348 protein-coding genes, 5 tRNA genes, 8 pseudogenes and 1 riboswitch (2 of these 362 only partly in view) are annotated in these 461,373 nt (G+C 63.0%); of the genes and pseudogenes, 185 read left to right on the top strand and 176 right to left on the bottom strand.

All coding sequences use genetic code 11. The annotated features are described in order from the left end of the window. A protein-coding gene (gene dusA, locus ACK2SD_RS09450; RefSeq protein WP_412461957.1) for a tRNA dihydrouridine(20/20a) synthase DusA crosses the window boundary here: on the bottom strand, window positions 1-271 show its start. Its footprint begins 734 nt before the window's first position; 271 of the gene's 1,005 nt are visible here — the first part of the coding sequence; its start codon is at window positions 269-271; the stop codon falls past the left edge of the window. Between the two features lie 601 nt (window positions 272-872). Between dusA and ACK2SD_RS09455 the strand changes: the two genes are divergently transcribed. Beyond that, window positions 873-2,543, top strand: coding sequence for a hypothetical protein (locus tag ACK2SD_RS09455; protein ID WP_412461958.1), 1,671 nt, complete (start codon window positions 873-875; stop codon window positions 2,541-2,543). A 244-nt stretch (window positions 2,544-2,787) separates the two neighbouring features. Here ACK2SD_RS09455 and ACK2SD_RS09460 read toward each other — a convergent pair whose 3' ends face one another. The 7 genes from ACK2SD_RS09460 to ACK2SD_RS09490 form a co-directional block, all read right to left on the bottom strand. Beyond that, window positions 2,788-3,375, bottom strand: coding sequence for a nucleosidase (locus ACK2SD_RS09460; protein WP_412461959.1), 588 nt, complete (start codon window positions 3,373-3,375; stop codon window positions 2,788-2,790). 34 nt (window positions 3,376-3,409) lie between these two features. Then, entirely contained in the window at window positions 3,410-4,774 is a 1,365-nt protein-coding gene (locus ACK2SD_RS09465; protein ID WP_412461960.1) for a sensor histidine kinase, read from the bottom strand. Between the two features lie 59 nt (window positions 4,775-4,833). Next, on the bottom strand, window positions 4,834-5,502 hold the full coding sequence (locus tag ACK2SD_RS09470) for a response regulator (RefSeq protein WP_412461961.1): 669 nt from the start codon (window positions 5,500-5,502) through the stop codon (window positions 4,834-4,836). A gap of 16 nt (window positions 5,503-5,518) precedes the next feature. Beyond that, a complete protein-coding gene (locus tag ACK2SD_RS09475) occupies window positions 5,519-6,382 on the bottom strand; it encodes a hypothetical protein (protein WP_412461962.1) in 864 nt (287 codons plus the stop codon). A gap of 1 nt (window position 6,383) precedes the next feature. Beyond that, window positions 6,384-7,511 carry a fused MFS/spermidine synthase gene (locus ACK2SD_RS09480; protein WP_412461963.1) on the bottom strand — a complete coding sequence of 376 codons (1,128 nt, stop codon included), beginning with the start codon at window positions 7,509-7,511 and terminating at the stop codon, window positions 6,384-6,386. Further along, window positions 7,508-7,993, bottom strand: coding sequence for an adenosylmethionine decarboxylase (gene speD, locus ACK2SD_RS09485; RefSeq protein WP_412461964.1), 486 nt, complete (start codon window positions 7,991-7,993; stop codon window positions 7,508-7,510). The genes ACK2SD_RS09480 and speD overlap by 4 nt, the downstream gene beginning before the upstream one ends. Window positions 7,994-8,317: 324 nt before the next feature. Continuing rightward, complete coding sequence (locus tag ACK2SD_RS09490) at window positions 8,318-9,868, bottom strand: sensor histidine kinase (RefSeq protein WP_412461965.1); 1,551 nt, start codon at window positions 9,866-9,868, stop codon at window positions 8,318-8,320. 311 nt (window positions 9,869-10,179) lie between these two features. Here ACK2SD_RS09490 and ACK2SD_RS09495 point away from each other — a divergent pair, with 311 nt between their 5' ends. Beyond that, window positions 10,180-12,243, top strand: a complete 2,064-nt coding sequence (locus ACK2SD_RS09495) for a TonB-dependent receptor (protein ID WP_412461966.1) — start codon at window positions 10,180-10,182, stop codon at window positions 12,241-12,243. Here the strand turns inward: ACK2SD_RS09495 and ACK2SD_RS09500 are convergent. Next, the gene (locus tag ACK2SD_RS09500; protein ID WP_412461967.1) at window positions 12,227-14,338 is read right to left on the bottom strand and encodes a putative bifunctional diguanylate cyclase/phosphodiesterase; all 2,112 of its coding nucleotides are present in this window, start codon (window positions 14,336-14,338) and stop codon (window positions 12,227-12,229) included. The two genes, ACK2SD_RS09495 and ACK2SD_RS09500, sit on opposite strands and share 17 nt — an antisense overlap. Before the next feature lie 215 nt (window positions 14,339-14,553). After that, window positions 14,554-14,997 (bottom strand): hypothetical protein, encoded by a 444-nt coding sequence (locus ACK2SD_RS09505; RefSeq protein ID WP_412461968.1) that lies wholly within the window; start codon window positions 14,995-14,997, stop codon window positions 14,554-14,556. Window positions 14,998-15,468: 471 nt separating this feature from the next. Between ACK2SD_RS09505 and ACK2SD_RS09510 the strand changes: the two genes are divergently transcribed. After that, a complete protein-coding gene (locus ACK2SD_RS09510) occupies window positions 15,469-16,710 on the top strand; it encodes a M20/M25/M40 family metallo-hydrolase (protein WP_412461969.1) in 1,242 nt (413 codons plus the stop codon). Window positions 16,711-16,727: 17 nt separating this feature from the next. Here the strand turns inward: ACK2SD_RS09510 and ACK2SD_RS09515 are convergent, their stop codons facing one another. The 6 genes and pseudogenes from ACK2SD_RS09515 to ACK2SD_RS09540 form a co-directional block, all read right to left on the bottom strand. Further along, window positions 16,728-17,054, bottom strand: coding sequence for a DUF6966 domain-containing protein (locus tag ACK2SD_RS09515; protein ID WP_412461970.1), 327 nt, complete (start codon window positions 17,052-17,054; stop codon window positions 16,728-16,730). Between the two features lie 9 nt (window positions 17,055-17,063). Beyond that, window positions 17,064-17,846, bottom strand: coding sequence for a DUF4253 domain-containing protein (locus tag ACK2SD_RS09520; protein ID WP_412461971.1), 783 nt, complete (start codon window positions 17,844-17,846; stop codon window positions 17,064-17,066). Window positions 17,847-18,024: 178 nt separating this feature from the next. Beyond that, window positions 18,025-18,537, bottom strand: coding sequence for a hypothetical protein (locus tag ACK2SD_RS09525; protein ID WP_412461972.1), 513 nt, complete (start codon window positions 18,535-18,537; stop codon window positions 18,025-18,027). 93 nt (window positions 18,538-18,630) lie between these two features. Next, window positions 18,631-19,494, bottom strand: coding sequence for a methyl-accepting chemotaxis protein (locus ACK2SD_RS09530; RefSeq protein WP_375063270.1), 864 nt, complete (start codon window positions 19,492-19,494; stop codon window positions 18,631-18,633). Window positions 19,495-19,536: 42 nt separating this feature from the next. Further along, window positions 19,537-20,262 (bottom strand): annotated as a pseudogene (locus tag ACK2SD_RS09535) (CHASE3 domain-containing protein); the annotation flags it as partial. A 136-nt stretch (window positions 20,263-20,398) separates the two neighbouring features. Beyond that, on the bottom strand, window positions 20,399-21,109 hold the full coding sequence (locus ACK2SD_RS09540) for an SOS response-associated peptidase (protein WP_412461973.1): 711 nt from the start codon (window positions 21,107-21,109) through the stop codon (window positions 20,399-20,401). A gap of 92 nt (window positions 21,110-21,201) precedes the next feature. On the opposite strand from ACK2SD_RS09540, the gene ACK2SD_RS09545 reads away from it, so the two are divergent. From ACK2SD_RS09545 to ACK2SD_RS09600, 12 genes are all read left to right on the top strand, one after another. Further along, window positions 21,202-21,630, top strand: a complete 429-nt coding sequence (locus tag ACK2SD_RS09545) for a S24 family peptidase (protein WP_317872412.1) — start codon at window positions 21,202-21,204, stop codon at window positions 21,628-21,630. Then, window positions 21,620-22,897, top strand: a complete 1,278-nt coding sequence (locus ACK2SD_RS09550; RefSeq protein WP_412461974.1) for a Y-family DNA polymerase — start codon at window positions 21,620-21,622, stop codon at window positions 22,895-22,897. The genes ACK2SD_RS09545 and ACK2SD_RS09550 overlap by 11 nt, the downstream gene beginning before the upstream one ends. Before the next feature lie 140 nt (window positions 22,898-23,037). Beyond that, window positions 23,038-25,158, top strand: a complete 2,121-nt coding sequence (locus ACK2SD_RS09555) for a TonB-dependent siderophore receptor (protein WP_412461975.1) — start codon at window positions 23,038-23,040, stop codon at window positions 25,156-25,158. 118 nt (window positions 25,159-25,276) lie between these two features. Then, window positions 25,277-25,936, top strand: a complete 660-nt coding sequence (locus ACK2SD_RS09560) for a DUF2491 family protein (protein ID WP_412461976.1) — start codon at window positions 25,277-25,279, stop codon at window positions 25,934-25,936. A gap of 12 nt (window positions 25,937-25,948) precedes the next feature. After that, window positions 25,949-26,374: a DUF350 domain-containing protein gene (locus tag ACK2SD_RS09565; RefSeq protein WP_029612047.1), complete on the top strand. Its 426-nt coding sequence runs from the start codon at window positions 25,949-25,951 to the stop codon at window positions 26,372-26,374. A 17-nt stretch (window positions 26,375-26,391) separates the two neighbouring features. Then, entirely contained in the window at window positions 26,392-27,126 is a 735-nt protein-coding gene (locus ACK2SD_RS09570; RefSeq protein WP_412461977.1) for a DUF1190 domain-containing protein, read from the top strand. A gap of 2 nt (window positions 27,127-27,128) precedes the next feature. After that, a complete protein-coding gene (locus tag ACK2SD_RS09575) occupies window positions 27,129-28,286 on the top strand; it encodes a glutathionylspermidine synthase family protein (RefSeq protein WP_412461978.1) in 1,158 nt (385 codons plus the stop codon). A 288-nt stretch (window positions 28,287-28,574) separates the two neighbouring features. After that, window positions 28,575-29,057, top strand: coding sequence for a formate dehydrogenase subunit gamma (locus tag ACK2SD_RS09580; RefSeq protein ID WP_039578702.1), 483 nt, complete (start codon window positions 28,575-28,577; stop codon window positions 29,055-29,057). Further along, window positions 29,054-30,604 carry a formate dehydrogenase beta subunit gene (locus ACK2SD_RS09585; RefSeq protein ID WP_412461979.1) on the top strand — a complete coding sequence of 517 codons (1,551 nt, stop codon included), beginning with the start codon at window positions 29,054-29,056 and terminating at the stop codon, window positions 30,602-30,604. Before ACK2SD_RS09580 ends, ACK2SD_RS09585 begins: the two co-directional genes overlap by 4 nt. Then, window positions 30,601-33,489: a formate dehydrogenase subunit alpha gene (fdhF, locus tag ACK2SD_RS09590; RefSeq protein ID WP_317872419.1), complete on the top strand. Its 2,889-nt coding sequence runs from the start codon at window positions 30,601-30,603 to the stop codon at window positions 33,487-33,489. Before ACK2SD_RS09585 ends, fdhF begins: the two co-directional genes overlap by 4 nt. After that, window positions 33,486-33,689 carry a formate dehydrogenase subunit delta gene (locus tag ACK2SD_RS09595; RefSeq protein ID WP_029612051.1) on the top strand — a complete coding sequence of 68 codons (204 nt, stop codon included), beginning with the start codon at window positions 33,486-33,488 and terminating at the stop codon, window positions 33,687-33,689. The genes fdhF and ACK2SD_RS09595 overlap by 4 nt, the downstream gene beginning before the upstream one ends. 120 nt (window positions 33,690-33,809) lie before the next feature. Continuing rightward, window positions 33,810-35,621, top strand: a complete 1,812-nt coding sequence (locus tag ACK2SD_RS09600) for an ABC transporter ATP-binding protein/permease (RefSeq protein WP_317872420.1) — start codon at window positions 33,810-33,812, stop codon at window positions 35,619-35,621. 87 nt (window positions 35,622-35,708) lie between these two features. On the opposite strand, the gene ACK2SD_RS09605 is transcribed toward ACK2SD_RS09600, so the two are convergent. Then, window positions 35,709-37,373, bottom strand: a complete 1,665-nt coding sequence (locus ACK2SD_RS09605; protein WP_412461980.1) for an electron transfer flavoprotein-ubiquinone oxidoreductase — start codon at window positions 37,371-37,373, stop codon at window positions 35,709-35,711. 544 nt (window positions 37,374-37,917) lie between these two features. Here ACK2SD_RS09605 and ACK2SD_RS09610 point away from each other — a divergent pair. The 9 genes from ACK2SD_RS09610 (at window position 37,918) to ACK2SD_RS09650 (ending at window position 44,855) form a co-directional block, all read left to right on the top strand. Next, window positions 37,918-38,667, top strand: coding sequence for an electron transfer flavoprotein subunit beta/FixA family protein (locus tag ACK2SD_RS09610; protein WP_116888555.1), 750 nt, complete (start codon window positions 37,918-37,920; stop codon window positions 38,665-38,667). 1 nt (window position 38,668) lies between these two features. Further along, window positions 38,669-39,598, top strand: coding sequence for an electron transfer flavoprotein subunit alpha/FixB family protein (locus ACK2SD_RS09615; protein ID WP_295485105.1), 930 nt, complete (start codon window positions 38,669-38,671; stop codon window positions 39,596-39,598). Between the two features lie 94 nt (window positions 39,599-39,692). Further along, window positions 39,693-40,514 (top strand): substrate-binding periplasmic protein, encoded by an 822-nt coding sequence (locus ACK2SD_RS09620; protein ID WP_295485107.1) that lies wholly within the window; start codon window positions 39,693-39,695, stop codon window positions 40,512-40,514. A 9-nt stretch (window positions 40,515-40,523) separates the two neighbouring features. Further along, a complete protein-coding gene (locus ACK2SD_RS09625; protein ID WP_029612056.1) occupies window positions 40,524-40,877 on the top strand; it encodes a DUF4398 domain-containing protein in 354 nt (117 codons plus the stop codon). After that, window positions 40,874-41,686 (top strand): OmpA family protein, encoded by an 813-nt coding sequence (locus ACK2SD_RS09630; protein WP_039578680.1) that lies wholly within the window; start codon window positions 40,874-40,876, stop codon window positions 41,684-41,686. Before ACK2SD_RS09625 ends, ACK2SD_RS09630 begins: the two co-directional genes overlap by 4 nt. 157 nt (window positions 41,687-41,843) lie before the next feature. Beyond that, a complete protein-coding gene (locus tag ACK2SD_RS09635; RefSeq protein WP_039578677.1) occupies window positions 41,844-43,286 on the top strand; it encodes a PLP-dependent aminotransferase family protein in 1,443 nt (480 codons plus the stop codon). Window positions 43,287-43,331: 45 nt separating this feature from the next. Further along, window positions 43,332-43,856, top strand: coding sequence for a hypothetical protein (locus tag ACK2SD_RS09640; RefSeq protein ID WP_412461981.1), 525 nt, complete (start codon window positions 43,332-43,334; stop codon window positions 43,854-43,856). A gap of 107 nt (window positions 43,857-43,963) precedes the next feature. After that, the gene (locus tag ACK2SD_RS09645; RefSeq protein WP_029612058.1) at window positions 43,964-44,218 is read left to right on the top strand and encodes a YkgJ family cysteine cluster protein; all 255 of its coding nucleotides are present in this window, start codon (window positions 43,964-43,966) and stop codon (window positions 44,216-44,218) included. A 28-nt stretch (window positions 44,219-44,246) separates the two neighbouring features. Further along, the gene (locus tag ACK2SD_RS09650) at window positions 44,247-44,855 is read left to right on the top strand and encodes an START domain-containing protein (protein WP_412461982.1); all 609 of its coding nucleotides are present in this window, start codon (window positions 44,247-44,249) and stop codon (window positions 44,853-44,855) included. Window positions 44,856-44,910: 55 nt separating this feature from the next. Here ACK2SD_RS09650 and ACK2SD_RS09655 read toward each other — a convergent pair whose 3' ends face one another. From ACK2SD_RS09655 to gltA, 3 genes are all read right to left on the bottom strand, one after another. Then, entirely contained in the window at window positions 44,911-45,522 is a 612-nt protein-coding gene (locus ACK2SD_RS09655; RefSeq protein ID WP_342651142.1) for a hypothetical protein, read from the bottom strand. 20 nt (window positions 45,523-45,542) lie between these two features. Continuing rightward, window positions 45,543-46,289 (bottom strand): hypothetical protein, encoded by a 747-nt coding sequence (locus ACK2SD_RS09660; protein ID WP_412461983.1) that lies wholly within the window; start codon window positions 46,287-46,289, stop codon window positions 45,543-45,545. 172 nt (window positions 46,290-46,461) lie between these two features. After that, a complete protein-coding gene (gene gltA / locus ACK2SD_RS09665) occupies window positions 46,462-47,751 on the bottom strand; it encodes a citrate synthase (RefSeq protein ID WP_295485113.1) in 1,290 nt (429 codons plus the stop codon). Between the two features lie 363 nt (window positions 47,752-48,114). Between gltA and sdhC the strand changes: the two genes are divergently transcribed. From sdhC to brnQ, 10 genes are all read left to right on the top strand, one after another. Beyond that, the gene (gene sdhC, locus ACK2SD_RS09670) at window positions 48,115-48,489 is read left to right on the top strand and encodes a succinate dehydrogenase, cytochrome b556 subunit (protein ID WP_029612063.1); all 375 of its coding nucleotides are present in this window, start codon (window positions 48,115-48,117) and stop codon (window positions 48,487-48,489) included. Beyond that, a complete protein-coding gene (sdhD, locus tag ACK2SD_RS09675) occupies window positions 48,483-48,851 on the top strand; it encodes a succinate dehydrogenase, hydrophobic membrane anchor protein (protein WP_029612064.1) in 369 nt (122 codons plus the stop codon). The genes sdhC and sdhD overlap by 7 nt, the downstream gene beginning before the upstream one ends. A gap of 3 nt (window positions 48,852-48,854) precedes the next feature. Further along, window positions 48,855-50,627 (top strand): succinate dehydrogenase flavoprotein subunit, encoded by a 1,773-nt coding sequence (gene sdhA / locus ACK2SD_RS09680; protein ID WP_317872424.1) that lies wholly within the window; start codon window positions 48,855-48,857, stop codon window positions 50,625-50,627. An 11-nt stretch (window positions 50,628-50,638) separates the two neighbouring features. Further along, window positions 50,639-51,343, top strand: a complete 705-nt coding sequence (locus ACK2SD_RS09685; protein WP_029612065.1) for a succinate dehydrogenase iron-sulfur subunit — start codon at window positions 50,639-50,641, stop codon at window positions 51,341-51,343. Between the two features lie 241 nt (window positions 51,344-51,584). Next, window positions 51,585-54,416, top strand: a complete 2,832-nt coding sequence (locus ACK2SD_RS09690) for a 2-oxoglutarate dehydrogenase E1 component (RefSeq protein WP_317872425.1) — start codon at window positions 51,585-51,587, stop codon at window positions 54,414-54,416. A gap of 42 nt (window positions 54,417-54,458) precedes the next feature. Next, on the top strand, window positions 54,459-55,688 hold the full coding sequence (odhB, locus tag ACK2SD_RS09695) for a 2-oxoglutarate dehydrogenase complex dihydrolipoyllysine-residue succinyltransferase (RefSeq protein ID WP_317872426.1): 1,230 nt from the start codon (window positions 54,459-54,461) through the stop codon (window positions 55,686-55,688). Between the two features lie 96 nt (window positions 55,689-55,784). Continuing rightward, window positions 55,785-57,221, top strand: coding sequence for a dihydrolipoyl dehydrogenase (gene lpdA / locus ACK2SD_RS09700; RefSeq protein WP_412461984.1), 1,437 nt, complete (start codon window positions 55,785-55,787; stop codon window positions 57,219-57,221). A 170-nt stretch (window positions 57,222-57,391) separates the two neighbouring features. After that, entirely contained in the window at window positions 57,392-58,558 is a 1,167-nt protein-coding gene (gene sucC / locus ACK2SD_RS09705; protein ID WP_029612068.1) for an ADP-forming succinate--CoA ligase subunit beta, read from the top strand. Continuing rightward, window positions 58,558-59,442, top strand: a complete 885-nt coding sequence (gene sucD / locus ACK2SD_RS09710; RefSeq protein ID WP_003254203.1) for a succinate--CoA ligase subunit alpha — start codon at window positions 58,558-58,560, stop codon at window positions 59,440-59,442. The genes sucC and sucD overlap by 1 nt, the downstream gene beginning before the upstream one ends. A gap of 368 nt (window positions 59,443-59,810) precedes the next feature. After that, window positions 59,811-61,124 (top strand): branched-chain amino acid transport system II carrier protein, encoded by a 1,314-nt coding sequence (gene brnQ, locus ACK2SD_RS09715; protein WP_029612069.1) that lies wholly within the window; start codon window positions 59,811-59,813, stop codon window positions 61,122-61,124. 283 nt (window positions 61,125-61,407) lie between these two features. Here the strand turns inward: brnQ and ACK2SD_RS09720 are convergent, their stop codons facing one another. Next, entirely contained in the window at window positions 61,408-61,683 is a 276-nt protein-coding gene (locus ACK2SD_RS09720; RefSeq protein ID WP_029612070.1) for a hypothetical protein, read from the bottom strand. A gap of 151 nt (window positions 61,684-61,834) precedes the next feature. Between ACK2SD_RS09720 and ACK2SD_RS09725 the strand changes: the two genes are divergently transcribed. The 5 genes from ACK2SD_RS09725 (at window position 61,835) to ACK2SD_RS09745 (ending at window position 66,639) form a co-directional block, all read left to right on the top strand. Beyond that, complete coding sequence (locus ACK2SD_RS09725) at window positions 61,835-62,326, top strand: PaaI family thioesterase (RefSeq protein ID WP_295483114.1); 492 nt, start codon at window positions 61,835-61,837, stop codon at window positions 62,324-62,326. Next, window positions 62,323-62,781 carry a PaaI family thioesterase gene (locus ACK2SD_RS09730; RefSeq protein ID WP_412461985.1) on the top strand — a complete coding sequence of 153 codons (459 nt, stop codon included), beginning with the start codon at window positions 62,323-62,325 and terminating at the stop codon, window positions 62,779-62,781. Before ACK2SD_RS09725 ends, ACK2SD_RS09730 begins: the two co-directional genes overlap by 4 nt. An 85-nt stretch (window positions 62,782-62,866) precedes the next feature. After that, window positions 62,867-64,774, top strand: a complete 1,908-nt coding sequence (gene htpG, locus ACK2SD_RS09735) for a molecular chaperone HtpG (RefSeq protein ID WP_412461986.1) — start codon at window positions 62,867-62,869, stop codon at window positions 64,772-64,774. A gap of 63 nt (window positions 64,775-64,837) precedes the next feature. Next, a complete protein-coding gene (locus ACK2SD_RS09740) occupies window positions 64,838-65,563 on the top strand; it encodes a dienelactone hydrolase family protein (protein ID WP_412461987.1) in 726 nt (241 codons plus the stop codon). A 71-nt stretch (window positions 65,564-65,634) separates the two neighbouring features. Further along, on the top strand, window positions 65,635-66,639 hold the full coding sequence (locus ACK2SD_RS09745; protein WP_039578640.1) for an amidohydrolase family protein: 1,005 nt from the start codon (window positions 65,635-65,637) through the stop codon (window positions 66,637-66,639). Window positions 66,640-66,703: 64 nt separating this feature from the next. On the opposite strand, the gene ACK2SD_RS09750 is transcribed toward ACK2SD_RS09745, so the two are convergent. Then, on the bottom strand, window positions 66,704-67,399 hold the full coding sequence (locus tag ACK2SD_RS09750; RefSeq protein ID WP_412461988.1) for a type 1 glutamine amidotransferase domain-containing protein: 696 nt from the start codon (window positions 67,397-67,399) through the stop codon (window positions 66,704-66,706). A gap of 351 nt (window positions 67,400-67,750) precedes the next feature. On the opposite strand from ACK2SD_RS09750, the gene ACK2SD_RS09755 reads away from it, so the two are divergent. The 5 genes from ACK2SD_RS09755 (at window position 67,751) to ACK2SD_RS09775 (ending at window position 72,435) form a co-directional block, all read left to right on the top strand. Beyond that, entirely contained in the window at window positions 67,751-68,065 is a 315-nt protein-coding gene (locus ACK2SD_RS09755; RefSeq protein ID WP_412461989.1) for a DUF3077 domain-containing protein, read from the top strand. A gap of 132 nt (window positions 68,066-68,197) precedes the next feature. Beyond that, a complete protein-coding gene (locus ACK2SD_RS09760; protein ID WP_412461990.1) occupies window positions 68,198-68,713 on the top strand; it encodes a hypothetical protein in 516 nt (171 codons plus the stop codon). Between the two features lie 188 nt (window positions 68,714-68,901). Next, window positions 68,902-70,161 (top strand): cytosine permease, encoded by a 1,260-nt coding sequence (codB, locus tag ACK2SD_RS09765; RefSeq protein ID WP_412461991.1) that lies wholly within the window; start codon window positions 68,902-68,904, stop codon window positions 70,159-70,161. 136 nt (window positions 70,162-70,297) lie between these two features. Further along, window positions 70,298-71,539: a cytosine deaminase gene (gene codA / locus ACK2SD_RS09770; protein ID WP_317872435.1), complete on the top strand. Its 1,242-nt coding sequence runs from the start codon at window positions 70,298-70,300 to the stop codon at window positions 71,537-71,539. Window positions 71,540-71,697: 158 nt separating this feature from the next. Then, entirely contained in the window at window positions 71,698-72,435 is a 738-nt protein-coding gene (locus ACK2SD_RS09775) for a hypothetical protein (RefSeq protein ID WP_295483089.1), read from the top strand. Window positions 72,436-72,498: 63 nt separating this feature from the next. Here ACK2SD_RS09775 and fabB read toward each other — a convergent pair whose 3' ends face one another. The 5 genes from fabB to ACK2SD_RS09800 all read right to left on the bottom strand — a co-directional run bounded on the left by fabB (window position 72,499) and on the right by ACK2SD_RS09800 (window position 79,371). After that, window positions 72,499-73,719, bottom strand: coding sequence for a beta-ketoacyl-ACP synthase I (gene fabB, locus ACK2SD_RS09780; RefSeq protein ID WP_039578624.1), 1,221 nt, complete (start codon window positions 73,717-73,719; stop codon window positions 72,499-72,501). 11 nt (window positions 73,720-73,730) lie between these two features. Further along, on the bottom strand, window positions 73,731-74,246 hold the full coding sequence (fabA, locus tag ACK2SD_RS09785; protein WP_029612079.1) for a 3-hydroxyacyl-[acyl-carrier-protein] dehydratase FabA: 516 nt from the start codon (window positions 74,244-74,246) through the stop codon (window positions 73,731-73,733). A gap of 210 nt (window positions 74,247-74,456) precedes the next feature. Further along, window positions 74,457-76,376 (bottom strand): ATP-binding protein, encoded by a 1,920-nt coding sequence (locus tag ACK2SD_RS09790; protein WP_412461992.1) that lies wholly within the window; start codon window positions 76,374-76,376, stop codon window positions 74,457-74,459. Beyond that, a complete protein-coding gene (locus tag ACK2SD_RS09795; RefSeq protein WP_412461993.1) occupies window positions 76,373-77,263 on the bottom strand; it encodes an ABC transporter substrate-binding protein in 891 nt (296 codons plus the stop codon). The genes ACK2SD_RS09790 and ACK2SD_RS09795 overlap by 4 nt, the downstream gene beginning before the upstream one ends. Further along, entirely contained in the window at window positions 77,263-79,371 is a 2,109-nt protein-coding gene (locus ACK2SD_RS09800) for a TonB-dependent receptor plug domain-containing protein (protein ID WP_412462294.1), read from the bottom strand. The genes ACK2SD_RS09795 and ACK2SD_RS09800 overlap by 1 nt, the downstream gene beginning before the upstream one ends. Before the next feature lie 181 nt (window positions 79,372-79,552). On the opposite strand from ACK2SD_RS09800, the gene ACK2SD_RS09805 reads away from it, so the two are divergent. From ACK2SD_RS09805 to ACK2SD_RS09870, 14 genes are all read left to right on the top strand, one after another. Continuing rightward, window positions 79,553-80,578 (top strand): NAD(P)H-dependent glycerol-3-phosphate dehydrogenase, encoded by a 1,026-nt coding sequence (locus tag ACK2SD_RS09805; protein WP_029612080.1) that lies wholly within the window; start codon window positions 79,553-79,555, stop codon window positions 80,576-80,578. A 23-nt stretch (window positions 80,579-80,601) separates the two neighbouring features. Continuing rightward, a complete protein-coding gene (locus ACK2SD_RS09810; RefSeq protein WP_029612081.1) occupies window positions 80,602-80,949 on the top strand; it encodes a DUF4389 domain-containing protein in 348 nt (115 codons plus the stop codon). Beyond that, on the top strand, window positions 80,946-81,404 hold the full coding sequence (gene sixA / locus ACK2SD_RS09815) for a phosphohistidine phosphatase SixA (protein WP_342651157.1): 459 nt from the start codon (window positions 80,946-80,948) through the stop codon (window positions 81,402-81,404). Before ACK2SD_RS09810 ends, sixA begins: the two co-directional genes overlap by 4 nt. Before the next feature lie 97 nt (window positions 81,405-81,501). Continuing rightward, the gene (locus tag ACK2SD_RS09820) at window positions 81,502-81,882 is read left to right on the top strand and encodes a hypothetical protein (RefSeq protein WP_412461994.1); all 381 of its coding nucleotides are present in this window, start codon (window positions 81,502-81,504) and stop codon (window positions 81,880-81,882) included. Between the two features lie 91 nt (window positions 81,883-81,973). Then, complete coding sequence (locus ACK2SD_RS09825) at window positions 81,974-82,120, top strand: hypothetical protein (RefSeq protein WP_412461995.1); 147 nt, start codon at window positions 81,974-81,976, stop codon at window positions 82,118-82,120. Further along, window positions 82,117-82,971, top strand: a complete 855-nt coding sequence (locus ACK2SD_RS09830) for an alpha/beta fold hydrolase (protein ID WP_412461996.1) — start codon at window positions 82,117-82,119, stop codon at window positions 82,969-82,971. The genes ACK2SD_RS09825 and ACK2SD_RS09830 overlap by 4 nt, the downstream gene beginning before the upstream one ends. A 106-nt stretch (window positions 82,972-83,077) precedes the next feature. After that, the gene (locus ACK2SD_RS09835) at window positions 83,078-83,872 is read left to right on the top strand and encodes a DUF4892 domain-containing protein (RefSeq protein WP_317872440.1); all 795 of its coding nucleotides are present in this window, start codon (window positions 83,078-83,080) and stop codon (window positions 83,870-83,872) included. A gap of 12 nt (window positions 83,873-83,884) precedes the next feature. After that, window positions 83,885-84,937: an AI-2E family transporter gene (locus tag ACK2SD_RS09840; protein ID WP_295483057.1), complete on the top strand. Its 1,053-nt coding sequence runs from the start codon at window positions 83,885-83,887 to the stop codon at window positions 84,935-84,937. A 145-nt stretch (window positions 84,938-85,082) separates the two neighbouring features. Next, on the top strand, window positions 85,083-85,172 hold the full coding sequence (gene kdpF, locus ACK2SD_RS09845) for a K(+)-transporting ATPase subunit F (protein WP_037027358.1): 90 nt from the start codon (window positions 85,083-85,085) through the stop codon (window positions 85,170-85,172). Between the two features lie 9 nt (window positions 85,173-85,181). After that, the gene (gene kdpA, locus ACK2SD_RS09850; protein ID WP_412461997.1) at window positions 85,182-86,876 is read left to right on the top strand and encodes a potassium-transporting ATPase subunit KdpA; all 1,695 of its coding nucleotides are present in this window, start codon (window positions 85,182-85,184) and stop codon (window positions 86,874-86,876) included. 10 nt (window positions 86,877-86,886) lie between these two features. After that, window positions 86,887-88,938, top strand: coding sequence for a potassium-transporting ATPase subunit KdpB (gene kdpB, locus ACK2SD_RS09855; RefSeq protein ID WP_412461998.1), 2,052 nt, complete (start codon window positions 86,887-86,889; stop codon window positions 88,936-88,938). Between the two features lie 12 nt (window positions 88,939-88,950). Beyond that, complete coding sequence (gene kdpC / locus ACK2SD_RS09860) at window positions 88,951-89,508, top strand: potassium-transporting ATPase subunit KdpC (protein WP_039578595.1); 558 nt, start codon at window positions 88,951-88,953, stop codon at window positions 89,506-89,508. A 61-nt stretch (window positions 89,509-89,569) separates the two neighbouring features. Beyond that, window positions 89,570-92,224, top strand: a complete 2,655-nt coding sequence (locus ACK2SD_RS09865; protein ID WP_412461999.1) for a DUF4118 domain-containing protein — start codon at window positions 89,570-89,572, stop codon at window positions 92,222-92,224. After that, window positions 92,221-92,922: a response regulator gene (locus ACK2SD_RS09870; RefSeq protein ID WP_412462000.1), complete on the top strand. Its 702-nt coding sequence runs from the start codon at window positions 92,221-92,223 to the stop codon at window positions 92,920-92,922. The genes ACK2SD_RS09865 and ACK2SD_RS09870 overlap by 4 nt, the downstream gene beginning before the upstream one ends. Window positions 92,923-92,999: 77 nt before the next feature. Here ACK2SD_RS09870 and ACK2SD_RS09875 read toward each other — a convergent pair. Together ACK2SD_RS09875 and ACK2SD_RS09880 are read right to left on the bottom strand one after the other, a co-directional pair. Further along, window positions 93,000-95,542 (bottom strand): annotated as a pseudogene (locus ACK2SD_RS09875) (HWE histidine kinase domain-containing protein). Between the two features lie 130 nt (window positions 95,543-95,672). Then, on the bottom strand, window positions 95,673-96,086 hold the full coding sequence (locus ACK2SD_RS09880; RefSeq protein ID WP_412462001.1) for a MerR family transcriptional regulator: 414 nt from the start codon (window positions 96,084-96,086) through the stop codon (window positions 95,673-95,675). Window positions 96,087-96,171: 85 nt separating this feature from the next. Here ACK2SD_RS09880 and ACK2SD_RS09885 point away from each other — a divergent pair, with 85 nt between their 5' ends. Continuing rightward, entirely contained in the window at window positions 96,172-96,609 is a 438-nt protein-coding gene (locus ACK2SD_RS09885) for a hypothetical protein (protein ID WP_029612094.1), read from the top strand. A 10-nt stretch (window positions 96,610-96,619) separates the two neighbouring features. Here the strand turns inward: ACK2SD_RS09885 and ACK2SD_RS09890 are convergent, their stop codons facing one another. Genes ACK2SD_RS09890 through ACK2SD_RS09915 form a run of 6 tightly spaced genes read right to left on the bottom strand, consistent with a single transcriptional unit; the run spans window position 96,620 to window position 102,655 of the window. Continuing rightward, entirely contained in the window at window positions 96,620-97,816 is a 1,197-nt protein-coding gene (locus ACK2SD_RS09890) for a GTP-binding protein (protein WP_116888529.1), read from the bottom strand. Beyond that, the gene (gene nthB, locus ACK2SD_RS09895) at window positions 97,813-98,460 is read right to left on the bottom strand and encodes a nitrile hydratase subunit beta (protein ID WP_295483029.1); all 648 of its coding nucleotides are present in this window, start codon (window positions 98,458-98,460) and stop codon (window positions 97,813-97,815) included. The genes ACK2SD_RS09890 and nthB overlap by 4 nt, the downstream gene beginning before the upstream one ends. Window positions 98,461-98,499: 39 nt before the next feature. Further along, complete coding sequence (gene nthA / locus ACK2SD_RS09900; RefSeq protein WP_116888528.1) at window positions 98,500-99,099, bottom strand: nitrile hydratase subunit alpha; 600 nt, start codon at window positions 99,097-99,099, stop codon at window positions 98,500-98,502. Between the two features lie 30 nt (window positions 99,100-99,129). Further along, on the bottom strand, window positions 99,130-100,644 hold the full coding sequence (locus tag ACK2SD_RS09905; RefSeq protein ID WP_317872445.1) for an amidase: 1,515 nt from the start codon (window positions 100,642-100,644) through the stop codon (window positions 99,130-99,132). 50 nt (window positions 100,645-100,694) lie between these two features. Beyond that, window positions 100,695-101,573 (bottom strand): transporter, encoded by an 879-nt coding sequence (locus tag ACK2SD_RS09910; protein ID WP_317872446.1) that lies wholly within the window; start codon window positions 101,571-101,573, stop codon window positions 100,695-100,697. Beyond that, window positions 101,570-102,655 (bottom strand): phenylacetaldoxime dehydratase family protein, encoded by a 1,086-nt coding sequence (locus tag ACK2SD_RS09915; protein ID WP_295483020.1) that lies wholly within the window; start codon window positions 102,653-102,655, stop codon window positions 101,570-101,572. Before ACK2SD_RS09915 ends, ACK2SD_RS09910 begins: the two co-directional genes overlap by 4 nt. A 468-nt stretch (window positions 102,656-103,123) precedes the next feature. On the opposite strand from ACK2SD_RS09915, the gene ACK2SD_RS09920 reads away from it, so the two are divergent. Beyond that, a complete protein-coding gene (locus tag ACK2SD_RS09920) occupies window positions 103,124-104,056 on the top strand; it encodes a helix-turn-helix domain-containing protein (protein WP_412462002.1) in 933 nt (310 codons plus the stop codon). 11 nt (window positions 104,057-104,067) lie between these two features. Here ACK2SD_RS09920 and ACK2SD_RS09925 read toward each other — a convergent pair whose 3' ends face one another. The 9 genes from ACK2SD_RS09925 to gloB all read right to left on the bottom strand — a co-directional run bounded on the left by ACK2SD_RS09925 (window position 104,068) and on the right by gloB (window position 116,617). Next, the gene (locus tag ACK2SD_RS09925) at window positions 104,068-106,113 is read right to left on the bottom strand and encodes a PAS domain-containing protein (RefSeq protein WP_412462003.1); all 2,046 of its coding nucleotides are present in this window, start codon (window positions 106,111-106,113) and stop codon (window positions 104,068-104,070) included. 167 nt (window positions 106,114-106,280) lie between these two features. Then, complete coding sequence (locus tag ACK2SD_RS09930; protein WP_029612100.1) at window positions 106,281-106,754, bottom strand: GNAT family N-acetyltransferase; 474 nt, start codon at window positions 106,752-106,754, stop codon at window positions 106,281-106,283. Window positions 106,755-106,797: 43 nt separating this feature from the next. Then, the gene (locus ACK2SD_RS09935; RefSeq protein ID WP_412462004.1) at window positions 106,798-108,405 is read right to left on the bottom strand and encodes an ABC transporter ATP-binding protein; all 1,608 of its coding nucleotides are present in this window, start codon (window positions 108,403-108,405) and stop codon (window positions 106,798-106,800) included. Window position 108,406: 1 nt separating this feature from the next. Continuing rightward, window positions 108,407-109,426, bottom strand: a complete 1,020-nt coding sequence (locus ACK2SD_RS09940; RefSeq protein WP_039578570.1) for an ABC transporter permease — start codon at window positions 109,424-109,426, stop codon at window positions 108,407-108,409. A 1-nt stretch (window position 109,427) separates the two neighbouring features. After that, entirely contained in the window at window positions 109,428-110,501 is a 1,074-nt protein-coding gene (locus tag ACK2SD_RS09945; RefSeq protein ID WP_317872451.1) for a microcin C ABC transporter permease YejB, read from the bottom strand. A gap of 1 nt (window position 110,502) precedes the next feature. After that, entirely contained in the window at window positions 110,503-112,344 is a 1,842-nt protein-coding gene (locus tag ACK2SD_RS09950; RefSeq protein WP_412462005.1) for an extracellular solute-binding protein, read from the bottom strand. Then, a complete protein-coding gene (locus ACK2SD_RS09955) occupies window positions 112,341-114,170 on the bottom strand; it encodes an extracellular solute-binding protein (protein ID WP_412462006.1) in 1,830 nt (609 codons plus the stop codon). The genes ACK2SD_RS09950 and ACK2SD_RS09955 overlap by 4 nt, the downstream gene beginning before the upstream one ends. A 133-nt stretch (window positions 114,171-114,303) precedes the next feature. After that, entirely contained in the window at window positions 114,304-115,737 is a 1,434-nt protein-coding gene (locus ACK2SD_RS09960) for a transglycosylase SLT domain-containing protein (RefSeq protein WP_412462007.1), read from the bottom strand. A gap of 100 nt (window positions 115,738-115,837) precedes the next feature. Further along, window positions 115,838-116,617, bottom strand: coding sequence for a hydroxyacylglutathione hydrolase (gloB, locus tag ACK2SD_RS09965; RefSeq protein ID WP_116888522.1), 780 nt, complete (start codon window positions 116,615-116,617; stop codon window positions 115,838-115,840). A gap of 86 nt (window positions 116,618-116,703) precedes the next feature. Between gloB and ACK2SD_RS09970 the strand changes: the two genes are divergently transcribed. The 5 genes from ACK2SD_RS09970 (at window position 116,704) to ACK2SD_RS09990 (ending at window position 122,536) form a co-directional block, all read left to right on the top strand. Continuing rightward, the gene (locus tag ACK2SD_RS09970; RefSeq protein WP_412462008.1) at window positions 116,704-117,462 is read left to right on the top strand and encodes a methyltransferase domain-containing protein; all 759 of its coding nucleotides are present in this window, start codon (window positions 116,704-116,706) and stop codon (window positions 117,460-117,462) included. A 46-nt stretch (window positions 117,463-117,508) separates the two neighbouring features. Continuing rightward, entirely contained in the window at window positions 117,509-117,955 is a 447-nt protein-coding gene (gene rnhA, locus ACK2SD_RS09975) for a ribonuclease HI (protein ID WP_295482993.1), read from the top strand. A 99-nt stretch (window positions 117,956-118,054) separates the two neighbouring features. Then, window positions 118,055-118,831 carry an alpha/beta fold hydrolase gene (locus tag ACK2SD_RS09980; RefSeq protein WP_412462009.1) on the top strand — a complete coding sequence of 259 codons (777 nt, stop codon included), beginning with the start codon at window positions 118,055-118,057 and terminating at the stop codon, window positions 118,829-118,831. Between the two features lie 11 nt (window positions 118,832-118,842). Then, window positions 118,843-119,628 (top strand): SDR family NAD(P)-dependent oxidoreductase, encoded by a 786-nt coding sequence (locus ACK2SD_RS09985; RefSeq protein ID WP_240326850.1) that lies wholly within the window; start codon window positions 118,843-118,845, stop codon window positions 119,626-119,628. Window positions 119,629-120,118: 490 nt separating this feature from the next. Continuing rightward, window positions 120,119-122,536 (top strand): AAA family ATPase, encoded by a 2,418-nt coding sequence (locus tag ACK2SD_RS09990; protein WP_412462010.1) that lies wholly within the window; start codon window positions 120,119-120,121, stop codon window positions 122,534-122,536. Window positions 122,537-122,688: 152 nt separating this feature from the next. Here the strand turns inward: ACK2SD_RS09990 and ACK2SD_RS09995 are convergent, their stop codons facing one another. From ACK2SD_RS09995 to ACK2SD_RS10005, 3 genes and pseudogenes are all read right to left on the bottom strand, one after another. Continuing rightward, window positions 122,689-123,825 carry a DUF3800 domain-containing protein gene (locus tag ACK2SD_RS09995; RefSeq protein ID WP_412462011.1) on the bottom strand — a complete coding sequence of 379 codons (1,137 nt, stop codon included), beginning with the start codon at window positions 123,823-123,825 and terminating at the stop codon, window positions 122,689-122,691. Between the two features lie 145 nt (window positions 123,826-123,970). Continuing rightward, the gene (locus tag ACK2SD_RS10000) at window positions 123,971-125,431 is read right to left on the bottom strand and encodes a caspase family protein (RefSeq protein ID WP_412462012.1); all 1,461 of its coding nucleotides are present in this window, start codon (window positions 125,429-125,431) and stop codon (window positions 123,971-123,973) included. A gap of 93 nt (window positions 125,432-125,524) precedes the next feature. Beyond that, a pseudogene (locus ACK2SD_RS10005) lies at window positions 125,525-125,769 on the bottom strand (IS21 family transposase); the annotation flags it as partial. Window positions 125,770-125,874: 105 nt separating this feature from the next. Between ACK2SD_RS10005 and ACK2SD_RS10010 the strand changes: the two are divergent. Together ACK2SD_RS10010 and ACK2SD_RS10015 are read left to right on the top strand one after the other, a co-directional pair. Continuing rightward, window positions 125,875-126,786 (top strand): endonuclease/exonuclease/phosphatase family protein, encoded by a 912-nt coding sequence (locus ACK2SD_RS10010; RefSeq protein ID WP_412462013.1) that lies wholly within the window; start codon window positions 125,875-125,877, stop codon window positions 126,784-126,786. After that, complete coding sequence (locus tag ACK2SD_RS10015; RefSeq protein ID WP_412462014.1) at window positions 126,786-127,364, top strand: hypothetical protein; 579 nt, start codon at window positions 126,786-126,788, stop codon at window positions 127,362-127,364. Before ACK2SD_RS10010 ends, ACK2SD_RS10015 begins: the two co-directional genes overlap by 1 nt. A gap of 175 nt (window positions 127,365-127,539) precedes the next feature. Here the strand turns inward: ACK2SD_RS10015 and ACK2SD_RS10020 are convergent, their stop codons facing one another. After that, entirely contained in the window at window positions 127,540-128,016 is a 477-nt protein-coding gene (locus ACK2SD_RS10020) for a helix-turn-helix domain-containing protein (RefSeq protein ID WP_412462015.1), read from the bottom strand. A gap of 187 nt (window positions 128,017-128,203) precedes the next feature. Between ACK2SD_RS10020 and ACK2SD_RS10025 the strand changes: the two genes are divergently transcribed. The 8 genes from ACK2SD_RS10025 (at window position 128,204) to ACK2SD_RS10060 (ending at window position 134,162) form a co-directional block, all read left to right on the top strand. Beyond that, window positions 128,204-128,938, top strand: a complete 735-nt coding sequence (locus ACK2SD_RS10025) for a metallophosphoesterase (RefSeq protein WP_412462016.1) — start codon at window positions 128,204-128,206, stop codon at window positions 128,936-128,938. Between the two features lie 76 nt (window positions 128,939-129,014). Continuing rightward, window positions 129,015-129,329 carry a hypothetical protein gene (locus ACK2SD_RS10030; RefSeq protein ID WP_027615082.1) on the top strand — a complete coding sequence of 105 codons (315 nt, stop codon included), beginning with the start codon at window positions 129,015-129,017 and terminating at the stop codon, window positions 129,327-129,329. A gap of 97 nt (window positions 129,330-129,426) precedes the next feature. Beyond that, complete coding sequence (locus ACK2SD_RS10035) at window positions 129,427-129,924, top strand: hypothetical protein (protein ID WP_412462017.1); 498 nt, start codon at window positions 129,427-129,429, stop codon at window positions 129,922-129,924. A gap of 156 nt (window positions 129,925-130,080) precedes the next feature. After that, on the top strand, window positions 130,081-130,707 hold the full coding sequence (locus tag ACK2SD_RS10040; RefSeq protein WP_412462018.1) for an HAD family hydrolase: 627 nt from the start codon (window positions 130,081-130,083) through the stop codon (window positions 130,705-130,707). A 122-nt stretch (window positions 130,708-130,829) separates the two neighbouring features. Then, window positions 130,830-131,252 carry a TetR/AcrR family transcriptional regulator gene (locus ACK2SD_RS10045; RefSeq protein WP_412462019.1) on the top strand — a complete coding sequence of 141 codons (423 nt, stop codon included), beginning with the start codon at window positions 130,830-130,832 and terminating at the stop codon, window positions 131,250-131,252. A 188-nt stretch (window positions 131,253-131,440) separates the two neighbouring features. After that, window positions 131,441-131,632: an MbcA/ParS/Xre antitoxin family protein gene (locus ACK2SD_RS10050; protein ID WP_027615076.1), complete on the top strand. Its 192-nt coding sequence runs from the start codon at window positions 131,441-131,443 to the stop codon at window positions 131,630-131,632. A gap of 1,171 nt (window positions 131,633-132,803) precedes the next feature. Continuing rightward, window positions 132,804-133,484: an AbiJ-NTD4 domain-containing protein gene (locus ACK2SD_RS10055; protein ID WP_412462020.1), complete on the top strand. Its 681-nt coding sequence runs from the start codon at window positions 132,804-132,806 to the stop codon at window positions 133,482-133,484. Between the two features lie 141 nt (window positions 133,485-133,625). Beyond that, window positions 133,626-134,162 (top strand): hypothetical protein, encoded by a 537-nt coding sequence (locus ACK2SD_RS10060; protein WP_412462021.1) that lies wholly within the window; start codon window positions 133,626-133,628, stop codon window positions 134,160-134,162. Window positions 134,163-134,443: 281 nt separating this feature from the next. Here ACK2SD_RS10060 and ACK2SD_RS10065 read toward each other — a convergent pair whose 3' ends face one another. Next, window positions 134,444-135,349 carry a DUF5677 domain-containing protein gene (locus ACK2SD_RS10065; protein WP_412462022.1) on the bottom strand — a complete coding sequence of 302 codons (906 nt, stop codon included), beginning with the start codon at window positions 135,347-135,349 and terminating at the stop codon, window positions 134,444-134,446. 534 nt (window positions 135,350-135,883) lie between these two features. On the opposite strand from ACK2SD_RS10065, the gene ACK2SD_RS10070 reads away from it, so the two are divergent. Further along, entirely contained in the window at window positions 135,884-136,639 is a 756-nt protein-coding gene (locus ACK2SD_RS10070) for a hypothetical protein (protein ID WP_027615072.1), read from the top strand. 249 nt (window positions 136,640-136,888) lie between these two features. Here ACK2SD_RS10070 and ACK2SD_RS10075 read toward each other — a convergent pair whose 3' ends face one another. From ACK2SD_RS10075 to ACK2SD_RS10115, 9 genes are all read right to left on the bottom strand, one after another. Then, window positions 136,889-137,710 carry a hypothetical protein gene (locus ACK2SD_RS10075; RefSeq protein ID WP_412462023.1) on the bottom strand — a complete coding sequence of 274 codons (822 nt, stop codon included), beginning with the start codon at window positions 137,708-137,710 and terminating at the stop codon, window positions 136,889-136,891. A 78-nt stretch (window positions 137,711-137,788) separates the two neighbouring features. Continuing rightward, complete coding sequence (locus ACK2SD_RS10080; RefSeq protein ID WP_027615070.1) at window positions 137,789-138,160, bottom strand: histone-like nucleoid-structuring protein, MvaT/MvaU family; 372 nt, start codon at window positions 138,158-138,160, stop codon at window positions 137,789-137,791. Window positions 138,161-138,404: 244 nt separating this feature from the next. After that, complete coding sequence (locus ACK2SD_RS10085) at window positions 138,405-141,563, bottom strand: hypothetical protein (protein ID WP_412462024.1); 3,159 nt, start codon at window positions 141,561-141,563, stop codon at window positions 138,405-138,407. Window positions 141,564-141,605: 42 nt separating this feature from the next. Next, window positions 141,606-142,211: a hypothetical protein gene (locus ACK2SD_RS10090; protein ID WP_412462025.1), complete on the bottom strand. Its 606-nt coding sequence runs from the start codon at window positions 142,209-142,211 to the stop codon at window positions 141,606-141,608. Between the two features lie 391 nt (window positions 142,212-142,602). Continuing rightward, the gene (locus ACK2SD_RS10095; RefSeq protein ID WP_412462026.1) at window positions 142,603-143,586 is read right to left on the bottom strand and encodes a hypothetical protein; all 984 of its coding nucleotides are present in this window, start codon (window positions 143,584-143,586) and stop codon (window positions 142,603-142,605) included. 185 nt (window positions 143,587-143,771) lie between these two features. After that, a complete protein-coding gene (locus ACK2SD_RS10100; RefSeq protein WP_412462027.1) occupies window positions 143,772-144,203 on the bottom strand; it encodes a hypothetical protein in 432 nt (143 codons plus the stop codon). Between the two features lie 17 nt (window positions 144,204-144,220). Beyond that, window positions 144,221-146,293, bottom strand: coding sequence for an integrase (locus ACK2SD_RS10105; protein ID WP_412462028.1), 2,073 nt, complete (start codon window positions 146,291-146,293; stop codon window positions 144,221-144,223). Further along, window positions 146,293-147,987 (bottom strand): site-specific integrase, encoded by a 1,695-nt coding sequence (locus tag ACK2SD_RS10110; protein WP_412462029.1) that lies wholly within the window; start codon window positions 147,985-147,987, stop codon window positions 146,293-146,295. Before ACK2SD_RS10110 ends, ACK2SD_RS10105 begins: the two co-directional genes overlap by 1 nt. Next, a complete protein-coding gene (locus tag ACK2SD_RS10115) occupies window positions 147,984-149,195 on the bottom strand; it encodes a tyrosine-type recombinase/integrase (RefSeq protein ID WP_412462030.1) in 1,212 nt (403 codons plus the stop codon). The genes ACK2SD_RS10110 and ACK2SD_RS10115 overlap by 4 nt, the downstream gene beginning before the upstream one ends. Before the next feature lie 125 nt (window positions 149,196-149,320). Here ACK2SD_RS10115 and dnaQ point away from each other — a divergent pair, with 125 nt between their 5' ends. Beyond that, window positions 149,321-150,070, top strand: a complete 750-nt coding sequence (gene dnaQ / locus ACK2SD_RS10120; protein WP_412462031.1) for a DNA polymerase III subunit epsilon — start codon at window positions 149,321-149,323, stop codon at window positions 150,068-150,070. 32 nt (window positions 150,071-150,102) lie between these two features. On the opposite strand, the gene ACK2SD_RS10125 is transcribed toward dnaQ, so the two are convergent. Continuing rightward, window positions 150,103-150,321, bottom strand: coding sequence for a hypothetical protein (locus ACK2SD_RS10125; protein WP_029614166.1), 219 nt, complete (start codon window positions 150,319-150,321; stop codon window positions 150,103-150,105). Window positions 150,322-150,475: 154 nt separating this feature from the next. On the opposite strand from ACK2SD_RS10125, the gene ACK2SD_RS10130 reads away from it, so the two are divergent. Continuing rightward, complete coding sequence (locus ACK2SD_RS10130) at window positions 150,476-151,036, top strand: NADPH-dependent FMN reductase (RefSeq protein ID WP_412462032.1); 561 nt, start codon at window positions 150,476-150,478, stop codon at window positions 151,034-151,036. 67 nt (window positions 151,037-151,103) lie between these two features. Here the strand turns inward: ACK2SD_RS10130 and phnX are convergent, their stop codons facing one another. Together phnX and ACK2SD_RS10140 are read right to left on the bottom strand one after the other, a co-directional pair. Next, window positions 151,104-151,931: a phosphonoacetaldehyde hydrolase gene (gene phnX / locus ACK2SD_RS10135; protein WP_412462033.1), complete on the bottom strand. Its 828-nt coding sequence runs from the start codon at window positions 151,929-151,931 to the stop codon at window positions 151,104-151,106. 32 nt (window positions 151,932-151,963) lie between these two features. Next, window positions 151,964-153,070 carry a 2-aminoethylphosphonate--pyruvate transaminase gene (locus ACK2SD_RS10140; protein WP_412462034.1) on the bottom strand — a complete coding sequence of 369 codons (1,107 nt, stop codon included), beginning with the start codon at window positions 153,068-153,070 and terminating at the stop codon, window positions 151,964-151,966. 111 nt (window positions 153,071-153,181) lie between these two features. Here ACK2SD_RS10140 and ACK2SD_RS10145 point away from each other — a divergent pair, with 111 nt between their 5' ends. From ACK2SD_RS10145 to ACK2SD_RS10195, 11 genes are all read left to right on the top strand, one after another. Continuing rightward, on the top strand, window positions 153,182-154,042 hold the full coding sequence (locus ACK2SD_RS10145; RefSeq protein WP_412462035.1) for a LysR substrate-binding domain-containing protein: 861 nt from the start codon (window positions 153,182-153,184) through the stop codon (window positions 154,040-154,042). 84 nt (window positions 154,043-154,126) lie between these two features. Beyond that, on the top strand, window positions 154,127-158,599 hold the full coding sequence (locus tag ACK2SD_RS10150; RefSeq protein ID WP_412462036.1) for an NEL-type E3 ubiquitin ligase domain-containing protein: 4,473 nt from the start codon (window positions 154,127-154,129) through the stop codon (window positions 158,597-158,599). A gap of 68 nt (window positions 158,600-158,667) precedes the next feature. Next, on the top strand, window positions 158,668-159,696 hold the full coding sequence (locus ACK2SD_RS10155; RefSeq protein WP_412462037.1) for an AraC family transcriptional regulator: 1,029 nt from the start codon (window positions 158,668-158,670) through the stop codon (window positions 159,694-159,696). Between the two features lie 56 nt (window positions 159,697-159,752). After that, complete coding sequence (locus ACK2SD_RS10160; protein ID WP_412462038.1) at window positions 159,753-164,288, top strand: NEL-type E3 ubiquitin ligase domain-containing protein; 4,536 nt, start codon at window positions 159,753-159,755, stop codon at window positions 164,286-164,288. Between the two features lie 69 nt (window positions 164,289-164,357). Then, entirely contained in the window at window positions 164,358-168,869 is a 4,512-nt protein-coding gene (locus tag ACK2SD_RS10165) for an NEL-type E3 ubiquitin ligase domain-containing protein (protein ID WP_412462039.1), read from the top strand. Between the two features lie 124 nt (window positions 168,870-168,993). Then, the gene (locus ACK2SD_RS10170; protein ID WP_412462040.1) at window positions 168,994-170,640 is read left to right on the top strand and encodes an AMP-binding protein; all 1,647 of its coding nucleotides are present in this window, start codon (window positions 168,994-168,996) and stop codon (window positions 170,638-170,640) included. Between the two features lie 12 nt (window positions 170,641-170,652). Continuing rightward, window positions 170,653-171,420, top strand: a complete 768-nt coding sequence (locus ACK2SD_RS10175; RefSeq protein WP_295482946.1) for an SDR family NAD(P)-dependent oxidoreductase — start codon at window positions 170,653-170,655, stop codon at window positions 171,418-171,420. A gap of 12 nt (window positions 171,421-171,432) precedes the next feature. Further along, window positions 171,433-172,626, top strand: coding sequence for an acetyl-CoA C-acyltransferase (locus tag ACK2SD_RS10180; protein ID WP_295482935.1), 1,194 nt, complete (start codon window positions 171,433-171,435; stop codon window positions 172,624-172,626). Window positions 172,627-172,634: 8 nt separating this feature from the next. Next, window positions 172,635-173,762: an acyl-CoA dehydrogenase gene (locus ACK2SD_RS10185; RefSeq protein WP_412462041.1), complete on the top strand. Its 1,128-nt coding sequence runs from the start codon at window positions 172,635-172,637 to the stop codon at window positions 173,760-173,762. 13 nt (window positions 173,763-173,775) lie between these two features. Then, window positions 173,776-174,549: an enoyl-CoA hydratase gene (locus tag ACK2SD_RS10190; RefSeq protein WP_412462042.1), complete on the top strand. Its 774-nt coding sequence runs from the start codon at window positions 173,776-173,778 to the stop codon at window positions 174,547-174,549. A gap of 326 nt (window positions 174,550-174,875) precedes the next feature. Beyond that, window positions 174,876-175,280 carry a TraR/DksA family transcriptional regulator gene (locus ACK2SD_RS10195; RefSeq protein ID WP_029612337.1) on the top strand — a complete coding sequence of 135 codons (405 nt, stop codon included), beginning with the start codon at window positions 174,876-174,878 and terminating at the stop codon, window positions 175,278-175,280. Window positions 175,281-175,366: 86 nt separating this feature from the next. On the opposite strand, the gene ACK2SD_RS10200 is transcribed toward ACK2SD_RS10195, so the two are convergent. Then, window positions 175,367-175,573 carry a hypothetical protein gene (locus tag ACK2SD_RS10200; protein ID WP_080754742.1) on the bottom strand — a complete coding sequence of 69 codons (207 nt, stop codon included), beginning with the start codon at window positions 175,571-175,573 and terminating at the stop codon, window positions 175,367-175,369. 314 nt (window positions 175,574-175,887) lie between these two features. On the opposite strand from ACK2SD_RS10200, the gene ACK2SD_RS10205 reads away from it, so the two are divergent. Further along, complete coding sequence (locus ACK2SD_RS10205; protein WP_039578521.1) at window positions 175,888-176,358, top strand: hypothetical protein; 471 nt, start codon at window positions 175,888-175,890, stop codon at window positions 176,356-176,358. Then, window positions 176,355-176,609, top strand: a complete 255-nt coding sequence (locus ACK2SD_RS10210) for a hypothetical protein (RefSeq protein ID WP_317872467.1) — start codon at window positions 176,355-176,357, stop codon at window positions 176,607-176,609. The genes ACK2SD_RS10205 and ACK2SD_RS10210 overlap by 4 nt, the downstream gene beginning before the upstream one ends. Here the strand turns inward: ACK2SD_RS10210 and ACK2SD_RS10215 are convergent. Further along, on the bottom strand, window positions 176,581-177,735 hold the full coding sequence (locus ACK2SD_RS10215) for a cysteine desulfurase family protein (protein WP_412462043.1): 1,155 nt from the start codon (window positions 177,733-177,735) through the stop codon (window positions 176,581-176,583). The genes ACK2SD_RS10210 and ACK2SD_RS10215 overlap by 29 nt on opposite strands. Before the next feature lie 133 nt (window positions 177,736-177,868). Then, window positions 177,869-178,813, bottom strand: coding sequence for a LysR family transcriptional regulator (locus ACK2SD_RS10220; RefSeq protein ID WP_412462044.1), 945 nt, complete (start codon window positions 178,811-178,813; stop codon window positions 177,869-177,871). A 142-nt stretch (window positions 178,814-178,955) separates the two neighbouring features. Between ACK2SD_RS10220 and ACK2SD_RS10225 the strand changes: the two genes are divergently transcribed. Further along, window positions 178,956-180,185 carry an acyl-CoA dehydrogenase gene (locus ACK2SD_RS10225; RefSeq protein ID WP_412462045.1) on the top strand — a complete coding sequence of 410 codons (1,230 nt, stop codon included), beginning with the start codon at window positions 178,956-178,958 and terminating at the stop codon, window positions 180,183-180,185. Between the two features lie 35 nt (window positions 180,186-180,220). Here the strand turns inward: ACK2SD_RS10225 and ACK2SD_RS10230 are convergent, their stop codons facing one another. The 3 genes from ACK2SD_RS10230 to ACK2SD_RS10240 form a co-directional block, all read right to left on the bottom strand. Beyond that, a complete protein-coding gene (locus ACK2SD_RS10230) occupies window positions 180,221-181,231 on the bottom strand; it encodes a TerC family protein (RefSeq protein ID WP_295482842.1) in 1,011 nt (336 codons plus the stop codon). 159 nt (window positions 181,232-181,390) lie between these two features. Further along, a complete protein-coding gene (locus ACK2SD_RS10235) occupies window positions 181,391-182,407 on the bottom strand; it encodes an ABC transporter substrate-binding protein (RefSeq protein WP_412462046.1) in 1,017 nt (338 codons plus the stop codon). A 97-nt stretch (window positions 182,408-182,504) separates the two neighbouring features. Beyond that, window positions 182,505-182,669, bottom strand: a complete 165-nt coding sequence (locus ACK2SD_RS10240) for a hypothetical protein (protein ID WP_155290531.1) — start codon at window positions 182,667-182,669, stop codon at window positions 182,505-182,507. Window positions 182,670-183,072: 403 nt separating this feature from the next. Between ACK2SD_RS10240 and ACK2SD_RS10245 the strand changes: the two genes are divergently transcribed. After that, window positions 183,073-183,264 carry a hypothetical protein gene (locus ACK2SD_RS10245; RefSeq protein ID WP_412462047.1) on the top strand — a complete coding sequence of 64 codons (192 nt, stop codon included), beginning with the start codon at window positions 183,073-183,075 and terminating at the stop codon, window positions 183,262-183,264. Between the two features lie 54 nt (window positions 183,265-183,318). Here the strand turns inward: ACK2SD_RS10245 and ACK2SD_RS10250 are convergent. Next, window positions 183,319-183,403, bottom strand: a tRNA-Leu gene (locus tag ACK2SD_RS10250). Between the two features lie 104 nt (window positions 183,404-183,507). Beyond that, window positions 183,508-183,720: a hypothetical protein gene (locus tag ACK2SD_RS10255; RefSeq protein ID WP_412462048.1), complete on the bottom strand. Its 213-nt coding sequence runs from the start codon at window positions 183,718-183,720 to the stop codon at window positions 183,508-183,510. A 136-nt stretch (window positions 183,721-183,856) separates the two neighbouring features. Here ACK2SD_RS10255 and ACK2SD_RS10260 point away from each other — a divergent pair, with 136 nt between their 5' ends. From ACK2SD_RS10260 to ACK2SD_RS10270, 3 genes are read left to right on the top strand one after another with little or no spacing between them, the layout of a single operon-like run. Next, window positions 183,857-185,035 (top strand): two-component system sensor histidine kinase NtrB, encoded by a 1,179-nt coding sequence (locus ACK2SD_RS10260; RefSeq protein WP_412462049.1) that lies wholly within the window; start codon window positions 183,857-183,859, stop codon window positions 185,033-185,035. Window positions 185,036-185,041: 6 nt separating this feature from the next. Further along, window positions 185,042-186,487 carry an ATPase domain-containing protein gene (locus ACK2SD_RS10265; protein WP_412462050.1) on the top strand — a complete coding sequence of 482 codons (1,446 nt, stop codon included), beginning with the start codon at window positions 185,042-185,044 and terminating at the stop codon, window positions 186,485-186,487. Window positions 186,488-186,495: 8 nt separating this feature from the next. Beyond that, a complete protein-coding gene (locus tag ACK2SD_RS10270; RefSeq protein ID WP_317872473.1) occupies window positions 186,496-186,855 on the top strand; it encodes a response regulator transcription factor in 360 nt (119 codons plus the stop codon). Between the two features lie 77 nt (window positions 186,856-186,932). Here the strand turns inward: ACK2SD_RS10270 and csrA are convergent, their stop codons facing one another. The 8 genes from csrA to ACK2SD_RS10310 form a co-directional block, all read right to left on the bottom strand. Beyond that, on the bottom strand, window positions 186,933-187,130 hold the full coding sequence (csrA, locus tag ACK2SD_RS10275; RefSeq protein WP_029612328.1) for a carbon storage regulator CsrA: 198 nt from the start codon (window positions 187,128-187,130) through the stop codon (window positions 186,933-186,935). A 262-nt stretch (window positions 187,131-187,392) separates the two neighbouring features. Then, entirely contained in the window at window positions 187,393-188,406 is a 1,014-nt protein-coding gene (locus ACK2SD_RS10280) for a DNA topoisomerase IB (RefSeq protein WP_412462051.1), read from the bottom strand. Window positions 188,407-188,462: 56 nt separating this feature from the next. After that, window positions 188,463-189,554 (bottom strand): molybdenum ABC transporter ATP-binding protein, encoded by a 1,092-nt coding sequence (modC, locus tag ACK2SD_RS10285; RefSeq protein WP_412462052.1) that lies wholly within the window; start codon window positions 189,552-189,554, stop codon window positions 188,463-188,465. Window position 189,555: 1 nt separating this feature from the next. After that, window positions 189,556-190,236, bottom strand: coding sequence for a molybdate ABC transporter permease subunit (gene modB, locus ACK2SD_RS10290; protein ID WP_295482745.1), 681 nt, complete (start codon window positions 190,234-190,236; stop codon window positions 189,556-189,558). Further along, entirely contained in the window at window positions 190,236-190,994 is a 759-nt protein-coding gene (gene modA / locus ACK2SD_RS10295) for a molybdate ABC transporter substrate-binding protein (RefSeq protein WP_295482737.1), read from the bottom strand. Before modA ends, modB begins: the two co-directional genes overlap by 1 nt. Before the next feature lie 131 nt (window positions 190,995-191,125). Continuing rightward, entirely contained in the window at window positions 191,126-192,196 is a 1,071-nt protein-coding gene (locus ACK2SD_RS10300) for an NAD(P)H-dependent flavin oxidoreductase (protein WP_295482735.1), read from the bottom strand. Between the two features lie 24 nt (window positions 192,197-192,220). After that, window positions 192,221-192,391 carry a hypothetical protein gene (locus ACK2SD_RS10305; RefSeq protein ID WP_162889541.1) on the bottom strand — a complete coding sequence of 57 codons (171 nt, stop codon included), beginning with the start codon at window positions 192,389-192,391 and terminating at the stop codon, window positions 192,221-192,223. A 6-nt stretch (window positions 192,392-192,397) separates the two neighbouring features. After that, a complete protein-coding gene (locus tag ACK2SD_RS10310; protein WP_029612324.1) occupies window positions 192,398-192,700 on the bottom strand; it encodes a DUF1883 domain-containing protein in 303 nt (100 codons plus the stop codon). Between the two features lie 162 nt (window positions 192,701-192,862). Here ACK2SD_RS10310 and ACK2SD_RS10315 point away from each other — a divergent pair, with 162 nt between their 5' ends. From ACK2SD_RS10315 to ahpF, 11 genes are all read left to right on the top strand, one after another. Then, window positions 192,863-193,222 (top strand): hypothetical protein, encoded by a 360-nt coding sequence (locus ACK2SD_RS10315; RefSeq protein WP_412462053.1) that lies wholly within the window; start codon window positions 192,863-192,865, stop codon window positions 193,220-193,222. Between the two features lie 145 nt (window positions 193,223-193,367). Further along, window positions 193,368-194,018, top strand: coding sequence for a c-type cytochrome (locus tag ACK2SD_RS10320; protein WP_412462054.1), 651 nt, complete (start codon window positions 193,368-193,370; stop codon window positions 194,016-194,018). Next, entirely contained in the window at window positions 194,015-194,926 is a 912-nt protein-coding gene (locus tag ACK2SD_RS10325; RefSeq protein ID WP_412462055.1) for a c-type cytochrome, read from the top strand. Before ACK2SD_RS10320 ends, ACK2SD_RS10325 begins: the two co-directional genes overlap by 4 nt. Before the next feature lie 103 nt (window positions 194,927-195,029). Beyond that, window positions 195,030-196,391, top strand: a complete 1,362-nt coding sequence (locus ACK2SD_RS10330; protein WP_412462056.1) for a UDP-glucose dehydrogenase family protein — start codon at window positions 195,030-195,032, stop codon at window positions 196,389-196,391. Between the two features lie 48 nt (window positions 196,392-196,439). After that, window positions 196,440-197,279 (top strand): UTP--glucose-1-phosphate uridylyltransferase GalU, encoded by an 840-nt coding sequence (galU, locus tag ACK2SD_RS10335; protein ID WP_039578479.1) that lies wholly within the window; start codon window positions 196,440-196,442, stop codon window positions 197,277-197,279. A 107-nt stretch (window positions 197,280-197,386) separates the two neighbouring features. Next, entirely contained in the window at window positions 197,387-198,742 is a 1,356-nt protein-coding gene (gene gorA, locus ACK2SD_RS10340) for a glutathione-disulfide reductase (RefSeq protein WP_304482550.1), read from the top strand. A 168-nt stretch (window positions 198,743-198,910) separates the two neighbouring features. After that, on the top strand, window positions 198,911-199,435 hold the full coding sequence (locus tag ACK2SD_RS10345) for a fimbrial protein (protein WP_295482717.1): 525 nt from the start codon (window positions 198,911-198,913) through the stop codon (window positions 199,433-199,435). A 62-nt stretch (window positions 199,436-199,497) separates the two neighbouring features. Then, window positions 199,498-200,241, top strand: coding sequence for a molecular chaperone (locus tag ACK2SD_RS10350; RefSeq protein ID WP_412462057.1), 744 nt, complete (start codon window positions 199,498-199,500; stop codon window positions 200,239-200,241). A 49-nt stretch (window positions 200,242-200,290) separates the two neighbouring features. Beyond that, window positions 200,291-202,693 (top strand): fimbria/pilus outer membrane usher protein, encoded by a 2,403-nt coding sequence (locus ACK2SD_RS10355; RefSeq protein WP_412462058.1) that lies wholly within the window; start codon window positions 200,291-200,293, stop codon window positions 202,691-202,693. Window positions 202,694-202,843: 150 nt separating this feature from the next. Beyond that, complete coding sequence (gene ahpC / locus ACK2SD_RS10360; protein WP_029612316.1) at window positions 202,844-203,407, top strand: alkyl hydroperoxide reductase subunit C; 564 nt, start codon at window positions 202,844-202,846, stop codon at window positions 203,405-203,407. Between the two features lie 125 nt (window positions 203,408-203,532). Further along, window positions 203,533-205,095, top strand: coding sequence for an alkyl hydroperoxide reductase subunit F (ahpF, locus tag ACK2SD_RS10365; RefSeq protein WP_412462059.1), 1,563 nt, complete (start codon window positions 203,533-203,535; stop codon window positions 205,093-205,095). Between the two features lie 63 nt (window positions 205,096-205,158). Here the strand turns inward: ahpF and ACK2SD_RS10370 are convergent, their stop codons facing one another. From ACK2SD_RS10370 to nhaR, 3 genes are all read right to left on the bottom strand, one after another. Next, window positions 205,159-205,806, bottom strand: a complete 648-nt coding sequence (locus tag ACK2SD_RS10370; protein ID WP_412462060.1) for a YceH family protein — start codon at window positions 205,804-205,806, stop codon at window positions 205,159-205,161. A gap of 72 nt (window positions 205,807-205,878) precedes the next feature. Next, complete coding sequence (gene sstT / locus ACK2SD_RS10375; protein WP_116888501.1) at window positions 205,879-207,090, bottom strand: serine/threonine transporter SstT; 1,212 nt, start codon at window positions 207,088-207,090, stop codon at window positions 205,879-205,881. Window positions 207,091-207,178: 88 nt separating this feature from the next. Further along, window positions 207,179-208,072, bottom strand: a complete 894-nt coding sequence (gene nhaR / locus ACK2SD_RS10380) for a transcriptional activator NhaR (protein ID WP_412462295.1) — start codon at window positions 208,070-208,072, stop codon at window positions 207,179-207,181. 131 nt (window positions 208,073-208,203) lie between these two features. Between nhaR and ACK2SD_RS10385 the strand changes: the two genes are divergently transcribed. Together ACK2SD_RS10385 and ACK2SD_RS10390 are read left to right on the top strand one after the other, a co-directional pair. Beyond that, window positions 208,204-208,443 (top strand): hypothetical protein, encoded by a 240-nt coding sequence (locus tag ACK2SD_RS10385; RefSeq protein ID WP_317872487.1) that lies wholly within the window; start codon window positions 208,204-208,206, stop codon window positions 208,441-208,443. A 15-nt stretch (window positions 208,444-208,458) separates the two neighbouring features. Further along, window positions 208,459-209,211: a TerC family protein gene (locus ACK2SD_RS10390; protein WP_029612310.1), complete on the top strand. Its 753-nt coding sequence runs from the start codon at window positions 208,459-208,461 to the stop codon at window positions 209,209-209,211. A 42-nt stretch (window positions 209,212-209,253) separates the two neighbouring features. Here ACK2SD_RS10390 and ACK2SD_RS10395 read toward each other — a convergent pair whose 3' ends face one another. Then, window positions 209,254-209,433 carry a hypothetical protein gene (locus ACK2SD_RS10395; RefSeq protein WP_342651210.1) on the bottom strand — a complete coding sequence of 60 codons (180 nt, stop codon included), beginning with the start codon at window positions 209,431-209,433 and terminating at the stop codon, window positions 209,254-209,256. Between the two features lie 160 nt (window positions 209,434-209,593). Here ACK2SD_RS10395 and ACK2SD_RS10400 point away from each other — a divergent pair, with 160 nt between their 5' ends. Beyond that, window positions 209,594-210,337, top strand: a complete 744-nt coding sequence (locus tag ACK2SD_RS10400; protein WP_412462061.1) for a peptidase C39 family protein — start codon at window positions 209,594-209,596, stop codon at window positions 210,335-210,337. Between the two features lie 67 nt (window positions 210,338-210,404). On the opposite strand, the gene ACK2SD_RS10405 is transcribed toward ACK2SD_RS10400, so the two are convergent. Continuing rightward, a complete protein-coding gene (locus ACK2SD_RS10405; protein WP_029612308.1) occupies window positions 210,405-211,688 on the bottom strand; it encodes an NAD(P)/FAD-dependent oxidoreductase in 1,284 nt (427 codons plus the stop codon). A 200-nt stretch (window positions 211,689-211,888) separates the two neighbouring features. On the opposite strand from ACK2SD_RS10405, the gene ACK2SD_RS10410 reads away from it, so the two are divergent. From ACK2SD_RS10410 to ACK2SD_RS10425, 4 genes are all read left to right on the top strand, one after another. Next, window positions 211,889-211,965 (top strand) — tRNA-Val (locus tag ACK2SD_RS10410). Between the two features lie 136 nt (window positions 211,966-212,101). Beyond that, window positions 212,102-212,178 (top strand) — tRNA-Val (locus ACK2SD_RS10415). Between the two features lie 161 nt (window positions 212,179-212,339). After that, the gene (locus ACK2SD_RS10420) at window positions 212,340-212,909 is read left to right on the top strand and encodes an SPOR domain-containing protein (protein WP_412462062.1); all 570 of its coding nucleotides are present in this window, start codon (window positions 212,340-212,342) and stop codon (window positions 212,907-212,909) included. Window positions 212,910-213,149: 240 nt separating this feature from the next. Further along, the gene (locus tag ACK2SD_RS10425; protein ID WP_039578456.1) at window positions 213,150-213,575 is read left to right on the top strand and encodes a GTP pyrophosphokinase; all 426 of its coding nucleotides are present in this window, start codon (window positions 213,150-213,152) and stop codon (window positions 213,573-213,575) included. A 38-nt stretch (window positions 213,576-213,613) separates the two neighbouring features. Here the strand turns inward: ACK2SD_RS10425 and ACK2SD_RS10430 are convergent, their stop codons facing one another. The 8 genes from ACK2SD_RS10430 to cspD all read right to left on the bottom strand — a co-directional run bounded on the left by ACK2SD_RS10430 (window position 213,614) and on the right by cspD (window position 222,123). Beyond that, the gene (locus ACK2SD_RS10430) at window positions 213,614-214,048 is read right to left on the bottom strand and encodes a GNAT family N-acetyltransferase (RefSeq protein WP_412462063.1); all 435 of its coding nucleotides are present in this window, start codon (window positions 214,046-214,048) and stop codon (window positions 213,614-213,616) included. Beyond that, window positions 214,041-215,207, bottom strand: coding sequence for a cupin domain-containing protein (locus tag ACK2SD_RS10435; RefSeq protein ID WP_317872490.1), 1,167 nt, complete (start codon window positions 215,205-215,207; stop codon window positions 214,041-214,043). The genes ACK2SD_RS10430 and ACK2SD_RS10435 overlap by 8 nt, the downstream gene beginning before the upstream one ends. 81 nt (window positions 215,208-215,288) lie before the next feature. Further along, window positions 215,289-216,659, bottom strand: coding sequence for an adenylosuccinate lyase (gene purB / locus ACK2SD_RS10440; RefSeq protein WP_304482540.1), 1,371 nt, complete (start codon window positions 216,657-216,659; stop codon window positions 215,289-215,291). 195 nt (window positions 216,660-216,854) lie between these two features. Further along, window positions 216,855-217,481: a high frequency lysogenization protein HflD gene (gene hflD, locus ACK2SD_RS10445; RefSeq protein ID WP_412462064.1), complete on the bottom strand. Its 627-nt coding sequence runs from the start codon at window positions 217,479-217,481 to the stop codon at window positions 216,855-216,857. After that, window positions 217,478-218,602, bottom strand: coding sequence for a tRNA 2-thiouridine(34) synthase MnmA (mnmA, locus tag ACK2SD_RS10450; protein WP_412462065.1), 1,125 nt, complete (start codon window positions 218,600-218,602; stop codon window positions 217,478-217,480). Before mnmA ends, hflD begins: the two co-directional genes overlap by 4 nt. A 58-nt stretch (window positions 218,603-218,660) precedes the next feature. Further along, window positions 218,661-219,101 (bottom strand): NUDIX hydrolase, encoded by a 441-nt coding sequence (locus ACK2SD_RS10455; protein WP_412462066.1) that lies wholly within the window; start codon window positions 219,099-219,101, stop codon window positions 218,661-218,663. A gap of 95 nt (window positions 219,102-219,196) precedes the next feature. Next, window positions 219,197-221,422 (bottom strand): NADP-dependent isocitrate dehydrogenase, encoded by a 2,226-nt coding sequence (locus tag ACK2SD_RS10460; protein WP_412462067.1) that lies wholly within the window; start codon window positions 221,420-221,422, stop codon window positions 219,197-219,199. 443 nt (window positions 221,423-221,865) lie between these two features. Beyond that, a complete protein-coding gene (gene cspD / locus ACK2SD_RS10465; protein ID WP_029614441.1) occupies window positions 221,866-222,123 on the bottom strand; it encodes a cold shock domain-containing protein CspD in 258 nt (85 codons plus the stop codon). A 229-nt stretch (window positions 222,124-222,352) separates the two neighbouring features. On the opposite strand from cspD, the gene clpS reads away from it, so the two are divergent. Beyond that, on the top strand, window positions 222,353-222,715 hold the full coding sequence (gene clpS, locus ACK2SD_RS10470) for an ATP-dependent Clp protease adapter ClpS (RefSeq protein WP_029614442.1): 363 nt from the start codon (window positions 222,353-222,355) through the stop codon (window positions 222,713-222,715). Window positions 222,716-222,745: 30 nt separating this feature from the next. Continuing rightward, window positions 222,746-225,016, top strand: coding sequence for an ATP-dependent Clp protease ATP-binding subunit ClpA (gene clpA, locus ACK2SD_RS10475; protein ID WP_039578436.1), 2,271 nt, complete (start codon window positions 222,746-222,748; stop codon window positions 225,014-225,016). 89 nt (window positions 225,017-225,105) lie between these two features. Here clpA and infA read toward each other — a convergent pair whose 3' ends face one another. The 3 genes from infA to aat all read right to left on the bottom strand — a co-directional run bounded on the left by infA (window position 225,106) and on the right by aat (window position 226,871). Then, window positions 225,106-225,324, bottom strand: coding sequence for a translation initiation factor IF-1 (gene infA, locus ACK2SD_RS10480; protein WP_029614443.1), 219 nt, complete (start codon window positions 225,322-225,324; stop codon window positions 225,106-225,108). A 103-nt stretch (window positions 225,325-225,427) separates the two neighbouring features. Further along, the gene (locus tag ACK2SD_RS10485; protein WP_317872497.1) at window positions 225,428-226,135 is read right to left on the bottom strand and encodes an arginyltransferase; all 708 of its coding nucleotides are present in this window, start codon (window positions 226,133-226,135) and stop codon (window positions 225,428-225,430) included. A gap of 55 nt (window positions 226,136-226,190) precedes the next feature. Then, complete coding sequence (aat, locus tag ACK2SD_RS10490; RefSeq protein WP_412462296.1) at window positions 226,191-226,871, bottom strand: leucyl/phenylalanyl-tRNA--protein transferase; 681 nt, start codon at window positions 226,869-226,871, stop codon at window positions 226,191-226,193. Between the two features lie 373 nt (window positions 226,872-227,244). Here aat and ftsK point away from each other — a divergent pair, with 373 nt between their 5' ends. The 6 genes from ftsK (at window position 227,245) to cysG (ending at window position 234,756) form a co-directional block, all read left to right on the top strand. Further along, window positions 227,245-229,659 carry a DNA translocase FtsK gene (ftsK, locus tag ACK2SD_RS10495; RefSeq protein ID WP_080754738.1) on the top strand — a complete coding sequence of 805 codons (2,415 nt, stop codon included), beginning with the start codon at window positions 227,245-227,247 and terminating at the stop codon, window positions 229,657-229,659. 62 nt (window positions 229,660-229,721) lie between these two features. Further along, window positions 229,722-230,345 carry an outer membrane lipoprotein chaperone LolA gene (gene lolA / locus ACK2SD_RS10500; RefSeq protein ID WP_029614445.1) on the top strand — a complete coding sequence of 208 codons (624 nt, stop codon included), beginning with the start codon at window positions 229,722-229,724 and terminating at the stop codon, window positions 230,343-230,345. 11 nt (window positions 230,346-230,356) lie between these two features. After that, a complete protein-coding gene (locus tag ACK2SD_RS10505; protein ID WP_412462068.1) occupies window positions 230,357-231,682 on the top strand; it encodes a replication-associated recombination protein A in 1,326 nt (441 codons plus the stop codon). Then, a complete protein-coding gene (crcB, locus tag ACK2SD_RS10510; protein WP_317872501.1) occupies window positions 231,679-232,053 on the top strand; it encodes a fluoride efflux transporter CrcB in 375 nt (124 codons plus the stop codon). Before ACK2SD_RS10505 ends, crcB begins: the two co-directional genes overlap by 4 nt. A gap of 30 nt (window positions 232,054-232,083) precedes the next feature. Next, complete coding sequence (gene serS / locus ACK2SD_RS10515) at window positions 232,084-233,364, top strand: serine--tRNA ligase (protein WP_412462069.1); 1,281 nt, start codon at window positions 232,084-232,086, stop codon at window positions 233,362-233,364. Continuing rightward, complete coding sequence (gene cysG / locus ACK2SD_RS10520) at window positions 233,365-234,756, top strand: siroheme synthase CysG (RefSeq protein ID WP_412462070.1); 1,392 nt, start codon at window positions 233,365-233,367, stop codon at window positions 234,754-234,756. 35 nt (window positions 234,757-234,791) lie between these two features. Here cysG and ACK2SD_RS10525 read toward each other — a convergent pair whose 3' ends face one another. From ACK2SD_RS10525 to ACK2SD_RS10560, 8 genes are all read right to left on the bottom strand, one after another. Then, window positions 234,792-235,751, bottom strand: coding sequence for a glutathione S-transferase family protein (locus ACK2SD_RS10525; protein ID WP_412462071.1), 960 nt, complete (start codon window positions 235,749-235,751; stop codon window positions 234,792-234,794). Window positions 235,752-235,847: 96 nt separating this feature from the next. After that, window positions 235,848-236,846: a glycosyl transferase family protein gene (locus ACK2SD_RS10530; RefSeq protein WP_412462072.1), complete on the bottom strand. Its 999-nt coding sequence runs from the start codon at window positions 236,844-236,846 to the stop codon at window positions 235,848-235,850. Window positions 236,847-236,854: 8 nt separating this feature from the next. Continuing rightward, the gene (locus ACK2SD_RS10535) at window positions 236,855-237,190 is read right to left on the bottom strand and encodes a TusE/DsrC/DsvC family sulfur relay protein (protein WP_317872505.1); all 336 of its coding nucleotides are present in this window, start codon (window positions 237,188-237,190) and stop codon (window positions 236,855-236,857) included. Beyond that, window positions 237,187-237,483 carry a sulfurtransferase complex subunit TusB gene (tusB, locus tag ACK2SD_RS10540; RefSeq protein ID WP_412462073.1) on the bottom strand — a complete coding sequence of 99 codons (297 nt, stop codon included), beginning with the start codon at window positions 237,481-237,483 and terminating at the stop codon, window positions 237,187-237,189. The genes ACK2SD_RS10535 and tusB overlap by 4 nt, the downstream gene beginning before the upstream one ends. After that, complete coding sequence (gene tusC, locus ACK2SD_RS10545) at window positions 237,483-237,842, bottom strand: sulfurtransferase complex subunit TusC (protein WP_412462297.1); 360 nt, start codon at window positions 237,840-237,842, stop codon at window positions 237,483-237,485. The genes tusB and tusC overlap by 1 nt, the downstream gene beginning before the upstream one ends. Before the next feature lies 1 nt (window position 237,843). Next, a complete protein-coding gene (tusD, locus tag ACK2SD_RS10550; RefSeq protein ID WP_412462074.1) occupies window positions 237,844-238,236 on the bottom strand; it encodes a sulfurtransferase complex subunit TusD in 393 nt (130 codons plus the stop codon). Window positions 238,237-238,321: 85 nt separating this feature from the next. Further along, window positions 238,322-239,701 (bottom strand): nucleobase:cation symporter-2 family protein, encoded by a 1,380-nt coding sequence (locus ACK2SD_RS10555; protein WP_412462075.1) that lies wholly within the window; start codon window positions 239,699-239,701, stop codon window positions 238,322-238,324. A gap of 121 nt (window positions 239,702-239,822) precedes the next feature. After that, window positions 239,823-240,494, bottom strand: coding sequence for a Bax inhibitor-1/YccA family protein (locus ACK2SD_RS10560; protein ID WP_029614455.1), 672 nt, complete (start codon window positions 240,492-240,494; stop codon window positions 239,823-239,825). Window positions 240,495-240,627: 133 nt separating this feature from the next. Between ACK2SD_RS10560 and ACK2SD_RS10565 the strand changes: the two genes are divergently transcribed. Further along, window positions 240,628-240,715: transfer RNA gene (locus tag ACK2SD_RS10565), tRNA-Ser, on the top strand. A gap of 229 nt (window positions 240,716-240,944) precedes the next feature. On the opposite strand, the gene ACK2SD_RS10570 is transcribed toward ACK2SD_RS10565, so the two are convergent. After that, on the bottom strand, window positions 240,945-241,928 hold the full coding sequence (locus ACK2SD_RS10570) for an IS5 family transposase (RefSeq protein WP_412462076.1): 984 nt from the start codon (window positions 241,926-241,928) through the stop codon (window positions 240,945-240,947). Between the two features lie 226 nt (window positions 241,929-242,154). Between ACK2SD_RS10570 and ACK2SD_RS10575 the strand changes: the two genes are divergently transcribed. Together ACK2SD_RS10575 and ACK2SD_RS10580 are read left to right on the top strand one after the other, a co-directional pair. Beyond that, the gene (locus ACK2SD_RS10575; RefSeq protein WP_412462298.1) at window positions 242,155-242,646 is read left to right on the top strand and encodes a GNAT family N-acetyltransferase; all 492 of its coding nucleotides are present in this window, start codon (window positions 242,155-242,157) and stop codon (window positions 242,644-242,646) included. 41 nt (window positions 242,647-242,687) lie between these two features. Continuing rightward, window positions 242,688-243,041: an SH3 domain-containing protein gene (locus tag ACK2SD_RS10580; RefSeq protein ID WP_029614122.1), complete on the top strand. Its 354-nt coding sequence runs from the start codon at window positions 242,688-242,690 to the stop codon at window positions 243,039-243,041. A 556-nt stretch (window positions 243,042-243,597) separates the two neighbouring features. On the opposite strand, the gene ACK2SD_RS10585 is transcribed toward ACK2SD_RS10580, so the two are convergent. Next, window positions 243,598-245,001, bottom strand: a complete 1,404-nt coding sequence (locus ACK2SD_RS10585) for a diguanylate cyclase (protein WP_412462077.1) — start codon at window positions 244,999-245,001, stop codon at window positions 243,598-243,600. Between the two features lie 162 nt (window positions 245,002-245,163). After that, window positions 245,164-246,993, bottom strand: a complete 1,830-nt coding sequence (locus ACK2SD_RS10590; RefSeq protein ID WP_412462078.1) for an SLC13 family permease — start codon at window positions 246,991-246,993, stop codon at window positions 245,164-245,166. A gap of 189 nt (window positions 246,994-247,182) precedes the next feature. Here ACK2SD_RS10590 and ACK2SD_RS10595 point away from each other — a divergent pair, with 189 nt between their 5' ends. After that, window positions 247,183-248,979, top strand: coding sequence for a glycoside hydrolase family 15 protein (locus ACK2SD_RS10595; RefSeq protein ID WP_412462079.1), 1,797 nt, complete (start codon window positions 247,183-247,185; stop codon window positions 248,977-248,979). Window positions 248,980-249,066: 87 nt separating this feature from the next. Here the strand turns inward: ACK2SD_RS10595 and nuoN are convergent, their stop codons facing one another. The 15 genes from nuoN to ACK2SD_RS10670 form a co-directional block, all read right to left on the bottom strand. Further along, the gene (gene nuoN, locus ACK2SD_RS10600) at window positions 249,067-250,536 is read right to left on the bottom strand and encodes an NADH-quinone oxidoreductase subunit NuoN (protein ID WP_029614119.1); all 1,470 of its coding nucleotides are present in this window, start codon (window positions 250,534-250,536) and stop codon (window positions 249,067-249,069) included. 7 nt (window positions 250,537-250,543) lie between these two features. Continuing rightward, on the bottom strand, window positions 250,544-252,076 hold the full coding sequence (nuoM, locus tag ACK2SD_RS10605; protein WP_029614118.1) for an NADH-quinone oxidoreductase subunit M: 1,533 nt from the start codon (window positions 252,074-252,076) through the stop codon (window positions 250,544-250,546). 58 nt (window positions 252,077-252,134) lie between these two features. Beyond that, window positions 252,135-253,988: an NADH-quinone oxidoreductase subunit L gene (gene nuoL, locus ACK2SD_RS10610; RefSeq protein WP_039578386.1), complete on the bottom strand. Its 1,854-nt coding sequence runs from the start codon at window positions 253,986-253,988 to the stop codon at window positions 252,135-252,137. Further along, window positions 253,985-254,293: an NADH-quinone oxidoreductase subunit NuoK gene (gene nuoK, locus ACK2SD_RS10615; RefSeq protein ID WP_008096201.1), complete on the bottom strand. Its 309-nt coding sequence runs from the start codon at window positions 254,291-254,293 to the stop codon at window positions 253,985-253,987. The genes nuoL and nuoK overlap by 4 nt, the downstream gene beginning before the upstream one ends. Before the next feature lie 3 nt (window positions 254,294-254,296). Beyond that, window positions 254,297-254,797: an NADH-quinone oxidoreductase subunit J gene (gene nuoJ, locus ACK2SD_RS10620; protein ID WP_039578378.1), complete on the bottom strand. Its 501-nt coding sequence runs from the start codon at window positions 254,795-254,797 to the stop codon at window positions 254,297-254,299. Window positions 254,798-254,807: 10 nt separating this feature from the next. After that, window positions 254,808-255,356, bottom strand: coding sequence for an NADH-quinone oxidoreductase subunit NuoI (gene nuoI, locus ACK2SD_RS10625; RefSeq protein WP_016488223.1), 549 nt, complete (start codon window positions 255,354-255,356; stop codon window positions 254,808-254,810). A gap of 11 nt (window positions 255,357-255,367) precedes the next feature. Next, the gene (nuoH, locus tag ACK2SD_RS10630; protein WP_029614116.1) at window positions 255,368-256,375 is read right to left on the bottom strand and encodes an NADH-quinone oxidoreductase subunit NuoH; all 1,008 of its coding nucleotides are present in this window, start codon (window positions 256,373-256,375) and stop codon (window positions 255,368-255,370) included. Continuing rightward, on the bottom strand, window positions 256,372-259,086 hold the full coding sequence (nuoG, locus tag ACK2SD_RS10635; protein WP_412462080.1) for an NADH-quinone oxidoreductase subunit NuoG: 2,715 nt from the start codon (window positions 259,084-259,086) through the stop codon (window positions 256,372-256,374). The genes nuoH and nuoG overlap by 4 nt, the downstream gene beginning before the upstream one ends. Window positions 259,087-259,216: 130 nt before the next feature. After that, a complete protein-coding gene (nuoF, locus tag ACK2SD_RS10640; protein ID WP_295481787.1) occupies window positions 259,217-260,581 on the bottom strand; it encodes an NADH-quinone oxidoreductase subunit NuoF in 1,365 nt (454 codons plus the stop codon). Next, on the bottom strand, window positions 260,578-261,075 hold the full coding sequence (nuoE, locus tag ACK2SD_RS10645; protein WP_029614115.1) for an NADH-quinone oxidoreductase subunit NuoE: 498 nt from the start codon (window positions 261,073-261,075) through the stop codon (window positions 260,578-260,580). Before nuoE ends, nuoF begins: the two co-directional genes overlap by 4 nt. 2 nt (window positions 261,076-261,077) lie before the next feature. Continuing rightward, window positions 261,078-262,859: an NADH-quinone oxidoreductase subunit C/D gene (gene nuoC, locus ACK2SD_RS10650; RefSeq protein WP_412462081.1), complete on the bottom strand. Its 1,782-nt coding sequence runs from the start codon at window positions 262,857-262,859 to the stop codon at window positions 261,078-261,080. A gap of 79 nt (window positions 262,860-262,938) precedes the next feature. After that, a complete protein-coding gene (locus tag ACK2SD_RS10655; RefSeq protein ID WP_029614113.1) occupies window positions 262,939-263,616 on the bottom strand; it encodes a NuoB/complex I 20 kDa subunit family protein in 678 nt (225 codons plus the stop codon). Between the two features lie 10 nt (window positions 263,617-263,626). After that, window positions 263,627-264,040, bottom strand: coding sequence for an NADH-quinone oxidoreductase subunit A (locus ACK2SD_RS10660; RefSeq protein WP_029614112.1), 414 nt, complete (start codon window positions 264,038-264,040; stop codon window positions 263,627-263,629). 742 nt (window positions 264,041-264,782) lie between these two features. Next, a complete protein-coding gene (aceA, locus tag ACK2SD_RS10665; RefSeq protein WP_176512818.1) occupies window positions 264,783-266,108 on the bottom strand; it encodes an isocitrate lyase in 1,326 nt (441 codons plus the stop codon). 275 nt (window positions 266,109-266,383) lie between these two features. After that, window positions 266,384-267,118: a secretin N-terminal domain-containing protein gene (locus ACK2SD_RS10670; protein ID WP_412462082.1), complete on the bottom strand. Its 735-nt coding sequence runs from the start codon at window positions 267,116-267,118 to the stop codon at window positions 266,384-266,386. A 212-nt stretch (window positions 267,119-267,330) separates the two neighbouring features. Here ACK2SD_RS10670 and ACK2SD_RS10675 point away from each other — a divergent pair, with 212 nt between their 5' ends. After that, on the top strand, window positions 267,331-268,773 hold the full coding sequence (locus tag ACK2SD_RS10675; RefSeq protein ID WP_412462083.1) for a SulP family inorganic anion transporter: 1,443 nt from the start codon (window positions 267,331-267,333) through the stop codon (window positions 268,771-268,773). A 21-nt stretch (window positions 268,774-268,794) separates the two neighbouring features. Here the strand turns inward: ACK2SD_RS10675 and ACK2SD_RS10680 are convergent, their stop codons facing one another. Next, complete coding sequence (locus ACK2SD_RS10680; protein WP_116888480.1) at window positions 268,795-269,223, bottom strand: hypothetical protein; 429 nt, start codon at window positions 269,221-269,223, stop codon at window positions 268,795-268,797. Window positions 269,224-269,379: 156 nt separating this feature from the next. Here ACK2SD_RS10680 and ACK2SD_RS10685 point away from each other — a divergent pair, with 156 nt between their 5' ends. Further along, a complete protein-coding gene (locus ACK2SD_RS10685; protein WP_039578349.1) occupies window positions 269,380-269,682 on the top strand; it encodes a hypothetical protein in 303 nt (100 codons plus the stop codon). A 3-nt stretch (window positions 269,683-269,685) separates the two neighbouring features. On the opposite strand, the gene ACK2SD_RS10690 is transcribed toward ACK2SD_RS10685, so the two are convergent. Together ACK2SD_RS10690 and gcvA are read right to left on the bottom strand one after the other, a co-directional pair. Further along, a complete protein-coding gene (locus tag ACK2SD_RS10690; RefSeq protein ID WP_412462084.1) occupies window positions 269,686-270,936 on the bottom strand; it encodes an aspartate aminotransferase family protein in 1,251 nt (416 codons plus the stop codon). A gap of 125 nt (window positions 270,937-271,061) precedes the next feature. Then, entirely contained in the window at window positions 271,062-271,958 is an 897-nt protein-coding gene (gene gcvA / locus ACK2SD_RS10695; protein ID WP_116888478.1) for a transcriptional regulator GcvA, read from the bottom strand. 356 nt (window positions 271,959-272,314) lie between these two features. On the opposite strand from gcvA, the gene ACK2SD_RS10700 reads away from it, so the two are divergent. Then, window positions 272,315-273,445 (top strand): HPP family protein, encoded by a 1,131-nt coding sequence (locus ACK2SD_RS10700; RefSeq protein ID WP_412462085.1) that lies wholly within the window; start codon window positions 272,315-272,317, stop codon window positions 273,443-273,445. Here ACK2SD_RS10700 and ACK2SD_RS10705 read toward each other — a convergent pair. Then, window positions 273,418-274,706: pseudogene (locus ACK2SD_RS10705) on the bottom strand (leucine-rich repeat-containing protein kinase family protein). The gene ACK2SD_RS10700 and the pseudogene ACK2SD_RS10705 overlap by 28 nt on opposite strands. Window positions 274,707-274,865: 159 nt before the next feature. Between ACK2SD_RS10705 and ACK2SD_RS10710 the strand changes: the two are divergent. Next, window positions 274,866-276,755 carry a propionyl-CoA synthetase gene (locus ACK2SD_RS10710; protein ID WP_412462086.1) on the top strand — a complete coding sequence of 630 codons (1,890 nt, stop codon included), beginning with the start codon at window positions 274,866-274,868 and terminating at the stop codon, window positions 276,753-276,755. A gap of 160 nt (window positions 276,756-276,915) precedes the next feature. Here the strand turns inward: ACK2SD_RS10710 and zapE are convergent, their stop codons facing one another. Then, a complete protein-coding gene (gene zapE / locus ACK2SD_RS10715) occupies window positions 276,916-277,989 on the bottom strand; it encodes a cell division protein ZapE (protein ID WP_412462087.1) in 1,074 nt (357 codons plus the stop codon). 109 nt (window positions 277,990-278,098) lie between these two features. Then, a complete protein-coding gene (locus ACK2SD_RS10720; RefSeq protein ID WP_039578330.1) occupies window positions 278,099-278,341 on the bottom strand; it encodes a hypothetical protein in 243 nt (80 codons plus the stop codon). A gap of 289 nt (window positions 278,342-278,630) precedes the next feature. Here ACK2SD_RS10720 and ACK2SD_RS10725 point away from each other — a divergent pair. Further along, window positions 278,631-278,705: transfer RNA gene (locus tag ACK2SD_RS10725), tRNA-Gln, on the top strand. Between the two features lie 100 nt (window positions 278,706-278,805). Here the strand turns inward: ACK2SD_RS10725 and ACK2SD_RS10730 are convergent. From ACK2SD_RS10730 to ACK2SD_RS10750, 5 genes are all read right to left on the bottom strand, one after another. Further along, the gene (locus tag ACK2SD_RS10730) at window positions 278,806-281,190 is read right to left on the bottom strand and encodes a response regulator (protein ID WP_412462088.1); all 2,385 of its coding nucleotides are present in this window, start codon (window positions 281,188-281,190) and stop codon (window positions 278,806-278,808) included. A gap of 11 nt (window positions 281,191-281,201) precedes the next feature. Then, window positions 281,202-281,663, bottom strand: a complete 462-nt coding sequence (locus ACK2SD_RS10735; RefSeq protein WP_029613330.1) for a response regulator — start codon at window positions 281,661-281,663, stop codon at window positions 281,202-281,204. A 23-nt stretch (window positions 281,664-281,686) separates the two neighbouring features. Further along, window positions 281,687-283,966: an ATP-binding protein gene (locus ACK2SD_RS10740; RefSeq protein WP_295481765.1), complete on the bottom strand. Its 2,280-nt coding sequence runs from the start codon at window positions 283,964-283,966 to the stop codon at window positions 281,687-281,689. Window positions 283,967-284,263: 297 nt separating this feature from the next. After that, window positions 284,264-285,412 carry a M14-type cytosolic carboxypeptidase gene (locus ACK2SD_RS10745; protein WP_412462089.1) on the bottom strand — a complete coding sequence of 383 codons (1,149 nt, stop codon included), beginning with the start codon at window positions 285,410-285,412 and terminating at the stop codon, window positions 284,264-284,266. A gap of 79 nt (window positions 285,413-285,491) precedes the next feature. Continuing rightward, complete coding sequence (locus ACK2SD_RS10750) at window positions 285,492-286,007, bottom strand: DUF4880 domain-containing protein (protein WP_412462090.1); 516 nt, start codon at window positions 286,005-286,007, stop codon at window positions 285,492-285,494. Window positions 286,008-286,552: 545 nt separating this feature from the next. Here ACK2SD_RS10750 and ACK2SD_RS10755 point away from each other — a divergent pair. The 5 genes from ACK2SD_RS10755 (at window position 286,553) to ACK2SD_RS10775 (ending at window position 292,110) form a co-directional block, all read left to right on the top strand. After that, on the top strand, window positions 286,553-287,068 hold the full coding sequence (locus tag ACK2SD_RS10755) for a sigma-70 family RNA polymerase sigma factor (protein ID WP_342651280.1): 516 nt from the start codon (window positions 286,553-286,555) through the stop codon (window positions 287,066-287,068). Continuing rightward, window positions 287,065-288,012 carry a FecR domain-containing protein gene (locus ACK2SD_RS10760; protein WP_412462091.1) on the top strand — a complete coding sequence of 316 codons (948 nt, stop codon included), beginning with the start codon at window positions 287,065-287,067 and terminating at the stop codon, window positions 288,010-288,012. The genes ACK2SD_RS10755 and ACK2SD_RS10760 overlap by 4 nt, the downstream gene beginning before the upstream one ends. Window positions 288,013-288,079: 67 nt before the next feature. Beyond that, window positions 288,080-290,476, top strand: coding sequence for a TonB-dependent siderophore receptor (locus ACK2SD_RS10765; protein WP_412462092.1), 2,397 nt, complete (start codon window positions 288,080-288,082; stop codon window positions 290,474-290,476). A gap of 119 nt (window positions 290,477-290,595) precedes the next feature. Next, window positions 290,596-291,066: a hypothetical protein gene (locus tag ACK2SD_RS10770; protein WP_412462093.1), complete on the top strand. Its 471-nt coding sequence runs from the start codon at window positions 290,596-290,598 to the stop codon at window positions 291,064-291,066. Window positions 291,067-291,204: 138 nt separating this feature from the next. Next, window positions 291,205-292,110 (top strand): LysR family transcriptional regulator, encoded by a 906-nt coding sequence (locus ACK2SD_RS10775; protein ID WP_412462094.1) that lies wholly within the window; start codon window positions 291,205-291,207, stop codon window positions 292,108-292,110. A gap of 165 nt (window positions 292,111-292,275) precedes the next feature. Here the strand turns inward: ACK2SD_RS10775 and ACK2SD_RS10780 are convergent, their stop codons facing one another. From ACK2SD_RS10780 to ACK2SD_RS10795, 4 genes are all read right to left on the bottom strand, one after another. Then, window positions 292,276-292,491 carry a hypothetical protein gene (locus tag ACK2SD_RS10780; RefSeq protein ID WP_412462095.1) on the bottom strand — a complete coding sequence of 72 codons (216 nt, stop codon included), beginning with the start codon at window positions 292,489-292,491 and terminating at the stop codon, window positions 292,276-292,278. Window positions 292,492-292,623: 132 nt separating this feature from the next. Beyond that, window positions 292,624-300,330: an RHS repeat-associated core domain-containing protein gene (locus tag ACK2SD_RS10785; protein WP_412462096.1), complete on the bottom strand. Its 7,707-nt coding sequence runs from the start codon at window positions 300,328-300,330 to the stop codon at window positions 292,624-292,626. 210 nt (window positions 300,331-300,540) lie between these two features. Further along, window positions 300,541-300,957: a RidA family protein gene (locus tag ACK2SD_RS10790; RefSeq protein WP_295481750.1), complete on the bottom strand. Its 417-nt coding sequence runs from the start codon at window positions 300,955-300,957 to the stop codon at window positions 300,541-300,543. Beyond that, complete coding sequence (locus tag ACK2SD_RS10795; RefSeq protein ID WP_412462097.1) at window positions 300,957-302,276, bottom strand: flavin-containing monooxygenase; 1,320 nt, start codon at window positions 302,274-302,276, stop codon at window positions 300,957-300,959. The genes ACK2SD_RS10790 and ACK2SD_RS10795 overlap by 1 nt, the downstream gene beginning before the upstream one ends. A 292-nt stretch (window positions 302,277-302,568) precedes the next feature. Between ACK2SD_RS10795 and ACK2SD_RS10800 the strand changes: the two genes are divergently transcribed. Together ACK2SD_RS10800 and argE are read left to right on the top strand one after the other, a co-directional pair. Further along, window positions 302,569-303,246, top strand: coding sequence for a DUF1028 domain-containing protein (locus ACK2SD_RS10800; protein ID WP_342651287.1), 678 nt, complete (start codon window positions 302,569-302,571; stop codon window positions 303,244-303,246). Then, window positions 303,239-304,408 (top strand): acetylornithine deacetylase, encoded by a 1,170-nt coding sequence (gene argE, locus ACK2SD_RS10805; protein WP_412462098.1) that lies wholly within the window; start codon window positions 303,239-303,241, stop codon window positions 304,406-304,408. Before ACK2SD_RS10800 ends, argE begins: the two co-directional genes overlap by 8 nt. On the opposite strand, the gene ACK2SD_RS10810 is transcribed toward argE, so the two are convergent. Next, window positions 304,398-305,219, bottom strand: coding sequence for an aldo/keto reductase (locus tag ACK2SD_RS10810; RefSeq protein WP_412462099.1), 822 nt, complete (start codon window positions 305,217-305,219; stop codon window positions 304,398-304,400). The two genes, argE and ACK2SD_RS10810, sit on opposite strands and share 11 nt — an antisense overlap. Beyond that, window positions 305,207-306,112: a LysR family transcriptional regulator gene (locus tag ACK2SD_RS10815; RefSeq protein ID WP_116888469.1), complete on the bottom strand. Its 906-nt coding sequence runs from the start codon at window positions 306,110-306,112 to the stop codon at window positions 305,207-305,209. Before ACK2SD_RS10815 ends, ACK2SD_RS10810 begins: the two co-directional genes overlap by 13 nt. A gap of 118 nt (window positions 306,113-306,230) precedes the next feature. On the opposite strand from ACK2SD_RS10815, the gene ACK2SD_RS10820 reads away from it, so the two are divergent. From ACK2SD_RS10820 to ACK2SD_RS10835, 4 genes are all read left to right on the top strand, one after another. Next, the gene (locus ACK2SD_RS10820; protein WP_029613319.1) at window positions 306,231-306,929 is read left to right on the top strand and encodes a CoA transferase subunit A; all 699 of its coding nucleotides are present in this window, start codon (window positions 306,231-306,233) and stop codon (window positions 306,927-306,929) included. 34 nt (window positions 306,930-306,963) lie between these two features. Then, window positions 306,964-307,620 (top strand): CoA transferase subunit B, encoded by a 657-nt coding sequence (locus ACK2SD_RS10825; protein ID WP_295481738.1) that lies wholly within the window; start codon window positions 306,964-306,966, stop codon window positions 307,618-307,620. A 105-nt stretch (window positions 307,621-307,725) separates the two neighbouring features. Next, the gene (locus ACK2SD_RS10830; RefSeq protein ID WP_029613317.1) at window positions 307,726-309,144 is read left to right on the top strand and encodes a short-chain fatty acid transporter; all 1,419 of its coding nucleotides are present in this window, start codon (window positions 307,726-307,728) and stop codon (window positions 309,142-309,144) included. A 145-nt stretch (window positions 309,145-309,289) separates the two neighbouring features. Further along, window positions 309,290-311,014 carry a S8/S53 family peptidase gene (locus ACK2SD_RS10835; protein ID WP_412462100.1) on the top strand — a complete coding sequence of 575 codons (1,725 nt, stop codon included), beginning with the start codon at window positions 309,290-309,292 and terminating at the stop codon, window positions 311,012-311,014. Here ACK2SD_RS10835 and ACK2SD_RS10840 read toward each other — a convergent pair. From ACK2SD_RS10840 to ACK2SD_RS10855, 4 genes are all read right to left on the bottom strand, one after another. After that, a complete protein-coding gene (locus ACK2SD_RS10840) occupies window positions 311,008-312,129 on the bottom strand; it encodes a mechanosensitive ion channel family protein (RefSeq protein ID WP_317872538.1) in 1,122 nt (373 codons plus the stop codon). The two genes, ACK2SD_RS10835 and ACK2SD_RS10840, sit on opposite strands and share 7 nt — an antisense overlap. A gap of 115 nt (window positions 312,130-312,244) precedes the next feature. Then, on the bottom strand, window positions 312,245-312,949 hold the full coding sequence (locus ACK2SD_RS10845) for an SDR family oxidoreductase (RefSeq protein ID WP_295481733.1): 705 nt from the start codon (window positions 312,947-312,949) through the stop codon (window positions 312,245-312,247). 109 nt (window positions 312,950-313,058) lie between these two features. After that, window positions 313,059-313,943: a LysR substrate-binding domain-containing protein gene (locus tag ACK2SD_RS10850; RefSeq protein WP_412462101.1), complete on the bottom strand. Its 885-nt coding sequence runs from the start codon at window positions 313,941-313,943 to the stop codon at window positions 313,059-313,061. Further along, window positions 313,940-316,585, bottom strand: a complete 2,646-nt coding sequence (locus tag ACK2SD_RS10855; protein WP_412462102.1) for an excinuclease ABC subunit A — start codon at window positions 316,583-316,585, stop codon at window positions 313,940-313,942. The genes ACK2SD_RS10850 and ACK2SD_RS10855 overlap by 4 nt, the downstream gene beginning before the upstream one ends. Window positions 316,586-316,754: 169 nt before the next feature. Here ACK2SD_RS10855 and ACK2SD_RS10860 point away from each other — a divergent pair, with 169 nt between their 5' ends. The 5 genes from ACK2SD_RS10860 (at window position 316,755) to ACK2SD_RS10880 (ending at window position 321,658) form a co-directional block, all read left to right on the top strand. Continuing rightward, window positions 316,755-317,258 carry a GNAT family N-acetyltransferase gene (locus tag ACK2SD_RS10860; protein ID WP_412462103.1) on the top strand — a complete coding sequence of 168 codons (504 nt, stop codon included), beginning with the start codon at window positions 316,755-316,757 and terminating at the stop codon, window positions 317,256-317,258. Window positions 317,259-317,308: 50 nt separating this feature from the next. Continuing rightward, entirely contained in the window at window positions 317,309-317,785 is a 477-nt protein-coding gene (locus ACK2SD_RS10865; RefSeq protein ID WP_412462104.1) for an isochorismatase family protein, read from the top strand. A gap of 224 nt (window positions 317,786-318,009) precedes the next feature. Continuing rightward, window positions 318,010-318,825, top strand: a complete 816-nt coding sequence (locus tag ACK2SD_RS10870; RefSeq protein WP_412462105.1) for a substrate-binding periplasmic protein — start codon at window positions 318,010-318,012, stop codon at window positions 318,823-318,825. A 95-nt stretch (window positions 318,826-318,920) separates the two neighbouring features. Next, a complete protein-coding gene (locus ACK2SD_RS10875; RefSeq protein WP_412462106.1) occupies window positions 318,921-321,104 on the top strand; it encodes an OsmC domain/YcaO domain-containing protein in 2,184 nt (727 codons plus the stop codon). A 227-nt stretch (window positions 321,105-321,331) separates the two neighbouring features. Further along, window positions 321,332-321,658, top strand: coding sequence for an NUDIX domain-containing protein (locus ACK2SD_RS10880; protein ID WP_412462107.1), 327 nt, complete (start codon window positions 321,332-321,334; stop codon window positions 321,656-321,658). Between the two features lie 31 nt (window positions 321,659-321,689). Here the strand turns inward: ACK2SD_RS10880 and ACK2SD_RS10885 are convergent, their stop codons facing one another. Then, on the bottom strand, window positions 321,690-322,589 hold the full coding sequence (locus ACK2SD_RS10885) for a hydroxymethylglutaryl-CoA lyase (RefSeq protein ID WP_039578282.1): 900 nt from the start codon (window positions 322,587-322,589) through the stop codon (window positions 321,690-321,692). 82 nt (window positions 322,590-322,671) lie between these two features. Then, entirely contained in the window at window positions 322,672-323,556 is an 885-nt protein-coding gene (locus ACK2SD_RS10890; RefSeq protein WP_412462108.1) for a helix-turn-helix domain-containing protein, read from the bottom strand. A 163-nt stretch (window positions 323,557-323,719) separates the two neighbouring features. Here ACK2SD_RS10890 and pobA point away from each other — a divergent pair, with 163 nt between their 5' ends. Beyond that, a complete protein-coding gene (pobA, locus tag ACK2SD_RS10895; RefSeq protein ID WP_412462109.1) occupies window positions 323,720-324,904 on the top strand; it encodes a 4-hydroxybenzoate 3-monooxygenase in 1,185 nt (394 codons plus the stop codon). Window positions 324,905-324,913: 9 nt separating this feature from the next. On the opposite strand, the gene ACK2SD_RS10900 is transcribed toward pobA, so the two are convergent. After that, window positions 324,914-325,564 (bottom strand): ankyrin repeat domain-containing protein, encoded by a 651-nt coding sequence (locus ACK2SD_RS10900; protein WP_412462110.1) that lies wholly within the window; start codon window positions 325,562-325,564, stop codon window positions 324,914-324,916. A 165-nt stretch (window positions 325,565-325,729) separates the two neighbouring features. Here ACK2SD_RS10900 and ACK2SD_RS10905 point away from each other — a divergent pair, with 165 nt between their 5' ends. The 5 genes from ACK2SD_RS10905 (at window position 325,730) to ACK2SD_RS10925 (ending at window position 333,575) form a co-directional block, all read left to right on the top strand. Further along, window positions 325,730-326,611, top strand: coding sequence for a LysR substrate-binding domain-containing protein (locus tag ACK2SD_RS10905; protein ID WP_412462111.1), 882 nt, complete (start codon window positions 325,730-325,732; stop codon window positions 326,609-326,611). A gap of 201 nt (window positions 326,612-326,812) precedes the next feature. Continuing rightward, window positions 326,813-326,994, top strand: a riboswitch (cobalamin riboswitch). Window positions 326,995-327,092: 98 nt separating this feature from the next. Beyond that, the gene (gene cobW / locus ACK2SD_RS10910; RefSeq protein ID WP_116888457.1) at window positions 327,093-328,157 is read left to right on the top strand and encodes a cobalamin biosynthesis protein CobW; all 1,065 of its coding nucleotides are present in this window, start codon (window positions 327,093-327,095) and stop codon (window positions 328,155-328,157) included. 3 nt (window positions 328,158-328,160) lie between these two features. Then, window positions 328,161-331,910 carry a cobaltochelatase subunit CobN gene (cobN, locus tag ACK2SD_RS10915; protein ID WP_412462112.1) on the top strand — a complete coding sequence of 1,250 codons (3,750 nt, stop codon included), beginning with the start codon at window positions 328,161-328,163 and terminating at the stop codon, window positions 331,908-331,910. A 1-nt stretch (window position 331,911) separates the two neighbouring features. Next, a complete protein-coding gene (locus tag ACK2SD_RS10920; RefSeq protein ID WP_412462113.1) occupies window positions 331,912-332,910 on the top strand; it encodes an ATP-binding protein in 999 nt (332 codons plus the stop codon). Window positions 332,911-333,011: 101 nt separating this feature from the next. Then, a complete protein-coding gene (locus ACK2SD_RS10925; protein ID WP_412462114.1) occupies window positions 333,012-333,575 on the top strand; it encodes a vWA domain-containing protein in 564 nt (187 codons plus the stop codon). Between the two features lie 108 nt (window positions 333,576-333,683). Here ACK2SD_RS10925 and ACK2SD_RS10930 read toward each other — a convergent pair whose 3' ends face one another. Further along, window positions 333,684-333,950 (bottom strand): hypothetical protein, encoded by a 267-nt coding sequence (locus ACK2SD_RS10930; protein ID WP_029613301.1) that lies wholly within the window; start codon window positions 333,948-333,950, stop codon window positions 333,684-333,686. A 334-nt stretch (window positions 333,951-334,284) separates the two neighbouring features. Between ACK2SD_RS10930 and ACK2SD_RS10935 the strand changes: the two genes are divergently transcribed. Continuing rightward, window positions 334,285-335,610, top strand: a complete 1,326-nt coding sequence (locus ACK2SD_RS10935; RefSeq protein WP_029613300.1) for a sigma-54 dependent transcriptional regulator — start codon at window positions 334,285-334,287, stop codon at window positions 335,608-335,610. A gap of 26 nt (window positions 335,611-335,636) precedes the next feature. On the opposite strand, the gene ACK2SD_RS10940 is transcribed toward ACK2SD_RS10935, so the two are convergent. Then, window positions 335,637-337,841, bottom strand: coding sequence for an LTA synthase family protein (locus tag ACK2SD_RS10940; RefSeq protein ID WP_412462115.1), 2,205 nt, complete (start codon window positions 337,839-337,841; stop codon window positions 335,637-335,639). A gap of 196 nt (window positions 337,842-338,037) precedes the next feature. On the opposite strand from ACK2SD_RS10940, the gene ACK2SD_RS10945 reads away from it, so the two are divergent. Beyond that, complete coding sequence (locus ACK2SD_RS10945; RefSeq protein WP_412462299.1) at window positions 338,038-338,484, top strand: GNAT family N-acetyltransferase; 447 nt, start codon at window positions 338,038-338,040, stop codon at window positions 338,482-338,484. Between the two features lie 470 nt (window positions 338,485-338,954). On the opposite strand, the gene ACK2SD_RS10950 is transcribed toward ACK2SD_RS10945, so the two are convergent. The 3 genes from ACK2SD_RS10950 to ACK2SD_RS10960 are packed head-to-tail and all read right to left on the bottom strand — an operon-like array spanning window position 338,955 to window position 340,402. Next, entirely contained in the window at window positions 338,955-339,341 is a 387-nt protein-coding gene (locus ACK2SD_RS10950; RefSeq protein ID WP_412462116.1) for a cupin domain-containing protein, read from the bottom strand. Between the two features lie 30 nt (window positions 339,342-339,371). Continuing rightward, complete coding sequence (locus ACK2SD_RS10955) at window positions 339,372-340,238, bottom strand: AraC family transcriptional regulator (RefSeq protein ID WP_412462117.1); 867 nt, start codon at window positions 340,236-340,238, stop codon at window positions 339,372-339,374. Beyond that, a complete protein-coding gene (locus ACK2SD_RS10960) occupies window positions 340,235-340,402 on the bottom strand; it encodes a nitrilase-related carbon-nitrogen hydrolase (RefSeq protein ID WP_317872554.1) in 168 nt (55 codons plus the stop codon). Before ACK2SD_RS10960 ends, ACK2SD_RS10955 begins: the two co-directional genes overlap by 4 nt. A 187-nt stretch (window positions 340,403-340,589) precedes the next feature. On the opposite strand from ACK2SD_RS10960, the gene ACK2SD_RS10965 reads away from it, so the two are divergent. From ACK2SD_RS10965 to ACK2SD_RS10995, 7 genes and pseudogenes are all read left to right on the top strand, one after another. After that, entirely contained in the window at window positions 340,590-341,573 is a 984-nt protein-coding gene (locus ACK2SD_RS10965; protein WP_412462118.1) for a TauD/TfdA family dioxygenase, read from the top strand. A gap of 176 nt (window positions 341,574-341,749) precedes the next feature. Then, window positions 341,750-345,160, top strand: coding sequence for an amino acid adenylation domain-containing protein (locus tag ACK2SD_RS10970; protein ID WP_412462119.1), 3,411 nt, complete (start codon window positions 341,750-341,752; stop codon window positions 345,158-345,160). Then, window positions 345,157-356,139 carry an amino acid adenylation domain-containing protein gene (locus tag ACK2SD_RS10975; protein ID WP_412462120.1) on the top strand — a complete coding sequence of 3,661 codons (10,983 nt, stop codon included), beginning with the start codon at window positions 345,157-345,159 and terminating at the stop codon, window positions 356,137-356,139. Before ACK2SD_RS10970 ends, ACK2SD_RS10975 begins: the two co-directional genes overlap by 4 nt. Window positions 356,140-356,289: 150 nt before the next feature. After that, window positions 356,290-359,118: pseudogene (locus ACK2SD_RS10980) on the top strand (amino acid adenylation domain-containing protein); the annotation flags it as partial. Next, window positions 359,101-359,364 (top strand): annotated as a pseudogene (locus tag ACK2SD_RS10985) (phosphopantetheine-binding protein); the annotation flags it as partial. The pseudogenes ACK2SD_RS10980 and ACK2SD_RS10985, both read left to right, overlap by 18 nt. A 9-nt stretch (window positions 359,365-359,373) precedes the next feature. Then, window positions 359,374-365,865, top strand: a complete 6,492-nt coding sequence (locus ACK2SD_RS10990; protein ID WP_412462300.1) for an amino acid adenylation domain-containing protein — start codon at window positions 359,374-359,376, stop codon at window positions 365,863-365,865. A gap of 1 nt (window position 365,866) precedes the next feature. Beyond that, the gene (locus tag ACK2SD_RS10995) at window positions 365,867-374,515 is read left to right on the top strand and encodes an amino acid adenylation domain-containing protein (protein WP_412462121.1); all 8,649 of its coding nucleotides are present in this window, start codon (window positions 365,867-365,869) and stop codon (window positions 374,513-374,515) included. A gap of 265 nt (window positions 374,516-374,780) precedes the next feature. On the opposite strand, the gene ACK2SD_RS11000 is transcribed toward ACK2SD_RS10995, so the two are convergent. The 6 genes from ACK2SD_RS11000 to ACK2SD_RS11025 all read right to left on the bottom strand — a co-directional run bounded on the left by ACK2SD_RS11000 (window position 374,781) and on the right by ACK2SD_RS11025 (window position 383,457). After that, the gene (locus ACK2SD_RS11000) at window positions 374,781-377,225 is read right to left on the bottom strand and encodes a TonB-dependent siderophore receptor (protein ID WP_412462122.1); all 2,445 of its coding nucleotides are present in this window, start codon (window positions 377,223-377,225) and stop codon (window positions 374,781-374,783) included. Window positions 377,226-377,449: 224 nt separating this feature from the next. After that, the gene (locus tag ACK2SD_RS11005) at window positions 377,450-379,114 is read right to left on the bottom strand and encodes a cyclic peptide export ABC transporter (protein WP_412462123.1); all 1,665 of its coding nucleotides are present in this window, start codon (window positions 379,112-379,114) and stop codon (window positions 377,450-377,452) included. 968 nt (window positions 379,115-380,082) lie between these two features. After that, window positions 380,083-381,108 (bottom strand): IS110 family transposase, encoded by a 1,026-nt coding sequence (locus tag ACK2SD_RS11010; protein ID WP_412460344.1) that lies wholly within the window; start codon window positions 381,106-381,108, stop codon window positions 380,083-380,085. A gap of 152 nt (window positions 381,109-381,260) precedes the next feature. Beyond that, window positions 381,261-381,521, bottom strand: coding sequence for a DUF1652 domain-containing protein (locus ACK2SD_RS11015; protein WP_029615193.1), 261 nt, complete (start codon window positions 381,519-381,521; stop codon window positions 381,261-381,263). Between the two features lie 256 nt (window positions 381,522-381,777). After that, window positions 381,778-382,425, bottom strand: coding sequence for a DUF1345 domain-containing protein (locus ACK2SD_RS11020; protein ID WP_039578237.1), 648 nt, complete (start codon window positions 382,423-382,425; stop codon window positions 381,778-381,780). A 69-nt stretch (window positions 382,426-382,494) separates the two neighbouring features. After that, a complete protein-coding gene (locus tag ACK2SD_RS11025) occupies window positions 382,495-383,457 on the bottom strand; it encodes a site-specific integrase (protein ID WP_412462124.1) in 963 nt (320 codons plus the stop codon). Window positions 383,458-383,727: 270 nt separating this feature from the next. On the opposite strand from ACK2SD_RS11025, the pseudogene ACK2SD_RS11030 reads away from it, so the two are divergent. Both ACK2SD_RS11030 and ACK2SD_RS11035 read left to right on the top strand, forming a co-directional pair. Then, window positions 383,728-384,456, top strand: a pseudogene (locus ACK2SD_RS11030) (PAS domain-containing protein); the annotation flags it as partial. A 147-nt stretch (window positions 384,457-384,603) separates the two neighbouring features. Continuing rightward, window positions 384,604-385,041, top strand: a pseudogene (locus ACK2SD_RS11035) (methyl-accepting chemotaxis protein); the annotation flags it as partial. A 10-nt stretch (window positions 385,042-385,051) separates the two neighbouring features. Here the strand turns inward: ACK2SD_RS11035 and ACK2SD_RS11040 are convergent. The 3 genes from ACK2SD_RS11040 to ACK2SD_RS11050 all read right to left on the bottom strand — a co-directional run bounded on the left by ACK2SD_RS11040 (window position 385,052) and on the right by ACK2SD_RS11050 (window position 388,854). Further along, window positions 385,052-385,600 carry a lipocalin family protein gene (locus ACK2SD_RS11040; protein WP_412462125.1) on the bottom strand — a complete coding sequence of 183 codons (549 nt, stop codon included), beginning with the start codon at window positions 385,598-385,600 and terminating at the stop codon, window positions 385,052-385,054. 66 nt (window positions 385,601-385,666) lie between these two features. Next, a complete protein-coding gene (locus ACK2SD_RS11045; protein ID WP_412462126.1) occupies window positions 385,667-386,539 on the bottom strand; it encodes a phosphate/phosphite/phosphonate ABC transporter substrate-binding protein in 873 nt (290 codons plus the stop codon). Next, window positions 386,539-388,854 (bottom strand): putative bifunctional diguanylate cyclase/phosphodiesterase, encoded by a 2,316-nt coding sequence (locus ACK2SD_RS11050; RefSeq protein WP_412462127.1) that lies wholly within the window; start codon window positions 388,852-388,854, stop codon window positions 386,539-386,541. Before ACK2SD_RS11050 ends, ACK2SD_RS11045 begins: the two co-directional genes overlap by 1 nt. Before the next feature lie 242 nt (window positions 388,855-389,096). Here ACK2SD_RS11050 and ACK2SD_RS11055 point away from each other — a divergent pair, with 242 nt between their 5' ends. The 5 genes from ACK2SD_RS11055 to ACK2SD_RS11075 all read left to right on the top strand — a co-directional run bounded on the left by ACK2SD_RS11055 (window position 389,097) and on the right by ACK2SD_RS11075 (window position 417,344). Beyond that, window positions 389,097-389,612 (top strand): hypothetical protein, encoded by a 516-nt coding sequence (locus ACK2SD_RS11055; RefSeq protein ID WP_412462128.1) that lies wholly within the window; start codon window positions 389,097-389,099, stop codon window positions 389,610-389,612. Window positions 389,613-389,795: 183 nt separating this feature from the next. Beyond that, window positions 389,796-402,698, top strand: a complete 12,903-nt coding sequence (locus ACK2SD_RS11060; RefSeq protein WP_412462129.1) for an amino acid adenylation domain-containing protein — start codon at window positions 389,796-389,798, stop codon at window positions 402,696-402,698. Continuing rightward, entirely contained in the window at window positions 402,695-414,106 is an 11,412-nt protein-coding gene (locus ACK2SD_RS11065) for an amino acid adenylation domain-containing protein (protein WP_412462130.1), read from the top strand. The genes ACK2SD_RS11060 and ACK2SD_RS11065 overlap by 4 nt, the downstream gene beginning before the upstream one ends. 71 nt (window positions 414,107-414,177) lie before the next feature. Next, window positions 414,178-415,335 (top strand): macrolide transporter subunit MacA, encoded by a 1,158-nt coding sequence (gene macA, locus ACK2SD_RS11070; RefSeq protein ID WP_412462131.1) that lies wholly within the window; start codon window positions 414,178-414,180, stop codon window positions 415,333-415,335. 8 nt (window positions 415,336-415,343) lie between these two features. After that, a complete protein-coding gene (locus ACK2SD_RS11075) occupies window positions 415,344-417,344 on the top strand; it encodes a MacB family efflux pump subunit (protein ID WP_412462301.1) in 2,001 nt (666 codons plus the stop codon). A gap of 23 nt (window positions 417,345-417,367) precedes the next feature. Here ACK2SD_RS11075 and ACK2SD_RS11080 read toward each other — a convergent pair whose 3' ends face one another. From ACK2SD_RS11080 to metH, 9 genes are all read right to left on the bottom strand, one after another. Further along, window positions 417,368-418,702 carry a hypothetical protein gene (locus ACK2SD_RS11080; protein ID WP_412462132.1) on the bottom strand — a complete coding sequence of 445 codons (1,335 nt, stop codon included), beginning with the start codon at window positions 418,700-418,702 and terminating at the stop codon, window positions 417,368-417,370. A 71-nt stretch (window positions 418,703-418,773) separates the two neighbouring features. Further along, entirely contained in the window at window positions 418,774-419,418 is a 645-nt protein-coding gene (locus tag ACK2SD_RS11085; protein WP_412462133.1) for a helix-turn-helix transcriptional regulator, read from the bottom strand. Between the two features lie 230 nt (window positions 419,419-419,648). Beyond that, entirely contained in the window at window positions 419,649-421,064 is a 1,416-nt protein-coding gene (locus ACK2SD_RS11090; RefSeq protein WP_412462134.1) for an efflux transporter outer membrane subunit, read from the bottom strand. Beyond that, complete coding sequence (locus ACK2SD_RS11095) at window positions 421,061-424,240, bottom strand: efflux RND transporter permease subunit (RefSeq protein WP_412462135.1); 3,180 nt, start codon at window positions 424,238-424,240, stop codon at window positions 421,061-421,063. Before ACK2SD_RS11095 ends, ACK2SD_RS11090 begins: the two co-directional genes overlap by 4 nt. A gap of 12 nt (window positions 424,241-424,252) precedes the next feature. Beyond that, on the bottom strand, window positions 424,253-425,494 hold the full coding sequence (gene mexE / locus ACK2SD_RS11100) for a multidrug efflux RND transporter periplasmic adaptor subunit MexE (protein ID WP_039578214.1): 1,242 nt from the start codon (window positions 425,492-425,494) through the stop codon (window positions 424,253-424,255). Window positions 425,495-425,705: 211 nt separating this feature from the next. Then, window positions 425,706-426,023, bottom strand: a complete 318-nt coding sequence (locus tag ACK2SD_RS11105; protein ID WP_295483933.1) for a DUF2388 domain-containing protein — start codon at window positions 426,021-426,023, stop codon at window positions 425,706-425,708. 89 nt (window positions 426,024-426,112) lie between these two features. Then, on the bottom strand, window positions 426,113-427,000 hold the full coding sequence (locus ACK2SD_RS11110; protein WP_412462136.1) for a formylglycine-generating enzyme family protein: 888 nt from the start codon (window positions 426,998-427,000) through the stop codon (window positions 426,113-426,115). 49 nt (window positions 427,001-427,049) lie between these two features. Further along, window positions 427,050-428,342 carry an aminotransferase class V-fold PLP-dependent enzyme gene (locus ACK2SD_RS11115; RefSeq protein ID WP_039578207.1) on the bottom strand — a complete coding sequence of 431 codons (1,293 nt, stop codon included), beginning with the start codon at window positions 428,340-428,342 and terminating at the stop codon, window positions 427,050-427,052. A 204-nt stretch (window positions 428,343-428,546) separates the two neighbouring features. Beyond that, window positions 428,547-432,254, bottom strand: a complete 3,708-nt coding sequence (gene metH / locus ACK2SD_RS11120) for a methionine synthase (RefSeq protein ID WP_412462137.1) — start codon at window positions 432,252-432,254, stop codon at window positions 428,547-428,549. A gap of 173 nt (window positions 432,255-432,427) precedes the next feature. On the opposite strand from metH, the gene ACK2SD_RS11125 reads away from it, so the two are divergent. The 3 genes from ACK2SD_RS11125 (at window position 432,428) to nfuA (ending at window position 436,509) form a co-directional block, all read left to right on the top strand. Continuing rightward, window positions 432,428-434,728 (top strand): fatty acid cis/trans isomerase, encoded by a 2,301-nt coding sequence (locus tag ACK2SD_RS11125; RefSeq protein ID WP_116888425.1) that lies wholly within the window; start codon window positions 432,428-432,430, stop codon window positions 434,726-434,728. Between the two features lie 111 nt (window positions 434,729-434,839). Further along, window positions 434,840-435,865 (top strand): acyltransferase family protein, encoded by a 1,026-nt coding sequence (locus ACK2SD_RS11130; RefSeq protein WP_029613565.1) that lies wholly within the window; start codon window positions 434,840-434,842, stop codon window positions 435,863-435,865. 59 nt (window positions 435,866-435,924) lie between these two features. Next, entirely contained in the window at window positions 435,925-436,509 is a 585-nt protein-coding gene (gene nfuA, locus ACK2SD_RS11135; protein ID WP_029613566.1) for a Fe-S biogenesis protein NfuA, read from the top strand. A 67-nt stretch (window positions 436,510-436,576) separates the two neighbouring features. Here nfuA and ACK2SD_RS11140 read toward each other — a convergent pair whose 3' ends face one another. Further along, window positions 436,577-437,434, bottom strand: coding sequence for an SDR family oxidoreductase (locus ACK2SD_RS11140; protein WP_412462138.1), 858 nt, complete (start codon window positions 437,432-437,434; stop codon window positions 436,577-436,579). 175 nt (window positions 437,435-437,609) lie between these two features. Here ACK2SD_RS11140 and ACK2SD_RS11145 point away from each other — a divergent pair, with 175 nt between their 5' ends. The 3 genes from ACK2SD_RS11145 (at window position 437,610) to ACK2SD_RS11155 (ending at window position 441,053) form a co-directional block, all read left to right on the top strand. Then, window positions 437,610-438,137, top strand: a complete 528-nt coding sequence (locus tag ACK2SD_RS11145; protein ID WP_029613568.1) for a hypothetical protein — start codon at window positions 437,610-437,612, stop codon at window positions 438,135-438,137. Window positions 438,138-438,221: 84 nt separating this feature from the next. After that, complete coding sequence (locus ACK2SD_RS11150) at window positions 438,222-440,075, top strand: ABC transporter ATP-binding protein (RefSeq protein ID WP_412462139.1); 1,854 nt, start codon at window positions 438,222-438,224, stop codon at window positions 440,073-440,075. Window positions 440,076-440,108: 33 nt separating this feature from the next. Then, window positions 440,109-441,053 (top strand): LysR family transcriptional regulator, encoded by a 945-nt coding sequence (locus ACK2SD_RS11155; RefSeq protein WP_295481799.1) that lies wholly within the window; start codon window positions 440,109-440,111, stop codon window positions 441,051-441,053. 10 nt (window positions 441,054-441,063) lie between these two features. Here the strand turns inward: ACK2SD_RS11155 and ACK2SD_RS11160 are convergent, their stop codons facing one another. The 4 genes from ACK2SD_RS11160 to ACK2SD_RS11175 form a co-directional block, all read right to left on the bottom strand. Beyond that, window positions 441,064-442,248, bottom strand: a complete 1,185-nt coding sequence (locus tag ACK2SD_RS11160) for an MFS transporter (RefSeq protein WP_295481801.1) — start codon at window positions 442,246-442,248, stop codon at window positions 441,064-441,066. A 104-nt stretch (window positions 442,249-442,352) separates the two neighbouring features. After that, window positions 442,353-443,606, bottom strand: coding sequence for an arsenic transporter (locus ACK2SD_RS11165; protein WP_412462140.1), 1,254 nt, complete (start codon window positions 443,604-443,606; stop codon window positions 442,353-442,355). A 7-nt stretch (window positions 443,607-443,613) separates the two neighbouring features. Further along, window positions 443,614-444,864 carry an MFS transporter gene (locus tag ACK2SD_RS11170; RefSeq protein ID WP_205419283.1) on the bottom strand — a complete coding sequence of 417 codons (1,251 nt, stop codon included), beginning with the start codon at window positions 444,862-444,864 and terminating at the stop codon, window positions 443,614-443,616. A gap of 175 nt (window positions 444,865-445,039) precedes the next feature. Next, entirely contained in the window at window positions 445,040-445,810 is a 771-nt protein-coding gene (locus ACK2SD_RS11175) for an SDR family NAD(P)-dependent oxidoreductase (RefSeq protein WP_412462141.1), read from the bottom strand. A gap of 120 nt (window positions 445,811-445,930) precedes the next feature. Here ACK2SD_RS11175 and ACK2SD_RS11180 point away from each other — a divergent pair, with 120 nt between their 5' ends. From ACK2SD_RS11180 to ACK2SD_RS11195, 4 genes are all read left to right on the top strand, one after another. Then, the gene (locus ACK2SD_RS11180) at window positions 445,931-446,236 is read left to right on the top strand and encodes a DUF6482 family protein (RefSeq protein WP_029613572.1); all 306 of its coding nucleotides are present in this window, start codon (window positions 445,931-445,933) and stop codon (window positions 446,234-446,236) included. 200 nt (window positions 446,237-446,436) lie between these two features. Further along, a complete protein-coding gene (locus tag ACK2SD_RS11185) occupies window positions 446,437-447,156 on the top strand; it encodes a gluconate 2-dehydrogenase subunit 3 family protein (protein WP_412462142.1) in 720 nt (239 codons plus the stop codon). A 37-nt stretch (window positions 447,157-447,193) separates the two neighbouring features. Beyond that, the gene (locus tag ACK2SD_RS11190) at window positions 447,194-448,963 is read left to right on the top strand and encodes a GMC family oxidoreductase (RefSeq protein WP_295481810.1); all 1,770 of its coding nucleotides are present in this window, start codon (window positions 447,194-447,196) and stop codon (window positions 448,961-448,963) included. Between the two features lie 11 nt (window positions 448,964-448,974). Then, window positions 448,975-450,297, top strand: coding sequence for a c-type cytochrome (locus ACK2SD_RS11195; protein ID WP_412462143.1), 1,323 nt, complete (start codon window positions 448,975-448,977; stop codon window positions 450,295-450,297). 56 nt (window positions 450,298-450,353) lie between these two features. Here ACK2SD_RS11195 and treS read toward each other — a convergent pair whose 3' ends face one another. Together treS and ACK2SD_RS11205 are read right to left on the bottom strand one after the other, a co-directional pair. Further along, on the bottom strand, window positions 450,354-452,423 hold the full coding sequence (gene treS, locus ACK2SD_RS11200; RefSeq protein ID WP_304484088.1) for a maltose alpha-D-glucosyltransferase: 2,070 nt from the start codon (window positions 452,421-452,423) through the stop codon (window positions 450,354-450,356). Between the two features lie 93 nt (window positions 452,424-452,516). After that, on the bottom strand, window positions 452,517-453,611 hold the full coding sequence (locus ACK2SD_RS11205; protein ID WP_412462144.1) for a catalase family protein: 1,095 nt from the start codon (window positions 453,609-453,611) through the stop codon (window positions 452,517-452,519). Between the two features lie 213 nt (window positions 453,612-453,824). Between ACK2SD_RS11205 and pstS the strand changes: the two genes are divergently transcribed. From pstS to ACK2SD_RS11235, 6 genes are all read left to right on the top strand, one after another. Further along, entirely contained in the window at window positions 453,825-454,853 is a 1,029-nt protein-coding gene (gene pstS / locus ACK2SD_RS11210; RefSeq protein WP_039578172.1) for a phosphate ABC transporter substrate-binding protein PstS, read from the top strand. A 72-nt stretch (window positions 454,854-454,925) separates the two neighbouring features. Further along, window positions 454,926-455,894, top strand: a complete 969-nt coding sequence (gene pstC / locus ACK2SD_RS11215) for a phosphate ABC transporter permease subunit PstC (RefSeq protein ID WP_039578169.1) — start codon at window positions 454,926-454,928, stop codon at window positions 455,892-455,894. Further along, window positions 455,891-456,784, top strand: a complete 894-nt coding sequence (pstA, locus tag ACK2SD_RS11220; protein WP_039578166.1) for a phosphate ABC transporter permease PstA — start codon at window positions 455,891-455,893, stop codon at window positions 456,782-456,784. The genes pstC and pstA overlap by 4 nt, the downstream gene beginning before the upstream one ends. A gap of 74 nt (window positions 456,785-456,858) precedes the next feature. Continuing rightward, the gene (pstB, locus tag ACK2SD_RS11225) at window positions 456,859-457,620 is read left to right on the top strand and encodes a phosphate ABC transporter ATP-binding protein PstB (protein ID WP_233630991.1); all 762 of its coding nucleotides are present in this window, start codon (window positions 456,859-456,861) and stop codon (window positions 457,618-457,620) included. A gap of 94 nt (window positions 457,621-457,714) precedes the next feature. Beyond that, the gene (locus tag ACK2SD_RS11230; RefSeq protein ID WP_304484089.1) at window positions 457,715-458,413 is read left to right on the top strand and encodes a hypothetical protein; all 699 of its coding nucleotides are present in this window, start codon (window positions 457,715-457,717) and stop codon (window positions 458,411-458,413) included. Next, window positions 458,413-459,021, top strand: coding sequence for a hypothetical protein (locus ACK2SD_RS11235; RefSeq protein WP_295481821.1), 609 nt, complete (start codon window positions 458,413-458,415; stop codon window positions 459,019-459,021). The genes ACK2SD_RS11230 and ACK2SD_RS11235 overlap by 1 nt, the downstream gene beginning before the upstream one ends. A 25-nt stretch (window positions 459,022-459,046) precedes the next feature. On the opposite strand, the gene ACK2SD_RS11240 is transcribed toward ACK2SD_RS11235, so the two are convergent. The 3 genes from ACK2SD_RS11240 to ACK2SD_RS11250 all read right to left on the bottom strand — a co-directional run. Continuing rightward, window positions 459,047-460,180: an MFS transporter gene (locus ACK2SD_RS11240; RefSeq protein WP_116888414.1), complete on the bottom strand. Its 1,134-nt coding sequence runs from the start codon at window positions 460,178-460,180 to the stop codon at window positions 459,047-459,049. 67 nt (window positions 460,181-460,247) lie between these two features. Further along, window positions 460,248-460,739 (bottom strand): DUF1543 domain-containing protein, encoded by a 492-nt coding sequence (locus ACK2SD_RS11245; RefSeq protein WP_412462145.1) that lies wholly within the window; start codon window positions 460,737-460,739, stop codon window positions 460,248-460,250. Then, window positions 460,724-461,373: the 3' portion of an ATP-binding protein gene (locus ACK2SD_RS11250; protein ID WP_412462146.1), read on the bottom strand. The gene runs 1,306 nt beyond the window's last position; only the last 650 of its 1,956 coding nucleotides appear in the window; the start codon falls outside the window, past its right edge — the gene reads right to left on this strand; the stop codon is at window positions 460,724-460,726. Before ACK2SD_RS11250 ends, ACK2SD_RS11245 begins: the two co-directional genes overlap by 16 nt.

A 461,373-nucleotide genomic window follows, 5' to 3' on the forward strand; every position in this document is an offset into this window, starting at 1 on the left:
CCAGGCGCGCACAGGCTGCCAGTTCGGCAGGGTTGCTGCCGCCCAGTTGCAGGGCCAGCGGGTGCTCCGAGACGTCGTGGCGCAGGAAACGGGCGGCGTCGTTGTGCAGCAGGGCGCCGGTGGTGACCATTTCGGTGTAGAGCAGGGCGTGGCGCGAGAGTAGGCGCAGGAAATATCGGCAGTGGCGGTCGGTCCAGTCCATCATGGGTGCCACGGAGAACCTTCTAGATGGCTCAGCGCGCGTAATTACTGGCTTGGATGGCTCTATCATGCGGTCTCCGGAGGTGCGTGTTTCCAGTGCGTTTTAGCGGGTTTGCAGGGGTTCTAAGCGCAGGCGGCACGGCCTACCGCTTGCCAACGGGCTTATCCCCCCCCGCGACAAAGGCTATGTCGCCTTGGCAATGATCAAAGGGCACAGACGTACTGACGGCACATGGAGTGATATCGGCCCAGGATGAATCGAAAAAAGGGCGCAAGTTTACACGCAGACGTAAACCTTCGCCCGCAAGAATACCTTGGATGTCTGAACCTGATGGCGGGAGACAGGCACACCGCTAGCCGGATGCATTTGAGCGCTCCAAAAAGTCTCCTTCGCTAGCAATGTCCCCCGCGACCTTAGCCTATGCCAGAGGGGGCGATCAGCTACCCCAGCAGGGCTCGTTCCTCACCTGCCAGTACGACGCCTTTTCCATGGAACCGGCTGAGCTCGCCAACCACTCACACTCAGCCCACTGCATGATTCATGCGAATCATTCTCCTGTCCGATTCACGCTCAAGTACGTGCTAGGGCAGCACGAAGGAAGAGTCGCTGGCATAACTAATACGCGCTCTGACACCCCTGGCAATGGCTATTCAACAATGAGGCCTATCTGATGGATATCAACGGATCTCACGTCGCACATCTTCACACCCCTGATAGGGCACATGCAGAAACCGCCCAGCATGCTGTGCAGGCCCAAGGCGTCGGCGCCATAACCGACCCTGCAGAGCGCACCGCTGTACGCGACTACATGCGAGATCGCTTTGCGCAGTATCGTCTGCCCGTGTCGCCCCAGGCGACCCCCGCTGAGGCTGATTTGGCACGAGCACAGCACGAGATGCTGGATTCGATCGCGGACAGTCGAAGCGAGCGGCTTTTGCAAGAAGGCGAGAACCTCGCGGCAATCCGCAGCACGATGGAAAATGCTGGCCGGCTCGATCGTTATGCGACTCACGGAACCGCCCTGGTGGGCGGTCTTCCCTTTACCGGCGTCGTGGCCGCCCAGTTTGCCAAGCCCGAGATTGTCAGCGATGTAACCAAGTTCGTGTTCGGCGAAATCGACAATGGACTGCTCAAAGCCACGGCCGAGGGCGGGGTAGGGGGCATGGAGGCCCACTTTCCGGATGAGTTCTTCCAGCGCCTGTTCGCGGAAGCGAAAGCGGACGCCTTCTTTCTCAAAGCACCCGCAGACAAACTTCACCCTGACGTGGCCAGGGGACTGGAAGCCAAGCAGCAGGGGGCTATTCGCGAAGCGCTTGAGGATGCCAAGCAGATTCAAACCTACCTGGTCGGTGCGGTCATTACCGGGACCGTAGCGGCGTCGTTGAGGTTATCCGGTCGGCCCGAGGCTGCAGATCTGTTCAATAAAATCGCGGTACCGCTGCGTAACTATGCATCTGGACTCGCCACGGCCAACCTCAAGCATAACGCTCAGACCGCTCGGCAAGAGCGGGGTGAAGCATTGTTGTTCGGCTTGCGTGATGCGGGAACTTCACTCGACACGGCCGATCAGGCCAGTGTGCGTCGCACGCTGGAGGGTGAACAAGACTGGTTCTCTGTCTACAAGGCTGCAAAGCAAGGCAGTGTGTTGTCGGCCATTGGGCACGGAGGGCAGCGACTGGGCAATATGCTCCTTGGCGTGCCCGCCAATGCGCTTGACGCTGCGGGCAAAGCGCTCATCAGCGCCAATAGCTTTGGCGCCGGATACTTTGGCTTGGGCGCGACGTTCGCAGGTCGCGCAGCGGCCGAGCACATGGGCGCCAACGCGGTTTCCGGTCCTGCTGCACAGACCGTTGTGCGGACCTCCATCAATACGCTTGGAACCGGCGCTGCGTTCGGTATCTGGGCGTTCGTTGCATCGATGACGAGCACACTCTCTGACAAGGGCAAGGCTTGGCTTAACGATGACAACCACGCCAAACCGAAAGAAGCGCTGCGTTCTGCTCCCCGCGCCCTGGGTAACGCCGCGTTGACTGGCGCGCAATTCGGATATGACGTGGGGCGTGCGGGAGGGCATCTGGGCGCGCAAGTCGCCCGTCGCGGTTTGGAGACCGGAACGCAAGTGAGTCGTAGTGTGGTGGAAACAGGGCAACGCGCCTTGGCGGCTACCGGCAGAATGACCGATGAGCTAGCTGCCAGTGCCAGCACTCTCACTCGAAGGATCCGTAGCCATCGACCCACCGACGATCTGGAGTCTCAGGTGCGCAACGCCGATACCCAGGCCGAGACTCATGAAATGCAGACGCCCGGCAATGCCAACCGCGGCGGCGCCGGTACGGCTTAACTGCACTGTCGTTCCCGCGGCGGTGGCGCCTCTCGGCTCGGCGTCGCGGGGGCGACTGCGATAGTGACTAGATTGGATAGACGTTCAGGGGAGCAGGTTATCCTGAGTCTCCAACTTCACGCGGGTGTGATCATGGGCCTGACTGTTCCCACGTAAGCGGACGAATTGCAATTGCCGTCCGCGCGGATCTATTCATACCTGCCTGAGAAGTGGGGTCGCGTTCGCAAGTCCAACGTCTTTCGATTCACGTCTGGGCAAACAACACCTTGCCAAACGCCTGCGCCGCCAGGTGCACCTGCACCGACCAATCGTCTGCCGCCTCGCTGCCCGCGTCATCGGAAATGTATTTGAGGCACAGAAACGGAATGCCCTCTTCGCGAGCGATCAGCGCCAGGACATAACCTTCCATGTCCACAACGTCATAGGGCGCATCGCCGTGATTGGTCTCGAAGCTATCACCTGTACCGCAGGTGCCCAATGGGATCCCGGGCAGTGACAATCCCTGCTCCAGAATCACCGGCACGTCGGTCAAGGGCGTCTGGTAGCGGGCGAAGCCCAAGGGTGTGACGTCCATGTCCCGTTGCACGAAACGCGTACAACACACCAGCTCACCTTTGCCGTAACGCGGGCTGCCAGCGGAGCCGAGGTTGACGATCAACTTGGGCTTGCGTGTCTGCAGGGCCTTGGTCAGTGCAATGGCGGCATTGACCTTGCCGATACCGGTGAATACCGCATCGACGTGGCTGAATGCATCGGCGGCTTCCGCTTCGAGCGCAAACACGAACAGCGTATCGGCCAAGGTAACGTGGGTGGTGTCATCAATGTGGATCACGGTGAAAGTTTCCTAAGCATTAGAGTGAAGCGTTCTAGATTCTTTTCGGCAGCGTTACCGTCACGCCCAGTCCCCGTCCGTGCAAGCCCTGCGACAGCACGATCGTACCCTTGTGCACTTCGATAATCCGCTTGACGATGGGCAAGCCCAGCCCACTGCCTTGCCCATCCCCTGAGGCCGCAGTGCCCCGATAAAACCGTTTGAAGATCACCTTTTCCTCTTCGGCCGTGATCCCCGGACCATCGTCCATGACCGACACCACGGCATGCGGGGCATGGTGCTCGACCCGCACGCTGACATGGCCACCGGCAGGCGTATAGCGAATCGCATTACTCACCAGGTTCCTCAGCAAAATCTTGAGCCACACTTCGATACCGATGATCCTGACGGGCGTTTGATCGAGCGACAGGCTGATGCGTTTGTCGAAGGCCTGAACCGCAAGATCGGCCTCCACCGCCTCGGCCACGGTCGACAAGTCCACCGGATAGAATTCTTCGATCAAGGCATCGCTGTCCAAGCGCGCCAGCAGCAGAATCTGCTCCATCAGTGTGGTGATACGGGTCACGCTGCGGTTGATTTGCTGCAGGCCGTGCGCCTGGAACTGAGGGTCGGTAGAGCGCAGCACCACTTGTACATGGGTGCGCAAGGCGGCGAGTGGGGTGCGGATTTCGTGGGCGGCATCACCCGTCAGGCGGCGCTCGGCCTCCAGCGCGTTGCGTAGACGCTCGAGCAGCAGGTTGAGTTCGCCGACCAGCCCATGGACCTCGACGGGCACACGGGCCAGGGCAATCGGCTCGAGGTTCCGATCGGAGCGCTTGTGCACCTCTTCCTGCATCGCCTGCAGGGGCGACAAGCCACGGGAGACGCTGAACCAGATCATCAACGCCAGTAGGGGAAAGGCCGGCAGTAGAGGAAACAGGGCATAGATCAGCAGTGTGTTGATGGTATGGCGGCGATAGCTGATGTTCTCACCGACCCACACGTTCATCTCGCCTTGCTGCATGTTCAGCACGCGCCACTGGGCATTCGCCGTCTTGAGCGAGCTGAAGCCGTCCGGGGCGTGGGTGAAACCTTCGGGCATGTTGGCGCTCGATAGCACCGCCTCGCCGTTTTGCCACAGCGTATAGGCCAGTACCCCGCCTCGATGCAGCAGGGGCAGGCCTTTGATCGCTTCGCGGCTGGCTTCGATGGTCTGTTGCGTGACGTCTGCGCTGCGGCCAAGTCGCTCATCGCGGGTGGCAACCGACAGGATGTTGAGCGCAGCCTGACCAAAGTCGAGCATGTCCTCATCGAAGAAGCGCTCGATCTTGTTCGTGGACAAGTAGTAGGTGAAGGCGATCACCATCAACCAGGTCACGACGAAGCTGCCTAGCAACCACGCCAGCAAAAGCCTGCGCACCGACGGCTTGTGCGTCGTTGTGCGACTGAATGACTTGAACGATCCGACGTGCATCGACGCTAGCCCATTTTCTCTTCGGCGATGGTATATCCCATTCCGCGCACGGTCCGGATTAAGCTGTTGTTAGTTTTGCGTCGTACGTGGTGCACGTGAACTTCGATGGCGTTACTTTCGACATCCCCGCTCCAGCCATACAGCTTGCTCTCCAGTTGAGCGCGCGACAGCACCTTGCCTTTGTTCTCCAGCAGCAGACGCAACAGTGCATATTCGCGCGGTGCGAGGTTGACCGGGTCGTCGTCCACCGTCACGGTATGCGTCGAGGGGTCCAGGCACAGGTTGCCGTGGATCAGTTGCGGCACTGCACGGCCCAGCGCGCGACGTGCCAGGGCGCGGATGCGGGCCAGCAATTCTTCGAAGTCGAAGGGCTTGGTCAGGTAGTCGTCGGCGCCGTAATCGAGCCCCTTCACGCGGTCGGCCACTTCATCCCTGGCCGTGAGCAGCAAGACCGGCACTTTGGAGCCGCGGTTGCGCAGTTCATGCAGCACCTCCAGGCCACTGCATCGTGGCAAACCGATGTCGAGAATCACCAGGTCGAACTCATCGGTCGCCAGCGCCTGTTTGGCCAGCAAGCCGTCGGTCAACCATTCGACCCGGTCGCCTTCCTGGCGCAGACCTAACTGAATGCCATCGCCCAACAGCAAGTCATCTTCAACGAGTAGTACGCGCATGCTCTAGCCTTCTTCGCTACGTCAGCAATCCCCAGATACTCAGCGCCGCCTCTGCCAGCAACAGCGCCACGATCAACCACTCCACGCGCAGCTCCTCAAGCACATGGCGATGCTCGCTGAGGCGGTCGGTGGCCAGTTCGTACAGGTCCTGCAGCACTTCGATGCGATCGTCGACGCTGACCAGACGATCGTGCACTTCAGTTTGCATGGCCAGCTCATTGTAGAGCCTGCGCACCGCACTGCTCAGGCCAGTGGGCGCTTTTTCCAGGCGGGTTTCCAAGCGCGTGTAGGCGATACGCCAACGCGTGGTCCGTGTCACGCACGCATCGACGTGACGTGCGCGGGCCTGGTGCCGTTTCTGCGGCAATTGGGTCAGTTCGATGTCGTCATCGGCGGTGCTCCAGGAGGCCGCGATCTCCGTTTCCAAACGCCGCAAGCCACCTTCGTACCAACTGAAGGCGACGATCCCGGCGAGCAGTTCCGTGCAGCGCTCTGGGTTGCCGATAATCAGCGCTCGGCCAGGCCGCCAGAGTATGCGCTCGCCAAAGGACATCGTCTCCAGTGTTGGCTGATCGGCGTCCTCGTCGGTCCTCATCCAGGCTTCCAGGTGCTGGCGCCAGGCGTGACTGGTCTGCAGGCCGGCCGCCGCAAACACCACCAGCAGTTCCTCCGCTGCACTGTCTTCAGGCAAGGCCTGCAGGGCGGTCATGGGGGTACGTTGCAGCAAGGCGGCGTGCGTCGGGTACGGATCGTCGAACTGTGCCAGGCACTGCGACGCCGATGCCTGCACGGCAACGCCTGGCATGAACTTCACCCGATGCAGCACGCAAGCGCTGGGCGCGGACAGGTCCGTGGCCGGCAGGGCGTGTGGCGCGGTCATTTCAATAGGCCTTGAGGGCTGGGAACTGAGTCGGTCCGAACTCGATTTCCTCGATGTCGGGCGGGGCGACGAAGGTGACGCCGTCTTCCAGCAACGGCCCGGGCTGAGCCATCAGGAAGCGTGTTTCCTTGTCCATCACGAAGCACGCCTTGAGGTAATCACCTTCAAGGTGGTCCAGCCAGGTCAGGCCGAGCTTGTGCTCGATGCGACGGTCCAGATCGGCGGCCTGCCAGTGAGCAGGGTCCACCCAGTCCGACGCCAGCAGGAAGCCCCACGACGCCAGGAACGAGGGTACCGCAGCGCGGTAGCTGTGGACCTGACTGAAGACGCTGCGCAGCGTGCGCGCCAGTGCCGCATGGGGTTTGTCGTCGCTGTGGGAGAATTCCAGGCCTTGCACCGCGACCACGCCGCCTGGGCGCAGACGCGAATGCAGCAGTTCGTAGAACTGGCGTGTGTACAGCGCCTGCGCCGGACCGTTGTCGAGCATGTCGACGACATCGATGATGACCACGTCGTACAGCGACGCGTCATTTTCCAGGTAAGCCCTGCCATCGGCCGTCACCAACTCACAGCGAGGGTCGTCGAACGCGCCTTGGTGCCACTGGAACATATGGGTTCGGCACAGCTCCACCAGCTCTTGGTCCAGATCGACCATCACCGCGCGGCGGACACTGGCGTGCGACAGCACTTCACGCAACGTGGCGCCTTCGCCGCCGCCGATGATCAGGACATCGCGCGGCTCATCGTGGGCCAGCATCGCCGGCTGCACCAGCAGCTCGTGGTACAGCGACTCGTCGCTGGCAGCGCTCTGGATCGCACCATCGATCATCAACACGCGGCCGTAGTTGTAGGTGTCGGCGATCAGGATGTTCTGCCAGGCCGTACGGCCCTGGTAAAGCACCCGACGCACGCCATAGAGATAGCTGTCGAACAGATCGCTGTTTTCCAGGGCCGTGATCGCGCTGTCGCCTTCGCGCGCAGGGTCTGGCGGGTAGAAGTAGAAGTGGTTCGGTGGCAGTGCGGGCAGGGTGCCGGCGACGTCCTCGGGGACCAGGTACTTCAAGTCGACGTCATAGCGGTCCGGATCGATCTGTTGCGCGCGGGCAGGCTGATCGTTGAGCGAACTCATCGTGCGACCCCTTGCTCCGAGCCGATGGCCCAGCGCAGCGTCGGGCTGTCGTCGTTGATTGCGCCTGCCCCGCTCAGGGTACGGTTGACCATGCCCACACGGTGCCCTTCCAGCCCGCGGTCCATGCTGGAGATGATGTGACGCTGGCTACCCAGCCGCTCGCTCAGCACGCGCACGGCCTGGGCGCCGTCGAGTACATCGCCGCAAGTGAAGACGTCGATGGCGGCGTACTTGTATTCAGGCCAGGTGTGGATGGCCAGGTGCGATTCGGCGATGACCACCACGCCGGAAATACCGATAGGGCTGAACTTGTGGAAGGTAGAGGTGACGATCGTCGCGTTGGCTTCGCGGGCTGCCTGCAACATGCTGTCTTCGATCCATTTGATATCGTCGAAACGTACGTCGTTGCAGTCGTAAAGTTCGATGACCAGTTGCTTTCCAAGTGCAGAGCTCGGGCGGATTTCTGAGGCTTCATTCAACATGGACGTGTCCCGTTCTAGGTGGGTGTGATGACCGGCGCCATGCTAGGTGGGCGTTGCTTAAGGAACGCTTAAGGTGAGGATGAAGAAAAGTTTAAGCCGTCGACGCACGTTTTTTTCAAGGTCACGAACGGGAGGAATCCGCGTTTTAGTGCTCGGCAAATATTTTTGTGTTGGGCGCCACTTTGGCGAGGCTCATGAAGTTATCGGGGCAGCACAGTACCGTGCCATAAACTGCGCACAGTTCTTTACATTGAGCACCCGGTGCGATGCCAAGTTTGGCCGGTGGCTAAAGGTCCGTTAAACAGGCTTGAGACAGCAGTCGCCTCACACTTTGAAGCGCACTTCGATACTGCTCAAGCCACTTGAGCGATCCAAGGTAATGGCGTCTTCCCCGTACCCGGAGTAGCTCTTGACCAACCGCATGCCGAGCCCGGTTCCGCTCGGTTTCGGATAAGACTCTGGAAAGCCGGTGCCTTCGTCCGTGACCTTGATGCGTGCATCTTCGGCATCGCGCTCGATGGTGACGGTGATCTTGCCTTGACCATACTTCAACGCGTTGGTGACCAGTTCCGAGACCACCAGTCCGAGCGGCGCCATGCGCTCCGGGGGCAACTGGAAGTCGTCGACCGACCACTCGATGTGCGGTTCGCCAAAGGCCGTTCGGATGTCGGACAACAACGAGCGCAAGTACGCCGGCGCACTCAGGGCGTCGCAGTGAGCATCCTGATACAGATGTTCATGCACATTGGCGATGGTCATCACCCGATTGGCCGCGATCTGCAGTTGGGTCTGGACGGCTTCCTCCATCGATAGATTGGCTTGCAGCAGCAACAGACTGTTCACCAGATGAAGACTGTTTCTCACACGGTGATGGGTTTCGGCCACATGCAGGCCGCTTTCGGTGAGTTTGGTGTTTTGCGCCTCGATCAAAGCGGCGAACCGCACTTCCTGCTCATGGCGCTCGGTGATGTCCCTTGAGACCGCGATGATCTTGTCGATCTCACCGTGTGGATCAAGCACCGGAGCGGCCGTGACATCCCACCATCGTGGCTCGCCTCTGGCCGTCGGGCAGAACGATTCGAAGCGCACCGATTCGCCATTACCGACGCGCACCAGCGCGTCCTCGATCACCTGTTTCGAGCACTCAGGCCACAGTTCGATCCACGGCTTGCCGGCGATGTCGGCGAGGTCGCGGATCTGCATCCGGCACAACCCCGCCTCGTTGAAGAACTCCACTTCACCGGTGCGCGAGAGAATCTTCACGCAGTCGGGACTGGCATTGAGCACACTTTCCGAATAGGCATGCGGTGAGTTGGCCTCTTCTTTCGTCGCCAGACGCTCGACGGCCATCGAGATGATGTTGGCCAGCCCCTCGAGAAACACCACGTCGCTCTCGATGAAGTCATCGCCGTCACGGCTGTCTGCCTCCAGTACGCCGAAGATGCCCGCTGTGCCCCGCACTGGAACGTTGATGGCCCGCTCGATACCGTACTCGTTGAGCAGGGCAGGGGTTCTGAACCTCAACTCCTGACCCAGGTGGTTGGAAATGACCGGCCGGCTCGTGGTGTACGCATAGCCCGCTGGGCTGGCTTCGTCGGACCCGACCGTCGCGTTGCCGATGTCGGCGGGCTTCCAGCCGACTCCGTGGGTCAGGCGAAAGGCCGAGTGGTCGTCGTTGGGTTGCAGGACTTTGGCAAAAGGCGTGTCCATCCCCAGCGCCGCCGTTTCACAGGCTTGTGTCAGCAAGTCATCGAGCGAGGTCAGGGTCAGCGCTTGCACTGCAAAGCCAACGACCAACTCATGCTGTCTGCGCAGCCGGGTATGCGAAATCTGCAGAGCGGCACGTACGATTTCGTCAGGCGACAGGTGGGGCATAGAGAGCATCCGGCGTTGGATTGATGAGTCGAGCGAACGGGCGGGGAATCATCATGGCGGCACGTGGCACCCAGGTGTCCGGCATCGTCAGTGAATGGCAAAACATGGCGCAATCTACACCCATCGTTTGGCGGGCACTAGCCATCTGCCATTGGCTTAGTCACTCAAAACATCCAAGTGTTTCCAACTGAGCTAAATCGTATCGATTTGATGCCGTTATGATATAACGTATTTTCGAAAAGCAGGCTTAGACCTGTCCCTCTATAACCTGCGCTCAACCCGCGCCTGTACCCCGCACACCAGGAGCTTCCATGCGATTCACCCCGGCCTCCCTTGCCATCTTCACGGCAATGGTCTCCCCTGACTTGTTCGCCGAGCCGACCGGCAATTCCACCATCGTCCTCGGCGATGTGAACATTACCCATACGGCTGCAGCCGGCGTCGGTAGCGCCTTGAGCACCGAAAATGTGCTGACGTCGGTCGATGTGCTGGGTGGCGATCAGGTCCAGGACAAGAACGTGATGAACAGTTGGCAACTGCTCGGACAGATGCCGGGCATTCAACTCACCGAAACCGGGCAGGGCGCGGAGTCGGGCAAGGTCACGTTCCGCGCGTTCAACGGCGAGGGCTACATCAATGGGATCAAGACCCTCATCGATGGGGTGCCAAGCAACGTCAACAGCGGCAACCAGCGTTTCATCGACATGGTCTTCCCGCTGGATATCGAGTACATCGAAGTGGTGCGCGGCACCAACGACCCGCGCTATGGGCTGCACAACATCGGTGGCAACATCAACTTCGCCACCCGCCAGGGCGGTAACTACACCGACAGTCGCCTCACCTACGGCAGCTTCGACACCCGTGAGGTGCAACTGGCAATCGGCCGCGAGGAGGGCAATTTCGCCCAGAACTACATCCTCGCCAAGCAGGACAGTGACGGCTACCGCGACCACAGCAACTCCAACAAGTATGCGCTGGGCGGCAAGTGGTTCCTCAGCAACGACGAACAGAATTTCCGCGTCGGCCTCATCGCCCGCCTGTACCACCATCAGGCCCAGGAACCCGGTTTCCTCACCCGCGAACAGATGCACGCCAGCCGCACCCAGTCACCGGACAAGAACGGCAACGATGGCGATGACCGCGACATGAAGCAGTTGAGCCTGCACACCGACTGGCAGCTCAACGACGACCTGAGCCTGAGCAGCAAGCTGTACTACAACAGCTACAACGACGACCGCACCATTACTTTCACCGACTACCGTCCAGGCAATGCCCCGCGCCAACGTCGGCAGTGGGACGAACAGCAGCGCGGCATGCTCAGCAACCTGACCTGGCGCGCCAACGAGCACCTGACGCTCGATGGCGGCATCAACTACGAAGAACAGGACAACGCGTACCGTCGCCTGCGCTACAGCTATGGCGTGCCGACCGACTTCGATGTCAGGCCCGCCCGCGTGCAGAACGATGACAGCTACACCCTGCGCAACATAGGCGGTTACGTGCAAGCCGTGATCCAGCCCACCGACGCGCTGAAGATCATCCCGGCGATGCGTGTCGACAAATTCTCCGGCAACACCGAGCTGCTCGGTGGCGCCAAGGCCTCGCTGCAGGACTACGGCTGGATTCGTCAGCCCAAGCTGAGCGTGATCTACAGCCTCACCCCCGAGATCGACGTATACGCCAACTGGGGGCGCACCTTCCAGATTCTCACCGGCTCCACCGCACCGGCCTACATGACCCCGGGGCAGACGTCCTACGATCCATCGATCAATACGGGCAAGGAGGTCGGCATCAAGTTCCAACCGTTCCCGGGCGCGCAGGCACGCGTTGCGCTGTGGCAACAGGATGCCACCGACGAAGTGGCGAACATGCCCAGCACCGGCACCACGGTTGGGCTGGGCGAGACCCGTCGGCGCGGTGTGGACATGCAGATCAGCGCGCAGTTGGACGAGCAGTGGACGGTGTGGGCCTCACACGCCATCCAGGAAGCCAAGGTGGTCAAGGCATTCTCGGCGTCCGGCCAATCGCTGTCGGGTAAACAGGTGTTCTCCACCCCGCGCTACATCAGCAACCTAGGCGCCGACTATCGCTACAACGACGACTGGAAGTTCGGCGTACAAGGCCGGGCGCAGGGCAGCTACTACATCGACGAGCTGAACGAGCAGGGCAAGTACGGCGGTTTCGTGGTGGTGGATGCCAGCGTCAGCTATCGCCTCAGCCCCTCCACCAGCGTCGATCTGCAGGTCAAGAACCTGCTGGACCGTCAATACGAATACGTCTGGTACGACAACTTCTTCTGGGGCGGCGACGACCAGGCGATGTTCTCACCGGCGCCAGGTCGCTCGGCGTTCGTTTCGCTCAACATGAAGCTGTGATCGACGCGCTGTCGTCACCAGGGCCTGCTGCCAGGGGGCGTCGCCCTTGGGCGGCAAGCGCCTCGAGCAGTTGCGCCGCCGGCAGCGGTTTGCCCAACAGATAGCCCTGCAGGGCATGGCAACCCAGCCGCGTGAGCAACGCTTGCTGCTCCTGGGTTTCCACGCCTTCGGCGACGATCTTCATGCTCAGCGTCTGGCCCAGGGCGATGATGGCCGAGACGATTGCCTCGTCTTCATTGCCCTGAACCAGCTCCTTGACGAAACCGCGATCGATCTTCAACTCGTTGGCCGGAAAGCGCTTGAGGTAAAGCAGGCTGGAGTAGCCGGTGCCGAAGTCGTCGATGGAGATATTCACGCCCAGCTCGGCCAGCTTGTCGAGGATCTCCAGGCTGGCTTCGGCGTTGCGCATGGCGGTGGACTCGGTCACTTCCAACACCAGGTGCCGCGGCGCCAGCGCGTATTTTTCCAGTGCGGTGCGCACCACCCGCAGCAGGTCGGCCTGGGCCAGCTGAATCGTCGACAGGTTCACCGCCACGCTCCAACCGTCATGGCCTTGATCGTGCCATTGGCGCATCTGCCGACAGGCTTCATCGATCACCCAGTTGCCGATCGGTATGATCAGCCCGGTTCGTTCGGCATGCGGCAAGAAGCGGTCCGGCGGTACTAACCCCGAGCCTGGACGGTGCCAGCGCACCAAGGCTTCGACGCCGACCATATGGCCGTCAGCGGCGATGAACTTGGGCTGGTAGTGCAGAACGAACTCACCACGTTCCAGTGCCAGGCGCAGGTCGTGCTGAAGCTGCATCTGTTCATGGGCGTTCTTGTTCATGTTGCGTTCGAAGAAGCAGTACCCCGCACGTCCCAGTTCCTTGGCGTGGTACATCGCTGCGTCGGCATTGACCATCAGTTCGTGGGCCGTCAGGCCGTTGTCGGGAAACAACGCAATCCCGATGCTGGCCGAGATATGCAGGACATGGCCTTCGAGGCTGTAGGGGCGGCCAATCGACTCGACCAGTTGCTGGGCGAACAACGCGGCGTCTTCGGGTTCGCGGTGGTGAATCAGGAATACGAACTCGTCGCCACCCAGGCGCGCAGCCGTGTCCTCCGGCCGCTTGCTGGCCAGGATGCGCTCGGACACCTGCACCAGCAGAAGATCGCCCACATGGTGCCCATAAGCATCGTTCACGGCCTTGAAGCCATCCAGGTCCATCAGCAACACCGAGAACGGGTCTTGATGCGGCGTGGCCTTGTGAATGGCCTGGTTGAGGCGGTCGTTGAGCAGCAGTCGATTGGGCAGGCGGGTCAGGTTGTCGTGCAGCGCCAGTTGCAGCAGCTCGCTGTTGGCCTGATCCAGTGAGAGGGACAGCAAGTTGCTGCGTACATCGAGCACGGACACGATCAGCGCGATTGCCAGCACGGCCAGGCTGACGACGATCACGACGACGGCAAGCCATTTGACGTCGATACCGCTGTTGGACGCTTCGCAGTAGCTGCCCAGTGGAAACTGCGCCGCTGCCATGCCGGTGTAGTGCATACCGACGATGGCGCAGCCCATGAGCAGCGAGGCGCCGATACGGGCCCAGGCTTCGCCGCGGGCTCCCCTGCGCAGGCGAAACACGATCCACAAGGCCGCGCCCGAGGCCAGCACCGCGATCAGGATCGACAGCATGAAGATCCACGGGATGTAGATCACGCTTGGTCGCATCAGCAGGGCGGCCATGCCGGTGTAGTGCATGGCCGCGATGCCGGCGCCCATGAGCAGGCCGCCGAGCACCAGGCGAATCCACGGCAGGTTTTTCTGGCACACCAGCCACAGCGCGAAGGCTGAGGAAAACACCGCGATGAGCAGTGACAGCAGGGTCAGCGGAATATCGTAGCCCAGAGGAATCGGCAGATCGAAGGCAAGCATGCCGATGAAGTGCATCGCCCAGACACCGAAGCCCATGGCAAAGGAGCCACCGGCCAGCCAAAGCCCTGCGGCCTTGCCCGTCGAGCTGGCAACACGTCCTGCCATTCTGAGCGCCGTGTAGGAGGCGAGAATGGCGACAATCAGAGAGAACGCTACCAGGACGGGGTTGTGGCTGCTGGGAAGCATAGGATACCGAGACGTAGGAAAAATCGCCGTGAACGCGGCGATAGCGTCTGGCTATTATCGGATGAATCGTTTGTCCTGGTAAATCGATTGCGTCTATGGGAGTGGCACAACCGTGTAATAAGTTCTCGATCAAGTGGCGACCTGCTCACGCCTCATGATGGAGGGGATGAGCGTATGCGCGCGCCGTTTTACTGCCTAGCGCTGAGTTGTCGTATTCAAAACACCGACCTCATGCTGGCCGTCAATCGGGCAACCAGTTTCAGGTTTTTCTGAATGGCTTCGGCCTCCAGTCGGCCCAGCGGTAGATCGCTGGCGGCCACCAACAGGCCCAGCTTGGTGCCGTCGATCGTATGAATAGGCGTGGTGAACAACCCTTCGATGGTGGATGCGCCAAACGCAGCCAGGGGCTGCGGCGGCGTCCACTTGGCAGGCGCCGAGGTCAGCGACGGGTCGCCGCTGCCCAGCAGCTTGTCGAGTGCCTCGAGTTGCGACACGGCAGTGGTCTGACCATGGAAGCTCAATTCGATCTGGCGGTTCTCCATGAAGCCGAGCCAGAGCGAAGGATTCGACTTGCGCAGCGCCAGGTAGCGCACGCCGGTCAATTGAGCAGCAAGTTGCAATACGGCGGTAATGGACTCGTTCTTGTCTATCTCGGCCATCTCGGCACTTAGCAAATCCGATCGGCGATGATCGGCTGAAGGGACATTCATCTCATGAATACTTTTAAGTTTGCACATTCGTCCCACCTTCATCCATGGCGAGTTCTGTGCAGTTGGGTGTCAGCTCAATACTTGAACGGAGTGGGCAGTCATTATTCAGTCAGTTGTCATCAGCCACGTACCCGTTTTTGCAAGGGCACATGGGCGCGCTGCGTCGAGTCTAGAAAAGCGAACGCATCGCTGGTTGGATGATCAGCAGCACGATTCGATAATGGCACTTCAGTAATCGTTCCATAGTTTTTATTTTTTTTGATCGCGTGATTATCAGTCGCATTTTGATCTCTTGTGCAACCTGTTTAACGAAGCAGATGCTGTAACGATTTATGTATTCAGTTAGTTGAGCCAATAAACTGGCGTCAAAACAGGCTATGGTCAAAACTGCATGTTCGTAACTTTTATCAAGGATCGAAAATGCTCACTCCACGCTCAATAGGTGGCGCCATCATTAGCCTTGCGTGCCTGCCGCTCTATGCACTTGCCGCCGATTTCACGCCCGCACAACGCCTCGAGCATGCCCAGGCCGAGCAGCAAGCCTATCTGGCCACCGTGCAGCAATTGGTCGATGTCGACACCGGTACCGGACAGGCCCCAGGCCTGAAGACCGTCAGCGACCTGCTGGTCGAACGCCTCAAGGCGCTGGGTGCCGACGTGCAGACTCGCTCAGCCAATCCTTCTGCGGGCGACAACATTGTCGGCACGCTCAAGGGCACGGGCAGCCAGTCGTTTCTGCTGATGGTTCACTACGACACGGTGTTCCTGCCAGGCACGGCAGCCAAGCGGCCGTTCAAGGTGGCGGGCGATCGTGCCTATGGGCCTGGCGTGGCCGATGCCAAAGGCGGGGTGGCGATGATCCTGCATGCGCTGAAGCTGCTGCAGGACGAGCAGTTCAAAGGCTTCGGCACGCTGACCGTGCTGTTCAACCCGGACGAGGAAACCGGTTCGGCCGGTTCGAAAGCGCTCATCGCTGAACTCGCTCGCCAGCATGACTACGTATTCTCGTACGAGCCGCCGGACAAAGATGCCGTGACGGTCGCCACCAACGGCATCAACGGCTTGCTGCTGCAGGTCAAGGGTACGTCGTCCCACGCAGGCTCCGCACCCGAAGCCGGGCGCAATGCCGCAATGGAACTGGCTCACCAGTTGCTGCAACTCAAGGACCTCGGCGATCCCGCCAAGGGCACCACCGTCAACTGGACGATGCTCAGGGCTGGAGACAAGCGCAACATCATTCCCGACAGCGCCTCGGCCGAGGCCGATATGCGCTACTCGGACGTGAGTGAAAGCGAGCGGGTGCTGGCCGATGCCCAACGCATCGTGCGCACGCAATTGATCGAGGGCACCGAAGTCAGCCTGCGTCTGGACAAGGGGCGACCGCCGCTGGCGAGAAACGCCGGTTCCGAGCAACTGGCCAAGACTGCCGAGAAGCTCTACGGACAGATCAACAAGCGCATCGAACCCATCGCCATGCGTTTTGGTACCGACGCCGGCTATGCCTATGTGCCGGGCAGCGCCAAGCCGGCGGTGTTGGAGACGTTGGGTGTAGTGGGGGCCGGCCTGCATGCCGAGGATGAATACATCGAGCTGTCGAGTATCGCCCCGAGACTGTACCTGACCGTCTCGATGATTCGGCAGCTGTCTGCCACAGTGCCCTGACGGCATTGCGAGAGAGGTCAGGGCGTGTCTGCGCGCGAGCGGCGTATCTGCTGGGCCAAGGTGTAGGCCGCCCCACGCAGTTCGTCGAATCGATCATTCAACTCGACATGCCCTGGCTTCCAGGAAAAGCCGTTGCTGTCGTAATGCTGCCCGAGGACCACATCATTGAACGAACCCATGCCGCCGTAGGCTGATAGCAGAAAGTCCGCGCCGCCGCCGTCACCGGCGAGCAGACGGGTCCGTGCCCGGCGCATCCATTGACTCCAGTGCTGGTCGCCATCGCCTTCGAGCAACAGGGCCAAACGTTCGAGTACATGCACCAGTGCCAGGGTATCCGCATTCATCGGCAGTGATCACTCCACATAGCGCACCCACAGGTGCGAACGTCCCTCGATACCGGCGCGCAGCGCGTCCAGTCGTACCTCGTGCTGTTCAGCCGGAACGTTGTACAGCGCGCACAGGTCTGCCGCAACGCGCGCTGCTTGCGCTGCATCAGGCGCTTCGGCCCGTGTGAAGCCCAAGTACGAGGCACCGACCCCCATCAGGGTATAACCGTGGGTCTGTTGCAGGTGCCGGGCCAGCGCGCAGTTCTGCGCAGGGTCCAGGTCGCTTTCGAAGTAGCCATTGGGGAACGCGGCCAGGGCCTGCCAAGGCTGCTCGACTGGCGCCGCCAGCGCGAGCATTGGCTGATCGATCAGCATCAGCGGTTTGGCTTGATAGGCCAGCCAATGCTCCAGCGCGGCGTCATCCAGGGTCAGGCCATGGGCACAAAGGGCCTCGAACGAGAGGGCATCCGCCTGGCGCAGAAGAATGCGCAGGCAAGGGGCGAACTCTGCCTTGGTGGTGGTGTAACCCAGGTACTGGCCGTTCTCGAAGCACTCGGGCGGCAATTGCCCCAGATCCGCCTCGCTCACGGCGTCGAGATTCGAAGACAGCCGTGCATGGCCGCTGGTGTAGAGCGCTTGGGGCAAGTCATCCAGCGAAAACAGCACCGTGCAGCCTGAGTGACGGGCAGCGATCTCGCGGCCTGCTGTCGACAGTTCGTCCATGCGCGTCAGGCCGTCGAGGCGGTAGGCATCGCACGTGCGCGAAGACGGGTTGTGGGCGCTGTCGTTGCCAAGAAACTGAATGATCATTGCGCCTGCTCCGCGGGGTGTTCATGGTTCTGTCTGAATCCGTGCCGGTAAGGAACCGGCTGCGCCATTGAACGAAACCACGGCTCGCCTGGCAACGGCACTGGCCAGGGCGCACAACAGATTGTTCAGCAATCACAAGCGCCAGTGCCGCCTGTCACTGAAGCCTGTGGGCGGCGCACTAGCGGGTGGCGTTCAGCGTGCGCTCGATGAGTTTGATCACTGTGTCGCGCTGCTTGGCGGCGAGAAAGTAGGCGGGCAGGTTGGCGATGTCGCCGTAGACACCGCGCCGAGGTCGATCGGTGGCACGCACGTATTCGACGATTCGCCGGGCATGGTCTCGGTCCCAGGCCCAGAGCAGCCTGCCGCGAACCGACCATTGCCACCAGGCGTCCTGGGGCCAGTTCAGCAAGTGAACGAAAGGCGCCTGGCACGTCTGGCATTCGACCACGCCACGGGTGAGGGGCACGTAACCCTGCCCGTGGCTCGAACCATGCAGCAGGTGCTGGCTGGAACTGCCGGCAGGCGCCTGCCATGGCAGCAACTGCGGGTAGCGCTCCACCACGTACCAGCCGCCCCAGCGACGTGCCGGTTGATCGGTTGGCAGAACGGTGGTGAATTCGAAGGGTTCGATGAACAGGGCCTGCCCCTGGCAATGGGGGCAGGTCGCTTCCAGGCGATCGCGATGACTCATGGGTAACCTTGATGAACTCGACAGCGCCGGGCCGAGGCTAGCAGCGGTCCGAACGAGCTGCAACGCTGTGCTCGGACCGCAGCGCCGTCGAACTCACAGCACGAACACATTCACCTGCCGCTCCAGTCCTTGGGCCAGACGCTGCAGCGCGCCCGCCGTTTCGCTGGTCTGCTCCACCGCCTGGCTATTGTGTTGCGACATCTGGGCGATGCGCTCGACGTTACGCGCCACATCCTGGCTGGCGGCGGTCTGTTCGCGCAGGGCCAGGGAGATCTGGTCGACCACACGGACCACGTCGGCGGAGGACTGGCGTATGGTGACGATCGCTTCGCCGGCCTGTTGCGCCAGGGCCACGCCGCCTTTGACCTGCTCCACCCCCACATCCATGCTGCTCACCGCATCGCGGGTGCCGAGCTGGATCTTCTTCACCATGTCGGTGATTTCCTGGGTGGAGTTGGCGGTGCGCTGCGCCAGCAAGCGCACTTCATCGGCGACCACCGCGAAGCCGCGGCCCTGCTCACCGGCCCGTGCCGCTTCGATGGCCGCATTCAGCGCCAGTAGATTGGTCTGCTCGGCGATGCTCTTGATCACCCCGACGATGCTGGAGATCTGTTCGGCGTGCTGGTCCAGTTCGCCGATCTGGCCGGCCGAGGCCTGCACCGTGTCGGCGATCAGGCGCATGCTCTGCAGGGTCTCCTGAATCACGCTGCCGCCTTCGGTGGATTGCCGTCCCGACTCGCTGGACAGCGCGTGGGCATCGCCAGCGTTGTCGGCGACATGGTTGATGCTGACGGTGAGCTGCTCCACCGTGGCTGCCATGGACGACGCTGAATGCGACTGTTCCTGGGCCGAAGCCGACAACTGCAGCGAGGCGCTGGAGATGCTCTGCGAGGCGCTGACCAACTGCTCCGCGCCCTGACGGATCTCACCGATCATGCTGCGCAAGCGGGCCTGCATCGCGGACAGTGCCTGCAGCAGAGTGCCGATCTCGTCACGTCCGCTGCCGTCGATGGCGTTGTCCAGACGTCCTTCGGCGATGCGCTGGGCAACGTCAAGCGCCTGACCCAGGCGGCGACTGAGGTTGCCCGACAGCGACCAGGCGATGAGCATCGCCAGCACCACGGCGGCCAGGCCGCCGCCAATCAGGATCGCGACCGCATCGCGCTTGGCGTCGTTCATCGACGCGGTGCGCTGGTCTTGCAGGGCTTTCTCGCTGGCGCGCAGTTCGCCGATCACTTCGCGCATGGCGTCCATCTTCGCCCGACCACGGCCGGCGGCGATCTGCTCGGCCAGTGCGGAGAAGGGTTGAGCCCCTTGGTTGACCTGCTCGCGCAGGGACAGGCTGGATTGGATATCGTCCTGTAGCCATTGCCCATACAGCGCCTGCAGACGCTCCAGGCGCGCCTGCTGCTCGGGATTGTCGGCGGTCGCCGCCTTGATTTGATCGTGATAATCGGTGAAGCCTTTTTCGCCTGCATGCATGGGCGTCAGGAAGCTGTCCTGGCCGGTCAGGGCATAGCCGCGCATGCCGGTCTCGATGTCGATCAGGCTGCGCAGTACCGCGCCCGATTGGTTCAGTACCTCATAGCTGTGGATGTTGCGCTTGACGCTGCTGCTGACCTGATCGAAGCCACGCAGCGCGGCCAGTACCAGGACGAGGATGATCAGCAAGATCAGCGCGAAGCTGGCGTAGAGCTTTTTGCGAAGACTGAGGTTGGCAAACATCGAAGGAGGGCTCCCGAAAGCACGGACGGATCGCCTCGCCCCGCGCAATGCGGGTAGTGGCTGTTTGATACTCAAACGGCATCAGTGCTCCGACGAGACTTGTACAAGGAAAGTTCGCTGTACAAGTAAATATTCATCATTGATGTGTTTTGCCACGCGTTTGGAGAGGTTTGATGAGGTGAGCCCCTTCATTGCGTACGTTGCCCACTGCATGACCGACGGCATGCCAGCGAAACGCGGTATCGGGCTTGCCGCCGCTATGCACGATCTCCAGCGCCCGTTGCAGCGACGTGGCTGGATCGATCCATTCACGTGCCAGCGCTGCCGTCAGCACCACAGGTTTACGGCCATGAATATCCGCAAGCCGCCCATCGGCCGGCGCAGTAACAATGACGAAGCCTTCACGCACCTCGGCCAGGTCATGGCCTGGGGCTTCGGCCAGTGCGGCGAAGAACAGCGGCTCACCCTCGGCGGCCTTTACGTACCAGGGCTGCTTGCTCCGGGCATCGTGTACGGCCACCGACCATTCATACCAGCCGCTGGCCGGCGCCAAGGCCCGTCCGCCTGGCCACAGCCTGCTGAAAAATCGGCCATTGCCGAGGGTTTCGGCGCGGGCGTTGATCGGCACGGGGCCTCTGTCGCGAGCCCAACGTGGCACCCAGCCCCAGGGCAGGTCGTCCACCTGCACGCCGTCGGCCACCGGACGGATGATCGGCGCACGGCTGCGCGGGGCGACGTTGTAGCGATTGATTCGCTCGTCGTCGTAGCCATTGATCACCACCAGGTCCAATGACAACTGCTTGAGGTAGTGATCCATGGATTCATAGATCGAATAACGTCCGCACATGGGTGACCTCTACGTTTGTCGGCCTGCGATTGACCGACCTGCTGCTGGCTAGTTAACTGTATATGCATACAGTCTGCCCTGAGTTCGACACCATGACCATCACCTTCCTGGGTACGCCGACCGGCGGACCCGACCTGCATCCACGCTACGCCTTTCGGGTGCCCGCTGGCTTCCCATCGCCGGCAGACGACCACTTGGAGCGGCACATCTCGCTGGATCAGTTGTTCGACCTGCGCGCACCGCATGTCTATCTGGTGCAAGTGGAGGGCGACAGCATGCGCGGCGCGGGGATTTTTTCCGGCGATATCGTCATCGTCGACCGTGGCCGAGAGGCCGAGCATGGCGACATCGTCATTGCCGCGTTCAATACCGAGCCGGTGTGCAAGCGCCTGTTCCGTCGTGAAGGCGTGGTGATACTACAATCGGAAAATCCGGCTTACCCGCCTCGGCACGTGCTGGAAAGCGACGAGTTGGTGGTCTGGGGTGTGGTGCGTTACAGCGTGCGTGATCATGCGCAGTGATCAGGTGTTCGCGTTGATCGACTGCAACTGCTTCTATGCCAGTTGCGAACGTGTGTTCCGGCCTGACCTTGCGCGGGTGCCGATCGTGGTGCTGAGCAACAACGATGGTTGCGTGATCGCCCGGTCTTACGATGCCAAGCCCTTCGTGAGGATGGGCGAGCCGTATTTCCAGGCACGGGAAAAGCTGCGCCGCCACGGGGTCGTGGCGTTTTCCTCGAACTACGCGCTGTATGGCGACATGAGTGAGCGGGTCATGTCGTTGATCGAGTCACAGGTGCCGGCGGTGGAGGTCTACTCGATCGACGAATGCTTTGCCGACCTGAGCGGTGTCCCGGGTGATCTGACCACCTTCGGCCGGGCCGTGCGTTCGAAGGTGATGAAGGGCACGGCGATCCCGGTGGGCGTCGGTATCGCCCGGACCAAGACCCTGGCCAAGCTGGCCAATCATACGGCCAAGCGTCTGCTGGGGCAGACGGGCGGGGTGGTCGACATCACCGAGAACTTCAAGCGCGACTGGGTGCTGCGCAACACCGATGTCAGAGAGGTCTGGGGTATTGGCAAACGCATGGCCTTGCACCTGCAAGGCATGGGCATCCACACCGCGATGGACTTGGCCCGGGCCGACGCGCCGACCTTGCGCGACACGTTCAGCGTGATGATCGAGAAGACCGCTCGGGAGTTGCGCGGTATTTCGTGCCTGGCGCTGGAGGACGCCGAATCGCCCAAGCAGGAAATCTGCTGCAGTCGTATGTTCGGTACCCGCCAGACCGAACTCGAACCCATTCGCCAGGCGGTGGCCACCTACACCGGACGGGCAGCGGAAAAGCTGCGACGCCAGGGATCGTTGTGCCGGCAACTGCGGGTCAGCATTCGTACCGGCATGTTCAATACGGGCGAACGGCACCATGCTCAAGGGGCACTGGTGCAGTTGCCCTATGCCACTAACGACACCTTGCTGCTCACTCGCTCGGCGACCGAGGCGTTGCAACGGATCTACCGCGAGGGCTACCGCTACAGCAAGGCCGAAGTCCTGCTGCTGGACCTGTGTCGGCCGGGTGAGGTCACCGACGATCTGTTCACGCTGGCGCAGCCTGAGGCAGATGGCCGTCTGATGGGCGTGGTGGATGCGATCAATGGACGATTCGGCCGAGGCACCCTGAGGACGGCCAGCGTGCCCCTGGCGCCTGAATGGGCGATGCGCAGAGACTTGATGAGCCCGTCGTATACGACACGTCTGGATCAGCTGTGGAAGGTCTATGCGCGCTGAGGCGAGCATCGAAGGTGGCTTGAGAAACGATTATGGCGAAGCGTGTATGTAAATATTTGCAACTAAGAAGTATTTACATATAGCATCTCGCCGCTTTTGCACTCACCTGTCATTTATCGTCTCGTCTGGAACCCCCATCGATGCGTCGCATGATCGTCTCGCTGTGCCTGCTCAACGCCGCTGCGCCCCTGGCGCTGGCTGCCGAACTCCCGGCTGCCACCGGTAACGTCGAACTCGACGCCGTCAACATCAACGCCGACGCTGGCGACTACGAGCGCGCTGATGGTCCGGTACAGGGCTACCGAGCCAGCCGCTCGGCCTCGGCCACGCGGACCGACACCTCGCTGCACGAAACGCCGCAGTCGATCAGCGTAGTGCCCAAGGATGTGCTGGACGATATTGGCGCCACGCGCCTGCAGGATGCACTGGACTACGCGGGCGGCGTAGGCCGGGCCAACAATTTCGGTGGTCAGGGCCTGACGACGTTCACCGTGCGCGGCTTCACCACCGGCGAGTTCTATCGCAACGGCTTCCCGATCAACCGCGGCTACCCCAACGCCCCGGACGCCAACACCATCGAGCGCCTGGAGGTGATTCGCGGGCCGAACACCGCGCTGTACGGCCGCGGTGACCCAGGCGGCACCTTCAACGTGGTGAGCAAGCAGCCGCTGGCCGAGCGCAAGATCACCCTCGGCAGCCAGTTCGATGATCAGGGCATGCACCGTGCCACGCTGGATGCCAGCGGCCCGCTGAACCAGGACGGGTCGCTGGCCTACCGCCTGAACCTGCTGGGCGAGGGCGGCGACAGTTTCCGCGACGATGTGCGTGGCGAACGCTATGACGTGGCGCCGGTGCTCAGCTGGCAGGTCAACGACAGTACCAAGATCACCTTCGAAGGTGACTTCATGCGCAACAACCATCCGCTGGACCGTGGCCTGCCGCGCTACCCGACCCAGACCGGCAGCCTGTCGCGCGACACCTACCTGTGGGAGAAGGGTAGCGACAACCTGCTGCACAACGACAACAACATGGCCCAGGTGCGCTTCGAGCATCAGCTCAACGACAGCTGGACCCTGGGCGGCGGTTTCCAGTTCCTCGACGGCTCGCTCGAGGGCAACGCCGTGGAGGCCAACGGCGCCCCAGCCGACGGCCGCACGCTGCAGCGCAACTTCAACTACCGCAAGCTGGAGTGGACCGACCGCGACTGGCAGCTCAACCTCACCGGTCACTTCGACACGGGTAGCTTCAGTCACACCTTGCTGACTGGCATCGAGTACGAGAACTACGACTACAACTCGATCATTCAGCGCTCGTCGGCGGCTTATCCGGTCGATATCTACAACCCTGTTCTCGGCCAGCCGCGTCCCGCGCTGACTCGCGTCACCACCTGGGATAAAGAGAACCTGCAGACCTGGGCCGCCTTCATCCAGGATCAAGTGACCCTGACCGAACGCCTCAAGGCCCTGGCCGCTGTGCGTTTCGAGCGCTTCGAGCACGACTACGACAACAAGCTGAACAACGCCGGCGACTTCACCAAGGCCGAAAACAGCGTCACCCCACGCTTCGGCCTGATGTACGACCTGACCGACACCGTAGCCGTCTACGCCAACACCGCGCGCTCGTTCAAGCCCAACACCGGCACACCGGCCGGTGGCGGTGGCTTCGATCCAGAGAAGGGCAAGTCCTATGAAGTGGGCGTCAAATGGGAGGCCCTGGAGCGCCAACTGAGCGTGGACGCGGCGCTGTATCACATCGTCAAGGAAAACGTGCTGACCCTGGACCCGGCCAACCCCGCCAACAACCTGGCCGCCGGCGAAGTCCGCAGCCGTGGCCTGGACCTGAACGTGACCGGCAACATCACCCCGGCATGGAAAGTCATCGGTGGCTACGCCTATGTCGATGCCGAGGTCACCAAGGACAACCGCCTGGCCACCGGCACGCGTCTGGCCAACATTCCGCGCAACAGCTTCAGCCTGATCAACACCTATGAGTTCCAGGACGGCTTCGCCAAGGGGCTGGGGCTGGGCTTCGGGGTGAAATACGTGGACGATCGCAAGGGCCAGACCGAGAACGTCACGTACACCATGGACCGCTACAGCGTGGTCGACCTGCTCAGCTACTACAAGGTCAACGAGCACGTGCGCCTGAACCTGGACGTGAAGAACCTGTTCAACAAAGGCTATGACGAAGCCGCGTGGAACAACTACGTCTATCCTGGTGCACCGCGTACGGTGCAGGCGGGCGTCGCCTACACCTTCTGAGGCGTTGTGGCATTGGCGTGTCGAGGGAAAAGCAGTATCGTGGCGCGCCCCAGAGATCACCGCAGCGCCAGGGAGTCTCGATGCTGCTTTGTCCCTCCACTGTTCGCCGAACCCTGCCATGGGTTGGCTGAAACGTCTGCTCGGTTTCCAGGCGCCACGCCGGGAGACCGGGAACGTTGCGCTCGCGCAGCTGCCGTTCGGCCTGGCCAGCGGCGCCACGCTGACCCTCGATCCTGCCCTGGGCCCACGGCTGTCCGGTCACGCCCATCTGTTGCTGCCCCCAGGGCCACAGCCGGTGTGGGCGGTGGGCGAAGTGCCGCTCGACGCGTCGACGCGTCTGGCGCGCTTCTACCTGGACGACGAGGACTACTGGCTGCAAGTGGTGATGAACGGCCCGCGTGCGTCGCAGGCCGGCGACATCGTGCTGTTCGGTTACCACAGCGTGCAGCCGATCGCCGACGATGAGGCGTTCAAGCGCCTGGCGGGTGCCTCATCGACCGTCGGCCTTGCACACGTGGTGCATGACGGCGAGATCTTCGCTCGCCAATGGGGCACCGATCCCGGCCAGGCCCGACTGGTGCCCTTGACCGAACGGGTCAGCAACCCGGAGGCCCGCTACCTGGTGCGTCACCTGTCGATGCTCTACGCGCGCGATACGGGCCTGCCCGAGCGCCGGGAATTTCTGCTGTTTTCAGTGGAGGAGGATGCGGCGGGCAGCGTCTGCCTCAGCACTTCACTGGGCATTACCCTGTACCCCACGGACTTTCACGTCACCTGACAAGGAACTCGCATGCTCGAAGCCCTGCGCCACTCGATCAACGCCCAGGCGTTCATTGCCTTCACCCTGTACATCGGCTTGGCCCTGGTGCTGTTCTGGCTGTTCCAGTTCATCTACACGCGCCTGACCCCTCACCGCGAGTTCGCCCTGATCCGCGACAACAACAGCGCCGCCGCCGTCGCCCTGGGCGGCGCGCTGATCGGCTTTTCGCTACCGGCCAGCAACATCATCACCTACAGCATCGGCCTGCTCGATGTGGTGATCTGGGTGGTGATCGGCGCCGTGGTGCAACTGCTGGCCTTCTCCATCGCCAGTTGGGTGCTCAAGGGCCTGGCCGCGCGCATCGCCAAAGGCGAAATGGCTGCCGCGATCTACGCCGCCGCCGTGGCCATCAGCGTCGGCCTGCTCAACTCGGCGTGCATGACCCCGTCGGTCTGAGCCAGGAGGAACCGGACATGAAACGCAGTTCTCTCAAGCTGGTGCTGGCCGGCTCGTTGCCGCTGACCCTGACCGCCTGCGGATGGGGCGAGGACACCTACGAGGTCAGTCAGCGTGTCGACTACGCGGACGTCGAGGCGTGCGTCGCCGACAACGTACCGCGTCGCGACTGCGAACAGGCCTCTCAACAGGCCCGGCTCGAACAGCAGAAAAATGGCCCGAGGTATGCCAGCAAAGCCGAGTGCGAGGCCGTGTACAGCCCCGGCGGCTGCGAAACATACGACCTGACCCATTACCAGCCGCAGTTGGACGGCTTCGCCTTGCAGACCACCGGCGAAGTCAGCCAGGCGCAGCTCGATGCCGCCAACAACGACCCGAGCTTGCACGCCCAGACCAGCGGCCTGGGTCCTGCGGCCACGGGGGTGATCGCCGGCATGCTGCTGAGCAAGGTCGTCGCGCCGGACAGCCGCCGTTACAGCGCACAGCCCCTGTATCGCTATGGCACCGGGCCTGACGATTTTCGTCGCGACGTGGTGCGGCAACGCAAGGACGAGGCGCAGGCAGCCAGCAGCGGATATTCGGGCGGCGGTGGCTACAGCGGTGGCGGTGGCTCTACCGCCAGAAACGATTACTACACGTCCTCCAGCCGTCGCCAGGTGGCGTCTTCGGTGATCACCCGCAGCGGCTTCGGCAGCGCGGCGCTGGCCCGCGGTGGTTGGGGCGGCAAGTCGTTCAGCTTTTTCGGCGGCTGAGCATGCGCCGCATCGCCCTGGCCGAACGTCCAGACTGGCGCGCCACCGCCGAGCGCGAGGGGTTCGCCTTTCATACCTTCGACGGTGAGCGCTACTGGGACGAGCGCGCCTACTATCGGTTCAGCGAAGCGCAGGTTGTGCGCGACCTGCAGGCGCCGACTCAAGCATTGCACGCGTTGTGCCTGGACGCCGTGGCGCGGATCGTCGACAGCGAAGCGCTGCTGACGCGCCTGGCGATCCCGCCGGCGTACTTCGATCTGGTGCGCCAGTCATGGCGTTCGCGTGATCCGCACCTGTACGGCCGCTTCGATTTCAGTTACGACGGCCGTGCGCCGGCCAAGTTGATCGAAGCCAACTACGACACGCCCACCTCGCTGTACGAGGCGGCCGCGTTTCAGTTGATCTGGCTGGAAGAGCAGATCCAGCGCGGGGTGCTGGCGCCGCACGCCACTCAGTTCAACCGCATCGCCGAAGACTTGGTGCAGGCGTTCTCGACCTTCGACCGCCAGGGCATCTTCCATTTCTCGACCATCGCCGGATCCGTGGAAGACCGCGGCACCACCGATTTTCTGCGGCGCATGGCCGAACATGCGGGCATCGCCACGCGGCACATCGATCTGCAGGACATCGGCCTGGACGCGCGTGGGCGTTTCGTCGATCTGCGTGGCGAGCCGATCGCGCGCCTGTTCAAGCTGCATGCCTGGGAGCACATCTTCCATGAGCCTTTCGGTCCGGCGATCCAGGCCAGTGGCACGCAGTTCGTGGAGCCGGCGTGGAAGTCGCTGCTGTCCAACAAGGGCCTGCTGCCGCTGTTGTGGGAGTGGCATCCGGGGCACCCGAACCTGCTGCCAGCCTATCTGGACCCAGACCCTCTGCAACCAGTACCCAAGGGCTGGGTGCGCAAGCCGTACTTCTCCCGCGAAGGGGCGAACGTCGATATCCGCACCGATGACGATCAGCGGGTGTTCGAGGACGGTCCGTACGATGACGCGCCCTACATTCTCCAGCGCTTTGCGCCGCTGCCCAGGTTCGGCGACAGCTACACGCTGATCGGCTCATGGGTCATCGGTGACCGGGCGTCCGGCATCGGGATCCGCGAGGACGATACCTTGATCACCAAGGACAGTTCGCGTTTCGTGCCCCACGTGGTGCTGGACTGAGCGCTACCTCGACAGTTTGACTATCTGATACCCGCATGTCGGAACCCGAATGTCGGATACCCGCATGTCGCTTTCAAGACGTGCTCCGTCGTTTGCGCGCAACCTGTTCGCCTTATCGGTGCCATGCTTATCAGGATGTCCGCAGACCAGGTGCGCACAGACGCACCGGCACGGACGAGGAGGGCGGCCGTGATCCTGTGACCGTGACAGGCCCGGCACGCCACAGCAGAACACCGCCGGACGTCCGTCTGCATGGAGCGACGACGCCGGGTTGCCGAGGTCCGCTGCATGCCTGATGAGACGCTTGACCTGCCCTTGATTCACCGCGTACTGGACAGCCACAAGGAGGTGCCGGGCGCGTTGCTGCCGATCCTCCATGCCATCCAGCACGGTTTGGGCTACGTGCCCGACGCCGCCGTTCCCGAGATCGCCCACGCCTTGAACCTCAGTCTGGCCGAGGTGCGTGGGGTGATCAGCTTCTACCACGATTTCCGCACCTCGCCGCCGGCGCGCCACACCTTGCGCCTGTGCCGCGCCGAGTCGTGCCAGAGCCGGGGCGCCGAGGCCCTGGCCGCACAGTTGCGCGAGCAGCTCGGTCTGGACGATCACGGCACCAGCGCCGATGGCGCGCTTAGCCTGCGCCCGGTGTACTGCCTGGGTGCCTGCGCCTGTTCACCGGCGCTGGAGCTGGACGGTCAGGTGCACGCCCGACTCACCCCTGAGCGCCTGCGGGCGCTGGTCCAGGGCTGCATGACGGAGGCAGGCGCATGATCACCTTGCACCTTCCCTGTGATTCGCTGGCCCGCGCCGTGGGCGCCGACCAGGTGGCCGAGGCCCTGGAGAGCGAAGCGGCACGCCGGCAACTGCCGCTGCAGATCCGCCGCACCAGTTCGCGTGGCTTGTACTGGCTGGAGCCGCTGCTGGAGGTGGACAGCCCGCAAGGCCGCCTGGGCTTCGGAACGGTAGGTGCCGAGGACGTGCCTGGCCTGCTGGACGCGTTGACCGGCGACGCCACCCATGCGCTGGCGCTCGGCCCGGTCGAGCAGATCCCTTACCTGAAGACCCAGCAACGCCTGCTGTTCGCCCGCGCCGGCATCACCCGGCCGTTGTCGCTGGACGACTACACGGCCCATGGCGGTTTCGAGGGCCTGCGCCAAGCGGCGTTGCTGGACGGTGACGCGGTGGTCGCCGCCGTGCTCGACTCGGGGCTGCGGGGGCGGGGCGGGGCGGCGTTTCCGGCCGGCATCAAGTGGCGCACCGTGCGCCAGGCGCCGGCGGCGCAGAAATACATCGTCTGCAACGCCGACGAGGGCGACTCGGGCACCTTCGCCGACCGCATGCTGATGGAAGGCGACCCCTTCCTGCTGATCGAAGGCATGATCATCGCGGGCCTGGCCGTCGGTGCCAGCAAGGGCTATATCTACGTGCGCTCGGAGTACCCGGATGCCATCGCTGCGCTCAACGAGGCCGTGATCCTGGCCCGCGAGGCGGGGTACCTGGACGTCAACGGCAGCGGCGTGGCCTTCGAGCTGGAGGTACGGGTCGGTGCTGGTGCCTATATCTGCGGTGAAGAGACCGCACTGCTGGAGTCGATCGAGGGCAAGCGTGGCATCGTTCGCGCCAAGCCGCCGTTGCCGGCACTGGAGGGCTTGTTCGGCCAGCCAACGTTGGTGCATAACGTGCTCACCCTGGCTTCGGTGCCGATCATCCTGGCCAAGGGCGCGGCGTTCTACCGCGACTTTGGCATGGGCCGTTCGCTGGGTACCTTGCCCTTCCAACTGGCCGGCAACGTCCGTCATGGCGGTTTGGTGGAGCGCGCATTCGGCCTGACCCTGCGCGAGCTGGTCGAGGGCTATGGCGGCGGCACCGCCAGCGGCCGACCGTTGAAAGCCGCGCAGATCGGTGGGCCGCTGGGCGCCTGGGTGCCGCCGTCGCAGTTCGATACGCCGCTGGACTACGAGGCCTTCGCTGCCATGGGGGCGATGATCGGCCACGGCGGCGTGGTGGTAGCCGACGACACCCTGAACATGGCCAGCATGGCGCGTTTCGCCCTGCAGTTCTGCGCCGAGGAATCCTGCGGCAAGTGCACCCCCTGCCGGATTGGTTCGACCCGCGGCATGGAAGTGGTCGACCGGTTGATCGCCAGCAGCGATTCGGCTGCCCGTGAGGACCAGGCGCATCTGCTGCGTGACCTGTGCGACACCCTGCAATACGGCTCGCTGTGCGCCATGGGCGGCATGACCGCCTATCCCGTCGCCAGCGCCCTCAAGCATTTTCCTGCCGATTTCGGTCTGGCCAGCCCGGAGGCCGCGCAATGATCAACTACTTCGACCCCGCCAACAGCGACATGGACCTGGGCACGCCTGCCCGTGACAGCGAGGTGCAGGTCAGCCTGAACATCGACGGCCGTGCCATCAGCGTGCCGGCCGGTACGTCGGTGATGCGCGCGGCGGCGCTGTTGGGCACCAGCATTCCCAAACTGTGCGCCACCGATACCCTGGAAGCCTTCGGCTCGTGCCGCATGTGCATGGTCGAGATCGACGGCATGCGCGGCTACCCGGCTTCGTGCACCACGCCGGTCAGCGACGGCATGGTGGTGCGCACCCAGACCCCGCGCCTGGCCGACCTGCGGCGCAATGTCATGGAGCTGTACATCTCCGATCACCCGCTGGACTGCCTGACCTGTTCGGCCAACGGCAACTGCGAGCTGCAGACCGTCGCCGGCCAGGTAGGCCTGCGCGAGGTGCGTTATGGCTATGAGGGCGCCAATCACCTGACCGAGGCAAAGGACGTTTCCAACCCTTACTTCGACTACGAGCCGAGCAAGTGCATCGTCTGCAGCCGCTGCGTGCGCGCCTGTGAAGACATTCAAGGCACCTTCGCGCTGACCATCAGCGGCCGTGGCTTCGAATCGCGGGTGGCGGCGGCCGGTGGCGACAACTTCCTGTCTTCGGAGTGCGTGTCGTGCGGTGCCTGCGTCCAGGCCTGCCCGACCGCGACGCTGACCGAAAAGAGCCTGGTGCAGATCGGTCAGCCGGAGCGCGCGGTGATCACCACCTGCGCGTATTGCGGCGTCGGCTGCTCATTCCGGGCGGAAATGAAGGGCGATCAGTTGGTGCGCATGGTGCCGGACAAGAATGGCGGCGCCAACCACGGCCACGCCTGCGTCAAGGGTCGTTTCGCCTGGGGCTACGCCACCCATCCGGACCGTATCACCCAGCCAATGATTCGCAAGCGCCTGGAAGATCCCTGGCAGGAAGTCAGCTGGGAGGAAGCGCTGAGCTACGCGGCCAGCGAGTTCCGGCGCATCCAGCTCAAGTATGGGCGCGATTCGATTGGCGGCATCACCTCCAGCCGTTGCACCAACGAGGAAGCGTACTTGGTGCAGAAACTGGTGCGTGCTGCCTTCGGCAACAACAACGTCGACACCTGCGCTCGGGTCTGCCATTCGCCGACCGGCTATGGCCTGAAGCAGACCCTGGGCGAGTCGGCCGGTACCCAAAGCTTCGATTCGGTGATGCAAGCGGACGTGATCCTGGTGATCGGTGCCAACCCTACCGATGCGCACCCGGTGTTCGGCTCCCAGCTCAAGCGTCGGCTGCGCCAGGGCGCCAAGTTGATCGTCATTGATCCACGCCGCATCGACTTGGTCGATTCGCCCCATGCCCGCGCCGAGTTGCACCTGCAACTGCGTCCAGGCACCAACGTGGCCATGCTCAACGCCCTGGCCCACACCTTGGTCAGCGAAGGCCTGCTCGATCAGGCGTTCATCGAGGCGCGCTGCGAAGGCGCGGACTTCGCTCGCTGGCGCGAATTCGTCGGCTTGCCGGAGAACGCGCCCGAAGTGCTGGGCCCGGTCTGCGGTGTGCCCGCCGAGCAGATCCGTGCGGCGGCCCGGTTGTACGCCGAAGCCGGTAACGCGGCGATCTACTACGGCCTTGGGGTCACCGAGCACAGCCAGGGCAGCACCGCCGTGATGGGTATCGCCAACCTGGCTATGGCCACCGGCAACATCGGCCGCGAAGGCGTCGGGGTCAACCCGCTGCGCGGCCAGAACAACGTGCAAGGCTCCTGCGACATGGGCTCGTTCCCCCACGAGCTGCCGGGCTATCGGCACATCTCCAACGAGACCGTGCGCGCCGAGTTCGAGCAGGCCTGGGGCGTGACCCTGCAGCCCGATCCGGGCCTGCGCATCCCCAACATGTTCGAAGCCGCGCTCGATGGCAGCTTCAAGGCACTGTACTGCCAGGGCGAGGACATCGCCCAGAGCGACCCGAACACCCAGCACGTCACTGCCGCCCTGATGGCCATGGAGTGCGTGGTGGTGCAGGATATCTTCCTCAACGAAACCGCCAAGTTTGCCCACGTATTCCTGCCGGGCAGTTCGTTCCTGGAAAAGGACGGCACCTTCACCAACGCCGAGCGCCGCATCTCGCGGGTGCGCAAAGTGATGGAGCCGATGGCCGGCAAGGCCGACTGGGAAGCCACTGTGGCCCTGGCCAACGCCTTGGGTTATCGCATGGACTACCGTCATCCTTCCGAGATCATGGATGAAATCGCCCGTCTGACGCCCAGCTTCCATGGCGTCAGCTACGCCGAGATCGAGCGCCGCGGCAGCCTGCAGTGGCCCTGCAACGACGCGGCGCCCGAGGGTACGGCGACCATGCACATCGATCAGTTCGTGCGTGGCAAGGGCCGCTTCATGCTTACCGGCTACGTACCGACCGACGAAAAGGTCAACGCGCGCTATCCGCTGTTGCTGACCACCGGCCGTATTCTCAGCCAGTACAACGTCGGGGCGCAGACTCGGCGTACCCACAACGTCGCCTGGCATGACGAGGACCGCCTGGAAATTCACGCCAGCGATGCGGAAAGCCGTGGCATCAGTGACGGCGACTGGGTGGGCGTGGGCAGCCGTGCCGGCCAGAGTGTCCTGCGCGCTCGGGTGAGTGCGCGGGTCGCACCGGGGGTGGTCTACACCACCTTCCACTTCCCCGAGTCCGGCGCCAACGTGATCACCACCGACAACTCCGACTGGGCGACCAACTGTCCGGAGTACAAGGTCACTGCGGTCGAGGTGGTGCGCGTGTTCCAGCCGTCGGAGTGGCAGAAGCGCTACCAGCATTTCAGTGACGAACAACAGCGCCTGCTCAAGGAGCGGCGTCAGGCCGAGGGGCAGGAGAAAGCCGAGGTGCGTCGATGAGCAATGACAGCCTGGTCAAGATGGCCAACCAGATCGCCCACTACTTCGACAGTGAGCCGGATCGCACCTTGGCCGTGCAGGGGGTGAGGCAGCACCTGCAGAGCTTCTGGACCCCGGCGATGCGTCGCCAGTTGAGTGAGTGGATCGAGGCCCATGCGGGGGAGGGGCTGGATTCGAAAGTGCGCGAAGCGTTGAGCTAGTCGGTACAGAGCCGCCCTGATCGCTGACAGGGCGGCTCCCCTCGAACATGAAACCTCCGTCATCTTCCCTCGGCGCGCCCGGTGCTAGGCTCGGGTAAATTCTCGCCGCGGACTTTTCCTATGGACATGAACTGGCACCAGGCCCTGCAACAGAGCCTGAGCTGGCTGGCATTCGCCTTTTCGATCACTGTCGTCGCGTTCATCGGCGCCGCTGTGCTGGCGGTGCGTTTTACCCGCTGGGGCCAGCAGTTCTGGCAATTGGCGGGTGCTTACTTCAATTTCAGGCGCAGTTGGCGGCCATTGTCGATGTTCGCGCTGTTGCTGTTGCTGACGCTGTTTGCGGTGCGCATGAACGTGCTGTTCTCGTTCTGGTACAACGGCTTCTACGACGCTTTGCAGAGCCTGGATCAGAGCGCCTTCTGGTACTTGCTGGGCGTATTCGCCGTGCTGGCGAGCATTCATGTGGCACGCGCGCTGTTCAGCTACTACGTCACGCAATCGTTCAACATCCACTGGCGCGTCTGGCTGACCGAACGCCTGACGGCCGACTGGATGCAGGGGGATGCCTACTATCGTGGGCAGTTCCTCGAGCAATCCGTGGATAACCCGGACCAGCGTATCGAGCTGGACATCAGTGCCTTCGTATCCGGCTCGGTGTCGCTGGCGCTGGGGGCGGTCGGCGCGCTGGTATCACTGGTGGCGTTCACCAGCATTCTCTGGGGGCTGTCGGCACCGCTTGCGGTCGCGGGTGTCGAGGTGCCGCGGGCGATGGTGTTCGCGGTCTACCTCTATGTGCTGATTGCCACCTGGATCGCCTTCCGTCTTGGCCAGCCATTGATCCGGCTGAACTTTCTCAACGAGAAACTCACGGCGAACTTTCGTTATGCACTGATGCGCCTGCGTGAAAACGCCGAGAACGTGGCCTTTTATCAAGGTGCCCAGGTCGAGCGCGGGACCCTGCTGGGTCGCTTCTTCGCACTCATCGGCAATGTCTGGGCCTTGGTCTGGCGGACGCTGAAGTTCAATGGTTTCAACCTCGGCGTCGGGCAAGTGGCGGTGGTGTTTCCGTTCATCCTCCAGGCCCCACGTTTCTTCAGTGGGGCCATCAAGCTCGGCGATGTGATGCAGACCGCGCAGGCGTTCGGACAGGTACAGGATTCGCTGTCGTTCTTCCGTGAGTCCTACGATACCTTTGCCAGCTACCGCGCCACCCTGGACCGTCTCACCGGCTTCGTCGATGCCAACCGCCAGGCCGTAGCGTTGCCGCAACTCACGACTCGCGAGTTGTCGCGTGCGTTGGCCATCGAAGGGTTGCAGGTGTGTCGCCCTGATGGGCAGCGCTTGATCGCCGACCTTGACCTGCACCTGCAGGCTGGACAGGCGCTGCTGATCAAGGGCCCATCGGGCAGTGGCAAGACCACGCTGCTGCGAGCGCTGGCTGGCCTCTGGCCCTATGCCGAAGGTCAGGTCGGACGGCCGCTTGGGCACTTGGCACTGTTCTTGTCGCAGCGACCGTATCTGCCGCTCGGCGATCTGCGCGCTGCCATCGCCTATCCAGCGCCCTCGAGCCCGGAGCAGGACGCGAAAATGCAGCAGGTGCTGCGTCATGTGAGCCTGGCGCATCTGGCCGAGCGGCTGGAGGAAAGCCGAGAGTGGTCGCGCATTCTGTCGATCGGTGAGCAGCAACGTCTGGCCTTCGCGCGGGTGTTGTTCAATCAGCCGCACGTGGTGTTTCTCGATGAGTCCACCTCGGCGATGGACGAGGGGCTCGAACATGCGCTGTACTCGATGCTGCGTCGCGAGATGCCGGAAACACTGCTGGTCAGCGTCGGTCACCGCAGTACCTTGGCGAGCTTTCACAGCCACCGTCTGGAGCTGGATGGGCGGGGTGGTTGGGCGATGGTCGAGCAGGAGGCGGTCGTACTGTCCTGAATGTCGGTCTGTTGCGCAGGACTTTTCAGCGCTCCAAGCAAAAGCCCCCAGACATCGCTGTCTGGGGGCTTTTGCTTGGAGGCGAATTTACATGTTGGGGTAGTTCGGCCCGCCAGCACCTTCGGGGGTGACCCAGGTGATGTTCTGTGACGGATCCTTGATGTCGCAAGTCTTGCAGTGCACGCAGTTCTGCGCGTTGATCTGGAAGCGCTTGCTGCCGTCTTCCTGGGTGACCACCTCGTACACGCCTGCCGGGCAATAGCGCTGGGCGGGCTCGTCGTACAGTGGCAGGTTGGTGGCGATCGGCACATTTGGATCGGTCAGTTTCAGGTGGCAGGGTTGTTCCTCTTCATGGTTGGTGCTGGAGAGGAAGACCGAGCTGAGTTTGTCGAAGCTGAGTTTGCCGTCGGGTTTCGGATAGTCGATCCGGGTGGAGTCGGCCGCAAGTTTCATGCAAGCGTAGTCCGGCTTGGTATCGCGCAAGGTGAAAGGCAGCTTGCCAGCGAACCAGTTCTGATCGACGTAGTTGAACGCCGCGCCGAACAGCGGGCCGAACTTGTGCATGGCCGGGCCGAAGTTACGGCTGGCGTACAGTTCCTCATACAGCCAGCTGGCCTTGAACGTCTCGACATAGCGATCGAGGGTGTCGCCGCCTTCGCGACCGGCCAGCAGGGCTTCGGCCACCGCGTCGGCGGCGAGCATGCCGGACTTCATCGCGGTGTGGCTGCCTTTGATCTTGGCGAAGTTCAGCGTGCCCAGGTCGCAGCCGATCAGCGCGCCGCCGTTGAACACCATCTTGGGCAGCGAGTTCAGGCCGCCTTTGCAGATGGCGCGCGCGCCGTAGCTGATGCGTTTGCCGCCTTCGAGGTATTGGCTGATCACTGGATGGTGTTTCAGGCGCTGGAATTCGTCGAACGGCGACAGGTAGGGGTTGGCGTAGGAGAGGTCGACGATCAGGCCGACCACTACCTGGTTGTTCTCCAGGTGATAGAGGAAAGAGCCGCCGGTGTTTTCGGCGCTGACCACGTCCAGCGGCCAGCCGGCGGTGTGCACCACCAGCCCCTGCTCGTGCTTGCTCGGGTCGATCTCCCAGATTTCCTTGATGCCGATGCCGTAGTGCTGCACATCGGCTTCGCTGTCCAGGTTGAAACGCTTGATCAGTTGCTTGCCGATGTGTCCGCGGCAGCCCTCGGCGAACAGGGTGTATTTGGCGCGCAGTTCCATGCCCGGCGTGTACAGGCCTTCCTTGGGGTTGCCCTCACGGTCCACGCCCAGATCGCCCGTGACGATGCCGCGCACCACACCGGCGTCGTCGAACAGCGCTTCCTGGGCGGCGAAGCCTGGATAGATTTCCACGCCGAGGTTTTCGGCCTGTTGCGCCAGCCAGCGGCACAGGTTGCCCAGCGAGATGATGTAGTTGCCCTGGTTGTGCATGGTCTTGGGCACGAACAGGTCGGGCACCTTGACCGAGCTGCCCGCGTCTTTGAGCACATAGATGTCGTCGCGTTTGACTTCGGTGTTCAGCGGCGCGCCGAGGGCTTTCCAGTCGGGGAACAACTCATTCAGCGCACGGGGCTCGAACACCGCGCCAGAGAGGATGTGGGCGCCCACTTCGGAGCCTTTCTCGACCACGCAGACGCTGATCTCGTTACCGGCTTCGGCGGCCTTCTGCTTCAGGCGGCAGGCGGCGGACAGGCCCGCCGGACCTGCGCCGACGATGACCACGTCGAATTCCATGTATTCGCGTTCCACAGGTTCTCTCCTACTCAAGGCTCGTCGCGTTTGCTTTGTCTTATGGGTGTCTCGAATGCCCGCTCACGGTGGGGGCAGCGGTAGCCGTGCCAGAGGCGGACTACACCGTATTGTCTTGGCCGCGCATTATATCTACACCACTTGGCGGGTCCAATACAAACGTTTGTTTGAATATGCCGCAGCCCAGTAAAATCACAGGTGTACGGCTGGAGGCTGGCCGATTTGCCGTATTGACCCGATTGGGTGTTACGGTCAAGATACGAGCGGTTTTACGCTCGCCGTAGGCTGATCGTCGGGCGCAGGTGCACCTCTAAAAGCCAGGCGTGGAGCAGGGTTTTCCGGCCAAAACCCGTCGTGTAGTGAAGTCTACACGGCACGACAGGAAATGACCCGAGGGTTTTGCCTTCCGGGTCGCCACGAGACTCGGTGGTCACGGCAAATTTCCTCGCCCCCGGAACGTTTTCAGAGGTGTCCTTGTACCCACGCGCATTCGCCGGGCACGCCCCAGGCGACATTCTTTTCACCGGAGAGTAACGAGGAATCCATGAAGGTTCTTGTAGCTGTCAAACGAGTGGTCGACTACAACGTCAAGGTTCGCGTCAAAGCGGACAACTCCGGCGTCGACCTTGCAAACGTCAAGATGTCCATGAACCCCTTCTGCGAAATCGCCGTTGAAGAAGCCGTGCGCCTTAAAGAGAAGGGCGTAGCGACCGAGATCGTCGCCGTCGCCGTCGGCCCGACCGCCGCCCAGGAGCAACTGCGTACTGCCCTGGCCCTGGGCGCTGATCGCGCCATCCTGGTCGAGACCGGCGAAGAGCTCAACTCTCTGGCCGTGGCCAAGGCGCTCAAGGCCATCGTCGACAAGGAACAGCCGCAACTGGTCATCCTTGGCAAACAGGCAATCGACAGCGACAACAATCAGACCGGTCAGATGCTCGCTGCGCTGACGGGCTACGCCCAGGGCACCTTCGCCTCCAAGGTCGAAGTGGCTGGCGACAAGCTCAACGTCACCCGCGAGATCGATGGCGGCCTGCAGACCGTCGCGCTGGCGCTGCCGGCGATCGTCACCACCGACCTGCGTCTGAATGAGCCACGCTACGCGTCGCTGCCCAATATCATGAAGGCCAAGAAGAAGCCGCTGGAGACCGTCACGCCGGACGCGCTGGGCGTGTCCACTGCCTCCACCACCAAGACCATCAAGGTCGAAGCCCCGGCTGCCCGCAGTGCAGGCGTCAAGGTCAAGTCGGTGGCCGAACTGGTCGAGAAGCTGAAGAACGAAGCGAAGGTAATCTGAAATGACTATCCTGGTTGTCGCTGAACACGAAAACGCCGCACTGGCGCCTGCCACCCTGAACACGGTCGCTGCTGCGGCCAAGATCGGTGGCGATGTGCACGTGCTGGTCGCAGGTCAGAATGTGGCCGGCATTGCCGAAGCTGCCGCCAAGATCGCGGGCGTGGCCAAGGTCCTGGTGGCCGACAATGCCGCCTACGCCCACGCCTTGCCAGAAAACGTCGCGCCCCTGATCCAGGAACTGGCCAGCGGCTACACCCACGTGCTGGCCCCAGCCACCACCAATGGCAAGAACATCCTGCCGCGCGTCGCTGCACTGCTGGACGTCGACCAGATCTCCGAGATCATCGCGGTCGAGTCCGCCGATACCTTCAAGCGCCCGATCTACGCGGGGAACGCCATCGCCACCGTGCAATCGAGCGCTGCGGTCAAGGTCATCACCGTGCGCACCACCGGCTTCGATGCCGTGGCCGCAGAAGGTGGTTCGGCGGCTGTGGAGGCGGTCGCGGCCGCTCACGATGCAGGCAAGTCGTCGTTCGTGGGCGAGGAGTTGGCCAAATCCGACCGTCCGGAGCTGACTGCCGCCAAGATCGTCGTCTCCGGCGGTCGTGGCATGGGCAATGGTGACAACTTCAAGCACCTGTATACCCTGGCCGACAAGCTCGGTGCCGCGGTCGGCGCCTCGCGCGCTGCAGTGGATGCGGGCTTTGTGCCCAACGACATGCAGGTCGGTCAGACCGGCAAGATCGTCGCACCGCAGTTGTACATCGCCGTCGGTATCTCCGGCGCGATCCAGCACCTGGCGGGGATGAAAGACTCCAAGGTGATCGTCGCCATCAACAAGGACGAGGAAGCACCGATCTTCCAAGTGGCCGACTACGGTCTGGTCGCCGACCTCTTCGAGGCGGTGCCGGAGCTGGAAAAGCTGGTCTGATCCAGACGCTTCACTTATAAAGAAGCCCGGCCCTCGCCTTGAGGGTCGGGCTTTTTTTATGGTGGGTCCGTGCGGTGTGGTCAAGGAGAGGGCAATGAAGTTGGGCAAATCCGGCCGCTGGCTGATGTGCATGATGGCCGTGACGGCTTCGCAGGCGATGGCGGCTGGCAAATGCGAGAAGCTGGTGGCGACCGGTAGCCCGGACGCGCCGCCTTACTCCTGGCAAGACCCGAAAGACCCCAGGCATTTGATCGGCGCCAACGTCGACCTGTTGCGCCAGGTGGCAGGCGAGCTTGGCGTGAAGGTCGAAGTACTGAGCGCCGGACGCCGGGATCAGGCGCTCGAAGAGGTTCGCAGCGGGCGCATGGACGTGCTGCTGGATACGCCCATGCAGGTCGCTCAGCTGACCGCGCTGGACTACATTCATCCGCCACTGCAACTCAATGAATACCTGGTCTGGACCCGTCATGACGCAACCGTGACGCTGGACGGCCCAGCTGACCTTGCCCGCTACCAGGGCAGCGTGTCGGAGAAGGCTCGGCTGACCCCGGCCTTCGAGGCCTTCGCCAAGGCTCAGCTCAAGCTGGTGCCCTCGCAGAACCTGACTCAAGCCTTGCAGAAGCTGGTGCTGGGCCAGGTGGATTACGTGCTGGCCGGGCGCTATTCGGGCATGGCCATGATCCAGAGTCTGGGGTTGGGCAGTGACCTCATCGCTCGGGACCTGGTGGTGGACCGGCCTGGGCTGTACTTGGCCGTGTCCCACAACTCGGCCTGCAATGACGCCTGGTTGCGTGGGCAATTGGCGAAAAAGCTGACAGAATTGCCGGTCTCTGGTGCCTCCGAGGCGGTGCTGCAACAGAACGTGGAGCGCTGGAAGGCGCAGATGCAGATGACCGCTGACGCCCCCAAACAGTAGGAAGATTGTGTGAGAACCCAACCCCTGATCCTGGCCCTGGCCGTCGTCGGCCTCGCCGGGTGTGCCAATGACCCGGCCCCCAATGAGCAGATGCGCCTGTCCGAACAAGCCCTTGAGCAGGCCAGGGCGGTTGGCGCTACCGACCAGGTCGACACCTTCAAGCTGGCGGAAGACAAGCTGGCGCGGGCCAGATCCAACATGACCAGCCAGGACTTTCGCGACGCTCGCATGCGCGCCGAACAGGCCGAGTTGGATGCGCGCCTGGCCGAAGCCCAGGTGCTGACGGAAAAGAGCGCCGAGCAATTGAAGGTGGTTGACGCGCGCGTCAAGCGTCTGCGCAAACAATTGGAGGTGCAGCCATGAATCGCACCCTCAAGCCTTTTGCCACCTTGGTATTACTGGCGTTTGTCGGCCTCCAGGGCTGCGCGAGCCAGCGCAGTGAGTCCGCGTTGGTCGATGCGTCCACCGCCTTGCAGAAGGTCAAGGATGACTCCGATGTATTGCGCAGTGCTCCGCGCGATGTGATTCGCGCCGGTGAATCGCTGGCGCGGGCCGAGCGTCTGGCAGGTTATGTGGGCACCGGCAGTGACGTACGCCATTACGCTTATCTCAGCCAGCGCTACAGCGAGATCGCCCGCGAGCATGCCAACCTGGCGCTGAATCAGGAGCGTCTGGCCAAACTCGATTTGGAGCGTCAGCGTCTGCAACTGGCGTTGCGCGAGGCGAAACTGGACAGTGTTCAGCAGCAGGGCAAATGGGTCGAATCGCAGATCGCCGCACTGGCCTCCGAGCAGGGCGAGCGCGGTCTGGTCATGACCCTGTCGGACGTGCTGTTCGACACCGGCGAAGCGCAGTTGAAGAGTTCGGCCAGCCGCACCGTGCTCAAGCTGGTGCAGTTCCTCCAACTCAATCCGCGACGCGTGGTGCGCATCGAGGGTTATACCGACAGCACCGGAACGCCGGAAGACAACCTGAAGCTGTCGCGCGATCGCGCCCAGTCGGTAGCGGACATGCTGGTCGACCTGGGCATCGATGAGAAGCGCATCGAGGTCCAGGGCTACGGCGATCAGTATCCGGTAGAGGTCAACGCGTCGGAGCGGGGCAGGGCACAGAATCGCCGGGTCGAGATCGTCTTTTCCGACGACAAGGGCAGGCTTGCGCCGCCACGCTGAGGCGGTTGACGCGGCAACGGGTTGTTTTGGCTATCACGCAACTGTAACGGCGACTATCCTCTGATCTGTCCCAGTACACTTTGCAACTGTTCCGGTATTCTGTCTGGACTGTGAGTGGCACAAAAACAACGAATCTGTCCGCGTCTCGAGAATCACCATGACCAATCTGCTGTTGTACCAGCGTATCGCCCAGCAACTGGCCGAGGACATCCGTCGCGGTGTCTACCAGCCTGGTGAGCGGGTGCCGTCGGTGCGCAAGATGAGCGCACAGCTCAACGTCAGTCACGCCACGGTGTTGCAGGCCTATGCCAATCTCGAGGACCAAGGGCTGATTCGCGCCCGGCCGCAGTCCGGCTATTACGTCCACCAGACGCCCGCCTTGACTGCGCCGACCCCCGACATCGCGCGGGTCGAGCGTCCAGGGCTGGTCACGCGGGCCAGTATCATCCAGCAGGTGTTGACCGAAGCGCGCCGCGACGGCGTGTTTCCCTTCGGCGCAGCGGTCCCTCACGTGGACTACCTGCCCGTGCGCGCACTGCATCAGCAGATCGCCAAGGTCACTCGCTTCCACAGCCCGCGCGCCTTCAGCTATATGTTCAGCCCAGGGTTCGAGCCGCTGCGTCGGCAGATCGCCATCCGTATGCGCGATGCCGGGGTGCTGGTCGACCCGCGCGAGGTCATCGTCACCCATGGCTGCGTGGATGCGCTGCAGATGTCGCTGCGCGTGTTGACCCGTCCCGGCGACCTGATCGCTGCTGAATCGCCGACCTATTACGGCCTGCTGCAATTGGCTGACCTGCTGGGTCTGAAGGTCATCGAGATCCCCAGTGACCCGTCCACCGGCATCAGTCTGGAGGCCTTGCAACTGGCCGCCAACCAGTGGTCGATCAAGGCGCTGGTGCTCACGCCACGCCTGAGCAACCCGCTGGGCGGCACCATGCCCGAGGAGCGCCAGAAGCAGTTGCTGCGCCTGGCTTCGGACTTCGATATTCAGATCGTCGAAGACGATATCTATGGTGAGCTGATGTTCGAACAGGGCCGGACCAAGGCCCTCAAGGCCTTTGACCGACTGGATCGGGTGATCTACTGCTCGAGCTTTTCCAAGACGCTATCGCCCGGTGTGCGCGTCGGCTGGATGATTCCGGGACGCTATCAGGATGAGATCCAGCGACTGCAGACCTTCACCACCCATTCGGCCTGCAGTGTCACGCAGATGGGCGTGGCGGCCTACCTGGAAAATGGTGGTTACGACCGCCATCTACGCTTCATCCGCCAGGAATACCGCAAGAACCTCAGCGCCTATCAGTTGGCGGTACAGCAGCATTTCCCCGAGGGCACACAGATGACTCGGCCGACGGGCGGATTCATTCTGTGGGTCAGTCTTCCGGGGCGGGTCAATACCCAGGAGCTGCATGTGCGGGCGCTGGAGCAGGGCATCAGCATCGCGCCCGGGCTCATCTTCAGCAACACCGAGCAGTTCAACCACTGCATTCGCTTGAACTGCGGGATTCCCTGGAACAGGGAAGCCGAGCGTGCAGTCATGACGTTGGGGCTGTTGGCCCAGCAGTTGTGTCGAGAATCGTCTATGGCCATTTTCTAGCTTGTCATATGCGCGTTTAACGGGGAGCATAGGCATTTTGATGCCATGCCTTTGATCGCTATGAATGCCTTCCGTCTTTCTGCACTGCTATTGTGTCTAGCGTGCCCCTTGTGGCCCGGCATTGCGGTGCATGCTGCGCAGGCGCCAGCTGCGAGTGAGGCCGCGTCGGCTAAGACGGGTGGTGCCGCTGCCACGCCTTCCGCCAAGCAGGCTGCCAAGCCGGTCGCGAAGAAGCCGGCGAAGACGCCGAGCAAATCGGCAGCCAAGGCCAAGCGCAAGGCGGCCAAGAGCAAGTCCGTCGGTAAGGCTGCCACCCAGCCGCTGCCCAATCCTAAGCTCGACCTCAGTCTGCCGAGCGATATGGTGAGAAATCTCAAGCCGGCTGTAGGTTCCACGCCTGCACCCCGAAAGGCATTGTTGCCTGCCATGTTTCCCGACAAGTCTGCCGGTGATGACAGCCCGTTCCAGCTCAATGGCAGGCTGATCAGCAATGAGATGCAGCTTCAGTTGCGTAACGACAGCCGTCGTGACGTGGAGGGCGCTGCCATCGAATTTGAATTCCGTAACTGACTGTCGAGTCACGGCGGATTTCATTGAGTCGGCAATTTCAAACGTATGTTTGAGCGGTTAGTATCCAGGGATGTCCGTCCCGTTCTGCTCCAGGGAGTGCAGTTGTCATGAAATGCCGTGAGGGCTGCGGTGCCTGTTGCATCGCCCCGTCCATCAGCTCGTCGATACCCGGAATGCCGCATGGCAAGCCGGCAGGCGAGCGCTGCTTGCATTTGTCCTTGGATAACCTCTGTGCTTTGTTTGGCAAGCCCGAGCGGCCGAAAGTCTGTGCCGGATTCAAGGCTGAGGTGGACATCTGTGGGAGTGATCGCGACGAGGCGATCAGGATCATCGGCTGGCTGGAGCGAATGACGGCGGCGTGACATTGGGCTCTTCGACAAAAGGAACAAGATGATGAGATCGATCAAGCGCGTTGTTTTGCTGTGTGGCATGGGCGTTCTCCTGGCGCCGGTAGCCTGGGCGGAGAACTGGCAAGTGGCCAAGGACGAGGAGGGCATTCAGGTGTCCCTCAGCGAAGTGGCTGGCTCGAAGTACAAGGCCTATCGTGGGGTCACCGTCATCAAGGCGCCATTGGCCAAGATCAAGGCGCTGCAGGAGGATGTGGCGAGCTCTTGCGCGTGGGTGCATGAATGCAAGTCACAAAAGCTGCTCAAGCATGAGGGCGACCAGAGCTGGACCTATACGCAGTTCAATACGCCGTGGCCGGTGACGCCGCGTGACTCGATCCTTCATGTGACCACCGTGCAGGAAGCGGACGGCAGCCTGATGCGCAAACTCGAAGGTGAGCCCAAGTACCTGCCTGAAGAGAAGGGCTTCGTGCGAGTGGCCCAGGTGGAAGGCTTCTGGAAGCTGGTGCCCAAGGGTGACAGTACCGAGGTGACCTATCAGGTGCACACGGAGCCGGGCGGCAGCGTGCCGTCATGGTTGGCCAACAAGTTCGTGGTCGAGGCGCCGTTCAATACGCTCAAGGCGTTGCGCGAGCGGGCTGAAGCGCGCTGATCGAAGAGAAATCCGCCCCCATCGCGCGGGGCGGATGTTCCGTTAGGCATGTGGTTTACAGCAATTGAATCTCCTTCAGTCGCTGAGCGCCCAAGGCTTTTACGACTTTCATCCTGACGTCGGCATAGTCGGCCGTCTGGCTGAAGCTTGCTTCGTTCAATTTGGCGACTACAGGGGCCTGTAGCGACGCATAGTGCTGCTGGTTGATCCAGTCATACTCAGGTGATGGCGCGCAGTTGAAGAGTAGGCTCATCAGGTTAAAGCGGTCCCGCGCGGTGATCCGAACGATCGCCAGCTTCACTTGAAACAGGCCGCTGCGCTGTCGCGTGCTGTAGGTATGCATCGTCTGTCTCGCCTCTGTTGATAGGCGGTCTAGCACCTCTACAGTGGCAGCGTGTTCTATCACTGACTTGACGCTGAAAGCATCGGTGAGTGTCTTGGCCTTGTGAAAAGACGAGATGAGTCCCCAGTGAAGGTTGTTCAGGCTTGTCAGGCACGTCGTCGCCCATTCGCTGGCGGCCTCGAGCGCGTCATGTTGCCGGCTGGCGTAGAGTTGTGCCAGTAAGAGGCTGTCCAGTATGTCCTGTCGGTCCATGGCGGTGATCGAGCAGGGTACGGACACAATTGCCTCGGCTACTCGATAGAGATCGCTTGGGTGGTCGTCCATGATGTCTTCCTGTCAAACCATCAGAAATTCAGCGAGTCGAAGAATTTGTCCGTGCTGTCACCGAGCTTTTGCTTGATCTTGCTTTCGACGTCTTTGTAGAACGAGTAATTGAGTGTCCACTCATTGGCGCAGTGATTGAGGCTGACCTGGCTCATGGTCCAGCTCCAGAACCAGAAGCCCCCGCTATCCTTGCTGTGTTCAAACACCATCGCGTGGTTGTACATGACCACATCGTCACCCTTCTGCAGGGTGGGCAAGATGTCGAAGGCGCCGGATGCACCTGAGCTGGAAGACGTCTGCAGCTTGCTCAACACTTCGCCGTCGCCCTTCAGTGCATTGATGGTGGCGCTGGTCAGGTCGGCAATAATGGCGGCGTTCGGGCCGGCGGCCAGTTTGACCAGTTCAATCGCCACGTTTTCCATGGTGATTTCGAGGTTGCTATTCTTGTATTGGGTTAACTTGTTGTTGGAGCCTACCCAGCCCACATGTTTCAGCGCTTCGTTGTAAGCCTCATACCATTCCATGCGCTGTTGTATATGGTTGAATTTGCTGTCGGCTACGCGTTGCGCAAGCTGCGTCGAATACTTGACTGCTTCTTTGAAGTGCGTATCCAGGCCCGAGGTGAAGGCGATCAGTTGTGATTGAATGACGCCGGCCTTCGCGTCTGTGCCCGGTGTTGTGGGGGTATCGAGGGTGGTGGGTGCGTCACGCCGCATGCGTGGGGTGGGGAGCTGGTCGATGAAGGCCAGGCTTTTTTCGATAGTCATTAGTTTGTCCTGCCGAGGCTGTGTGAGTTCGCACGTTCTGACGTGCGCTCGGATCGTCTCGTGTCCGCTGGCGGCACATCAGCAGGAAGGGTTTCGTTGGATTGGGTCGGTCAGTAGAAACGAAAAGCCCCGGCAAGTTGCCGGGGCTTTTCGTTCGACGCGCAGTGATCGTTTACTTGCGATCTTTCAGTGCGGTCAGGTCACGCTGCGGTTCGCCGGTGTACAGCTGGCGCGGACGGCCGATCTTGTACGGGCCGGACAGCATTTCTTTCCAGTGCGAGATCCAGCCTACGGTACGGGCCAGGGCGAAGATCACGGTGAACATGCTGGTTGGAATGCCGATCGCCTTGAGGATGATCCCCGAGTAGAAGTCGACGTTCGGGTACAGCGAGCGCTCGATGAAGTACGGATCGGTCAGGGCGATCTCTTCCAGGCGCATGGCCAGTTCGAGTTGCGGATCGTCTTTGATGCCCAGTTCGCGCAGCACTTCGTCGCAGGTCTGCTTCATCACGGTGGCGCGTGGGTCGCGGTTCTTGTAGACGCGGTGACCGAAGCCCATCAACTTGAACGGATCGTTCTTGTCCTTGGCCTTGGCGATGAAAGTGTCGATGTTCGAGACATCGCCAATTTCATCGAGCATGGTCAATACGGCTTCGTTTGCGCCACCGTGGGCAGGGCCCCACAGCGCCGCGATGCCGGCGGCGATACAGGCGAACGGGTTGGCGCCCGAGGAGCCTGCCAGGCGTACTGTAGAGGTGGACGCATTCTGCTCGTGGTCGGCGTGGAGGATGAAGATCCGGTCCATCGCCTTGGCCAGCACCGGGCTGATCGGTTTGATCTCGCACGGGGTGTTGAACATCATGTGCAGGAAGTTCTCTGCGTACGACAGGTCGTTGCGCGGGTACATCATGGGTTGGCCCATGGAGTACTTGTAGACCATCGCGGCCAGGGTCGGCATCTTCGCCACCAGGCGCACGGCCGAGATCTCGCGGTGCTGGGGGTTATTGATGTCCAGCGAGTCGTGGTAGAAGGCCGAGAGGGCGCCGACCACGCCGCACATGACGGCCATGGGGTGCGCGTCGCGGCGGAAGCCGTTGAAGAAGGTTTTCAGCTGTTCGTGAACCATGGTGTGGTTCTTGACGTTGCTGACGAACTTGGCCTTCTGCTCGGCGTTCGGCAGTTCGCCGTTGAGCAGCAGGTAACAGGTTTCCAGGTAGTCCGACTGCTCGGCGAGCTGTTCGATGGGGTAGCCGCGGTGCAGCAGTACGCCCTTGTCGCCGTCGATGTAGGTGATCTTGGATTCGCACGAGGCGGTGGCCATGAAGCCCGGGTCGAAGGTGAAGTGACCGGATGCCCCCAACCCGCGGACGTCGATGACATCGGGACCAACGGTGCCGGTTAAAATGGGCAGCTCTACGGGGGCTGCGCCCTCGATGACCAACTGCGCTTTTTTGTCAGCCATGTGGCCTCCTATTAATGCTTGAAATCATCAGTCAGACCCCCCACGCAGGGCCCGCACCACTATAGAGGGATAAATTCAGATGTCAATTTGCCTAAAGGCTGGTTGAAACCCTCTCCAAGCCCATGATTTTCACGAAATTGCCGGCCATTTACGCCTTTTGTTCACTAAAGGCAATGCGCTATTCGGGCTAGCCCCTCACGTTGTCATAAGCAGCCTAACTGTCTATACTCGGCAGCCGACTCCCAGGGGCTTTCCAGCCCGCCCTGCTGGGTGTCGTGTTCTCTCCGGTGGTGGGTACCTGACCAGTACACTTACCAACAACTTTGCCCTGTTCCCTAGGGGCTCTTCAGTGTGAAAAAAGCCGTGAAAAGCCAACGACCTGTAAACCTAGACCTAAGGACCATCAAGCTCCCTATAACCGGCGTAACGTCCTTCCTCCACCGCGTATCCGGCATCATCCTGTTCCTGGGGCTGGCCTTCATGCTTTATGCATTGGGTCAATCTTTGGGTTCGGAAGAGGGCTTTGGTGAGGTCAAAGCGACCTTGACCAGCCCGCTGGCGAAGTTCATTGCGTGGGGTCTGCTGTCTGCTCTGCTGTATCACCTGATTGCTGGCGTACGCCACCTGATCATGGATATGGGCATCGGAGAGACGCTGGAAGGCGGACGACTGGGTTCGAAGATCATCATCGTGGTGTCTGTCGTGATGATCGTTCTGGTAGGAGTTTGGATATGGTAACCAACGTCACGAACCTTTCGCGTTCGGGCCTTTATGACTGGATGGCGCAGCGTGTCTCTGCGGTCGTTCTCGCGGCTTATTTCATTTTCCTGATCGGCTACCTCGCCGTGCACCCGGGCCTGGACTACGCGCAGTGGCACGGGCTGTTCTCTCACAACGCGATGCGAATCTTCAGCCTGCTGGCCCTGGTCGCACTGGGCGCTCACGCCTGGGTCGGCATGTGGACCATCGCCACCGACTACCTGACGCCTATGGCGCTTGGCAAATCGGCGACGGCGATTCGTTTCCTGTTCCAGGCGGTATGCGGCGTTGCGATGTTCGCTTACTTCGTCTGGGGTGTGCAGATTCTCTGGGGTATCTGATTCATGGCTAACATTCCAACCATTTCCTTCGACGCCATCATCATCGGTGGCGGCGGTGCTGGTATGCGCGCTGCGCTGCAGCTGGCTCAAGGCGGCCACAAGACTGCCGTAGTCACCAAGGTCTTCCCGACCCGTTCGCACACCGTATCCGCCCAGGGCGGCATCACGTGCGCCATCGCTTCGGCCGACCCGAACGATGACTGGCGCTGGCATATGTACGATACCGTCAAGGGCTCCGACTACATCGGTGACCAGGACGCTATCGAATACATGTGCCAGGAAGGCCCGGCTGCGGTCTTCGAACTGGACCACATGGGCCTGCCGTTCTCGCGTACCGAAACCGGTCGTATCTACCAGCGCCCATTCGGTGGCCAGTCCAAGGACTTCGGCAAGGGTGGCCAGGCCGCGCGTACCTGCGCTGCGTCCGACCGTACCGGTCACGCCCTGCTGCACACCCTCTATCAGGGCAACCTGAAAGCCGGCACCACCTTCCTCAACGAGTACTACGCCGTTGACCTGGTCAAGAACCAGGACGGCGCCTTCGTCGGTGTGATCGCGATCTGCATCGAAACCGGCGAAACCATGTACATCAAGTCCAAGGCCACCGTACTGGCCACCGGCGGTGCTGGCCGTATCTACGCCTCCACCACCAACGCCCTGATCAATACCGGCGACGGTATCGGCATGGCGCTGCGCGCCGGCGTGCCGGTGCAGGACATCGAGATGTGGCAGTTCCACCCGACCGGCATCGCCGGCGCTGGTGTACTGGTCACCGAAGGCTGCCGCGGTGAGGGTGGTTACCTGATCAACGCCCACGGCGAGCGCTTCATGGAGCGTTACGCGCCGAACGCGAAAGACCTGGCTGGCCGCGACGTGGTCGCCCGTTCCATGGTCAAGGAAATCATCGCCGGCAATGGCGTGGGTCCGAACAAGGATCACGTCCTGCTCAAGCTCGATCACCTGGGCGAGGAAGTGCTGCACAGCCGCCTGCCAGGTATCTGCGAGCTGTCCAAGACCTTCGCCCACGTCGACCCGGTGGTCGCGCCGGTACCGGTGGTCCCGACTTGCCACTACATGATGGGCGGCGTTGCCACCAACATTCATGGCCAGGCCATCACCATGGACGCCGACGGCCAGGATCGCATCATCCCGGGTCTGTTCGCCGTGGGTGAAGTGGCATGCGTATCGGTACACGGTGCCAACCGCCTGGGCGGCAACTCGCTGCTCGACCTGGTGGTGTTCGGCCGTGCTGCCGGCCTGCACCTTGAAAAAGCCCTGAGCGATGGCGTCGAGTACCGCGATGCGAGCGACACCGATGTCGACGTGGCGCTGAACCGCCTGAACAAGCTCAACGAGCGTACCAGCGGCGAAGACGTCGCCAGCCTCAAGCGCGAGCTGCAAAGCTGCATGCAGAACTACTTCGGTGTATTCCGTACGGGCGAATACATGCAGAAGGGTATCGAGCAGTTGGCCGGTCTGCGTGACCGCATCGCCAACGTCAAGATCAACGACAAGTCCCAGGCCTTCAACACCGCGCGCATCGAAGCGCTGGAGCTGCAGAACCTGCTGGAAGTCGCCGAAGCTACCGCCATCGCGGCCGAAGCCCGTAAAGAGTCGCGCGGCGCACACGCCCGTGAAGACTTCGAAGACCGTGACGACGAAAACTGGCTGTGCCACACCCTGTACTACCCGGGTGAGAAGCGCGTAGCCAAGCGTGGTGTCAACTTTGCGCCGAAGACAGTGCCTGCCTTCGAACCAAAAGTCCGGACTTACTAAGGGTGGCCGCTATGTTGAAAGTCGAAGTTTATCGTTACAACCCGGACACCGACTCGGCGCCCAAGATGGAGTCGTTCGACGTCGATACCGGCGGCAAGGACCTGATGGTGCTGGACGTGCTGGCGCTGATCAAGGAAAAGGACGAGGGCTTCTCGTACCGTCGCTCCTGCCGTGAAGGCGTGTGCGGTTCCGATGGCATGAACATGAACGGCAAGAACGGCCTGGCCTGCATCACCCCGTTGTCGGGCGTGGTCAAGGGCAACAAGCTGGTGCTGCGTCCGCTGCCGGGGCTGCCGGTCATTCGTGATCTGGTCGTCGACATGAGCATCTTCTACAAGCAGTACGAGAAGGTGAAGCCGTTCCTGCAGAACGATACGCCGGCCCCGGCCATCGAGCGTCTGCAGTCGCCGGAACAGCGCGAGAAGCTGGACGGTCTGTACGAGTGCATCCTGTGCGCCTGCTGCTCGACCTCCTGCCCATCGTTCTGGTGGAACCCGGACAAGTTCCTGGGCCCCGCCGCGCTGCTGCAGGCCTACCGTTTCCTGGCCGACAGCCGTGATACCAAGACCCAGGAACGCCTGGCGTCGCTGGATGACCCGTTCAGCGTATTCCGCTGCCGCGGGATCATGAACTGCGTGAACGTCTGCCCGAAGGGTCTCAACCCGACCAAGGCGATCGGTCACGTACGTAACATGCTGCTGCAAAGCGGCACCTGATTCGAATGTTGCACCAGCAGTAAGCCGACGCGCGGGTGGTGAGCCCGCGCCGAGGTAAAACCGGAGCAAGGGCCCACAAAGCCCGCGCTCATTACCTTTGAAGATATGAGACCAGCAGGGGCTTCCGGGCTGGTACCCGGAAAATCTGCAGGATCCAGGTGGCGTGGTTGGTCGCTGTGTTCGGACTTTTCCAGGTTTGCGTGGTTCTTGTCGATCCGTCCCCTAACGAGGGTGACCAAGCATGCAAGAAAGCGTGATGCAGCGCATGTGGGAAAGCGCCCACCTTTCAGGTGGTAACGCTGCATATGTGGAAGAGCTCTACGAACTCTACCTGCACGACCCTAACGCTGTGCCAGAAGAGTGGCGCACCTACTTCCAGAAGTTGCCCGCCGACGGCAGCACCGCTACCGACGTCTCGCACTCGACGATCCGCGATCATTTCGTACTGCTGGCGAAGAACCAGCGCCGCGCTCAACCGGTATCTGCCGGGAGCGTGAGCAGCGAACACGAGAAGAAGCAGGTTGAAGTGCTGCGACTGATCCAGGCCTATCGTATGCGCGGTCATCAGGCTGCCAAGCTCGACCCCTTGGGGTTGTGGCAGCGCCCTGCGCCCGTAGACCTGTCGATCAATCACTACGGCTTGACCAATGCCGATCTTGATACGACCTTCCGTGCCGGCGACCTGTACATCGGCAAAGAGGAAGCGAGCCTACGCGAAATCGTCGATGCCTTGCAGAAGACATATTGTCGCACCATCGGCTCCGAGTTCACCCACATCGTCGATTCCGAGCAGCGCAGCTGGTTCCAGCAGCGCCTGGAAAGCGTGCGTGGTCGTCCTGACTTCTCCGTCGACGTGCAGACTCACTTGCTCGAGCGCGTCACCGCCGGTGAAGGCCTGGAGAAATACCTGGGCACCAAGTATCCAGGCACCAAGCGTTTCGGCCTGGAAGGCGGCGAGAGCCTGATTCCGATGCTGGACGAAATGATCCAGCGCTCCGGCTCCTATGGCACCAAGGAAGTCGTGATCGGCATGGCCCACCGCGGTCGTCTGAACGTGCTGGTCAATACCTTCGGCAAGAACCCGCGCGAGCTGTTCGACGAGTTCGAAGGCAAGAAGATGAACGAGCTGGGTTCCGGTGACGTCAAGTATCACCAGGGTTTCTCCAGCAACGTCATGACCAGCGGCGGCGAAGTCCACCTGGCCATGGCATTCAACCCGTCCCACCTGGAAATCGTCTCGCCGGTGGTGGAGGGCTCGGTTCGTGCCCGCCAGGACCGTCGCAACGACAGCGTCGGTGACAAGGTGCTGCCCATTTCCATCCACGGTGACGCGGCATTCGCCGGTCAGGGCGTGGTCATGGAAACCTTCCAGATGTCGCAGACCCGCGGTTTCAAGACCGGTGGCACTGTGCACATCGTGATCAACAACCAGGTCGGCTTCACCATCAGCAACCCACTGGATGCGCGTTCCACCGAGTACGCCACCGACGTTGCCAAGATGATCCAGGCGCCGATCCTGCATGTGAATGGCGACGACCCGGAAGCCGTGCTGTTCGTCACCCAGTTGGCCATCGACTATCGCATGCAGTTCAAGCGTGACGTGGTGATCGACCTGGTCTGCTACCGCCGTCGCGGTCACAACGAGGCTGACGAGCCCAACGGCACCCAGCCGCTGATGTACCAGCAGATCAGTAAGCAGCGCACGACCCGTGAGCTGTACGCCGACGCGCTGATCCAGGCTGGCCGCATCGACAGCGAGCGCGCCCAGGCCAAGATCGACGAGTACCGCAGCGCGCTGGACAACGGCCTGCACGTGGTCAAGAGCCTGGTCAAGGAGCCGAACCGCGAGTTGTTCGTCGACTGGCGTCCGTATCTGGGCCATGCCTGGACTGCGCGTCACGACACCCGCTTCGACCTCAAGACCCTGCAGGAACTGTCGGCCAAGCTGCTCGAGTTGCCGGAAGGCTTCGTCGTCCAGCGTCAGGTCGCCAAGATCTACGAAGACCGGCAGAAGATGCAGGCCGGTGGCCTGCCGATCAACTGGGGTTACGCAGAGACCATGGCCTACGCCACTCTGCAGTTCGAAGGTCACCCGATCCGCATGACCGGCCAGGACATTGGCCGTGGCACCTTCTCGCACCGTCACGCGGTGCTGCACAACCAGAAGGACGCCGGCACCTACGTACCGCTGATGAACCTGTTCCCGGGCCAGCCGCGTTTCGAGCTGTACGACTCCTTCCTTTCGGAAGAGGCCGTGCTGGCGTTCGAATACGGCTACTCGACCACCACGCCGAACGCGCTGGTGATCTGGGAAGCCCAGTTCGGCGACTTCGCCAACGGTGCGCAGGTGGTGATCGACCAGTTCATCACCAGCGGCGAACATAAATGGGGCCGTCTGTGCGGTCTGACCATGCTGTTGCCGCACGGTTATGAAGGGCAGGGCCCGGAGCACTCCTCGGCACGCCTTGAGCGTTACCTGCAGTTGTGCGCTGAGCAGAACATCCAGGTCTGCGTGCCGACCACACCAGCGCAGATCTACCACCTGCTGCGTCGTCAGGTCATCCGTCCGCTGCGCAAGCCGCTGATCGTGCTGACGCCTAAGTCGCTGTTGCGCCACAAGCTGGCTGTATCGACCCTGGAAGACCTGGCCGAAGGCTCGTTCCAGACCGTCATTCCGGAAATCGATGCGATCGAGCCGGCCAAGGTCGAGCGTCTGGTGCTGTGCAGCGGCAAGGTCTACTACGACCTGCTGGAAAAACGCCGTGCCGAAGGCCGCGAAGACATCGCCATCCTGCGTATCGAGCAGCTGTATCCGTTCCCTGAGGACGATCTGGTCGAAATCCTGGCGCAGTACACCAACCTCAAGCATGCGGTCTGGTGCCAGGAAGAGCCGATGAACCAGGGCGCCTGGTACAGCAGTCAGCACCACATGCGTCGCATCCTGGGCCGCCACGACAAGGCGCTGGTCCTCGAGTACGCCGGTCGCGATGCTTCTGCCGCGCCTGCTTGTGGCTACGCGTCCAAGAGCGCCGAGCAGCAGGAAAAACTGCTGCAAGACGCGTTCACTGTCTAACGCCTTCGCGCACCTGAAACCGAATTTAAGGAAATACTGATAATGGCTATCGAGATCAAAGCCCCAACCTTCCCGGAATCGGTTGCCGACGGCACCGTTGCCACCTGGCACAAGAAGCCGGGCGAAGCCGTCAAGCGTGACGAGCTGATCGTCGACATCGAGACCGACAAGGTCGTCCTGGAAGTGCTGGCGACCGCCGACGGCGTGCTGGGCGACATCGTCAAGGGCGAGGGCGACACCGTCCTGTCCGACGAAGTACTGGGTTCGATCGTTGAGGGTGGCGCAGCTGCCGCTGCACCTGCCGCCGCCGCTGCGGCACCGGCTGCCGCTCCGGCTGCTGCCGCCGCTGACGCTGGCGAAGATGACCCGGTCGCCGCGCCTGCCGCACGCAAGCTGGCCGAAGAAAACGGTATCGATCTGGCCTCTGTGAAGGGCACTGGCAAGGGCGGTCGTGTGACCAAGGAAGACATGGTCGCGGCCATCGCCAACAAGAAGTCCGCGCCTGCTGCTGCTCCGGCCGCCAAGCCTGCCGCTGCCGCCGCTGCCCCGGTCGTCGTCGCGGCCGGCGATCGCACCGAGAAGCGCGTGCCGATGACTCGTCTGCGCGCCAAGATCGCCGAGCGTCTGGTCGAAGCGCAATCGAACATGGCCATGCTGACCACCTTCAACGAAGTGGACATGACCGAAGTCATGGCCCTGCGTTCGAAGTACAAGGACCTGTTCGAAAAGACCCACAATGGCGTGCGCCTGGGCTTCATGTCGTTCTTCGTCAAGGCCGCCACCGAGGCGCTCAAGCGCTTCCCGGCAGTCAACGCATCGATCGACGGCAACGACATCGTCTACCATGGCTACGCGGACGTCGGCGTAGCCGTCTCTAGCGACCGTGGTCTGGTAGTGCCTGTGCTGCGTAACGCCGAATCGATGTCGCTGGCCGAGATCGAGAACGGCATCGCCACCTTCGGCAAGAAGGCCCGTGACGGCAAGCTGTCCATCGAAGAGATGACTGGCGGTACCTTCACCATCACCAACGGTGGTACCTTCGGTTCGATGATGTCGACCCCGATCGTCAACCCGCCGCAGGCTGCGATCCTGGGTATGCACAACATCATCCAGCGTCCGATGGCGATCAACGGCCAAGTGGTCATTCGCCCGATGATGTACCTGGCGCTGTCCTACGACCACCGTCTGATCGATGGCAAGGAAGCCGTAACCTTCCTCGTCACCATCAAGAACCTGCTGGAAGATCCGTCCCGCCTGCTGCTGGACATCTAATCGCACAGTTGCAAGCGGCAAGCGGCAGGCTTAATGACGAAGCCTGCCGTTCCAGCCGCTTGCAGCTTGAAGCTTGAAGCTAAAAAGGAATCTTTTATGACCCAGAAATTCGACGTAGTGGTGATTGGTGCGGGTCCTGGCGGCTATGTGGCTGCCATCAAGGCTGCCCAGCTCGGTCTGAAGACTGCCTGCATCGAGGAATACACCGACGCCGAAGGCAAGCTGGCCCTGGGCGGTACCTGCCTGAACGTCGGCTGCATTCCCTCCAAGGCGCTGCTCGACAGCTCCTGGAAGTACAAAGAAGCGAAAGAAAGCTTCAACGTCCACGGTATCTCCACGGGTGAAGTGAAGATGGACGTCGCCGCGATGATTGGCCGTAAGGCCGGCATCGTCAAGAACCTGACCGGTGGTGTGGCCACCCTGTTCAAGGCCAATGGCGTGACCTCGATCCAGGGCCACGGCAAGCTGCTGGCGGGCAAGAAAGTCGAAGTCACCAAGGCTGATGGCAGCAGCGAAGTCATCGAAGCAGAGAACGTGATTCTCGCTTCCGGCTCGCGCCCGATCGACATCCCACCGGCGCCAGTCGACCAGAAAGTCATCGTCGACTCCACCGGCGCGCTGGAATTCCAGGCCGTGCCTAAACGCCTGGGCGTAATCGGTGCCGGCGTGATCGGTCTGGAGCTGGGTTCGGTCTGGGCTCGCCTGGGCGCAGAAGTTACTGTCCTGGAAGCTCTGGACACTTTCCTGATGGCCGCCGACACCGCGGTTTCCAAGGAGGCCCAGAAGATCCTGACCAAGCAAGGTCTGGACATCAAGCTGGGTGCGCGCGTCACCGGTTCGAAAGTCACTGGTGAAGAAGTCGAAGTCACCTACACCAACGCCGAAGGCGAGCAGAAGATCACCTTCGACAAGCTGATCGTCGCCGTGGGCCGTCGTCCTGTGACTACTGACCTGCTGGCCGTCGACAGCGGCGTCAATATCGACGAGCGTGGCTACATCTACGTTGACGACTACTGCGCCACCAGCGTCCCAGGCGTCTATGCCATCGGCGACGTGGTGCGTGGCCTGATGCTGGCGCACAAGGCCTCGGAAGAGGGCATCATGGTCGTCGAGCGCATCAAAGGTCACAAGGCCCAGATGAACTACGACCTGATCCCGTCGGTGATCTATACCCACCCGGAAATCGCATGGGTCGGCAAGACCGAGCAGGCATTGAAAGCCGAAGGCGTTGAGGTTAACGTGGGCACCTTCCCGTTCGCGGCCAGCGGCCGTGCGATGGCGGCGAACGACACCGGTGGTTTCGTCAAGGTCATCGCCGATGCCAAGACCGACCGTGTGCTGGGCGTTCACGTGATCGGCCCATCGGCTGCCGAGCTGGTTCAGCAGGGCGCTATCGCCATGGAATTCGGCACCAGTGCCGAAGACCTGGGCATGATGGTGTTCAGCCACCCGACTCTGTCCGAAGCGCTGCATGAAGCCGCGCTGGCTGTGAATGGCGGCGCCATTCACGTGGCCAACCGTAAGAAGCGTTAATTATAAAAACCACGGCGGGCTGCCCGTCGTGGGTCTTGCGCGCAAGATCCACCGCGGAATGTCCGCCGGACCGGGCCACCGGAACAATCCGGGGTTAACGGTCACAGGTGGCGCGGCGCTGGAAACAGCGCAGCGCCGAAGCGCAGTACCTAACGAAGACGGTAAAAAGCATGAATCTTCACGAGTATCAGGGTAAACAGCTGTTCGCTGAGTACGGCCTGCCAGTTTCCAAGGGTTTCGCGGTCGATACCCCTGAACAAGCCGCAGAAGCCTGCGACAAGATCGGTGGTTCGGAGTGGGTGGTAAAAGCCCAGGTTCACGCCGGTGGTCGCGGTAAAGCGGGTGGCGTCAAGCTGGTTCGCAGCAAAGAAGACGCCAAGGCGTTCGCTGCGCAGTGGTTGGGCAAGAATCTGGTGACCTACCAGACCGATGCAAACGGTCAGCCAGTCTCCAAGATCCTGGTCGAGTCCTGCACTGACATCGCCAAGGAGCTGTACCTGGGCGCTGTCGTGGATCGCTCGAGCCGCCGCATCGTGTTCATGGCCTCCACTGAAGGTGGCGTAGACATCGAGAAGGTCGCCCACGACACCCCCGAGAAGATCCTCAAGGCTACCATCGACCCGCTGGTCGGCGCTCAGCCGTTCCAGGGTCGCGAGCTGGCGTTCCAGCTGGGTCTGGAAGGCAAGCAAGTTCAGCAGTTCGCCAAGATCTTCGTAGGCCTGGCCAAGCTGTTCAAGGATCACGATCTGGCCCTGCTGGAAGTGAACCCGCTGGTGATCAAGGCCGACGGCGACCTGCACTGCCTCGATGCCAAGATCAACATCGATGCCAACGCCATGTACCGTCAGCCCAAGCTGAAGACGTTCCACGATCCGTCGCAAGACGACGCCCGTGAAGCCCATGCTGCCAAGTTCGAACTGAACTACGTCGCGCTGGAAGGCAACATCGGCTGCATGGTCAACGGTGCTGGCCTGGCCATGGGTACCATGGACATCGTCAACCTGCACGGCGGCAAACCGGCCAACTTCCTCGACGTGGGCGGTGGTGCTACCAAAGAGCGCGTGACCGAGGCGTTCAAGATCATTCTGTCCGACAGCAATGTCGCGGCCGTTCTGGTCAACATCTTCGGTGGTATCGTGCGCTGCGACATGATCGCCGAAGGCATCATCGGTGCAGTCAAAGAAGTCGGCGTGAAAGTGCCGGTGGTTGTTCGCCTCGAAGGCAACAACGCCGAACTGGGCGCTAAAGTACTGGCAGAAAGCGGTTTGAACATCATTGCGGCAACCAGCCTGACCGACGCTGCTCAACAAGTTGTCAAAGCTGCGGAGGGCAAGTAATGAGCGTCCTGATCAATAAAGACACCAAAGTCATCTGCCAGGGCTTCACCGGCTCGCAAGGTACTTTCCACTCCGAACAAGCCATCGCCTACGGCACCAAGATGGTTGGCGGCGTTACTCCAGGCAAGGGTGGCACCACCCACCTGGGCCTGCCGGTGTTCAACACCGTCAAGGAAGCCGTGGAAGCCACCGGTGCTGACGCTTCGGTCATCTACGTTCCGGCTCCGTTCTGCAAGGACTCCATCCTCGAAGCGGCGTTCGGCGGTATCAAGCTGATCGTCTGCATCACCGAAGGCATCCCGACCCTCGACATGCTGGACGCCAAGGTCAAGTGCGACGAACTGGGCGTGACCCTGATCGGTCCTAACTGCCCAGGCGTCATCACTCCGGGCGAGTGCAAGATCGGCATCATGCCAGGCCACATTCACTTGCCAGGCAAGGTCGGTATCGTTTCGCGTTCCGGCACCCTGACCTACGAAGCGGTCAAGCAGACCACCGACGCCGGCTTCGGCCAGTCGACCTGCGTCGGCATCGGTGGCGACCCGATCCCAGGCTCCAACTTCATCGACATCCTGAAGCTGTTCCAGGAAGATCCGAAGACCGAAGCGATCGTCATGATCGGCGAGATCGGCGGTTCGGCTGAAGAAGAAGCGGCTGCCTACATCAAAGCTCACGTTACCAAGCCGGTCGTTTCCTACATCGCGGGCGTTACCGCGCCTGCAGGCAAGCGCATGGGCCACGCTGGCGCCATCATCTCCGGCGGCAAAGGCACTGCGGACGAGAAGTTCGCTGCCCTGCAGGACGCTGGTGTCAAGACCGTGCGTTCCCTGGCAGACATCGGCAAGGCCCTGGCCGAGCTGACTGGCTGGGAAGCCAAGAAGTAAGCAACTCGCTGTACCCCCCCACGCGCACAGAGGCCACCTTCGGGTGGCCTTTGTCGTTTCTGTCCTGCAGCTCTAGGATTTTTCCTCATGGTTAACAGGATCCTTCATACAGAAGCTTTCCGCGTCTCTGGAATAATCCCCACGTCATCGGTCGCTTAAACGACAAACATGTACGCACATCGGACAAGCTGCACCGCTACAGTGCGTTTGCTGGCCAAATTCTGTACCCTACGCGTCACTCTGTGCCCGTACCCCAAAAGGGAACGACACGCTAAACGGGTCTGGCTCATCAGGCCGGGCAGCATTTCCGCCATCCATGTGGAAATCCCCTCTCGAACCCCGATTTCAGCAGTGTGGTACTTCCTTAAATGAAAGTGTTAAAAGGCCAGGATATCCTGGCACTTGGCTTTATGACGTTCGCGCTTTTCGTGGGTGCGGGCAATATCATCTTCCCCCCTATCGTCGGCCTGCAGTCCGGGCCGCATGTGTGGATGGCGGCGCTGGGCTTTCTGGTCACGGCCGTGGGCCTCCCGGTCATCACCGTGGTGGCGCTGGCCAAGGTCGGCGGCGGAATGGATGCGCTGAGCAGTCCGATCGGCAAGTTCTGTGGTGGCCTGCTGGCTGCTGTCTGCTACCTGTCGGTGGGGCCGTTGTTCGCCACGCCGCGCACGGCGACCGTTTCCTTCGAGGTAGGCGTTGCACCCCTGACCGGCGAGAGCCCACTGGCGCTGTTCATTTACAGCCTGGTGTATTTCATCGTAGTGCTGGCGGTGTCGATGTATCCGGGCAAGCTGCTCGATACTGTCGGACGTTTCCTCGCACCGCTGAAGATCATCGCCCTGGCGGTACTGGGTATCGCAGCCTTCATGCTGCCAGCCGGCGGTATCGGCGAGGCGCAACCTGCCTATGCCGCCGCGGCGTTTTCCAAAGGCTTCTCCGATGGTTATTTGACCATGGACACCTTGGGCGCTCTGGTATTCGGCATTGTCATCGTCAACGCCATTCGCTCGCGTGGTGTCGAGTCGCCGAAGTTGATCACCCGCTATGCCATCATCGCCGGGCTGATCGCTGGAGTCGGCCTGGCCCTGGTGTATATCAGTCTGTTCCGGTTGGGGGCGGGTAGCCACGAGATTGCCGCCGGCGCCAGCAATGGGGCTGCCGTGTTGCATGCCTATGTTCAGCATACCTTCGGCTCGCTGGGCAGTGGTTTCCTCGCCGTGCTGATCGCGCTGGCCTGCCTGGTCACCGCCGTAGGCCTCACCTGCGCATGCGCCGAGTATTTCAGCCAGATGCTGCCGCTGTCCTACCGCGCGCTGGTGGTGATCCTCGCCGGCTTCTCGCTGCTGGTGTCCAATCTTGGCTTGACCAAGCTGATCATGTTCTCGATCCCGGTGCTCACTGCGATCTATCCGCCGTGCATCGTGGTAGTCGGGCTCAGCTTCGTCAACGACCTGTGGAATTCGCCGACGCGTATTCTCGCGCCGGTGATGCTGGTTTCGCTGATCTTCGGCATCGTCGATGCGATCAAGGGCAGCGACATCGCCCATATGTTGCCTGACTTCCTGGCACACCTGCCGCTGAGCGATCAGGGACTGGCCTGGTTGGTGCCTTCGGTCGCGACGTTGGTAGTTGCCGTGGCGTGCGACCGCCTTCTTGGCAAACCACGCGAAGCCTTGGCCTGACAGATCGAAGGGTGCCAGTGGTAACGGCTATACGTTACGCAGCCACTGAGTGAAGTGCCCATCAACAACCCTGCAATCGTCAGACTGCAGGGTTTTTTTATGCGAGTAAGCGACAGCCGCCAGGCGAGGGGTGCACGTGGAGAAGTTGCTCTGGCGCGAAACGCGCGCGTTCAGTAGTCGTTTCGGCAAGAACAAGAGTTTGCACTTCCCAAGTGAAGCGTTTCACCATTAAGTTGCGGCCATAAAAAAACCCGACATTGTCGGGTTTTTTGTTCTGCTTGAATTACTGCTTGGCAGGTTCAGCAGGAGCGGTGGTCGGCGCCGGATTGGACGGCTGAGCTTCCTCGACGGCCTTCTGCTGCGCTTCAGCCTGATCTTTGGCAGCTTCGGCATTTTCCTTGGCGGCGTCGTTCACTTTATCCTGGGCTTCGCCCATCTTTTCCTGGGCCTGCTCGGCATGTTTCTGTGCGTCCTGAGCTTTATCTTCGCTGGACTTGTCGCATGCAGCCAGACCCATGGCAGCGGCCAGCATCAGAGCAAAAGCGAAAGGTTTACGCATGGGATGTTTCTCCTTGTGGAATAAGTGAGTTGAAACCTTCGAGTTCGGCGGTGTGTGAGAAGTTCAATGCCGCGTGCAGATATATAAACAGGCCACTCGCCTCGACTTTTTCCAGGCCCTGTGGGCCAGTACAACACGGAGCGCTCTGGTCATGAATCCAACCCCTACAGAGCTCAGCACGCTGATGGCAATGTCGCAGCGATTCCTGTCGGCGCTGAGGCATTGCCAGCAGTTGCAGATGCGGGTGCAGCATGCCGACGCGCAGGGCATGACCTTGATGCTGCCCTGGTCGGACAGGTTGGTGGGCAATCCGCAGACCGGTGCCGTGCACGGCGGGGCGCTCACCACATTGCTGGACACCACCTGCGGCATGGCCACGCTGTGCGTGCTGCCGAAATTCGAAGTCTGTCCGACGCTGGATCTGCGTATCGACTACATGCACCCGGCCAAGCCAGGTTTGGACCTTTACGGTCATGCGTACTGCTACCGGGTGACCCGTGATGTGATCTTCACTCGGGGTAGCGCTTACCAGGACGACCCGGCGCAGCCGATCTGCCAGGTCGTGGGCACCTTCATGCGTCTAGGTGGTGAAGCGCGCGGAGGCCTGAGTTTTGCCGCGCGCATGGGCGAGGGACAGGCATGATCCCTGCGCCGATACGCCAGCAACTGACAGAGGCGCATGCACGCGGCGACTATGCGCCGTTATTGGCACTGATTCCCTACGCCCGGCTGATCGGCATCGAATGTCAGCGCGAGGGCGATGATCTGCTGTTTCGTCTGCCCGCCAACCCCGACAACATCGGCAACCCGCTGCTCCCGGCCATTCATGGCGGCGTGATCGCGGGTTTCATGGAGCTTTCAGCCGCCCTGTACCTGTTGATCTTCAGTGACAGCCTGAGTATTCCGAAGATCATCGACTTCTCCATCGATTACCTGCGCGCCGGCCATTACCGCGACACGTTCGCCCAGTGCCAGCTGTGGCGCCAGGGGCGGCGGGTGACCAATGTGTCGATCACCGCCTGGCAGGGCGAGCGCGGCTCGCCCATCGCCACGGCCCGGGCGCATTTCAAGATCCAGCCGCAGTCACCCTTGAAATAGCCAGCCATGCCCCCATCTGCTGAACATCCGCCCATCAGGCTCGACGCCTGGGGCGCAATGACCAACAGATCGGAGTGTGAAGACGATGAGTGTGGAGACTCAAAAAGAAACCCTGGGCTTCCAGACCGAGGTCAAGCAACTGCTGCACCTCATGATTCATTCGCTGTATTCGAACAAGGAGATCTTCCTGCGCGAATTGATCTCCAACGCCTCCGACGCTGCTGACAAGCTGCGTTTCGAAGCCCTGGCCAAGCCCGAGTTGCTAGAGGGCGATGCCGATCTGAAGATTCGCCTGAGCTTCGACAAGGAAGCCGGCACGGTCACCCTGGAAGACAATGGCATCGGCATGAGCCGCGCGGATGTCATCACCCACCTGGGTACCATCGCCAAGTCCGGCACGGCCGACTTCATGAAGAACCTCACTGGTGATCAGAAGAAGGACTCGCACCTGATCGGCCAGTTCGGCGTGGGCTTCTATTCCGCGTTCATCGTTGCCGACAAAGTCGATGTCTACAGCCGCCGTGCTGGCACTGCTGCCGCCGAAGGCGTGCATTGGTCGTCCAAGGGCGAGGGCGACTTCGAAGTCGCGACCATCGACAAGCCGCAGCGCGGCACGCGCATCGTCCTGCACTTGAAGCAGGATGAGCAGGAGTTCGCCGACGGCTGGCGCCTGCGCAATGTGGTGAAGAAGTATTCCGACCACATCGCGTTGCCGATCCAGTTGCCAAAAGAGCAATCGGCCGTAGCCGAAGGCGAAGATCAGCCTGCTGAAGAGTGGGAAACCGTCAACCGCGCCAGCGCGCTGTGGACCCGCCCGCGTACCGAGATCAAGGACGAGGAGTACCAGGAGTTCTACAAGCACATCGGCCATGATTTCGAAAACCCGCTGGCCTGGAGTCACAACAAGGTCGAAGGCAAGCTGGAGTACAACTCGCTGCTGTACGTGCCGGCACGTGCGCCGTTCGACCTGTACCAGCGCGAAGCACCGCGCGGCTTGAAGCTGTACGTGCAGCGCGTGTTCATCATGGACCAGGCCGAATCGTTCCTGCCGCTGTACCTGCGCTTCATCAAGGGTGTGGTCGACTCCAACGACCTGTCGCTGAACGTCTCGCGTGAAATCCTGCAGAAGGATCCGATCATCGATTCGATGAAGTCGGCCCTGACCAAGCGCGTGCTGGACATGCTGGAGAAGTTGGCGAAGAACGAACCTGAACAGTACAAGGGTTTCTGGAAGAATTTCGGCCAGGTGCTCAAGGAAGGTCCGGCCGAAGATTTCGCCAACAAGGAAAAGATCGCCGGTCTGTTGCGCTTCGCCTCCACGCACGACGACAGCGGCGAGCAGAGCGTCAGCCTGGCCGACTACCTGGCTCGCGCCAAGGAAGGGCAGGACAAAGTCTACTACCTCACTGGCGAGTCCTACGCGCAGGTCAAGAACAGCCCACACCTGGAAGTCTTCCGCAAGAAAGGCATCGAAGTGTTGCTGCTCACCGACCGTATCGATGAGTGGCTGATGAGCTATCTCACCGAGTTCGATGGCAAGAGCTTCGTCGATGTCGCCCGTGGCGACCTGGACCTGGGCAAGCTGGATTCCGAAGAGGACAAGAAAGCCCAGGAAGAAGTGGCCAAGGACAAGGAGGGGCTTGTCGAGCGCCTGAAAACGGCGCTGGGCGACAGCGTGGCCGAAGTGCGCGTATCGCACCGTCTCACCGACTCTCCGGCGATTCTGGCCATCGGCGAGCAGGACTTGGGTCTGCAGATGCGCCAGATCCTCGAAGCCAGCGGTCAGAAGGTGCCGGACTCCAAACCGATCTTCGAATTCAACCCGACTCACCCGCTGATCGAGAAGCTCGATCACGAACAGAGCGAAGATCGCTTCTCGGAGCTGTCGCACATTCTGTTCGACCAGGCGGCCTTGGCCGCTGGCGACAGCCTCAAGGATCCGGCAGCGTATGTGCGCCGCCTGAACAAGCTGCTGGTCGAGCTGTCTGCTTGAGATGACGCACCGCAAAGCCCGCTTCGGCGGGCTTTTCTTTTGGTCAAGCCTGAGGAACGCATGATGAGCAAGGTAATCGTCGAGTCGCTGGTCTATCACCTGTCCGGCCGCAGCTATGAAAGTCGCCTGGTCTTTGAGCCAGGGGTGGCCGCACGGCCTGCATTGGTGATGGCACCGAACTGGATGGGTATCGGCGAAGTGGCTGAGCGCGTCGCTAAGGAAGTGGCCGAACAAGGCTACGTGGTCTTGATCGCCGACTTGTACGGGCAGGGCGTGCGTCCATCGAATGCTGAAGAGGCGGGGGCGGCGATGATGCCGTTGAAGAATGACCGCGACGAGTTGCGCAAACGTATGCACGAGGCCCTGGCGCAGTTGCTCGGTCAGTCCAAGGCGCTCCTGGCGCCTGGTAAAGCGGGCGCGTTCGGTTTCTGCTTCGGTGGGTGCTGCGCACTGGAGTTGGCACGCAGTGGCGCGGACCTCAAGGCGACGGTGTCTTTCCATGGCACTCTCGATACACCTAGGCCTGAAGACGCTTCGCGTATCAAGGGCTCGGTACTCGTGCTGCACGGCGCCTCCGACCCGCTGGTACCCGCCGAACAACTGCCGGCATTCGAGGCCGAAATGAACGCGGCCAAGGTCGATTGGCAACTGCTGAGCTATGGCGGTGCGGTGCATTCCTTCACCGATCCTACCGCCAACGTGCCGGGCAAGATGCAGTACGATCGACGCACCTCGGAGCGTGCGTTCCGCTCGATGCACAATCTGCTCGAGGAAGTGTTCAAGGCGTGAAGTGGCAGTCCTGAACGATCGGCCTGCGGCGGTGGTCTACGCTGCTTCGATTGCCATCAGGACGTTGCCCCATGATCGCCAGAGCACTGGCCTGCCTGCTGTTTTCCGCCAGCCTGTGCCCAACGGTGCAGGCTCGCGATTATCGCTACAGCGATGCCCATCTGCATTACGTCGACTTCTTCCAGGAAAGTGAAGGCATGCCCGCCTTGCTACGGGCCATGGATCAAGCAGGGGTCGATCACGCGATGATCTCCGGTATTCCGGTGGCGAAGAAATGGCACGAGGACGAGCCCAAGCGTCCTCGCTATTACGCAGGTGACGACGCCGAAGCGTACTGGTTCAGTGCCACCGACATTCACGTGGCGGCGGCGGTGCAGAAACTGCCCGCCGAACAGCGCAAACGCTTTCATCCGTTTCTTTCCGGGATCAATCCGGTGGACAAGAACGCGGTCAGCCATGTCGAGCGTATGCTCGAACTGTATCCCGATTTCTGGCAAGGCATCGGCGAGGTGTTCACCCGCCACGATGACCTGACGGCGCTGACCAGCGGCGATACGCCCCGGGCGAACAACGAGGCGATGGCGCGAATTTATCACCTGGCTGCTGAGCGGGATCTGCCGGTGATGGTGCACTCCAACATCACCTCCAAACGCGAGCGTAACCCGCTGTATCTGGCGGAGATCGAAGAGCCGCTGCGCGATCATCCGCATACCCGATTCATTTGGGCCCACGCCGGCACCAGTCTGGAGATCCATCGTCACCAGACCCAGATGGACTTCATTCTGCCCACCCTCGAGCGCATGCTCGAAGCCTACCCCAACCTCTACATCGACTTGTCCTGGAGCATGCGTCAGCCCTATCTGCTGGATGAGCAGGGAAAACCCCGCAAGGCCTGGCTGGCGCTGGTGGAGCGCTTCCCGGATCGATTCATGTTGGGTTCGGATGTGGTGGGCCGGTTCGCCAGCGTAGGCGAGCAGATGCATGGCTTCGACGTGTTTCTGGATGCGTTGCCCGAAGCCGTGGCCCGCCAAGTGGCGAGGGACAACTTCCTGGCACTATTACCAAAGCGTCGATGAGCACGCTTATCGCCATGAACCGTGTTGCGCAGGTCCGTGCGTGCCTACGCAACACCTGTGATTATCAGGCGTGCGGCTCTTTGGCCAGGCGTTTGAGCAGTGCCTCGGCCGTGGCGTGCGATGAGGCAGGATTCTGACCGGTGATCAGATGGTCATCTTCGATCACGTAACTGGCCCAGTCGGCCGCCTTGGAGTACTCGCCACCCTGGGCCTTGAGCATGTCTTCTACCAGGAATGGCACCACGTCGGTCAGGCCGACGGCGTGTTCTTCACTGTTGGTGAAGCCGGTCACGCGCTTGCCATCGATCACCGACGAGCCGTCGGGCGCCTTCACCCGCTTCAGTACGCCGGGCGCGTGGCAGACGGCGGCAATGGGTTTGTTGGCCGCATAGAACGCTTCCAGCAAGGTGATTGAGTCCTTGTCCTGCGCCAGGTCCCAGAGTGGGCCGTGGCCGCCCGGGTAGAACACGGCGTCGAAATCGTAAGGATCGATCTCGCCCAGCGGTACGGTGTCGGCCAGCGCCATCTGTGCCTGGGTATCACCTTGGAAGCGTTCGGTGGCTTCGGTCTGGGCATCGGGTTGGTCGCTCTTCGGGTCGAGCGGAGGCTGGCCGCCCTTGGGCGAAGCCAGGGTAATCTCGGCGCCGGCATCGACGAACACGTAATACGGCGCGGCGAACTCCTCGAGCCAGAAGCCGGTTTTGTGGCCGGTATCGCCGAGTTGGTCGTGGGAAGTCAGCACCATCAGGATCTTGTACATGCGAGTGGTCCTCCAGATCTTCGTGGGCAGCGCGCTATTGGCCTGCGTTAGTGTGGGAGGTCTCAAGGGCTTGGACGTTCCATCGGATAGTCTCGGGCGACATTTCAGCTGAGGGGCGACCTCGATTCGGGTGAACCTTCCGAGTGTCGCGTAGGGCTTTTCCCATGATGCTATTTCCCCGTGTTGAGCCGTTGTGCCTTGACCAGAGGCCCTCTAGGCTTCGCCTGCTTGCTGCATTTCCTCATCCTGCCTCAGCCCACGGGCAGAGACGCACGCCGGGTTCGCGTGAGTCTGGTTGAGTTAGGACGAGGAAGTGTGGCAAGCACTTCATGACGATTTCCAGGAGGATATATGGGCAGTGACGATCAATCATCCAAGGGGCCTGAGCTCAAGGTCATCAGCGCCATGGAGCGCTTGCGCCGCAAGCCGAGGATGGACTGGGTGCAGGCGATACCTGGCCTGCCGGCCAAGGACACGCTCATGGAAATTTCCGCCATCATGGGTTGCGTGACCGAGCTCACGCGTCGGGCCATCAATCACCCCCGTGAAGCCGCCGTGTTGATGCGCGCCACCTTCTACCTCAGCGGCATGAGTAAGGCCATGATCGACGGCCAGGTGGCACAAATGCGCGGTGATCAGTCAGCGCCAGAGGGCCCCAAGCCCTGAAGCAATCACTGATGCCTCACAGCGTCGTCCTATCGGCCTGACTTGGCAATCCCCTCGCCGCAAGCTTCACCGCCAGTGACCGCGCTACAATGCGCCACAGACGAGTATCCAAGGGCTCAAGGTGATGTCGAAATGCTGAATACGAACGAAACGCGGGTCTTCATTCGTCGTTTTGGCTGGGTGATATTGCTCGCCCACATACTGGTAATGGCAACGCTGGCGGTCACGTGGATCATCACAACTCCCCTTACATGGCGCGGTCATGAGCACGTGCTCAAGGTTGCGTTCTTTGCGACCGTTTTTGGCGGAGTGGTCATGGGGCTCGCGTTCATGCTCGTCGTACGCGGGCGCAGTTGGGGTGTTTGGATCAATGTGGTGTTACTGGTGCTGTGCATGGCCCTCACGCTCGCGTTTCATGCCCCGGGTCACGGGATGGCCATCCTGGGGGTAGCGCTGATGCTCCCATTGTTGGCGTTGCTGGTGATAAACAGTGGTCGTCATCGGCAGGCGGTCAAACGCTACGCCGTCTTTCGTCGAGACAGGACCCGATGGGCAATGACGATCAGCATTGCCAAAGAAAAGGGTATCGATCTGAACCAGGAGGCTGAACGTCTCTTTGGTGGTGCCAGTGCAGAGCGCGACCATTGACCGCCTTTCAAACGTGCATTCACGCTTCACAGTAGGGCGTAAACGCCTTCATTTTTTAAAGCGATGCACTGTGTGGAGTGTTCACATCAAGTGAAGCTGGCTAGCACCTGAGCACTCGCGCGCTTTGGCCAGCCCGGCCCGTATCTTGCTCTGCCTGTTGGAATCCTCACTCTTGGACTATTCCAATCATGAGTTCATCCGGCGAATTTTCTCTGACCGAAGCCCCTCCAGCAGCCCGCAAGGGCCTGCTTCCCATTGCCATGATCCTGTTCAGCTTCACGTTCTTCACCGGCACCATGTTCGCCGGGGGCAAGCTCGGTATGGCGTTTACCTTCGCCGACATGCTCTGGATAGCGACGATTGGCAACATTCTGCTGGCCGCCTATGCCGCGAGCCTGGCGTTCATCGCCTCGCGCAGCGGCCTGAATACCGTGTTGATGGGGCGTTTCTGCTTCGGCGAGGCGGGCAGCCGCCTTTCCGACTTCTTGCTCGGTTTCGCAGAGCTGGGCTGGTACGCCTGGGGCACGGCAACGGTGGCGATCGTGTTGGTCAAGCTGCTGGGGTTGGCAGAGGGCTTCACTCCGGCCTTGATGGTGCTGTTCGGGTTGGGCTTCAGTGTCACTGCGATCATCGGTTTCAAGGGGCTTGACGGGTTGTCACGCGTCTCGGTGCCTTTGATGTTCGCGTTGCTGGTGATCTCGATGGTCATCGCTACACGCGATGCGGGCGGGTTTTCCGGGCTGCTGGCCGTGGTGCCGCATGAGAGCATGAGCTTCTCGGCCGCCGTGACCATGGTGTTCGGCACCTTCGCCAGTGGCGCGACACAGGCCACCAACTGGACCCGATTGTCGCGCAACGCACGGGCTGCGGTAGCCGACAGCGTGGTGGCGTTTCTCGTAGGCAACGGCTTGATGGTGGTCGCGGGGGCTTGGTGCGCGATGGTTTATCAGCAAGCTGATATCGTCGAGGTGATGATGCTGCAAGGGCTGTCGTTCGCCGCGGTGGTGATGCTGTGCCTGAACCTCTGGACCATCCAAGGCCCGACCCTCTATAACGTGGCAGCCGCCAGTTGCCACCTGGCACGCAGTGAGCGGCGGCGCACCGCTACGCTGCTCGCCGCAGGTGTCGGCATCGTCCTGGCGATAGGCGGTATGTACGAGTGGCTGATTCCTTTCCTGGTTTTGCTAGGCTCGATCATTCCGCCGGTCGGTGGCGTGATCATGGCCGATTTCTGGTACCGCCATCGCGGCCACTACCCCACCTTGGCTTCGGTCAAGCTGCCGCGCTACAACCGCGCAGGTCTTTTCGCTTATGCTCTGGGCGCGGTACTGGCCTATAGCTCGCCGTGGGTCGCACCGCTGGTGGGAATCGGCGCCTCGGCACTGTGTTATGTCGTTCTGCTTGAGTTCAGAGCGCGAATACAGCCTGCGGTCCAAGCCAAACGCTAGGCCTGTCCCGGGGCTGCTTAGACTCCCCCTGCGTTTGTCATCGTCAATACCTTCCATGCGCGATTATCACGCATGAATGCTTTTATCGCGCCGTTGCTCTGGCGCGAGCGTAATAGCCAAGGCCAGGAGTAACGCCATGAACATCATCAACGCCCGCCTGCGCGGCAAGACCGGGCTGTTCACAGTCCGGGTGAGCGGCGAGCGCATTGCCGCCATCGAGCTCCAACCGGCGAAGATTGAACCGAGCAGTGCCGAGGATATCGACGCGGCACAGAACTTGGTGATACCGCCTTTCATCGAGCCGCATATCCACCTCGATGCCACCCTGACAGCCGGTGAGCCGCGCTGGAACATGAGCGGCACGTTGTTCGAAGGCATTGAATGTTGGGCCGAGCGCAAGGCTATCACTACCCACGAAGACATCAAGGCGCGGGCCAAGAAGACCATAGGCGCGCTGGTGGATCACGGCATCCAGCATGTGCGCACTCATGTCGACGTCACCGATCCGACCTTGGTGGCGCTCAAGGCCATGGTCGAGGTGCGCGAGGAGGTGCGTCATCTGATCGATTTGCAGATCGTGGCGTTTCCTCAGGAAGGCATCGAGTCGTACGCCAACGGACGGGCCCTGATGACCGAGGCGGTGGCGCTGGGCGCCGATGTGGTGGGTGGTATTCCGCATTTCGAGAACACCCGCGATCAGGGCGTGTCCTCGGTCAAGTTCCTGATGGACCTTGCCGAGCGCACTGGCTGCCTGGTGGATGTTCATTGCGACGAGACCGACGATGCGCAGTCGCGCTTTCTTGAAGTGCTGGCCGAAGAAGCCCGTGTGCGCGACATGGGGGCTCGGGTCACTGCCAGCCATACCGTGGCCATGGGCTCCTATGACAATGCCTACTGCTACAAGCTGTTTCGTCTGTTGAAGATGTCGGGCATCAACTTCGTATCCTGCCCCACCGAAAGCATTCATTTGCAGGGACGTTTCGACAGCTTTCCCAAGCGGCGCGGTGTGACCCGGGTGGCCGAGCTCGACCGTGCCGGGCTGAACGTCTGTTTTGGCCAGGATTCGATCGTCGACCCCTGGTATCCACTGGGTAACGGCAACATCCTGCGCGTGCTCGAAGCGGGTCTGCATATCTGCCATATGCTCGGCTACGAGGATCTGCAGCGCGCGCTCGACCTGATCACCGACAACAGTGCGCGTACCTTGAATCTGGGTGAGCGCTACGGCATCGCAGTCGGGCGCCCGGCGAACCTGCTGGTGCTGTCTGCCGCCGACGACTACGAGATGGTTCGCAGCCAGGGGCATGCGCTGGTCTCGATCCGTGCAGGCAAGGTACTGATGCGTCGAACGCCTGCGCGAGTCGAACGATTCGTCTGAAGGGCAGGGCGGTCAGCCTGGAGCGTCATTGCCGGGACTGTGGTGCTTGCACCTAAACCGGCGTGGGCACGTGCTGAGCGCTTGCCTCGGCAGCCGTTACTTGGCACGCTTGGCCCCGGTCTTCAACTGCGCGTGCCGCGCTACAAGGAACCGCCAAGGTGAGTTGGGAAAAAGTCGGAAAGGCCCTCGCGGGTCTGTTGGTCGCGGCGGGCGCTGTCGCCGCGTTGTACGTTTCGTTCAAGGATGAGGGTGGGTTGAAAGCCTATGTCGCCTACGAGGCACTGACCTATCCCAGTCAGTTCAACGAACGCATCGGCCAGGCTCGAGAGCAGCTCAAGTACGAGCGACTGTTCGCCGGCGTCGAAGCCGTGGCCAAGGGCGCTTTGAACCGCGACCAAGTCGAGGCGCTGGTCAGCCAGGCTCAAGCGCCCTACATGCAACTGTTCGCCAAACCCTTCGAGGCAGGGTTGGTCGATCACCGTACTGGGCTGTTCGTCACCTTGCGCAATACCAGCGACAAGCCTGTACAGAAGGTGTTGATCCGTCTGCCGGCCAAGGGCTTGGTGCAGGTCCGCGATGATGCCGGTGATGACAGCATTCCCGAAAATGCCACCAACATTATTCAGATCCCTGCAATCGAGCCCGGTGGCGTATGTCGCGTATGGGTGTACTTCGATGCGGACTTCTCGCAGATCACCCAAGGGGGCATCAGCATCGTGCATGCCGATGGGCCGGCGACCCTCCAGGTCATGCGTGAGGTCAGTGGCTTCCAGGCGCTGATGGCGCGCTATGGCCAAGTGTTGGTTGGCCTGGCGGTGGTGCTGGGGGCGGTGGTGCTGATCCTGGCCTACACGTGCGCACGCCAGCGGCGTCGTTTGCGGCGTCTGCGCGGTTGATCGGCATCTCCTGAAAGCAAAACGCCCCGACCAGGTCGGGGCGTTTCAGGTGTAGCGACGGTCTTACTTGCCGGTCCAGCGCTTGAGCACCAGGGTGGCATTGGTGCCGCCGAAACCGAAGCTGTTGCTCATGACCGTATCGATCTTGGCGTTCTCTTCAGTCTTGCGCAGCACTGGCAGATCGGCAACCTCTGGGTCCAGCTCGTCGATGTTGGCCGAGCCGGCGATGAAGTTGTTTTCCATCATCAGCAGGCAGTAGATCGCCTCGTGCACACCCGCTGCGCCCAGCGAGTGACCGGACAGGCTCTTGGTCGAGCTGATCTTCGGTGCCTTGGCGCCGAACACTTCACGCACGCCCTTCATTTCGGCAACGTCGCCGACCGGGGTGGAGGTGCCGTGGGTATTGAGGTAGTCGATCGGTGTATCGACGGTCGACAGCGCCTGCTGCATGCAGCGGATGGCGCCTTCACCGCTTGGCGCGACCATGTCGTAGCCGTCGGAAGTAGCACCGTAACCGACGATCTCGGCATAGATCTTGGCGCCACGGGCCAGGGCATGTTCCAGCTCCTCGACCACCACCATGCCGCCGCCGCCGGCGATGACGAAGCCATCACGGTCGGCATCGTAAGCGCGCGAAGCCTGCTCGGGCGTTTCGTTGCGCTTGGTTGACAGCGCGCCCATGGCGTCGAACAGGAACGACTGGCTCCAATGCTCTTCTTCGCCGCCACCGGCAAAGACGATGTCCTGCTTACCCCACTGGATCTGCTCCAGCGCGGTGCCGATGCAGTGTGCAGAGGTGGCGCAGGCCGAAGAGATCGAGTAGTTGATACCCTTGATCTTGAACGGGGTGGCCAGGCACGCCGAAACGGTGCTGCCCATGGTGCGGGTAACGCGGTAGGGACCTACGCGTTTCACGCCTTTTTCGCGCAGGGTGTCCAGCGCTTCCATCTGGTTGAGGGTCGAAGCGCCGCCGGAGCCGGCTACCAGGCCAGTACGCGGGCTGGACACTTGTTCTTCAGTCAGGCCGGCGTCCTTGATCGCGTCCTGCATCGCCAGGTAGGCATAGGCAGCGGCGTGGCCGACGAAACGATAGACCTTGCGGTCGATCAGCTCTTCCAGATTCAGGTCGATGGAGCCGGAAACCTGGCTACGCAGTCCCATTTCCTTGTATTCCGGGTTGTAACGGATACCCGGACGGCTGTTGCGCAGGTTTTCGGTGACGGTAGCTTTGTCATTGCCCAGGCACGAAACGATGCCCAGACCAGTGATAACGACGCGGCGCATGCGAATAACCCTTAGAAATTGTCAGTGGAGGTGAACACGCCGACCCGCAGGCCTTCGGCGGTGTAGATCTCGCGACCGTCGACGCTGACCGAGCCATCGGCGATGGCCATGTTCAGCTTGCCTTTGAGGACGCGCTTGATCTGAATGTTGTAGGTGACTTTCTTGGCCGTCGGCAGTACCTGGCCAAAGAACTTCACTTCGCCCGAGCCCAGGGCACGGCCGCGGCCCGGCAGGCCTTGCCAGCCGAGGAAGAAACCGACCAGCTGCCACATGGCATCGAGGCCCAGGCAACCTGGCATCACCGGGTCGCCTTCGAAATGGCAGGCGAAGAACCACAGGTCCGGGGTGATATCCAGCTCAGCGACCAATTCACCTTTGCCGTACTTGCCGCCTTCTTCGCTGATATGAGTGATGCGATCGACCATCAGCATGTTCGGGGCGGGCAATTGCGCATTACCTGGGCCGAACAGCTCACCGCGACTGCAGCGCAGCAGGTCTTCCCGAGTAAAGGCGTGTTGTTTGGTCATGCGAGCTCCTCAATAACCCCCTGTGGCAGGGGATGAATCTTCCTGGCCAGCCTGAAATCCTACAGATACCAGGGCGGCAGCCTACAGGTAGACTATTGCGTTGGGGTGAAAGTCACAGCGCACCTGGCAAAAGAAGTACAGGTGTGCACTGAAAGTTTATTTTCCGGGCCCTTGCAGGCTCTGTCCAGTCATTAAGACTGCCGCACTTTATCATTTATCGCCAGTCGCCGCTGTGCGGTCCGGCAGCCAGCGTTGCAGCGTGCGCAGCAAGTCGGCGCGTTTGAACGGTTTGCTCAGGTAATCGTTCATTCCAGCCTCCAGGCAACGCTCGCGATCACCCGGCAGCGCGTTGGCGGTCAAGGCGATGATCGGCACGCCAGCCTGATGCAGACGAATGCAGCGGGTGGCTTGGTAGCCGTCCATATGCGGCAAGCGACAATCCATCAAGATGGCGGCGTAGCTTTTTTCGGTTGCCAGCGTCACGGCCTGCTCGCCGTCCGTCGCCAGGTCCACCTCGAAGCCCAGGCTGCGCAGCATGGCTTCGATGACGCTCTGGTTGACCGGGTTGTCCTCTACCAACAGGATCGGTTGGCCATCACTGAGCGCAGTGGCCCTGTGTTCGCTTTCCAGTAGCTGCGCAGCACGCTGTTTAGAGCGTACCAGCGGAATCTCCAAGGTGAAGGTCGAGCCGCTGCCTAGGCTGCTCTCACCCCGTAGCGTGCCGCCCATGCGTTCGGCCAGGGTGCGCGCAATCGACAGGCCCAGGCCAGTACCGCCGTAACGTCTTGAAATAGAACTATCGGCCTGCTGGAACGCCTCGAACATCGTCTCAAGCCGCTCGCTGTCGATGCCGATACCGGTGTCGCGGACCGTGCAGGTCAGCCTCAACAACTGATGATCGAGCATGCGCCAGCGGGCGTCGACCTGCACCTCGCCGTGCTCGGTGAACTTCAGCGCGTTGCCCACCAGGTTCAGCAGAATCTGTCGGATGCGTGTCGGGTCACCTGTCACGTGCAGACGGTCCAAGCCAGTAGCCAGTTGCAGGCGTAACTGCAGGTTGCGCTGCTGGGCGCTGTGCTGGAACGACTGCACGCTACTTGAGATCAGCTCGCCGAGATTGAAATCGATGTGTTCCAGTTCCAGGCTGGCGCGTTCGATGCGCGAGAAGTCGAGGATGTCGTTGATCACCTTCAGCAGGTGGCCGGTGGACTCGCTGGCCACGGCCGTGTATTCGGCCTGCTCGCGAGTCAGCCGAGTGGTCTCCAGCAGTTGCAACATGCCCAGCACCCCGTTCATCGGAGTGCGCAGTTCATGGCTCATCATCGCCAGGAACTCGGATTTGGCGCGGTTGGCCCGCTCGGCCTCCTCGCGCGCCTGGATCAGCTCGGTGATGGTTTGCTGTTGCTCGCGGCTGGCCTGATCCAGGGCGTTGGCCAGGTTGTTGATGTGCCGCGCCAGATGACCGAGCTCGCTGTCATCGACCACCGGCAACGGCGCATTAAACTGGCCCTGCTGGATAGCCTTCACGGCATGGCCCATGTCGCTGATCGGCATCGACAGGCTCCTGGCCAGGCGCCGCGCCAGAAGGAAGGTGAACGCCAGCGCGAACAGGGCAAGAATGCCGGCCTTGATCACGATTTCCTGCTGGCGCTCGCTGAACGCGTCGTCGGACATGCCGACGATCACCCGACCGAGATAGTCGTCACCAATGCTCGGCGGGGTCTTGCCCTGCTGCAGGAAGTCGTTGTCCAGGCGGATCTGTTGCAGACGGATCGGGGCCTGGAAGACTTCCACTCGCTGGGCGCGATTGGCACTTTCCCCGGACTGCTCGACGTACACCAGGATGTGGTTGCGGCTGTCCTGCACCTCCAGAAAACGCACGTGCGGGATGCTCAACGTTGCGCGCATCAGGCTTTCCAGCACTTCATTGTTGCCCGAGATCACCCCGTATTCGCAGGCGGGTGCCAGTTGGTTGGCAATCAGTTGGCCCGTGTGGTCCAGCTCCTGGCGCAGGTCCTGCAAGCGTACGAAGGTGAAGAAACCGATCAGCAACAAGGTGAGCAGCAGCGCCGGCCCCAGGCTGATGATCTGGGTGCGGGCATGAATGTCCCAGCTCAGGCGCTTGCTCATGGTGTCGACTCTCCTTCGGCCAGGACCAGCTCGGCTGCGTTCGGCTCTATGCGCTCCAGTCCAAGGGCGCGGGCCACCTGCTGATTGCCGCTGACCCGGAAGTGATCGGGATAGAGGCTGCGCGGCCAGCGCGAGGGCGGCTGGTCGAGCAAGCGGTCGAGCACCGCCAGCCAGTCGTCCTGGTCGCTGTAGGTGCTGGCCAGGGCGCCGGCGCGGACGAAGCCAGCGTTGGGACCGATCAACGCCATCTGCCGCCCATAACTGCTGAGCAAGAGGTTCTTGACGGTCTTGGCATTGAACAACTGCGGATCGTCGATGCCCAGCAGCACGTCGCTGTTGCCCAGCACGTGCTGCAGGGGACGGCTGTCGCGCAGATCGGTCCAGTCCTGGGCGACGATCTCCAGGCCCATGTGACTGGCTGCCTGATGCAACTCGTCGATGAGGAAGCGGCTGTCAGGTCCATACAGCACGCCGATACGTCGTGCCTGCGGCAGCAGATAGCGCGTCAGGCGCAGTTGCCGTGCCAGCGGCGGATCGCTCCACAGCAGGCTGAGGTACTCGGGGCGCGACTTTCCCAGGCGCAGTTGCGCCTGAACCCGGCTGATCCGCAGCGCCAGCGAGAGGGGGCCGGATGGCTCGCGCAGGCGCCAGTCGAGTGCGGCCTCATCCAGCAGGATCAGGCGCGTCTGGACATCGAGTCGGCCGGGCGAGGGCAACTGCGTGACACTCTGGAAGCGCACCTGGTCGAGGGGGCGTCTGGCTTGCAGCGCGCTGACGAAGCTGCTCACCCCGGCGGTGTCATCGCCACCGACCAGCAGGATTTCATGGGCGCACAGCGTGCCCATGGGCCACAGACACAGCGCCAGCATCCGTAGCAGGCGCAGCATCAGAACTCCAACTCCGCACTGACGCTCAGGCGATGGCGGCTGTCATAGCGGTTCTGCTCCACGGTCGTGGGCTGGTCGTCCAAGCGTTGCTGCCACAGTGCAGCCAACTCGACCGAACTGCCATAAATCCGCATGCGCTTGGCCACCCGCAGATCGACACGCTCGTAGCGGTATTGATTGAGTGCATCGTCCCCGTAATAGAACAGCGCGCTCGACCAACCCGACCCCCAGTCGCGCAACCAGCCCACAGAACCGCTGTTGTGGGCGCTGAGGCGGCGGTCGTCGGGGTTGCTCGCCCAGGCATCGACGTAGGCATAGCTCATGCGCAGGCGGTCACGTGGGCTCAGGCGCCAGTCCAGCTGAGTTTCGCTGCCACTGAAGCGTGCCCTGTTGGCATTGCTGGCAATGTACTGATTGTTCTTCAACGGCTCGCTGATCATCCCGGTGATCTCGTCGTAGAACAGCTTCACGTCCAGGTTCAGGTCAAGGTCGGAAAAGGAACCGTTGTAGCCCAGTTCGCGCGAGCGCATGCGCTCCTGGTCGAGGTTGCCGGGACCGCGGGTCTTGACGAAGTACTCACCGTCGCGCAGGCCGAGCACGTTGGGCGTGAGGTTTCGGACCGTGTAGCTCCAGTTGACGTTGTTCTCGAACATGTCCGGCGAGCGCACGGCCTCGGAGTACACCGCGCGCAGCCCCTGACGCGGAGTGATCAGGTAGTTCACCGCCACGCGCGGGGTCAGGGACGTGCCGGAGAGCTGGCTGTTTTCGAACATCGCGCCGCCTTGCAGGATCCAGTGCTCGTCAGCGCGCCATTCGAGCTGGCCAAACAGGCGCCAGGTGCGGTCGTCGAGCCGGCCGTTGAAGTAGGTCTGCGAGTCGGCGCGATCATAACGGTAGTTGAGGCCGCTGAGCAGGCGCAGGCTGTCGGTCAGGCTCAGGGTGTCCTGAACTTCCAGGTCATAACGGGTTTCGCGGGTGCTCTGGTCGACGTCGCCGCACACTTCCCGGCTGCCCCCGTTGTCCCATTGGCTCTTGATCTGGTTGCGCAGGCCCTGCAGAACCGGATCGCGGCTGTTCGGCGGGTTGTTGGCGTTGCGTGCCACGCGTTCGGCGTAATTCGGGTCGAGCTGCCACAGGCGGGTCAGTTCGGGGCTGAAGGCCAATGTCGCGTCGCAGGCACGCCAGACCTGCTGACGGTCGAATTGCTGCGCCGAGCCCTGCACATAAAGGCTGTGCTCGGGGTTGAAGTCGATGCTCCAGCGCAGCGAGCCGGCGTAGTCCTTGGCGTCTAGGTCGGCGTTGTCGCCGCGCCCGGTGACGAAGGGGAATACCGGTTTGTAGGTATACGGCCGTTGGTTGCTGCCTTCCTTGGCCGCCAGTTGCCAGTCCAGCGTCTGATCCGGCGCCAGGCTGTGACTGACGCTGAGGTTGAAGCGTGTCAGGCGCCGGCTGTCGCGGTAGTCCTGACCGTACTGGTTCTTGTCGAAGCCATCGTCCTGCAGGCCGGACATCGACAGGCGCAGGTCGCCGCCGTCCCAGCCCAGGCCTTGGCTGGCATAGAAGTCATTGATGCCGTCCTGGCCGCGGGTGATCTTCAGGCGCGTGCCATGGCTGTCGGCAGGGCGTCGGGTGAGGATGTTGACCACCGCCATCAGCGCGTTGGCGCCGTAGCTGACGGTATTGGGGCCGCGAAACACTTCGATGCGCTCAATGTCTTCGATGGCCAGGGGAATGTCGCTCCAGTCCACCGTGGCCAGGCCCGCCCGGTATACCGAACGGCCATCGATCAGCACTTGCATGCGCCGGGCATCGTTGACGTTGCTGCCGTGGTAGTTGACGGTCGGCTGGTTGCCGGCGCCGTAGCCGATCATCATCCCCGGTACCAAGCGCAGCAGTTCGGGTACGTCACGCGCGCCGCTGGCGTGGATCAGCGCGCTGTCGAGCACGGTCATGCTGCCGGGCACCGCCGCCGGGGATTGTTTGAGCCGCGTGGCGGTCAGAACCTGCGGCAGGTCGGTGTCGATGAACAGATCGTCGGCCACGGCCGGGCCGCCCAGCAGGGCAGTGAGCAACAGCAAGCGGCGGGCAGGGGGCGTGCCAGGGAACACGTGACGGCCTTGTGTCAGACATGAGCCGCGCATGGTAACCGAGCCGTCGAGAGGCAAGCTATAAGCGCCGAGCGGCGTGTGAGAAGGGCACGGCCTTTTCTTGCCGTGTGTCGCTTGAAGCGTGCAGCTTGCCCTTATAATGCGCCGTCGCCCTCAACTTATTGGCTTTGACGGATTGAATATGACTGAACAGCGACCTGTTGCAGTGCTGGGAGGTGGAAGCTTCGGCACCGCCGTGGCGAATCTGCTGGCGGAGAATGGCAACCCGGTGCGTCAATGGATGCGCGATCCGGAACAGGCCGAGGCCATGCGCGTCAACCGCGAGAATCCACGGTACCTCAAAGGTATCCGCCTGCATGAGCGGGTCGAGCCGGTCAACGACCTGCTGGCCACGCTGCAGGGTAGCGAACTGATTTTCGTCGCGCTGCCGTCCAGTGCCCTGCGCAGCGTGCTGGCACCGCATGCCGAGACGGTTAGCGGCAAGGGCCTGATCAGCCTGACCAAGGGCATCGAGCCGCAGACGTTCAAGCTGATGAGCCAGATCATCGAAGAGATCGCGCCCCAGGCGCGGATCGGTGTGCTGTCCGGTCCGAACCTGGCGCGTGAAATCGCCGAACATGCGCTGACCGCCACCGTGGTCGCCAGCGAGGACGAAGCGCTCTGCGAGCAGGTCCAGGCCGTGCTGCACGGGCGCACCTTCCGCGTCTACGCCAGCGCCGACCGCTTCGGCGTCGAACTCGGCGGCGCGCTGAAGAACGTCTACGCGATCATCGCTGGCATGGCGGTGGCCCTGGACATGGGCGAGAACACCAAGAGCATGCTCATCACCCGCGCACTGGCCGAGATGACGCGCTTTGCCGTCAGTCAGGGCGCCAATCCCATGACCTTCCTCGGTCTGGCGGGGGTTGGCGACCTTATCGTCACCTGCTCGTCACCCAAGAGCCGCAATTATCAGGTCGGCTATGCCCTGGGGCAGGGGCTGAGCCTGGAGGAAGCGGTCAGCCGCCTGGGCGAAGTGGCCGAGGGGGTCAACACGCTCAAGGTGCTCAAGGCCAAGGCCCAGCAGGTGCAGGTGTACATGCCGCTGGTCGCCGGGCTGCACGCGATCCTGTTCGAAGGCCGCACCCTGGCCCAGGTGATCGAGCACCTGATGCGCGCCGAACCCAAGACCGACGTCGATTTCATTTCCACCAGCGGTTTCAACTGAGCCGCACGAGCAAGGAGCGAGACATGAACGATACCCCCGAACACGCCCAGCGCGAGTCGATCATCCTGCGGATCGTGTGGATGCTGGTTTTTCTGGTGGTCTGGCAACTGGCCGAACTGCTGCTCGGCGGCCTGGTGTTGGTGCAACTGATCTATCGCCTGGTCTACGGCGCACCCAGTGCCAGCCTGATGAACTTCGGCGACAGTCTCAGCCAGTTCCTCGCGCAAATCGGTCGCTTCGGCAGCTTCCACACCGAACAGAAACCTTGGCCTTTCGCCGACTGGCCGGCACCGCGCGCGCCTGAGGGCGAAGCCCCGCATGCGGTGCCCCCGGCGCCGCATCCGGTGCGTGACGAAGAGCCGAAGCTGTGAAGCTGTGGATCCTGCGCCACGGCGAAGCCGAGCCGCGGGCCAACACCGATGCCGAACGCAGGCTCACCGCCCATGGTCGCGAGCAGGTGTTGCGCAGTGCTGCGCGCCTGTTGGGACAGCCCCTACAAGCGATCATTGCCAGCCCCTACGTACGGGCCCAGCAGACCGCCGCGCTGGTGCACGACACCCTCGGTTTCATCGAGCCAGTGCGCACCGTGCCTTGGCTGACACCTGAAAGCGATGCGGCGCAGGTCATCGGCGAAATCGAGCGGTTGGGGTTGGAGCAGGTGTTGCTGGTCAGTCACCAGCCCTTGGTGGGTAGCCTGGTGAGCCTGCTGGAACAGGGTCATGCGCAGTCCCCTGCGCCGATGAGTACCGCTTCCCTGGCGCAGTTGGAGGGTGACTGGCCGCTCGCAGGTCTGATGACCTTGCAGGCACTCGACCACCCGGATTGACCCGCTTGTGGCAACTGGTATTTCTGTCAGTTGTGAGCTGCGAGGTTCGCTTGCTAGCGTCTGTGACAGTCATGGCTGATATCAGGGAGTTTCGTCTATGAGTGGTCTGCAACGGGAGTTGATGCGGTCTCTGGATCTACAGCCGACGATTGGCAAGCTCGACGCCGGGGTGGCACTGGATTTTGCCGAGCACAGCCTGCTGCGCGAAGCCGCCGAGGCGCGTCTTTACCATGTGCTGGGCAAGCTCGAAAGCGGCCAAGTCTCGGCGGCTTCCAGGCATGCCGCACAGGAGCTGCAAATGCTTCAGGCGTCGTGCATGCAAGTATCAAGTGGCGTGCAGACCAGTTGTCTGGCGCTGGCGCGGGCCGAGTTGAGTCCAGCCGACCTGCAGCGTGCCTGCGAAGCGCTCGACAGCCAACTGACCTACATCAAGGCCTGTCTGCAGCGCGCCCTGGGCCGTCTGCACGGCGGCACCTGACCTGATCGCCCTTGGCGATGACCTATCCGAATGTTGTGATGCGTTGGCAGCTTGTCGACAATGGCCGAAATCTGCTTTGGATCCGGCGTCCATGTCCCAGTTCCTGTTCTTCGCTCGCACCCACGATGTTTCTTCACGCGCCAGTGGCAAACCACTCGCCGCTTTAACGGTAGGCGGCCCAGCAGTGCAGCAGTTGCTCGATATCCTCGGCCAGGTTGAACACGGGAGCTGGGCATGAGCGCACGTGTCGAGGAAATCCGCCTCAACCTGGGCCATATCGAGTTGGCCGCGCATGTTTTCGGTCCTGTCGATGGCCTGCCAGTCATCGCCCTGCACGGCTGGCTCGACAACGCCAACAGCTTCGCCCGTCTCGCACCACGCCTGCTGGGGCTGCGCATCGTCGCGCTCGACCTGGCCGGGCATGGCTATTCCCAGCACCGGCCAGTGGGCGCGAGTTATCACCTGGCCGACTATGTACACGATGTCCTGCGCGTCGCCGAGCAGATGGGCTGGGTGCGGTTTGGCTTGCTTGGCCATTCGCTGGGGGCGGTTATCAGCGTCCAGCTCGCGGGTGCACTGCCGGAGCGCATCAGTCATCTGGCACTGATCGACGGCGTGATCCCGCCGACCGCTGGCGAGCAGGAGGCCGCCGAGCGCTTAGGGTTGGCGTTGCAGGCGCAACTGCGTTCGGATGGCAAGCGCAAGTCTGTGTATGCGACCCTGGAGCAGGGCGTTCAGGCGCGCATGAAAGGCATGGTGGCGGTCAGTTGCGAGGCGGCCGAGCTGCTGGCCGAGCGGGGGCTGATGCCGGTGCCTGGCGGCTACAGCTGGCGCAGCGACAGCCGTCTGACGCTGCCCTCGCCGGTGCGCCTGAGCGAGGCCCAGGCCATGGCGTTCGCCAAGCGAATCCAGTGTCCGAGTTGCCTGGTGGTCGCCGAGCAAGGCTTGCTGGCTCGGCACACGACGCTGCTGGAGCAGCTACCCTTCGAGCAGGTGGTGTTGCCCGGCGGACACCATCTGCACCTGAACGATGAACACGGCGCAAGCCTTGTTGCAGACTGTTTCAATCGCTTCTTTGGCTTTGCTTGACTTGCATCGGACAAGTGCCGAGGCTTGGCGGGTTGAACAGGGAGACAACCATGCACATGCCAGACATCCAGGCACTTCACAGCGGCCTTCGCCGCAAGGACGGCCGATGAGCGCGCCGTCGATTCTGCGCGGCGCCATCGCCGTCTGCCTCACCCTCGCCAGCCCCATGCTCTGGGCTGGCAGCCTGCCAGTGCCGACCGACGCCAGGGTGGTCGACCAGCGCCCTGCCGTGGAGCAGGAACGGGTCTACCCCATGGGGCCGGTGCGCAAGATCAGCGGCCGGTTGCGCGTGGAGGGCAAGGTGGAAAGTCGCGGTCAGGTCAGTTCGGTCACCTATGAACTGCCTGTGGAGCGCACTGCACGGGAGGCCTTCACCAGCGCTCGCGAAGCCCTGCAGCGCGAGGGTGGTTATCCGCTGTTCTGGTGCCAGGGCCGCGACTGCGGTGAGGCCAGCATCTGGGCCAACGACGTATTTGGCAGTGCCCGTCTCAACGGTGGCGACGAGCAGCAGGCGTTCATCCTGCTGCGCCGCTCGGCCGAGCAGGCCGATACCCTGGTCGCCCTGTACAGCGTGACCCGTGGCAACCGCCGTGCCTATCTGCATGTCGAGGAATTCGTCGCCGACAGCCCGTTGGGCGAGGTGCTGCCGACCCCGGCCACCGTACTGCGCGAAATGCGCGACACCGGCAAGCTCGACTACCCCGATCTGGCCGCGCCGCGCCCGGCCTGGGTGTCATTGCTGGCTCGAAGCCTGAATCTGGACAGTACCCTGCGCGCCAGCCTCAGCGGCGAACAGGCCGAGGCCTGGCGCGAGCAACTGGTCAAGGCCGGCGTGCGCAACGCGCGTCTGGAGGTGGGCAGCGCCCCCACCGAGGGTGTGCATCTGGAACTGATTCGTTGAACGAGAACCCCCATGGCCAACACTGACCGTCTGTTGGTACAGATCCTCCTGCTGGCGCTCCTGGGCGCCGCATTGTGGGTAATGGCGCCGTTCATCTCGGCGCTGCTGTGGGGCGCGATCCTGGCCTTCGCCAGTTGGCCGCTGATGCGCCTGCTCACCCGCTGGCTGGGTGGGCGTGAAACCCTGGCGGCGAGCATCCTTACGAGCATATGGATTCTGCTGGTGGCCTTACCGCTGGTGTGGCTGGGTTTCAACCTGGCCGACCATGTGCGCGATGCCACCTTGTTCGTCCGTGACATCCAGGTCGACGGCCTGCCGGATGCGCCCGACTGGGTGGCTGGCATTCCCTTCGTCGGTGAGCGCCTGGTCGCCTGGTGGCAGTCCCTGGACCAGCAGGGCGCGGCGTTGCTGGCGTCGGCCAAGCCGTACTTCGGTCAGGTCGGCAACTGGTTGCTGGCGCGCAGTGCGCAGATCGGCGGCGGCGTGCTGGAGCTCACCCTGAGCCTGGTGTTCGTGTTCTTCTTCTACCGCGACGGCCCGCGCCTGTCGGCGTTCGTGTTGCGTCTGCTGCAGCGGTTGGTGGGCGAACGCGCCGACTACTACATCCTGCTGGTGGCCGGCACCGTGCAGCGGGTGGTCAACGGCGTGATCGGCACCGCGGCCGCGCAGGCGCTGCTGGCGCTCATCGGCTTCCTCATTGCCGGAATACCCGGGGCGATCGTGCTGGGCCTGGTGACGTTCATGCTCAGCCTGATCCCCATGGGGCCGCCGCTGGCCTGGATTCCCGCCACCGCCTGGCTGGTGTGGAAGGGCGAGTACGGGATGGCGGTGTTCCTTGGTATCTGGGGCACCTTCGTCATCAGTGGCGTGGACAACGTGCTCAAGCCCTACCTCATCAGCCGTGGCGGCGACTTGCCGCTGGTGATCGTGCTGCTCGGCGTGTTCGGCGGGCTGATCGCCTTCGGCTTCATCGGCTTGTTCATCGGCCCCACGTTGCTGGCGGTGGGCTACAGCCTGTTGCTGGACTGGAGCCGCAACGCTGTGCCGCCCACCCCGCAGCCGTAACCGGCCACACAGGCCCTGCCCATGCAGGGCCTGATCTTTACGCATTCTTTATGCCCTGAGCCAAGGCTCGATCTCGTCCCTTTACGCCGATGCCTTCGACAATTTCCCCATAGCGGTCAACGCCGCATCATGGGGAGATTCATCGATGAACATGCTCGACGGCCTGTCACTGCTGCTGGCAATGGCGTTATCCGTGTACCTGCTGGTTGCGCTGTTGCGCGCCGATCGCAGTTGAGGAGCGGCCATGCACAGTTACGACTTCGTATTGCTGCTGGCGTTTTTCGCCCTGGTGCTGTTGCCAGCACCCTGGCTCGGGCGCTTCTACTACAAGGTGATGGAGGGACAGCGCACCTGGTTGTCGCCGGTGCTCGGGCCACTGGAGCGCGGCGGCTACCGGCTTGCCGGCGTACGCGCCGACCAGGAGCACAACTGGAAGCATTACAGCCTGGCCTTGTTGACGTTCAACCTGATCGGTTTCCTGTTGTTGTTCGCCGTCCTGCTGCTGCAGGGTTCGCTGCCGCTCAACCCGCAGCACTTGCCTGGCCAAGAATGGTCGCTGGCGTTCAATACCGCCGTCAGCTTCATGACCAACACCAATTGGCAGGCCTACAGCGGCGAGGCCTCGGTCAGCTACCTGAGCCAGATGATCGGCCTGACCGTGCAGAACTTCGTCAGCGCTGCCACGGGGCTGGCAGTGTTGGTCGCCCTGTGCCGTGGCATCGCGCGCCGTAGCACTCACCAACTGGGCAACTTCTGGGTCGACATGACCCGCGCTACCCTCTACGGCCTGCTGCCGCTGTGCGTGCTTCTGGCGCTGCTGCTGGTGTGGCAGGGCGTGCCGCAGACCTTTGCCGACTATGCCCACGCCGTGACTCTGCAAGGTGCCGACCAGACGATCCCGTTGGGCCCGGCGGCCAGCCAGATCGCGATCAAGCAACTGGGCACCAACGGCGGTGGCTTCTTCGGCGTCAACTCCGCGCACCCGTTCGAGAACCCCACGGCCTGGAGCAACCTGTTCGAGGTGGCGGCGATCATCCTGATCCCGGTGGCGCTGGTGTTCACCTTTGGCCATTACGTGAAGGATCTGCGCCAGAGCCGGGCGATCCTGGCGTGCATGCTCACCCTGTTCCTCGTCGGTGGCGCCGTGGGGCTATGGGCCGAGCATCAGCCCAACCCGACCCTGGACAGCGCGCAAGTGCAACAGAGTGCGCCGCTGGAAGGCAAGGAAAGCCGCTTCGGCACCACTGGCACGGTGCTGTGGACGGTGACCACCACCGCCGCCTCCAACGGCTCGGTCAACGCCATGCACGACAGCCTCAATCCGCTGACCGGCATGGTCGCGATGGTTAACATGATGGTCGGCGAGGTGATCTTCGGCGGCGTCGGCGCGGGTCTCTACGGCATGCTGCTGTTCGTACTGATCGCCGTGTTCCTGGCCGGCCTGATGATTGGCCGCACCCCTGAGTACCTGGGCAAGAAGCTACAGGCCCGCGAAGTGCAACTGCTGGTGGCGACCCTGCTGGTGATGCCGCTCGGGGTATTGGTGCTCGGCGCCATCGCCGCCAGCCTGCCGGGGCCTGCCGCGGCGGTCAGTAACCCGGGGCCGCACGGCTTCAGCCAACTGCTGTACGCCTACACCTCGGCCACTGCCAACAATGGCTCGGCCTTTGGCGGCTTCGGCGCCAACACCGTGTTCCACAACCTGATGATCGGCCTGGCCATGCTCATCGGCCGCTTCGGCTACATCCTGCCGATCCTGGCCCTGGCCGGCAGCCTGGCGGCCAAGACGCCCGCACCGCAGGGCCAGAACAGCTTCCCCACCCACGGACCGCTGTTCGCCGGCCTGCTGCTGATGACCATCGTCCTGGTCGGTGGCCTGACCTTCCTGCCGACCCTGGCCCTGGGGCCGATCGCCGAACAGTTGAGCCTGGGCTTCTGAGGACCCACACATGAATATGCCGTTACCTGAAATGAACGCTGCCCGCGCTGCCGACCAGACCCGTTTCGCCGCGCTCTGGCGACCGGCCCTGGTACAGGCGTTCGTCAAGCTCGACCCACGCCAACTGCGGCGCTCGCCGGTCATGCTGGTGGTGGCCCTGACCGCGCTGCTCACCACCGTGCTGTGCCTGTTGCCGAACAATGGCGTGAGCACCGGCGTTGCAGTGCAGATCACCGTCTGGCTGTGGTTCACCGTGCTGTTCGCCAATTTCGCCGAGGCCCTCGCCGAAGGCCGTGGCAAGGCGCGTGCCGACAGCCTCAAGGCGGGCAGTCAGGGCTTGTCCGCCCAGCGCCGGCTGGCCGATGGCCGCTTCGAAACCGTCGCGGCTGGCGATCTGCGCAAGGACGATGTGGTGCGCGTGGTCGCCGGCGAGCTGATTCCCGGCGACGGCGAGGTGCTCGAAGGCATTGCAGCGGTGAACGAGGCGGCCATCACTGGCGAATCGGCGCCCGTGATCCGTGAGTCGGGCGGCGACCGCTCGGCGGTGACCGGCAACACCCGTGTGGTCTCCGACTGGCTGCTGATCCGCATCAGCAGCAACCCCGGAGAATCCACCCTGGATCGGATGATTGCGCTGGTCGAAGGCGCCAAGCGGCAGAAGACGCCCAACGAGATCGCCCTGGACATCCTGCTGATTGGCCTTACCCTGATCTTCCTGATCGTGGTGGTCACCCTGCAGCCGTTCGCCCGCTTCAGCGGTGGCAGCCTGCCGTTGATCTTCCTCGCGGCCTTGCTGGTCACCCTGATTCCCACCACTATCGGCGGTTTGTTGTCGGCCATCGGCATCGCCGGTATGGACCGTCTGGTACGCCTGAACGTCATCGCCCGCTCCGGCCGCGCGGTGGAGGCCGCCGGCGACGTCCACACGCTGATGCTCGACAAGACCGGCACCATCACCTTCGGCAACCGTCGCTGCAGCGCCCTGCACGCCGCGCCGGGCGTTACCGCGAAGGAGCTGGGGCAGGGCGCCTTGCTGGCGTCGCTGGCCGACGACACGGCCGAGGGCAAATCGATCGTCGAGTACCTGCGCCAGTTGCACGACTTCGTCGAGCCGCCAGCAGCGCAGTACGACGCCATTGCCTTCAGCGCCGAAACGCGGCTGTCAGGCATCGATTTCGAGCAGCGCCATTACCGCAAGGGTGCGGTGGATGCAGTGCTGGCTTTCGTCGGCTTGCAGCGCCTGGAAATGCCGGCACCGCTGGCCCGCGAGGTGGAGCGCATCGCCCAGAGCGGAGGCACGCCGCTGCTGGTGTGCCTGGACAAACGCCTGCTCGGCGTGATCCACCTCAAGGACGTGGTCAAGCCCGGTATCCGCGAGCGTTTCGCCGAGCTGCGCAAGCTGGGTATCCGCACCGTCATGGTGACCGGCGACAACCCACTCACTGCGGCGGCCATCGCTGCCGAGGCCGGCGTCGACGACGTGCTCGCCGAAGCCACCCCGGAAAAGAAACTGGCGCGTATTCGCCAGGAGCAGCATGACGGTCGTCTGGTGGCCATGTGCGGTGACGGCGCCAACGATGCCCCCGCCCTGGCCCAGGCAGACGTCGGCATGGCCATGAACGACGGCACCCAGGCGGCGCGCGAAGCGGCCAACATGGTCGACCTGGACAGCGACCCGACCAAGCTGCTGGATGTGGTCCAGGTCGGCAAGGAACTGCTGGTCACCCGTGGCGCCTTGACCACGTTCTCAATCGCCAACGACGTGGCCAAGTATTTCGCCATCCTGCCGGCACTGTTTGCCTCGATCTACCCGCAGCTCGGGGCGCTCAACCTCATGGGCCTGACCAGCCCGCAGAGCGCGATCCTTTCGGCCATCGTGTTCAACGCGCTGATCATCGTCGTGCTCATCCCCCTGGCCCTGCGCGGGGTGCGTGTCCAGGCCGCCAGTGCGGCGCAACTGCTGAGGCGCAACCTGCTGATCTACGGCGTGGGCGGCATCCTGGTGCCGTTCGCCGGGATCAAGCTCATCGACATGCTGCTGACTGCCCTGCATCTGGTTTGAAGGAGAACCCCCATGAATACCTATCTGCGTCCAGCCCTGAGCCTGGTCCTGCTGATGACCCTGGTCACCGGCGTGCTGTATCCGCTGGCGGTGACCGGCATCGCCCAGGTGGCCTTCCCCGAACAGGCCAACGGTAGCTTGGTGCGCGACGCCCACGGCCAGGTCCGGGGCTCGGCGCTGATCGCCCAGGCCTTCGAGGGCGATGGCTGGTTCCATTCGCGGCCCTCGGCGGGCGCCTTCGCCACCGTGTCGAGCAGCGCCAGCAACCTAGCGCCGAGCAACCCGGCGTTGGCCGAGCGGGTCACAACCGAGGCCGATGCCCTGTACCAACCGGCACTGGGACCGGTGCCCCAGGCCTTGCTGACCACCTCTGGCAGCGGCCTGGATCCGCAACTGCCGCCCGAGGCGATCGCGTATCAAGTGCCGCGGGTGGCGGCGGCGCGCAACATGCCCGTCGAGCGCTTGCAAGCCTTGGTGGATGAGGCCACTCTGCGGCCATTGGTCGGTCCACCCGTGGTCAATGTGCTGGCCTTGAACCAGGCGCTGGAAGGCTCGGTGCCCGCCAAGTAAAGACCGCGATGACCTGCGTAGCAGGCCCGTTCGAATCGACCGCTTCGTATAAGGATCCCTGATGAGCAATTCCACCCGCGCCGATGCCCTGCTGGCAGGCCTGCCCCGGGCAGGTCGCGGCCGCCTCAAGGTGTTCCTCGGCGCAGCGCCCGGTGTCGGCAAGACCTACGCCATGCTCCAGGCCGCTCACGCCCAGCAGCGCCAGGGCGTCAGGGTATTGGCGGCGGTGGTCGAAACCCATGGCCGCAGCGAGACCGAGGCGCTGCTCGGTGGCCTGCCTCAGCAGCCCTTGCTGCGCAGCGAGTACCGTGGCGTCACCCTCGAAGAAATGGACCTCGACGCCCTGTTGCAGGCTGCACCGCCCTTGGCGCTGGTCGACGAACTGGCGCACAGCAATGCCCCCGGCAGCCGGCACGCCAAGCGCTGGCAGGACGTGCAGGAACTGCTCGCCACCGGCATCGACGTCTACACCACGGTCAATGTCCAGCATCTGGAAAGTCTCAACGACAAGTTGCGCGACATCACCGGCGTGCAGGTGCGTGAAACCGTGCCGGACTGGGTGCTGCAGGAAGCCTTCGAACTGGTGCTCATCGACCTGCCGCCGCGGGAACTGCTCGAGCGTCTGCGCGAGGGCAAGGTCTATGTGCCCGAGCAGGCGCGCGCCGCCATCGATGCCTTCTTTTCCCAGACCAACCTCACCGCCTTGCGCGAGTTGGCCATGCAGACCGCTGCCGCCCAGGTCGATGCCGACCTCGCCCACGGCTACCGGCAACGGGGCGAGCAGGCGCCGGCGTTGCGCGGGCGCCTGCTGGTGGGGATCGATGGCGACGCCCAGGCCGAACGCCTGGTGCGTCACGCCAGCCGCGTGGCGCAGCGGCGTCACCTGCCGTGGAGCGCGGTGCATGTGGACAATGGCCGGCTGCCGGACGAGGGCGCGCGCCAGCGCCTGCAAGCGGCGCAGCAACTGGCCGAACGCCTGGGCGGCGAAGTGGTGGTGCTGCGTGCTGGCGAGGTGGCGCGCACTTTGGTCCAGCATGCGCTGGAGCGCCGGGCCAGCCTGGTGCTGGTCGGCCAGTCCCAGGATCGCTTGCGCCGCCGTGTGTTCGGTGCCGGCGTGGCGGCGCGGCTGCTGCGTGACAGCCGGGGCTTGGAGATCAACGTGCTTGACCGCGACGATCTGCCGCCGCCGACGCGCGCCGCGGTCAAACGGATCTGGCACTGGCGGCATTACGTGCTGGCGCTGCTGGCCACCGGACTGGCGTCGGCGCTGGCCTGGGGGGTGTCGAGCGTGCTGGCGCTGCCGAACATCTCGCTGGTGTTTCTCGCCGCCGTGCTGCTGGTGGCGGTGCGCAGCAGCCTGGGCCCGGCGCTGGCGTGCGCGGCGCTGTCGTTCCTGAGCTATGACTTCCTGTTCATCCCGCCGAGCTTTTCCCTGAGCATCCAGCGCGAAGAAGACGTGCTGACCTTGGTGTTCTTCCTGCTCATGGCCGCCCTGACCGGCAACCTGGCGGCCCGCCAGCGCCGTCAGTTGCAAGCGCTGCGCGATACTCAAGCCGAGACCCGGCAACTGCTCGACCTGTCGCGCCGGCTGACCGTGGCCACCGATCGCCAGGCAGTGTTCAACGCGGCGGGCCAGCACCTGGGTGGCTCCCAGGGAATCGACGTGTGTGTGCTCGAGCGCGATGCTGACGGCCTCCTGCAGGTGGCCAGCGGCGCTCCCCAGACCTTCAGCGACAACGAGCGCGCGGCCGCCGACTGGGCCTGGCAACACGGCCAGGCAGCCGGGCAGGGCAGCGATACCCTGCCCAATGGCCGCTGGTGGTGGTGGCCACTGGCGGTGGACGAGGCGCCGCTGGCCTTGCTCGGGGTGCGCGCCAGCGGCGGCGAGACCCTGAGTGCCCAGCGCCGGCGTGTACTCACGGCCCTTGCCGAGCCCCTGGCCCAGGCCTTGGCCCGTGCACGGCTGGGCGAGCAACTGGAGGCGGCGCGTCTGCAAGGCGAGACCGAGCAATTGCGCAGCGCCTTGCTCGCCTCGGTGTCCCACGATTTGCGCACCCCGCTGACCGCCATGCGCGGCAGTATCGACAGCCTGCTGGCGCTGGGCGAGGCGATCCCGCTCGACGACCGCCGCGAGCTGCTCGAAGGGACGCGTAACGAGGCTGAACGCCTGGACCGCTATATTCAGAACCTGCTCGACATGACCCGCCTGGGCCACGGCAGCCTCAAGCTCGCCCGCGATTGGGTGGCGCCCGGCGATATCGTCGGCAGCGCGCTGGCACGCCTGCACGCGGTGCTGGCGCCTTTGCAGGTGCACACCGACGTGCCCGCCGAACTGCCGCTGCTGTTCGTGCATGCCGCGCTGATCGAGCAGGCGTTGGTCAACGTGCTGGAGAATGCCGCGCGCTTCTCGCCGGTCGGCGGGCGCCTGGAACTGCGACTCAGGGTCGAGGACGCGCAGTTGTGCCTGGCTGTCGCCGACCAGGGGCCGGGCATCCCGCCAGCCGAACGCAGCAAGGTCTTCGACATGTTCTACACCGCCGCGCGCGGCGACCGGGGCGGGCAGGGCACGGGGCTGGGGCTTGCCATCTGCCAGGGCATGATCGGCGCCCATGGCGGCAGCATCCGGGTGGGCGAGGGCATCGATGGCCAGGGCACCTGCATCACACTATGCTTGCCGCTGCCCCCTCAACCCGACAGCGACAGTGACGCCCCATGAGCCAGCCCGCCACCCTTCTGGTCATCGACGACGAGCCGCAGATCCGCAAGTTCCTGCGCATCAGCCTGGCCTCCCAGGGCTACACAGTGCTGGAAGCGGCCAGCGGCAGCGAGGGGTTGGCCCAGGCGGCACTGAACAAGCCTGACCTGGTGGTGCTCGACCTCGGCCTGCCGGACATGGACGGCCAACAGGTGCTGCGCGAACTGCGCGAATGGAGCACGGTGCCGGTAATGGTGCTGTCGGTGCGCGCCAGCGAGGTACAGAAGGTCGATGCCCTCGATGGCGGCGCCAACGACTACGTGACCAAGCCGTTCGGCATCCAGGAGTTTCTTGCTCGCGTGCGGGCACTGCTGCGGCACAGCCCCCAGGCTGAGGTGGCGCAAAGCAGCAGCGCGCAGTTCGGTGCGCTGCTGGTCGATTTCGCCTACCGCAAGGTCAGCCTGGACGGCGTCGAGGTCGCGCTGACGCGCAAGGAGTACGCGCTGCTGGCCCAGTTGGCGGCGCACCCGGGGCGGGTCATCACCCAGCAGCAACTGCTCAAGGACATCTGGGGCCCGACCCATGTGCAGCACACCCATTATTTGCGCATCGTGGTCGGTCATCTGCGCCAGAAGCTCGGCGACGACCCCACCGCCCCCCGCTTCCTGATCACCGAGGCCGGCGTCGGCTATCGGCTGGTGGCCCCGGAGGGGCTGTAGAGAATAAAAAGCTGACGGAATGTTTGAATCGCTACCGGTGTATTACTGGGTGAGTCGTCGGCGGCCTGAGCCTGGGGTCAGGAAGGCTCCAGCAGGCGCCTGAGGTTGGACAGGATCGACGCGGGGTCGTAGGGCTTGCGCACGACGGTCACCTCACGCAGATGCGCCGGGATGCTCAGCGTATCGCCATAGCCGGTGGCGAACAGGAACGGAATGGCGCGCCGGGTCAGCTCATCGGCGATGGCCATGGAGTTGCCGCTGCCCAGGTTCACGTCCAGCACCGCGATGTCGGGCGCGCGCGCCTCGATCAGGCGCAACGCCTCCTGTTCAGAGCCGGCGGTGCGCACGTCGTCGAGCTGCGCATCGGCAAAGATCTGCTCCAGGCCGACGGCGATCACCAGTTGGTCCTCGACGATCAGCACGCTCAGCGGCCCCAGGTGCTCCAGGCCGGTTTCCGGCAGCAGGCCCTCGGTCTGCGCGGGGGCGCTGTCAGTCGCATCGACGACGTTGATGTGACGGGCCGGGATGCGAAACACGCCACGCAGCCCCTCGGGCAGATACTCGACCTGACTGGTCCCGCCCAGATCGAACGGAATGCTGCGGTCGATCAGTACCGAGCCAAAGCCGCCACGGGTGGGCGCACGCACGGTCGGGCCATCGCTCTCGCGCCAGACGATCTCGCAGGCGTTACCGGCATCGATCGTCCACTCCACGTGCAGCCTGCCGCCGGACCGTGACAGCGCACCGTACTTCGCGGCATTGGTCGCCAGCTCGTGCAACACCAGCGCCATGACCGAATAGGCCCGCGCGTCGAGTACCACGGAAGGCCCGCTCAAGACGATGGCCTCGGCGCCGGAACAGTACGGCGACAGCTCAGCCTCCAGCAGCGTGGACAGCCGTCCGCCGCCGTCGCCGCGCACCACCTGGTCGTGGGCCAGCGACAGTGCCTGGATGCGCCCTTTGAGCTTGCCAACGTAGTCGCGCAGCGTCTGGCTTTCCGAGGTGGGGTGCGCCACCAGTGCGCCGATCAGCGAGAGAATGTTCTTCACCCGATGATTGAGCTCTTCGTTGAGCATGCGCTGACGCACTTCGGCTTTGGAGCGCTCGTTGGCCAGCAGTTCACTGTTGTGCAGTGCCACCTCGACGATGGCAGCACGAATCGCTTCGCCGAACTGGCGATCCTGCTCGGTCCAGGGCATGGACTGCTGGTGCACGGTTTCCTTCCACAGGGCGAAGCTCTTGCGCGGTGTCAGGCGCTCGCCGTAGGCACCGGTGAGGTAGGTCTTGTGCGGATCGCCCGCCCAGTCCAGGGTCGCCAGCACTTCCTGACGGAACAGCAACAGGTAGTCTCGCGGATGCTGGGACATCGGGATGGCCAGTACGCCCGAGACCTGCGCCGCGTAGTCCTGGGCGGCCGGATGAACCAAAGACAGTTGATGGCTGGCCCAGGTCCGCCCTTCGGCCAGACTTTGCACCAGGGGCAGCAGTTCGGCGATGGCGGCAGGCGGCGGCGTCTGGCCCAGTGCCGACCAGCGGCCTTGCACGGCCATGCCGATGCCGTCGCAGGCGATCAGCGACTTGAATTCGCCCAGCCGGGCCTGGAAGAAACTGGCCAGGTCCGGGCTCTGGTTGGCGTCGCGCAGCAGTGCGTCCAGCGAGCTGTGCACTTGTTCGGCGGCTTCGAGCTGCTGGCGAGTGCGCAGGCGTTCGATGTGCAGGGAGAAGAATTCGCCGAACATTTCCGCCGCCGCGCGCTGGCCCAAGGTGAGCGTGCGCGGAGCATAGTGATGGCAGGCGATCAGCCCCCAGAGCGCGCCGTCGACGATCACCGAGATCGACATCGAGGCGCCCACCCCCATGTTGCTCAGGTACTCGCAGTGGATCGGCGAGACGCTGCGCAAGTGTGCATGGGACAGGTCCAGTGGCTCGCCAGAGGGATCGAGCACCGGTTCGAGGGGCACGGCCTGAAACCGCACGTCGCCGATCAGCCGGATGGGGTTGCGCAAATACAGGGCGCGGGCCTGCTGCGGGATGTCCGAACCTGGGAAGTACTGACCCATGAGCTTTCCAGATCGCCGCGCTTGGCCTCGGCCACCACCTGACCGGCGCCGTCGGCACCCAGCTTGTAGATCATCACCCGGTCGTAGCCGAGCATGGCCCGCACATAGCGCGCTGCGTCGCTGAGCAGCTTGGGCGAATGGTCGATCTCGCGCAGTTGGGCGATCAGGCTGCGCGCCAGATCGATAGGCTCTGCCGCGCCCGTGCTGGCCGGTTCGAACTCGATGATCGCGGTGCCTTTGAACAGGTGGGCGGTGATGTCGAAGGTTCCACCTGCCGGCAGGCGCACGGCGAACAACAGGGCAGGGCGCGAGGCATCGCGGGTGCGGGCCAGGGCATTGCGGATGTCATGGGCCACGTCCTGGCCGAGCAGGGCGTGCAGCGTCTGGCCATTGATCGGCTCCGCACAGCCGAGCAATTGCGGCGTGTTGACCGAGTGGCGCAGGACAAGGTTGGCCGAGGCGTCGCAGGCGATCAGACAGCCGTGGGGCTGGATGCTGCCGGGGATCTGGATCGGCTCACGGTCGCAATTGCTGAGGTTCACACGGGAATCGAGCGTCATCGGCCCTGCCTGTCGATGGGGAGGTGAGCAGACAGGCAAGGGCACGCCGACTGCATGTGAAAAGGCCATCATTCTAGCAGGGCTGTGCGTAGGGTTCAGCCTGCCAGCGATGAGCGTTCGACAGTCAGGCTCACGCAGACGTTTCAACCAATTCAAATGCCTCATGAGTCGATGCCGGTGCGGTCGTATCCAGGTCTGGACGCAACGGGCAGGCGAGTGTCAGGCGCTGGCGCAGGGCACCGCGCAGTTGATCGAGTTCGACGATACGCTGCTCGACCAACAGCAGTTTGTCGTGCAGCAGGCTGCGCACCGCCTGGTCGGGATCGGCGGCGCCCCATAGCTGCGCGACGTTGCTGCCAATCTCGCCAAGGCTGAAGCCCAGGCGCTGGGCGGTACGGATGAACAGCACCAGTTCGACCGTGTCCTGCGGGTAGTCGCGGTAGCCATTGGCGCGGCGCTGGGATTGGATCAGCCCGCGTGCTTCGTAGAACCGCAGCGTGTCGCGGCTCACAGCGCAGACCTGGGCGAGTTCACCGATGCGCATGGGATTTTCCTATAGGGGCACTTGACCTTGGAGCATACTCCAGGGTTTAGCCTGGCGCCTTCATTGATGCTCAGGAGCAGCCCGCATGTGGACCCCTTCGCAATACCGTCGTCTGGTGCGCGCCAGTGGCGTGTATGACTTCGCCATCACCGTCGCGTTCGCCACGCCCTGGACCTTCGTGCTGCTGCACGGCTGGCTGACGGCACTCCACGCGACATTGGGCCTGAGCGGCAACCTGCCGGCATTCGAACCGGTGCAGATGATGATGGCCAACTTGATGGGCTCGATCGTGTGTGTCTGGGCCTGGCTGCGCATTCGTCATCCCGAGCGGCGCCTGGGCCGCTATGACGCGGTAGGCCGGCTGCTGTTCGCCTCCTGGCAAGTCTATGCACTGCTGCACGGCGCCACTGCGCTGATCGGGGCCATCCTGGCGCTGGAGTTGCTGTGGGCCGGCGCGCAATTGCTGCCGATCAGGGCCATCGAGCGGCCAGCCGTGGTTGAAGAAAGGCCACAATTGGCCTAGGGCGGCACCCTCAGGCGAAGGCCTCGGCTCCCGGCAGCCTCCGCCAGTGCTGTGGGCCCTCGAGGATTTCCTGCTCGCTGAGCAGGCACGCGTCCAGTTCCTCGCGCAGGAGCTGCCAGTCCAGCCCCTGGCCGATGAACACGATCTCCTGTCGGCAGTCGCCCACCTGTTCGTCCCACTTGTCGAGAATGGCTTGGCGACGATAAGCATCGACCGGCCATTGTGTCTGGTCGATGAACCGCCACCAGCGCCCGTCGTGCTGCCACTGGAAGTGCCCGGCGGTCTGCGCCAGCAGACCGATTTCAAAGAAGCGGCTGGCCACCCAGAAATAGCCTTTGCAGCGCAGCAGTCGACCATTGCGCCAGGGCCGCTGCAACAGTGCCTGCAGACGCTGCGGATGAAACGGCGCACGCTCGCGGTACACCCACGAGACGATGCCATAGGTGGCCGATTCCGGCTCAGGCGTGCCCAGCGTGTCCATCTGCTGCATCCAGCCCGGCGAGCGCGCCAGGCTCGGCAGGTCGAACAAGCGCGTGCCCAGCACGCGGTCCAAGGCAATCTCCCCGCGCACCATGGGCACGATCCGCGCCTGCGGGTTGAGCTGCTGCAGCATCGCCTCCAACGCTGGATAAGCCGCCTCCGGCAGTAGGTCGAGCTTGTTCACCAGGATCACGTTGGCGTATTCCACCTGCTCGATCAGCAACTCGCCCAGTGGCCGTTGCCCTGGCTCGCCGCCGGCTGGCATCGATGAGCCGAGCAACTGTTCGAAGCTGCTGGCATCGACCACCGTCACCAGCGTGTCCAGGCGCGCCAGCTCGCTCAGGCTAAAGCCATCGCGGTCGAGAAAAGCGAAGGTCTCGGCCACCGGCATCGGTTCGGAGATGCCGGTGGATTCGATCAGCAGGTAATCGAAGCGTCCGGCCCGCGCCAGATGGCTGACCTGCTCCAGCAGGTCAGCGCGCAATGTGCAGCAAATGCAGCCGTTACTCATCTCCACCAATTGGTCGCTGCCGCGGTTGAGGCTGACCTGGCGTTCGACGTCCTCGGCGTCGATGTTCACCTCGCTCATGTCGTTGACGATCACCGCCACGCGCAGGCCGGCGCGGTTGCGCAGGATGTGGTTGAGCACGGTGGTCTTGCCGGCGCCGAGAAACCCCGACAGCACCGTCACCGGCAGACGCGTGGGCAGGTTCGCCGCCGCGTTCACGACTGCGGCACCCGGTCCAGGTAGCTCTCGAACAGGTCGACCACCACCTGCCCGTCGTCGGCGGCGTCGCCCCACAGGTCGCGCACCTCGAACTGCACATGGTAGGTCGGCTGCAGCAGCGCCGAACGGTCGCCATGGCCGATGCTGTCCGGGAACGGCCAGCGCTCGCGGGTCCGGTGCAGCACCACGCCTTCCTTGCCGCGCACGTAGCCGGGGAAGCGCACGTGACCGGCGACGTGCTCGTCGCGCACCCGCACCCGCTCGCCGACCTCGAACGGCACACGGTCGGCAATGGCTGCACGGCCTTTGCTGTGCGGCGGGTTGGCCAGCTTGAATGGCGCCCCGAGCGCTTGGTCCAGCGCCTCGCGGCTGATCGCGCCGGCTTCCACCAGCAGCGAGGCGGTGGCGATGACATAACGCTCGTAGTAAGTGGTGCCGACGTGTTGGCGCACGTCCAGGCGTTCGACGGCGTGGCGTACTTCGTCGATGCTGAACAGCCCCAGGTGGTCGCAGGCGACGAACATCAGGCTGTAGGCCAGGTGCTCCCAGTCGTCCTTGAACACCGGTTTGTAGCTGAGGCTGTCGATGCGGTGGGGCACCTGGCCGAAGCCCTGGAAGCCGCCGAGGTCGTGAAATCCGTTCATGCAGATGTACCTGTCTGGAAGAGGGAGAAAGCGCTGGGCTCAGCGCACCACGGGCAGGGCGACGCCGATCAGCACGTCCTTGGTGACCAGGCTGCGCAGGGCCTGTTCGTCCAGGTGTTCGCTGCCAGCCGGGCGTAGCGGTAGCACCAGGTAGCGGGTTTCGGCCGTGGTGTCCCAGACGCGTACCTGGGTCTGGGCCGGCAGTTCGGTGCCCAGCTCCTTGAGCACCGTGCGGCCTTCGCGCACCAGCCGGGCACGGAATTCGAAGCCCTTGTACCACTCCGGCGGCAGCCCCAGCACCGGCCAGGCGGTGCACGAACACAGGCTGCAGACGATGACATTCTTCAATTGTGGGGTGTCTTCCAATGCCACGATGTATTCGCCCTGTGGCCCGGTGTAGCCGAACTGGGCACAGGCCGCAGTGCCATCTTCGAGCAGCAGGCGGCGGAAGTCCTCGTCGACCCAGGCGCGCGCCACCACGCGTGCGCCGTTGGCCGGATCCCACTGGTTCTCCATCAGGTCGGTGAGGTGCTCGATGTAGCCGTCGGGAATCATGTCCTGGTCGCGCATGACCTTGAGCAGGGCGCGCGCGCGCTGGCCGGGGGTGGTGGTTTCGGGTGTCGGCACTGATGTGCTCATGGTGATCTCCTCAGGGGCGGGCACGGTCGGTTACAAGGTGCGCCAGTCGGCGCTGGCTTCGAAGGCGGCGGCGGCCTGGTACAGCAGCCCCTCGGCATGGTGGCGGGCGACCAGCATCAAGCCCACCGGCAGGCCATCGACCAGACCGCAGGGGATCGACATCGCCGGGTGGCCGGTGATGTCCTGGGCGCTGGTGTTGCCGATCATCTCCAGGGCGCGGGCCACGTACTCGCTGATCGAGCAGTCTTTGGGCGGGTGTGGCTGGGCCAGGATCGGTACGGTCGGCATCACCAGCAGGTCGCAGTGCTGCAGCGCCTGGTCGTAGGCGGCGCGGGCCAGGCGCGCGATGTTCTGCGCCTTGGCGTAGTAGCGCCCGTGGTAGCGCTCCAGACCATACTGGCCGACGAACATGCACAGCTTCAGCGAAGGCGACAGCCGGTCGGCCTGGGTGCGCCAGCCGGCCTGCTTGTCCAGCAGGGCCACGTCGTACAGGCCTTTCCAGTTGAAGCCGGCGCCGTTGCCGTGCATCAGTTGGCTGGTCAGGCCTTCGCAGCCGATGGGATGCCACAAGGCACCGGCCAGCCGATGTTCGGCCACCGACACCGGCGCTACCTGAGCCCCCAGTGAGGCGAGGCGTTCGATGGCCGCGTTGACCTTGTCGGCCACGCGTGGATCGAGGTTGGCCAACTCGAAGCCCTCGCGCAGCACACCGATGCGCAGACCCTTGGCGCCGCGGTCCAGGTACTGGGTGTAGTGATCGACCTGCGGCGCGGCCTGGCGCGGGTCGAGGCCGTCGGCCCCGGCCAGCACTTCGAGCATCAGCGCGTTGTCGCGTACGTTGGCGGTGATGGGGCCGGCGTGATCGAGGGTCGCTTCGATGGCCATGATCCCGGTGTAGGGCACCAAACCATGGGTCGGCTTCATGCCGTAGGTGCCACAGAAGGCCGAGGGAATACGGATCGAGCCACCTTGGTCGCCGCCCACGGCCATGTCCACCTGGCCGGCGGCGACCAGCGCGGCGCTGCCCGACGACGAGCCGCCGGCGGCATAGCCGTGGCGGTGCGGGTTGTGCACCGGTGCCGGGTCGGAGGTATGGCTGCCGCCGGAGAGGCAGTAGTGCTCGCAGGTGGCCTTGCCCAGTACGGTCGCGCCGGCCTCCAGCAGGCGCGTCACCACCGTGGCGTCGAAGCCGGGCACGAAGCCTTCCAAGGGCGTGGCGCCATTCATCATCGGCACGCCGGCCAGGGCGATGTTGTCTTTGAGGGCGACGCTGCGCCCGGCCAGCTTGCCGTCCACCGCGCCGCTCACTTCGCAGCGGTAGTACCAAGCGTTGAGCGGGTTGTCGCTCGAGGCTGGGCGATGGCTGGGGCGCGGTGAGGCGGGTGCTACCGGGGTGTAGTCGGGCAGTTCGTCGATCAGGTCGTAGGCCTCGAAACTGCCCTGCATCAAGGCCAGGTATTCGCTGGCCTGTTCGGGTGTCAAGTGCATGTGCAGGCGCTGGGCGAGCGCCTGCAATTGTTCGGCGGTGGGGCGGTCGATGGCCATGGTGCGGTCCTTGGGGTCAGGTCGATGAGGGCGGGCGTGGCGGCCGCCGATCAGAAAATATGCGCATAGCGCAGATTCACGCGCAGGTCTTCCTTGGGTCCGTTTTCCACCGCCAGGTCGCGACCCAGTTGCACCTGTACCTGGTCCTTGGGGGTGACGAAACGGGTGGCGGTCAGGCGCAGGTTGGTAGTGCCGAGCCGGTTGTCCTGGTTCAACTGCTCGATTTCGGTCTCGCCGCCCCAGGTGTGGCCCACGCCGATGGCGAAGGTGGTGGCGGTATCCGGCATGTAGCGGGCCATGATCTGCGCTGCGTAGGAAACGTCCTGCTCCAGACGCTGGCTGGCTGGGCCGTAGTCGTCGTTGTCGCCGTACCAGGTGGCGCCACCGACCAGGTCCAAGGCCCAGTGCTCGTCGAAATGCTTGACGTAGGCGCCTTGCAGTTCGAACTTCCAGCGGTTCTCGCCGATGTTCAGCGGATCGTCGCGGTCGTAATTGCCCGTCGGCACGAACAGGTAGGGGGTCAGGCTCAAGGTGTCGCGGGCGTCGTTCAGGCGCAGCTTGACCGGTGCCGCCAGGATCAGGTCGCCGATGCCGTCGGCGCTGCCCAGGGGGGAGGCGTCGTCATGCCCGGAAACGTGACCGAAGGGCAGCAGGAACTGCGGGTCGAGGGTCACCGTGTCGCTCAGGGCGATCACGTGCAGCAGACGCAGGATGCCGATGTCCGAGCGCAGCTTGAAATCGGAACTGACCTTGTGGTCCTGGGCATATAGCGCGTTGGTGCTCGAATGCTGGTAGTAGATCGCGCCGATGGTGGCGCCGACCGGGTACTGTTCATAGTCGCCGGGCGCCACTTCCACGGCATTCGCTGCAACCCCTGGCAGCAGCAGGCCCAGGCCGAGCAGGCGCAGGGTGGAGTTAGCCGCGTTCATGAGGCGTTCGCCTGTGCCGGGCACGCCTGGGGCGCGGGCTTGGCATCGCGCAGCATGCCGGTCTGGGCATGGCAGTTGATGTACTCGAACAGTTGCTGACGACCATCGCTGACCGACACTTCGTGGTACAGGCGCAGCTTCTGCAGGCCGGCGGCCACGCGGAAGAAGGTGACGAAGATGCGCAGGTGGGTGGGGTGCGATTCGGCCCAGCGTTCGAGCTTTTCCACCGAGCGCCAGTGGCCGATGTTGTAGCTGGTGTCGAGCAGGTTGCCCTGCAGGTCGATGTTGCGCACGAAGCGGTTGCTGTAGCAGCCCAGCGGCGCGCCGTTGTCGCGCAGGAAGTCCATGCCGGCTTCCAGGGTGGGGAGGATTTCGTCCAGGTACAGCGAGCGCTCCTCGGGGCCGGCCTCGGCCCAGTCTTGCCCGGAGCGGATCAGCGCGATGTTGTCGTGGCCGCCGACGATCACCCGACCGCCCTTGGCCGGGTCGCCGCTGAGGATGCGCAGCTCGTCATCGGGCTCCATCCAGTCGGTCTGCGAGGCCGGGAAGCGGTCGCGCATCGAGCCCCAGTAGCCATGCTCCTCGATCTCGCCGCTGGTGCTGTCCATCACCGCGCCGACACCGGGCAGGTCTTCGCGGAAGGCGTACAGGGTTTCGAACTGCTCGGCGCGCGGCGCCACCACCTCGCGGAAGTAGCCCAGGCCCTCGTGCAGGCGTGCCTCGGCCGACCACCAGCCATCCACCTCGCTGCTGCGCAGCCAGCGGCAGTACGCGGCGGGGTCCTTCCAGTAGCCGACCACGATCAGATTGTCGTAGCCGCTGTTGTCGGTGTGGTGGGTCAGGTCGTGGTTGAGCGGGCCATCGGTCAGGGCGAAGCTGGCGACGATGTGCTGCAGGGCAGCCAGCGCCGCGGCTTTTTGTGCTTCGCCCTGGTACTGCACACCCAGGTAAGCCATCACCACCTGGCGCAGCTCTTCGCCGGCGCGCGCCACCCACATCGGGAAGGGCGGCTGGTAGTGGTCGGGGACCCGACGCGAAAGCGTCCTGGGACATTTCAGATGCTTGTCGATTGCGGATTCCATGGGGCGGCTCCTTATTCTTCTTGGTCGTCATCAGGCGCTGTGCACGCAGCCTTGGCGGCGCCGGGATGCGCCCGGCGTCGGCTAAACGTTAGGCTTTGTCTGAAAAGCCTTGATACTCGGTGATGCTGCGTTGAAAACCGCCTCGGAATGCTCATTTACAACCCGTAAACTCCGCTTCCTCGGCGGTTTTCGCCTTGCCTGACCTTCGTCTCAAGACTTTTCAAACAAAGCCTAGGCAGCGTCTGGGCGCGCCGCTTGGTCGGTCGGGACAACCTGTTGGTTGGGAAGGACAGCGTCCGGGCGCTGTACCGGCATGGGGCTGGAACTGGCGGCAAGCACCAGAAGGGTGCGGCTTTCAACGTTGGGCGATGGACTGTGCGGCCTTGCGGCGCTGGCGTGAAACTTGCTGCCCCTGTACTCGCGTCACTCCACTCCACACGCTGCACCGCGCCGTTCGAGGTCCAAGCCATGCCTGATTCGAATCGCTACTCGACCCTTGCCGTGGAGGCGCCGCGCCGTTTCGACTACTGGCGCGACGTGGTCTGCCAGCACTGCCTGAAGGCGGACAGCGAACCGGCGTCGCAGAGCGATTTCCAGGGCACGCTGGGGGTCAAGGGCATCGGTCCGCTGGAGCTGTATACCTTGTCGGCGCCGCTGCATCATTGGGCCCGCGAGCAGGACCACGTCCGCAGCGATCCAAACGACGATCTATGGCTGGGGTTCACCCGCCAAGGTTATGGACAGTTCGAGCAAGGCGGGCGTCAGGCTCGGCTGGCGGCGGACGATTTGTTTCTTTACGACGCAGACCAGCGTTTCCGTTTCAGTCTGGGTGGTACCGAAAATCACCTGCTGCGCATTCCCCGGCACTGGCTGGCGTCGCGGGTGCCCGGCATCGAGCAACGCACCGCCACGGTGCTGGACGCGCACCGGCCGGGCGTGTTGCCGTTGCGCGCCATGCTTCAGCAAGCCGCCAGCCACGGCACCTTGGGCGAGGGCGCGCTGAGCGCGCGCTATGCTGAAACGCTGCTGGACCTGCTGGTGCTGAGCCTGGAATGGCAGGACCTGACCATCACCCATGCCGAGCTGGATCTGCACGGGCGGGTAATGCACTACATCCGTCAACACCTGGCCGACCCCGAACTGAGCCTGGAGCGCATCGCCCAGGCGCACCACGTCTCCACACGCACGGTGACCCGCGCCTTTGCCCGCCACCAGAAGACCCCAGCCGCGGCCATCTGGAAGGAGCGCCTGGAAGGCAGTCGTCGAGCGCTCGAGCGGGGTGAGGCCAAGAGCATCTCGCAAGCGGCGCTGGACTATGGCTTCAGCGATTTCTCACATTACAGCCATGCGTTTCGCAAAGCCTTCGGTGTCGCACCCTGCACGCTGCTCAAGCGTGATTGACGCGTGCGGGCTCAGGACGAGGCCGTGTAGCTCAAGGCGTGCACCTGCTGCACCAGGGCTTCCAGGGAAAACGGTTTGCTCAGTACCGGACACTGGCTGCGTAGCGGGGAACTCTCCAGCAACTCGGGGTGGGCATAGCCGGTCATGAACAGGATCGGCAATCCCGGCCGGTACTTGCGGCTTTCCAGTGCCATGCAATGACCGTCCATGCCGCCGGGCAGACCGATGTCGGTTACCAGCAGGTCGATGGGGATGTTCGATTGCAGCAACTGCAGACCCGCCTTGCTGTCGGCCGCTTCGATGACCACGTGGCCCAGGGCCGATAAGGTTTCGGTCACGAAGGCACGCACCGAGGCCTCGTCGTCGACCACCAGGATGTTCTTGCTGGCTTCACCGTCGGGCAGCGCCAGCGACGGCAAGGGTTCGCCTGCGGCCAGCGGCTGGGTGTCGTGTACCGGCAGCAGCAGGCAGGCGCGGGTGCCCTGGCCGGGTTCGGATTCCAGGCTGATCTGTCCGCCGGACTGCTTGGCGAAGCCATAGATCATCGACAATCCCAACCCCGAACCCTGGCCGACCGGCTTGGTGGTGAAGAAGGGGTCGAAGGCTTTGGCCAGGGTCGCAGCGTCCATGCCGATGCCGTCGTCTTCCACCACGATGGACAGATAATTGCCGGCAGGCAGACTGTCGCCGCCGTCCTGCGCGCCGAGCAGAGTGCGTGCGGCGGTGCGGATGCTGAGGTTGCCGCTGCCCGGCAGGGCGTCGCGGGCGTTGATGCACAGGTTGAGCAGGGCGTTTTCGAACTGCACCGGGTCGACCAGGCAGGTCTTCAGGGTGGGGCTGAGGTCGACGGTGACGTTGACCGTGGGGCCGACGGTACGCTGGATCAGTTCTTCGATACCGCCGATCAGCGCGTTCATGTCGGTGGGCACCGGCAGCAGCGTCTGTTTGCGGGAAAACGCCAGCAAGCGGTGGGTGAGGGCCGCCGCGCGCTGGGCAGCGGTGTGGGCCACCGATACGTAGCGCTCCAAGTCTGCGGTACGGCCCTGGTTCAGGCGCAGGCGGATCAGGTCGAGACTGCCGGTGATGCCGGCCAGCAGGTTGTTGAAGTCGTGGGCGATGCCCACGGTGAGTTGGCCGACGGCCTCCATTTTCTGCGCCTGACTCAGCGCCGCTTGAACCGCTTCGCTCTGCGCCACCGCTTCGCTGATACGTGCCTCGAGGGTGCGGTTGAGCTCACGTAGCGCCTGCTCGGCGGCCTGTTTGGCGGTGACGTCGATGGACGAGCCGATCAGCCCGATCACCTTGCCGTGGTCGTCGAACAGCGGCGCCTTGTGCGACAGCCAGATGGTCGCAGTGCCGTCTGCCAGGTCGACCCGTTCTTCCACTTGCTGCGCCTTGCCTTCGCGCATGATGCGCTGGTCGGTGGCCATCACTTGGCGTGCCTGCTCTTTGTCTTCGAGGAACTCCAGGTCGGTCTTGCCCAGGTAGAACTCCGGCGGCTTGCCAATCAGGTCGGTGGTGCCTTGGTTGGCCACCAGCATGCGACCTTGCAGGTCCTTGGCGTACACCACACCAGGCACGGCAGCGGCGAAGGTGCGCAGCAGCGCGGACATGCGGTCGCGCTCGGCCTCGGCGGCGCGGCGGCTCTCAATGTCGATCAGTACGCCGGGAAAGCGTATCGGCGCGCCGTCGGCGTCCAGTTCGACATGGCCGCTGGCTTCGATCCAGCGGTACTGGCCGTCGTCGCGGCGGGCACGGTACTCGCTGCGAAAGGCGCCGCCACGCTGCAAGGTGCGCTGGATCTCCTCGGCCACCTGGTCGAGGTCGTCGGGGTGGATGGAGCCAACGGCCTCTTCGATGGGAATCCCAGCCTTGCAGCGCTCGGCGGGCAGGCCGAAGGAGCGGGAGAACTCCAGGTCGGCAGTGATGCTGTTGTTGGGAATGTCCCAGACCCAGGTTCCTGAGATCGCACCGGAATCCAAGGCCAATTGCAGGCGTTCGAGCACGCTGGCAGGTTCGTCGCCGGTACTGGGCGACGGAGGGACGTTGGAATCCATGTGGAGCCTCGAGAGTGCTGCGGGTGGGACGGTGGTGCCGTGGGCACTACGGATACAGACACAGACCGCAGCGGGGCGTATTCGATCCGTGGGGGTGTGGCTTTAAGCCATCTTTTTCGGCAGGGTCGTGGAGGATCTTTCTGGTACGGCAGTGTGCAGGCGGCGCATCACGGTTGATCAGGCAAGGTGTCATCCAACCGGATTTCCATAACGATGGTTCGTTCTGCGCCGTGCATGACTTCACGAAGCTTCTGGTAGCCCAACCGAGCGTAGAAACCCTCTGCGGTGATGGACGATGGAACCTGTAGGCGACTGATCCCGTTTTGCACTGCGGTGTTATGAACATGCGTCATCAGCCGATGGCCGACGCCACACCCTTGTACGTGCGGCGCTACGAACACCGTCCTGACTACCGATCCATCAAGGCTGGCCGTACCCACGAGTTGCCCATCATCTTGCGCCACGAAGACCCTGCGCGCGACGATCAGCTTCTTGATCGCCGACGCGGAAAAATGCTGCTCTACGTTGGCGATGACCTCAGGTGGATAGTCCTGCGAATTGCTGATACGCAGTGCTGCAACTACGACGCTGCTGATGGCCTGCGCATCATCCTGGGTGGCGTCACGTATCCGATAGGTCATGCGGCCCCCTGCACTCGCCATTCACCTTCCTCGATCACTGTCCTCATCGCACGGGCGCCTGCAAAAACGCGGCCTCCAGCAGTTGTCGGGTATACGGATGCTGCGGTGCGTTGAATATCCCTTGCGCATCGCCCTGTTCCACCACCTGCCCTTGCTTGATCACCATCAACTGGTGGCTCAGCGCCTTGACCACCGCCAAGTCATGGCTGATGAACAGGTAGGTGAGGTTGTACTTCACCTGGAGGGTGCGCAGCAGCTCCACGACCTGACGCTGCACGGTGCGGTCCAGCGCCGAGGTGGGTTCGTCCAGCAGGATCAGCGCCGGCTTGAGCACCAGCGCCCGGGCGATGGCGATGCGTTGGCGCTGGCCGCCGGAGAACTCATGGGGGTAGCGATGCCGGGTCTGCGGGTCCAGGCCCACCTCCTGCAAGGCGGCGATGATCGCCGCCTCCTGCTCGGCCGGCGTGCCGATCTTGTGGATGCGCAGGCCTTCGCCGACGATGTCGGCCACGCACATCCGCGGGCTGAGGCTGCCGAAGGGGTCCTGGAACACCACCTGCATTTCCCGGCGCAGCGGTCGTACCTGCTGCTGGTTCATGCTGTCCAGCGACTGACCGTGAAAGCGGATACCGCCCTGGCTGGCGATCAGGCGCAGAATCGCCAGGCCCAGGGTGGACTTGCCCGAGCCGCTCTCGCCGACGATGCCCAGCGTCTGCCCCTGCGGCAGGCTGAAGTTCACGCCGTTGACGGCCTTCACATGGTCGACGGTGCGGCGCAACAGCCCCTTCTTGATCGGGAACCAGACCTTCAGATCATCCACCTGCAGCAGCGGCGTGCCCACCGGCGTGATGGCCGGAGCGCCGCTGGGTTCGGCATTGATCAGCATCTGCGTGTAGGGGTGCTGGGGCTGCTCGAACAACGTGGCGCAGTCGGTCTGTTCGACGATCTTGCCGCTTTGCATCACGCACACGCGATGGGCGATGCGGCGCACCAGGTTGAGGTCGTGACTGATCAGCAGCAACGCCATGCCCAGGCGTGCCTGCAGTTCCTTGAGCAGGTCGAGGATCTTCAACTGCACGGTCACGTCGAGCGCCGTGGTCGGCTCGTCGGCGATCAGCAGTTCCGGTTCGTTGGCCAGGGCCATGGCGATCATCACCCGCTGGCGCTGGCCGCCGGAGAGCTCGTGGGGCAGGGCTTTCAGGCGCTTGCGTGGCTCGGGAATGCCGACCAGTTCCAGCAGCTCGAGCGTGCGAGCGGTGGCCTGCTTGCCGGTCAGGCCCTTGTGCAGCAGGAGGATCTCGTTGATCTGCTTTTCGATGCAGTGCAGCGGGTTCAGCGAGGTCATCGGCTCTTGGAAGATCATCGCGATGCGATTGCCGCGAATGCGCTGCATGGGCTTTTCGCCCAGGTGCAGCAGGTCTTTGCCAGCGTACTGAATGGTGCCGCTGGGATGGCGCGCCAGTGGGTAGGGCAGCAGGCGCAGGATCGAGTGGGCGGTGACCGACTTGCCCGAGCCGCTCTCGCCGACCAGGGCCAGGGTTTCGCCTTTGCGGATGTCGAAGCTGATGCCATCGACCACACGGTTGACCTGTTCGCCGTTGACGAACTCCACCGCCAGGTCGCGGACTTCGATCAGGGTGTCTTGGCTCATGTCATTTCCTCGGGTCGAAGGCGTCGCGGGCGGATTCGCCGATGAACACCAGCAGGCTCAACATCACGGCCAGCACGGCGAAGGCGCTGATGCCCAGCCAGGGCGCCTGCAGGTTGGACTTGCCCTGAGCCACCAGTTCGCCCAGCGATGGCGAGCCGGCGGGCAGGCCGAAGCCGAGGAAGTCCAGCGCAGTGAGCGTGCCGATGGCGCCGGTGAGGATGAACGGCATGAAGGTCATGGTCGAGATCATGGCGTTGGGCAGGATGTGGCGGAACATGATCGGGCCATTGCGCATCCCCAAGGCTCGGGCGGCGCGCACGTACTCCAGGTTGCGGCCGCGCAGGAACTCGGCGCGCACCACGTCCACCAGGCTCATCCAGGAAAACAGCAGCATGATGCCTAGCAGCCACCAGAAGTTCGGTTGCACGAAGCTGGCGAGGATGATCAGCAGGTACAGCACCGGCAGGCCCGACCAGATTTCCAGAAAGCGTTGGCCCGCCAGGTCCACCCAGCCGCCGTAGAAGCCTTGCAGGGCGCCGGCGATCACGCCGACGATGGAACTGGCCAGGGTCAGGGTCAGGGCGAACAGCACCGACACGCGGAAGCCGTAGATGACCCGTGCCAGCACGTCGCGACCCTGGTCGTCGGTACCCAGCAGGTTATCGGCCGACGGTGGCGCCGGTGCCGGCACTTTCAGGTCGTAGTTGATGCTCTGGTAGCTGAACGGGATGGGTGCCCAGAGCACGAAGCTGTCCTTCTTGCTCAGCAGTTCGCGCACGTACGGGCTCTTGTAGTTGGCTTCGAGCGGGAACTCGCCGCCGAAGGTGGTTTCCGGGTAGCGCTTGAAGGCCGGGAAGTACCACTGGCCGTCGTAGTGCACGGCGATCGGTTTGTCGTTGGCGATCAGCTCGGCACCCAGGCTCAGGCCGAACAGGATCAGGAACAGCCACAGCGACCACCAGCCGCGACGGTTGGCCTTGAAGCGCTCGAAGCGCCGGCGATTGAGGGGAGAGAGGGCCATGTCAGTGCTCCCGGCTGGCGAAGTCGATGCGCGGATCGACCAAGGTGTAGGTGAGGTCGCCGATCAGTTTCACCACCAGCCCCAGCAGGGTGAAGATGAACAGGGTGCCGAACACCACCGGGTAGTCGCGATTGATCGCGGCCTCGAAGCTCATCAGGCCCAGACCGTCGAGGGAGAAGATCACCTCGATCAGCAGGGAACCTGTGAAGAAGATGCCGATGAACGCCGAGGGGAAACCGGCGATCACCAGCAACATGGCATTGCGGAACACGTGACCGTAGAGCACGCGGGTACGGCTCAGGCCCTTGGCCTTGGCGGTGACCACATACTGCTTGTTGATCTCGTCGAGGAAGCTGTTCTTGGTCAGCAGGGTCATGGTGGCGAAGTTGCCGATCACCAGCGCGGTGATCGGCAGCACCAGGTGCCAGAAGTAGTCCAGCACCTTGCCGGTGGTAGACAACTGCTCGAAGTTGTTCGAGGTCAGGCCCCTGAGCGGGAACCAGTCGAAGTAGCTGCCGCCGGCGAACAGTACGATCAGCAGGATAGCGAACAGGAACGCGGGGATGGCATAGCCGACGATGATCGCCGAGCTGGTCCAGACGTCGAAGTGGCTGCCGTGGCGCACCGCCTTGGCGATGCCCAGCGGGATCGACACCAGGTACATGATCAGCGTGCTCCACAGCCCCAGCGAAATCGACACCGGCATCTTCTCGGCGATCAGATCGATGACCCGGGCATCGCGAAAGAAGCTGTCGCCGAAGTCGAGTTGGGCGTAGTTCTTGACCATGATCCACAGCCGTTCGGGCGCGGACTTGTCGAAGCCGTACATGCGCTCGATCTCGGCGACCAGCGCCGGGTCCAGGCCTTGCGCGCCGCGGTAGTTGGAACCGGCCACCGACACTTCGGCGCCGCCACCAGCGATGCGGCTGGTGGCGCCGTCGAAGCCTTCGAGCTTGGCGATCATTTGTTCGACCGGACCGCCGGGGGCCGCCTGGACGATGATGAAGTTGATGATGAGGATGCCGAACAGCGTCGGGACGATCAGCAGCAGGCGCCGCAGGATGTAGGCGAGCATGTCAGTTCGCCTCTGCGGCAGGGGTGGCGGGTGCTTCGCTCACCGCTGGCGTGACGTCGGGCTTGATCCACCAGGTGTCCAGGCCGATGTCGTACTTGGGCGACACCTTCGGATGGCCGAGGTGGTTCCAGTACGCCACGCGCCAGGTCTTGATGTGCCAGTTAGGGATCACGTAGTAGCCCCACAGCAGCACGCGGTCCAGCGCCCGGGTGTGGGCGATCAGGCTCTGGCGCGATTCGGCGTTGATCAGTTCCTCGACCAGTTGGTCGATGGCCGGATCGCGCAGGCCGATGAAGTTGCGGCTGCCCGGGTTGTCGGCGGCGGCGCTGGTCCAGAATTCGCGCTGCTCATTGCCCGGCGAGTTGGACTGGGGGAAGCCGCCGACAATCATGTCGAAGTCCCGCGAGCGCAGGCGGGTGACGTATTGCGAGACGTCTACACGGCGGATGCTCAGGTCGATGCCCAGGTCTGCCAGGTTGCGTTTGAATGGCAGTAGAACACGCTCGAATTCGGTCTGAGCCAGGAGAAACTCGATGGACACCGGCTTGCCCTGGGCATCGACCATCTTGTCGTTCTCGATCTTCCAGCCGGCTTCAGTCAGCAGTTGGTACGCCTTGCGCTGTTGTTCGCGAATCATGCCGCTGGCGTCGCTGACCGGGTTGTGGAAAGCCTGATCGAAGACCTGCTCGGGCACCCTGCCGCGCAGCGGTTCGAGAACCTTCAACTCATCGGCCGAAGGAAGGCCTTTGGCGGCCATTTCCGAGTTCTCGAAATAGCTGCCGGTGCGGGTGTAGGCACCATTGAACAACTGTTTGTTGGTCCATTCGAAGTCCAGCAGCAGGCTCAGTGCCTGGCGTACGCGGATGTCCTGGAACACCGGCTTGCGCAGGTTGAAGATGAAGCCCTGCATGCCCACGGGGTTGCCGTTGGGCAGCTCTTCCTTGATCAGTCGACCGTCGCGCACGGCTGGGACGTTGTAGGCGGTGGCCCAGTTCTTGGCGCTGACTTCCAGGCCGTAGTCGAACTGGCCAGCCTTGAGCGCTTGCAGGGCCACGGCGGTGTCGCGATAGGCATCGAAGGTCATGGCGTCGAAGTTGAACTGACCGCGGTTGATCGGCAGGTCCTTGGCCCAGTAGTCCTTGACCCGCTCGTAACGGATCGAGCGTCCGGCCTTGACCTCGGCCACCTTGTACGGCCCGCTGCCCAGTGGAATTTCCAGGTTGCCGCGGGTGAAGTCGCGCTCGGCGTACCAGTGCTTGGGCAGCACCGGCAATTGCCCGAGGATCAGCGGCAACTCGCGGTTGTTGGTGTGCTTGAACCTGAACAGCACGCGCAGCGGGTCTTCGGCGATCACCTCGGCCACGTCGCTGTAGTACTGGCGGTACAGTGGCGCGCCTTGCTTGGTCAGCGCCTCGAAGCTGAACACCACGTCGTCGGCGCGCATGGGGTGGCCGTCGTGGAAGCGCGCCTGGGGCCGCAGATAGAAACGCACCCAACTGTTGTCCGGCGCTTTCTCGATGCGTTCGGCGACCAGGCCATACTCGGTGAAGGGCTCATCGAGGCTGGCGCGCATCAGGGTGTCGTAGATGCTGCTGATGTTGTCTGCCGCCACGCCTTTGTTGATGAAGGGGTTGAGGCTGTCGAAGCTGCCGAAGCTGGACTGGCGGAAGGTACCGCCCTTGGGCGCATCGGGATTGACGTAGTCGAAGTGCTTGAAGTCGGCGGGATACTTGGGCGGTTCGTCGTACAGGGTGAGGGCATGCTGCGGTGCGGCGGCTGCCGCGAGGCTCAGGCAGGCGAGCAGCAAGCCGCTGGCCAGGCGCAGGCGAGGCATTGGCATCATTTGGCTTTCTCCGAAGTCTTGAGCCACCAGCTGTTCAGCCCGAGGGTGTAGGGCGGCGTGGTGACGAAGGCGAACCGGTTGCGGTAGGCCAGGCGATGGTTGTCCAGGTACCAGTTCGGGATCATGTAGTAGTGCCAGGACAGCACCCGGTCCAGAGCGCGGGCAGCGGCGACCTGGTCGTCGCGGGTGCGCGCGGCCATCAGCGTATCGAGCAGCAGGTCGACCACGGGATCGTCGATGCCGGCGTAGTTCTTGCTGCCCTTGACCGAGGCCTGGCTGGAATGGAAGTACTGCCACTGTTCCAGGCCTGGACTGAGCGTCTGGTTCAAGGTCATCAGAATCATGTCGAAGTCGAACTGGTCCAGCCGTTGTTTGTACTGGGCACGGTCCACGGTGCGCAGGCGCGCATCGATGCCGATGCTCGAGAGGTTTTCGACATAGGGCTGCAGGATGCGTTCCAGGTTGGGATTCACCAGCAGCAGCTCCAGGCGCATCTGACGGCCCTTGGCATCCACCAGGCGCTGGCCGTCGAGCTTCCAGCCCGCCTCAGCGAGCAGGCTTAGCGCCTTGCGCAAGGTCTGGCGGTCGATACCGCGGCCGTCGGTCTGGCTGACCTGGTAGGGCTCGGTGAACAGCTTGGCCGGTAGCTGATCGCGCAGGGGCGAAAGCAGCAGCCACTCTTTGCCGGTGGGCAGGCCTGTGGCCGCGAATTCGCTGTTGGGGTAGTAGCTGGTGGCACGTCGGTAGGCACTGCTGAACAGGGCACGGTTGGTCCATTCGAAATCGAGCATCAGCCCCAGGGCCTGGCGCACCTTGGGCTCGGCGAAGGCTTCGCGGCGGGTGTTCATGAACAGGCCTTGGGTCTGGGTCGGGATCCGGTGTGGAATTTGCGCCTGGATCACTTCGCCGCGACGGATGGCCGGGAAGTTGTAGCCGTTGGCCCAATTCTTGGCCTGGTGTTCGATGTAGATGTCGAATTCGCCGGCCTTGAATGCCTCGAAGGCGACGGTGGCGTCGCGGTAGAACTCGAATTCGACGCGGTCGAAATTGTACTTGCCACGGTTGACCGCCAAGTCCTTGCCCCAGTAGTCCTTGACCCGAGTGAACACCAGGCGCCTGCCGGGCTGCACTTCGCTGATCCGATACGGCCCGCTGCCCAGCGGCGGCTCGAAGGTGGTGGCCTCGAAGTCGCGGCCTTGCCAGTAGTGCTTGGGCAGCACCGGCATTTCACCCAGGCGCAGGATCAGCAACGGATTGCCGGCACGCTTGAAGACGAAGCGGATCCGCAGCGGGCCGAGGATATCGACGCGCTGCACCTCCTGCAGATTGGTGCGGTACAGCGGATGGCCCTGCTTGAGCAAGGTGCGGTACGAGAAGGCGACGTCGGCCGAAGTGATCGGGTGGCCGTCGTGGAAGCGTGCTTCAGGTCGCAGGTTGAACACCACCCAGCTGCGATCCTCGCTGTATTCGACCGAGCGGGCGATCAGTCCGTAGCTGGAGGTGGGCTCGTCGCCGGAAGGGTCGTACTGGCCAGTGCCGATCATCAGCGTCTCGTTGAGCTCGCTGACTCCGTACTGCTGGAAATTGGGCGTCGAGACCGGGCTGGTGCCCTTGAACGTGTAGGGGTTGAGGGTATCGAAGGTGCCGAATGCCATGGCTCGCAAGGTGCCGCCCTTGGGCGCCTGCGGGTTGACCCAGTCGAAATGGGCGAAGCTGGCCGGATACTTGAGCGTGCCGAACTGCGCATAACCGTGGCTTTCGCTCACTGTCGCGACTGCGGGAAAGCTCAAGGCCAGGCTCAATGACAGGAGGAAAGTTCTTATCAAGTCTGGGATCCGGTCGAGGCGGCGTTGGGCTTGGTCCGGCGTACAGTAACAGCTTGTCTGCAATGGAAAAAGGGTAGGGCCCGGGGCGGCTGCGGCGGCTCATCGCCGCGCACTCGCCCTGGACTGGCGCGGTTCAGCGTCCGAGGTAGACGGTGAGGGTCTGGCCGGGCTTGAGCGCCTGGCCGGTACGCGGATTCCAGCGCTTGAGGTGCTTCATCTCGACGTTGAAACGCTTGGCTACAAGGTAGTAGGAGTCGCCCTTGCGCACCTTGTACTGGGTCGAGCGCTGCTGAGCTGCGGCTACGCGGCTGGCGGCAGCGCTGGGGGCGCTGGCGCCACGCAGGGCGAGCACCTGCCCAGCCTTGAGGCGGGTGCCGGACAGGCGGTTCCAGCGCTGGATGTCCTTGACCGACACGCGGTTGGCCTTGGCGATGGCGCCCAGGTTGTCGCCCCGCTTGACCCGGTAGCTGCTGGTGGCGGCGGGGGCCTTGGCCTCGGCCAGAGCGGCCTGGAACACCGCCTTGTTCGGTTGCAGGCTCAGGAGCTGTTCAGGCTTGAGGTTGGACAGGCTGCTGGTCAGCAACCGAGCCTTGGCGGTGGGTACCAGCAATTGCTGCGGACCATCGACGGTCATGCGTTTCTTGAAGGCGGGGTTGAGCTGGATCAACTCGTCTTCGTCGATGTTGGCAAAGGCGGCGACGCGGGTCAGGTCGAGGCGGTCGTTGATGACCACTGCTTCGAAATAGGGCTCGTTGGCGATGGGGCTGAGGTTCACGCCATAGGCCTGCGGGGTCAGCACCACCTGCGACAGTGCCAGCAGCTTGGGCACGTAGTCACGGGTTTCCTGGGGCAGCGGCAGGTTCCAGTAATCGGTGGGCAGACCGAGCCGTTCGTTGCGTTCGATCGCCCGGCTGACCGTGCCTTCGCCGGCATTGTAGGCGGCCAGGGCGAGCAGCCAGTCGCCGTTGAACATGTCGTGCAGGCGCGTCAGGTAATCCAGCGCCGCGTTGGTCGAGGCGGTGATGTCGCGACGGCCATCGTAGAAGTTGGTCTGGCGCAGGTTGAAGTGACGGCCGGTGGAGGGGATGAACTGCCACAGGCCCACGGCATGGGCGCGCGAGTAGGCCATCGGGTTGTAGGCGCTCTCGATGGCCGGCAGCAGTGCCAGCTCCAGCGGCATGCCACGCTCTTCCAGACGCTCGACGATGTAATGCAGGTACAGGCTGCCGCGTTCGCCGGCCGTTTCCAGGAAGCTCGGGTTGCTGGCGAACCACAACCGCTGCTGTTCGATACGAGGGTTGACGTCGATGCTGTCCTGCAGCACGAAGCCCTGACGCATACGCTCCCAGACATCGTCGGGGGCCTTCTGCTGGACCGGTTTGATCACCAGCGGGGCTGGCCTGTGCTTGATCCGCGCCTGGTAGTTGTGCGCGCGAACGCTGTCGGTTTCCTCCACCTGACGGGTGCTCTGACAGCCCACCAGGGTGGCGGCCAGGGCCAGGGCGCTGACTTGTGCCAGACGCGTCAGGGCGGCGGAATGAGCGGTGCGGCGGCTACGTGAAGACATCGGCGTACACATTTTTCCGGGCAAAAAATTTCGGCGATTCTAGAAACCGCACCCGGATGGGTCAACCTTGGATGTCTTTCTGCGACCTTAGGGCGGGCGATCAGAAGCTGTCTTTCCAGGCCCTGAGCGCAGCGAAGACCGCTATCTGGCTATTGTTGGGGCTGCCTTTCCATTCGTCCGCTTTTTGTTTAACGGATGTTACAGCGGTGCGAAGAAAAGGATTGGTCAGGCGCTCCAGTGCAATGGACGAGGGCAGGGTGATGCGCTGCTGCGCACGCAACTGCGTGACCTCTTCGAAGCGCCGTTGGATATCGGCGTTGCTCGGCTCCACGGCCCTGGCGAAACGCAGGTTGCTCAAGGTGTATTCGTGGGCGCAGTACACCTCGGTGCTCTCCGGCAGGCTGGCCAGGCGTTGCAAGGCGGGCTGCATCTGCTCGGGCGTGCCCTCGAACATCCGTCCGCAGCCGGCGGCAAACAGCGTGTCGCCGCTGAACAGCAACGGCGTTGGCGTGCGGTCACTGTAGAAGGCGATATGGCCGAGGGTATGCCCCGGCACGGCGAGCACCTCGAACGTGATGCCGAGCACCGTCGCCGTGTCGCCGTCGTCCAGCGCCACATCGCGCCCGGGAATGGTTTCGTGGGCCGGGCCATGGACGCTGGCGCCGGTGACCTGCTTGAGTTGTTGCACGCCACCGACGTGGTCGTTGTGGTGGTGGGTAATGAGGATGTCGGTGAGCGTCCAGTCGCCATGCGCCTGCAGCCACGCCAACACCGGTGCGGCGTCGCCGGGATCGACCACCGCGCAGTGGCGTTTGGCAGTATCCTGTAACAACCAGATGTAGTTGTCGGAGAAAGCGCGAAGGGCTTCGATCTGTATCATTGTGCGGTTCCGAATCATCTGGCGTGGGAGATGAGGGCATCTTAGCCGCGATGGCGCGGCCGACGAAACCTTCGAGGGAGAATGCGATGACCGATCAAGCCTTTGCCCAGGCCGACCCCGAGTGGGTCGAACTGATCAGCCAGGCCCGCGACTGGTTCGCCGGGCCATTGGGTCAGCTGATGCTCAAGGAGGAGGAGAAACTGCTCGAGGACGAATTGGAGCGCTTCTTCGGCGGCTTTCTGGTGCACTACGGCCCCTGTGCCGATGCGCCCCCCCAGGCGTTGAAAGTGCAGCGCAATGTTCGCTTGGGCGCGCCACTGCCCGGTGTCGAGATCGTTTGCGAGGAGCAGGCCTGGCCGCTGTCCGAGCATGCCGCCGACGTGGTGGTGCTGCAGCATGGTCTGGATTTCAGCCTCTCGCCCCACGGTCTGCTGCGCCAGGCCGCCAGCGCGGTGCGTCCGGGCGGACATCTGCTGATCGTCGGCATCAATCCCTGGAGTGCCTGGGGCGCCCGACATCTGCTCGGTCGCGGGGTACTGCGCAAGGCGCGCTGCATCTCGCCTTCGCGCCTGGGGGACTGGCTGAACCTGCTGGGCTTCGCGCTGGAGAAACGCCGCTTTGGGTGTTATCGTCCGCCGCTTTCCTCACCGGCCTGGCAGCAGCGCCTGGCGGGTTGGGAGCGGACGGCCGGGCGCTGGCAGGTGGCCGGCGGCGGCGTTTATCTGCTGGTGGCGCGCAAGGTGGTGGTGGGGTTGCGACCCTTGCCGCTGGAGCGTCGCGAACCGATGGGCAAGCTGTTGCCGCTGCCGCTGGCCAAGGTCAATCGCCGTCACAGCGAGCCCTGAGCGGATTGTCCGCGCTATTTAACCTGCAAGCGAACGAAGGCGGTACATGAGCGATAGCGTCGAGATCTACACCGATGGTGCCTGCAAGGGCAATCCCGGCCTGGGCGGCTGGGGCGCCCTGATCGTCTACAAGGGTGTCGAGAAGGAGCTGTGGGGCGGCGAGCGCGACACCACCAACAACCGCATGGAACTGATGGCCGCGATCTGCGCGCTGATGGCGCTCAAACGCGAGTGCGAGGTGGTCCTGACCACCGATTCGCAATACGTGATGAAGGGCATCACAGAGTGGATGCCCAATTGGAAGAAGCGCGGCTGGAAGACCGCCACCAAGGAACCGGTGAAGAATGCCGACCTGTGGAAGTTGCTCGACGAACAGGTCAATCGGCATAAGGTGACCTGGAAATGGGTCCGCGGCCATATCGGCCATCCGGGCAACGAACGCGCCGACCAGTTGGCCAACCGTGGCGTCGATGAGGTACGTGCACAGCGCTGAACCACCCCACGGGCGGGCGTGCCCGCCCTTGCCTGTCAAAGAAATGAACTCTCCTAGCCGCCTCGCTCTCCACTGAGAAATCCCATGAGGCGGCGTTCGATGCTCCCCTACAGCCAACAGGGCTCAGGCCCGATCACTTTGGTGTTGATGCATTTTCTGGGCGGCTCCCATCGCACCTGGGGTCCCACGCTGCCGTTCCTCGACCGTGAGCACGCCTGTGTGGCTCTCAACTCGCCAGGCTTTGGCGATGCTCATGGAGTCAGCGGCTATTCGGTGGCCGAGATGGCTGATCAGGTCGATGCCAGTGTGCGTGCGCTGGGCATCGAGCGCTGCGTCCTGGTCGGTCATTCGATGACCGGCAAGGTCGCGGTGGCCCTGGCCTCCCGGCGTCCCGACTATCTGCAAGGCTTGGTGCTGGTGGCGCCGTCGCCGCCTGGCCCGCAGCCGATGAGCGAGGGCGATCGCGATCGACAGCGACGCTATCAAGCCTCGCGGGTCGAAGCCGAACAGTTCGTCGATGAGTCCAGCTTTCACCGCTTGCCCGATGCCCTGCGTGAGGTAGCCATCGCCGACGCCCAATCGGTGAACCTCGACGCCTGGCGTGCCTGGGTCGACCACGGCAGTCGCGAGGACTGGAGCGATCGGATCGGCGAACTGCCGTATCCGACGTTGCTGGTCTGCGGCGCCGACGATGCGCAGGTGCCGGATGCCTCAGCGCAACAGCGCACCACGCTGGCCCATTTCCCAGACAGCACGCTGCTGACCTTGCCTGGCGCAGGTCATCTGATGCCGCTGCAGACACCCCGTGAATTGGCCGAACGCATGCTTGAATTCGTTCGCCGTATCGCTGTTGACAGTGCCCGAGGAGAGATGTGATGGATCTAGGTTTGACTAAGCGTGTAGCCCTGATCAGCGGCGCGGCAGGAGGCATTGGTCTAGCGACCGCGCGCCTGCTAGCCGAAGAGGGTGTGCGATTGGTGTTGACGGACAAGGACCAGGATCACCTGGAAAAAGAAACCGCAGGCATCGGTGGTGAGCCGCTGCTCATTGCTGCGGACATGACCGACCAAGCCGAGGTCGACGGCCTGATTCGTCAGGCCGAAGCGCACTTTGGGCAGGTGGACATCGTGGTGCACACCGCCGGTGTCACCGGTGCCAAGGGCGATCCGCTGGCGTTGTCCGACGAGGACTACGAAGAGGCCTGGTCCACTGATTTCTTCAGCGCCGTGCGCATCGCCCGTGCCGCCATCCCACCGATGCGTCAGCGCGGCTGGGGACGTCTGGTGTGCATCACGTCGGAAAACGCGGTGCAGCCTTACTGGGAAGAGGCGGTGTACAACGTCGCCAAAGCGGCCCTGGCCGCGTTCATCAAGAACCTTTCTTACAAGGAAGCGGCCCACGGGGTGCTGTGCAATACGGTCTCACCGGCGTTCATCGAAACTGGCATGACCGATGGCATGATGGAGCAGCGTGCGCAGGAGCGCGGCGAAAGCTTCGAGGAGGCGATCAAGAGCTTCCTCGACGAAGAGCGCCCCGGCATCGTTCAGAAGCGCCGTGGCAAACCCGAAGAGGTGGCAGCGGCCATCGCCTTGCTGGTGTCCGATCGCGCATCGTTCATCAACGGCAGCAACCTGCGCGTCGATGGCGGGTCCGTGCAGAGCGTGCAGAACTGACGCCAGGGTGGTTGGAACAGGCGACCACGGGTGCCGAGCCCGTGGTCGCTTTGTTGTATACTCGCCGGCTTTCCCAGATGTCGCTTGGAGCCCCGCGTGGATCAGCAGAACACCCGCCTGATCTGCTACCTCCACTTTTGGTGGAGGTGTGTAAACGTAACCCTCAATGCCCTTCTGCCCCGGACTTACTGAGCTGCAGAGCCGCTCCATTCGCTACGAAACCGCACGTCAAGAAATTTTGTAAACCGTGGCCTGAATTCAGAGTCCATGGTTTACATTCTTCCCTGCCCCCGCCCAATGCCCCTCCATCCCTCAAGCGACGTCTTGGGATGCCTGCTTTTGCATAAATTGGCATGCCGTCTACGCTTATGCGGCCAATCGCCATTACGCGATCAGCCAACGGTTAGGCAGGTATTGCACCGCCTATACCCTCTAGATTTTCACTGAGCAGGGGGCCCCTCAGCGCCCCTGCGTGCTGGGATGCCCCGTCATGATCGAGTCGATTAGCCTGTCCAACATCGCCACCTATAGCGCCGTGAAGCCCGAAGTAATCAGCCTCAAGCCGGTCAACTTCATTTATGGGGCGAATGGGGCTGGCAAGACCACAATCAGTCGGCTCATTGATAAGCCTGGCATCTCAGCAGATTCCAGCATCACATGGCTCAGAAATACACCAGTGCCAGCAATGATCTACAACAACGACTTCATTGCCGCCAACTTCACTGATTCCAAAGAATTTCAGGGAGTATTTACACTAGGCAAAGCCCAGAAGGATCAGCTTGATCGACTCAAAGACCTTAAGGATGAAAGAAAGCGTCACGAGCAGCTGAAGGCCAAGTCAATCATTTCTCTTGATGGTGAAAACGGAAAGCCCGGAAAAAATGCTGAACTGGCCTCTTTGGAAACAAAGCTGCTAGGCCGATGCTGGGAGCAGAAGGTGAAGCATGATGAGCATTTTAAAGGGGCATTCACTGGCCTGAGGAATAACAAGGAAGCGTTCAAGGCGAGGGTTCTGCAGGAGCATACAAGTAACAAATCCGCCTTGGTGGACTTGGCGGATCTCCAGGCTAGAGCGGCAGTTCTATACGGTGATGAGCCTTCGAGAATAGCGCCTGTTCCCATTTTGGACTTATCGCGACTGACCGCATTCGAGACAAGCCCAGTTCTCTCTAAGAAAGTGATTGGTAAAGATGACGTAAGCATATCAGGCATCATTCAGCGGTTGGGTAATAGCGACTGGGTCAGGCAGGGTGTGAAATTTCTGGAGCACATGGACGAACAGTGTCCGTTCTGTCAGCAGGATCTGCCTCATGACTTCGAGAAGGAACTTGCCGAATACTTTGATGAAACCTTTGAGGCGGATTCAAAGGCAGTGTCTACTATGCGCGAAAATTATTACCAAGTTTCAGAGGATCTATTAATCCAAGCGCGTGCTCTGCTGGCTTTGGATTGCGATGAATTAGATAAGGACAAACTCGGCCCTGAGATTCAGGCGCTGGAAGCTGTCGTTCTCGTTAATAAAGGGCGAATGGACAGTAAGCTGGCCAGTCCAAGCACTGAGGTTGTTCTTGAGGATGTAGTGAATATTCAAACTGGTATAACCGGGCTTATTAGCGCTGCGAATGCGAAGATCGCTGAGCACAATCGCCTCGTTGCTAGCTTCACTGCTGAACAGAGCAAACTCACTGACGAAGTATGGAAATATATTTTAGACGTTGAGCTGAAGAATACTTTGTCTGATTATTTTTCTGGGAAAGACACATTGCAGAAGGCCATCGCCGGGATTGCATCGAGTCGGGATAGGGCTTCGGCTAGCATTGATGCTGTAGATGTCGAAATCGATAAGATTGAGACCGATCTCACAAGCGTGAAGCCGACAGTGACTGCCATCAACAAGATTCTTAGGAATTTTGGTTTTCGAGGCTTTTCACTCGACCCTGCCTGTGTAGGTAATTCGTATAGGCTGATTCGAGCAGATGGGAAAGATGCAAAGCAAACTCTGAGCGAGGGTGAGAAGACCTTCGTGACATTCCTCTACTTCTACCACCTGCTGAGAGGGAGCGTTACGACCTCGGGTATCACCAGTGATCGAATCGTGGTCATTGATGACCCTGTTTCTAGCCTTGATAGTGATGTACTGTTTATCGTGAGTAGCCTGATAAAAGAGCTATTCGTTGAAGTCAGAAAGCGTGGTAGTCATATTAAGCAGGTGTTGGTACTTACCCATAATATACATTTCCATAAAGAGGTTACTTACGATCAGCGTCGTAAGCCCGATCAGTCCCTCGCTGACGAGACGTTCTGGATCGTGCGCAAGCCCAACGAGCACTCAGTGATTGAATTTCACCCGAGTAATCCCATCAGAACCTCTTACCAGTTGCTCTGGGCGGAGCTGAAGAGAACGCCTTTGCCGGTGCTTACGCTGCAGAACACCATGCGCCGGATTTTGGAGAATTACTTCAAAATCTTGGGTGGTGTCGATACGTACCATTTGGTTGACGAGTTTGAAGGTATCGAAAAAACGCAGTGCCAGTCTCTAATGAGCTGGGTGAATGACGGGTCGCATTACGCTCCGGATGAGCTGTATGTGGCTATCAGCGACGCTATGGCAGAAAGTTACCTGAAGATTTTCTTCAAAATATTCAAGGCTGCTAAGCATGACGCACACTACAAGATGATGATGGGCGATGCTTATATCGATCTGGATCCAGAAGAGCTTGAAGAGGAACTGGCTGAGACCGAGGCTGGAGGAAATGATGTCGTTGTCGCTGGTGATGCACAAGCTGCTGATCTGCCCATAGTCGTTCCTGGGCCCGCCCCACTACCAGCCAGCACGGCCATGATGGCACCTACTGCTCCCAAATCTGAGAGCGACCAGCTTGGGTTCGATCAGGAAATACCATTTTAATGCCTGAATAGCCTCGGCGCGTTGTTTGCACTGAGGCTTCCAGTCCACAGGCTACTTTGATGTGCACGAGCGTGGTTATGTATGATGTTCGTAGCGTCTACAGCTACTGGGCGTTCGATTTATAGTTTTCCCCTCTCCCGAAATCCGAAAATTTAAGACTTAATGTTGTTCTTGATGAATTCGTTTATGCTTTTTGTGAAAGTCTCCCTGTATTGCTGGCTATAAATTTGTTTGGCTTCGTCGTTAAGCAATTGCAGGTTTTCGTAATCTAGCTCTGGTTTTGTGGCTGTTGAGTCGTAGAAGTTTAGTTGTGGGACTGAGGGGAAATCTAGTCTTGGTGAGCTTAATAGGAGTCCGCCTAGGATTTTTGCGGTTTTTGTATTGCTGTCGACGTTTCCTCGTAGAAGGCGATTAATGCTAGAAATTACTAGGTCAGCAACCTGTATTCCTGAGCTTTTTTCTGAGTCGTGAAATCTAGAGTCTTTGTTTAATAGTTTTGCGAAGTCGAGGCTAATTGCGGCGTTTGGCGCTTGAGAGTAGTCCGCGGCGTAAAGTTTTTTTCGCTTCTCTATTTCGTCGTTAGGTATGCCGGAGAAGCAAAAGCCGCCTCCGTAGTTTTTGAAGAGGTAGTTGTAGCCGGTTTCCATGTAGGGTATCCCTCTGGGCTCTTTTATAAAGCTGACTTCGACTGAGGGTGGCATCATTTTAAAAAATAGTTTCTCAAATATATGCGTGCCTTTTTTCTTTTTATCAGTTTTTCTATCGTATACCCAGGTGATCCTAGATAGCTCACGAGGGTTGGTGCTCGCATAGTGAACTAAAATTTTGTCAAGCATGAATGAGATGAGTGCTGACTGCAGGACTATTTGATTATATTCTTGGGTGCTTGAGTTCTTGATGAGGCTTGATATTTCTTTCAGTTCTTCTTCTATGAGTGAGATGTCCTCATTGCTGAGGTTGTCTCTTACGAGTGCTATGTAGTTTTCTCTTGCTCTTATCTGTGCTGCTTTATGTGAGTTTGTTTCTTGCTCGTTAAGTAACGAGCCGTTCGTGGTCATCGCGTGCGCTGTGCAGTTAGCACGTTTAAGTTTGTTAATGAACTCTATGAAGTATGGTGATTCGATGTTTGGTATTTTCTCGATTTCTTCTTCAGGCTTCACGCCTAAGTGTTTTTTTAGCTCTAGGAGGGCGTTTTTAATTTTGTTTTCGGCATTGTGCGGCACGGTTACAGCTCCTACTGTACACCATGCTTTTTCAATTTTTTCAGGGTCAGTGTTTTCGCGGAACAAGCCCGACTCATCTATATATATGTTCATAGGTTTCTAATTTCTCTTGTTGTGCTGGTTTATTGGTTTCAAGTGGTTTTGCATATGGCTCGGCGTGCTGAATTGCGCAAGCCGTCCGACACCTCGATAAGGTGGATAGTTGGTATCGTCAATCAACGTGTTTTCGCACCGTCCAATCTTTGGGGGCATTGACGTGGCTGGGCTTCTTGGTCACCCCTGTATAAGTGAAAGACAGTAGGTGCTGAGGAATCAGCAATTGAGTCGAGATATCCTGCTCGAATGTCTCGATCGAATAGGCGCGATAGCGCTGAGGCTCTTCGAACTCGGTATCATCATCTTCAGGGCGGAGCAGGTTGCCCGACGCAATACAGACGCGAGCAACGTACGGGCATTCTGGGTGCTCGCGAGCCTCAAGAACAACGTCTACCGCTACTTCGTCGGCCTTGCCTGGTAGAGCATGGAACTTATTGGCGTAAGGCAGGAGACACTCCGCAATAAAATCAAAGCTTGGGGCGGTCGATTCGTACCTCTGCAGATCGAACAACTGCCCGAAGCGGCGATCCTTGACTTCTTCCCGCAGCCTGCCATCACTGTCGAAAAAAGCCTCGAAAAGCATTCCGTCCAGCAACGCCCTGCGTTTTGCGTCCAATAGACCCCTGGTTTTCGCGGGGAAGTCTTCGATGAACTGCGTGGCTGTCCAGGCATTGCCGCACGCTGCCTGGTATACATTTCGCCCGATAATGAAAAGATTGTTTTTGGTGAATTTCCGCATTGTTTCCGGAACAAGCTTCATCACTGCGCCATTTTGCACATGCCATGTGAGCACCTTAAGGCTGCGAATGATCTGGTGAGAAGGCGTTGAGTCGTCCAGTTCCAGCAAACCATCTTTCAGCGCTTTTTCACTGTATTGGTCTATACGTGCCCCGACACTTCGATTGAAGAAAAATTCGGAGGCCAGTGACGTATGCTCCCAGGAAATTTGCTTTCCGTTGGTGGCTATATTTAGGGTGTTGCGAACCCGTTTAAACATTGCCTCTATCGTACAGTCCGGGGTGCCAATGTGTTTCAAGAGAGCGCTTGTGTATTTGCCGTTCCGCTGACCTATACCATCAGCTGCCGTCTGACCGGGTGACGTAGCGAATGCGATAAGCGTACCGCGTGGGACATATACGGGGGCCAGGCCTTGGGTGGCTGCTGATCGATGCCAGCGTCGCTCCCATGGGTTGTTACGGCAGGCGTCCAAAATGATCACATTGGTGGTGGTTTCCGCTCGCTCCATCGTTGCGATCACTTGGTCAAGTTCCATAGACGAAAATCTGGCGTCGACTGGGTCTTCCATGGAGGTATCTGTCGCCAGAAGGTAGTTTTTTCCTTCGATCTGCAGACCATGGCCGGCGAAGAAAAACAACCCTACGTCAGCGAGGTAGAGCTGAGAGCGGAATTCAGTTAAAGCCAGTTGCATGCCTTTATTGCTGACGTCCGTGACCTCATGTACATCGAATTCGAACTGCCGCAGGACGGTCGCGATGTCGTCTGCATCATGGCGGGGGTTGGCCAGAGGATTTCCAGGGTAGGCAGCGTTTCCAATGACTAAGGCGACCCGCTTCATAGGCTCAATTACTTCCTGTAGATGATAGATGGCGACACGACATTAGAGTCGGGTTGGGCACTGGAATCAATGGGTTGCGCTGGTCAACTGCGGTCGGAGTGAGCTGGGCTGCTTCTTCAATGGCGTGTGGTGGAGGCGATCCAGCGAAAGCGCGATGGCCATGTTGACCTCGCCTAGTGATATCGACTGGCAATTGCGTAGCAGCGCCGGGATCCAGCGTTCGGCCACTTGCACGCCGACTCCGACCAGGGCTTTGTCCTTGGGTTTGTGCGAGCGAGCAGGCAAGATGGCGACACTGTACTGTTTGGTTAGGTTATGGTGCTGGGGTTGATGTCAGGCAAAGGGGCGATGTGCTCGCCGTTCCCGTCTCCCTCGGCGTGGCGATTGCCATAAACCGTCTCGTAGCCACCGGATACTGCCTTGGGTTGGAGCTTCGGATACACATGGATTTAAAGATTGCGTGGTGGAACTGCCGTCTCTCGGCTCCTTCAACCCAGGCCCAGCCCCACGAAGTGAGCGCCGGTTTACTCTCAGTCATTTTGAGCATGCTCGATTCGGGTGTTGATCTCCTCTGTCTTTGTGAGGTGAACGACGAAAATATCTCTGAGCTCCAGCAGAAGCTCCTCGCAGCCGCTGTGATTCATGAAAGATACGCCTCTTTCAACGTCCTCCCCCTGTACTCCAAAAGTGGCAATAAAATAGACGACTACGCCGTCATTTACCGCAGCGATAAGCTGCATCCGTCGACGAGTGTGGTGGAACTTAATGCCAAGGCGGATGTGACTGAAAAATATCTTAAGGTTGGCCGAAAAATTGGTTTCAAGCTTAATGATGGTACTGACATATGGTTGATCCTCTGCCATTGGCAGAGCCTGGCCGTTTATCCGGAGGATTCGCACGCGAGAACAGAGGTTGGCCAGACGTTGCGAGGGTATGTGGGGGACATTTTTGATGGCGATCCAGATGCTCTCATTGCCATCTGTGGCGACTTCAATGATGAGCCTTTCAGTCGGTCAGTTCAGATGGGGCTTAAGGCAAGTAGGGATATCAGCTACGTTATGTCGCGTAGCAAGGCGTTATTCAATCCCTTCTGGCGGTTGATTGGCATCACTGACTTGGTTGCGGGAAGCCATCTTCCTGCTGGGACTTGTCAGAATAAAGATGCACAACACATGACCAATTGGAGGACGTTTGATCAGATTATCCTTTCTTCCGGTTTCCTAAAAAATGGTTGGCGCTTTGTCGATAGCGGTGTTGAGGTTTTAAGTCGCTTTGACCTTGCCGGCGATAGCTTGACGTGGGCTGATCTCTCTGATCATTATCCAATTACATGCAATTTGCAGAGGACGCTCTGATGAATTTTCTTCAGGCAGTTAACGTAGGGCTTGAAAAGTCTAAGAAATCCTTAGAAGCACGTAGACAGGTCGACGAGGTGTTCAACCAGGTCAACTGTGATCTGAAGGGATTTTCAGAGGGTGAGTTGCTGTTAGAAAGGGCAGTTTCGTTCATTGCACGAGCCGCCTCGCTTCATGGGGTAATCACTGGTGTCGAGTCGGAAGATCTTGAGCACGATAAACTTGTGCTGAAGCTAAAAACTCAAGCTGGAACCTTCACCGAGGAAGTCGCCGGGTGGAAGCAACGAGCAGCTGGGTTCCCCTGTATCCTAAAGTTTGATGGGCAGGAGCTGAGTTGTGGCAGCTCGCAGCACCTTTCCGAAGGGATTTTCGAACTGTTCGGATCTATTCGATTTGGGAGTGCGGTTGGCAGACTCGTAAGCAAAGCCCGCGAAGCGATTTTGAGTCAGGCTACTTCAGAAAAATCTCTAGGCGGTGATGGTGTTCAGAAAGCTTCGCCCAACGAATCGACTGGTGCTGGAGATACGCCCACGCCGAATAAAAACCTGCAAAATGACAGCGAAGAATTAGAGCCTTAAAGCATTGGCTCCGTATTTTTAACTTGCGTATGTCTTGATCAGAGGCAGGAAATTCTTGGGCGTGAGGTAGTCGTCATCCAGTCAGTGATAATACAAACCTCAACCCTGTTAGGATTGCCGCCTCTGCTCCAAAGTTGAACTCCTGCCCTCCGCATTTGTTCTCTCTAGAAGAAGGCTATCCAGGCAGATCCTTGATCCAGTACCTCCGCACCGTCGCCTCTGGCAAATTCAGCTCCCGACCAACCTGAGCTTTGGTCATGCCACTGGCCTTCAACTCCAGCACAGCTCGGATTTTATCGGGGTCGGTGGGCTTGCCACGGTTACGCTTGATCAGCCCTTCACCGGCTTCCCAATGTCGCTCCAAGCCCTCTAAGCCCCCTTGAGCAACGAAACGCTCCAAATCCTCTGAGGCCTTCGCCATTACCTCGCCAGGTGATGTCCCATCCTGAAGGGCTTGGCATAGAGCGACAAGTGCGACTAGGTCGAAATCCAGAGTGGCTGCGATTTTGCTCAGCTTGGCCAAAGAGGCCTGCGTTTTACCTTGTTCCAGTCGCGAAAAATTGGCCTGGGAGCTGATCTCGGCGAGCTCTTCCTGCGCAGACCCTCGCAAGTCGCGCAGGGCTCTGACGACTGCTGCTATCTCGTTCTGCATGCTGACAACGCCCAAAACAGAGGATAGGGCCACAGCTCGTTACCGCCAATAAATATCGAAATCTGGCAATAGTGGCGGTAATCGTTTATGGTGACCGCACTGACGACAGTCTCGCTGCGCCTGTCTGCATGGGAGCTGGGTCAGGTGATGATCAATTTATTAGAAAGTCGATGTCAGCGAGCTGAACATGAAGCTTCACATACTCTCGGATCTACACTGCGAATTTTCGGATTTCGTCCCTCCAGAGCTGGCGTGTGACGTTGTCGTGCTAGCTGGGGACATTCACGTAAAGTCGAAGGGCGCGAAGTGGGCGAGCGAGTCGTTCAGCAGGCCTGTTCTGTACGTACTGGGCAATCACGAACACTACAGCGGTAATCTTGACCGAACCTACAACAAGCTGGTTGCCTCCGCTGATAAGCACGTGCACGTGCTTGAGAACGAGGTCTGGGAGCACGCTGGGGTGCAGTTTTTGTGTGCGACAGGCTGGACGAGCTTTGACACGACGGGTGACGCAGTGGCCGCGAGTTGGTGTGCTCGTGACAGAATGAATGACTTTAGAGCGATTCGGGTTGGTGACCAGTTTCGGCGCCTGCGTCCAGATGATTTGGTCGCAAGAAATCGACAGACCAGGGACTGGCTCGCCGCTCAGCTATCACAGCCATTCAATGGTAAACGGGTAGTTGTTACTCATCACTCTCCGCTTATGCAGTTTGTAACGGAACAAGATGTTAATCCACATATGCGGGCAGCCTATGGCAACGCCTGGGATAGCCTGCTGTCCTTTGATATTGATCTCTGGATTTTTGGGCATACCCACTGCGCGGTCGATGAGTATGTTGATGGCGTGCGTTTCGTGAGTAATCCGCGTGGTTATCCATCTGAAGAGACTGGTTTTCGCCCCGATCTTGTAGTCAGTATATAGTTGCTTGATGGAGTTATTGGTTTTGGTTCCCTCCGTACAGTATTAAATCTCCAGTAGAAGTGTGATTGGAAAGTTCATGAGTGTGATGAGTTCCCAGGCGCGAGTTGGTGAAGGCTACGGGCGGCTGCCTGATTCAATGCTAGTCAGACTGGCGATGGCGCAAACGCACGATTGGGGTGCGTTCATAGACGCGTATCTAATTGATGGTGCAGCAGTGGGGGATCGCTTTGCCGCGTATGTCTATCACGATCGCTCCGGTCAGTTGGAAAACGGAATGACGGTTGTGACACCCGCTGTCGAAATGATTGCCCAGTTCGAAGGAATGGTGCTGTTGCGCACGATGTCGGGCAACGATAACTACGTGCTGGTTAGCCGGCTAGAGGTTGCCTGAGGGCTTTGCGTGCAAGTGGGGGGAGCCATGCTTCGTGGGCCCACATGGCGGATAGTTTATGGGTAACGGAAAGTTAAAGTGCAAGTAAGGAATAAGCATGTCTGACTTGAAAAAAATTAAGGTTGTTATCAAAAACTACGAAACACAGGGGCTTGGTGATCTCGATGCACTGTATGGTCGCGTTAGGCTTGAGGATGAGCATGGTAATACGTTCTATTTTGAAAAAGTTGTAATGCTTAAATATCTTCAGCGTCACGGTGCCATGGCTACCGATGTTCCGCGTGTGTGGTATTTCAAGCACTTATCTAAGAAATCAATCGTGGTGCTGGCGTTTGAAAAGAATGGTGGCCAAGTTGAGTATGATTTGGATGACCTGCGCGTAATCACGAGAACGGCGATGTTAAGAGGGATTCTTATGACGTTGGCTGCCGTGCCTATGGGGGTGATTGCTGCTACTGCAACCTTCGGTATTGGGCTTGTGCTGATACCGATGGGGTTGTGGTACGGATACAAAAATGTTTTTAAACTCCCCAAAATGCTCGGGCGTAAGACGTTGTTGAGTGACTTTGCGAAAGCTGGTGTTGTGGTTCGGTAAAGTCCTTTGGGGCAAGTACTGCACGACTAGACTTTGCGAGCGATTTCTTTTGCGGTCGGGGACTATCAGGGCCTAAGGACTATGTCACAGGTCTACCTATTTGAGGTTATGCTGCGACGCTTCTGCTCATTTTTGAAGGCAACATAGGATGCTCAGATGACGATCGCTGCTGCAGTCTTTGATGCCTTCGGAACGCTTGTCGAGATTCAGCGACCAACTCACCCTTTTCGAAAGCTGATCCAGGAAGGACGGCGCCAAGGCCGTAAGCCTCAACCGGATGATCTTAGGGTCATCATGACTCACCAATTATCACTGGCAGAGGCCGCTTCAGCTTTTGGTATCAGCGTCACCGCTGACAGTCTCGGGCGACTTGAGCAGTCCCTCGAAGACGAACTCGCAAGCATCAGGCCATTCCCGGATGCTTTGCATGCAGTGGGGATGCTGCAGGCAGCTGGTGTGCGCGTTGGCGTTTGTTCCAATCTTGCGTCGGCGTACGGCCCTGTTATCCGCCAGATTTTTCCGTACCTGCATGGCTATGGGTTCAGCTACGAAGTGGGCGCAATGAAGCCCGAGCCGGCTATTTACCGCGCCACCTGTGAGCAGCTTGGAGTCAATCTGGGTTGCGACGAGGCGGAGGGACGCGTCTTTATTGTCGGCGACTCAGCCCGCTGTGACCGTGATGGCCCTCGCCAGTTAGGGGGCTGCGGGTTCCTTCTACACCGAGGGGGAAAGGGGGATTTTTCGAATCTCCTCGAATTCGCGCAGGCTGTGTTGGAGCGCTAGTGAAAGTGGCTCCTGGCGAGGCAAAGACTGGTGGGTAGATCGTTCATCGACCTAGTATCGAGCCTCCGCGCACCGGGCTGACCAAGGCCTCGTTCTATCACCACTACCCGAGTAAGGACGGTTTGCTCCGTGACGTTTTGAAATGGACGCACGAAGGCATGGCATCGGGGCTTTTCGCCATTGCCTATGAGGACGATCTCGCTCCAGTTGAGCGCCTTGAGAAAATGGGCCGTAGGGCAACTAGGCTATTCCAGGACGACACCGTGGGCTGCCTGATGGCCGTGGTTGCTGTGGACGCCAGCTATGGGAAACCAGAACTGCTTGAGCCTATACGCTCATTCTTCGATGAATGGGCCAAGGCATTTGCTCACCTGTTCGCTGGGCTGCGTAGCGAGCAATGGGCCCTGGTTCAAGGGCAGCAGCTCGTGGCGGATATTGAAGGCGCTATTTTACTGACTCGGATTCATGGTGATTCGACGTATATTCAGAGGGTAATTCAGCGTGCGACGGATCAGTTGATAGCGTCGGAGAGCGGATCGGCCTGATTACGTCAGGATGAGGCGTCTTGGGTTTCCGAAAATGGCAGCCGGAATCGCTGCAAGGGGACTTTCAGTATGTTGAGGGGCAGGTACGAGCGGAGGTTGAGCGGGGGGCGCGAGCCAGCGACAGCGTCCCGACGTAGACCCTACCTGGCGATATCCGAACACGCAGCCAGAGATGGGCAGGAGGGCTCATGGATCATGTGAAGCAGGCACTCGCGGAGGCTGAGCGCGTCTTCGGAGATAAGGGGAAGGCCGCAGCGTGGGTGTCGCAGCCACGCCCGGTTTTCGGTGGACGCTCTGCTTTGCAGCTTTCGGGCGATGAAGTCGGGTTTCAGAAGGTGAAAGAAGAGCTGAGCCGGATCGAACACGGTTTTGCCTGCTAGACCCGCTTCGCTTCCTGTATGGGGAGCGTTGCTCTATCCGCAGTGAGTATCATCGGACAGTGTCGGACAAAATGTTGCTCAAGCGACAAAACGGTCAAATTTGCGACAACTTGTTCACCCCCCCCTCTTGAAAATTTTAAAGCGAGACGGAGTTCTATATTTGAAGACAAGAGAAAAGCTGCATTGGCCCAGGCGCCGCATTTCCCACAGAATTTCGCCGGCTTTTACATCTGATTTTTACGGCTTCTAGATCACACGGTTTTGAGGACTGAAGGTGAATTTGAGGTTGGAATGGTGGGGCTGGGGGCGGAGGAGAAATCGCTTTACTTTGCAGCCGCAGGCTGCTGCTTACGCTTTGACGTCAAATCAATAGGGCTTTTTTGCTGGGATCAGTTCGCCTGAAATTACACCCGTCTCGTACAACAAGCGTATGGCTTCGGGACGCGCTAGGGGCTATGTTGCCAATTTATTGATAATGCGAGCCCAACACCGAATCTTATGACCGCATTGTCTGATGGCCAGCTTTGGTTTCTTGCATGCAGGGCGTATGGGCGCGATATGCCGTTGATCCTTGGATCGTTTGTCAGCGCCTACCAGCGTCGCCCAGGATTTGAAAGTCTAGTCCGTGTTCACCGGTCGGCTATCGGTGTAGGTGGCTTCACGGCGCTTCAGGAGGCTCTGACGAAGCACTACCCAAATGGCTTTCACCAGCATCAAGGTTGCCTGGAGATTCGCGAGCCTTTGGGGTGGCATCTGGTACGTCACCTGCAACATAAGCTGATCAACGATGGACACGCCCCTGAGTCAATGCGCGACCAGCGTTTAGCAGGAGACCTTGGGCTTTGACCCTCTGCGGTGAAGTAGTCAGTCGTCAATTCGGTCGAGACGATCCTGATGGGCATCGCTTGTGCCGGCCTTTTGGCCTGATCTCTTTTGCAGCTGTTCGGACATCCACTCCCCAGCTGAACGGGCCCTCAATAGCGCGAGGGATATGACATGAGTCCATTCATTCCCTTGTGACTTGAGTCGATCGCTGCGAGTTGAACGCGCTGGCTTCTGCCGAGGCCGGGCTCCGATACCGCTGTGCTATCCCAGGCCCTGAATGTCAGGCATCATCGGACTGGCTTGTTGTGGCAATGTGCCGGTGGACTAGGTCAGGCGGAGAGTCAGGATGAAGGATTCGTTTTCAAGACGTCACGGTTTCTCGCAGGTCGATGAGGCCGAAATCACCGTACGAGAAGATGCACCGCAAGCGCTGCAGGAATACTTGATTCAATTGAGCTACGACTGTGGTCTCAAGCCCTCAGACCTGCGCCAAATCATCTGCCAAACCTTGAAGGTGTTGCCCGATAAACAGAACTGGAGTGAGAGGCCCAATATCCACGAGGAAAACGTCCAGCGGCTTGAGCAGTGCAAGTGGTTCAAGGTGTATGACGTCATTGAACGGCTCGATGACTACTTAGGCAACCGCAACTACGACGGCGACGTGTACGAGCACTTTACGACTGAGCTGAACGAGTTCTTCATCGAGCACGGCATAGGCTGGAAGCTGCTGGGTGGCCGCATTGAAATGCGTGGTTCTGAATCCTTTGAGCAGGTTCTGACCTCGGCGAAAGATACCGAGCATCAATATGGTCACGTCACGGCCAGCAAGGAATTGCACCAGGCGATAGCTGATCTCTCACGTCGACCGTCTCCAGACCCTACGGGGGCGATACAGCATGCCATGGCTTCGCTGGAGTGCGTTGCTCGGCAGGTCACTGGCGACCAACAAGCGACCTTGGGGAAAATCATGAATGATTCCCGAGTACTGATTCCAGCGCCATTGGATCAGGCTGTCATCAAAACCTGAGCGTATGCCTCGGAGTTCGGGCGGCACATCCAGGAAGGGCGTGAGCCTTCTTTCGAAGACGCAGAGCTCGTAGTTGGCCTGTGCGCCTCGGTCAGCAGCTATTTGATCAAAAAATCGAAGTGACTTAAGAGGGCTCACAAGATGATCTGGGAGAGCTGGTATTGGAAACATCCGCTGCTAGAGATGGCCGATCGTCTTGAGCACCTCAAAACGCCCTGTGCCCTGTCTGATGAAGAACTTGCTCAGGTTGAGCGAGACATCTTCATCGGATTCTACTCGGTCAGGAAGCTCCTAGAGGCTCCTGCGAAGATCACCGACAAGACCCGCCACCTTTCTATTCCCCTTCGAAAGCACTCAAACCTGAAGCGCGTGACATGGGGTAACAACTACCGCCTAGACGAGCTCTACGACCTCTCCAAGGCCGGCCAGGAGGGGCGAGACGTGAAGTTTTTGTGCGGACAGATCATTCATAGCTTCGTCTTCGCGCCCTGCATGTCGGAGGGTGGCGGACTGGACGGTGCATTCTTCAGTTCAGATTTCGACAAGGATAAATTCCTTTACTTCATCAGTATCGATGAGGTGATTTCGTTATTTCGACAGGTCGGGAATGATGACCCTTGTGACATTAAGTGGTCACGTGATCCTGAGACAGGGAAAGAGACGCTTGTCGTGAAGTGAGTGCCGTGATAGGTGCCAGATGGAGGGGAGTTCAGTCGATGGCGTATTGTGCTCCTTCACGATCAGGCCTACTGAGGCAAGTAGGCCCTGAATGTCCTGCCAGGGTACGGGGGCCATGATCTGTAGGCGGATTGGGGCCCCGGTCTAAGCTGGGTCGGGGGGCTGGCGGACAATGATCACATCGCACAGCCTTGTTGATGTGATTCGCAGCCTGCAGACCACTTGCACCGTACAGTTAGGTGCCTTTCCTTCGTGCTGACAGCGGGCTAGCCCAACATGGCTTATGCGCCCTCGCTGTTCTTGATCTCTTCTAGCCGCCTCCTAGCTCGTGCAAGGCTGTCTAAGCAAGTGATGGCAAGATGCTCGTGCTCCGAAAGCATACTTTCCAACGCACTTGCGATAATCACAAGTTTATCAAAGGCTGCGAGATCCTCTGCGCGTGCAGCTATACGCGATGCGGCTGCGCAATAAAAAAGTACTGCGTTAGTGGCCAAGTAATAAGCGAAAGAGATTTTTTCAGCTTTTAATCTTTTAAAGTAAGCTAGTTTTTCGTCATCTTGGCAATGTATGAGTTCGCCTAGAAGTTGATTGAATACGTCGCTTCCAAAGCCGTGCGTAGAGTCGGAGGCACTTGAGAATAGTACGTGATAAAAAAGGGCGTGGCCGGTTTGTTCAAAACGGCTGTAAGCGTCGGGCCAGCCCTTGGTGCCCTGTTCTAGGTCGCCGAACATGGATTTTATTACTAAATATGATTGTTCCAGTTCTAACCCTCGTTCAGCTGATTCTAGGTGGTCGTTGTTCACTCCGTATTCATGCCATTTTCGTGCGTTTTTTAATGTCTTGTTGAGGTATCCCAGCAAAAAGCTCTTAGGTCGCGCGGATGTTTTGTCATCACTAAATAGCATTAAGTTGATTGAGTTTTCTAAGGATGTCCTTGATAAAGCTTCGGCAGCGCTATGGCTTTTGATTTTCAAGCTTTGTAGGATGCCGTTGTTTAAATCTGTTATCACGTTTGCCACCTTATAGCAGCAGACTTTCGTGCTTAGCTTGAAATCGCCTTTATCGTCGAGATTGACTTCATAAAGTGTCTCGGAGATTTTTCTTTGGAGCTCCTCAAGCTCTCGAAGGTGCCGTTGGTGAGCTATAAAATCCTTTGTGTAGTGGTCTGGGTTTTCAAAAAAGTCCATGTTTTCTCTCCGGTTCAATGTCATCTCCCTGGCCCCTGATTGTACGGAGTCACAGTAGATAGCGATTTGTCGGCCCCTAGGGGCATTTCTAAAGCGGGTTTTAATCTTGCGATAAGATGCGCCGGGCCATTTAAAGCTCTTCGCAATGGTCTACGTGGGGTGGTTGGACGCTCACCGTCTTTCAAGGCTGCTTCGTGCGCCGACACGTTGCCGAACGCGACGCCGTCGAGCCAGCCATCGATGCTAGCCGCCACCTTGGCGCTCTTGCCTTTGCCGGTCTAGGTGCGGGCAATGCGGCATGCCAAGAGCACCGCTTCGCTATCCGAGTTGTTGAAGACAACCTTGGTCAGATTGCCTGTATGGGCGGCGAGCGCTGAGGGTGCGCCGTATTCGCGGATCTGTGCCCAGGAAGGCGATGCGGAAACGGCGATGCATTTGCCTGCTGCTTAAAAAACACAGTTGACGCAAGCTTGATAGTTGACGTGATGCCCCCATAGAAAGCTCTCGCCCTCCCGCCCCAAGGAATGAAGCATCATGAGCAACCCCGTTGTTTTTGACTCCAACGTCTGGGAACAGATCGCGGACGAAGCCAAGCGAGCAGTCGCATCCCCGGCTGTCCAGGCCCTCTACACCCAGATCACCACCCAAGCGATCACGCCTTTTTTCTTCGAGGGGATCGTGAACTTGGAGGCTATTCCAAGAAAGGCGCGGAAAGCCTACCTTCAGGGCTACCGGCCTTCTTTTACGATGTCTGTCGACGATGAGGTAGAAAGCCAATCTCGGGGTACTCTTCCTTCAGATATCCCGGAGTATCTTGAAGCAACTGTTGAGAAGGCAGCAGCGCTCGGCTTTCGCTTCGTTCACCTCCCTCGCATTGGAGCCCCAAGGCATCCATTGGCAAACCAACACAAGGCATCAGAGACCCTGGAGCTTCAAGACCGTCTTGACAGGAGCTTCGAGTGCGTGAGGTACATCGAATCCCTCGGTTGCGGGAAGGAGGCACTGATGGCGATGCTTGATGATCAACAGAACGGATTAGTACCCGCGCTCCAAGACGATCCGATTGCTGAAAAGAAACTCGCAAAAGGAGTTGCCGAATGGATGGATGGTGATGCACTGGCTGCTACTTACGGTTACGGTTTCGAGTACTTCTGCACAAACGACGCGGGTGTAGGGGCGGGTACTAGCTCGATCTTGCACCCCTCGAATCGAACGCTTTATGCCCAAAAATACAACGTAAAGATCGTTACCCCAGAGGAGCTTATCGCCGGACTGACTGCAGCTGCCTGATCTCGCCGAATGCTTAGGGGATCTCCTCAAGGGCCAGGCGCGTAACTGCCCGGTTAACACATCTTCCTCACCGTGCTGCTGAAGGCCATGGTGTCCACCTAGTTTAAGTGGACACCATTTCTGGCCCATCAGATTTCTAATGCACGCTGAGCGCCGCACCTACAGCAAGTCTTTTAAGGCCCAGGTTATTCAGAGGACTTCGAACCTGGCGCTTCCATCGTAATTATCGGCTTGGGTTCCGGATCCGGTCTAGGCAGGCTCGGGGGCTGGTGGGCAGTGATCACATCGCACAGACTGGTTGATGTAGGTAGGGATGTCGTGATGGAAGTCCCGAATTTTTGCCGGATGGTAGTGCGCTTTGATGCACTCTGCAGGAATGTCTGATCGCACAACGTAGCTCGGTGACGACGATATACCCAAGGGGCGTTTTGTCCGAAGCTGCCCCCATTCCGATAAGATAATTTTCGCTACATCCAGCTTCTGTGCAGGTGGAATGAGCTCGATCGGGATGTCCACTTCCAGTACTGTCGGAATGCCAATTGTCCGCAGCCGGAGCCTGTAATCCTCGTCGTAACGTCCCCCGCCCAGCTTCGCAGCGAGTGCCAGGAGGTACTCGCTGCCGTTGATTATGTAGTGACCGAATTCCCTAACCATCTTGTTGTCATCCACGGACAGCCAAATCTTGCCCCGTTCACTTGACTCACGGTGCTTCATCTTCTCGATGGCCTGGTCGAGACTGGTCGGTGGTAGATCCGCAAAAAGCTGTCGAAATTTCTTGATGATCGAGTCGGCGTTTTGCCCCCTAAGCCCATGCTCGTAGTAGCTCGAAAGCGACTCAGGGCGGCACCCGTGAAAGGCTTTGAAGTGGGTATAGAACGAGGACATCCGATCGCAGAACTCTGGTACTAGGTCATCGTGATTCGGCAGCCAGTCCAGGACGTCCGACCAGCATTGAGGCCTGCGCTGTTCCAATAGTTCTACCAGGCTCGGCGTCAGCAAAGGCTTTGCGTATGACCGGACGTGTTGTAACCAGGCACGTCGGTTGCGCCAATCCAAAACTTTATGTGTCATTTCGACTTCCAGCTTCCTGCTGTCAACGTTGCATGAAAAAGGGCCCCGCGTGGAGCCCTTCGTTCCCACTCCAAGGTCTTACTGGGCCAGCCAGCTCTCGACTTCCTGTGCGCCGTACTGGGCTTTCCAGTCTTTTAGTGTTTTGTGGTTGCCGCCCTTGGTCTCAACGACTTCACCGGAATGCGGGTTTTTGTAGACCTTTAGCTGACGAGGTTTGCGAATGCCTTTCTCGGCAACGGCACCTGGGGTACTACGGCGAGTTGCAGAATGCGGGTCGAGGATCGCGATGATATTGCGCAGGCTGTAGCCGTACTCATTCAGTAGGTCACGAAGCTTCTTTTCGAATTCGATCTCGCGTTTAAGGCCATCATCATTTTTGAGAGATTCAAGCTCGGCCAACTGGGCAGCCAATTGCTGCTCCAAAGCACGGAATTCTGCGAGACGGGACATTTTTTCGCTCCTAATTGGGTGTTGAACCATTATCCAGTTGTGGCCGGGCCAAAGTCTAGCAGTTGCTGCGCTGGCTACTGCCATGGCGACACTGGACGCGAGCGAAAAGTAACAGGCGTCGCTCCGTGATTTGGCGTCCAGTTTGGTAAGCTCGTTCTCCGAGTACTGCACCGTGACATGGTCGCTGAGCTAAATTTCTCGCAAAAATCGCTTGTGATGTGGCTCGGCTCCTGAGCCCCTCAACTCACCCTTCGGTACTGTCAGTAGGAGGTTTGAGATTTAATAAGTGGTGATAAATAGTTACGTCGGATCCATTGATTCTACGTGTTTCTTTATAATATCTGGCGTTAAAGCTATTTCCTTGAGTGATTATAGGCTCTAGGCCGCTTTTGTAGTCGTCGTCAAAGTCGTCATAGTCACTTTTCTCGATGTGTTTGACGTAGGATTCGCATAGGTGTGGGAAAGCGTGTGTGGCAGCATATACTACTACGAATATTGGGCTCATACCCATCGAGTTGTATCTGCCGATCTTGTTCAAGTGTTCATCGACTTTTGTAGTGTCAATGGAACTTCCAAGTCTAAAACTTTCAAGTAGGAAAACCGGCTTGCTCCTGCTATCCCGTACCCAGCCGTCAATCTCGCCAACACCCTTACCGCTACCTGAGCGCCCAGTGCGAGACTGATCAAGCATCGTCCAGTTCAGGAAGCTCATTCGTTGGCATACGAGCGATACAAGCCAGTCATTAATCATGTCTTCCTCATCCAGCATGATCGTGCTCGTAGATGCGGGTGCTGATTTTTTGCGCTGGAGATTTCCGTTTCGTTTAAGTAACTCCAGGCCAATATGCTCCATGATCTCGAATAGGTATTCATCAATGCCGGTCTTGGCATTCATGAAAATTTGACTTTGATCGTGCGCACTCATGTTTTTAATGGTGAGCCATGCAAGGCGGAGCTTGTCAATTGAGGAGTCGATCTCAATGCCCAAAGCTGGCAGCGGCCTAGGGAGCTCAATGGTGCCAGTGCTTCTCAGGCTCTTCTCAAGGTCGGCGATTGTGTCTTCCGCGTCCTTTGGTAATGATCGATGAGTAATTCGTACTTGATGGAGGTAAGACAGTGCCTCCGTGGGGCCTACCGTGCGCTTGAGGAACTCTGCTCTCAGCGGGGCCAGCTCATAGGCTTTCTGCTGTTGACTTGATGCTATTCCCCAGAAACGCTTGAAGTCGTCAGGACGCTCTGTGGCCAGGCAGAGCTGCAGAATATAATTTAGATCAACTTCACTGAGCTTGGCTTGGAGATCCGTCTTGAACGTTTCGTCGTAGGTGTCCAGCCAGCGATCTAAGTAGAACTCTAGCGGTTTGGGTCTAGCGGTGTCGGTGGGCCAGGATAGCGCAGCTTTGATTAGGCCTGTCGCATTTTGCAGCGTTGGTTCAACGTCAAGTACACTGCTGAACAGATCAAGTGCTTTGGCGTGATCCACAAATATAGTAAGGGACGCGATGAGGTATCGTTTGAAGCTTTGGACTTCATTGATTACTTGCTGCTCGTCTGATTGTGGTTCGTAGAGCCTGAGTTTATTTATTTTTTCTTCATCAGTAGTTTTTCTGTTGTCAAAAATCTCTTTCAAGTCAAGTTTTGACGATATTTCAATAGTTTTGTTTTTGAAGGTTTTGTGAGAGTATTTCCTAACATAGTCTAGGTATTCTCTGGCGATCTTCATCTGACCATTGTTGGCGGCTTTCAAAATGATATCGAAGGCTTCGGGAGTCCAGTTTGTTGCTGCTTCCTCTAGATTGCGCTCGGCTACCAGGCCCAGCACGAGTTTCTTTTTTTCATAGGCAACGGTACGTTCGAGCATGATAAATAGTGCTCTTAAAGGCGCCTCTCTCCGCTGCAGAATGTCAATCAGTTCTTGAAATTCTTTCGGAGTGAACTCGTTAGCTGCGTTACAGACCGCTGGCCATAATCTGACGGGGCTGTAGTCTGAGTTATCATGCAAATAGTCAAAAATTCCAGAATGGTGTTCTGAGAGGAAGCCAAAGCGTTCGATAATACCCATGATTTTGCGTGCAAAAATGCGCTTTTCAGTTGCGTACTCTACGGCGTCATCACTTTGCGTGAAAAGTTTCAGTAGCAAGCGGGTGTGCATGCGAGCGGCGAATACAGTGTCTCGTTTTTCTTTGATGGTTTCTGATGGCACCATCACGGGTTGATCATCGAGGGCACTGATCCAGATTTCGCGCTGCTCGGGTAGTGCGTTTGTATAGACCTTCAACCATTCGAGTTCATCAAAGGCGAGTGGATCATCAACCGCGTTCGTGTCGCCATTCAGACGGTCATGCAGGAGCCCCAAATAGCTTTCGATCAAGACTCTGCATGCACTTGGGGCATGGCTGCTTGGAGTAGGGCTTAACTTCGCTGAAGATAAAATCCAGTCAAGATGCCAGAATAAAATCAGCCACCCGCCGAGAGGCATATATCGGTCGCCAACACGAGCTTTCTTGAGGTGTTCTTCCGTCCGATTTATGAGTATTTGGGAATGGTCTTCTACAAGGTATCTAACTTGGCCTGACTCATTCAGATACCTGACTGTGTTTATGGCATTTTGGAGGCTAGGCAGTCGGGTATCTGCAATTAGCTTGTCACGAGAGTTGTAGTCGATCTCGTGGGTGGCAAACCAGGCGATCATTTCGCAAAGTCGATCTACGACCTCAGGTAGGTCGGACGTACGAAAATATTGCTCGTAGCTGTTGTAAAATACTTCAAGAGCTTGTGCCCATACCAGGTCGCCCCAGACCTTCTCATATGAAGCATGATCTGATATGGGGCGTTTGCTTCGAGAGATATTTTTGTATGCGCTAATCAAACCAAATTGATTTGTCTCCGGGTTGGAGAGCAAGAAGCAAAGATATGGAGGGTGATATACGTCGCTAAATAGGGCTCCAGTCAACTTAGGAGAGCGGTGGGCTAGTTCGATTAGCTTTCGAGTGAGTGGGAAACTGTCTCTAGGGGAGTAGACATTTTGCTCGCGCTGGATTATTAGGTGAACTAAGTGCTCACTAATGCTTCCAGTGTCTTGGAATCGATAATGCGTTACATCACGCCACCATCTCGCGCCTTCCATGAGCGTGGTGGGAGGAGCACTCGACAAATTGTAAATCATGCTGTGAAGCTGAGACAAATCAAGCGCTTCACAATAGGATTCAGGTTCTTGGCTCACCTCATCAGGTTGTCCCGGTCTCTTCCGCACCACTAGAGGAGATGGTTTCCTGGTGATGGCTCTAACACGGCTATGGCTGATAGCGACATTGGCAGCGCAGTCTTCCCAGCTATCAAAAATATTCCTATCTGCAGCGATATAGTTTAAGGCGCATTCAAGGAATTGTTTGACGTCGATGCCCATATCGAAATCGATTTGGAATATAGCAATTGTGCCAGTGGCCAATCACATCCTGGTGATGTACTCGGCAAAAGCAGCGTCTGGATCATTTGAGTCGTCTATCAGTCGTTTCCAGAGATAGGTGCCTACGCCTTTTACGTCCTCACGCTTAACCTTCATCCGATAGCCTCCGACGCGAGGGTCAAAAGTATCGGACAGGAAGGCTAGGTCGATCGGGACAATGTCTTCTTGCCCAAGTCTTAGCTGAGGCGGTTCCCAGTCATCCTTTAGGTGCCTCAGAGCGTACAGGAGGGAATGTGCATCCAGCTGATGTCGGAGCTTGGTCGGCATGCCGGGAGTTGAGGGCACCTTCGCTTGCACTGTCAGGTAGTCATCCGGGAATGCAATAACACGGGCCTGCTCAAGCTCGGAGACGTCCACTGGGTAGGCCAGACAGAACTCTGCACCTTCCACCGTTGGCCAAGAATCTCGTCCCTCCAGCAGAGCTGTTACGTTTTCTCGATTCAGGGGTCTTGGGTAAATTTGCGCAGAGAGAACGTACTGAGCGATCCGCTCGTGAAGGGGGTTTGGACTGGCAACGCGCCAAGGGTGCGTGTCGTTGTAGAGCCCCAGCTTTCTCTCCAGATCCTTGATCAGCTCATACGAACTCATGTTCTTCCGAAATCCTTGGTGGTCGCTCACTGCGTCGACGCCTGAGCAGGTAGCTTACTGAACGGGCATAGGATTTTCGATAATTCAATGCTTCTCTAAAGCGAACAAATAGCGCTGAGGGCTGGGTTGCGGGCCACTGGGCAAGCCGGCGTTTAGTCGCATGATCGCCCGATTAGACCGCAACAAGTTGGCGTTTCAGGCGGCCCTGGAAGACGACGTTATCGGTACAAACCAGCAGGATGGTGCTGAAATTGGATCAGCCTGAGAAACCCTAGATGACCTCAAACATGGAAGGAGTACATCTGTACTCTTGGCTCGGAGTTTGGGGCATCACCGTCATTCAACTTTGGTGAGCGCCCACCTACGATTGAGCAGCCAGTAGGGAGGCCTGCTACTCGGTGTGCACTCGGATCCCGCCCTCATCCAGGGCCACCAGCCCCACCTCGGTTGGCACGCCAAGGTACTCATAGATCGCTCGCACCTTGCTCACAAAAGCTTCGTCTGCGCTGAGTAGGATGTGGGCATGGGAAGCAATTGCCGCATGGGCAGCATCGCTTATGGCGGCGACATGCCGATTCTCACGGTTCAGTTTGCTGTCGCTCATGTATCCGATAAGGTTCAGCAGGTTGTATATGGCTGTGACCTTTTCATGAACATGCATCTCCCGTCCGTACAGCGAGTTAGCCGCGATGCCGAGGAAGTTTTCGATCGAGTAGCCCATGTCGCGGTAGCCTTCGAGTTGCTGGTAGGCCTGCCATATTTTCTCGATGACACGGGGCGGCTTTATGTTGTTGAGCTCCTTAGGCCCGATTCCAACAGAAGTCCGATAATTGTTCACTCCCGACTGAGTTGGCCCACCGCTCAAGTGTTTATGCATCTCGCCGGCAGCCATCGCGGACACCTGGGCGTACTGAGTCTCCAGGTTGCCTATGTACTGCTCTATCGGGGCGCGCAGGTGAGGTAGGGTAAGATCGATCTCGGCCAGGTGAGCTTTGAGGCTCTCGATGAGGCCCCCAAAGGCGATGATTTGCTCAGCGGCTATGTCAGCGAACGACGAGTCGCTGCGTCCTCCGTATAGCTTGAGCGTAGTCTGATGGGTTGCCGCCAGCATGATGTCGTAGACCGGTTCGATCTGAAGATAATTATCGTAGGCATGAGCCGGTGAAGTCTCGTGGAGGATCATTTCGCCGGTAGGCTCAAAGCGCTCATTGAATCGATATCTGAAGTGCATAGCGTTCAAGGCTTCTAGAGCAGTCAGGAACTTTTCAGGATTTCCACTGCGTTTGATTTCGCGCAGAGTGTCATCCGAATAAATGATCTGCAAGCGTTCAGATATAGATGTGAAAAAGGCAGGGTCTTTTTCTTTAACAGCCATGGATAGGACATTTTGATCGATGTATACGGTCGTCTTTCCCGCGTATGCTGGCGGGTTGGAGTCACTAGTCATATTGAATACCTCTCCAGTTATACAGGTTAGGATCCCCAGCCGTTCCCATACTTTGGCTCGACTGGAAAGATAGCCGGTGGACTGCCATCAATCATCCGATAAGGCTCGGTTTGTCATTTTTTCTTTTTGACTGGCTCTTTGACGGAGGGCAAGGGCTTCATTAGCTGTGCGTACGTTATCTCCTCCAAACCTGCATTGTGAACCATCGTTCGGAAAATATCGGCATACATAGCGTTCTTGAGCTTGAGTTCTTGAATTTTCTCCTCAAGTCGGGCAATGCGCTCTGCGCCATCTTTAATGGTTTTCGGCCTGGGTAAGTTGCTGACTCGCTCTAATTCCTTCCGTAGCAAGTCTTTTTTGGCTTGATACGCCATCTTGATCGTGTGCTTTTTATCTAGGGCTTGTCGCGTCGGTGGTGTCGGCCATCCCAAAATTTCATTGGCGCCTATGCAGATGGCCTTCCAATCAAGCTTATGCCCTTTTTCCCAATTCTGGATCATTCGGCAGATGTCACGGGTCTGTTGGTCTGTGATTACTTTTGGCATAAAAATTTTCCGCGAGATCAGTGAAGAAGCATTTCTAGGCATTCGAGCAGATTCTTGCCGTGGTCGCGCACGACTTGCTCTTTCTGCAGCAGTTCAACCCCAGCTTCCTTGGCTTTGGTTCCTACCAGCCTTGCTTCGTGGCTGAAATCAGTACCAGTCATTTGGATGGGTGAGCCATCCGGGATCTCGGGGTTCTCCATCACATCAACCAAGGCGATTAGCCTCTGTTCTTGATGCTGGGATTTCTCCAGCCACAGCGAAGCTGAGCGCTCACCAGCCTCGATTGCCTTCAACGCAGCCGTCCTGGTGCGGGAAATGTTGGTGAGGTCGCTCTTGATGGTCTCCAGGGCAACCCTGTCGCCTTTGCATGCCAGCAGCTCAGAGCAATTGATGCAGTCAGCAAATTTGATACAAGGGCCAGCACGCCAGCTTCGTCGACAGATCCCATACCTACTCCGATGATAGGGGCCTTGGCCGTAAATGGCAGCCTCATCCTCGCTCACGGGCTGCAGGGTTTCATGCTCCTGCTTTGTCTCCATGATCGATGATGCCCTTTCGAGCTTTTGCTCTGCCGTTTCATGAAGATAGGTATAGGACTGGCGTTTGGAGGCGCGGCTACTCCATTCGGTGATCTCTTCGACAGTGACCCCGAGCTGCTTCGCAAGCCGGTTCAGGAAGGTGCGCAGGCTGTGAGAATTAAGCTTATGGGGGTCTAGGCCATGCTTTGTGAAGAAACACAGTGGGCGCTGATTTTTTCGGTCAGGCTTGACGTTACTGTCCAATCGCTTCCGGTAATAGTCGGGGTTGAAGGGGGCCAGTAGCACCGGACTGGTTCCTGAACGTGCGCCGAACTGTAAGCGCCGGAAACACATTAGGGATTCGCTCATTTTGAGCGGTTTAAGTTCCTTCTGAGGGCGTTCTTGGTAGGGGAAGTGCGGATTTTGGGCTTGATGCTCCGCCAAGACGATTTGCCATAGCGAATCCAGAGTAAAGCCCTTTAGCGAGTAGTTACCAGTGTGACTTTTGATAAAGCGTTCACAAGCGCTGGAGTTAGCGAACCCCAGTGCTTGAACGATTTGGTCTCTCGTCAGTTCTTGATCATCAGGTACGTCTGGGCAATCGGCATGCCTATAAAACTTAGTAGGATTACCTTCCATGTACAGCGCGAGTTTACGCCCCTCATCGGTGATGGTGATCAGGCGGTCAACTGCTTCCTGTGCAACCTCACCCATCGTTTTGGGGACGGCTTTGCGGGTAAAGCTACGTGTCTTCGGGACGTAGTAGGCGAGGTAGCGCTGCGAAATTCCATCCTTGTCGTTGTCGGTTCTCAAGCAGTCCTTGCGCCAGTGGAGCGTTTCCCCGATACGCATTGGCGCCGATAGCAATAGCGCTGTGATCGACGTCACCATGATGTCGCTGTCATCCAGTTGGCTCAGAGGCTTACTGAACACGTCGGCAATGCTCAAGAATGCGTCTTGATGCGCAGACTTCTTAACCTTTACTTCATCGGGGGCATTGGCCCCTTGGCGATTGTGGTAGGAATTTTCCTTGATGTACCCATGTTCCCATCGGATGACCTCTGCGGGAACGACAAGTTTCTCTGATAGCCAGGTTAAGATATTTACGGCGGTGGTAACGACATACTCAGGGGCAGCAAATTTTTTGGCAAGGGAGCAGATTGTATTGAAATGTTTAATTTTGATTTTGGTTATGTCTGGGACGCACATGTCGTCCACAAGCGCTTTCTCTAGACATCTCAGCGCCTGCATCTCTCGGCCTGCATTTCTATGAGGCGCTATAGTGTGCCAGTAGCGCAGGTACGACTTGGCAATGTCCGCAAAGGCTGGATGCATCAGCTGATCATCTGTCGCCTCACGTGAATGGTGAAGTCCCGAGTTCTCGTAGTTTGTAAACCGGACTCGTGAATCGCGAGATGGGCTTGGCCAGGAAGATGCTGTCCAGTCAAAATTTGGGTCGTCTGAAAATAAGGCAAGCTCATTTCGACAGTACTTGATCAGCGCTTTGAGATTACTAGTCGGGCTGAGCTTCGGATTAGGATTGAAGCTGACAAGCTTAAGATGGGGCGCCATTACTTCTGCTCACGTTTCGCTTTGCACAGTTGAATGCAGCGTTCCACTGCGCGGATGTCCGCTGAAAGATCGATCGGAATGAGGGCGTTACGCTGAGATCCAAGTTTTACGATCTCGTTCTCTTGGGCCTGGCGGAATAGCAGTACTTCCAGAACCTCTTCATGAGGGGCGTCCATCAGCGGCTCAAAACTCCTGCACCTGTAGCAGGGGAGTGGAATCGAAGAAGTGCCGCAAAAAGTGTAGAAGCCGCACTTCCCGACGTCTTTGAGTTTGCCTGCGTTTGCAAACTCAAGATGTTTTGAAGGGTCATCTGGATATGTGGCGTCAGCATCCGTAGCGATAATGCGACCATGGAACGCCTGAGCTATAGGGGCAAGCCCCGTTCCCATCTTTTCATCGAGCTTTCGCGCTTCTTCGGCAGGGTCGTTGTAATAGGAGTCAATCGCACCATCATGGTTGTGACCTAGCCAATACGACAGTACGGTTTTAGGCATGCCCATACGAGCAAGCTGGCGCGCCCGGGTGTGCCTAAGTCGGATGGCATTCAAATTTAGCGGTCGACCTGTACGCTGGCTTACCGGCATATCTGGTAGGTTTGAATGCCAATGTGACAATTTGACGAGGCCAGTGTTATGCGTGAAGGCGATTACCCTGCCGATACGATGAGCATTAAGATGGAATAGCTCATCGCGCAGCATTTCTACAGGATTCGAGTTAAGAGTGGATCTGATTATCTCAGATGACTTTCTGATTCTTGTTAAGGAAGTGAAAATGGGAAGCTGTCTAGTCATTTCATTGGTCAGGTTTATGCCCAGTTCTTTTTCGAACGCAGCTTTAACCTCTGCTCTCTGAATTTCGAGCATATTCCATAGGTGATCGGCGATAGGGTGCGGCTCGAACTTTCCGCCGCGAAACTCGATTTCCACTCCCTGTTCTTTAGCTGAGGGAAAGTGTATTTCGTTTTCGCTAACGCCTTTCATGATCTTGGCTTCGCCAGTCTTTAAGTCCTCAAATTTTAGGGCTGCCATCTGGCTTGGGCGGCGGGCGTACTGTAATGCAAGGAGGCGCATTAGTGCGGGCTGAGTCAGCCCAGTCTGATCGTAGTTTTGCCAAGTGCTGTGGACGACATCATCATACTCTTCCTGGGTAAGCCAGCTCTTATCTGGGTCGTCAGAGTTTACGTCGCTGGATGTGATAGGTGGAGGTGCGATTTGTGTAAGTAAATTTAAGGCTGCATCGGTTGCAGCGCTAGGGTAGCGGTCTTTCCAGTAATCCAGAAAAATTCGAGCTGGAAAGGTTCTTTTGCGAAATGAGTAGTTCTCAATGGCGGTGCTGACCCATTTGGTATCGATTGCATCAAATGGATTGTCTTTGGATGCAACGCAAAATGATGAAACAAGGTACATTACCACACTTGTGGCAAAGCGCTGACTGTCAACAAAGGTCAGGACGTGTTGCTTGAAGGATGCTTTCTTTTCTTCTGAGAAGTGGCTTAGTAATTTCTGGCAATCAATTCTTCGGTGGCCAAGGTGAATTAGAGTGTCATCTTCCCAGAGCACTCTTCCACCTGCTGCTGTTCGCGCAGTCGCATTCAGGTCTAGGGCAACGTCCTTTGCACTAAGAGAGTGTACATCTTGGGGGCGTTCATGCGCATGCTCCTGAAGTGCAGGATTATTTTTATTTGCCTGGCTCATTCTGTGGGCCTCTCGGTGTCGCGTGCCACCACTCTGCCGATAGCCATGGCTTTTTCTCTGCGGTGTCTCAAGTTATATACTTTCGCCATGCTCGAATCGGGAACCCAGCCCATAGACTCTTCGCGGGCTTCTATTTCTTCTTCTTCGGACATGCCTAATTTGTCGGCGTGCTGCGAGAACCTATAGTTCCAGTCGTGGCGCAATGCATGAGGATGCAAAGCTTTGCTCAGGATTGGAAAGTGCTTGAGGAAGTTTTCAAATGCCGTACTGAAGCCCCCCATGGTTAATGGCTGCCCCTCAGTGCGTCCCGTGTGAACACAGAAGAGGAAGCCCTCATCGCTGAAACTCACATTGGCGAGTTCTGCACGATGATAAGCCTTGTACTGCAGAAGTTGACTCTCCAATCCTTCAGTTATAGGTACAGCGCGGCCTAGCGTTTTCGCCACTGGCTGATTGGCCCTTCGATCAAGTTCGTCGTTGTGGTTGCGTTCTATGACTAAGTAAGCACTCTGGCCACCACTGGCCTCAATGAAGTGTTTTAGCTTTAGAGACAAAAGCTCGCCGCGCCTCATGCCCGTTTCATAGAGGATTCGGATCATGGCCACGTTGCGTAACCGAGTGCCATAGTGCGTCGAACCAATAAGACCTTGGAACGGGTCATTAAAGATTGATAGCAGCTCCACTCTGACTGACTCAGGAAGTTTTTCATTCAAGATTTGTTGGCGACGGCGAGCATCGGAGCCTGAGCGATGAAGAGCTTTTTTCTTTAGCCGTTCAGCCTGATCCCCCACTAGTGCTCGGACGTTAGCGTCATCGGCGTTAGGGAGTAATATGTCAGTCAACCACGCTATGTACTGCTGAATGAAAGTCCAGTGGGAATTGAATTTGTCTGATGAAATTACAGTCCCTTTCTTGCCATGGCGACTGCTTCTCACATGCTGGGCAAGGCTGTCTACATCGGTGACAGTTAGGAGAGTGCCCGCCATCAGCCTGTCTACCACACTGATTCCACGATCCAGCTCCCACTGACTGAGTCGACGGATCGCATCAAGCGCAGCTTTTTGCGTTTCATGGGTTTTATGGATTCTCAGCTTGTGAGAAATGAAGGCCGTCGGGTAGACCATGGGCGCACCGAGGTCTCCTGGGCTGAACAGTAAGGAGAAGCGCTCGCCATCTTGGGCAATGTAGGATCGGATTGTGAAAGTCATGTTGACATTTTATCCGGTGTGCTGTGGTAGAGCAATCACCGTTTACATTTTCTGTTTACGCTTGGCCGAGGTATTTCTCCATGTTATCATGTGTTTAAAGGTTAAAAAGAGGAGAAGCAGGTACCATGGTTGACATTAAATCTCCCCAAAGGTTCGTAGTCCTCGATACCGAAACCACCGGTATGCCGGTCAGCGAAGGCCATCGGATCATCGAGATCGGTTGCGTCGAGGTCATCGGCCGGCGCTTGACCGGCCGCAACTTCCACGTCTACCTGCAGCCTGACCGCGAAAGCGACGAGGGCGCCATTGGCGTGCACGGCATCACCGATACCTTCCTGCTCGACAAACCGCGTTTTGCCGATGTGGCCGAAGAATTCTTCGACTACATCAAGGGCGCGCAGTTGGTCATCCATAACGCAGCGTTCGACGTTGGTTTCATCAACAACGAATTCGCCCTGCTGGGCCAGGACGACCGTGCCGACATCGCTCAGCACTGCTCCATTCTCGACACCCTGATGATGGCGCGGGCCCGTCATCCGGGTCAGCGCAACAGCCTCGATGCCCTATGCAAGCGCTATGGCATCGACAACTCCGGCCGCGACCTGCACGGCGCGCTGCTCGACTCGGAATTGCTGGCGGACGTCTATCTGGCGATGACCGGTGGCCAGACCAGTCTGTCGCTGGCTGGGCAGGGCGGTGAGGAGGACGATGGTCAAGGTCGTTCGGGGAGCGAGATCCGACGCATCGTCGGGCGCCAGCCGGGTAGGGTGGTCATGGCCAGCGATGGGGAGTTACAGGCCCATGCCGAGCGCTTGGCGGCCATTGCCAAGTCGGCCGGTGGGCCGGCCCTGTGGGAAACACTGAGCGAAGCCTGAGCCTCATTCTGGCCAGGCTTGAGCACCTCTGTTCACGGAATGCGCACGATCTCCACGCCGCTCTGAGCGAGCTCGAAGCGATCCTCGCCCAAGTAGTTGACGCGATCGCCGATGGCCAGGCGGTAGGTGGTGATCGGCGAGCCCAACGTGCTGCCGTCCGGCTGCAAGGTCGATTCCTGGAACTCGTGCACCGGGTAGATGCGGCCTTCGGCGTCGCGGGCATGGAATTGGCCGACCATTACTGCTGCCATGTGGATTGAAACCTCTGAAATATGGAGAAATATCTGTAGCCATAGACAAACGAGGAGGGTGGGAAGTTTTCCTGCGGCGGAAAAAAACCTTGGCCGGGAAACACTGTCATCTATAACTACACAGTCCCCCTTACCCCGCAGAGGATGCATTGCCATGAGTCAGGTCTATTCGGTCGCGGTCGTTGTCGGCAGCCTGCGCAAGGACTCCTACAACCGCAAGGTTGCACGTGCTCTATCTGAGCTGGCACCGTCCAGCCTTTCCTTGAGAATCGTCGAAATCGGCGATCTGGCGCTGTACAACGAGGACGTCGAGGCAGCGGGCGCGCCACAGCCCTGGCAGCGCTTTCGCGATGAGATCCGCCGCTGTGATGCGGTCTTGTTCGTAACCCCGGAATACAACCGCTCTGTGCCGGGTGCGCTTAAGAATGCCATCGACGTGGGCTCACGGCCCTATGGTCAGAGCGCCTGGAGTGGCAAGCCTGCGGCGGTGGTGAGTGTGTCTCCGGGTGCGATCGGTGGCTTTGGCGCCAACCACGCTGTGCGTCAGGCGTTGGTGTTCCTCGACATGCCTTGCATGCAGATGCCCGAGGCCTACATTGGTGGGGCGGCGACCCTGTTCGACGAGGCCGGCAAGCTCAATGACAAGACCCGGCCGTTCCTGCAGGGCTTCATCGACAAATTCGCCTCGTGGGTGAAGCTCAACCGCGCGGTCTGAGGGTTCGGGTTGCGGTAGGTGAAGCGGCAGCGGTTCGATCCGCCTGCCGCTCTACCTCCAGACGCCCTCAACACGCCTGTGGCATCTCCCCTTCGGCCAGGCGCCGGTTGATATCGGCCACCACCTCTGGCAGTTGGTTGAGGGTATCGATCAAATAGTGCGGGCGTGCGCTTTCGAATTGGGCGTGAATGCGCTGTCGCGCCTCATCCAGTTGTTGCGGCTCAAGGGCCTGGTACTGCTCCCAGGTCAGCCCCAGCGCGTTGCCGGAGCAGACCAGCGCCACGGTCCACATACCGGCGCGACGTCCCTCGAGAATGCCCGGCAGCGTGTCATCGACTTTCACACAGGCCGCCACATCCTCGATACCCAAGGCGATCACATTGGCCAGGGCTTGGGCTGGCCACGGGCGACCCTGGGGCGTTTCGTCGGTGGCCACGACGTGGTCGGCGATGTAGCCGTTGCGCGCCGCCAGCTCGACCACTTTGTCCATCACCACCTTCGGGTAACCGGAGCAGGAGCCGATCTTCAGCCCGGCGTGCCGCAGTTCGCCAATGGTATCCAGTGCACCCGGTATCAACGCCGAATGCTCGGCGATCTTCTCGATCTGCAAAGGCATGAAGCGCTCGTAGAGGGCTGTGACGTCATCGTCCGTCGGCGTGCGGCCGAAGGCTCGGCGGTAGCGCTCGGCGATCTGTGGAAGATCGCACAGGGCGCGGATATGGTCCCATTTGCCCATGCCCATGGGGCCGCGGGCCTCTTCGAGGGACAGGTGAACACCGAATTCGGCGAACGCCTCCACGAAGATCTGGGTGGGGGCGAATGAGCCGAAGTCGACGACGGTGCCGGCCCAGTCGAGGATCGCCGCTTGCAGGTGTGTCGGGTTGCGGTAGTTCATTGAGGGCGTGTCCTGAAGTTCGGGGGCAGGGTTCACAGATCTACGACATGCATGTCGCGCAACGCCTGGGCGACAGCATCGACCGCGGCGTGCATCTGGGTGGGGCCGACTGCGCCGATGCAGCCAACGCGGAACGTCTCGACCTCGGTCAGCTTGCCGGGGTAGAGGATGAAACCTTTGGCCTTGACCCGCTCGTAGAAATCCTTGAACTGAAAGCGGGCATCTCGGGGAGCGTGGAAGGTGACGATGATCGGCGCCTGGCAGGCGCTTGGGAGGAAGCTGCGCAGGCCCAGCGTGGCCATGCCCTCGAGCAGGATCCTGCAGTTCTCCTGATAGCGAGCATGGCGCGCAGCCAATCCCCCTTCTTGTTGGTACTGCTCGAGTGCCGCCTGCAAGGCGGCCACCACGTGAGTCGGTGGTGTGAAGCGCCATTGGCCGGTGCGCGCGAGGTACTGATACTGGTCGTGCAGGTCCAGAACCAGGGATTGGGCGTTGCCCGCCGCAGCATTCAGTGCGTGTTTCTCGGCGAGGACGAAGCCCATTCCCGGCACCCCCTCCAGGCATTTCCCCGAGGCGGCGATCAGCGCCTCGAAGCGGACCTGACGGGCGTCGATGGGTAGGGCGCCGAACGAGCTCATGGCGTCGATGATCAGGCCTCTGCCCTGTGCGGCGACCACCTCGGCGATGTCGACCAGCGGGTTGAGGATGCCGGTGCTGGTTTCACAGTGAATCAGCGCCACATGGGTCAGCGTGGGATCGTCGGCCAGTAGACGATCTACCTCGGCAGCGCAGGTCGGTCGAGCCTCGTCGCTGCGCACTGGCGTGAAACGACGACCCAGCACCTGGCAGATCTTCGCCAAGCGCTCACCATAGGCCCCGTTGATCAGTACCAGCACCTTGCCCTCGCGGGGCACCAAGGTGGCGATGGCCGCTTCGACGGCGAAGGTGCCGCTGCCTTGCAGGGGAACGCAGCAGTGACTGGCGCTAGCTTGAACAATGCCCAGCAACTGTTCGCACACGCTGGCCGTCATGGTGTTGAAATCCGCGTCCCAGGAGCCCCAGTCCAGCAGCATGGCCTGGCGCGTGCGCGCAGTGGTGGTCAGCGGGCCTGGGGTGAGAAGAATCGGGGCATCGCGCATTGTGCATCCTCGCGTGGCAGGGGCCAGAAATCGACTTGGTCAGGTTGCAATGGTCGAGTTCATCAATCAAATTGTTTGTAGGTATTCCAGTCATAAGTAAGGCCGATAGATATGAATCTGTTTCAGCTTCGTGCGTTCGACGCCGTCGCGCGTGAGGGCAGCTTCACTCGCGCAGCAGAGCGTCTGTTCATCAGCCAGCCAGCGGTGACCGGACACGTCAAGGCGCTCGAAGAGCATTACCAGATCACACTGTTACGACGCACTGCCCGGCGCGTGGAACTGACCGAGGAGGGCACGCGGCTGGCAGCTATCACGCGAGCGATGTTCGGTTTGGCCGAGGAAGCCCAGGTCATGCTCGAGGCCAATCGTCAATTGTTGAGTGGGCGCCTGGAGGTGGCCGCCGATGGACCGCATCGGGTGATGCCCATATTGGCTAAATTGCGTGAGCGCTATCCGGGTATCAGCGTCAACCTGCGCCTGGGCAATGCCCAGGACACCCTCGCGGCGCTACTGGGCGAGCATGTCGATGTCGCTGTACTGACTGAAACCGAGCCGCGCAAGGGGCTGTACCTGCAGCCGCTGTGTCAGTCGCGACTCTGCGTGCTGCTGCCGGTCGGCCACCGCTGGGCTGTTTCGCAGCAGGCGCTGCCGCTGTCCGCGTTGGAGCAACAGGTCATGGTGCTGCGCGAGCCGAGTGCGGTCACTCGCCGCACCTTCGACAAGGCCTGCGCCGTGGCCGGAATCCAACCCCAGGTGTTGCTGGAGCTGGGCAGTCGCGAGGCGGTCAACGAAGCCGTGGCCGCTGAATTGGGGATCGGCGTGGTGTCGTCCACCGAGTTGTCCCATGACCCTAGGTTGGTAGCGTTGTGTCTGACGGGCGAGGGGCTGGTCAATCAGCACTGGGTGGGCTGCCTGGAGCGCCGACGCGAGCTGCGCCTGATCCAGGCGTTCATGGCATTGGCCGGTACGTGAAGGCGGTGGCGGGGCAGAGTTCCTGCTGAGCGCCCTGGCCGAGATCGGACAAGGTGGTGAGCGATCCCTCACCAGGAGCCTCACATGGCTAGCGCCGTCGCCTCACCCGATCACATCGACCGCTTCATTTCCGAACACATGCCCGACTGGCTGCATGCCGCGTCTGTCGAGCAGATTGCCGCGTTGCGCACCCGCTTCGACGACCACCGTGTGATCGAGCATCGATTGCAGGCCCTGTTCAAGAGTCTGGCAGCCCCCGAACCCTTCGCGCGAGAACGGCTGAGCGCGGTTCTGGAGCACACGTTCAAGGTAAAGGTCGACCTGCGTCATGCGATCTGGCGGGAGCGCTGGGACAGCTACAGCATGATGGGCGCTGAAGCGCTACGCGACCACTACACCTACGACACGGCCATGAGCCACCTGATGCAGAACTTCCCTTCAGGGTCGAGCTTCGATGCCAAGAGCGGGCTGATTGAACTGCGCCGCGGCGCTTCGGCCGCCGCCGCGGCCGTGGTGGTGGACAGTGCTCAACTGGCGCAGGCGTGCCGTACCGCCGATGTCGGCGCGCAGTACCAAACGTACCTGCAGACCTTTTTCAATGCATCGGTTAGCCAGTTGCTGGCGCAGGATCAGCGCAAGCGTCTGGCCCTGGCGGTCGAGCTCGCAGGCCTGCAGCAGGGCATCACCGAAGCCGATGTCGTCAACCTCGAGCACACCTTGGGCGAGCAGGCAGCGCCGAACCCCAGGCAGCCGGCGGTGGCCATCAAGCACTTGTCCGTGCTAGGGCACGCGCTCTTGGGCGCGCTGATCCTCGAACTGTCCGATGCCGGATCGCAGCACATGGCCCGCCCCAGCGCCGGCCTGCTGCTCTACCTGCCCCACCATCCCCTGCAGCGCTTCGCCAATCTGGAGGACCTCAACGCCCATCTGGTGACCCTGTTGAGGGATCCTCGGCAGGCTCAGGCTCTGTTTGCCTTGATTGCGCTTGAGGCGAAAAGCCAGTGGCAACTGCTCCTGCGCAAACGCCTGAGCGATCCGGTCCCAGACTTGGAGGTGACCGGGCAGGCGGCCGGTGCTGAGCTGTTCGATGAACTCGCCAGGCTGCAGGTGACGCGGATCAAGGAGGACGCTCGCTATTTGCTGGTGCCGGTGGCTGACGTCGACAGCCAGGTCAGATTGCACCGTCTGCAGACCTTGCAAGAGGTCGGGTTGAACCTGCTGCAACTGGCTGCGGTGTTCGTGCCCCAGTTGGGACAGCTCATGCTGGCTGCGACCGTGGTTCAGGTGTTGGAGGAACTCTACGAGTCCGTGCACGACTGGTCGCGGGGGCATCAGCATGAAGCCCTCGAGCATATGCTCGGGGTGGCCGAGGTGGTCGCCGTGAACGCCCTGGGGGCCGCGGGTGGTGTGGCGGTGGCGCGTGGCTTCAAGCGCAGCGCGTTCGTCGACGAATTGGTTCCGGTGGAGCCGGCCTCGGATACCGCCAGCTTGTGGTCGCAGGATCTTGCACCGTTTCGCGTGGCACGCAAGCCGCCGCACGCATCACGTGGTGCAGACGGTTTGTATCATCACGGCGACCAGCGCTGGTGGCTGTACGAGGGGCATTTTCATCCCGTGCGTCGTGATCCGCTGACCCGTCAATGGCGCCTCGAGCGCACGGATGGCCAGCCAGGGTTCGCGCCGGCGCTGCAATGGAATGGTGAGTACGGTTGGCGTCTGGCCTGGCAGCGCCCGCAGGAGTGGCACGGCGGCTTTGGCCTGTTGGAGCGCCTGTGGCCAGTGTCCTCGGAGCTGGACGCCACGCGCATCGACTTGATCTTGAAGGTCGCCGATATCGAGCATGCCGAGCTGCGTCGGTTGGTGAGCGAGCAGCGGGCGTTGCCGGTACCGTTGCGCGATACGCTACAGCGTTTTGCGGCCGATACACGCATCGACAAATTCTTCCTGGCCACTGGGCAAAAGCCGCAACTGCATGACAGTCAGTTGTTCGAGTATTGCCTGGCGCAATTGCCCGCCGAGCAGCGCGCTGCACCACTGTGCACGCAAGCCATTCTGGACCAGGCGCCTGCGCTTCGACAGAAACTCATGGCGCACTTGAGCGAAAGCGCCTCGAAAGACGGCGCGGTGGCGATCATCCAACGGGACTTCCCCGGATTGCCCGATGCCTATGCCGCGGCCCTGCTCGAGCAGGCCAGCACCCAGCAGCAGCAGCGGCTGAGGGTCAAGGGTAGCCTGGACCTGGCCCTGGCCGAACGGGCCAGGCTGGCCTTGCAGCAGGCAAGGGTATGCCGCACCTTGCAGGGGCTCTACCTCAACAATGCCTATCATCCGGACCTGCCAGGGTTGGTGTTCGCGCTGTTGCGCCAAGCGCCTGCCTGGCCGCCGGAGATCAACTTCCAGGTGCGCGAGGGTTCGGCACAAGGCAGGCTCGTCGCCGAGCTTTACCCTCAACAGGGGGGCGTCATGCCCAAGGTGCTGGTCTGGCGTGACGGGCAGATGTGGGTTCATGAAAACGGCGTACCGGTGTACCCCATGCCCCTTCGGCCCAGGGGCCTCGTCGAAACGCTGTGGCATTTCCTGCCGGAGGGCGAGCGCACGCGCCTGGAATGCTCCGGCGAGCAGGGGGTCGCAGCCCTTCGCGCGAGCCTGCAGCAGCGTCTACCCAGCGACCGCGCCAAGCTCCGCGAACTGATGGGCATCACCGCTTCAAAGCCCACCTTCCGTGCACCGAAACGGTTGCCGGATCGGCGCTTCGGCTACTTGCTAAGCGGGCGGGGAGCCGGCAACCACTTGGCCGAGCGCACGTTGCAGGATCGCGTACGCAGCCTGTATCCAGGTTTCAGCGAGCGACAATTGGAGCTGTTCCTGCGAGTGCTGGACGAACAGCCTGGCTCGCCGTTCACGATTTTGCTGGATCTGGAGCGGGAGTTCTCCCGCTTGGAGCAGACCTTGGAACGCTGGGTAGAACGCACCGAAAGCGTGGCCCGCCGCCCGCAGCGGCGCAGGGTGGCAGACGAGCTCAAGCGCTGCTGGCGCTTTCAGGGGCAGGCGGGTCGGCCGCAGGCCAATGGCGATCCGGGCATGTTCATGGACCTCTCCGGTATCGCTGCGGGTGCCCTGCCAGACTTGAGCGGGCAGGACGGTTTCAGTCATGTCAGCGAAGTCAGTTTGGCGAACATGCAGCTGCATGATATTCCCAGCAGCTTCCTGCAAGCGTTTCGCAGCCTGTTGACGCTTAATCTGGACAACAACTCGCTCACTGCGCTCCCGCAAGCGCTCAGCTACACCCGGCATTTGCGGGAACTGACCTTGTCACACAATGAGTTGCAGATGAACGATGCCAGCTTTGCACTGCTGACCGGTCTGCCGCGACTGCAAGTGCTGGACATGAGCGATAACCACTTTGGCAACTTCACCCTTGCGCTCGACCGTTTGCCGCGCCTGCGCCAATTGGGCTTGCGCGACGTCGGTCTGACCGAGGTGCCACGTTCGCTGGAGCATGCCGTGTCTCTGGAGTCCGTGGATTTACGCGACAACCAGATCAGTGACTTACCGCAGGCTCTGCGAACCCAGCGTCTGGATTGGCGGCGCAGGCTGTTCCTGGCGGGCAATCCGCTGCCGGAGGTCTACCGGGAGTTGTGGTTCGAGCCCAGCAGAACCTCCGACAGCGAGCTGAGCAGCGAAGGCGATGCCTTCCAGATCAGCCGCTGGATGGACCGTCTGGATACGACCCAGCGCGCCCTGCGCACCGCGCAATGGAATCGCCTGCTGGCCGAGGCGGGCAGTGGCGATTTCTTCACGCTCGTCTCGGAGCTGACCGAAACCAGCGACTTCAGCCTGGCTCGAGCTGATCTGGAGGCGCGGTTGTGGTCGATGTTCGACAGGCTCGAGCAAAATACCACCTTGCGCGAGCGCACCTTCGCCTTGGCCAGTGAGCCGCGCACCTGTGTCGACAGCGTCATCTCCAATTTCGGTTTGCTCGAGGTGAATATGCTCAGTGCCTCGGTGGAGGATGCCGCAGGCGCCGATACCGAAGCGCAGTTGTTGAGCCTGGCGCGTCGGTTCTTCCGCCTGGATCAAGTGGAAGCCTATGCGCTGCAGGACATGCGCCAACGCGAGGCCCGAGGGACCGATGTCGATCAGGTCGAGGTCAGCCTGGCCTACCGCGTGGGGCTGGCGCGCGAACTGGACCTGCCTGGCCAGGCGCGTACGTTGCAGTTCGAGACCATCGCCGATGTCAGCCAGCAGGACCTGAGCGCTGCCCAAGCCGCAGTCCGTGAGGCCGAAGCCAGCGACCGCCTGGCGCTGGACATCAGCCAACGGAGCTTCTGGTTCGATCATCTGCAACGGCGCCACAGGCGTGCATTCGACCTGATCCGCGAACCTTTCGCCGAGCAGATGGAGGCGCTCTACGCTGATCGCCAGAGCATGACCGACGCGCAGTACGATGCCCAGGCCAAAGCCATTGCCAAGGCCTGTGACAGCGCGGTCCAGGCCAAGGCCTTGGCCTTGACGCAGCAGGCACTGGCCAAGGAGGCGGGCGAGCGGGTCGATTGAGCGCAGGGAGGCTGGTGTTTTTCTTCGTTGCCTCTAAGATGGCTCGCACAGGGCGATCTGGGCAGGCGATGAGCGAGAAAGACAGCATTTCCATGCAACTGGTGCGCGAGGCGCTGGTCCAGTCCTGCCCACAGGACGCTCCCGTGGCCGCGTTGCTGACCCGGGCCGGAATCGATCCGCAACTGCTGCAAGTGGCCAGCGCGCGGGTACCTGCCCGGGCCTATGCGCGGCTCTGGCGTCTGCTGGCGCGCCGCTGCAATGACGAGTTCTTCGCCATGGACCGAAGGGGTCTACGCAGCGGCAGTCTGGCCTTCATGTGTCGGGCGAGCAGGGTGCAGCCGAGTGTCGGTGAAGGGCTGGAGACATTGCTCGAATTTCTGACGTTGATGCTCGACGACCTGCAGCCCACCCTGGTGCGCCAGCACAGTCTGGCTGAAATTGTCTTGGGTGAGCCACTCGACGAGCCGCGCCGGGCGTTCACCTATTTCACCTTCTGGATGATCGTTCACGGGGTGGCGTGCTGGCTGGCCGGTCGACGCATCCCTATTCTGGCCATTGAGTTACGCTGCGCTGAACCGCCTTTCTGCGACGACTATCGCGTGATGTTCTCGGAGAACCTGCAGTTCGACCGGCCCTGTACGCGCATGATCATCGCCGCGGACTGTCTGGCCCTGCCGATCCGCCGCACTCCCCAGGAGTTGCAGCGTTTCCTGGCCCAGGCGCCGGCCAACATCTTGGTCAAGTACCGCGATCCCGACAGCCTGGCGCGGCGTATACGCAGCGATCTGCTGCGCCTGCCCCCCGACGCCTGGCCAGACGCCGACGGTCTGGCGTCCCAACTGTGCCTGTCGGTATCGACGTTACGCCGCCGTCTCGCCGAGGAGGGGCAGACGTACCAGGGGCTCAAGGACAGCGCACGACGAGAGTTGGCGATTGCCTGGCTGAGCGAGTCGCAGGTGGCGATGGCCGAGATCGCCGAGCGTCTCGGGTTTGCCGATGCCAGTTCTTTTTACAAAGCCTTTCGCAAATGGTTCGGTTGCAACCCCGGGCACTACCGCACGCTGGTGCAGACCCGCCAGGCAAGCGATTCCGACTGATTTGCGCGAGAGACGGGGGCGAAGGTGGCGAGATTCCCACACCTGGATTGCCCGCCATGCAGCACGATTCGGTCCACGACAACATTTCCCACGCCACTGACCCATTCATCCAGCAGATCTTGCCTGAGTGGCTGGCCAAGGCCAGCGCGCAGCAACTGATGGATCTGCGCGATGCCTTCGCCGAGCATGGCAAGCATCGGCGTGCAGTGACCCATCAGCTCTGCGCACTCGAACCGCTGGATCGCTTCGCCAGGCAGCGATTGACGGATGCGCTGCACTATCGATTGCAGTTGACCGTCGACCTGGACAAGGTGTGGTGGCGCGAACAACTCCGCCGATTCACCGTCAAGCCGGACCAGCTTCCGTCGGATGAGCCCTATTGTGTCTCTGAGCCGGCCTTGCCCAGGCTCATGCAGAATTTTTCCAGTGGCGAGTCTTTCTATGAGGGAACGGCGCTGATCTACCCGGCCAGCGCGCAGGCCGCATTGGCCGAAGTCGTGCTGACCCAGGACAGCGCTGGCGTGGTGAGTGTGTGCCGCGAGACCGATGTGGGGGCCGCTTACCAGGATCATCTGTCGACGGTCTTCAATGCGCAGTTCATGCAAGACCTGGCGAACGACCTGCGCGCTTCTTTCGTGTTGGCCACACGGATTGCCGATGCTCGCCGGCAATTGCCGCCGGATGAGAAGCAACTCTTGCTCGACCTCGCGGCGGGCAGGCGTACTCGGCATCGCAATGTCAGGTTCGTTCAATGCGCCGAGTTGCAAGTGCTCGGCGCCTCGCTGACGGGTGTGCTGGCGGTGGAGATGCGCGGGTTCATGGGCGGGCTGTATGCCCCGCCCATGCTGCCCCCGATCATCGGCGTTCTGCTGCTGATGCCCGACGATGCCTTGCAACCGGTGCGGCAGTTCATCGGCTGGCGTGCAGTCAACGACTTTCTGCTCAGCCTGGCCAGGCAGCCTGAGACCTTGCAGGGGCTGTGCACGCGTGTTTCGGTATCGGCACGGGTCGACTGGCTGGCCAGGCTGGAAAAGCGCCTGCTCGATCCGGAGCCCGACCTGGAACCGACCGTGGCTGCTCGCCAAGGGGCCTTGTTCGACGCCTTGGCGCGGGTGCGAGTGTCGCGCATCCGCGATGATGCGCGAGCGCTGGCCGTCCCTACTGCTCAGGCGGACAGCGCTCACCGCGCTCGGCTGCAGCAGGCCCTGATTTCGGCAGGCTGGAGTGTGGCGGGGCTGGCCGGACTGTTCGTGCCGGCCCTAGGCACCTTGCTGTTGGCCGATCTGCTTCGCCAGACCTTGAGCCAGTTGTGCGAGGGCGTCGTGCACTGGACCCTCGGTCATCGCTATGAAGCGGTGGAGCACGTATTGGGCGTGGCCGAGACCGTGGCGGTCAACGCGGCGCTGGCGGCAGGCGCGACGCTGATAGCACGGAAGTTCGTGCGCAGCGACTTTGTCGACAGGTTGGAGCCTGTCACCAACTCGAGCGGTGAGCGTCGCCTCTGGCGCAACGACTTGACGCCCTATCAGGCGCCGCCCGCGCCGGCGGTATCGATCGAACTGGAAAACGGTTTGCACGGGGACGGCACACGCCTGTGGTGGCGCACACGGGATGTGAGCTACAGGGTCTGGGCTGCGGGCAACGATGGGCCTTGGCGCTTGCTCGATGGCTCCGATGCACAGGGCTTCGGCCCGGCGCTGGAGCATAACGGCGAGCGTGCCTGGCGGTTGCAGTTCGAGCGTGCGCAGCAATGGCCCCAGGCGACCTTGCTGGAACGCCTGTGGCCGGCGGCCGAGGGCTTGAGCGACGAGCAACAGCACCAGGTGCTAGGCGTGGCAGGGATCGACGAAGTGCACCTGCGCGGCTTGATGGTCGAAGCGCGGCCTATGCCAGTGCAACTGCGAGACACCCTTGAGCGGTTCGCTGTGCAGAACCGAATCGATGCCTTTTTTGCGCAGTTGGGCCAAGGAGATGCCGATCCTGCGCTGTGGCAATTCTGTGTAGAACAGTTGGGCATTCAGGATTTATCCCAGAAGGCGCAGGCCGCAAGCTTGGCCGAGTCGGCGTACAGCCTGCGTCCTGGCCTGCTGGAGCATTTCTCGCGGCGCTACCTGCGCACCGATTCCGCTATGCAACTCCTGCAGCGTGATTTTCCAGGTCTGCCGGATGCGTATGCCTTGGCGGTACTCGATCGCGTGACGATGAAAGACCGCGTCACCCTACGCAGCAAGCAACGTCTTCCCCTGAGCGTGGCACAGCACGCTCGCGAGATGCTCCAACTGGCCAGGCTGACGCGCATGCGCGAAGGTTTGTACCTGCGCGACAGTCATGGCCAGGGTGCGGTGGATGTGGTGTTCGCGTTGTTGAACCGGTATGCGGACTGGCCCGCTTCGGTCACCTTGGAGCTGCGTCAGGGCACCTTCGCAGGGCGCTTGCTCGGACGTCTGGCGGCCTTCGAATCGAGTGCCACGACACGGGTAATGGTCGCCGATCAGGGACGGATGCGCCTGTACGACAGTCAGGGGGGCGTATCGAGCCTGGTGGTTGAACAGCCGTTTGGACTGTTCGAAGCACTGTATGCCTGCCTGCCGCAGGCGGATCGCACGCGCCTGGCGCTGCCTGTGACGGCGGGTGCTCAAGCGCTGCGCCAGCGGCTGCGCAGTTGGCTGCCCACCTCGCGCTCAGCGCTACTGGCGCTGATGAACATGCGTGATGCCGGTGAGCCAGTCAGCTCCTTGCGGCGCCTGCCCGATGGCCGCGTGGGGTATCTGCTCAGCGGTCGCCAAGCCGGCACCGGGGTTTCTCGCGATCTCCTGCGCCGGCGTATCGGCGCTTTGTACAGCGAATTCGACGAGCGTCAGGTCGAGTCGCATCTGAATGCGATGATGGCGCATCCGGAAACGGCCTACGGCGCCATGCTGGCCCAGGAAGAGCAGTACAGCCAGCTCAAACAGCGACTGTCGCTGTGGGTGGACCGTGCCAGAACCTTACTCAACGCCCAGGCGCGCCGACAGGTCGCCAGCCAGTTGCGCAGGGCCTGGCGACTGAACGGTGATGTGATTCTCGATGTGAACGGCAGGTCCTATGGCGTGCGCTTGAACCTGAGTGGTCTGCCGCTGCGCAGCCTGCCGGACCTGGGGGCAGACATCGATTTCAGCCACGTGGGGGAGTTGGTCCTGACGGACCTGGGGCTGGAGAACCTACCGCCCGATTTCTTGAACTGCTTCTCCCAATTGCGTTGGTTGAATGTCAGCAACAATGCCCTGCGCCAGATTCCCGAAGCCTTGGCGCGCCTGCGCAAACTGCGAAATCTGCGTATGGAGGCTAATCAGATCATCCTCAACAATGCCGGTGTGAGCACCCTGCGTACGCTGACCAACCTGCGCACGCTGGATCTGAGTTTCAATCCCTTGGGTGCTGTAAGCCTGCAGTTGCGACCGCTGGTGCGTTTGCGTCAACTGAACCTGCGCAGTGCCAATCTACCCGCCGTGCCGGTCGATCTGGACTGGTGCGGGCTGTTGGAAAATGCCGACCTGCGCGATAACCACATTCATTCGTTGCCCCAGTCAATTCTCGAGTCCTCCCAATCCTTCATCCAGGCTTTGCGTCTGGAGGGCAACCCCCTGCCTGCTGCGATCAGGCGCCGTGTCGGTATCGTAGAACCGCTACCCGCGCAGGCTGGGGAGCAAGCGCTGCTGGTGGAAGGTGCCCGCGACCTGTGGCTGGAGTCGCTCGAGGAGCCGCAACGCACCGTCCGCTGGGAGCAGTGGCAAGCCCTGCGGCAAGAGCCGCAGAGCGAAGAGTTCTTCAGGCTGCTTGCCGAAATGACCGTGACCAGTGATTTTCGCAGGACCCCAGCGGACCTGAGGCAACGGGTCTGGACGCTGGTCGAAGCGGCGAGCGAGAACACCACCTTGCGCAACGAACTGTTTTCCCTGGTGGCCGATGAGCGCACGTGCGTGGACAGCATCGCGTCCTGTTTCAGTGCTCTGGAAGTGCGCTTGTTCATCGCTCAGGAGGTGGGCAGCGTACGTGACCCGGTCATGGCGCGCGCGGCGTTGCTGCGTCTGGCGCGTCGGTTGTTTCGTCTGGAGCAGGTACAGAAAGCAGCGCTGGCCGATATCACCCAACGCCGGACACGTGGCCAGACGGTGGACGAGGTGGAGGTGATGCTGGCGTATCGCGTGGGGCTCGCGGCGCAACTCGAGTTGCCGGGACAACCGCGCACCATGCAGTTCTCGGCTTTGGCCGAAGTCAGCGCAGACCAGTTGCGTCAAGTGGCCGCCGCAGTGCGCGCGGCCGAAGCTGGCGAGGAACTGGCTCAGTCCATCAGTAAGCAGGACTTCTGGATCGATAATCTGGAATCCGAGCATGCCGCTGCGTTCAATGCGGTGCGGGCGCCATTCTGGGAGCGTTTGGAGAAGCTGCACGTCACGCATTCGACGCGTGATGCGGTCTATCTGAGTCAAGTCGAGACCGTGGCGCACGAGCAACGCGAAGCGATCGCCGCGTTGCGCTTGCGTCTGACCCGCGAAGCGTTGGGCGAGGTAGATGCAGGAGGAGGGCAAGCCTCATCGAGCACCGATGTGTGACAGGTTTTCCCACTGCGGATGACACTCGCCTCCCGGCACTCTGAGTGTTTACTGCTCGAGGAACGTGCCATGTCACAATCACACGCTGCAAATCCAGACGACGCTGCCCGCCTGCAGGCGGCCACCGATGCGTTCATCGGTGACGCCCTGCCTGCTTGGTTGCGCCGGGCGTCTGCGGCCCAGATCAACCGGCTGCGGGACCGTTTCGCGCAGCATCAGGCCAGCCAACGGCGCGTGCGCGCCGCCACGCTAGACCTGATCCCCCTGCAAGCCTTCGCGCAGCAGCGGCTGATTACGCTGTTGCGCGATGGCGCGTCGTCGCAGGTGAAGCTCGAAGACCTGCAATGGCTGGAGGTCCGTCGCGAGTTTGGTCGACTGCCCGGCGTGCACTGGCCGTTCTACCGGCCTGTGACTGTTCGAGAGCCGGGGTTGCTGCGCCTGATGCAGAATTTCAGTGAGGGCGATGAGCTGTTGGCCGGTAGCGGATTGGTGGCGGCCGGCAGCGACACGCTGTTGTCCGATACACCCAGTGCGCTGGCCAATGCTTGTCGAGCGCTGGACGTCGGTTCACAGTATCAGCGTCAATTGCAGCAGGTTTTCGATGCTGCTACCTGTGCCAGCCTGGCTGACGACAAGCGTGCCGGGTTGAGCTTGGCGGCAGAGATCGCAGCACTCAAAGGTCAATTGAGCGCTTACGAGCAGATCGCGCTGGACGAGGTCGCGCGTGGACACCGCGACGCCAACGAGCAGGGGCTGCGGGGCTATCCCGGATTGTTGAGCCTCCTTGGCTGCACCACCAACGGCGCCATGGTCATTCTGCTGCGCGACAGCGAAGGTCAAGCGCAAGGGCTGGTGCTGTATCTGCCCAGTGATCCGGAGCGGGCCATCGAGCGCTTCGCCGATTGGCACACACTGGCCGTAACCTTGGTGCAGCGCCTGCGCGAACCTGTCTACCGCGAACGTTTCAGCCGCCTGATCGCCCTGCGCGAACGGCCGGCGTTTCTTCAGTTGTTGGCGACTCGCCTGAGTGACCCGCGTCCGGACCTGGCGCTGGAGGGCGTAACCCCTGAGGGGGATGTGTTCGTGCAGTGGGTGCATCGACAGGTGCAGTGCATTCACGACGATGCACGGCTGCTGCTGGTGCCGACCGCCGATGCCGACCGCACTGGCCGAGTCCAGCGCTTGCAAGCCTGGACGTCGGCCGGGCTGGGATTGGTCAATCTGGCCGGTCTGTTCATTCCCGGTGTCGGCGAGTTGCTGCTGGGACTGCTTGCGGCGCAGACCCTGTCGCAGGTTTACGAGGGTGCCCGGGATTGGCTGCAGGATCACCAGCATGAAGCGCTGGAGCATATGCTGGGTGTTGCCGAAACACTGGCGGTCGCGGCCGTGGTTACCACCGGGGCGACCCTGGTCGCACGCGGCTTTCAACGCAGCGCCTTCGTCGACAGCCTGGAGCCGGCGAGCCTGGGCAGCGGCCGTCACCGTCTATGGTGTAACGACCTGTCACCTTACCGATCCCGCGCTGATGGCGCCGAATTGCTCGCTGACGGTTCCTATGGACGAGAGGGGCGGCGCTGGATCTATGACGCCGCCGACTGCTTCGAGATCCACCGTCCCGATCCGCAGGGGCCGTGGCGTCTGCGTCATCCGCAGCGGCCTGACGCGTTCGGGCCGGTGGTCGATTTCAATGGCGAGCGCTGCTGGCGACTGCGTCGAGCACGCCCGTTGGAGTGGGGCGACGAAGCGCGCATGCTTGCGACGCTGTGGCCATCGGCCACGGCCCGCAGTGCCGAGGACGCCAGAGCGATCATCCAGGCCGCCAGGGTTGATGCCGACGAACTGCGTGGCCTGTTGGTCGGCAATCGCAGGCTGCCGGTCAATCTGCGCGATGCGCTACGTCGCTTCGACGCCGATGCGCGTACCCAGCGATTTTTCGCCAGCCTGCAGGAAGGCCGTCACGCCGTGCAAGGCGATGAGGTGATTCAGCGCTGGTGTATGGCCCAGCCGACACTGGCAGGTCTGGACGCCGACGGATTGCGCCAGGCGCTTGTGCAACAGCAGGCTGCGCTGCGCAAGGCGTTGTTCGATCACCTCAGTGAGGTTGGGCTGCCCGCCGACGACGCGCTGCTGGGACAGGTGCGCCGTGATTTTCCGGGCTTGCCTCCAGCCTATGCTGCGCAGGCAGTGGCGCAGGCCAGCGCCACCCAACGGCTGCTGGCGAGCGGCGAGCAACGGGTGCCGTTGGCTATTGCCCAGGGCGCCCGATCCCTGTTGCGTCTGGCCAGGCTTAGTCGTGCTGTACAAGGTTTATTCCTGGCCAATGCCACGTGCGCCGAGACGGGCGAGTTGGTCCTGGCGCTGTTGCGCCGCGTGCCTAATTGGCCTTCCTCGATCAATCTGCTGCTGCGCGATGGCAATGGTCGGCAGTTGGCGATTATGAATCCGGCGGGCAGTGCCCAGGCGTGCACGGAGCTCAGGGTACGAGAGGGGCGCGTATCGCTGTACGACTCCCAGGGACGTGCGCTCGAGGTCGAGGTGGAGGAGCCCGCTGGCTTCTGCGAGGCGATCAGCGCGCTGTTGTCGCCTGCGCAACTGCAATCGCTGCTGGCTGCCCCTGGCACAGCCACCGAACGCTTGCGTCAGGTGTTGATCGGTCAACTGCCGGCTTCCGATACGCAACTGATCCGCCTGTTGGGCTGGCCGACCCAGGCGCGTTGGGTCAATCCAGGACAGCGGTTACCCGACGGTCGAGTGGGCTACCTGCTCAGCGGCCGCCATCCGGGCGGTTCGCGCGGCGCTGCACCGGCGCTCAGCAACTCGATCCGCGCGCTCTATCCGAGTTTCGATGACGCCCAGGTGGCCCGCCACTTGCGCCGCCTGCTGTTATCGTCGTCCTCGCCGATGAGCGCGTTGCTGCAGGCGCAGGAGGCCTATCAGGATCTCGATACGGCCCTCAATCGCTGGCAGGGCGCTGAGCTCAACGAATCGAGAAGCGTGCTGCGGGGCAGGTTGGCCGATCGGCTGCGCCGGGTCTGGCGCATGGAGGATAATGCCATCTCCCTGACCTCCGAGATGCCGGCCAGCGTGCGTCTGGATTTCAGTGGCCTGGCGCTGCGAACCCTGCCCGCGTTTCCCAGTACCGTGTCGTTCGAGCCGGTGACCGAACTGGTCTTGACGGACGTGCAGATCAACGCTGTTGCGCCCCAGTTCCTGCAAGCCTTCCCGCGCCTGCGACGCCTGACCCTCAATCGCAACCAGCTGCTGGCGATACCCCCTGGGGTTGGCTATCTCGTGGAGTTGCAGACATTGCGCCTGGCGCACAACCAGGTGCGCATGAATGCCCAGGGTCTGGCGGTGCTCAGCGGTCTGCCGAACCTTGAGGTGCTGGACTTGAGTGACAATCCCGTGGGATTCGTCCAGTTGCGCTTCAATCAGCTTTCCCACCTGCGCGAGCTTTTCCTGCGCCATTGCAATATGACCACTTGGCCTTTCGGCTTGCAGTTGTGTGGGGCGCTGCAGCGGGTCGATCTACGCGACAACCAACTGATGTCGCTGCCCGACGACATCATGATGATGCCGTTGTCCTATCGCAGAGCGTTTCTGCTCGAGCGTAACCCCATGCCTAGCCGCGAGCTCGTCAGGCTATACAGTGTGCAGGACTACGACCGCCTGCACGACATCGGTGAGGGTGATTCAGTACCTGAACCCCAGGAGGGTGCAGGTCACTGGCTGACGCCTCTTGAGCCCGAGCAGCGCCTCACGCTGCAGGCGCAATGGGATACGCTGCGAGCGCTGCCGGGCAGTGACAGTTTCTTCGCGCTGCTGGACGAGTTGCACTCCACGGCCGATTTCGTCGCGCATCACACCTACCTCGCCGGCAGAGTGACGTGGATGGTCGGCGTGCTGGCGGAGGATGCGCCGTTACGTGAGACGGTCTTCGAGCGAGTCTCGGACAGCCCGACCTGCGCAGATGGTCTGGCCGAACGGTTCAGCGAGCTGATGCTACAGGTGGAAGTGGCCAGGGCTAATCGCTACGGTGCGGCGCAGGAACGAGGTGCTCGGCTGATCCACCTGGGGCGGCAGTTGTACCGCTTGGGGCAAGTGGACCGTATCGCCCGCCAGGTGATCGCCGGCCGGCGCCAGACCGGCCGCGATGTCGATGACCTCGAAGTGATCCTGTTCTATCGGATACAGCTTGCCGAGTCCCTGGATTTGCCATTGCAGCCGCGTTCGATGCGTTACGAGAGCGTGGCTGACGTCAGCCCGTCGCAACTGGATGAGGCGTTGAAGACCGTGCTCGCTGCCGAGACTGAGCAAGCGCTCGTCGAGTATCTGGTGCAGCAGGAATTCTGGCGAACGTACCTGCAGGAGCGACATGACCGGGTATTCGCTTCGGTCACCCAGGACTTCGCTGCCCGGGGCGAGGCCATCGATGAAGCGAGCGAGCAGTTGTCCAGCCAGGAATACACCGCGCGTTGGGATGCGCTGAAGAGCGAGCGGGAGGCCACCCTCGATGCGCTGGTCATGGAGTTGACCCTTGAAGCACTGGTCGGTGTTGCGCCCAGGCACAGCGTGAGCTGAACGCGAGCACGGCCATAACGCTCAACCACATTGACAGCTTTGGCCATTGTCGGCCCTGGCTGGCAGCGCCAACATCGTCGGACCCCATGTCTCTTGCTCCCATAACAACAACAGGAGTCCGACGATGCGTGACCATGCCGAAGCCGTGCGCGCCTTCGACTATGCCCGAACGGCCGAGGAGGCCTTGCACGGCACCCTCCAGCGTCTCAATGCCTGTCTCGAATGCTGTGATCGACACGTCGGTGCCGACCGGATCGCGCTGATTTGCGAGGACCGCGACGGCACTACCCGTCGCTACAGTTTCGAACAGTTGCAGGCGCAGTCGCAGCGTTTTGCCACGGTGCTCAAGGACCGCGGGGTCGGCGCCGGCGACCGTGTCGCCGGGCTGATGCCGCGCACGGTCGAGTTGCTGGTGACCATCCTGGCCACCTGGCGCCTGGGGGCGGTCTATCAACCGCTGTTCACGGCCTTCGGGCCCAAGGCCATCGAGCACCGCCTGGAGCAGTCTCATGCCCGTGTGGTGGTGACCGATCGGCACAACCGCCCCAAGCTCGAAGGACTGTCGTGCGAGCCGGCAATCATCACCGTCGGCGCTGCGGCGGGCGAGCCCGACTTCGCCCAATTGCGCGACGCCGCCGAGCCCCTGCGCGAGGCGGTGATGCGCAGCGGCGATGACCCCTTCCTGCTGATGTTCACCTCCGGTACTACCGGCCCTGCCAAGCCGCTGGAAGTGCCGCTGCGCGCCATCGTGGCGTTTCAGGGCTACATGCGCGAGGCCATCGACCTGCGCCCGGAGGACAACTTCTGGAACCTGGCCGATCCTGGCTGGGCCTATGGACTCTACTACGCGGTCACCGGCCCGCTGGCCCTGGGGCATGCCACCACGTTCTACGATGGTCCATTCAGCGTCGAGAGCTGCGCGCGGGTGATCGACAAGCTGGGCATCAGCAACCTGGCCGGGTCGCCCACGGCTTATCGCCTGCTGATCGCCGCTGGCAGCGCCTTTTCGGCGCCGATCAAAGGGCGTTTGCGCGTGGTCAGCAGTGCTGGCGAGCCACTCAATCCCGAGGTGATCCGCTGGTTCGCCGACGAACTGGGCGTGACCATCCATGACCACTACGGGCAGACCGAGCTGGGCATGGTGTTGTGCAACCACCACGGTCTGGCCCACCCGGTCCACATGGGTTCGGCCGGCTACGCCGTGCCGGGGCATCGCATCGTGGTGCTGGACGAGGCCTGCAACGAGTTGGCGGCGGGCCAACCCGGCGTGCTGGCGGTGGACCGCGAGCAATCGCCGCTGTGCTGGTTCGACGGCTATCACGGGGTGCCGACCAAAGCCTTCGTCGGCAAGTACTACTTGTCCGGCGACACCGTCGAGCTCAACCCCGACGGCAGCATCAGCTTCGTCGGGCGCAACGACGATGTGATCACCACCTCCGGCTATCGCGTCGGGCCGTTCGATGTGGAAAGCGCGCTGATCGAGCACCCGGCGGTGGTCGAGGCCGCCGTGATCGGTAAGCCCGATCCTGAGCGCACCGAGCTGATCAAGGCATTCGTGGTGTTGAGCGCGGGCCATGGCCCGAGCCCGGAACTTGAGGAAACCCTGCGTCAGCATGTGCGTCAGCGGCTTTACGCCCACGCCTACCCACGCGAAATCGAATTCGTCGCAGAGCTGCCCAAGACCCCCAGCGGCAAGCTGCAACGCTTCATCCTGCGCAACCAGGAAATCGCCAAGCAACAGGCTGCGCAGACCCCCGCTGCCAGCGCCTGAAGGAAGCTATCCATGAACCTAAAGAACTCCCATTTCATCGTCACCGGCGCCGCTTCGGGCCTGGGTGCGGCCACCGCGCAATTGCTGGTGGAGGCGGGCGCCCGCGTGATGCTGGTCGATCTCAATGCCCAGGCGGTCGAGGCCAAGGCGCGCGAACTGGGTGACAATGCCCGTTTCGCGGTGGCCGACATCAGCGACGAGCAGGCGGCGCAGGCCGCCGTAGCGGCAGCAGTGAACGCGTTCGGCAGCCTGCAAGGGCTGGTCAACTGCGCCGGTATCGTCGGCGCCGAGAAAGTCCTGGGCAAGGAGGGGCCGCATGCCCTGGCCAGCTTCGCCAAGGTGGTCAGCGTCAACCTCATCGGCAGCTTCAACATGCTGCGCCTGGCCGCTGCGGCCATCAGTGAAAGCCCTGCCGATGACGGCGGCGAGCGTGGCGTCATCATCAACACGGCGTCCGTGGCCGCCTATGATGGCCAGATCGGCCAGGCAGCCTATGCCGCCTCGAAGGGGGCGGTGGCCAGCCTGACCTTGCCCGCAGCGCGCGAGCTGGCGCGCTTCGGCATCCGCGTGATGACCATTGCCCCGGGCATCTTCGAAACACCGATGATGGCCGGCATGACCCAGCCGGTCCGCGACTCGCTGGCCGCTGGCGTGCCATTCCCGCCACGCCTGGGGCGGCCAGATGAGTACGCTGCGCTGGTCCGACACATCATTGAGAACAGCATGCTCAACGGCGAGGTGATTCGCCTCGACGGCGCGCTGCGCATGGCTGCCAGATAAGGAGAACGCTACATGGCCCTCGCCAACGATCCCATCGTCATCGTCAGTGCCGTGCGTACGCCCATGGGCGGGCTGCAGGGCGATCTGAAGAGCCTCACGGCGCCGCAATTGGGCAGTGCCGCGATCCGCGCCGCCGTGGAGCGCGCCGGCCTGCAACCCGACAGTGTCGAGCAGGTGCTGTTCGGCTGCGTGCTGCCCGCCGGGCTCGGTCAGGCACCGGCGCGACAGGCTGCCCTGGGCGCCGGTCTAGACAAGCACACCACCTGCACCACCTTGAACAAGATGTGTGGCTCTGGCATGCAGGCGGCCATTTTGGCCCATGACCTGTTGTCGGCCGGCAGTGCCGAGGTGGTGGTGGCCGGTGGCATGGAAAGCATGAGCAATGCGCCGTATCTGCTGGACAAGGCGCGGGCCGGTTACCGCATGGGGCATGGCCGGATCCTCGACCACATGTTCCTCGATGGTCTGGAGGACGCCTACGACAAGGGCCGTTTGATGGGCACCTTCGCCGAGGACTGCGCCCAGGCCAACGGCTTCGATCGCCAGGCGCAGGATGCCTTCGCCATCGACTCGCTGACCCGTGCACAAGCGGCGATCGACCACGGCCGTTTCGCTGATGAGATCGTTGCGGTGGAGGTGACCGACGGCAAACAGAAACGTCTGGTGGAGCACGACGAGCAGCCGCCCAAGGCGCGTCTGGACAAGATCGCTCAGCTCAAGCCAGCCTTTCGCGACGGCGGTACGGTCACGGCGGCGAACTCCAGTTCCATTTCCGACGGCGCAGCGGCGCTGGTGATGATGCGTCGCAGCGAGGCCGAGAAACGGGGCCTGCAACCGCTGGCAGTGATCCACGGGCATGCGGCGTTTGCCGACAGTCCGGCGCTGTTTCCCACCGCGCCGATCGGGGCCATCGAGCGGCTGGTCGAACGCACCGGCTGGCGTCTGGCCGAGGTGGACCTGTTCGAGATCAACGAAGCCTTTGCCGTGGTGACGCTCGCGGCCATGAAGCATCTGGACCTGCCCCGCGACAAGGTCAATATCCATGGCGGCGCCTGTGCCCTGGGTCACCCCATCGGCGCGTCGGGCGCGCGCATTCTGGTGACCCTGCTCTGGGCGTTGCGCCAGAACAACCTGCGCCGCGGCATCGCGGCCATCTGCATCGGCGGCGGCGAAGCCACGGCGATGGCGGTCGAATGCCTGTACTGAGGTGAACCATGCTGGTAACTGACGAGCAACAACAGATCGCCGACGCGGTGAAGGACTTCGCTCAGGAGCGGCTCAAGCCGTTCGCTGAACAATGGGACAAGGCGCATCGCTTCCCGCGCGAGGCCATCGAGGAAATGGCCGGGCTGGGCCTGTTCGGCATGCTGGTGCCGGAGCAGTGGGGGGGAAGCGACACCGGTTATGTCGCCTACGCCCTGGCGCTGGAGGAGATCGCCGCCGGCGACGGCGCCTGTTCGACCATCATGAGCGTGCACAACTCGGTGGGATGCGTACCAATCCTGCGCTTCGGCACCGAAGAACAGAAGGCGCAATTCCTTGTCCCGCTGGCCCGCGGCAGCATGCTTGGGGCTTTCGCCCTGACCGAGCCGCAGGCGGGCTCCGACGCCAGCAGCCTGAAAACCCGTGCCCGCCGCGACGGCGATCATTATGTATTGAGCGGCAGCAAGCAGTTCATCACCTCAGGCCAGAACGCCGGGGTGGTGATCGTATTCGCCGTCACCGACCCCGAGGCCGGCAAGCGCGGTATCAGCGCCTTCATCGTGCCCACTGACGCGCCGGGTTATCAGGTGGCGCGGGTCGAGAACAAGCTCGGCCAGCATGCCTCGGACACCTGTCAGATCGTTTTCGATAATGTGAAGGTGCCAGTGGCCAATCGCCTGGGCGAGGAGGGAGAGGGCTATCGCATCGCGTTGGCCAACCTGGAGGGCGGACGCATCGGCATCGCCGCACAGGCCGTAGGCATGGCCCGCGCCGCGTTCGAGGTGGCTCGTGACTATGCACGCGAACGGCACAGTTTCGGTAAGCCGTTGCTCGAACACCAGGCCGTGGCTTTCCGCCTGGCCGACATGGCCACGCGCATCGCTGTGGCCCGGCAGATGGTGCTGCATGCCGCCGCCATGCGCGATGCCGGGCGCCCCGCATTGGTCGAGGCGTCGATGGCCAAGCTGTTCGCTTCGGAAATGGCTGAGAAGGTCTGCTCCGACGCCTTGCAGACGCTCGGTGGATATGGCTATCTGAAAGACTTCCCGCTGGAGCGTATCTACCGCGACGTGCGGGTGTGCCAGATCTACGAAGGCACCAGTGACATTCAGCGCATGGTCATTGCGCGCAACCTTTGAAGGAGCAGCTTGCATGGCATTCGAAACAATCCTGCTGGACATCCACGGCAAAGTCGGGCTGATCACGCTCAATCGTCCCCAGGCGCTCAATGCCCTGAACGCGCAGATCGTCGCCGAGGTCAACCAGGCCCTGGACCAGCTCGAGCACGATCCGAACATCGGCTGTGTGGTGATCACCGGCTCGGCCAAGGCGTTCGCTGCCGGCGCCGACATCAAGGAGATGGCCGAGCTGAGCTACCCGCAGATCTACGTCGACGACCTGTTCAGCGATGCCGACCGCATTGCCAACCGACGCAAGCCGATCATCGCAGCAGTCTCTGGCTTCGCCCTGGGCGGCGGTTGCGAGTTGGCCATGATGTGCGACTTCATCCTGGCAGCGGACAATGCCAAGTTCGGTCAGCCGGAAGTCAATCTGGGTGTGCTGCCCGGCATGGGCGGTACCCAGCGTCTGACCCGCGCGGTGGGCAAGGCCAAGGCCATGGAGCTGTGCCTGACCGGTCGCCTGATGGGCGCCGAGGAGGCCGAACGGGCAGGGCTGGTGGCACGCGTGGTGCCCCAGGCCGAGCTATTGGAAGAAGCGCTCAAGGTCGCCGCAAGCATCGCCAGCAAGTCGGTCCCGATGAGCATGATGGTCAAGGAAAGCGTCAACCGCGCCTTCGAGGTCACCTTGAGCGAGGGCGTGCGCTTCGAGCGTCGGGTGTTCCACGCGGCCTTTGCCACCGAAGACCAGAAGGAGGGCATGGCCGCGTTCATCGCCAAGCGCGAGGCGCAGTTCAAGGACCGCTGAACACATTGGGCGCGTGGCGGGCGACGGCGGTGCGCCCGCCCGCGTCGCATCGCCGACTGGTCGGGGCTGTCGAGTTGCTGCATAGTACGCCCGTGGCCAGCGCGCCTTGCCCTGTCCGGCAGTGGCCGATCGACAGCCCGGCCGGCGGAATCCTTGCCGTTTCAGGCAAATTCCCCACGCTGGCTGTTGCCCCCCGGGGCTTGGCACCTTAGACTGCCGCCCCCTGCAAAAGAGTGCCGGTTGGCGCTTGAAGAATTCCGTCATCGGCGTGCCATCGCCGGTGGTACCCGAATCGCCCAAATGCACATTTTTTCATAGAGAATTCGATGACCAAGGAACAGTTGCTGGCCATGTCGGCCGATGACTACATGAATGCCGATCAGCTCGCGTACTTCACCGCGATGTTGCAAGCGATGAAAGTCGAGACCCACGAGCGTATCGAGCTGAGCCGCGCGACCATCGAAAGCCTGGATACGCCATCCGATCCCGCCGACGTCGCCTCGGTCGAGGAAGAGCGTCACTGGTTGGTCAATGCCATCGAGCGCGATCAGCGCCTGCTGCCGCAGTTGGAGATGGCCCTGGGTCGCATCGCCGACGAAAGCTTCGGTTGGTGCGATGACAGTGGCGAGCCGATTGGTCTGCAGCGCCTGTTGATCAGTCCAACCACCAAGTACTGCATCGAAGCCCAGGAACGCCACGAGCAGTTGGATCGCCACCAGCGGCAGATCTGATCGAGGCGTTCAGCAACAAGGCCCTGCAGCTTACGCGCAGGGCCTTTTGCATTTTCAGCCGTTTGCCGTCGCGCGCGGTGCAGGCTTCACGCTGCACAGTCGTCCAACAGACGTGCCAATGCACAGGCTTCCAGGTGGCTGCGGCGGAAACCTTTGACCCTGCCGGTGGTGCGGTCTGTGACGTGAAAGAACTGTATTCCGGCCGGGACAACGACGAACCGCAGGGTATTCGTCAGTTGCTGCATGTAAGAAATACTCGAGACCTCTCGACGGATTTCGGTGTTTTCGTGCATATTCCTTCCCCTGTAAATGCGCGGATACGTTGCAGGGCCCGATCTGCCGAGGGCCTGACGCTATCTATTGCATCTTTTCCAGCGGCGTTGTTGTCAGACGGTGCTGGTTCCCCTGTGGGACCGGCATGAAGCGTTTTCTGGGGAGTCTGCTGGCGATTCAGGGTAAAGAATCCTGCTCTTCGTATCGCCTAGCTTCACAGACGTCGGGCACATCATGTCACTAACCTTTCAGACTTCACGTTGAAATGGCCGCCGCGTCATGCCTGCACGGCCGTGCATGACGGCGGGTAACATTAGGTTCGAGGATCACTTCATTGGCAGTCAGTACACTGGATACCCACGCCCTGTTCGCCTTGGGCGACTTGCGCGGCAAGCTGGTCAAACTCTTTCAGAACCGTTTCGTCTATGTCACCGAGCAGAATCCTGACGGCCTGTACATGGCTGAGATCGACACCGACAGCGCGTTGGTGGTGGACGACAAGCAGCACTTGGAACTCAAGGTGGGCGACCACTTCAGGGCTGCGGTATTGCCCAGTCGCGAAGGCGGTAAGCTCGAACTGCGCTTTCGCGAAATCAAGTTCAACGTCTATGGCGTAGGCGACTATGCCTTCGTCTCGGTTGCCGAAGGCGAAGGGATCGTCTTTCGCGACGGCCACAGCGTGATGCTGGTGTTCGCCGCGCATCAGCCAATCACCGAGGGCCTGGGCAAGTTGCTCAAGGCCGTGACCGGCAAGGTCGCCAAGTGGCGCAAGGGTGAGCTGACCACGTTCAAGGCCAGCGAATGAGCGAAGCGCGATCCCGGCCCTTGGATCGTGCTGCGTTTCATCAGCGGCATCAGGCCGAAGCCGTGCGACAGGCGCAGCGGCTACTGGACTGTCGTTCGGCGATGCAGGGTGCGTGGTTCGACTGGGTGGCGGCTCAGCTCTATCAGATGGACTCGCCGCCTTTCGTGGCCATGGTTCGGCGTGAGTTGCAGCGTCTGGTCCAGTCTGCACACGATCAGACGGTTACCACAGTGCGCTCGCTCCAGCCATGATGACGCGGCGGAACACCTCGATCGCTTTGTCCACGTCCGTCTCGCTGCTGTAACGCCCGAGGCTGATGCGTACGCTGCTGCGCGCCTGCTGCTCGCCCATGCCCAGCGCCAGCAGCACATGCGAAGCTGCATTGCTGGCCGAGTTGCAGGCCGAAGTCGATGAGATCGCCAGTTCCGAGGCCAGTGCCTCGACGTTGAAACCCTTGGCCTGAATACACAGGTTCAGCGTGTGTGCAATGCGCTGCTCGGCGCAGCCGTTGAGACCCACGCCCGGCAGGCCCAGCAGCCCATTGCGCAAGCGCTGTGACAATGCCTGGATGCGACGTTGTTCGTCCTCGGCCAGCAGCCCCGCCAGGGCGAATGCGCTGCCCATGCCAACGATCTGGTGGGTGGCCAAGGTGCCAGAGCGCATTCCACCTTCGTGACCGCCGCCGTGCATCTGCGCGTGCAGCAGCGGGCGCGCACGCTCGCCGACGTAGAGGGCGCCAATGCCTTTGGGGCCGTAGACCTTGTGCGCAGACACCGACATCAGATCAACGGCCTGGCGCTCGACGTCGAGCACGACCTTGCCCACCGCCTGCGCGGCGTCGACATGCAGCAGCGCCCCGTGCGCTCTTACGTAGTGGCCGATGCGGGCGAAGTCGGTGACAGTGCCCAGTTCGTTGTTCACCGCCATCAGTGACACGAGCCGGGTGTCGGGGTGCAGCGCCGCGCGTACGGCCTCAGGTTGAATCAGCCCACGGTCATCCGGTGCCAGGCGTGTGACGGTCCAACCTTGGCGCTCAAGGTAGGCGGCCGTGTCGAGTACCGCCTTGTGCTCCAACTGACTGGTGACGAGGTGTCCTGGCTTATCCATACCATGACAGATGCCCTTGAGTGCAAGGTTGTTGGACTCGGTTGCCCCGGAGGTCCATACGATCGAGTCGGGCACCGCGCCGAGTTGCCCGGCGACTTGTCCTCGCGCCTGCTCGACCAGTTCGCGGGCGGCTTGTCCGTAGGCGTGGCCGCGTGAAGCAGGGTTGCCGAAGTGCGTATGGCGGCTCATGCAGGCCAGCATACTTTCCAGGACCTGATCATCGATCGGGGTAGTGGCGGCATAGTCGAAATAGAGTGGGCTGACAGGCATAGTGAATCCGACGCGGTTACTGGGATACCCGTCATATTAGGCCCTGACCTAAAAACGATCTTTCATATTTTCTATGTTTTCCGTTTTAAAATAGAAATATTTCCTAAATATATGGATTTACATAGAAATAAATTTAATCGTTATCTCCGGGCTGGCCTGCTGAAAGCGCTCGTTCATCCTGCGCCACCACGTGCTGACACAACTCGATGATTTGTTCGCGCATCCAGCGGTTGGCGGGATCCTGATCTGTGCTCTCGTGCCAGTACAGGTGCGTTTCCAGCGGCGGAATCTCGACGGGCAAAGACAGGTAGCGTAATTGGTGCCGTCGGGCGAAACGTTCCGGTACGGTCATGACCATATCGGTTTGCTGCAGTACTTGGGACGCCATCAGGTAGTGCTGCGAGCGCAGGGCCACCCTGCGTTGCACCCCCATCTTGCCCAATGCCAGGTCGACGTAACCCAAGCCATTGCGGCGGCTGGAAATGTGGATGTGGGTCATGCCTAGATAGTGCTCAAGGGTCAATGTGCTACCCGACTGGGGATGGCCCTGGCGCATGGCGCAGACGTAGCGGTCCTCCATCAACTTGACGTGACGCACTTGTGGGTCGGTGTTCAGCGGTGCATCCACGGCGAAATCCAGACGTCCTGCTGCCAGTTCCTTGGTGGTTTCCCGGCGTTTACCCAGGAAGCTTTCGATCACCACGGCGGGGGCCAGGCGGCGCAAGCGCTGAAAGAGCAGAGGCAGGATCACGGCCTCGGTCAGGTCGGTCATGCTGATGCGAAAGGTCTTGTTCGCTTGCTGCGGGTTGAAGATACGGCTCTCCTGCACCGACGTGCGCAGCAGCGCCAGGGCATTGCGCACCGGGCCGATGATGTTCTGCGCCATGGGGGTGGGCACCATGCCTTGGGCGGTGCGCACGAACAGTGGATCGTTGAAGGTTTCACGCAAGCGTGACAGGGCGTTGGACACGGCTGGCTGGGTAATGCCGACGATCTGCCCGGCGCGCGTCAGGTTGGCCTCGGTGTAGATGGCGTCGAAGACGATGAACAGGTTGAGATCGACCTTGCTGAGGTTCATGGTGCGCCGCTCTTGATTGATGTTATGGCGGGATCATATATCGGTTATGAATGTTAATACACAGTGAAAATAGACTGGATGGATTGATGTCTGCTGCTCTAGTCTGCAATCCAGTCACTCCATTGCGCACAGGAACCTCTTTATGGATTTCGCCTACACGCCCAAGGTCCAGGCTCTGCGCGAGCGCGTTATCGCGTTCATGGACACCCATGTCTACCCCGCTGAGGCGGAGTTTGAGCGTCAGGTGGCCGAGGGCGACCGCTGGCAACCCACTGCGATCATGGAAACGCTGAAGGCCGAGGCCAAAGCGCAAGGGTTGTGGAACCTGTTCCTGCCGGAATCGCATTACGGCGCAGGCCTGACCAATCTGGAATACGCCCCCCTGGCCGAGATCATGGGGCGCTCGCTGTTGGGGCCGGAGCCGTTCAACTGTTCGGCGCCCGATACCGGCAACATGGAAGTCCTGGTGCGCTATGGCACTGCGGCCCAGCAGCAGCGCTGGCTGGAGCCGTTGCTGCGTGGCGAGATCCGTTCGGCTTTCGCCATGACCGAGCCTGACGTGGCCTCCTCGGACGCCACCAACATGGCGGCCACCGCTGTGCGCGAGGGTGATCAGTGGTTGATCAACGGGCGTAAGTGGTGGACGTCCGGCGCGTGTGATCCGCGCTGCAAGGTGTTGATCTTCATGGGGCTGTCCAACCCGGACGGCCTGCGGCATCAGCAACACTCGATGGTTCTGGTGCCTACCGATGCGCCAGGCGTGAAGATCGTCAGGCCGCTGCCGGTGTTCGGCTATGACGATGCACCGCACGGCCACGCCGAGGTGTTGTTCGACAACGTGCGCGTGCCTTATGAAAACGTCATCCTCGGTGAGGGCCGAGGCTTCGAGATTGCTCAGGGGCGTCTGGGGCCGGGGCGCATACACCACTGCATGCGCTCGCTGGGCATGGCCGAGCGAGCGTTGGAGCTGATGTGCAAACGTGCGGTGGCGCGTACGGCGTTCGGTAAGCCGCTGGCACGCCTGGGCGGCAATATCGACAAGATCGCCGATTCACGCATGGAGATCGACATGGCGCGGCTGCTGACCCTCAAGGCCGCCTACATGATGGATACAGTGGGTAACAAGGTCGCGCGCAGCGAGATCGCCCAGATCAAGGTGGTGGCGCCGAACGTGGCGTTGCGCGTGATCGATCGCGCCATACAGATCCATGGCGGCGCGGGGGTCAGTGGTGACTTCCCGCTGGCCTACATGTACGCCATGCAGCGTACTCTGCGCCTGGCCGATGGGCCGGATGAAGTGCATCGGGCTGCCATCGGCAAGTACGAGGTTGGCAAATACGTGCCCAGAGAGATGCTGCGCAGCAGCCAGTGAACAGGTCTCCAGTGCGCATTGAGGCCCGTCCGGATTCACGAGGGCTTGCCATTGTCGGCAGCTCCGTCGCCTCGATCATGCCGGGTCTTGAACAGTGACAGGAGTACCCCGCCCAGCAGCAGCCCGAGCGTGACCCCCAGCGAGAGCAGCGCGGGCACTTCACCGATCAGGCCATGGTAGAAAATCTTGCAGCCGATGAAGATCAGCACCAATGCCAAGGCATATTTGAGGTAGATGAAGCGGTGCATCAGCGCTGACAGGGCGAAATACAACGAGCGCAGGCCGAGGATGGCGAAGATGTTCGAGGTATAGACGATGAATGGGTCCTGGGTGATGGCGAAAATCGCCGGTACGCTGTCTACCGCGAACACCAGGTCGGCCAGTTCGATCAGGACCAAGGCCATGAACAGCGGTGTCGCATAGCGCAGCGCTTTGCTCTGGCCCGGGGGCGTCAGGCGGACGAAGAAACGCTTGCCGTGTAACTGGTCGGTCACCCGCAAATGCTTGCGTACGAAGCGCAGGATGGGATTGTTGGCCAGGTCAGGCTCGCTGTCTTCCTTGGACAAGGCCATCTTGATCCCTGTGAACAGCAGAAATGCGCCGAACAGATAGAGCACCCAGGCAAAGTTCTGGACCAGCGCTGCGCCCACCCCGATCATGATCGCCCTGAGCACGACCACGCCGATGATGCCCCAGAACAGCACTCGGTGCTGGTAGCGCCGGGGAATGGCGAAAAAGCTGAAGATCATCGCCATGACGAACACATTGTCCATCGACAGCGATTGCTCGACGAGAAAGCCGGTATAGAACTCCAGCGCCGACTGTGCGCCCAGCTCGAACCACACCCACGCACCGAACAGCACGCCCACGCTGAAGTAGCCTGAGTACAGCAGCAGGCTTTCGCGCATCTCGATTTCACGTTCCTGCCGATGCAGTACGCCCAGGTCCAGCACCAGCAAGGCAATGACGATGGTGATGAACACCAGCCACAACCACGTGCTGGTGCCGAGCAGGGGAGAAGTGAGGAATGTCTGCAGAGCTGTCATGAGCCCCTCCTTGATTGTCGACGTTGCATGGCAACAGTGATTCCGACATGGCGGTTTGCACCGTCAGAGGGGCCCGGCATCACATGGGCTCAAGCGTAGTCCAGGCGCTGCCGGCTCCAAGGAGGAGGGTGTTACATTTCTTTGCCTGCCTACACGCCGCTACAGGGCTGCTGCGACCTTGTCCGCGACTGGCGATGGCATCCAGGCGCGCCATATTTCGGGGTGCTGGCTCAAAAACGCTTCAGCCGCCTTGCGCGGGTCCTGGCGCTTCTCGCTCATTTTGGCCAACGTCTGGTTGAGGGTGTCGATGGGCAAGTCCACCTGCTCGAACAGTGCGACCAAATCCGGGTACTGGTTCTTGAAGGCTTTCGATACGCCGATCGACAGTTTGGTGGGGAGCGAAGCACTGCCTTGAGGATGTGGGTTGCTCGGATCGGTCAATGTGGCCCACGCCTTGGGATCAAAGGGAGGCTCTTCGAGGCGCACCAGATCGTAGCGGCCCATCAGCGGGGTGGGGCTCCAGTAGTAGAACAGCACGGGGCGCCCGCGACGAATGGCCGAGTTGATTTCTGCGTCCAGCGCCGCGCCCGAGCCTGTGCGGAAGTTGACGTAGAGGTCGTCGAGCTTGTACGCCTTGAGTTTTTGACTGTTGACGATTTCCGAAGTCCAGCCACTGGGGCTGTTGAGAAAACGTCCTTGCTTGGGCGCTTCCGGGTCCTTGAACACCTGTGCGTAGCGCTGCAGGTCGGCTACGGTTTTCAAATCCGGCGCCGCCGCTTCGATGGAGCGGGCCGGATCGCCCTTGATCACGTAAGCCGGGACATACCAGCCTTCGACGGCATTCTTGACCGTATCACCCAGCGCGAACACTTCGCCTTTTTTCTCGGCCTCGACCCAGGCCGGACTGCGCCCAGCCCACTCTTCGGCAATCACCTGAAGGTCGTTGCGCGCCAGCGCCACTTCCATGCTCACGGTGCTGCCGGGCAGCGTGTCGGTTGGGTAGCCGTAGCCCTTCTCGACGATCAGGCGCAGGATCTCGGTAGTCAATGCGCCACTTTCCCAGCCAATGGCGCCAAACTGGATGGGTGCGTTTGGCTCGCCAGCGGCCACGGCATCGGTGCTGACCAGGCCCAACGCGAGCAGCAGCCCGGTGAGCAGGGCGTGGAGTCGTTTCATGAGCGTCTCTTGGGTTGCGGTGGATGACAGGGCTCAGTGTAGACGAGCCTCCGGGCAGCCCGGCGACGCGCGCTTGCTCAGCGATGGCAGGTAGGGCTCAACCCTTGAACAGTGCGCTCAAGACCATCCATTCGATAACAGCGACCATCAGGCAGGTGGCGACGAATCCGCGGGTGAAGACGCGGCGGGGACGTTCCAGTGTCGGCCAATCCGTCTGCACGAGTAGCACCTGGATCAGCACGGCAAGCAGTTTCATGGTCATCGACTCAGTATCATGGGCGGGCGAGGGCCGATCGTAGCGAACGTGCTGAGTAAATGCACCGGAACTGATGGCTGAGGGCTATTAATGTAGGCGGGGCGTGAGGGCTGTCGAGCCCAAAAGAAAACCCGCCATGTGGGCGGGTCAGAAGAACGTATCGAAGCCAGGTGACTATGCCTCTGGGAATGTCGGCATTTTGTGAAAGCCGCGTCCACAGACTGTTTCAGCACGTGTTTGAATCAACGGATGCAGACAGCAAAAAAGCCCGCCGTGGCGGCGGGCAAGACGTTCTGAAGGGAGCCGCACCAACATAAGCCCGTGGCGGTTAAGGCAACGTTAACCCTGGCTACGGTTGACCTGCGGGGTCAACACGCCTATACAAGCGTCCTCGAACCTGGAGCCAGCGATGCACGACGAAGACGATCTCCCCGAGCCCGAGCACGATCACTTGCTCGATCACGAATTCCTCTACGAGGCTCAGCCATTGGAGGCCGACGCCCAAGGGATGGAAGACGATATTGAGGACGACGACTACTCGGACGACGACCTGGACTACGAAGAGGACCATCCTGCCTGGCACGATGACCCGAATGACTGAGCGCAAGCGCTGATACGAAAAAGGCGCCTGATCAGGCGCCTTGGACGAGGGAGATGGTGCGAGTGGTGGGACTCGAACCCACAAGGCTTGCGCCGACAGATTTTAAGTCTGCTGTGTATACCAATTCCACCACACTCGCACAGGTGATCAGGTCATTCGACCGGCACGCTTCAATGCTGAAGGGCCATCCAATCAGTGGCGCTTTATAACCCATCGTTATAGGTCAGTCAACCGCAGGCCGTTTCACGGATGGATAGTGTGAGCGATCCCGCGCATGTCTTGCGCGCTGTCACGCAGCTCCTGAGCCTGTTCACCCATGGTGTTGGCGTCTTCGGGATGCACCGAGTGACGCAGAAAGCGCGCATGGCCTTCCAAGCCTCGACACAGCTGGTCGATCTGCTGTGCGGTACTCATCAGATCGCGCTGAAGACTCAGTTGCCGATAATTGGTTGTCATTCAGGCTCCACAAGCGCATGAGGGCATGGGCACTATAGGGTAAATCCCGACTTGCTGTCATTGCTGTATGTATTGGACACTGGATCAATCAACCAGGCTCAATTCCACTGCTGCTGGTCGTGCTCATGGAGCTCGCATGGTTTTCAATGACAGGGTTTCGAATAATCGTCCCACTTCGCCAACCATGCCCGCCGAGCACTACGAGCGTCTGGTTCATGCAGTGGTCGATTACGCCATCTACATGCTCGATCCCGAAGGCTACGTGGTGTCCTGGAATCCGGGGGCGCAGCGCATAAAGGGCTACCGCGCCGATGAGGTGATTGGGCAGCATTTCTCGCTGTTCTTCACAGCCCAGGACTGCGCCGAAGGTCGGCCGGCCATGCTGCTGAACCAGGCTCTTGAGCATGGGGTGGCCCAAGACGAGGGCTGGCGGCTGCGCAAGGACGGCACGCCGTTCTGGGCGCTGACGGCGCTGGACGTTATGCGCGACGATCAGGGTCAGGTCATCGGCCTGGCAAAGGTCACGCGTGACATTTCCGACCGGCGCGAATCCTCACTGCAACTCGACGCCATGCGCGCCCAGCTGTTCCATGCGCAGAAACTCGAAGCGCTGGGCCAGCTTACTGGAGGCCTGGCCCACGACTTCAATAACCTGCTGACCATCATCCTGGGTTCGGCCCGGTTGGCACGCGCCAGCGCGGATCCCGCGCGCGTGGACAGCTTGCTGGGGCATATCGTCGAGGCAGGCCAGCGCGGCGCGCAGTTGACTCAGGTGCTGCTTGGTTTCGCCCGCCATCGCCAGTTGAACACTACCTTGATCGCACCTGCCGAGCTGATCGCCTCCACCTGCAACCTGATCGAGCACGCGTTGCCCGAGAGCATCGCGCTGCGTGCGTGCGTGGCCGAGGCCCTGCCGCAGATGGACGTGGATGTTGGGCAGTTGCAAATGGTATTGCTCAATCTGGTGTTCAACGCCCGCGATGCGATTGCCGAGCGGGGGTGCGTCCGGCTCGGCGTGTCGCAGGTCGTGCTGGGCGGGGAGGTGGAAGGTCTGCATGGCACGTTTCTGCGCTTCGACGTAGAAGACGACGGGCAGGGCATCGATCCTGAGGTGTTGCCGCGAATCTTCGAACCTTTTTTCACCACCAAGGCCTTCGGCAAGGGCACCGGACTTGGCTTGAGTCAGGTCTATGGCTTCGCCAAGCAGAGCGGTGGTGCAGTGAGCGTGACCAGCACGGTCGGTCAGGGTACGTGCATGAGTCTGTACCTGCCGATTTCATCGAGCCCGATCCCCTCCTCAGAGCAGAGGTGCTAGCGAGTCATGGTAGAAACACTCAAACGGCTGGCCACAGGTATCGACGGGTTGGATGCCTTGCTCATGGGCGGCCTGGTAGCCGGTGCCTCCTACATCGTTCAGGGCCCGCCGGGCGCGGGCAAGACCATCCTCGCCAACCAGGTCGCCACCGGTCATGTGGCGCAGGGCGGCCGCGTCCTGGTGGCAACGTTGCTGAGCGAATCCCACGAGCGCCTGTTCCAGTACCTGTCGACGCTGGAGTTCTTCGACGCGTCGCTGGTGGGCGATCAGATCCTGTTCCTCAGCGCTTTCGACACGCTGCAGGAAGAGGGGCTGGAGGCCGTGGTGCGACTGCTGCGCCAGGAGATCGTACGCCAACGTGCCAGCCTGCTGATCGTCGACGGCCTGCTCAATGCGCGCTCGCGCGCCGAGACCAGCCTGGATACCAAGAAATTCGTCGCGCAGTTGCAGGGGCATGCAGCGTTCGCCGGCTGCACAGTGCTGTTGCTGACCAGTGCTCGACTGGAGGAAGGCAGCCCAGAACACACCATGGTCGATGGCGTCATCGAACTGGGCGAACAACTCGACGGCAGCCGTGCGGTGCGCCATGTGCAACTGCGCAAGACCCGCGGCAGTGGCGCATTGTCCGGCCGCCATGAATGCCGCATCAGCCAGGCCGGGCTACAGGTCTATCCGCGACTGGAGGCGCTGTACAGCCATCCGAGCGACCTCGGCTCGGCCACGCTCAAGCTCGTGACCACGGGCGTGAACACGCTGGACGAGATGCTCGGCGGCGGCTTGGCAGAAGGGTCAGTGAGCCTGGTCATGGGTCCGTCCGGGGTGGGCAAGTCGTCCTTGGGGCTGGCGTTTCTCGCCGCCGCCACGCCAGAGGCGCCTGCGCTGCACTTTGGCTTCTACGAAACGCCTGCCCGCTTGCGCTTGAAAGCGGGCTCGCTGGGCTACGACTTCGTCGAGATGGAGCGTCGTGGGGCCCTGCTATTGAGCTGGCAGCCGACTACCGAAGGCTTGCTGGACGAGGTCGGCGCACGCCTGCTGACTCAAGTACGCGCATCCGGCGCCCGGCGCGTGGTGATCGACAGCCTGGGCGCCTTCGGTCGTTTGGCCTCGGACCCTAATCGTCTCAATGGTTTTTTCCGCGCATTGACGGCAGAGCTGCGTGCGCAGGGCGTCAGTGTGCTGCTGACCTGGGAAATGCGCGACCTGTTCGGTTCGGAAATCACCGCGCCGGCACCGGATCTGTCGAGTATCGTCGACAACTTGCTGCTCATGCGCTTCGTCGAACTGGATTCGCAACTGCGCCGCGTGCTTTCGATTCTCAAGGTGCGTGACAGTCACTATGACCCGTCACTGCACGAGCTGACCATCGGGCCCACAGGTATAACCTTGCGCAATGCCTTCGTTGGCACTCAGGGCGTGCTGTCGGGTACCGCAACAGCTTCGGGGGACCGCTGAGGCGGGCGATGAACACCATTCTGATCGTCGATGACGAATACCTGATCGCTGAAATCCTGGGCTTTGCCCTGGAGGAGGAAGGGTTCGTGGTGGAAAAGGCCAGCAACGGACGCAAGGCACTCGATGCGCTGAGAGCCTGTCCAGTGGACTTGGTGATTACCGACTACATGATGCCGGTACTCAATGGCGAGGAGCTGGCCCAAGCGATTCGCGACGAGCTGCACCTCACCGGGCTACCGGTGATTCTGATGAGTGGGGCTCAGGCCAGCCAGGGACGCGTACGGCCAGAGCTGTTCGAGGCTGTGTTCGACAAACCCTTCGACATGGACAAGATGATCGCCAAGGTTCGCGCGCTGTTGCAGGCTTGATCCCTCTGCCTGAGCCGCAGGTCGAGTCCTGCGGTCATGGGCAGCGGCAAGCGCGTCCGTGCGACTTGGGTGAGCGATCAGTGTGAGTCGTCGTTTTTTTCTGGCGCAGGGCTGCCGGCTTGAATGCGTTTGAAGATCTCTTCACGGTGCACCTGGACATCTTTCGGTGCATCGATGCCGATTCTCACTTGCATGCCCTTGACGCCCAAAATCGTGACCTTGATGTCATCGTTGATGACGATGCTCTCGCCAACCTTGCGGGTGAGTATCAGCATGTACTTCTCCTTGGTGATGTAGAAATCCGCCAGGCATTTGCCAGGGCGGTGGGAGCGAGTCCCTCTTCCTTCTCAGTAAAGACGCTTTGGTACGCTATAAATTCCTGCTCAGGCGAAATCTCCAGGCGTTCTTCGGTGCAGGTGCCGTTTTGACCTAATGGGATCAGTCCGGCGAAGGTGCTCGATGGCAAGAATAGGGTGCCAGCGCGTCTATGGGAAATTTCTCTGATTTATGTTGGATATAGTCGCAATCAATGGCACTTCATAGCGCCTCCAGTGCCCGAAGAAAACCGAGCAAGGCGACCTCCTCGCGCTCCATGTCCTTGCGTGCTCGCACGCGCGGCAGGTCGGCCAGGCGACCCAAGTGAAAATGCTCCAGCACCGCAGGATGGATATAGCAGCGGCGGCAGACCGCTGGCGTATTGCCCAATCGGCTGGCGACTTCCCGCACGATCGTCGTGACCTGGCGCTTGGCCTCGGTCTCCGGCTGCCACGCCAGGGGCTGCAACAAATTCAGCGCCAGGGTGCTGCCGCCCCAGGTGCGATAGTCCTTGGCCGTGAAGTCGGCGCCGGTCAGTTGCTGGAGGAACAGGTTGATATCGGCTGAGCCGATGCGGTGGCGTTCGCCGCTGTCGTCCACGTACTGGAACAGTTCCTGGCCCGGCAGCTCCATGCAGCGCTTGACCAGTTGTGCCAAGCGACGGTCGCGCAACGTGATGCTGTGCTCGACCCCGCGTTTGCCGCGGAACTGGAAGCGAATGGTGCTGCCCTTGACCTCGACATGGCGGTTGCGCAGGGTAGTCAGTCCGTAGGATTTGTTGTCACGCAGATACTGGCGATTGCCGATACGGATCAGTGTGTTGTCGAGCAGACTGACCACCAGCGCCATGACTTTTTCCCGATCCATGCCAGGGCGTGACAGATGCACGTCCAGTTGCCTGCGCAGTTTCGGCAAGGCATGGGCGAAAGCCAGCATGCGTGAGTACTTGTGTTCGTCGCGCAAGGTTCGCCATTGCACGTGGTAGCGGTACTGCTTGCGTCCACGGGCATCGCGGCCGGTGGCCTGTAGGTGGCCCTGTGGGTCCAGGCAGATCCACACATCGGTGTAAGCCGGGGGAATCACCAGGGCTGCGATGCGCGCCAGCACCTCCTTGTCGCGGACTCGGTTACCGTCCGGGTCCAGGTAGATGAAGCGATCGCGCCAACGCTTGCGGCTCAAGCCGGGCTGGGTGTCGTCGACATAGTGCAGGGTGCGGGGCAGGGTGATCTCGGGCATGGCGTCGTCCATCGACCAATCGTCTGATCGGTGGACAACGGGCGTGACCTAGTTGCTCAGGTCAATAGCGCCACCGACTTGATCTGCGCCCACAGCCTCTGTCCGGGCTGCACGTGAAGTTGGTCGGCGGAGTACCGGGTGATGCGTGCCAGCAGCGGATTACCAGCGGCATCGAGGCTGACCAGGACATGCGCAGGGTTGTCAGCGGCGCGGCACTCACTCACGGTCACCGACAAGCGATTGAGAATGCTAGAGGTCGTGTCCTGGGCAAGGGTTAGGCTCACATCGCGCGCCTGGACTTTCAGACGCAGCGTGCTGCCGACTTGCAGGTGCTGATGGGCGATGCGCAAGGTAGGGCCCTCCGCGCCGGGCAAGCGCAGGTCGAACAGGCCGTAATCCGGTTGATGTCCGACCACGACCCCCTCGAGCACGACGCCGGCGTCTTCACTCTGAGCCAGCGACAGATCCAGGCGCGCCAGCGTCGGCCCAATCGGGCCGCTGGCCATGACCTTGCCCTGCTCCAGTAACACCAAATGGTCGGCCAGGCGCGCCACTTCGTCCTGGGCATGGCTGACATACACCACAGGGATGTCCAGCTCGTCGTGCAGGCGCTCCAGATAGGGCAGAATTTCCCGCTTGCGGGGCCCGTCGAGTGCGGCCAGTGGTTCATCCATCAATAGCAGGCGTGGGCTGCTGAGCAGTGCGCGGGCGATACCGACTCGCTGCGCCTCGCCGCCTGACAGCGTGCTCGGTTTTCGCTCCAGCAGGTGACCGATACCCAGTAATTGGCAGGCCTGGTCCAACTCCACCTTGCGTTCACTCGCCGCCACTCGGCGCCAGCCGAAGGCCAGGTTGCCGCGCACCGACAGGTGCGGGAACAGGCTGGGCTCCTGGAACACATAGCCCAGCGGGCGGCGGTGGGGTGGGACGAACAGGTTACGCTCGGTGTCGTGCCAGACCTCGCCATTGATTTGGATGAAAGCCTCATCGGCTTGCTCCAGACCGGCCAGGCAGCGAAGGCAAGACGTTTTCCCGGATCCGGAGTGGCCGAACAAGGCGCTGATGCCGCGGCTGGGCAGATCGAGGTCGACGTCCAGCGTGAACGTGTCGCGCGCGAGCTTCAGGCGCGCCTTCAAGCGTGAACTCATCTCAACTCCAAGTCGCTTTGCCACGGCGGCCGGCGTAGAGCATCAGCAACACCAGGAAGGAAAACACCAGCATGGCGCCGGCCAGCCAGTGAGCTTGCGAATAAGCCATGGCCTCGACGTGGTCGAAGATCTGCACCGAGACCACGCGGGTTTTCTCGGGAATGTTTCCGCCAATCATCAGCACTACGCCGAACTCGCCCACGGTGTGGGCAAAGCCCAGGATGCTGGCGGTCACGAACCCTGGTCTCGCCAGCGGCAGCACCACATGCACGAAGCTGTCCCAGGGGCCAGCGCGCAGGGTTGCCGCCGCTTCCAGTGGGCGCTGGCCGATGGCGCTGAACGCGTTCTGCAAGGGCTGCACGACGAAGGGCATGGAGTACACCACCGAGCCGATCACCAGCCCGGTGAAGCTGAACACCACGGTGCCCAGCCCCAGCGCTTGGGTAGCCTGGCCCAGCCAGCCATGTGGGCCGAGGGCGATCAGCAGGTAGAAGCCGATCACCGTCGGCGGCAGCACCAGTGGCAGAGCCACCACCGCGCCAATCGGCCCGCGTAACCAAGATCGAGTCCGCGCCAGCCACCAAGCGATGGGCGTACCCAGCAGCAGCAGGATCAGCGTGGTGAGGCTGGCCAGCTTGAGCGTCAACCAGATCGCGCCGAGGTCGCTGGCGTCCAGTGGCATCAGATTTCGTAACCGTAAGACTTGATCACCGCAGCGGCCTTAGGTCCTTTCAGGTACTCGACCAGCGCTTTGGCTGCCGGATTGTCTTTGCCTTTTTCCAGAATGACGGCGTCCTGGCGAATCGGGTCGTGCAGAGTGGCCGGCACGATCCAGGCCGAGCCGCTGTCGACCTTGCCATCCTTGTAGATCTGCGACAACGCGACGAAGCCCAGTTCGGCGTTGCCGGTGGAGACGAACTGGAAGGCCTGGGTGATGTTCTGCCCCTCGACCAGCTTGTCTTTGGTGGCCGCGGTGAGACCGAGCTTATCCAGCACCTGGGTCGCCGCCAGACCGTAGGGAGCGGTTTTCGGGTTGGCGATGGACAGATGCTTGAACGCATTCTGCTTCAGCACTTCGCCCTTGCCGTCCACATAGCCGGGCTTGGCAGACCACAGCGCCAGTGTGCCGATGGCATAGGTGAAGCGCGAGCCTTCGACGATCGCTTTTTCCTGCTCGAGCTTGGCTGGAGTGCTGTCATCGGCGGCCAGGAACACCTCGAACGGTGCGCCGTTCTTGATCTGCGCGTAGAACTGTCCGGTGGCGCCAAAGGCTGCAACGAGCGTGTGCCCGGTATCCTTCTCGAAGTCCTTGGCGATCGCCTGGATCGGCGCGGTGAAGTTGGCGGCCACCGCGACCTGGACCTCGTCGGCCCAGGCACTGTTGACGCACAACAGGCTGGCCAGTGCGCTGGCAGCCAGAGGGAAAAAAGGTCTACGCATGGGTGAAGCTCCTTGGGTTATCGTTATATAGCGGAATATATAGCGAATTGGCCTCGAGCGGATAGAGGGCCCTGTTGGGCCCTTTACGCAGTGTCGATGGGAAGCGGGGAAGCGGGGAAGCGGCGATGCGCTCAGCGCAAGCGAGCGAGTGCGCCTTGGGCAATCGTACGGGTGAGGTCGCCTGCATCCATGGGGTTACCCAGACGCAACGCCTGGCCAGCCCACAAGTTGCTGAAGTCGCTGCGGCCTTGGGCCTCGGTGATGGCGCGCAGCGGCATCAAGGCACCGCCGGCAAGGGGGAAGCGCGGCGCCAGATCGCTCATCGGCCCCAGTTCGCGCATCAGGCGCGTGCCGATACCACGGGCTGGGCGTCCGGTGAACAGGTTGGTCAGCGCGGTTTCACTGGCCTGGGCACTGCTCAACGCCTGGCGGTGGGCGGGCGAGACCTTGGCTTGTGGCGTGAAGAGATAGGCCGTGCCGATCTGCACGGCCGAAGCCCCCAAGGCCAGTGCGGCGACCAGACCCCGCGCATCGGCGATGCCGCCGGCTGCGATCACCGGCACCTGCACCGCGTCGGCCACCTGCGGTACCAGGGCGAGTGTGCCAATCTGACTGCTGATGTCCTCGCTCAGGAACATCGCGCGATGACCGCCGGCTTCATAGCCCATTGCAATGATCGCATCGCAGCCGCGCTGCTCTAGCCAGATCGCTTCCTCGACCGTGGTCGCGCTGGACAGCACGCGCGCGCCGCTGGCCTTTATCCGCTGCAGCAAGGCAGGCTCAGGCAGACCGAAATGAAAGCTCACCACCTGCGGACGCAATTGCTCGATGAGTTGGCATCCCTGCTCGTCGAAGGGCGCGCGGCTGGACACCGGCGTGGGTGCCTCGAAGTCGGCGCCGACTTCATCGTAGTAGGGCCTGAGGGCTTGCTTCCAGCGCGCTTGGCGAGCGGCATCCGGCTCAGGCGGCCGATGGCAGAAGAAGTTGAGGTTCAGCGGTCCATGGCAGGACGCTCGAAAAGCCGCCACCTCGTCACGGATCTGTTCGACGCCGAGCATGGCGCAGGGCAGGGCGCCCAGGCCGCCGGCATTCCCCACTGCAATGGCCAGCGCCGATCCGCCTGCCCCCGCCATGGGTGCCTGAAGGATGGGCTGCTCGATGTTCAGCAGGTCGAGGATGCGGCGGTCTGACCAAGTGCTCATGCGGCGGCGCTCCTTGCGAGGGTTCTACAGGGCTTTGCTGACCTGGATATCGCTGATTTTCTGCGTATCGTCGCCGTGAATCTTGCGCAGCGCTTGCAATGCCTGTTCTTCGGAGGCATCGGGCATCACCGCGAAGTCCCAGCGCCGCTCACCGTCGAGCTTGTATTTGATGACGTACTTGATGTTCTGGGTCATGGGGACTTATCCAAGTTTCGACGAGGAACGACGGATGATCTTGATCTTGTGGGTAAAGGCCGGCTTGCGCGTCACCGAGATCGGCCGGGTGGTCACCGCATCGAGCGTGATGTTCCAGAATCCGGTGCTGGGCACCGAGATCTTCGCCGGGAAACGATCGAACAGCCCGCCATGATAGGTGTGACGACCGCCGTTCTTGAAGCTGCGGAAGTTGGCGTCGTTCATCAGGCGAATGTTGCAACGCTGGGAGCATTCGATGACGACGATATCGTCTTCATTCAGGTGCTCGCGCTGGTGTATGAATTTCATGAAGGGCCCCGCAAGGTCGTTTCTGCAAAACCGCCAAGATACCACGATGTCCCACCCGGCTGCCGGGCTCGACATGCGCCTGCAGGATAAAAGTGACAGGTCGGGGAGCAAAACCGCCGCAATACGGTCGAAGCTGTTCTTTGAATGGCACAGAGGTGGTCGATGAAGTGGACGATGCTGGCTGCGGCACTGGTGCTGGGCGGTTGCGTGAGCGTGTCGGAACTGGAGGAGTCGCGCGAGACGATGGACGTGATCTCTGGGAAGACACCGCGCGAGTACGCTGACTGCATCAAGGACAAGTTGAGCGAGACACGTGATCCACTGGTCGAGGAAGTGCGCGGCGATGGCTTGCGTCTGATCGTGCCGCAGAAACTCACGGCCGGTGCCGGTCCGGCGGCACTGTTCGATATCGACAAGCGAGGCAGTGGCAGCTCGATCAAAGTGCATGAACGGTTGAACAACTTCCCACTGCGCCTGGGCGATGTGCGCACTGCGGCGACGGCTTGCATCTCGGGTTCTTGATCCAGCTCAACAATTTCGCGCATAACCTGCAGCAAAAAGCCGCAGGTTGAGTAAGGACATTGTTCGGTTTGGCGGGAGCTGACTACTATCCATTTCCTTATGTCTTTTAAGACTAAGCTTATAACAAGGAAATGGAGTGTCCCTGATGAACCCGATGAGTCGTCTCATGATCGGCAGTGTGCTGGTCTTGACCTGGCCCGCGGCTTACGCCGCCGATGGCCAGAAAATCTTCTCCCAAGGCGGGCAGAACCCCGCCGCCATGGCCTGTCTCGGTTGCCATGGTGCCGATGCCAAGGGCATCGCTGCCGCCGGTTTTCCGCGCCTGGCAGGATTGCCAGCCGCCTATCTGCGCAAGCAGCTTGACGACTTCGCAAGCGGCAGCCGCCAGCAGCCTGTGATGACGCCGCTGGCCAGCGCATTGAGCGCTGAAGAGCGCACGGCAGTCAGCACGTGGTTGGCCGCACAGCCCGATGACGTCGCGCCTGGCAAACGCCGTCAGCAGATCGCGGCCGATGCCACCGAACGTCTGGCGCTGTACGGCGACTGGAGTCGCCAGATCCCTGGCTGCGTGCAATGCCACGGCCCCGGTGGTGTGGGGGTGGGCGAGCATTTTCCGCCGCTGGCAGGTCAGCCGGCGACTTACTTGATTGCCCAGCTCAACGCTTGGCGTGACGGCGCGCGCCGCAATGATCCCAATGAATTGATGGTCGGTGTCGCGAAGGCTATGACCGACGCCGAGGTCACGGTAGTGGCCGATTACTTCGCCCAGGCGCCACGCCAGGAGGTCACGCCATGAGAGCGCTGATGACCGCCTTGCTGCTCAGTGCTGGCAGCCTTCAGGCCGCGCCCATTGCCATGGAAGATCAAAGCCAGCTCATGGTGCCCGACGGCCAGGCCGCTGCGCACTTTGCGCCACCTGCAGAAAGCGACCTCCCGGATAACGCTTTCGGGGAAATGGTTCGGCAGGGTCATGCCTTGTTCGTCGATACCCGTCGGCTGATGCCCGAGGCGGTCGGTAATGGCATGAACTGCAGTAGCTGTCACCTCGATCAGGGGCGCATGGCTCACTCTGCGCCGCTGTGGGGGGCGTACCCGATGTATCCGGCCTATCGCAAGAAAAATGACAAGGTCAATACGTATGCCGAGCGCATCCAGGGATGCTTCCAGTTCAGCATGAATGGTCGCCCGCCAGCGGCGGACAGCCCGCAGATGACCGCCCTCAGCGTGTACTCCTATTGGTTGGCGACCGGCACCCGCACCGCCATCGAAACCCCAGGGCGCGGCTACCCCGAGGTGCCGCAACCGGCCGGCGGCTATGACTTCGCTCGTGGCCAGCAGGTCTACCGCGAGCAATGTGCGATCTGCCACGGCGACCAGGGCGAAGGGCAGAAGGTGGCCGACGATTATGTGATGCCGCCGTTGTGGGGAGCCGACTCATACAACTGGGGCGCGGGCATGCACCGGATCAACACCGCCGCCTCGTTCATCAAGTACAACATGCCGTTGGGTAAGCCCGGTAGCCTCAGCGATCAGCAGGCCTGGGACGTGGCTGCGTGGATCAACCGTCATGAGCGTCCGCAGGATCCGCGTCTGGTGGAAGGCTCCATTGAAAAGACGCGTCTGAAGTTTCACGCCAACGACGGCGTCAACCTCTATGGCCAAAAGGTGGAGGGTGTCGTGCTCGGGCAGGGAACCGGGCGCTGAGCGTTGTCGTTTGAGCGCTGTCACTGGTCTGTCGCGCTGGTGTCACCGCCCTGCAACGGTTCACAGGTTGCAATGACCGCCTCTGCTATGAAGGGGCGCGGCCATGGAACTGTGTGTAATCGGGGCGGGATATGTCGGATTGGTCACCGCTGCGTGTTTTGCCCAGATGGGCAATCGCGTGGTTTGCCTGGAGCGCGACCATGCACGCCTGGCGCGGCTGCGCCAGGGTCAGTGCCCAATCTACGAGCCAGGCTTGGCCGCGCTGCTGCAGGAGGGCCGACGCAGTGGGCTGCTGAGTTTCACTGAAGATTGGAAGCAGGCGCTGGCGCGCGCCGAGGTGGTGTTCATCGCCGTCGGTACGCCGAGTCAGGAGGACGGCTCGGCCGATCTGCAGCATGTGCTGGCCGTGGCTGAAAGCCTGGGTCGGCAATTGCCGCGCCCGTGTCTGGTGGTGAACAAATCGACATCGCCAGTGGGTACGGTAGAGCGCATCGCCGCGCAGATCGGCAGCGGTTTGCGCGAGCGAGGAGTGGCGTTTGCAGTGGAGGTGGCCAGCAATCCTGAATTTCTCAAGGAGGGCAGCGCCGTCGAGGATTTCATGCGTCCTGATCGGATCATCCTGGGCAGCGACAGCCCGGTGGCCCGCGAACGGCTGCAACGTCTCTACGCGCCTTTTGTGCGCAACCGCGAGCGCGTGCTGTGCATGAGCCCGCGTGCGGCAGAGTTCAGCAAATACGCGGCCAATGCTTTTCTCGCCAGCAAGATTTCCTTCATCAACGAATTGGCTGGGTTGTGCGCGCAGTTGGAGGTGGATATCGAGCAGGTGCGTCGCGGTATAGGCAGTGATCCGCGCATCGGCAGCGATTTCATTTATGCCGGCTGCGGTTATGGCGGCTCGTGCTTTCCCAAGGATGTGCGCGCGCTGATTCACACAGCCGAGCAGTATGGTTATCAGCCGACCATCCTGCGTGCCGTGCAGGCGCGCAACGCCCAGCAGAAGACCTTGTTGTTCAAGGCGCTGGAACAGCACTTCGGCGGCTTTTTACGCGGGCGCCGTGTCGCTGTCTGGGGGTTGGCCTTCAAGCCGGGAACAGATGATGTGCGCGAGGCACCGAGTCTTGTGCTGCTGGAGGCTTTGCTGGACGCCGGTGTGCGGGTCCAGGCATGCGATCCTGCGGCGTTGGCCAGTGTGGCGGCGCTCTACGCGCAGGCTGTTTCCAGCGGACAGCTGACGCTGGTCGAAGACCCTTATACGTGCGCCGAGGGGGCCGACGCTTTGGTCTTGGTCACCGAGTGGAAGCAGTTCCGCCAGCCGGACTTTCGCCGTATCCGTGGTCTGATGCGCATGCCGGTGCTGTTCGATGGGCGCAATATTTATGATCCGTCGGAACTATCCTCCCTGGGTTATCTCTATCATGGCATCGGTCGGCCAGTGGTCGGGCATTGTAAGGTGACTGCCGCCTGATTAGACTGCGCCGAATACCACAGGCCTAGCCTTCATCTAAGGATGTTTATGATCAAAAAATGCTTGTTCCCGGCAGCCGGTTACGGCACTCGCTTCCTGCCTGCTACCAAAGCCATGCCCAAGGAAATGCTGCCGGTGGTCAACAAGCCACTGATCCAGTACGGCGTGGAGGAGGCGCTGGACGCCGGCCTGAACGAGATTTCGATCGTCACCGGCCGCGGCAAGCGTGCCTTGGAAGACCACTTCGACATCAGCTATGAGCTGGAAAACCAGATCAAGGGTACCGACAAGGAGAAGTACCTGGTCGGCATCCGTCGTCTGCTGGACGAGTGCTCGTTCTCCTACACCCGCCAGACCGAAATGAAAGGCCTGGGCCATGCCATTCTCACCGGTCGCCCGCTGATCGGCGACGAACCTTTCGCCGTTGTGCTGGCCGATGACCTGTGCGTCAACCCCACAGGCGATGGCGTGCTGACCCAGATGGTCAAGTTGTACAACCAGTTCCGCTGCTCGATCGTGGCCATCCAGGAAGTCGATCCGCAGGAAACCAACAAGTATGGCGTGATCGCGGGTGACATGATCCGCGACGACATCTTCCGCGTGACCAACATGGTCGAGAAGCCCAAGCCCGAAGACGCGCCATCCAACCTGGCGATCATCGGTCGCTACATTCTCACGCCGGACATCTTCGACATCATCGCCAACACTGAGCCTGGCAAAGGCGGTGAGATCCAGATCACCGACGCGCTGATGGAGCAGGCACGCTCCGGTTGCGTCATCGCCTACAAGTTCAAGGGTCAGCGCTTCGACTGCGGCGGCGCCGAAGGCTACATCGACGCCACCAACTACTGCTTCGAGCACTACTACAAGACCGGCAAGGCTTACTGAGCAATAAGCTATAAGCTGTAAGTCACGAGCTGCAAGTTGCAAGCCGAGCTGCCTTTTCTTGCAGCTTGCCGCTTGAAACTTGCAGCTTTTTTCATGGAGTACGGAAAGTGGCCTACGATTTTGATCTGTTCGTGATTGGTGCCGGTTCCGGTGGCGTGCGCGCTGCGCGTTTCGCCGCAGGCTTCGGCGCCAAGGTGGCGGTGGCCGAGAGCCGATACCTGGGCGGCACCTGCGTCAATGTCGGTTGTGTGCCGAAGAAATTGCTGGTGTACGGCGCCCATGTCGCCGATGAAATGGAACAGGCGTCCGGCTATGGCTGGACCCTCGAAGAAGGGCATTTCGACTGGGGCACGTTGATCGCCAACAAGAACCGTGAAATCGAGCGGCTCAACGGCATCTACCGCAATCTGCTGGTCAATAGCGGCGTCACGTTGCTGCAGGGGCATGCGCGCATTACCGGTGCCCATGAGGTGGAGGTCGATGGCCAACGCTACAGTGCCGCGAACATCCTCATCGCCACCGGTGGTTGGCCGCACGTGCCGGATATTCCTGGCAAGGAACTGGCGATTACCTCCAACGAGGCGTTTTACCTCAAGGAGCTGCCGCGTCGGGTGCTGGTGGTCGGTGGGGGCTATATCGCGGTGGAGTTCGCCGGCATCTTCCAGGGTCTGGGCGCCGACACTTCCTTGTTGTATCGGGGCGACCTATTCCTGCGCGGCTTCGATGGGTCGGTTCGCACCCATCTGAAGGAGGAACTGGAGAAGCGCGGCATGGACCTGCAATTCAATACGGACATCCAACGCATCGACCAGCAGGCCGACGGCAGCCTCAAGGCGACGCTCAAGGATGGCAGTGAACGGATCGCCGACTGCATCTTCTACGCCACCGGGAGGCGTCCGATGCTCGATGACCTCGGACTGGAAACGACCGGCGTGGAGCTGGACGAGCGCGGTTACATACGCGTCGACGATCACTACCGTACCACCGAGGCTTCGATTTTCGCGCTGGGCGATGTCATCGGTCGCGTGCAGCTCACGCCGGTCGCCCTGGCAGAAGGCATGGCCGTGGCGCGTCATCTGTTCAAGCCTGAGCAATACCGTGCGGTGGATTACCAGAACATTCCAACGGCCGTGTTCAGCCAACCACCGATCGGTACCGTGGGGCTGACCGAAGAACAAGCGCTGCAAGCGGGGCACAAGGTGCAGATATTCGAAAGCCGCTTCCGCGCCATGAAGCTGACGCTCACCGATGTGCAGGAAAAGACCCTGATGAAGTTGGTGGTGGATGCCGATACCGACAAGGTCCTGGGTTGCCACATGGTCGGTCCTGATGCGGGCGAGATCATCCAGGGGCTGGGTGTCGCGCTCAAGGCAGGGGCCACCAAGCAACAGTTCGACGAAACCATTGGTGTGCACCCCACGGCCGCCGAAGAGTTCGTGACCATGCGCACTGCAATACGGTAAGCACATCTGTCAACCGGGGGCATTGAATCCTACGGCTGGCATGGTGGTCTCCAGAGGATTTCCTTCCTATCACTGACAGAGCCTCTACCTGTTCTTGCCGATACTGTGGCGGCGTCGCATCAGGCGCCGGCTCGGCATAAGCCTCGCCGTTCTTTTCAGGAAGAACACATGAATAGGTTGACTCAAAGTGTGATGGGGCTCTGCGGTTCGCTGCTGGTAATGGGGAGCGCCCACGCCGACCATGGCGAAATCAGCTTTCAGGGACGGGTGTTGGCGCCAACCTGTACCGTCAACGGCGGCAATGGCAACCTGCCGGTCACCCTGCCAGACGTCAACGCTGCCAAGCTGGTCCGCCCAGGGGATGTCGAGGGGCAGACGGCATTCGCACTGCAACTGAGCGGCTGCAGCCATCTGGGCAGGGTGTCGACCTATTTCGAGCCGGGTCCGGGCATCAGTGATCAGGGGCGGTTGATCGTCGATGCTGGCGGTAGCAGCAACGTCGAACTGCAGTTGCTCAACAGCAGCAAGGGTGTGATGGACTTGGCGGCGGTCAAGGGCAATCAGAATTCCCAGGTCGTCGACATCGTGGACGGAAACGCGACCTTGAGCTACTTCGTCCAGTATTACTCGACTGGCAATACGACGCCCGGGGCTGTCAGCTCCCGCGTTCGCTACTCGCTGGACTACCTCTAGGACCCTCCTGCGGGACCGTCCACTTGTGGGGCGTCCCGTTTTCCGACATCGAGTTTTAAGTCATGACGTTTTCACGCAGCGTTCTCGTGCGGGTGGCGCTTCTGGTTGCGTGTCTCGCCAGTGTGCAGGCTAGCGCCAGCGTAGTGATCGCTACCACCCGCGTCATCTTTACGGCCGGGGCGCCTGAGGTCACCGTCAGGGTGAGTAATGAAGGGCGCCAGCCGTCACTGGTACAAGCGTGGGTCGACGAAGGTGGGGCGGACGATGCGCAGGGTGAGTTGCAGGGCCCGTTCAGCCTGGCGCCGGCGCTGTTTCGTCTGGATCCGGCCAAGCAGCAGAGTCTCAGGATTTTCCACGATGGCCGAGAGATGCCGCACGACCGCGAGAGCCTGTACTGGCTCAATGTGCTCGACGTCCCGCCCAAAGGCGGCGGCACCAATAGCCTGCAGATCTCCCTGCGCAGCCGTATCAAGTTGTTTTATCGCCCGCAGGGCTTGTCTGGCAAGCCTGCAGAGGCCCATGAACAGGTGACCTGGAACGTGGTCCGCAGCACAGAGGGTTGGGCGCTGCAGGCGAACAATCCTACGCCCTACCATGTCAATCTCGGCAAACTGGAAGCTGCCGACGCGAACGCTGTTCAGGCGGCTCTGGCAGGGCACGTCCCGCCCTATGGCAAGGCGCGCTTCGTTCTGTCTCAACAACCGCAGCGTCCGGCCTCGATCACTGAGGTCCGCTACGAATACCTGGACGACTTCGGTGCTGCGCGACCTGCCTCTGCAGCGCTGCAGCGCGGCCATGAAGGTTAGACGCGCCTGGACAGCAGGCAGATGGCGCTGGTTTCTGAGTGTCACAGGCATGGTGGCCGAACTCGGTGCTGCGGTGGAATTCGACGCGGGGCTTCTGCGCGGTGGCAGCACCCTGGATGTGAGCCGCTATCAGATCAGCGCTGGGGTGCCCGAAGGCGACTACACCCTGGACGTCTTGCTCAATCAACAATGGATCGGGCGTCGCGCGATTTCCCTGAGGGTCTTCGATCCGTCAGGCCAGGCCGTGCCATGTTACGACCAGGCGCTACTCGACAGCCTGGGGCTGGACATGACCCAGTTGGCGCCTCGCCCGCTCAAGGCGTTGGCGCAGGCGGGCAGTTGCGTGGCGCTGTCTTCTCTCATGCTGCTCGCCAGTGAAGACCTGGATTTTGGCGCCCTGCGGTTGAGCCTGGATATCGCTCAGTCGGCTTTGCGACGCCAGCCCCAGGATCACCTGCCGGTGGAAACCTGGGACCCGGGTGTGACCGCGGGCTTTGTCGACTATCGATTCAATGTCCACGAACAGCACGACCTTCGCCATGGCCAGCGCAGCCGACAAGGCTACCTTGGCCTGCACCTCGGTTTGAATACGGGATCCTGGTACTGGCGTCACGAGGGCAGTGCCCGTGCGAGCGCGGGTGGCGCGGCGCACTACCGCGCGGGGGCGACGTCGGTGCGGCACGACATACCGACGTGGCGGGCTCAGGTTACGCTGGGCGACAGTTACGCGGCAGGGGAGGTCTTCGACAGTAGCCCCCTGCGTGGCGTGAGTCTTTCCAGCGATGAGCGTATGCTGCCCAGGTCGCAGCGCGGCTTCGCTCCGGTGGTGCGAGGAGCGGCCAACAGTACGGCGCTGCTGAGCATCCGTCAGCGGGGCGCACTGCTGCACGAAACGACGGTCCCCCCAGGGCCGTTCGAGGTGGACGACCTACCTGCCAGTGGCCTCAACGACGACCTCGAGGTAGCCCTGCGCGAATCTGACGGCAGCGTGCGACGATTCACCGTGCCCTATCAAGCCGCGCCACTGGCGTTGCGTGAAGGCGCCAGCCGTCTGGATTTCAGTGCAGGTGTATGGCGCGACGATGTGGGGCGTACTGGCCCGGGTCATGTTCAAGGCAGTTGGCAGCAGGGCCTGAACAACGTTTTCAGCGTGCATGGCGGTGCCTGGATAGCTGAAGGCTATCAGGCCGGCGCGTTGGGCGCCGCGATCAACAGCCCTGTCGGTGCCTTTGGTTTGACCGGCTATCATGCGCGCAGTGCTGCAGCGCGTCGCCGCCCAGTCCAGGGGCAAGCGCTACGCCTGAACTGGCGCCAGCGCATCGCGCCGATTGCCACGGACCTGAGTGCCAGCCTTACCCAGCGCCATAACGCGCATTACTCCACTTTCAACGAATTCGCGCGGGCTGCTGGCTCCGGCCGTCCAGGCATGAGTCAGCGATGGCGTGCAGCGCTGGGCATTCATCAGCGCCTGCCCGGTGGGGGGCGCCTGAGCCTGAGCGCCAGCGGCGGTGAGCGCTGGGCGGATACTGCGAGCAACAGCGAGTACAGCGTGGGTTATCACCATCATCTGGGATCGCTCTCCTACGGTCTGACGCTCGCGCGCGAGTACCGGGGTATCGGCGGCCAATCGAATGCGCTGAGGCTGACGATGAGCCTGCCGCTTGGCGAGCAGCGGCGAGGCTCGCTGAGCAGCAGCTTGAATCGGGACTCCGAGGGTGGAGGAGCCAGCAACCTGCGCTGGAGTGCCACTGCCGGGGAGGCGGGGCAGTGGGGGTATGGACTGTCCGCTACGCAACAGGCAGGTGCTGGAGGTGGGGCGGGCCTGGATGCCAACCTGCTGCACCGCAGTTCGGCTGGAGAGTGGACGGCGGCATTGGCGCAACACTCGGGGTCGCGGCAGCTAGCGCTGGGTGCGCGTGGCGCCGTGGTGGGCCATGCGGGTGGTGTGATGCTGTCGCAGTCGTTGGGTGAAAGCTTCGCGATCGTTCATGCCCCCCATGCCCATGCTGCGGCTATTCAGCAGCATCCCAGTGTACGGCTCGACGCCCGAGGCTTTGCGGTGGTGCCGTCATTGAGTCCCTATAGCGTCAACACCGTCGAGCTCGACCCCCAAGGCATGTCTCGGGACGTCGAGTTGCAGGTCAGCGGCCAGTCGGTCATTCCCCGCTCGGGCGCCGCGACCTTGCTGAGCTACCCGACGCGCAGTGGCCGTTTGCGTGTGCTGGAGGCTCGCGACGGGCATGGCAACGTGTTGCCATTCGGGGCTCAGGTATTCGATGCAGAGGGTGTGGAAGTGGGCCTGGTTGGGCAGGGCAGCCGACTGCATATTCGCTTGCCGGACGAGCAGGGGCGGGTCCGGGTTTCTTGGGGCGCTGGCGCCGAAGCCTCTTGCTGGCTGGAAGTGAGCGATGGGAGTGATGCCCGCTGTCTCGCCGCTCAGGCCGATTCATAGTCAGGATCACGCTATCGAATCGACAGCTTATAGCCAAAACCAATCATCAATATGAGCTTTGCCAATGAGCTATCGCTCAGACCATTGGATAGGATTAACCCCATCGAACGTTACACACCCCAGTTAATCAACCCTCGAAGGAGCGTTTCCATGCCAATCATCAACAGCCAGGTCAAGCCGTTCAACGCCACTGCCTACCACAAGGGCGAGTTCGTGCAGGTCAGCGAAGCCGACCTCAAGGGCAAATGGTCCGTCGTATTCTTCTACCCAGCCGACTTCACCTTTGTCTGCCCAACCGAACTGGGCGACCTTGCCGACAACTACGCCGAGTTCCAGAAGCTGGGCGTGGAAATCTACGGCGTGTCCACCGACACCCACTTCACCCACAAGGCCTGGCACGACACTTCGGACACCATCGGCAAGATCCAGTATCCGCTGATCGGTGACCCGACCCACCTTATCTCGCGCAACTTCGATGTGCTGATCGAAGAAGCCGGTCTGGCCGATCGCGGTACTTTCGTCATCAACCCGGAAGGCCAGATCAAAATCGTCGAGCTGAACGATGGCGGTGTTGGCCGCGATGCGACCGAGCTGCTGCGCAAGGTCAAGGCTGCCCAGTACGTAGCCGCTCACCCAGGCGAAGTCTGCCCGGCCAAGTGGAAAGAAGGCGAGGCCACCCTGGCACCTTCGCTGGACCTGGTCGGCAAGATCTAAGGTCATGCGCCGACTGCGGGCGGTGAGCAGCCGCCAACGCTGAACGCTTCACTGCCCCGTCAAACGCCCGGGCGAGTTCGCCTGGGCGTTTTTGTATCCGAGTTTTGAAAAAAGGAATCGCCCGTATGTTGGACGCCACGCTTAAATCGCAACTGAAAACCTACCTGGAGCGGGTCACCCAGCCGATCGAGATCGTTGCCTCCCTCGACGACGGGGCGAAATCCCGAGAAATGCACGACCTGCTGGTTGAAATCGCCAGCCTGTCGAACCTCATCACTCTGCGCGAGGACGGCAGCGATGCTCGTCGCCCTTCGTTCTCGCTCAACCGCCCAGGGGGCGATATCAGCCTGCGCTTCGCCGGCATCCCGATGGGTCACGAATTCACCTCCCTGGTGCTGGCGCTGCTGCAAGTTGGCGGCCACCCCTCCAAGGCCAGTGCCGAAGTCATCGAACAGATCAAGGCGCTGGAGGGCGATTTCACCTTTGAAACCTACTTCTCGTTGTCGTGCCAGAACTGCCCGGATGTGGTCCAGGCGCTGAACTTGATGGCGGTGCTCAATCCCAACATCCGCCACGTCGCCATCGACGGTGCGCTGTTCCAGGGCGAAGTCGAGTCGCGCAAGATCATGGCAGTGCCCAGCGTCTACCTCAACGGTGAGGTGTTCGGCCAGGGTCGTATGGGCCTGGAGGAAATCCTTGGCAAGATCGACACCAATGCCGGGAGTCGTCAGGCCGAGAAAATCAACGCCAAAGATGCTTTCGATGTATTGGTGGTCGGTGGTGGACCTGCCGGCGCGAGCGCAGCCATCTACGCCGCGCGTAAAGGTATTCGCACCGGCGTAGCTGCAGAGCGCTTCGGCGGTCAGGTCCTCGACACCTTGGCGATCGAGAACTTCATTTCCGTTCAGGAAACCGAAGGACCAAAACTGGCCACTGCACTGGAAGAACACGTCAAGCAATACGACGTCGACATCATGAACCTGCAGCGTGGCGACGCACTGATTCCTGCCAGTGAGGGTGGTCTGCACGAGGTGCGTCTGGCCAGCGGTGCCTCGCTCAAGGCCAAGACGGTGATTCTGGCCACTGGCGCGCGCTGGCGTGAGATGAATGTGCCGGGCGAGCAGGAGTACCGAGCCCGTGGTGTGGCTTACTGCCCGCACTGCGACGGCCCGTTGTTCAAGGGCAAGCGCGTGGCGGTCATTGGTGGTGGCAACTCGGGTGTGGAGGCGGCCATCGACCTGGCCGGTATCGTCGCCCAGGTGACGCTGATCGAATTCGACAGCCAATTGCGCGCCGACGCTGTGTTGCAGCGCAAGTTGCACAGTCTGCCAAACGTCAAGGTCATCACCAGCGCGCTGACCACCGAGGTGCTGGGCAACGGTGAGAAAGTCACGGGGTTACGCTACAAGGACCGCACCACCGAGCTGGTCCACGAGCTGGCGCTGGAAGGCATCTTTGTACAGATCGGTCTGCTGCCGAACACCGATTGGCTCAAAGGGACTGTCGAGCTGTCGCCGCGTGGCGAGATCATTGTCGATGCGAAAGGGCAGACCAGCATCCCTGGCGTATTTGCAGCCGGTGATGTGACCACCGTGCCGTACAAGCAGATCGTCATTGCCGTAGGCGAGGGCGCCAAGGCTTCGCTGGCCGCTTTCGATCACCTGATTCGCACGTCCGCACCGGCGTAAGGCTGCCGCATCCTCCTGCCGGACCGACCCGCCCTCGCGACTGCTAAGGGCGGGTCAGTCGTTTCAGCCCTCAAGCAGCGCCAGGCGCGCTTCCAGTTCGGCGATTCGGGCTTCCAGTGCGTCTATACGTTCTTCGGTTGCGGCCGCAGAAGTGCCGCGCATTCCACTGTCCTGCTGGCGTGCTGCGAGAATCGCGTCCACCTGCGCAGGGTCGCCCAAGGCATGGGTGTAACGGTCCTCGCGTTGTCCTGCCTGGCGTGGTAGATGCAATGCCAGACCGCGTGACACCAAGCGCTCCAGTTGATGCTGGACCTGCTCAAGCTCTTCGAAGTCATGAAGTCGACTGCTGCGGGTCAGCAGCTCGTTGACGGTTTGCGGTCCGCGCAGAAACATCAGCCCCATCAATACTTGCTGGGCCGGAACCAGTTCCAGTGCCTTGTCCACCCGGTGCTCCCAGCGGTCTGCCCGGCTGCCCATCTGCAGGCGAGTCATGCCTTGCCCTTCGAGTGCTCGCAGGGCCTGGCCCACTTGGCCAGAAGACAGATTCATCACCGGCTCGCGACTGGTCTTCTGGTTGCAGGCCAGGACCAACGCGTTAAGCGTCAGCGGGTAGCTCTCAGGGCTGGTGGCCTGCTTTTCGATCAGCGAGCCGAGGATACGGATCTCGATGCCGTTGAAGCGGCCTTCGCCTGTGCTTTCATATTCTGACATGGTCCTGCCTTGTCGCTAGGAAAGGCCATTAGCCTAGGGCCTGTCCCTCACGCAGGCAATTGCTGGATACGCTCAGGCTGCCCGTCGCTCCATGGCTTCGCAGGCGGCGGCGGTGAAGAGTACGTCAGTGGACGAGTTGAGCGCGGTCTCCGCCGAGTCTTGCAGGACGCCAATGATGAAACCGACGGCTACAACCTGCATGGCAATTTCGCTGGGGATGCCGAACAAGCTGCAGGCCAGCGGAATCAATAGCAGCGAACCGCCAGCCACGCCCGATGCCCCACAAGCGCAGATGGCGGCCACTACGCTGAGTAGTACAGCGGTAGGCAGATCCACGCCAATACCAAGCGTATGGACTGCCGCGAGCGTCAATACGGTGATAGTGATGGCTGCGCCCGCCATGTTGATGGTTGCGCCCAGGGGAATCGACACGGAGTAGGTGTCTTCATGCAGGCCCAGGCGCTGCGACAATGCCAGGTTGACCGGAATGTTCGCCGCCGAACTGCGGGTGAAGAACGCCGTGATACCGCTTTCGCGCAGGCACAGCAGGGTCAGTGGGTAAGGGTTGCGGCGGATCTGCCACCAGACGATCAACGGGTTCATCACCAGCGCCACGAACAGCATGCAACCGATGAGCACGCCCAGCAGGTGCAGGTAACCGAGCAGCGCACCCAGCCCAGCCTCGGCCAAGGTCGCGGTGACCAAACCGAAAATACCCAGCGGCGCGAAGCGGATCACCAGACGCACCAACTCGGTAACGCCGTTGGACACATCGTCGATCACGCCCCGTGTGGCCTTGCCCGCTTTGCGCAACACCACGCCCAAGCCGATGGCCCAGGTCAGGATGCCGATGAAGTTGGCATTCACCAAGGCGCTCACCGGATTGTCGACAGCGCTCAACAGCAGACCTTGCAGCACTTCTGTTATGCCCCCGGGTGCCGCCAGTGTGGCCTCGTGGGTGCTCAGCAGTAACGACGAGGGAAACGCCATGCTCGCCACCACGGCAACGACTGCAGCCCCGAAAGTGCTCAGCAGGTACAGCCACAGGATGGGTCGGATATGGGTCTGTTGTCCTTGCTGATGATTGGCGATGGAGGCAATGACCAGGACAAACACGAGAATCGGCGCAACCGCCTTGAGCGCCGTCACGAACACCTTGCCCAGGAACGCCAGATCACGAGCCAGACTGGGTGCTATCAAGGCCAGGGCGATACCGGCTACCAAGCCGACAAGAATCTGCATCACCAGGCTGGTGCGGTTCAGAAGACGAAAAATGGGGATCATGTGCCGCGCGGTTCCAGATTCGGACAAACCGTGGACTGTAGCACAGCCGCAGTAGGGCGAGACTGACGGAACGCGTTGCTTGATCCGCTCAGCCGTTGAACAGGTCCCGCCGCGCGCCCTCGGTAATGGCGACGATGCCTGGATGCTTGACCTTGCGCTCTACCGAGATCGCGTAGAACGATTCCTGCACGGCGTCAGTCTGGCCGATCAGTTGCACGGCGTACTGACGACAGACCTCGTCGGCAATCACGCTGGGCGCGACGAAGATGCCGCTGCCAGACTGGCCGAAGGCTTGCATCAAGGCGCTGTCGTCGAACTCTCCGACGATACGCGGTTGTACTTGCTGTTCGGCGAGCCAGCGCAACAAGCGGCTGCGCACGACCGTCTCCTGGCCCGGAATGAGCAACGGCGAATCGTGAAGGCAGTCTGGAAACGATTGTGTCAGGCGTGCGGCGAGCGCGTGCGTGGCAAAGAAGCTCAGGCCGCACTCTCCGAGTTTCTGGCTGTAGCCCTTGATATCCAGATGACTTGGCATGGGGCTGTCAGAGATCACCAGGTCCAAGCGCTGGATGGCAAGGTCGGCCAGCAGCCGCTCGAGTTTGTCTTCGCGGCAATTGATGCGCAGTGTTTCATCTGCTGCCATGGTCGGTGCCAAGAGCCGATAGACGATCGACTTGGGTACCACGTCCGCCACGCCGACACGAAACAGGATCTGCTCCTCGGGGCCGGCGCGCAGTAAGGTTTCCAGTTCGCTGCCAATCTGGAACATCTGCTCGGCGTAGGCCAGCGTCTGGCGGCCGGTTTCAGTCAGTTCCAATTGACGACCGACACGCTGGAACAACTGCAGATCATAGGTTTGCTCAAACAGACTGATCTGACCGCTGATGGTTTGCGGGGTCAGATTCAATTGCTCGCTGGCACGGGTAATGCTGCCAGTCCTGGCCACGACCCAGAAGTAGTGGAGCTGTCGATAATTAAGCATGGGATGTCTGAGCTTTCGTAAAAACCGAAGTATACCCGGTAAAAATACGAATTTTCCTGAAGTGTTGCCCTGCATAGAATGCCTGCCTATAGGCGCGGCTGCGTCGCGGGACATCGACAAGTGAGGACACCATGCTACAACTGAAATCCATTGGTACGCCTTTGGTACTGGCCTTGGTGCTGCTGACTACGGCAGGCTGCGATCAGGCCGAACAGTCTGCGCAACGCGTGCTCGATCAGGCCGCGGAGTCGGCCAGACAGGCGATCGACAAAACGCACGAAACGGCTCAGCAAGCGCTGAACGACACCTTGGGTGGAAAACCGCCCAAGCCGGAAAACCATCAAGACAAGCACGATACCCAAGACATCTGAGCGAAGAGGCACTAAATGGAATACTTGTTGGAACTTGCCGCGAGCCCGACGGCTTGGGTGGCCTTGGCTACGCTGGTGGCAATGGAAATCGTGCTCGGCATCGATAACCTGATTTTCATTTCCATCCTCACCAATAAGCTGCCTGAGGCCTATCGCTCAAAAGCGCGGCGCATCGGTATCAGCATGGCGTTGATCATGCGCTTGGCGCTGTTGTCGACGGTGGCTTGGATCGTCCAGCTTACCGAGCCGGTTATCGAAGTGTTGGGTCACGCATTCTCCTGGAAAGACATGATCCTGATCGCAGGTGGCTTGTTCCTGCTATGGAAGGCGACTAAAGAGATTCATGAAAGCGTAGACCCACGCGGTGCGAAAGAAACCTCGAAGGGTGGCAATACCGTGACACTCGGCTTCGCTGCCGCAATCGGTCAGATCCTGTTGCTCGACATCGTCTTTTCGGTCGATAGCATCATTACAGCCGTGGGCATGACCGAGCACCTGCCGATTATGATCATCGCCGTAATCAGCGCGGTGATCGTGATGTTGGTCGCTGCTGATCCTCTGGCCAAGTTCATCAACGACAACCCCACGGTCGTGATGCTGGCCCTGGGTTTCCTGATCATGATCGGTATGACCCTGATTGCCGAAGGTTTCGGTGCCCACGTACCCAAGGGCTACGTGTACGCGGCGATGGCGTTCTCGACCGCCATCGAGGTGCTTAATATCATGGTGAGACGCGCGCGCATTCGGCGTGAGCAGATGGACGCCTGAGTAGGAAACAGGGGGCTGGCGACAGCCCCTTTTCCTGTCAGGTCAATGTGCCCCCGCATGCCGCCGTGCGCGGCCAGGCGATTGTGGCTTGGGCGAATCGGTGGTTGGGTTGTGGTATGGACGGGCATGGCGACGTGCGATGCGCAGTACCCCCCAAAGCATGGCCGCTGCCACGCTTAGCCACATTGCGATCAACGTGATAATTGCCATTGTCAGGCTCATGGACGTGCCTCCTTCTCTCGGGCGAGCTTTCGGCTCGACCCTCCAGACACTTCTTTAGTGTAGCGCTGCGCCCATGACGTTCCATTGACCTTAGGTCTAGCCGTCAGGGGGATTAGGCTTCACGCCCGCCGCGGGCTGTACCCGAACCCCCCAGGCGCCTATGATCAGCCCCCAGTGCCTGGCACTGTCAGCCAGGCGTCGATACAAGCGAGTGTTCATGTCGCACGATTTTCTCAAGTCCTTGAGCGGTGGTCGGTATAGGTGGCTGGTGGCCTTGCTGTTGACCGCGAATCTCACCGGTTGTGCTTCGACTGCGCCGGCCGCGCTCGACCGACTGCCCCAGCGCGTAGAGATCAGCAGCGTGCCGTTCTATCGCGGTAACGCCAATTACAGCAGCGCCATGGCCTTGGCCGCCTTGCTGTCACAACAAGGCGCGCCCATCACCCCGGGTCTGCTGGACAATGCGCTGGGCATGCCAGAGCGTGCGGCGTCATTGGAAGCCGCGATTGCGCGAGTAGCGCGCGAATATGGAAGGGTGGTGTATCCGCTGGACAAGCGTCTGGATGCCTTGTTGACTCAGGTGGCTGCGGGCAATCCCGTGCTGCTGCGCTACCACGATGGATCCGCGCTGTTTGGGGAGCCGCGCTATGCCGTGCTGATCGGTTACGACCGTTACAAGCAACGTGTGCTGTTGCGTTCAGGCATGAGCCGGCGCCATCTGCTGGATTTCGATACTTTCGAGGGTGCCTGGGTCAAGGAGGGCGCTTGGGCCGTGTTGGTTCAATCGCCCAGCCGGTTGCCTGCTGGAGTTGACCGCCAGCGTTGGGTGAAGGCTGCCGATGAGCTGGCCCGAGAAGGCCAGGAGATTGCCGCTAAACAGGCGCTGCGTAGTCTGGGACAGTAGCGCTGGGTGATGTTCATGCCTGGAGGAAGGGCCGAGCTCCGGCCCTTACTTTCTAGAATCGCGCCGCTCAGAACCCCAGGCGGTCGCGCAGGCTGTAATACCAGGCACCCAGGGCACTGAATGGGACGCGCAGTAGTTGGCCGCCAGGGAACGGATAGTGCGGCAGATCGGCAAAGGCGTCGAAGCGTTCTGCCTGGCCGCGAAGCGCCTCGGCCAGCACCTTGCCGGCCAGATGGGTGTAGGTTACGCCGTGACCTGAACAACCTTGGGAGTAGTAGATGTTGTCGCCAATACGGCCCACCTGCGGCAGGCGCGACAGCGTCAGCAGGAAGTTGCCGGTCCAGGCGTAATCGATCTTTACGTCCTTGAGCTGTGGGAACGCCTTGAGCATTTTTGGACGGATAATCGCTTCGATGTTTGCAGGATCCCGCGCGCCATACACCACGCCACCGCCGAAGATCAGCCGCTTGTCGCCGGTCAGGCGGTAGTAGTCGAGCAGGTAGTTGCAGTCTTCGACGCAGTAATCCTGCGGCAGCAAGGTGCGGGCCAGTTCTTCGCTCAAGGGCTCGGTGGTGATTACCTGGGTGCCGCAGGGCATGGACTTGGCTGCCAGCTCCGGTACCAAATTACCCAGGTACGCATTGCCTGCGACGATAATGAACTTGGCGCGTACCTTGCCTTGTGGCGTGTGTACCTGGGGATTGCTGCCGCGCTCGATGCGTACTGCCGGGCTCTGTTCATAGATGACGCCGCCCAGTGATTCGACTGCAGCCGCCTCGCCCAAGGCCAAGTTCAGCGGATGGATGTGGCCGCCGCTCATGTCCAGCATGCCGCCGACATAGTTGTCGCAGGCTACCACTTCGCGGATGCGTCGTTGATCCATCAACTCCAGTTGATTGTGACCGAAGCGCTCCCACAAGCGTTTCTGCGATTCGAGATGGCCCATCTGTTTGCTGGTCAGCGCGGCAAATACACCGCCATCTTTCAGGTCGCACTGGATGTTGTACTTGGCGACTCGCTCACGGATGATGCGACCCCCCTCGAAAGCCATCTGGCCAAGCAACTGCGCCTGCTGTGGGCCAACGGTGCGCTCAATGACATCGATGTCGCGGCTGTAGCTGTTGACGATCTGGCCACCGTTGCGACCCGACGCGCCGAAACCGACTTTAGCGGCTTCGAGCACCGTGACCTTGAAGCCGCTTTCCAGTAGGAACAGGGCGCTGGAGAGACCGGTGTAGCCGGCGCCGATGATGCACACATCGGTTTCCACCTCACCCTGCAGCGCCGGACGTGGCGGCACCGGGTTGGCCGAGGCGGCGTAGTAAGACTGTGGGTAGGGGGTGTGAGCCATGATGGAAACCTCGTGTTTTATATTTTTAACGCATGGAGCGATGCTATCAATAATAATAAACACCCGCTAGTCACCTGTTGAAAATCCTTCACACCCTGGAATGCCATCTGCGCGGGGCAAATATTTTAATAATCAGTAGGTTAGCGCGAAAAAAACAGTTGACAGCAATTTTATGATGCGTAGAATGCGCCCTCATCGACAGGCACATAGCTCAGTTGGTTAGAGCACCACCTTGACATGGTGGGGGTCGTTGGTTCGAGTCCAATTGTGCCTACCAAATCGACGAAAGGGGCGATCCGCAAGGGTCGCCCCTTTTGCATGTTGCTGATTTTCGAAGTCGCAAAGTTTTTGATTTTTTTGAAGAAAACGCTTTACAGGTGCGTAGGCGAGCTCTAATATGCGCACCACACGACAGGCACATAGCTCAGTTGGTTAGAGCACCACCTTGACATGGTGGGGGTCGTTGGTTCGAGTCCAATTGTGCCTACCAAATCGACGAAAAGGGCGATCCGAAAGGATCGCCCTTTTCGTTTTACGTGTTTTCCCGCGTCTTCCTCCCAGGATCAAGGTTGTGGGGTGCGACAGCGCGAGCGTCGGTCTCTCACTGCCAGCATGATAGAATCCTGCCCCTTCGACTCAGGAGATAGATGCGTGCGCAAGCTGACGGTGGTGATGGCGATAATAGCCCTGGCGGGCTGCGAGAACGAAGTCGAGGGTGTGCACAAGCAGGTCGCAGAGCATCTGCACAACCCCAAGAGCGCCAAGTTCGCCAACGTGCGGATCGACACTCAAGGCTCGATCTGTGGTCAGGTGCGCGGCAAGGACGACGCGGGTCAGTATGAGCCCTATCGCAGTTACGTCGCGATCAAGCATGACGGTCAATACGAGATACTGGTGGATAATAGCGGCAACAATCTGCGCATTCGCGAGGTCTGCGGCGGTGCCGACTTGCAGCGCCGCGCGGATGCATTAGCGGGCGAGCCAGCGCCGGAAGGCTGGGACGTTGAGGTTGTGCAAGGACCTAACATGGGAGCGCTCACCGACATGACCGCACGACTTTTGGAAAAGGGTATTCCCTCGCGCGTCGACTATCGAGAGGGCAAGCCGGTGGTGCTGATGGGGCCGTTCCCCTCCAGGGATGAGGCCGATGCGCGCAAGGCCGATGTCATGGCTCGGCTTGGTACGGACTCGATCGTAATTCAGCATGGTGCTCAGCGCTGATTCGTCCGCCGGCCTGTGGTTGCTGGCTGGCGGGTAATCTGGGTTGGGCAATCTTTCCTTTGTGCAAAACTAAACGCGCCCGTTGCCGGTCCAACGTGACAATGAACCGGCACCGCAGCGCTGGCGCGGCCAGGGTATTGATGTCCAAGGACATTTGCCGGCTATGCTGAGCAGGCACGGCGCCAGGCTAAGCGCGTTGGCGTCATGCGGTTCGGCTATGTGAGCGTTGAAGGAGGGGGCATGTCTAGCCTGGAGCGAGCAATTTTACTGGCGACCCGAGCTCATGCTGGGCAGTTGGACAAGGGTGGTGCGGACTATATCCTGCATCCGCTCAGGGTCATGGCGCGGGTGTCGACCCCTGAGCAGCGAATTGTCGCCGTGCTTCACGATGTGCTCGAAGATACCTCGGTGACTTTGTCCGATTTGGCACGTGAAGGCTTTCCTCTCAAGATACTTGCCGCGCTTCTCGCGCTGAGCCGGCGCGAGAATGAGCGCTATGAGGACTTCGTGGTGCGGCTGGGAAGCGACCCATTGGCCCGTGAGGTCAAGCTGGCAGACCTTGCAGACAACAGTGACCTTTCTCGCCTGGTTTGTCCGGGGCCGGTCGATATGGCGCGTCTTAGTCGCTACCGCGAGGCCAGTGCCTATTTGCAGGCGCTGGCCTGATTGAGCGCCAGCCTGGCCAGTATCGGCCAGGCTGGCGCTCAAGCGATTTCGCTTGAGTCGCGCACCATATCCACATGCGGAATGCCCGCCTCTAGAAACTCCTCGCTGACCACTTTGAAGCCCAGGCGCTCATAGAACGCGGTCGCATGGACTTGCGCACTGAGCATCTGTTGCTTCAGGTTGCGTTTTTGCGCTTCATTGATCACCGCCTTCATGAGGGCGTCGCCGACCTTCAGTCCTCGCCAATCCTTGAGTACCGATACCCTGCCGATGGTGCCGTCTGGCAGCAGGCGCGCAGTGCCTATCGAGTAGTCGCCCTCCATGGCCAGAAAATGCACGGCACCTGGGTCTTCGGCGTCAAACTCCAACTCAGGCGGCACGTGTTGTTCGGCCACGAACACCGCGTTGCGGATGCGTTGGATGTCGGCATTGTCCTTATGCCAGTCGGCGAGACGAACGCGGATTTTATTCATCGGCAAATCCCAAGCTTCCTTGTTGAATCAGCTGGCATACCAGCGTGATGCCTTCTTCCTCTTCCAGCCACTCTGCAAGGTTTTCACTGTGCAGGGCATCGGCGGAACAAATCAGTTGCAAGAGTGCGCGCAGGTGGCCTGAGAGCAGGCGGCTCTGGCCGCTGGCAAACAGCAGCAGATTGTCATCGACTTCCGACCACGCCAGGCGAGCGCTAGGGTTGCGAATCAGTATGGCGCCACGTTCAAGACTGTCGAGCAGATCCTGTTCGGTGAGCGTTTCGCCTGCGACTTGCTCGGGATAGCGGGGTTCAGTCATGAACTGGCCGAACCACGTCAGCAGCAGGCGCTCGTCGCCCATGTGCTCGGCCAGCAGGGCTTTCAGGCGATCCAGCGCGTCGTGCTGAATCTGATGGGGATCGCTGACAGGCTGAGCGTCGGCGTCGCTGTAGCGTTCCTCGTCAGGCAGGAACTGGCTGAGGAAGTCGGTGAAATGGGTGAGCACCTCGGCGGCACTGGGCGCACGGAAGCCGACCGAGTAGGTCAGGCAGTCGTCGACAGCTACACCGTAGTGGGCCAGGCGTGGCGGCAGATAGAGCATGTCGCCCGGCGCCAGCGTCCACTCGTCGCTCTGCTCGAAGTCCGCCAGGATGCGCAGGTCGGCGTGTTCGATCAGTGCGCTGTCGCTGTCGCACATCTGGCCGATCTTCCAGTTGCGTTTGCCGTGACCTTGCAGCAGGAACACGTCGTAATTGTCAAAGTGTGGGCCGACGCTGCCGCCGGGAGCGGCAAAGCTGATCATCACGTCGTCGATGCGCCAGCTTGGCAGGAAGCGGAAATGCTCCAGCAGCTCGGCGACTTCTGGGACGAACTGGTCCACTGCCTGGACCAGCAGCGTCCAGTCACGCTCGGGCAGGGTAGCGAAGGTATCTTCCTCGAACGGCCCGCGACGCATTTCCCAGGGGCGCTCGCCGTGCTCCAGCACCAGGCGCGATTCCACTTCCTCTTCCAGTGCCAGGCCGGCCAATTCGTCGGGATCGATAGGGCTTTCGAAGTCGGTGAATGCCTGGCGTACCAGCAGGGGCTTTTTCTGCCAGTAGTCGCGCAGGAATTCACGGGCTGTGAGGCCGCCAAGCAGCTGCAGTGGAGTATCAGGATTCATGCTCAACCTATTGAAAATAAGAAATTTTAATCCGGGAATAAAAACGCCCGGCTAGGCCGGGCGTGGTCCGCAGGGCGCCGTTCAGATGCGTTTGGCCTGCGCAGCTGCGTTGCCGATGTAGCTGGCTGGCGTCAGCAGTTTGAGCTCGGCCTTGGCCTCGGCAGGCATATCCAGACCTTCGATGAAAGTCTGCAGCGCTTCTGGCGTGATGCCTTTGCCGCGGGTCAGTTCCTTGAGCTTCTCGTACGGGTTTTCGATATTGAAGCGGCGCATCACGGTCTGGATCGGCTCGGCCAGCACTTCCCAGCAGGCGTCGAGGTCTGCGGCGATGCGGGCGGTGTTGATTTCCAGCTTGCCGATGCCCTTGAGGCTGGCTTCATAGGCGATGACGCTGTGGGCGAAGCCGACGCCCAGATTGCGCAGCACGGTGGAGTCGGTCAGGTCACGCTGCCAGCGGGAGATTGGCAGCTTGCTGGCCAGGTGCTGGAACAGCGCGTTGGCGATGCCCAGGTTGCCTTCGGAGTTTTCGAAGTCGATCGGGTTGACCTTGTGCGGCATGGTCGAGGAGCCGATCTCGCCGGCGACGGTCTTCTGCTTGAAGTAGCCCAGCGAGATGTAACCCCAGACGTCGCGGTCGAAGTCGATGAGGATGGTGTTGAAGCGGGCGATCGCGTCGAACAGTTCGGCAATGTAGTCGTGCGGTTCGATCTGCGTCGTGTAGGGATTGAACTGCAGGCCCAATTCGTCTTCGATGAAGGCGCGAGCGTTCTGCTCCCAGTCGATCTGAGAGTAGGCCGACAGGTGAGCGTTATAGTTGCCCACAGCGCCGTTGATCTTGCCCAGCAGCGGAACGGCGGCTACCTGGGCAATCTGGCGCTCCAGGCGATAGACCACGTTGGCCAGTTCCTTGCCCAGCGTGGTTGGCGAGGCGGGTTGGCCGTGGGTGCGCGAGAGCATGGGCACGTCGGCATGCTGATGGGCGAGGGCGCGGATGGCCTCAGCGATCTGGCGCATCAGCGGCAGCAGCACGTCGTCGCGACCGGCACGCAGCATCAGCGCGTGAGACAGGTTGTTGATGTCTTCACTGGTGCAGGCGAAGTGGATGAACTCGCTGACCTTTGCCAGTTCCGGCAATTGGGCTGCCTGCTCCTTGAGCAAGTACTCGATGGCCTTGACGTCGTGATTGGTGGTGCGCTCGATTTCCTTGACGCGCTCGGCATGCTCGAGCTTGAAATCGCTGGCCAGGCTGTCCAGCACGGCGTTGGCTTCAGCAGAAAACGCTGGCACTTCGCCAATTTGCGGGTGGGCGGCCAGACGCTGCAGCCAGCGCACTTCGACCAGGGCGCGGAAACGGATCAGGCCGAATTCGCTGAAGATAGGGCGCAGGGCCTGGGTTTTGCCGGCATAACGGCCGTCTACAGGGGAAACCGCAGTGAGCGAAGAAAGCTGCATGGGGTGCTCTCGGACAGTCGGGCTTTTGGAGGGCGCATATCATACATGAAAATCGCGCCGGGGTCGGGTGGCTGACCAAAGGTGTGGTCATGAAAAGCGTGTCTCGGTCCAACGCAGACAGCTCTAGTCGAAGATGCAGCGGCAGATGCTGCGTTGCCTACGAGGCCAGACCTGTGTGCACAGCGGGTGTAAGCCTCAAGAAGGCGACCGCATCATGTCGTACAGCTCGTTGAGTAGCTTGCGGCGGCTAAAGACCAGTTGCCATCGGTGTCCACCCAGCTGCCGCCATAGGCGTGCGGCGCGGATGCCGGCCAACAGCAACGCACGAATTTTCGAGGCGTTGCTGGCCTGTTGCAGGAAACGCATGTCGCCGTGCACTTGGATGCGCTGACGCAGGGTACTCAGCGTGTCTTGGTACAGCGCGCCGCTGGAGGCGATGACGTTCTCGTGGACGAGTCCGAAGTGGTCTGCTTGCGCCTGGATCTGCGGTAGTCGATTGCCGATGGTCTCCAGCAAGTCATCACGCTTGCCCAGCTGACGCTCCAGGCCCAGCATCGATAGCGCATAGCGCAGTGGTTCGCGTTGCAGGCTGCTGGGGTCGCGTTCAAGGGCGCCGACCAGAGCACGATAGCCCTCACGTAAGTTGAGGTCGTCGCCGCCGAACACTTCCAGGGTGTTTTTGGGGTCGCGCACCAGCAGGCTGCCCAGCAGACAGCCGATATCCGCTTCACTGGACTGCCCGGTTCGGGCGATTCGGTCGACCATGACGGCTGCCTGGAACACGCCACCAAGGGCGATCAACTGCTCCTGCAGGTTGCTCATTCGCGCGGGCTCCAAGGCTCGGCAGTTTCGATCACGCCGCCGCCCAGGCAGATCTCGCCGTCGTAGAACACCACCGACTGTCCAGGCGTCACAGCGCGTTGCGGCTCATCGAATACGGCGCGGTAGCCCTCGGCGGTGCGCTCCAGGGTGCAGGCCTGGTCGCCTTGGCGATAACGGACCTTGGCGCTGAGGCGCCGCGGGCGGGTCAAATCCACCGGGTTGACCCAGTAGATTTCCGAAGCCAGCAGGGCTCGGGAGAACAGCCAGGGGTGCTCGTTGCCCTGGCCAACCGTCAGTACGTTGCGCGAGAGGTCTTTGTCGAGCACATACCACGGCTCGTCGCCTGCGTCTTTCAGGCCACCGATACCCAGCCCCTGACGCTGACCGATGGTGTGGTACATCAAGCCGTGGTGCTGGCCGATGACTTCACCGTCGGTGGTTTGAATCTCACCAGGCTGTGCCGGCAAGTACTGCTTGAGGAAGTCACTGAAGCGGCGCTCGCCGATGAAGCAGATGCCCGTAGAGTCCTTCTTCTTCGCGGTGGCCAGGCCGTGTTTCTCGGCAATGGCACGTACCTCGGGCTTCTCCAGTTCGCCGACGGGAAACAGCGTGCGGGCAATCTCCTTGCCGCCGACGGCGTGCAGGAAATAGCTCTGGTCCTTGTTCGGATCCAGTCCCTTGAGCAGTTCGGTGAGGGCGCCGGTGTCACGCCGACGCACGTAATGCCCCGTAGCAATCAAGTCAGCGCCCAGGGACAGTGCATAGTCGAGGAACGCCTTGAACTTGATTTCGCGGTTGCACAGGATGTCAGGATTGGGTGTGCGACCGGCCTTGTATTCTTCCAGGAAGTGCTCGAACACGTTATCCCAGTACTCGGCGGCGAAATTGGCCGTGTGCAGCGTAATGCCGATGCGGTCACAGACCGCCTGGGCGTCTGCCAGGTCCTCGCGTGCAGTGCAATATTCGGTGCCGTCGTCCTCTTCCCAGTTCTTCATGAACAGACCTTCCACCTGATAGCCCTGCTCCATGAGCAGGAGGGCGGAGACGGATGAGTCGACGCCGCCGGACATGCCGACGATGACGCGGGTCCTGGAGGGGTCTTTGGGTGCTGGACTGGTCATGGCTACCGATGTGTATCAAGGGGAAAAACGCCGATTCTATCAGGCCAGGGCCTGCGCGTCAGTCGCGCAGCAGTGCGAGGCTGTGCAGCGGGCCTGCCAGGTAGTCGTCCAGGCAGCGTGGCACCAGCTCGCTGCGCCAGCGCTCGGAATCGGCTAGCAACTGGGCGCGGGTCAGCCACAGGGCGCGCGTGATATCGCTGTCCAATGGGCGTTCGCGGTGATGATGCACGGGGCGGGCCGCGAAGCAGATGCGTTGATAGGTCACACCGTTGCTGGGGGCGGTATACAGATAAATGCCGACGACGCCAGTCAGCTCGACTTCCCAGGCCGTTTCTTCGAGGGTTTCGCGCAACGCGGCTTGGGCGAGCGTCTCATTGGCTTCGAGATGGCCGGCGGGCTGGTTGAGCACATGCTTGCCAGCCTTGAGCTCTTCGACGAAGAGGAATGTGCCTTCCTGTTCGACGATGGTGGCGACGGTGATATGAGGTTGCCAGGCCATGTTCCGGGCTCCTGTTGGGGGCTTGAAATCATTTGTCCAGAAAGCACAAACCCCGGTTTTAAGCCCGGGGTTTGTGGTGTTGCCTCAGCCGTTTATTACAGCGCAGCGATGGCGTTGTTCAAGGTTTGGCTTGGGCGCATGACCTTGGCGGTCAGTTCGGCATCCGGCGCATAGTAGCCGCCGATGTCGACTGGCTTGCCCTGGACGGCGTTGAGCTCAGCGACGATGGTCGCCTCGTTCTCTGCCAGTGTCTTGGCCAGCGGTGCGAAGCGCGCTTGCAGTGCGGCGTCGTCGGTTTGAGCTGCCAGCGCCTCGGCCCAGTAAAGGGTCAGGTAGAAGTGGCTGCCACGGTTATCGATGCCGCCCACCTTGCGCGAAGGGGACTTGTTGGTGTCCAGGAACTTGCCGGTGGCCTGGTCAAGGGTGTTGGCCAGAACCTTGGCGCGCGGATTGTCGTAGGCGTTGCCCAGGTGCTCGAGTGAGGCTGCCAAGGCAAGGAATTCACCCAGCGAGTCCCAGCGCAGGAAGTTCTCTTCGACCAATTGCTGTACGTGCTTGGGTGCCGAGCCGCCGGCGCCGGTCTCGAACAGGCCGCCGCCGCTCATCAGCGGGACGATCGACAGCATCTTGGCGCTGGTGCCCAGTTCCATGATCGGGAACAGGTCGGTCAGGTAGTCGCGCAGCACGTTACCGGTGACCGAAATGGTGTCCTTGCCTTCGCGAATGCGTGCGAGGGAGAACTTGATGGCGTCGACCGGTGCCAGGATACGGATATCCAGGCCGCTGGTGTCGTGATCCTTCAGGTACTTCTGCACCTTCTCGATCATCACGCCATCGTGAGCGCGTGCCGGGTCCAGCCAGAACACGGCCGGGGTGTTGCTCAGGCGGGCGCGGTTGACGGCCAGCTTGACCCAGTCCTGGATCGGAGCGTCTTTGGTCTGGCACATGCGGAAGATGTCGCCGGCCTCGACGTTCTGCTCCAGCAGAACTTTGCCTTTTCCGTCAACCACACGCACGACGCCGTCGGCTTGGGCTTGGAAGGTCTTGTCGTGGGAGCCGTACTCTTCGGCCTTCTGCGCCATCAGGCCGACGTTTGGCACGCTGCCCATGGTGGTCGGATCGAAGGCGCCGTGCTGCTTGCAATCCTCGATGGTGGCCTGATAGATGCCAGCGTAGCAGCGGTCAGGAATGACAGCTTTGGCATCCTGCAACTCGCCGGCGGTATTCCACATCTTGCCCGAGTCACGAATCATCGCGGGCATCGAAGCGTCGACGATGACGTCGCTCGGTACGTGCAGGTTGGTGATGCCCTTGTCGGAGTTGACCATGGCCAGGGCCGGGCGAACGGCATACAGGGCCTGGATGTCGGCCTCGATCTCGGCTTGCTTCTCGGCAGGCAGGTCTTTGATGCGGGCATACAGGTCGCCGATGCCGTTATTGGCGTTGAAGCCTACTTGGGCCAGGGCGTCGGCATGCTTGCTCAGCACATCGTTATAGAACTCTTCGACGATCACGCCAAACATGATCGGGTCGGAGACCTTCATCATGGTGGCCTTGAGGTGAACCGACAACAGCACGCCAGAGGCCTTGGCGTCGGCGATCTGCTCGGCGATGAAGGTCTTGAGCGCCTTGCGGCTCAGGGTAGCGCAGTCGATGACTTCGGCGGCTTTGACAGCGGTTTTTTCCTTGAGGACGGTGATCTTGCCGTCCTTGCCGACCAGTTCGATGCGCACGTTGTCATCGGCTTCGATCTGCGCCGCTTTCTCGCTGCCATAAAAGTCGCCCTGGCTCATGTGAGCGACGTGCGACTTGGAGTCGGCCGCCCAGGCGCCCATCTTGTGCGGATGCTTGCGCGCATAGTTCTTCACCGACAGCGGGGCGCGGCGGTCGGAGTTGCCTTCACGCAGCACCGGATTCACAGCGCTGCCCTTGATGCGGTCGTAGCGCGCGCGCGACTCTTTCTCTTCGGCAGTGGTCGGCTCATCGGCGTAGTCAGGAATGTTGAAGCCTTTGGCCTGGAGCTCTTTGATCGCCGCCTTGAGCTGCGGAACCGATGCGGAGATGTTCGGCAGCTTGATGATGTTGGCTTCAGGGGTGGTGGCCAGCTGACCCAGTTCCGCCAGATGATCGCCTACCTGCTTCTCTGCGCCCAGTTGCTCGGGGAACGACGCGAGGATACGGCCAGCCAGGGAAATATCGCGGGTTTCGACGGCGATGTCAGCCGAAGCGGTGAAGGCTTCGATGATCGGCAGCAGCGAGTAGGTGGCGAGGGCGGGGGCTTCGTCGGTGAAGGTATAGATGATCTTGGAACGGGTGGGCATGCGGGTTAACTCTCTGTGTGCTGAGCGTACTCGAGTCTCGAGGTGCGCAGGGTAGGCGCTTCGCCCTGGCGGTGCCTTGAGCGGATGGTCGAGAGGCTGCGAGCGGTGATGGTGGATGCATCAGTCGAGCGTCAAGTGCTGGGTGCGGTAACAGCCCAGGCTTACTGGCCTTACCTGGCCGAGGGCGAGCCGCCTATTCCAGGGGTTCGCCCCGATGACCCTGTGGTCAGGGACGGAGTATATCAAACCCTTCGGTCGATTCAGCAAGGCGAAGCGCTATCGACGCCTTTATAAGACCAAAGATGTACGGGCAATGTGACGAGATGCCGCAGGTGGCGATTCATCGTCGTGATACACAAGGTTATTTTGTGTAACAAAAAAAGCCGGTCATGCCTCTTTTTTAGCGCAGGCAGCCGGCCTTCTTCGAGGTGCGGTGAACGCGGTCAGGCCCTGGCAGTCTCGCTCTGCCGGTTGGCATCGGTGACGGTGGTATCGGCTTTGGCGCCAGCGATGTTGACAGCATGGAGGCCTTTGGGGCCTTGCACGACGTCGAATGTCACTGCCTGGCCAGCCTTCAATGTCCGGTAGCCATCCATCTGAATCGCGGAGTAGTGGGCGAACAGGTCGTCCGTCTTGCCGTCTTCATTGATGAATCCATAGCCCTTGGCATTGTTGAACCACTTGACTTTACCGCTTGCCATCCCTATGTCCCTCTGCAAAGGACTCCATCACTGGAGTATCATCCACGTCATCCGCATACGAACCATGCGAAAAAATCTGGTTGACTGCGCGGATCTTTATACACCACGGTGGGCTCTTATTGGTTGTAACACCGTTTTGCCGATAGTCAAGGTCATGCGGCAGCCGCGCCGGCGGTGACTGTGCGGTCGACCCACAACCCTAACCTGTCGATATGATGAAATTCTTTCCATGCATGCACTCAGGCAGATTCGACTAACATTCAATCAGGATCGCCCGAAGTCCGATGAGGACGATGGGGCAGGTCTGGCGGTCCAAGAAGCCAAGCCAATCCTTCAGGCTCCACCGATGTACAAGGTGGTTTTGTTCAACGATGACTACACACCGATGGATTTCGTCGTCGAAGTGCTCGAAACGTTCTTCAGTCTGAACCGCGAGCTGGCGACGAAGATCATGCTGACTGTCCACACCGAGGGGCGTGCAGTGTGCGGATTGTTTACCCGCGACATTGCCGAAACCAAGGCCATGCAGGTCAATCAATACGCAAGAGAAAGCCAGCATCCGCTACTCTGTGAAATCGAGAAGGACGGTTAATCGCCGACCACTTGGGTATGAGGTGAAGCTATGTTAAACCGCGAGCTCGAAGTCACCCTCAATCTTGCCTTCAAGGAGGCACGTTCGAAGCGTCATGAATTCATGACCGTCGAACACCTGCTGTTGGCGCTCCTTGACAACGAGGCGGCTGCGACCGTTCTGCGCGCCTGTGGCGCCAATCTCGACAAGCTCAAGCATGATCTGCAGGAGTTCATCGATTCCACTACCCCTCTGATCCCGGTGCATGACGAAGACCGCGAGACACAGCCAACGTTGGGTTTCCAACGCGTGCTGCAGCGCGCTGTTTTCCATGTGCAAAGCTCCGGCAAGCGTGAAGTGACCGGCGCCAACGTGTTGGTCGCGATCTTCAGTGAGCAGGAGAGCCAGGCGGTGTTCCTGCTCAAGCAGCAGAGCGTGGCCCGGATCGATGTGGTCAACTACATCGCGCACGGCATCTCCAAGGTGCCGGGCCATGGTCCGAATACTGAAGGCGATCAGGACATGCAGGACGAGGATGGCGCAGAAGCGTCCTCGTCGAGCAATCCGCTGGATGCCTATGCCAGCAATCTCAACGAGCTGGCCCGCGCCGGTCGCATCGACCCCCTGGTCGGGCGCGAGCAGGAAGTCGAGCGGGTTGCGCAGATCCTCGCGCGTCGGCGCAAGAACAATCCGCTGCTGGTGGGTGAAGCCGGTGTCGGCAAGACGGCCATCGCAGAAGGGTTGGCCAAGCGTATCGTCGATGGCCAGGTGCCTGACCTGCTGGCGCAAAGCGTAGTGTATTCGCTGGATCTCGGCGCGCTGTTGGCTGGCACCAAGTACCGGGGCGACTTCGAGAAGCGTTTCAAGGCATTGCTCGGTGAGCTGCGCAAGCGCCCTCAAGCCATCCTGTTCATTGATGAAATCCATACCATCATCGGTGCTGGTGCGGCATCCGGTGGGGTGATGGATGCCTCCAACCTGCTCAAGCCGCTGCTGTCTTCGGGTGATATCCGCTGCATTGGCTCCACGACTTTCCAAGAGTTCCGTGGCATTTTCGAGAAAGATCGAGCGCTGGCGCGGCGCTTCCAGAAAGTCGACGTCAGCGAGCCCTCCGTGGAGGACACCGTTGGCATTCTGCGTGGGTTGAAAGGGCGCTTCGAGAGTCATCATCACATCGAATACAGCGATGAAGCGCTTCGCGCGGCTGCCGAGTTGGCTGCGCGCTACATCAATGACCGGCACATGCCGGACAAGGCTATTGATGTGATCGACGAAGCCGGCGCCTACCAGCGCCTGCAGCCGGAGGCCAATCGGGTCAAGCGTATCGACGTGCCGCAGGTGGAGGACATCGTGGCCAAGATCGCGCGTATCCCGCCAAAGCATGTCACCAGCTCCGACAAGGAACTGCTGCGCAATCTTGAGCGTGATCTGAAACTCACCGTGTTCGGTCAGGATGCGGCAATCGATTCACTGTCGACTGCGATCAAGCTGTCGCGAGCAGGCCTGAAGGCACCCGACAAGCCCGTAGGCTCCTTCCTGTTCGCAGGCCCTACGGGGGTCGGCAAGACCGAAGCTGCTCGGCAGTTGGCCAAGGCACTGGGTGTCGAGTTGGTGCGCTTCGACATGTCGGAGTACATGGAGCGGCACACCGTATCGCGCTTGATCGGCGCGCCTCCTGGTTACGTTGGATTCGACCAGGGTGGGCTGCTGACCGAAGCCATCACCAAACAGCCACACTGCGTGTTGCTGCTCGATGAAATCGAGAAAGCTCATCCGGAGGTCTTCAACCTGCTGCTGCAGGTCATGGACCATGGCACCCTGACCGACAACAATGGGCGCAAGGCGGACTTCCGTAACGTCATTCTGATCATGACGACAAATGCCGGGGCGGAAACTGCGTCGCGGGCTTCGATTGGCTTCACTCATCAAGATCACGCGTCGGACGCGATGGAGGTCATTCGCAAGAGCTTCACGCCGGAGTTCCGCAACCGTCTGGATACCATCATTCAGTTCGGTCGCTTGAGCCACGAAACGATCAAGAGCATCGTCGACAAGTTCCTTATCGAGCTTCAAGCTCAACTGGAAGACAAGCGCGTGCTGCTCGAGGTCAGTGACGAGGCGCGTGGTTGGCTGGCAAGCAAGGGGTATGACGTGCAGATGGGGGCTCGACCTATGGCGCGGCTCATTCAGGACAAGATCAAGCGGCCTCTGGCTGAAGAGATCCTGTTCGGTGAGTTGTCCGAGCATGGCGGCGTGGTGCATGTGGAACTGCGCGATGGCGAGCTGGTGTTCGACTTCGAGACCGCGGCCGAAGTGGCTTGAGCAACGGGGCCGCTGTGCGGCCCTGGCGCTTTGGTAGGCTGCACAAAAAAAGCCCGGCGCATTGGCCGGGCTTTTTTTGTGGCTGAAGCTTAGCGCGCGCGGTAGGTGATGCGGCCCTTGCTCAGGTCATAAGGCGTCAGTTCGACGCGGACCTTGTCGCCAGTGAGGATGCGGATGTAGTTCTTGCGCATTTTTCCGGAAATGTGCGCAGTGACAACGTGGCCGTTTTCCAGCTCCACGCGAAACATGGTGTTTGGAAGGGTGTCGACGACACTGCCTTCCATTTCGAAGCTGTCTTCTTTCGACATGCAGTAAAACCCTCGGTGTCCAGAGATGGCCCGACGCGCAACTGCACCGGGCAAAAAAAGTGGCGTGGATTATGCCTGAAAAATGTATTTCAAGCCAATGCTTTCAGTTCAGACTGACCCAGCGCTGGTTGATCAGCAGCTCGATGGGGCGGTATTGGGTCTTGTAGTTCATCTTCTGACAATTCTTGATCCAGTAGCCAAGATAGACCGCCTCCAGATCCTGGCGTAGCGTCTCAGCGATCTGCCAGAGGATGGCAAAGCGGCCCAAGCTACGGCGCTCTTCATCTGGATCGTAGAAGGTATACACCGCCGATAGGCCATTGGGCAGCAGGTCACATACCGCCACTGCAAGCAGACGACCATGCAGGCGAAATTCGTAGAACCAACTGAAGGGCAGGTCGCGTACCAGAAACGTGGAGAACTGGTCGCGACTGGGCGGGTACATGTCGCCGTCAGCGTGACGCGTTTCTATGTAGCGGCGATACAGATCGAAATATTCTTCTTTGAAAGCCGGTCGCGCGGGGCTGACCACAAGGTCCTCATTGCGCTTGAGAATGCGTCGCTGCTGACGGTTGGGCACGAAGCGTGCTGCGGGGATGCGTGCCGGTACGCAGGCAGAGCAGCTCTGGCAGTGAGGTCGGTAGAGGTGATCGCCGCTGCGGCGAAAGCCCATTTCCGACAGGTCGGCATACACATGTACGTCCATCGGCTGGCTGGGGTCCAGGAACAGGGTCGTCGCCTGCTCATCGGGCAGGTAGCTGCAGGAGTGGGGTTGAGTGGCATAGAACTTCAACCGCGCCAGCTCTGTCATGATCGCCCCCTGGGCAAGACGTTGCTCTAAGTGTATGCCAGCTCTGGGCGGTCGCCTAGCGCGTCCAGGCTGCGTCGCAGGCGTGGTCGAGATGGCATGACAGATAGTCGGCGAACGCCCTCCGGCTGATAGCGCGCGCGCCGAGGCTATGCAGGTGATCGGTGGGCATCTGGCAGTCGATCAACACAAAGCCAGCTTCGCGCAGACGTTCAACCAGCGTCACGAAACCGACCTTGGAGGCATTGTCGGCGCGGCTGAACATGGATTCGCCGAAGAATAGACGGCCCATGGCCAGGCCGTATAGGCCGCCAACCAGTTCGCCGGCCTGGCGTACCTCGACCGAATGAGCGATACCGCGGTGGTGCAACTCGCGGTATGCCGCCTGCATGCTGTCGGTGATCCAGGTGCCGTCGGCGTAATCGCGGGGTGCGGCGCAGGCGGCGATTACACTGGCGAAATCGGTGTCGAAGCTGACTTGGTAGCGGCCCTGACGCATCAGCTTGGCCAGCGACCGGGATACGTGAAGTTCGTCCGGTAACAGCACGGTGCGAGGATCGGGCGACCACCAAAGAATCGGCTGTCCGTCCTGATACCAAGGGAAGCAGCCGTGGCGGTAGGCCTGAATCAGGCGTTCGGGTGTGAGATCGCCTCCCGCGGCGAGTAAGCCGTTGGGCTCGTTGAGGGCTTTATTGAGGGGGGGGAAGTTCAGCGAGTCGCGGGTCAGCCAGGTGAGCATGGTGATTCGGCGGTAGGGGAGGGGAGTGACGAGCATGGCGGCAGGCGTCGTCGAGGTCAATGTCTGGGCTGTTGCAGCATGCTGGGCTGCAGGAGTGGCGCGGCTCGTCGAGCTGTTTCACCGCTAGCCGATGGGCATCTGGCACCATCGCCGACATTTGCTGTCATACCTGTGCAAAAATACAGCATAAGCCTTTGTCACAGAACAAAATGCATGCTCAAATTGCACCCATGGAAATCGGCCCCCCGTCCATGCGCCACGCGGCGTGCCGCCATGGCGGCAGGCGGGCAGTAATGTTAAAAGTAGTGGTTCGTCGGCCATTCACCGGCCCGATCACTATTTAACGCGCATCAAGCGCAGGAATAGACGCGTTTTGAAGAAATCCACTGCATCCCCGACTCCGTTGCCAGTGCCGCTATGGCGCCAGCAGTTGCATTATCGCCTCAAGGAAGGCGCGCTGATTGCCGTCGGTGCGCTGTGCCTGTACCTGTGGATGGCACTGCTGACCTACGACACATCCGACCCAAGCTTTACCCACACCAGCAATGTCGATCAGGTTCAGAACGCTGCTGGCCGCGCCGGCGCGTTCTTCGCCGACATCCTGTTCATGGTGCTTGGCTACTTTGCCTATATCTTTCCTTTGCTGCTGGCGATCAAGACCTGGCAGATCTTCCGTGAACGTCACCAGCCCTGGCAATGGAGTGGGTGGCTGTTCTCCTGGCGCCTGATCGGCTTGGTATTTCTTGTGCTGTCGGGCGCAGCGCTGGCGCACATTCATTTCCATCCGCCCGCCAGTATTCCATTTTCGGCGGGCGGTGCGCTGGGCGAGAGCCTTGGGGAACTGGCGCGCAACCTGCTGAACGTGCAGGGCAGCACCTTGATGTTCATCGCGTTGTTCCTGTTCGGCCTGACGGTGTTCACCGACTTGTCCTGGTTCAAGGTCATGGACCTGACCGGCAAGATCACCCTTGACCTGTTCGAGCTGGTCCAAGGCGCCGCGTCGCGCTGGTGGGCCGCGCGCAACGAACGCAAGCGGCTGGTGGCGCAGTTGCGCGAGGTCGATGAGCAGGTCGAGGACGTTGTCGCGCCCGTGGTTGTCGACAAGCGCGAGCAGATCAAGGCGCGCGAACGCATCATCGAACGTGACGAATCCTTGAGCAAGCATGTGGCACAGCGCGAGCAGCAGCCCGCACCGGTGATCAACCTGCCGGCACCGGTCAAGGCACCCGAGCCCAGCAAGCGGGTCATGAAAGAAAAACAGGCGCCGCTGTTCGTCGATAGCGCCGTGGAAGGAACGCTCCCATCGATCTCGATTCTCGATCCTGCCGAACAGAAAAAGATCGAGTATTCGCCCGAGTCCCTGGCTGGAGTGGGGCATCTGCTGGAGATCAAGCTCAAGGAGTTCGGGGTCGACGTTTCCGTAGACTCGATCCACCCGGGGCCGGTGATCACTCGCTACGAAATCCAGCCAGCTGCCGGGGTCAAGGTCAGCCGCATCGCCAACCTTGCGAAGGACCTCGCGCGCTCGCTGGCAGTGACCAGCGTGCGGGTGGTGGAGGTCATTCCCGGAAAGACTACCGTCGGTATCGAAATTCCCAACGAAAATCGTCAGATGGTGCGTTTCTCCGAGGTGTTGTCCACGCCTCAGTATGACGAGCAGAAGTCGCCCGTCACGCTGGCGCTGGGCCATGACATCGGCGGCAAGCCGGTCATCACGGACTTGGCCAAGATGCCGCATTTGCTGGTGGCGGGTACCACCGGTTCGGGTAAGTCGGTGGGTGTCAACGCGATGATCCTGTCGATCCTGTTCAAGTCCAGCCCGGAAGATGCGCGGCTGATCATGATCGACCCGAAAATGCTCGAGCTGTCGATTTACGAAGGCATTCCGCACTTGTTGTGCCCGGTCGTCACCGACATGAAGGACGCCGCCAACGCTCTGCGTTGGAGCGTCGCCGAGATGGAGCGCCGCTACAAGCTGATGGCTGCGATGGGCGTACGTAACCTGGCCGGCTTCAACCGCAAGGTCAAAGACGCCCAGGATGCCGGTGAGGTCATCCACGATCCGCTGTACCGCCGTGAAAGCATGGAGGACGAACCTCCGGCGCTGAAAACCCTGCCGACTATCGTGGTGGTGGTCGACGAATTTGCCGACATGATGATGATCGTCGGCAAAAAGGTCGAAGAGCTGATTGCCCGTATCGCCCAGAAGGCGCGTGCAGCCGGCATTCATTTGATTCTCGCTACACAGCGTCCGTCGGTCGATGTGATCACTGGTCTGATCAAGGCCAACATTCCTACGCGTATGGCGTTCCAGGTGTCGAGCAAGATCGACTCGCGAACTATCATCGACCAGGGCGGCGCCGAACAACTGCTCGGCCATGGCGACATGCTCTACATGCCGCCGGGTACCAGTCTGCCCATCCGCGTTCACGGTGCATTCGTTTCCGACGACGAGGTTCACCGCGTTGTAGAGGCCTGGAAGTTGCGCGGTGCCCCTGATTACAACGACGATATCCTCAACGGCGTCGAGGAAGCCGGTAGCGGTTTCGAGGGCGGCGGTGGAGGTGGCGATGGCGACGACTCGGAAACCGACGCGCTCTATGACGAAGCTGTGCAGTTCGTGCTGGAAAGTCGCCGGGCGTCCATTTCGGCAGTACAGCGCAAGCTCAAGATCGGCTACAACCGTGCCGCGCGGATGATCGAGGCGATGGAGATGGCCGGCGTGGTCACTCCAATGAACAGCAACGGCTCGCGGGAAGTGATAGCTCCGGGCGGCCCGCGCGATTGATGATTGTCTTGCCGGGTGCGAAGCATCGTGTCCGGCCTATCCACTGCTCAATGAGGACTCCCATGCGCGCAATTCGCATGCTGTTGGTTTCTGCCCTGACCCTGGGCCCGCTCACCGCGTACGCCGGTGAGCAAGACGTACAGCGCCTGACCCAGTTGCTGGAAAAATCCCAGACCATCGAGGCCAATTTTTCCCAACTGACCCTGGATGCCAGCGGCACGAGTCTGCAGGAGACTAAAGGGAAGATGACGGTCAAACGTCCTGGCCTGTTCTACTGGCATACGGATGCTCCACAAGAGCAAGTCGTGGTTTCCGATGGCCAGAAAGTTACCCTGTGGGACCCGGATCTGGAGCAGGCCACGGTGAAGAAGCTTGATGTGCGCCTGAGCCAGACGCCGGCGTTACTGCTGTCCGGTGATGTGTCCAAGATCAGCCAGAGTTTCGATATCGTTTCCAAGGAACAGGGCGAGGTCATGGATTTCACCCTCAAGCCCAAGACCAAGGACACGTTGTTCGACTCCTTGCGTATCTCTTTCCGCAAGGGACTGATCAATGACATGCAACTGATCGACAGCGTCGGCCAGCGCACCAATATTCTGTTCAATGGGGTCAGGGCCAACCAGGCGATCCCGGCGAGCACGTTCCAGTTCAAGATCCCGGACGGCGCTGACGTCATCCAGGAGTAACGCGAGGCACCATGGACCTGTTTCGAAGCGAGCCTGTCGCCCAGCCGCTGGCAGCCCGATTGCGTCCGTCCAACCTGGACGAGTACGTGGGCCAGGAGCACCTGCTGGCGCGCGGCAAGCCGCTGCGCGAGGCACTGGAGCAGGGTGCTCTGCACTCGATGATCTTCTGGGGACCGCCCGGTGTCGGCAAGACCACCTTGGCGCGGCTGCTGGCGCAGTTTTGCGACGCGCATTTCGAAACCGTGTCGGCTGTGCTGGCCGGGGTCAAGGAGATTCGTCAGGCCGTGGAAGTGGCCAAGCAGCAAGCCGGTCAGTACGGTCGACGCACGATTCTATTCGTCGATGAAGTGCACCGCTTCAACAAGTCCCAGCAGGACGCTTTCTTGCCCTATGTGGAAGACGGCACCCTGCTGTTCATCGGCGCCACCACCGAGAACCCCTCCTTCGAGCTGAACAACGCCTTGCTGTCGCGGGCGCGTGTCTATGTACTCAAGAGTCTGGACGAAGCCGCTCTGCGCAAACTGGTCGATCGCGCCCTGAGTGAAGAGCGTGGATTGGGCCAGCGCAATCTACGAGTCGGAGATGAAGCCTTCGCCATGCTCATGGCCGCTGCCGACGGTGACGGTCGGCGCATGCTCAACTTCCTGGAAAATGCCTCGGACCTTGCCGAAGACGGCAGCGAGATCGATGTGCAGATGCTGCAGAGTCTGCTCGGTGATAGTCGACGGCGCTTCGACAAGGGTGGCGAGGCGTTCTATGACCAGATATCGGCACTGCACAAGTCGGTTCGCGGTTCCAATCCTGACGGCGCGCTGTATTGGTTCGCGCGGATGCTCGATGGCGGTTGCGATCCGCTGTACATCGCCCGTCGGGTGGTGCGCATGGCCAGCGAGGACATCGGTAATGCCGATCCGCGTGCACTGAGCCTGTGTCTGGCGGCCTGGGACGTACAGGAGCGGCTAGGCAGCCCCGAGGGTGAGTTGGCGGTGGCCCAGGCCATTACCTACCTGGCGTGTGCGCCCAAGAGCAATGCCGTGTACATGGGTTTCAAGACGGCGCTGCGGGAGGCTTCCGAGCACGGTTCGCTGGAGGTTCCGTTACATTTGCGTAACGCACCGACCAAGCTGATGAAGCAGTTGGGCTATGGCGATGAATACCGCTATGCCCACGATGAGCCGGATGCTTATGCGGCAGGTGAGGACTACTTCCCCGATGCCTTGGCGCCGCGGCCCTATTACCAACCGGTGCCGCGCGGCCTGGAACTGAAGATCGGCGAAAAGCTGCGCCACTTGGCCGAACTGGATCGCAACAGTCCACGGCAACGGAGAAAAACGTGATTGCACTCGTCGCATCGGTCAGCGCTGCGGGCATTGTCGGCACTTTGTTGCGCTTCGCTGCAGGTAACTGGGTCAATGCCCACTGGCCACGGCACTTCTATCTCGCTACGCTTGCGGTCAATCTGGTGGGCTGCCTGATCATCGGCGTGCTCTACGGCATGTTCCTCAACAAGCCGGGCGTGCCTATCGAGGTACGGGCCGGACTGATCGTCGGCTTCGTCGGTGGCCTGACCACCTTTTCGTCCTTTTCACTGGACACCGTGCGCCTGCTCGAAAGCGGACAGGCGCCGCTGGCATTCGGCTACGCCGCCGCCAGTGTACTGGGCGGCCTGCTCGCGACCTGGGCTGGCCTCGCTCTGACCCGAATCTGAACCAACACCTTCATATAACGAGAGAACGATATGCTCGATGCCAAACTGTTACGCGGCCAACTTCAGGAAGTGGCGGATCGCCTGGCCTCCCGTGGCTTCAGCCTGGATGTCGCGCGCATCGAATCACTGGAAGAGCGTCGCAAATCGGTGCAGACCCGCACCGAGCAGCTGCAGGCCGAGCGTAATGCCCGCTCCAAGTCCATCGGCCAGGCCAAGGCCAAGGGCGAAGACATTGCGCCGCTGATGGCGGATGTCGAGCGCATGGCCAACGAGCTGGCCACCGGCAAGACCGAACTGGACGAGATCCAGGCCGAGCTGGACGGCATCGTGCTGACCATCCCCAATTTGCCTGATGCCAGCGTACCCGTCGGCCCGGACGAAGAGGCCAACGTCGAGGTGCGTCGCTGGGGTACAGCGCCTGAATTCGATTTCGATATCAAGGATCACGTCGCCCTTGGCGAGATCAGTGGCGGCCTGGACTTCGAAACCGCCGCCAAGCTGTCCGGCGCTCGTTTCGCCTTGCTGCGCGGTCCGATCGCTCGCCTGCATCGAGCCCTGGCGCAGTTCATGATCAATCTGCACACCAGCGAGCATGGCTACGAAGAGGCCTATACCCCGTACCTGGTTCAGGCTCCGGCATTGCAAGGTACCGGTCAGTTGCCGAAGTTCGAGGAAGACCTGTTCAAGATCAGCCGCGAAGGTGAAGCTGACTTCTACCTGATCCCTACCGCCGAAGTGTCGCTGACCAACATCGTTTCCGGCGAAATCCTCGACGCCAAGCAACTGCCGATCAAGTTCGTTGCGCACACTCCCTGTTTCCGCAGCGAGGCGGGTGCGTCGGGTCGTGATACGCGCGGCATGATTCGTCAGCATCAGTTCGACAAGGTCGAGATGGTACAGATCGTCGAACCGGGTAAGTCCATGGAGGCGCTGGAAGGCCTGACCGCCAACGCCGAACGCGTCCTGCAATTACTCGAACTGCCTTACCGAGTATTGGCGCTGTGCACCGGGGACATGGGCTTCAGTGCAGTGAAAACCTATGACCTCGAAGTCTGGGTGCCTAGCCAGGGCAAGTATCGCGAGATCAGCTCCTGCTCCAACTGCGGCGATTTCCAGGCTCGACGCATGCAAGCACGCTGGCGCAACCCGGAGACTGGCAAGCCGGAGCTCGTGCACACCCTCAATGGCTCGGGCCTGGCCGTGGGCCGTACGCTGGTTGCGGTGCTGGAAAATTACCAGCAGGCTGACGGGTCGATTCGCGTGCCAGAGGTACTCAAGCCCTACATGGGCGGCGTCGAGGTCATTTGCTAAATGAAATACCTGCCACTGTTCCACCGGTTGCAGGGCGGGTGGGTGCTGGTTGTCGGCGGCGGCGAGATCGCCTTGCGCAAGGCGCGTCTGTTGGCAGAGGCCGGCGGCCTGCTACGCGTAGTGGCGCCTGAGGTCGATGGTCAGCTCGCTACGCTGGCCAGGGAAGGCGGCGGAGAGGTGCGGGTGCGCGGCTACCAGGTTGGCGACCTGGAAGGTTGTCGGCTGGTGATCGCGGCCACCGACGATGCGGCTCTTAACGCTCAGGTGTCGGCCGATGCGCAGGCCGTGAACCTGCCGGTCAATGTGGTGGATGCTCCGGCGCTGTGCACTGTGATCTTCCCGGCAATCGTCGATCGTTCGCCGCTGGTGATCGCGGTGTCCAGTGGCGGCGACGCACCTGTACTGGCACGTCTGATTCGCGCCAAATTCGAGGCCTGGATTCCATCGGCTTACGGTGAGCTGGCGGGTTTGGCCGCGCGTTTTCGTGACAAGGTCAAAGGTCTCTATCCGGACGTCAACCAGCGGCGGGGCTTCTGGGAAACCGTGTTCCAAGGTCCGATCGCCGAACGTCAATTGGCTGGGCAGGGGGCGGAGGCTGAGCGTCTGTTGCAGGCGATGGTCGACGGTGCGCCTGTTCAGCAAGGGGGTGAGGTATACTTGGTCGGCGCCGGTCCTGGCGACCCCGATCTGTTGACCTTCCGTGCCTTGCGGCTGATGCAGCAGGCTGATGTCGTGCTGTATGACCGCCTGGTGGCTCCGGCCATCATCGACATGTGCAGGCGCGACGCAGAACGTATCTATGTTGGCAAGCGCCGGGCAGACCACGCGGTGCCCCAGGAGCAGATCAATCGCCTGCTGGTCGATCTGGCTCGTCAAGGCAAGCGTGTGTTACGCCTGAAAGGCGGCGACCCATTCATTTTCGGGCGCGGTGGCGAGGAAATCGAAGAGCTCGCAGCAGAGGGTATTCCGTTTCAGGTTGTGCCTGGGATTACCGCAGCCAGCGGCTGTTCGGCGTATGCCGGCATTCCGCTGACCCATCGCGATCACGCCCAATCGGTGCGTTTCGTCACTGGCCATCTCAAAGATGGCACCAGCAACCTGCCGTGGACTGACTTGGTCGCGCCTGCACAGACGGTAGTGTTCTATATGGGACTGGTCGGGTTACCGGCTATCTGCGCCGAACTGATCCGCCATGGGCGAGCGCCCAGCACACCAGCGGCGCTGGTACAGCAAGGCACGACGCGCAACCAGCGGGTATTCACCGGTACCTTGGCCGACCTGCCTGAGTTGGTGGCCCGTCACGACGTTCACGCTCCAACGCTGGTGATTGTGGGCGAAGTGGTGCAACTGCGCGAAAAACTGGCATGGTTCGAAGGCGCACAAAACAGCTGAACTCTAGCGGGGCCGCTGAGCGGCCCCGTTAGGTTCTACGCTTCAAAAATGCCGTTACCCGGCAAGCGCGTCCGGTCATGTGGCAAGCCGAAGTCTTGCTGCGGTCCCTTGGGTACGATGCCGTTCGGATTGATGGTCTTGTGGCTGAGGTAATAGTGATTCTGGATATGCTGCATATCCACGGTATCTGCGATTCCTGGCCACTGATACAGCTCCCGTAGCCAGTTCGAGAGGTTGTGGTAATCGGCTACGCGACGCAGGTTGCATTTGAAGTGGCCGTGGTACACGGCGTCGAAACGCACCAGCGTAGTGAACAATCGTACATCGGCTTCGGTCAGGTATTCACCGGCCAGGTACCGGCGTGTGTCCAGCAATGTTTCCAGGCGATCCAGCTCGTCGAACACCTCGTCGAACGCTTCCTCGTAGGCGTGCTGGGTAGTGGCAAAGCCTGCCCGGTAAACGCCGTTGTTCACGGCCGGGTAAATGCGTTCGTTCAGCGCGTCGATGGTGCTGCGCAGCATCTCCGGATAGAGATCCAGTCGGTTGCCGGTCAGTGCGTCGAAGGCGGTGTTGAAGAGGCGGATGATTTCCGCCGACTCGTTGTTGACGATACGCTGCTCTTGCTTGTCCCACAGTACCGGCACCGTAACGCGGCCGCTGTAGTGCGGATCGTCCGATGTGTAGCGCTGGTAGAGGTACTGCAGTCCATCGAGCGCATCGCCGGTCGAGCCCTGCGCGGTGTCAAAGGTCCAGCCATGCTCGCCCATCAACCAACTGACCACTGAGACGTCGATCAAGGGTTGCAAGCCTTTGAGGGTGCGCATTATCAGGGTGCGATGGGCCCAGGGGCACGCCAGCGAAACGTACAGGTGATAGCGTCCCGCTTCGGCAACTGGCAACGCGCCGCGGCGTTGCGAGTCTTCGCGACGAAAAGCGCCGTCCTTGCTGTTTTCGTACCACTGGTCATGCCAGCGGCCATCGATCAAAAGGCCCATGTGAGCGCTCCAATAGCCAGGTCATTTGGTGATTGGAGACCAGTCTATGGAATATCGTTCGAGCGACCAGTGCAAAGATCGCCTGCTTTTGATCGATTAACCAGATGTATTGCGCGCCTGCCAAGCCTCTCGAGCGTTACTGAAGGCCTGCTCACGGTCTTGTCCGAGCCCACGTAGCGCGAGGGCGATGGTCGCTATGACTGCCAACTCGCCGTAGCTGTCATGCGCCTCTGCGCGCCACACCGCCAGCAAGTGGTGTGGGTCCAGACTTGCCGGTTTGACGTGACGCTGGGCGCTCAACGCTGGCCATTCGTCGTCCCAGGCCAGGCTGTCATCGGTGCCATAGAGATGGCTGACAACGTCTGGATTGACCTCGATCTCACCGCCATCGCCCTTGATCACCAGCGCGGAGTCACCGAGCAGTCGACTGGCTTCGCGGTGAACGGCCTGGTAACCCGGATGGAAAATACTCTGTAGGCTGCGGCGAGCGCCGAGCGGATTGAGTACACGGGCCAGCGAGTGGATGGGTGAACGCAGGCCCAAGGTATTGCGCAGGTCGATCATGCGCTGCAATTGCGGTGCCCAGTCTTGCAAGGGGGCGAATGCCAGGCCGCGCTGGTCAAGGCTGTTGGCCACCGCTTGCCAGTCGCGGCACAGAGGGATATCGAGCAGCCCGAGCAACTGCTCGGTATACAAGCGCCCGGCGGTATGAGCGCCGCCGCCGTGCATGAAGATGCGCACGCCGGTGTTGGCCAGGCACTTGGCCGCGAGCAGATACCACGGCAGGTGACGCTTCTTGCCGGCGTAGCTTGGCCAGTCCAGGTCGACTGCCAGGGGTGGTGCTTGCACCTGGCTGCGCAGCGCTTGTGTGAAGCCTGCCAGCTCCTCCGGACTTTCTTCCTTATGTCGCAGCAGCATGAGGAACGCGCCGAGCTGGGTGTCCTCGACCTTGCCTTCGAGCAGCATCGTCATCGCCGCGCGGGCTTCTTCGCGGGTCAGGCCGCGCGCGCCGCGCTTGCCCTTGCCAAGAATGCGCACGAACTCGGCGAAGGGGTGTTCGGCCGGCGTGTGCACGTTAAGCGGGGTCGGGTTCATCGGCTCGCTCATATGCAGTTGGTCGGCTTGGGCAGGCCGGCTAGCTTGGCGGCCAATTTCGCAGGGGTGCCCTTGAACAGACGGTTCAGGTGGGGGCTATTGCCCTTGTCCGGGCCGAGTTTCAGCGCTGCGTACTTGATCAACGGACGGGTAGCGGGAGAGAGTTGGTACTCCTCGTAGAACTGACGCAGCAGTTCGAGGACTTCCCAGTGTTCCGCACTGAGGACGATACCTTCTCGTGCGGCCAGCACTTCGGCGACGTCGGCGGACCACGCTTGCAGATCGAGCAGGAACCCATCCTTGTCCAACCCAATGGTGCGATCGCCAGCAGTCAGAATGCTCATAACCAGGTGTTGACCTTATCGTAGTGCAGCGAGAGTTCGACGAAGGCTGGGTAGTCCACAGCCTGTGCGGGCTCGCCACAAATGGCACGGGCTTGCAGGTCTTCATCAAGCGCGAACAGGCGGCCCTCCAGATCTGCGGACCGCAGCGCGCGGAAGGGTTCGCTATCGGCCTTGAGAGCGTAAGTTGCATCACCGCACAGCAGCAATGCGTCCTGGGTGCCCAGTAGTCGCAGGCAACTGGGCAGGCGGCTATCACCGAAGGGGGAATGGCTAATGACGTGTAATGTTTTCATCAGAGCGTTATCACTTGATCGAATCGGGCGATGAGGGCTGAAAGGGCTGCATCGTCGAGTGCCTGCACTGGCAATTCCAACGAGTGGGTATCCAATCCGCGCGCTTGCAGGCTACGCGCGCAGGCGAACAACTCGTCGACGCCAAACATCGGCAGCGCTTGCAGGTTGGCCGCGAGATTTTTCTGCTGCAGCGCTGCTGGTTGCTGGCCGCTGGCGAGCTGGAACACGCCATCATCGAGAAACAGCATGCCGATTGGCAAATCGAAGGCGCCCCCGGCTAGGGCGATGTCCAGTGCTTCGCGCGCGGTCATACCTGCCCAAGGAGCCTGGCGGGTGATGATCAATAGGGACTTGGCCATTTCAATCGCCTCCGAAACAGACCAGGCGGTCCGCCACTTGCGCAGCTTCATGCAACTGCCCAAGACCGGACAGCTCCCAAGGCTCAGACAGGTTCACGGCAGGGCGTTGGTAGCGGTTGGCCTCTGCTTCGTCGAGCACACCCCGGCGCAGCGCAGCCGCGATGCAGACCACAGCGTCGAGCTGGTTATCACTGACGAACGCGCGCCACTGTGCGGCCACATCCCGCTCATCCTGAGGAAAAACGATGGTATTCGAAGTGCTGTGGACGCCGTCTTGATAGAAGAACAGCCGGGCAATCTGGTGCCCGCCGTCCAGCACCGCCTCAGCGAAGCGTAGCGCACGGCGCGAGGAGGGCGCATGGGCTGGAGAAAACACCGCGATGGCGAATTTCATGGAAAGCTCGGGCAAGTAAATGCGCTCATGATAAAGCAAAAAGCCCGCACCTGTGGGCGCGGGCCTTGTCTGGAGCACGCATAGATCAAGTGCGTGCGTGGGTGTCCGGCAGGAACCAGTTCAACACCAGGGCACAAATACCGCCGGTGGCCACGCCCGATTCCAGTACGTTACGCAGCGCCGCGGGCATATGGGCCAGGAATTCCGGCACTTGCGCAACGCCCAACCCGAGCGCCAGTGACACGGCGATGATCAACAGCGCCCGACGGTCCAGATGTGTACTGGCCAGGATATTGATACCGGAGGCTGCGACCGCACCGAACATTACCATTGCCGCCCCGCCCAGCACCGGTTCAGGCACCGCCTGAATGATTCCCGCCACGGCTGGGAACAGTCCCAGCAGCACCAGCATAAACGCGATCCAGACGCCAATGTGGCGGCTGGCAATGCCGGTGAGCTGAATCACCCCGTTGTTTTGCGCAAAGATCGAACTGGGGAAGGTGTTGAACAGCCCGGCCAGCAGAGAGTTAGCGCCGTTGACCAGTACCCCGCCCTTGATCCGCTGCATCCAGAGCGGTCCCTGGACCGGCTGGCGTGAAACCTTGCTGGTGGCCGTCACATCGCCGATAGCTTCAAGCGAGGTCACCAGGTAGATGACCAGCATCGGAATGAACAGCGCCCAGGAGAACCCCAGGCCGAAGTGCAGAGGTACTGGAACCTGGAACACCGCGGCCTGATGCATGCCGGTGAAGTCCAGACGGCCCAGATAGCCCGCCAGGGCATAGCCAACCGCCAAGGCAATGACGATGGCGCAGCTGCGCATCCACACCATTGGCACACGGTTGAGCACCACGATGATTGCCAGCACTACGCCTGACAGCAGCAGGTTCTCGCCATTGGCGAAGGTGCCATTACCCATCGCTGCAAAGCCGCCACCCATGCTGATCAGACCGACCTTGATCAGGGTCAGGCCGATCATCAGCACCACGATACCCGTCACCAGCGGCGTGATAAGACGCTTGATGAACGGCAGGATGCGCGACACGCCCATCTCTACGAACGAGCCGGCGATCACTACGCCAAAGATCGCTGCCATTACGCCCTCGACGGGGGTGCCCTGCTTGACCATCAGCGCGCCACCGGCGATCAGTGGTCCGACGAAGTTGAAGCTGGTGCCCTGCACGATCAGCAGTCCGGCACCGAAAGGGCCGAAGCGTTTGCACTGAACGAAGGTGGCGATTCCGGAGATGACCAGGGACATGGATACGATGAGGTTGGTGTCTCGCGCCGACACGCCCAGTGCTTGGCAAATCAGCAGACCTGGGGTCACGATCGGCACGATGATCGCCAGCAGATGCTGCAACGCAGCCAGTAGGCCTATCATCAGTTTCGGCTTGTCTTCGAGGCCGAGAACCAGTTCGTTGGCAGGCGCTGCTGCACCTGGCTCGTGTTCGTTTGAGCTCATGGGAAACGCCCGGAAGCAAAAAAGGAACGCATTCTACGGGGCAGGGAGAAGAAGGGATAGAGGAGAGTGGGTATGAAAAAGCCCGCCGAAGCGGGCTTTCCTGGCGATGAGCTAATGTCGATCAGTCGTCACGACCCATGATGCCAAACAGCTGCAGCAGGCTGATGAACAAGTTATAGATCGAAACATACAGGCTAATGGTCGCCATGATGTAGTTACGCTCACCGCCATGGATGATAGCGCTGGTCTGGAACAGAATGCAGACCGAGGAGAACAGCACGAAGCCCGCGCTGATCGCCAGTTGCAGACCGCTGATCTGGAAGAAGAAGCTCGCCACAACTGCGCCCAGCAGTACGAAGAACCCCGCAGTGATGAAGCCACTGAGGAAGCTCATGTCGCGACGCGTGATCAGTACGTAGGCGGAAAGACCACCGAACACCAGCGCGGTCATGGCAAACGCCGAGCTGACGACTTCGGCGCCGCCGGCCATGCCGAGATAGCGGTTGAGGATCGGCCCGAGAATGAAGCCCATGAAGCCGGTGAGGGCGAAGGTGGAGACCAGGCCCCAGACCGAATCGCGCAGCTTGGCGGTCAGGAAGAACAAACCGTAGAAGCCGATCAGCACCACGAACACGTTCGGGTAGCCGACGCGCATCTGCTGGGCGACGAAGGCCATGACACCGCTGAATGCAAGCGTGAGAGCCAGCAGACTGTACGTGTTGCGCAGGACCTTGCTGACCTCCTGCTGCTCGACCTGCTGGCCGTGATGTACGGCGTAATCCTGCTCGCGCATGGCGATACTCCTGTGGATCCTGTGGGTTTGAAACGTTCAGATGCAAAGATCATAACAGAGCCTTCGCAACCGGCGACATAGAGAGTTTGACAGCTTGTTTCATTACGGTATGATTGCCGCCGCTGAACGCGCTGGAAGCGTGGCCGAGTGGTTTAAGGCAACGGTCTTGAAAACCGTCGATGGGCAACTATCCTAGAGTTCGAATCTCTACGCTTCCGCCATATTTTTTGCCAAAAGCCCTGACTAGTCAGGGCTTTTGCGTTTTTATCCATCCGATGGATCGACTCAAGCCTTCCCCCTCAGGGACCACCGACTACAGCGATAGCTCACTCAGGGAAACTCCGAACAAGTTGCCCATCAGACGGAAATGGGCGACTCAGGGATGCCGAAAAGCCCGATTTTCAGCCGCTGATTATTGGATAACCAAGGCAATGCCTTGGTTATCTGCCCTCACGGGCGCACCTCTCCCGCGGCCGGCAATAATTGCCGGCGCACCATCCACAGATTCGGCAGGGCAAACAGCGTGGTCAGTTGCGCCGTGTTCTTGGCCAAGCCACGGAAGCGGGTTTTCACATACCCGAATTGACGTTTGATCACTCGGAATGGATGTTCGACCTTCGCTCGCGCCTGCGCTTTGACCTTCTCGATCCTGCGTCTGGCTTTGTAGAGCACGCTGCGTTTGCTCAAGTGCTTGTAGGTGCTACGACGAGCCGCAATCTGCCAGATCACCGGCCTTCCTTCATGCTCTGGCCGCTTCTCCACCCCGGTATAACCCGCGTCGGCACAGATGACATTTTCGTCGCCATGCAACAGGTGAGCGACCTCTGTGACATCAGCCACATTCGCCGCTGTGCCATGGACGTGATGCACCAGGCCCGACGCAGCATCGGCACCGATATGCGCCTTCATGCCAAAGAAATACTGATTCCCCTTCTTCGTCTGATGCATTTCAGGATCGCGTTTGCATTCCTTGTTCTTGGTCGAACTGGACGCGTGGATGATGGTCGCGTCGACGATGGTGCCCTGGCGCAACGGTAGGCCCTTGTCTCGCAGGTAATTGTTGATGGTTTCCAGAATGCCTGCCGCCACCTGATGCTTCTCCAGCAGGTGCCGGAAATTCATGATGGTGGTGTCTTCGGGGATCGGAGCGCTGAGCGTCAGTCGCGCAAACTGGCGCATTGAAGTGATCTCGTACAGCGCCTCTTCCATGGCTGGGTCGCTCAGCGAGAACCAGTTCTGCAGCAGGTGAACACGCAGCATGGTTTCCAGTGGATACGGCTTGCGGCCGCCGCCAGCCTTTGGGTAGTGAGGCTCGATCAACGCCACCAACTCACTCCACGGAACTACCTGTTCCATCTCGACCAGGAAACGCTCGCGACGGGTTTGCTTGCGCTTACCGGCGTACTCGAAATCGGAAAAGCTCATCTGACTCATGGAACGGCGGGCTTGTAGAGGGCAGTTGGACGGAGGGCTATTTCAGCACAGGTCAGATGGTGCTGACTTGATCGGAGAGTCCCTAGCAGGTTAAGGCGCGAGATTATCGATACATAGCACTGAGCTATCAACCACTATAAGCAGGCCTTCGCGGTATATGACGATGCGTGACGGCGCCGCTGCGGTTAGGATGTCGACCTCCGAAATTCGCACCAGGGAAAACGTCATGACCGCCATTCGTTTGCGTTGCGCCACGCCTGCCGACACGGATCGCTGCTACCAGATAGAAACCAGCGCATACGAAGGCGATGAAGCCGCCACCCGTGAAAAGATCGCCACCCGTATCGCCCAGTACCCTGAAGGGTTTTTGCTGTTGGAGTTGGACGGCCAGATCGCCGGCTTCATCAACAGTGGTTGCGCCCATGAAGTCGTGATGTCCGACGAGGCGTTCAAAGAGCTGATCGGGCATGATGCGCAGGCTGCCAATGTGGTGATCATGTCGGTGGTGGTCGATCCGGCGTTCCAGGGGCGTGGACTGGCCGCGCAGTTGATGGCGCGCTTCGTCGAGCAGATGCGCGAGCGCGGCAAGTCGACCATTCATCTGATGTGTAAGGATCGACATGTTGGTCTTTACGAAAAGATGGGCTATCGCTATGTGCAGCCGTCCAGCTCCGAGCATGGCGGGATGGCCTGGCACGAAATGGTCATGGCACTGTAAACCGACGTTGGGCATCTTCTCATTCAGCCAAGGAGTGGCGTGTGAACTACGTGGTCATCGAAAGGCATCGCAGCGAGTATCCGAAACCCATCAGCTTCGCACAGGGCGTGCGCTTGCAGATCGGTCAGCGCTATGAGGGAGACAAAGGCTGGGAGGATTGGTACCTGTGCCACTGTGCAGGTCAGGAGGCGGGATGGGTACCAGCGCAGGTGATAGAGCGCCTGGGAGTCGGCGAGGGCAGGGCGTTGGAGCCGTATTCGGCGCATGAGTTGGACGTCGATCCCGGTCAGGTCATGGTCGGGTTGCGGCCGCTCAATGGCTGGTTGTGGTGCCGCAGGCAGCGCAATGGCGAGCTGGGCTGGCTGCCGATGCACAAGTTGCGTCGACTGGACTGAAAGGCGTGTGCCGCACGGCATCTGATATGCTTTTTTTCCGCAAAGCTGAATCTGTAACCGTATCAGTGCAGGCCTGACAATAGCCCCCAAGCCCTGTAGTGCCAAGCATCATGCGCAGGGCAAGCGGGGCTGCACTGCAACCGTAGTGGGCAGCTCCGCCAATCAGTCCCTACTGTCTCGAGGTTCCAATGGGCAAGCTTGCGTTTTTCCTGGGTGGTTTCCTGCTGCTGACAATTGCGATTGGCCTGCTGGGCACCATTCCTCCGAGTTGAAACTCCCATTACTACAGCCTTTCGAGCCTGTCTCTGGTTGAGACGGGCTCGCGGCGTTTGTGCGTGAAGCTGTCTCACTGGAAAAGCATCAGCGACGGACGCTGTGCGATAAGTCGTTCTCCTGCCTGGGAATTCTGTCCACAGAAAACGTGGGCAGGTCTGTGGATAAAGCGCTGGAGACCAGAGGGGGAGCGGGCTTCGTTAGATTGAGCAGAATTTGTACAGCGTGTGAGGGCTAGCTCAGCGGCGTGACGGCTCCTGATACGGCTCAGGCGGCCGGCGATTCAAATCACCTGGCGCTGGGCCTGCTCCACCCGGTTGCGACCTTGCGCCTTGGCCCGATACAGCGCTTGGTCGGCGTCGGCCAGCAGGTTGTCCAGGCTGGAGGCCGGGCGCTGATCGCTGCAACCGCTGATGCCGATGCTCACGGTGACGCGCAGTTGCTCTTCGCCCTCACGCACCTGCAACTCCTGAACGGCGCGGCGCAAGCGTTCGGCGGTGAAGCTGGCCTGTTCCGGGAGCAGCCCCGGCACGACGATTGCGAACTCCTCGCCGCCCAGGCGGGCAAGCAGTTCGCCGTCATGCAACTGCGCCTGCAGTACCTGGGCGCATTCACGCAGAACCTGATCTCCAACCGCATGGCCATGCCGGTCGTTGATCGCCTTGAAATGGTCGATGTCGAGCATCATCAGGGTCAAAGGCAGCCTCTGACTGTGCTGTCGACGGCCTTCCAGCAAGGCGTTCGCTTGTCGGGTGAAAGCACTGCGGGTGAGGGCACCGGTGAGGTGATCGACGTTCGCCTGGTGAGCCAGGCGCGCCAGCAGCGCGCGGTTGGCGTGGCTGATACACGCCACGATCAACGGGCCGAGCACCAACATGGCGATGCCCAACCGTGCGGACATCAAGGCGGTCACTCCGGCCTGGCTCTGCGGCATGCTGAAGTGCATGAGGTTCTGCGCAACCGCCACGATCAGCGTGCTTCCTGCGGTCAGGGTCAACAGCGAAAGCAGGAACGGTGAATAGCTCAGGGCGCACCACAGCAAGGCCGAGATCGGGAAGGCGATCGCACCCGGACCGCCGAAGCCGATGCTCAGGGCCAACGAGGCCAGCAGCATGAGCAGGGGAGACAGGCTGATCCGCTGGCCACTGCTGCGCAGCAGGGCAGGCAGGGAAGGCGCGGTGAGCATGATCGGCAAGACCAGCACGCTGGTGGAGAACTGCTCGCTGAACCAGGCCATCCAGGTCGAGCGCAGCGATTGGTCGAACCAGGGTGTTGCCATAAGGCAGGCGAGCGTGGCGGCGACCATCGCGCCGGCCGCACAGGCGGCGAACGTGCGCAGTACGCCATGAGGGGTGCGTAGACGCCGATGCTGGCGCGGCAAGTTGACCAACAGACGCCAGAAGGTGATGACTGCGCCAACATTGCACAGATTGAACCACAGTGCCGGATACCATTGACTGCCGCACAACAGATCGGCACCCACCATCGCCAGGTACATCAGCGCAATGCCGACGAAACTGCCGTGGCGAGGATGGCGGAGCAGCACTCCGGCCAGCACCGCGTTCACAGGCCAGAATAGCGACAGCGATTCGATCGGCCGGGCCAGGATACCCCCGAGGGTCAAGGCGAAGGTCAGACCGAACAGCAGCAACGCAGGCAACAGGCGCGAATGGGCTGGAAAAACCATGAGCTCGACCACAAGCGAAAAGGTAGACCAGGACGACTGCGGCAACACCTGGGGCACGGCGTGAAGTGTGGTTCAAGCGATGAATTGATGTCAATTGGATATTATTTGGCACCTATCCTCGGTGATATCCGTTCATCGCAGCTCGAGTTTGAGCGTTGTGCGCTACAGACCATAAAACCAGGGCACCATGACCACGCTGACGACCATGACCAGCAGTGTGAACGGCACGCCCACTTTGACGAAATCGGCGAAGCGGTATTGCCCGGGGCCCAGCACCAAGGTGTTGACCGGTGAGGAGACGGGCGTCATGAAGGCTGCCGAGGCAGCCAACGCCACGATCATGGCGAAGGGATAGGGCGACAGCCCCAGTTGTTGCGCCGTGCTGACTGCCACCGGGGCCATCAACACTGCGGTGGCGGTATTGGAGATGAACAAGCCGATCAGCGCCGTAAGGGCGAACAGGCAGGCGAGTATGGCCTGCGGCCCGGCGCCACCGAGCAGACTCACCAGCGCCGTCACCGCCAGGTCGATACCGCCGGTCTTCTGCAGGGCCAGGGCGAACGGCAGCATGCCGACGATCAGCACCAGGCTTTGCCAGTGGATGGCACGATAGGCGCTGTTCATGTCGATACAGCGCCCGGCGCCCATCAGCAGACAGCCGATCAGTGCCGCGATGACATTGGGCACCAGGCCACTCACCATCAAGGCGATCATCACCGCCAGGCTGGCCAGCGCCTGCGGCGCCCTGGCGCGAGCTGGCGCCACCTGGTCGATTTCCGCGGGCAGGCTCAGGACGATGAAGTCCCGAGGCTCGGCTTGCAACTGGCGTACCGATTTCCACGGGCCGATGACCAGCAGGGTATCGCCCAGGCGCAGCTTCTCTTCTACCAGGGGCGTCTGCACTGCGTTCTGCTCGCGGCGCAGGCCGACGACGTTGAGGCCGTAGCGGCTACGGAAGCTCAGTTCGAGGAGGTTTTTGCCGATCAGTTGCGAACCCGGCGGCAGCGATACCTCAGCCATGCCCACTTCCTGCGATTGATCGATGAAGTAGGCGGCCTTGAAATGCAGGGGTTCGAGTTGCATGGCCTGGCACAGGCTGCGCAGGTTGTCGTGATTGGCGAACAGATCGAGCAGCAGCACATCGCCTTGGTGCAGCACAGTGCCGGAATCAGCAGCGATCACCCGGGTGGTGAACTTGTGCTGGCGTTCTATACCGACCACATTGGCGCCGTGTCGAGTCCGCAGTTCGAGTTCGCCGAGGGTATGCCCGATCAGGGGCGAGTGCGGGCGAATGCGCAGGCGGCGCTCGCGACCACTGAGTTTATAGTCCAGCACCAAGTCGAGCAGGGTCCGGCGAGTCTCGCTGCGTCCATCCTTGCGTACCTCACCGTTGAGCCAATGGCGAGTCAGCAGCATGTAGCCAATGCCGAGCACCAGCACCACCAGCCCGAACGGGGTGAAACTGAAAAAGCTGAAACCGGCCAGGCCATGGCGCACCAGTTCGCTGTGCACCACCACGTTGGGCGGCGTCGCCACCAGGCTGAGCATGCCGCTGATCAGACCGGCGAAGCTCAACGGCATCATCAGCCGGCTGGGCGACAGCTTCAGGCGCGCGGCAATGCTCAGCACCACTGGGATGAAGATCGCCACCACGCCGGTGGAACTCATCACTGCACCAAGCCCGGCCACCGCCACCATCAGCAGCACCAGTAAGCGCGCCTCGCTGCGGCCGGCGCGTTCGCTCATCCACTCGCCGATACGGTAGGCGATGCCGGTACGCACCAGACCTTCGCCGATCACGAACAAGGCCGCGATCAGCACCACGTTCGGATCGCTGAAGCCTGCCAGGGCCTGTTCGACGGTGAGAATGCCGGAGAGTGGCAGGAACAGAATCACCAGCAGCGCCACCACGTCCATGCGCGGACGGTTGACGATGAACAGGGTGACGACGACAGCGAGCAGGCCGAGGACCAGTAGCAGGTCAGAGGACATGGGGCAGGGTGATCCTTCACGGTTGGACAGGGAATGAAGCGCCACAGTGTGCCATGTGCACCGCTAGGCGTCGTTGACGTGTTGCAGGATTTGTCCGGCTGGGCAGCCCGCGCCTCGACCGATGGCGCAAAGCGGCCATTGCCGTGGTCACACGCAGAACGAACCGAAGCGCTTTCCCAAGGAGCCCCAATGCCCGCGCACATCGAAGACTATGCTTTGCTCGGCAATTGCCGCAGCGCCGCTCTGGTCAGCCGCGATGGCTCGATCGACTGGTTGTGTCTGCCGCGTTTCGACGCACCTGCGGTATTTGCTGCGCTGTTGGGTAATGAGGAGAACGGACGCTGGCGCCTGGCGCCCAGCGATCCTGTGCAGCAGTGCACGCGGCGCTATCTGGATGACACGCTGGTGCTGGAAACCGTATGGACCACCGCCGCGGGTCAGGCGCGGGTGCTGGATTGCATGCCCATGGGCGAACAGAACGCCGTAGTGCGTATCGTCGAGGGCATTTCCGGGCAGACCCACTTCGAACTCGATCTGGTGATGCGCTTCGATTATGGCCGCAGCGTGCCGTGGGTGGAGCGGCTCGATCCGCTGAGTCTCAGCGCGGTCGCCGGGCCCGACCGGCTGATCCTGCGCAGCACGGTGGGTTTGCATGCCATGGACCACCACAGCGTCTGCCGATTCCGGGTCGGCGCGGGCGAACGCCAGGTGTTCGCCTTGCGTCATCAGCCTTCGCACCTGCCGGACGAGGCGGACTTCGACGCCGACGAGGCGCTGGCCCACACCATCAGTCATTGGCAGTCATTCGCTGCACGCTGCCCCGACATCGGCCCGAACAGCGCGCTGGTGCGTCGTTCGCTGTTGATCCTCAAGGCGCTCACCTACGCCCCGACCGGTGGGATCGTCGCTGCGGCCACCACCTCGTTACCCGAGCGTATCGGCGGCGAACGCAATTGGGACTACCGGTTCTGCTGGCTGCGAGATGCGACCATGACCCTGCTGGCGTTCATGAACCTCGGTTACTTCGACGAAGCCCAGGCGTGGCGCGAATGGCTGCTGCGCTCGGTGGCCGGCAATCCGGAACAGATGCAGATCATGTATGGCCTGGCGGGCGAGCGTGACCTGGCCGAGTTCACCTTGCCCTGGCTGGCCGGGTATGAGCATTCCAGTCCCGTGCGGGTCGGCAATGCCGCCTCCGGGCAGCGGCAACTGGACATTTATGGCGAAGTGGCCGATGCCATGAGTCAGGCGCTCAAAGGGGGTCTACCACGACACCCGCGCAGCGCCGCCATCGCGCGGTTGATCATGCCCTATGTCGAGAGCATCTGGCGTGAACCGGACGAGGGCATCTGGGAGGTGCGCGGCGGGCGCCAGCACTTCGTGCATTCGAAGGTCATGGCCTGGGTCGCCTTCGACCGCGCGGCGAGTCTGGCTGAAACCACCGAAGAGGGCCGCGAGCAGGGACAGCATTACCGGCGGGTGGCCGAGCAGATTCATCGCGAGGTCTGTGAACAGGGACTCGATGCCAGTGGTCAGCATTTCGTCCAGGCCTACGGCTCCAAGGATCTGGATGCCAGCCTGTTGCAGATTGCGCTCACCGGTTTTTTGCCTGCCGAGGATCCGCGCTTTTTGCGCACGCTCGAGCAGATCGAGCAGCGGCTGATGAACAACGGCCTGTTGCTGCGCTACGACACCGACAGTGGCGGCGATGGCCTGACACCTGGGGAAGGTACCTTCCTGGTCTGTTCGTTCTGGCTGGCGGACGTTTATGTGTTGCTGGGGCGCCAGGAGCAGGCCCAGGCGTTGTATGACCATTTGACCGGACTGTGCAACGACGTCGGTCTGTTGGCCGAGCAATACGATCCGATCGGGCAGCGCATGCTGGGTAACTTCCCCCAGGCCTTCAGTCACATCGGTATCATCAACACCGCGCTCAATCTGCACAGGGCGCAGTGTCCGGCAAGGGATCGCGCGAGCAGCGGTTGACCTCGGCTGGACGATGCCTGGCGCAGTGCCTGCTCCTGAAACAAGACACCCCGCCGAAGCGGGGTGTCTTGTCTTGCGGTCAGTGTATCAACCGACCAGGTGCAGTCCAGCCTGCTGGACCAGGTCCAGCAGCGGCTGCGGGTACACGCCCAGCACGAAGGCGAGGATCGCCACGGCCAGCAGCATCACGCCACCGGCACGTTGTTCCCAACGCAGCGGTGCATCGTGGCTGCGCAGGTTCGGCTCGGCCAGGTACAAGGTGACCATGACCCGTAGGTAGTAGTAGACGCCGATGGCGCTGCCGATCACCAGGGCCCCGACCAGCCACCACAGTTGCGATTGCACACCGGTGGCGATGATGTAGAACTTGCCGATGAAGCCTGCCGTGAGCGGAATACCCGCCAGTGACAGCATCATCACGGTCAACACCGCCGTCAGGTACGGACGACGCCAAAACAGGCCGCGGTACTCGTACAGCGCGTCGGCGTCACGGCCGGCGTAGGGCGAGGACATCAGGGTGATCACGCCGAAGGCGCCGAGGCTGGTGATCACGTAGGTGACCAGGTACACGCCCATGGCTTCCATGGCCAGGCCTTTGCTCGCCACCAAGGCGATGAGCAGGTAGCCGAAGTGGGCGATGGATGAGTAACCAAGCAGCCGCTTGAGGTTGCTCTGGGTCAGTGCCAGCAAGTTGCCGACCAAAATCGAGGCTACTGCGATCACCGCCAGTACGGTGCTCAGCACGCCGCTGCTGGCAGCAGGGGAGAGCATGAACAGACGTACCACCACGGCAAATACCGCGACCTTGCTGGCGGTGGCCAGGAACGCGGCCACTGGCGCCGGAGCGCCTTCGTAGACGTCCGGGGTCCACAGGTGGAAGGGCACCAGCGACAGCTTGAAGGCCAGGCCAACCAGCATCATGCCCAGGCCCAGCTGGGCCAGCAGGCTCGGCATGCTGGTCGCGGCCAAAGCCTTGCCCAACTGGTCGAAGGTCAGGCTGCCGGCATCGGCGTACAGCAGCGCCATGCCGAACAGCAGGAAGGCCGAGCCCGCAGCCGACAGCACCATGTACTTGATGCCGGCTTCCAGTGAGCGCTTGTTGAAGAAGGCATACGCCACCAGGCCATAGACCGGAACCGACAGCAGTTCCAGACCGATGAACAAGCCGGCGAGGTGGTTGGCGCTGACCAGCACCAGACCGCCCAGGGCCGACATCAGCAGCAGCAGGTACAGCTCTTCACGGTTGCCTGGGAAACCTTTGGCGCCTTCGCCCAGGTAGGCGTGGGCCAGCGTCACGCAGGCCAGGGTCGCCACCAGGACGATCGCCATGTACAGGCAGGCGAACTTGTCGATGGTCACCAGGGAGGTGACCGCCAGTGGTGCCACTTTCAAGGCGGGCAGGATCGACAGCAGGGCCAGGTTCAGGCCCACCGTCGACAGCAGGAAGGTCTGCGAGTGATTGCGCTTGAAGGCGATCGCCAGCATCACCACCACCGTGGTGAGGGTGGTGATCAGCATCGGCGCCAATGCGATGAAGTGTTGAGTGGTGAATTCCATAGCGCTCTTACCGGGCCGAAGCGAGTTGAGTGAAAGCGGAACCGAGCCACTGCTGCACACCGCTCATGGTGGCGGCAGAGGTGTCGAGGAACGGCTGCGGATACACGCCCAGCAGGACCAGCAGTGCCGCCAGACCCAGCACCATGATCAGCTCGCGAGTGTCCATGCCGGCCAAGACGGTGTCAGCCTTGCTCGGACCGAAATAGGCGCGGTGGATCATGATCAGCGAGTAGACCGAACCAAACACCAGGCCAGTGGTGGCGATCACGGTGATCCATGGCACGTGGGCGAAGCTGCCGATCAGGATCAGGAACTCGCCGACGAAGTTACCGGTGCCTGGCAAGCCCAGCGACGCGGCGGCGAAGAACAGGCTGATGGCCGGCAGGTAGGCGATGCGGTGCCACAGGCCACCCATCTGGCGCATGTCACGGGTATGCAGGCGCTCGTACAACTGACCGGACAGGATGAACAGCGCGGCGGCCGACAAACCGTGGGCGAGCATCTGGATCACCGCGCCTTGCAGGGCCTGCTGGCTGCCGGAGTAGATGCCGATCAGCACGAAGCCCATGTGCGAGACGCTGGAGAAGGCGATCAGGCGCTTGATGTCGGTCTGCGCGAAGGCCAGGAAGGCGCCGTAGAAGATGCCGATCAGACCCAGGGTCATGGCGATGGGCGCGAACTCGGCCGAAGCATTGGGGAACAACGGCAGGGCGAAACGCAGCAGGCCGTAGGCGGCAGTCTTCAACAGGATACCGGCCAGGTCCACGGAGCCGGCGGTCGGCGCCTGGGCGTGAGCGTCAGGCAGCCAGGAGTGGAACGGCACCACCGGCAGTTTGACCGCGAAGGCGATGAAGAAGCCGAGCATCAGCAGGTACTCGACACCCGGCGGCAACTGCGCCTTGAGCAGGTCGCTGTAGTTGAAGGTGATCACGCCGGTGGTGTTGTAGTTGACCAGCACCAGGCCAAGAATCGCCACCAGCATGATCAGGCCACTGGCCTGGGTGAAGATGAAGAACTTGGTGGCGGCGTAGATCCGGGTCTTCTTGCCATCGGCCGAGCTGTGACCCCAGAGCGCGATGAGGAAGTACATCGGCACCAGCATCATTTCCCAGAAGAAGAAGAACAGGAACAGGTCCAGGGCCAGGAATACACCGACCACGCCACCGAGGATCCACATCAGGTTGAGGTGGAAGAAGCCGACGTGGCGCTGGATCTCTTTCCAGGAACACAGCACCGACAGCACGCCGAGCAGGCCGGTGAGCAGGATCATCAGCAGCGACAGGCCATCCAGGGCCAGGTGGATGCTGATGCCGAAGCGCTGGATCCACTGGACCTTGTATTCCAGCGCCCAGGCGGGCTCGGCGCCCGGAGCGGGGGCCAGGGTGTAGTTGCCGGTGCCCCACAGCCATAGGCCGATGCCGAGCAGCAGGGACATGGTCAGCAGCGCGATCCAGCGCGGCAGGGTGGCGCCGAAGCGCTCACCCAGCCAGCACAGGAAGCCGCCGATGAAGGGGATCAGGATCAGCCAAGGCAGAATCATGACGGGTTCGTTTCCTTTCGCAGAGTCGCAAGGTTCGCGAGGTTCGCAATATTCACGGTCATACCGCAGCCACAATCACGGCGCCGAGTACCAAGACGGCACCTACGGCGATGGAGGCGGTGTACCAGCGCAGCTGACCGGTCTCGGTCTTGCTCATGGCGACGTGGCCACCGCGAGCCATGCGAGGAATCAGGCCAATACCACGGTCAACCGGATCCTTGCGCAGAAGGTGGCTGATCAGCAGGTAAGGTTTGACGAACAGCTTGTCGTAGATCCAGTCGAAGCCCCAGGCCGCGAACCACCAGGCCGACAGTACGCGACCGATGCTGCTGTGGGCGATGGCGGTGACCAGACGACGCTTGCCCAGGAACAGCACGGCGGCCAGCAGGATGCCCGCCAAGGCGATGGCGCCCGAGGCGATTTCCAACGAGTGCTTGGCTGCGCCACCGGCGTGACCGGCGCTTTCCGGCAGCACGCCGGCCAGCGGCGGATGGATCCAGGCACCGACGAAGGTCGACAGCACGATCAGCACGCCCAGTGGCAGCCAGTGGCTGATGCCGTGGCCGGCGTGGGCTTCGGTCTTGGCCTCGCCGTGGAAGGCGATGAAGATCAGGCGGAAGGTGTACAGCGAGGTCATGAAGGCGCCCACCAGGCCTGCGTAGAGCAGGTTGGTGTTGCCACTGGCGAACGCTTCCCAGAGGATCTCGTCCTTGGAGTAGAAGCCCACGGTCAGGATCGGCAGGGCCGACAGTGCCGCGCCCCCGACCACGAAGCTGGCGTAGGCCAGCGGCAGTTTCTTCCACAGCCCACCCATCTTGAAGATGTTCTGCTCATGGTGGCAGGCCACGATCACCGCGCCGGAAGCGAGGAACAGCAGGGCCTTGAAGAAGGCGTGGGTCATCAGGTGGAAGATGGCCGCATCCCAGGCTCCTACGCCCAGTGCGAGGAACATGTAGCCAATCTGGCTCATGGTGGAGTAGGCGAGGATACGCTTGATGTCGGTCTGCACCAGTGCCGCGAAGCCGGCCAGCACCAAGGTGACACCCCCCACCACGCCGACCAGGTGCAGCACGTCCGGGGCCAGGGTGAACAGACCGTGGGTACGGGCGATCAGGTAGACGCCTGCGGTGACCATGGTCGCCGCGTGGATCAGTGCCGATACAGGGGTGGGACCGGCCATGGCGTCGGCCAGCCAGGTCTGCAGCGGCAACTGCGCCGACTTACCGACCGCACCCCCGAGCAGCATCAGGGTGGCCAGGACCATCCAGGTGTCGCCAGCCTGGAATTTCTGCGGCGCCAGTACCAGCAGTTCCTGAACGTTCAGCGTGCCCAGTTGGGCGAACAGGATGAACAGGCCGATGGCCATGAACACGTCGCCGATACGGGTGACGATGAAGGCCTTGAGAGCAGCGTTGCCGTTGTTGCGGTTGCTGTAGTAGAAGCCGATCAACAGGTACGAGCACAGGCCCACGCCTTCCCAGCCGAAGTAGATGAACAGCAGGTTATCGCCCAGGATCAGGAACAGCATGCTGGCGATGAACAGGTTGGTATACGAGAAGAAGCGCGAGTAACCGGCTTCGCCGCGCATGTACCAGGAGGCGAACAGGTGGATCAGGAAGCCCACGCCGGTGACCACGCCCAGCATGGTGACCGACAGGCCATCCAGGTACAGGGTGAAGTTCGGCGCGAAGCCGTCCACCGACATCCACTGCCAGAGCAACTGGCTGTACGCGCCACCGGCGGGCGGGGCGACGTTGAACTGCCAGATCACGTAGGCGGCGGTGGCGGCCGAGAGGCCAACCGAGCCGACACCGATCAGGGCCGACAGGTTCTCCGAGAACCGCCCGCGCGAGAACGACAGCAGCAGGAAGCCGATCAAGGGGAAGACGAAAGTCAGGAAGAGAAGATTCATCCGCGCATCTCACTGGCAGCATCGATGTCGAGAGTGTGGAAGCGGCGATACAGTTGCAGCAGGATCGCCAGGCCAATGCTGGCCTCGGCGGCTGCCAGGCTGATCACCAGAATGAACATCACCTGACCGTCGGGTTGGACCCAGCGGGCACCGGCGACGATGAACGCCAGGGCAGAGGCGTTCATCATGACTTCCAGACTCATGAGCACGAAGAGGATGTTGCGCCGGACCATCAGCCCGACCAGACCTAAGCAGAACAGGATGCCGGCAACCGCCAGACCGTGTTCGAGAGGGATAGCACCCATGATTTACTCCTTCGCCTCGTTGCGGCCCAGGTGGAAGGCGGTGACGGCCGCAGCCAGCAGCAGCATCGAGGCCAGTTCGACCACCAGCAGGTAGGGGCCGAACAGGCTGATGCCGACCTCTTTCGGGGTGATGGTGGTGCCGCTGATGGCGGCGCCGCTAGGTGCCACGAACAGCACGTAGAGCAGTTCCAGCAACAGCAGTGCGGCGAGAATCACCGGCCCCGCCCAGATGCCGGGCTTGAGCCAGCCGCGTTCCTGGGCGACCGAGGCCGGTCCCAGATTGAGCATCATCACCACGAAGACGAACAGCACCATGATGGCGCCGGCGTAGGCGATCACTTCCAAGGCGCCGGCGAATGGCGCGCCGAGGGCGAAGAAGATCATGGCTACAGAGATCAGCGAAATGATCAGGTACAGCAAGGCGTGCACGGGGTTGGTCCCAGTCACCACCCGAAGGGTGGAAACCACGGCGATCCCGGATGCGAAGTAGAAAGCGAATTCCATCTTTCTGTCCTTATGGGAGCAAGCTCTTCACGTTGATCGGCTCGGCTTCGTTCTGCGCGGCGCCTTTCGGCTTGCCGGCGATCGCCATGCCCGCAACACGGTAGAAGTTGTAGTCAGGGTTCTTGCCGGGGCCGGAGATCAGCAGATCTTCTTTCTCGTACACCAGGTCCTGACGCTTGAACTCGGCCATTTCGAAATCCGGAGTGAGCTGGATCGCGGTGGTCGGGCACGCTTCTTCACACAAGCCGCAGAAGATGCAGCGCGAGAAGTTGATGCGGAAGAACTCCGGGTACCAGCGTCCGTCCTCGGTCTCGGCCTTCTGCAGCGAAATGCAACCGACTGGGCAAGCCACGGCGCACAGGTTGCACGCCACGCAGCGTTCCTCGCCATCGGGGTCGCGGGTCAGGACGATGCGGCCGCGGTAACGCGGCGGCAGGTACACAGGTTCTTCGGGGTACTGCAGGGTGTCGCGCTTGCGGAACCCGTGGGAGAACACCATGGCCAGGCTGCGCAGCTGAGTGCCGGTGCCCTTAACGATGTCGCCGATATACTTGAACATGGGTCAAATCCTCACTGGGCCGCGACGGCTGGCGTGTTGTAGAGCACGATCGCAGCGGTCACCAGCAAATTGATCAGGGTCAGCGGCAGGCAGAACTTCCAGCTGAAGTCCATCACCTGGTCATAGCGTGGGCGCGGGATCGAGGCGCGCAGCAGGATGAACAGCATGATGAAGAAGCCGGTCTTCAGGGCGAACCACAGGAACGACAGTTGCGGCAGGATGCCGAACGGACCGTGCCAGCCGCCGAAGAACAAGGTCACCAGCAGCGCCGAGATGAGGATGATGCCGATGTACTCACCGACGAAGAACATGCCCCACTTCATGCCGGCATACTCGATGTGGTAGCCGTCGGCCAGTTCCTGTTCCGCTTCGGGCTGGTCGAATGGGTGACGGTGAGTCACGGCGACGCCAGCGATGAAGAAGGTGCAGAAGCCGAAGAACTGCGGAATGATGAACCACAGGTTCTGTGCCTGGTACTCGACGATATCGCGCATGTTGAACGAGCCCACCTGCACCACCACGCCCATCAGCGCCAGGCCCAGGAACACCTCGTACGACACGGTTTGTGCCGAGGCGCGCAAGCTACCCAGCAGGGCATACTTGTTGTTCGACGACCAGCCGGCGAACAGCACGGCATACACCGACAAACCGGCCATGGCGAAGAAGAACAGCAGGCCGATGTTCAGGTCCGCCACGCCCCAGGTCGGGGTGATCGGGATCACCACGAAGGCGATCAGCAGGGCGCTCATCGCCACCACCGGGGCCAGGGTGAAGATCACGCGGTCGACGAAGGGTGGGTTCCAGTCTTCCTTGAAGAACATCTTCAGCATGTCGGCGGCAATCTGGAACATGCCGAACGGGCCGACACGGTTCGGACCGTAGCGGTCCTGCCACCAGCCCAGCAGGCGACGCTCGACGAAGCTGAGCAGTGCACCGCAGACCACCACCGCCAGCAGCACCACGATGGCGCGCAGGACGGCGAGGATCGCATCGATCACTTCGGGGGTGAACCAGCTCATTGTGCTGCCTCCTGCAGACCTTCGACGGGTGCACCGAAGATGGCCGGGGGAATGCCGGCCAGGCCTTTCGGCAGCGCCACCAGGCCTGCGCCCAGTGCTTCATTGATGCGCAGTGGCAGGCGCAGTGAGACGCCGGCCACGTCCAGGCTCAGCAATGCGCCTTCATTGACGCCCAGGCGGTCGGCTTCGGACTTGGCCAGCGCGACGTAGGCCGCAGGAATGCGCTCCTGTACAGGTGTGGCGCGCGAAGAGTTCTCCTCGCTGCCGAACAGGTGGAAGAACGGTACCGCCGTCCAAGTGCCGCGAGCGGGATTGAACGCGCCTGGGATGGCCTCGAACCAGCTCAGACGATCGCCTTGCGACTCGATCAGGCGCACGCCCGGATCACCGGCACGCAGGTGACCGCCGACTTCGTCCTGGAACTTGTTCCACGCCTGTGGCGAGTTCCAGCCTGGCGACCAGGCGAACGGCACTTGCTGACGCGGTTCGGCCGAGCCCGAGTAGCCTTCCATGGAGAAGGCGAAGGCGGTGTCCTTGTCTTGCGGGGTACGTGGCTCGTGCACGCTGATGTTGGCGCGCATGGCCGTGCGACCGGAGTAGCGCAGCGGTTCGCGGGCCAGCTTCATGCCCTTGATGCGGAAAGCAGCGCTCGGTGCGGCATCGACGATGCCAGCCAACTGCGGCGCGGCGGCGGCGCAAGCGCTGGTGACATGGTCCAGTTGAGTCCAGTCCACCGGCGTGTCGAGCAGGGTGGCACGCAGGGCGTGCATCCAGCGCCAGCCTTCATGCACCAGGATGCTGCTGTCCAGGTATTGCGGATCGAACACCTGGAAGAAGCGCTGTGCACGGCCTTCCTGACTCACCAGGGTGCCGTCGCCCTCGGCGAAGGACGCGGCTGGCAGTACCAGGTGAGCACGGTCGGTGGTGGGCGTCTTGGAGTGATCGGCGACGATCACCACTTTGGCGGCAGCCAGGGCTGCGTCGACCTTGGCGGCCGGAACCCGGGCGTACAGGTCGTTTTCCAGGACCACGATGGCGTCGGCCTTGCCGCTGATCACGGCGTCCAGCGCGGCGTCGACGGCGTCGCCACCCATCATCGCCATGCCGAGGCTGTTGGCTTCAGGCACGACCAGGCTCAGCGAACCGTCCTTCTCGCGCAGCTTCAGGGCCTTGGCGATGTTGGCGGCCGCTTCGACCAGCGCTGGGTCGGCCAGTGAAGTACCGGCAATGACCAGCGGGCGCTGGGCGGCGATCAGGGCGTCGGCGATGCGTTGAGCGAGGGCTTGCGCGTCGGCGTCCAGACCCGCGACGGCCGGGGCGCTCGGGTCGATGGCGTGGGCCACGGCAAAGCCCAGGCGGGCGAGGTCGGCGGGCGCAGCGTGAACGCATTCCTCGGCGACGTCATCAAGCTTGGTCTCGGCCAGCGAGGCGATGAACAGCGGATACAGCGCGTGCTGACCGATGTTCTTCACGGCGGCGTCGAGCCAGGGTTGCACTTTCATACCCTCGGCCATGGCCTCGGCCTTGCCCTTGGTGGCCTGGCGCACGGCCAGGGCGACGCGGGCGGCGGTCTGGGTCAGGTCTTCGCCGAGTACGAACACGGCGTCGTGGTCTTCGATCTCGCGCAGGGTCGGCACCGGCAACGGGCTGTTGTTCAGCACGTCGAGCACCAGGCGCACGCGGGCCAACTCGCCGGCTTCCATACCCGAATAGAAGTACTCGGCACCGACCAGTTCACGCAGGCCGTAGTTGCTCTCCAGGCTGGCGCGAGGCGAGCCGATGCCGACGATGGTACGACCGCGCAGCAGGTCGGCGGCCTTGTCCAAGGCAGCGTCCAGCGAAAGCTTGGTGCCATCGGCCAGCAGCGGCTGGCGCGGGCGGTCGCTGCGGTTGACGTAGCCGTAGCCGAAGCGGCCGCGGTCGCACAGGAAGTACTGGTTGACCGAGCCGTTGAAGCGGTTCTCGATCCGACGCAGTTCGCCGTAGCGCTCGCCGGGGCTGATGTTGCAGCCGCTGGAGCAGCCGTGGCAGATGCTCGGGGCGAATTGCATGTCCCACTTGCGGTTGTAACGCTCGGAGTGGGTCTTGTCGGTGAATACGCCAGTCGGGCAGACCTCGGTCAGGTTGCCGGAGAACTCGCTTTCCAGCACGCCGTCTTCGACGCGGCCGAAGTACACGTTGTCGTGAGCGCCGTACACGCCCAGGTCGGTACCACCGGCATAGTCCTTGTAGTAGCGCACGCAGCGATAACAGGCGATGCAGCGGTTCATCTCATGGGCAATGAACGGGCCGAGGTCCTGGTTTTGGTGAGTGCGCTTGGTGAAGCGGTAGCGGCGCTCGTTGTGGCCGGTCATGACCGTCATGTCCTGCAGGTGGCAGTGACCGCCTTCCTCGCACACCGGGCAGTCGTGCGGGTGGTTGGTCATCAGCCATTCGACGACGCTGGCGCGAAACGCCTTGGATTCTTCATCCTCGATAGAGATCCAGGTGCCGTCGGAGGCGGGGGTCATGCAGGACATGACGATACGACCACGGGTGTCGTTCTCGTCGGTGTACTGCTTGACCGCGCATTGCCGGCAAGCACCAACGCTACCGAGTGCTGGGTGCCAGCAGAAATAAGGGATGTCGAGGCCGAGCGACAGACAGGCCTGTAACAGGTTGTCTGCACCGTTGACTTCGAGCGCTTTGCCGTCTACGTGGATAGTGGCCATTGTTCAAAGTTCTTCGTTGGCCCGCGTGAGCGGGCGTGGCTAATGGAAATCTGTGCGCCTGCGGCTCGCGTCATACCTGCGCGCGCCTGCAAGGCCGGCGGGTGGCACGGACCACCCGCGTTTCATCTCGTTATGCGCCAACCGTAATCGGCTGGGCCAGGTTCGGGCGCAGGGTGTCGGCAGCGCTTGCTGGCGCGACACCGGCCTCGAACTCGGACCGGAAGTATTTGATGGCACTGCCCAAGGGCTCGACGGCACCCGGTGCGTGAGCACAGAAGGTGCGGCCAGGGCCGAGGAAGTTGACCAGACCCAGCAGGGTCTCGATGTCTTCGGCGCGGCCCTGGCCTTTTTCCAGGGCGCGCAGCATCTTCACGCTCCATGGCAGGCCATCACGGCATGGGGTGCACCAGCCGCACGACTCGCGGGCGAAGAACTCTTCCATGTTGCGCAGCAGCGAGACCATGTTGACGCTGTCGTCCACGGCCATGGCCAGGCCCGTACCCATGCGGGTGCCGACCTTGGCGATGCCGCCTGCGTACATCTGCGCATCGAGGTGCTCAGGGAGCAGGAAGCCAGTACCGGCGCCACCAGGCTGCCAGCACTTGAGCTTGAAGCCGTCGCGCATGCCACCGGCGTAGTCCTCGAACAGCTCGCGAGCGGTGACGCCGAACGGCAGCTCCCACAGGCCCGGGTTCTTCACTTTGCCGGAGAAGCCCATCAGCTTGGTGCCGTGATCCTCGCTGCCTTCGCGGGCCAGCGACTTGTACCAGTCGTTGCCGTTGGCAACGATGGCGGGCACGTTGCACAGGGTCTCGACGTTGTTCACGCAGGTCGGCTTGCCCCACACGCCGACGGCGGCGGGGAAGGGCGGCTTGGAGCGCGGGTTGGCGCGGCGGCCTTCGAGCGAGTTGATCAGCGCGGTTTCTTCACCGCAGATGTAGCGACCGGCACCGGTGTGCACGAACAGCTCGAAGTCGAAGCCGCTGCCCAGGATGTTCTTGCCCAGCAGGCCGGCGGCCTTGGCTTCGGCAATGGCGCGGTTGAGGTTGTTGGCGGCGGTGGTGTATTCGCCACGCAGGAAGATGTAGCCGCGATAAGCCTTCAGGGCGCGGGCGCTGATCAGCATGCCCTCGACCAGCAGATGGGGCTGTTGCTCCATCAGCATGCGGTCCTTCCAAGTGTTGGGCTCCATTTCGTCCGCGTTGCACAGCAGGTAGCGGATGTTCATGGATTCGTCTTTGGGCATCAGGCCCCACTTCACCCCGGTAGGGAAGCCGGCGCCGCCGCGGCCCTTGAGGCCGGAGTCCTTGACGCTCTGTACGATGTCGTCGGCGGACATCTCGGCCAGTGCCTTGCGGGCGGCGGCATAGCCGTTCTTGGCCTGGTACTCGTCGAGCCAGATCGGCTCGCCGTCTTCACGCAGGCGCCAGGTCAGCGGATGGGTTTCGGCCGCACGCGCGATGCGGTTGGCCGGGCCGAAGGAAGTGATGGTCATGCGTAGCCCTCCAGCAGTTTGGAAACGCCAGCCGGCTGCACATCGCCGAAGGTGTCGTCGTCGATCATCAGCGCCGGGGCCTTGTCGCAGTTGCCCAGGCAGCACACTGGCAGCAGGGTGAAACGTCCGTCGGCAGTGGTTTGGCCGAGGCCGATGCCCAGCTCGCTCTGGATCTGGCTGACCACCGATTCATGGCCGCCGATGTAGCAGACCATGCTGTCGCAGACGCGGATGATGTGGCGACCGACCGGTTGACGGAAGATCTGGCTATAGAAGGTGGCGACGCCTTCGACATCGCTGGCCGGGATGCCCAGCACCTCGCCGATGGCGTAGATGGCGCCGTCCGGCACCCAGCCGCGTGCCTTCTGCACGATCTTCAGGGCTTCGATGGACGCCGCGCGCGGGTCTTCGTAGTGGTGCATCTCGTGCTCGATGGCCGAGCGCTCGGTTTCGCTCAGGGCGAAACGGTCGGTTTGGATCAGCGTGCTGTTCATGCTTAGCGGTCCACGTCAGCCATAACGAAGTCGATACTGCCCAGGTACGCAATGAGGTCGGCGACCATGCTGCCCTTGATTACCGAAGGGATCTGCTGCAGGTGCGGGTAGCTCGGCGTACGGATGCGGGTGCGGTAGCTCATGGTGCCGCCATCGCTCGTCAGGTAGTAACTGTTGATGCCCTTGGTCGCCTCGATCATCTGGAACGACTCGTTGGCCGGCATCACCGGGCCCCACGAGACTTGCAGGAAGTGGGTGATCAGGGTTTCGATGTGCTGCAGGGTGCGCTCTTTGGGCGGCGGCGTGGTCAGCGGGTGGTCCGCCTTGTACGGGCCTTCCGGCATGTTGCGCAGGCACTGGTCGATGATGCGGATGCTCTGGCGCATTTCCTCGACACGGACCATGCAGCGATCGTAGGCATCGCCATTGTGGGCCAGCGGCACTTCGAACTCGAAGTTCTCGTAGCCGGAGTAGGGGCGGGCTTTGCGCAGGTCGAAGTCGCAACCGGTGGCACGCAGGCCGGCACCGGTGGTGCCCCATTCCAGGGCCTCTTTGGTGTTGTAGGCGGCGACGCCGATGGTACGGCCTTTGAGGATGCTGTTCTGCAGGGCCGCCTTGGTGTACTCGTCCAGGCGCTTGGGCAGCCATTCGACGAAGTCCTTCACCAGCTTGTCCCAGCCGCGCGGCAGGTCGTGGGCGACGCCACCGATGCGGTACCAGGCCGGGTGCAGGCGGAAACCGGTGATCGCTTCGATCACGGTGTAGGCGCGCTGGCGGTCGGTGAAGGTGAAGAACACCGGAGTCATGGCGCCGACGTCCTGGATGTAGGTACCCAGGAACAGCAGGTGGCTGGTGATGCGGAAGAACTCGGCGAGCATGATGCGGATCACGTCGACCTTCTGCGGCACCTGGATGCCGGCCAGCTTCTCCACCGCGAGCACGTACGGCAGGTTGTTCATCACCCCGCCGAGGTAGTCGATGCGGTCGGTATAGGGGATGAAGCTGTGCCAGGACTGGCGCTCGGCCATTTTCTCGGCACCACGGTGGTGGTAACCGATGTCCGGCACACAGTCGACGATCTCTTCGCCGTCCAATTGAAGGACGATACGGAAGGCACCGTGGGCCGAAGGGTGGTTGGGGCCGAGGTTGAGGAACATGTAGTCCTCGTTGGCGCCCTGGCGTTTCATGCCCCAGGCCTCTGGATTGAAGCGTGCCGACTCTTCTTCGAGCTGCTGCTTGGCCAGGGTCAGGCTGTAGGGGTCGAATTCGGTGGCGCGGGCAGGGTAGTCCTTGCGCAGCGGGTGACCTTCCCAGGTGGGAGGCATCATGATGCGGCTCAGGTGCGGGTGGCCGGCGAAATCGATGCCGAACATGTCCCACACTTCGCGCTCGTACCAATTGGCGTTGGGCCAGATGCTGGTGACCGAAGGCAGGTTCAGGTCACCTTCGCTCAGCGACACTTTGATCATCACGTCGCTGTTACGCTCGACCGACAACAGGTGGTAGAACACGCTGAAATCGGCCGCCGGCAAGCCGCGGCGCTGGGTACGCAGGCGTTCGTCGACGCCGTGCAGGTCGTAGAGCATGCTGTACGGTTTGGCGACACCGCGCAGGAAGCTGAGCACCTCTTTGAGCTGGGCGCGCTTGACCCACAGCACGGGCATGCCGGTGCGGGTCTCCTGGGCGACGAATGCTTCGGCGCCAAAACGGTTGTGCAATTCGACGACCACATCCTGGTCGTCTGCCTTGTAGGGCGGAATGAAAATAGCGTTGTCCGCTGTCATGGTCTCGGTCGCTTTGGGTCAGCGTTAAGAATGAAGCCAGGCCGCCGGCTCCTTGAGGAACGGGCGGCAGGTCGCTGGATCAGACTTCGTCGGGGCTGCGCAGGTTGGTGACGGCAATGCGCTGCTCACGACGCAGGTCTTTCTGGGCGGGCATCTCGGCACGGTAGATGCCTTGATCACCCACTACCCAGGAAAGCGGGCGTCGTTCCTGGCCGATCGACTCCTGCAGCAGCATCAAGCCCTGCAGGAACGCCTCAGGGCGTGGCGGGCAACCAGGCACGTAGACGTCCACGGGGAGGAACTTGTCGACCCCCTGAACGACCGAGTAGATGTCATACATGCCGCCGGAGTTGGCGCACGAGCCCATGGAGATGACCCACTTGGGTTCGAGCATCTGCTCGTACAAGCGCTGGATGATCGGCGCCATCTTCACGAAGCAGGTACCGGCGATGACCATGAAGTCGGCCTGACGCGGCGAGGCCCGGATGACTTCGGCGCCGAAGCGGGCGATGTCGTGGGGCGCCGTGAAGGCCGTGGTCATTTCCACGTAGCAGCAGGACAGGCCGAAGTTGTACGGCCACAGGGAATTCTTGCGACCCCAGTTGACCGCGCCACGCAGCACATCTTCGAGTTTCCCCATGTAGATGTTCTTGTGGACTTGGTCTTCGAGCAGTTGGTCGGTGACGGTTTCCCGATCGCCTACCGGGTATTGCTCGTTGGGGGCATCCGGATCGATTCTGGTGAGATTGTATTGCATTGCCAAAGCCTCATTGTTTCAGCTTCGCTTGCCGCTTGCGGCGACTTTCGGGTGCCCAGTCAAGAGCTCCGACGCGCCATAGGTAGACAAGACCTGCCAACAGAATTGCTATGAAAACGAGTGCTTCGACGAATCCGGTCCAGCCGCTTTCGCGGACGGACACAGACCATGCAAAGAGAAAGAGGGCTTCGATATCGAAGATCACGAACAGCATCGCGACCAGATAGAATTTGGCGGAAAGGCGCAGGCGGGCGCTGCCGACGGGCAGCATGCCGGATTCGAAGGGTTCGTTCTTGGCGCGGCCCCAAGCCTTGCTTCCAAGCAAGCTGGACAGGCCGAGCATGAAGGCACACAGGCCGACGACACCCAGAAGGAAGATGGCAAAGCCCCAGTTGTGGGCGATGAGTCCTGCCGAATCGGACATGCTTGAAATCCTTATACAGAGACCCAGCTCTGCAGTCTGAAATAAGTAGAGCGGCGACGCGGTGTCGCGGACGCAGTGACCAAATGTCGCAGCTGAATCAATCGCGCTGATTTTATGGGTAAACCCACAGCAAGTAAAATTTCCAGCGCAAAATTATTCGTAGGATTAAGAACAAAAATCTTTCGTAAATCGCTGAAGGCCTTGATTTTAGGGGATTCTGACCCGTTTCGTTAATTATGTTTCCCTGACACTGTAATGAATCCCGATATCAATAATGATAATTAATAGCATTTGCCTGAGGTGCTGTTTATTCGCAGTTCTGGTGTGCAACTGACCTCCTTCGCAAATATGTCACTTGCAAATGAGAAAAACTCTCGTTCTAGCAGTTTCTGACCGCGCGCGTACCGCCCTGGATCAATGTTTCGGCAAAGGAGAGTGATGCGTGGGAGCGATGAGCTCGGAGAGCCTCGTTGAAGAGGCGGTAGCAGGCGGTCGCGCGGGCATCAACGCGTTGGCTTGGACGAGGCATAAGACGGTCCTTGCTGGCTGTGCTGCCCCAAGCATAGACCTGATTCTGAGTTCTGCCTCGGCATCCGGCTAGAGGCGCGGGCTCGCTTGGTAAAGTTGGTGCCAGGAGAAAAGTTGTCAGTGTTGCCGATGACTGCTGTAGAGGACGCGGGCAGAAAAAACGACGAAGCCCGGCGCTTTTGCGAGCGCCGGGCTTCTATCGAGCCATTGACAGTCAGTGGAACTGCTCTTCCTCGGTAGAGCCGGTCAGTGCAGTCACCGACGACGCGCCACCCTGAATCACAGTAGTCATGTCATCGAAGTAACCGGTGCCCACTTCCTGCTGGTGCGCCACAAAGGTGTAGCCCTTGCTGGCGTCGGCGAATTCCTGCTCTTGCAGCTTCACATAGGCGGTCATGTCGTTGCGGGCGTAGTCGTGCGCCAGATTGAACATGCCGTGCCACATGTTGTGAATACCCGCCAGGGTGATGAACTGGTGCTTGTAGCCCATGGCCGACAGCTCGCGCTGGAATTTGGCGATGGTGGCGTCGTCCAGATTCTTCTTCCAGTTGAAGGAAGGCGAGCAGTTGTACGACAGGATCTGGTCCGGGTATTCCTTCTTGATCGCTTCGGCGAAGCGGCGTGCTTCGTCCAGGTCTGGCTTGGCGGTTTCACACCAGATCAGGTCGGCGTACGGCGCGTAGGCCAGGCCGCGGGCGATGGCCTGGTCGAGGCCGGCGCGCACCTTGTAGAAGCCTTCGCGGGTACGTTCGCCAATGACGAAAGGCTGGTCGTACGGGTCGCAGTCGCTGGTCAGCAGGTCGGCGGCGTTGGCGTCTGTGCGGGCCAGGATGATGGTGGGCACACCCGACACGTCCGCGGCCAGGCGCGCAGCCACCAGCTTTTGAACAGCTTCCTGGGTAGGTACCAGTACCTTGCCACCCATGTGGCCGCATTTTTTCACCGAGGCCAGTTGGTCTTCGAAGTGAACGCCGGCGGCGCCTGCCTCGATCATGTTCTTCATCAGCTCGTAGGCGTTCAGCACGCCGCCGAAACCGGCTTCGGCATCAGCCACGATCGGCGCGAAGTAATCGATGTAGCCTTCGTCGCCTGGATTCTTGCCGGCTTTCCACTGGATCTGGTCGGCGCGGCGGAACGAGTTGTTGATGCGCTTGACCACGGTGGGCACCGAGTCAACCGGGTACAGCGACTGGTCGGGGTACATCGACTCGGCCGAGTTGTTGTCGGCGGCAACCTGCCAGCCCGACAGGTAGATGGCCTGGATGCCGGCTTTCACCTGCTGCACGGCCTGGCCGCCGGTGAGGGCGCCCATGCAGTTGACGAAGTCTTTTTCTGGGCGGAAGGACGGGTGGGCCCCTTGGGTGACCAGCTTCCACAGTTTTTCGGCACCCTGGCGCGCCAGGGTGTGCTCCGGCTGCAGGGAGCCGCGCAGGCGAACGACATCGGCGGCGGTATAGGTACGGGTCACGCCTTTCCAGCGCGGGTTCTCGGCCCAGTCTTTCTCGAGGGCTGCAATTTGCTGTTCGCGTGTCAGTGCCATGGAAATAAACCTCGTCGCATCGATCTTGAAGGTAAGTGTGCTGATGCTCCGGGCGCGCAGTCAGGGGGCGGATGTCCTTTCGATGAAGGCAGCGAAAGCGCGCGGCAAGGCCCTTCTCAGGGCCCCTGATCAGCGGGAGCGGGGCCATCATGCCCCTGGCGAAATTACCCTGTCAAACGTTTTGTAGTGGTTTTCTTATGGCACTACATCTTTGGTCTAATACGACTCCATAGTCACTTTTCAGGCCTTTGGTCGAGGCCTCGAACGGCGTGGGATCAGTCCACAAGATCGACTTTTACCCGAAGGGTCATGTTTTCGCCGCGTTGGGTGCTGTAGGTGAGGGTGGAAGGCGCGGTGTTGGCGTCACTCTGCTGGTTGTATCCCGCCAGATCGATCCATTGGCCCAGCTTGCCGGTGACCGTTGTGTCGGTGCTCTGCACATTCACTACATCCGGACGTTCGTGGCTCATTCGGTCGTTATTGGTGCTGATTTGCAGACGAACCGTTTCACCCGTCACGCTCGGCGTGACATAGAAGCCCTGGGTCACATTGCGGTAGCGGGTATCGCTCTGCACCCGTCCATAGCCGTCGCTGGAGGTGCTGGTGACGGGGATGCTCTTGCCCGTCTGGATCAAGGCAGGCTGGCCTTCGCTGGCCTGGATCTGCTGCAGTCCGCCTTCGCGGTTGCGGGTGCCGTACTGGATGATCCGCGCGTTGCCGCGGGTGTCCTGGTAGTTGCTGTCGTCATTGTCGACGCTGATCAGCAGGCGCCTGGGGGCGGTGTCGAGTTGTTGCAGCAGGCTGCGCAGATCATCGATGCGCTCGGGGCTGGCGTTGACGATCAGCTTGTCTTCGAAGGCGCTCACCGTGCCGTCCTTGCCCAAAAACGACTGGGCGGTGGGCAGCAGTTCGGCGCTGCTGCGGTGCTGCAGGGGCAGCACTTCGGTGGCGGCGCTGGCGCTGAGGCTGGCCGCCAGCAGCAGGGCGGCGACGAGGGGGCGTAGCGGCATGGGGGTGGTCTCCACAGATGGAACACACATGATGGCAAATTTGCCTGGATCGTGCCGGGTCTGGATCACAGCGATATGAAAGCAAGGTCACCTGAACGGGAACCACGGTGGCCGCTGCCTGACAAATTCCGTAACATCGCGCCCCTTCCTTTCGTTCCTGCTCCAGCGAGGCCTTGTGGCTTGGCTCTGAGCAGACCTCTCACAGGATTTTCATGAAACCTGCTCGACTTCGCGCCGACGTGCTCGCCGGCCTGACCACCTCATTCGCCCTGGTGCCGGAGTGCATTGCCTTCGCCCTTGTGGCACACCTGAACCCGCTCATGGGCCTGTATGGCGCGTTCATCATCTGTACGCTGACCGCGTTGTTCGGCGGGCGTCCAGGCATGATCTCAGGCGCTGCCGGGTCGATGGCGGTGGTGATCGTCGCCCTGGTGGTGCAGCACGGTGCCCAGTACCTGTTGGCGACCGTACTGCTGGGCGGGGTGGTGATGATCCTGTTTGGCGTGTTGCGCCTGGGCAAGCTGGTGCGCCTGGTGCCGTATCCGGTCATGCTCGGTTTCGTCAACGGTCTGGCGATCGTCATCGCCATGGCCCAGCTCGAGCACTTCAAGAACGGCGAGCAGTGGCTCAACGGCCTGTCGCTGTACCTGATGGTCGGACTGGTGGCCTTGACCATGCTGGTGGTCTACCTGCTGCCGAAACTCACTCGCGCGGTGCCGCCAGCACTGGTGGCGATCCTGGGCGTGGGCCTGCTGGTCTACCTGTTCGAACTGCCGACCCGCACCCTCGGCGACATGGCGCACATCGCCGGTGGTCTGCCGCAACTGGCCTGGCCGGATGTGCCCTGGAGCCTGGAGACGCTGAAGATCATCGCGCCCTATGCCGTGCTCATGGCCATGGTCGGCCTGCTGGAAACCCTGCTGACCCTCAACCTTACCGACGAAATCACCGAGAGTCGTGGCTTTCCCGACCGAGAATGCGTGGCGTTGGGCGCGGCGAACATGGTCTCGGGGCTGTGCGGCGGCATGGGCGGCTGCGCGATGATCGGTCAGACGGTGATCAACCTCAGTTCCAGCGGGCGCGGACGGCTCTCTGGCGTGGTGGCGGGGGTGATGATCCTGTTGTTCGTGCTGTTCCTGTCGCCGCTGATCGAGCGCATCCCGCTGGCCGCGCTGGTGGGCGTGATGTTCGTGGTCGCCCAGCAGACCTTCGCCTGGGCCTCCCTGCGGGTGCTGCACAAGGTGCCGCTGAGCGACGTGCTGGCGATCGTCGCGGTGACGGTGGTGACGGTGTTTACCGACCTGGCCATGGCCGTGATGTTCGGTATCGTCATCGCGGCGATCAACTTCGCTTGGCAGCATGCCCGCGAACTGTATGCCGACAGCCATGAGGATGGGGACGGCGGCAAGCGCTACCAGGTGCACGGCACGCTGTTCTTCGCCTCGACCACGCCGTTTCTCAATCAGTTCGACCCCGCCCAGGATCCGGTCAACGTCACGCTGGACTGCAAGCACCTGAGCTTCGTCGACTATTCGGCGATCGCCGCCTTGCAGACCCTGCGCGAGCGTTACGCCAAGGCGGGCAAGCACCTGCGGGTGGTGCACTTGTCCGATCGCTGCAAGAAGCTGCTCAAGCGGGCGGGCGAGCAGCACTGAGCGGGATAGGCTGCAGGCGCTTCAGTCGACCTGGGCCTGCAGCATCCAGGCACCTTCGACCTCGCGGGCCAGACCGCTGGCCGGCAGCAGGGCCAGCAGGCGCGCATGCAGGGCGGCGTCGGTAAAGGTGCGTACGGTGTCCAGGTCGAGCTGACCGGCCAGTGGCAGCTCATTCTTGGTATACGACAGCCAGGCCTTCTTCAGCATCTGCAGTACGTCGCTGCCCGCGCTGTTGGCGAAGCGGCGGTGCACCGTGCGATCGTCGAAGGTGAAGGTGTGGCGGTGGCTGAAGCCGCTTTCGTCGCCGTTCAGTTCCAGGCAGCGATGGCAGCGGCAAGGGCCGTCAGCGAAGACGTTGCGCAGGTAGGCGTTGAAGTCCACGACAGGTTTGAGGGTCAAGCGTTTGTCGACCTCGAACAGGTCGGCGATCAGGGGTTGTTCGGCGCTCACGGAGTGTCCTCGTCTGGTGGGGCGTACATCGCCGGGCACCCTAACAGATCGGGCACTGCAGATCATCTCCCGCTTGGCCCGTCGGTTGGCTAGAGACAAGGGCGAGCGCCTGCCGTACTCTACGCGCCCCTTCACTCGCACCCCGAGGACTCGCGCTTGAGCACCCAGTATCCGTACATCGCCACCGTGACCATCAGCGCTGAAGATCGAGGTGGAGACGCCGAGGCTTCGGAGCATCCCGGCATGCGTGTCGGCCTGGAAGCAGTGACCGAAACCCTCAAGAAAGTGCATTTCGTCGGCACCCTGGCCGCACCCGAGAAGTCCGCCACGCACATCTGCGTCACGCTGGAAAACGGCCTGGTGTACTACGGCCCCATCGTCAACGGCCATGCCGAACTCGAAGGCGGCTGGATCGCGTTCGAATCGGACATGCTCACGCCGCAGGAACTGGGTCTTTAAGCCTCAGTCCAGTTCCGCCAGGCACTGTTCGAGAATCGTCAGGCCCTGTTCGAGCACGTGTGGCTCGATGGTCAGCGGGGCCAGCAGGCGAATGATGTGGCGAGCCTTGCCGCTGGGCATCAATAGCAAGCCGCGCGCCCTTGCGCGTTCCAGCACCTGGGCCAATTGCGCGGGCGCCGGACTGCCGTCCTGGTTGACCAGTTCGACGCCGCGCATGGCACCGACGCCAGTCAGTCGTCCCAGATACCGACACAGCCCGACCTGCTGCCAGCGTTGGTAGCGCTGCGCGATGGCCTGGGCCTGTCGTTCACCCCACGTGGCCAGGTTCGTGTCGCTCATCTGCTCCAAGCTGGCCAGTGCCGCCGCGCAGGCGATTGGATTGCCTGAGTAGGTGCCGCCCAGCCCGCCCTTGGGCAAGGCGCCGAGCAGTTCGCGGCGACCCATCACGGCGCCCAGGGGCATGCCGCCGGCGATGCTCTTGGCTAGCAACAGCAGATCCGGCTCGATGCCTAGGCGAGGGAAGTCGAAGCGCTGTCCGGTGCGACCGAATCCCGACTGGATCTCGTCGGCGATCAGCAGGATGCCATGGCTGTCGCACAGCCGGCGCAGGGCCTGGGCGAACGCTGGGTCGAGGGCGAGAAAGCCGCCTTCGCCCTGAACGGGTTCGAAGATGAATGCCGCCACTTCTTCGACGGCAATTTCCACGCTGAACAGGCGCTCCAGCGCAGCGAGCGCCTGGTCACAGGTGACGCCGGTATCGGCGCTGGGATAAGGCAGGTGGTAGACGGGGCCGGGCAGCTCGCCGACCCGCTGCTTGTAGGGCGCCACTTTGCCGTTCAGGTTCAGGGTGGCCAGGGTGCGACCATGGAAGCCGCCGTCGAAGGCAATCACCGCGCGTTTGCCGGTGGCGCCGCGGGCGACCTTCAAGGCGTTCTCGGCCGCCTCGGCACCGCTGTTGGTGAGCATGCCGGCCAGCGGATAGCTGAGTGGAACGAACGCACTCAAGCGTTCCATCAATGCCAGGTACGGGGCATGGGGCGCGGCGTTGAACGCGTAATGGGTCAGGCGGGCCGCCTGGGCCTGGATTGCTTCGACCACCGCTGGATTGCAGTGGCCCAGGTTGAGCACGCCGATTCCGCCGACGAAATCGATGTAGCGCTTGCCGTCGGTATCCCACACTTCGGCGTTGCGGCCGTGAGAGAGGGTGATGGGGTGAACGATGGCGATGGACTGGCTGATACTGTCCTGATTCATGGGCACGCGTAACCTTGTTCGAATGTCGCGTTATCCAAGCGTGACGGGCCACGCCGGGCAAACGAATTATTCGATTGGGGTCATTCCCTCAATTCCTGACCCCGATGATGTGTGGTTCGCGGCGGTCAAGCCTCTGCTGCCACGCGCTCCTGAATCCACGCCACGAAGGCCCTGACCTTGGGCACTTCGGCAGCGTGTTCGGCATGGGCCATGAAGTGTCGGCCGTTGCTGGGCAGCGGATGATCCCAAGGCACCACCAGCTTGCCTTCTTGCAGTTCTTCGGCCACCAGGTAGCGCGGAATCAGCGCGATGCCGCAGCCGGCGATGGCGGCGCGGATGCACAGGTAGAAGGTGTCGAAGCGCGGGCCGTGATAGCTGTTCTGACTCTCCAGGCCCAGACCCAGGAACCATTCGTGCCAGGCCTCCGGGCGTGAGGCGCATTGCAGCAGGCGATGCTCGGTCAGTGACTGGGCGCTGTCGAAGCGGTGACTGTGCAGCAGCGTTGGGGCGCATACCGGCACCACTTCCTCGCTGAATAGCTCCAGACAGGTCGCGCCCGGCCAGGTGCCCTGGCCGAAGAAAAACGCGATGTCGGCCTTGGCCTGCACCAGATCGAACGGCTCCAGCTCGTTGCGCACGTCCAGGTGAATGCGTGGGTAGCGTTCGCCGAAGCCTTTGAGGTGCGGTACCAGCCAGCGCGCGCCAAAGGTGGGTTGGGTGGCGATGCGTAGCACCTCGGTCTCGTCGCCGTAGCTGAGGATGTAGCGGCTGGACATGTCGATCTGGGTGAGGATCTTGTTCACTTCGGTGAGGTACAGCGCCCCGGCGGGCGTCAGGTGCAGGCGCCGCCGGATACGCTGGAACAGCGGGTGACAGAGCATGTCCTCGAGCTGCGCCACCTGCTTGCTCACCGCGCTCTGGGTGAGGTGAAGCTCCTGTGCCGCGCGGGTGAAACTCAGGTGGCGGGCTGCCGCTTCGAAGCACTGCAGGGCGGTGGTGGAGGGCATCAGGCGTTTGGACATGACGGGCATTTCCAGTGGGGTGAGGTGAAGTTCATTCCGAGGTGGAATGAAGTGCGTCGAAAACTGCATTTGTCGGCGGGCGTCACTAAAGTAATACTGACGTCGGTCAAGGATTACAACTCATTGTCGTGAAAGGGAAAACTCGGGCGTGCTGGGTCGATCGATTCAGCCTTTGCTCGGCGATAGGGCGCTCCGAGCGTTCACAGATCAAAAAAACTGCGGCCCAGGCTCACGTTTTTGCGGTGGTCGTGCTGCATGCCAAGCGGCAGAATGGTCCACCTTCGAATCTGCGGCCGGCCTATGCCCGTTGGCTGGGCGCGCTCCTTTGCTTAACCCTCAGGAACCTGTTCGCGCCCATGTCTGTCCCGCCTGCTGAACGTCGTCTGCGTCACCTGTTGCCAGCGCCCTTGAACATTCCGCCCGCTCAGTGGCTGCGCGCTGGCGTCGGCGCACTGGTGGCGCTGTTCCTGGCCGGCTGGCTGTGCAGCCTGGCATACGGCCCCTCTATCGCCCTGCACCTGCTGGGGCCACTGGCGGCTTCGGCAGTGCTGGTGTTCGCTGTGCACTCCGGCCCCTTGGCCCAGCCATGGCCAGTGTTGGGCAGTTATGCCGTGGCTGCGCTGCTAGGGCTGCTGCTGCGCGAGGCCCTGGGCGGGCAATTGTGGGTTGCCGCACTGGCGCTGGGCGTGTCGCTGCTATTGATGTGCCCGCTGCGCTGTCTGCATCCGCCGGGCGGCGGGGTGGCCGTCAGTGCGGTGCTGGCCGATCCGGGGTTGGTGTCACTGGGCGATCATCTGCTCGAGCCGGTGATGCTCAACGCCGTGATCCTGGTGATCGTGGCCGTGCTTTACAACCGTCTGACCAGCGTGCGCTATCCCAAAGCTGCGGCGCCGCTCAAAGACCTGCATCACACCCATGATCCGGCGCCTGCCGAGCGCGTCGGTATCAGCCGGGCCGATCTTGATCAGGCCCTGGAAGACCTCGGCGAGTTCGTCGACGTCACCCCCGACGAGCTCGAACGCATCATCCGGGCCACCGAACAGCGCGCGTTGCGGCGTACGGTCGGCGGCCTCACCGCTGCCTCGGTCATGTCGCGGGACGTGCAGGTCGCAGCGCCCGAGACCACGCTGGAGCAGGCATGCGCATTGATGGCTCAGCATCATTTGAAGACGCTGCCTGTGCGCGAAGGCGATCAGGTGGTAGGCGTGGTCGAGCTGGGCGATCTGCTGTCAGCAGTTATGGCGCGTGGACGCTTGGGTTGGCGCGGGATGTTCGGTCGCCGGCCGCTACGCGTGGCTCAAGTGATGAGCCAGCGGCTTGTCAGCGTCGGCAGCGACCATCCGCTGGAAGGCTTGCTGCCCCTGCTCAGCGAGCACGGCGTTCACTGTCTGCTGGTGCTCGATGAGCACAGGCTAGCCGGGGTCATCACCCAGACCGACTTGATCGCCGGACTCAGGCGTCATCTGCTCAGCCACTGCACGAGCTGAGCAAAGCCTGGCCGAGCGCTGACATCGGGCTGTTGGCAGCGCTGCGCCAGGCTGCGCAGCGATGTGTCGTCCTGGTCGCAGCCGTCGAGCAATTCTTCGATCAGAATACCGAAGGCCCGTACTTCGAGCCGTTCGACGGCTGCCGTCTCGGTATCCGTGCTGGGCGGATGGAACGAGGCGGCGCCGAAGTCCCCGAGCAGGCAATCACCTTCGGTGTCGCAGAGGATGTTGTGGGCGTACAGGTCGCCGTGGTTGATCCCGCGGGCGTGCAGGTGCGCCGATACCGAGGCGATGCCGGCAAGCAGACGGCGCGCGGCGGGTAGCGCCAGTCGCCGCGCGTCGGGATAGCTGTCGCGGGTGCAACTGCCCAGGCTCGGAGGGCCTGCGAGATTGAACCAGTTGGGGTCGATCAACTGCATCACCAGCGCTGGGCGTTGCAGTGGATGATCGTCGATGCGCCCGATCACTCGCACCAACTGACGATGATCGCCTGCGGCCAGGCAGGCGATCATTTCGGCCAGTGGCGAGCCATCGCTGGTGATTTCGCCTTTGTAGAGCTTCACCGCGACCGGGTCTGGATGCGCATGCCAATGGGCCAGATGGATCAGGCCTGAGGCGCCGCGTCCGAGCTCCTTGCCCAATGCGATGTGTGCCCAGTGGATGCGCGGGCAGCTCGCCTGCACCGCCGGTGCGCGCAGTGCTTGAGGCAGCGGGTTGTCGGCGTAGGCCAGCCAAGCCAGACGAGGCATGCGCAGCAGCCAGTCGGGCAGGGCGGTGAGGCGGTTGCTGGCGATGCGCAGCAGCTCCAGTCGTTCGCAGCGCGCCAGGCTATCGGGCAGGGCGGTCAGGCGGTTGCCGGCCAGCATGAGTTTCTGCAACTGCGAGCAGTCGCCCAATGCCTCGGGAAGGCGTTCCAGCCGATTATCAGTCAGCACCAGCGCGCGCAGGCTGGCGGGCAAGGCGTGTGCGTCGAGCTGGTGGATACGGTTGCTCTTGAAGCCCACCGTCTCCAGGCGCTCGCAGCGACCGACAGCGCGCGGCACGTGCTCGAAACGGTTTTCCGAGCAGAACAGTACCTTCAGCCGAGTCAGCCGGTGCAAGTCCTCGGGCAGGTCGTGCAGGGCGTTGCCGGTGAGGTTGAGGACTTCGAGGGTGTCGGCCAGTGCGAAGATTTCCCGGGGGAATTCGCTCAGGCCCTGGCACAGGTCCAGGCGGGTAGGCCGTGAAGGCGGCCGGCTTTGAGGTCTTCGAGGCTGTGCATGCGGGGCGTCTATGAGGCGTTGGACGGCCATTCTAGTGCCCGACCGGGGCATTGCAAATCTGCACAAGGGTTGCGAGCCAAGTCCGATTGCGCCTCGGCCGCGGCGGGCCATACTCAAGGCTGGCCCTTCGATAACAACAAGTAACGGGTTGCGAACCAATGACCTATCAGCACAGCTATGCCCAGTCCATTGCCGACCCCGCCCGCTTCTGGCAGGCCCAGGCCGATTCGCTCGCCTGGTACCGCACGCCCAGCGTCACCTTGCAAACCAATGCTGACGGCACTCAGCGCTGGTTCGCCGACGGCCGCTTGAACAGCAGCTACTTGGCGCTGGATCGACAGATCGAGCTGGGGCGCGGCGAGCAGGTGGCGTTGATCTACGACTCGCCCGTGACGGGTGTCGCCCAGCGCTTCACTTACTCCCAGTTGCGCGATGAGGTGTCGCGTCTGGCGGGGCTGCTGTGTGAGCTGGGGGTGGGCAAGGGCGATGGCTTGATCATCTACATGCCCATGGTGCCGCAGGCGGCCATGGCCATGCTGGCCTGCGCGCGGATCGGTGCGGTGCATTCAGTAGTGTTCGGCGGATTCGCCGCCAATGAACTGGCCCTGCGCATCGATGATGCACGTCCAACGCTGGTGCTCACCGCCTCCTGCGGCCTGGAGTTCGATCGGGTGATCGAATATAAGCCGCTGGTCGATCGGGCCTTGCTGCTGGCCCGGCATCAGCCTCGGCACGTGGTGGTGTTGCAGCGATCTCAGGCCACGGCCGCGCTTGAGCCTGGTCGCGACCTTGACTGGGAGGCAGCCGTCGCTGGCGCGCAATCGGTGGCGCCGGTGGTGCTGGACGCGGGCGATCCGCTGTACATCATGTACACCTCCGGCACCACCGGAAAACCCAAAGGCATCGTGCGCGAGAATGGCGGCAACGCGGTTGCGCTGTGCTACGCCATGCGCCATGTCTACGGCATGCAGGCGGGCGATGTGTGGTGGGGCATCTCCGATGTCGGCTGGGTGGTCGGGCATTCACTGATCGTCTATGGCCCGCTGATGTGCGGGTGCACCACGGTGCTGTACGAAGGAAAGCCGATCCGCACGCCGGACGCGGCGGCCTATTGGCGGATTGTCGAACAGTACCGGGTCAATGGGCTGTTCTGCGCGCCCACGGCTATGCGCGCGATCCGCAAGGAAGACCCGCACGGCGAGGGGGTCCGCAGTCACGACCTGAGTTCGCTGCGCCAGCTGTTCCTGGCTGGGGAGAAACTCGACTCGGCTACGCATGAGTGGCTCGAGCGTGTCACAGGCAAACCGGTGCACGACCACTGGTGGCAGACCGAGACGGGCTGGCCGGTGACTGCGCCCTGCGTGGGCCTGGAAGGCAGCGCAGCGCGCCCGGGATCAAGCAATCGCGCGGTGCCGGGCTACCACGTGCAGGTGCTGGACGACGAAGGACGCCCCGTGGCGGCGAACCAGCAAGGCGCCATCGTCATCGCCCTGCCGTTGCCGCCAGGCTGCAGTCAGACGTTATGGGGCGACCATTCGCGCTACGTGCAGGCGTACCTGCAGCGCTACCCCGGCTATTACCACACCGGTGATGGCGGTTATCTGGACGACGAGGGTTTCGTCTACATCATGGGTCGCACCGATGACGTGATCAACGTCTCCGGCCATCGCTTGTCCACCGGTGAGATGGAGGATCTGGTGGCGCAGCATCCAGCCGTCGCCGAGTGTGCCGTGATTGGCGTGCACGACGAGATCAAAGGGCAGGTGCCGCTGGCACTGGTGGTGCTCAAGGACGGGCAGGGCATCGGTGAGCAGCAGGTCCAGGCCGAACTGGTGGCCAGCGTACGCGAGCAGATCGGAGCGTTGGCGTGCTTCCAGCGCGTGCGTGTGGTCAAGCGCCTGCCCAAGACCCGCTCGGGCAAGATCCTGCGGGCTGTGTTGCGCAAGATCGCCGATGGCCAGGACTACGTGCCACCATCGACGCTGGACGATGTGGCGGTGCTGGGTGAAATCGAACAGGTGCTGGCGGGTTTGCCGCGGGCGGGATGAGTCTAGGCTCTGTTTGAAAAGTCTTGAGACGAAGGTCAGGCAAGGCGAAAACAGCCGAGGAAGCGGAGTGTACTGGAGTACATGAGCATTCCGACCGGGCTGGCGCTCCAGGCTGTTTTCAACGCAGCATGAACGAGTATCAAGGCTTTTCAGACAGAGCCTAGGTGAGTGGGCCGGTCTGCTGCAATTGACCCAGGCGGCTGCGGGTGCGCATCAGGTCGGCGATCGCGCCGCCCAGGCTTTGGTCGAGGCTGTGCTTGGCCAGCACCTGCAGGCGCTTGTCCTGGTCGTACAAGACATCGATCAAGTTGATGAAACGCTGCTGTGCGGCGAGCGAACAGTTCGACAGATCGTCCAGTCCGTCGATGATCCAGTCATCGAAACGCTCAGCCAGGGCCAGGTAGTCGATCACCGCCGTAGGCTGCTCGCACAAATCATCGAAGGCGAACATCACCTGTCGGTCTCGGCTATGCAGGGCGCGCAGCGGACGCCGGTTGACCTCCAGCACCTGCGGCTGCACCTCGGGCAGCGCCAGGGCCTGGCGCTGCGCAGCGTCAGCAGGCCAGACGAATCGTCCCTGGGTGAAGCGCTGCTGCTGGCGGTTGGCTGGCAATGTGCGAAAGTCGGTGTCGCCGCCCACTTCCAGCACCTGCATGCGCGCGTTGATCACGCGAATCACCGGCTCGAAACGCTGGTGGTACAGCGGGTTGGGCAGCAAGCCTTCTGGTGCGTAATTGGAGGTGAGCAGCAGGAACACGCCGCGCTCGAACAGAGCGCCGAATAGTCGGGTAAGCAGCATTGCGTCGCCGATATCGTGGACATGGAACTCATCGAAGCACAGCACCTGGCAATCGCCCAGCAGCGCGTCGAGTGTGGCTGCGAGGGCATCGGGCTGGCTGCGGTGCTCATGCATGCCTTGGTGCAGCCGAGCGAAGAAGTCGTGGAAATGCAGGCGCTTCTTGGCCGCGACAGGCGCCGTCTGATAGAACCCATCGAGCAGCCAGCTCTTGCCGCGGCCTACCGAACCATGCAGGTAGAGGCTGCGAGCCTTGCCGTGGGCCAGTGCGGCAAGCTCAGTGGCCATGCAGTCGATGACCTGACGTTGGCTATCGCTTAGACGATAACCGCGAGCCTGGGCCAAAGACGTGAAGTGCGAGATCAGGGTCCGATCGGTATCGGATGTTTGCGGGCGCTGAGCCAGTTGACGCAGCGCAGTGGGCATCCAGGCAGGCAATGTGACGGCTCCAAGAGGCGGGTGCAGACGCAGCATGCGCGAGCCTGCGTCGTTTGACCAGTCGCAAATGGGCGTGGGACCTATCGCATGACGGGATGACACGCTTCGTTCAGGCTTTACGTTCCAACTGACGCTCGATCATGAACTTGATGCTCAGGCGGCGCTCCTTGAGACGGCGCAGATCGTCGTCCTCGAAGTTGCCGGCCGAAATGGCTTCGGCGGCCAGCACCTGGTTGTCGATGTCCGTGTAGTCGTCAAGCAGACGGTCGAGATCTTTATCATGCTGGCGGCGTTGCTGAACGATTTCGCGTGGGTAGTGCAGGTCCTGATACAGATCGTGTGAGACTGGCATGGCGCTGTCCTTGTGATGCACAAGTGGGGTTAATTGCTTGGAATCAGCGGCGACCATTGTGTTGAAGCGAAGCGGTAAAAAAGCGACGGATGGTTGTGTAAACGATTGGCTGAGTCAGGCGCAGACGCTGGGAGGGTCGACAAAATGCACGTCGTGCGCTTGTCTGACCAGTAACTTGCTGTTTTCCGACAATTTTTTTTACGCTGGGGCTTCCCAGAGACAAATTTTGTTGGTAAAGTTCGGCCCATTCCAGCACAGCAGCACTCGCAGCTGTCAGTGAATTCTCTACAGGGGCGTCGCCAAGCGGTAAGGCAGCAGGTTTTGATCCTGCCATGCGTTGGTTCGAATCCAGCCGCCCCTGCCATTTCCTTCCAGATTTAAAGTTCTCCAGCCGAAGCTTCGGTCTGGGGATTTTTCGTTTCCGCTCGAAAAGTCTGGCGCGCCGAAGCGCGCCGTTTCATGCTTCAGCCGCTTGCCAGCAATTCGTTCAAGGCGCGTGTCAGTTCCTCGGCTTGCACAGGCTTTTGCATCACCAGGCTGCCGGGCAGTTCGAGACCCTCCAGTTCAGCGTAGCCAGTGAGAAAAACCACGGGTAACTGTGGGTAGCGCTCACGCGCGGCCGCGGCCAACTGCGCGCCATTGAATTCGGGCATGGCAAAGTCGGTCAGCAGCAGGTCGATCTGTTCATCGAGCAGCGCCAGGGCCTGCTCGCCACTGTGCGCCTGACGCACTTGGTAGCCGTACAGGCGCAGCACATCGCCGAGCATGTCGCGCACTAGATGATCGTCGTCCACCAGCAGGACCACGCGGTCATGACCGTTGAACGAGCTGGTCTGGGGTGTACCAGTGGTTTGCGGCTCGCTCGTCTCGATCTGCTTGACCGCTGGCAGATACACACTGACCCGTGTGCCGACCTCGGGCGTGGTCTCGATGCGCACGCCACCCCCGGACTGCTTGGCGAAGCCGAATACCTGGGCCAGGCCCAGTCCGGAGCCCTTGCCGATGTCCTTGGTGGTGAAGAAGGGTTCGAATACCCGTGCCACCACGTCCTCGCTCATGCCGCAACCCGTGTCGCGGATCGACAGCATCACGTAGTCGCCCGGCTCGGGATCTTCGGGACGCTGCGGGCGGCTCTCGACCCGGGTGTTGCGCGTCGTCAGGGTGAGCTGACCACCTGCCGGCATGGCATCGCGGGCGTTGATTGCCAAGTTCAGGATGATCATCTCGGTCTGGGTCGGGTCGGTCATCGCCTGCCACAGGCTGTCGTCCAGGTCCAGCCGCACCGAGATGTTGCCGCCCAAGGTACGGCGCAGCAATTCCTCGAGGCCGCCCAGCGTGCGGTTCATGTTCAGCGGCACGGGCTCGAGACGTTGGCGGCGGGAGAAGGACAGCAACTGCGAGGTGAGCTTGGCACCCCGTTCACCGGCTTCGCGCACGTGTTTCAGGCGGCTGCGCGCCTTCTCCAGATCGCCTTTGTTCAGGTCGCGCTCGACGAAACTGGCGCCGGTGAGGATCACCGTCAGCAGGTTGTTGAAGTCGTGCGCCACGCCAGCGGTCAGTTGGCCGACGGCCTCCAGGCGTTGCATCTGCTGCAGCGCCGCCTCGATACGCTCGCGTTCGAGAATCTGGTCGCGCAGGCGACTGTTGGCTTCGGCCAGGCCGAGGGCAGACTCGCGCTCGCTGGTGATATCGCGGGCCACCACATAGAGCAGGGTATCTTCGGGTACCACGACCCAGGACAGCCAGCGTTGCTGGCCGCCCGCGTGCTGGATCCGGCCGACGAAACGGGCGCTGGTGCGGCCGTGGGCGAGGGCGGCGAGTTCTTCCAGGAAAGCCTCTTGTTCGTGCTCGGGCAGCAGGTGCAGCAGCGAGGTCTGACTCAGGCGTTCGCGGCTGATGCCCAGCACGGCCTCCCAGGCCGGGTTCAGCGCCACCGGTGTGAGGTCTTTATTGAGTACCGCGAGCAAGTCCTGCGACAGTTCCCAGGCGCGGTCGCGTTCGCGGGTGCGTCGCTCCACGCGCTCGCCGAGCATCTCGTTGAGTTGCTTGAGCGCTTGGGTGGCCTGGCGCTGTGTGTGGATGTCCTGTAGCACGCCGGAGAAGCGCACGCAGCGACCGTCGACGAATTGCGTCTGCCCGGTGGACAGCAGCCAATGAGGCTCGGGCCTGCCGGGGGCAATGCTGCGAAACTCGGCGCGGTAGTGACCATCGCTGTCAGTTTGCATCGATTGCATGACGGCCTGCTGCACGAAGGCCACGTCCTCTGGATGGATGCCGGCGTAGAAGGTCTCCAGGCTCATCTCGGTGTCGATGGGCAAGCCGAACAAAGCCTTGCAGCGGTCGTCCCACAGCAGCAGGTCGTCAGCGGGGCGGTAGTCCCAGGTGCCCATGCCGGCAGCGTCGATGGCGATGCGCGCGCGGGCCTCGACATCGGCCAGCGCTTCCTCGGCACGGCGTCTGCGCTGACGCTCCTGGACCTCGGCCAGCGCCCTTCGCACAGCCTTGGGCAGCAACGGCAGGTTCTTCTTGAGCACGTAGTCGGTGGCGCCCAGGCGGATCATCTCCACCGCGTGTTCTTCGCCATAGATGCCGGACAGGAAGATGAAAGGCACGTCCGGCGCGAGGTGCTGGGCGATGGCCAGTACGTCGGTGCCGGAAGACCCGGGCAACACGCAATCGCAGAGGATCAGGTCAAAGTTGCCCTCGCGCAGGGCTTTTTCGACCCCAGCGTGATCGAAGACCACCTGCGCCTTGACATGAAAACCGCTGCGCTCCAAGCGCATCAAGCTCAGCTCGGCATCCATGGAGCTGTCTTCGACCATCAGCAGGTTCAATGCGGTGGGCTGCATCAAGGACGCCTTCAGTTGCTGCTGCGGCGATTCAGACGCAGCGAGCCGGGTGGAGGTTCGTTGAGTACGGCCCAGAAAATCCCCAGGTCGGAGATGGCGGCAACGAACTCCTTGAATTCCACCGGCTTGACCACATAGGCGTTGACGCCTAGTTCATAAGCACGCAGCAGATCGGGCTCCTCGCGCGAGGAGGTCAGCATCACCGTGGGGATGCTGCGCAGTTCTGGCGTATCGCGCACTTCCTTGAGCACTTCAAGTCCGTCGACCTTCGGCAATTTCAGGTCCAAGAGCATGACGGCAGGGTTGCCGTCGTCGCGGTCGGCATAGGCGTTGCGGCGTAGCAGATAATCGAGGGCGTCTGCGCCATCGCGCAGCACGATGACTTCGTTGGCCAACTGGCTGCGTTCCAGGGCCAGGAGGGTCAGCTCCAGGTCACGGGGGTTGTCTTCGACCAGCAAGATCGGTTTGAGCATGATGTGTCAGGTTACCTCAGGTGTTAACGGATGACGGGCAGGGCGAAATGGAAGGTGGCGCCCTTGTCGACTTCCCCCTCGGCCCAGACTCGACCGTCGTGCCGCTCGATGATGCGGCGCACGCTGGCCAGCCCGATGCCGGTCCCTTCGAAGTCCTCCATGCGGTGCAGGCGCTGGAACACTCCGAACAGTTTGCTGGCGTAGGTCATGTCGAAACCCACGCCGTTGTCGCGTACGAACACCTCGACCGTTTCGGGGTGCTGGAGCGCGCCGATCTCGATCCGCGCCGGCTGCCGTCCGCGTGTGTATTTGATTGCGTTACCGATCAGGTTCTGCAGGACCAGATTGATGAACGCCGGGTCGGCGATCACTTTGGGCAAGCGCTCGACGTGCCATTCGATCTCGCGGTCGGCGTAGTCCGGGGCCGACTCCTGGAGAATGTTCTCCACCAGGGCATTGAGATCGACATCCGACAAGCGCAATGCCGAGCGCCCCATTTGCGAGAAATTGAGCAGGTTGTCCACCAGCGAGCCGGCGAAGTGCGCGGCCTCGCCAATGTGCTTGAGGAAGCGCTGGCCGCGTTCGGACAGGCCTTGGCCCTCGACTTCGCCGAGCAGCTCGGAGTAGCCGGCGATGTGCCGCAGCGGTGCACGTAGGTCATGCGAGACACTGTAGGAGAAGGCTTCGAGCTCCTTGTTCGAGCGCTGCAGCTCACCGCTCAGTTGCGCCATTTCCTCGGCCTTGCGCAGCACGATGCCCAGCACCGCAGTGCGCAGTTCGCCCGCGCCGTCGATCACCAAAGGATCCCATGGGGCGCTGAAGCCGCGTACCACTTCATGCCAGGCGTCGAAGCTGTGGCGCGGGCTGAGACTACCTTGAACGCTGATTTCCTTGAGTGGTCGGCCGGCCCAATCGACGGTGCGCACCTGCTCTGGACGGAACCACAGCAGGTAATGCGAGTGAATCTGCGAAATCGCGACGGCGAGCAGGCCGCCGGCGTACTTCGTCAGTTCTGGCACCTCGGCGATATCGCGACCCAGGTTGTCGCTACTGAACACGGCATCGTCGCCACGGCGCGACAACCATTGCACCAGCTCGTTGATCACCGCCTCGCTGGGCGTGCTGCCGATCAGCTCGCACCGTTCGGCACTGATGATGGCCGCGCCCGTGGCGTCGGCGAAGTCCAGGAATACCTCGGGCAGGCTCAGCAGGCCGTCGCTGACGCTGTCGTAGTCGGCCATGGCCGAGAGCATGTGGACGATACGCTGGCGCAGGTCGAGCAGGGTACGCGTGGCGCTGTGCGCCTCGTGCGCTTCGAGTTGCAGCGAGAGCACGCTGCTCAGCAACTCGCAGGCCGCGCGGGTGCGGAAGTCCACCGCGCGCGGCTGCTCATGATGGCAGGAGATCAGGCCCCAGAGCTGACCTTCTACCACGATCGACAGCGACATCGAGGCCAGCGTGCCCATGTTTCGCATGTATTGAAGATGAACGGGGGAGACGCTGCGCAGCGCGGCGAAACTCATGTCCAGGGGTTTGCCTGTGCGCGGGTTGAGCGTCGGCAGCAGGGGCGAGGGCGTGTAGTTGGCATCTTCGATCAGGCGAATGCGGTTGATGCGGTACAGCTCGCGAGCCTGGCGTGGAATGTCCGAGGCTGGGAAACACAGGCCTTGATAGCGCGGGTAGCCAGCGTCTGCCACTTCGGCGAGCACCTGGCCATTGCCCTCGGCATCGAATCGGTAGGCTTTGACCCGTCCGAAGCCGGTGATGCGCTTGACCTGCTGCACCGACTGCTGCAGCAGTTCCTCGATACTGCTGGCCTGCTGAAGACTGCTGACGAACGCGCGCACCAAGGGGTAGTAGTCGTCTTGATCGCCCTGACCGGCGGACGGCATGCAGGGCTCGAATTCAGCGATCAGCACCTGATCATGGCGATGCACCAACAGGCGCAGACAATCGGTCCAGGGGGCGCCATCATGCAGTTTCACGTCGCCGATGTGGAAGGGAAAGATCTCGTCGACGGGCAAGCGTTCGAGTTGGCGACGGGCATCGAAACCGGCCTCCATCAGCGTAGGCAGGGTCTTGCCAATCAGGTCGGTGGCGGTACTGCCGAGCCACTGGCAGGCATTTTCGCTGATCTGGAGAATGCGCAAATCCTGCTCGTCGAGCACCAGCATGAAGCCGTGGGAACGGATGCTGCCAGGGATCTGGATGGGTTCCTGGGCGCAACGTTCAACGGCTTGATCGAAGGCATTTTCAGCGGTGGTCAAGGAAACTCTCCCGTCATGGCCACACAGGGCGGCCATAGGCGTCTGCGCAACAAGGTGTGTGCTATGCAAGGTATCAGAAAGTGACGGTTTTCGCCGGGAACATGGCCATTTGAGAGTAAGAATTAGGGTAGGTTCTGCTTCACGGCGAAATTTGTATAGCTTTCCCGTGACGCTGTGTCGAGATCGCCTCGCGTCTGTCGCGATGTGCGTACAAATAATGAGGTGGGCGTGAAGATGGCCAGCCCGTTGTTCGATCACAGCGCCTCTTGCCGACTCCGCCCACTACGTTCTACCGGGAAAGCTCCATTCTTGATGTCCAGCGAAGAGGCTGGCTCAACGCAGAACCGCGATCATCTGCTCCAGCGTTTGCAACACGGCACTGGCCAGGGCCGCCGAGCGGGCGCCCGACCAGCCGGTGCGTGGGTCAGGGTTGTCATCGTGATCCTTGAACGGCATCTCCAGCGTCAGCGCCAGGCAATCGTGGGCCTGGCCCACCGCATTGCAGGCCAGGGTCATATTGGCCTGGCCAGGTTGGTCGCGGGTGTAGCCGTGAGTGGTCTGGAAGTCGGGCGTCAGGCGGCACAGCGTGGTGCGGAACTGATCCTCGAGTGCGGCGATGCGCGGCGTATAACCGGGGTTGCCTTCGCAAGCGGCGGTGAACACGTGAGGGATCTCCTCGTCGCCGTGCACGTCGATGAAGGCGTCGACGCCGTGCAGTTTCATCTGGCTCTGGGCGAAGAACACTTCCGGGCTGAGTTCGACGCTGGCGTCCTGCCACGCACGGTTGAGGTCCTTGCCTTTGAAGTTGGTGCGCAGATGGCCGTGGAACGCGCCATCCGGGTTCATGTTGGGGATCAGGTACAGGTCGGCGGCAGCGAGCAGGCGCTGAAGGCTGGGATCCTTGGATTCCAGGCGTTCGATCACGCCTTCCATGAACCATTCGGCCATATGCTCGCCCGGATGCTGCTGGGCGATCAGCCACAGCTTGCGCCGGGTACCCGTCCCCGAGCTGGCGCGCAGCAAGGGAATATCGCGACCTTGCACGCTGCGCCCGCTGGCCAGCAACTCGACGCCGTCGATCTTGAGGGCGCGTTCGATCAACTGGTTGTGGCGAGCGCGAGGGTAGGGCTCGAAGTAGGCGAACCAGGCGATGGGCTGTTCGGCGTCCAAGCTGAAGGTCAGGGCTGTGCCGTCGAAGGTGCTGGGGATGCGAAACCAGTGCTGCTGGTCGTAGGAGCCCACCGCGTGATAGCCCTCCCAGGCATTGGGGTAGGACGAGCCATGGGCATTGTCGAGGCTGAAACTGTGGCGCTGCCCCGGCGTCAGGCCGCCGGCCCTGAAGTGGAACCATTGATAATGGCTGCTGTGGGTGTCGGGGCGAATGGCCAGGTGCACCTGATGCGGGTCGTTGGCATTCAGGACTTGGATATTGCCGGAATCGAAGTCGCAGTCGATCTGCAGGGGGGACAGCGTCACGGTCATTGCCAGGCTCCTATGGCGTTGTTGTGACGCTACTGTACACCCACTAGCGGTTCGGGGCAGGCGCGAGGCAGGTTCGATCTCAGGCCAAGAGTCCGAGCGCCAGTGCGGCAGCAACGCCCAGTACCAGCGCAACAGAGCAGCCGCCCAGGGAGAACGCGGCACGTCCGTGACGGTACCAGCCGTCTGCGCCTAGGTGTCTGGCCGGGGCCAACAGTGCACGCCAGCGCAGTTCGGTCTGACGGAACGCGTGCAGGTGCTGTGGCGAGGCGTCCAACCAGCGGCGGAAGTCGATGCGCTCGCACGTCGTGGCCTGTGGACTCTGCAAGCGCACATACCAGCGTCCGGCGACACCCGCCAGTTGATCGCCTCGCGGGCGAGCGCTGTCCAGGGCCTGGAGCAGGTGACGTTCGACCGCCGCCAGGGGTAGGTCCAGGCGCTGGGCGATGTCGGCGATACCGAGCTGATCGAGTCGGCTGAGCAGGAAAATCTGCTGCACTCGGCGTGGCAAGCGTGCGAGGTGCTGTAGCAGCGCATTTTCGGTCGCGCACCGGGGTACATGCGGATCGTGCTCGAAGGGCAACAACAGGCGGCTCATGGACGGCTCCTTGCGCGGGGAGGGAACGAAGGGGGGCATCTTCCCTGATGCGCGGCTCAGCTTAATCTTAACGAGATTGATTCTCAAGTGCTGTTTGCGCAAATTGCTGCGCCACGCATTCACCGATTGCTATGCCTTTGATATCATCGCGGCCATTCAAAGCGGTAACCCTTCTTCATTAGCCTGAAGAGCCAAAAAAAAGACCCGGCAAAAAGCCGGGTCAAAAACCGTGATTAGCCTGATGAGGAGATAATCTGAGCGTCCGACCTGAGGACTCCAGGTTATCCAGCCAGTCTCTCGACCGGCTGAGTGCAATAATAATGGTTATCATTTGCAGGTCAAGTGATATTTCGGCTCATCAGAAAATAATTCTGTTTCAGCGCTGCCTTTTGTGCATGCCCGGTGCACCGCAGCGCGCCATGCACGACCAATCCCCTCCAAACACGGTTATCAAGTCGCCCATTGCAGCGGTGCGCTTGGCGCGCCCATGAGAACTAATTAGAATCACTCGCATTCGTACCCCGTTCTCTTCAGTGTGTCTTCGAATGTCCGAGCCTGCCGCGGCGCCCGATTCCAGCTTCGACACCCTTTACCGTGACCATCGCAGTTGGCTGCAAGGCTGGCTGCAACGGCGGCTGGGCGATACCTGGGCCGCAGCGGATCTGACCCACGACACCTTTCTGCGCGTGCTGGCGGCGCAGCAGACCAGCGCCTTGTCGGGCTTGAGGGAGCCGCGCGCCTATCTACTGACGGTGGGGCGTCGCCTGCTGGTCAATCATTACAAGCGGCGCAGCCTGGAGCAGGCGTACCTGCAGGCCTTGGCCAACCTCCCGCAGGCCCTGGCGCCGTCGCCTGAGCAGCGCTGGCTGCTGCTCGAAACCTTGCAGGCGCTGGATGAGTTGCTCGACGGCCTGCCCAGTGCCGTACGCCGCGCCTTTCTCTGGTCGCAATTGGAAGGGCTGGATTACGCTGGCATCGCTCAGCGCCTGGCGGTGTCCGAGCGCACGGTCAAGCGCTACATGGCCAAGGCTTATGAACACTGCCTGCTGGCGGACCTGTGACCAGCCCTGGCCGCGGCGATGCCCGCCAGTTGGCCCGCGAGGCGGCGCGATGGTTGGCGTTGCAGGACGCCGGCCCGTTGGATGGCGATCAAGCGCGTGGGCTCCAGCAGTGGCGCGCGCGCAGTGACGCCCATGAGGCCCTATGGCAGAAGGCGCAAACCCTCAGGCAACGTTTCGCTCAGGTACCGGCGCCTCTGGCGGTAGCCTGTCTGGACCGACCCGATCCTGAGCGTCGGCGGGTGATGCGGCAGATGCTGGGCGTCGCCGTGCTGGCGCCGATCACCTGGGCCGGCTACCGCCAGTTGCCGCTGTCGAGCTGGCGTGCCGACCTGCGCACGGCCACCGGCGAGCGGCGGGCAGTGGCGTTGGCCGATGGCACCCGCCTGCAGTTGAACACCGCCAGTGCGGTGAACCTGGACTTCGCCGAGGGGCACCATCGACTGCAACTGGTGCAGGGTGAAATCAGCCTGGACTCGCCTGGGCAGCTCTGGGTGCAGACGCGCGACGGTGTATTGCAGGCCGAGGCCGCCAGCCTCTGCGTGCGCGAGCAGCATCAAGGCTGCCTGGTGTCGGTCAGCCGGGGGCGGGTGAGCCTGCAACCGCTGGCCGGACCGATGCTGCAGCTGCAGGCCGGGCAACGGGCGACCCTTGCGCCTGCCGCCGTGACCGGCGTGCAAGCATTCGATGCGCAACTGCCCGGCTGGCAACAGGGCCTGCTGATCATCGACGACCGGCCGCTGGGGGAACTGCTGCGTGAACTGGACCGCTATCGCCCAGGGGTGTTGCGTTGGGACCCGGCCGTGGAACGCCTGCCTGTGACCGGCACCTTCCAGCTCGACGACACCGACCGCATCCTCGCACTGTTGGCCGCGAGCCTGCCTGTTCAGGTGCATTACCGTACCCGCTACTGGGTCTCGCTGACGCCAGGCAAGAAAATCGCCTGAGCGCTGTCCCCTTTTACTCACTCGCTTGTCATCACGGGTATCCACCCCTGAGCAGAGAATCTTTCGGATGTCCCGTTCCCCCTCATTACGCCCTTTGTCCACGCAGTTGCTGCGTGCCGGTCTGCTGCTTGCGCTGGGGCTGCCTGTCAGTGCCTGGGCGGAGGAATCGCCACGGCGCAGCTTTCAGGTCGGCGGCGGCAGTCTCGGCGCAGTGCTGACCCGTTTTGCCGGTCAAGCCGGCGTCAGCCTGTCGGTCGACCCTGCACTGGTAGCCGGACGCAGCAGCCTGGGCCTGCAGGGCGAGTACGCTGTGGAAGAGGGCTTTGCCGCCTTGTTGCGCGGCTCCGGGCTGACGCTGGTGCCGGCCGGTCCAGGCAGCTATACCCTGGTGCATCAGGTCGAGCCGGTCGAGGGTGTGCAGGTACTGCCCGAGACCACCGTGCACGGCCAGGGACTGGGCGTGGCCGACGACAGCTACGCCGGCGGCCAGGTGTCGCGGCGCAGCACCTTGGGCATGCTGGGCGAGCGCGACTACATGGAGACGCCGCTGAGCGTCACCTCCTACACCAGCGAACTGCTGCAGAACCAACAGGCCCGCACCCTGGCCGACGCCGTGGCCAACGACCCTTCGGTGCGCAGCACCAACCCGGCCGGCGGGCGTTTCGAGCAATTCTCCGTGCGCGGCTTCAGCCTCTACAACAGCGATGTCGCTTACGGCGGTTTGTATGGCGTGCTGCCGACCTATTCGATCGACATGGAAATGATCGAGCGGGTCGATATCCTCAAAGGCCCTGGCGCGCTGCTCGGCGGTCTGGCGCCCAACGGCAGCATCGGCGGCGGGGTCAACATCGAGCCCAAGCGCGCGGGCGACACCCCGCTGACCGAGTTCACCGCGTTGTACGCAAGCCCAGGGCAGGGCGGCGGGCACCTGGACATCGGGCGTCGTTTCGGCGAAGGACAGCGCTTCGGCGTGCGCCTGAACGCGCTGCGCCAGGCCGGCGACACCGAATGGGACCATCAGCGCATCGAGCGTGAGGCCACGGTGCTGGGCCTGGACATGCAGGGCGATCGCACGCGGCTGTCCCTGGACCTCGGCCATCAGCAGCGCGACGTGGACGCACCGATGGAGCGCGTAGGCTTGGCCGCCGGGCTCAAGGTGCCGGATGCCAAGGACGTGCACCACAACTTCGCCCAGCCATGGAGCTATTCGCGGGCCAAGGACACCTTCGGCGCGGTGCGCGGCGAATATGACCTGAGCGACAACTGGATGTTGCATGGCGCCCTCGGCGCCCGCAAAGGCGACTACGATTTCATGCGCCATGCCGTGCAGGTGGTCAATTCGGCCGGGCGTTTCACCGTCAGTCCGCGCGCCTTCCAACGCGATGAGGACGTGGTCACCGGCACTGTCGGTGTACGCGGCTGGTTCGACACTGGGCCGGTCGGCCACACGCTGAATGTCAGCCTCAACCGTTTCGACCTGACCTTCGACAACAACGGCGCGCGCTACGCCAGCGGCATCAGCAATCTGTACCAGCCGGTCGCCTTGCCCGAGCCTGGCGCGCCGCTGGCGCTGGACAGTCCGGTGCACACCCACACCGTGCTGTCGAGCCTGGCCCTGGCCGACACCCTCAGTTTTGTCGACGACACCGTATTGCTGACCTTGGGCGCACGCTTGCAGCGTGTGGAGGTGGACAGTTCCGAACCCGGCGAGCCCGACCAGCGCTACGACGAGCACGCGACTTCGCCGGCGGTAGGCCTGGTATGGCGCAGCACGGATCAGCTATCGCTGTACTTCAACTACATGGAAGGCTTGACCCAGGGCCAGACGGCCCCGGAGACGGCGAACAACGCGGGCAAAGTGTTCGCACCCTATCGCAGCAAGCAATTGGAGGTGGGTGCCAAGTACGACATGGGGCGTTTCAGTACCACCGTCAGCCTGTTCCGAATCGACAAGCCGTCGTACTACACCGATGCGCAGAACAACCTCAGCGCCGACGGCGAGCAGCGCAACCAGGGCCTGGAGATCAGCCTGTTCGGCGAGCCGTTGGAGCGTGTGCGTGTGCTGGGTGGCGCGATGTTCCTGGACGCCGAGCAGACCCGCACCGCCAACGGCCGCAACGATGGCAACCGGGCCATCGGCGCGCCAGTGGTCAACGCCAACCTGGGTGTGGAATGGGACCTGCCCGCTGTCGATGGTCTGACCCTCAGTGCCCGGGTGATCCATACCGGAAATCAGTACCTGGATGCCGCCAACCGGCAGAAGATCGATGCCTGGCAGCGCTACGACCTGGGCGCGCGCTATGCCCTCAAGCTGGGCGACAAGGACCTGACCTTGCGCGCCAGCGTCGAGAACGTGCTGGACAAGACCTACTGGGCCTCGGCCAACGTGCCCGATGGCACCGCTACCGGCCTGACGCTGTCGGCGCCGCGTACCTGGCTGCTGTCGGCGACGATGGGCTTCTAAGCTCGGTAGGCCATCTCGCGCAAGCGTGTCAGACCTGTCTCTGTAGCGCCGAGTACCGCAACGTGCGGCGCTCGGCGCCTATTCTTGGGCCTTCCCTGTGCACTGAGAGGAGACATGAAATGGACGCACGCAACATGCTGATGGGAATTGCCTTGGGGCTCAGTTCGCTGGCGCATGCTCAGGAAGACCCTGGACCGCACATCAGCGTCACGGTCGGCAAACCTACCTTCGTTCACCAACTCAGGTACGAAGTGATGTACAGCGAAAAGCCCTTCGAGCTGGCGACCATCTACTACTACGACAATGGCCTCTACAAGATCGTCTCGCCTGGTGAGAACCATTACGGGGTGTACCTGGTGATGGGCAAGATGACCGATCCATCCTACGCCATAAGCTACTTATCCCTGCCCTCGGACGATTGGGGCGGCAACGTCGCTCGGCATGACCTGAAGTTCGACAGCCAGCGCCAGGTATTCGAGCAGCAGGCGCTCAGCCACGAGGACCAGAGTATCCCGCCTCAGCGCGGCACTTTCGTGCGCGCCACCCATGATCATGCCGATCCGGCAGCCATCGTCTGGCAGCAGCCATGAGTCAATCGCGCCTGGGGTAGACAAAACATCGTCAGGCCTTAGGCAAATGCTGGGGTAGCGCCGCCTGCGGCCGCGCGGGCGCTGAGGTAAGGTGCAGGCAACGAGCCACGCGCCGCCCCGGCGCCCAGGAGGTGCTCCATGGCGTCCTACACCCTGCGTCAACTCAAGTATTTCGTCACCACCGTGGAGGCCGGCAGCGTGGCCGAGGCTTCACGGCAGTTATACATCGCTCAGCCGTCGATCTCCACGGCGATCAAGAGCCTGGAGGAAAGCTTCGGCGTGCAGTTGTTCATCCGCCACCATGCACAGGGCGTCTCGCTGACTCCGAGCGGCAAGCGCTTCTACGCCAAGACCAAGACACTGCTGCAGATGACCCACGAATTCGAGCAGAACGCCCTGGCCGACAACGATACGGTCGCCGGGCAGATCGACATCGGCTGTTTCGAAACGGTGGCGCCGCTGTACCTGCCGCGACTGATCGCCGGGTTTCGCCAGCGCTATCCCGGTGTGGATATCCGTCTACGCGACGGTGACCAGCAGGAGCTGATCCAAGGGCTGACTGCCGGCAGTTTCGACCTGGCGTTCCTGTTCGACCACGATCTGGACGGCACCATCGAGGCCGAACCGTTGATGGCGCCGCAAAAGCCCTATGTGCTGCTGCCGGAGAAGCACCGCTTCGCCGGACAGGCCCAGGTGTCGCTGCGCGACCTCTGCCCGGAACCGATGATCCTGCTGGACGTAGCGCCAAGTCGTACTTACTTCGTCAGCCTGTTCAACGAACTGGGACTGACCCCGAACATCGTTTTCAGCTCGCCGTCGATCGAGATGGTGCGGGGCATGGTGGGGCAGGGGTTCGGCTTCTCACTGTTGGTGACACGACCGCATTCACCGTTCACCTACGATGGCCAGCGCCTGGTGATGCTCGACATCGCCGAGCCGGTGGCGCTGTCGGGCCTGGCGGCGGCGCACCTCAAACGCGTGCAGTTGACCAAGCCGGCGCAGTTGTTCGTGGAGTTCTGTCGGGAAGAGTTGGCGAAGCTCTGAAGATGTCATAGAGAACGGAAAGAAGAAACGGCAGTGCACGGCTTGCATAGGCTTACCACAACAGCAATATCGGTCGCGCCCATGCAAGCCGCGCACGTTGACCAGACTTTTTGTCCTTCATAGCCTGGATGCAGGCTGCGCGACCCTATCTGATTGTTAACCTGGTCACTTCGCTTTTTTTACCAGATTTACATTTTTGGCGTAGTGCCTACCATCCTTTTCGGTCACTTCGAACGACACTTCGTCGCCAGTTGCCAAGTTCAACGTTCCCAGTGCCTCGGTGGGCAGCACAACATCCTCCTCATCGATCTCGAGGTCGAGATAGCCTGATTTCAACTTGTCGCTATACCATTTCACCTTTGCAACTTTAACGTCGCTCATGATTCATCTCCTGATTGAAAGCATGCCAGGGTGGCAATACCACCCTAGCCCGTTCCTTTGGGTGCGAACACTGGCATATTTATCAGGTGTCGATTGCCGCAGGCAGTGCAACAACCGGCTCCTCGTACAGCATCATGTCAGCAAGTGCCCGCCCCCCCCGTGATTCCAGCGGTACTGGTCTTTGAGCGGTACGGAGTAGCGTCCCCACGGCGTAATGGGACCAGCAGCTTCATCGCTGGCCATGGCGATGAAGGCGTCGATCGACCCGCGTGTGATGTACACCTCGATCGCTTTACCCGTCACCCAGGCCCCTGCGCTCAGGGTGCGTGAGCCCGTCGCGAAGTTGTTGAGCCGATGGGCCTGGCGCAGCGCCGTGCCATAGACGCCCATGCGCGCATAGCGTGGGTTGTTCAGGCTCAGGTGTGGCGCCTCGCCCAGGTAATCGATCAACTGCTGGCCGGCGGCCTTGAGCGTGGTCATCGCGCCCGAACGAGCACTGTTCGCGGGCGGCAGATTACCCAGTTGCTGCCTGGCGTACTCCATAGGCCTCACCGCGCTGCGCGACAGCCTCGTACCGGGTTTGAGACGTGAAAGCGTCTTGCCCAGTTGGCGGGTAGAACGCATCGCCCCTTTGACCTGGCTCGGCACCTTCTTGATCAAACCCAGTGCACTTTCGTACAGCGACAGCACCCCGAAGGCCAGCGACGCATAGCCCAGCTTTCGGGAAAGCTCGGGGTTGATATCTTCGGTCAGCACCGAGGCGACCTCGAAGCCGAACGAGAGCACCGCACAGCTCGTCATCGCGACGAAAAATACCGATGCGGCCCCGCCGGTCATCACCGAGGCGGCGATACCGACGACCGTCAGCACCGCCGACAGCGCCAGGCCTCGCCAGCGTCCACCGACCGGCATGGGTTTGGTCTCGCGCAGCACCTGCGCATAGTTGGCCAATTCCTGATCCTGCCCCCAGCGGCTGAGCATGATCGCGCCACTGGGGTCGTGCAGGTTGACCGGATCCGGGCAGTGGGCGTAGTCGTTGAGGCCGCCTTCACCGAAGGGGCTCAACCAGTCAGGCTGGGCATGACGGCGCAGGCTGGGGTCGTAGCAGCGGTAGCCGTTGCCTGCGTGATAGTGACCGGTTACCGGGTCGCGGCGCATGCCGTTGTAGCCACTGACCAGCCCCTTGAGCGCCGCCCCTTCGCCGAAGGGCAGCAGGGGCGCCAGTTGCAGGTCGGTATCGCAGACCTGGCCGACGATGCCCGATTGGGGGTCGTCGATCAGCCAGCGCACCTGGTCGCCGTCGTATTGCGCCAGACCCGGAGAAATGTGCAGGCTGCCCGTGGCGTTGCCCGCCTTGTCGAAGCACACCTGGCCGATCAGCTCGTCGCCGTCATAGCGCAGCTCCTGGGTGGTCTGTTGCTGCCCATCGTATTGCGCCGCGAGGCGTTGCAGGCCGTCGTATTCATAGCGTGCGAGCAGGGTGCCTTGGTCGTTCTTGATGCTGCCGAGCTGACCGGCGCCGGTGTAGGTCAGTACCCGCTTCTGGCCGTCCACCTGCAACTGGCCGTTGCTGTTCCAGGTCAGCGAGGTCTTTTGCGTACCGCTGCTTACCGAGGTCAGGCGCGTGGGATCCGAGGCCTTCTCGTAGTTGAAGGTCTGTGTGACCGCATCGCCCTGGAACGGCGTGCTGATGCAGCGGGTCAGGTTGTCCAGGCTGTCCCAACTGAACGTCTGCGCCTTGATCGGGGTGCCATTGCCATCCTGCGGGCAAAGCGCCGCAGTTGCGGCGTCGCACGTGTAACTGTCGAGGCGGTCGAGCAGGTCATAGGTGAAGCGTTCGGTGCGCAGCAGCTTGCTGCCCTGGTAGCTGGCTTTGCTGGTCAGGCGGCCATCGCCGCGCCAGGTCATGTGCTGGCTGAAGCAAGGCGCGCCATTGCGCAGGAAGGTGCGCACGACCTCCCGGTCGAAACCATCGTGTTCACTGTAGACCTGCCATTGACCGGCACCGGTCAGGGCATGCGCCTGCCGTGATTGCAGGCGGCCAAGCGCGTCATAGCGGTAGAGCACGTCCTCATGCGCCTGGCAACTGCGCAGTAGTCGTTCTTGGCTGTCGAGGAACGTGCGTCGCAGGCAGCCGTCGGCGCGCAGCGCAGCCACTGGCTGCCCGCGCAGACTCTGCCACTCGGCGGTCTTGACGGTACCGCGTGGAGTTTTTTCAGTGATTTGCCGCCGCCCGGGTACCTGGGCGGCGGCGAGGGTGTGTAGCCAGGCGGCATGGGTGGGTGAGTCGGGTGCAGCAGTGAGTACCGTCGATCCGTCAGCCTGGGTCTGGCTGTACAGCGCCTTGCCGTCGACCTCCAGGCGGGAGCCCTTGGCATCGCTCACGCGCTGCAGTTTGGTCTTGTCGGGGAGCGTGATGGCCTGTTCGTCGAACCCATAGTTTCGGCTGCCAATCTGGCGTGTGGTGAGCGTGCCCACAGGGCTGAGCGTTTGCGTCGCGATCACCTTGCCGTCGACGGTCAGGGTATGAACGCGGTTGCTGAACCCCTCATAGGCGCGCTCGAGGGTCGTGTCATCCGGCCGAACGATTTTGGTGACTCGGCCGAGGATGTCGCGTTCGAGCGTGTAGGCCTGGGTTTGGGTGTCCAGGGTACGGGTATGGCGGATGACGCGGCCGTCGGTGTCGTAGTGCTCATCGACTTGCAGGTGCTGCTGGCCTGCGTTGTCCGCCCATTGCACGGCGTGTTGGAAGGTGCCGTCGGTATTGGCGGTGTCGGTGGTTGTGCGTTGCGACAGAGGCTGCGCGCCGAGACCGTGTTGTTCAATGAGCAGGACGGGCGGCTCATTGGTGGCCGACGGGCTGACGGGGGGCTCAGGCGTTAACTCGAATCGATTTTCTAATTGTCGTCTATTGAATTGACCGTCAGATGTCGTGAATAGCTCAAATATATCGAGCGGATCAGAGGTCCCTTCGAGGTTGGAAAGATCATTTACAGTAGGGAATTTCAATGGGTAGCTGAATGGGTCTACGTACATATCTCCCATTGGTCTTTTGAACTGAGTAATAGCATCTTTAATCCCCTCATTCCCTTTCAGCCCGATGATGCTCTGGATCTGTTTCATTAACTGGGGGTAGTCAGATACTGCCACGCCATTCTTAGGCAAAATACTACAGATATTCAAATACACCGAGCCCACGGCATTGACATAACCAATTACATCGCCCCAACCTGATTCCACCTCATTGAGTGGAAACTCGACATTTGCTTCTGCAAGCAGGTCAAGCACTTGGCTTATGAAGTCTTCAGGTAAATCTTCTTCCGAAGGGGCGGGTTCTACATAATCTTCGGGATATCTCAAGGCGGTCAGAGTGTCCAATTCAGAAGGAACTGTGTGACGGATTAAGCTACTCGAGTTCTGTTCAAGCCAAGGTTGCTGACCCGTCGATACCGGCATGTGCTTGCACTTGCGCACTGCCTGCCCGCCCGGCAGATAATCCCATGCCCAGCTTCCTAAGGGGAAAGAGACATCCAGCCTCGAGAAACAGAATTCTTCCAAAGGGACATAAACATCAGCCGTGGCTCTGCGCCATTCCGTGCGCCAAGATCGCTGCAAGCCATCGAGGTGAGAGTAAGTCTGACTCCCATCCTTGTGCGTGCGTTCTACCTGTCTTCCGTCGGGGGAGTACAGCGAAGTGGTTTGCTCGTCCATTACCTGCTTCGCTGTCTTGACGTCAATAGCGGATGGAAGCTGATAGCGCGTTTCCTTCGTTACTCTACCTGAGGCATCGCGCTCCCAATGCGTTTCCACGCCGTTCTCGATTTTTTCCAGCGCGCGCCGGCTGTAGCGTGAGCGAACTTCCTTACTCACTCGGGCCGTGCCTGCTGCAGTGGTCGCGCTGACGAACACCTGAATACCGGGCAATGTGGGGTTATCGATGAAGGTCTGAACGTTGGACAACTCGATACGCTGATCGTGAGCGTGTGTGGTCTGCTTGTTAGTGATCGACCACTCCCACACCCTACTTTGTTCGCTGGGCGTTTTCTTGCTGACCGGCGCCGAGGTCAATGTGCTGATCTGATGCCATAGGGCGTGTTTTCCAATTAGCTTCCACTGAGTGCTCTTGTCGAGCGTATCGTTGCTCAGCGTGCCACGCACCCCTTCCACTAACACCACCTCGGCCAACTCCAGGTAATCGCGGTCAGCGCGGTTGACTTTCCGATAGCCATAGAGCTTCAGTCCCTGAGGATTCCCATAACCGTCACATTGATACTCGGCCATCAATGGCGCACTGGCGTATTCCGGTACGAACGGACATGCCAGCTTCGGTATCCCGCCCAGGCCTTTCACGCCGTTCAGCGCGATTTGATTTTGCGTCTCGTCCCCGTAATAGCAGTAGTGAATAGTGTGGGAACCCTTGCTTAGAAGCGACAGGGGCGCGCCTTGAGCGTTGGTCACGATTGTGGTGGCGTCTACGGTTTTGCCCACACGTGCGCGCTGGATTTTTGGCGACAGGCTCAGCAGGTGCTTGATTTCCCTAGCCAGCTTTTTGCGATTCCGGGTCGAATACCGCCACAGTAAGTGCAATACCGCTGTCTTGCGCTCGATCGGCGAGGCGTTGGCGGAAATTTCGATCCGATCCCACGTCAGCTTGATGACGATATGCTCGATGATCTCAACCAACTCATCCCCCCACCCGGTATAGCGAAAGGTGGTCTTGGTGCGCGCGTCACCCAGTGAAAACTCCAGCCAATGGGACTGCGCAGAGCCCGCGCCCTGCAATAGCGGCGTGCGGTTTCCTTCCTCATCCAGGCCATAGGCATGCAACTCGTGGGTCACGGCGGCGTGGGGACCGCTCTGCACGGCGGCAATGAACATCTGGTCATCCGGATGCTGGTAGCTACCGGTATAGGTGTAGCGACCGATATGGTTTTGCTGACCCGCGCCCGGCAGCAGCGCATGCAGGGCCACGCGCGGCAAGGCAGGCGAGCTTTTCAAGTGGGCATCCTGCTTGACGTACTGCACGCACTCCACCGAACCGTCCTGTTCCTGCAGGCGGCACAGCACCCGGTCCAAGGTCGGGTCGTCGTCGTAGCCGCATTCCACCTGCTGTAACACGGCTCCCTTTTGCACGCGCTTGAGCGTGCGCAGCAGGTAGTGTTCGAGCCTGAGCTCGATCTCGAACGCTTCCGGGCTGCCGGACCACAGCTTCATCTTCACCTGGCTGCCCGCCTTGGCCTCAGGATTGAGGTACTGCGCGCTGAACAGCGCGGACTCGCCGCTCTTGATGCTCATCAGCAGGAACTGGCCGTTTTGGCGTTTCCACTGTAGATCCAGCGCTTCGCCATATTGCGAGACGATGCGTGAAGGCAATAGCTGCACGAACGGCCGTTCGTACAGGGCGATACGCCTGTCCAGCTCCTGGGTGTTGGCGTGCTCGGACCATGCGCTCAGGGCTTCGCTGTAATCGCCGAGCGTTGCCACTCTGTAGGCGTCGGGACTCAGCGCCATCAGGACCCACTGTGTCCAGTGGCTGGGGAATTTCGGGAAGTCAGGCTTGCTTTTCTGCTTGATGGCTTTGAGGGCCTCGAGCACTTTTTGGCGAAAAGCGTCGTTGGGTTCGACTTCGTCGCTGCCAGGCGCCGAAGGTTTACTGAGGATCTCCTGACGACCGCTGGGGTACTCCACGGTGAAGGTGCTGTAGTCCTTGTCGCTGGTCACCCGGCAGGCCGGGGTCTTGACGGCTTTGCCTGCCCCCAGTTGAGCCCACTGCTCGGCGTTGAACACCACTGGGCTGCCCTCGGCGAGGGTGAGCACACGGTGATCGATCTCCTGCACGGAGCTGGTGATGATGCTGGAGAAGCGCCATGCCCATCCATCGCCCAGGCCGGCTTCGTTACCGCGCAGCGCCGAGTAGTGCAAGGTCAGGTCGCACACTGGACCCAGTCCGCGCAAGCCCTGCAGGGTAGCGATTGGATAATGGGCGTGGAACAGGCCGCTGCGTTCGTCCACACCGGTGCGGTCGTGATGGCTGGTGTCGAAGACTTCGGAGTGGTTGGTGTTGCCGTAGTCTTCGCACAGGAAGCTGATGGCTTCATACCCGTCCATGGCCGGCGGCGGTGTGAACACCACGGCCTGCACGCCGTGCCAGAAGTGGCTGGGGTGCAAGGCGCCAATATGGCCCACGGTCAGCGTGGTCTTGTCGCGCGCGCTTTCCGGATAGGTCAGGTGCAGGTCATAGACCGTCTTGTCGATCGGCCCCGCCCAAGTGACCTTGGTGTCGGTCACCTCCACCGGCCACAGCCGTTGCTCACCCGCGCGAGGCACGCAGGCGGCGACCCGATAGCCTTTGTCGTACGCAGCCTTGTCGAGGCGAAATTCCAGCTCCCCATTGAGCGCCTGAACGTCGATCTGCACGGTGCCATCGCCGGCCGCCAGCGTGAACCGAGCCTGTTCGGCGCTCTGGCGACCCGGCCAGTCGTCGTTCTCGAGCAGGTACTTGACGTAGTCGCCGTCGCTCCAGTTGTTGCCATCGCCGACGTTCTCCAGCAGCACCTGCAGCTCGCTGAAACGGGGTACGGTCAGGGGTTGGTCGCCGGCGTCGAGCTGCAGTTCCGGCCAGGCCTGCGTTTTGAGGAAATCGGCCAAGGCCTGCAACCAGCTGGCCCGGTCACTGACCTTGTCGGCATCCTGGGGTTTGAACAGGGCACGGTGCAGCAACTTGTGGCTGAACGGATGGCGAATCGTGATCAGCACCGCGTGCCCGGCATCAGCCTTCCAGGCCGAGGACAGACGAGGGCCTGCCTGGCGCCCGACGGCGTCGGGCAGGGTCGTGAAAATGCGCAGCGCATCGCCGCGTTGCCACAGGAACAGGTTGTCGGCCTCATCGGCCTGGCCGGCCTGAGGGTTATGCGTCGAGGCGTGCAGGAAGGCGGATACCGGTGAGCCATTGAGCGCAGTCGCCCAGGCGCCGAGCCACTTGCCTGAGGCGCGCTGGGCCTTGCTGGGTGTCCACTGATGGTGAGCCAGCAGGCGATGGGAAAAACCATCGTAGACCCATGCCTGGATTGGCTGAGCGTCATCGAGGGCTTGCCCGCCTTCGATTGTCTGGCTTTGCCACCAGTGCGCCTCGGTGAGGGTCACACACAGTTCGGCGCACTGCGGCACCCAAAAGGCATTGCCGTTTTCGGCGGGGGTCACGGTGCACGTGTCGAGGACACCCGCCCGCAGCACCCGGCTGTCACGGTTGACCTGCTCGCACAACGCCTTGGACCAGTTCGCCCCGGCTTGCTCGGCCGTCGCGGTGAAAAAGTGCTGCTCGTACAGGGCCTGAGAGGTCAGATCGCGCACTTGCAGGCACAGTGTTGCACCCGCCGAAAGGCTGAAGGTATCGTCGCAGGCCAATGCCTGCACCAGGTTAGCGGCGAACGGTGCGTTGCTGAACGCCCGATAGCGCGCCGGGCTCCACAACCTGAGGGGCTCGGTGGCCGTCGAAAAGACGTTGTCCGCGCTCCAGCCCCCGGCGGTCATCGGCTCACCCGCGGCGGCCAGATGATCGGCGAATGCCTTGGGCCACTGCTTGGCAGCGCGCTGGGCCTTGGGTGCGGAGTAATCGACTCGACGGATATCGCCGTCGAGTCGGTCGATGAGAAACGCACTCAAGACTTCGCCCTCGGCCAGTGCGCGGCCTGCCTTGAGGGTGCTGCTGGTACACCAGCCGCCGTCGACACTGCCGACCCGCTCGAGCGAAAAATCGGTCATGTCGGGGAGCAAGCCGTCGGGCTGGGTGGAGATCAGGTAAGGGTCATGCCGCGTTTCGGTCTTCGAAGTCTGGGTCATGTCACGCGCCTCCGTGAAGGGATGTAGCCCAGGTGATCGGGTGCGCTGAGCGCTCGAGAGATGAGGGCCATTGAACGGCGCACAGAGACAGGCCACAACTGACAAAGTTGTCAGGCGACGGGGACGTTTTACGCAGCGGGCAGGACCAGGCGCTGTTCAACCCGGCCATTTGACGACGGGCCGCACAGCGGCCCTGGTTGATTTCGCCGATTACAGTGGCTCCGGCACCACGGCGATCACATCGATTTCCATCAGCCACTCCGGCTGGGCCAGGCCCGCGACCACCAGCCCCGTGGAAATCGGGAATACACCCTTGAGCCATTTGCCCACTTCCCGGTACACCGGTTCGCGAAAGCGCGGGTCGGTGATGTAAGTGGTGGTCTTGACGATGTGCGACAGATGCGAGCCGGCTTCCTCGAGCAATTGCTTGACGTTCTTCATCGCCTGCTCGGCCTGGGCCTGCGGATCACCCAGGCCGACCAGACGACCCTCGAAATCGGTGCCGACCTGACCGCGCACGTAGATGGTGTTACCGGCACGTACCGCCTGGCAGAGGTCGTTGTCCAGGGTCTGGTTGGGGTAGGTGACTTTGGTGTTGAACATGCGGATGCGGGTATGAGTGGGCATCAGTGGGCTCCTGAGGTAGCGACATTGCTGATCGATGGGGCGGGGTGCGATTCGGCCTGACGCTGTTCACGGTCCTGGTAGGCCAGGTAAGTGCGCTGTGTGGCGATGTGTCCAGCGACGTGCTTGGCGTCGTGCCACACGCCCCAGATGAACGAGGAGCCTCGGCGCGACAGCCAGGGCAGGCCGAGGAAATAGACCCCCGGTTCGCGGGCCACGCCGCGCTGGTGCTGGGGCTTGCCATTGGCGTCGAAGGTGTCCACCTGCAGCCAACTGAAGTCCACCCCGTAGCCGGTGGCCCAGATGATGCTGGTGACGCCGGCTTCGGCCAGGTCCAGTTGCAACAACGGCTGCGTCAGGCACTGCGGGTCGGCCAGGCGCTGGCGTGCCTCGGGCTCGAGCGGCAGGTCCAGGCCATTGCGCTCGACATAGGCATCGGCAGCGTCGAGCAGGGCCAGGTAGCTGTCGTCGCCACGGCGGATGTTCTCGGCCAGGTTGTCCTGAAACGTCACCACGCCGTGCTCGAACGACTGGGTCAGGCCGACCAGGGTCATGCCCTGGTGGGCCAGGGCGCGGAAATCCACGGTGTGTCCGCCACGGGCACCGCTCACGGCAATGGTCACGTGCTCGCGGCCAGGCTTGGCGATTTCCGCGTCCCATTCACCCAGCACGCCGAGCCACCAGCAGAAGTCGCGATTGCGGTAGGTCCTCGGCGGGCGGTCATGGGCGCCGACCGACAGGTACACCTGGCGTCCGGCGCGCATCAGTTCCTCGGCGATCTGTACTCCGGATGAGCCCGCGCCGACCACCAGTACCGCGCCGTCTGGCAGTTGTTGCGGGTTGTGGTAGGCCGCCGAGTGGAGCTGATGCAGGCGTGGGTCTTGTGGCGCGATGGCCGGGATCACCGGGCGCTGGAATGGCCCCGTGGCGGCCACCACGCGGTTGGCGCGGATCACCCCGTCACTGGTGTGCACGGTGAAGCCTGGGCGGTCCTGGTTGCGCACTACGCGTTTGACTTCGACGCCGGTGCGCACCGGCAGGTTGTAGGTGCGCACGTAGCGCTCGAAATAGTCGGCGACCTGGTCCTTGCCGGCGAAGGCGTCGGCGTCCAGGTCGAATTCCAGTCCGGGGAAGCGGTCGTGCCATACCGGGCCGTTGGCCACCAGCGAGTCCCAGCGCCCGCTGCGCCAGGCTTCGGCGATGCGCCGGCGCTCCAGGACCAGGTGCGGCACGCCGAGTTTGCTCAGGTGTTCGCTGATGGCCACGCCGGCCTGGCCGCCGCCGACCACCAAAGTGTCGATGTCGAGGTTGTTCACTGTCATGTCCGAGCCCTTGTTCAGGCGGTTGTTATACGGCCGGTCACAGGACCGCCGTGGTCTGGGGCCAGACTAGGGACGGGCACGGCAGGGCGAAAATAGTATTTAGCTAGGGCTTGGCGATAAAACGCCGAGGGGGCGGGCAGGGGCGCTGCGCGCTCCCTGCGCAGCACGCGGACGCGGCTACAGGACCGCGCAATGGGCCCAGTTTTTTACTGGTCAGTACCCAGGAAAATGCTCGTTTCGCCGCCGCCGGTGCTTGCCGAGAATGCCGCTAAATCCTGCTAGGAGCTGCACCATGACCTTTTCCATCATTGGCCGCTGTCAGGAAACCGGCCAGCTCGGCATCGCCATCAGTTCGTCCAGCATCGCCGTAGGCGCCCGTTGCCCGTGGGTACGGGCTGGCGTCGGCGCGGTGGCGACGCAGAACATCACCTTGCCGGCGCTCGGCCCGCAGATTCTCGACGCGCTGGAGCAAGGCCAACTACCACCAGCCGCCGCGCTGGACCAGGTGCTCAGCGCCAACGGCTGGAGCGAGTATCGCCAGGTCAGCGTGATCGACAGTCAGGGCCAGGTGGCGCTGTTTACCGGCAGCCAAGCGCTGGGCGTGCACCACGCCGTGGCCGGTAGACAGTGCGCGGCGGCCGGTAATCTGCTGTCTGCGCCGTCGGTGATCGCGGCCATGGTGCAGGCCTTCGAGCACCGCGACGGCCACCTGGCCGACCGGTTGCTGGCCGCCATGCAGGCGGCCATGGCGGCCGGCGGCGAGGCGGGCCCGGTGCATTCGGCAGCGCTGAAAATCGCCGGCGAGCTGACCTGGCCGCTGGTGGACCTGCGCGTGGACTGGGCCGAGCACGACCCCATCGGCGCGCTCGAGCGCCTCTGGCAGGCCTACCGCCCACAGATGCAGGACTACGTCACGCGTGCCCTCGACCCGACCACCGCCCCACGCTACGGAGTGCCGGGCGATGAGTGAGTTCGCCAGCCGCGACCTGCTGCGCCAATTGATCGGCTTCGCCACCGTGAGCCGCGACTCCAACCTGGCGCTGATCGATTTCATTCGCGACTATCTGGCCGGATACGGCGTTGAGTGCGAGCTGTTTTTCAACGAGGAGGGCACCAAGGCCAACCTGTTCGCCACGCTGGGCCCGCGTGATCGCGGGGGCGTGATGTTGTCGGGCCACACCGACGTGGTGCCAGTGGACGGCCAGGCCTGGACGGTCGAACCGTTCAGGCTGAGCGAACGCCACGGTCGGCTCTACGGCCGAGGCACGGCCGACATGAAGGGCTTCATCGCCTCGGTTCTGGCGGCCGTGCCCGCCTTTCTCGCCCAGCCGCTGGTCGTGCCGGTGCACCTGGCCTTTTCCTATGACGAAGAGGTCGGCTGCCTGGGTGTTCGCAGCCTGCTCGACGCGCTGGCTCAGCGCCCGCACCCGCCACGCCTGTGCCTGATTGGCGAACCCACCGAGCTCAAGCCGGTGCTGGGGCACAAGGGCAAGCTGGCGATGCGCTGCCAGGTGCACGGCGCCGCCTGCCATTCGGCCTATGCGCCGCAGGGTGTCAATGCCATCGAGTACGCGGCGCGGCTGATCGGCAAGCTCGGGGAAATCGGCGAAACACTGGCACACCCGCAGGCGCATGACCCACGCTTCGACCCGCCGTTTTCGACCGTGCAGACTGGCGTCATAACAGGCGGTCAGGCGCTGAACATTGTCCCCGAGCACTGCCAGTTCGATTTCGAGGTGCGTGCCTTGCCCGGTTTCGACGCGTGCAGCGTGGCCGAGCGCGTGCAGGCCTATGCCGAGGGCGAATTGTTGCCACGCATGCGCGTGGTCAGCCCTGCCAGTCGCATCGACTGGCAGCCGTTGAGCGCCTACCCAGGCCTGGCCACGCCCGCCGACAGCGAAGCGGCGCGGCTGCTGGCGTCGATTAGCGGCTGCGAGGCGTTCGGCACCGTGGCGTTCGGCACCGAGGGCGGGCTGTTCGATCAGGCCGGTATTCCTACAGTGGTGTGCGGGCCGGGCAGCATGGAGCAGGGCCACAAGCCCGACGAGTTCGTCAGCGTCGAGCAACTACGTGGCTGTGACGCGATGTTGCTGCGCCTGCGCGATCACCTGGTCCGTGGTCTCACTGCATAGCCAGACGCTGCTTGTGCGTTGGCGGGGCGAAGGCCTGGTCGATCTCGCGCAGGTCGGCATCGCTCAGCTGCAACTGCCCGGCCTCGGCATTGAGCCGCACATGCTCGGGGCTCACCGCCTTGGGAATGGCGATCACACCGTCCTGGCGGATCACCCAAGCCAGGCTGACCTGGGCCGGGGTGGCGCCGTGGCGCTCGGCGATCGTCTGCAGCAGCGGATGACGCAGCAAGCGCCCACCCTGGGCCAGCGGGCAGTAGGCCATGGTCGGTAGATGCCGCGCTTGGCTCCAGGGCAACAGGTCGAACTCGATGCCGCGCTCGGCCGGGTTGTACAGCACCTGGTTCACCGCGCAGCGCTCGTCGTCCAGTGCCTGAAGGTCGTCGACATCGAAGTTGGAGACGCCCCAGCGGCGGATCTTGCCTTCGTCGATCAGACGCTCGAAGGCCTCGACGGTTTCCGCAAGGGGATACTGGCCGCGCCAGTGCAGCAGGTACAGGTCGATGCAGTCGGTGCCCAGTCGGCGCAGGCTGCGTTCGCAGGCCTGGGGAATACCACGACGGCTGGCATTGTGCGGATACACCTTACTGACCAGGAACACCTGGTCGCGGCGCCCGGCGATGGCGGCGCCGACCACCTGTTCGGCACCGCCCTCGGCGTACATTTCGGCGGTGTCGATCAGTGTCATGCCCAGGTCGATGCCCTGTTGCAGGGCCGCCACTTCAGCGGCCCGCGACGCGGCGGACTCGCCCATGTACCAGGTGCCTTGGCCAATGGCCGGCACGTCGTGTCCTGCCAATTTCACGTTACGCATGTCACCTCCGGGGGGTGGGTATGGCTGAGCAGCACATCGAGCAGGGCCTGTGCTGCGGTAGACAGCTTGTGGTCGCTCAAGGCGATGACGCCGATGCGCCGCTCCACGGTCGGTTCCACCAGGGCCACGCAGCGTGCACCCAGCTCCTGCATCTGGGTGATGCACAGCGCCGGGACCGCGCTCACGCCCAGGCCTGCGGCAACCATGCGCCCGACCGTCGACAGTTGATGACTCTCGAAGGCCACGGTCAGTCGTCCATGCTCGGCCGCCAGGTGCTGTTCGAGCAGCAGACGCACCGCCGAGGGGCGCTGCAGGGCGATGAAGTCCTCGGCCAACAGCGCCTCCCAGCTCACTTCGCTCTGCTCGGCCAGCGCTGAGTCGGCGGGCACCACCGCGACGAAACGGTCCAGGTACAGGGCATGGAACTGCAACGCCTCGCTGCGCTCCGGCTCGAAGCCAATGCCCAGTTCGACGCGGCGGTGGCGCACCAGTTCAAGTACCTGTTCGTTGATCACGTCATGCACCGTGACATTCACCTTCGGGTAGCGCTGGCGAAACACCTTCAGCGACTGCGGCAGCAGGTTGCCGGCAAAGGCCGGCATCGCCGCCACCGACACCCGCCCCAGTTGCAAGGTGAAGCGCTGGCGCAACAACTCTTCGGTGTCGTCCCAGTCGCCGAGCAGGCGCCGCGCCAGCGGCAGCAGCACCTCGCCCTCGGCGGTCAGGCTGACGCTGCGCGTGGTGCGGGTGAGCAGGGCACCGCCGAGGTTGTCCTCCAGCGCCTTGATGGTCAGGCTCAGGGCCGGCTGGGAGATGTGCAGGTGCTCGCCGGCCTGGGCGAAGCTCTGGTACTTGGCCACGGTGACGAAAGCGCGCAGTTGTTTGACATTCATGGCAATCGCCTGTTGTTTTGCAAAATTTATCAATCGATGACGAAAACAAAATTAACAAATCAGTCGCCAGCGGTGAAGATGGCTGCACTCGCTCCAATAACGATAAAGGCGGATCAGCATGGCCGGACTGGACAAGCGCGTAGCAACTTATGAACAAGCCCTCGAGGGCCTCACCGACGACATGACGGTGCTGGCCGGGGGCTTCGGCCTGTGCGGCATTCCCGAGAACCTGATCGCCGAGATCAAGCGGCGTGGGGTCAAGGGCCTGACCGTGGTCTCCAATAACTGCGGCGTCGATGGCTTCGGTCTGGGCGTGCTGCTCGAAGACCGACAGATCCGCAAGATGATCGCCTCCTACGTGGGCGAAAACGCCGAGTTCGAGCGTCAATTGCTCAGCGGCGAACTGGAGGTGGAACTGACGCCCCAGGGCACCCTGGCCGAGAAGATGCGCGCCGGCGGCGCAGGCATTCCGGCGTTCTTCACCGCCACGGGCTACGGCACGCCGGTGGCCGAAGGCAAGGAGGTGCGCGAGTTCGAGGGCCGCCACTACATCCTGGAGCGCGCCATCACCGGCGACTTCGCCATCGTCAAGGGCTGGAAGGCCGACCACTACGGCAACGTGGTGTACCGCCACACCGCACAGAACTTCAACCCGCTGGCCGCCACGGCCGGGCGCATCACCGTGGTCGAGGTCGAGGAGATCGTCGAGCCCGGCGTGCTGCTGCCCAGCGAAATCCACACCCCGGGCATCTTCGTCGACCGGGTCATCGTCGGCACCTTCGAAAAACGCATCGAAAAGCGCACCGTCAAGGCCTGAGCGCCGCCCACAGAACAACAAAGAGATCCAGACCATGGCATTGACCCGCGAACAGATGGCGCAACGTGTCGCCCGTGAACTGAAGGATGGCTACTACGTCAACCTGGGCATCGGCATCCCGACTTTGGTGGCCAACTACGTACCGGCCGACATGGACGTGATGCTGCAATCGGAGAATGGCCTGCTGGGCATGGGCGAGTTTCCCAGCGAGAGCACGGTCGACGCCGACATGATCAACGCTGGCAAGCAGACCGTCACCGCCCGCGTCGGCGCCTCGATCTTCGACTCGGCGCAGTCCTTCGCCATGATCCGGGGCGGCCATGTCGACCTCACGGTGCTGGGTGCCTTCGAGGTGGACGTGGAGGGCAACATCGCCTCCTGGATGATTCCCGGCAAGTTGGTCAAGGGCATGGGCGGTGCCATGGACCTGGTGGCCGGGGCCGAGAACATCATCGTCACCATGACCCACGCGTCCAAGGACGGCGAATCCAAGTTGCTGCCACGCTGCAGCCTGCCGCTGACCGGCGCCGGCTGTATCCGCAAGGTACTCACCGACCTGGCTTATCTGGAGATCGACAACGGCGCCTTCATCCTGCGCGAAACCGCGCCGGGGGTGAGTGTCCAGGAGATCGTCGACAAGACCGCTGGAAAACTGATCGTGCCGGACGATGTGAAAGAAATGACCTTCTAAAACTGTGCTTCGCCCCCTGCGGCCGCAGCGTGATTCGTGGCCGCAGGGGGCTGTGTCGTTTTCAGAACGACCTCCACCAATAAAACCAAAAAAGGAAAACACCCCGTGGCCGCTGAAATTCAAGACAGCCGCTCTGCTCGATTCGCCCTGCGTTGCTCCAACTGGGCCGAACGCTGGTTCCCCGACTCCTGGGTGTTCGCTGCCCTGGCGGTGATGCTCGTCTGCCTGGGCGCACTGGCCATGGGGGCCAAACCCACGGCCACGGCCAAGGCCTTCGGCGACGGCTTCTGGAGCCTGATTCCCTTCACCATGCAGATGGCCTTCGTGGTGATCGGCGGCTACGTGGTCGCCAGTTCTCCACCGGCCGCGCGGCTCATCGACCGCTTGGCCCGACTGCCGAAGAACGGCCGGTCGGCGGTGTGCTGGGTGGCCTTGATTTCGATGCTCGCTTCCTTGCTCAACTGGGGCCTGTCGCTGGTGTTCGGCGGTCTGCTGGTGCGCGCCCTGGCACGTCGCCAAGACTTGAAGATGGATTATCGCGCTGCAGGCGCTGCCGCGTACCTGGGCTTGGGCGCGGTGTGGGCGCTGGGTCTGTCGTCGTCGGCGGCGCAGTTGCAGGCCAACCCGGCCAGCCTGCCACCGTCGATCCTGTCCATCACCGGGGTGATTCCGTTCACCGAGACCATTTTCCTCTGGCAGTCCGGCGTCATGCTGGCGGCGCTGGTGATCGTCTCACTGGTGATTGCCTACGCGACCGCACCGGGCCCCAGCAGCGCCCGCAGCGCCCAGGACTGTGGCGTCGATCCCAGCTTCACCGCGCCGCCGCCGGCCCAGCGCACGCGTCCGGGCGAGTGGCTGGAGCACAGCCCGATCCTGATCCTGCTGCTGGTGGCCCTGGCGGCCGGCTGGCTGTACCAGGAGTTCGCCACCAAGCCTGCGATCACCGCCATTTCCGGGCTCAACACCTACAACCTGCTGTTCATCATGCTCGGGGCCCTGCTGCACTGGCGTCCGCGCAGTTTCCTCGATGCCGTGGCCCGCGCGGTGCCGACCACCACCGGGGTGCTGATCCAGTTCCCGCTCTACGGTTCGATCGCCGCCATCCTCACCCAGGTCCAGGGCGCCGACGCCCAGACCCTGGCGCATCACATCTCGGTGTTCTTCACCCAGATCGCCACCCACGACACCTATGCCTTGCTGATGGGTGTGTACTCGGCGGTGCTGGGCTTCTTCATCCCCTCCGGGGGCGGCAAGTGGATCATCGAAGCACCCTACGTGATGCTGGTAGCCAACGACCTGCAGTACCACCTGGGTTGGGCGGTGCAGATCTACAACGCCGCCGAGGCGCTGCCGAACCTGATCAACCCGTTCTACATGCTGCCGCTGTTGGGCGTGCTGGGGCTCAAGGCGCGTGACCTGATCGGCTTTTCCTTCGTGCAACTGCTGGTGCACGTGCCGCTGGTGCTGTTCCTGCTCTGGGCGCTGGGTACGACCCTGGCCTATACGCCACCGGTCATGCCCTGACGCACCGGCGGGTATTCGAGCACAAGCCGCCAGCGACCTGACAATTCTGTCAGTAGGCGTTAACCGACGATCCGATTAGTGTCGAGCACCAAGGCCTGGCCTTCACGCCAGGCCGGTGCCTTTCAACGACTCGGACGTCCTGAACATGAAGGTAGGCTCAGCGCTGCTGTTCACTGGGCTGCTGTGGACCGCATCCATCCCCGTATTGGCGGCAGAGACGCTGCGTATCACCAGCCTGATGCCCTGCACGAGCTGGCACACCGAGCCGGTGCAGCGCTGGTGCATGGGCGTGCAGGGCTTGTCCAGCGCCAAGCCCTCGGTAGTGCTCGACGGTGCGCCACTGGCCGACGCAGCCGTGGTCATGCAGCCTACGCTGCTGCATGTGAGCCTGCCGCAGCAGGTGCAGGCGGGCGTCCCCGTCTGGTTGAGCGATGGCGATCGAGTGAGCAACATGGTGCGCTGGAACCCTGAGGGCGCACGCGTACTGCCGTTGAGTCAGGACAGGTTGGAAGACGTTGCCCCTGGGGTGGTGACCGCTGTCGATCTGCTGAGTCTGGTTCTGGAAGACGAAGCCAGTACGCCTGAAGCGGCTTTACGGATCGCCAGCCGTCACGGTCTGCAGATCGTCGGGGCCATCACCGCGCTTGGCGTGTACCAGGTGCGCCTGCCCGCTGACGGGATTTTCGCGCGTCAGGCTTGGGTCGAGCGGTTACAGGCCGATCCACAGGTCGCCGCCATCGTGATCGAGGATGACAACCGGGCGCTGCCCGAAGACCCCGACGATGGGGTCGAGCCTGCGGACCAGGCCGGTTGGGAAGCCAACCATTTCAGCGCCGCCGTCGACCTGTACCAACGCACGCTGGCCACGCGTGCCGCTGCAGACCGGGAGCGTGTACGTGTGGGCATCGTCGAGCGCGGCGTGGACTTCGACTCGCTCGACTTCAGGCCCTATGCCAAGCCCTGTGCTGGTGCCAACCTGTGTGTCTATGCCTACCAGAGTCCTGCGTCGAGTCGGCATGGCTCCGTGGTCACCGGCATCCTGGCCTCAAGCCTCTATCCGGGCGGCAACCGCGCCTTTCTCAGTCGCCTGAGCCGGGCCGGCGGCCGCTTCGATCTGATCATCGACAGGGGCTCCCCCTCAGGCGTGATCGCGCGCATAGCGGCCTCGGTGAACATGGTGCAGGACGGCGCGCAGGTGCTGAACTGGAGCTGGGGTATCCATCGCCTGGGGACGCTGGACCGCGAGGGCGAGCCGGTGACCGTAAACGTTCGGTCCGACCAGGCATTCGCAGGCTATCGTCGGGTCCTGGAGCGCTTTTTCGTTTGGCTCGAGCGCGAGCATCCTGGTGTCGTCGTCGTCAACTCGGCTGGCAACAGTGCCGGGGATATTGCCGATCATCTGCCGGCGGGCCTGCGCTCACCGCAGTTGCTGGTGGTCGGCGCGCACCAACGCAGCGCCTGGTCAGGTTCGCTGACGGACGTTCGCGCGGTGCAGTGGCGTGAAAGCTCCAACCGGGGGCCTCGCGTGGACATCGCCGCCGCGGCCTGTCCTGGGGCTTCGCTGGCCACTTCAGCGCGCTCCGGACGTGGCGGTGGCTGTGGCACCTCTTATGCGGCGGCCTTGGTCACTGGGACCGTCGCCGCACTGCTGTCGATCGACCCTGGTCTGACCCCGCTGCACATCAAGGCGCTGCTGCGCGAGGGCGCGCTACCCCTCGCGCACGCGGCGGATGCCAGCGCTGGGCAGGCACCCCGCACGCGGCTGCGGCTGGACATGCAGCGAACGCTGGCGCTGGCCATCGAGCGCGCCACCGCTCGATCTTGCATGCCTGCGCAGCAGTCGGCGCAGGTGACTTCCCCGGATCAGTGACCTTGTGAGTCTCGCCCCCTGACCGCCGTCAGCTGGTTGGACGCCTCCGGCAATCCGGTGACCTTGATCGAGCGCGCCCCTACGGCGAACTTGGCGCCCACCTTGGAGAAGCGCTCGAGCAACTGGAAGTTGATCGCCTGCTGGATGTCCATGTACAGGTTGTAGCCAGGGTCCAGCACGATGTAGACCGCTTCGAACTCCAGCGCTTCCTTGCCGAAGCCGCGCAGGTGGGCGCGGTCGAAGCGCACCTGGCTCTGCGCCTTGATCGACTCCTCGACGATGGCCGGGGCCTTCTTCACCGCTTCGGTGGGCGTGTCGTAGGACAGCCCGAACTCGAAGACGATGCGCCGCTCCTGCAAGCGCTTGTAGTTCTGAATGGTGCTGCTGATCATGCCGGCGTTGGCCATGACGATCTGCTCGCCGCCCAGGCTGCGAATGCGCGTGGTCTTCAGGCCGATGTTTTCCACCGTGCCGGCTAGCGAGCCGATGACGATGAAGTCGCCGACTTCGAAGGGTTTGTCCACGGCGATCGACAGCGAGGCGAACAGGTCGCCCAGCACGTTCTGCACCGCCAAGGCCACGGCGATACCGCCCACGCCGAGGCTGGCGACGAAGGCGGTGATGTTCACGCCCAGGTTCGACAGCATCGCCAACAGCACCACCGACCACAACAACACCCGCGCGCCCCAGCCCGACAGAGTGGCCAGGGCGCTGCCACGGTAGGCGCCAGTGGTGTCGTGGCGGGCGAAATAGCGGCCCAGGCCGATGGCGATGGCGCGGTTCGCCCACAGGCCGATCTGCAGCGCCGCGACCACGAACCACAGGCTGCCGACCCGGTCCAGCCAACGTTCGGGCAAGTCCAGTACGCCCAGGCCGACCAGCAGCGAAGCGAGCATCAGCAGTGCGTTGCTGGTGCCTTCGAGCACTTCGGTGACCAGCCGCGCGAACTGGCTTTCGTGGCTGGACCATTGATGGGCGCGGCGCTTGAGGAAACTCAGCGCCCAGCGGGTGAACAGGAAGGTGGCCACCGTGACGGCCAGCGCCAGCAGCAGGTTGAGGATGGAGATGCCGAATACCGTGGTGGTGGTCAGCAACTGCAGCAATCGTTCGTCCATCGGGTCTCCCTCCGAGGTAAAGAAAAAACAGACCATGCCGTGAAGGCACAGTCTGTTTAGAAGGGTGCTTGCCTCGAGGGTTTAACTGGATTTGCCATCGATTGCCCTGGCGGCTTCACACGCTGCGGGTCAGCCCGCCATCGACGCGCAGGTTCTGCCCGGTGATGTAGGCGGCGCCGTCGCTGGCCAGGAAGGCGATGGTGGCGGCGATTTCCTCGGCTGTGCCGTAGCGCTTGAGCGGCACGCTGTCGCGGCGCTGGTCGGTGCCGGGCAGGCTGTCGATCCAGCCTGGCAGCACGTTGTTCATGCGCAGGTTGTGCGCAGCGTAGGTGTCGGCGAAGACCTTGGTGAAGGCCGCCAGCCCTGCGCGGAACACCGCCGAGGTGGGGAACAGGTCGCTGGGCTCGAAGGCCCAGGCGCTGGAGATGTTGATGATTACGCCGCCGCCTTGCGCCTGCAGGGTCGGCGTCACCAGGCGGGTAGGGCGGATGACGTTGAGCAGGTAGGTGTCCAGCCCCTGGTGCCAGTCGTCGTCACTGATCGCCAGGATCGGCGCGCGCGGGCCGTGGCCGGCGCTGTTGACCAGCACATCGATGCGCCCCCAGCGCTGCAATACGGCATCGACCAGGCGTTGCAGGTCGTCGTTGCTCTGGTTGCTGCCGGTGATTCCGATACCGCCGAGCGCGTGAGCCAGGGCCTCGCCTTTGCCCGAGGACGACAGGATCGCCACCTTGAAGCCGTCGCTGGCCAGACGACGTGCCGCTGCAGCGCCCATGCCACTGCCGCCTGCGGTGATGATCGCTACTTTTTCTACTGACATGCAGCCTCCGTGGGTGCGTTGATCGAATCGACGAACGCCAGGTTAGCAAGGCCTGTCTGTCGCCAGACAGGCAGCGATCAGCGGCTGAGTCAGTAGAAAAACTATTCTCTCAGGTGTCCCCGATCTGGTGCTGCAACCAGTGGCGCACGGCACCCAGCGCTGTCGGCGCGCCGTCCTTGCGCGGCCAGACCAGATACAAATGCTTGTCCATGGGTAGCGCCTGCTCGAATACCTGCACCAGCCGCCCGGCGTGCAGTTCGTCCTTGACGAACAGTTCGCTGGACAGTGCCAGGCCTTGTCCGGCCAGGGCGGCTTCGATGGCCAAAGCGGTCTGGTTGAAGCGCAGGTTGCGCGGCATGGGCTGCGTCGGCTGGCCGAACAACTGCGCGATGTAGGTCGGCCACAGGTTATGCGCATCGTGCAGCAGCACAAACGGCTGCAACTGTTCGGCACTGCGCGGCGTACCCTGCTGGGCGAGGAGGGCGGGGCTGGCCACGGCCACCATCCGCTGCTCGGTCAGCAGCTCGGCGCTCAGCCCGGGGCCGAAGGGCGGTCGACCGTAGCGCACCGCCAGGTCCACGCCATCGGCCTGGAAACGCGACAGACGTTCGCTGGCCAATACGCGCAGGTCGATGTCGAGGTGGGCCTGGGTGAACGAACCCAGGCGCGGGATGAGCCAGCGCGAGGCGAAGGTGGGCGTGACGCTGACGGTCAGGTGACGGTCGTCCGGGCGCAGCGCGGCGGTCGCCTCACCGATCAACGCCAGGGCGCTGCGGATGCTGTGGCTGTAGACCAGCCCGCCCTCGGTGAGGCGCAGCCCGCGTGGCAGGCGCTCGAACAGACGCGCTCCGAGATGCGCTTCCAGCCCACGAATCTGCTGGGCGACGGCCGCTTGGGTGACCTCCAGTTCGTCGGCCGCCAGGCGGAAGTTGAGGTGGCGGGCGACCACTTCGAAGACGCGCAGGGCGTTGAGCGGCGGCAGCGGGCTGCTCATCGCCGCGCCTCCCCATCGACCAGTACTCGCGCCAGGAAGGGCGCGGTGCGGCTGTCGGCGCAGGACGCCACCTCGCGAGGGGTGCCGCAGGCCACGATCTGCCCGCCTGCCGTGCCGGCGCCCGGGCCGATGTCGATCACCCAGTCGCTTTGCGCCACCACGCGCATGTCATGCTCCACCACCACGACGGTATGGCCCTGATCGACCAGGCGGTTCAACTGCACCAGCAGCCGGTCGACATCCTGCGGGTGCAGGCCGTTGGTGGGCTCGTCCAGCACGTACAGCGTCGCCCCACGGGCACTGCGCTGCAGTTCGGTGGCCAGCTTTATGCGCTGCGCCTCGCCGCCGGAGAGCTCGGTGGCCGGCTGGCCCAGACGCAGGTAGCCCAGGCCGATGTCGGCCAGCACTTGAAGGCTGCGGCGTGGCGCGGGGTGTTCGGCGAACACGTCCAGCGCCTGATCGACGGTGAGCTGCAGCACCTGGGCGATGTTCAGGCCTTGCCAGGTGACGGCCAGGGTGGGCGGGTTGTAGCGCGCGCCATGGCACGTGGGGCAGGGCGCGTAGACGCTGGGCATGAACAGCAGCTCGACGCTGACGAAACCTTCGCCCTCGCAGGTCTCGCAGCGGCCCTTGGCGACGTTGAAGGAGAAACGTCCGGCATCGAAACCGGCGGCCCGAGCCTGCTCGGTGGCGGCGAACAGCTTGCGCACGTGATCGAACAGGCCGGTGTAGGTGGCCAGGTTCGAGCGCGGGGTGCGGCCGATAGGTTTCTGGTCCACCCGCACCAGGCGCTTGAGCTGCTCGAGACCGGCGCTGATGTGCCCGCTGCTGGGCTGTTCGGGTTCGTCTTCAAGGCTCTGCTCCTGGGGTTCATCGGCCCCCGCCTGCTGACCCAGATGGGCGCCTACCAGCTCCAGCAGGGCTTGGCTGACCAGGCTCGACTTGCCGGAACCGGAGATGCCGGTGACGGCGCTGAAACAGCCGAGCGGGAAGCGCGCGTCGAGCTGGTCGAGGTTGTTGCGGCTAATGCCTTCCAGGCACAGCCATTGCCGTGCAGGCCGAGGCGCGCGCTGGCTGGGCGTCGGGTCGGCGAACAGGTAGACGCCGGTGCGCGAGTCGGCCACCTCGGCCAACCCCGCCGGCGGGCCGCTGTAGAGGATGCGTCCACCGTGCTCGCCCGCGGCCGGGCCGACGTCCACCAGCCAGTCGGCGCGGCGCAGGGTGTCCAGGTCGTGTTCGACCACGAACACCGAGTTGCCCGCCTGTTTCAAGCGTTGCAACGCATCGAACAGCGCCTCGCTGTCGGCGGGGTGCAGGCCGGCGGAGGGTTCGTCGAGCACGTAGATCACGCCGAACAGCTGCGAGTTGAGCTGGGTGGCCAGGCGCAGGCGCTGCAACTCGCCCGAGGACAGCGTCGGGGTGCTGCGCTCCAGCGCCAGGTAGCCCAGGCCGAGGTCGAGCAGGGTGTCGATGCGCGCCAGCAGTTCACTGGCGATGCGTTGCGCGGCCAGGCGCTTTTCCAGAGAGAGATTGGGCGTGTGGCGCACGTCCTGGCCGCCGGCATGCGGGGGCTCGCCGCGTGCGGCACGCTGCTCGCGGGCACTGCGGGTCTGCGCGTGACTGAGCGTCTCGCCCCCCTCGTCGCGGCGTTGCAGGTAGCTGGGCGCGGCGACGTCGCGCAACACCTGGGCCAAGTCCTGCAGGGGCAGGCGCGACAGCTCGGCGATGTCCAGCCCGGCGAAGGTCACGCTCAAGGCTTCGTGCTTGAGGCGCCTGCCGGCGCACGCTGGGCACGGGCTGGGGCGCATGTACTGGGCCACGCGCTTGCGCATCTGTGCGCTCTGCGAGTGCATGAAGGTGTGCAGTACGTAGCGGCGGGCACCGCTGAAGGTGCCTTGGTAGCTCGGCTCGAGCTGCTTCTTTAGCGCTGCGCGGGTCTGTGCCGGGGTGAGGCCCGCGTAGACCGGCACGGTGGGCGTTTCATCGGTGAACAGGATCCAGTCGCGCTGTTCCTGGGGCAGGTCGCGCCAGGGCACATCGACGTCATAGCCCAGGGTGACGAGAATGTCGCGCAGGTTCTGGCCCTGCCAAGCCATGGGCCAGGCGGCCACGGCGCGTTCGCGGATGGTCAGCGACGGATCGGGCACCAAGGTGGCCTCGGTCACTTCGAACACTCGGCCGATGCCATGGCATTGCGGGCAGGCGCCTTGCGGCGTGTTGGGCGAAAAATCCTCGGCGTACAGCATCGGCTGCCCTGGTGGGTAACTGCCGGCGCGCGAGTAGAGCATGCGGATCGAACTCGACAGGGTGGTGACACTGCCCACCGACGACCGTGCGCTCGGCGTGCCGCGCTGCTGCTGCAAGGCGACCGCCGGGGGCAGGCCTTCGATCGAATCGACGTCGGGCACGCCGACCTGGTCGATCAGGCGCCTCGCATAGGGCGCCACCGACTCGAAATAGCGGCGCTGCGCCTCGGCATACAGGGTCGAGAATGCCAGCGACGACTTGCCCGAGCCGGACACGCCGCTGAACACCACCAGGGCATCGCGGGGCACATCGACGTCGATGTTCTTGAGGTTGTGTTCGCGCGCGCCACGGACGCGGACGAAGCCCTGTGCGGCGGGCGGTGAAGTCTTGGGCATGGGCGTTCCTTGTCGACGTGCGGAGGCTATTTCAGCTCATTATCTGGGTCCAGACAAAGCCTAGGACAAGCGCGAGCCGTGGCAGGTCCATGCAGTTGCCCTGTATCAAGCGCGGCGCGCTCGCGGCAGCTACAGTACGGGATGTCGATACCACCCTGCGCAGGTGCCCATGTCCGATTGGTCCATTCATCGTGTCACTGCCGATACCGTCGACGAAGTGGTCGCCTTCGTCGACCGGGCACGCCGCGAGCTGTTTCCCATGCTCGCCCAGGCGCCGTTGCCGGACGATTTGGCGCGCTTCACCGAGACGTACCTAAACGGTGCCGGTCGCTTCCTGGTCGCGCGTGACCAGGGCCGGCTGATCGGCGCGATCGGTTATTTGCCCTACGACCACCGCTTCGCGCAGCTCGACTACCGGCACCTGCGCACCGTGGAAGTGGTGCGCTTGTTCGTGCTCCCCGAGTATCGCCAGCAGGGCATGGCCCGAGCGCTGTACCAGGCATTGCGCGACCAGGCCAGGCAGGCACACGTGCAGTGCCTCTATCTGCATACCCATCCATTCCTGCCCGGCGCCATCGAGTTCTGGCAGCGCCAGGGTTTCGTGATCGTCGATGTCGAGCACGATCCGCTATGGCGCACCACGCACATGCACGCGCTGCCCGAGCACGGCTGAAACGCAGACGGTATACTGCGCGCCCTTTGTCTACTCGCGCAGACCCCTATATGCGGCAGGCCTTGCTGATCGTCGATGTGCAGTCCACCTTCAGTCCACCGGAGTGGCTGGTCGACGGCATCCGTGCACTGGCTGCACGGTTGCCGGCCATCGCTTCGGTCGAGCTGCACGACGAGCAGGTCACCCCGTTCGACCGCCAGCTCGGTTGGCACCCGGCGGCCGAGGACGAAAGTCTGGTCGAGGCCGACGAGGTGTTCATCAAGCATGGCTACGGGCAGAGTGCAGAGGCCATCGACTACCTCAAGCGTCTGCAGGTCGAGCGGGTACTGGTGTGCGGGCTGCAAACCGAGACCTGCGTGCTCGCCGCCGGTTTCGCGCTGTTCGATGCCGGGCTCGCGCCGACCTTGCTCACCGACCTGACGATAGGGTCTTCGCTGGACCGCTCGGGCAAATTGGGCATTGCGCTGTGGACCCACCATTTCCGTCAGGTGACCACCGCGGCGCAGGTGATTGCGACACTCGCGTAATTGATCGCGGTCACCACCGCCTCAACGCGCCTGGCCGTGACCACGATCACACTTTCTCCACGCCGCGCCTGGCATCATCGCCCGCGCGCCACAGGGCAGAATTCGCCGTCCTGGCGCGGGTGTCGCGTCCTCGTTGGAATTTGCTGAACCAAGTGCCTTCTGGCAGCACCTACACCTTAACGATCACTGTTGCGTCGCTGTTCAGCCCAGAAGAGGGACTTCCCATGATCGAGTGCCATTTACGCAGGGCGTTGCTGCTGTTTTTCACGTTCGCGCTGCCGGGCCTGTCGTGCGCTGCCGACGACTGCTCACGCTTGACCGCCACCGGCAACCCGGAATATCCGCCGTATCTGTGGCGCGACCCGCAAGACCCTCAGCGGCTGATCGGCGCCAATGCCGACCTGCTCCAGCATCTGGCCAGCGAGCTGGGCCTTGAGGTGCAGATCACCTACGCCGGGCCTTGGGGCCGCGCCCAGGAGGAAGTGCGCCTGGGGCGGGTCGATCTGCTGGCCGGCTATTTTCTCACCCGGGCGCGGGAGAACGAGGTGGACTTCATCCAGCCGCCGTTCCTGCACACCCCGAGCGTGGTCTGGGTGCGCAGCGAGCAGGCGATGACCTACCAAGGCTGGGACGACTTGCGCGGCCTCAAGGGTGGCGTGCTGGTCAACAACAGCCATGGCGAGCGTTTCGACGAGTACGCGCGCACCAACCTCAACCTCGAAGCCGTGCCGGGCGCCCGCCAGGCGTTCGACAAGTTGCTGCACAAACGCAGCGACTACGTGATCTTCGAGCGCTTTCCTGGCATGGCCCTGACCCGTGTGATGGACATCGAGGCAAAGGTGCAGGGTCTGGAACCGCCGATCTCCAGCGAAGGGCTGTACCTGGCGATGTCCCGCGACTCGCCCTGCAACCTGCCGGCACTGCGCGCAAAGCTGGAGGCGAAGATGAAGGACATCGTCGCCAGCGACCTGCCAGAGCGCCTGGTCACGGAGAACCTGGCGCGTTGGAAGGCCCAGCAAGACGCCGCGAAATCGCCCTGAGGCAGCGGCTGCGCGGCTCGGTCGCCTCGGCAAGACTTCACCCCGGAAAACCCGGATAATGGCGCCCATTTCGTTTTACGCGCTGGTGCCCCCGCATGGAAATCAAGGTCAATTTTCTCGACAACCTCCGACTCGAAGCCAAGTTCGACGACTTCACGGTGATCGCCGATCAGCCGATCCGCTACAAAGGCGACGGCTCGGCGCCTGGGCCGTTCGACTATTTCCTGGCCTCCTCGGCGCTGTGCGCGGCGTACTTCGTCAAGCTGTACTGCCAGACCCGCGACATCCCGACGGAAAACATTCGCCTGTCGCAGAACAACATCGTCGACCCGGAGAATCGCTACAACCAGATCTTCAAGATCCAGGTCGAGCTGCCCGAAGACATTTCCGAGAAGGACCGCCAGGGCATCCTGCGCTCGATCGACCGCTGCACGGTGAAGAAGGTGGTGCAGACCGGTCCCGAGTTCATCATCGAGCAGGTCGACAACCTCGATGCCGACGCCCAGGGCCTGCTGATGCCGGTGGCCGATTCCAGCACCACCATCGCGGGCAAGGATTTGCCGCTGGAGCGCACCATCGAGAACTTGTCCGGGTTGCTGGCCGACCTGGGCATGAAGATCGAAATCGCTTCGTGGCGCAACATCGTGCCCAACGTCTGGTCGCTGCACCTGCGCGACGCCCAGTCGCCGATGTGCTTCACCAACGGCAAGGGCGCCACCAAGGAAGCCGCGCTGGCCTCGGCCTTGGGTGAGTTCATCGAGCGACTGAACTGCAACTTCTTCTACAACGATCAGTTCTGGGGCGAGGAGATCGCCAACGCAGCGTTCGTGCATTACCCCAACGAGCAGTGGTTCAAGCCTGGACCGAAGGATGCGCTGCCGGCGGAAATTCTCGACGCGCACTGCCTGGAGATCTACAACCCGGACGGCGAACTGCGCGGCTCACATCTGTACGACACCAACTCGGGCAACAAGGCGCGTGGTATCTGCTCGCTGCCGTTCGTGCGCCAGTCCGATGGGCAGACGGTGTACTTCCCCTCCAACCTCATCGAGAACCTGTACCTGAGCAACGGCATGAGCGCGGGTAACACCCTGGCCGAAGCGCAGGTGCAGTGCTTGTCGGAGATCTTCGAGCGGGCGGTCAAGCGCGAGATCCTCGAAGGCGAGTTGTGCCTGCCGGACGTGCCGGCGCAGGTGCTGGCCAAGTACCCGAGTATCCTGGCCGGTATCCAGGCCCTGGAGGACCAGGGCTTCCCGGTGCTGGTCAAGGACGCGTCGCTGGGCGGCGAATTCCCGGTCATGTGCGTGACCTTGATGAACCCGCGTACCGGTGGGGTGTTCGCGTCCTTCGGTGCCCATCCGAGCTTCGAAGTGGCACTGGAGCGCAGCCTCACCGAGTTGCTCCAGGGGCGCAGCTTCGAGGGCTTGAACGACCTGCCGCAGCCCACCTTCGAGAGCCACGCGCTGATGGAGCCGAACAACTTCGTCGAACACTTCATCGACTCCAGCGGTGTGGTGTCCTGGCGCTTCTTCAGCGCCAAGGCCGACTTCGAGTTCGTCGAGTGGGAGTGGGCCGGCGACGACAGCACCGAGGTGCAGGCGCGCACCCTGTTCTCGTTGCTCCAAGGCATGGGCAAAGAGGTCTACATGGCGGTGTACGACGACCTCGGTGCCACCGCCTGCCGCATCCTGGTGCCGGGTTACTCGGAAATCTATCCGGTGGAAGACCTCATCTGGGACAACACCAACCGTGCCCTGGGCGTGCGTGCGGACATCCTCAACCTGCACAGCCTCGACAACCGCGCCTTGAAACTGTTGTTCAAGCGTCTGGACCAGTTGGAGGTGGATGAGTACACCACCATCACCACGCTGATCGGCGTCGAGTTCGACGACAACACGGTGTGGGGCCAATTGACCCTCCTCGAACTCAAGCTGCTGATCCAACTGGCCTTGGAGCGCTTCGAGGAGGCCAAGGAACTGGTGGAGATGTTCCTGCAGTTCAACGACAACACTGTCGAACGCGGCCTGTTCTACCAGGCGCTGAACGTGGTGCTGGAAGTGGTGCTGGACGAGGACTTGGAGATGGCCGACTACGAGGCCAATTTCCGCCGCATGTTCGGCGACGCGCGCATGGATGCCGCGCTCGGCTCGGTGGACGGCAGCGTGCGCTTCCACGGCCTGACCCCGACCAGCCTCAAACTCGAGGGCCTTGAGCGTCACCAGCGCCTGATCGACAGCTATCGCAAATTGCACGCGGCGCGGGCGCGGGCGGCGAACTGAGGCGCATACGGGGAGGGCGGCACAGCGTTCTCCCCGGTGCTGGCGCGCCGATCATCGGCGCTGTGTGTCTTCAGTGGTGAACTTGGCGTCAGACTTGCCGGTCAAACTATGTAACAAAACTGTCACACAGTGATTTCCGGTCATGAGCAGGTCCGATGCCCCACGCCAATCTTCCTGAAAAATACAGAGCTACCGTCATTTGTTTCCACGAGGGGCAGGTGTTGCTCGTGCGCAAGAAAGGCGGACGCTGGAATTTCCCCGGGGGCACCGTCGAGCGCGGCGAGTCGCCGCGCGTGGCGGCAGCTCGGGAGCTTTACGAGGAAACCGGCTTGAGCGGCAAGGAACTGCTGCAGCTGTGCAGCCTGGAAATTGCCGGGGTGTGCCATTACCTGTTCATCACCCACTTGTATCCCGGCGACAAGCCCGCCGCGCGCAGCGAGATCGCGGCCTGCACCTGGGTGGCGCGCAAGGCCTTGCAACGGGCATCGCTCAACCCCACCGCCCAGGCGCTGCTGGCCAGCGGCATTCCGGCGCTGTCGCCCTGGGCGGCCTGAATAGTTGCGTGGGTTAGTTTGCCAAGCAGCCTTACTTGGCCAGTCGCGCCCGCGCCACCCGTGAGCCGTTGTCACGGCCCAGCACCTGACTGATCCGCTGACCGGCCATGATCAGCGTGTCCAGATCGACGCCGGTCTCGATACCCAGCCCTTGCAGCAGATACAGCACGTCTTCGGTGGCGATATTGCCGGTGGCGCCCTTGGCGTATGGACAGCCTCCCAGCCCCGCTACCGAACTGTCGAACACGCTGATGCCTTCGAGCAGGCTGGCATAGACATTGGCCAGTGCCTGTCCGTAGGTGTCGTGGAAGTGACCGGCCAACTGCTCGCGCGGCACCTGCGCCGACACCACCTCGAACAGGCGCCGAGTGTCGCCCGCAGTGCCGGTGCCGAGGGTGTCGCCCAGCGACACTTCGTAGCAGCCCATGTCGTGCAGCGCTCGCGCCACTGCTGCCACTTGCGCAGGGTCCACCCGGCCCTCGTACGGGCAGCCCAGCACGCAGGAGACATAGCCGCGTACCCGCACCTGCTGCTGGCGCGCGGCGTCCATGATTGGCTCGAAGCGCTGCAGGCTCTGGCTGATCGAGCAATTGATGTTGCGTTGGGAAAAGGCTTCGGAGGCAGCGGCGAACACGGCCACCTCGCGCACACCCGCCGCCACGGCGTCCTCGAAGCCGCGCAGGTTCGGCGCCAGGGCAGCATAGGTGACGCCAGGCTGCTGGCGGATGCCGGCGAACACCTCGGCCGAGCCGGCCATCTGCGGCACCCACTTGGGCGAGACGAAACTGCCCACTTCGATGTAGCGCAGCCCGGCATCGCTGAGATCGTCCACCAGGCGCACCTTGTCGGCGACGCTGATCGGGCGGGATTCGTTCTGCAGGCCGTCGCGCGGGCCGACTTCGACCAGGCGGACCTGTGCGGGTAATGACATGGTGATGCTCCTATGGCGGTGCAGCGGTGGCGACTCCGGGCGTGCACGGTGCGGCTAAACTACTGGCAGCTTGACGTTTACGTCAAGGCACATCCTCGCTGGCGGTCCGTCGATAGGCATTGGGCGTCTGCCCGCTCAGGCGCTTGAAGAAGCGCGCGAAGTAGGTGGGATCGCTGAAGCCCAGGCGGTCGGACAACTGGCCAATGCTCATGCGCGTGTACACCAGGCTGCGCCGGGCTTCGAGCAACAGCCGCTGATGGATCACCTGCAACGCGCTCTGGGCGCTGAGGGCGCGGCACAGCTGGTTCAGTTGCAGGCTGGTAATGCCCAGGCGGGCGGCGTAGGTCTCGATCGGCAGGTGCTCGCGATAGTGCGCCTCGACCAAACGCAGGTACTGCCCGAGCAGATGGCGGTCGCGTTCATCGCGATTGCGCGGGGCCAGGCCCAGTTGCTGGCGTCGGCTGATCCACACCATCAAGGCGCTCACCAGTGCGTCGAGCATGGCCGCACGCCCTGGGGCGCTGCCGTCGTATTCCTGTTGCAGCGTCTCGATCAGGCCACGCAGACGCGCCCGGTCGCGGCCCAAGGCGTAGCATCCGGGCGAGGTCAGCACTGCCAGCGGCGCGTCCAGGCGCTGCTCGAGTTCGGCCACCAGCGCGGGGCCGAAGGTCAGTACATGCCCCTGGATATCGGCGCTGAAGTGAAAGCCATGCACGGTCAGTGGCGGTACCACCTGAATCGCCGCCTCTTCGATTTCGCGGCGGCGTCCCTCGATTTCCACCACCGCCCGGCCACGTTGTACGTAGAGCAACTGGAACAGCTCGGCATGTCGGTGCGGCTTGATTTCCCAGTGGTGCAGGCGGCTACGGGCCGGAATCGATTCGCAGTGCAGCAGGTCGGTGCCAGGCCAGGTGTGGTTTTCGCCGTAGAGCTGGAACAGCGGCACGCCGGGAAGCGAGGATTTCATCGTGGGAACCTGTTCGCTGATCGCACAAGATTTTCGAAAGTGCAGTTTTTCTATTGGATAACACAGCTTTTCAGCAGATTTCGCCAGTAAAAATACAGGGGCATACCCTAATCATCCGTGCCGGCTATTGCCAGTCCGGCACCGACAAGGCGAGACAACAACAATGAAAACTCAGGTTGCAATCATTGGTGCCGGTCCTTCTGGCCTGCTGCTCGGCCAACTGCTGCACCAGGCCGGTATCGACACGCTGATCCTCGAACGGCAGACGCCGGACTACGTGCTCGGGCGCATCCGTGCCGGCGTGCTTGAACAAGGCACGGTCGATCTGCTGCGCGAGGCGGGCGTCTCGGCGCGCATGGACCGCGAAGGACTGGTGCACGAAGGCGTTGAACTGCTGTTCGGTGGTCGTCGCCAGCGACTGGACCTCAAGGCCCTGACCGGCGGCAAGACCGTGATGGTCTACGGCCAGACCGAAGTGACCCGCGACCTCATGCAGGCCCGCGAGCAGAGCGGGGCGCCGATCTTCTACGGCGTCAGTAACGTCCAGCCCCATGGCCTGAAGGATGAGCAGCCCTACGTCACGTTCGAGCACGAAGGCCAGGTGCAACGTGTGGACTGCGACTATATCGCCGGCTGCGACGGCTTCCATGGCGTTTCGCGCCAGAGCATTCCCGAGGGCGTGCTCAAGCAGTACGAGCGGGTCTATCCATTCGGCTGGCTGGGGCTGCTGTCCGATACTCCGCCGGTCAACCATGAGCTGATCTACGCCCACCACGACCGTGGCTTCGTGCTGTGCAGTCAACGTTCTGCCACCCGCAGCCGCTACTACTTGCAGGTACCGCTGCAGGAGCGGGTCGAGGACTGGTCGGACGATCGCTTCTGGGACGAACTCAAGGCGCGGCTGCCCGAAGAGGTCGCCGAGCGCCTGGTCACCGGACCTGCGCTGGAGAAGAGCATCGCCCCGCTGCGCAGCCTGGTGGTGGAGCCGATGCAGTACGGCCACCTGTTCCTGGTCGGCGATGCGGCGCACATCGTCCCGCCTACCGGGGCCAAGGGGCTCAACTTGGCCGCCTCCGACGTCAATTACCTGTACCGCATCCTGCTCAAGGTCTACCGCGAAGGCCGCACCGAGCTGTTGCAGCGCTACTCCGAGCTGGCGTTGCGGCGAGTGTGGAAAGGCGAGCGCTTCAGCTGGTTCATGACGCAGTTGCTGCACGATTTCGGTGAGCACAAAGATGCCTGGGACCAAAAGATGCAGGAGGCCGACCGCGAGTACTTCCTGAACTCGCCAGCCGGCCTGGTGAACATCGCCGAGAACTACGTGGGCCTGCCGTACGAGGCCGTGTAGGGGGCGGCGTCAGGGTTCGAGCAGCGCCACCATCTGCGCATAGCCGCGCGCCTTGGCATGGGCCAGTGCGGTCACGCCGTCCTTGTCGGCGATCGTCGGGTCGGCGCCGGCGGCCAGCAGCCGTTTCACGATCTCGACGTGCCGAGGGCCGCCATCGCCGAGAATCACCGCCTCCAGCAGGGCGGTCCAATGCAGGCGGTTGAGGTGGTTCACCTCGACCCCGGCGTCGATCAGCATCTGCACCGTGTCCACATGGCCGCGCTCGGCAGCCGGGATCAGCGCCGTGCCGCCATAGCGGTTGGTGCTGGCCAGGTCAGCGCCGTGGTCCAGGGTCAGGCGCAGGATCTGATTCAGGCCCCGCGCGCCGGCATACAGGTAGGGGCTGTCGTGGATGGCGTCCTTGGCGTTGACGTCCGCTCCGGCCTCGATCAATACCCGGGCCGCCTCGACATGGTTGCCATGGGTTGCCAGCATCAACGATGTGCGACCTTGCGCATCGCGACGCTCAAGATCCACCGACTCTCTGAGCAGGCGGCCGATGGCGGGGGCATCGCCGCGCTGGGCGGCGTACAGCAGGCGGGTGTCCATGGGCGAGGTCTCGGCGTGGGCCATAGGGCAGGTGAGCGCAGCCAGCAGGCAGGCGATGAGGGGCATGCGCATGAGGCGGTCTCCTGGGTACGAAGGTTCATCCTAGGAGATCAGACGCAGCGGACTGAAACGAATTATCTGGATGACGCGCAGTGGCTTTGCGAATACCTGCGCGATTGCCGGGGCGGCGGGGCTGTGTTAGAACGCCGTTCTTCCATTCGCGAATCGAATACTGCGATGCACACCAGCGTCAAACCGAATAGAGCGCTGTTCGACCTCGACTTGCTCCGCGCCATCGTCGTGGTGGCCGATTGCGGCAGTTTCACCACCGCCGCTGCTCGCCTGCACTCGACCCAGTCGACCATCAGCCAGAAGGTCCGCCGCCTGGAAGAGATGGTCGGCCATCGCCTGCTGGTGCGCGGTCACCGCGACGTGCTGCCCACCGACGCCGGCCAGACCCTGCTCGGCTACGCCCGGCACATGCTTGCGCTCAATGACCAGATGCTCGAGGCCCTGGCCGGGGCCTCGGTCGGCGTGACCGTGCGCCTGGGTGTACCCGAAGACTTCGTCGGCGGCCGTACCACCCATGCACTGTCAGCCTTCAGCCGCCAGTATCCGCAAGTCAAGCTGGAGGTCACCAGTGGCCTGTGCCGCGACCTGAGCCAGGCCTACGACAACGGCGAGCTGGACCTGGTGCTGCTCAAACAAAGGCGCAACAGCCGCGAGGGCCTGGCTTGCTGGCCGGAGCCGCTGCAATGGATCGACAGCCTGCAACTGCCCACCTTCGAGCTGGACCCGGTGCCACTGGTGACGTTCCCGCCGCGCGGCCTGTACCGCGAAGACATGATCCAGGCCATCGAGGGCATGGGCCGCCGCTGGCGCATCAGCTTCACCAGCTCCAGCCTGTCCGGCATCCAGGCGGCAGTCGCCAACGGCATGGGCGTGAGCCTCCTGCCACCGCGTGCAGCCACCGACGAGCACCGCGTACTGGGGACAGCGCAGGGGCTGCCGGAGGTGGACAGCTACGAGATCGTCATCGTCCATCGGCCCAGCGCCGACGGTATGGTCAAGGCCCTGGCCGATACGCTCAAGCAGCTTCTGGCCGGCGAAGGATGGTAGTGGCCGCCTGTCGGCGCGAGACGGTTGACCACCTGCGCCCCACTGCGTAGCCTTGCCGGTTCGAGGTTCTCCGGCCCGACCGGAGCTTGGGTCTGTCTGAAATGTGTCTGCGCGAAGGCCAGACAAGGCGAAACGGGGTGAGAAAGCGCAGTGTACTGGAGTACATGAGCATTTCGAGCCCCGTTTCAACGCCGTATGGGCGAGTGCAGACACATTTCAGGCAGAGCCTAAGACGGGAACGCGGTCCAAGCCGCGGCTGCCCCCGCAACTGTAAGCACTGAACAGGTTCGACACAGCCACTGCACGTGCGGGAAGGCGTCGAACTAACGGCCCGAGGCCGTGCAGTGCAAGCCAGGAGACCTGCCTCGTGACGTTTTCGACCTTCAACCGGGCGGGGTGATCCGGTGGCGAACGTGCCCGGCCGCTCGGCCGAGGCGCTCGTCCCGCATGCCCGCACCATTGCTGCCAAGGGCATTGCCACATGAAAACACTGGCCAAACTTCCGGTCACCATCGTCACCGGCTTCCTCGGCTCGGGCAAGACCACCTTGCTCCGGCACATGCTCGACAACGCCCAAGGCCGGCGCATCGCGGTCATCGTCAACGAATTCGGCGAGCTGGGCATCGACGGCGAGATCCTCAAGCAGTGCAGCATCGGCTGTAGCGAGGAAGAAGCCAACGGCCGCGTCTACGAGCTGGCCAACGGCTGCCTGTGCTGCACGGTGCAGGAAGAGTTCTTCCCGGTGATGCGCGAGTTGGTGGCGCGCCGTGGCGACCTGGACCACATCCTCATCGAGACCAGCGGCCTGGCGCTGCCCAAACCCTTGGTGCAAGCCTTCCAGTGGCCGGAAATCCGCAACGCCTGCACCGTCGATGCAGTGATTACCGTGGTCGACAGCCCGGCCGTGGCTGCCGGCACCTTCGCCGCCTATCCCGAGCAGGTCGATGCCCAGCGCAAACTCGACCCTAACCTGGATCACGAGTCGCCCCTGCACGAACTGTTCGCCGACCAGTTGGCCAGCGCCGACCTGGTGGTGCTGAACAAAGCTGACCTGATCGACGCCGAGGGCCTGGCCAAGGTCCGTGCCGAGGTGGCCGAAGAACTGCCACCGGCGGTCAAGGTGATCGAGGCCAGCAGCGGTCGTCTGCCGCTGGACGTGCTGCTGGGCCTGGACGCGCAGGCTGAAGCGCACATCGATGCGCGCCGCACCCATCACGATTCGCACCATGACGGCGAAGAGGACGACCACGATCACGACGCCTTCGACTCCATCTCCATCGACCTGCCCGAAGCCGACGAGCGCCTGCTGCTCGACGCGCTGGCGCAGTTGGTGGGCGAGTTCGGCATCTTGCGTGCCAAGGGCTTCGCCGCGATTCCCGGCAAACCGATGCGCCTGCTGATCCAAGGCGTCGGCACGCGCTTCGACAAGCACTTCGACCGTGCCTGGCGCGCCGACGAGCCGCGCATCACCCGGCTGGTGCTGATCGGTCAGGACCTCGATGCCGCCCAGCTCGAAGCGCGCCTGCGCCAGGCCCTGGGCGCCTGATCCATGCACCTGCTGCGGACCCAGCCCGGCGGCTTCGTGCCGGACGACAGCATTGCCGACCTCGGCCAGACCCCCGCCGACCTGGTGATTCTCTGCAGCGGTGATTCGCACCTGGCGCTGCTCGCCGACACCGCCGAGCAGTTGCCGGACGACTTTCCCAGCCTGCGCCTGGCCAATCCCATGCAGGTGCAGAACCATGCTTCGGTGGACCTCTACTTCGATCAGGTGCTGCGCCACGCCAAGGTGATCCTGCTGTCGCTGCACGGCGGCGTCGGCTACTGGCGCTATGGCGTGGAGCAACTGGTCGAACTGGCCGCCAGCGGCGTGCAACTGATTCTCGTGCCGGGCGACGACCGACCCGACCCCGAGCTGACCCGCCTGGGCACGGTGCCCGACGCTCAGGCCGAGCGGCTCTGGCACTTTCTGCGCCAGGGCGGTCGGGTCAATGCCCTGAACCTGTTCAAGTGCCTGGCCAACCAATGGTTGGGCCGCGACTACACCTGGGACGCGCCGCAGCCGCTGCCGCGTACCAGCGTCTACCATCCCGACAAACCCGCCGCGCAGTTGCAGGACTGGTATGGCCACTGGCAGCCCGAACAGCCGGCCGCCCCGATCCTGTTCTACCGCTCGCACCTGCAGGCGGCCAATACCGGTTTCATCGACGTGTTCTGCCAGCGCTTGCAAGCCGCCGGATTGAATCCGTTGCCGATCGCGGTTGCCAGCCTCAAGGAAATGGCGTGCCTGGAGCAGGTCCAAGTCTGGCTCGATGAGGCCGGCGCCGAGGTGGTGATCAACACCACCGGTTTTGCCCTGTCCAGTCCCGAGCGCCCCAATCTGCGACCGCTGCGCCGCGACGTGCCGGTGTTGCAGGCTATCTGCGCCCAGGACAATCAGCCCGGCTGGGAAGCCAGTGAGCAGGGCTTGGGGGCGCGCGACCTGGCGATGCATATCGTGCTGCCGGAGCTCGATGGGCGCATCATCACGCGCCCCGTGAGCTTCAAGGACCTGGCCTGGCGCAGCGAACGCAGCCAGTCCGATGTGGTGTGCTACAAGGCCCATCCCGAGCGCATGGATTTCGTCGCTGAACTGGCGCGGCGGTGGGTCGAGCTGGCGCGTCGGCCCAATGCGCAAAAGCGCGTGGCGCTGGTGCTGGCCAATTACCCCACCCGTGACGGCCGGATCGGCAACGGCGTCGGTCTGGACACGCCGGGTGCGGCCCTGAACATCCTCAAGGCCCTGCAAGCCCAGGGCTATCCAGTGGCCGACCTGCCGTCGACCGGCACCGCACTGATTCACCGCCTGCTCGGCGGCGTGACCAACGACCTGGACCACCTCGACCAGCGCCCGTGTGCTCAGAGCCTGGCCCTGGACGACTATCTGGCGGCTTTCTCCCGACTGCCCGAAGCCAACCAGCGGGCAGTGCGCGAGCGCTGGGGGGCACCCGAGCAAGACCCCATGTTCCGCAGCGGGCGGATGATGGTGGCAGGACTGCGCCTGGGCCTGACCTTCGTTGGAATCCAGCCGGCGCGCGGCTACCAGGTGGACCCCAGCGCGGTCTACCACGATCCGGACCTGGTGCCCCCACATGGCTACCTGGCGTTCTATTTCTGGTTGCGCACAGTCTACGCTGCCGATGCGCTGATCCATGTCGGCAAGCATGGCAACCTGGAATGGCTGCCCGGCAAGGGCGTCGGCCTGTCCGCCGAGTGCTGGCCGGATGCACTGCTCGGCCCGTTGCCGAACATCTATCCATTCATCGTCAACGACCCAGGCGAGGGCGCTCAGGCCAAGCGCCGGACCCAGGCGGTGATCATCGATCACTTGATGCCACCGTTGACCCGCGCCGAAACCTACGGGCCTTTGCGCCATTTGGAGCAACTGGCCGACGAATACTATGAAGCGCAATTGCTCGACCCACGGCGAGCCCGCGAGCTTCAGCGCGACATCGTCGAGTTGGTGAAGGCCAACCACATTGACCGCGACCTGCAGCTCGAAGGTCAACTGGACGATGCTGCGGTGTGGCTGCCGCGCCTGGACACCTACCTGTGCGACCTCAAGGAATCGCAGATTCGCGACGGCCTGCACGTGTTCGGCCAGTCGCCCCAGGGTCGCCTGCGCAGCGACACGCTGCTGGCGTTGCTGCGGGTCGACCGTGGCGACGGTCGCGACGGCAATGCCAGCCTGTTACGGGCGTTGGCGCGGGCGCTGCAACTGGACTTCGATCCGTTGGATTGCGACCTGGGTCAGGCCTGGGACGGACCACGTCCGGCGCTGCTGCAGGACGTGGTGACGAGTGCCTGGCGCACCCAGGGCGACACCCGCGAGCGTCTGGAGCTGCTTGCCTTGGCGTTGATCGAAGCGCGCCAGCGCGCGCCCGATACCCCGAGCTGGCAGGGTGTGCAGGCGGTGCTGCATACGCTGCACGAGCAGGTCGCACCGAGCCTGGATGCCTGTGGCGATGCCGAAATCGACGGCCTGCTGGCGGCCCTGGCCGGGCGCTTCGTGCCTGCCGGGCCGAGTGGTGCGCCAAGTCGCGGGCGTCTGGACGTGCTGCCCACTGGGCGCAACTTCTATACCGTGGATGTGCGCAACCTGCCCACCACCACGGCCTGGAGGCTGGGCTTCGCCTCGGCCAACCTGATTCTGGAGCGTCACCTGCAAGAGCATGGCGATCACCTGCGCCAGTTGGGCTTGTCGGTGTGGGGGACGGCGACCATGCGTACCGGCGGCGACGATATCGCCCAGGCCATGGCCCTGATGGGCGTGCGGCCGGTGTGGGCCACGGGCAGCCAGCGGGTCGATGACTTCGAGATCCTGCCGCTGAGTGTGCTCGACCGGCCACGGGTTGATGTGACCTTGCGCGTCTCCGGCTTTTTCCGCGATGCCTTCGGCAATCTCATCCGCCTCTTCGACGCGGCGGTGCAAGCGGTGGCGGCACTGGACGAGCCGGACGACCTCAACCCGCTGGCTGCCCGGGTCCGTGCCGAGCGTGAAACCCTGCTGGCGCAGGGCATGGCCGCCGAACAGGCGCAGCGCCAGGCCGGCTGGCGGGTGTTCGGTGCCAAACCGGGCGCCTATGGTGCTGGGGTGCAGAACGCCATCGATGGGCGCCTGTGGCAGGCCCGCGCGGACCTCGCCGAGGTCTACCTCAACCATGGCGGCTATGCCTATGGCGGCGCCGACGAGGGTACTCCGGCACGCGCCCAGTTCGCCCAGCGCCTGGGCCAGGTCCAGGCGGTGTTGCAGAACCAGGACAACCATGAGCATGACCTGCTCGACTCCAACGACTACTACCAGTTCCAGGGCGGCATGCTGGCGGCAGCCGAAACCCTGGCGCAGGAGACCGTGGCCAGTTACCACGGCGATCACAGCCAGGTCGATCGACCGCGCATCCGCACCCTGAAAGAAGAGCTGAACCGGGTGATCCGCGCCCGAGCGCTGAACCCCAAGTGGATCGACGGGGTCAAGCGTCATGGCTACAAGGGCGCCTTCGAGTTGGCCGCGACCGTGGACAACCTGTTCGCCTTCGACGCCACCACGCATCTGATCGACGATTACCATTACCAGGCGCTGGCCGATGCCTATGTGCTCGATCCTGGTACCCGCGATTTCATGCGCCAACACAACCCGCATGCCCTGCATGACCTGACCGAACGCCTGCTCGAAGCCCAGCAGCGCGGTTTGTGGCAGGCGCCGGGCGACTACCGCGAAGCCCTCGAGCAGCACTTGCTCGACGGTGAGGAACACGCCTGAGATGAGCGAACCTATGCAGTTTCCGCTGGCCGCCGTGGTCGGCGCCGACGACCTCAAGTTGGCCCTGTGCCTGACGGCCATCGATCCGAAGATCGGCGGTGTGCTGATCGAAGGCCCACGTGGCATGGCCAAGAGCACCTTGGCCCGAGGGCTGGCCGACCTGCTGGGTGACGGCCCTTTCGTGACCCTGCCGCTGGGCGCCACCGAGGAGCGCCTGGTCGGCACCCTCGATCTGGAAGCCGCGCTGGGCCAGGGCCAGGCGCGCTTCTCGCCGGGGGTGCTGGCCCACGCCGACGGCGGCGTGCTCTATGTGGACGAGGTCAACCTGTTGCCTGACCCGCTGGTGGACCTGTTGCTCGATGTGGCCGCCAGCGGCACCAACCGCATCGAACGCGACGGCATTTCCCACCGCCATGCGGCGCGCTTCGTGTTGATCGGCACCATGAATCCTGAAGAAGGCGAGCTGCGTCCGCAGTTGCTCGACCGTTTCGGCCTGAACATTGCCCTGGAAGGGGTGCCGGCGCCGGCTGAGCGGCAGCAGATCATCCGCCGCCGCCTGGCCTTCGACAGCGACCCGCAGGCGTTCTGTGCGCAGTGGGCCCAGGCTCAGGCGCAGTTGCGCGATCGCTGCCGCGCGGCGCGCGAGCGTCTGTCCGACATTGCCCTGGACGACCAGACGCTGGCCTGGATCACCGAGCGTTGCTTCGCGGCGGGCGTCGATGGTCTGCGTGCCGACCTGGTCTGGCTGCGTGCCGCGCGTGCCCATGCCGTCTGGCGCGGCGCCGAGGCCATCGCCGAGGAGGACGTGGAGGCGGTGGCCGAATTTGCCCTGCGCCATCGCCGTCGTCAGACCCAGTCGCCAGAGACCGAAACACCGCCTTCGACAGGCAGTTCGGCAGCGCCGGGGCAGGGCGGTCAGGGCGATTGGGGAGCGTTGGCGGCGCAACCGGTGGCGGCCGAGGCGCGGCGTGAGGTGCCGAACTGGGCAAAAAAGCCCTGAGCATCCGCGCCCGCGCCGCTGCGGTCGCGGATGCCAGCCCGCGCAGCGACAAGCGCGTCGGTGCCAACCGTGGGCGCGCCCAGGCGGCTGCGCGCGGCCGTGTGGCGTGGGTGCCGACCTTGCTCAAAGGCAAGCCGCAGCGGCTCGACCAACTGTGTTGGCAGCAGCGCCTTGGGCAGGCGCCGCAGTTGTGGCTGGTGATCGTCGACGCCTCGGCCTCGACGCGCCGTCATCGCGCGTTGGCCCAGGCTAAAGGTTTGCTGGAGAGTTTCTTCGACCAGGCCTACCGCCAGCGTGCGCGTCTGACGCTGCTGACCGCCAGTGGCAACGCGCCGCGCTGGCAACGCCATGGCCTGAAAGCGTCCGCCGCGTTGCAGCCGTGGCTGCGTGAGCTGGGCGCCGGTGGCGGCACGCCGCTGCTGGCGGCGCTGGAGCAGGCACGACAATGGTTGCAGCGCCGCGCTAAAGCCTATCCGCACGAGGTGCAGCGTTGCCTGGTGCTCACCGATGGCCGTCTGCAGCGCTGGCAAGCCCTCGCGCCCTGGCCATGCCCGTGCGAGTTGGTGGATATCGAAATGACGCCGGTGCGTCTGGGTCGCGCACGGCAACTCGCCGCGCAACTAAAAGCGAACTATCAGCATATCGAGCAGTTCAAGCTGTGTTGAACAATTGACCGGCGCGACAATAAACCGCACCGTTTGAAAGTTGCCAGCCAGGCCATTGAAAGTTGCCCGCCTGACACAGGTCGATGTCAGGCGGGCGGGTAACACGGGTTACTTGGGCATCGACCAGGGTTGCAGGTCATAGCCTTTGTGGAACAATTCGGCACGCACTTCCTCGATCAGGTTCACCCATTGCCGGCGGTCGGAATAGATGCGCGAGGACACTTGTTTGCTGCCGATGCGGGTGCTGGTCCGGTCGATCACTGCCAGGCTCAACTCACCAGTACCGTTGGGTGCATCCCAGGCAACGCACTGGAAAGGTTCGAAGGCGTGGTCGGCGATCAGCAGTGCTTCGTTGACACGGAGCGGGGCATTCATGGTTCGGTCTCTCTTTGGTCCCAAACAGCGAAGTGTAAGTCCGCGGTGCGTGAATGTATGAGTGCGTGCAGCGCGGGGTTATGGGTACTGATGCTCCAGGTTGCAGGTGAAGTCACATGACAATGGAAAAATTTTAAACAGCGCCATGTCTGCATCCATGCCGTACGCCGCGTGTGACGACAGTTGTTCAAATAAATTCCCCAGCGCTCTTTTTTGGCGGCCATTGGCAGACCAACGGTAGTGGGCAGCGTCAAGTTCATTGCTACTGTTAATCCGGGCGCCGCAAGTCACTGTTTCTAGTCGGAAAACGGATAATTGGCGCCAAGGATAGGTCATGCCCGAACCCGCCACGCAACGCCGTTTGCTGATCGTCGATCCGTGTGATGAGTGTCATCGCCTGCTTCCTGGCCTCAAGAGCGCCGGTTGGGCGGTGCGCAGTTCTACCCTGGGCGCTGCGCTGGAGCATCCCTGCGACATCGGCCTGTTGCGTCTGCAGGCCTCTCACCTGCGTCACCCCGATGCCGTCAAAGACTTGATCAAGCGCAGCAATACCGAATGGATCGCGGTGCTCAGCGCCGAAGAATTGCGTCTGCAGAATGTCGGCGATTTCGTCTGTGAGTGGTTTTTCGACTTCCACACCTTGCCCTTCGACGTGTCGCGCGTGCAGGTGACCTTGGGGCGCGCGTTCGGGATGGCGCGCCTGCGCGGCAAACAGACACTGCCGCTGGAGCAGCCCGAGCATGAACTGCTGGGCGAGAGCCGTCCGGTGCGCGAACTGCGCAAGCTGCTCGGCAAGCTGGCGCCGACCGAGTCACCGGTGCTGATCCGTGGCGAAAGTGGCACCGGCAAGGAACTGGTGGCGCGCACGCTGCACCGTCAGTCGCAGCGACACAACAAACCGTTCATTGCCATCAACTGCGGCGCGATCCCTGAACACCTGATCCAGTCCGAGCTGTTCGGACACGAAAAGGGTGCCTTTACCGGTGCCCATCAGCGCAAGGTCGGGCGGATCGAAGCGGCCAACGGCGGCACCCTGTTTCTCGACGAAATTGGCGACCTGCCTCTGGAGCTGCAAGCCAATCTGCTGCGCTTTCTGCAGGAAAAGCACATCGAACGGGTCGGCGGCAGCCAGCCCATTGCGGTCGATGCGCGGGTGCTGGCAGCCACCCACGTGGACCTGGAGCAGGCGATCGAGCGCGGGCGCTTTCGTGAAGACCTGTACTACCGACTCAACGTCCTCCAAGTGGTGACCGCCCCGCTGCGCGAGCGGCATGGTGACCTGTCGATGCTGGCTCATCATTTCTCGCATTTCTACAGCCTGGAAACCGGACGACGGCCGCGTTCGTTCAGCGACAACGCGCTGGCGGCCATGGGCCGGCATGAGTGGCCGGGTAATGTGCGTGAGCTGGCCAACCGAGTCAGGCGCGGGTTGGTGCTGGCCGAGGGCCGGCAGATCGAAGCCCACGACCTGGGCCTGCAAGACCTCGACGATGCGCAGGCGCCGCTGGGCACGTTGGAGGACTACAAGCACCGGGCCGAGCGCCAGGCGCTGTGCGATGTGCTCAACCGGCACAGCGACAACATGAGCATCGCCGCGAAGGTATTAGGGGTTTCGCGGCCCACGTTCTATCGGTTGTTGCACAAGCACCAGATCCGTTAGCCGTCAATCGCGCGCCGCTCGGTCGATCAGCTCGACTGGGCGATGTGCCCATCGTCCTGCAGCTCTTCGATCACTTCATCTTCGCCGGGCACGGCGGTGATCACGCTGAAATCGCTGACCTCGACTTCGCCGCCACCATAGCCCAGCAGATGGAAGGAAAACGCCTTGCGCTCGATCGGATTGTCGAAACCGAACTCCAGCTCCATGGGCTGATCGGCAGTCACCAGGATTTCCTCGGGCAGGCCCAGCGGTACGTCCTGTTCCTGCTGTTTGGCCTTGAGCTGGATGTGCGCGCGGTGGGCGGGGTCGAGCGAGCGCACCTTGACCCGCACCCGCGTGTGGGTGCCTTCGGGCATCTCCAGGTATTGCGCGCCGATCAGGTTGTCGGCCCAGTCGTCACGAATGTCCTGATTCAGTGCGATCGCTGCCGGCCCGCCGAACTGATAACGCAGGTTCAGTGGCGTGTGCAGCAGCGATTGATCGAGCACCCCGGCCAGCGCGCCGATCTGTCGGCCCAGCGCGCTTTCGCCACGCCCGAGCGGGCGCGCCTGGTCGGCGATGAAACCGTCGCTGGCGTAGCGTCGGCAGCGTTGCTGGAAATCGCACTCGCTGAAGGTGCCCTGGCCATCGTGGTAGCGCAACAGGCCGTTGGTGAAGGAGATCATTTCCCGGCCGCTGTCATAGTCACGCAGCAGAGAGCGCCCGGCCAGCGCGGCGGGGATGGGCAGGGCGAAGTAATCGAGCAGCGAAGTGGCCAGGTCGACATGACCGTAGGTGCCTTGCTTGAGGCGAGGCAGGGCTTTGTGCTCGGGCGCCAGGGTCAGATTGAAGCCCCAGGCCGAGGCCAGGCGCACGCCATCGATGCCGTGCGATTCGTCTGAAGTGACGACCACCAGGGTATCTTCGAGCACGCCTTGGCGTTCGAGGTTGTCGAGGAACTGCCCGAGCGCATCGTCCAGATAGGCCACAGCCGCCTGTTTCGGTGTGTCGTAGCGCTCCAGGTAGTCCTGCGGTGCGGAATAGGGCTGATGAGTACCGACCGTCAACAAGGTGAGCATCCAGGGCTGGCGCTGTTTGCGCAGTTCACCGACGTAGCTCAGCGCACCGTCGAAGAAGGCGCGGTCATCCTTGCCCCAAGGGAACTCCAGGTAGTTGGCATTGGTGAACCACTCGACACCGTGCACCGCCTCGAAGCCCACGTGCGGCATGATCCGGTCCTTGGCCATGAAGCGCAGTCCGGCGCCTTGCAGGTAATGAGTGGTGAAGCCGGCCTGGCGCAATTGCGCCGGCAGGCAGGCCTGATTGCGCACGTCTTGAGTAAGCAGTTCGACGCCCTTGGGCGTGCCATTGGCGAGCTTGTCGTAGTCGCCGCAGAGCATGGCGTACAGGCCGCGAATGGTTTGATGGGTGTGCAGGACATAGTCTGGCGTGTTCATCCCGCGTTCGGCCCAGCGGCTGAGATTGGGCATCAGTTCGTCGTCGTAACCGCTGTGCAGGGCCTGCCGATTGGCACGCAGGTAGGCGCCGGGGATGCCTTCGAGGGTGATCAGCAACAGATTGCGCGCTCGACCGGGGGCGTCCAGCAGCTTGTGCCCGTTCAGGTCGCTCTGGGTCAGGCCGGCGCTGGGCAGTGGCGTCACGCTGAGGTCGTGGCCCAGCCAGCCTTGGGCCTTGAGCTGCAGGTCGGCGCCAGCGGTGCTGAGCAACTGGTGGGAGAGGCTGTATTGACGCCAAGGGTCGGCGTCCGAGGGCAGCAGGTGCTCGCTGCCCCAGTGGGCGGCGAACAGCACCATTGGCGCCACCCAGGAGGCGCAGGGCAGCGCCGGACGGGGCTGGCGTCGCAGCCGCCAGTGCACCAGCAGCCAGCCGAGGATGCCGGCGCCCAAGGTCCAGGGTAGCCAGGGGTGGGCGAGGGCGCCCGAGGTGGAGTTCTCCATGAACTGCGGGTCGAACAGGTAGGTCAGGTCGCCGCTGTCGGGCAGGCGGCCAACGGCGCTGACCAGTTCTGCCGAGGCCACCAGCAATCCAGCCCAGGCCAGCAGCAGCGGCAGCGCCAGCCACCAGGGGCTGCGTTGCAGGAGCAGCAGCAACAGGCTGCCGAGCGCCAGATCGGAAAGGTAGCCCTGCGGGGCGGACCAGCCCAGGCAGGCGCGGATGGCCAGAGGTAGACCCACCACCAGCAATGCCAGGGCGGCAAGGCGTGCGTGGGGGTGGCCGAGAATCTTGTTCACGAAGCGGGGTTCCTTGCCATGAAGACGTCACAAAAATGTGCTGCATCATACCAGCGCGTCGGGCTCGAAGCCGGCAGTGACAAGGATGGTTACCATTGCGCCACAGGCCCACGGTGATCTTGCACAGCACACCGGCTCGGCTTTCAAGACGCGTTCTGCTATCAATGGCGATCCATCGCTGCCACGGACGACGACCCTGCACATTCGCGCGCTTCTTCCCTCCGACCTGCCCGACGCCAGTGCCGTGTGCCTGGCTGCATTCACCCAGGCCGTCGCCCCTTCGCTGTCGGCGCAAGGCGTGGACACCTTCGCCAAACGGGTCACCGAGCAGGCGCTGGCCGAACGCATGCACGGCGACAACCTGCTGCTGGTGTGCCTCTCGGACGCGACCATCAATGGCGTGGTGGAGCTCAAGGAAGGCCGCCATGTGGCACTGCTGTTCGTCGAGCCAGGCTGCCAGCGTCAAGGCATTGGCCAGCGTTTGATGAGCGCGGCGCTGGCTCACGCGCGCGTTGAGACCGTCACGGTGAATGCCTCACTGCCCTCGGTGCCGGCTTATCGACGTGTCGGCTTCGTGCAGGCCGGGGAGATCGGTGAGCATCTGGGGTTGGTCTATCAGCCTATGGTCAAGTCGTTGTCGTAGGGCTGGGCTAAATGTGGCTTGCTGAAACGGCTGACGTGAAAGGCCGAAGTTGCTTGCCGATTGAGGACGGAGTGGATCGGTAGGGTGCGTGGTGCGATTGCTATCCACCCGCGTATGACGGAGCCTGCATGTCTGACCTTACTCACCTGATCCTGGCCTTGGCCCTGGGCCTTCTGTTGGACAGACTGCTGCGTTCTGGTGCTTTGCGAACATATTTGGCGGCGGCGCTGATAGGTGTCGGCGGACTGGGAGCTGTTCTTGCAGGCCAGACCCACTGGCTAGGTTTGAACTTGGGTCTGTTATCCGCCATGGCGGTAGGAATAGGGGGCGCACTGATGGCGAAGCGGCGCAGGTTCGCCAAGCAAGGGTAAGTGCACTTCCCGCGTGAACTCGCCTCCGCGCTCGCCCGGCATCGCGATTGGCAACCGTAACGGTGCTACCGCTCACCGCCACAGTTGCGAAACATCCCCTCAGATCCACACGTCATTCAACGCCGTGCGCTCACCGCCCTCCTGTCCGGTGTTCAACACGCCCTGCGGCTCGATCATCATCAGCTTGGCCTCGCCTTCGGCCGCCGTTCGGTGCTTCACGCCTTTGGGCACCACATAAAGCTCACCGGCGGCGACGTGCACTGACCGCTCCGGCAGGTCGATGCGCAGGATGCCTTCGAGCACGATGAAGGCTTCGTCGGTTTCGGGGTGCGAATGCCAGATGAATTCGCCTTCGATGCGCACGACCTTGAATTGGTAATCGTTCATCTGTGCCACGACCCTGGGACTCCACTGCTGGTCGATCAGGTCGATTTTCTGCAACAGGTTCACCGGATGCGTGGCGTATGGATTCTGCGAAGGGGACATGAGCGTTCCTCATTGAATGGAGCGCTCAGCCTAGAGTGGGGAGATCGGTCGTTTCTTGTACGATCCTGCAACGTGGTGGCTCGCATGCAGCCGCTCCAGCCAGCGCATCGGCGGCACCCCATAACACCGGGTGAAATGCCGGGTCATGTGGCTCTGGTCATGGAAGCCGGTGGCCAGTGCGGCATCGACCAAGCTGAACCCATCGAGGATCAGGCGCCGGACGTTGTCCAGTCGGCGCAGGGTGACGAAGCGGTAGGGACTGGTGCCGTAGAGCGTGCGAAAGTCCCGCGACAGGCTCCAGCGCTCGCGCCCGCTGGCCTGCTCGAGCATGTCCAAGGTGATGCCCTGGTGCAGGTGTTCGAGGATGAACGCCCGGGCGCGCTCGGCCGACACAAAGTCCAGGCGCTTGCGACCGCGCGGTTTGCCGGCCACGGCGCGCATGGCCATGGCCAGGTCGTACAGCGCATCCTGTTCCTCCAGCGTGTCGAGCGGATGGTCCAGTGCCTGCACGAAGGCTTCGCTGGCCCGGTAGAGACGCGGATCCTCCGACAGCCCGGCGCCAATGAAAGGCAACGGCTCGCCACCGAGCACGTTCTGGATCAGCGCCGGATCGATGTAGGCCATGCGATAGCGAAAACCGGCCTCGGTGCCGGCCATGCCGTCATGCACCTCGTCCGGGTGCAGCACCAAGGTGTTGCCAGGCAGGCCGTGGCGCAGCGAACCCTTGTAGTGGAAGCTCTGCACACCGGCCAGGGTGCGGCCGATGGAATAGGTGTCGTGGCGGTGCGGGTCGTAGCCATGACTGCCGAACCACGCCTCGATTCGCTCGACGCTGCCGGGTTGAGCCGTGCGAATCACCCAGTCGGCGACGGGAGGCTGGGGGCGCCGATCACTCATGCACGCAATCCCACGATATGCGGGTAGCCGGTCAGTGACAGTTCCGGGAAGAACAGCGCCTGCACCTGCGCGTCGGCCGCCTGGCGGATCGCCGCGACCTGCCGGGTGATGTTGTGATCGATCAGGCCGCAGGCGCAGGCCATTTGTGCGGCAGCGATTTTCATGGTCACGGCTCAGCAACGGAGGGAATGCGCATCTTACACGCTCCCCAGTCAGTCGCCCCAGGACAGCCAAGGCCGGGAGCACGACTAATTTGCTCCGGGTGCGATCCGTCTCCTACAGCAATACCGATCCGCGGGCCCTGGCGACCTGCGCGAACCTGCCATGAAAGTGTGTACAAGGAGGCCCGTCATGGGTGTTGCCGTGGGATTCAACGTGCGTCCGTTGCTGCCGGCGCAGGGGCGTTTGCCGCTGCTGGTCGAAGCGACCGAGGAGGGCGTCGGGCTGCTGGAGGTGTTCGATGAACTCAAGGTGCTGGTAGACGAGCACCTGCTGCGCGATGGCGGCGTGCTGTTCCGCGGTTTCCAGCTCGACGGCGCCGAAGCGTTCCGCCAGTTCGCCGCGCGCTTCGGCCATCCGCTGCTCAACTACGAGTTCGGCTCCACGCCGCGCACCAACGTGACCCAGGGCGTGTACACCTCCACCGAGTACCCGGCGCACCAGAGCATCCCGCTGCACAACGAGCAAGCCTACTCGCGCGATTGGCCGATGAAGATCTGGTTCTACAGCATGATCGCCGCACGCTCCGGCGGCGAAACGCCGATCGCCGACAGCCGTGAAGTCTACCGCCGCGTGCCGGCGCACATTCGCGAGCGCTTCGTCAGCAAGGGGCTGATGTACGTGCGCAACTTCGGCAACGGCCTGGACGTGTCCTGGGAGCAGGTGTTCAACACCGAGGACCAGGACGAGGTCGAGGCCTACTGCCGCGCCCACGGCATCACCTGCGAATGGAAAGACGACGGTGAACTGCGCACCCGCCAGGTGTGCCAGGCGGTGGCGCGCCACCCCACCACCGGCGACATGGTCTGGTTCAACCAGGCGCACCTGTTCCACATCTCCAACTTGCCGCCAGAGGTGCGCGAAAGCCTGCTGGACATCGTCGATGAAGAGGACCTGCCGCGTAACGTCTATTACGGTGACGGCACGCCCATCGAAGACGAGGTGCTCGAGCAGATTCGCGCCGTGCTGGACGACTGCATGGTCAGTTTCCCCTGGCAGGAAGGCGACGTGATGATGCTCGACAACATGCTCGCTGCCCACGCTCGTTCGCCGTTCGAAGGCAGCCGCAAAGTGATCGTGGCCATGGCCGAAGGCCATTCGGCCGACCTGGCCTGAAGCCCGCAATGTCCCTTCGCCCGAGCACTGCGTCTCGGGCGAAGTCGTGTCTGCGCCGGTGTCGCGCAGCCTCGCAAACACGGGTCATTGCTCGCTAAATCAGGCCCAGGGCCATTCGTTCTTGTTGATGCGAGCGGGCCTTCCGCTCGCGCCGCCGACCAGCAAGGACCGAAGACATGAATGCCGCAGACGCCCAGACCCTCTCCCGTCGTTTCATCGAGCTGCCCGAGGACAAGCGCCGCCTGTTTCTCGACGGGATGCGGCGCGAGGGCATCGACTTCGCGCAACTGCCCATGCCGTCCTGCGAGGGGCTGGCCGAGCGTGATGGCCTGTCCTATGCCCAGCAGCGCATGTGGTTCCTCTGGCAACTGGAACCGCACAGTGCCGCCTACAACCTGCCGATGGCGGTACGCCTGGACGGCGAGCTGCAGGTGGCGGCGCTGGAGCAGGCCTTCAGCGTGTTGGTCGAGCGTCACGAGTGCCTGCGTACCACCTTCGCCCAGGACGGCGAGCGCGCGGTGCAGCGGGTGGCGCCTGCCGCGCCGCTGCGTCTGCAACTGATCGACCTCAGCGACTGGCCCGAAGCCTCGCGCTGGGCGCAGGCGCAGCAGCAGATGGCGGCCCAGGCCAACCAGTCCTTCGACCTGGAGCGCGGGCCGCTGCTGAGCATCGTGCTGCTGCGCCTGGGCGCGCAGGAGCACGTGCTGCTGCTGACCCTGCATCACATCATCGCCGACGGCTGGTCGATGAATATCCTGATCGATGAATTCATGCGCAGCTACGACGCCCTGGTGGCCGGCCAGTCGCCGTCGTTGCCGGCGCTCAAGGTGCACTACCGCGACTACGCCCTGTGGCAGCGCAGTTGGCTGCAGGCCGGCGAGCGCGAGCGCCAGCTTGACTACTGGCGCGAGCAATTGGGCGATGAGCACCCACTGCTGGAACTGCCCACCGACCGCCCGTACCCGGCGCAACCCAGTCATCAGGGCGAGCGCCTTGAGCGCGTGCTCGACAGCACGCTGCGCCAACAGCTCAGGCAACTGGCGCAGGCCCACGGCGTGACCCTGTCCACGGTCCTGCTGGCGGCCTTCAAGACCCTGCTTTTGCGCTACAGCGGCCAGACCGACATTCGCGTCGGCGGCCTGATCGCCAACCGCACCCGCAGCGAAACCGAGGGGCTGGTCGGCTTCTTCGTCAACACCCAGGTGCTGCGCAGCCAGCTCGACGCGCAACTGCCGTTCGATGCGCTGCTGGCGCGGCTGCATCAGGCCGTGGTCGGTGCCCAGGCCCATCAGGACCTGCCGTTCGATGCGCTGATCGAAGCCCTGCAACCCAACCGCAGCCAGAGCCACACACCGCTGTTCCAGGTGATGTTCAACCATCAGCCGCTGGTCACCGACCTGCACAGCGTGCAGTTGCAGTCAGGTTTGCGGGTCGGTTACCTGAGCGAGCAGCAGCTGGCCGGCAGCGGTCGTCGTCATGCCGCCACCAGCGACCTGATGCTCGATACCCGCGAGGAAGGCGAGCAGGTGTTCGCCGCCTTCACCTACGCCACCGACATTTTCGACCACGCCACCATCGCGGCGCTGGCTGATCACTGGCAGCAGGTGCTCCAGGCGGTGTGCCGCGATGCCGGCCAGCGCCTGGGCGAACTGGCGCTGATGAGCGACGCCCAGCGCCAGGCGCTGCTGTACCCGGTCGCGCCGAGCGAGGCACTGCTGCCGGCCCACCGCTTGTTCCAGGCCCAGGCCGCGCGCACGCCCCAGGCTCAGGCGCTGGTGCTGGCCGGCGTCGACCAGGCGCCGTCGATGAGCTACGCCGAGCTCGACGCCCGCAGCAACCGCCTGGCCCATCACCTGCGTCAGTGCGGTGTCGGTCCTGACCGACTGGTCGGGGTCGCGCTGGAGCGCTCGCTGGAACTGGCCGTGGCCTTGCTGGCCGTGCTCAAGGCCGGCGGCGCCTACGTGCCGCTGGACGTGCAAGCCCCGGCCGAGCGCCTGGCTCAGGTCTGCGAGGACAGCGGCTTGCAGTGGCTGCTCAGCGACAGCACCGTGTTGCCTGCGCTGCCGACCCAGGAGGGCCTGACCTGCCTGTGCCTGGATCGCCTGGCCCTGGACGCGCTGCCCGCCGAGCCACTGCCGTGCAGCGTCGAGCCACAGCACCTGGCCTACGTCATCTACACCTCCGGCTCCACCGGACGCCCCAAGGGCGTAGCGGTGAGCCATGGCGCCCTGAGCGAATTCATCGCCCGCGCCATCGACTACAGCGACCTGCGTGAAGGCGACCGCGTATTGCAATTCGCCACCAGCAGCTTCGACGGCTTCATCGAGCAGTTCTTCCCACCGCTGTGTCACGGCGCCTGCGTGGTCATGCGCGATACCCGGCTGTGGGACAGTGCGGCGCTGCACCAGGTGCTGATCGAACACGGCGTGACCCTCGCCGACCTGCCTGCGGCCTATTGGCACTGGCTGGTGCAGGACTTCGCCGCACAGCCGCCGGCCAGCTACGGCGCGCTGCGCCAGGTCCACGTCGGCGGGGAGGCCATGGCGGTGGACGGTCTGCGCCTGTGGCACCTGGCCGGGCTGGGTCACGTGCGCCTGCTCAACACCTACGGCCCCACCGAAGCCACGGTGGTCAGCACCGTGCACGACTGCAGCGAGCTGCGCCACGACGCGGTGTCCTGGCGTGGCATCCCCATCGGCCGTGGCCTGGCGGCCCGTCGCCTGTACCTCCTGGACGACGATCTCAACCTGCTGCCGCCAGGCGCGGTGGGGGAGCTGTACATCGGCGGTCCGGGCCTGGCGCGCGGCTACCACCGCCAGAGCGCACTGACCGCGCAGCGCTTCGTCGCCGATCCGTTCGCCAGCGGCGAGCGGCTCTACCGCACGGGCGACCGCGCCCGGCTGGATGCCGAGGGCGCGATCGAGTACGTCGGCCGGGTCGATCATCAGGTCAAGGTGCGCGGTTTCCGCATCGAGTTGGGCGAGATCGAGGCGCGCCTGCAGCACTGCCCGGGCGTGCGCGAGGCCGTGGTGCTGGCGTTGCCACTGCACGGCGGCCTGCAACTGGTGGCCTACGTGGTGCCCGAGGGCGCGGTGCTGGAGGAGGCGGCCGAGCAGGCGCGCGTGCGCCAGCAGGTGCGCAGCCTGCTGAAGGCGCAATTGCCCGAGTACATGGTGCCGGGCCATCTGCTGCTGCTGCCGCGCCTGCCGCTGACCGCCAGCGGCAAGCTCGACCGCAAGGCACTGCCGATCCCGGACCCTGGTCAGTTGCAGGCCCAGTACCGGGCGCCGCAGAGCGACCTGGAGCAGCAATTGGCGCAGATCTGGTGCGAGGTGCTGCAGGTCGAGCGGGTCGGGCTGGACGATCACTTCTTCGAGTTGGGCGGGCACTCGTTGCTGGCCGCCCAGGTATTGGCCCGGATCAAGGATCGCCTGGGCCAGGTGGTGGCGCTGCGCAGCCTGTTCGAACGGCCGACGCTGGGCGAGCTGGCTGCTGAGCTGACGCAACAGGCGGCAGGCGGCGTCGGCGCCGACGATTGGTCGGAAATGGACGCGTTTCTGGGTTCCTTGGAAGGGGTTGAAGCATGAGTGGCAGCACGGCGGTACGTATTGCACAACGGTTCGTCGGCTTGCCCCTGGAGCAACGCCGGCAATTCCTGGCCAAGCTGCGCGAGCAGGGCAAGGACTTCAGCCTGTTGCCGGTGGTGGAGTCGCGCCATGGAGTCGACAGCCTGCCGCTGTCGTTCGCCCAGCAGCGCCTGCTGTTCCTCTGGCAGTTGGAGCCGCACAGCGCGGCGTACAACATGGCGGCCGCCCTGCGGCTGCGCGGGCGACTCGACGAACAGGCGCTGCAACGCGCCTTCGACCACCTGCTGGCGCGTCACGAAGTGCTGCGCACCGTATTCGTCACCGAGGGCGAGCAACCGCGTCAAGTGGTCCTGCCGCCATCGTCACTGCCGCTGCAGCGCATCGACCTGAGTACCGTACCCGGCGAGCAGCGCGAAGCCGCCTTGGCGGCGCAGGTCGAGCAGGCCAGCGAGCAGCCTTTCGACCTGCTCAGCGGGCCGCTGCTGCGCGCCAGCCTGTACCGGCTGGCGGACGAGGAGCAGGTGCTGCTGGTGAGCATGCACCACATCGTTTCCGACGGCTGGTCAATGGACGTGATGGTCCGTGAGTTCGTGCACGGCTATCAGGCCTTCAGCCAGGGCCAGATGCCGCAATTGCCGGACTTGCCGGTGCAGTACGCCGACTACGCGATCTGGCAGCGGCGTTGGCTGGAAGCCGGGGAGGGCGAGCGTCAGCTCGACTACTGGCGTGGACAACTGGGCGAGGAGCAACCCTTGCTGGACGTGGCCAGCGACTTTGCGCGTCCGCTGACCCAGAGCTTCGAAGGCCAGACCTTGAGCTTCGATTTCGGCGCCGAGCTGTCGCGGCGCCTGAGTGCCAGCGCTCGGGCCCAGGGCATGACGTTGTTCATGCTGGTGCTCAGCGGTTTCTCGCTGTTCGTCTCGCGCCTGTCGGGCCAGCGCGATATCCGCATCGGTGTACCCAACGCCAATCGCGGACGCGCCGAGGTCGAAGGCCTGATCGGCTTCTTCGTCAACACCCAGGTGTTGCGTTGCCAGGTGGACGAACGCCTGAGCTTCGACGCCCTGCTGGGCCAGGTGCGTGAGGCAGTGCTCGGCGCCCAGGCGCATCAGGAACTGCCGTTCGAGCAACTGGTGGATGCCCTGGTGCCTGAGCGCAACCTGGGCCACAACCCGCTGTTCCAGGTCAAGTTCAACCAGAACGTCGGCATGCAGCGCCAGCGCACCCTGGCGCTGCCTGGGCTGAGCGTGGCCGAGTACCCGCTGGACAAAGCCGGTACCCACTTCGACCTGGCGCTGGACATCACCGACGACGGGCAACTGATCCATGGCCAGATCACCTACGCCAGCGACCTGTACCGCGATGACACGGTGCAGGCGTTCATTCCGGCTTTCCTGCACTTGCTCGGGCAACTGCTCGACGCGCCGCACCTGCCGCTGCACCGCCTGGCGCCGAGCGTCGCGCCGGTCGCTGCGTTCGCCGCGGTGCCCTTGGTGCTGGAGCAGTGGCAACGGCAGGTGCAGGCGCAGCCTGACGCCCTCGCGGCGCGCAGCCCCGAACAGCGCCTGAGCTTCGCCGCCCTCGACCAGGCGGCCAATCGCCTGGCTCACCACCTGCGCGCCCAGGGCATTGCCCCAGGCCAGCCGGTGGCGGTGCTGATGGAGCGGTCGCTGGACTGGCTGACCGCCTTGCTGGGCATCCTCAAGGCCGGGGCGGTGTATATGCCGCTCGACACCAAGGCGCCGGATGCGCGCCTGCAACAGATGCTCGCGGCCGCCCAGGCCAAGGCGCTGCTGGTCGCCGCCGATGACCCGCGCGTGCAGCGCCTTGAGGTGGCCGGTTGCCAGGGCCTGGTGTTCTCGCCCGGGCAATGGCAGGCGCAGCCCGACTGCGCGCCGACCCTGAGCCTGTGGGCGGAATCGCCGGCCTACATCATCCATACCTCCGGTTCCACCGGGCAGCCCAAGGGCGTGCTGGTCAGCCATGGCGCCCTGGCCAGCTACGTCGCCGGCCTGCTCGAGCGCTTGGCGCTGGCGCCGCAGGCGAGCATGGCGCTGGTCTCGACCATCGCCGCCGACCTGGGTCATACCGTGCTGTTCGGCGCGTTGTGCTCGGGCCGCACGCTGCACGTGCTGCCCGAGGCGCTGGGCTTCGACCCGGACGCCTTCGCCCGCTACATGGCCGAGCAGCGCGTGGGGGTGTTGAAGATCGTGCCCGGCCACTTGGCGGCCTTGCTGCAGGCGGGTGAGCCAGCCGCCGCGCTGCCCGAGCATGCCTTGATCCTCGGCGGCGAAGCCTGCCCGCCGGCGTTGCTGGAGCAGGTGCGTCGGCTCAAGCCGGGTTGCCGGCTGATCAACCACTACGGCCCGAGCGAAACCACGGTCGGCGTGCTCACCCACGAGATCGCCGAGCTGGCCGCCGATGCGCGCAGCGTGCCGGTCGGCCAAGCGTTGCCCGCTGCCCATGCGCTGCTGCTCGACGACGTGCTCAATCCGGTGGCCGATCAGGTCGCCGGCGAGCTGTACATCGGCGGCGCCAGCGTCGCCCAGGGTTATCTGGGCCAACCGGGACTGACCGCCGAGCGCTTCGTGCCGGACCCGGCGCAGCCGGGGGCGCGGTTGTACCGCAGTGGCGATCGCCTGCGGCGCAATCGCCTGGGCCAATTGGAATTCATCGGCCGCGCCGACGACCAGGTCAAGGTGCGCGGCTACCGCATCGAGCCGGCCGAAGTCAGCCGGGTGCTGCTGGGCCTGGAGGGTGTCGGCGAGGCGGTGGTGCTGGCCGTGCCGATGGACGGCGATGCAGAGCGCCTGCATCTGGTGGCCTGGTGCGTACCGCGTGCTGGCCATGCGCTGGAGGCCGAGGTGCTGCGTCAGCAACTGCAGGCCCTGTTGCCCGACTATATGGTGCCGACCCAGCTCGTGCTGCTCGAACGCCTGCCCCTGACCGCCAACGGCAAGCTCGACAAGCGCGCGTTGCCAGCCCCCGGTGCGCCACGGCAGCAGTTCGTGGCGCCGCAGGGCATCGTCGAGCAGACCCTGGCTGCGATCTGGTGCGAGGTGCTCAAGCTGGAGCAAGTGGGCAGCACCGACAACTTCTTCGAGCTGGGCGGCGACTCGATCCTCAGCCTGCAGATCATCGCTCGCGCCAAACGCCAGGGCCTCAAGCTCAGCCCCAAGCAACTGTTCGAGAAGCAGACCATCGGCCAGTTGGCAGCGGTGGCCAAGATCATCGAGAAAAAGACCGCGCAGCCGGTCGTGGAGCAGGTCACTGGCCACCTGCCGTTGTTGCCGATCCAGGCGCGCTTCTTCGACACCGACATCGTCCAGCGTGGGCACTGGAACCAGGCGTTGATGCTCCAACCGGTGCAGCCGCTGCGCGCCGAGTGCCTGCGCACGGCCTTGCATGCGCTGGTCATGCAGCATGACGCTTTGCGTCTGCGCTTTGTCCAGGGCGAGACCTGGCAGGCCGAATTCCACAGTGCCGTGGACGCCGACCTGCTGTGGACCCGCCAACTGGACGACCCTGACACCTTGACCGCGCTGGCCGACAGCGCCCAGCGCAGTCTCGACCTGAGCCACGGGCCGCTGCTGCGCGCCGTGCTGGTGACGTTGCCCGACGCTACCCAGCGCGTGTTGCTGGTGATTCATCACCTGGTGGTCGACGGCGTGTCCTGGCGGGTGCTGCTCGAAGATTTGCAGCAGGCCTACGGCGCCGTCGCCAGCGGGCAGGCCGTGAGCCTGCCGGCCAAGACCAGTTCGCTCAAGGCCTGGGCCGAGCGCCTGGGCCTGTATGCCCAGTCTCCGGCGCTGCAGGCCGAGGCCGAGTACTGGCTGGCCTGCCTGCAAGCGCCTGTCAGCCCCTTGCCGCTGGACGATGCCAACGCTGCCCGCACCCAGCGCGAGGTGGCCCACGCCACGTCACGCCTGGACGCCCAGCAGACCCGCGCCTTGCTGCAAGTGGCGCCGGCGGCCTACCACACCCAGGTCAACGACCTGCTGCTGACCGCCCTGGCGCAGGTACTGTGCGAGTGGACCGACAGCCCGTCGGTGCTGATCCAGCTCGAAGGGCATGGTCGCGAAGACCTGTTCGACGAACTCGACCTGAGCCGAACCGTTGGCTGGTTCAGCAGCCTGTTCCCGGTGCGCCTGACGCCCGGCAGCGGCGCGCTCGGCGCCGGCCTGTGCGCCATCAAGGAGCAATTGCGTGGCGTGCCGAACAAGGGCATCGGCTACGGCATCCTGCGCTACCTGGGTGAGCCGGCACTGCGCGCACGTCTGCAAGCGGCGCCACAGCCCCAGGTCACCTTCAACTACCTGGGCCAGTTCGACGGCAGCTTCGCCGAGGCCGAGGGCGCGCTGTTCAGGCCTGCCCGGGAGTCGAGCGGCGCCACACAGGCCGAGGACAGCCCCCTGGGGAACTGGCTGAGCATCAACGGTCAGGTCTACCAGGGCGAGTTGGAACTGGACTGGAGTTTCAGTCAGGCGGTACTGCGTCCGGCGACCGTCCAGGCCCTGGCCCGGCGTTACGAGCAGGTGCTGGGCGAACTGGTCGAGCACTGCGCTCGGGCACCGCACCAGGGCGTGACCCCCTCGGACTTCCCGCTGGCGAGCGTGACCCAGGCCCAGCTCGACAGCCTGGCGCTGCCCGCCAGCGACATCGAAGACCTCTACCCGCTGTCGCCCATGCAGCAGGGCATGCTGTTCCACAGCCTCTATGCCCAGGCGTCCGGCAACTACATCAACCAGTTGCGGGTCGATGTGCAGGGGTTGGACGTGGCCCGCTTCCGCCAGGCTTGGCAGGATGCGGTGAACGCCCACGCGGTGCTGCGCAGCAGCTTCCCGCAGGACCTGCCGGTGGCGCTGCAAGTGGTGCGCCGCCACGTGTGCGTGCCGTTCAGCGAGCATGACCGCAGCGCGTCGGCGACCCTGGTCGAGGACCTCGACGCGCTGGCCCTGGCCGAGCGCCAGGCAGGCTTCGACCTGGCGACAAGTCCGCTGCTGCGCCTGAGCCTGGTGCGCACGGGCGATGGCCGTCATCACCTGATCTACACCAGCCACCATATCCTCATGGACGGCTGGAGCAGTTCACGTCTGCTCGGCGAGGTGCTGCAGCGCTATGCCGGTGTCACGCCGGCGCTGGGCGAGGGCCGCTACCGTGACTACATCCAGTGGTTGCAGGTCCAGGATGTGCAGGTCAGCGAAGGCTTCTGGCACGAGCGCCTGGCGGCGCTGGACGAGCCGACTCGCCTGGCGCAGGCGCTCAAAGGCGGGGCGTCGGGCGAAGGGCAGGGCCTCCACGCGCTGGAACTCGACGGGGCGCAGACCCAGCGCTTGGCCGAGTTTGCCCGCGAGCAGCGGGTGACCCTCAATACCCTGGTGCAGGCGGCTTGGCTGATGCTGTTGCAGCGCTACACCGGGCAGTCGAGCGTGGCCTTTGGTGCCACGGTGGCGGGGCGTCCGGCGGACCTCCCAGGTATCGAAGAACAGCTCGGGCTGTTCATCAACACGCTGCCAGTGGTCGCCCGTCCACGTCCTGAGCTGAGCGTGGCGGACTGGGTGCAGCAGGTGCAGGCGTTGAACCTGGCCTTGCGCGAGCACGAGCACACGCCGCTGTACGACATTCAGCGCTGGGCCGGTCGCGGCGGCGAGGCGCTGTTCGACAACATTCTGGTGTTCGAGAACTACCCGGTAGCCGAAGCCCTTCAGCAGGCTGCACCGGCTGGACTGCGCTTTGGCGAGGTGCGCACGCAAGAGCGCACCAACTACCCACTGACCGTGGTGGTGCAGGTGGGCGAGCGCTTGCAGGCGAGCCTGGGCTTCGATCTTGTCTGCTTCGATTCATCGGCCATTGCCCAGGTGGCCGAGCACTTCCAGCACCTGCTGCTGCAGTTGCCCGATGACGCCCAGCGTCCGTTGGGCGAGGTGGCATTGCCGCCGTTGCCGTTGCAGGCCATTGCTGACTATCCGAGTACGGAGTCGATTCACGCGTTGATCGAAGCCCAGGCGGCGCGCGTGCCCGAGGCCATTGCCCTGACCTTTGCCGGGCAGTCGCTGAGCTATGACAGCTTGAACCGCCGTGCGAACCGCTTGGCGCACAAGTTGCGCGAGCAGGGTGTTGGACCGGATGTGCTGGTGGGCCTGGCGGTGGAACGCGGGTTCGAGATGATCGTCGGGTTGCTGGCGATCCTCAAGGCGGGCGGGGCGTATGTGCCATTGGACCCGGAATACCCGCAGGACCGCCTGAGCTACATGATCGAAGACAGTGGTATTGCGTTGTTGGTGACTCAACAGCACCTGCTGGCCGCTCTGCCCGTGCCGGCTTCGGTGCGTAGCCTTGTGCTTGAAGCCGATCTTGATGGCTACAGCGATGACAATCCTGAGCACCTGACTCAGCCGGACAACCTGGCGTATGTGATCTATACCTCCGGTTCGACTGGCAAACCAAAGGGCACCTTGCTCCCGCATCACAACGTGTTGCGCTTGTTCAAGGCGACCGAGAACTGGCTCTCTTTTGACCAGAATGATGTCTGGACCCTGTTCCACTCTTACGCCTTCGATTTCTCGGTCTGGGAAATCTTCGGTGCGCTGCTGCACGGCGGGCGTTTGGTGATCGTGCCGCGTGAGGTGACGCGCTCTCCTGAAGACTTCCACCAGTTACTGGTCGAGCAGGGCGTCACGGTGCTGAACCAGACGCCCTCGGCGTTCAAGCCGTTGATGCGTATAGCCTGCGACAGTCAGGCTGACTTGGCGTTACGCTCCGTCATCTTCGGCGGCGAAGCCCTGGATGTACCTGCCTTGCAGCCCTGGTTCGAGCGTTTCGGCAAAGGCTGCGACAACCTGGTCAACATGTACGGCATCACCGAAACCACGGTGCACGTGACTTATCGCCCGATTCGTTTCGAGGACACGCAACAGACCAGCAGCCCCATCGGCGCTGCAATTCCTGATCTGTCGATGTACGTGCTGGATGCCGATTTCAACCCGGTAGCCCCAGGTTGCAGCGGCGAGTTGCATGTTGGTCACGCGGGCTTGGCACGCGGTTACCACAACCGTCCTTCGCTCACCGCCGAGCGCTTCGTACCGGACCCATTCTCAAACGAAGGTGGTCGTCTGTACCGCACCGGTGATCTGGCCCGTTACCGCAGCCAGGCAGTGATCGAATACGTCGGCCGCATCGACCACCAAGTGAAGATTCGCGGTTTCCGCATCGAGCTGGGTGAAATCGAAGCCCGCCTGCACGCTCACGAGGCCGTGCGCGAAGTGCTGGTGCTGGACATCGACGGGGCCGGGGGCAAGCAGCTTGCGGCTTATCTGATCGCGCAGGATGCGCAAGTCGATCACAGCGAACTGCGCGAAGTGCTCAAGCAACACCTCAAATCGCAACTGCCTGACTACATGGTGCCGACCCATTTCCTGGTGCTGAACGCCTGGCCGCTCACCGCCAACGGCAAACTGGACCGCAAGGCCCTGCCCAAACCAGACGCCAGCCAATTGCAAAAGGGCTACGTGGCGCCGCGCACGGCACTGGAACAGCAACTGGCCGCGATGTGGAGCGAAGTACTCAACGTCGAGCAGGTGGGTCTGCACGACAACTTCTTCGAATTGGGCGGCCATTCGCTGTTGGCCACGCAAGTGACCTCACGCATCCGCCAGCGCCTGAACCTGGAAGTACCGCTGCGGGCCTTGTTCGAATCTGCGGATCTGGCGACCTTCGCCCAGGCCGCCGCTGAGGCCAGCGCCAGTCAGGCACCCGCCTTCACCCACGCCGACCGCAGTCAGCCCCTGGCGCTGTCCTACGCACAGCAACGCCAGTGGTTCCTCTGGCAACTGGAGCCCGACAGCGCGGCCTACAACATTCCCTCGGCCCTGCGCTTGACCGGCGAGCTGGACGTGGAGGCCTTGCGCTACAGCTTCGCCTCGCTGACGGCCCGTCACGAAACCTTGCGCACCACCTTCCGCCAGCAGGGCGTCACCGCCGAACAGATCGTCCATGCAGCGTTGCCGGTCGCGCTGGACATCGTCGAGGCCTCTGCGGTCAGCGCCGATCTGCCGCGCTGGATCGAGCAGCAGGTGCGCCAACCGTTCGACCTGGAGCAAGGCCCGCTGCTGCGTGCACGCCTGCTGCGCCTGGCTGCCGACGAACATGTGCTGGTACTGGTGCTGCACCATATCGTCGCCGATGGCTGGTCGATGCCGATCCTCATCGAGGAGTTGGTCGACGGTTACCAGAGCCACCTTCAAGGCCGTGAACCCGTGCGCCCGACCCTGGCTTTCCAGTACGCCGACTACGCGGCCTGGCAACGCCAGTGGATGGACGCCGGCGAGCAGCAGCGTCAGTTGGACTACTGGCAGCAGCAACTGGGCGGCGAGCAGCCGGTGCTGGAGCTGCCCACCGACCGACCGCGCCCGGCCGTGCAGCAGTACGACGGCGCACGCTTGCCGATCGACTTGCCACCGGCGCTGGTGGCGCAACTGCGGCAACTGGCGGCACGTCAGGACGTCACCTTGTTCATGCTGCTGCTGGCCTCGTTCCAGACCCTGCTGCACCGTCACTCCGGGCAGGCGGCCATTCGTGTCGGCGTGCCGGTGGCCAACCGCACCCGTGCCGAGACCGAGGGCTTGATCGGATTCTTCGTCAACACTCAGGTGCTCGATGCCCATTTCAGTTCGCCACTGGGCTTCGACGCGCTGCTGCAGCAGGTCAAGCGCACCGCCCTCGGCGCGCAGGCCCATCAGGAGTTGCCGTTCGAACAGTTGGTCGAGGCCTTGCAGCCGGAGCGCAGCCTGAGCCACAGTCCGCTGTTCCAGGTGATGTTCAACCATCAGGCCCAGGTCTCGGGCGAGGCGCGTCAGATCGCCGGACTGCACCTGCAGGCCATCACCGCCGACAAGCACAGCGCGCCGTTCGACCTGACCCTGGACACTGTCGAGCACCAGGGCGGGCTGAGCGCGACCTTCACCTACGCCACCAGCTTGTTCGATGCCGTCAGCGTCGCCCGACTGGCCGAGCACTGGCGCAACCTGCTGCAGGGCATCTGCGACGACGCCACGCAACCGGTCGAGGCGCTGCCGCTGCTCGCGGTCGCCGAGCGCGAGCGCACGCTGTACCAGTTCAATGACAGTGCCACGGTCTATCCACGCGAACAGAGCGTGGTGCAGTTGTTCGAAGCCCAGGTGGCTCGCACGCCGCAGGCCACGGCTGCGGTACTTGGCGAGCAGTCCCTGAGCTACGAAGCACTCAATCGACGGGCCAACGCGCTAGCTCATCACCTGAGCTCATGCGGTGTCGGCCCCGAAGTGCTGGTGGGCATCGCTGTGCCGCGCAGCTTCGATTTGCTGGTCGGTCTGCTGGCGGTGCTCAAGGCCGGCGGTGCCTATGTGCCGCTGGACCCGCAGTTCCCTCGCGACCGCTTGGCCTACATGCTCGAAGACAGCGGCGTCGAGCTGCTGCTGACCCAGAGCGCGCTGCTGCAACAATTGCCGATCCCGCAGCAGGTGCAGTGCCTGTGCCTGGACCAGGCGCTGCCACGCAGCCTGCGCGAGGACAATCCACCGCGCCTCACCCAGGCGCAGAATCTGGCCTACGTGATCTACACCTCTGGCTCGACCGGTAAGCCCAAGGGCGTGACCATTCGTCACGACGCGTTGGTCAACTTCCTTTGCAGCATGGGCCGCGAACCAGGGCTGGCGGCCCATGACAAGGTACTGGCGCTGACCTCGCTGTCGTTCGACATCGCGGCATTGGAGCTGTACCTGCCACTGCTGAGCGGCGCCTGTGTGGTGCTGCTGGACGAGCAGGTCAACAAAGACCCGCAGGCCCTGCTGGCAGTGATCGCGCGGCAGGGTGTGAGCGTCATCCAGGCCACGCCATCGACCTGGCGCATGCTGCTGGATGCTGCCGCGCCCCGGGCCTTCGCCGGCAAGACCGTGCTGTGCGGCGGCGAAGCGCTCAGCGCCGAACTGGCCCAGCGGCTTATCGACCACAGCGGTCATGTGTGGAATGTCTACGGGCCGACCGAGACCACCATCTGGTCGGCCTGCCACTACCTGACCCACAGCGACGATGTCTGGTTGGGTCGGCCGTTGGCCAACACCCGCCTGCATGTGCTGGGTGACACGTTGCAGGTGCTGCCACAGGGCGCACGTGGCGAGCTACTGATCGGCGGCGACGGCCTGGCCCGTGGTTACCACCAGCGCCCCGGCCTCACCGCCGAGCGCTTCGTGCCCGATCCTTACGCCCGCGAGCCGGGGGCGCGGCTGTACCGCACCGGTGACCTGGTGCGCTACCGCGAGGGTGGAGTGATCGAGTACGTCGGCCGTCTGGACCACCAGGTGAAGATCCGCGGTTTCCGCATCGAACTGGGCGAAATCGAAGAGCGTTTGCTGGCGGACCCGGCCGTGCGCCAGGCGTCGGTGATCGATATCGACGCTGCCACCGGCAAGCAGTTGGTCGCCTACCTGGTGCTGCACCACGCCGAGGACAGCGCGGACAGCCTGCGTGCGGCGCTGCGCAGTCACCTCAAGGCGGGCCTGCCGGACTACATGGTGCCCAGCCACTGGGTGGACGTACCGGCCATGCCGTTGACGCCCAACGGCAAGCTCGACCGCAAGGCCCTGCCCATGCCTGACCCGCGCGCGTTGCAGCCTGGCCACGTGGCGCCGGTCAGCGAACTGGAGCGAACCCTGGCGGCGATCTGGGCGCAGGTGCTGCACGTGGAGCAGGTGGGGCTGCAGGACAACTTCTTCGAGCTGGGCGGCCATTCGTTGCTGATCGTGCAGGTGATCGCCCAGGTGCGCGAGCAGTTGGGTGTCGAGCTGAGTCTGAACCAGTTGTTCGAACAGGCCACCTTGGCCGACTTCGCTCGACTGGTCGACAGCCTGCGTGGGCAGCGTGCCAGCGCCCATGACGAACTGACTAAATCCCTGGAGGCACTGAAACGTCTTACAGCACAGGAAATAGATAATCTGATCGCTTAGCGGGAGACCTTCAAAGTGCAAGAGCTGCTCGACTCCGTGAAGTCGCTGTCCACCAAGGAGCGCAAGGCGTTGGCTGCCTTGCTCAAGCGACAGGGTGTCAATCTCTACGGGGTCACCCCGATCTTCAGGAGGGAACCTGCAGACGGGACAGCACTCTCCTACGCCCAGCAGCGCCAATGGTTCCTCTGGCAGCTCGACCCGCACAGCGCCGCCTACAACATCCCGGCGGCGCTGCGTTTGAACGGCCAGTTGGACAGCGCGGCGTTGCAGCGCAGTTTCGACCAGTTGCTGGCACGCCATGAGACCCTGCGCACCACCTTCGCCCAGGACGGTGACGAGGCGGTGCAGATCGTCCATGCGAGCCTGCCCATGGAGGTGGCGGTCGAGTCGTTGTCGCTGCGCGACCCTGGCGAGCGTGAGGCGGCCATCAAGGCGCGGGTCGAGGCGCACATGCAGCAGCCGTTCGACCTGAAGCGCGGGCCGCTGCTGCGGGTGCGTCTGCTGGCACTGGGCGCCGATGAGCATGTATTGATGCTGTGTGTGCACCACATCATCTCCGATGGTTGGTCGATGCCAATCCTGATCGACGAGCTCATTCGTCTGTACCAGGCCGAGTGCCAGGGTGTGCCGGCGGCGCTGGCGGCGTTGCCGATCCAGTACGCCGACTACGCCCTGTGGCAACGCGACTGGATGCAGGCTGGCGAGCAGGAACGTCAGTTGGGTTACTGGCGCGAGCGTCTGGCGGGTGAGCAGCCGGTGCTGGAATTGCCCACCGATCATCCGCGCCCGCTGGTGCAGAGTTTGCGCGGTGCACGCCTGCCCATCGCCTTCGAGGCGTCGCTGGCCCAGGCGCTCAAGGACCTGGCCCGACAGCAGGGCGTGACCCTGTTCATGTTGCTTCTGGCCTCGTTCCAGACCGTGCTGCACCGCTACAGCGGTCAGGGCGAGATCCGCGTCGGGGTGCCGGTGGCCAACCGCAGCCGCGCCGAGACCCAGGGCCTGATCGGCTTCTTCGTCAACACCCAGGTGCTCGATGCCCGCTTCACGCCGACCCTGACCTTCAACGACCTGCTGCAACAGGTGCGCCAGACCGCCTTGCAGGCCCAGGCGCACCAGGATCTGCCGTTCGAGCAACTGGTCGAAGCCTTGCAGCCGGAGCGCAGCCTGAGCCACAACCCGCTGTTCCAGGTGATGTTCAACCACCAGGCCGCCCAGCGCGGCGCCGCCCGGCAATTGCCGGGCTTGAGCGTGCAAGGGCTGGAGTGGGACAGCTACACCGCGCAACTCGACCTGAGCCTGGACACCTACGAAAGCGACGACGGCCTCACGGCGGCCATGACCTACGCCTGCGACCTGTTCGAGCGCAGCAGCATCGAGCGCCTGGCGGGTCACTGGCAGGCCCTGCTGCGCGAGATCGTCCGTCAACCGAGACAACTGATCGGCGAGTTGGCCCTGATGAATGCCGCACAGGTGCAGCAGCTCAAGGACCAGGGTGCCCATCGTGTCGACTTCAGCGACCAGCGCTGCGTGCACGAACTGATCGCGGCGCGTGCGGCCCAGACGCCGCACGCTGTTGCGCTGGACTGTGAGGGTAAGTCGCTGACCTACCAGGTCCTCAACCGTCGCGCCAACCGTATCGCCCATCGCCTGCGCGCACTGGGCGTTGGCCCGGACGTGGCGGTCGGCATCGCCATCGAGCGCAGCCTGGACATGGTGGTGGGCGTGCTGGCGGTGCTCAAGGCCGGGGGCACCTACGTGCCGCTGGACCCGGAATATCCCGCCGAGCGCTTGAGCTACATGATGCAAGACAGTGGCCTGCACCTGCTGCTGACCCAGGCCCCGGTGCTGGCCCGGCTGAGCGTGCCCGAGCAGGTGCGCAGCCTGTGCCTGGACCAGGGCGACGACTGGCTGCAAGGCTGCAGCGAGGACGATCCGCAGAACCTGACCGAGCCGGCGAACCTGGCCTACATCATGTACACCTCCGGCTCCACCGGTCGTCCCAAGGGTGTCGGTATCAGCGCCGCGGCCCTGACCGAGCATGCCCTGGGCTTCGCCGCGTTCTGCCAACTGAGCGATGCAGACCGCGTGCTGCAGTTCTCCACGTTCAACTTCGATGCCTTCGTCGAGCAGTTGTACCCCTCGCTGATCGTCGGCGCGCGCCTCCTGCTGCGCGGCCCGACGCTGTGGGACAGCGAGACCTGGTATCGCCAGGTGCTGGAGCACGGCATCACCTTCAGCGACCTGCCGACGGCCTACTGGTACATGCTGGCCAAGGATTTCGCCGCCAAGGGCCCGCGTTCCTACGGCGCGCTGCGTCGCGTGCACATGGGGGGCGAGGCGATGGCCGCCGACGGGGTGCCGGCGTGGCGCGCGGCGGGCCTGGCTCATGTCGAGCTGATCAACACCTACGGCCCGACCGAGGCGACGGTGACCATCACCAGCCAGGACTGCACCGCCTATGTCACTGAACAGGTGCCGCTGCCTAGCCAGATTCCGATCGGCAAGGCCCTGGCCGGGCGCAGCATCTACCTGGTCGATGCTGCGGGCAACCTGGCCCTGCCGGGCGCCATCGGCGAACTGCTGGTCGGCGGCGAGCTGCTGGCGCGCGGGTATCACCAGCGTCCTGGGCTCAGTGCCGAACGCTTCATTCCCGACCCGTTCGGCGACCAGGCAGGCGGGCGCCTGTACCGTACCGGCGATCTGGCGCGCTACAACGCCGACGGCGTCATCGAATTCGCCGGCCGGGTCGATCATCAGGTCAAGATCCGCGGTTTCCGTATCGAACTGGGTGAGATCGACGCCAAGCTGCGCGAACACCCGGGCATTCGCGAAGTGCTGGTGGTGGACATCGACGGTCCGGCCGGTAAACAGCTGGCGGCCTACCTGGTGCCGAGCGCGCCGCTGCAGCCGGAGCTGCGCGGCGACCTGCTGCGCCATCTGAAGGCCAGCCTGCCGGACTACATGGTGCCTGCGCACCTGATCTTCCTCGACGCCTTGCCGCAGACGCCCAACGGCAAGCTCGACCGCAAGGCCCTGCCCAAGCCCGACAGCAGCCAGGTGCAGGCTGACTACCAAGCCCCGCGCAGTGTGCTGGAACAGCGTCTGGCCGAGATCTGGGCCGAGGTGCTGAAGGTCGAGCGCGTGGGCCTGGGCGATAACTTCTTCGAGCTGGGTGGGCATTCGCTGCTGGCCACGCAAGTCACTGCGCGTATCCGTCAGCGCCTGAACCTGGAAGTGTCGCTGCGCAGCCTGTTCGAGGCTGCCGACCTGCAAGCCTTCGCCGAGCGCGCCGAGCAGGGCACGGGCCTGCAGGCGCCGGCATTCACTCACGTCGACCGCAGCCAGCCGCTGGCGCTGTCCTATGCCCAGCAGCGCCAGTGGTTCCTCTGGCAATTGCAGCCGGACAGCGCAGCCTACAACATCCCATCGGCCTTGCGGCTCAATGGCGCGCTGGACATGCAGGCGCTGCGCCGCAGCTTCAGCGCGCTGGTCGCCCGCCACGAGACCCTGCGCACCACTTTCCACGAGCACGGCGATCAAACCTGGCAGCGTATTCATGCGCCGAGTGAATTCGACCTGCCGGTCGAGACCGTCACCGAAGCTGCCGTGCTGGCACGGGTGGCGGAGGAGGTCGCACAGCCGTTCGACCTGGAGCAGGGGCCGCTGCTGCGGGCGCGTCTGCTGCGCCTGGACGAAGACGCGCATGTGTTGGTGCTGACCCTGCACCACAGCGTGGCCGACGGTTGGTCGATGCCGATCATGGTCGATGAGTTGGTGCGCCTGTACGCCTGCTTCTGCCAGGGGCAGGCGTGCGTATTGCCACCCTTGGCGTTTCAGTACGCCGACTACGCGGCGTGGCAGCGCAACTGGATGGAAGGCGGCGAGCAGGTCCGGCAGTTGGCCTACTGGCGCCAGCAACTGGGCGAGGAGCAACCGCTGCTGGAGCTGCCGCTGGACCGCCCGCGCGGCCAGGTGCAGGATCCGGCCGGCGCGCGCCTGAACGTCAACCTCCCGCCGGCGTTGGCGCAGGCCTTGAAAGCCACGGCGCGCCAGCATGGCGTGACCCTGTTCATGGTGTTGTTGGCCTCGTTCCAGACCCTGTTGCACCGGGTGTCCGGGCAGCGCGATATTCGTGTCGGGGTGCCGATCGCCAACCGTACGCGTGCCGAAACCGAGGGCCTGATCGGCTTCTTCGTCAACACCCAGGTGCTCAAGGCCGAATTCTCGCCCCAGCTGACCGTCGCCGATCTGCTGCAGCAGGTCCGGCACACGGCCTTGCAGGCCCAGGCCCATCAGGACCTGCCGTTCGAGCAGTTGGTCGAGGCGTTGCAGCCGGAGCGCAGCCTGAGCCATAACCCGCTGTTCCAGGTGCTGTTCAACCACCAGAGCTACGGCGACGACCTGATTCGCGAGGTGGCGGGCCTGAGTGTCGAAGCGCTGGAGTGGGGCAGCCAGACCAGCCAGTTCGACTTGACGCTGGATACCGCCGAGCACGCCCAAGGCCTCGACGCTACGCTGACGTATGCCACGGCGCTGTTCGACCGTGGCAGCGTCGAGCGCCTGGCCCGGCAGTGGCGCACCCTACTGCAGGCCCTCTGCGACGATGCAGCGCAGCGCGTGGCGCAGTTGCCGCTGCTTGACGACGCCGAGCGCGTACAGCTGCTCGCTGAGTGTGGCGCTAGCGCGCAGTATCCGCGTGAGTCGTGCCTGCCAGCGCTGATCGAAGCCCAGGTTGCGCGCGTGCCCGAGGCCATTGCCCTGACCTTTGCCGGGCAGTCGCTGAGCTATGACAGCTTGAACCGCCGTGCGAACCGCTTGGCGCACAAGCTGCGCGAGCAGGGCGTGGGGCCGGATGTGCTGGTGGGCCTGGCGGTGGAACGCGGGTTCGAGATGATCGTCGGGTTGCTGGCGATCCTCAAGGCGGGCGGGGCGTATGTGCCGTTGGACCCGGAATACCCGCAGGACCGTCTGAGCTACATGATCGAAGACAGTGGTATTGCGCTGCTGGTGACTCAACAGCACCTGCTGTCCCATCTGCCGGTGCCGGCTTCGGTGCGTAGTCTTGTGCTTGAAGCCGGTCTCGAAGGCTACAGCGATGAAAATCCTGAGCACCTGACTCAGCCGGATAACCTGGCGTATGTGATCTATACCTCCGGTTCGACCGGGAAGCCAAAGGGCACCTTGCTTCCGCATCACAACGTGTTGCGCTTGTTCAAGGCGACGGATGGGTGGTTTGGTTTCGGCGCTGATGATGTCTGGACCCTGTTCCACTCTTACGCCTTCGATTTCTCGGTCTGGGAAATCTTCGGTGCGCTGCTGCACGGCGGGCGTTTGGTGATCGTGCCGCGTGAGGTGACGCGCTCTCCTGAAGACTTCCATCAGTTGCTGGTCGAGCAGGGCGTCACGGTGCTGAACCAGACGCCCTCGGCGTTCAAGCCGTTGATGCGTATAGCCTGCGACAGTCAGGCTGACTTGGCGTTACGCTCCGTCATCTTCGGCGGCGAAGCCCTGGATGTACCTGCCTTGCAGCCCTGGTTCGAGCGTTTCGGCAAAGGCTGCGACAACCTGGTCAACATGTACGGCATCACCGAAACCACGGTGCACGTGACTTATCGCCCGATTCGTTTCGAGGACACGCAACAGACCAGCAGCCCCATCGGCGCTGCAATTCCTGATCTGTCGATGTACGTGCTGGATGCCGATTTCAACCCGGTAGCCCCAGGTTGCAGCGGCGAGTTGCATGTTGGTCACGCGGGCTTGGCACGCGGTTACCACAACCGTCCTTCGCTCACCGCCGAGCGCTTCGTACCGGACCCATTCTCAAACGAAGGTGGTCGTCTGTACCGCACCGGTGATCTGGCCCGTTACCGCAGCCAGGCAGTGATCGAATACGTCGGCCGCATCGACCACCAAGTGAAGATTCGCGGTTTCCGCATCGAGCTGGGTGAAATCGAAGCCCGCCTGCACGCTCACGAGGCCGTGCGCGAAGTGCTGGTGCTGGACATCGACGGGGCCGGGGGCAAGCAGCTTGCGGCTTATCTGATCGCGCAGGATGCGCAAGTCGATCACAGCGAACTGCGCGAAGTGCTCAAGCAACACCTCAAATCGCAACTGCCAGACTACATGGTGCCGACCCATTTCCTGGTGCTGAACGCCTGGCCGCTCACCGCCAACGGCAAACTGGACCGCAAGGCCCTGCCCAAACCAGACGCCAGCCAATTGCAAAAGGGCTACGTGGCGCCGCGCACGGCTCTGGAACAGCAACTGGCCGCGATCTGGAGCGAAGTGCTCAACGTTGAGCAGGTGGGTCTGCACGACAACTTCTTCGAGCTGGGCGGCCATTCGCTGTTGGCCACGCAAGTGACCTCACGCATCCGCCAGCGCCTGAACCTGGAAGTACCGCTGCGGACCTTGTTCGAATCTGCGGATCTGGCGACCTTCGCCCAGGCCGCCGCCGAGGGCAGCGCCAGTCAGGCACCAGCACTGATCCCGGTAGATCGCAGTCAGCCCCTGGCGCTGTCCTACGCACAGCAACGTCAGTGGTTCCTCTGGCAACTGGAGCCCGACAGCGCGGCCTATCACATCCCGGCTGCGCTGCACCTGCGCGGTCGGCTGAACGCCGAATGGTTGCGCCAGGCCTTCGAGGCGCTCATCGCCCGGCATGAGACCCTGCGCACCACGTTCCATGCCGAAGGCGAGCAGACGCTGCAGCGCATCCATTGCCCTGCGACCTTCACGCTGGTCATGGAAACCCTGGAAGACACCTCGCTGCACGCCGTGCGCGAGCAGGTAGCCCGTGAGGTGCGCCGGCCATTCGACCTGGCGCGCGGTCCGCTGCTGCGCGTGCGCCTGCTGCGTCTGGCCGAGGACGAGCACGTGCTGGTGCTCACCCTGCACCATATCGTCGCCGACGGCTGGTCGATGCCGATCCTGGTGGACGAAGTGGTCGGCCGCTACCTGGCGCTCGGCCAAGGTCAACCGACCGAGTTGCCGCCCTTGCCTGTGCAGTACGCCGACTACGCCGCTTGGCAGCGCCAATGGATGCAGGCTGGCGAACAGGCGCGTCAGTTGCAGTACTGGCTGGCGCACCTGGGCCAGGAACACTACGTGCTGCACCTGCCCACCGACCGCTCGCGGCCCAGCGTTCAAAGCCATGCCGGGCGCAGCCTGTCGGTCAGCGTGCCGCCTGCCCTGGCCAGTGCCCTCAAGGCCCAGGCCCGCGAACAGGGCGTGACCCTGTTCATGCTGCTGCTGGCCTCGTTCCAGAGCCTGCTGCACCGCGTCTCCGGTCAGGACGACATCCGGGTCGGCGTGCCGGTGGCCAACCGCACCCGCGCCGAAACCGAAGGCCTGATCGGCTTCTTCGTCAACACCCAGGTGCTCAAGGCGCAGTTCACCCCGCACACCACCTTCAGCGCGCTGCTGCAGCAGGTGCGCGAAACCGCCGTACAGGCCCAGGCGCATCAGGACTTGCCGTTCGAGCACCTGGTCGAAGCCTTGCAGCCTGAGCGCAGCCTGAGCCACAACCCGCTGTTCCAGGTGATGTTCAACCATCAGACCCACGCGGCAGCGCCGGTGCGTCAGGTGCCGGGCCTGGCGATCGAAGGCCTGGCCTGGGACGAGGTCACCGCCCATGTCGATCTGTCGCTGGACACCTTCGACAGCGAGGACGGTCTCGGTGCCACCCTGACCTATGCCAGTGACCTGTTCGAGACCGCGACGGTCGAGCGTCTGGCGGGCCACTGGCTGAGCCTGCTGAATGCGGTATGCATACAACCGTCCCAGCGCATTCTCGAGCTGCCGCTGCTGGAGACGCCGCAGCGTCGGCAGATCCTCGAACAGTGGAGTCAGCACGCACTGCAGGGCGCCGACCCACGCCCGGTGCAGTACCTGATCGAGGACCAGGCCCGACGCACCCCCGAGGCCATCGCGCTGAGCTGCGAAGGTGCGCATTTGAGCTATCGAGCCCTGGACGTGCGAGCCAACCAACTGGCCCATCGCCTGCGCGCGCTGGGCGTTGGTCCCGAAGTGCGGGTGGGCATCGCCTTGCCCCGCAGCCTGGACATGGTGGTCGGCCTGTTGGCGGTGTTGAAGGCAGGCGGCGCCTACGTGCCGTTGGACCCGGACTACCCGCAGGCGCGGCTGGCGCACATGATCGAAGACAGCGGCATCGTTCTGCTGCTGTGCCACGCCGACGCGTTGCAACTGCAGCAGTTGCCGGCCCAGGTGCAGAGCCTGTGCCTGGACCGCGAGCCGTTGCAGCCGCTGCCCGAGCACGCGCCGACGCCGCTCGGTGGCCCGGACAACCTGGCCTACATCATGTACACCTCCGGCTCCACTGGCCGCCCCAAGGGGGTGGCCATCAGCGCCTCGGCCTTGAGCCTGCATGCCCAGGTGGCCCGCGACTTCTGCGAGCTGCAAGCGAGCGACTGCGTGCTGCAGTTCTCCACCTTCAACTTCGATGCCTTCGTCGAGCAGCTGTACCCCGCGCTGATCCGTGGCGCCCGCGTGCTGCTGCGTGGCCCGGAGCTCTGGGACAGCGAGACCTTCTATCGCCAGGTGCTGGCCGAGGGCGTGACCTTCGCCGACCTGCCGACGGCCTACTGGTACCTGCTGGCCAAGGACTTCGCCGCGCGCGGTCCGCGTGACTACGGCGCACTGCGGCGGATCCACATGGGCGGCGAAGCGATGCCCGCCGAGGGTGTGCTGGCCTGGCAGCAGGCCGGGCTCGCGCACGTGCGCCTGGTCAACACCTATGGTCCGACCGAGGCCACGGTCAGCGTCACGAGCCACGATTGCAGCGCCTACGTCAGCGGCCAGCAATCGCTGCCGGGGCAGATCCCGATCGGCACACCGCTGGCCGGGCGCGCCATTCATCTGGTGGATGGCGGGCTGGACCTGGCCTTGCCCGACGCCTTGGGCGAACTGCTGGTGGGCGGCAAACTGCTCGCCCGTGGCTACCATGGCCGCCCGGGCCAGACCGCCGAGCGCTTCATTCCCGACCCGTTCTCGACCACCCCAGGCGCACGGCTGTACCGCACCGGCGATCTGGCCCGCTATCGCGGCGAGCAGGGTGTACTGGAGTACGCCGGGCGCATCGACCATCAGGTGAAGATCCGCGGCTTCCGCATCGAGCTCGGCGAAATCGAAGCGCGGCTGCGCGAACACCCGGCAGTACGTGACGTGCTGGTGCTGGACATTCCCGCAGCGACCGGCCGGCAGCTCGCCGCCTACCTGGTCGCCGAGGCCTGGCAAAACGGCGACGAGGCACTGCGCAGCGAGTTGCGCACGCATCTGGCCGCCAGCCTGCCGGACTACATGGTGCCGCAGCACCTGCTGGTGCTCGAGCGCATGCCGCAACTGCCCAACGGCAAGCTGGACCGCTCGGCCTTGCCGCTCCCGGACACCGAGCAGGCGCAGACGGCCTACGTGGCCCCGGTCAGCGAGCTGGAGCAGCAATTGGCGGCGTTGTGGGCCGAGGTGCTGAAGGTCGAGCGGGTGGGCCTGAATCACGACTTCTTCGAGCTGGGCGGGCACTCGTTGCTGGCGGCACAGCTGATTTCCAAGATCAACACGGGCCTGGGCATCGACGTTGCCCTGCGCCTGCTTTTCGAGAAACCGCAATTGAACGAGTTTGCTGCGGCCTGCGCCGCCACTGGCCTGTCGCTGAGCGAGGATGGTCTGTCCGATATCGAACGCATGATGAACGAAATGGCGGGTGTCTGAGATGGACAAGAGCACAGCAGAACGTATCGCCAAACGCTTCGTCGGCCTGGCGTTGGAGCAGCGCCGGCAGATCCTCGACAAGATGCACGAGACTGGGCAGAGCTTCCGCCTGCTGCCCATCGCCGTGACCCGTCACGACAGCCCGCGCATCCCACTGTCGTACGCCCAGCAGCGCATGCTGTTCCTCTGGCAGTTGGAGCCGCACAGCAGTTTCTACAACGTGCCCACGGCCGTACGCCTGGACGGGCCGCTGAACCTGGCGGCGTTGACCCGCGCCCTGGAGGCGCTGGTGCAGCGCCATGAAAGCCTGCGCACGCGCTTCGTCAGCGAGGACGGCGAGTACCACCAGCAGGTGCTGGATGACGCACCGCTGGACCTGCAGGTGATCGAACTGCAGCCGGTGGCGGGTGAGGAGCCCGAGCAGTGCCTGGCCCAGCATGTGCGTCAGGCGCTGGAGGCACCGTTCGATCTGCTCGAAGGGCCGCTGCTGCGGGTGCGCCTGCTGCGCGTGGCCGCTGACCAGCACGTGCTGGCCGTGTGCCTGCACCACATTGTCTCCGACGGCTGGTCCGGCGAGCTGATGGTGCAGGAGTTCGTGCAGCTCTACGAAGCCTTGTCCGAAGGACGTGACCCGCAACTGCCGGCGCTGACGGTGCAATACGCCGACTACGCGATCTGGCAGCGCGCCTGGCTGGAGGCCGGGGAGGGCGAGCGGCAGTTGCAGTACTGGCGCGAGCAACTGGGCGATGAGCACCCGTTGCTGGAGCTGCCGCTGGACCACGAGCGTCCGGCGCAGCCCAGCTACCGGGGCGCGACGCTGCGCTGCGACGTGCCCGCCGAGTTGACCGAGCGGCTCAAGGCCCAGGCGCGCGGCAACGGCCACACCCTGTTCATGCTGACCCTGGCGGCGCTGGCGGTGGTGCTGTCGCGCTACAGCGGTCAGGCCGATATCCGCATCGGGGCGCCCAATGCCGGGCGCAACCGTAAGGAAGTCGAGGGCCTGATCGGCTTCTTCATCAATACCCAGGTGCTGCGCATACAAGTGGATGAGCGCCAGAGCGGTGCGGCCTTGCTGGAGCAGGTGCGCCAGGTGGTCAGTGGTGCGCAGTCGCACCAGGAACTGCCGTTCGAGCATCTGGTCGATGCCCTGGCGCCGGAGCGCAACCTGGGCCACAACCCGTTGTTCCAGGTCAAGCTCAATCAGAACCTGAGCGACGGCGAGGACGCCGCGCAATCGCGTCAGACCCTCGGCGAGTTGACCGTCAGCGGTTATCCGCTGGAGGGCCGCGATGCCCGCTTCGACCTGGCCTACGACTTCAGCGAGACGCCTGACGGGCTGCTCGGCTATTTCAACTACAGCACCGATCTGTTCGAGGTCGCGACCATCGAACGCCTGGCCGCCTCGCTGCAGCGCGTGCTGCAAACCCTGGCCGATCACCCCCACGACGCGTTGCTCGCGCATCCCGATCACCAGGCGGTACAGCTCCCCGCCACGCCTCGAAACTGGCCCTGCGCCGACTTCCTGGCCCTGTGGCGCCAGGCCCTGGCGGCCGGTGACGAGCGTCCGGCGCTGCGCGAAGGCGAGGTTCAGATCAGCTATGGCGAGCTGGAGCGAAGGGCTAACCGTTTCGCCCATCACCTGAGCGAGCAGGGCATCGCCGCCGGCATGACCGTGGCGCTGTGCCAGGAACGGACGATCGATTGGGTGACCAGCCTGCTGGCCGTGCTCAAGCTGGGCGCCGCCTACCTGCCGCTGGACGGCCGCCAGCCGCCCGAGCGCTTGCAGCACCTGCTGCGCACCAGTGCGGCGCGTCTGCTGGTTCATGCACCGGGCGATGCCCAGGCAGCCGCCTTGGGCGTGTGTCCGGCGCTGGCGTTCGACGCGGCGCGCCATGAAGGCGGCAGCGAGCGGCCGCCCGCCGTGTCGATTCTGCCCGGCCAGGCCGCCTACATCATCTACACCTCCGGTTCCACCGGGCAGCCCAAGGGCGTGGTGGTCAGCCACGGTGCCCTGGCCAACTACCTGCAAGGCGTGCTGCAACGCCTGGACCTGCCGACCGACGCCAGCCTGGCGATGGTCTCCACCGTGGCCGCCGACCTGGGGCACACGGTGCTGTTCGGGGCGCTGGCGAGCGGCCGTTTGCTGCACCTCATGGATCACGACCAAGGCTTCGATCCGGACGCCTTCGCGCGCTACATGGACCAGCATCAGGTCGATGTCCTGAAGATCGTGCCGAGCCACCTGCAAGGCCTGCTGCAGGCCACCGACCCGGCGCGGGTGCTGCCGCGTCAGGTGCTGATCCTGGGCGGCGAGGCCAGCAGTTGGGCGCTGGTCGAGCAGGTGCGCCGGCTGCAGCCGGGCTGTCGCATCGTCAACCACTACGGGCCGACCGAAACCACCGTCGGTATCCTCACTCACGAAGTGGGCGAGACGGCCGGCGCTTGGCGCAGCGTGCCCGTGGGGCACGCCCTGGACAACGGTCAGGCGCGGGTGCTGGACGCGTACCTGAACCCCTTGCCCGAGCGAGTGGCTGGCGAGTTGTACCTGGGCGGCGAGGGCTTGGCCCAGGGCTATATCGGCCAGCCAGGGCTGACCGCCGAACGCTTCGTGCCTGATCCGCAGGCGCGCCACGGTGAGCGTCTGTACCGTGCCGGTGACCGCGCCCGGGTGCAGGCGGGTGTGCTGGAGTACCTGGGGCGCGGTGACGACCAAGTGAAGATCCGCGGTTACCGGGTCGAGCCAGGCGAGATCGGCCAACTGTTGCGCACTCAACCAGGGGTGCAGGACGCCGTGGTGCTGGCCGTGCCCTTGGAAAGCGATGCCGAGCGCCTGCAACTGCTGGCCTGGGCAGTACCGGCATCCGGCGTCGAACTGCAGGCCGAGGCGCTGCGCGGGGCCTTGCAGGCGCGCTTGCCGGATTACATGGTGCCGGCGCAGATCCTGCTGCTCGAGCGCTTGCCGCTGACCGCCAACGGCAAGCTGGACAAGCGTGCGCTGCCCAGGCCCGATGCGGTTCAGCAGCGCTACACAGCGCCGGTGGGCGACATCGAACAGACCCTGGCGGCGATCTGGAGCGAGGTGCTCAAGCGCGAGCCGATCGGCAGCACCGACAACTTCTTCGAGCTGGGCGGCGACTCGATCCTCAGCTTGCAGATCATCGCCCGGGCCAAGCGCCAGGGTCTCAAGCTCAGTCCCAAGCAACTGTTCGAGCAGCAGACCATCGGTCAACTGGCGGCCGTGGCCAAGCGCATCGAGGCCAAGCCGGCGCCGGTGGCGCGTGAGGCGCTGGACGGTCGGGTGCCGTTGCTGCCCATTCAAGCGCGTTTCTTCGACACCGAGATTCCCCAGCGCCAGCACTGGAACCAGGCGGTGCTGTTGACCCCGCGTCAGCCGCTGAGCGTGGCGCAGGTGCACACGGCGCTGGCTGCCGTGGTCGAGCAGCATGCGGCTTTGCGCCTGCGCTTTGTGCAGGACCAAGGGCGTTGGCACGGCGAGTACGCCAGCCTCGACCTGTCGCAGGTGCTGTGGCACCACCGCCTGGACGATCCGGCGCGCATCGCCGAACTGGCCGACGAGGCCCAGCGCAGCCTGGACCTCAAGCACGGCCCGCTGCTGCGGGCGGTGCTGATCGATCTGCCGCATGGGCAGCAGCGTCTGCTGCTGGTGATCCATCACCTGGTGGTGGACGGGGTGTCCTGGCGGGTATTGCTCGAAGACCTGCAAACGGCGTGTCTGGCTGCAGCAGCGGGGCAGACGCTATCGCTACCGGCCAGCGGCAGTTCGCTCAAGGCCTGGTCCGAGCACCTGCAGATCCATGCCCAGAGCCCGGCGTTGCAGGCGGAGCTGGCGTATTGGCAGGCGCAGTTGGGTGGTCTGTCCGACGATTTGCCCTGGGATGATGCCCAAGGGGGTCAGCAGCGCCGTCATGAGGTGTCGGTGCGCACCGAGCTGAGCGCCGAGCTGACCCGGCAATTGCTGCAGGACGCACCGGCGGCCTACCGCACGCAGGTCAACGACCTGTTGCTGACCGCCCTGGCGCGGGTCATCTGCCGCTGGACGGGCGAAGACCATGCGCTGATCCGCTTGGAAGGGCATGGCCGTGAAGACCTGTTCGACGACCTGGACATCACCCGCACGGTCGGCTGGTTCAGCAGCCTGTACCCGCTGAAACTGACCCCGGTCGAGGACGTGGGCGCGGCGATCATGACGGTCAAGGAGCAACTGCGGGCAGTGCCGAACAAAGGCATCGGCTACGGCCTGCTGCGCTACCTGGGCGAGGCGCCTGCGCGCGAGCGCCTGAGCGCCTTGCCCCAGGGCAATATCGTGTTCAACTACCTGGGCCAGTTCGACGGCAGTTTCGACAGCCAGACCAGCCTGTTCGCACTCGCCGCCGAGGGCGCCGGGCAAGGGCAGAGCGACGAGGCGCCGCTGGGCAGCGCCATCAGTATCGACGGCCAGGTGTATGCCGGGCGCCTGACCTTGGACTGGAGTTTCAGCCGCCAGCGCTTCGAGCCGGCGCGCATGCAGGCGCTGGCCGACGAATTCGGCCAGGTGCTGCGCGAGCTGATCGCCCATTGCCTGCGTCCCGAGGTAGCGGGCGTGACGCCTTCGGACTTCCCCCTGGCACACCTGACTCAGCCGCAACTGACGGCCTTGCCGATGCCGGCACAGTCGATCGAGGACATCTACCCGCTGTCGCCCATGCAGCAGGGCATGCTGTTCCATAGCCTAGCCGGCGAGGCGGCGAGTCAGTACGTCAACCAATTGCGCCTGAGCGTGCAGGGGCTGGACGTGCCGCACTTCATCGGCGCCTGGCAAGCGACGATCGACCAGCATCCGATCCTGCGCAGCAGCTTCATCAGCCAGTTCGACCGCGCCGTGCAAGTGGTGCAACGTGACCTGGCGCTGCCGGTGATCCAGCTGGATTGGCGTGACGAGGCGGATCAGGCGCGGCGTCTGCGCGAGTGGGCCGAGGCGGACCTGGCTGCGGGCTTCGACCTGGCCCGCGCGCCGCTGCTGCGCCTGGCGCTGATCCGCACCGGCGAACAGCAGCACCAGTTGGTGTTCACCAATCACCATATCCTGCTCGATGGCTGGAGCAGTTCACGGTTGTTCGGGGAAGTGCTGCAGCGCTATGCCGGACACGCCCCGGCCACCTCGTCACGGCGCTATCGCGACTACATCCAGTGGCTTCAAGCGCAGGACGCCACGCTCAGCGAGCAGTTCTGGCGCGAACGCGTCGCCGGGCTGGACGAGCCGACCCGCTTGGCGCAGGTCCTCAAATGCGCGCGGCCCGCAGAGGGGCAGGGTGAGTGCAACGCGGTGCTCGATGCGCCGCGTACGCAGCGTCTGGCCGAATTCGCCCGCGAGCAGCGGGTGACCCTCAATACCCTGGTGCAGGCGGCGTGGCTGATGCTGTTGCAGCGCTACACCGGGCAGTCGAGCGTGGCCTTTGGTGCCACGGTGGCGGGACGTCCGGCGGACCTCCCAGGTATCGAAGAACAGCTCGGGCTGTTCATCAACACCTTGCCTGTGGTCGCCCGTCCACGTCCTGAGCTGAGCATGACGGACTGGGTGCAGCAGGTGCAGGCGTTGAACCTGGCCTTGCGCGAGCACGAGTACACGCCGCTGTACGACATTCAGCGCTGGGCCGGTCGCAGCGGCGAGGCGTTGTTCGACAACATTCTGGTGTTCGAGAACTATCCGGTGTCCGAGGCGTTGCAGGAAGACGCGCCGCAAGGGCTGCTGTTCGGTGAGGTGCAGACCCAGGAGCAGACCAACTATCCGCTGACCCTGGTCGCTCAAGTGGGCGACAAGCTGCTGGCCAGCTTCAAGTTCGACCGGGCGTGCTTCGATGAGTCGACTGTCGAGCAGGTGGCGGGGCATTTCCTCGAACTGCTGGAGGGGATGGCGCAGGGGCCGCAGCGGGCCTTGGGTGAGTTGGCGTTTGGCGGCGTGGTGGCGCGGGAGGTTGCGCGATTTGCGAGCACTGAGTCTATTCAGGGGCTGATCGAAGCCCAGGTGGCGCGGGCACCGCAGGCCATTGCGCTGACCTTTGCCGAGCAGTCGCTGAGCTACGACGGCTTGAACCGCCGTGCGAACCGCTTGGCGCACAAGCTGCGCGAGCAGGGTGTTGGACCGGATGTGCTGGTGGGCCTGGCGGTGGAGCGCGGGATCGAGATGATCGTCGGGTTGCTGGCGATCCTCAAGGCGGGCGGGGCGTATGTGCCGTTGGACCCGGACTACCCGCAGGATCGCTTGAGCTACATGATTGAAGACAGCGGTATTGCGCTACTGGTGACTCAACAGCACCTGCTGGCCGATCTGCCCGCGCCGGCTTCGGTGCGCAGCCTTGTGCTTGAAGCCGATCTTGATGGCTACAGCGATGAAAATCCTGAGCACCTGACTCAGCCGGATAACCTGGCGTATGTGATCTATACCTCCGGTTCGACTGGCAAACCAAAGGGCACCTTGCTCCCGCATCACAACGTATTGCGCTTGTTCAAGGCGACGGATGAGTGGTTCGGTTTCGGTGCTGATGATGTCTGGACCCTGTTCCACTCGTACGCCTTCGACTTCTCGGTCTGGGAAATCTTCGGTGCGCTGCTGCACGGCGGGCGCTTGGTGATCGTGCCGCGTGATGTGACGCGTTCTCCTGAAGACTTCCACCAGTTACTGGTAGAGCAGGGCGTCACGGTGCTGAACCAGACGCCGTCGGCGTTCAAACCGCTGATGCGCGTCGCGTGTGAAAGCGCTTCCGACCTGGCCCTGCGCTCCGTCATCTTCGGTGGCGAAGCTTTGGACGTGCCTGCTTTGCAACCTTGGTTCGAGCGTTTCGGCGAAGACTGCGACAACCTGGTCAACATGTACGGCATCACTGAAACCACGGTGCACGTGACTTATCGCCCGATTCGTTTCGAAGACACGCATCAGAGCAGCAGCCCCATCGGCGCTGCGATTCCTGACTTGTCGATGTACGTATTGGACGCCGATTTCAACCCGGTAGCCCCAGGTTGCAGCGGCGAGTTGCATGTTGGTCACGCGGGCTTGGCACGCGGTTACCACAACCGTCCTTCGCTCACCGCCGAGCGCTTCGTACCGGACCCATTCTCAAACGAAGGTGGTCGTCTGTACCGCACCGGCGATCTGGCCCGTTACCGCAGCCAGGCAGTGATCGAATACGTCGGCCGCATCGACCACCAGGTGAAGATTCGCGGTTTCCGCATCGAGCTGGGTGAAATCGAAGCCCGCCTGCACGCTCACGAGGCCGTACGCGAAGTGCTGGTGCTGGATATCGACGGGGCCGGGGGCAAGCAACTCGCGGCCTATCTGATCCCGCAGGAGGCGCAGTTCAATCACAGCGAACTGCGCGAAGCGCTCAAGCAGCACCTGAAAGCTCAACTGCCGGATTACATGGTCCCGACCCATTTCCAGGTGCTGAACGCCTGGCCGCTCACCGCCAACGGCAAACTGGACCGCAAGGCCCTGCCCAAGCCGGACGCCAGCCAATTGCAAAAAGGCTACGTCGCCCCGCGCACGGCACTGGAACAGCAACTGGCTGCGATCTGGAGTGAAGTGCTCAACGTCGAGCAGGTGGGTCTGCACGACAACTTCTTCGAGCTGGGCGGCCATTCGCTGCTAGTCATCACGCTGGTCAATAAGCTCAGGGCAACCTTCTCTGCCCAGATCAGCCTGCATGAGTTCATGCTGATGCCAGACTTCGAAGCGCTGGCGAGCTTCATTGGCGGTGGCAACGATCGGTTGTCCTCGCCTGTGGTCGCCCTCAACGCCTGCACGCTGGACCGCTCGGCGTTGTTCTGCCTGCCACCCGGCGGCGGGGCCGCCTATGCCTACTACCCGCTGGCCAGGCGCCTGGCCGCGCAGCGTCCGGTGTACGGCGTGGTCAATAAAAGCTACGCCGTGCCGGGCTGGGTCGACCGCTCGTGGGAGGACATGGTGGGCTACTACGTCGAGCAGATTCGCGCCACCCAGGCGCAGGGGCCCTATCATGTGCTGGGATGGTCGCTGGGCGGTGCGCTGGCGTTGGAAGTGGCGCATCGTCTGGAGCAGATGGGACAGCAGGTGGGTTTCGTCGGCTTGGTCGACAGCTTGCTGCCAGCGGACGTCAGCGGACTGCAGGACAGCGAGACCGACGTGGCCGAGCCTGTCGTGCAAGCGGCGGACGAAAGCCTGCTGCGCGCCTTGCTGGCCTTCGCTCCAGGTGTTGGTGAAGCGCGCATCCTGGCGTTGATCGCCCAGGCGCACGCGTTGCCGGACAACGTCGACCGCGCCGAGTGGGTGATCGAGCGCGTTGCGGCGCTGGGCGAGGTCAGCGCCGAGCAATTGCGCGAGGTCCATCGGAACGTGAACCTGCAACGCGACATTGTCGACGGTTTCGCGTTGCTCGAGCACAACTCGGCGCTCAGCGAAGCGTTCCGACTGCGGCCATTGCAGGTTCAGGTGGACTGCTGGTGGGCGAGCCAGAGCCGCAGTGCCGAGCGTGTGGCCAAAGGCGAGGCTGGATTGGTGACACAGGCGTCGATCAATGGACTGGCCAGTTCGACGGTGGTTGCCGATGGGCATGAGGGTATCGTCAACGCGGCCGAGTTCATGGATGGGCTCGTGGCCCGGCTGGCGCGGCAGCGCTGACGGGCTGGCGTTTGGCGGTCTCGGGTTTCAGCTTCGCTGCTGACATTGTCGGGACCGCTTTGCGGTCCAATCGCGACGCGAGGCCGCTCCAACAGAAGCCGCGCTGGCTTCTGGACATCATGCGCTGCAGACGAACAACAAACGCATGATCATCCGGTGTCGCATACCTTGCCCAAGCGGTGAAGCGGGCTTGGACCCTGCAGGTTCACAGGCAAACAAAAACGCCCCCTCAAGAGGGGGCGTTGCGTTTGCGTCATTCAGCCGATCAGAAGTCGCCTCGCAGACTGAGCATGTAGCTGCGTGGGGTGCCGTAGGTGGTGCCACGGGTCCAGTAGCCCAGCGAGTCGAAGTACTTCTTGTCGAACAGGTTCTCGACGTCCACGCCCACGGTCCAGTGCTGGTCGATCTTGTAGGCGGCACGCGCATCGAAGATCGCTCGGCCGCTGTTGCGGGTTTCGTTTGCCGCGTCGTCGTAGGCGTTCTGCGCCGACATGCCGCCGCCGACGCTCCAACGGTTCCATTCGCCAGGCAGGGTGTAGTTGGTGTTCAAGCGCACCATGTGCTTGGGGGTCTGCGCCGAGATCGGGCCGCCACCGGGGGAACTGGTTGTGTTGTAGGTATAGCCGGCCGCCACTTGCAGGCCGGGCAATACTTCACCGGTGGCTTCGGCTTCGAAGCCCTTGCTGCGGCTGATGCCGTCACCGTTGAGCCAGCAGCGTCCCGCGGGGTCGGTCGGGCAATTGCCGCGGTTTTCGAAATCTTGAACGGCCTTGTCTTCCTGCTCGATGTAGAACACGGCGAAGGACACATTCAGGCGCTTGTCGAACAGCTCACCCTTGATGCCGGTTTCGTAGTTCGACCCGATCGATGGATCCAACACGCTGCCGGAGACCGTGCGGTACTGCGACTGTGGCAGGAAAATATCGGCATAGCTGGCGTACCAGGACCACTGATCGTTGAGGTCGTAGATCGCACCGACGAAGGGGGTGAATTCCTTGTCCTGGCGGCTGGTGGTGACCTTAGGGCCGTCCCAGGCTTCGTTCTTGTACCAGCTCAGGCGTCCGCCGAGCACGAAGCTGAGGGCTTCGGTGGCGTGCAGGCGCGTGCTCAGGTAAACGCCATAGCGGGTATCGATGGTGTCGTCGGCATAGTCCCAGCCCTGGCGTGCCAGCTCGGGGATGTTGTTGTGGCTGGGGTTGTAGACGTTCAGCGGGATGGGGTCGGGCAGTTCTTCCCTGCGGTCCTTGTCGTTCATCTTGCGCTTGGACCAGTTGGCGCCCAGGGTCACTTGATGGGACAGGCCGAAGGCCTCGAAGGTGCCGTCCAGATGGCCATCGACGGCGTCGGAGGTGACGTCGAACTTGTGGTAGCTGACGTCATTGACCACCGGCCCGCCGGGCGCACCGTACTCCAGCGTGTCGCCCGCATCCCATTCGATGGCGCTACGGTTGTAGCCGCCTTCGGAATGGGACATCGCCAGCTTGGCGCTCCAGTTGTCGTTGAAGTGATGGGTGAGGTCGGCGAACACTTCGTCGATGTTGGTCTGCAGCGTGGTCCAGTCCTGGCCCAGGTAGGTCGAGCGCTTGAGGTGCGGATTGCTGCCATCCGGGTTGTTGGGAATGCCAAGCACGCTGTAACCGTTGGTACGCGAGGTCTGCCGGCGCAGACCGACGGCCACGGTGGTGGCGTCGCTCAGATCGCCTTCGAGAATGCCGTACAGCAGGGGCCGTTTGGACTTGGTGACATCGGTGAAATATCCGCGGTCCTCGTAGGAGGCGACCATGCGGCCACGCAGGGTACCTTCAGGGTTGAGGCGGCCGCTGGCGTCCAGGTCCAGGCGGTAGTTGTCCCAGGAGCCGGCGCGAGTGATGACGGTGAAGCGTGGATCGGCAGTGGGGCGCTTGCGTACCAGGTTGACCGCGCCACCGGGGTTGCCGGCGCCGACCAGCAGGCCGGAGGCGCCGCGCAGCACTTCGACGCGGTCGAACATGGCCATGTCCGGGGACATCCAGCCGGTATAGGCGTAAGCCTGACCAGGCACACCGTCGACCATGTAGCTTTCGTCTTCGAGGTCGAAGCCGCGGGAGCTGAAGTGGTGGTTGCCATAGCCGCGGTTGGCGCGGGTGATGCCGGTGGTCTGGGCCATGACCTGGTCGAGCGAGACCAGGTTCTTGTCATCCATCAACTTGCGGGTGACCACGGTCACCGACTGCGGCGTTTCGCGCAGGGTTTGCGCGGTCTTGCCGATGGTCACCGCGCCCGTCGTATAGGAATTGCTGCCCTCGGTGGTGGTGCCCAGGGTCTGCCCGGAAATGGTGGTGGCATCCAGGGTCATGGCCGCGCCGGATTCGGCCGCGCCACTGATGATCAGGGTATTGCCCTGCACGCTGAAGCGAATTCCGCTGTTCCTGAGCAGCTCCCCAGCTGCCTGGGTGGGCGTGAAACGGCCTTTGACTGCGCTGCTGCGCAGGCCCTGCACGCTTTCCGGGCTGAACAGCACCTGCAGGTTGCCCTGGCGGCCCAGGGCCTGCAGGGCGCTGGAGAGCGATTGGGCAGGGATGTCGAAGTCCTGTTCCTGGGCCTGCACCTGGGCGGCCAGTGGCATCGACAGGGCCAGGCCCAGGGCGGTCATCGCCGGGGTGCCACGCAACAGCTTGCGCAGCATCAGGGCTTTGCTCAGGGGGCTCAGTGTGGAGTGTGGTGTTGGCATTTTTTGTCGGCTCGATCCAAGGTACGCAAGTAAATGAAAATTATTCCGTTGCGAGTGAGACGCGTGCGCAGGCCGAAACCGGAAACAAAAAGCCTTCCGGTCGCGATTTTTTTCTGCGACTGCTTTCGAGCAGGTGCGGATTCTGCGTGCGGCACTGGGAGAACGAGTCGAGCGCGGGGGAATTTAACCCAGGTGGGGCGGCGCTGGCCCCGCCCCGAGGTCGGTCACGCGGGCAGGGCGGAGCGGGGATTGTGCTCGACCATGATCTGGCCGGCGTGCAGGCGGACCAGTTGGTCGGCGATGGGGAAGTAGCGGTCGTCGTGGGAGATGACGATGAGGGTCTTGCCCTGCTGTTTGAGCTCGGGCAGCAGCTCGGTGTAGAACACGCGGCGGAACGCTGGATCCTGGTCGGCGGCCCACTCGTCGAACACCAGCACCGGGCGTTGATCGAGCCAGGCGTTGATCAGCGCCAGGCGCTTGCGCTGGCCGGTGGACAGGTCGGTGGTGGTGAAGCTGCCGTCGCGGATGCTGACCTTGTGCGCGATGTCCAGGCGTTCCAGGTACTTGCTGGCCTCTGGCGGCAGTTCGGCCTGGCCGGGCAGCGGTTCGTCGAACAGGTAGTAGTCGGCGAAGATGGTGGTGAACAGTTGGCGATAGTCATCCAGGCTTTGGGCTGTGACGGGCTCGCCATTGAGCCGCACTTCGCCCTGTTGCGGGGTATAGAGACCTAGCAGCAGCTTGATCAGGGTGGTCTTGCCGCAACCGTTCTCGCCGACGATGAAGACGATGTCGCCCTGTTTGATGGTCAGGTCCACCGGGCCCAGGTGGAACGGCTGGCTGCCCTCTACCGGTGGGTAGTCGTAGCGCAGTTGGTGCAGTTCGATGGAGCGCACCTGGGTCACGTTCGGGGTGCGGTCGCTGACCAGCAGGTGCGGCTCGGGCGAGGAGAAGCGGTGGGAGAGCTCGGCGATGCGGCGCAGGGCGATCTGCGCCCGGCTGATGGCGGGCAGATTGGTGATCAATTGCTCCAGCGGGCCCTTCATGTAAAGCATGACCAGCACGAAACCGCCGAGCACGCTGCGCTCGGTGCTGGGCCAGAACGCCTGGAAGGCGATGGCCACGCCGATCACGGCGAAGAACAGCATGGAGCCGAAGGTTTCGGCGCTGACGAAGATGTTGGCGGCGCGGATGTTGGCCTGGCAGATGCGTTCGGTGGCGCCATGGATCGCCTGGTCGTGCATGTGCTGGCGGCGACGGCGCTGGATACGCAGTTCCTTGGCGCCGCCGGACAGCGCCTGGTAATGCTTCTGCAGGTCGTCTTCGGCGTTGCGGGCCTTGAGGATGTTGTGCATGCCATAGCGGTGAGCGAGGAATTGCGCGCCGGTGCCGACCACGACGGTGAGCAGGGTGATCAGCAGGATCTGCCAGGACAGCAGGGCGAGGTAGGCCAGGCAGCCGAGGGTGACGGTGAAGGCGATGACCATCGGCGCCACGGAGAGGGCGAAGGTGCTGAGGGTACTGACGTCGTTGAGCAGCACCGGGATCAGCCGGTGTGCGCGGTAGCGCTCGAGCTGGGCGATGGGAGCGACCAACACCTTGGCCGAGAGCTCGCGGCGCAGCCTGGCTACCACGTTTTGGCCGACGTAGTTGGTCAGCAGGTTGGAGGCGGTCGAGCAGGCCAGGGTGAGCAGGCACAGGCCGGCGAACAGCACGGCGATGTCGGTGCCGGGGCCGGTTGCGGAATTCATGGCGCGGTTGATGGTCGCCAGCAGGGCCGTGACGCTGAGGCCGCTTATCACGCCTAGGGCGGCTGACAGGGCTACCAGTGACCAGAACGGCTTGAGAAGGCGCAGGGTTTCCTGGGCTAGGCTGGGGGGCTTGGGGGTCATTGGGGGTCTCTTGGGTGAGCGTTCGTGCTGGGGGCTGCTGCGTTCTCCTTAGACGACTTTTTTGGGGGGGGATTTAGTTGGCTTGGGGATTTTTGGGGGGGGTGGGGTGGGGGACTGGTGGTTTGGGGGCTTATCCGGTGGCTTTGGTGAGGCTTAGTCACCTTTTCGCCTTTACGGCGACCCTCTTTTTTTTCTTGGAAAAAAGAGGGGCAAAAACCGCTTGCTCCCGCATCCGGCCCCTTCGCTGCGCTGCGGGGTTCCCTCGCGCCGGTGGCACTCCGGGGGTGCCGCGCTTAGGGGCCATCCATGGCCCCAAGCGCTTGACGGGCATCCATGCCCGTCAACCCCCTCCATGCCACCTCTGCTCGGCCTCCTGAGGTCGCGATGGGCGGCGTCTGAACTGGCGCGCGCTTAGAAGCAGGGCGGTGGGGCAGATGTTCTGGAGCGCTGCGCGATCAAATCGCCGTTGCCGTTGCCGTTGCCGTTGATCTTAGTGCGCGGTAGCTCAAACACCGCCAACCGCGACCTCAGGAGGCCGAGCATAGGCGTTGCGCAGGGAGGTGACGGGCATGGATGCCCGTCAAGCGCTTGGGGCCAGGACGGCCCCTAAGCGCGGTCCTCCCGGAGCGACGCCGGCGCGAGGGAACCCCTGCGCGCAGCGCAGGGGCCGTATGCGGGAGCAAGCGGTTTTTGCCCCCCTTTTTTCCAAGAAAAATCTATGGTCACCCCCTTTTTTGCAATACTGATCATTGGGTGAAATGGATGGCTTGCGTAAATCTATCCGGCGTCGATTGGGCTGGTATCCCGCGCCACGATGAGTATTCGCACCTGGCGATCCTAATAAAGTAAGCGGCTTCTGAGAGCCAATTTTTCTTCCAGGATCATCGCCAGGCCGATCGGCCGTTTATTTCATCCGTTGTTCAGCTATCGCAAAACCTGATGGTAAAACTCGGTGCAGCACAACGGGGTCAGGCGTTCAGCGCGCCTGGCTCCGTTTCATATTGCGAGTGTCGAGTGGCAATGGCCCACGCGATGCGTGCCAGTTTGTTGGCCAACGCGCAGGCCACCACGTTGGAGTGGCGTCGTGTTGATAGCGTACGTACCCAGTCGGCCAATGGGCCACTCTGGTACTTCAAACGAAGCATGTAGACACGGGCGCAGAGCACCAGCAAATGCCGAAGGTTCTTGTCGCCACGTTTGCTGATTCCCAGCAAAGCCGGCTTGCCGCCGGTGCTGTATTGCCTGGGGACCAAGCCTACGGATGCTGCAAAATCACGACTGCTGCCGTACTGCCGAGCATCTCCCATTTCTACGGCCAGCAGGCTGGCGGTGATCGGCCCGACACACGGAATAGTCAGCAAGCGACTACCCAGATCATCGTCAGCCAGCTGGCTTGCCAGCTCTTCATCCAGCAGCTTGATCTGCTCGGTCAGGTAGACGAAGTGATCATGCAGGCGCTGCAGCAGTGCGACGAGGCGTACAGGCAGGTCGTGCTCTTCAAGCACTGAAGCGAGGCGTTTGATCACCGCCAGTCCCGTTGGCAGGCTGACGCCGAACTCGAGCAGGAAACCATGCATCTGGTTCACCGTTTTGGTCCGGTCGCGAATCAGTGATTCACGCATCCGATGAGAAACAGAGAGCGTCTGCTGCTCAGGCGATTTTGGCGTCACAAAGCGCATGGAAGGTCGGGAAGCGGCTTCACAGATGGCTTGCGCATCGACAAAGTCATTCTTGTTGCCCTGGACGAAAGGCTTAACGAACTGAGGTGAAATCAGCTTTGCTTCATGCCCTATCGCTTTGATTTCTCGCGCCAGGCAGTGTGAGCCGGCACAGGCCTCCATCACTACCGTGCAAGGGGGATGATTGGCCAGAAACCGCATCATCTGAGGCCTTGAACATTTCTTGCGCAACACTTCTTTGCCGGACTTTTCCTGGGCGTGTAGGTGGAAGGTATGTTTGCCGATGTCGATGCCGATCAGGGTCACGTTGCTCATGATGACGGTCTCCGAAGTAAAAACACCCTACGAAAGCGTACGCCTCGTAGGGTGCCGGGGGTGACCATCTCATTAAGGGGGTCGCCGTAAGGGCGAAAAGGTGACTAAGCATCACCCCAAAATCCGGATATGCCCGACGGCAGGCTGTTAGCTCAAACCCACCCAACAACCCCCCGCCCCACACTAAAAGCCTCCAACTCCACCTCGACAGCCTCAATGATCCGCTCAACATCCGCCGCCGCCATGACCGCCGTACAAGGAATCCCGGCAATGGCCAGCACCGTCTCCCCGGTAGCCCGATCGAACACCCGCGCGACCATGCTCCGCGGTGCATCCATGCTCGCCTCGAAACCCAAAGGATGAAAATGCCAGCGCATCACTTGGCAGGCATTGGGAAACGTCATCTTGTTCATGCCAACCTCCACGACCGGAAGCCCGAAAGCCCCTGCCCAGGAGCGCTTCATCCATCCACCCAGGCAGTCGGCAGACACTAAACATAGCAGCTGCCACACCAGTGTCCTCCCGCCCTGATGACAATTCGAAGCCTGTGTGATCGACATCACCAACAGCCCGACAAGCAGCACGCCACAACAGCACGCCAGCACAGGTGTTCGCGACCGGGGCGCCCCCCGCCCACCGCCAAGCTTCAGGCCACTTTCAGACCGACGGTCAACTCAGCAATCCGGCCGCGATGTTGATGGTGAACCCCAGAATCGCCGTGTTGAAGACGAACCCCACCAACGAGTGCCCCAGTACCACCCGCCGCATGGCCCGGCCGCCGACGCCCACATCGGAGGTCTGCACCGCCACGCTGATGGTGAATGCGAAATAGTGGAAGTCCCAGTAGTCCGGTCGCCGCTCGCCGTCGGCAAAGCGCAGCAGCGGTTGATCGCCGCTGTCGAGGTAGAACAGCCGCGCGTAGTGCAGGCTGAAGATGCAGCCGATCAGCAACCACGAGCCAGCCACGGTGAAGCCGGTGTACAGGTAATGCATCATCTGCGCACTGCCATGCAGGTCGCGGCTGGCCGCCAGTTCCAAGGTCACCGCAGCCAGGCTGGCGATGGCGGCGATGGAGACGGTGAACAGCACCAGGCCCGCGTTCTCGTCTTCGACGTTGGCCACCCGCTGTACCGTGTCCGGCGTCGCCCGCCAGGTCAGCCAGAGCACCAGGATCAGGTACAGCCAGACCCCGACGTTCCAGCCGGCCAGGAAGCGTTGGGTCCAGTCGTCGGCGGGGATCAGCCAGGCGCCGAGCAGGCCGGCCAGGGTGCCGAGGGTCAGGCGAGGATGGGAACGGGTCAGACGATGAAAGGCCATGGACGCTCGATGGGCAGAAGGGGTGCTTGAAGGCTAGCTCGAGCTGAGACGATGCGCGATGCCAGGCGTTCACTTCGCCGCGTCAGGCAGCGCGTGGGGCGTGTACTTGGCCGTCGGCAGCGCCAACTCGCCGAACGCCTGACCGGCTTCGATGTAACGCAGCGCCGACTTGGCATCTTTCCAGCCCACGTAGCTCATCAACGCCTTGAGCTCCCAGCCGTTGCTCGTCGCCCATGTGGCGAAGCCGCGGCGCAACGAGTGCCCGGTGTACAGCGTCGCAGGCACTCCAGCGCGTTCGAGCATGCGCCGCAGCAGGCCGATCAGGCTGTTGCTGTGCAGCGCTGTTTCGCCCAAGTGACCCCAGCGGTCGAGCTTGCGAAACACCGGGCCTCGGGCAATACCGGCCACCTCGATCCACTGCAGGTAGGCCGCCACCGGGCACAGCGCTTTGAGTGCCGGGGTGCGGTAGTGCACCCCGAGGGCTTCGCGATCGCCCTTGCTGCGGGGCAGGAACAGCGTGATGCCAACCCCAGGCTCGGCCTGGATATGCTCGACCCGCAGACGCGCCAGTTCGTCGCCGCGAAAACCGCGCCAGAAACCGAGCAACAGCAAGGCGGCGTCGCGTCGGGCCCGCAGCAGCGTAGGCAGATCGTGCCGTGCCTGGGCCTGGCGGGCCTCGTCCTCGAAGCCATCCACCGCCGTCTGCAGGTGCTGCAGCAGCAAGGGCGCGGCTTGGCGTGGCAGTGTGGGGTGCAGGGTGCGGATGCCCCGCAGCACCTGTCGCACCAAAGGCGCCTTGGTCGGATCGGGAAAGCCTTGCGCCTGGTGCCATTGGCTCAGCGCAGCGAGGCGCTGGCGCAAGGTGCTGACGGCATGCTGGCCGGCGTGATCGGCCAAATAGCGGGCAATGCTGTCGGCGGTGGCGGGCAAGAAACCGCCCCAGTGCACCTCGAAATGCTCGACGGCGGCTTGATAGCTGCGGCGGGTATTGTCACGGGTGGCAGCGCGGACGTAGCGCTCGATGTCGGTCATGGCGGGGCAGGCTGTGGCGCAGTGATCGCGCCACCATAAACCAGCCCGGCAGACGGCGCCATTGGCCGCCTCGCAGCCTGGCCATTGACGACTAAAATATTCTCCAGCGCCGATAGCACTTTGATAGCGGTGCTGTGTCTTTAATGGCATGCTGCACCCCATCTCCAATAAGAAGCTCCAGCCCCCGTCATCCGGGGCCTGGGGCCGCCAGCCGACTGGCTTGCAGGATGCGTGCGTGCCCATCCCCCTCACTGTTCGCAAGGTATCCTCATGTTCGATCGCAAAGTCAAAGCTCAGCTGGCGGCCAGTGAAGCCGAGGTCAGGCGTCTGCGCCAAGTACTGGACCAACTGGAACAGGGCACCCTGGCCTTGCGCCTGGATGCCGAGCGCCGCATCGTCGCCTGCAACGATGCGTGCGCTGCTGCGCTTGGCCAGCCCAAGGAAAAGCTGATCGGACGCCCCCTGATCGACCTGGTGCCCAGCTACGTCACGACGCTGCCGTGCTATCGCCGTTTCAACGAGTCGGTCTCGCGTTTTCAGCCGGTGACCGATGACTACCGCTTCCATAACCCGCAAGGCGGTCTCATCTGGCTGCGCCTGACCTGGTTGCCGGTCCGCGATGCAGACGGGCAACTGGACCACATCCAGGGCTTTGGCAGCGACACCACGGTGCAGATCGAGAAGAACCGCGAGAACGGCGCGTTCGTCGATGCGTTGTTCCGCTCCACGGCGGTCATCCAGTTCGACCTGGCCGGCAACATCCTCACCGCCAACGAGCAGTTCCTCAGCGCCATGGGCTATTCGCTCGGTCAATTGGTCGGCCAGCATCATCGGATCTTCTGCAGCGCCGAGGAAGTCGCTTCGCCGGCCTACGCCGAGTTCTGGAAGACCCTCAACAGCGGGCGCTACGTCGCCGGACGCTTCCGGCGACTGGACAGTCATGGCCAGGAAGTGTGGCTCGAAGCAAGCTACAACCCGGTCTACAACGCCGAGGGTCACATCATCCGGGTGATCAAGTACGCCTCGGTGGTCACCGACCAAGTGCGCAAGGAGCAGGAAATCCGCCGCGCCGCGGAAATGGCCCTGGATGTGTCGCGCACCACCGACGTCAGTGCCCGCGAAGGCGCGGCAGTGGTTCAAGAGGCGGTGAACACGATGCAGGCCGTGGCGGGGCAAATGCAGTCGGCGTCCACCACCATCGAGGCACTGGGCAAGCAGTCGGTGGTGATCAGTTCGATCGTGCAGACCATCGGCAGCATCGCCTCGCAGACCAACTTGCTGGCGCTCAACGCCGCCATCGAGGCCGCTCGTGCTGGCGAGCAGGGACGGGGCTTCGCCGTGGTGGCCGATGAAGTACGCCAGTTGGCCGCGCGGACCAGCAGCGCCACCGAGGAGATCGTCACGGTGGTGGCGCGTAACCAGCAATTGGCCGATCAGGCCGTGATCGAGATCGAAAGCAGTCGCGAGCAGGCCAGTGCCGGCCTGGCCTTGGCCGGTCAGGCCGGCACTGCCATCAGCGGGATTCAGGATGGCGCGCGGCGGGTGGTGCAGGCGGTGGGCCAGGTGACCCACGACCTGCTGTAAGGCGCAGTCCTCAGTCGGGCGCGCGCCAGATCAATTCGTCGGTGTCGTAGCCGCGTTGGCGGGCCACCTCCAGCAATTGGTTGCGGGTGTTCTCGCTGACCGTCGGCGTGCGCGACAGCAGCCACAGGTACTCGCGGTTGGGGTGGCCGACCAGTGCCACGCGGTACTCGGGATCGTGGTACAGCACCCAGTACTGGCCCTTGGCAGTATTGGGCGCCAGCTTGCTGAACCAGTTGTCGAAGCGCACCCACAGCTTGTCAGTCTGCCCGGGCTGTTGAAGCTGGGCGATGCCGGTGGCCTCCTGCCACTGGCCATCTTTTTCGCGGCAGCGGTTGGTCACATCGACCTGGCCGTCGCTGCGCAGGCGATAGTTGGCCTCCGACTGCACGCACTTGCGCTGGAAGAACATCGGCAGGCGCGCCAGCTCGTACCATTTGCCCTGGTACTGCTGCAGATCGACGGCCATGGTCTGCGGCGGCGGCTTGTCGTCCGGTGAACCCACGCAGCCGGCCAAGGCCAGGGTCAGGCAGGAAACCAGCAAAGTGGCGCGAATCGCCATGAGCAACCTCCAGGAAATTCATGATGTCGCTGTTTCGACGCCGCCGAGCCGGGAAAGTTGAATCGGTCAGCGGGCCTTCAGCGCTTGCTCCATCACCTGTTCGAGACCGGTGTAGGCCCCCGGGCCGATGACCACCAGCGCACTGGCATCCTGCGAACGAACGAAGGCGGCCAGCGCCTGCGGGTCGGCAAGCATGGCCTGGCGGATCCGCGCTTTGAGTGCCGGACACAGGTGGGCGCTGAGCACATAGGGATCGTAGGGAATCGGCGCCGAGCGCCATAACACCTGGAAGGCTTCCGGCTCGAGTGCATGGCGCGCCAGGTAGGCATCGGCGCGTTCACTGGCCACGAACGCCGCGTCCACGCGTCCCTCGAGCAGGGCGTCCAATGCCTTGTCGTGGGTGCCGGCGTAGACCAAGGCCCCGAAGTAGTCGCGCAACGGGGTATTCACGCGACCGGCGAACTCGACGCTGGGCACCAGGCTGCCGGAGGTGCTGGCCGGATCGCTCAAGGCCACCCGTTTGCCGCGCAACTGCGCGAACTGCGCAGGCCCATCCGCACGGGTCAACAGCAGCGACTGATACTGGCTGCCGGCCGCTGTGTACGCCCCGGCATTGAGGGCGAAGGTGGCGAAGGCCTCAACGCGCGGATCGCGTCTGTGCGCCAGCACGTAGGCGGCGGGTCCGAGCCGGGCGAGGTCGGCGCCGCCGGAGACGATGGCATCGACCACCGCCTCATAGGACGACGCCACCACCAACTCCACCGGCAGCCCGGTGACCTCGCTCAAATGCTGCAGCAACGGCTGGTGCTGTTCGAGCATGAGATCGGCGCTGTACATCGGAATCACTGCCAGGCGCAGTGTCCGCTCCGCGCAGTCGGCCAGCAGCGTGACCGGCAGCAACAGCAGTGCCAGCAGGGTGAATGCTTTGAGGATACGCATCAGGCCACCTGCACCGTGCTGAAAGGGGGGTAGTCGCGCAGTTGCGCGGCCGACAGCGGACGGCTGAAGTGATAGCCCTGGGCGATGTCGCAGCCGGCCAGTTTCAGGTACAGCACCTGCTCGCGGGTTTCCACGCCTTCGGCCACCACCTCCAGCCCCAGGCGCTTGGCCAGGATGATCGTCGAGGAGACGATGGGGCTGTCGTCATGGCTGTTGCACAACGGGGCGATCAGCGAGCGGTCGATTTTCAGCTTCGACAGCGGCAACGCCTGCAGGTGGGCGAAACCGGCGTAGCCGCGACCGAAATCGTCGAGGCTGATGCCGATGCCTGCCGTGCGCAGGCGGTGCAGGTGTTCCAGGGCCGTGCCTTCGGGGTCGAGGATGGTGGTCTCGGTGATCTCCAGTTCCAGATGGCGATTGTCGATGCCGTACGCAGTCAATAGCGCCAGCAGGCGCTCGCTGAAATCGGCCTGGCGCAGTTGCAGTGCCGAGACGTTCACCGCCAAGGGCGTCTCGCGGCCCTCGGCGTGCCAGCGAGCCAGTTCTTCGCAGGCCAGGCGCAGTACCTCCCAGCCGAGTTCGACGATGAAACCGCTGCGCTCGGCCATGCCGATGAAGCGGTCCGGGTAGAGCAGCCCGAATTCCGGATGGTCCCAGCGCACCAGCGCCTCGTAACCCTGCACCTGCAAGGTGTCCAGGCGCACCTGCGGTTGGTAGTGGAGCACGAACTGGCGTTCGGCCAGGGCACTGCCCAGGGCTTGTTCGAGGGTGAAGGCCTGGATGTCGGGCAGGTTCAGCGACGGGTCGAAGAAGCGGTACTGGGCGCGGCCGGCCTGCTTGGCCGAATACATCGCCGCGTCCGCGCAGCGGATCAGGCTGTCGACCTCCTGGCTGTCACGCGGGGCGATGCTGACGCCGATGCTCGGGCTGGTATTGACCTCCTTGCCATCCAGGGCATAAGTGGCCGAGAGCTTGGCCACCAGTGCACGCACCCAGGCATCGATTTGTTCTTCGCTGCGGTTGCCGGCCAGCAGCACCACGAACTCGTCGCCGCCAAAGCGCGACGCTTCGTCTTCTGGCTCGAGCAGGCGCTGGATACGCCCGGCCACCGCCTGCAGCAGCAGGTCGCCGATCTTGTGGCCCAGTGAATCGTTGATCGACTTGAAGCGGTCCATGTCGATGAACAGCACCGCAGTCAGGCGCCTGCGCCCGCGCTGTCGGGCCAGTGCCTGGGCCGCCACTTCGACGAACTGGCGACGGTTGTGCAGACCGCTGAGGTGGTCGGTGGCGGCGGCGTGGCTGCTGCGCCGGTGGGCCTCTTCCAGGCGGCCGATCAATTCCTGGTTCACCTGCTGCGCCTGTTCCAGTTCGGTAAAGGCGTCCTGGCGCTTGCGCAGCAGGCGCAGCCCCCAGGCCAGGCCGCCGAGGATCAGCACGGTCATGCACAGGTTCAGCCAGAACTGGCGTTGGTAGGCGAGGGTGGTCGGGGCGAGGATCTCGTCCTGGCGCTGGCTCACCACGACGCTGAAGCCGCGCTCGGCCACGCGCCGGTACAGGCTCTGGAAGCTGCCCTCGTAGCTGTACTGGGTGAACTGTCCGGATTCGCCTTCGCTGTCGGGCACCTCCGGCGCCAGGGTTTCGCCGGCTACCACCACGCCGCTGCCGTCGATGCGCACCCGCTCGCGGCCATCGGCCTGGAGCAGGCGCAGCATGCCGCTGCGGCCCAGGTCGATATGTTGGAAAAGCATCGCCAGGTAGCCGACGTCCAATTGCACCACCAGGACGCTGTCGACCTCTCGGCCACGCAGGTCGGTCAGCGGCAGCAGAAAAGGCAGTCGCCAGTTGGGCAGGGTGGGTGTCGTCGCGTGTGCTGGCGTGCTCGGCATGAACGGCTTGAAGCCATGGCGCGACACGTGCTGGCGAAGTTGGTCGAGCCAGTCGTCCGACAGCCGTGGCGCTTCGTCGCTGTGACTGGCGGCGACCAGACGGCCCTGGCGGTCGTACAGGCTCATGCGCTTGAACACCGGATCTTCGGCCAACAGCCGCGCCAGGCTCAGGCTGCCTTGGCGCGCGCCGAGCAGGTCGTTGCGGCTGACCCGACTCACCGCTTGGGCACGGTCGACCAGTTGGCGCAGACTCTCGCCGACGATGTTGGCCAGGTTCAGGTGCTCGGCCGCCTTGGCGGCCAAGGCGTCGTGCCGGGCGGCGGCCTTTTGAGCCACGTGCAGCCCCCACACAAACGCCAGGATGACACCGCACAAAATCAGCAGCAGCAGGGGCAGCAGCCCAGCAGGCGAGAGGTAAGGGCGCTTCACTTCATCCGAGTTCCAAGGGGCTGGGAGGCTCGAAAATAAGTCAGGCAGATGACAGGAGAATGACTGATGGCAAAGTGCCTTGCCTGTTTTACAGTCGCTCGCTCTGAGGAAACGGCCTACCTCGTGGCAGGAAGGAAGTATGGCCCCGTTAGGAAATGCTTGGCTCCGACTGTCCAGGGGACTGAACAGAATCATCCCCGGCCATAGCGGCCTTAGGTTTCTAATGACTCAGGAGCTCCTCAATGTTTACAAACAAAGCCCGGCAGGTTATGCCATTGATCCTGCTGACCCTGGCGACGTTGCAGGGTTGCGCCAGCATCGCCGGCGATTCGAGCTACCCCGTCGCCGTCTCGACTACGCCGCCGGGCGCCACCTTCGAAGTGGCCGACAAACGGGGCAAGGTCGTCCACCAGGGTCAGACGCCAGCGGTGGTGGTTCTACCCTCTTCGGACGGCTACTTCAAAGGCCAGACCTACACCCTCACGTTCCGCCGCGAAGGGTTCACCGACCATACGGTCGAGCTCGATTCGAAGATCAGCGGTTGGTATTGGGGCAACATTCTGCTGGGCGGCGTCATCGGCATGTTGGTCGTCGATCCACTTACTGGCGCGATGTACAAGCTTCCTGATGACGTGAAGGTAAAGCTGGACGCGCCGCGCGCCGCACAGGCTTCGGCGGCCTCGTCTGCCGACCTGCGTGTTGCCTCGATCGAAGACCTCACCCCCGCGCAACGCGAGCGGCTCGTCCCGCTGCACTGACGTAGCCACACACGATCGCCGCCGGGCTGTGCCCAGGCGGTCGTTCTCACCCCCTTTGCAAGGTCTTGCAACGGCAGCACGCGTTGGCTTGTCCGCCTTTGTCCCCGCTTCCCCTGTCACCGCTGGCGCACCCGATCCTCTAGCTTTGCCGATTTCCGACTGGCAAAGGCAGGATGCTTAACCATGCGCTTCAGCGAACTGATGGCAGTGCTCTCTACCCGTGCGATCCGACTTCAGCGCGATGATCAGGACCTCATCGTCGACGGTGACGACGACAGCCTCGACGATTCCCTGTGGGATGCACTGGCCGCGCATAAGCCGGCGCTGCTGGAGATGCTCTCCACCCATGACGACGACTGGTTGAGCCCGGCGTTCAAGATCACCCCGGCCATGCTGCCGTTGGTGGCGTTGGACCAGCCTTCCATCGACCGCATCGTCGCCAGCATCCCGGGTGGTGCTGCCAACGTGCAGGACATCTATCCTCTGGCGCCGCTGCAGGAGGGCATGCTTTACCATCACCTGCGCGCCGAAGCCGGCGATCCCTACCTGTTGCAGGCCCAACTGCGCTTTGCCGACCCGGCACACCTGGAGGCCTTCGCCCAGGCCCTGGACTGGGTGATCGAGCGTCACGACATCTTGCGTACCTCACTGTTCTGGGAGCGCCTGGACGAGCCGCTGCAGGTGGTCTGGCGGCGTGCGCCGCTGCACCGTGAAGCGCTGCAACTGGCCGGTCAGGGCGAGCCGCTGGCGCAACTGCGCGCGCTGCACGACAGCCATCACTACCGTTTCGACCTGCGCCAGGCGCCCTTGCTGCGCCTGGTCCACGCCCAGGGCGCGGGCGCCGAAGTGGTCGCGCTGCTGCTGTTCCACCACACGGTGATGGATCACACTGGGCTGGACATCGTCCGTCGCGAGATCGCCGCCTGCCTGGCCGGCGAGGCCGAGCGCCTAGGGCCGCCAGTGCCGTTTCGCAACCTGCTGGCGCAGGCGCGCCAGGCCTTGGACGTGCCCGCCCACGAAGCCTTCTTCAAGGCCATGCTGGCCGATATCGATACGCCGACCCTGGCCTTTGGTGCGGCCGAACTCGACGACAGCCCAGTGCAGGACGCCCGCTTGACCCTGGACCGTGACCTGAGCGCGCGCCTGCGTACCCAGGCCCGGCAATTGGGCGTGAGCCCGGCGGCCATCGCTCACCTGGGCCTGGGTCGTGTGCTCGGCGCACTGTCGGGCAATGACTCGGTGGTGTTCGGCACTGTGTTGCTCGGGCGAATGGAAGCCGGCGAGGGCGGCGAGCAGGCGCTCGGCATGTTCATCAACACCTTGCCGCTGCGCATCGACGTGGGCGCGGTCAGCGTGCGTGACGCCCTGCAGGCCACCCACAGAGCCCTGACCGGTGTACTCGGCCACGAACAGGCGCCCCTGGCCCTGGCCCAGCGGTGCAGCGGCGTGGCGGCACCTGCGCCGCTGTTCAACACGGTGTTCAACTACCGGCACAGCGAGGCGGGCGACGCGGCCGATGTCATCGACATCGCGCCTGGCATCCAGGTGCTGGGCGCCGAAGAGCGCACCAACTATCCGCTGACGCTCAACCTCGATGATCTCGGCGAAGACCTGCGCATCACCGCGCTGGTCGGCTGCGGCCTGGGTGCTGCGCGTGTGGCCGGCTACCTGGGGCGTGCGCTGGAGCAGGTGGTGCAGGCCCTGGAACACGCACCGCAGGCACGGCTCGACAGCCTCGACATCCTGCCGCCGTACGAGCGCGAGCACTTGCTGCACGGCCTCAACCCGCCAGTGCCCGCGTTCGCCCAGACGCCGCTGCTGCATCAGCGCTTCGAGGCCCATGCCCGTTCGCGCCCGCAAGACACCGCCTTGATCTTCGAGCAGCAGAGCCTGAGTTACGCCGAGCTCAACGAGCGCGCCAACCAGCTCGCCCATCGCCTGATCGCACTCGGCATCGGTCTGGACGACCGCGTGGCGATCTGCGTCGAGCGTGGCCTGGGCATGCTGGTCGGCCTGCTGGGCGTGCTCAAGGCCGGCGCTGGCTACGTGCCCATCGACCCGGCCTATCCTGCCGAGCGCATCGCGTTCACCCTGAAGGACAGCGCCCCGCGCGCGGTGCTCGGCGAGCGCGACTGCCTGGCGCTGCTGGGCAGCCTCGACGCCCCGCTGATCGACCTGAATGACCCGCAACTGTCGCAACAACCCACCCACAACCCGGCACGCGCCGGTCTGCTGCCCTCGCACCTGGCCTACGTCATCTACACCTCCGGCTCCACCGGCCTGCCCAAAGGGGTGATGGTCGAGCATGGCAACATGGCCCGGCTGTTCAGCGCCACCGAGTCCTGGTTCGACTTCAACCGTCTGGATACCTGGGCGCTGTTCCACTCGTTCGCCTTCGACTTCTCGGTCTGGGAAATCTGGGGCGCGCTGGCCTACGGCGGGCGTCTGCTGATCGTGCCGCAGCGTGTCAGCCGTTCGCCGGACGAGTGTTACGCCTTGCTCTGCCGCAGCGGCGTGAGCGTACTCAACCAGACCCCCAGTGCCTTCCGTCAATTGATCGCCGCCCAGGGCCGCAGCGCGCTGCAGCATTCCCTGCGCCAGGTGATCTTCGGCGGCGAAGCGCTCGAGCCTGGGCTGCTCAAGCCGTGGTACGCGCGCATCGGCAACGCCGGCACACGCCTGGTGAACATGTACGGCATCACCGAAACCACGGTGCACGTCACCTACCGTCCTTTGCAGGCCGCCGATGCGCAACGGGTGGGCGTCAGCCCGATCGGCGAGCGCATCCCCGACCTGCAGGTGTATGTGCTGGACGCCCAGCGCCAACCCGTGCCGGTCGGGGTGGTCGGCGAGCTGTACGTGGGCGGCGCCGGTGTGGCGCGCGGCTATTTGAACCGCGAGGCGCTGAATGCCGAGCGTTTCATCGCCGATCCGTTCAACCCGGGCGGACGTTTGTACCGCACTGGTGACCTGGCACGTTGGGTCGACGATGGCAGCCTGGACTACCTCGGACGCAACGACGACCAAGTGAAGATTCGCGGTTTCCGCATCGAGCTGGGCGAGATCGAAGCGCGCCTGGCGGCGTGCCCCGGCGTGCGCGAGGCGGTGGTGATCGCTCGTCCAGACAGCGCCGGTGAGCCGCGGCTGATCGCCTACTGGCTGGCCGCCGAGGGCGCCGCGCCCGAGGCCGCCGACCTGCGTGATGGTCTGCTCCAGCACCTGGCCGACTACATGGTGCCGGCGGCCTTCGTGCAACTGGAGGCGTTTCCCCTCACCGCCAACGGCAAGCTCGACCGCAAGGCCTTGCCCGAGCCCGACGGCGACGCCTTCGCCCGGCGTGCCTTCGAGGCGCCGCACGGCGAGGTGGAGCAGCGCATCGCCGCGCTGTGGCAGGATCTGCTGGGCGTCGAGCGCATCGGCCGGCACGACAACTTCTTCGAACTGGGTGGACATTCGCTGCTGGCGGTCAAGCTGGTCGAGCGCATGCGCCAACAGGAACTGGCCGCCGACGTGCGCGTCCTGTTCGGCCAGCCGACGTTGGCCGCACTGGCAGCGGCGGTGAGTACCGAGCGGCCGACGGCGGTCCCGGTCAATCGCATTCCGGCCGGCTGCACGCATGTCGAAGCGGACATGCTCAGCCTGGCCGACCTCGACCAGCCGGCGCTGGATGCACTGATCGCCCGGCTGCCCGGTGGCGCCGCCAACGTCCAGGACATCTACGGCCTGGCGCCGCTGCAACAGGGCATCCTCTATCACCATCTGGCCAGCACCGGGGCCGACCCCTACGTCCTGCGGGCACGCTTCGCCTTCGACGAACCGGCGCACCTGCACGACTTCCTCGAGGCCTTGAACCGGGTCATCGCTCGCCATGACATCCTGCGCACCAGCCTGCACTGGGAAGGCCTGCCCGAGCCGGTTCAGGTGGTGCACCGCGAGGCGCCTCTGGTCCTGAGCGAGACGGCCGACCTGCACCGCCTGGACCTGACCCGCGCGCCGCTGATGCACCTGCTGCCGCACCGCGAAGGCGAGCGTCTGCAAGTGACCCTGCTGCTGCACCATATCCTGCTCGACCATACCGCCGTCGAGCTGCTGGTGGCCGAAGTCAGTGCTGCCTTGCAAGGCCAGCCGCTGCGGCTGGACAGCGTGCCGTACCGCAATTACGTGGCGCGTGCCCGTCTGGATGCCGATCCTGGCGCCGATGAAGCGCTGTTCCGCGAGCTGCTCGGCGATATCGACGAACCCACCGAGGTGTTCGGCCTGCGCGATGTGCAGGGCAACGGCGTCGAGGTGATCGACAGCCAGCACAGCCTCGACCCGACCGTGGCCGGGCGCCTGCGCGTCCAGGCGCGCAGCCTGGGGGTGAGCATCGCCAGCTTGGTGCATCAGGCCTGGGGGCAGGTGCTGGCGCAGCTCAGCGGTCAGTCCGAGGTGGTGTTCGGCACTGTGCTGCTCGGTCGCCTGCAAGGCGGTGCCGGCGCCGACCGCGCGCTGGGCATGTTCATCAACACCTTGCCGTTGCGCGTCAGCGTCGATGCCGTGGGCGCTGCCGAAGGCGTGCGCCGCACTCACCAACGCCTGGCTCGATTGCTGGGGCGCGAGCAGGCTTCGCTGGCGCTGGCCCAGCGTTGCAGCGGTGTACCGGCCACCCAGGCGCTGTTCACCAGCCTGCTGAATTTCCGTCATAGCACCGCCAAGGTCGCTGGCGATGGCCTGGGCTGGTCAGGCATCGAGCTGCTGGCCTCGCGTGAGCGCAGCAACTACCCGCTGGTGGTCAACGTCGATGACCTCGGCCAGGGCCTGGCCTTCACCGTGCAGGCGGTGCCGCAGGTCGATGGCGGGCAGGTCTGTGCGCTGCTGGACAGTGCCTTGAGCCAGTTGGTCGAGGCCTTGGAACAATCGCCGCAACGCCCGCTGCACGACCTCTCGTGCCTGTCTGATCAAGCCCGTGAGCAGGTGTTGCAAGGCTTCAACGCCACCGCCCGCGACTACCCACGCGATCAGCCGCTGCATGCCCTGTTCCAGGCCCGCGCTGCGCAGACCCCCGAGGCCGTGGCGGTGATCCATGGCCAGCGCCGGTGGACCTATGCCGAGCTGGCCGAGCACGCCAATCGCCTGGCTCGCCACCTGCTGGAACTGGGCGTGCGCCCCGGGCACCGGGTGGCCTTGCTGCTGCCACGTAGCGTCGACCTGCTGGCCAGTCAACTGGCGGTGAGCAGTTGCGGTGCGGTCTACGTCCCGCTGGACGCCAATGCCCCGGTCGAGCGCCAGACCTTCATGGTCCAGGACAGCCGTGCCCAAGTGCTGTTGACCCATGCCGACCAGCCCGCGCTGGGCCACGCCACCCGAGTCGAGCTCGACGCCCTGGCGCTGGACGCCTACCCGGCGCATGCCCTGGACCTCGCGGTGGACGCTGGCGCGCCGGCCTACGTCATGTACACCTCCGGCTCCACCGGCCTGCCCAAAGGCGTGCTGGTGCCCCATCGGGCCGTGGTGCGCTTGGTGATCGACAACGGCTTTGCCGACTTCCAGGCCAGCGACCGGGTGGCCTTCGCGTCCAACCCGGCTTTCGACGCCAGCACCCTGGAGGTGTGGGCACCGCTGCTCAACGGCGGCTGCGTGGTGGTCATCGATCAGCATCAGGTGCTGTCGCACCAGGCCTTGGGCCAAGCGCTGCGCGACCAGGGCGTCACCGTACTCTGGCTGACCGCCGGACTGTTCCATCAATACGCCGCCCAGTTGTTGCCGGCCTTCGTCGGGCTGCGCTACCTGATGGTCGGCGGCGATGTGCTCGATCCCCAGGTGATCGCCCAGGTGCTGCGTGACGGCGCCCCGGCACACCTGCTCAACGGCTACGGCCCAACCGAGGCCACCACCTTCACCACCACCCACGAGATACGCAGCGCGGGCGAGGGCGCGATCCCGATTGGTCGCCCGATCGGCAACACCCGCTGCTACGTGCTCGATGCCCGGCACCAGCCGCTGCCGGTGGGCGCGGTCGGCGAGCTGTACATCGGCGGCGACGGGGTCGCCCTGGGCTATCTGAACCAGCCGGCCCTGACCGCCGAACGCTTCTTCGACGACCCGTTCAGCCACGCGCCGCAGGCACGCATGTACCGCAGCGGCGACCTGGTCAGTTGGCAGGCCGACGGCACCTTGCGCTACCTGGGGCGCAACGACCAGCAGGTCAAGCTGCGCGGTTTCCGCATCGAGCTGGGTGAGATCGAAGCGCGCCTGGCGGCCTGCGCCGGGGTGCAGGACGCGGTGGTGCGGGTGCGCGAGGACACCCCAGGCGACAAACGCCTGGTGGCCTGGTTCAGCGCGGCCGGCCAGGCACCCGCCTTGGCCGAGCTGCACGCGCAACTGCAGGGGCAACTGCCCGACTACATGCTGCCCTCGGCCTATGTGCAGGTCGCGCAGTGGCCGCTGACCGCCAATGGCAAGCTCGACCGCCAGGCCCTGCCGGCACCGGACCACAGCGCTGTGGTCAGCCGCCAGTTCGTCGCGCCCCAGGGCGAGGTGGAGCGGCAACTGGCGGCGATCTGGGCCGAGGTGCTGAAGGTGGAACAGGTCGGTCGCTTCGATCATTTCTTCGAGCTCGGCGGACACTCGCTACTGGCGGTGAACCTGATCGAGCGCATGCGCGTGGCGGGCCTTGCCGCCGACGTGCGCGTGCTGTTCGCCCAGCCGACCCTGGCGGCGCTGGCCGCAGCGGTTGGCAGTGGGCGCGAGGTGCAGGTGCCGGACAACCGCGTGCCCGCCAACGCCCAGCAGATCACCCCGGCGATGCTCAGCCTGATGCAACTGGACCAGGCAGCCATCGACGCCATCGTCGCGACCGTGCCTGGGGGGGCGGCCAACGTGCAGGAGATCTACCCGCTGGCGCCGTTGCAGGAAGGCATTCTCTATCACCACCTGAGCGCCACCCAGGGCGACCCCTACCTGCTGCAATCACGCCTGGCCTTCGACAGCCTCGAACGCTTGCAGACCTGGGCGGCGGCCTTGCAGCAGGTGATCGACCGCCATGACATTCTGCGCACCTCGTTGGCATGGGAGGGCCTGGACCAGCCTGTGCAGGTGGTCTGGCGCCAGGCGTCGCTGCAGGTCAGCGAAGTGGCGTGCGAGGGCAAGGGTGCGGTGATCGATCAGTTGCAGGCGCGCTTCGATGCCCGTCAGCAGCGCCTGGACCTGGCCCGTGCGCCGCTGATGCGCCTGGTCTACAGCCACGACCCGGTCCACGGCGAAGTGGTGGCGATCCTGCTGTTCCATCACCTGGCGCTGGATCACACCGCCATGGACGTGGTCGGCGCGGAAATGCACGCGCTGCTGTGCGGCGATGCGAGCCGCCTGAGTACGCCGGTGCCGTACCGCAACTACGTGGCGCAAGCGCGCCTGGGCAATGACACGGCCGCCGCCGAGGCGTTCTTCCGCGACATGCTCGGCGATATCGACGAGCCGACCCTGCCGTTCGGCCAGCACGACGTGCAGGGCGAAGGCCACGGCATCGAAGAGGCTCACCTGACCCTGGATGCCGACCATGCGCTGCGCCTGCGTGAACAGGCGCGGTCGCTCGGCGTGAGTGCCGCGAGCCTGATGCACCTGGCCTGGGCGCGTCTGATCGGCGTGCTGGCCAACCGCAGCGAGGTGGTGTTCGGCACCGTGCTCATGGGCCGCCTGCAGGGCGGTGAAGGCGCCGACCGGGCGCTGGGGGTGTTCATCAACACCTTGCCGCTGCGCATCGACACCCAGCTCGGCGTGGCCGAGGCGGTGCGCGCCACCCATGCGCGGCTCTCGGCGCTGCTCGGCCACGAGCAGGCCTCATTGGCCCAGGGCCAGCGCTGCAGCGGCGTGCCGGCCGGGCAGCCGCTGTTCAGCGCCTTGCTCAACTACCGCCACAGCGCCGCCGACACTCCGCGTGACGGCCAGGGCATCTGGCAGGGCGTGCGCCTGCTCGGCGGTGAGGAGCGCAGCAACTATCCGTTGACCCTGAGCGTCGACGATCGCGGCGAGGGCTTCACCTTCAGCGTGCTGACCCTGGCCGAGATCGGTGCCGAGCGGGTCGCACAGTGGATGGCCAACACCGTGGCGCAACTGCTGCAAGCCCTGGAACGGGCACCGGACGTGCGCGTGGACGAACTGTCGCTGCTCGACAGTGAGGAACGCCGCCACCTGCTGGTGGATTTCAACCCGACGCCACGCGCCTATCCGCAGGACGCAACCGTCCACGCGCTGGTCGAAGCCCGCGCGGCGCAGAGCCCACAGGCCCTGGCCGTGGTGCAGGGCAGCACGACGCTGAGCGTTGAGGCACTCAACCGCGCGGCCAACCGCCTGGCCCATCACCTGATCGGACGCGGCGTAGTCCCCGGCGACCGGGTCGCCTTGTGCCTGCCGCGTACGCCGCAGCGTCTGGTGGCGCTGCTGGCGGTGCTCAAGGCCGGCGCCGCCTATGTGCCGGTGGACCCGCAGTACCCGGCCGAACGCATCGCCTACCTGCTCGAAGACAGCGCCCCGGCCCTGGTGCTAGCCGAGTCGAGTCATTCGGACCTGCCGCAGGCCGTCGCGCGCCTGGATCTGGACCGTGAGGACTTTTCCGGGGTCGCCGAGCACGACCCGAAGGTGGCCGGTCTAGACGCCTCGGCGCTAGCCTATGTGGTGTACACCTCAGGTTCCACCGGCCAGCCCAAGGGCGTGATGGTCGAGCACCGCACCCTGGCCAACCTGGTGCACTGGCATTGCGAGGCCTTCGCCGTAGAAACCGGCACCCACACCTCGAGCGTCGCCGGTTTCGGCTTCGACGCGCTGGCCTGGGAAGTCTGGCCGGCGCTGTGCGCCGGGGCGGTGCTGCACCTGCCGCCGGCTGAGGTGGCCAACGAACAGGTGGATGCCTTGCTCGACTGGTGGGCCGCGCAGCCGCTGCAGGTCAGCTTCCTGCCCACGCCGGTGGCCGAACAGGCGCTGCGCCGTCAGCGACACCCGGTGAGTCTGCGCACGCTGCTGATCGGCGGCGACCGCCTGCGTCAGTTCGAGCGCGATCCGGGCTTTGCCGTGGTCAACAACTACGGCCCCACCGAAACGACGGTGGTCGCCACCTCCGGCCAGGTGCAGGTCGGCGCGCCGCTGCACATCGGCGCGGCCATCGCCAACACCCGCGTCTACGTGCTCGATGGGCGGCGGCAACTGGTCCCCGTGGGCGCCACGGGCGAGCTGTACATTGCCGGGGCCGGCGTCGCGCGGGGCTACCTGAACCGTGCGCAGATGACTGACGAGCGCTTCCTCGCCGATCCGTTCAGCAACGAGGTCGGTGCGCGCATGTACCGCAGTGGTGACCTGGTGCGCTGGAACGCCGATGGCACCCTCGACTACCTCGGACGCAACGATGACCAGGTGAAGATTCGCGGCGTGCGCGTCGAGCTGGGCGAGATCGAAGCGGCGCTGGCCGCCCAGCCGGGCGTGGCCGATGCCGTGGTGCTGGTGCGTGGCGAGCAGTTGCTGGCGTGGTACACCGGCGATGCTTCGGCCGATGCCCTGCGTCAGGCGCTGCGTGTCAGCTTGCCCGCGCACCTGCTACCGCTGGCCTTCATGCGCCTGGAGGCATTGCCGTTGACCGCACACGGCAAGCTCGACCGCAAAGCGTTGCCTGCACCGGACCCGGCCGACCTGCCGGTGGCGGCCTACGAGGCGCCGCAGGGTGAGATCGAACAGCGCATGGCCGCGGTGTGGGCCGAGCTGCTGGGCCTGGAGCGGGTAGGGCGGCACGCCAACTTCTTCGAGCTGGGCGGCCATTCGCTGCTGGCCGTCAGTTTGATTGAGCGCCTGCGCCAGCAGGGGCTGGAGGCCGATGTCCGGCTGCTATTCAGCCAACCGAGCGTGGCGGCGCTGAGCGCAGCGCTGGGCCAGAGCCGCGAAGTGCAGGTGCCGGCCAATCGGATTGGCAACGAGTGCACGCGGATCACGCCGGACCTGCTCAGCCTGGTCGAACTGGACCAGGCCACCCTCGACCGCGTGCTGGCCAACGTGCCGGGCGGGGCGGCCAATGTGCAGGACATCTACCCCCTGGCGCCGTTGCAGGAAGGCATTCTCTACCACCATCTGAGTGCCAAGGGCGCCGATCCCTACCTGCTGCACTCGCAGCTGAGGTTCGACAGCCTGGCGCGCTTGCAGGCGTTCGCCGGTGCCTTGGCGCAGGTCATCGCCCGCCACGACATCCTGCGCACTGCCGTGCTCTGGGACGGATTGCCACAGCCGTTGCAGGTGGTCTGGCGCCATGCCGAACTGCCGCTGATCGACCTCGACGCCACGCCAGACGCGCGCTTCGACACCTTGGCCCTGGATCGACCGCCGCTGCTGCGCCTGTTGTACCGCCGCACGCCCGACGCGGTGCAGGCGCGCCTGCAGTTCCACCACCTGATCCTCGACCACACCGCGCTGGACGTGGTACGCGCCGAATTGCTCGGCTACCTACAGGGCCTGCCTGAGCCAACCGAGCCGGCGGTGCCCTACCGCAACTACGTGGCCCAGGCGCGCCTGGGCGTCAGTGAGGCCGAGCACGAAGCCTTCTTCCGCGGGCAACTGGGCGATATCGACGAGCCCACCTTGCCGTTCGGTCTGCGTGACATCCAGGCCGATGCCGGGCAGATCGAGCAGGCTCAGGTGCTGCTGGAGCCGAGCTTGAGCCTGCGCTTGCGCAGCCAGGCGCGCCAGTTGGGCGTGAGCACCGCCAGCCTGTTGCACCTGGCCTGGGCGCGTGTGTTGGGGTGCGCCACTGGCCGCGAGCGCGTGGTGTTCGGCACCGTGCTGCTGGGGCGCATGCAGGGCGGCGCTGGTAGCGGCCACGGCCTGGGCATGTTCATCAACACCTTGCCGCTGCGCCTGGACCTGGCCGGGTTGAATGTGCGTGACGGCGTGCGGGCGACCCATGCGCAGTTGAGTGCGCTGATGACCCATGAGCATGCCTCGCTGGCCCTGGCCCAGCGTTGCAGCGGTGTGCAGGCACCCTTGCCGCTGTTCAGCGCCATGCTCAACTACCGCCACAGCGCCAGCGCTGCCGAAAGCGAGCGCCAGCGTGCGGCGTGGCAGGGTATCGAGACCTTGGCCAGCGAAGAGCGTACCAACTACCCGCTGAGCCTCAATGTCGACGACCTGGGCGACGATCTGCGCCTGACCGTGCAGGTGTTGCCGGTGGTGGGTGCTGCGCGGGTGTGCGGGCAATTGCAGCAGGTGCTGGGTGAGCTGGCCGATGCCTTGGAGCAACGACCGGAATCGCCACTGGCGCAGCTTCAGGTGCTGGAGCCGCACGAGCGTCGGCGCTTGCTGGTCGAGTTCAACGACACGGCGGCGGACTACGACCTGACGCAGACGGTCCATGGCCTGTTCGAGGCGCAAGTGGTGCGTACGCCGGCGCGCATCGCCGTGCGCGCCGAACAGGCGGCACTGAGCTATGACGAACTCAACGCCGAGGCCAACCGATTGGCGCATCACCTGATGGCCCTGGGCGTCAGGCCAGACGACCGCGTGGCGATCTGCGTCGAGCGGGGGCTGTCGATGGTGGTCGGCTTGCTGGCGATTCTCAAAGCCGGCGGCGCCTACGTGCCGGTCGATCCGGACTACCCGGTCGAGCGCATCCGCCACATGCTCACCGACAGCGCGCCCACGGCAGTGCTGGGCCATGCCGCCACCCGCGCGCTGTTGGCTGAGTTCGACGTGCCGCTGCTCGACCTCGATCTGCCTATTTGGCGCGAATTGCCCTGCGACAATCCCGAGGTAGCAGGGCTGACGCCGGAACACCTGGCCTACGTGATCTACACCTCGGGCTCCACGGGCCTGCCCAAAGGCGTGATGAACGAACACCGCGGCGTGGTCAACCGCCTGCTGTGGACCCAGGACGCCTACGGCCTGGGCGCCGAAGACGTGGTGTTGCAGAAAACCCCGTTCAGCTTCGATGTGTCGGTGTGGGAGTTCTTCTGGCCGTTGCAGACCGGTGCGCAACTGGTCATGGCGCGATTTGGCGGCCACCGTGATCCGCAGTACTTGCGTCAGGTGATCGCCGAGCGCAGCGTGACCACGCTGCACTTCGTGCCCTCCATGCTCGACGTGTTCCTGGCCTTCGGCGACGCCGAACCCGCTCAGCTCAAGCGCGTGCTGTGCAGTGGCGAGGCGCTGCCGGGCAGCCTGGTGCGGCGCTTCAAGGCGCAACTGCCGAGTGTCGAGCTGCACAACCTGTACGGCCCGACCGAGGCGGCGGTGGATGTCAGCGCCTGGCACTGCGCCGAGCCGCTGGCGCAGACGCCGGACAACACGCCCATTGGCAAGCCCATCGCCAACACCACGCTGTACGTGCTCGATGCGCAAGGCCAGCCGGTACCGCAAGGCGTGGCCGGCGAGCTGTACATCGGTGGCGTGCAGGTCGCCCGTGGCTACCTGAATCGCGACGACCTGAGCGCCGAGCGCTTCATCGATGACCCGTTCGGCACTCGACCCGGCGCGCGCCTGTACCGCACCGGTGACCTGGCCCGGCATCTGGCCGACGGTACCTTGGAGTACCTGGGCCGCAATGACGATCAGGTGAAGATCCGTGGCCTGCGCATCGAGCTGGGTGAAATTCAGGCCTGTCTGACCCGTGTGCCCGGCATTCAGGAAGCCGTGGTACTGGCGGTGGATCAGCGTTTGGTCGCCTATTACACCGGTACCGTGCAGGCGCTGGACACCCTGCGCCAGACCCTCGCCAGGCAACTGCCGGCGTTCATGGTGCCAGCGCTGTTCGTGCACCTGGCAGCCTTGCCGCTGAGCCCCAACGGCAAGCTCGACCGCAAGGCGCTGCCGGCGGCCAGCGTGCCGGACGAGCGCCCCTACGAAGCGCCCGAGGGCGACACCGAGCAGTTGCTGGCGGCGCTCTGGGCCGAGTTGCTGGGCGTGCAGCAGGTGGGCCGGCACGACAACTTCTTCGAACTCGGCGGCCACTCGCTGCTGGCGGTGACCCTCACCGCGCGCCTGCGCCAGGAAGGCCTGGAGGCCGATGTGCGAGCGCTGTTCGAGCAACCGACACTGGCGGGCTATGCCGCCATCACAGACAGAATGGAGATCGTCCTGTGAGCATCAACGAACTGTTGGCCACCCTGTCGGCCAAGGATATCCAGCTGGCCCTCAAGGACGGGCAACTGGCCGTGCAGGGCAACCGCCAGGCGCTGAGCGATCCCGCGCTGGTGGCGAGCCTGCGCGAACACAAGCCGGCACTGGTCGCACTGATCGAGCGCGGCGAGTATGTCGCCCGCAGTGGCGCCGCGCCGATCCCGGCCAATGCTATCCCGGCGCACTGCACGCGGATCACGCCGGCGCTGCTCAACCTGGTCGAACTTGACCAGGCCTGCATCGACAGCCTGGTGGAATCGATTCCCGGTGGCCACGCCAACGTGCAGGATATCTACCCGTTGGCGCCGTTGCAGCAGGGCATCCTCTATCACCACGCCAGCGCCGAAGGTAGCGATCCGTACATCATGCAGTCACGCTTCGCCTTCGCCAGCCGGGGGCACCTGCTGGCGTTCGTCGAGGCCTTGCAGGCGGTGATCGACCGTCACGATATCCTGCGCACTTCGGTGCACTGGCAGGGCCTGGAGGCGCCGCTGCAGGTGGTGTGGCGCCAGGCGCGCCTGGCGGTGTGCGAGGTGGCGTCGGTCGATGAGCGCATCGACCTGACCCAGGCGCCGCTGGTGCGCCTGCTCTGTGAACCGCTGGCCGGCGATGGCCGGCTGTACGCCACGCTGCAGTTCCATCACATCGCCCTGGACCACAGCGCGTTGGAGGTGGTGCGCCATGAGATGCAGGCGGTGCTGCGCGGACAGGGTCAGTCGCTGGGCGCGCCGGTGCCGTTTCGCAACTACGTGGGCCAGGCCCTGCTGGGCGTGAGCCAGGCGCAGCACGAGGCGTTTTTCCGCGAGCAACTGGGCGACATCGCCGAGCCGACCCTGGCCTATGGGTTGCAGGACGTGCAAGGCGATGGCCGTGCGCCGCTGGAGGCCAGCCTGACGCTGCCTGTGGCGTTGTCTGCGGGCCTGCGCAGTCAGGCGCGCAGCCTTGGGGTGAGCCTGGCCAGCCTGTTCCACCTGGCCTGGGCGCGGGTGCTGGGCGGGTTGACCGGGCGCGAGGCGGTGGTGTTCGGCACGGTGCTGATGGGGCGTCTGATGGGCGCCGAGGCCAACGACCGCGCCTTGGGCATCTTCATCAATACCTTGCCGCTGCGGGTGGACCTGGGCGATGACGAGCTGATCCCGGCCATCAAGGCCACCCACAAACGCCTGACCACCCTGATGCGCCACGAGCATGCGCCGCTGGCCCTGGCCCAGCGCTGCAGTGGCGTGGATGCGCCGACGCCGTTGTTCAACGCTTTGCTCAACTACCGTCACAGCGCCCCGGTCGCCGAGGGGCAGGCGCGTTCGGCCTGGGACGGTATCGAGGTGCTGGCCAGCGAAGAACGCACCAACTACCCGCTGACGTTGAGCGTCGATGACCTGGGCCAGGACCTGCGCCTGACCTTGCTGTACAGCGCCCAGGTGCCGGGCGAGCGTGTCTGCGCCTATCTGCAAAAGACCCTGGCCAGCCTGGTGCACGCCTTGCAGCACACCCCAGAGCGGGCGGTCGGGCAACTGGACATGCTGCCCGACGCCGAGCGCGAGCACCTGCTGGAGCATTTCAATGCGCACCCTGGCGCTGAGCAAGCGTCGCTCACCGTGCACCAGCGCATCGAGCGGCAGGCGCAGGAGCACCCTGAGGCCGTGGCCGCCACCTGCGGCGACGCCACCCTGAGCTACGCCGAACTGGAGCAACGCGCCAATGGTCTGGCGCGTTGCCTGGTGGCCCTTGGCGTGCAGCCGGAGGACCGCGTCGCCATCCTCGCCCGACGCGGCCTCGATGCCCTGATCGGGCTGCTGGCCACGTTCAAGGCCGGTGCGGGCTACGTGCCGATCGACCCGGCGCACCCCGATGAGCGCATCGCCTATCTGCTCCAGGACAGCGCCCCGACCGCCGTGCTGACCTTGGGCGAGCTGCGCCCGCGCTTGGGCGCGTGCAGCCTGCCGGTGATCGAACTGGATCGCGGCAACTGGCCGTCGAGCGAGCAGGCGCCGGTGGTCGAGACGTTGAGCGTCGCTCACCTGGCCTATGTGATCTACACCTCCGGCTCCACCGGCCTGCCCAAGGGCGTGATGGTCGAGCACCGCACGCTGAACAACCTGATCGACTGGCACTGCCGCGCCTTCGACCTGTGCCACGGTCGGCACACCTCGAGTTTGGCCGGCTTCGGCTTCGACGCCATGGCCTGGGAAGTGTGGCCGGCGCTGTGTGCCGGCGCGACCCTGCACATCGCGCCGTCCAGCGAGCAGGGCGAAGACCTCGACGCCTTGCTCGCCTGGTGGCGCGGCTGCCCGCTGGATGTCAGCTTCCTGCCCACTCCGGTGGCCGAATATGCCTTCACCCATCAGCTCGACCATCCGACCTTGCGCACCCTGCTGATCGGTGGCGATCGCCTGCGTCAGTTCAATCGCCACCCCGGCTTCACGGTGGTCAACAACTATGGCCCGACCGAAACCACCGTGGTCGCCAGCTCCGGCGCGGTGACCCCTGGCGGCGTGCTGCACATCGGCGCGCCGGTTGACAATGCCCGGCTCTACGTGCTCGACGCCCACGGCCAGCCGACGCCGCTGGGCGTGGCGGGGGAGCTTTATATCGGCGGCGCCGGCGTGGCCCGCGGCTACCTGGGCCGCCCACAGATGACCGCCGAGCGCTTTCTGGACGACCCTTTCAGCCCGCAGCCGGGCGCGCGCCTGTACCGCAGCGGCGATCTGGTGCGCTGGCTGGACGACGGCACGCTGGAGTACCTCGGGCGCAACGACGATCAGGTGAAGATCCGTGGCGTGCGCATCGAGCTGGGCGAGATCGAGGGTCGTCTGGCGCTGCTGCCAGGGATCAACGAGGCCGTGGTGCTGGCCCGCGAAGACCGTCCGGGGCAGCCGCGCCTGGTGGCGTATTTCACTGGCCAGGACGCCGTCGAAGTGGCCAGCCCCGCGCAGTTGCGCGCCCAGTTGCAGGCCCATCTGCCCGACGCCATGGTACCGGTGGCCTTCGTGCGGCTGGCGGCGCTGCCGCTGACGGCCAATGGCAAGCTCGACCGTCGTGCGCTGCCGGCACCCAGCCGCGCCGACCTGTTCGAGCGCCGCTACGAGGCGCCCCAGGGCGAGCTGGAACAGACCCTGGCCCAGCTCTGGCAAGGCTTGCTGCAGGTGGAACGGGTGGGACGGCACGATCACTTCTTCGAGTTGGGCGGGCACTCGCTGCTTGCCATGCGCTTGGTGGCGCAGGTGCGCCAACGCCTGGGCGTGGAGCTGGCGCTGGGCAGCCTGTTCGCCCAGGCCGAGCTGTCGGCGATGGCCGAGGTGGTGGCCACGGCGGCGCGCAGTGAGTTGCCGGCGGTGCTGGCGGTGTCCCGCGAGCAGCCGCTGCCGTTGTCGTTCGCCCAGCAGCGGCTGTGGTTCCTGGCGCAGATGAACGGTGCCAGCCAGGCCTACAACATCGCCCTGGCGCTGGAGTTGCGTGGCGACTTGGACAGCGCCGCGCTGGCGCAGGCGTTGGCCCTGATCGTCCAGCGACATGAGACGTTGCGCAGCCAGTTCTTCGCCGTCGAAGGCGAGCCGTGGGTGCGGGTCACCGAACAGCGCCTGGTGGTGCAGCGCGAAACCCTGGCGGCCGACGCCGACGAGCAGTTCGTGCGGCAACGGATCCGCGACGAAGCGGCGCAGCCGTTCGACCTGGCTCAGGATCTGCCGCTGCGCGCCCGCGTGTTGCAGATCGAACCGACCCGGCATGTGCTCTTGTTGACCGTGCACCATATCGTCGCCGATGGCTGGTCGATGGGCGTGCTCACCCGTGAGCTGAGCGCGCTGTATTCGGCCCTGCGCGAGGGTCGGCCGGCGCTGCTCGAACCCCTGTCGATCCAGTACGGCGATTACGCCGTGTGGCAGCGCCGTTGGTTGCAGGGCGAGGCGTTGCAGTGCCAGGGGGCGTTCTGGCAGGAAACGCTGTCCGGTGCCCCGGCGCTGCTGAGCCTGCCCACCGACCGACCGCGCCCGGCGCGTCAGGACTACGCCGGCGCCAGCCTGGAGATCCAGCTGGACCCACGCCTGGCGCAGGACCTCAAGGCGCTGTGTCAGCGCCAGCAGGTCACGCCGTTCATGCTGTTCATGGGCGCCTGGGCGGTGCTGCTGGGGCGCCTGTCAGGGCAGACCGACGTGGTGATCGGCACCCCGGTGGCCGGCCGTCGCCAGGCCGAGGTGGAAGGCCTGATCGGCCTGTTCGTCAACTCCCTGGCCATCCGCCTGGACCTGGAAGACGCCCCGGACGTGGCCACTTTGCTGGCGCGGGTCAAGGCGCAGGTGCTGGCGGCCCAGGCCCATCAGGACCTGCCGTTCGAGCAGGTGGTGGACCTGCTCAAGCCGCCGCGCAGCCTGGCCCATACCCCGCTGTACCAGGTGTCGCTGGAATGGCAGGGCGGGCATGACTACGCCACCGGGCTGGAGGGCTTGAGCCTGCGCAACCTGGGGCAGGGCACCGATTTCGCCAAGTTCGACCTGAGCCTGAGCCTGGGCGAAACGGCGCACGGTTTCAGCGGTGCGCTGAGCTATGCGACGGCGCTGTTCGACCGGCAGACCATCGAGCGCTACAGCGGCTATCTGCAACAACTGCTGTGGGCCATGGCCGCTAGCGACGGGGCGGTGTTGTCTCAGGTGGTGTTGCCGGATGCGGTGGAGCGTCGGCGCTTGCTGGTCGAGTTCAACGACACGGCGGTGGACTACGACCTAGCGCAGACGGTCCATGGCCTGTTCGAGGCGCAAGTGGTGCGCACGCCGGCGCGCATTGCCGTGCGCGCCGAACAGGCTGCACTGAGCTATGACGAACTCAACGCCGAGGCCAACCGATTGGCGCATCACCTGATGGCCCTGGGCGTCAGACCGGACGACCGCGTGGCGATCTGCGTGGAGCGGGGGTTGTCGATGGTGGTCGGCTTGCTGGCGATTCTCAAAGCCGGCGGCGCCTACGTGCCGGTCGATCCGGACTACCCGGTCGAGCGCATCCGCCACATGCTCACCGACAGCGCGCCCACGGCAGTGCTGGGCCATGCTGCCACCCGCGCGCTGTTGGCTGAATTCGATGTGCCGCTGCTCGACCTCGATCTGCCTATTTGGCGCGAGTTGCCCTGCGACAATCCCGAGGTAGCAGGGCTGACGCCGGAACACCTGGCCTACGTGATCTACACCTCGGGCTCCACGGGCCTGCCCAAAGGCGTGATGAACGAACACCGCGGCGTGGTCAACCGTCTGCTGTGGACCCAGGACGCCTACGGCCTGGGCGCCGAAGACGTGGTGTTACAGAAAACCCCGTTCAGCTTCGATGTGTCGGTGTGGGAGTTCTTCTGGCCGTTGCAGACCGGTGCGCAACTGGTCATGGCGCGATTTGGCGGCCACCGTGATCCGCAGTACTTGCGTCAGGTGATCGCCGAGCGCAGCGTGACCACGCTGCACTTCGTGCCCTCCATGCTCGACGTGTTCCTGGCCTTCGGCGACGCCGAACCCGCTCAGCTCAAGCGCGTGCTGTGCAGTGGCGAGGCGCTGCCGGGCAGCCTGGTGCGGCGCTTCAAGGCGCAACTGCCGAGTGTCGAGCTGCACAACCTGTACGGCCCGACCGAGGCGGCGGTGGATGTCAGCGCCTGGCACTGCGCCGAGCCGCTGGCGCAGACGCCGGACAACACGCCCATTGGCAAGCCCATCGCCAACACCACGCTGTACGTGCTCGATGCGCAAGGCCAGCCGGTACCGCAAGGCGTGGCCGGCGAGCTGTACATCGGTGGCGTGCAGGTCGCCCGTGGCTACCTGAATCGCGACGACCTGAGCGCTGAACGCTTCATCGATGACCCGTTCGGCACTCGACCCGGCGCGCGCCTGTACCGCACCGGTGACCTGGCCCGGCATCTGGCCGACGGCACCCTGGAGTACCTGGGCCGCAATGACGACCAGGTGAAGATCCGTGGGTTGCGCATCGAACTGGGCGAGATCCAGGCGTGTCTGACCCGTGTCGAGGGCGTCCAGGAGGCGGCCGTGCTGGCGCTGGACGTGCCGCCTTCGGGCAAGCGTCTGGTGGCCTACTACACCGGCGTCGAGCAGGACACCCAGGCGCTGCGCTCCGCGCTGTTGGGGCAACTCCCGGAGTTCATGGTGCCGGCGCAGTTCCTGCACCTGACGCGCCTGCCGTTGAGCCCCAACGGCAAGCTCGACCGCAAGGCGCTGCCGCAGCCCAAGGTCGAAGCCTTGCAGCAACAGGCCTATCACGCCCCGCAAGGGGCTGAAGAAACCCTGGTCGCTGAGCTGTGCGGTCAGTTGCTGGGGCTGGAACGTGTGGGGCGGCACGACAATTTCTTTACGCTGGGGGGCCATTCGCTGCTGGCGGTAACGCTGGTCGCCCGCTTGCGCGCGCGCGGCCTGGCGCTGGATATCCAGGCCCTGTTCAGCGCGCCGGACCTGGCGGCGCTGGCCGCCACGCTGCAGCCGCTGGAGCAGGTGCAGGTACCGGCCAACCGCATCGCCGCCGACTGCACCCGTATCACCCCGGAACTGCTGCCTTTGGTCACCCTGGAGCAGGAGGCGATCGAGCGGATCGTCGCCCAGGTCGAGGGTGGCTGCGCCAATGTCCAGGACATCTACCCACTGGGACCGCTGCAGACCGGCATGCTCTTCCATCACTTGGCCCACGAGGGAGAAGCGGCCTATGTGTTGCAGGCCGACTTCCGCCTGGCCGACCGCAGTCGTCTGCAACGTCTGCACCAGGCCCTGGATCACGTGATCGCGCGGCACGACAGCCTGCGCAGTGCATTCCACTGGCAGGGCCTGGCCGAGCCGGTGCAGGTGGTCTGGCGCCACGCGCCGCTGCAGGTGGTGCAGGCGGGGGATATCGCCGATGTCCGCCAATTCGACCTGGGCCGGGCGCCACTGCTGCGCCTGCTGCACCGCACCGACCCGGACAGCGGGCGGATCGAAGCGAGCCTGCTGTTCCATCACCTGGTCATGGACCATGTGGCCCTGGCACTGCTGCGCAGCGAGCTGCAAGCCTGTCTGCTCGACCAGGCTCAGCAACTGCCGGCGGCTGTGCCCTATCGCAACTACATCGCCCAGTTGCAGCACAGCCACGATCCGGCACGCGCCGAGGCGTTCTTCCGTGAGCAACTGGCAGACATCGACGAACCGACCCTGGCCTATGGCGGCCACGCCCGCCCGCACTTGGACGCCGTGACCGAGCACCATCAGCGACTGGACGCTGCGTTGAGTCGCCGGGTCCGTGAGCTGGCGCGCCAGCAGGGCGTCAGCGCCGCCAGCCTGATGCACCTGGCCTGGGCCCAGGTGCTCGGGCAATTGAGCGGGCGCGACAGCGTGGTGTTCGGCACCGTGCTGCTGGGACGGCTGCGCGGTGGCGAAGGGGCCGAGCGCGGCTTGGGCGTGTACATCAACACTTTGCCGCTGCGCCTGGACTTGGCCGGGCAATCGGCCCAGGCCGCGTTGCAGCAGGCCCATGCCCGTTTGACCGGGCTGCTCGCCCACGAGCAGGCGCCGCTGGCCCTGGCCCAGCGCTGCAGTGCGCTGCCCAACGGCGCGCCGCTGTTCAGTGCGTTGCTCAATTACCGGCATGGCAACCCGGCCGGCGCACACGATGACGAACGCGCGGCCTGGGACGGCATCGAGGTGGTGCAGGCGCAGGAGCGCAGCAACTATCCGCTGGCGCTGAGCATCGACGACCTTGGCGAAGGCTTCAGCCTGACGGCGCAGACCGAGCCCGGTATCGATGCGCGGCGCCTCTGCGGCTATCTGCAGCAGGGGCTCGAGGCGCTATTGCAGGCGCTGGAAGGCGAGCGCCAGGCGGGGCTGGAACAGCTTTCGGTGGTGCCTGCCGACGAAGCGCAACGCCTGCGCGAACGCTTCAATGCCAGCGAACGCCGCTACCCCCGTGACCTGGCAGTGCACCGCCTGTTCGAGCAGCAGGTGGCGCGCCATCCGCTGGCCGTGGCGGCGCGCGAGCAGGACCGCAGCCTGACCTATGCCGAACTCAACGCCCAGGCCAATCGCCTGGCCCATTACCTGATCGAACAGGGCGTGGCGCCGGGTGACCACGTCGCGCTGCTGTTGCCGCGTTCGCTGGAACTGCTGCAAGCGCAGTTGGCCGTGGCCAAATGCGGCGCCGCCTATGTGCCGCTGGACATCCAGGCGCCCGCCGAGCGCCAGGGCTACATGGTGCAGGACTGCCAGGCCGTGGCGCTGATCTGTGCCAGCGACGCGCGCCTGGGCTACCGGGCCCGGCGCATCGACCTCGACCGGCTGGACCTTTCCGGCCAGCCGGAGCACAACCCCGGTCTGGCCCAGGGCGGCGACAGCGTGGCCTATGTGATGTACACCTCCGGTTCCACCGGGGCGCCGAAGGGCGTGCGCGTGGCCAATCGCGGCATCGCCCGCCTGGTGCTCGACGACGGCTACGCCGATTTCAGCGCCCAGGACCGTATGGCCTTCGCCGCCAACCCGGCCTTCGATGCCAGCACCGTGGAGGTCTGGGGCGCCTTGCTCAACGGCGGCCAGGTGCTGGTGATCGACCCGGACACGCTGCTCGACCCCGTGCGCCTGGGGCGTGCGCTGGACGAGGGTGGAGCGACGGTGATGTTCGTCACCACCGCGCTGTTCAACCAGTACGTGCAGATGATCCCGCAGGTGCTGGCTGGGCTGCGGGTGCTGATGTGTGGTGGCGAGCGCGCCGACCCCGAGGCCTTCCGCAGCCTCTTGGCCCAGGCCCCGGCGTTGCGCCTGGTGCACTGCTACGGCCCCACCGAGACCACCACCTACGCCACCGCCGGACAGATCCGCGAGCTGCCGGCAGAGGCCGAGCAGGTGCCCATCGGCACGCCCATCGGCGGCACCCAGGTGTACGTGCTGGATGCCTATCTGCGCCCCGTACCACTGGGCGCGGTGGGCGAGTTGTACATCGGCGGCGACGGCGTGGCGCTGGGCTACCTGAACCGCCCCGAGCTCACCGCCGAACGCTTCCTCGACGATCCCTTCAGCGCGCGGCCTGGCGCGCGGCTGTACCGCACCGGCGATCTGGGCCGTTGGCGCGACGACGGCCAACTCGAATGCCTGGGGCGCAACGACGATCAGGTGAAGATCCGTGGCTTGCGCATCGAACTGGGCGAGATCGAACACCACCTGGCCCAGTGCCCCGGCATCAACGAGGTGGTGGTCATGGCGCAGGGGCTTGCCCCGGGCCAATCGGCGCGTCTGGTCGCCTGGTTTACGGTCCAGGACCCGAGCCTGGAGGTCGGCACTGCGCGCAGTTGGCTGCAGGCGCGTTTGCCCGCCTACATGCTGCCCTCGGCCTGGCTGCGGCTCGATGCGCTGCCTCTCACCAACAACGGCAAGATCGACCGCAAGGCGTTGCCGCAGCCTTCGCCCCAGGACCTGCTGGAGAGCCTGTACCAGGCACCGGCCACGGCGCTGGAGCGGCAGTTGGCCGCGCTGTGGGCGCCGGTGCTGGAGGTCGAGCGGGTGGGGCGGCATGACAGTTTCTTCGACCTGGGCGGCCACTCGCTGTTGGCGATCCGCCTGATCGGCCTGCTGCGCGAGCAGGGGCTGACGGTGTCGCTGGCCGAGCTGTTCCAGCACCCCAGCGTGGCCGCCCTGGCGCAGCACCTGGACAGCGGCGAAGGCGCAAACGTCGAGGCCTTGGTCTGCGTGCGTGCCGAGGGCCGCGAGCCTGCGCTGTTCCTGATTCACGAATTCAGCGGCATGGACTTCTACTTCCCGGTGCTGGGCCGCGCCCTGGACGGCGACTTCCCGATCTACGGCGTGCCGGGCCTGGCCTTGGGCCAGGCCCAGCCCGACACGCTGGAAGCCTTGGCCCGCGCGCAGGTCGAGCGCATCCGCCAGGTGCAGCCGCAGGGGCCGTACCGCCTGGCTGGCTGGTCCTTCGGCGGCCTGCTGGCCTATGAGATCGCCGCGCAACTGCTCGGGGCCGACCAGCCCGTCGAGTTTCTGGGCCTGATTGACACCTGGCAGCCGCGCTGGGTGGACCAGGGCAAGGCGCGCTGGCAGGGGGCACGGGTGCTGCAACGGCAGTTGCTGCTGCATTGCGCCGGCTACTGGCAGGGGCAGGGCGCCGAGGGCGCCGCGCAGTTGGCCCAGGTACAGGCGCTGGATGACGGGCAGGCGTCGTTCGCCGTGTTGCTGACGGCCTGCCGCGAGCAAGGCTTGCTCTATCCCGAGCTGGCCACGGCCGACGATGAGCAATTGCAGTGGTTCTTCGAACGCGAACTGGCCCACGCCCACGCTATGGCGCATTACCGTCCCGAAGCCTTGGGGATCGCCATCCATCTGTTCCAGGCCTGCGACAGCCGCCACCACCACGGCGACGTGGCGCACCTGGGCTGGGACCGTACGGTGCCGGCGGGCCAGTTGCGCTGTATCGAAGTGCCGGGCGATCACCTGAGCATGATGCAGGCGCCGCACGTGCAGGCGCTCGGCTGCGCGCTGGGCGAAGCCTTGCAGGCCGCCCGTGGCGGCGAGGGTGCGCCATGGGCCGATTTCCAGCCGCTGGTAGCGATCCAGAGCGGGCAGGGTGGATACGCCCCGGTGTTCTGCCTGCCGGGTGCGGGCGACAGCGTCACCCGCTTCATCGGCCTGGCCGAAGCGCTGGGCAGCGAGTGGCCGGTGTACGGTCTGCAATCGCGCGGGCTGGACGCTGCCGCCCCGCCGCACAGCAGCATCGAGGCGGCGGCAGCCTGTCATGTGCGGGCCATCGAGGCGCTGCATCCGCATGGGCCGCTGAACCTGGTCGGGCATTCGTTCGGCGGCTGGGTGGCGCATGCCGTGGCGGTGCGTTTGCAGGCACAGGGGCGCGAGGTGCGCTCGCTGACCCTGATCGACAGCGAAGCGCCTGGCAGCGACAGCGTCTGTGGTCGGCCTTACACCGCCACGGCGGCGCTGCAACGGCTGATCGAGTCGCTGCAACTGTCCAGCGGGCGCGACTTGCAGCTCGACCGCGATGCCTTCGCCGCACTGGACGACGCGCAGCAACTGTCGACCTTGCACCAGGCCATGGTGCGGGTCGGCCTGATGCCCGCGCGGTCTTCGCTGCAGGCTCTGCAGGGCATCGCCCGCACGTTCGCCAGCGCGCTGCGCACCCCGTACCTGGCGCCGGGTGTCTACAGCGGCCCGGTGAGCCTGGTGCTGGTGGCCGACGCGACCCTGGATGCCGCCGGCAACCAGCGCGAGCAGGCCGCCATGCAGGCCGGCTGGCAGCGTGTACTGCCGCAATTGACACTATGGCACGGCCCGGGCAACCACTACAGCATCCTCAAGACGCCCGAGGTATTCAGCCTGGCGGCCTGGTGGCATGACGGTCAGCGCCTGGTACGGGTGACTCCTTGATCGCGTAGGGGCTGGGCAGCACCCACGCTGCCCAGTCCCACGCCTGCATTGGCAATGGAAAACGAGTGCTTATGGACAAGAATGGATTTCGCAAGGTCGGCCTGGCCTGCGCTCTGGCCCTGGTGGCCGGCATCGCCCTGTACGCGGTGCAGGCGCCGGCCAAGGCGCCGCGCTACATCACCGCCACGGTCGAACGCGGCGACATCGAGAATGCGGTATTGGCCACGGGGGTGCTCGAAGGCATCCGCCAGGTGGATGTCGGCGCCCAGGTATCCGGGCAGTTGCGCTCGCTGAAGGTCAAGCTGGGCGACAAGGTGAGCAAGGGCCAGTGGCTGGCCGAGATCGACCCGCTGGTGCTGCGCAACACCCTGCGCCAGGCTCAAGTCGACGAGGAAAAGCTGCAGGCCGAGCGACGCTCGACTCTGGCCCGGGTCAACCAGACGCGGCGGGTGTACGAGCGCTATCAGGCGCTGCAGGACGACGAGTCGATCTCGCGTCAGGACTTCGAGAACGCCGAGTCCGAGTATCAGGTGCAGCAGGCCACCCTCAACTCGCTGGACGCGCAGATCAAGAGCGCCCAGGTGCAGATCGACACGGCCAAGGTCAACCTGGACTACACCCGCATCAGCGCGCCGATCGACGGCGATGTGGTGGGCATCGTCACCCAGCAAGGCCAGACCGTGATCGCCCAGCAACTGGCGCCGGTGATCCTCAAGCTCGCCGACCTGGACACCATGACGGTCAAGGCGCAGGTCTCGGAAGCCGACGTGATCCACATCACGCCGGGGCAGCCGGTGTACTTCACCATCCTCGGCGAGGACCGCCGCTACTACGCCACCTTGCGCGGCACGGAACCGGCGCCGCAGAACTACCTGGAAAGCAGCGACCGCAGCGGCGGCGCCGCGCCCAAGCAGAACACCGCGGTGTTCTACAACGCGCTGTTCGAGGTGCCCAACCCCGACCATCGGTTGCGCATTGCCATGACCGCCCAGGTGCGCATCGTGCTGGCCACCGCCGAAGCGGTGCTCACCGTGCCGGTGGCGGCGCTCGGGTCGGGCGAGGGTGAGGGTCGCTTCGCCGTGCGCGTGCTCGATGACAAAGGTTTCGCCCAGGTGCGCCAGGTCCAGGCCGGGATCAACAACAACGTCAGGGTCGAGATCAAGCAAGGCCTGGCCGAAGGCGACCGGGTGGTGATCGGCGAGCCCATCGGCGATGCGGCGGGGGCGTGAGCATGAACATGAACGTCGCGCCCGGTGCGCAGCGCACACCCGTGCAGATCGCCGCGCAGCCGTTGCTGCGCCTGGAGGGCGTGAGCCGCCGTTTCATGGCGGGAGACCGCGAGTTTCTCGCCCTGCGCCACATCGACCTGGACATTCACGCCGGCGAGCTGGTGGCGATCATCGGCGCCTCCGGTTCGGGCAAGTCGACGCTGATGAACATCCTGGGGTGCCTCGACCACGCCAGCGCCGGTTCCTACCAGGTCGATGGTCAGGAAACCCGTGACATGGATGACGAGGCCCTGGCCGCGTTGCGCCGGGACCATTTCGGCTTCATTTTCCAGCGTTACCACCTGCTGCCGCACCTGGACGCGCTGCGCAACGTCGAGATTCCCGCGGTATACGCCGGCACGCCTTCGGCGCAGCGTCACCAGCGCGCCGAAGCGCTGCTGCGGCGCTTGGGCCTGGGCGGGCACTTGAGTCATCGCCCCAGCCAACTGTCGGGCGGCCAGCAGCAGCGGGTGAGCATCTGTCGTGCCTTGATGAACGGTGGCGAGGTGATCCTCGCCGACGAGCCGACCGGGGCGCTAGACACCGCCAGCGGCAAGGAAGTGATGGCGATCCTGCTGGAACTGCACGGTGCCGGGCACACGGTGATCCTGGTGACCCATGATCCGAAGGTCGCGGCCCACGCCCAGCGGATCATCGAAGTGAGCGATGGGCAGATCGTCAGCGACCGGCGCAACCCGGCGCAGGCGGCGCCCGCTGCGGTGGCGGCCGAGCCCCAGCGCCAGCCTCGTCCGACGCGGCGTCTGGTGGCCAACCTGGGGCTGTTCCGCGAGGCCTTCAACATGGCCTGGATCGCCTTGGTCTCGCACCGCATGCGCACCTTGCTGACCATGCTTGGCATCGTCATCGGCATCACGTCGGTGGTATCGATCTCGGCGATCGGCGAAGGCGCCAAGGGTTACGTGCTCAAGGACATCCAGGCGATCGGCAGCAACACCATCGACATCTATTCGGGGAGCAACTTCGGAGACAGTCGAGCCAAGAGCATCGAGACCTTGGTGCTCGGCGACGTGCAGGCGCTGAACCAGCTGTACTACGTCGACAGCGCCACCCCGGTGATCGGCCGCAGCCTGCTGGTGCGCTACCGCAACATCGACCTGGACGTGCAGCTCAACGGCGTCAGCGAGCGCTATTTCCAGGTGCGCAACATCGAGCTGGCTGCCGGCATCGCCTTCAGCGAGAGCGATGCCCGGCGCCAGGCCCAGGTCGTGGTGATCGACCACAACACGCGCCAGCGGCTGTTCGGCGCAGGCGTCGATCCGCTCGGTCAGGTGATTCTGATCGGCAACCTGCCGTGCACGGTGATCGGGGTGACCAAGGACACCAAGAACCTGTTCGCCGCCGGTAATGCGCTGAACGTCTGGGTGCCCTACGAGACCGCCGCCGGGCGGGTGCTCGGCCAGCGTCACCTGGACAGCATCAGCGTGCGGATCAAAGACGGCATTCCCAGCCAGCGGGTGGATCAGGAGGTCAACGCGCTGATGCTGCAGCGCCATGGCAGCAAGGATTTCTTCACCAACAACCTGGACAGCATCATGCAAACGGTGCAGAAGACCAGCCGCTCGCTGACCTTGCTGCTGTCGCTGATCGCGGTGATTTCGCTGGTGGTCGGTGGCATCGGGGTGATGAACATCATGCTGGTGTCCGTCACCGAGCGCACCCGTGAGATCGGCATCCGCATGGCGGTGGGGGCGCGGCAGTCGGATATCCGCCAGCAATTTTTGGTGGAGGCGGTGATGGTGTGTCTTTTTGGCGGGCTGGTGGGCATCGGCCTGTCGTATGGGATCGGCTACCTGTTCACGCTGTTCGTCCAGCAGTGGCAGATGGTCTTCTCACCGGCATCGATCGCCATGGCGTTCGCCTGCTCCACCTTGATCGGCGTGCTGTTCGGCTTCGTGCCGGCACGCAACGCGGCGCGCCTGGATCCGATAGAGGCGCTGGCGCGCGATTGAAGGCCGCGCCAGCGAGTGGTGGCTCATGCCAGTAGTTTGATCGCGCGGTCAAGGAACGCGCCTTGGAAGGTGGGGAACTGCGATGCAACACGGATGGCATCTGGATCGAGGAACAGACCACCGGCCGAGATCAGGTCACGGCCCATCTCGAAGTAACCGCCGTCCGCGAAGCCCTTGTCCAAGGCGCCAGAGCGCTCGAGGCGTGCGACGCACAACATGCCCTGCTGTCGGGTGAGATGATCGCCCGCCAGGACGATCCTGGCATGTGTGTCAATCCCGACCCTGTTCAGCACCAGGCCACCGTCTGCCGGCTTGAGCGTAAGCGGTTGCCCATCATTGAACTCGCTGTCGCGCTCGCCTTCGAGGTCGAAGCAGAACACGGTGGTCGGCTCCAGTGCTTTGGAACTGATCGCTCGAGTGATGACGATGCGGCTGTCATCCACTGCCAGCCCCGGACGCAGTCCATCGGTGTAAGAGAACAGATCGAGCTCGACCGCACCGCCCGCAAACGAACGTCGGACCAAGCCATTGACCTCATACCGCTTGAGTACCATTCGGCCATCGACTCGCTCGGCCAGGACGATGAACCCGCCCCCAGGAAGAAAGTGGGCTAAATAAACATTTAGAGGATTGCCGTCTTCGTCGGTGAGATCTAGAGCGCTTTGCTCGCCATGTTCACCGAGCCCGGCAACCTGTTCTCCACTGTCAGCGTCCAGCAGCAGAATGCGCGCAGTAATGACAGGGTCGCCGAAAGCATCTTCCGTCATTTGTGGGAAGATCACCCGGATCACGCCGTCGGACACACCGATAACATGACTCTGGATCGGGCGGGGTGAGCGGGTGATTCCCGGATGTGCAGACCGTCGCTTGGATTGTTCACCGCTGGGTATCGGTATCCACGGCTCGCCTGGATCGGGCAACGCCATGCCGTGCTCGCCGAAGGACGGCACCAACTGGAACTGCTCATCAAAGCGCGCGACGCTGATGTAGTTGAGTACCCGGTCGGTGGATTCTTCGAAGTAGGCGGGTTGGCCTGCAGCCAAATAGACGGTCCGTTCTGCGAGCGTCGTTCTGAACAAGGCGGGGCAGTGTTGGCTGCCGTCAGGATAGTGCTCATCAGGTTGGACGATCACATGCCCACCGTCGCTGGGGTAGTGACCATCGGGATCCAGACGAGCGAATCGATAAGGTAGGTCCTCGCCGGGATTGAGCCCGTAGTAGACCAGCGATCCGTCGGCATCAGCGCATAGCGCAGTCACTTGCAGAGAGCGAACATCAGGCGTGGGTGGATCGGCCGGTGGCGTGGCGATACCGTTTTGACCATAAGCAGGGTCGAGCGTGCCGGGTTTGTCGTTCATGAACGTGCTCCTGTGCGGGTTCGGCTTTCAGCCTAAGAGCAGAGGAGGTCGAGCCGATACTGACAATGTTGTCAGGTATCCCCGTACAGCCAGCGCAGCAGTGCATGTCGCCCACTGATACCCAACTTGATCGCCGCGCGGCGCAGGTAGCTCTCCACGGTATTGACCTTGAGTTGCAGGTGCTCAGCCTGCTGCGGCGCGGTGCGTCCGGTCAGCAGGCCCAGGCATACCTGCAGCTCGCGGTTGGACAAGGTCAGGTCCGCCTGGTCGAGGCGCTCCTGGAAACGGCGTTGAAGGGTGTCGGCACTGCTGCGCTCGGCCAGGCTGGGCTGCAAGGCCTCCAGGTGCTTGTGCAGCATGGGCAGCAGCAACGGCGAGATGTCCAGCAGCCGGTCGCGCTCGCAGGCCGAGAACGCCGCGTCGTCGGCGCGCAGCACGTGCAGTTCGTAGTGGTAGTCGGGGGTACGCCGCACCAGGTGCAGACGCGCGGGAGCGACCAGTTCCAGCCCGCCCTGTTCGGCGCCGCTGAACACGGTTTCGCTGAGCAATGTGGTGCTGTGGCCGTTGGCGCTGGAGGCCGGGCGTACCTGGCGGATGTGCGTGGCGTCGACGCTCAGGTGGGTTTGGATCAGGTCATGCAGCAGGCGCGGAAACTGGCGGCTGCCGGTGCTGGCAATGACTTTGCCGACTTGCGGGAAGAACAGGTGCGAATTCATCGTGGCATCCATGGGTGGGTGAATCGTCCTGGTGTTGCTGCCGGATAATAGCACATAGCTATCATTCCGATTGGCTTTGGTCGCTATCCTAGTACAACGATTCAGTGGGTGCCTTAACAAATGGCCGTGCTGGAGTGGCTGGATAAAAAGAGCCCCGCTGACCGAGGCCAGCGGGGCTAAGGGCTGGTGGAGATCCACCAAAGGAGTCGTTGCAGGGGCTGCCGGGGTCGTTACTTCACGCTGGCGACGGCCTCCGGCTGCCAGCCGCCCCCCAGGGCCTTGTAAATCGAGACGATGCCGCGGTACAGCTCCACTTCGCCCTGGGCCTGGGCGTCTTCGGCCGCCAGTTTTTCCCGTTCGGCATCGAGCAGCACCAGGTAATCGGCGGTGCCTTCGCGGTAGCGGATCGAGGCCAGCTCCGCCGCCTTGCCGCTGGCCTCGCTCTGGCGCATCAGCGACAGCAGGCGCTGCTGGCGCTTGCCGTAGTCGCTGAAGGCGTTCGACGATTCTTCCAGGGCCAGCAGCACCTGCTGCTCATAGCTGGCCAGGGCACCCTCGGCATCGGCCTTGGCGCCGCGCAGTCGCGCACGCACGCTGCCCAGGTCGAAGGCCGCCCAACTGATGCTCGGACCCAGTGCCCAGGCGTTGGCTGCCGAAGCGCCGATCTGCGAACCGCGTCCGGCGGTGAACCCCAGGAAGCCGCTGAGGCTGACCCGGGGGAACAGGTCGGCGGTGGCAACGCCCACATCGGCCGTGGCGGCGGCGAGCTGGCGCTCGGCGCGGCGAATGTCCGGACGGCGGCGCAGCAGCTCGCCCGGATCACCCACCGGCAGGGCCTTGGCGATGGCTGGCAGTTGCTTGGGCGAGAGGTCCACGCTCAGGGCGTCCGGGCGCTGACCCAGCAGGGTGGCGATGCGGTTGCGGGCGCGCACCTGTTCGGCTTGCAGTTGCGGCACGCTGGCCTCCACCGCCGCCAGCCGCGCGTCGGCGCGGACCACGTCCAGCTCGTTGCCCACGCCGGTGTCGCGCAGGGTCACGGTGATGCGCCGCGAATCCTGCTGGGTCTGCAGGTTGGCCAGGGCGATGGTTTCGCGCAACTGGGCGCCACGCAGTTGACCATAGGCGTCGACCAGCTCGGCGATCAGGCTGACCTGCAACTGCTGCAGATCGGCAAGGGCTGCGTCTTCGCGGGCGGCGCTGGCCTCGATGCGCCGCTGGATGCGGCCGAACAGGTCGACCTCCCAGGCCATGTCCAGGCCCAGGTCGTAGCGCTCTTGGTTGACCCGGCGATCGGTCTGACCCGGCACCTGGCCCTTGCCGATCTCGCTGCTGGCGCGGCTGGTGACCACCGGCAGGTCGTCGTTGTCGGCGTCCTCGCGGATCGCCCGCGCGGCTTTGAGTCGGGCGAAGGCCACGCGCAGGTCGCGGTTGCCCTGCAGCGACGCCTGCACCAACTGGTCCAGGGTCGGGTCGTCGAACTGTTTCCACCAACGGCTTTCGAAGCGGCTGCGGTCCAGGGTCTGCGCCGCTGCGGCGCTGTCCAGCCGCGCCGGGGCGGTGTCCGGCGCGTGGTAGTCCGGGCCCACCGCACAGGCCGCCAGGGCCAGCGCCAGCAGGCTCGGGGTCAGGGGTTTGAGCAGGCTCATGCAGGATTCTCCAGGGTGTGCGCAGGCTCGGCGGTGCCAGCCTGACGGCGGGCGACCCGGCGGCGGATCAGGTTGAAGAACACCGGCGTCAGGAACAGGCCGAACACGGTCACCCCGATCATTCCCGAGAACACTGCCACGCCCATGGCATGGCGCATCTCGGCGCCGGCACCGGAGGAGAACACCAGCGGCACCACGCCCATGATGAAGGCGATGGAGGTCATCAGGATCGGCCGCAGACGCAGGCGGCAGGCTTCCAGGACCGCGGCCAGTGGGTCGAGGCCCTCGGCCTGTTTGTCCTTGGCGAACTCGACGATGAGGATGGCGTTCTTGCACGCCAGGCCCACCAGCACGATCAAGCCGATCTGGGTGAAGATGTTGTTGTCACCGCCGGAGATGATCACCCCGGTGATGGCCGACAGCAGGGTCATCGGCACGATCAGGATCACCGCCAGCGGCAGGCTCCAGCTTTCGTACTGCGCCGCCAGTACCAGGAACGCCAGCAGCACGCACAGTGGGAAGACGAACAACGCGGTGTTGCCGGCCAGGATCTGCTGGTAGGTCAGGTCAGTCCATTCGTAGGTCATGCCATTGGGCAATTCCTGCTTGAGCAGCGTCTCGATCGCCGCTTCGGCCTGACCCGAGCTGTAGCCGGGGGCTGCCGCGCCGTTGATCTCGGCGGTGATGAAGCCGTTGTAGTGCATGACCCGATCAGGCCCGGAGGTGTCGCTGACCTTGAGGAAGGTGGCCAGCGGAATCATCTCGCCCAGGTTGTTGCGTACTTTCAACTGGCCGATCTGCTCGGCGTCGAGGCGGAACTGCTGTTCGGCCTGGACGTTGACCTGATAGGTGCGACCGAAGCGGTTGAAGTCGTTGGTGTACAACGAGCCCAGGTAGACCTGCAGGGTGTCGAAGATGTCGTTGATCGCCACCCCGTGGGTCTTGGCCTTTTCCCGGTCGATGGCGGCATCGACCTGCGGCACGTTGACCTGGTAGCTGGTGAACAGCCCGGCCAGTTCAGGCACCTCGCGGCTTTTGGCGATGATGTTCTGGGTTTCCTTGTACAGCGCCTCATAGCCCAGGTTGCCGCGGTCCTCGATCTGCAGGCGGAAGCCGCCGATGGTGCCCAGGCCCTGAACCGGCGGCGGTGGGAAGATTGCGATGTAGGCGTCCTGGATGTCGGCGAACTGCGCGTTCAGCGCCGCAGCGATGGCGCCGGCCGATTGGCTGGGGTCGCGACGCTCGTCGAACGGCTTGAGCGGGGTGAACACGATGCCGCTGTTGGGGCTGTTGGTGAAACCGTTGATCGACAGGCCCGGGAAGGCCACCGAGTCGGCCACGCCGGGTTGCTTGAGGGCGATCTCGCTCATGCGCTTGATCACCGCCTCGGTGCGGTCGAGGCTGGCGGCGTCGGGCAGTTGCGCGAAGGCCACCAGGTACTGCTTGTCCTGCGCCGGGACGAAGCCGGTCGGCGTCGAGGAGAAGCCCAGGTAGGTCAGGCCGATCAGGCCGGCGTAGACGAACAGGGCAATGCCGCTGGAGCGGATGACCCGGCGCACGCCGCCCACGTAGCGATGGCTGGCGCGGTCGAAGAACCGGTTGAAGGGGGCGAACAGCCAACTGCCCAGCAGCCGGTCGAGCACCCGCGAGAAACGCTCCTTCGGTGCGTGGTGCTCTTTGAGCAGCACGGCCGCCAGGGCCGGCGACAGGGTCAGCGAGTTGAACGCCGAGATCACCGTGGAGATAGCAATGGTCAGGGCGAACTGCTTGTAGAACTGACCGGTGAGGCCGGAGATGAACGCGGCCGGTACGAATACCGCGCACAGCACCAAGGCGGTGGCGATGATCGGCCCGGTGACCTCGCTCATGGCTTTCTGCGTGGCCTCCAGGGGCTTGAGGCCCAGGGCGATGTTGCGCTCGACGTTTTCCACCACGACGATGGCGTCGTCCACCACGATGCCGATGGCCAGCACCAGGCCGAACAGCGACAGGGCGTTGAGCGAAAAGCCGAACAGGTGCATCACTGCAAAGGTGCCGATCAGCGATACCGGCACCGCCATCAGCGGGATGATCGAGGCGCGCCAGGTCTGCAGGAACAGGATCACCACCAGCACCACCAGCACCAGGGCTTCGAACAGGGTGTGCACCACCGCTTCGATGGAGCCCCGGACGAACACGGTGGGGTCGTAGACGATGCTGTAGTCCATGCCCTCGGGGAAGTCCTTCTTCAGCTCGGCCATCTTGGCCCGCACTTCGTCGGAGATCTCGATGGCATTGGAGCCAGGGCGTTGGAAGATCGGGATGGCCACCGCCGGCTGGTTGTTCAGCAGCGAGCGCAGGGCGTATTGGCTGGAGCCCAGCTCGACCCGAGCGATGTCTTTCAGGCGGGTGATCTCGCCGTCGGCACCGGCGCGGATGATGATGTTCTCGAACTCCTCCTCGCTGACCAGGCGGCCCTGGGTGTTGATCGACAGTTGGAAGCTGGTGGAGCCGGGCGCGGGCGGCGCGCCGAGCTGGCCGGCGGCGACCTGGCGGTTCTGCTCGCGGATCGCCGCGACCACGTCGCTGGCGGTGAGGTTGCGCGAGGCGGTCTTGTTCGGGTCGAGCCACACGCGCAGCGAGTAATCGCCCATGCCGAACAGTTGCACGTCGCCCACGCCGCCCAGGCGCGCCAACTCGTCCTTGATGTTGAGGATGGCGTAGTTGGACAGGTAGAGCATGTCGTAGCGCTGGTCCGGCGAGGTCAGGTGCACGACCATGGTCAGGTCGGGCGAGGCCTTGTCGACGGTGATGCCGATGCGTGTGACTTCCTCCGGCAGCTTGGGCTGGGTGCGGGTCACGCGGTTCTGTACCTGCACCTGGGCGTTGTCCAGGTCGGTGCCCAGGGCGAAGGTGATGGTCAGCGTGAGCTTGCCGTCGGCGGTGGATTGCGAGGACATGTACAGCATGTTCTCGACCCCGGTGATCGCCTGTTCAAGCGGCGCGGCGACGGTTTCGCCGATGACCTTGGGGTTGGCGCCGGGGAAGTTGGCGCGCACCACCACCGTGGGTGGCACCACTTCGGGGTATTCGCTGATCGGCAGTTGGAACAGCGAGATCGCACCGGCGATCAGCAGGACCAGCGACAGCACGGCGGCGAAGATCGGCCGGGTGATGAAGAATTTCGAGAAGTTCATGGGTGTCGTCCCTTAACCGCGCGGTGCTGGGGCACTGGCGACTTTCACGGTCGAGCCGGCCACGGCCGGTGCGGGGTTACTGGCTTGCAGCGCCTCACGCTGACGGGCGAGGGTGGCCAGGGTGTCGTCACTGGCCATCGGCGTTTCCTGGGGCGTGACCGGCGAGCCGGGACGCACGCGCTGCAGGCCCTTGACGACGATGCGCTCGTCCTTGTTCAGGCCGCTGCGCACGATGCGCAGGCCTTCGAGCTTGGGCCCCAGTTCCACGGCGCGGTAGGTGGCCTTGTTGTCTTGGTCCATGACCAGCACGAATTTCTTGCCCAGGTCGGTGCCGACGGCTTCGTCGTTGATCAGCATGGCGTCGTACTGGGCGCTGCCGACCAGCTTCAAGCGGGCGTACAGGCCGGGGGTGAACTGGCCGTCGCGGTTGTCGAACACGGCGCGGCCACGGATGGTGCCGGTGCGTGGGTTGACCTGGTTGTCGACGAAGTTCATCTGGCCCAGGTGCGGGTTGCCGGCTTCGTTGGTCAGGCCCAGGTACACCGGGGTGCTCTGGCCGCGCTGGCCCTGGCGTGCGAGCTGGGTGTACTTGAGGTAGACGCGTTCGTCGGCGTCGAAATAGGCGTAGACCTTGTCGGTGGAGACCACGCTGGTCAGCGGCGTGACGTCAGCGGTGACGATGTTGCCGGCGGTGAACTCGGCGCGGCTGACGCGGCCACTGATCGGCGAGGTGACGCGGGTGAAACTCAGGTTCAGGCGGGCCAGGTCCAACTGCGCCTGAATGGCTTCGACCCCGGCACGCGCTTCGGCGGCGGCGCTGCTGCGCGACTCGGCCAGTTCGGCGGAGATGGCGTTGCTGTCGCGCAGGCGCTCGCCGCGACGGGCTTCGTTGGCGCTGCGGGTGGCACTGGCCTTGGCTTGTTGCAGTTGTGCTTCGAGGCGGCGGACTTCGGCCTGGAAGGGGCGCGGGTCGATCTGGAACAGCAGGTCGCCCTTGTTGACCTGGGCGCCTTCGGTGAAGGCTACGCGGTCGATCTGTCCGGAAACGCGCGGGCGCACCTCGACGGTTTCCGGCGCTTCCAGGCGGCCGGTGAATTCGTCCCATTCGTTGATCGGCTGCTCGATCACCTTGGCCACGCTGACGGTGGGCGCGGCGGGTGCTTGCGTGGCGTCAGGGGTCTTGCCGCAGGCGCTGATCACCGCCACTGCCAGGGCAGCGAGGGGAAGGCGCAGGGCCTTGAATGAAGGTTCCATGGAGAACTCCGCCAATGTAGGAATAGTGGGCGGATTCTGCGAGCGTCAGGCGGCGGTAACGAATCGAATGACTCGAAGGTCACTATCAAGCTGATTGATAGATTGGCTGAATGGATCGATAGCAGAGTGGCGAATGGGGCGGCAGGTCGAGTGCATCTGCGGTCTGACGCTGCCGTGCAGGAGCGGGTAAGCCCGCTCCTGGACAGGCGGGTTACTGTTCTGCCAGCAGGTCATCCTGCGACAGCAGCGCCTGGGCCAGCTCTTCGTCGCTGACCTGCAGGCCGGGATGACTTTGCCGCGCCCGCTGCAGCGCGGCGTCGACATAGACCCCACGGATCGCACCACCGCTGGCCACGAACGATGACAGTTCGTCGCGGGCAGGGATGATCCGTTTGTCGTCCTTGAAGGTGGAATACAGCGACGCCGAGACACCCGCCGAGGTCGCGACGTCGCGACCATCGACGCGGGCCAGCGCCGAACCTGCGGGAATGCACAGCACCAGTGCCGGGACAAGCAGCGCGTAACGCATGATCAATCCTCCAGAAGCTTCACGGGATGTACTGCATGCACGTATGAGCGGCGCGTTGCCGGCACAGTTCGATTTTTTTGCAGGTGAGCTCAGCGCTCGCGCACCACACGGAAACCAAGCCAATCGCCGCGCAGGGTCGAACTGCGTTCGTTGCGGTTGCCGGAGCGCGAGAAGATCGGCGCCTCGGTGTAGTCGTTGCCGCGAATCACCCGACGGTCGGCGCATTCGCTGCTTTGGGTCTGCGGGCTGCCGTCGGTGGGCGCCGTGGCGTAGCTGTCGACGTAGCAGTCGCGGGTCCACTCGTAGACGTTGCCGTGACCGTCGTACACGCCGTAGGGATTGGGTGGGTAGCTACCGGCGGGCGATGTGTAGGAGAAACCGTCCTTGGGACCGTAGGTGTTGGCGTGCTTGGCGATGCTGTACTCCTCGCCTTCATCGAAGGGGAAGGGGAACGGGCCGCTGCTGCCGCCGCGAACGGCATACTCGCGCTGGGCTTCGCTCTGCACCTTGTAGACGTGGCCGGTCTTCTTCGACAACCACGCGGCGTAGGCTTCGGCCTCGTGGAAGTTCAGGCACACCGCTGGCTGCTTGTCGCCCTGGGGGTAGCGCGGCTTGCCGGCAATGCATTCGCGACCGGGGCGGGTGTCGCCGTTGGGCACCTGGTAACCGCTGCTGCGCAGGTAGGCTTTCCATTCGCCGTTCTGGACCTGGAAGCGGCTGACGGCGAAGGCTTTCTTGAACGTCACCTCGTGCAGCGGGCCTTCGTCGGGCTGGCGCCCGAGTTCGTCATCGGGGGTGCCCATGGTGAAGGTGCCTGCCGGCAACACCACCATTTCCGGGCAATCCTTGCAGTCCTTGAACACCTTGCCTGGCTGAGTGGGGCTGGCGGCCAGGGCGCTGGCGGACAGGCCGGTCATCAGTACCAGGCCCAGGGCCAATGGCAGGGCGGACAGGGGGCGGGGAGGCTGTGGAGTCATCGCGGGTCTCGCTGTCTGAAGGGGGAAACGGGGCACGCCACAGGCGGGCCTACAGGCGTTTTTCGAGGATGGCCATGAAGCGGTCCAGTTCGCGCTCGTCGTTGAGCAGTCCCGGCGCAGTCCGTACCACCGGGCCGACGTCACGGTCCACGGCATCGGCGACCACCCGGTTGGCCATCAGGTAGGCCGCCACCTGGTCGCTGTCCTGGCCCTTGACCCGGAAGAAGCTGAAACCCGACGACAGGGCCGGGCGCTGCGGCGTGACCAGTTCGATGCCGGGCAAGGCCAGCAGGCGCTGCTTGAGGTCGCTGTTGAGCTGGTGAATGCGCGTTTGCACGTCCGCCTTGCCCAGTTGCAGGTGCAGGTTGAACGCTTCGTCCACGGCCCAGCGATGCTCGAAGGCGTGGTAGCCACCCGGGGTCATGCTGGTGGCGAAGTCGCTGTCCTGGGAGAAGGTGGGGATGATCGGCGTCAGGTGGTCGAGCGTTTCCGAGGCGGCGCAGATGATGCCGGTGCCGCGTGGGCCGAACAGCCATTTGTGGGTGCCGGCGATGAAGTAGTCGCAATGCATGGAGGGAAAGTCGAGGTCTTCCACGCCGAAGCCATGCACACCGTCGACCACGTAGAGGATGCGGTCCTTGTCGTCGCGATTGCGGTTGCGCTCGGCGACCAGTTGGCCGATCTCGCCGATCGGGAGCTTGACGCCACTGCCGGACTGCACCCAGGTCATGCCCAGCACGCGGGTGTTGTCGCGAATGCCGGCAGCGATGTTGCCGAGGATTTCATCGGCGGACACGTTGGCGGGCTGGTCGAACAGCGGAATACGCCGCACCTGGGTGCCTTCGCGCTGGCTGCGGTAGGCCAGCACATGCTTGGTGGCGTAGTGCTCATGCGGGGTGATGAGGATTTCCTGGTCCGGGCGCACCTGCAGGCCGCCGAAGATCAGGGTCAGGCCTTCGGTGGTGCTGCCGGTCAGGGCGATCTGGCCGGGACGGGCATTGAGGTAGCGACCGGCGGCTTGGCGTACCCGCGCTTCGTGCTGCCACACCTCTTCGCGATCCCAGTCCATGGCCAGCCCTGGATTGCGGTCCAGGTGGGCGCGGTAGCGGGCGATGGCCTCGGTCACCGGACGCGGGTGGGAGGTGATCAGGAAGTTGGAGAAGTGCAGGTAGTCGGGGTCCTGGTCGAACAACTGGCGCAGGCGCTGCCACTTGTCCTGGGTCTGGGGTTGGATGTGCGGCGGCGCGGTGGCGGCCTGGGCGCTGTGCTGCAGGGCGCTGCCGAGGGGTAGGGCTGCGGCCAACAGGCCGGCTTGCTTGAGAAAGGTTCGGCGGTCGTTCATGGCAGGGCGTGGCCCGAAGGCGCCGTGCGCGGGTGGGGAATGCAAAGGGGTCGTGTCATGGCCTTCTCGCGGCTCGCCATCGTCAGGGCAGGTGAGGTACCTGTTGTGAGGGATGGACGAGCCTGCGCGGAAGGAATTTAGGAGGGTGGTAGCGGCAAGCGGCAAGCGGCAAGTGGCGAACCGCGAGCCGCTGCGCTTACAGGATCAGGCCTCGTAGCCCAGGTTCGGTGCCAGCCAGCGTTCGCTGACGCTGATGTCCTGGCCTTTGCGAGCGCTGTAGCGCTCGATCTGGTCCTTTTCCACCTTGCCGACCGCGAAGTACTGCGCCTGCGGGTGGGCGAAATACCAGCCGCTGACGGCGGCCGCTGGGAACATGGCGAAGTGCTCGGTGAGGAACACGCCGCTGGGGCCGGTTTCGCCGATGGCGGTGCCGTCGAGCAGGCGGAACAGCGTGGCCTTCTCGGTGTGGTCCGGGCAGGCGGGGTAGCCCGGGGCCGGGCGGATACCGCTGTACTGCTCCTTGATCAGCGCCTCGTTGTCCAGTTGCTCGTCCTGGGCGTAGCCCCAGTACTGCTTGCGCACCCGGGCGTGCAGCCATTCGGCGCAGGCCTCGGCCAGACGGTCGGCCAGGGCCTTGACCATGATCGAGCTGTAGTCGTCGCCCTTGTCTTGATAGGCCTTGGCCACTTCCTCGGCGCCGATGCCGGCGGTGGTGATGAAGCCACCGACATAGTCGGTGACGCCGCTGTCCTTCGGCGCGACGAAGTCGGCCAGCGACCAGTTCGGCTTGCCGTCGGGCTTGATGGTCTGTTGGCGCAGGTGGTGCAGGGTGGCCAGGGTCTGGCCTTGGTCGCCATAGACTTCGATGTCGTCGTGCTCGACCTGGTTGGCCGGCCAGAAGCCGAACACCGCACGGGCGCTGATCAGTTGCTCGCTGATCAGCTTCTCGAGCATGTCGCGGGCGTCCTGGTACAGCGCCGTGGCGGCTTCGCCGACCACCTCGTCGGTGAGGATGCGCGGGAACTTGCCGGCCAGGTCCCAGGAAATGAAGAACGGCGTCCAGTCGATGTACTCGGCCAGTTCGCGCAGGTCGATGTCTTCCAGCACCTTGACACCGGTGAAGGAGGGGACTGCCGGCTGGTAGGCGGCCCAGTCGTAGTGGGGCTTGGCGGCGATGGCCTGGTCGTAGCTCAGGCGTTCGGTGCGGGCGCTGCGGTTGGCGGTGCGCTCGCGCACTTCCACGTATTCCTGGCGGGTCTTGTCGACGAAGGCGCCCTTGAGCTCCTTGGACAGCAACTGGGTGGCCACGCCCACGGCGCGCGAGGCGTCGGTGACGTAGATCACCGCGTCGTTGGCGTACTTGGGCTCGATCTTCACCGCCGTGTGGGCTTTGGAGGTGGTGGCGCCGCCGATCATCAGCGGCAGGTGGAAGTCCTGGCGCTGCATTTCGCGGGCTACGTGGACCATTTCGTCCAGCGACGGGGTGATCAGGCCGGACAAACCGATGATGTCGCACTTCTGCTCGCGGGCGGTCTGCAGGATCTTCTCGGCCGGCACCATCACGCCGAGGTCGACGATGTCATAGCCGTTGCAGCCGAGCACCACACCGACGATGTTCTTGCCGATGTCGTGCACGTCACCCTTGACCGTGGCCATGAGGATCTTGCCCTTGGCCTCGGGCTTGTCGCCTTTTTCGGCCTCGATGAACGGAATCAGGTGCGCTACCGCCTGCTTCATCACCCGCGCCGACTTGACCACTTGCGGCAGGAACATCTTGCCGGCGCCGAACAGGTCGCCGACCACGTTCATGCCGCTCATCAGCGGTCCTTCGATGACCTCGATCGGTCGCGTGGCCAACTGCCGGCATTCCTCGGTGTCTTCGACGATGTAGGCGGTGATGCCCTTGACCAGCGCGTGTTCCAGGCGCTTGTCCACCGGCATCGAGCGCCACTCTTCGTTTTCCACTTCCTTGGTGGCGCCGCCGCCTTTGTAGTCGTCGGCGATGGCCAGCAGGGCGTCGGTGCCCTCGGGGGTGCGGTTGAGCACCACGTCCTCGACCTTCTCGCGCAGCGCGGCGGGGATCTCGTCGTAGATCTCCAGTTGGCCGGCGTTGACGATGCCCATGGTCAGACCATTCTGAATGGCGTGGTAGAGGAACACCGAGTGGATCGCTTCGCGTACCGGGTTGTTGCCACGGAAGGAGAACGACACGTTGGACACGCCGCCCGAACTCAGCGCGTGGGGCAGGTGGTCGCGGATGTAGGCGCAGGCTTCGATGAAGTCCACGGCGTAGTTGTTGTGTTCCTCGATGCCGGTGGCGACGGCGAAGATGTTCGGGTCGAAGATGATGTCTTCGGGCGGGAAGCCCACCTCGTTGACCAGGATGTCGTAGCTGCGCTGGCAGATTTCCCGCTTGCGCGCGGCGGTGTCGGCCTGGCCGACCTCGTCGAAGGCCATCACCACCACGGCGGCGCCGTAGCGTTTGCACAAGTTGGCGTGGTGCTTGAATTGCTCGACGCCTTCCTTCATCGAGATCGAGTTGACGATACCCTTGCCCTGGATGCACTTCAGGCCCGCTTCGATCACCTCCCACTTCGAGGAGTCGATCATGATCGGCACGCGGGAGATGTCCGGCTCGCCGGCGATCAGGTTGAGGAAGCGCACCATGGCCGCCTGGGAGTCGAGCATCCCTTCGTCCATGTTGATGTCGATCACCTGGGCGCCGGCCTCGACCTGCTGCAGCGCCACTTCCAGGGCTTCGGTGTAGTTCTCTTCGCGGATCAGCCGGGCGAACTTGGCGGAACCGGTGATGTTCGTGCGCTCGCCGACGTTGACGAACAGCGACTGGCGATCAATGGTGAACGGTTCCAGGCCCGACAGCCGGCAGGCCTTGGGAATGTCCGGGATGGCCCGTGGCGGGTACTTGGCCACGGCCTCGGCGATGGCCTGGATATGGCCTGGGGTGGTGCCGCAGCAGCCGCCGATGATATTGAGGAAGCCACTGGCGGCGAACTCCTCGACCACCGCCGCCATTTCCGCCGGGGTTTCGTCGTACTCGCCGAAGGCGTTGGGCAGGCCGGCGTTGGGGTGGGCGGACACCTGGGTGTCGGCCTTGGCCGAGAGCTCTTCCAGATAGGGGCGCAGGTCCTTGGCGCCGAGTGCGCAGTTCAGACCTACCGAAATAGGCTTGGCATGGCGTACCGAGTTCCAGAAGGCTTCGGTGGTCTGCCCGGACAGGGTGCGGCCGGAGGCGTCGGTGATGGTGCCGGAGATCATGATCGGCAATTCGACCCGATCTTCCTCGAACACCTGCTGCACGGCGAAGATCGCGGCCTTGGCGTTGAGCGTGTCGAAGATGGTTTCGATCAGGATCAGGTCCGCGCCGCCTTCGATCAGACCGCGGGTGGCCTCGGTGTAGTTCAGCACCAGTTCGTCGAAGGTGACGTTGCGATAGCCTGGGTCGTTGACGTCCGGGGAAATCGAGCAGGTGCGGCTGGTGGGGCCGAGCACGCCAGCGACGAAACGTGGGCGGTCCGGGGTTTCCAGGGTCTTGGCGTCCGCCACCTGGCGGGCGATGCGCGCGCCTTCGACGTTGAGCTCGTAGACCAGCGCTTCCATGCCGTAGTCGGCCTGGGACACCTGGGTGGCGTTGAAGGTGTTGGTCTCGAGAATATCGGCGCCGGCGTCCAGGTACGCCTTCTCGATGGCGGCGATCACCTGGGGCTGGGTCAGCAGCAGCAGGTCGTTGTTGCCCTTAACATCGCTTGGCCAATCGGCGAAGCGCGTGCCACGATAGTCCTTTTCCTCCAGACGATAGCTCTGGATCATGGTACCCATACCGCCGTCCAGAATCAGGATACGCTCCTTCAGTGCGTGCTGAAGTGCTTGGAGACGAGCGCTGCGGTCGGGCATGAGAACTAACCTGGTCGGACGAAGATCGGAAGTGCGGGATAATAACAAAGCTGCACGGATTTTAGGTGCATCGGCCAATTGCATGAATTTGATTCATGTTGGCGATGCCAGGCGCAGACCCGTTGGAAACACAGACAATCGTGACAGCTCTCAAGAACCAGGACACTGCGCACATGGTGCAACGTTTTATCGCCGCCTCCTTTGCCTTGCTGCTCGGTGGCGCCGCATGGGCCCAAGCCCCTCAATCGAGCCCGAGCATTTCCTACACCCGGGACATCCAGCCGATCTTTACCCAGAAGTGCGTGGCTTGCCACGCCTGCAACGATGCCGCCTGCCAGCTCAATCTGGGCAGCGCCGAGGGCGTGCAGCGCGGCGCCTCGAAGGTGCCGGTGTACCAGGGCGAGCGCAGCGAGGCGGTGCCGACCACGCGGCTGTTCTACGATGCCCAGGGTGAAGAGGCCTGGCGCAAGAAGGGTTTCTACTCGGTGCTCGACGCCCAGGGCAGTCAGGCGGCGCTGATGGCGCGGATGCTCGAGCTGGGCCACAAGACCCCACTCACGCCCAATGCCAAGTTGCCGGACGAGATCGTCCTGGGCCTGGAGCGCAACAACATGTGCCCGCTGCCCCACGAGTTCGACGCCTACGCTGGCGCCCATCCCAAGGAGGGCATGCCGTTGGCGGTCACCGGGCTCACCGACCAGGAACACCAGACCTTGCAGCGCTGGCTCGCCGCCGGCGCGCCGGTGGAGTACCAGCCGATCCAGCCAAGCGCCAGCGAGGCCAGCCAGATCGCCGAGTGGGAGGCACTGCTCAACCGCCCAGGCGCCAGCGAAGCGCTGGTCGGTCGCTGGCTGTACGAGCACCTGTTCCTGGCGCACATCTATTTCACCGGCGGTGAGCCGGGTCACTTCTTCCAGTGGGTGCGTTCGCGCACGCCCAGTGGCCAGCCGGTGGACCTGATCGCCACGCGGCGGCCCAACGATCCGCCGGGTAGCGATTTCTACTACCGATTGATGCCGGTGCAGGGCGTGATCGTGCACAAGACCCACATCACTTACCCGATGGGTCCGCAGAAGCTCAAGCGCGTCAAGCAGCTGTTCTACAGCGGCGATTGGCAGACCACTTCGCTGCCAGGCTATGGCCCGCAGCGCCGCGCCAATCCGTTCGAGACCTTCGAAGCGATCCCGGCGGTGGCGCGCTACCAATTCATGCTCGACAACGCCGAATACTTCGTGCGCACCTTCATCCGCGGCCCGGTCTGCCGTGGGCAGATCGCCACCGACGTGATCCGCGACAACTTCTGGGCGCTGTTCCAGGAGCCGGCCCACGACCGCTATGTCACCGACGCGGTGTACCGTGGCCAGGCGACGCCGCTGCTGGCCATGCCTGGACAGATCGACGACGTCGGCAGCGTGTTGAGCCTGTGGCGCGCTTACCGCAACAAGCGCAACGACTACGAAACCCTGCGCCGCGAGGCCTATGCCGAAATGCCGCCACCGAGTTGGTCGACGCTGTGGGCCGGCAATGACAACGCCTTGCTGAGCATCTTCCGCCACTTCGACAGCGCCTCGGTGAGCAAGGGCCTGATCGGCGATGTGCCGACCACCATGTGGCTGTTCGACTACCCGCTGCTCGAGCGCACCTATTACCAGTTGGCGGTCAACTTCGACGTGTTCGGCAACGTCTCGCACCAGTTGCAGACGCGCCTGTACTTCGACCTGATCCGCAATGGCGCCGAGGTCAATTTCCTGCGCCTGATGCCCGCCGAGAAGCGCGGGGCGATCCTCGACGATTGGTACCAGAACAGCGGCAAGGTGAAGATGTGGCTGGACTACACCGACATCGACACCGACACGCCCAGCGGGCTGCAACTGGACAAGCACCACGCCGAACGCGATTTCGGCCTCAAGCTGCTGCAACGCACCGCCAGCCTCAACGCGGCCCCCGACCCGATCAACCGCTGCACCGGGGCCTATTGCTCGCGGCCGCAGATGAACGCGCAGTTCCGTGACGTCGAGCAGTCGCTCAGCCGCCTGGTGTCGCGTCCGGCCGCCGGGCTCAAGGTGATCGGCCAACTGCCCGAGGCGACCCTGCTGCGCATCGAAGGGCAGGGCGGTCAGCGCCAGGTCTACAGCCTGCTGCGCAACCGCGCCCACAGCAATGTCGCGTTCCTGCTCGGCGAGGCCTACCGCTACCAGCCGGGTCTGGATACCTTGACCCTGTACCCGGGCGTGCTGAGCAGTTACCCCAACTTCATGTTCAACATTCCGGCCAGTGAGGTGGCGGCATTCGTCGATGCCATGGAAGCGGCGCGCGACGACACCGGCAAGTTCGAGCGCATCGTCGAGCGCTGGGGCATTCGCCGCAGCCATCCGCAGTTCTGGCAGTACTTTCATGACCTGAGCACCTTCATCGAGGAAACCGATCCGGTCGAAGCCGGGGTACTGGACATGAACCGCTACGAGAACCTCTGATCGGACCTTTCCGGGTTGACTGTGGTCGGACAGGTGGGTGGCCCAGCCGTGGCAGCGCTCAGCGCGCTGCCACGGCTGGGCCTGAATGCACCGACAATCGCAGGACAACCCATGCTGTATTCGCTTCAGGCGCTCCGCGCGTTCGCCGCCTGGGTGGTGGTCTGCCACCACTTCATGCAGATCTTCTTCGACTTCCATGCCGACGGCCCCGTGGGCCGCCTGCTCGCCGAGCGCGGTGCGGTGGGCGTGGACATCTTCTTCGTCATCAGTGGTCTGGTGATCTACCTCTCGACCCGCGACAAAGACATCGCGCCCCGCGAATTCCTCCTCAACCGCGTGCTGCGCATCGTCCCGGCCTACTGGTTCTACACCTTGCTCATGGCCGTGATGCTGCTGGCGGCCAGCCGCTGGATGCCGCATCAGGTGTTCGACTGGCAGCATCTGCTGCTGTCGCTGTTGTTCGTACCGTCCGAAAACCCCGGTGGCTATGGCCTCTATCCAACGCTCAACGTCGGCTGGACGCTGAACTTCGAGATGTTCTTCTACCTGCTGTTCGGCCTGGCCTTTCTGGTGCGCCAGCGCCATCACCTGATTCTGGTCACCGCTGCGTTGCTGCTGGTCAGTGAAGTGCTCGGCCGTCTTGGTGTGCTCAGCCGCTTCTACAACAACGACATCATCTACGAGTTCGTGCTGGGGATCGGGCTGGGCGTGCTGTACCGCCGTGGTTTGATCCGCGAGGGACTCTGGCTACCTTTGGCGGTGCTGGTGGCGGCCGGCTTCGCGTTGTATCGGCTCGACGCCTCGCAACGCCTGCTGCACTGGGGCTTGCCCAGTGCCATGGTGGTGCTGGCGTTCATCGCCCTGGAGCCATACTTTCGTGGCAACCGGGTGCTCAAGGCGCTGGGCGATTGTTCCTACTCGGTGTACCTGATCCACGTGCTGGTGCTCTGGGCCGGCTGGTTCGTCAGCCAGCGCCTGGCGCTGAACCCGTACCTGGTGTTCGCCGTCTGCGTGCCGGCCATCGGCTTGCTGTCGTGGTTCAGTTACCAGTGGCTGGAGTGCGGCCTGTACCGGCGATTGAAGGCGCAGTTCGCCACGAACCAGGCTGCACCGGCGCTATCCCGAGTCAAATACTAGGACTTTGTCCGATGCCGGGCTTTGGCGTACACTGCACGGCAAGTCTGTGAGGAACTTCCATGAGCGCTATAACCATTACCGACGCCGCCCATGATTATCTGGCCGATCTGCTTTCCAAGCAGAACACGCCCGGGATCGGCATCCGCGTCTTCATCACCCAGCCGGGCACCCAGTACGCCGAGACCTGCATCGCGTATTGCAAGCCGGGCGAAGAGAAGCCTGACGACACCGCCGTGGGTCTGAAGAGCTTCACCGCATACATCGATGCCGTCAGCGAGCCGTTTCTCGAAGACGCGCTGGTGGACTACGCCACCGATCGCATGGGCGGGCAACTGACCATCAAGGCGCCAAACGCCAAGGTGCCGATGGTCAACGAAGACAGCCCGCTCAACGAGCGCATCAACTACTACCTGCAGACCGAGATCAATCCGGGTCTGGCCAGCCACGGTGGGCAGGTGAGCCTGATCGACGTGGTCGAGGACGGTATCGCCGTGTTGCAATTCGGCGGCGGTTGCCAGGGCTGCGGCCAAGCCGACGTGACGCTCAAGGACGGTATCGAGCGCACGCTGCTCGAGCGGGTGCCGGAGCTGAAAGGCGTGCGGGATGTGACTGACCACAGTCAGAAAGAGAACGCTTACTACTGAGTCCAGTGGAAGGCGTGACGCATTGGGGCCGCATTGTGCGGCCCCAATCGCATTCAGTGCAAAGCCCTCACAGGATCGGCTTGCCGCCGGTCACCGCATAGCGCGACCCGGAAATGTAGCTGCTCTCGTCCGAGCCCAGCAGCACATAGATCGGCGCCACCTCTACCGGCTGTCCTGGCCGTCCCAGCGGCGTTTTCGAACCGAAGTTGCGCACCGCCTCATCCGGCATGGTCGCGGGGATCAAGGGTGTCCAGATCGGGCCTGGCGCCACGCTGTTGACCCGGATGCCCTGCGGGCCGAGCATCTGTGCCAGCCCCGCGCTGAAATTGGCGATGGCGCCTTTGGTGGTGGCATAGGCCAGCAGGCTTGGCGACGGGTCGTCGGAGTTCACCGAACTGGTGTTGATGATCGAACTGCCGCGCGGCATGGACGGCAGCGCCGCCTTGCAGATGCGGAAGATCGCGGTGATGTTGATGTCGAACGTCTTCACCCATTCCTCGTCGTCGATTTCGTCGAGGGTTTCATGCGACATCTGGAACGCCGCGTTGTTGACCAGAATGTCGATGCGCCCGAACTGTCCGACGGTTTTGCTGACGATGTCGTGGCAGTGCTGTTTCTGCGCCAGATCGCCCGGCAGCAACAGGCACTGACGACCTTCGGCCTCCACCCATTTGGCGGTGTCCTTGGCGTCTTCGTGCTCGTCGAGGTAGGCAATGGCCACATCGGCGCCCTCGCGGGCATAGGCGATGGCCACCGCGCGGCCGATGCCGCTGTCACCCCCGGTTATCAGCGCCTTCTTGCCCGTCAGCCGACCGCTGCCGGTGTACGACTGTTCGCCGCAATCGGGTACCGGGTCCATGATCTTCTGGCTGCCGGGCACGGTCTGCGGCTGCGAGGCGAACGGTGGGGTGGGGTAGTTGCGCATGGCGATCACTCCTGCTGAAGGAAAAGGTCTCTTTGCCTATGAAGCGAGCCAGTGCTCAGGGTTGGAACGGATCTACGCCTGCCACGACAGACGGTCGGCGGGCGATTGATCTGAATCTTTCTCGCGCGCCTGTCTCTATCCCCTATCGAGTCACACAACGATCAGGAGCGATCGCGTGCCACGCATCATCACCCCCGCTACTCCCGAGCATGAAATCTCCAGCGAGCGCGAAGCACGGATGTTCGGCTCGCCGAAAGAGCGCCTGGATTTCTATCGCCGGGAAATCCAGTACGAGACCACCATCCTGGCCAACCGCACCGACGCCTACCTCACTGCGCAATCCTTCCTGGTCATCGCCTTCGTCTCCGCCATGAGCAACCTCAACGAGAGCTGGGGGCAGATGTTCACGTTGCTGGTGCCGCCCTTCCTGGCGCTGCTGGGCGTGCTCAGTTCGCTCAACGCCTGGCCGGGGATCCATGCCGCCTACAAGATCATCGACCACTGGCAGCTCAAGCAGAGCAATCTACTGCGCAGCGAACCGCTGATGGGCCTGGCCTACGACGAGTCGCCGCTGTTCGCCGAGGCCGAGACCTCACGGGCGTCGCATCGCAAGTCGCTGCTGTTTTCCCTGCGCACGCCGTGGATCTTCCTGGCGTTCTGGGTGATTTTGGGCGGTTACGCGCTGTTCATTCAGCTCGGTTGACGGACCGCCTTCACATTTCACTTACAGTCAGCACGGCCGCCCATCTGGCAGAATCCCTTCCTTTTCCTGTGTCTGGAGACCTTCATGCTGCGTGTACTCGAACGCTGGCTTGACCCTTTCCCGCCCGACGAGGCCCCGCCACCGCCCATGGGGCTGGCGCGCTTCATGTGGGCCTGCACCCGCGGCGCGCGCGGCTACATCGTCGCCCTGGCACTGCTGAGCGCCGCGGTGTCGGTGTATGAAGCCTGGCTGTTCGCCTTTCTCGGACAAGTGGTGGACCTGCTGGCCAAATGGCAGGTCGGCGAAGCCGTAACCGCCGAGGAGACTCGCGTGCTGTGGGGCGTCGGCGCCGTATTGGTGATCAGCATCGCGCTGGTGGCCGCACGCACCATGGTCCAGCACCAGGTTCTGGCGATCAATTTGCCTCTGCGCCTGCGGTGGGATTTCCACCGTCTAATGCTTCGCCAGAGTCTGTCGTTCTTTTCCGATGAATTCTCCGGGCGGGTCACCACCAAGGTGATGCAGACCGCCCTGGCGGTGCGCGAGGTGCTGTTCACCTTGATCGAGATCCTGCCGGGTATCGGGGTGTACTTCGTGGCGATCATCGCCTTGGCGGGCGGCTTCGCGCCCAAGCTGATGCTGCCGTTCGTGGCCTGGTTGCTGCTGTTCGGACTGACCATGCTGTACTTCGTGCCGCGCCTGGGCAAAGTGGGGCAGGAGCAGGCCAACGCCCGCTCGTCCATGACCGGGCGGGTGTCGGACGCCTACACCAACATCACCACGGTCAAGCTGTTCTCCCATTCCAAGCGCGAGGCGCATTTCGCCCGGGCGGCGATGGAAGACTTCAAGCACACCGGTTTCCGACAGATGCGCCTGGTCAGCCAGTTCGAGATCGCCAATCAGGCGCTGGTGGTCGGTTTGATCATGAGTGCCGGCGGCTATGCCCTGTGGCTCTGGCACCAGGGCCAGGTTGGCGCCGGTGCGGTGGCGGCGATCACCGCCATGGCGCTGCGCATCAATGGCATGTCGCACTGGATCATGTGGCAGATGACCTCGCTGTTCGAGAGCATCGGCACCGTGCAGGACGGCATGGCCACCCTGGCCACCGGTCCCAAGGTGCAAGACGCGCCCGGTGCCGGTGTGCTGCAGACCCAGGGCGGGGCCGTGAGCTTCGACAACGTGCACTTCAACTACAACGGCGAACGTCAGGTGCTCGATGGCCTGAGCCTGGAGATCCAGGCCGGCGAGAAGATCGGCCTGGTGGGCCGCTCCGGGGCCGGCAAGTCGACCTTGATCAACCTGCTGCTGCGGTTCCACGACGTCGACCAAGGACAGATCCGCATCGACGGCCAGGATATCGCCCAGGTCACCCAGGACAGCTTGCGCAGTGCCATCGGCATGGTCACCCAGGACACCTCGCTGTTGCACCGCTCGATTCGCGACAACATCGCCTACGGCCGGCCTGACGCCACCGAAGCGCAGATCCGCCAGGCCGCCGTCGACGCCCAGGCCGATGACTTCATCCGCCAGCTCAGCGACCGCCAGGGCCATACCGGCTACGACACCCTGGTCGGCGAGCGTGGCATCAAGCTCTCCGGCGGCCAGCGCCAGCGCGTGGCGATCGCGCGGGTCATGCTCAAGAACGCGCCGATCCTGCTGCTCGACGAAGCCACCAGCGCGCTGGACTCGGAGGTGGAAGTGGCCATCCAGGAAAGCCTCGACGAGATGATGCAGGGCAAGACGGTGATCGCCATCGCCCACCGCTTGTCGACCATCGCCGCGATGGACCGGCTGATCGTGATGGACGAGGGGCGCATCATCGAGCAGGGCACCCATGCCGAACTGCTGGCGCGCAACGGCATCTACGCCCGGCTTTGGCAGCACCAGAGCGGAGGCTTCCTCGGCGAAGACCAGGGTGTGCTGGAGGCCACCGAATGAGCCGCAGCCGCCCCTCTACGCAAGGACCTGCCCATGCACACCTCTGAGCGGCTCAAAGGCCTCGACGTGTTCGTCGCGGTGGCCGAGTGCGCCAGCTTCACTGCGGCGGCAGAGCGCCTGAATCTCACCGCCTCGGCGGTCAGCAAGAGCGTGGCGCGCTTGGAGGCACGGTTGGGCGTGCGGTTGTTCGAGCGGACCACCCGCACCCTGGCACTGACTGAGGCCGGGGTGACCTTCCAGCGCACCTGCACCCGCGTATTGGCCGAGCTGGAGGACGTGGAGTCGGCGTTGCTCAACGACAGCGAAACGCCGCAGGGCCGGGTACGCATCGACTTGCCGGCGTCTTTCGGACGCCTGCATGTGCTGCCGCTGATCCTGGATTTTCTGCACCTGTTTCCCAAGGTCGATCCGCATGTGTCCTTCACCGACCGTTTCGTCGATCCGGTGGCCGAAGGCATCGACATCGTGGTGCGTATCGGTGGTCCCGATGCCTGGCCAGCCAGCCTCGGGCACCAGTTCCTCGGTGCGCAGCGCCTGGTGTTCTGCGCCGCACCCCGGTATCTGCAACGCCATGGCGAGCCCCGCGACCAGGCCCAATTGCACGGCCATGCCTGCGTGGTCTATGGCCAGCGTGATGGCGGTGTCGGGCCCTGGTACCTCAAGGGCCGCGAGGCCGGGGACATAGAACGACGCAGCATGCCTTCGCGCATCGCCGTCGGCGATGGCGAAGGCGAGGTGGCGGCCGTGCTGGCGGGGCTCGGCATCGCCCAGTTGCCCACCTGGCTGACCCAACGGCACATGGAGCAAGGCAGCGTGGTGGAGGTGTTGCCTGAACTGTCCACCGATGGCTTGCCGATCAACCTGGTCTGGTTGAAAAGCCGGGAAAACCTGCCCAAGGTCCGCGCCCTGCTCGACTACCTGGCGCCGCGCCTGTGCGCCCACGGCAGACGGCCTGCGCCGCCTGACACGGCACAGTGAGCGCTGCCGGTCAGGGCGCGAGCCGCCGAACCACCGCCAACAGCACCAAGGCCAGCAGCGCGACGCAGGCGGCCACGTAGCCCAGGTAGTCGGTGCCCAGGTGCGTCAGGGTCAGCCCGCCGATGATTGCGCCCAGGCCGATGCCGGCATTGGCCGCCGACACGTTGCTGGTGCCCGCCAGGGCCTTGGCCTGCGACACGCAGGCCATCACCCGCACCTGACAGATGGGGTACAGCGCGGTGTTGGCGATGCCCCACAGCCCCAGCACGGCGCACAGCAGCACGGTGGAGTGGGCGACGGGAACCAACGCTGCCATGCCCAGCGCCAGCAGGATCAGGAACAGCCGTGTGGCATTGAGCGGCGAGCGATCGACGAGCTTGCCGCCGATCCAGTTGCCGATCAGGCCGACCGCACCGAAGCCCATCAACCACCAGCCGACCTGCGCGGGCGGCACGCCAGCCACGCGCTCCAGTAGGTCGGCCAGGTAGGTGTAGCCGATGAACATCGCCGTGAAGACCACTACCGACAGCAGCACATTGCCCACGAAATAGGCGTCCTTGAAGATCGTCGCCTGCTGGCGCAGGTCCAGTTTCGCCGTGCGGGCGACCTGGGGCATCAGCCACCACAGGGCCACGGCCATCAGCAACGACAACCCGGACAGCACCCAGAACGCCCCGCGCCAGCCGATCAGCGTCGATGCGACCGTGCCCAGCGGAATGCCCAGCAGCATGGCCGCCGAGATGCCCAGGTAGACCCTGGCAACCGCGCGCCCGGCGTGCTGTTTTCCGGCCAGATGCCCGGCGGTTTCGCTCGCCGTGCCCCAGAACACCGGCAGCGCCATGGCCGGTACGATGCGGGCGATGGCCAGCACGGTGAAGTTCTGCGCCACGGCGGCCAAGGCGTTGGTCGCCGCGAACAGGCACAGGATCGCGATGAACAGGCGCTTGCGGTCGAGGTGGGAGAGCGCGGCGGTCAGGGGCGGACCGAGCAGCATGACGGTGAAGGCGAACAGGGTGACCAGTTGCCCGGCGGCTGAAACCGACAGATCCAGATCGCGCGCGATCTGCGGCAGCAAGCCAACGATGAGGAATTCAGTGGTGACAATCAGAAAAGCCGAGAAGGCCAGGATCGCGATGCTGATCCCGGTCTTCTGCGTGGAAGGTGCTGCCAGAGGGGGCGTTTGGTAGACGGACATGATCGGGCTCGATGTAAAGGCCGATCAGTCTATTCGTTAATCCATTTCCCTTTTCTGGCATTAATTCCCGAAACTAATGAACTGAATTCAGTAATTCGTCCTCGTTACAGCGTCAGTGCCAGCAGTGCCGCCAGCAGTGCGGGCGGCATGACTACCATGCCCAGGCGCAGGAACTGCCAGGCGCCGACCTGTTCGCCTTCACGGCGAATGGCGACCAGCCACAGCAGGGTGGCCAGCGAGCCGGTGATCGACAGGTTCGGCCCCAGGTCCACGCCAATCAGCAGTGCAGCAGTGGTCTGCACCGGCAATTCGGCCAGGTGCCCCATGGAGCCGGCGATCAGCCCGGTGGGCAGGTTGTTCATCAGGTTGCTGGCGATTGCCACGCCAATGCCGGCGGCCCAGCTTGCCTGGGTCGGTGCGTCGTGGGCCAGCGCCGCCAAGGACTGGGCCAACTGACGGATCACGCCGGTCTGGGCCACGGCTTCGACCAGCACGAACAAGCCCGCCACTAGAGGCAGGACGCCCCAGGCCACCTGCCGCAGCACTGGCATCGGGCTGCGCCGCTGGCTCAGGTGGATCAGCGCGGTGGTCGCCACCCCGGCGCAGAACGTCGGCAGGCCCAGCGGTGTATCCAGAGCAGACGCCAACAACAGCAGCGCGCCCGTCAGCACGATGCCGAGCGCGCACAGGCGCGCGCCCCGCGACAGCGGTTGCGGGTCGATGCTCAGCGCCAGTGGCTGGCTGATCTGCTGGCGCTGGGTCAGGCGCAGGGCCAGGTAGGTCAGCACGATGGCCGCCAATGACGGCAGGCTGAACTGACGCAACCAGTCCAGCAGCGGCGGCATCTGGCTGCCGAACACCACCAGGTTGGCCGGATTGGAGATCGGCAGTACGAAACTGGCGGCGTTGGCGATGAACGCGCAGATGAACAGGTAGGGCAGGGGATTGGCTTTCGCTGCCTTGCACGCTGCATACACGGCAGGGGTGAGCACCACGGCGGTGGCGTCGTTGGACAGGAACACGGTGACCAGGGTGCCGACCAGGAACACCAGGTCGAACAGGCGCTGGCCCGAGCCGCGCGCGTGCACCACGGCATAGCGCGCCAACCAGTCGAACAGCCCTTCCTGGCGCGCCAGTTCGGCCAACACCATCATGCCGATGAGGAACAGATAGACGTCGCCACCTTCGGCTACGGCGTGCAGCGCGGCAGGTAGCGGAATCAGCCCCAGCACGGTCAGCAGCAGCGCACCGCCCAGTGCCCAGACGTATTCGGGGATGCGCCATGGGCGCAGGATGACGCCGACGGTGGCCAACGCGGCCACCGTCCAGATGATCAAGGTGCTCGTAGAAAAACTCATGGGTGGTTCAGTTTCCAGCGGGGGTCGGCATGACCGTCGGCGTATCGCTCGAACGGGGGTGGGTTTCCGGCAGGGCCACCAGCACCAGCACGAAGGCCACGGCGGCGATTCCGGCCAGGGTCAGAAAGGCCGCATCATAGCCTGAGGACTGCACCACCAGGCCAGCGATGCCGGGGCTCAACGCTGCGCCCAGGCCAAAGATCGCGGTCAAGGCGCCGAGGCTGACGTTGAAGCGGCCGGTGCCCTCGGTCAGGTCCTTGACGATGATCGGGAACAGCGCGCCGAAAATCCCGGCGCCAATGCCGTCGAGCAGTTGCACCCCAACCAGCCAGAACGGATTGTCCGAGACCACGTACAGCGCACCGCGCAGCGGCAGAATCAGGAAGCCCACTAGCAGAAACGGCTTGCGTCCCCAGTGCTCGGCCTTGGCGCCCACCAGCAGCGCCATCGGCACCATCACCAGTTGTGCGGCGACGATGCAGGCCGAGGTCAAGGGCGTGGCCAGGCGCAGGTCCACCTGCGACAGCTTCTGGCTCACCAGCGGCAGCATGGCTGCGTTGGCCAGGTGGAACAACGCGCAGCACACGGCGAACAGCAGCAGGGTACGGTTGTGCAAGAGCAGCTTGAAGCCGGCGGGCGCAGCGTCCCCGGCTGGCCCGTGACCCAGCCCCCGCGCCACCTGGTGATCGATCGCCGCTGCCGGAATGCGGCTCACGGCGATGATACTGGCCACCGTCATCACTGCCATCAGGTAGAACACCACCACCGGCCCGTACAGATAGGCCAGCCCCCCCGCCAGCAGCGCCGAGAAGGCGTTGCCGGCATGGTTGAACGATTCGTTGCGCCCCATGCGCCGGGTGAATGCCTTGGGCCCGGTGATGCCCAGAGAAATGGCGGCGATGGCCGGTGCGAACACCGAGCCGGCCAGGGCGCTGATGGTCTGGGTCAGGGCCACCAGGCTGAACGAGGCCATCAGCGGCAGCAGCAGGCAACTGCCGGTCACCAGCAGGGCCGCGATCACCACCACCGCCCGTTTGGCCGGGGTGCGGTCGATCAGCGCTCCGGCTGGGGTCTGCGCCACCAGCGCGGCGATCCCGGCCAGGCTCATCACCAGGCCGATGCTCGCCGGCTGCCATTGGTGCACGGCCAGCAGGTAAATCGCCAGGTAGGGGCCCAGGCCGTCACGGACATCGGCGAGGAAGAAGTTCAGCCAGTCCAGGCCGCGTTGGTGCGAAGCGAGAGGGGTGTGGTTGTCCAAGATGGCATCTCAATGAGGCCCAAGAGCAGGACACGGGTCGCGCGAGCGGCGGCGCCGTGAGTCGGTGCAAACGAAGTGAACCCAGGTGGTCGATGATTAGGGTGGCCGTCGGCTCCTGATCAGGCAGTCTCTGAGCACAATGACTGTGGCGTCAGGAGATAGGTTCCAGGCCCGCTCACCACTCGATCGGCTGCCCGTCCCAGGCCAGGAACGCACCGTTGTGCGCAGGGCCGTGACGGGCGACCAGGTCCAGCAGGCGCTCGGCCGTGAAGGCCGGTTCGAACAGTCGCTCTGCCGGCACATTGGCTTGGAAGGGCTGGGACAGGTCGGTGTCGGTGGTGCCGGGGTGCAGCATCAGCACCGTCGACAGCGGATTCAGTCGCCGCAACTCGATGCTTGCGGTGCGCAGCAGTTGATTCAGCGCCGCCTTGCTGGCCCGGTAGCTGTACCAACCGCCGAGGTGATTGTCGCCGATGGAGCCGACCCGCGCCGAGAGTGCGGCAAAGGTGGCCGGATGCTGGCGCAGTAGTGGCGCGAGGTGCTTGAGCAACAGGATCGGCGCGAAGCTGTTGCTGAGAAACGCCGCCTGCAGGCTGGCCAGGTCCAACTGCGCCAGTGACTTTTCGGGCCGGGCCGGCGCCTCATGCAGGACGCCCAGGGTGCACAGCACCAGGTGCAGATGGCTGCACTGCTGGCGCAGGGCGCTGGCCAGGTCGGCCAGTGCCGACTCGTCACGGGCATCGCAGTCCAGCAGCACCAGGTGTCCAGGGTGTTGTTGCGCCAGCGTCTGAAGCGCCTGGCTGGCGGTGGCTCGACGCGACACCGCGAATACCCGTTCGACATCGCTGCGTGCCAGCAGGCGTTGGCACAGCGCGAGACCGATGCCGCGACTGGCGCCGCAGACCAGCACCTGACCTGGACTTGGCAGCTCTGCAATCAATGCCATCTTCGACTCCTGTCGATCTCATGAGATTTTGGGAATTAATCGGGCTGAGCTTGTACAAATAATCAAGCGTGTACAAGTTTGCACGCTGATCATCCTAAACCGATAGGCGTGCGAGGTCCCATGAACATTCAGCAACTGAACGAGATGGCCGCGGCCGGCCGCATCAACGAACTGGAAGTGCTGTCCCTGGAAGGCGGCTTCTACGTGCTGCGTGCGTTCACCGGCGACGGCCCGCTGTCGCTGCACGACGAACACGGCGAGGTGATGCGCCTGCGCTCTACCACCGAAGTACGCCAGGTGCTGGCCGATACCCCGACGCTGCCGTGCTGGCTGGTGCAACACGTGGTTCACGACGAAATGTGCGGCTTGCGCGACGGCCCGCTGGCGCCGCTGCGGGTGCCGCTGTCGATGGATCGTCCGTGGTGATGGCAAATGGCTGACAGCTTGGCGGAACGATGTCGCACGTAAGCGGGTCCACTTTGGGTAACATTTTGTAACTCGACGCGCCAGGGCCTGTATCCCTGCCGCGCGTTATCCAACGCCTGCACGCTGCAATTCGTTTTCGTGCCCCTGCTTGGAGCAGGCCGGCACGGCGATGCTGAGTGCTTGGTCACAGGTGGAAACCGATGTTGTCAGCCAAACAATCTTCACGCCGCAAGTTCCTGCTGTCGTCCTTGATCGCCTTGCCGGCGCTAGGCGTCACCGTCAAGGGTCTGAGCGCGGCGCTGGCCGCCGAGATGATCGCGCCGAGCCTTGAGCGTTATTCTCCGACCTTTTTCAGCCGCAGTGAGTGGACCTTTCTGCTGGCCGCCTGCGACCGCCTGATCCCCGCCGACGGCCGTGGTCCCGGTGCATTGGAAACCAATGTACCGATCTTCATAGACCAGCAACTGGCAGCGGGCCTGGGCAGCGAGGTCTACCTGCAAGGCCCCTTCGAGCCCCAGGCGCCGGCGACGTTGGGCTATCAGTTGCCCTACACCCTGCAGGAGATTTTCCACAAAGGCATTTCTGCCGTGGAGCACGCTTCGCTGATGAACTATGGCCATCCCTTTGCGCTGTTGTCGCTGGGCGCGCAGGAGCAGACGTTGCATCGCCTGCAGGCGGGCGAGATCGACTTCGCCGAGCACGGCGAGCCGTTGATGAGCAGCACGTTGTTCTTCAACGAGCTGCTCAACCTGACCCGCCAGGGCTGGCTGGCCGACCCGATCTATGGCGGCAACAAGGGCATGAAGGCTTGGGTCACCATCGGTTTCCCAGGCGCGCGGGCCAGCTATCTGGAGTGGGTGGCGCAGCACGAAGTGGTCTACCCGCTCGGGCCGGTGAGCCTGACGGGAGAGCGGGCATGAGCCGGGTTTCCGACGTTTTCGCAAGCAAGGGGTGTGCATGGCAACGCTAACCAATGACGAAGTCGACGTGGCTGTGGTCGGCCTGGGCTGGACCGGCTCGCTGATGAGCATCGAACTGGCCCAGGCCGGCCTCAAGGTACGCGCCTTCGAGCGTGGCGAGGACCGCCGCAATGCCGATTTCAGCTATCCCAAGCCGGCCGATCAGTATGCCTATGGGGTACGCAACAAGATCATGCTCGCACCCAAGGATGGCGCGCTGACGGTGCGCCACAACCTGCAAGGCACCGCGTTGCCCACCCGCCAGTGGGGCGCTTTCGTGCCGGGTACCGGGGTCGGCGGCTCTGGTCTGCACTGGACTGGCGTGCTGATCCGACCCACGCCGACCGACCTCAAGCTCAAGACCTACGCCGATCAAGCCTACGCTCCAGGTGTGCTGCCCGCCGACATGCAGATCCAGGATTACCCCTTCACCTGGGAAGAGATCGAGCCGTTCCTCGACCGTTTCGACAAGATCTGTGGCCTGTCGGGCAACACCGGCAACCTCGGCGGGCAGATCATGGTCGGCGGCGACCCGTTCGAGGGACCGCGCTCCAGTCCTTTTCCACTGCCGGCGCTCGAGGACACGCTGAACAACACGATGTTCGCCCAAGCGGCGCGCACGTTGGGTTACCACCCATTTCCCAACCCGTCGGCCAATGTCTCGCGGGCCTGGAAGAACCCCTACGGCAATCAGATCGCGCCATGCAATTACTGCGGGTTCTGCAGCAAGTACCCGTGCCTGAACTACTCCAAGGCCTCGCCGCAGACCGCCGTGCTCGATGCACTCAAGCGCATGGACAATTTCGATTACCGGGTCAACGCCAATGTGCTGCGGGTCGAACTGCACCCTGATGGCAAGACGGCCCGTGGCATCACTTACATCGACGGCCAAGGCAATGAAGTATTCCAGCCTGCGCGGATCGTGGTGTTGGCCGCGTTCCAGTTTGTCAATGTGCGGCTGATGCTGCTGTCGGGTATCGGCAAGCCCTATGATCCGATCAGCGGCGAAGGCGTGATAGGTCGTAACTACGCGTACCTCAGCGTCGGCGACACCACCTTGTTCTTCAAAGGCCGGCGCTTCAACCCCTTCGCCACCGCCGGGGCCACCGGGCAGATGTTCAACGACATCTCTCCGGGCAACTTCGACGGGCCGGGCCTGGGCATCATCGGCGGCGCCAAGATCCACAGTTCCCAAGCCACCGGTGCGCCGATCGGCACCGCGCTGCCGGCCGGCACGCCGCAGTGGGGGCAGGCCTGGAAGGAAGGCATGCAGGACTGGTACGGGCACTCGATGAAGGTCAGCATTTCCACCGGCTGCATGTCCTACCGAGGCCACTACGTCGACCTCGACCCGACCTACAAAGACCCTTGGGGTCAGCCGCTGCTGCGTATCACCTTCGACTGGAAGCCCAACGAGCTGAAGTTGCAGCAGTACCTGCGCGGCATCGTGCGCGACATCACCCGCGAATTGGGACCGGACAGCTACAGCGAGAACTTCCTCGGCATGGATGACCACTGGGACATCACCAAGTACGTCTCCACCCACAACGTCGGCGGTGCGGTGATGGGCGACTCGCCACGCACCAGCGCGCTGAACCGCTATCTGCAGAGTTGGGACGTGCACAACGTGTTCGTGCCTGGCGGCAATGCCTTCCCGCAGAACTTCCAGGCCAATCCGACGGCGCTGATCGGGGCGTTGACGCTGTTTTCGGCTCAGGCCATCAAGGATCAGTACTTGAAGAACCCCGGCCCGTTGGTACAGGCATGAGGAGGGCAGCGATGAAACACCGCAAGCGCTCGTGGCTGCTCAAGTTGCTGGTGCTGGTCCTGGTGGCGGCATGCCTGGCCTGGCTGCTGGCCGTCTGGCTGAACCGTGTGGGCGATGCCCAGGCGCAGATGAACGTGGCCGTCACGCCTGAGCTGATCGAGCAGGGCGCCTACCTGGCCAGGGTCGGCGACTGCGTGGCCTGCCACACGGCCCGCGAGGGCGGCAAAGCCTTCGCTGGAGGGCTGGGTATCGCGTCGCCGATCGGTACGCTGTACTCGACCAACATCACGCCAGACAAGCGTACCGGGATTGGTGACTGGACCTACGGTGAGTTCGAGCGCGCGTTGCGTCGCGGTGTCGGTCACGACGGCAGTGCGTTGTACCCGGCCATGCCGTATCCGTCTTACGCCAGGATCACCGATGCCGACACCCAGGCGCTCTATGCCTACTTCATGCAAGGCGTGCCAGCGGTCGAGCAGGCCAACAAGGCCAACGCTGTGCCCTGGCCGCTGTCGATCCGTTGGCCTCTGGCCTATTGGCGTGCACTGTTCGCACCCGCGCCGACGCCTGAAACGCCCGCTAGCGAACCGCGCGACATCGCCCGCGGTGCTTACCTGGTGCAGGGACTGGGCCACTGTGGTTCCTGCCACACGCCGCGTGCGCTGACCCTTCAGGAAAAGGCCTTGGACGAACGCTCACCTGTGTACCTCTCCGGCACCCAGCTCAACGGCTGGAATGTGCCAGCGTTGCGCGGCCTGCCGCACTGGAGCACGCAGGAACTGGTCGACTACCTGGGCACCGGGCGCAATGCCAAGGCCGCGGTGGCCGGCGAAATGACCGACGTCATCCTGCACAGCACCTCGCACATGAGCGACACCGACCTGCAGGCCATGGCGGCGTACCTCAAGTCGCTGGCGCCGACTGACACCGCATCTGGGCAGGACAATGAGGCGCGCAGTGCACAGACGGCGGCCAGGCTCACGGCGGCCAAGGATCTGACCCTGGGCGAGCGCCTTTACCTGGACAACTGCAACGCCTGCCACTTCGTCTCCGGCCGAGGTGCCGAGCAGGTGTTCCCGCGTCTGGACGGCGCCACCGTGGTGAATGCCCAAAGCCCGCAGGCGCTGATCCAGGTCATTCTTCAAGGCGCCAGCACCCCTTCGACCGCCCGAGCGCCTTCGGTGCTGCCGATGCCAGGCTTCGCCGAGCGACTCGACGACCAGGAGGTGGCGGAGTTGGCGTCGTTCCTGCGTCAGGGCTGGTCCAACCAAGCGGCGGCGGTCAGCGCTGATGAGGTGCGTGAAATCCGCCAGGCCATCAGCGCGAAGCCATGATGCAGTAGGGATGGGCAGCCCCGGCGATCGTTGCCTGCGGGGCTGCCAGCGCGACTTCAGGCGTGGTGGCCGCTGCTGTTGACGATACGCAGGCACAAGGCTTCGAACGGATCGAGGTTGATCAGCAGCTTGCCGTCCTCATCCAGGTCGCCTTCGACGGTTTCGTTGATCATGTCCACTACCGGGCCGGGTTGGAAACCGGTCAGTTGCAAGGTTTCGCTGATGGGCTCGGCGCCGAAGTTCAACGCGCTGATCTGAGTGCCACGGCCCGCCGGCAACTCATGGACCATCACCAGCAAGCCGGGGCTGCTGACCTCGGGCACCAACACCTGGCGGCTGGCCGCGATGCCGTAGGCCTGACGCACGGCCAACAGCTTCTTGACCTGACTGGCGAACGAATCCGGGCGCTGCAACTGCTCATCCAGGCTGCCATACAGGCTGCGGGCGCGTGGCATGCCGCGCACTGAGGCCTGTGCGTCTGGATTCAGCCCCGCCAGGTCGTAGCCGCCCCGGTGAATCCAGCGCGTGTCGCCATCGCCCATGCGTTCGGCCACCGCTTCGGCGGGCAAGGGCAGGGCGCCGACCATGTCCCAGCCGGACACTGCCACCACCCCCGGCTGCATGGCGTTGTACATCACCAGCAACAGGTGCACCCGCTGGATCCGTTCGATATCGGCCGCGCCGATCTGCTCCAGGTCGCGAATCCCCAGTGCTGCGGTAATCAGGCTGACGGTGGTGCAGGAAATGCCGTTGGTGACGAAGCGCAGGTTGTAGGGCGCATGCTCGCCGGAGGCGCGTTCGTAGATCTCTTCGCGAATGTGCTCGCGCAACACGCTGCCAGGCAGAGTCTGGCCCTTGTACAGGTACATGTCATGGGCGTGCAGGGTCCAGAAATGCACCAGTTCGGCGGTCAGTTCGTCGTGGTTCTGCAAGGCGTGGATCAAGGAGGCCGGGTCGATGCCGAACGCGTGCATCTCCTTGAGCATCAGGCGCAGGAATTCGGTGTCGCCGGTGAGCAGCGCGTGCTGGTAGGCCGGGCGAGTGACGAAGTCATAAGACAAGTCGGCGCCGCCCTTGGACATCTGCGCGATGTCGTCCAGGGTCAGGTTCAGCTCCTGGAAGCTGAAGCCGCCGGCCTTGCGGATCATGCCGCCGATCAACTGGTTGCCGGTCAGCGACAGCGGATGGCTTTCGGACCAGGCAGTGCCTTCAGCGCGAATCTCCACGCCGAGGAAGCCATTGGCATCCAGGCGCAGGCCGCGTGCGCCGAGGCAATCAAGCGCGTGCAGGGCGTCACCGATGATCATCTGCTGGGCCGCGAAGGTGGGATCCAGCCAGTTCAACGACGGCTGGCCTTCCTTGAAGTAGTGCAGATAAACCCAGCGTCGGGTCTTGCCATCCACCCCGACGATCGGCGGGGTGGCGCTCCAGTCGGTCTCCTTGACACCGGGCTCGAAGAAGATCACCCGCTGCAACTGACCGACGATGTAATGGCGCTGCTTGAGTTCATCGCAAACGGCCGGCAGTAGGTTGACCGCGTCACGGCCCGGCGGCACGTCGGGCAGTAGCGGCCAGTCTTCTTCGCGAATCTCGACCATGTGGTAGAGACCGGGATAGCTGCCATGCCCCAGCTCGGCCAGGCGGAAGTCCGCGCCTTTGCCGGTGTGCGAGGGAATCAGGTCGTCGATGGTCACCGCATTGTGCGCGGCGGCCAGTCGGCTCATCTGCACCAGTTCCTGCTCAGTGCCGTACAACGGGTCGATATCGAAGCTTATGCGGTCGAAGTTGCCGTCGATGCTGGGGGTGGTCTGCCGACCGCTGATGCCGCCTGACTGCTTGATCGGGCCGGTATGAATGCCTTGGATGCCGATTTCGGACAGGCGCTTCCACAGGGCTTCGTGGCCCAGGGCGGACAGCACGCTGCTGCCCTCCGGGGCAATGATGGCGTCGGGGTAGACCGTTAGCCACACCGAAGCGATTTCGCTGGCGCGGCGCGGCTGGGCTTCGGCGTAGGGGTTCTGCCACAGCCGCGACTGGCCGGCATAGAGGCGGGCGCGCTGCTGGGAGGCTTGCAGCATCGAGCGCTCTTCCAGCCACTGGATGTAGGCATCATCGGGTCGGGTCATGCAAGGTTCCTCGGCAGCGTCCATGGGCAGTTTTTATGACGGCCCAGGACACCAATCGTTCGTTTCGACCGCGTGTGCCGATCCAGTCGGACGCTAGCCTTTGGGCTCGTGGATCGGGCAACCGTTGTGACGAGCGCGGAACGCCGACGACATTTCATAAGAGGGCTTGCGCACGCGCATCACGCCGCCCAGTGGGCGGTGCGCGGCCAAGCCGTGCCAGGGGCTGAACGCCATCCCGTCGTCGATCATCCTGACCTTGTCGTCGGACCAGGTGAACTGCGGTTTCACCTCGACGCGCGCGACCGTCACGTAGGGGCTGAGGTCTTCCGGCCACTCTACCGAGGCGTCTTCGATCGGCATCTTTTCCAGGTCGGTGGCCAATTGCACCCGCAGCTCCCACTCCCCGCCTTGTTGCTCGAAGTAGCGGGTCACCGCCGAGCGCAGACCGTTGGGATCACCGTCGAAGTCCAGGTGTTGGTCGGTCAGTGCCGTAAGCGCCGGGGAAACCGGCACCAGTGCCAGCTTGGCGTAGTGGTCGCCATACAGCAGCGGCGCCACGGTGGTGAAGGTTTCGCCAAGGATATGGGTCTGCGGATGGCCACCCAGGCTCTTGAGCGTGCCGCTCTCGCCGCCCAGCGCCTCGATCACCGCCTCGGTGCCGCGCAGCACGGCCGACATCACTTCTTTGGTGCGCGGCATCTTGTCGGTGGTCTTGGCCAGCAGTTTCAAGGTCTTGAGGAACTGCTTGGGCGTGGCGGCGGTGAAGGCCTTGGCGTTCTGCATGACGAAGTCCTGCGTGCTGTCGCCTTCGCTGCCCGGCAGGCGCGGGCCCTCCACGCCGACCAGCTTGATCGCCAAGCCGCGTGGGGTAGAGACCTTGTCGTCGAGAATGTCGCCCGGATTGGTGGACAGGCGCAGGTACACCGGCAGCGTGCCGGGCTTGGCGAAGGCGCCCTGGGCCAGGTGCGGCGGCAGGTTGTCGAGCACGGTCAGGGTGCCTTGCAGCAGGCCGTGGCCCTTGGCGTGGACGCTGCGGTCGGCGTGGCCGCGGTCCTCGAAGGTCTTCTGCATGATCGACCTCAGGGTGTCGGCCAGTTCCTGGCTGGTCTGTGCCTCGTCGTCGGGGATCTGCTCGAAGCCGGGCTCGAAGCGCAGCGGTGTAGAGGAGGCGGGGGCTTGGTTGGTCATCGAGATTCTCCAGGTCAGGACAGAGGGCATCACGGGCCCTTGGCGCTCTTTTTCGGTGCCTGAAGAGGGGACTGCGACGGGGTTGCACAGGTTCGCATTGCAGGCATTTCGCCACGACCAACGGCGATGACCAGCAACTCTGCCATTCAATAGTCACAAAGTTGTCACACAGCTGCTGCACAGTGTCCCGGCCATCACACGGAGCGCTTTTCCATGATACGCCTGATGAAATCTGCTGCACTCGCCGTTGCGGTCTCGCTCAGCGCCACTTCGACCTTCGCTGCAGAGAACGTCCGCCTGACAGGTTCCGGCGCCAGCTTCCCGGCCCCGATCTACCTGACCTGGTTCAAGGATTTCAGCAAGAAGACCGACGGCGTCACCGTCGACTACCAGTCAAAAGGTAGCGGTGCCGGTGTCCAGGACTTCCTGAACAAGACCGTCGATTTCGCCGCCAGCGACTCGGCCATGAAAGACGAAGAAATTGCCAAGGTGGCAGAAGGCGTGCAGTTGCTGCCGATGACCGCGGGTGAGATCGTCCTGGCCTACAACCTGCCGGGCAACCCCAAGGGCTTGAAGCTGCCGCGCGAGGTCTACTCGGACATCTTCCTGGGCAAGATCACCCAGTGGAACGATCCGAAGATCGCTGCCGCCAACCCTGAGCTGAAACTGCCGGCCACGCCGATCACCGTCGTCGTGCGCGCTGACTCCAGCGGTACCACCGCGGTGTTCACCAAGCACCTGTCGGCCATCAATCCAGACTTCAAGCAGACCCTGGGTGAGGGCAACACCGTCAACTGGCCGGCGACCGACAAGTTCATCAAGTCGCCGAAGAACGATGGCGTGACCGCCACCGTACGCCAGACACCAGGTGCCATCGGCTACATCGAATACGGCTTCGCCAAGCTGGCCAAGGTCGACTTCGCTGCCCTGCAGAACAAGGCTGGCCAGTACGTAGTGCCGAACGCCGAAAGCGGTGCCGAGGCGCTGGCGGCGGTGAACATGCCGGAGAACCTGGTGGCCTGGCTGCCGGATCCGGATGGCGCCAAGTCCTATCCGATCACGTCCTACACCTGGATGATCTTCCGCAAGGACAACGGCAACCCGGCCAAGGCCAAGGCCATGCGTGAAATGGTCGAGTACAGCTTGACCGAAGGCCAGAAGATCGCCGACTCGATGGGTTACATCCCGCTGCCAGCGTCGGTGGTCGAGAAGGTTCGCAAGGCCGCCGAGAACATCAAGTAAGACTCGTCAGGTTGCGCGCGGCGTAGCGTGAGGCGCTCGTCGCGCGCCTTCCCCCTGTCCCGGAAACCATTCATGAACACACCCTTTGCCATTCCGGATAACCCCGATTCCGCTTGCCAGCCGCCTTCAGCGAAGGATTTCCTGGTCGACCGCACCTTCCGTGCCCTGGCCCGCATCGGCGTGGTGCTGGTGCTGGCGCTGGTCTTCGCGCTGATCTACGAGGTCGGGCGCAAGGCCCTGCCAGGTATGGAGAAGCATGGCTTCGACGTTATCTTCGGCAGCGTCTGGGATGTTAACCAAGGCAAATACGGCATTCTGCCAGCGATCTGGGGCACGCTGTACAGCGCCTTGATCGCGTTGTTGATCGCCGGCTTCTTCGGCGTCAGCATGGCAATCTTCCTGACCCAGGACTTTCTTCCCCCGCGGCTGGCGGCGGTGTTTCGCACCATCGTCGAGCTGCTCGCGGCCATCCCCAGCGTGGTCTATGGGCTGTGGGGCATCTACGTGGTGATTCCGGCCATCCGGCCGCTGACCGCCTGGCTGAACAGCGAACTGGGCTGGATTCCATTCTTCGGCTCGTCGCTCAGTGGTCCCGGCCTGCTGCCAGCGGCGCTGGTGCTGGCGATCATGATTCTGCCCACCGTGGCCGCAGTGTCCCAGGATGCCCTGACCAGCGTGCCGATGAAGACCAAACAGGCCGCTTACGGCATGGGCACCACGCACTGGGAAGCCATTCTCAAGGTCATGGTGCCTTCGGCTGCCACCGGTATCTTCGGCTCGCTGGTGCTAGGCCTGGGCCGTGCCCTGGGCGAGACCATGGCGCTGGCCATGCTGGTGGGCAACGCCAACACCATCACCCTGTCGCTGTTCGCCCCGGCCAACACCCTGGCGGCGCTGCTGGCGCTGAACTTCCCGGAGGCCGGCCCGAACGAGGTGGAGGTGTTGATGTACGCCGCCCTGGTCCTGATGTTCATCACCTTGCTGGTGAACGTCGTCGGATCGCTGATCATGCTCTACGCCCAACGGGGACATAAATCATGACCAACCTCACCACCCCCGTGGCCGCAATGCCGAGCCTGCAGCGCCGTTTCGAAGGCCGCGCCCTGCGCAGCCTGAGCCTGACCACCCTGGTGTGGTGCGTGGCTTTGCTGGCCAGCGTGCCGCTGATTTCCGTGCTGTACATGCTGATCACCCGTGGCGGTGCGCGGCTGAGCCTGGAGGTGTTCACCGAGCTGCCGCCGACCGGCTTCGAGATGGGCGGCGGCTTCGGTAACGCCATGGCCGGTACTTTCGTCATGGTCGGTATCGCCGCGGCCATCGCCGTGCCGGTGGGTATCCTGGCGGCGATCTTCCTTGCCGAGCTTGGCCCGGACAGCAAGCTGGCCAACGCGTCGCGCTTCGCCGCGAAGATGCTCACCGGCCTGCCGTCGATCCTCGCCGGCGTGTTCGCCTACGCCTTGGTGGTGATGACCACTGGCACCTACTCGGCCCCGGCAGGCGGCATCGCCCTGGCCGTGCTGATGCTGCCAATCGTGGTGCTGACCGCCGAGGAAGCCATGAAAATGGTGCCCAAGATCATGAAAGACGCCGCCTACGGCATGGGCTGTACCCGCGCCCAGGTGATCTGGAAGATCGTCCTGCCCACCGGTATGCCGGCGATCTTGACCGGGGTCATGCTGGCTGTGGCACGCGCCGCCGGTGAAACCGCGCCGCTGCTGTTCACCGCCTTGTTCAGCAACTACTGGATCTACCACGACGGCAGCCTGGCGGTGATGAACCCCACCGCGTCGCTGGCGGTACTGATCTACAACTTCTCCGGCATGCCCTTCGACAACCAACTGGAGCTCGCTTGGGCGGCCTCGCTGGTGCTGGTGATGATCGTGCTGGTCGTGAATATTCTCAGCCGTATTTTCGGCAAGCCTAAGTATTGAGTACGGGAGCCTATAACTTGAACGTATCGACTGCGCAACGTGCCGCACCGTTGGTCGACCAGGCACCAGTGGTGATGGACTGCAAGCTGGACAAGATCTTCTACGGCAACTTCATGGCCGTGCGTGACAGCCATGTGCCGATCGAGAAGAACAAGATCACCGGCTTCATCGGTCCCTCCGGCTGCGGCAAGAGCACCGTGCTGCGAAGCCTGAACCGCATGAACGACCTGGTGAAGGGGTTTCGCTTCGAAGGCCATGTGCACTTTCTCGGTCAGGATGTCTACGGCAAGGGTGTCGATCCGGTGGTGGTGCGTCGCTACATCGGCATGGTGTTCCAGCAGCCGAACCCGTTTTCGATGAGCATCTTCGACAACGTCGCTTTCGGCCTGCGCCTGAACCGCTACAAGGGCGATATCGGCGACCGCGTCAAGCACGCCCTGCAGGGCGCCGCGCTGTGGGACGAGGTCAAGGACAAGCTCAAGGTCAGTGGCCTGTCGTTGTCCGGTGGCCAGCAGCAGCGTCTGTGCATCGCCCGCGCCATTGCCACCGAGCCGGAAGTGCTGCTGCTCGACGAGCCGTGCTCGGCACTGGACCCGATCGCCACCCGGCGGGTCGAGGAACTGATGGTCGAGCTGAAGAAGGACTACACCATCGCCCTGGTCACCCACAACATGCAGCAGGCCATCCGTGTCGCTGACACCACGGCCTTCTTCTCGGTGGATATTTCCCAGGGCACGCGCACCGGCTATCTGGTGGAGATGGGACCGACCACCGAGATCTTCCAGAACCCGCGCGAGCAACTGACCAGTGACTACATCAGCGGCAAGTTCAGCTGACGGTCACTGGCCCGAGGCGGTCGAGGGGCGCAGGCCAGGGATGGCCTCTGCGTCCCTCGACCGCATTTCCATTTTGTGTAACCAGAGATTGAATATGCCTGCGACACGTCGTCTAGACCTGTCAGCCGTGGAACGCGCCCTGCGGGAGGTGCAGGGCCGTTTTGCCGAGCTGAGCCGCCACTTCACCGAGCCGCGTGATCCGTTCACCGATGAGGTGCTGAACAATGTGCTTGAAGGCTACGCGCTGATTGACGATTATGTCGCCCGGGGCGTCGACCTGTTCGATTTGCAGCAGGTGAACCTGATGCTGGAGATCAACGCTACCGTGCTCTGTGGCACCGATCCGGCCGATCGCCGCGAGTTCGCCCAGCATCTGGCCGCCACCGAAGCGCATTTCTTCAACAATGTCGAAGGTGGCATCAAGGACTTGTACAACTGGTATTGCTCCTACCGCAGCGACTCGGTGTGGAAGCGGGCAGCAGGTGTCTACGTGCGTATCCTGAGCAAGCCGCAATTGTTCATCGAAGGCAACAACCGCACCGGGTCGCTGATCGTCAGCTACCTGTTGATGCGGGCCGGGTTGCCGCCGTTCGTGCTCACGCTGGACAACGCCGAGGGCTATTTCAACCCGTCCTCGGTCATCCGCAACTCTGCCAAGCATGGTGTGAAAGCCTTGTACGAATTGCCCAAGATCAAGAAGAAGTACGCGGCCTTCCTCGAGGCGCAGGCCCCCGACGCCGATGTCTTCTTCGTGCACGGCGCCTCGTCGCGACTGTCCGGGGAGGGGCGCTGATGGCCCGTCATTGCAGGTTCGATCAATGGCGCAGCGGCAGCCGCAAGGCGTGCCAGGGCGTGGCCCGGCTATTCAGACGCCCGCGCGTGCGCATCTCGTTCGATATCGACGACACGCTCGCCTGCCTGCCCGAGCACAGCCCGACCGAACACAGCAAGCTGCCCGACTGCGTGCACCGCTGGCTCGGCGAGCCGTTGCGACGCGGCACCCGTGAGCTGATGCGCGATCTGCGCCGCCAGGGCTACAGCATCTGGATCTACACCTCGTCCGGGCGCAGCCCGGCCTATATCCGCCGCTGGCTGCTGCTGTACGGCATCCGTGTCGATGGCGTGGTCAACAGTGACCGGCACCAGCAGGTGTTGGCTGCCAAGGGCGTGGAAAAAGGCCCCTCGAAGCTGCCCTCGGCGTTCGACATCGACCTGCATGTGGATGATTCCGAAGGCGTTGGCATCGAAGGCGACGACCATGGCTTCCGCGTCGTGGTGGTCTGTCCCAAGGACGGCGACTGGACCCACAAGGTCATGGCGGCTGCAGCTGCCGTTCAGGCCCAGTTGGCCTGGCAGCAGCCGCTCAGGCACCGCGTGCCCGCGCAGGCGCTGCTGTCCTGACCCATCATTGATCGCTGCCGCGCGGTCAGCCTCTGGCTGATCGGGCGCAGTTGAGCGCGGCCAAGGCGATCGCCAGCGCCGCAGCCCCATACGCCCAGATCGCAGGCACCTGCGGAAGCAGCAGACCGGCAAGCATCGGCCCCAGGCCAGCACCGATATCGCGCCACACCGCATTGCCCGCCAGGGCCTGGATGCGCTCATGGGGGTTGCGCAAGGCTACCAAGGTCATCACCAGCGGTAGCTGCAGGGCGCGCAGCAGCAGTACGAAAAACGCACCGATGAACAGCCATTGGCTGGCGAACACCAGCAGCGCCAGCGCCGTGGCCAGTGACAGCAGCACCAGCATGCGCAGCGGCCCGAATCGATCGGCCAGGCGCCCGCCCAGCGGGCTGAACAGCATCTCGCTCAGATACCGCACCGCCATCAGCACGCCAGCCACCAGCACGCCGGACTCGCCGACGTGCACCTGCGCATAGAGCGACAGGCCGAAGATGAATAGGCCGTCCAGCGCCACCCCCTCGATGAATGACCAGGTCGCGATGCTGTCCGGCAGGCGCAGCCGTCGACCGCTGCGCGCTGGAATCGAGTGCCCTTCGCCAGGCAGTGCCCGCGCGCGCCACAGGCCGAGGAGGGCGCTGATGCAGAGCACGAAGAACACGCTGCGCGGCCCCCAGGCCTGGGCCATGACCGCGCCCAGGGGCAGGGCCAGCATCGGCCCGATGGACAGCGTGGCCCTGGAGCGCCCGGCGCGGCGGGCTGCACCCTGCGCCTGGGCAGTGGCCAAGGTCTGGGTGCTGAGGTTGAAGGTGGCGAAGCACAAGCCCCAAACCAACCGCAGTACCAACAGTGCGGCGAACCCCGACAGCGTGGCGTTGCCCAGCGCGCAAGCGGCTGCGGCCCCTGCGGCCAGGCTGCACGCCGCGCGATCCCCGTGGCGGGCATAGAAGCGCACTACCCAGCCGTAGCCGACGATACGCACCAGGCGATTGGCGGCCAGCAGCACACCGGCCTGGGCCAGGGTGACGCCGAAATCCTCGGCGTACATCGGCAACAGCAGGTACAGCAGTACGTCACTGGGCAGGCACAGCCCCAGCACCTGGGCAGCGTTGCGCGAATCCCGGTCGGCGCGCAGGGTGGACGGCGGGGCGGCGGCGGACATGACAGGCTCGTGACAGGGAGAAGACCAGCAGAATAACGTCATCACCTGCGCAACGACACCGCGTTACTCAGATGACGATGTAATCGCTGCGTTGCACGACACCCCGGTGCAGGCCCTCGACCAAGTGAAGATAGCGGCCGCCAACTTGGTCGATCGGCAGGCAGTCATCCACTTCCAACACCGCATCCGTGTGCGGCTTTGCCCAGCCGCTGTCCATGCGCTGCTTGCCGATGGCCTTGGCTTGAGCCTTGTCCGGGGCCGCCACCAGTAGATACCGGTGGGCTTCGCCGAATACCCCCCGTTCGTAGCCGCCCAGGTTGATGAAGAACAGCCGCATGGCGTCGGCAGCGGGCGCGGCATGACTCAGCTCGATGCGATAGTCATCGACACCGTCAACTTCCAGCCAAGAGTCGATATGCAGGCCCTTGGCACTCCCAAACCAGGCCTCGCGTAGCTGCGGGTAGGCGTCGGTGAGGGACGGCGCATGGGCGAAGACCACATCGTGGACTTCGATACGGGCACGGGGATGACGCCCACCGAGCATCACGACATAGAGCATGAGTCGTCCTTTTGAGGCGTGCCGTTTGGCTGATCCAACAGTCTCCCGACGCTTGCCTGCAACTGATGGACGGTGAAGGGCTTGGCCAGACGCAGCACCTGGCCTTGGCGGTATTCGATCTCTGTGGTGGCGTCGATGAAGCCGGAAATGAACAGCACTCGGGCCTGCGGGTGTATGGCCTGGGCACGGTCGGCCACTGCATCGCCCTTGATACCACCGGGCAAGATCAGGTCGGTGACGATCAGTTCCAGCGCCGTCAGTTCGTCGATGCAGGCCAGCGCCTGCTCGGCTGTGGCCGCCTCGGTGACCTGCAAGCCCATGTCCCGCAGCACTTCGCCGACCAGTTCGCGAATCGCGGCTTCATCGTCCAGGACCAAGGCCATGCCCCGTGACCGATGTTCCGGGTGTATCACTTGAGGTGAGTCCTCAGCAATGTCCGTGGCCGTTGCGCCTTGGTACACCGGCAGGAACAGGCTGACCACCGTACCTTGGCCCAGCGCCGATTCGATCCTCGCAGCACCGCCGGCCTGGCGCACGAAATCCCTGACCAGCGACAAGCCCAGGCCGGTGCCCGAACCCAGGGGCTTGGTGGTGAAGAACGGTTCGAACGCCCGTTCGGCCACGCTGGGGGGCA

Origin of the sequence: Pseudomonas sp. SC11 (assembly GCF_047039205.1) — a bacterium.
Classification (GTDB): domain Bacteria; phylum Pseudomonadota; class Gammaproteobacteria; order Pseudomonadales; family Pseudomonadaceae; genus Aquipseudomonas; species Aquipseudomonas boreofloridensis.

Bases quoted from the DNA above. Each gene is read 5' to 3' on its own strand.
- ACK2SD_RS09455 (WP_412461958.1), top strand. From the start codon at position 873: ATGGATATCAACGGATCTCACGTCGCACATCTTCACACCCCTGATAGG.
- ACK2SD_RS09470 (WP_412461961.1), bottom strand. From the start codon at position 5,502: ATGCGCGTACTACTCGTTGAAGATGACTTGCTGTTGGGCGATGGCATT.
- ACK2SD_RS09475 (WP_412461962.1), bottom strand. From the start codon at position 6,382: ATGACCGCGCCACACGCCCTGCCGGCCACGGACCTGTCCGCGCCCAGC.
- ACK2SD_RS09480 (WP_412461963.1), bottom strand. From the start codon at position 7,511: ATGAGTTCGCTCAACGATCAGCCTGCCCGCGCGCAACAGATCGATCCG.
- speD (WP_412461964.1), bottom strand. From the start codon at position 7,993: ATGTTGAATGAAGCCTCAGAAATCCGCCCGAGCTCTGCACTTGGAAAG.
- ACK2SD_RS09490 (WP_412461965.1), bottom strand. From the start codon at position 9,868: ATGCCCCACCTGTCGCCTGACGAAATCGTACGTGCCGCTCTGCAGATT.
- ACK2SD_RS09495 (WP_412461966.1), top strand. From the start codon at position 10,180: ATGCGATTCACCCCGGCCTCCCTTGCCATCTTCACGGCAATGGTCTCC.
- ACK2SD_RS09500 (WP_412461967.1), bottom strand. From the start codon at position 14,338: ATGCTTCCCAGCAGCCACAACCCCGTCCTGGTAGCGTTCTCTCTGATT.
- ACK2SD_RS09505 (WP_412461968.1), bottom strand. From the start codon at position 14,997: ATGGCCGAGATAGACAAGAACGAGTCCATTACCGCCGTATTGCAACTT.
- ACK2SD_RS09510 (WP_412461969.1), top strand. From the start codon at position 15,469: ATGCTCACTCCACGCTCAATAGGTGGCGCCATCATTAGCCTTGCGTGC.
- ACK2SD_RS09515 (WP_412461970.1), bottom strand. From the start codon at position 17,054: ATGAATGCGGATACCCTGGCACTGGTGCATGTACTCGAACGTTTGGCC.
- ACK2SD_RS09520 (WP_412461971.1), bottom strand. From the start codon at position 17,846: ATGATCATTCAGTTTCTTGGCAACGACAGCGCCCACAACCCGTCTTCG.
- ACK2SD_RS09525 (WP_412461972.1), bottom strand. From the start codon at position 18,537: ATGAGTCATCGCGATCGCCTGGAAGCGACCTGCCCCCATTGCCAGGGG.
- ACK2SD_RS09530 (WP_375063270.1), bottom strand. From the start codon at position 19,494: ATGCAGGCCCGCTTGCGCAGCATGATCGGTGAGATCCGTCAGGGCGCG.
- ACK2SD_RS09540 (WP_412461973.1), bottom strand. From the start codon at position 21,109: ATGTGCGGACGTTATTCGATCTATGAATCCATGGATCACTACCTCAAG.
- ACK2SD_RS09545 (WP_317872412.1), top strand. From the start codon at position 21,202: ATGACCATCACCTTCCTGGGTACGCCGACCGGCGGACCCGACCTGCAT.
- ACK2SD_RS09550 (WP_412461974.1), top strand. From the start codon at position 21,620: ATGCGCAGTGATCAGGTGTTCGCGTTGATCGACTGCAACTGCTTCTAT.
- ACK2SD_RS09555 (WP_412461975.1), top strand. From the start codon at position 23,038: ATGCGTCGCATGATCGTCTCGCTGTGCCTGCTCAACGCCGCTGCGCCC.
- ACK2SD_RS09560 (WP_412461976.1), top strand. From the start codon at position 25,277: ATGGGTTGGCTGAAACGTCTGCTCGGTTTCCAGGCGCCACGCCGGGAG.
- ACK2SD_RS09565 (WP_029612047.1), top strand. From the start codon at position 25,949: ATGCTCGAAGCCCTGCGCCACTCGATCAACGCCCAGGCGTTCATTGCC.
- ACK2SD_RS09570 (WP_412461977.1), top strand. From the start codon at position 26,392: ATGAAACGCAGTTCTCTCAAGCTGGTGCTGGCCGGCTCGTTGCCGCTG.
- ACK2SD_RS09575 (WP_412461978.1), top strand. From the start codon at position 27,129: ATGCGCCGCATCGCCCTGGCCGAACGTCCAGACTGGCGCGCCACCGCC.
- ACK2SD_RS09580 (WP_039578702.1), top strand. From the start codon at position 28,575: ATGCCTGATGAGACGCTTGACCTGCCCTTGATTCACCGCGTACTGGAC.
- ACK2SD_RS09585 (WP_412461979.1), top strand. From the start codon at position 29,054: ATGATCACCTTGCACCTTCCCTGTGATTCGCTGGCCCGCGCCGTGGGC.
- fdhF (WP_317872419.1), top strand. From the start codon at position 30,601: ATGATCAACTACTTCGACCCCGCCAACAGCGACATGGACCTGGGCACG.
- ACK2SD_RS09595 (WP_029612051.1), top strand. From the start codon at position 33,486: ATGAGCAATGACAGCCTGGTCAAGATGGCCAACCAGATCGCCCACTAC.
- ACK2SD_RS09600 (WP_317872420.1), top strand. From the start codon at position 33,810: ATGGACATGAACTGGCACCAGGCCCTGCAACAGAGCCTGAGCTGGCTG.
- ACK2SD_RS09610 (WP_116888555.1), top strand. From the start codon at position 37,918: ATGAAGGTTCTTGTAGCTGTCAAACGAGTGGTCGACTACAACGTCAAG.
- ACK2SD_RS09615 (WP_295485105.1), top strand. From the start codon at position 38,669: ATGACTATCCTGGTTGTCGCTGAACACGAAAACGCCGCACTGGCGCCT.
- ACK2SD_RS09620 (WP_295485107.1), top strand. From the start codon at position 39,693: ATGAAGTTGGGCAAATCCGGCCGCTGGCTGATGTGCATGATGGCCGTG.
- ACK2SD_RS09630 (WP_039578680.1), top strand. From the start codon at position 40,874: ATGAATCGCACCCTCAAGCCTTTTGCCACCTTGGTATTACTGGCGTTT.
- ACK2SD_RS09635 (WP_039578677.1), top strand. From the start codon at position 41,844: ATGACCAATCTGCTGTTGTACCAGCGTATCGCCCAGCAACTGGCCGAG.
- ACK2SD_RS09640 (WP_412461981.1), top strand. From the start codon at position 43,332: ATGCCTTTGATCGCTATGAATGCCTTCCGTCTTTCTGCACTGCTATTG.
- ACK2SD_RS09645 (WP_029612058.1), top strand. From the start codon at position 43,964: ATGAAATGCCGTGAGGGCTGCGGTGCCTGTTGCATCGCCCCGTCCATC.
- ACK2SD_RS09650 (WP_412461982.1), top strand. From the start codon at position 44,247: ATGATGAGATCGATCAAGCGCGTTGTTTTGCTGTGTGGCATGGGCGTT.
- ACK2SD_RS09655 (WP_342651142.1), bottom strand. From the start codon at position 45,522: ATGGACGACCACCCAAGCGATCTCTATCGAGTAGCCGAGGCAATTGTG.
- ACK2SD_RS09660 (WP_412461983.1), bottom strand. From the start codon at position 46,289: ATGACTATCGAAAAAAGCCTGGCCTTCATCGACCAGCTCCCCACCCCA.
- gltA (WP_295485113.1), bottom strand. From the start codon at position 47,751: ATGGCTGACAAAAAAGCGCAGTTGGTCATCGAGGGCGCAGCCCCCGTA.
- sdhD (WP_029612064.1), top strand. From the start codon at position 48,483: ATGGTAACCAACGTCACGAACCTTTCGCGTTCGGGCCTTTATGACTGG.
- sdhA (WP_317872424.1), top strand. From the start codon at position 48,855: ATGGCTAACATTCCAACCATTTCCTTCGACGCCATCATCATCGGTGGC.
- ACK2SD_RS09685 (WP_029612065.1), top strand. From the start codon at position 50,639: ATGTTGAAAGTCGAAGTTTATCGTTACAACCCGGACACCGACTCGGCG.
- ACK2SD_RS09690 (WP_317872425.1), top strand. From the start codon at position 51,585: ATGCAAGAAAGCGTGATGCAGCGCATGTGGGAAAGCGCCCACCTTTCA.
- odhB (WP_317872426.1), top strand. From the start codon at position 54,459: ATGGCTATCGAGATCAAAGCCCCAACCTTCCCGGAATCGGTTGCCGAC.
- lpdA (WP_412461984.1), top strand. From the start codon at position 55,785: ATGACCCAGAAATTCGACGTAGTGGTGATTGGTGCGGGTCCTGGCGGC.
- sucC (WP_029612068.1), top strand. From the start codon at position 57,392: ATGAATCTTCACGAGTATCAGGGTAAACAGCTGTTCGCTGAGTACGGC.
- sucD (WP_003254203.1), top strand. From the start codon at position 58,558: ATGAGCGTCCTGATCAATAAAGACACCAAAGTCATCTGCCAGGGCTTC.
- brnQ (WP_029612069.1), top strand. From the start codon at position 59,811: ATGAAAGTGTTAAAAGGCCAGGATATCCTGGCACTTGGCTTTATGACG.
- ACK2SD_RS09720 (WP_029612070.1), bottom strand. From the start codon at position 61,683: ATGCGTAAACCTTTCGCTTTTGCTCTGATGCTGGCCGCTGCCATGGGT.
- ACK2SD_RS09725 (WP_295483114.1), top strand. From the start codon at position 61,835: ATGAATCCAACCCCTACAGAGCTCAGCACGCTGATGGCAATGTCGCAG.
- ACK2SD_RS09730 (WP_412461985.1), top strand. From the start codon at position 62,323: ATGATCCCTGCGCCGATACGCCAGCAACTGACAGAGGCGCATGCACGC.
- htpG (WP_412461986.1), top strand. From the start codon at position 62,867: ATGAGTGTGGAGACTCAAAAAGAAACCCTGGGCTTCCAGACCGAGGTC.
- ACK2SD_RS09740 (WP_412461987.1), top strand. From the start codon at position 64,838: ATGAGCAAGGTAATCGTCGAGTCGCTGGTCTATCACCTGTCCGGCCGC.
- ACK2SD_RS09745 (WP_039578640.1), top strand. From the start codon at position 65,635: ATGATCGCCAGAGCACTGGCCTGCCTGCTGTTTTCCGCCAGCCTGTGC.
- ACK2SD_RS09750 (WP_412461988.1), bottom strand. From the start codon at position 67,399: ATGTACAAGATCCTGATGGTGCTGACTTCCCACGACCAACTCGGCGAT.
- ACK2SD_RS09755 (WP_412461989.1), top strand. From the start codon at position 67,751: ATGGGCAGTGACGATCAATCATCCAAGGGGCCTGAGCTCAAGGTCATC.
- ACK2SD_RS09760 (WP_412461990.1), top strand. From the start codon at position 68,198: ATGCTGAATACGAACGAAACGCGGGTCTTCATTCGTCGTTTTGGCTGG.
- codB (WP_412461991.1), top strand. From the start codon at position 68,902: ATGAGTTCATCCGGCGAATTTTCTCTGACCGAAGCCCCTCCAGCAGCC.
- codA (WP_317872435.1), top strand. From the start codon at position 70,298: ATGAACATCATCAACGCCCGCCTGCGCGGCAAGACCGGGCTGTTCACA.
- fabB (WP_039578624.1), bottom strand. From the start codon at position 73,719: ATGCGCCGCGTCGTTATCACTGGTCTGGGCATCGTTTCGTGCCTGGGC.
- fabA (WP_029612079.1), bottom strand. From the start codon at position 74,246: ATGACCAAACAACACGCCTTTACTCGGGAAGACCTGCTGCGCTGCAGT.
- ACK2SD_RS09790 (WP_412461992.1), bottom strand. From the start codon at position 76,376: ATGAGCAAGCGCCTGAGCTGGGACATTCATGCCCGCACCCAGATCATC.
- ACK2SD_RS09795 (WP_412461993.1), bottom strand. From the start codon at position 77,263: ATGCTGCGCCTGCTACGGATGCTGGCGCTGTGTCTGTGGCCCATGGGC.
- ACK2SD_RS09805 (WP_029612080.1), top strand. From the start codon at position 79,553: ATGACTGAACAGCGACCTGTTGCAGTGCTGGGAGGTGGAAGCTTCGGC.
- ACK2SD_RS09810 (WP_029612081.1), top strand. From the start codon at position 80,602: ATGAACGATACCCCCGAACACGCCCAGCGCGAGTCGATCATCCTGCGG.
- ACK2SD_RS09820 (WP_412461994.1), top strand. From the start codon at position 81,502: ATGAGTGGTCTGCAACGGGAGTTGATGCGGTCTCTGGATCTACAGCCG.
- ACK2SD_RS09825 (WP_412461995.1), top strand. From the start codon at position 81,974: ATGTCCCAGTTCCTGTTCTTCGCTCGCACCCACGATGTTTCTTCACGC.
- ACK2SD_RS09830 (WP_412461996.1), top strand. From the start codon at position 82,117: ATGAGCGCACGTGTCGAGGAAATCCGCCTCAACCTGGGCCATATCGAG.
- ACK2SD_RS09835 (WP_317872440.1), top strand. From the start codon at position 83,078: ATGAGCGCGCCGTCGATTCTGCGCGGCGCCATCGCCGTCTGCCTCACC.
- ACK2SD_RS09840 (WP_295483057.1), top strand. From the start codon at position 83,885: ATGGCCAACACTGACCGTCTGTTGGTACAGATCCTCCTGCTGGCGCTC.
- kdpF (WP_037027358.1), top strand. From the start codon at position 85,083: ATGAACATGCTCGACGGCCTGTCACTGCTGCTGGCAATGGCGTTATCC.
- kdpA (WP_412461997.1), top strand. From the start codon at position 85,182: ATGCACAGTTACGACTTCGTATTGCTGCTGGCGTTTTTCGCCCTGGTG.
- kdpB (WP_412461998.1), top strand. From the start codon at position 86,887: ATGAATATGCCGTTACCTGAAATGAACGCTGCCCGCGCTGCCGACCAG.
- kdpC (WP_039578595.1), top strand. From the start codon at position 88,951: ATGAATACCTATCTGCGTCCAGCCCTGAGCCTGGTCCTGCTGATGACC.
- ACK2SD_RS09865 (WP_412461999.1), top strand. From the start codon at position 89,570: ATGAGCAATTCCACCCGCGCCGATGCCCTGCTGGCAGGCCTGCCCCGG.
- ACK2SD_RS09870 (WP_412462000.1), top strand. From the start codon at position 92,221: ATGAGCCAGCCCGCCACCCTTCTGGTCATCGACGACGAGCCGCAGATC.
- ACK2SD_RS09880 (WP_412462001.1), bottom strand. From the start codon at position 96,086: ATGCGCATCGGTGAACTCGCCCAGGTCTGCGCTGTGAGCCGCGACACG.
- ACK2SD_RS09885 (WP_029612094.1), top strand. From the start codon at position 96,172: ATGTGGACCCCTTCGCAATACCGTCGTCTGGTGCGCGCCAGTGGCGTG.
- nthB (WP_295483029.1), bottom strand. From the start codon at position 98,460: ATGAACGGATTTCACGACCTCGGCGGCTTCCAGGGCTTCGGCCAGGTG.
- nthA (WP_116888528.1), bottom strand. From the start codon at position 99,099: ATGAGCACATCAGTGCCGACACCCGAAACCACCACCCCCGGCCAGCGC.
- ACK2SD_RS09905 (WP_317872445.1), bottom strand. From the start codon at position 100,644: ATGGCCATCGACCGCCCCACCGCCGAACAATTGCAGGCGCTCGCCCAG.
- ACK2SD_RS09910 (WP_317872446.1), bottom strand. From the start codon at position 101,573: ATGAACGCGGCTAACTCCACCCTGCGCCTGCTCGGCCTGGGCCTGCTG.
- ACK2SD_RS09915 (WP_295483020.1), bottom strand. From the start codon at position 102,655: ATGGAATCCGCAATCGACAAGCATCTGAAATGTCCCAGGACGCTTTCG.
- ACK2SD_RS09920 (WP_412462002.1), top strand. From the start codon at position 103,124: ATGCCTGATTCGAATCGCTACTCGACCCTTGCCGTGGAGGCGCCGCGC.
- ACK2SD_RS09925 (WP_412462003.1), bottom strand. From the start codon at position 106,113: ATGGATTCCAACGTCCCTCCGTCGCCCAGTACCGGCGACGAACCTGCC.
- ACK2SD_RS09930 (WP_029612100.1), bottom strand. From the start codon at position 106,754: ATGACCTATCGGATACGTGACGCCACCCAGGATGATGCGCAGGCCATC.
- ACK2SD_RS09935 (WP_412462004.1), bottom strand. From the start codon at position 108,405: ATGAGCCAAGACACCCTGATCGAAGTCCGCGACCTGGCGGTGGAGTTC.
- ACK2SD_RS09940 (WP_039578570.1), bottom strand. From the start codon at position 109,426: ATGGCCCTCTCTCCCCTCAATCGCCGGCGCTTCGAGCGCTTCAAGGCC.
- ACK2SD_RS09945 (WP_317872451.1), bottom strand. From the start codon at position 110,501: ATGCTCGCCTACATCCTGCGGCGCCTGCTGCTGATCGTCCCGACGCTG.
- ACK2SD_RS09950 (WP_412462005.1), bottom strand. From the start codon at position 112,344: ATGATGCCAATGCCTCGCCTGCGCCTGGCCAGCGGCTTGCTGCTCGCC.
- ACK2SD_RS09960 (WP_412462007.1), bottom strand. From the start codon at position 115,737: ATGTCTTCACGTAGCCGCCGCACCGCTCATTCCGCCGCCCTGACGCGT.
- gloB (WP_116888522.1), bottom strand. From the start codon at position 116,617: ATGATACAGATCGAAGCCCTTCGCGCTTTCTCCGACAACTACATCTGG.
- ACK2SD_RS09970 (WP_412462008.1), top strand. From the start codon at position 116,704: ATGACCGATCAAGCCTTTGCCCAGGCCGACCCCGAGTGGGTCGAACTG.
- rnhA (WP_295482993.1), top strand. From the start codon at position 117,509: ATGAGCGATAGCGTCGAGATCTACACCGATGGTGCCTGCAAGGGCAAT.
- ACK2SD_RS09980 (WP_412462009.1), top strand. From the start codon at position 118,055: ATGCTCCCCTACAGCCAACAGGGCTCAGGCCCGATCACTTTGGTGTTG.
- ACK2SD_RS09990 (WP_412462010.1), top strand. From the start codon at position 120,119: ATGATCGAGTCGATTAGCCTGTCCAACATCGCCACCTATAGCGCCGTG.
- ACK2SD_RS10000 (WP_412462012.1), bottom strand. From the start codon at position 125,431: ATGAAGCGGGTCGCCTTAGTCATTGGAAACGCTGCCTACCCTGGAAAT.
- ACK2SD_RS10010 (WP_412462013.1), top strand. From the start codon at position 125,875: ATGGATTTAAAGATTGCGTGGTGGAACTGCCGTCTCTCGGCTCCTTCA.
- ACK2SD_RS10015 (WP_412462014.1), top strand. From the start codon at position 126,786: ATGAATTTTCTTCAGGCAGTTAACGTAGGGCTTGAAAAGTCTAAGAAA.
- ACK2SD_RS10020 (WP_412462015.1), bottom strand. From the start codon at position 128,016: ATGCAGAACGAGATAGCAGCAGTCGTCAGAGCCCTGCGCGACTTGCGA.
- ACK2SD_RS10025 (WP_412462016.1), top strand. From the start codon at position 128,204: ATGAAGCTTCACATACTCTCGGATCTACACTGCGAATTTTCGGATTTC.
- ACK2SD_RS10030 (WP_027615082.1), top strand. From the start codon at position 129,015: ATGAGTGTGATGAGTTCCCAGGCGCGAGTTGGTGAAGGCTACGGGCGG.
- ACK2SD_RS10035 (WP_412462017.1), top strand. From the start codon at position 129,427: ATGTCTGACTTGAAAAAAATTAAGGTTGTTATCAAAAACTACGAAACA.
- ACK2SD_RS10040 (WP_412462018.1), top strand. From the start codon at position 130,081: ATGACGATCGCTGCTGCAGTCTTTGATGCCTTCGGAACGCTTGTCGAG.
- ACK2SD_RS10050 (WP_027615076.1), top strand. From the start codon at position 131,441: ATGGATCATGTGAAGCAGGCACTCGCGGAGGCTGAGCGCGTCTTCGGA.
- ACK2SD_RS10055 (WP_412462020.1), top strand. From the start codon at position 132,804: ATGAAGGATTCGTTTTCAAGACGTCACGGTTTCTCGCAGGTCGATGAG.
- ACK2SD_RS10060 (WP_412462021.1), top strand. From the start codon at position 133,626: ATGATCTGGGAGAGCTGGTATTGGAAACATCCGCTGCTAGAGATGGCC.
- ACK2SD_RS10065 (WP_412462022.1), bottom strand. From the start codon at position 135,349: ATGGACTTTTTTGAAAACCCAGACCACTACACAAAGGATTTTATAGCT.
- ACK2SD_RS10070 (WP_027615072.1), top strand. From the start codon at position 135,884: ATGAGCAACCCCGTTGTTTTTGACTCCAACGTCTGGGAACAGATCGCG.
- ACK2SD_RS10075 (WP_412462023.1), bottom strand. From the start codon at position 137,710: ATGACACATAAAGTTTTGGATTGGCGCAACCGACGTGCCTGGTTACAA.
- ACK2SD_RS10080 (WP_027615070.1), bottom strand. From the start codon at position 138,160: ATGTCCCGTCTCGCAGAATTCCGTGCTTTGGAGCAGCAATTGGCTGCC.
- ACK2SD_RS10085 (WP_412462024.1), bottom strand. From the start codon at position 141,563: ATGGGCATCGACGTCAAACAATTCCTTGAATGCGCCTTAAACTATATC.
- ACK2SD_RS10090 (WP_412462025.1), bottom strand. From the start codon at position 142,211: ATGAGTTCGTATGAGCTGATCAAGGATCTGGAGAGAAAGCTGGGGCTC.
- ACK2SD_RS10095 (WP_412462026.1), bottom strand. From the start codon at position 143,586: ATGGCTGTTAAAGAAAAAGACCCTGCCTTTTTCACATCTATATCTGAA.
- ACK2SD_RS10100 (WP_412462027.1), bottom strand. From the start codon at position 144,203: ATGCCAAAAGTAATCACAGACCAACAGACCCGTGACATCTGCCGAATG.
- ACK2SD_RS10105 (WP_412462028.1), bottom strand. From the start codon at position 146,293: ATGGCGCCCCATCTTAAGCTTGTCAGCTTCAATCCTAATCCGAAGCTC.
- ACK2SD_RS10110 (WP_412462029.1), bottom strand. From the start codon at position 147,987: ATGAGCCAGGCAAATAAAAATAATCCTGCACTTCAGGAGCATGCGCAT.
- ACK2SD_RS10115 (WP_412462030.1), bottom strand. From the start codon at position 149,195: ATGACTTTCACAATCCGATCCTACATTGCCCAAGATGGCGAGCGCTTC.
- dnaQ (WP_412462031.1), top strand. From the start codon at position 149,321: ATGGTTGACATTAAATCTCCCCAAAGGTTCGTAGTCCTCGATACCGAA.
- ACK2SD_RS10125 (WP_029614166.1), bottom strand. From the start codon at position 150,321: ATGGCAGCAGTAATGGTCGGCCAATTCCATGCCCGCGACGCCGAAGGC.
- ACK2SD_RS10130 (WP_412462032.1), top strand. From the start codon at position 150,476: ATGAGTCAGGTCTATTCGGTCGCGGTCGTTGTCGGCAGCCTGCGCAAG.
- phnX (WP_412462033.1), bottom strand. From the start codon at position 151,931: ATGAACTACCGCAACCCGACACACCTGCAAGCGGCGATCCTCGACTGG.
- ACK2SD_RS10140 (WP_412462034.1), bottom strand. From the start codon at position 153,070: ATGCGCGATGCCCCGATTCTTCTCACCCCAGGCCCGCTGACCACCACT.
- ACK2SD_RS10145 (WP_412462035.1), top strand. From the start codon at position 153,182: ATGAATCTGTTTCAGCTTCGTGCGTTCGACGCCGTCGCGCGTGAGGGC.
- ACK2SD_RS10150 (WP_412462036.1), top strand. From the start codon at position 154,127: ATGGCTAGCGCCGTCGCCTCACCCGATCACATCGACCGCTTCATTTCC.
- ACK2SD_RS10155 (WP_412462037.1), top strand. From the start codon at position 158,668: ATGAGCGAGAAAGACAGCATTTCCATGCAACTGGTGCGCGAGGCGCTG.
- ACK2SD_RS10160 (WP_412462038.1), top strand. From the start codon at position 159,753: ATGCAGCACGATTCGGTCCACGACAACATTTCCCACGCCACTGACCCA.
- ACK2SD_RS10165 (WP_412462039.1), top strand. From the start codon at position 164,358: ATGTCACAATCACACGCTGCAAATCCAGACGACGCTGCCCGCCTGCAG.
- ACK2SD_RS10170 (WP_412462040.1), top strand. From the start codon at position 168,994: ATGCGTGACCATGCCGAAGCCGTGCGCGCCTTCGACTATGCCCGAACG.
- ACK2SD_RS10175 (WP_295482946.1), top strand. From the start codon at position 170,653: ATGAACCTAAAGAACTCCCATTTCATCGTCACCGGCGCCGCTTCGGGC.
- ACK2SD_RS10180 (WP_295482935.1), top strand. From the start codon at position 171,433: ATGGCCCTCGCCAACGATCCCATCGTCATCGTCAGTGCCGTGCGTACG.
- ACK2SD_RS10185 (WP_412462041.1), top strand. From the start codon at position 172,635: ATGCTGGTAACTGACGAGCAACAACAGATCGCCGACGCGGTGAAGGAC.
- ACK2SD_RS10190 (WP_412462042.1), top strand. From the start codon at position 173,776: ATGGCATTCGAAACAATCCTGCTGGACATCCACGGCAAAGTCGGGCTG.
- ACK2SD_RS10195 (WP_029612337.1), top strand. From the start codon at position 174,876: ATGACCAAGGAACAGTTGCTGGCCATGTCGGCCGATGACTACATGAAT.
- ACK2SD_RS10200 (WP_080754742.1), bottom strand. From the start codon at position 175,573: ATGCACGAAAACACCGAAATCCGTCGAGAGGTCTCGAGTATTTCTTAC.
- ACK2SD_RS10210 (WP_317872467.1), top strand. From the start codon at position 176,355: ATGAGCGAAGCGCGATCCCGGCCCTTGGATCGTGCTGCGTTTCATCAG.
- ACK2SD_RS10215 (WP_412462043.1), bottom strand. From the start codon at position 177,735: ATGCCTGTCAGCCCACTCTATTTCGACTATGCCGCCACTACCCCGATC.
- ACK2SD_RS10220 (WP_412462044.1), bottom strand. From the start codon at position 178,813: ATGAACCTCAGCAAGGTCGATCTCAACCTGTTCATCGTCTTCGACGCC.
- ACK2SD_RS10225 (WP_412462045.1), top strand. From the start codon at position 178,956: ATGGATTTCGCCTACACGCCCAAGGTCCAGGCTCTGCGCGAGCGCGTT.
- ACK2SD_RS10230 (WP_295482842.1), bottom strand. From the start codon at position 181,231: ATGACAGCTCTGCAGACATTCCTCACTTCTCCCCTGCTCGGCACCAGC.
- ACK2SD_RS10235 (WP_412462046.1), bottom strand. From the start codon at position 182,407: ATGAAACGACTCCACGCCCTGCTCACCGGGCTGCTGCTCGCGTTGGGC.
- ACK2SD_RS10240 (WP_155290531.1), bottom strand. From the start codon at position 182,669: ATGACCATGAAACTGCTTGCCGTGCTGATCCAGGTGCTACTCGTGCAG.
- ACK2SD_RS10245 (WP_412462047.1), top strand. From the start codon at position 183,073: ATGCACGACGAAGACGATCTCCCCGAGCCCGAGCACGATCACTTGCTC.
- ACK2SD_RS10255 (WP_412462048.1), bottom strand. From the start codon at position 183,720: ATGACAACCAATTATCGGCAACTGAGTCTTCAGCGCGATCTGATGAGT.
- ACK2SD_RS10260 (WP_412462049.1), top strand. From the start codon at position 183,857: ATGGTTTTCAATGACAGGGTTTCGAATAATCGTCCCACTTCGCCAACC.
- ACK2SD_RS10265 (WP_412462050.1), top strand. From the start codon at position 185,042: ATGGTAGAAACACTCAAACGGCTGGCCACAGGTATCGACGGGTTGGAT.
- ACK2SD_RS10270 (WP_317872473.1), top strand. From the start codon at position 186,496: ATGAACACCATTCTGATCGTCGATGACGAATACCTGATCGCTGAAATC.
- csrA (WP_029612328.1), bottom strand. From the start codon at position 187,130: ATGCTGATACTCACCCGCAAGGTTGGCGAGAGCATCGTCATCAACGAT.
- ACK2SD_RS10280 (WP_412462051.1), bottom strand. From the start codon at position 188,406: ATGCCCGAGATCACCCTGCCCCGCACCCTGCACTATGTCGACGACACC.
- modC (WP_412462052.1), bottom strand. From the start codon at position 189,554: ATGAGTTCACGCTTGAAGGCGCGCCTGAAGCTCGCGCGCGACACGTTC.
- modB (WP_295482745.1), bottom strand. From the start codon at position 190,236: ATGCCACTGGACGCCAGCGACCTCGGCGCGATCTGGTTGACGCTCAAG.
- modA (WP_295482737.1), bottom strand. From the start codon at position 190,994: ATGCGTAGACCTTTTTTCCCTCTGGCTGCCAGCGCACTGGCCAGCCTG.
- ACK2SD_RS10300 (WP_295482735.1), bottom strand. From the start codon at position 192,196: ATGAGCACTTGGTCAGACCGCCGCATCCTCGACCTGCTGAACATCGAG.
- ACK2SD_RS10305 (WP_162889541.1), bottom strand. From the start codon at position 192,391: ATGACCCAGAACATCAAGTACGTCATCAAATACAAGCTCGACGGTGAG.
- ACK2SD_RS10310 (WP_029612324.1), bottom strand. From the start codon at position 192,700: ATGAAATTCATACACCAGCGCGAGCACCTGAATGAAGACGATATCGTC.
- ACK2SD_RS10315 (WP_412462053.1), top strand. From the start codon at position 192,863: ATGAAGTGGACGATGCTGGCTGCGGCACTGGTGCTGGGCGGTTGCGTG.
- ACK2SD_RS10320 (WP_412462054.1), top strand. From the start codon at position 193,368: ATGAACCCGATGAGTCGTCTCATGATCGGCAGTGTGCTGGTCTTGACC.
- ACK2SD_RS10325 (WP_412462055.1), top strand. From the start codon at position 194,015: ATGAGAGCGCTGATGACCGCCTTGCTGCTCAGTGCTGGCAGCCTTCAG.
- ACK2SD_RS10330 (WP_412462056.1), top strand. From the start codon at position 195,030: ATGGAACTGTGTGTAATCGGGGCGGGATATGTCGGATTGGTCACCGCT.
- galU (WP_039578479.1), top strand. From the start codon at position 196,440: ATGATCAAAAAATGCTTGTTCCCGGCAGCCGGTTACGGCACTCGCTTC.
- ACK2SD_RS10345 (WP_295482717.1), top strand. From the start codon at position 198,911: ATGAATAGGTTGACTCAAAGTGTGATGGGGCTCTGCGGTTCGCTGCTG.
- ACK2SD_RS10350 (WP_412462057.1), top strand. From the start codon at position 199,498: ATGACGTTTTCACGCAGCGTTCTCGTGCGGGTGGCGCTTCTGGTTGCG.
- ACK2SD_RS10355 (WP_412462058.1), top strand. From the start codon at position 200,291: ATGGTGGCCGAACTCGGTGCTGCGGTGGAATTCGACGCGGGGCTTCTG.
- ahpC (WP_029612316.1), top strand. From the start codon at position 202,844: ATGCCAATCATCAACAGCCAGGTCAAGCCGTTCAACGCCACTGCCTAC.
- ahpF (WP_412462059.1), top strand. From the start codon at position 203,533: ATGTTGGACGCCACGCTTAAATCGCAACTGAAAACCTACCTGGAGCGG.
- ACK2SD_RS10370 (WP_412462060.1), bottom strand. From the start codon at position 205,806: ATGTCAGAATATGAAAGCACAGGCGAAGGCCGCTTCAACGGCATCGAG.
- sstT (WP_116888501.1), bottom strand. From the start codon at position 207,090: ATGATCCCCATTTTTCGTCTTCTGAACCGCACCAGCCTGGTGATGCAG.
- nhaR (WP_412462295.1), bottom strand. From the start codon at position 208,072: ATGCTTAATTATCGACAGCTCCACTACTTCTGGGTCGTGGCCAGGACT.
- ACK2SD_RS10385 (WP_317872487.1), top strand. From the start codon at position 208,204: ATGCTACAACTGAAATCCATTGGTACGCCTTTGGTACTGGCCTTGGTG.
- ACK2SD_RS10390 (WP_029612310.1), top strand. From the start codon at position 208,459: ATGGAATACTTGTTGGAACTTGCCGCGAGCCCGACGGCTTGGGTGGCC.
- ACK2SD_RS10395 (WP_342651210.1), bottom strand. From the start codon at position 209,433: ATGAGCCTGACAATGGCAATTATCACGTTGATCGCAATGTGGCTAAGC.
- ACK2SD_RS10400 (WP_412462061.1), top strand. From the start codon at position 209,594: ATGATCAGCCCCCAGTGCCTGGCACTGTCAGCCAGGCGTCGATACAAG.
- ACK2SD_RS10405 (WP_029612308.1), bottom strand. From the start codon at position 211,688: ATGGCTCACACCCCCTACCCACAGTCTTACTACGCCGCCTCGGCCAAC.
- ACK2SD_RS10425 (WP_039578456.1), top strand. From the start codon at position 213,150: ATGTCTAGCCTGGAGCGAGCAATTTTACTGGCGACCCGAGCTCATGCT.
- ACK2SD_RS10430 (WP_412462063.1), bottom strand. From the start codon at position 214,048: ATGAATAAAATCCGCGTTCGTCTCGCCGACTGGCATAAGGACAATGCC.
- ACK2SD_RS10435 (WP_317872490.1), bottom strand. From the start codon at position 215,207: ATGAATCCTGATACTCCACTGCAGCTGCTTGGCGGCCTCACAGCCCGT.
- purB (WP_304482540.1), bottom strand. From the start codon at position 216,659: ATGCAGCTTTCTTCGCTCACTGCGGTTTCCCCTGTAGACGGCCGTTAT.
- hflD (WP_412462064.1), bottom strand. From the start codon at position 217,481: ATGAGCAACCTGCAGGAGCAGTTGATCGCCCTTGGTGGCGTGTTCCAG.
- mnmA (WP_412462065.1), bottom strand. From the start codon at position 218,602: ATGACCAGTCCAGCACCCAAAGACCCCTCCAGGACCCGCGTCATCGTC.
- ACK2SD_RS10455 (WP_412462066.1), bottom strand. From the start codon at position 219,101: ATGGCCTGGCAACCTCATATCACCGTCGCCACCATCGTCGAACAGGAA.
- ACK2SD_RS10460 (WP_412462067.1), bottom strand. From the start codon at position 221,422: ATGCCCACCCGTTCCAAGATCATCTATACCTTCACCGACGAAGCCCCC.
- cspD (WP_029614441.1), bottom strand. From the start codon at position 222,123: ATGGCAAGCGGTAAAGTCAAGTGGTTCAACAATGCCAAGGGCTATGGA.
- clpS (WP_029614442.1), top strand. From the start codon at position 222,353: ATGCATGCACTCAGGCAGATTCGACTAACATTCAATCAGGATCGCCCG.
- clpA (WP_039578436.1), top strand. From the start codon at position 222,746: ATGTTAAACCGCGAGCTCGAAGTCACCCTCAATCTTGCCTTCAAGGAG.
- infA (WP_029614443.1), bottom strand. From the start codon at position 225,324: ATGTCGAAAGAAGACAGCTTCGAAATGGAAGGCAGTGTCGTCGACACC.
- ACK2SD_RS10485 (WP_317872497.1), bottom strand. From the start codon at position 226,135: ATGACAGAGCTGGCGCGGTTGAAGTTCTATGCCACTCAACCCCACTCC.
- aat (WP_412462296.1), bottom strand. From the start codon at position 226,871: ATGCTCACCTGGCTGACCCGCGACTCGCTGAACTTCCCCCCCCTCAAT.
- lolA (WP_029614445.1), top strand. From the start codon at position 229,722: ATGCGCGCAATTCGCATGCTGTTGGTTTCTGCCCTGACCCTGGGCCCG.
- ACK2SD_RS10505 (WP_412462068.1), top strand. From the start codon at position 230,357: ATGGACCTGTTTCGAAGCGAGCCTGTCGCCCAGCCGCTGGCAGCCCGA.
- serS (WP_412462069.1), top strand. From the start codon at position 232,084: ATGCTCGATGCCAAACTGTTACGCGGCCAACTTCAGGAAGTGGCGGAT.
- cysG (WP_412462070.1), top strand. From the start codon at position 233,365: ATGAAATACCTGCCACTGTTCCACCGGTTGCAGGGCGGGTGGGTGCTG.
- ACK2SD_RS10525 (WP_412462071.1), bottom strand. From the start codon at position 235,751: ATGGGCCTTTTGATCGATGGCCGCTGGCATGACCAGTGGTACGAAAAC.
- ACK2SD_RS10530 (WP_412462072.1), bottom strand. From the start codon at position 236,846: ATGAACCCGACCCCGCTTAACGTGCACACGCCGGCCGAACACCCCTTC.
- ACK2SD_RS10535 (WP_317872505.1), bottom strand. From the start codon at position 237,190: ATGAGCATTCTGACTGCTGGCGATCGCACCATTGGGTTGGACAAGGAT.
- tusB (WP_412462073.1), bottom strand. From the start codon at position 237,483: ATGAAAACATTACACGTCATTAGCCATTCCCCCTTCGGTGATAGCCGC.
- tusC (WP_412462297.1), bottom strand. From the start codon at position 237,842: ATGGCCAAGTCCCTATTGATCATCACCCGCCAGGCTCCTTGGGCAGGT.
- tusD (WP_412462074.1), bottom strand. From the start codon at position 238,236: ATGAAATTCGCCATCGCGGTGTTTTCTCCAGCCCATGCGCCCTCCTCG.
- ACK2SD_RS10555 (WP_412462075.1), bottom strand. From the start codon at position 239,701: ATGAGCTCAAACGAACACGAGCCAGGTGCAGCAGCGCCTGCCAACGAA.
- ACK2SD_RS10560 (WP_029614455.1), bottom strand. From the start codon at position 240,494: ATGCGCGAGCAGGATTACGCCGTACATCACGGCCAGCAGGTCGAGCAG.
- ACK2SD_RS10570 (WP_412462076.1), bottom strand. From the start codon at position 241,928: ATGAGTCAGATGAGCTTTTCCGATTTCGAGTACGCCGGTAAGCGCAAG.
- ACK2SD_RS10575 (WP_412462298.1), top strand. From the start codon at position 242,155: ATGACCGCCATTCGTTTGCGTTGCGCCACGCCTGCCGACACGGATCGC.
- ACK2SD_RS10585 (WP_412462077.1), bottom strand. From the start codon at position 245,001: ATGGTTTTTCCAGCCCATTCGCGCCTGTTGCCTGCGTTGCTGCTGTTC.
- ACK2SD_RS10590 (WP_412462078.1), bottom strand. From the start codon at position 246,993: ATGTCCTCTGACCTGCTACTGGTCCTCGGCCTGCTCGCTGTCGTCGTC.
- ACK2SD_RS10595 (WP_412462079.1), top strand. From the start codon at position 247,183: ATGCCCGCGCACATCGAAGACTATGCTTTGCTCGGCAATTGCCGCAGC.
- nuoN (WP_029614119.1), bottom strand. From the start codon at position 250,536: ATGGAATTCACCACTCAACACTTCATCGCATTGGCGCCGATGCTGATC.
- nuoM (WP_029614118.1), bottom strand. From the start codon at position 252,076: ATGATTCTGCCTTGGCTGATCCTGATCCCCTTCATCGGCGGCTTCCTG.
- nuoL (WP_039578386.1), bottom strand. From the start codon at position 253,988: ATGAATCTTCTCTTCCTGACTTTCGTCTTCCCCTTGATCGGCTTCCTG.
- nuoK (WP_008096201.1), bottom strand. From the start codon at position 254,293: ATGGGTGCTATCCCTCTCGAACACGGTCTGGCGGTTGCCGGCATCCTG.
- nuoJ (WP_039578378.1), bottom strand. From the start codon at position 254,797: ATGGAATTCGCTTTCTACTTCGCATCCGGGATCGCCGTGGTTTCCACC.
- nuoI (WP_016488223.1), bottom strand. From the start codon at position 255,356: ATGTTCAAGTATATCGGCGACATCGTTAAGGGCACCGGCACTCAGCTG.
- nuoH (WP_029614116.1), bottom strand. From the start codon at position 256,375: ATGAGCTGGTTCACCCCCGAAGTGATCGATGCGATCCTCGCCGTCCTG.
- nuoG (WP_412462080.1), bottom strand. From the start codon at position 259,086: ATGGCCACTATCCACGTAGACGGCAAAGCGCTCGAAGTCAACGGTGCA.
- nuoF (WP_295481787.1), bottom strand. From the start codon at position 260,581: ATGACCATCACTTCCTTCGGCCCGGCCAACCGCATCGCGCGTGCGGCC.
- nuoE (WP_029614115.1), bottom strand. From the start codon at position 261,075: ATGAACAGCACGCTGATCCAAACCGACCGTTTCGCCCTGAGCGAAACC.
- nuoC (WP_412462081.1), bottom strand. From the start codon at position 262,859: ATGACAGCGGACAACGCTATTTTCATTCCGCCCTACAAGGCAGACGAC.
- ACK2SD_RS10655 (WP_029614113.1), bottom strand. From the start codon at position 263,616: ATGCAATACAATCTCACCAGAATCGATCCGGATGCCCCCAACGAGCAA.
- ACK2SD_RS10660 (WP_029614112.1), bottom strand. From the start codon at position 264,040: ATGTCCGATTCGGCAGGACTCATCGCCCACAACTGGGGCTTTGCCATC.
- aceA (WP_176512818.1), bottom strand. From the start codon at position 266,108: ATGGCACTGACACGCGAACAGCAAATTGCAGCCCTCGAGAAAGACTGG.
- ACK2SD_RS10670 (WP_412462082.1), bottom strand. From the start codon at position 267,118: ATGCCGCTACGCCCCCTCGTCGCCGCCCTGCTGCTGGCGGCCAGCCTC.
- ACK2SD_RS10675 (WP_412462083.1), top strand. From the start codon at position 267,331: ATGAAACCTGCTCGACTTCGCGCCGACGTGCTCGCCGGCCTGACCACC.
- ACK2SD_RS10690 (WP_412462084.1), bottom strand. From the start codon at position 270,936: ATGAATCAGGACAGTATCAGCCAGTCCATCGCCATCGTTCACCCCATC.
- gcvA (WP_116888478.1), bottom strand. From the start codon at position 271,958: ATGTCCAAACGCCTGATGCCCTCCACCACCGCCCTGCAGTGCTTCGAA.
- ACK2SD_RS10700 (WP_412462085.1), top strand. From the start codon at position 272,315: ATGTCTGTCCCGCCTGCTGAACGTCGTCTGCGTCACCTGTTGCCAGCG.
- ACK2SD_RS10710 (WP_412462086.1), top strand. From the start codon at position 274,866: ATGACCTATCAGCACAGCTATGCCCAGTCCATTGCCGACCCCGCCCGC.
- ACK2SD_RS10720 (WP_039578330.1), bottom strand. From the start codon at position 278,341: ATGCCAGTCTCACACGATCTGTATCAGGACCTGCACTACCCACGCGAA.
- ACK2SD_RS10730 (WP_412462088.1), bottom strand. From the start codon at position 281,190: ATGCAGCCCACCGCATTGAACCTGCTGATGGTCGAAGACAGCTCCATG.
- ACK2SD_RS10735 (WP_029613330.1), bottom strand. From the start codon at position 281,663: ATGCTCAAACCGATCTTGCTGGTCGAAGACAACCCCCGTGACCTGGAG.
- ACK2SD_RS10740 (WP_295481765.1), bottom strand. From the start codon at position 283,966: ATGGCCGCCCTGTGTGGCCATGACGGGAGAGTTTCCTTGACCACCGCT.
- ACK2SD_RS10745 (WP_412462089.1), bottom strand. From the start codon at position 285,412: ATGACCGTGACGCTGTCCCCCCTGCAGATCGACTGCGACTTCGATTCC.
- ACK2SD_RS10750 (WP_412462090.1), bottom strand. From the start codon at position 286,007: ATGAGCCGCCTGTTGTTGCCCTTCGAGCACGATCCGCATGTACCCCGG.
- ACK2SD_RS10755 (WP_342651280.1), top strand. From the start codon at position 286,553: ATGTCCGAGCCTGCCGCGGCGCCCGATTCCAGCTTCGACACCCTTTAC.
- ACK2SD_RS10765 (WP_412462092.1), top strand. From the start codon at position 288,080: ATGTCCCGTTCCCCCTCATTACGCCCTTTGTCCACGCAGTTGCTGCGT.
- ACK2SD_RS10770 (WP_412462093.1), top strand. From the start codon at position 290,596: ATGGACGCACGCAACATGCTGATGGGAATTGCCTTGGGGCTCAGTTCG.
- ACK2SD_RS10775 (WP_412462094.1), top strand. From the start codon at position 291,205: ATGGCGTCCTACACCCTGCGTCAACTCAAGTATTTCGTCACCACCGTG.
- ACK2SD_RS10780 (WP_412462095.1), bottom strand. From the start codon at position 292,491: ATGAGCGACGTTAAAGTTGCAAAGGTGAAATGGTATAGCGACAAGTTG.
- ACK2SD_RS10785 (WP_412462096.1), bottom strand. From the start codon at position 300,330: ATGACCCAGACTTCGAAGACCGAAACGCGGCATGACCCTTACCTGATC.
- ACK2SD_RS10790 (WP_295481750.1), bottom strand. From the start codon at position 300,957: ATGCCCACTCATACCCGCATCCGCATGTTCAACACCAAAGTCACCTAC.
- ACK2SD_RS10795 (WP_412462097.1), bottom strand. From the start codon at position 302,276: ATGACAGTGAACAACCTCGACATCGACACTTTGGTGGTCGGCGGCGGC.
- ACK2SD_RS10800 (WP_342651287.1), top strand. From the start codon at position 302,569: ATGACCTTTTCCATCATTGGCCGCTGTCAGGAAACCGGCCAGCTCGGC.
- argE (WP_412462098.1), top strand. From the start codon at position 303,239: ATGAGTGAGTTCGCCAGCCGCGACCTGCTGCGCCAATTGATCGGCTTC.
- ACK2SD_RS10810 (WP_412462099.1), bottom strand. From the start codon at position 305,219: ATGCGTAACGTGAAATTGGCAGGACACGACGTGCCGGCCATTGGCCAA.
- ACK2SD_RS10815 (WP_116888469.1), bottom strand. From the start codon at position 306,112: ATGAATGTCAAACAACTGCGCGCTTTCGTCACCGTGGCCAAGTACCAG.
- ACK2SD_RS10820 (WP_029613319.1), top strand. From the start codon at position 306,231: ATGGCCGGACTGGACAAGCGCGTAGCAACTTATGAACAAGCCCTCGAG.
- ACK2SD_RS10825 (WP_295481738.1), top strand. From the start codon at position 306,964: ATGGCATTGACCCGCGAACAGATGGCGCAACGTGTCGCCCGTGAACTG.
- ACK2SD_RS10835 (WP_412462100.1), top strand. From the start codon at position 309,290: ATGAAGGTAGGCTCAGCGCTGCTGTTCACTGGGCTGCTGTGGACCGCA.
- ACK2SD_RS10840 (WP_317872538.1), bottom strand. From the start codon at position 312,129: ATGGACGAACGATTGCTGCAGTTGCTGACCACCACCACGGTATTCGGC.
- ACK2SD_RS10845 (WP_295481733.1), bottom strand. From the start codon at position 312,949: ATGTCAGTAGAAAAAGTAGCGATCATCACCGCAGGCGGCAGTGGCATG.
- ACK2SD_RS10850 (WP_412462101.1), bottom strand. From the start codon at position 313,943: ATGAGCAGCCCGCTGCCGCCGCTCAACGCCCTGCGCGTCTTCGAAGTG.
- ACK2SD_RS10855 (WP_412462102.1), bottom strand. From the start codon at position 316,585: ATGCCCAAGACTTCACCGCCCGCCGCACAGGGCTTCGTCCGCGTCCGT.
- ACK2SD_RS10860 (WP_412462103.1), top strand. From the start codon at position 316,755: ATGTCCGATTGGTCCATTCATCGTGTCACTGCCGATACCGTCGACGAA.
- ACK2SD_RS10865 (WP_412462104.1), top strand. From the start codon at position 317,309: ATGCGGCAGGCCTTGCTGATCGTCGATGTGCAGTCCACCTTCAGTCCA.
- ACK2SD_RS10870 (WP_412462105.1), top strand. From the start codon at position 318,010: ATGATCGAGTGCCATTTACGCAGGGCGTTGCTGCTGTTTTTCACGTTC.
- ACK2SD_RS10875 (WP_412462106.1), top strand. From the start codon at position 318,921: ATGGAAATCAAGGTCAATTTTCTCGACAACCTCCGACTCGAAGCCAAG.
- ACK2SD_RS10885 (WP_039578282.1), bottom strand. From the start codon at position 322,589: ATGTCATTACCCGCACAGGTCCGCCTGGTCGAAGTCGGCCCGCGCGAC.
- ACK2SD_RS10890 (WP_412462108.1), bottom strand. From the start codon at position 323,556: ATGAAATCCTCGCTTCCCGGCGTGCCGCTGTTCCAGCTCTACGGCGAA.
- pobA (WP_412462109.1), top strand. From the start codon at position 323,720: ATGAAAACTCAGGTTGCAATCATTGGTGCCGGTCCTTCTGGCCTGCTG.
- ACK2SD_RS10900 (WP_412462110.1), bottom strand. From the start codon at position 325,564: ATGCGCATGCCCCTCATCGCCTGCCTGCTGGCTGCGCTCACCTGCCCT.
- ACK2SD_RS10905 (WP_412462111.1), top strand. From the start codon at position 325,730: ATGCACACCAGCGTCAAACCGAATAGAGCGCTGTTCGACCTCGACTTG.
- cobW (WP_116888457.1), top strand. From the start codon at position 327,093: ATGAAAACACTGGCCAAACTTCCGGTCACCATCGTCACCGGCTTCCTC.
- cobN (WP_412462112.1), top strand. From the start codon at position 328,161: ATGCACCTGCTGCGGACCCAGCCCGGCGGCTTCGTGCCGGACGACAGC.
- ACK2SD_RS10920 (WP_412462113.1), top strand. From the start codon at position 331,912: ATGAGCGAACCTATGCAGTTTCCGCTGGCCGCCGTGGTCGGCGCCGAC.
- ACK2SD_RS10930 (WP_029613301.1), bottom strand. From the start codon at position 333,950: ATGAATGCCCCGCTCCGTGTCAACGAAGCACTGCTGATCGCCGACCAC.
- ACK2SD_RS10935 (WP_029613300.1), top strand. From the start codon at position 334,285: ATGCCCGAACCCGCCACGCAACGCCGTTTGCTGATCGTCGATCCGTGT.
- ACK2SD_RS10950 (WP_412462116.1), bottom strand. From the start codon at position 339,341: ATGTCCCCTTCGCAGAATCCATACGCCACGCATCCGGTGAACCTGTTG.
- ACK2SD_RS10955 (WP_412462117.1), bottom strand. From the start codon at position 340,238: ATGAGTGATCGGCGCCCCCAGCCTCCCGTCGCCGACTGGGTGATTCGC.
- ACK2SD_RS10960 (WP_317872554.1), bottom strand. From the start codon at position 340,402: ATGAAAATCGCTGCCGCACAAATGGCCTGCGCCTGCGGCCTGATCGAT.
- ACK2SD_RS10965 (WP_412462118.1), top strand. From the start codon at position 340,590: ATGGGTGTTGCCGTGGGATTCAACGTGCGTCCGTTGCTGCCGGCGCAG.
- ACK2SD_RS10970 (WP_412462119.1), top strand. From the start codon at position 341,750: ATGAATGCCGCAGACGCCCAGACCCTCTCCCGTCGTTTCATCGAGCTG.
- ACK2SD_RS10975 (WP_412462120.1), top strand. From the start codon at position 345,157: ATGAGTGGCAGCACGGCGGTACGTATTGCACAACGGTTCGTCGGCTTG.
- ACK2SD_RS10995 (WP_412462121.1), top strand. From the start codon at position 365,867: ATGGACAAGAGCACAGCAGAACGTATCGCCAAACGCTTCGTCGGCCTG.
- ACK2SD_RS11000 (WP_412462122.1), bottom strand. From the start codon at position 377,225: ATGCCAACACCACACTCCACACTGAGCCCCCTGAGCAAAGCCCTGATG.
- ACK2SD_RS11005 (WP_412462123.1), bottom strand. From the start codon at position 379,114: ATGACCCCCAAGCCCCCCAGCCTAGCCCAGGAAACCCTGCGCCTTCTC.
- ACK2SD_RS11010 (WP_412460344.1), bottom strand. From the start codon at position 381,108: ATGAGCAACGTGACCCTGATCGGCATCGACATCGGCAAACATACCTTC.
- ACK2SD_RS11015 (WP_029615193.1), bottom strand. From the start codon at position 381,521: ATGAACAAGATGACGTTTCCCAATGCCTGCCAAGTGATGCGCTGGCAT.
- ACK2SD_RS11020 (WP_039578237.1), bottom strand. From the start codon at position 382,425: ATGGCCTTTCATCGTCTGACCCGTTCCCATCCTCGCCTGACCCTCGGC.
- ACK2SD_RS11025 (WP_412462124.1), bottom strand. From the start codon at position 383,457: ATGACCGACATCGAGCGCTACGTCCGCGCTGCCACCCGTGACAATACC.
- ACK2SD_RS11040 (WP_412462125.1), bottom strand. From the start codon at position 385,600: ATGGCGATTCGCGCCACTTTGCTGGTTTCCTGCCTGACCCTGGCCTTG.
- ACK2SD_RS11045 (WP_412462126.1), bottom strand. From the start codon at position 386,539: ATGCGTATCCTCAAAGCATTCACCCTGCTGGCACTGCTGTTGCTGCCG.
- ACK2SD_RS11055 (WP_412462128.1), top strand. From the start codon at position 389,097: ATGTTTACAAACAAAGCCCGGCAGGTTATGCCATTGATCCTGCTGACC.
- ACK2SD_RS11060 (WP_412462129.1), top strand. From the start codon at position 389,796: ATGCGCTTCAGCGAACTGATGGCAGTGCTCTCTACCCGTGCGATCCGA.
- macA (WP_412462131.1), top strand. From the start codon at position 414,178: ATGGACAAGAATGGATTTCGCAAGGTCGGCCTGGCCTGCGCTCTGGCC.
- ACK2SD_RS11075 (WP_412462301.1), top strand. From the start codon at position 415,344: ATGAACGTCGCGCCCGGTGCGCAGCGCACACCCGTGCAGATCGCCGCG.
- ACK2SD_RS11080 (WP_412462132.1), bottom strand. From the start codon at position 418,702: ATGAACGACAAACCCGGCACGCTCGACCCTGCTTATGGTCAAAACGGT.
- ACK2SD_RS11085 (WP_412462133.1), bottom strand. From the start codon at position 419,418: ATGAATTCGCACCTGTTCTTCCCGCAAGTCGGCAAAGTCATTGCCAGC.
- ACK2SD_RS11090 (WP_412462134.1), bottom strand. From the start codon at position 421,064: ATGAGCCTGCTCAAACCCCTGACCCCGAGCCTGCTGGCGCTGGCCCTG.
- ACK2SD_RS11095 (WP_412462135.1), bottom strand. From the start codon at position 424,240: ATGAACTTCTCGAAATTCTTCATCACCCGGCCGATCTTCGCCGCCGTG.
- mexE (WP_039578214.1), bottom strand. From the start codon at position 425,494: ATGGAACCTTCATTCAAGGCCCTGCGCCTTCCCCTCGCTGCCCTGGCA.
- ACK2SD_RS11105 (WP_295483933.1), bottom strand. From the start codon at position 426,023: ATGCGTTACGCGCTGCTTGTCCCGGCACTGGTGCTGTGCATTCCCGCA.
- ACK2SD_RS11110 (WP_412462136.1), bottom strand. From the start codon at position 427,000: ATGACTCCACAGCCTCCCCGCCCCCTGTCCGCCCTGCCATTGGCCCTG.
- ACK2SD_RS11115 (WP_039578207.1), bottom strand. From the start codon at position 428,342: ATGAACGACCGCCGAACCTTTCTCAAGCAAGCCGGCCTGTTGGCCGCA.
- metH (WP_412462137.1), bottom strand. From the start codon at position 432,254: ATGCCCGACCGCAGCGCTCGTCTCCAAGCACTTCAGCACGCACTGAAG.
- ACK2SD_RS11125 (WP_116888425.1), top strand. From the start codon at position 432,428: ATGGTGCAACGTTTTATCGCCGCCTCCTTTGCCTTGCTGCTCGGTGGC.
- ACK2SD_RS11130 (WP_029613565.1), top strand. From the start codon at position 434,840: ATGCTGTATTCGCTTCAGGCGCTCCGCGCGTTCGCCGCCTGGGTGGTG.
- nfuA (WP_029613566.1), top strand. From the start codon at position 435,925: ATGAGCGCTATAACCATTACCGACGCCGCCCATGATTATCTGGCCGAT.
- ACK2SD_RS11140 (WP_412462138.1), bottom strand. From the start codon at position 437,434: ATGCGCAACTACCCCACCCCACCGTTCGCCTCGCAGCCGCAGACCGTG.
- ACK2SD_RS11150 (WP_412462139.1), top strand. From the start codon at position 438,222: ATGCTGCGTGTACTCGAACGCTGGCTTGACCCTTTCCCGCCCGACGAG.
- ACK2SD_RS11155 (WP_295481799.1), top strand. From the start codon at position 440,109: ATGCACACCTCTGAGCGGCTCAAAGGCCTCGACGTGTTCGTCGCGGTG.
- ACK2SD_RS11160 (WP_295481801.1), bottom strand. From the start codon at position 442,248: ATGTCCGTCTACCAAACGCCCCCTCTGGCAGCACCTTCCACGCAGAAG.
- ACK2SD_RS11165 (WP_412462140.1), bottom strand. From the start codon at position 443,606: ATGAGTTTTTCTACGAGCACCTTGATCATCTGGACGGTGGCCGCGTTG.
- ACK2SD_RS11175 (WP_412462141.1), bottom strand. From the start codon at position 445,810: ATGGCATTGATTGCAGAGCTGCCAAGTCCAGGTCAGGTGCTGGTCTGC.
- ACK2SD_RS11180 (WP_029613572.1), top strand. From the start codon at position 445,931: ATGAACATTCAGCAACTGAACGAGATGGCCGCGGCCGGCCGCATCAAC.
- ACK2SD_RS11185 (WP_412462142.1), top strand. From the start codon at position 446,437: ATGTTGTCAGCCAAACAATCTTCACGCCGCAAGTTCCTGCTGTCGTCC.
- ACK2SD_RS11190 (WP_295481810.1), top strand. From the start codon at position 447,194: ATGGCAACGCTAACCAATGACGAAGTCGACGTGGCTGTGGTCGGCCTG.
- ACK2SD_RS11195 (WP_412462143.1), top strand. From the start codon at position 448,975: ATGAAACACCGCAAGCGCTCGTGGCTGCTCAAGTTGCTGGTGCTGGTC.
- treS (WP_304484088.1), bottom strand. From the start codon at position 452,423: ATGACCCGACCCGATGATGCCTACATCCAGTGGCTGGAAGAGCGCTCG.
- ACK2SD_RS11205 (WP_412462144.1), bottom strand. From the start codon at position 453,611: ATGACCAACCAAGCCCCCGCCTCCTCTACACCGCTGCGCTTCGAGCCC.
- pstS (WP_039578172.1), top strand. From the start codon at position 453,825: ATGATACGCCTGATGAAATCTGCTGCACTCGCCGTTGCGGTCTCGCTC.
- pstC (WP_039578169.1), top strand. From the start codon at position 454,926: ATGAACACACCCTTTGCCATTCCGGATAACCCCGATTCCGCTTGCCAG.
- pstA (WP_039578166.1), top strand. From the start codon at position 455,891: ATGACCAACCTCACCACCCCCGTGGCCGCAATGCCGAGCCTGCAGCGC.
- pstB (WP_233630991.1), top strand. From the start codon at position 456,859: ATGGACTGCAAGCTGGACAAGATCTTCTACGGCAACTTCATGGCCGTG.
- ACK2SD_RS11230 (WP_304484089.1), top strand. From the start codon at position 457,715: ATGCCTGCGACACGTCGTCTAGACCTGTCAGCCGTGGAACGCGCCCTG.
- ACK2SD_RS11235 (WP_295481821.1), top strand. From the start codon at position 458,413: ATGGCCCGTCATTGCAGGTTCGATCAATGGCGCAGCGGCAGCCGCAAG.
- ACK2SD_RS11240 (WP_116888414.1), bottom strand. From the start codon at position 460,180: ATGTCCGCCGCCGCCCCGCCGTCCACCCTGCGCGCCGACCGGGATTCG.
- ACK2SD_RS11245 (WP_412462145.1), bottom strand. From the start codon at position 460,739: ATGCTCTATGTCGTGATGCTCGGTGGGCGTCATCCCCGTGCCCGTATC.